This window comes from Pseudomonas putida, assembly GCF_002741075.1.
Taxonomy (GTDB): Bacteria; Pseudomonadota; Gammaproteobacteria; order Pseudomonadales; family Pseudomonadaceae; genus Aquipseudomonas; species Aquipseudomonas putida_T.
Map to the genome: position 1 here is coordinate 2,405,663 of NZ_CP016634.1, position 456,891 is coordinate 2,862,553.

Consider the following 456,891-nt stretch of genomic DNA (forward strand, 5'->3'; position numbering starts at 1 on the left):
TTAGGCACAGACTTCGAGCTGGCGGGTGGCCTACAGGTTTCGGGAACCCTACAGGCGAACGGTAAGGCTGCTGGCAGTGCTACTCAGCAGGACGCAGAGAGCGGCATGTTGGTGGTTCACGGTACGCAGGACCCTGACGTGCTGCATGGCATGGCCCACACGCTGGGTCGGAGCAACGGCCAGGAAAACGCCCTGCTCGCCTTCAGTTGCAAGGACCATGGCGCCGATGTCGGCGACCTTGCCCCGACGCTTCGTGCCATGGGTCACGGCGCCAGCCACCCCAACGCCGGTGGCCAGGTCGCGGTATGCATCACAGGCGAGATCACCCACACGCTGAAGGCCGAGGGCTTCGACGCCAGCGAAGACGGTACCGGGCGTGGCCAGCCCATGGTCCGGGAAGGAAGCTTTGTACGGCGACTCACACCTCGGGAGTGCGAGCGCCTTCAGGGTTTTCCTGATGATCACACCCTTATCCCTTATGGCCGCGCCATCCGACCCGAGAAGCTTGAGGCCGATTATGCCCGGTACCTAATGCGCGGCGGGCGCATGACCTTTGAGCAGTGTTTGCAAGCGGCGGCAGACGGCCCGCGCTACAAGGCAATCGGCAACAGCAAGGCCGTGTTCGTCGTCCGCTGGATTGGCCAGCGCATCCAACAACAACTTGAACGTCTCGCTTGAGGTTCCCCATGCCCACAGAAAACCGATCCAGCAACACAGAGATGGTCAGCGTGCCGCGTGAGTGGCTGAATAGCGTGGCGCTATTGCAAATGCCTCTCGACGAGCTGCAGGAGCAGGCTGTCGAGTTTCTTTGCGAGCCTTGCGACGAGCCAGCCAAGCAGCACCAGGGCGAGCCGGTGGCGCCAGTGATCAATGCCGAACAGGTATTGGGGGCTTATCAATTCGCATCATTTGGGCCTGCCAATCATCTGCGCGGAACAACCAACTGGTGCGCAGCCTTTGCGCAAGAGCTGAATCACCGAATCGGGGCGGACACGGCCGAGGTCGAACGGATCGGCAAAGAGCTTCGCGAGGTGCGTGAGGAGCGTGACGACCTGCGCCGCAGGGTGGATGATTTCCAGTCTCGCAGCCACGGAATCAAGAACCTGTCAGTGATCGAGCAGCTGAACGACAAGCTGGCCGAGCGGGATGCGCTGCTCGGCGCTATTGCAGGCTGGACGGAGGAAACTCGCGCAGCAGTGCTGGAAGCATTCCAAGACGAGCTAAACGACAGCGCCAGCTACGAGTGGTACGACTCTGCGATAGCCGACTTGATGAAGATCGTCGAGGCGTTATCCGCCAGCGCAGAGCCTAGCGCGCCGGTTGAGCGCGATGAGCTGAAGCCATGCCCATTCTGCGGTTGCCAGGTAACACTGCTCACTGGGGCAGAAGACATTCGTATTACCGGCGCGCACGGTCGCTCATGCCCCTTCCTCGACCTGGATGTGATTGTCGATGGCCGTGACGCGTGGCAGGCCCGCGCCGCCCTGGAGCACCAGCCATGAAAATCCACTGGGCCGCCCACATCGACTACGACCACGACGGCAACGATGATGAGCACTTCTCGGCCTGCGGCGTAGGACGTGGCCGCCGGGACGCCGAGGAATGGGAATCTGCCCGGTTCAAGTCCGAGGTCACCTGCAAGACCTGCCTGAAGGTCATCGCCAAGCAAGAGCGCAAGCCATCCTGACCACTGGAGTACATCTGTACTCCTTCGCTGTAACCCCTCTCCCCTCTATTCACTGCCGCGATATGGCGGCCAAGGAATCGACATGCTCGAAAGGACACCGATCAAGACGGAGGCCGAACTGTGCGCGGCCTTCATCCAGTCGATGAACAAGCAGGCCGATTGGACCTGCTACCCCGAAGCTGCCGGCTTCGACATCCTGGCCGTGCACACCAGCGGCCGACAGATCGGCGTCGAGGCGAAGATGAGCCTCAACGCCAAGGTAGCCGACCAGATCCTGCCGAAGGACTACGAGAACTTCTATGGTCGCCCAGGCCCTGACCATCGCCTGGTGATCGTCGGCAAGGCCAGCGATGCCAGTCTCGGCATTTGCCGAATGCTCGCGCTGCTTGGCGTGCCAGTGCTGCTCCCCCGCTGGATGCATCGCGGCGGCGACAAGTCGGGATGGGAGTTCGAATTGCGATGTGAGGAAAGCCGTAGCAGCTGGGCGTTCTTCGCCAACGAAGAGTACCTGCACCTGTTCGACTGGAACCCGACTGAACGATGCCGGGTACCGATGGTGGTCGGGGCTCATCAGGCTGGCGTTCCATCACCGGTCAGCCTCACACCGTGGAAAGAAGCGGCGCTGCGGGTGATCGCCTTGATGCGCTCGCAGGGTCACATCGCGGCAAAGCAGATCCAAGAACTCGGCATCAGCCCGACCGCCTGGACACGGCCAAGGGGCATCGACCCTGGCTGGCTTGATCGCGGGTCAGTGCGTGGAACCTGGATCGAAACCGAGAACATGCCGCCTTTCGACAAGCAGCACCCCGAGGCCTACGCCATCGTCGTCGCCGAACTGGCCGCCAAGGCCGCCCCACAACTGGAGCTCACCGCATGACCCGCCTCGCCCTCTGCCTCCTGCTGCTGGCCACCGGCGCCAGCGCGGGGGATCTGCCGGCCAATGTCCGCTCCTTCGAAGACAAGCCGCGCGGTGTCGTCTGCTACGAACTGAACGGCCTGGCCATCAGCTGCGTGAAGGTCTGGATGCCGCAAGTTGCCGAAAGCCAGCGCCAGCTCTCCCCGCACGAAACCCAACCCGAACCTACACCCGCTCTGGCGCCTGGGCGCTGGATTGATGGGAGGTATCAGCTGTGAACACCGACCGCATTCGCATTGGCGATCTGTCAGACCCCGCCCCGAAAACCTCCGTCGACTTCCTGCAGGCAGCGATCGATGTGCAGGCCGAGCGCGGCAAGCAGTACGACGCACCAGGCGGCGAACGAAGCATGGGCCGCACCGTCAAGGCCTTCAACGCCATCACCGGCCACAAACTCACCGAGGCCGAGGGCTGGCTACTGCTCCAGGTCCTCAAGGACGTTCGCCAGTGGCAGAACCCCGACAAGTTCCACGAGGACAGCGCGCTGGATGGCGTGGCGTACTCATCGTTGAAGGCTGAGGCCCTGGCCGCGGGAGGTGCACCATGATCCTGCCCCTGATGTACATGGCCTACCTGATCTACAGGGGGCCGCGATGAGCCGATTCATTGCCGTGGTGCACGGCTGGCACGTTGAGAGCAAAGGCTTCGATGTGCACCAGCTGGCCGCCCGAACTGCCGAGGGCGCCGATGACGAAGCATGTTTGCTCGCAGCGCGCCGTGACGCCGTGTTTGACCGCACAGCTTATGTGGTGGTCGAGATCGATGACCGTGAGCACCTACCCCGGCGCCTGACTTGGCGCGAACGGCTCACCGGCCGGATCAAGTAACCCCTCCCCCAACTACTCAAGCCCGCCGACATGCGCGGGCGAAGGATTCCCTATGTCCGATATTTGTTTCTCCGTAATGGAGTGGATGGCCACCGGCCGCGTCGGCGCAAGCTCGAAGGCTATGGCCTTTGCGGCGTGCGGTCTTCAAAACGACGGCAGCTACCCACTTGATCCCGACGACCTTAACCGGTGCTTGATGTTACTGAAGGCCGTACCTGCAATACGCGAGCATTTCGGCAAGGTTGCCGCTATCGGCGAGGTCTGGGGTCGCCTGATCGAGCGCTGGAATGAGATAGAGCAAAGCTTCCTGGACGAGGCAGGCCTCAACTGGGGGAAAGCCACCAGCGCCCCAAAGACCTATGCCCTCATGAAGCAGGTCATTGGCGAAGAACCTGGCGTTATCAACCTAGGCAGCGGCGTTTCAATTCGTTTCAGCTGACCACCAACCTGCCGCCACCAGCGGCGTGGAGACCATCCCATGAACCAGTCTTCCTGCCTCATCACGAAACTACTGGGCCCTCCATACCGCAAGTTCGGCCAATGGTGGGTCGATGTCGAATACCGGTCTTTTGGCCGGACCAACAAAACACAGCTCATGTTCAGGACCCAGGAAGGCGCTAAGGCGACCAGGGTCGGGCAGAGCTTTGTGGCCTGATCTGGCCACAAGCATCGGAGATACCCCATGACAGCAGCTAGTGCGGCCCAGTCCGCGCCTGCCCTGCCGCGCATTCTCCGCGCCGGCAAGGCCCCCGCCTACCTCGGCATGAGTCGAGCAGAGTTCAACAAGACCGTCAGGCCCTACGTCAGCGAGTTCCCCATAGGCGAGCGCGGCATCGGCTTCGACCGGCAGGAGCTCGATGCCTGGGCAAACGACTACATCCTGACCACAGCAATTGCGAAACCAGGCGCCAAGGGAACAGAATTCCTCTGCAGCGAGCGCCATGAGGGAGGAAATACATGGCGCGAAAAACAATCACGGGCCTCTCGCAGAGGAACGGAATCTGGCACATCGACAAGAGGGTCAATGGTGAGCGACTTTACGAAAGCACTGGCACTCGCGAAAGGGAAGAAGCGGAGCGCTACCTGATCTTCCGACTGGAGCAGTTGCGGCAGAGGAAGATCTACGGCGTCAAGCAGGTCAGATTGTGGCGGGAGGCCGCCACGAAATACCTGGTGGACTACGCCGACCAGCCATCGATCTGGCTGACCGCCACCTACTTGGAGCAGCTTGATCCATACATCGGCCATCTTCCCGTTAGTCACGTTGATGACGGGACTCTGGCCCAGTACATCAAGGACAGAAGAACACCAGGGAAGACGAAGACAGGGAAGATCAAGCCGGGCGCATCAAACAGGACGATAAACATCGCCTTGCAAAGGGTGGTCAGGATCCTGAACTTGTGCGCCAGGAAGTGGCGGGACTCCGAGCAGCGGCCATGGCTGGACAATGTGCCGATGATTTCGATGCTCGAGGAGAAGCGGTCAGCGCGGAAGCCCTACCCGATGTCATGGGAAGAGCAGGCTGTGCTGTTTGCGGAGCTGCCGGACCACCTGCACAAGATGGCCCTGTTCAAGGTGAACACGGGCTGCCGGGAGCAGGAAGTCTGCAAGCTTCGCTGGGATTGGGAGATTCATGTGCCCGAGATCGACGCCACAGTGTTCCTGATTCCCGCCGACTTCGGCGGTCGGACCGAAAAGTCCGGGGTCAAGAACGGCGACGAGAGGCTGGTGGTGCTGAACAGCGTTGCCAGGTTAATCGTCAACCGGCAGCGCGGGATCAGCAAGGAATGGGTATTCCCGTACCACGATGAGACGCCGATGCATCGAATGAACGATTCGGCATGGAAGAAGGCCAGGGCCAGGGCGGCCAAGGTTTGGCAGGAGAAGACCCTGAGGCCGGCGCACGATGGGTTCGCATCATTCCGCGTACACGATCTCAAACACACGTTCGGTCGGCGACTCAAGGCAGCAGGTGTTTCAGAGGAAGATCGCAAGGCACTGCTCGGGCACAAGAACGGCAGCATCACCAGCCACTACTCAGGCGCGGAGATCGGGCAACTGATCGAGGCGGCGAACAAAGTATCCGCAACCGATTCGCGCGGACCGGTACTCACGATGCTGACCAGGAGGAAGGCATGAAAAACGGAGAAGTCACGCAAAAGTCACGCAAATGAAAAAGGCCAATGCTCTGAACATTGGCCTTTCCCATTGGGATTATTGGTCGGGACGGAGTGATTCGAACACTCGACCCCTTGCACCCCATGCAAGTGCGCTACCGGGCTGCGCTACGCCCCGACATCATTCTCGATACTGCTGAGAACGGAGAAGAATCTACCCTAACCTTTTGAATAATGGAAGCTTTTTTTCAAAAAACTTTCCATTCATCGGGTTCGGTTCACTTCTTCAACACCATCAACACATCCTCCAACTCGGCAATCATCTGCCGGATCAGCTGCTTGTATTGGGTGGTGTCATCCTTGGCCTCGTCACTGGAGAGGCGCAGTCGCGCCCCGCCGATGGTGAAGCCCTGGTCGTACAGCAGCGCGCGGATCTGGCGGATCATCAGCACGTCTTGGCGCTGGTAATACCGTCGGTTGCCGCGGCGCTTGACCGGGTTGAGTTGCGGGAACTCCTGTTCCCAATAACGCAGCACGTGCGGTTTGACCGCACAGAGCTCACTGACCTCACCGATGGTGAAGTAGCGCTTGCCCGGAATGGGGGGCAGCTCGTCGTTATGGCTTGGTTCCAGCATAGGCCTCAACCCGGGCTTTCAGTTTCTGCCCTGGACGAAAGGTGACGACACGGCGAGCGGTGATCGGGATTTCTTCCCCTGTCTTGGGGTTGCGGCCCGGCCGCTGGCGTTTGTCGCGAAGGTCGAAGTTGCCGAATCCGGACAGCTTGACCTGCTCGTTCTCTTCAAGTGCGTGCCGAATTTCTTCGAAAAACAGCTCGACCAGCTCCTTGGCCTCTCGCTTGTTGAGCCCCAGCTCCTCGTACAGCCTTTCGGCCATCTCAGCTTTCGTCAGAGCACCCATACGCTATTTCCTTAACGTGGTGTTCAACCTTTGTTCGAGCGAGGTGAGGATGTTTTGCAGGGTAGTGTTCACCTCATCGTCGTTAAGAGTGCGCGATGGATGCTGCCAGGTCAAGCCGACGGCCAGGCTTTTTCTATCAGGATCAATACCTTTACCCTGGTAGACGTCAAACAGCCTGAGGTCTGTGAGCCATTCGCCCGCATTGTCACGAATTACTTCAAGCACGGAGCTAGAAGCAACATCACGTCCTGCGATCAAGGCCAGGTCACGCCTCGTTTCTGGGAACTTGGACAGTTCGCTGAATTTCGGCAGGCGGCCTTCGACCACATCGCCCAGCACCAGCTCGAAGACGAACACCGGACGCTCCAGGCCCAGGGTCTTGGCGAGCTCTGGGTGGATGGCGCCGATGTAGCCGACTTCCTTGCCGTCGCGCTCGATGCGGGCGGTCTGGCCAGGATGCAGGGCTGGGTGCTTGCCGGCGACGAAGGTGAAGTCATCCAGGGCGCCTGAGTAGCCCAGCAGGGCTTCCACGTCAGCTTTCACGTCGAAGAAGTCGAGGCTGTCACGGCCGTTCGCCCAGCCTTCCGGCAGGCGGCTGCCCGTGGCGACGCCGGCAATCATCGGCTGCTGCTTGAGGTCGCCCAGCTGGCCGACGAAGCGCAGGCCGCTTTCGAACAGGCGTACGCGGTCCTGCTGGCGGTTGAGGTTGTGCTGCAGCGCCTTGACCAGGCCCGGCCACAGGGACGCGCGCATGGCGGCCATGTCGCTGGAGATGGGGTTGGCCAGCAGTAGCGGCTCGACGCCAGGGGTGAACAGCTCGAACAGTTTCGGGTCGATGAAGCTGTAGGTGATGGCTTCCTGGTAGCCGCGGGCGACCAGCAGACGGCGCAGGGTCGGCAACTCGCCACGGGCTTCCGGGCGGGTCTGCGGAGCCAGGCGGGCTTGCGGGTAGCGCACCGGCAGGTTGTTGTAGCCGTACAAGCGGGCCAGCTCTTCGATCAGGTCGACCTCGAGGCTGATGTCGAAGCGGTGGCTTGGGACGTCGACAATCCACTGCCCTGCCCCATCAGCGCTGGTTTTCAGCTCCAGGGCGTTGAGCAGTTGCTCGACCTGGGCGGCGTCCATGTCCATGCCGAGCATCTGGTTGATGCGGTCGGCGCGCAGGGTAACCGGCGCAACCTTCGGCAGGTGCTGCTCGCTCACGGCCTCGACGATGGGGCCGGCTTCGCCGCCGACGATCTCGAGCACCAGAGCGGTGGCGCGCTCCATGGCTTCGCGGGCCAACTGCGAGTCGACACCGCGCTCATAACGGTGCGAGGCATCGGTGTGCAGGCCGTAGGAACGGGCCTTGCCCGCGACGGAAATCGGCTCGAAGAAGGCGCTTTCCAGGAACAGGTCGCGGGTCTTCTCGGTGTTCACGCCGCTGTGCTCGCCCCCCATGACGCCGGCAATGGCCAGGGCGCGGGTGTGGTCGGCGATGACCAGGGTGTCGGCACGCAGGGCGACTTCCTGCCCATCCAGCAGGACGAGCTTCTCGCCCTCCTCGGCCATGCGCACGCGGATGCCGCCGTTGATTTCGGCGAGGTCGAAGGCGTGCATCGGCTGGCCGAGTTCGAGCATTACGTAGTTGGTGATGTCGACGGCGGCGTCGATGCTGCGCACGTCGCTGCGACGCAGGCGCTCGACCATCCACAGCGGGGTCGGCTTGCTCAGGTCGACGTTGCGGATGACGCGGCCCAGGTAGCGTGGGCAGGCCGCCGGCGCGGAGACTTCGACCGGGCGCACTTCGTCGTGGGCCGGGGAAACGGCAGGCACTTGAGGACGGGTGACCGGCACGTCGTACAAGGCGCTGACGTCGCGGGCCAGGCCTGCGATGGACAGGCAGTCGCCACGGTTCGGGGTCAGGCCGATCTCGATGCTGGCGTCGTCCAGGTTCAGGTACTGGCGAATGTCTTCGCCGACCGGGGCGTCAGCGGCCAGTTCCAGTAGGCCGTCGTTCTCTTCGCTGATCTGCAGCTCGGCGGCCGAGCACAGCATGCCGAAGGACTCGACGCCGCGCAGCTTGGCCTTCTTGATCTTGAAGTCGCCCGGCAGCTCGGCGCCGATCATGGCGAACGGGATCTTGATGCCGGGGCGCGCGTTCGGGGCGCCGCAGACGACCTGGAAGGTTTCCTGGCCGTTGCTCACCTGGCACACGCGCAGCTTGTCGGCGTCCGGGTGTTGTTCGGTGGCGAGGATCTCACCCACCACGATGCCGCTGAACTGGCCGGCAGCGGGGGTCACGCTGTCGACTTCAAGGCCGGCCATGGACAGGCGGGCGACCAGTTCGTCACGGGAGACTTGCGGGTTAACCCAACCGCGCAGCCACTGTTCACTGAATTTCATGCTGTTCTCCTAGAAAGTGCGTCGATTGGGCCTAGCGGAATTGGGCGAGGAACCGCAGGTCGTTGTCGAAGAACAGACGCAAATCGTTGACGCCATAGCGCAGCATGGCCAGGCGCTCGGCGCCCATGCCGAAGGCGAAGCCCTGGAACTCTTCCGGATCGATGCCGGACATGCGCAGCACGTTCGGGTGGACCATGCCGCAACCCATGACTTCGAGCCAGCCGGTCTGCTTGCACACGCGGCAGCCGTTGCCGGAGCACATCACGCACTGGATGTCGACTTCAGCCGAAGGCTCGGTGAAGGGGAAGAACGACGGACGGAAGCGTACCGCCAGCTCTTTTTCGAAGAACACGCGCAGGAACTCTTCGATGGTGCCCTTGAGGTCGGCGAAGTTGATGCCGCGATCGACCAGCAGGCCTTCGACCTGGTGGAACATCGGCGAGTGGGTAATGTCCGAGTCGCAGCGATAGACGCGCCCCGGGCAGACAATGCGGATCGGCGGCTGGCTGGACTCCATGGTCCGCACCTGCACAGGCGAGGTGTGGGTGCGCAGCAGCATGTTGGCATTGAAGTAGAAGGTGTCGTGCATCGCCCGGGCCGGGTGGTGGCCGGGGATGTTGAGCGCTTCGAAGTTATGGTAGTCGTCTTCGACCTCAGGGCCTTCGGCGATGCCGTAGCCGATGTGGGTGAAGAACTGCTCGATGCGCTCGAGGGTACGGGTGATCGGGTGCAGCCCGCCGGTGGTCTGGCCACGGCCTGGCAGGGTCACGTCGATGCATTCGGCGGCCAGGCGAGCGTTGAGCTCGGCTTCTTCGAAGACAGCCTTGCGTGCGTTGAGCACGTCGGTGACGCGCTCTTTGGCGTCGTTGATCAGCGCGCCGACTTTCGGGCGCTCTTCGGCTGGCAGGTTGCCCAGGGTCTTCATCACCTGGGTCAGCTCGCCTTTCTTGCCGAGGTATTGGACCCGGATCTGTTCCAGGGTAGTGATGTCTTCAGCGCGTTCCACGGCCTCGAGGGCTTGGGCAACCAGCGCGTCCAGGTTTTCCATGTACAGACTCCAGATACGAAAATAGGGGAAGAGCTTTTGAAGGCTCTTCCCCTATCGATGACGTTTTACACCCGACGACGCAAAGCGCCGCCGGATGATTGTCGTGGGTACTTAAGCCAGGACGGCTTTAGCTTTCTCGACAATCGCAGCAAACGCCGCTTTTTCGTTCACTGCCAGGTCGGCCAGAACCTTGCGGTCGATTTCGATCGACGCTTTTTTCAGGCCAGCGATCAGACGGCTGTAGGACAGACCGTTGGTGCGGGCACCGGCGTTGATACGAGCGATCCACAGAGCGCGGAACTGACGCTTCTTCTGGCGACGGTCACGGTAGGCGTATTGGCCAGCCTTGATGACAGCCTGCTTGGCAACGCGGAATACGCGCGAGCGTGCACCGTAGTAGCCTTTAGCCAGTTTCAGAATTTTCTTGTGACGCTTACGAGCGATGACGCCACGCTTTACACGAGCCATGAGTAACTTCCTCTATCGTTGACCAGAATTAACGTACGCGCAGCATGCGCTCGACTTTTGCCACGTCAGACGGGTGCAGCAGGCTGGCACCGCGCAGTTGACGCTTACGCTTGGTCGACATTTTGGTCAGGATGTGGCTCTTGAAAGCGTGCTTGTGCTTGAAGCCGGAAGCGGTTTTCAGGAAACGCTTCGCAGCACCGCTCTTGGTTTTCATTTTTGGCATGTTGGAACTCCGCATTCGATAAAATTACACATAATCATCAGGCCTGCCGTGCCCGGGAGATTACTTCTTCTTTTTGGGGGCGATGACCATCATAAGCTGGCGTCCTTCCATCTTCGGATGCTGCTCAACGGTGCCGTATTCGGCGAGGTCAGCTTCGACCCGCTTCAACAGCTCCATGCCCAGCTCCTGGTGGGCCATCTCACGGCCGCGGAATCTCAGAGAGATCTTGGCCTTGTCCCCATCGCTAAGGAAACGTACCAGGTTGCGTAGTTTTACCTGGTAATCCCCTTCTTCCGTCCCTGGACGAAACTTGATTTCTTTGATCTGGATCTGCTTCTGGTTTTTCTTGGCTTCGTTGGCCTGCTTCTTCTTCTCGAAGAGGTGCTTGCCGTAGTCCATGACCTTGCAGACAGGCGGTTGCGCGTCTGCAGAGATCTCCACCAGATCCAGCTTCGCTTCATCAGCGATACGCAGCGCTTCATCAATCGAGACGATGCCAATCTGCTCGCCGTCAGCGCCAATTAACCGAACCTCGCGTGCCGAGATATTCTCGTTGATCGGGGCTTTCGGTGCAGTTCGTTTATCGTTTCTCATTTCACGCTTAATAGTCATTACTCCGATTCTAGGCGACCGCGCTGAGCCACGGCGTCAGCGAGCAGTTGGGTGAATTGGGAGACGGGCATGGAGCCCAGGTCTTTGCCATCACGGGTACGCACTGCAACGGTCTGCGTTTCGACTTCGCGGTCCCCTATAACCAGAAGGTATGGGACCTTGAGCAAAGTATGCTCGCGGATTTTAAAGCCGATCTTCTCATTTCTCAAGTCGGACTTGGCACGGAAGCCAGCCCCATTGAGGGATTTTTCCACTTCGAGTGCGAAATCGGCCTGCTTGTCGGTGATGTTCATGATCACCGCCTGGGTCGGGGCCAGCCACGCCGGGAATACGCCCGCGTAGTGCTCGATCAGCATGCCGATGAAGCGCTCGAAGGAACCGAGGATCGCACGGTGCAGCATGACCGGGCGCTTACGGTTGTTATCTTCGGCGATATAGCTGGCATCCAGACGCTCTGGAAGGTTCGGATCGTACTGCAGGGTGCCGCACTGCCAGTTACGGCCGAGGCAGTCACGCAGGGTGAACTCGATCTTCGGACCATAGAACGCGCCCTCGCCCGGCTGGTATTCCCACTCCAGGCCCGACTCGTTCAGCGCATCGGCCAGCGCGCCTTCGGCGCGATCCCACAGCTCTTCGGAGCCCACGCGCTTGGCGGGACGGGTCGAGAGCTTCATGGCGATGTCGGTGAAGCCGAAGTCCTTGTAGACGTCCAGGGTCAGCTTGATGAAGTCGGCCGCTTCTTTCTTGACCTGATCTTCGGTGCAGAAGATGTGGGCGTCGTCCTGGGTGAAGCCACGCACGCGCATGATGCCGTGCAGGGCGCCGGACGGCTCGTTACGGTGGCAGGCACCGAACTCGGCCAGGCGCAGCGGCAGGTCACGGTAAGACTTCAGACCCTGGTTGAACACCTGCACGTGGCACGGGCAGTTCATCGGTTTTACCGCGAAATCGCGACTTTCCGACGAAGTGGTGAACATGTTCTCGGCGTAGTTGGACCAGTGGCCGGAACGCTCCCAGAGGATACGGTCGACGACTTGCGGCGTCTTGATCTCCAGGTAGCCGTTTTCGCGCTGAACGCCACGCATGTACTGCTCGAGCACCTGATAGACGGTCCAGCCGGCCGGGTGCCAGAAGACCATGCCCGGAGCTTCTTCCTGCAGGTGGAAGAGGTCCAGCTGCTTGCCGATCTTGCGGTGGTCGCGTTTTTCGGCCTCTTCGATGCGCTGGATGTAGGCAGCCAGTTGCTTCTTGTCAGCCCAGGCGGTGCCGTACACACGCTGCAGCTGCTCGTTCTTGGCATCGCCGCGCCAGTAGGCACCGGACAGCTTGGTCAGCTTGAAGGCCTTGAGGAAGCGGGTGTTCGGCACGTGCGGGCCACGGCACATGTCGACGTATTCTTCGTGGTAGTACAGGCCCATGGCCTGTTCGTCCGGCATGTCCTCGACCAGGCGCAGCTTGTAGTCTTCGCCACGGCTCTTGAACACGTCGATGACTTCGGCGCGCGGGGTCATCTTCTTGACGACGTCGTAGTCCTTGTCGATCAGCTGTTGCATGCGCTGTTCGATGGCCGCCATGTCTTCTGGGGTGAAGGGGCGCTCGTAGGCGATGTCGTAGTAGAAGCCTTCGTCGATCACCGGGCCGATCACCATCTTGGCGGTCGGGTACAGCTGCTTCACCGCGTGGCCGACCAGGTGGGCGCACGAGTGACGGATGATCTCCAGTCCCTCTTCATCTTTAGGGGTGATGATCTGCAGGGTGGCGTCGTTCTCGATCAGGTCGCAGGCGTCGACCAGCTTGCCATCGACCTTGCCGGCCAGGGTGGCCTTGGCGAGGCCTGCGCCAATGGAGGCGGCGACTTCGGCAACGGTGACGGCCTTGTCGAACGTACGTTGACTGCCATCGGGAAGAGTAATTACGGGCATGGCGCCTCCTCTCCTAGTGGTGACCCCTACCAAAGGTCACATGGGTTGGGATGAGCCAGTACAAGATCCGCCCTGCCTTTCCCGCGGGAAAGCCTGCCTCACAGTGGCAGAAACCTTTCGGCCAACCAGGGACGAACCAGAGTGACTGGAAAGAAAATAGAAAACAGCCGCAAGGGAGCAGCTGTAAGCCGAGCATGCTAGCACGCGGCTTGGGCGGCAGGCAGAAATATTTGGAAATTACGCCGTTTGGGTGAACTTGTTCGGAAAAATCCACCTCAGAGTTTCTGAAGCATCCTACTCTTGATGAGATCCAACCCAAGGAGTGTGTGGTTATGCGACTTCAGTCTCTTCTGGCCCTGACCGCCGCCAGCGCCCTGCTGTTGCCCCTGGCGGCACATGCCGAGTGGCCTGCCGGCAAGAAAGGCGCCTACATGCAACAGTGCGTTCAGGTGGCGTCCGCCCAGGGCGTCGATGCGAAAATGGCGGACCAGCACTGCAAGTGCGGCGCTGACGCGATCGAGAAGAACTTCACCAAGGCAGAAATCGAAGACCTGGACAGCAAGGACGGTGTCGACGCCAAGCTGATGCAGCGGGCGCAGACCGTGGTACGCCAGGCCTGCGCACCGAAGAGCTGAGCCGTTTCGCGGAGGTAATCCACGCATTATTTGTCGTGGATCAGTATCCTGCGAAGGTAACAGGCGCTAGATACGCAGAATTAGACTATGATGTCGCCGGTGCTGCGTAGCCTCGGCAACATCGCACCTCGAAAAAAAACCATGTTTCTGGAGATTCACCCCATGTCCAATCGCCAAAACGGCACCGTCAAATGGTTCAATGATGAAAAAGGCTACGGCTTCATCACCCCAGCAGGCGGCGGCGACGACCTGTTCGTACACTTCAAGGCCATCGAAACCGACGGCTTCAAGAGCCTGAAAGAAGGCCAGTCCGTTTCCTTCGTTGCCGAACGCGGTCAGAAGGGCATGCAGGCTGCGCAGGTTCGTCCGGAGTAATTCGGATACGAATACAAAAAACCCGCCTTCGTGGCGGGTTTTTTGTGGGTGTTCGCTTGAGATGGACCCGCGGGGAAACCACTGTCTTGGGTTGCCTGTCCTGGCCTATTCGCGGGTAAACCCACACAGAGACTGCGGTGTGATGACACCACCGCAGAGCCTGCCCTCACAGATCATCGAAAGCACCGCAGAACCTGTGGGAGCGGGTTCACCCGCGAATGCGTTAGCAAAACCACCGCCGTACTCGCAGGTGAAGCCTCAACCGCAGTTGACGCGGGTCACCACACCTTGGTCATCGACGTTCAGGTTCAGCCGCTCCGAGCGATACTCCAAGGTGATCACGTCGTGAGGCTTGAGGATGCGTGCCAGTTGCGAGCCACTGGCCTTGCGCGCCTGCTCCAGCAGCGCCGGGGTGGCCTGCTTGCCGATGGTGAAATCGGCGCCGCTGGCTTCGCAGCGACCGCCGTTGTCGGCCGGGGCCGACGAGGCACTGTCGCCACCGTTTGAAGAACCGCCTGTGCTGCAACCTGCCAGGACTGCAGCCGCCAGCAAGGTCGCCAGGTAAGCACGGGTACGGAACATGAATCCTCCTAATCATCATGGGAACTGCCTCATGCGACAGCTCCGCTCAACTTTTGTTGCAAAACCGAGCAAGTCTGCCTGAACAGCCCCCTCATGGCGAAAGGGAATCGTGACTGGATTTTGCGTCGTACGTCTGGCGGTTTATTCGCAAGTGGTCGTGCGGCGATCGCAAAGGCATGATTTACTGCAACAACCGGAGCGCAGCACGCCTCCCTTCGAACGCCAGGGTCCGGTGTTCGACCCTTAGCCCAGGCTTGCCACGAGAGCTTCCCATGAGCAGCCACAGCATCGACGCCGATATCAAGGTCAAATGGGCCGAGGGCCAGAGCGCCTACAGCCCCGGCACCCCCGAAGAACTGCTACTGATCGCCATCGACCTTTTGGTACGCGACCGCGGCAGCGAGGCGGCGCGCAGCTTCATCGAGCAAGTGTTCGAGCGCTACGCACCGCACACCGCTATGGCAATCGAGCCAGGCGCTCGCTGAGCAGGTCGAAAAAGCCCTGGGCATCGCCCTCGTTCAGCCAAAGCACGTTGGCCGGACGCTTGAGCACCGCGTACCAGTCGACGACGGTCTGGCCGAAAGTAGGGCCTTCCCGACTGTCGACCTCCATGTGGACCCGCCGCCCACTGAACAGCTCGGGCTTGATCAGATAAGCGATGACACTGGCGTCATGCACCGGGCCACCGGGCATGCCGTACAGGTCCATGTCGTGCTTGACGTAGGCGTCGAGGATGTCCACCACACGCCGGCCGGCCTGATTGTCGATGGCGGCCAGTTGCTTGAAGCGCGCATCGCTGGTGATGACCTTGTGGGTCAGGTCCAGGGGCACGTAGGTGAGTTTGACACCGCTGGCCAGCACCACCTCTGCGGCATGGGGGTCGGCGTAGAGGTTGAACTCGGCCACCGGGGTGATGTTGCCGCCATTGAAGTGAGCGCCGCCCATCACCACCACTTCCTTGATGCCTTTGACGATCTCGGGCTTCTGGATCAGCGCCAGGGCCAGGTTGGTCTGTGGGCCGAGCATAGCGACAGTGACGCTGTGGGGCTCGGCACCGGACAGGGTATCGACCAGGTACTGCACCGCACTGCCTTGAGCCAGGCCTTGTTTGGGCACATGGACCTTCACCCCTTCCAGGCCCTCCTGGCCATGGATATCGTCGGCGTAGATCGGTTTGCGCACCAGCGGGCGCCCTGCCCCGGCGTATACCGGGATGTCTTCGCGCCCACCCCATTCACGCGCCAGGCGGGCGTTGCGCGAGGTCTTGTCCAGGCGCACATTGCCAGCCACGGTGGTGATGGCGCGAAGATTCAGGTCCTCGGGCGAGGCCATGGCGAGCAGCAGGGCGACGACATCGTCGGCACCAGGGTCGGTGTCGATGATCAGGTCCCGGGGAGCGGCCTGGAGGGGGGTGGTGGCCACGGCTGACATGAGAATGACTCCTTTGAGGAGGTGTTTGAGCATGGGGCACTCCTTGTTGCCTTGGGTAGTGGGGCCGCGTTGCGGCCCTTCGCGGGTAAACCCGCTCCCGAAGGCTTCAGCGCAGGGCTGGCGGGGGCGGACTGGATTTCAGAACGTCACACCCGCCACCAACGCGATGTTGCTGTACGGCCTGCATTCTCCCGTGCGCACGATCGCCTTGGCCTGACGGCACAGGTCCTTGAATGCCAAGTGTGGCAACAGCTCCCGCGAGCCCAACTGCCCCTGCGACTGCATCACCTGCTCAAGCCCGGGCGGCGCGACCTCGAGCATTTGCTCGGCCAGCACATGTCGCTCCACCTGCATTTCTTCCAGCACCGCCCGCAACACACTGGTGAAGTCCGGCACACCGGGTGTCACAGCCAGATCGATCAATTCCACACCCGGCGGCACCGGCAGCCCGGCGTCGCCGATCACCAGGATGTCGCCATGGCCCAGCCCGGCGATCACCCGGGACAACGCGATGTTCAACAGCCCGGTCTTCTTCATGGCGCAAGCTCCGCCAAGTACGGGATCGAGGGCTGGGCGCCCACGCGGGTCACCGACAAGGCCGCCGCGCGCTGGCCAAAGGCGATGGCCTCCCCCTCCTCCATGCCGCGCACCAACCCTGCGGCAAAGCCGCCGATAAACGTATCTCCTGCCGCCGTGGTATCCACAGGCTGGACCACCGGCGCGGGAAAATGCCGGCTACCACCAGGACTTACGAACAACGCCCCCTGCGCCCCCAGCGTGACGATCACCTTGCCCGCGCCCAACTGCAGCAGGCGCTCACCCGCGCGGCGTGCGCTGTCGATATCGGTCACGGGCTGGCCGGTCAGGGCTTCGGCCTCGCTCTCGTTGGGCGTGAGGTAATCGATGTGGGCAAACCAGTCCGACGGCAGCGGGCCAGTGGCGGGTGCCGGGTTGAGGATCACCGTCTTGCCCAGCTCACGCCCACGGGCGAGTGTCCAGGCCACCGTGGCCATGGGCACTTCCAACTGGCAGATGATTACCTCGGCGCTTTGCAGCAAGCCGTCGAAACGCTGCACCGAAGCCGGCGTCAGCTCGCCATTGCCGCCAGGGATGATGACGATGGCGTTCTGGCTAGCGGCATCGACCAGGATCAACGCCACGCCACTGGAAACGCCCTGGCACACGCCTACCGCCTGGCAATCGATGCCTTCATGCGCCAAAGCCTCGCGCAACTGCTGGCCATAGGCGTCGTCGCCCACACTGCCGACCATGGCCACGCTCGCCCCGAGCCGGGCCGCGGCCACCGCCTGGTTGGCACCCTTGCCGCCGGGCACGGTGAAGAAGCTGTCGCCGGCCAGCGTCTCGCCTGGCCGGGGCAAACGCTGGGTGCGGGCCACCAGGTCCATGTTGAGGCTGCCAACCACCACGACCTTGGCGCTCATGGTCACTCCTTAGCGGTAATCATTGAACAGGTCCGGGCGCGGCCCGGTGGATTCGCGCAGCACGATGCGCGGGGCGACGATGCGCTGCTGGGCCACGCCGCTGCGGGGTGTGCTGATGCGCGAGAGCAGCAGTTGCGCGGCGCTTTCGCCCAGCTCGCGGATCGACTGACCAACCGTGGTCAACGGCGGGTACACGTAGCGGCTGAGCTCGATGTCATCGAAACCGACCACCGACAACTCGCCCGGCACGTGGATGTTGCGCTCGGCCGCCGCACGCAACACGCCAAAACCGATCATGTCGTTGCCGGCGAAGATCGCCGTGGGCCGCGGGCCGTCGAGCAGGTGCACCGCGGCGGCGTAGCCACCGGGGCTGCTGAAATCACTGTGCAGAATGCGGTTTTCGACCTCCGCCACGCCCTGCTCGGCCATCGCCCGACGGTAGCCCGCCAGGCGCAACTGGGCAGGCCCTGAGTCGGCCGGCCCGCCGATGCAGGCGATGTCGCGATGGCCGAGGTCCAGCAAGTGCCGGGTGGCGAGGTAGCCGCCCTGTTCGTGATCGATGCGCACCAGGTCGGCGTCGATGCCATCCAGTGCGCGATCGACGATGACCATCGGCGTGCGCACGCTGGCCAGGCTTTCGAGCAGATCGCTGTCCTGGCCGACCGAGGCGACGATCAGGCCATCGATGCGTTTCTCCAGCAGCACCCGCAGGTAGCTGCGCTGCTTTTGCGGGTTGTCGTCGGAGTTGCAGAGGATCACGCAATAGCCGTTGCGCTCGCAGCCATCCTCGATGCCGCGGGCCAGTTCGGCGAAATACGGGTTGACGCTGTTGGGCACCAGCAGGCCGATGGTGGCGGTGCTGCGGGCCTTGAGCGAACGGGCCACGGCGCTGGGCACGTAGTCGAGTTCGGCGATGGCCGCCTCGACCTTCAGGCGCACGTGCTCGCTGACCGGGCGGGTCTTGTTCAGTACATGGGACACGGTGGTGTAGGAAATACCTGCCAGCGCCGCGACATCTTTGATGGTAGCCATGGGTTCAGTTCCGCCGGCCTGCGCGCCGGCTCCGGTAAGTGTCGAGCACCACGGCGATAACGATGACCGCCCCGGTGATGATGCGTTTGGTGGGTTCGGAAGCGCCGATCTGCGCCAGCCCCGCGGCCAGCACGGAGATGATCAGCACACCGAAGAACGTGCTGATGACCGAGCCGCGCCCGCCCATCAGGCTGGTGCCGCCGATCACCACGGCGGCGATCACCTGCAGTTCGAGGCCAGCGCCGGCATTGGGGTCGGCGGCCTCCAGGCGAGAGATCTGGAACAGCGCGGCCAGGCCTGCGAGCAGCCCCATCAAGGTGAACACCAGCACCTTGTAGGGGCGCGGGTCGATGCCGGCCAGGCGCACAGCCTCCTCGTTGGTGCCGATGCCGATCAGGTAACGGCCGAAGACCGTGCGGGTCAGCACCAGTTGGGCGACGACGATGACCAACAAGGCAATGATGAAGGCGGGCGAAATACCAAAGGCAATGGGGTTGGAGAACCAGGCGAAGGCGTCGCCGATGTAGGCGGTGCGCGAGTCGGTGAACTGGTACGCCAGGCCCCGGGCCATCTCCAGCACGCCCAGGGAAACGATGAACGACGGGATGCGCCAGGCCACGGTGATGCCGCCGGTGACGCTCCCTGCCAGCGCCGCCACGGCCATGCCCAGCAGCGCGGCAGGCAATGGGCTCCAGCCCCAGCCCAGGATCGCCACACTGACCGCCGAAGCGGCCAGAGCCAACACCGAGCCCACCGACAGGTCGATGCCGCCGATGATCAGCACGAAGGTCATCCCCACCGCCAGCACCATCAGGTCCGGGATCTGGTTGGCCAGGGTGCTGAAGGTTGCGTAGGACAGAAAGTGACTGCTCAGGAACGAGAACAGCACGATCATCGCCAGCAAGGCGCCGGCCAAGCCCAGGTAAGTGCCCAGGCCGAAGTAATTGGCGCTGCGGCGCACCGGGGCGCGGCCCGGGATGTCGAGGGGTGTGGTCTTCATGGGTCCATCCTGGGCGCTGCTTCATGCAGCAGTGCGTCACGTTTTTGATAGCCGGCGAAGGCGGCGGCGAGCAGTTGATCCTGGCTCCAGCGGTCGCGCTCGAAGGTGTCGATCAGCCGGCCCGCCGAGAGCACGGCGATGCGATCGCAGATCAGCATCAGCTCGCGCAAGTCGCTGGACACCACCACCAAGGCCTTGCCCTGGCGCGCCAGTTCGGCCAGCAGGCCGTAGATATCGAATTTGGCGCCGACGTCGATGCCGCGGGTCGGCTCGTCGAACAGCAGCACCTGGCAGTCGCGCTCCAGCCAACGGCCGATCACCACCTTCTGCTGGTTGCCGCCGGAGAGCTCGCCCACGGCCTGGGCCGGGCTGGCGCTGCGGATGCGCATGGCGTTGATCTGGCGTTCGGCCAGGGCACGCTCGGCCTCGGCGTCGAGCATGCCCACACGGGACACTGCCCCTAGATTACCCAGGGCGATGTTGGCGCTGATCGACTGGGACAACAGCAGGCCTTCGCCCTTGCGGTCCTCGGTGATCAAGGCGATGCCGGCGCGCACCGCCGCCTTGGGTGAATCGGGGGTGACCGGCCGCAAGGGCTGGCCAAGTTCGACTTGCCCGCTGTCGGCGCGGTCGGCGCCGTAGATCAGGCGCAACAGCTCGGTGCGCCCGGCGCCGATCAGACCGGAGATGCCGAAGATCTCCCCGGCCCTGACCTCGAACGACACCTCGCGCACCTTGTCGCCACGGCTGAGCTTGTGGACCTTGAGCAACGTCTGACCGATCTCGCGGCGGCCAAGGTCGATGTGCTCGCCCAGCTCGCGACCGACCATGAGATTGACCAGTTCGGCGCTGGTGTAACGTTGGATCGGCTCGACGCACACCAGCTTGCCATCACGCAGCACGGCGATGCGCTGGGCCACGCGCTGCAGCTCTTCCAGGCGATGGGAGATATAGACGATGGCCACGCCGCGCTGGCGCAGGCGCTCGATCTGGGTGAACAGCAGCTCCACCTCGCGAGCGGTGAGCATGGCCGTGGGCTCATCGAAGATCAGCACATGGCAATCGCCGATGAGGTTGCGGGCGATCTCCACCATCTGCTGATGGCCGATGCCCAACTCGCCGACCGGAGTATCTGGGTCGATGGCGTCCAGGCCGACCTGGGCCATGGCCGCAGTGGCCAGTTGGCGCAGGCGTTTCTGGCTGATCCAGCCGGCGCGGCTGGGCAGGTTGTCGAGGAACAGGTTCTCAGCCACGGTCAGGGTCGGCAGCAGGTTGAGTTCCTGCATCACCATGCGCACGCCCAGGCGCTCGGCCTCGCTGCGACTGCCAGGCGCATAGGGCTGAGTGCGGTAGTGCATCTGGCCGGTGGTGGGCGTCTCCAGGCCACTGATGAGCTTGGACAGCGTGCTCTTGCCCGCGCCGTTCTCGCCGGTGAGCGCCAGCACTTCGCCGGCGCGCAGCTCCAGCGTCACATCAGCGAGCACTGGCTGGGTATAGGTCTTGCCCAGGCCACTGACGGCGAGGGTGACCTCGTTGGTTTCTCTCATCGCAGCCCCCCTGCCCCAGGGAACGCAGCAGTCTTGTGTTGGCTACGCCGGCCCATTCGCGGGTAAGCCCGCTCCCACAGGCCTGGCGCAGGCCTCGAAAACCCCGCTGTACCAGTGCGAGTGGGCTTACCCACGAAACAGGCGACGCGCCAAGTCATCATTCGGTAACCAGTTCGACCGGGGTCTGGATGACGTTGTCGGCATCCACCGCAGGCTTTTCACCCTTGAGCATCTGCAACGCGGCCTGGATGCCAAACACGGCCTGCTCGGCGCCATGCTGCTCGAGGGTGGCGAGCACGCGGCCGTCCTTGAGCATGGGTTTGATGGCGCGGATGTTGTCGTAGCCAACCACCTGCACCTGGCCGGTCTTGCCCGCCGCACGCACCGCCGAGACAGCGCCCAGGGCCATGCTGTCGTTGCCGGCCAGCAGGGCCTTGAGTTCGGGGTATTCGTTGAGCATGGCAGCGGCGACGGCATTGCCTTTGTCGATTTCCCAGTTGCCGGACTGCACCGAGACCACCTTCATCTGCGCGGCGTCCATGGCGTCCTTGAAGCCTGCGGTGCGCTGCTGGGCGTTGGTGGTGGTGGGCACGCCTTCGATGATGCCGACCTGGTCACCGGCCTTGAGTTTCTGCTGGGCCAGGTAGTCGCCAACCAGGCGTGCGCCCTTGCGGTTGTCGGGGCCGACGAAGGGCACACTCAGGCCTTTGCTCTTGAGCACTTCGGGGTCGAGGCGGTTGTCGATGTTGACCACCGTGATGCCAGCATCCATGGCCTTCTTGATCACCGGCACCAAGGCCTTGGAGTCGGCAGGCGCGATGACCAGGGCGTTGACGCCAGAGACGATCATCTGCTCGACGATGCGGATCTGGTTGCCGGTATCGGACTCGTCCTTGATGCCATTGGCCACCAGGTCGAAGTCATTGGTGTGGGCTTTTTGATAGGTCTTGGCGCCGTCTTCCATGGTCAGGAAGAACTCGTTGGCCAGGGACTTCATGACCAGGGCGACCTTGGGTTTGTCCTGAGCCTGGGCGGCGGACAAGGGGAGCGTGAGGGCAAGCGTTGAGAAGACAGCCAGGGCCAGCAAGCGGCCGGGGAATGGCAATTTCATGAATTTGACTCCGAATCTTGTGTTTTTTATCGGATCGCAAACGTTTGCGTTGCCTAACTATGGAAACAAGACCTGTTTTTGTCAAATCCATCACACGGTTTTGGCCTGGCCGCGTACGTCGGGATTATCCAGAAAATTTCCGAAAAACCGAACACCTTTTCCTACTCTCATTCGGGATCCCGAACACAAAGGCGGCGCTCCAGCCTTTTTCGGCCCCAAGGAAACGTCGCAAAGCGCCCTAGGCATGGGCTGACGCAGCCGCCAGAGAAGCCGCTAGCCCCGCTGGTACGAAACCTGCCTGCTCAACGGCGCGACACAGCCAACCATCTCATTTGGAAGAGAGAAAATAAAAACATGAATGCTGCAGTGAAAACCTTCGCCCCAAGCGCCCTCGCCCTGTTGCTGATCCTGCCGACCGGCCTTAGCGCCAAGGAAGCCGAGCAACAGCAGAAACTGGCCAACGTAGTCATTCTCGCCACCGGCGGCACCATTGCCGGCGCCGGTGCCAGCGCTGCCAACAGCGCCACCTACCAGGCCGCCAAACTGGGCGTCGACAAACTCATCGCCGGCGTGCCGGAACTGGCCACCCTGGCCAACGTGCGTGGCGAGCAGGTAATGCAGATCGCCTCCGAGAGCATCAGCAACGACGACCTGCTCAAGCTTGGCAAACGCGTCGCGGAGCTGGCCGACAGCAAGGACGTCGACGGCATCGTCATTACCCACGGTACCGACACCCTCGAAGAAACCGCCTACTTCCTCAACCTGGTGGAGAAGACCGACAAACCGATCGTGGTGGTCGGCTCGATGCGTCCAGGTACCGCCATGTCCGCCGATGGCATGCTCAACCTGTACAACGCCGTGGCCGTGGCCAGCGACAAGCAATCGCGCGGCAAGGGCGTGCTGGTGACGATGAACGACGAGATCCAGTCCGGGCGTGACGTGAGCAAGTCGGTCAACATCAAGACCGAAGCGTTCAAGAGCGCCTGGGGCCCGATGGGCATGGTGGTGGAAGGCAAGTCCTACTGGTTCCGCCTGCCGGCCAAGCGCCACACCACTGAGTCGGAATTCGACATCAAGCAGATCAGCGCCCTGCCCCAGGTGGACATCGCCTATGGCTACGGCAACGTGACCGACACCGCCTACAAGGCCCTCGCGCAAAATGGCGCCAAGGCGCTGATCCATGCGGGTACAGGCAATGGTTCGGTATCGTCGCGGGTGGTGCCAGCGCTGCAAGAGCTGCGCAAGAACGGTGTTCAGATCATTCGTTCGTCCCACGTCAACCAGGGTGGTTTCGTGCTGCGCAACGCCGAACAGCCTGACGACAAGAACGACTGGGTCGTGGCCCATGACCTGAACCCACAAAAAGCGAGGATCCTGGCCATGGTGGCGATGACGAAAACCCAAGACAGCAAGGAGCTGCAGCGGATCTTCTGGGAATATTGATTCGTTGCCCTGAAGTTAGGCCGGCGCGGTCTCTGAGCCGGCCCATTCGCGGGTAATCCCGCTCCTATAGGTCCCGCGAGGCCAAGAGAGGAGCGAGTTTACCCGCGTCTGCATTCACTGGGTGAGTGAACCAATTCCATCCCTGCGGTCATAAACGCTTTTCGCCTTACACGCTGTTGCGAAATAGCCTACAGTGAAATACTGTATGCGCATACAGCAAAACAAGGAAAAGCCCCGTGGCCAGTACCTCCGCAGCAACGCCTAGCACCTATGAGCAACTGGGTCTGCGCATCCAGAAGATCATCAACAGCCCCATCGCCCAGCGCAGCCGCGCGGCATTGATCTTCCGCCTGGAGCACGAGTCGCCTGACGACTGGGAAACCCTGCTCGAGGAGATCGCCGAAAACGACAACGTCACCCTCGCCCACCGCGACGATGGCGGCGTGCAGATCTTCTGGACAGTGCCCAAGGAAGACTGACCGCGCATGAGAGTTTCGCTTTTCGCAGGCCTGTGCCTGCTGTTCACCGCTGTCACCGCACAGGCCGATGCCCCGCGCACCTTCCAGGAAGCCAAGAAGGTCGCCTGGCGGCTGTATGCACCGCAATCCACCGAGTTCTACTGTGGCTGCAAATACAAAGGCAACAAAGTGGACCTGGCCTCCTGCGGCTACACCCCGCGCAAGAATGCCCAACGTGCCTCGCGCATCGAGTGGGAACACATCGTGCCGGCCTGGCAGATCGGCCACCAGCGTCAATGCTGGCAAAACGGTGGACGCAAGAACTGCTCGCGCCACGATGAAGTGTACAAACGCGCCGAGGCCGACCTGCACAACCTGGTGCCGAGCATCGGCGAGGTCAATGGCGATCGCAGCAACTACAGCTTTGGCTGGCTGCCTCAGCAGCAAGGCCAGTACGGCAGTTGCCTGACCCAGGTGGACTTCAAGGCCAAGAAAGTGATGCCGCGCCCATCGATCCGCGGGATGATCGCGCGCACCTACTTCTATATGAGCAAGCAATACAACCTGCGCCTGTCCAAGCAGGACCGGCAGTTGTTCGAAGCCTGGAACAAGACCTACCCGCCACAAACCTGGGAGTTGCAGCGCAACCAGCAGGTGGCGTGTGTCATGGGGCACGGCAACGACTTCGTCGGGCCGGTGAACCTGCATGCCTGTGGCTGATCAGTTGAGCGTTTGCAGGTAGGCGCTGGCCTGCTGGTAGCGGCAGAGCCGTGCGAGATCCGCAGGGCCCGGGCAAGGGATGCGTGACAGGTCACTGTTGTCGGCCAGATCCGCGAGTTTGACCTGTCGCGCCAGCGGGTCGCCCCCCAGGCGCACGACGAACGCCTCGTAGCTCTCGCCATCGCGCCGGCTCAGGGCCTGCACGGCGGCGAGGATCTTCAGCGGGAAGCCTTCGCGCGCAAGGTCCGACAGGGTCAGCGGGGTGTCTTCCAGCACGTCGTGGAGCACTGCGACGATCCGCTGCTCCAGCGTGCAGACCCGCATCATCACCCGCAATGGGTGCAGGATATAGGCCGCCCCACCCTTGTCATATTGCCCTTCATGCGCCCTGGCAGCGACGGCAATGGCCCGTTCCAGCGTAGACATGAGGCCTTCTCCCCTCAACCACCTGCTTCACAACAAGCATAGCCGCCCATGCCCTGGGCATGCATTTTTGGCGGACTCAAGCGTCGTGCAGCCTCCAAGCTCCCGGGGCCACACAACCCATGCCCGCAGCCTCTGGCCCTCAGCGCTGGGCGCCGTGCTGGATGACGATCGAGTCCGTTCCCAGGCGTGCCATGACATCGGCCTTGCGCGCCTCAGCCTCGGCCTTGGTGGGGAACGGCCCCATCAGCACCACCGGCTTGCCATTGCGGTATTCGACCGATGACGGGATGCCTTTTTCGATCAGGCGCGCGGTCATGTCGGTCAGGGCACCCATGTTGGCGCCCTGGATCACCTCGACGTCCCAGCCTTCCGGGGCGGGCTGGTCCGCCAGGACATCGGCGCGCCGTTGCAGTTCGGCGCCACCGCAGACCTCACGGATCCGCAGGTTATTGCCCGAGTCATCGACGAGGATTTCATACTGGCCATCGTGCTTGATCGCCACATAGCTGCGGTACGCCTCGTACTGCCCGGCGTCGTCCTTGCCACGCACCTGGCCGCAGATCGAGCCCTGGGTGTCGATCCGCACGTTGGCGAACTTGGCTGTCTTGGGGTTGTGCAGGTGTTCGGCCACCTGTTTGTGGACACCCTCGACCTCGTTCTCACAGCCCGCCAGGGCCAGCACTGCCATTACCACTGCCAGTTTGCGCACGCGTCTACCTCCTGATTCGAAGCGGCGGATTCTAGCATGTCGGGCGGGTAACCTAAGTTCTACCTGCGCACCGCCTCGTACTGCCGCGCACACGCCCGCTGGTACGGCTGCATGCCACTGGAGCATCGCCAGCAGTTGAACCGCTGCAAGACCAGGGCAGAAAAGGCGCATGTCCACGTCATTGGACAGGACAAGACTTGCCGTACCAAAACGGTTACCAGAGCCCGCCCGAGTCAAAGGAATGCTGGAAAAAACAAGACAATCACCTAGAGTTTTTTGAACTCGGAAATGCTGGATCCTATTTACCTTGGGTGTCGTAAAAGAAATACCGTCTCCCCGCCGGGAGAGTTGATATCCCGTCGCTATGCTGTCCAGGCAAACGAGTGCATCTGCAGTTTGTTGAATGAAACGCTGGATCGTGCCTCTTCATGACAACTACGTGCGGACTGACGCGACATGATGACTCATCGAGTTTCGACAGAACACGGCAAAGCAAGGGGCTTCAAGGCCATACGCCTCCCAACGCTGGTCGCGCCTGCGATTACCTATGCGTTGCTGTTGGGCAGCACGTATGCGAACGCAGGCGGCATCCTGATCTATGAAGCCGGCCAGGAAGGCAACGGCCTGGCCAATGCCGGCGCCGCAGCGCTGGCCAAGGATCCCAGCGTGCTGATGAACAACCCTGCGGGCCTGACGCAGTTGCAAGGCACCCAGGTCAGCGCCAATGCCCAGGTGATCCTGGGCGACGTGCACTTTTCCCGCGATAGCAACAACCAGTTCGACGGCAACGAAGGCGGCAACGCCCTGCATTACCTGCCCGGCGCCAGCCTGTTCATCAGTCACCAGCTCAATGATCGCGCCGCGATCGGTTTTGGCATGTATGGCAACTTCGGCCTGGCACTGGATTACGACGACGATTGGGCCGGGCGCTACTTCAACCAGGAAGCGGCTATCATCGGCATTTCCTTCCAGCCGACGCTGGCGTACAAGTTCACCGATGACCTGTCCGTGGGCATCGGCCCGCGCATCATGTACAGCTACTACCGCACCGAAATGGCCATAAACAACAACCTGCTGGGCCTGCGCGACCGCCCCGATGGCCAGCTGGAATACAAGGACACTGACGTCGGCACTGGCGTCAACCTAGGGGTGCTCTACCAACTCAGCCCACGCACCAAACTCGGCTTTGCCTACACCAGCAAGATCAAGCTGGAGTTCGAAGACAGCCCTGACGTGCGCAACATCAGCAACCCGATCCTCAACGCCGGTTTGCGCAGGCTTGATGTGGATACCCTGGCGCTGGACCTGAACGTCCCGCAAACCGCCACCTTCAGCGTGGCCCACGAATTGGACGAGCAATGGACGCTGCTGGGCAGCCTCGGCTGGCAGGACTGGAGCGACTTCGGCGATGTGGGAGTGGACGTCGACGCCAACAACGGTGGCATCAGCCGTACCGTCAACCGCAAGTACAAAGACACCTGGCACGCCTCGCTCGGCACCCAGTACCAGGCGACCCCTCGCCTGCGCTGGAGCATGGGCCTGGGCTACGACAGCTCGGCAGTGGACGACGAGGACCGCACGGTGGACAACCCCATGGGAGAGTCCTGGCGCCTGGCGACGGGCGTCAACTACATGATCGATGAAGGGCTCGACGTGCACCTGGCCTACACCCTGATATGGCTGGGCGACATGGCGGTGGAGCAAACGAAATCCCGGTCAGGCAACACTTTGTCCGGCAGTTTCGACAACAGTGCGCTACATATCATTGGAGGGGGCGCGACCTGGCGCTTCTAAGTGTTCACGACACCTACCTCAGCACCCTGCCCGCGGAGCAATGCCCAATGTCCCAAGGAGAAACTGCATGAACTTGAAGTCGCTCGCTACTACCGTGTGCCTATCCTCGTTACTGCTCTGCGGTTGTGCGAGCAAGTACGTGGAGTCCGATCAGTATTCTGGCTTTCTCAAGGACTACAGCATCCTCAAGGAAGAAAAGTCCCCCTCCGGTGCCCCGGTGATGCGTTGGGTCAAGCCAGGCGTCAATGCCAACGCCTTCCGCAGCGTCTATATCGAACCCAGCCAGCTCTATCCGCGGCCGCAGCCGACCGAGAAGGTCCCGCAATCCACCCTCCAGGGCATCACCCAGTACTACGACCAGACACTGAAATCGCAGTTCTCCAAAGTCCTGCCGCTGGCCACCAGCCCAGGCCCGGGCGTATTGGTCGTGCGTCCGGCGATCACGGCAGTCAGCGCCTCCACCAAGAGCCTGCGCCCGTATGAAGTGATCCCGATCGCCCTGATCGCCGCAGGTATCAGCACCGCCACCGGCATTCGCGACCAGGACACCAGCATCGCCACCGAGGCCGCCTTCATCGATGGCAGCAACAACCAGCTGGTGGCCGAAGTGGTGCGCAAAGGTGCCGGTACGGAGCTCGAGAACTCCTCCCAGGTCATGCAGGCCAAAGATGCCAAGGCCGTGCTCGATGGCTGGGCGCAGGACATGGTCAAGTCCTTCCAGGCCCTGAGGAAGTAACCCCTCGCTAGGCGCGGATGTCCGAGCAACGGCGTCCGCTTCGCGGGTAGCGCCGAAATCGAGCAGATGATCAGCGACATCCGCACCGGCACCGTACAGGCGGTCGGTGCCATGCGCGCCAGTGAGAGCCGCGCCAACAGCACGCTGGAGATCGCCCAGTACGACGTGGCCATCCTGGCCGCGAACCTGCTCCTGGCCATGGCCATGTCCTGAGCCGTTGACACGCCTGCCCGCGCATAAGGTCGACGTGCTCAAAGCTGCCCTGGGGGCTGATCGAACGCGAGAGCCGCCCGGCCTGAGCGCTGCAGGCTGGACTCGCGACCGGGCTCACGGCGCAGGTATCAGGTCGAGCGTGCGCTCCACTTCCTCGATGTCGATCCTGAAACCATCGCCCTCGGGGGTGCCGACCACATAGGCGAAGTGCTGGCTGTCGCGGTCGGTGTGGTACTTGTAGTAGCTGACGAAGCGATTGGGCGGCTGCAGGGCGAGCAATGCGCCGCCCGGCTGCAGGACGTTGACGCCATGCACCAACTGGCTGCCCTCGACCCCGATGACCACCTGCGCCCCGGCGCAGGCGGCGACAATGGACGGCACGTCGCTTTTGAGCGGGTCGACCACGTGAAAGCCACGGGTCCGCCGCAAGTGCTCGGCCAGCTCGAGTTCGTTACGCAGCAAGCGCAGGTCGCCATCGCCGCCGCGCAGCAGGAACACGCCGGGATGCGGCTGGTAGCTCACCCGCGACAGCAGCTTGTCGCCCATGGCACGAAAACGCAGGTACTTGTTGCGGTTGTTGCAGAAGTCATCGAACAGCACCAGCTCATGGAAGAACGCGCCGCTCAAGCGCCTGGGCTTCATGCCGAGCCATTCTTCGTAGGGCGGTGCCTGGGTGTAGATTGGAAAACGCGCCGACGGCCCGACGGTGACCGGCACGCCCTCGTCGGCGGCCAATGGGTAGGTCACGCAGTCTTCGACCATCCAGTTGCCGAACCAGGTGTTGCCATTGACCGAGCAATAGATGGCCCCACGGTCGATCTCATGCTCCACCACCACCCGAGGAAACGCGCGTGGCCGTTGGGAAAGCCAGAAGTTTGCGCGGCCTTTGTAGAGCACGCCATCGATCAACCAGACGTTCTTGAGCAGATAACCCCGGGTCGGGCCCTGCACCACTTCGCCCAACCCCGCCATGGTGCGGGCCGGATGTTCATACGGATAGAAACGTTTTTCCTCCCAACCGGTGACGCGCTCCAGTTGGCCGGGCAGCGCGATGGCCGGCGGGGAAAACGACAGGCAGCCGGGGGCGATGTCCCAGCTTTTTTCCGCGATGCTTTTCAGACTGATATCGACCTGACGGGCCAGCCGTTTTCGTGCGATGTATTTATAGGCGGCCAAGGTCCAGTGTCGGCGATGATGAGAGTCCAATTGACTGAATGCCGATACCTCACTTTCCATGAACAGTCCTCCCCATTGAGCGGGTCCTGTCAGAAACACCAAACTATCAAGAATGCATTACCATTCTTTATAGATCTGGCTAATAGACCGGAACATCAACGCGAAATGTCAATCACATCACTTAACCCGTTGATATGAAAGCGGAGTCTCACACATGAAACGCCCCTGCATATCCAGTAACAAGTAAAGGTGCCAACAATTAACTTTGCAAGCGCTCGGCAACGGGGAATTGTCAATTATTTTATGGCGTCAAATTTATCTCCCAGCGAATAGTTTGCAGTTGCACTGCAATAACCCAGCAGTATTGAACGGCGTTCAATCAATATGGGGATGCTATTGGGCCAGACGCGTGCGCTGGGCTTGCAGCTCGGCAATTTTCGCGTCGAGATCACCATCAGGTAGTAGGCCGGCATGTACAGATCCTTCGTGCTTTCCACCAGCCAGGCCGCGATAGTCGGGGTCAGCCCGGCGATCAGCACCGAAATGTTGAAGGCGCTGGCCAAGGCGCTGTAGCGGATGTGGGTGGGGAACATCGCCGGCAAGGTGGACGCCATCACACCGATGAAGAAGTTGAGCAGCACGGCCAGGGGGCGGATCAGGAACGGCACCGAGAACGCTGGGCAGGCTTTGTGGCGCTGCACGGCGCAGCCCTCTTTAAAAGCAGATTTACCCAAAGACTGCACAGTCCCTGTGGGAGCGGGTTCACCCGCGAATGCGGTAGTGGATTCACCAACGTATTCGCGGGTGAACCCGCTCCTACAGAGATCGCGCCAGCCTCAAAGCCAGCACCCCCACACAGGATCAGGCAATCGCCTGGGCCCCCGCTCCTTCGCGGTGGCGTCTGACCATCCGCTGCAGCAGGCTGGATACCACCACACCCACCACCGCCAGCACGCTCATCAGACTGAACACATAGGTGTAGCCCTGCTCGCCTGGGTAGTGGTCCAGCAACGCGCCGTAGATCACGTAGGCGAACATGCCCGGCGCATAGCCGATCAGGCAGCCGATGCCGAACGCGGAGCCGGTGATGCGCGAAGGGATGCCCACTTCGCTCATCGGCGCCCAGAACACCCCACGCATGGTGAACACAACCAGGGCGAAGGACAACGTCGCCGCCAGCCCCGCATAGATGTAGCTTTCACCACGCGGAATGCTGAGGATGACCAGCATCAGCGGCAGCAAGGCAACGAAGGCCCACTTGAGGTAGCGGCTCGAGCTCTTGAGTTGTTTGTCGGCGATGAAGCCACCGGCCGGGCCACCGAGGACCTTGAGGAAGTACTGGTTGATGATGCCGTAGACACCCACCAATGCCACCGGCAGGTGGTACATGTCCTTGAGGTATGGGATGAAGTAGGTCAGGCCGCAGTACACGATGTAGACCATGAACACGTTCAGGCTCACCAGCCAGATCCCCGGCATGCGCACCGCCTCCAGCAGCCCCGACAGACCGATGGGCTCGCGGGTGCTGTTGACCTGGCGGGCATCCTTGAGCAGGAACAGCGCCAGCACGCCAACGCCGATGTCGATCAGCGAATAGAACGCGATGGCCGCCTTGAGGCCTGCCGCACCAGAACCCAGGGCAACGAACACGCCGAGGGCGGAAAACGCCACCAGGGTATCCACCGCGCCACGCCCGCCTTCGAGCAGGCCGAACATGCGGCTTTGCTCCTGGTCATTGCCCAGGTTGCGGATGGCCTTGAGCAGCGAGGGCCAGAAAATGCAGTCGGCGCACACCGCCAGCAGGCCGAAGATGATGAGCAACTGGTTGTAGCCCGGGAAGCTTGCCAGGTACAGGCCCAGACCACCGATGCTCACCAGCCCCAGCGGGATGAGCTTGCGCGTTTCGAAGCGGTCGGCCAGAAAGCCACCCACCACGAACAGCACGGTGGCGACGATGGCGTTGACGCTCAGCAGCGTGCCGATCTGGGTATGGGTCAGCCCCATGTGCTCCTGCATCGGGATGTAGAAAGCGTCCTTGAGGTTGGACAGTTTATAGATGGTCCCGCCGCCGAGGACGAGGATCAAAAAGCGTAGCCACTTGGCTTTGACCGAAGCTGTCATTGTTGTTCTCCACGGTTTCCAGGGTGAGGGTCAGGCGTCGGCGGCCAGGGCCAGCTCGGCCAACACGCGCATCTCGGCCAGCAGCTCACGGACATAGCGCACCTGGTCATTGGCCCAGCGGTGCTCGTCGGCCAGCATCTGCTCCAGGCTGTAGCCCGGTGGCAAGGGTGTTTCGCTCATCTCGCGGTAGACGATGAAAGGGTCGGCGTCCTCGCCTACCTGGCGGAACGCCGGAGCGATGTAGTGGTTTTCCTGCTCGAGGATGAATGCCACCACCTGGGGTGTGGACTCGCCCAGCAGCAACAGCTCCATCAGCATGCGCGCGCCGGGCAGTTGATCCTCGGCGCTGCCCTGCAGCACCCCGTAATGACCAAAACCGTTGGCCTCAGGCACCACGCGCACGCCCTTGAGGTGGACCTGGCGAATGAACGGCGCCAGGTTCGCCAGCGCAGGCAACGGCTGCTCGCAGGCATTGATCATGTTGCCGAAGTCGAACAGGGCATTGAGACGTGGGTGCCCGACCCGACGCAGCAAGGTGGCGATCTCGTCGCTCTTGAGCTCTTCGTGTTGCTCGAAGTCGAAGTTCAGGTCGTGCTCATCGGCCAGGCGCGCCAGGCGGCGCAGGTCATCCTCGATGATGCTCATCACCCGCGACAGGTGCCCTTCGTAGCGCGAGTACACACGGATGTTGCGGCTGCCGATGGCACGCGCGACAGCCACAGCCTGGTCGACGTCGGCGGGCAGCGTGCTGCTGATTTCCAGATGCACGTCCAGCCCGAGGCCGCGGGCTTTGTCAGCGAAGGCCGCCAGGCGTTCAGACGTCATGCGCGAGAGGCTGTTGTGCTCGCCATCGAGCAAATGCAGCGAGAGACCGTCGAGCCCATGCCGGTAGGCAAAGTCGAGCATGTCCTCGGGGGTGACCCGTCCGTGGGTGAGGTTGGTCAGAAGCGGATAACCGTGGGCGAACAACCGCAGGCTGTCCAGACGCGCCAGCAGACGGCGAGCAAGGTCGGCGGTGAGCAGCACGGGCGTGCACGGCGCCTGCGCGTTGTGGCCCATGAGACCGGCGAAACGGGCTTGGATAGGATTCATTATTGTCATTTCCTCAGAGCGATGCCGGGGTGGCCGGCCGTGCCTTTATCGCTCCGAAGTGGCCCCATCCATAGAGCCATTAACCTTTTGTTGGTATAGCCATTTTGAAGGCCTGGCTCAGCCCCGCATGCCCAGCGCATCAAGGGCCTGGGACAGCTCGCGCACCCGCTGCGCGGCCTGCTCGACGGGCGTGGCGGCAAAGCCCAGCAGCAGCCCCGGCGGTAGGTAGCGCTGCAGGCAGTAGTCGTTCAGCGCATAGGTATAGACCTGATGATTGCCCAGCCCGCGGGCCAGGGCATCATCGTCCACACCCTCGGGCAGCCAGCCGATCAGGTGCAGCCCCGCTTCCACTGGCGCCACTGAAAGAAACCCGCCCAACTGGCGTTGCAGTGCCTCCACCAGGCTGGCCTGGCGCTCCTGGTAGAGCGCGCGCATATGGCGGATGTGCCCGAGGAAGTGGCCGTCGAACATGAAGTCGGCCGTGGTCGCCTGGTGCAACGTGGAGGGGCTGCGGTCCATCACCGCGCGGATCGCGCAGAACGGCTCCACAAGCGCTTCGGGCAGGATCACATAGCCCAGCCGCAACGACGGATAGAGTACCTTGCTGAAGGTGCCGACGTAGATCACCCGCTGCCATGGATCCATCGCATGCAGCGCCGGCAGCGACCGGCCCACGTAGCGGAATTCGCTGTCGCAGTCATCCTCGACGATCCAGCCCTGGCTGCGCGCGGCCCAGTCGATCAGTTCCTGGCGTCGTGGGTAGCTCATGGTGGTGCCCAAGGGGTGCTGGCGCGAAGGCGTGGTGAAGACCAGGCGCGCTTCAGGGCACTCACGTATCCCTTGCTGCACGTCCAGCCCCTGCTCGTCGATCCGCAGGGGCACGAGCTGGCAGCCCAATGCCTGGAAGGCGATGCGCGCGGCAATGTGCCCGGGGTCTTCCATCCACACCCGGTCACCTGGGTTGAGTAGCAGCATGCCCAACAGGTTGAAGGCTTGCTGGGCGCCGGAGGTGATCACCACCTGCTCCACGCTGCACTCGATGCCACGCGCATCGAACACGTATTCGACAATGGCCTCGCGCAGGCGCTGCAGGCCTTTGAGTTCGCCATAGGCCAATTGGGCTTTGTCGGGTTTGCGCAAGTGGCGGTTCATCAGGCGCTTCCACACCGGCATGGGAAACGCATCGTAGGCTGGGTGGCTGGGCAGCAAGGACACCTGACGCTGCGGGTCCCAGGCACTGTAGGAAATCCCGCTGAAGTGCTCGCTGCGCAGCGAATGCACGGCCTGGCTCAGGCTCGACAGGCGTGGCGGCTTGGTGGGCAGGTCGGACTGGGCCACCCTGCCCTGCCATTCGTTGCCCACGTAGGTGCCGGCCCCAGTGCGCGAGGCGAGAAAGCCCTCGGCGGTGAGCAGGTCGAAGGCGTTGAGCAGCGTGATCCGCGACAGCGACAGTTCCTTGCACAGGGTGCGGGTAGAAGGCAGGCGCGTGCCGCCGGGCAAGCGGCCGCTGAGGATCTGCTTGCGCAGTTGCAGGTAGAGTTGGCGGTAGAGCGGAACCGAGCTGCCGCGATCGAGCTCGACGCCGCTGAGCAGCACGCCACCGGGGGTTTTCATGAAGTTCATGTCCTGAGGGCCAGAGGGCTATTGTGCGCTGGCTCTCGCCTTCCATGAAACGCTTTCACCCTCGAATGCGAGAGTGAATTCACCGACGCTTTCGCGGATAAACCCGTTCCTACAACGATCGAGGCGCTGCTCAGGCCCGCACTTTGCGCACGGGCTCGGCGCTGCGTTGTTGCTCTTCCCAGCCTTCCACCAGTCCGACCGGCACATCGGCAGGCGCGAGCGGCTGGCGGCCGCGTACCAGGTCCGAGGCACGCTCGGCGAGCATGATGGTCGGCGCGTTGAGGTTACCGTTGGGCTCGCTCGGGAACACCGAGGAGTCGATCACCCGCAGGCCTTGCAGGCCACGCACGCGCAGCTCGGAGTCGACCACCGCCATGTCGTCCTCACCCATCCGGCAGGAGCCGCAGGGGTGCATGGTGCTTTCCATGTTGGCGCGTACGAAGGCGTCGATCTGCTCATCGGTCTGCACATGAGGGCCGGGCGCCAGTTCCTCGCCACGGAAGCGGTCCATGGCCGGCTGGGCGATGATCTCCCGGGTCAGGCGCACGCAACGTCGGAAGCCTTCCTTGTCCTCCTCGCTTTCCAGGTAGTTGAAGCGGATCTCCGGGTGCTGGTACGGGTCGGCCGACAGCGCCCGCACATGACCACGACTCTTGGGCTTGTTCGGGCCGGTAAGCACCATGAAACCATGGCCCTTGAACGGTTTGTCGCCGTCATAACGCATGGCGGCCGGCAGGAAGTGGAACTGAATGTCCGGCCAGCGCAGGCCCTTGGCCGAGCGGATGAAGCCCCCGGCCTCGAAGTGGTTGCTCGCCCCCAGGCCATCCTTGAACAGCAGCCAGCGCAGGCCGATCATCGCCTTGCCCAGCAGGTTCATCTTGCCGTTGAGGGTCACCGGCTCCTTGCAGGCGTACTGGATGTAGATTTCCGAGTGATCCTGCAGGTTCTCGCCCACGCCCGGCAGGTCGTGACGCACTTCGATGCCAGCCTTCTTCAGCACCTCCTGCGGGCCAATCCCCGAGCGCTGCAACAGGTGCGGCGAGCCGATCGGGCCGGAGGACACCAGCACTTCGCGGTTGCAGTAGACCTTATGGGTCTTGCCGCCCTCGTCGTATTCGACCCCCACCGCGCGCTTGCCGTCGAGCAGGATGCGCCGGGTCATGGCGTGGGTGACGACGGTCAGGTTCGGGCGAGTCATGGCCGGGCGCAGGTAGGCATTGGCGGTGGACCAACGCACGCCATCCTTGACGGTCATGTGCATGGCGCCGAAGCCTTCCTGCATGTAGCCGTTGCAGTCGTCGGTCTTGATGTAGCCAGCCTCGGCGCCGGCCTCCACCCAGGCGCCGTACAGCGGGTTCTGCATGTTGTTGCCGTTGTTGGTGGCCAGCGGACCGCTTGCGCCGCGGTAGTCGTCACCGCCGAACTTGAAGGTCTCGGCGCGCTTGAAGTACGGCAGGCAGTTGCGATAGCTCCAGTTCTTCGCACCCAGGCTTTCCCACTCGTCGAAGTCGTGGGCATGGCCGCGGATGTAGACCAGGCCGTTGATCGAGGACGAGCCGCCCAACACCTTGCCCCGCGGGCAGTGCAGGCGCCGGCCATCGAGATGGGGTTCGGCGACGGTCTCGTAGCGCCAGTTGTATTTCTTGGTGTTCATCGGCAGCGAGAAGGCGCTGGGCATCTGGATCAGCACGCTGCGGTCGCTGCCGCCGAATTCCAGGACCAACACCGAGGTGCCGGCGTCTTCGGTCAGGCGGTTGGCCAGGACGCAGCCGGCAGAGCCTGCGCCGATGATGATGTAGTCATATCGCTTGTTCATTTGCTGTAACCCTTTGCTCCGAGGCCTGCTGCCTCGATGTTGCGTTCATTGCCCTTTGGGTAGCCGCCCCAGCCCAGGCGACTGGCCAGTGCGCGGGTCAGCCCGTAATGCACCAGCCCAGCCAGCAGGCAGGACGGCAGCGAAGCGGTGGCGAAGGTGAAGAAGGAGGTGTGGGCCAGGGTCTGCGGGTTGAACACCACCACGTAGATCGCGAAGCCTGCCACCAGCGCCACCAGCGCGACGGGGTTGAAGCCGCCGCAGAAGCGCAGTGGCGATGTGTCTTGCGCGGCATAGAGCTGGCGCAGGTTCACCCGCTTACGGCGCAGGAAGAAGTAATCGGCGATGCCGATCCCAGCCAGGGCGCTGTTCAGTGCCGAAGTCCACACCAGGAAGATGAAGAAGCCGTCGTAGATGCCCGGGAAGAACAGCACGATGGCCACCGGAATCACGCAGAACAGCCCCACCAGCACACCCCAGCGCACGCTGCGCAAGCGCTCCCCGGTCACTTGCCGCAAACCGATGACTGCGGTGTAGAGGATGTTGACCATGCCGGTCAGGTTGGCCAGTGCCAGAAAGCCCAACGCCACCACGCCGAAGGCCATGCCACCGGCCAAGCGCATCCAGGCGGTCGGGTCGCTGCTGCCCAAGGTCGATGCGGCGAACAGGCTGACGGTCTCGCCCAGGGAGGCGGCACCGAAGATCCCCACCAGGTTCGGCCAGAAGGCCGTGCGCTGGTTGCTGCACAGGCGCGACAGGTTGCCGATGTAGGGCCACCAGGAGAACCCGGCCGCGATGTTGATCTCCACGGCGATCATGAAGTTGATGCGCGAATCGGCGAACGGCGGTTGCAAGGCTGGCATGGCCAGCAGTTGGTCCAGGCTGTGGCTGCGGGAGATGAAGTACATCAGCGCCAGCATGATCAGGATCAGGCTGGGTGCGATGATCGCGCTCAGCAAGCGGATCATGTCCGGCCCGCGCATGGCCACCAGCGCCGCCAGAACGATGGCCAGCAAGGCACCGCCGGTCACCAGCCAGCCGTCGCCATCGGGCGGGACTTGCTGCACCAGGGTTTCCAGGTTGTCCAGCGCTCGCCCGCACATCAGCCCCAGCACCGCCAGCCAGCCCATGGTGAGCACCACCACCGACAGGATGTAGACCAGGCGGCTGCCATTGAGGCCGAACATGCTGCGCAGGAAGGTGAACTGCTCCACCCCATACTTGCCGCACGGCACACAGGTGGAGAACGCTGCGAGGATCACCCCCACGATGTTGCCGATGACAATGGCGCAAATCCCTTGCTTGGGGCCGACGAACAGCGCCGTGGCGCCGCCGATCAGAAACACCCAGGTAGCCACCGCGAGTGCGGAGTTGGCGTAGGCATAACCCCAGAAACCCCAGACCCGCTCGCTGGGCAACAAGGGGGTGTCGCCGCGCTCGGCGGCCAGTCGGAACTCCTGCTCTCTGGACGGGCTCATGCCTGGCCCCCCCACAGATAGAAGCCCACCATCACGACCAGGGCGAACACCGCCAGCGCCAGGTAGTCACCGACGCCCATCGCACCTGGCCAATCCGTCCGTCCTTCCAGTTCCTCATAGGCGCACAGGCGCCTTTCCAGATCTTGTGCTCGCTCTACATCTGCTTGGCTGTTCATGGGCATCACCTCGATAGGTTCTTGTTCTTGAAATTCGATGCATCCGATAAATCAGCGCCGCCCGCCAACCTCAGCGGCGCTGGCCAGCCCTGGACCTCAGGGCAAGGTGATCCAGACCGCCTTGGTCTCCAGCAAGAACTCCAGTTGTTCGGCGCCCATGTCCTTGCCATAGCCCGACTGCTTATAGCCGCCGAAAGGCATGGACGGATCGAGGGTGCTGTGCGCGTTGACGTAGACGGTCCCTGCCCGCAGACGCGGAATCAGGCCGTGGACCCGGCCCAGGTCGTTGGAGTAGATGGCCGCGGCCAAGCCGAACTCCGAGTCGTTGGCCAATTCCACCGCCTGCTCCTGGGTGTCGAACGGTTGGGTCACCAGCACCGGGCCGAAGATCTCTTCACGCACGATGCGCATGTCATGGGTGCAGTTGGCGAAGATCGTCGGCTGCACGAAGAAGCCCGGGCCTTGGACCGGTTCGCCGCCGTAATACACCTGCGCGCCTTCGCTCTTGCCGAGAGCGATGTACTCCAGCACCCGCTGCTGTTGCTGACGCGACACCATGGGGCTGATGAAGCAATCCGGGTCCAGGCCGGGGGCGATCTTGAGCGTTGCGGTGTAGCGCGCCAGCGCCTCCAGGAAGGCCGGGTAGATGCTGCGCTCGATGTAGGCGCGGGTCCCGGCGTCGCACACTTGGCCTGAGTTGAAGAATACGCCGTTGGCCACCGCCTGGGCGGCGGCTTCTACATCGGCATCGGCGAACACGATCACCGGCGACTTGCCACCGAGTTCCAGGGTCAGGCGCTTCATCTGGTCCATCGAGGCCTTGCCCACTGTGCAGCCGACCGGGGTGGAGCCGGTGAAGCTCAGCTTGTCGATGCCTGGGTGACTGGACATGGCGTTACCCACCACGCTACCACGGCCGGTGACGATGTTCACCACGCCGTCGGGCAGCCCGGCCTCCTGCACCAGCTCGGCGAAACGCAGGGCCGAAAGCGAGGTGAGCTCAGCCGGCTTGACCACCACGGTGCAGCCAACGGCCAAGGCTGCGCCCAGCTTCCAGGCCATGGTCTGCAGCGGGAAGTTCCACGGCACGATCACCCCGACCACACCCACCGCTTCCTTGCGGGTGTACGCCAGGTAGTTGCCCGGCAGCGAGGGCTCGACGGTGCGCCCGTGGATCTTGCTGGCCCAGCCGGCGAAATAGCGGAAGGTGTCGATGGTGCCCTGGATGTCCACGGCACGCGCCTGGTCGACCGACTTGCCCATGTCGATGGACTCGATCTGCGCCAGTTCCTCGCCATTGGCCTCGATCAGATCGGCCAGGCGGTGCAGCACGCGCTCACGCTCCAACGGCTTGAGCTGGCTCCAAGGGCCGCCGTCGAACTGCGCACGCGCAGCCTTGACGGCGCGATCCAGGTCCTCGGCGGTACCCATGGGGATGCGGGTGAGCACCGCTTCGGTCGAGGGTTCGATCACTTCAGCGGTGGCGCCATCGCTGGCCTGCACCCAGGCGCCGCCAATGAACATATGCTGCTGCTTGGAGAGAAAGCGCTGGGTCGCCTCGGAAACACCGAAGGTCTGCAGGTAGTTCTTTACCTTGTTGTCCACGTTGGAAACTCCGGATCAGCGAGCTTTGGCGCGCGCGTGGAAGATGAAGCCGATGCTGTTCATCAGCAGTTGCGCGGCGAGGATGGACGTCACGCCAGCGGGGTCATAGGCCGGAGCCACTTCCACCAGGTCCATGCCGACGATGCGGCCGTTGCTGCGCTTGGCCAGCGCCTGGATGATCTCCAGCACTTCGTAGTACTGGAAGCCGCCATGGCTCGGGGTGCCGGTGCCCGGGGCGATGGACGGGTCGAAGCCGTCGATGTCGATGGTGATGTAGTAGTCGATGTCCTGGGGGATCTTCGCCAGCACGCCTTCGACACCCAGGCGGCGCACGTCGCGCACCGAGAGAATGTTCGAGCCGGCATCGCGGGCAGCGTCGTAGTCGTCGCGGTTGGAGGAGGACACGTTGCGGATGCCCATCTGGGTCATGCCGGTGATGTTCGACAGCTCCGAAGCGCGGCGCAGGGGGTTGCCGTGGCCATAGCGCACGCCGTGGCGCTCGTCGACGAAGTCAAGGTGGGCGTCGAAGTGGATGATGTGGATCGGATCGCGCCCTTCGAAGGCCTTGATGACCGGCGCATGGATCGAGTGGTCACCGCCCAGTACCACCGGCATAGCGCCGCTGGCGAGGATCTGGCGCACGGCCGATTCGATGTTGGCGTTGCTGGTGGCCATGTCGGTGTGCACGATGTCGGCGTCGCCCACATCGACCATGCGCACCTGGTCTTCGGTCAGGTAGGTGGCGTCATCTTCGTGGTCATAGGCGCCGGAGTGGCCGAAGGAGAACAGCGTGGATGCCTCGCGGATGCCGCGCGGTCCGAAGCGTGCGCCGGAACGCCATTGGGTGCCCATGTCGTTGGGCGCACCGAGGATCGCCACATCGGCGTCGATGGCGTTCCAGTCGGTGCAGATGGGCGACTTGGCGAACGTGCAATGCCCTACGAAGGGCAGGTTCAGACGGCCGGATTCATAACCATGCTTTGCCATGTTCGAGCTTCTCCAATTTCTTGTTCTGGTCAGGAGACGGGGCGACTGTGCGACACCGTTGAAACCACTATGGGCCCGGCCAGGCCCTGGAAAAATGCGCAAGTCCAGATGCATACATCGGCTACGCCGAAGTATCTGGCGCGGCCGATGTCTGCATCTGCGCAAGCCGACGCTGCCGCAGGCGTTTTACCAAACGCCAGGATTGCGGTCGCTCTGCGTGCAGGGTTAGCTTTGGCAAAAACACATTCAGCCGAGCGTTCATATCAGCAGCCCGCGATGTGACCTCGGCCCGGGAGGCCGCGGTGATCCAGCTCCACGATGTCGATCTCAAGCTCCTCAGGGTGTTCGCCACCATCGTCAAGTGCGGCGGGTTTTCCGCGGCGCAGGCGGCGCTGAACACCGGCCAGTCCACCATCAGCGAACAGATGACGCACCTGGAGACCCGCCTGGGCGTCAAGCTCTGCCAGCGCGGGCGCAGCGGCTTTCGCCTCACCGAGCAGGGCGTGGCCATCCATGAAGCCACCTTGCGGCTTTTGAGCGCGGTGGAAAGCTTCTGCATGGACGCCGACGTGCTCAAGCAGCACATCAGCGGCCAGCTCAATTTGGGGATCATCGACTCCACGCTGACCGACCCCGACTCACCGCTGCCGCGCACCACACAGCGCTTCGTCTCCCGGGGCCACGATGCCCAGCTGAACATCTACATCGGCGCCCCGGCGGAGCTCGAAGAGCGGGTGCTGGACGGGCGCCTTCACCTGGCCATCGGGCACTTTCCCCTGCGGGTGCCGGGGCTGTCCTACCTGCCGCTGTACAACGAAGCCTTGGGGCTGTATTGCGGCCGTCGCCACCCGCTGTTCGCCAGCAAACCGGCCAACGGGCGCCTGCTCGAAGAGGTGCGCGCCTGCCGGATCGTGGTGCGCGGCTACATGCAGCAGTACGACCTGACGCAGTTGGGCATGAGCAAGGCCGACGCCACCGTGGAGAACATCGAGGCGGCGGCGATCCTGATCATTTCCGGGGCCTATATCGGGTTCTTGCCGGTGCATTTCGCCGAGCAGTGGGTCAAGACCGGCGAGATGCACCGACTAGGCGCCAATGCCCTGGACCTCACCTCCCCCTTCGACGTCATCACCCGACGCGGCGTGACCCCGCCGCCGATCCTGCAGGCGTTTCTGGAGGACCTGAACACGTGTATGTATCAGCCCGGGTTTGCGTGAATACGAGTCGAGCAGTGGTTGGTTTTGAGGTTGTGAGTTTATCCATTTGACATGGCGACGCTCGTTCACCTTTCTGCCCTTACGGCGGTGCCTGGGCTGGCGTTATTTCATTCAGTGGTTTTTGTGGTGAACTTTTTGGCGCATTCGCGGGTAAACCCACAAGGATCGCGTCGCTCTTGGGGTTGTGTTGCGCCTGTCAGACCGGGCGCAAACGTTAGGACGACGCGATACCTGCGGGTTTACCCGCGAAGAGCGCACCACGGATTCAAAGCCAGACTGCATCCCCAGTGCGGGTACTCCCTGACTGAGCACAGACGCCAGGGCGACGCGATCCGTGTGGGAGCGGGTTTACCCGCGAAGAGCGCACCACGGGTTCAAAGCCAGACGGCATCCCAGTGCGGGTACTCCCTGATGCTGTTCACCAAGCCCGCCCGCAGCGGGTTGGCCACAATGTACCTGGCCACTGCCTTCACCTCCTCCTCCCGACGCAGCGCCCGGTCTTGGTAGCCCGGTTGCCAAATCGGATGATCTTCAACACCTGACTGATGCAAGGTACGGCTTGAGCGCGACTTGAACCTGCACATCAAGGTGCCCAGCGTTGCAGCCTTCAGTTCGATCAACCAATGAAGATGATCCGGCATTACCACCCATGCCAACGATCGACAGGCCTGCTCCTGGTCCAACAGACGTAGATGGTGAATCACCAGGCGAGCAGGTCGAAGATTGCAAAACAACGGTTTGCGACGATGCGTGACAGTGGTCAACAGGTACAACCTGCCAGGCGCCGAGTAGCGGCCACGGCGCAGCAGGTGGGATTTGGCGAGAGGCATTGGATCTTCCTTGAATCAGGTCTCGCCTTAAGCCTAGTGATTCGGTCGAACTGCCCAGGTGGGGAATGGTTTCTGGATATGCTTGTGTTGTCCTCTTCGCGGGTAAACCCACCTGGTCCGCGCAGGCCCTGGTGGGTTTACCCGCGAAAAGCCCAGTGCCTAAAGGCAAGTCTGACGAATGCGCTTCTTGTCGATCTTGCCCACGCTGGTCTTGGGGATTTGGTCCACGAAACGCACCTGCCGGGGCACGGCCCATTTGTTCAGTCGCCCGTTGTCGACGTATTGCTGCAGATGCCGGGCAAGGGCTGGCTGGTCCAGCGTCACGCCTTCGGTGCAGACCACCAGGGCCAGCGGCTGTTCACCCCAGCGCTCGTCCGGCAGCCCGATCACGGCGACGGAGTCGACGCCGGGGTGCTGGCTGATCAGGCTTTCCAGCTCTACCGAACTGATCCACTCGCCCCCGGTCTTGATCACGTCCTTGATCCGGTCGCGGATGCGCATCACCCCGCGCGCGTCGATGCACGCCAAGTCGCCGGTGTGCAACCAGCCGCCGGCCCAGAGCGCAGCGCCTTGCTCGGGCGCGTTGAGGTAGCCCTGGGTCAGCCAGGGCGCACGCACCACCACTTCGCCGAGGGTTTCGCCGTCATGAGCCACGTCTTGGCCCTCGCCATCGACGATGCGCAGATCCACCAGCGGGATCGGCACTCCGGCCGCGATGCGCAGGGGCACCTGCTGCGCCATGGGCAGCGCCAGGTCTTGGGCGCTCAGGCAGGTAAGACTGAGCAATGGGCAGGTTTCGGACATGCCGTAACCGCAATGCACGCGAATGCCCCGCTCACTCGCCCGCTGGGCCAGGCCCTGGGTCAGGGCGCTGCCGCCCAGGAGCATCTTCCAACCCTTGAGGTCAGTGCGCTTGCCCTCTTCGCAGTCGAGCATCATCTGCAGCAAGGTGGGCACGCAATGGGAGAAGGTCACCCCTTCGTCACGGTACAGGCGCACCAACTGGTTGGCCTCGTACCGCCCGGGATAGACCTGCTTGATGCCCAGCGCCGTGGCCACATAGGGCACGCCCCAGGCGTGCACATGGAACATTGGCGTGATCGGCATGTACACATCGCCCGTGCGCAACAGCGGCTCGCCACCGCAAGCGGCGAGCGTGCCCAGCTCGTTGAGGGTGTGCAGCACCAGTTGGCGATGGGTGAAGTACACGCCCTTCGGCTCGCCAGTGGTGCCGGTGGTGTAGAACAGCGTCGCGACGGAGTTTTCATCGAAATCGGGGAAGTCGAAGTGGCTGTCCACTGCCGCCAGCAAGGCCTCGTACTCGCCCACCAACGGTAGGCCAGTCACTGGCGCCAGGCCTTCGCCAAGACGGATGAAGCGCTCGACCGTGCCCAACTCGCCGTGCAGTTGTTCCATCAGCGGCAGGAAATCGTCATGCACCAGCACGAGCCGGTCTTCGGCGTGGTTCATGGTGTAGCGGATCTGCTCGGCGGACAGGCGCACGTTGACCGTGTGCAGCACCGCGCCAATCATCGGCACGGCGAAGAAGCACTCCAGCGCCCGGTGGCTGTCCCAGTCGAGCAAGGCCACGGTATCCCCCGGGCGCACGCCGGCCTCGATGAGCACATTGGCCAAACGCTGGATGCGCGTCTGCAGGGTGGTGTAGCTGTAGCGCAGCTGGTCGGCGTAGACGATCTCCTGCCCCGGCTGGTAGCGCACGCCCGACAGCAGCAGGCGCTTGATCAGTAGTGGGTAGGTGTAGGCCTCGGCCGCCGGTGCGATGACGCGGGTCTTGATCATGGCGCCCTCCATCACAGCTGCGCCTCGTCGAGCAGGTAGAGGCTGTCGCTGCCAGCCTTGACCACGGCGCTGAGCGAGTGGATGCGCGGCAGCACGCGAGCGAAGTAGAACCGCGCCGTGCCCACCTTGCTCTGGTAGAACGCGCCCTCCTGCGCCATGGCCACATCGGCCATCCGCGCCCACAGGTAGGCGTACAGCGTGTAGCCGAAGGCGTGCAGGTACTCCACCGCCGCCGCGCCGATTTCTCGCGGGTTGCCCTGGGCGCGGTCGAGCACCGAGGCGGTCAGTTCGTCCAGGTTGTCCAGCGCGGCCAGCAACGGCGTGCGGAACTCGCCGCGCGACGGCGCCAGGCCCTGGGCGAATGCGCGCATCTCATCGGACAGCAATTGATAGCTGCGCCCGCCGTCGGCGACCAATTTGCGGCCCACCAGGTCCAGGGCCTGGATGCCATTGGCACCCTCGTAGATCTGGGTGATGCGGCAGTCGCGGATCAACTGCTCCTGGCCCCACTCGCGGATATAGCCATGGCCGCCGAACACCTGCTGGCCGTGCACCGTCGTCTCCAGCCCCATGTCGGTCAGAAACGCCTTGGCCACCGGCGTCAGCAGCGCCACACGGGCCTCGGCCTGGCCGCGCACGTCGGCTTGCTCGCTGTACTTGGCCACGTCCAGTTGCTGCGCCACGTAGGTGGAAAACGCTCGCCCGCCTTCGTTGAGCGCCTTCATGATCAGCAGCATGCGGCGCACGTCCGGGTGCACGATGATCGGGTCGGCCGCCTTGTCGGGCGCCTCGGTGCCAGTGGCCGCGCGGCCCTGCAGGCGGTCCCGGGCATAGGCCAGGGCGTTCTGGTAGGAACGCTCGCCCAGGGCCAGGCCCTGGATGCCGACGCCCAGGCGCTCGTAGTTCATCATGGTGAACATGGCGTTCAGGCCCTTGTTCGCCTCCCCCACCAGGTAGCCCAGAGCACCATCGAAGTTCATCACGCAGGTGGCCGAGGCCTTGATGCCCATCTTGTGCTCGATGGAGCCACAACTGACCGCGTTGGCCTCGCCCAGCTCGCCATCGTCCTCGACCAGCACCTTGGGCACCAGGAACAAGGAGATCCCCTTGGCACCGGCCGGTGCGTCAGGCAGCTTGGCCAGCACCAGGTGGATGATGTTTTCGGTCAGGTCCTGCTCGCCGCCGGTGATGAAGATCTTGGTGCCGGTGATGCGGTAGCGACCATCGGCCTGGGGCTCGGCGCGGGTGCGGATCAAACCCAGGTCGGTGCCGGCGTGGGGCTCGGTCAGGCACATCGACCCGGTCCAGCGGCCCTCGTACATCGGCGGCAGGTAGCGGGCCTTGAGCGCGTCGCTGGCATGGTTGAGCAACGACAGGCAGGCGCCGGCCGTGAGCATCGGGTACAGGCCGAACGACAGGTTGGCGGCGTTGAGCATTTCCTCGACCTGGACGCCGATCACCTTGGGCATGCCCATGCCGCCGAACGCCGGAGCGCCCGTCACACCCACCCAGCCATCGGCCGCGTAGGTCCGGTAGGCGTCGGCAAAGCCATCCGGGGTCGTCACCGTGCCGGCCTCGAAGCGACAGCCTTGTTCGTCGCCGCTGCGGTTGAGCGGCGCCACGACCTGGGCGATGACCTTGCCCGCCTGTTCGAGCACGGCCTTGGCGGTATCGGCATCGACCTGTTCCACCAGTGCAGGCGTCTGCGCCCACCAAGCCGGGATATCGAAGACTTCGTTGAACAGAAAATCCATATCGCGCAAAGGCGCAAGGTAATCAGACATGAGACGAACACTCGGCTTCTTGGTTGTTGGCGTGCAGCCCACCTTGGGTGTGGGGGCTGGTGGCGGTCGCCCGGACCTTGTCGCCGGGCAGGAGGAAGTACGACAGCGCCGGGATCAGCACCAGCGCGCCGAGCATGTTCCACAGGAACATGAAGGTCAGCAGCAGGCCCATGTCGGCCTGGAACTTGATCGGTGACCAGGCCCAGCCCACCACACCGGCGGCCAGGGTGATGCCCACCAGGCCCACGACCCGGCCGGTGAAGGCCACGGCGTTCTGGTAGGCCTGGGCCAGCGAGAGCCCCTTGCGCTGGTAATGCAGCTGCACGCTGAGCAGGTACAAGGCGTAGTCCACGCCGATCCCCACGCCCAGGGCGATCACCGGCAAGGTGGCGACCTTCACACCAATGCCCATGGCCACCATCAGCGCCTCGCACAGCACCGAGGTGAGCATCAGCGGCAGCACCGCCACCAAGGTGGCGCGCCAGCTGCGGAAGGTCACCAGGCAGAACAGCGTGACGGCCAGGTACACCAGCAACAGCATGGTGCGGTTGGCCTCACGCACCACGATGTTGGTGGCAGCCTCGATCCCGGCGCTACCGGCGGCGAGCAGGAACTGCCGATCATCACTGCTGTTGGCCTGGGCGAAGCGCTCGGCGGCAGCCACCACCTCGTCCAAGGTGTCGGCCTTGTGGTCCTTGAGGTAGGCGATCACCGGCATCAGCGAGCAATCGTTGTTGAACAACTCTGGGGCGTTGACCGAGGCCTGCTGGGCGGCGTAGTTGAGCACGTCCTGGTTGCGCTGGATGCTGTTGAGCTTGGGGTTGCCCTCGTAAGTACCGGCGGTGATCTGGCGCACGGCGTTGGTCAGCGACAGCGTGGTCTGCACACCTGGCAGTTGTTGCAGCGCCCAGGCCAGGCGATCGGCCAACACCAATGTCTGGTAGCGCAGACAGCCTTCAGACGCGGTCTTGACCATGACCGCGAAGGTGTCGCTGGAGAGCGCGTAATGGTCGGTGATGTAGGCGTTGTCGCGGTTGTAGCGCGAGTCGGCGTGCAGCTCCGGGGCGCCACTGTCCAGATCGCCGATCTTCAGCTGCAGGCTGGCCCACAGCCCCCCTGCCCCCATTGCCACGGCCACCAGCACCGCCGCCGTGGCCCACTTGCGCTCGGTAAAGCGGTCCAGCACATCCCACAGTTTGCCGAAGCCCCGGTGCGCGGCGGCGCGCGAATCGATGCGCAAGGCGCGCTCGGCGGCCTTGCGTCCGACACCGATGTACGACAGCGCCACCGGCATCAACAGCAGCGAGGTGAAGATCAGCACCGCCACGCCGATGCTGGCGGTGATGGCCAGGTCCTTGATCACCGGAATGTCGATCAGCATCAGCACGGCAAAACCCACCGCGTCGGCCAACAGCGCCGTCACCCCGGCCACGAACAGGCGGCGGAAGGTGTAGCGAGCCGCTACCTGGCGGTGGGTGCCGCGCCCGATGTCCTGCATGATGCCGTTCATCTTCTGCGCGGCGTGGGACACGCCGATGGCGAAGATCAAGAACGGCACCAGAATCGAGTACGGATCGATTGCATAGCCCAGCCAGGCGACGATGCCCAACTGCCAGACCACCGCGGTCAGCGAGCACAGCACCACCAGCAAGGTACTGCGCACGCAGCGGGTGTACAGGTAGATGATCACCAGGCTCGTGACCACCGCCAGGGCGAAGAACAGCATCACCTGGATCAAGCCGTCGATCAGGTCGCCCATCAGCTTGGCGAAGCCGATCACATGGACCTTGTAGGGGCCGGCCGCTTCGTAGTGACTGCGCAGTTGTTCGAGCTGACGGGAGAACGCGTGGTAGTCCACGCCACGGCCGGTGGCCGAATCCCGGTCGAGCAGCGGCACCACCAGCATGCTCGACTTGAAGTCACGGGCCACCAGGCTGCCGACGATGTTGGCGCGCTCGATGTTCTGGCGCAGTTGCTCGATATCCGCCTGTGCCCCTTGGTAGCCGTCCGGCATCACCGGGCCGCCCTGGAAGCCCTCTTCGGTGACCTCCGTCCAGCGCACCGCCGGGCTCCACAACGACTTCATCCAGGCACGGTCCACGCCCTGGCTGAGAAACAACTCATCGTTGATGTGCCGCAGGGTCTGCAGGTAGGCCGGGTCGAAGATGTCGCCCTCGGTGTTCTCCACTACCACCCGCAATGAATTGCCCAGGCCGCGCAGGGACTGGCGGTTGTCCAGGTAATTCTGGATGTAGGGGTGGCTCTGCGGAATCATCTTCTCGAAGCTTGGACGCAGCTCCAGGCGGGTCAGCGCCACATAGCCCAGCACCAGCGTGGTCAGGCACATGGCGAGCACGAACGCCAGGCGATGGTTGAACACCAGGCGCTCCAGCCCGTTGCCCGAGCGCATGTCGAAATCTTCGAGGTTGCGGATCACCGGCAGGGTGTCTTGTTGGATATCGGCCATCAGGGTTTTCTCTTGTTATGGGTGGCGCTTACTGAAGCGCCAGCGTGCGTACGCCGCGCTCGCCCACCAGCACCAGGTCGGAGGCGGTGTCGAAGGCGCTGGCACTCACTGGGGTGCGCGAGGCTTGGCGCACCAGGATGAAACTGGCGCCCCCATCGAGGCTTTGCAGCAGGTCACCGGCCTGGCTCGACAGCCAGAACTGGCCGTGGCTGTCCAGGCTGGCAGCGGTGAGGCTGGTGGCCAGGCCCGTGTTCACCGGCTGCCAGTTCAGGCCGCCATCGGTGCTGCGGTAGGCATGGCCGCGCAGGCCATAGGCCAGCAGCACACCCCCTTTGCCGGTGATGCCGAAGAACGTGCCGCTGTAAGGCGTGGCCAGCCGGGTGAAGCGCTGGCCGGCGGCATCGAGCTTGAGCAGCAGGCCCTGCTCGCCGGTGATGTACAGCGCACCGTCGATCTGGGCCAGGCTGGTCAGGTGCAGCCCCTGGGGGTTGTCGCTGCGCTCGAGCCAGGGCGTCCAGCTGTGCCCGCCGTCAGTGGTGTGCAGCAGCAGATTGAACACGCCGACGGCAAAGCCGTGCTGTTCATCGGTGAACCACACATCCAGCAGCGGCTTGTCGGCACCTTCGGCCACCAGGCGCTCACCCTCGGCCACCCAAGCGGCCCAGCGTTCATCCTGCGGAGCGGCCTGGGCCTGGGCGCGGTACCAGGCGAGCACTTGCGCTGCGAGCACGCGACCGTCCAGTTGTTTTTCCCAATGCTCGCCGCCATCGGCGCTGTGCAGGATCACCCCGTCGTTGCCCACGGCCCAGCCACTGCGAGGAGTGGGGAAGCTCACCGCATTGAGGTCGGCGCTGACCGGTACCTGAGCCTGCTGCCAGTGCGCGCCGTGGTCATCGGAATACACGATGTGCCCACGCGGACCGACCGCCACCAGCCGCTCTCCGGCACGGCCCACATCGCGCAAGGGGCTGACCGGCGCCAGCGCGCTGGGCATCGCTGGCAGGTCCAGCACATCCACGTAGGGCGCAGCCTGGGCCAGGCCCTGCAGGGCGGCACAGAGCATCAGCACCTGGGCGCTTGATTTGAAGACAGACATCCCGAACCTCCCGATTCGTCGGACGGGGCCTGCGCAAGGCAACCGCGCAGGCCCCAGGCATTCAGCGAATACCGGCCCCCGCCAGGGACTCGGGCGACCATTGGGTCTTGGACAGGGGGTCGATGTAGCGGATGCCGCCGTAGGCACCGACCACGCCATTGAGGTTGTAGGTGCCACCGATCAGGTCGTAGATCATGAACGGCGTGGCATCGGGGGTGGTCTTGTCGTAGCTCTGGGTGAGGAAGGCGAACGAGCCACGGTATAGCTGGCCACGGGCGTCGTACTGGTCCGAGGCCAGGGCGACCCAGCTGTCTTCATCGAGGTAGAAGCGACGCTTGTGGTAGATGTGGCGCGCGCCGTCCTTGAGCTTGCCCTCCACCACCCAGACCCGGTGCTTCTCCCAGCGCACGAACTGCGGCGCCAGGTGGTTGGGCGTGGTCAGCTGGCTGACATCGGTGTTGTAGGTCAGCTTGTAGGTGTTGTACGGCACGTACATTTCCTGCTTGCCCACGAGGGTCCAGTCGTAGCGGTCCAGGGCGCCGTTGAAGACGAACACGTCATCGTAGGTGCCCGAGCCCGAAGTGCCCGGGTTCGGCGTGTCGTAGGCCAGGTTCGGCGCCAGCTTCACTCGGCGCTGGCCCGGCAGGTACTGCCAGGCGCTGCGTGGCTGGGCCAGCGGGTTGGCGGCGTCACGCAGCATCATCGCTTCGCCGGCGCGGCGGGCTGGAGCGGTGTACACCAGTTTCATCTGGTAGTAAGTGTCCTTGGCGCCGATGGTCTTGCCCATGTCTTCATAGACCGGGTAACTGATGTTGGCCTGGCCTGTGGTGGACAAGGTGGCCTTGCCGGCCGCATCGACGTTCCAGGAGTCGTATTTGGCGGTCATGCTCACGCCCTGGTAGCGCAGCAGGAAGTTCCACATGGCCTCGGCGCCGGTTTGCGGAATCGGGAACGGGATGCCCGGCAGCACGTTGTCCACCGCGGTACCGCCCTCCTGGCTGCGGGCGCCGGTGGCGTTCTTGAGGGTGTTGTCCAGCACCGACTGCGGCAGCGCGACGGTACGGTGGGTCGGGTAGACATCCACCTGGAAGCTCGGGAAGCGCTTGAGCAGTTCCAGGGTGGTGGCGGTGAGCTGCGCCTTGTACTGCTCGGCGTTGGCAGCGTTGATCACCAGCAGCGGCTTCTCGCTGGCGAAGGGGTCCGGGCGCATGCTAGCGCCCTGCTGGTAGCTGGCCGGCGGGGTGACCAAGCCGCCCTGGTAGGCCGGGATGCTGCCGTCGGCGCTGGCAGCCTTTTCGGCCCCCACCGACGTCAGGCTGGTGCCCAGGCGCGCGGCCTGGTCACTCGAGACTGCCGCCTGGGCGACATTGAGGGCGAGCAGCGACAGGCACGAGGCCAGCAGCGTGTGGTGCAGAGCTTTCATGATTGGAGTTCCTGTACTCAGAAGGTGGTCTTGAGGGTCAGGTAGAGCGCACCACGGTCCTCGGTGGTGGCGCCGCCACCGGAGAAGGAGGCGTAGCCGCCGCCATAGCAGGTGTAATCCTGCTCACCATCCAGGGCATTGGGGGTCGAGCCGTCGGTCTGGCCGTCCTTGCAGGACTCGGCCTTGCCGAAGCTGTCGACGTATTTGAGATCGACGAAATACTGGTTGTAGAGCGCAGCGCTCACACCGACGGCGTAGTTGCCAGTGTCTTCGGCGCCACCGCCCTGGACCGGCGACACACCGTCCAGGCCGACGTTGATCGACAGCGGCAGGCTCATGTCCACGCCGGGGAACACCTGGTACCAGGTGGGGGTGAAGTTGACCGCGATACCCCAGTTGTCACGGGTGGGCTTGTCGATGCCGCGGTAGCTGCCCTTGCCCTTGTACAAGGCCTCGTTGTGGCTATCGAGCTTGAGCAGGTTGCTGTAGAACAGCTCGCCCAGCAGGGTCGCGGAGTCGAACAGTGGCGTGTCGCCGATGCTCATCAGGCCATTGAGGGTCCAGTGCAGGGTGTCGCCGGTGGCGCTCATGCTGTCGCCATCGTGTGGGGTCTCGTAGACCACGCCACTGCTGGGCAGGCGCGGCGGCAACAGGCCAAAGCCGTTGCCCAGCCCGCCCTGACCAGGCGCGCTGACGATCGCCGGGATGCTCGACAGCGGCATGTTGTGGCGGATGTTCAGGTCGCTGCCGACGCTGATGCCACCGACGTCCTTGGACAGGCTCAGGCCATAGATGTCGATATCGTCGGCATAGGCGAACTGGTACGTGGCGCTCTGCAGCGAGTTGTACAGGTTGCCCACGGCGCCCGGCAGCCCGGCCGGCGGGTTGCCGAACGGGCCGCGGGCGACGGTCAGGCCGCGGGCATCGAGCCAGGCCTGGGGCAGGATCTCCGAGCTCTTGCGGTAGTAGAAGCCCAAGGTGCCATCCAGCCATTCGGGCGACCATTTGGCCATGACGCCCCAGTCGCCGCGCTTGCGCGGGGTGAGGTCGTGGCCACGGCGAATGTTGGTCAAGGCGCCCTGCACCGGGATCAGCCCCGGGGTACCGGTGTGGCCGAGCAGGAAGCTCTGGGCGCCCTCGCCAACCAGGTCCGAGCCGCCGTAATAGGTGCCCGCTTCCGGCAGCCGCGCGGCGTCCCAATCCAGGAAGTACTGGGCGCCCAGGGTCAGCTCGGGATTGACCAGGAACGAGGCCGACAGCTGGTTGCGCGGCACGAACAACTCCTTGGCCTCGGTGCCGGGTGAGGCCGCGAGCTTGGCCAGGTCCAGGCCGGACTGCCCATAGCTCAGCGAATGCACCGGGTTGAGCAGGGTCTCGCCCCAGAAAAGGTTGTGCTGGCCGAGCTTGCCGCTGAGTTCGGACGCCTCGCCCACCTCGGTGCGCATGAACACGAACGCATCGAGCACTTCACCGGACGGCCCGCTGTAGTAACGCTGGGCGTAGTTGCTCAGGTGCGGGCTGCCCAGCGGCACACCGGTGCCGGGCAGGCCATTGAGGCTGGGGTTGATGCCCGATTGCTCGCCGTTGCCGTTGACGAAGGGGTTGGAATTGGAACCGGTGTTGTCGTAGGCCTTGTCGTACCAGCTGGCAGCGCTGACACGAAAGCCCATGCGCTGCTGGTAGATCACATCCAGTTCGGTCAGCAGGTCAACCCGATTGGTGATGGTGGTGCCGGCCTTGCGGAAGTTGTAGTCGCCGTCGTTGTTGTTCGGCGTGGCCAGCATGCGCTTGTCGGCGCTCTCGGTGCGCACGCCGTAGTTGTACTTGATGGTGTTGTCCAGGCGAACGGACCAGTCCTCATGGCCGGTATCGACTTCGAAGGCCTGGGCACCAGGCAAGGTGAGCAGGCCAACGGTGCAGGCCAACAGACAGTGGGTGCGTGACTTGGGCATTGCGTGACTCCGGTTATTGTTATTGTTCTGTTCACCGCCCGTCGTGCGCGGGCGTTGGTCAAGCGGTGTTGCGGTATCAGCGGTCAAGTTGTTGGATCAGCGCCTCGGCCTGGGGCCAGGGGCCAAAGCCGGCAGCCGGGTTGAGATGACCGACCGCGCCCAGCGCCAGCAACTCACTGCCCCAGGCCTTGGCCAGGGCAGTGGCGGCGTCCAGGCTGGCCAGGTGATCGTTGCTGCTGGCCGCGACGATGCTGGGGAACGGCAACCGAGCGAGCGGCAACGGCGTCCAGCCGTTTTCCCGCAGGCGCTCGGGGCTTGGGTAGGCGGCCGGCCACTGGGCCTGCAGGTCCGGCGGTGCGGCCAGCAGCGCGCCCTTGATCGGCCGCTGATGGCGCGCCGCCCAGTGGGCCACCATCAGCACCCCGGCGCTGTGCGCCACCAGCACCACATCGCCGTCGATCTGCTCGATCTCGCGCTGGATCGCCTCGACCCGGGCATTGCAGTCCAGGCCATTGACCTTGAGCGGCGGCACCGTACGTACTTTGGCCAGGCGTGCGTGGAGCAAGGTCTGCCAATGCTCGGCAACGTGCTCGCGCAGGCCAGGAACGATCAGGACGGTCGCGTTGGTATGCAGTTTTTCCACGTCGACACCTCAGCCAGGGGTGGTGCGCCACCTGGTCGCAGGGGCGCGTTGGACCTCACAGTAATGAGCGGTCCAGCCAGGCGCTTTACATTGGGCGTCAGTGACTTTTCATTTGATGACAGCGACTTCACCGGGGGTCGGCATCGCCTGGTTTGCGGGGGAATGGCCGGAATTTCCAGACCAACAGCAGCTTCTCATTTGGTGACACCCGGGCTATAAGAAGAGACCCGCGGGCCGTCGCGGGTCACCTGATGAGAACGCGTGGAAAATAATAAAATGACCGCCCTCGTACGTGCTGCAAGCCTGACCAACTACCTTGAAGTGTCCCGTCATCTGGGGCTCAACCCCCATGCGTTGCTGGCTCAGGTCGGGCTCAGCGCCAGCCTTCTGGACGACCCCAACCAGCGCATTCCTGCCGCCACGGTGATCACCTTGCTGGAGGCTTCGGCACAGGCCAGCCACTGCGAAACCTTCGGCCTGCGCATGGCGGAACTGCGCCAGCTGTCGGACTTCGGCGAGATCAGCTTGCTGCTCAGCCACCAGCGCACCCTGCGCGATGCCTTGCAGGTGATCGTGCAGTATCGGCATTTGCTCAACGACGCCTTGGCCATCCATGTCGAGGAAGCCGGCAAGACAGTGATCATTCGCGAAGAGGTGGTCACCGACCGCGCCCACGGCAGCCGTCAGGCCACGGAGCTGGCCATCGGCGTGATGCTGCGCCTGTGCGCGGCCCTGCTGGGCGCGCACTGGCGGCCGATCAGCGCCAACTTCACCCATTCCGCGCCCGCCGACCCGACCATCCACCGGCGCATCTTCGGTTGCAAGCTGGTATTCGGCAGCGAGTTCAACGGCATCGTGTGCCCGGCGACCGACCTGGACACCACCACCCCGCTGGCCAACGAAGCCATGGCACGCCTGGCCCAGCGCTACCTCGACACCCTGCAGGCGAGCGGTACACCGTCGCTGGAGCTGGAAATGCGCAAGACCATCTACCTGCTGCTGCCCATGGGCCGCGCCACCATCGAACAGGTGGCGCAGACCCAAGGCATGAACGTGCGCACGCTACAGCGGCGCCTGGAGGAGTGTGGCGTGACCTTCAGCGACCTGGTCAACGGCGTGCGTCGCGACCTGGTGCTGCGCTACCTGGAAAACCCCAATTATTCGTTGGGACGCATCGCCGACATGCTCGGCTATTCGATGCCCAGCTCCTTCACCCGATGGTTCATCGCCCAGTTCGGCATGCCACCGGCCAGCTGGCGGGCCCAGCATCCCCAATCGGCGGCGCATTGAGGTTTTTGGGGCCGCTGCGCGGCCCCGGGGATCAGCAGGCCACCTCAGCCTCAAGCAGGATGAACACGGCCTCCCCTTCCCGCTCCACCGGATAACGGGCCACCTTCAGCGCCGTGGAATTGAGCAGGTACCCGCTGGCCAGGTCGAAGCGAAGCCCATGGGCGCGACACTGGAGGGTCCGCCCCTCCAGCCGCCCACCGCACAGCGAGGCCCCCTGGTGCGGGCAACGGTCATCGATGACATAGAGCACGCCCTCGACATCGAACAACGCCAGGCTTTTCTCCTGGTACTCGAACAAAGCCCTGCCGTTACGCGGCGGCAGCTTGCCCGGCGGCACCGCGACACGCCGGCTCATACCGGCTGCGCCTCGCACAAGGCCTCGAACAACACATCAGCAGGTTGCGCGCCCGACACCACGCGACGCCGGTCGACCACAAAGCACGGCACCCCACCCGCCGCCCGCCCCTGCTCGCCCACGAACGGCCGTGCATCCTCGCGCAGGCAGTCGGTAACCTGCGCGGGCATCAGGGCACAGCCCTGGGCGATGGCGAGCAAGGTGGCGCGATCGCCCAAGTCCTGCCCTTCATGGAAATACGCCACGAACAATCGCATCAGCAAGGCATCGGCCTGTTGCCGGTTGCCCAGCGCCTGCACGCGCTGCAACAGGCGATGGGCATTGGCGGTGTTGGGCATGCGCCGGATCCGGGCAAAGTCGATGTGCTCACCCACCGCGCCCGCCGCGTCGCGCACCTGGGCCTGGCGCTGGCGCACAGCTTCATCGCTGCCCAGCCGCTCGCGGTAGAACGCCTCGAACGGCACCCCTTCAGCAGGGAGACCAGGCAGCAACTGCACACCCCGCCAGTGCACCCGGACCTGGCGCTGCGGCTGCTCGCGACGCAACCGCGCCAGGGCCTGGTCCAAGTGGCGCTGGCCAATCAGGCACCACGGGCAGATGAAGTCGAAGAACACGTCCAACGTCACCGTCTGCATCATGGCTGCGCTCCGGGGACCAGGGTCGGCTCGTTGTCCTGCAGACGGGCCATGTCCCGGTGGTAGTGACGCTTGGCGATGAGGAACACCAGCGCAGCGCCAAGGCTCATCAGCGGCACCAGCTGCATCGACGCGTGCAGGCCAAGCACATCGGATACGCGGCCAGTGATCAGCGGCCCGGTGGCCAGCCCCAGCAGGTTGTTGGCCAGGGTCAGGGTGGCGAACGCCGTGCCGTGCACCGAATAGTGAGTCAGGTTGGCGACCATGGCGCTGGACGGCCCGCTGGTGCCCGCCGCGACCATCATCCCCAGGCAGATCAGCACCAGTTGCGCCGTGCCCGTGGGCAAGGCGAAGGCCATCGACAGCAGCAGGCAACTGCCCAGGCAATAAGCGATGGCCAGGCTGATCTTGCGGTCCTGGCGTACCCGCCCCAGGCGGTCGCAGAGCATGGCGCAGAGGATCATGCCCACACCGCTGCACAGCACAATGATCGCGGCGATCACCCCGGCCCGGTCGGTGCCCATGGCGTAGTAGCGGCTCAGGTAGCTGGGCATCCACACGATCACCGTGCCGCCAACGAACAGCTGCAGGCCGCTGCCGACATAGGCGGCGATCACCGAGCGGCTGCTGTACAGGGTGCGCAGCGGCCGGGCTGCCTTGCACAGGGCCTTGTCCAGCCGCCGGGGTGCGACCTTGGCCTCCTTGACCACCAGGGGGTAGATCAGGGCCAGCAGCAGCCCGAACAGCGCCATGCCGGCGAACGACCAGCGCCAGCCGAAGTGCTCGGCCAGCACCCCGCCCAGGGCCATGCCCAGTACCGAGCCGAACATGCCGCCGGCCATGAAGGCGCCGGCCAAGGTGGCGCGCATGTCGCGGGGGAATACCGCGACCACCACGGCGATGCCGACGCTGCCATAGGCAGCCTCGCCCACCCCCACCAGAAACCGCGCGATGAACATCTGCGGGTAGTTCTGCGCCAGCGCACAGCCCAAGGTGGCCAGGCTCCAGAGCACGGCCATCAGTACCAGGCTGCGGACCCGGCCGAAGCGGTCGGCAAGCAACGACAGCGGAAAGGTCAGAAGCCCCACCATCAGCGCGACGATGCCGCTGAGCAGCCCCAGCTGGCTGTCACTCAGGACCCATTCTTGCTTGAGCAGAGGAAAGACCGCATTGAGTACCTGTCGCGACATGTAGTCAGAGATCAACAGGCCAAAGGTCAGGGCAAAGACCACCCAGGCATAGCGCCTGGATATGCCACGGGAAGTGTCAGCGTCATCGTCTGCGGCGCTGGCGAGATAGGCGGCCATGGTGCCTCCTTGGGGTATCTGGCGTGGATGTTGTTTTTGTTGTTATGAGATGAAGCCAAAAAACCTGGGCCGCCTCTAAAGGCGCGGCCTTGCGTCGAGAAAGGGCTGCAAAGCAGCCCAAGCCATCATTGCAGCGACGTCAATCTTTCGGGCCGCAAGGCCGCCTCTACAGGGGCCACACGCCATCAGGCGCGCTGCGGCACGCCCTTGCGCCCGGGCTGGCGGTTGGGCGCCATGCCGTTGGCCTGGAGTGTCTGCTCGATGCTGCTGTACTGCTCGCCAATGCGATAGATGGCGCGTGCCTCTTTGCCGGTAGCGATTTCCCGGCCCAGCTCGTGGGCCACGCGCACGGTCTGCTGGATCTGCTGCACCGAGGTGAAGCGCTTGCCGTGCTGGTCGATGATGGTGTCTTCGTTACCACAGCGCGGGTGCAGGCCCATGGCCAATGCCATGGTATTGAACGGCAGCACGTTCTTGAGCAGCGATTCGGCGGTCAGGGTGCAGCCATCCGGCGCGCGGTGGATGAAGTTGAAGAAGTTGAACGGGTTAGGGCCGTCGAAACCGCCGCCGATGCCGATCCAGGTCAGGTTCAGCGGGCCCATGTAGTCGCCCCGACGCACGATGCGCTCGAGGGTTTCCAGGGCGTGCATGCCGGTCAGCTGGAAGTGCGGCTGGATGTTGCTGGCCTGCAGGCGACGCAGGTGCTCACGCACCCAGGCCGGCCCGGCTGGCACGGTCATTTCGCTGTAGGCCGCCTGGATGGCCGGGTGGGCCAGGGAAGTGCCTTCGAGGTACTCGGGGTACAGCAGCTCCATGATGTTCATCTGGGTGGTGTTGATCGCCACCGTCACCTGGTCGGGCTTGGGCGTCAGTTCGGCCAGCATGTGCCGGGTGTCGTCGGACAGCCACTTGGCCGCCTCGCCCTCGCTCTCCGGGGCAAAGGAAATCGAGCCGCCCACTTGGATGATCATGTCCGGCACCGCTTCACGCACGCCGGCGATCAGCTCGTTGAACTTGGACAGGCGCTTGGAGCCCTTGCCGTCCAGCTCACGCACGTGCAGGTGCAGCACGGTGGCGCCGGCCTCGTAGCAGTCGACTGCCTTTTGCACCTGCTCGTCCATGGTCAGCGGAATGTCCTCGGGGAAGTCTTCGGGCATCCACTCCGGGCCATAAGGGGCCACGGTGACCACCACCTTTTCCATGTTTTCCGGGTGCAACGAGTCGTCGAAGAATTGCATGAAGTAGTCCTCGCTATTGTTATTGTCCTGGTGCCGCCAGCCGGCGGCGGGTGACTCAGAAAGTGCGATCGCCCTTGATCCCGGCCCGCTCCATCTTGCGGTGACAAGGCGGGTAGTCCATGACCGCGTAATGCTGGGTGCTACGGTTGTCCCAGAGGGCGATGCTGCCCGGCGACCAGCGCCAGCGGACCTGGTACTCGGGCAGGTAGGCCTGGCTGACCAGATAGCGCAGCAGGTCCCCGGCACCGGGGTTGGCATCCTGGCCGAAGCGCACCCGCTGCGGGGTGTGGTAGTTGGTGAAATGAGTGGTGAAGGCATTGACGAACAGCACCTGCTCCCCGGTTTCCGGGTGGGTGCGCACCACCGGATGCTCGGCGTCGGGGTACTGGGCCTTCAAGGCCAGGCGTTTTTCCAGCGCCATGGCGGCACCGAAGCTCGCCTCGATACTGTGGCGCGCGCGCAGGCCCTCGATCTTGGCTTTCACATCGTCCGGCAGGTTCTGATAGGCCAGCACCATGTTCGCCCACATGGTGTCGCCCCCTACCGGCGGGCACTCCACGCAGCGCAGCACACAGCCCATGGGCGGGGCCTCGCGCCAGGTGGCGTCGGTGTGCCAGGCGTTTTCGTAGCGGTCGGCCGGCTGGTCGGGGCGCTTGTAGATCTGCACCAGGCCTGGGTGGTCCGGGTCGCTGCCGGCCACCGGGTGGTCCTCCAGCTCACCGAAGCGCCGGGCGAAGGCCACGTGCTCGGCGCGGGTGATGGCCTGGTCGCGCAGGAACAGCACGCGGTGCTTGAGCAATTGCGCACGGATCTGCTCGAACAGACCATCGTCGTGGATCGCGTCCGCCAGCTTGACCCCGATCAGCTCGGCACCGATGGCGCAGGTCAGTTGTTCTACGTGCATGGTGTTGCCCTCTTCAGATGATGAAGATCGACGAGCCGGTGGTTTTGCGTGCTTCCAGGTCACGATGGGCCTGGACCGCGTCCTGCAAGGCGTAGTGCTGGTTGATCTCGATCTTGATGCGACCGCTGCTGACATGGTCGAACAGCTCGCCGGCAAGATCGGCCTTCTCGGCCGGATCGGCGATGTAGTCGGCCAGCGCCGGGCGGGTCAGGTGCAGGGAACCCTTGATCGCCAGCAACTGCGGGTCGAACGGCTCTATGGTGCCGGAGGCGGTGCCGACGCAGACCATCAGCCCGCGACGCTTGAGCGAGTCGAGCGAGGCCATGAAGGTGCTGCGGCCAACGCTGTCGAACACCACGTTCACACCGACCCCATCGGTGAGTTCGCGCACGCGCCTGGCCACATCCTCGACGCTGTAGTTGATGGTGTGGGTGCAGCCGTGGGCGCGGGCAAGCTCGGCCTTGGCTTCGGTGGACACCGTGCCGATCACGTTCACGCCCAACAGCTTGGCCCACTGCGAGACGATCAGGCCGACACCACCGGCAGCGGCGTGCAGCAGCACCGTGTCACCGGGCTTGAAGTCGTACAGCCGGCGCATCAGGTAGGCCGAGGTCAGGCCACGCATGGTCATGGCCGCCGCGGTTTCGAAGGCGATGGTTTCTGGCAGTTTGATCAGCGCATTGGCCGGGATCAGGCGCTCGGTGCAGTAGGCGCCCAGGGTGTTGAGAAAGCCGGTGTAGGTCACCCGGTCGCCCACCACCACGCCGGTCACGCCCTCGCCTACCGCCTGCACCACGCCGGCCGCCTCGACGCCGATGCCGTTAGGCATCGGGATCGGATAGGTGCCATTGCGAAAATACGTATCGGCGTAGTTCAGGCCCACCGCCACATGGCGCAAACGCACCTGGCCCGGTCCGGGTTCACCGACCTCGGCATCTTCATAGCGCAATACCTCGGGACCGCCAGGTTCATAGAAGCGTACGACTTTGGCCATGCTCTCACTCCAATCGATCGATCTGGACGCACTGCGTCAGTTCAGGTTGATTGGACTCTAAGCGCTGCGCCCGCCAGGTGCTTCGCATCCGACGACACGGGATTTTCATTTGGTGACAGCGTGCGACGCTTCGTCACGGGCCATCTTCGTGGCAGGCACATCGCCAGTCGCTGGCTATGCTTGGTAGGCGCGTGCGCAGCGCACGCCTAACCGGAATCGACGACATGGAAAGAAGCCCGATGAAATTCACTCGCTCCCTCGCCCTTGCCTCGCTAACCTGCGCCGCCAGTTTCACCGCCGTTGCAGACCCGCTGCCGCTGGGCAGTGAAGCCCTGGAAAGCCACGTCTCCACTCATGTGTTGGCGATCGATGCGCCGAATTACCAGGTCACCGTCGAAGGCCCCAACAAGAAACCCGTGACCTTCCAGCTCACTGAGAAAGCCAAGGCCCTGCCCAACCTCAAGGTGGGGGACAACGTGGACATCTACGTGACCCGGGCGGTCGCCTACGAACTCAATACCGAGGTCGGCGGCGCGCCGAAGATGAGCGAGGAGTCCGGCACCATTCGCGCCACCAAGGACAACCCCAACCCCGGCGGCGAGGCGTTCCGCCAGGTCAAGGTCACCTCCAAGATCAGCAAGATCGACCTGAAGAACCATGAAGTGACCCTGCTGCCGCCGGAAGGCAAAGTGCAGGTGGTCAAGGTCGAGAACCCCGACCTTCAGGCCCGCATGAAGAACCTCAAGGTCGGCCAGACGGTCGATGCCATCTACACCGAAGTGCTGCGCGTCGAGACCTCGCGCTGACGTCGGGGGCTGCCTGGCAGCCCCTTGCAGGTTTCCACCGATTCAAGCGCGACGCGGTACCTGTGGGAGCGGGTTTACCCGCGAACACCGGCACAGCCGGTGCCCTAGCTTCGCGGGGGAGCTCGCTCCCACACAGGCCGTGCAACATCTGTCAGCGGTGCACGCCCACAGGCCTTCATTCAGTGCTCGGCAACTGCGCCCGCAAGAACGCCATCAGCGCCCCCGCTGCCGGTGACAGGCTACGCCCCTTGCGGGTCAGCATGCCGATCTGGCGCTCTACCTTGGGCGCGGCCAACGGCAGGAAGGCGAGTTTCTCGTTTTCCAGCGGAAACGCCAGGTACGGCAAGGTGCTGATCCCTACCCCTTCTTCCAGCATCGCGATCAACGAAATCATGTTGGAGACGAACAACCGGCTGTGCTCCAGCAAGCACGCTGCGTCCGTGCCTTCGAGCAGCCGCGAGGTGCCGTTGCCGATCATCGGCAGGCCCTGCAATTGCGACCAGTGCAGGGCCTCGCCCACCTGCACCAGCGGATGATCGGCCCGGCACACCACGCCCACCTGGTCATGGGCGATGGGCGCGAACGCGATCTGCTCATCCTCCATCCACAGGCTGCTGATGCCGAAATCCACCTGCCCTCTGGCCAGCAGCTGCTGGACACTTTCAGCGGTCCCGTCCTGGATGCTGACCTGCACGTTCGGGTGCTCGGCCACGAACCGCGCCAACGGCCCTGGCAGCAAACGGCTGGCCACCGAGGGCACGGTGGCGATGCTGACCTGGCCAATCTCATGCCGGGCCAGCAGGGTGGCTTCGCGGGCAATACGGTCGTGGTGCTCGATCAAGCCGCGAAACAGCGGCAGGCAATGCTCACCGAATGGTGTCAGTTCCACCCGGCCACCGCCCTTCTCGACCAGGGCCTGGCCCAGTTTCTGTTCCAGCTCCCGCACTGCCAGCGAGATCGCCGGCTGAGTGCGAAACGCCTGACGCGCGGCGGCGTGGAAGCTCTTGAGTTCGGCGACCAGCACGAAATAACGCAGTTGGGCGATCTTCAGTTCGGGCAGCATGGTTAGCGATCCTTATCAAAGCATTTTTTTTATTAATTTTTATTTGCTGCATATTGCTCGCAAGATGAGAGCCAGGCAAACGGAGGCTTTCATCCATGACGTACAAGAACTACATCGATGGCCAGTGGTGCGAAGGCCAGGCCACCCTGGGCAACCACAGCCCCTCGGATACCCGCGACCTGATCGGCGAGTACCACCAGGCCAGCGCCGAGCAGACCCGCCAGGCCATCCAGGCCGCCCGCGCCGCGCAACCGCAGTGGGCTGCCTCGGGCCTTGAGGCCCGCCAGCAGGTGCTGATGGCCATCGGCGACGAGCTGATCGCCCGCAAAGAAGCACTCGGCGAGCTGCTCTCGCGCGAAGAAGGCAAACCCCTGGCCGAAGGCATCGGCGAGGTCAACCGCAGCGGCCAGTTCTTCCACTATTACGCCGCCGAAGTGCTGCGCCAGATGGGCGAGACCGCCGCCTCTGTGCGTGCGGGCATCGACATCGAAGTGCACCGCGAGCCGGTGGGCGTGGTGGGCATCATCACGCCTTGGAACTTCCCCATGGCCACCGCGGCCTGGAAGATCGCCCCGGCCCTGGCCTTCGGCAATGCCGTGGTGTTCAAACCCGCCAACCTGGTCCCGGCCAGCGCCTGGGCCCTGACCGAGATCATCAGCCGTCAGGCGCTGCCAGCCGGCACTTTCAACCTGGTCATGGGTAGCGGTGCCAGCGTCGGCGAAACCTTGGTCAACTCGGCCGACATCGACGCCCTGACCTTCACCGGCTCCCTGGAAACCGGCCGACGCGTCGCGGTCGCCACCGCCAGCAACCTGGTGCGCTGCCAACTGGAAATGGGCAGCAAGAACGCCCTGGTGGTGATGGACGATGCCGACCTGGACCTGGCAGTGGACTGCGCCCTCAACGGCGCCTTCTTCGGCACCGGACAGAAATGCACGGCGTCCTCGCGGCTGATCGTCTGCGACGCCATCCACGACCGCTTCGTCGAGGCCTTGCGCCTGCGCATGCGCCAGCTCAAGGTCGGCCATGCCCTGCAGGCCGGCGTGCAGATCGGCCCGGTGGCCAATGCGCGCCAGCTGGAACAGAACCTGGAATACCTGCAACTGGCCCAGGCCGAAGGCGCCACCTTGATCGAAGGCGGCGAACGCCTGCAGCTGGACACCGACGGCTACTACATGCGCCCGGCACTGTTCATCGACAGCCGCAACGACATGCGCATCAACCGCGAAGAAGTCTTTGGCCCCATCGCCTGCGTGATCCGCGTGCGCGACTTCGAAGAGGCCTTGACCACACTCAACGACACTCAGTACGGCCTTACCGCCGGCATCATCACCCAGTCGCTGCGCCACGCCAGCGAGTTCAAGCGCCGTGCCCAGACCGGCTGCGTGATGGTCAACCTGCCCACCGCCGGCACCGACTACCACGTGCCGTTCGGCGGTCGCAAAGCCTCAAGCTTCGGCCCGCGCGAACAAGGCCAGTACGCCCGCGATTTCTACACCGTGGTCAAGACCACCTACCTGCGGCCCTGAAGGAATACGCGCCATGCACGACCTCTTGATGATCGACGGCCTGCAGTACTCCAACTGGAGCCCGGATATATTCCAGCAAATGCAGGCCGGCGGCCTGAGCGCGGTGCACGCCACCATCGCCTACCACGAGAACGCCCGCGAGACTCTGTCGCGCCTGGGTGAGTGGAACCGCCGCTTCGAGACCTGGCCCGAACTGATCCGCCCGGTGCGCTCGGCCAGCGACATTCGCCTGGCCCATGAGGAAGGCCGGGTGGGGATCTTCTTCGGCTTCCAGAACTGCTCGCCGATCGAGGACGACATCGCCTTGGTGGAGGTCTTCCGCCAGCTCGGGGTGTTCGTCATGCAGTTGACCTACAACAACCAGAGCCTGCTGGCCAGCGGTTGCTATGAGCGCGAAGACAACGGCATCAGCCGCTTCGGCCGCCAGGTGATCGCCGAGATGAACCGCGTCGGCATGTTGATCGACATGTCCCACAGCGCCGAACGCAGCACGCTGGAGGCCATCGAGCTATCGACCCGGCCAGTGATCATCTCCCACGCCAACCCGTCGAGCTTCCATGCCGCCAAGCGCAACAAGTCCGACGCGGTGCTGCGCGGGATCGCCGAGTCCGGTGGGCTGCTGGGCTTTAGCACCTACCCGTTCCACCTCAAGGGCGCTTCGGACTGCTCCCTGGAGAGCTTCTGCGACATGGTCGCGCGCACCGCCGACCTGATGGGCGTCGAGCACATCGGCATCGGCACCGACCTGTGCCAGGCACAGCCGCTGTCGGTGCTCGAATGGATGCGCAACGGCCGCTGGAGCAAGGAGAAGGACTACGGCGAAGGCTCCAAGGACAACGCCAACTGGCCAGCGCCGTTGCAGTGGTTCCGCGACAGCCGCGACTTCCCCAACATTGCCCAGGGCCTGCGTGCCCGTGGCTTTGCCGAAGACGACGTGGCCAAGATCATGGGGCTGAACTGGTTGCGTCTGCTGGAGACCGCCACCACGGCGCAGGCCTGAGCCCCTCGCACGGACAGCCTTACAAAAAAAACAATCACAGGTTCCGGAGGCTAAATGAAAAACCCAACCACCCTGCCGGCTGACGACCAGACCCTGCGCCTGCCGCTGTCGCGGGACATCGACTGGCCGTTGTTTCTGATCAGCGGCGGCTTTCTCGGCGCATTCCTGTTGGCAGCATTGATCGACATCGATGCGGTGTCGGCCCTGGTCAACACCCTCTTCGCCTGGTCGACCAAGGCCTTTGGCCTGTACTGGCAGGTGCTGATGCTGGCGACCTTCTTGGTCAGTCTGGCCATTGGCTTTTCCAAGTGCGGGCGCGTACGTCTGGGCGGCGTGACCCAACGCCCGGACATCAGCACCTTCAACTGGATCGCCGTGATCATGTGCGCCCTGCTCGCCGGCGGCGGCGCCTTCTGGGCTGCTGCCGAGCCGCTGATGCACTTTGCCAGCCCCCCACCTCTGTTCGCAGGCCTGCAACCGCACAGCGAAGCAGCGGCCACTACGGCGCTGGCGCAGTCCTTCGTGCACTGGGGCTTCCTAGCCTGGGCGGTGCTCGGCAGCCTGCTGGCGATCGTGCTGATGCACCTGCACTACGACAAGGGCCTGCCCCTGGCACCGCGCACCCTGCTCTACCCGCTGTTCGGCGAGCGCGCGCTCAAGGGCCCGATCGGCACCCTGGCCGATGCCACTTCGATCATCGCAGTGGTCGCCGGCACCATCGGCCCGATCGGCTTCTTGGGCCTGCAGATCAGCAGTGCTCTGCATGCGGTGTGGGGTGTGCCCAACGGCATCGTCACCCAGTCGGTCACCATCGTGCTGGTCACGGCGATGTACACCGTCTCCTGCCTGGTGGGGCTCAAGGGCATCCGCTTCGTCAGCGAGATCAACGTCTGGTTGATGATCGGCCTGGCTGTGTTCATGGTGGTGTTCGGTCCGACGCTGTTCATCCTCGGCGGCTTCCCGCAGGCCTTCGCCTTGCACGTGGAGCACTTCATCCCGATGACGATGTTCCGCGCAGACCCCAAATGGCTGGACTGGTGGACGGTGTTCTACTGGGGCTGGTTCATTGGCTATGCCCCGATGGTGGCGCTGTACGTCGCGCGGATCTCGCGGGGCCGCACCATCCGCGAGATCATCATGACGCTGTCGATCATCGCGCCGCTGGTGACCATGTTCTGGTTCACCGTGGTCGGTGGCACCGGTATTGGCCTGGAGCTGCAGACCCCAGGCATCGTCACTGCCCATGGTGCCCAACCCGAGGACCTGCTGCTGGGCGTGACACAGAACCTGCCGCTGGGCGGTTTGATCAGCGCGCTGTTCCTGTTCCTGAGTTTCATCTCGGTGGCCACCAACGGCGATGCCATGGCCTTCACCGTGGCGCTGGCGATGTCCAGCAACGATAAACCGAAGAAATGGCTGTGCGGCTTCTGGGCCATCGGCATGGGCCTGGCGGCGGTGGTGCTGATCACCATCGGCGCGGGCGGCGTGACGGCCCTGCAGTCCTTCATTGTGATCACCGCGGTGCCGGTGTCGCTGGTGATCCTGCCAGCATTGTGGGATGCGGTGCGCATCGCCCGGCACATGGCCCGCGAACAAGGCGTCTGAACATGATGCATCCAGGTACGACAACAATGTCCAACACCGTGCTTGCCACCCCCGCGCTGCGCCCTGCCGACCAGGTCATGGACCTGGCCCGGCTGGGCAGCCACTTCCAGAGCCCGCTGAGCTTCGTGCGCAGCAGCATGCGGCGGATGATGAACCAGCGCTGGCAGATCCAGCGCAGCCGCTTCGACCTCGATGGCGAAGGCTTCGGCACCGCCATCTACCGCATCGATACGCCGAACGCCCATTACCACTGCGTGATCTTCTCGGCCTACCTGCCGCCGGAAAAACGCAGCGACCGGGTGATCGCCGACCAGTGGGATGTCACCTTCGTGCTGGTGGCGGGCGACGTCGACGCGGCGCAACTGGCGGACCTGGCGTGCAATGTGCCGTTGCAGGAGGCCGGGCGCTTCGATGCCCGCGTGCTGGTGTTGTCCCGGGCCAACCGCAGCCTGCGCAACTTCGACCGGTTCCTGGCGGCGCTGGCCGAAGGTCAGCAGCCCGACCCGCATCAACTGGCCGAAGTCGGCTACCTCTATCGCACCACCGCCGTGTACGGCAATGGCAAGTTCGGCATCGCGGATTTCGGCTGCCTGCAAGGCAACCCGGACTTCAACCAGCCGTTCAGCGCGCAGATGTTCACGGTCTATCTGCTGCGCCATTTCAGCATCGAGCAGATCGAACACATGGCCCGCGCGCTCAACCCACAACGGGCAGTTCCGCTGGCCCCGGCGCTGCAACGCTACCTGGGCGTCGGCAATGCCACCGGGCTGGGCATGGCGCCGTTCCTGATCAATCACCCGCAGTTGGTGGAGCGCTGGATCAGCACGCGGGAAACCGCCCTGGCACAGGTTCTGGCCCAGCCAGCCGAGCCCACGCACCTGGCACGCCTGCAAGGGTTGCTGACCCGCGCCCACCTGCACCTGAGCCAGACCCAGACCGAAGATGTGCGCCAGCATGAACAGAACCTGCGCACCCTCGCCGAGCTGTCGGCGTTGGGCGATTGGCTCGGCGGCCAGCCTGCAGGCGACGACCTCTGGCCGCGCCTGCAGGCCTGGAGCGAAGCCCACACTGGGTTGGGTTGCCAGGAGTTGCTGGTGAGCCTGCTGCTGGAGCTGTACCCCGATCAGGTCACGCCGCTGGCTGAGCAGATGGGTGTGGTCGAAGGCCTGCGCCTGGATGCCCAGATGCCCCTTGCACAGCTGCGTGAACTCATCGAGCGGCAATTCGCCTGGGCCCTGACCTACGACTTCGGCCACGTCGAAGCCGAGCACTTCTTCTGGTACCGCTCGGCCGAAAAAGAAGAACCGCGCCTGGGCATGCGCGCCGAGGAGCCGGGCGCCGAAAAAGAGATGCAACTGGGCATCGCCCGCAATATCCAGCGTTGCCATGCGGCGCTGCTCCAGCATCTGCGCGAGCAGCCCCAGGCCCTGACCGCGCACTTTCTCATCGCCCAACCGGCGTTCAAAGGCACCGTGCGCCGCCTGCAGGGCATGGCGCAAAGCGCCTATGGCGAGATCCGCGCCAACCTGCTGGCCCAGGACATGCTGCCGATCCACCTGCTGCGCTGCAAACTGGCGTTCTTCGGCGCGGGCAAGTTCGACCCGAAGTCCAGCCGCTGGGTGCGCATCACGCTGTTCCAGGGCGCGCCGCTGGTCAGCGACATCGGCCAGCCGTTCGAGGACGACTGGAACTTCGCGGTGATGCCGCAGGGAGGGCTGTGACCATGCGCGTATCGCTCAACGAAATCCAGGTGATGTGCCGCAAGGCCTTCGAAGGCATGGGCTTTGCCGCTGGCGACTGCGAGGACGCCGCCGAGTTGGTGGGCTGGTTGCACCTGCAAGGGCTGGACGGCGTCGGCACATTGGAAAAGGCTCTGGACTACCTGCAAAGCGAAGCCGAGCAGCCGTTCACCCTGTGCTATGAAGACAGCGCCCTGCTGGTGATCGATGCCAAGGGCCAGAGCGTGCTGCGCTGCGCCGCGACCGTGGTGGAGCTGGCGCTGGGCAAGGCCCTGCGCAGCGGTCAGGCGGTGCTGCGCATCCACCATTGCCACAACCGCTTGCTGTTGCTGGGCTACCTGAGCCGGGCAGCCGAGCTGGGGCTGCAGGTCCAGGCCCGCTGGGACGATGCCCGTCAGCGCCATGCGGCCAGCTTCGCCGCTGGCGCCAACCACCCTCAACTGCACAGCGACGCCCCCCCCGGCGCCGGGGAGGCCATCGAGCAGAGCATTACCGTGCTGTTCAGCCGACCGGCCCAGGCCATCGCGCCGGTCGCCGCGACGCACAGCCTTCTCAACCAAGGCTTCACCGTCAGCGAGCACACCTGGCGACGGCTCAAGCAGATGGCCGATCACATCCTCGTCGAAAGCACCGAAGCCTCCCGCCGCCATGGCGCGGGCGGCGGCAGCGACGCCGACTGAACCTCTTGCGGACATTAGGAACCCACCTCATGAAACATGCGATCAAGACCCAGCTGTTTGCCTCCAAGGCCCCGCTGGAATGGGCCGTCGTCGGCAACGGCACGCTGTACACCGCGCAGATCCCGATCGACGCCCAGGGCCAGGTGGTCCCTGGCGGCATCGAGGCCCAGACCCGCCAGACCCTGGACAACCTGCGTCACACCCTGGAAGCGGCCGGCAGCTCGCTGGACGCGGTGACCCAAGTGCTGATCTATGTCACCGACCGCAGCTACCTGGCCACGGTCAACAGCCTGTACACCGACTACTTCCAGGCGCCCTACCCCAACCGCGCGGCCGTGGTGGTGGCCGGTTTGGCCCGGGAGGAAATGCTGGTGGAACTGGTGGTCTACGCCTGCGTGTAAACCCGCCTGCATGGTGATACGCAAGCCTTGAGGCGGTGCGATCCCGGTGGGAGATTCCAGGGGGCTGGACACGCTCGAATCGCCTTCGGCGGGTGTTCCTCAACACTTTTCAGCCGTGTACATACAAGCCTTGGCGCAGCTTGCTTCGTGGGGTTTACCCGCGAAGCAGACTGCACGGTGGATGGCACCGGCTTTGCCGGTGTTCGCGGGTGAACCCGCTCCCACAGGGATGGCGCAAGTCGTGAGAGCGGCGCACTCCCGGCGGAGCACGGCTGACCAGCGGCAAGAAGGCTTCGATAGACAGATCGCGCACCTCTCGGACCGATCGCGCACTCATCGTCGTTGACAGGGGCCTGTGCAATATCGCGGCCCAACGATCGCGCTAATAGTTGCTAGCCACTCCACAACAACGAGGCTAGCCCCGTGTATCCACGCGTCCTGTGTTCCCTGTCCCTGCTCACCCTCGCCGTTTCCGCCGCCCAAGGCGCCGATGCGCTCAACACCCCGCGCCTGGCGGGCATGGACAACTTCCGCGACATTGCCGGCACAACCACCGCGTACAGCACCGCCCACAACGGCACCATGCGCGCCGGGGTGTTCTACCGCACCAACGCCGTGACCCCGACCGACGCGGACATGGCCACGCTCACCAGCCTGAACATCGGCAAGGTATTCGACCTGCGCACCCCCAACGAGATCGCCGCCACGCCTGACCGCCTGGCGCCAGGCATGAGCTACCAGAACATCGACATCATCGGCGCCACCACCTCGGGGGTGGACATCACCAACACCACGTTCCACAACGCCAACGAGGCGATCGCCATGATGAAGGAGACCAACCGCGCCTTCGTCTATGACGCGGGCATGCGCAGCCAGTACACCGTGCTGTTCAACGAACTGGCCGGTGCCGAAGGCGCGACGCTGTTCCATTGCACCGCCGGCAAGGACCGCACCGGCTGGACCGCCGCGGTACTGCAAAGCATCGCTGGCGTAGACGACGCCACCATCATGGCCAATTACCTGGCCACCAACGACTACACGGCCGACCGCATCGCCGCGACGCTGGCATCCCTGCCGCCGAACCTGGCCGCCATCTATGGGCCGATGATCGGCGTGGACGAAAGCTACCTGCAGGCCGGACTCGATGAGGTCAAGGCGCGCTACGGCACCATGGACAACTACCTCAAACAGGGCCTAGGCCTGTCCCAGGAAACAATCTACGTGCTGCGCGGCAAGATGGTCCGCTACAACAGCCTGCCCGGCCAGGCCGGCCTGCAAGGCAACGCCGCCGCCGGCGCTCGACTGTTGCAGGATCTGCAGGACAGCCCGCTCTCGGGCACCTACAGCGCCTACAACTACTACCTGCAGTCGGCCATCGACGCCGGCACCCTGGGAGGCGTGGAGTCCACCGTCGGCGGCCAGGTGCATGCGGACGCGGCCAGCTACCTGCTGCGCCAGGACGCGATGATCGACCAGGCAACGGCGCCTTTCGCCAGCGGCACGGACCTCAAGCCCGGCCAGTCGCGCCTGTGGAGCACAGCGTTGGCCGGCTATGTGGGCACCGACGGCTCGTCCCATGCCCAGAGCAGCAACGAACACAGCCAAGGCCTGATGATCGGCGTGACCCAGCGTTTTTCCGAACAGCTCAGCGCCCATGCAGGCTTCGGCTACAGCAACGGCAACGTCGGCGGCGCGGGTGGCGAGGCAGACACCGATCTGACCTTCCTCAGTGCGGGCGCCCGCTATGCCCCTGGCAGCCTGGAGCAAGGGCTGTTCATCGATGCCAAGGCCAGCGCCGGCTGGTTCGACTATGAAAGCAAACGCGACCTGGGCGGCGGCCTGGGCCGGGCCAAGGGCGACAGCCACGGTAACCTGACCGGGGCAAGCGTTGCGTTGGGCTATCGCCTGAACAGCGGCGCCATGGTGCTGGAGCCAAGCCTGGGCATGCGGGTCAGTCATGTGGACCTGTCGGGGTTCACTGAAAAAGGCAGCGAGCTGGCCCTGGACGTCGACGGCATCCAGCAGACCCGACGCAGCGCCTTTGCCAACCTGCAGGTCAACTTGGCGCCAACGCGGTTAGACAGCGGTTGGCAGCTGGTGCCAGGCTTCTCGGCGGGCTATGAGCATGTGCTGGGCGACCATCAGGTCGACAGCGAAGCTCATCTGCTGGGGCTGGATATCGAACAACGCGCGGCCTTCGACAACCGCGACCAGTTCACCGGCGGGGTCAACCTCATGGCCAACCTGGGCGCGTTCAGCGTGGGGGGTGAAGTGGCGGCCATGGGCGGGGGTGACAGCCATGGGGTGAGCGGTAGCCTGAAAGCCAGCTACGCGTTCTGACGCCCTGGGGGGCAACTGTCTTGCTCGGTGGTGCCTTCTTCGCGGGTAAACTCGCTCCTACAGGTACAGCAGTGCTTTTGAAAGCAGCGTAAAACCTGTAGGAGAGCGGGTTTACCCGCGAATAGGCCAACGGGACTTACAACCTTCGTCGCACCTGGGCGGGGCTCACGCCATAGGCCTGCTGGAAGTACTGCGAAAACCGCCCGGCGTTGCTGAACCCATGACGCAACGCCACCTCCGACACCGAGCCGAACTCCCCGCGTGCCAAGGCTTCATAGGCCCGTTCCAGGCGTACCTGACGTTGATAATCGACGATCGAAGCTCCCACGAACCGCTTGAAGCCCTGCTGCAGGGCCCGCAGGCTGACGCTGACCAGCGCTGCCAGCTCGGTGCCACTGATCAGGCTATGGGGATTGGCGCGAATGTAGTCCATGGCCAGCTTCACATGACGTGGCGCGATCTGCGGCGAGGGCCGGCGCAGGGCTTCGCTGTGGTTGTGCGGCCAGGCCTCTAGCACCGCGTCGATGAGCATTTCCTGCAAACGCACCGGCATCAGCACGCCCGCGTGGATCAACTGGTCGAACTCGCTGCCGGTGGCCAGCTCAAGCAAGGCGCGAATGCCTTGGAACGCCGCGACGCCCAAGTCCACCACCGGTTCGAAGCACACCGGCTGCAACACTGGGCGGCCCAACAGCATCGCCAACCGTTCGGTGATCAACCCCCGGCGGATCGACATGCCGCACTGGGCATGGTCCTCGGCAAACCGCAGCGCCTGGAGCGAGCGTTTGTCGATGGCCAGGCCCAGGCCGGGTCGGCCGGACGTCTCGCCGCCGTGCTCGAAGACCACCTTGCCCGCACTGGGCAGCACAAAGGTGATCTCGTCCTGGGGGGCGCCGAAGGTAATGCAGCAATCGCCTCGGTAGTGCATGCGGCGAAAGCTCACGCCCTCGTGACGCCCATACACGCCACTGATGACGATGTCGTCCGACAGCGCCAGCGAGTCGGCATAGAGGTTGTCGAACATCCGCGAGAACAACGCACCGAACGTGTCGCTGCGCATGTCCTCGGAGCGGAGGATGATCTGTTTACGGGGCGTGCCGGAATACACCTGGGGTCACCTGCTTGTTGTTTGGACGCAAGAGCGCCTGGACCTTACCAAGGGGGCATGACAGCGACGTGACCTGCACCTTATTCCAGCCAGTGCACCAGCAGGACCCCGGCAAAGGTCATCAACAACGAACCCAGCACGTGGGTCAGCACCGTGGCCATGGCCCAGCCGATACGCCCGTGCATCAGCATCGACACCACTTCGGCGCTGAAGGTGGAAAAGGTGGTGAGTCCACCGCAGAAACCGGTGGTGATCAGCAGACGCCAGGCGGGGTCCAGATTGGGCCACTTCATGAACACCGCCATGGCGATGCCGATGATGAAGCCACCGATCAGGTTCACCAGCAGCGTGCCCATTGGCATACCCGAAAACAACGAGTTGAGCCGCAGGCCCAATACCCAACGCAGCACGCAGCCGGCGCTGCCACCCAAGATCACGGAAAAGAGAGACAAATACACAGGACAACTCCATAGGACAAAAGTGACCCCTATGGAGAGACGGGCAATAGCCTACGCACCCTTCGATAGGGGGGAACGTAGGCATCATCAGCGCAGTGGCGCGGTTCAAGGAGGAATGCCATCTCCTAACCAAAAATCCTACGTGCCAAGGGCTGCCATGGCAACATTTTGAAGTAAATTCCTACAGAAAATAGCGAATTACACCCGTAGAATTGGCGCCTGGCGTGTGCTGCGTGCGCCCGGGAGCCTTCCCGAATACGGAGAACATTCATTTGTTTTCCGAGCGCTATTTTTATGTTGCATGCAGCCTCCAAACCTTTTTGGCGTTTCCCGTCCCGTTTTTTCTCGGCCGGAATTTCCCTGCGCCATCTTCCCTTCTTCCCATCCTTTGCTGCAGTGGCCCGGAACGCCCGGGGCCATCGTTTCGCTGTGTCCGCCTTCCGACGCGCCGCTGCCCTCGCGAAGGTGACGTCATGAACGAGGACTCCCGAATGAATGCACCTGTCCCCACCCTTGCCCGGCCGTCGATGATGCAGCGCCTGCTGACCAGCGAAGCCGCTGGCGGCGTGCTGCTGATGATCACCGCAGCCCTGGCCATCTTCCTTGCCAACAGCCCCTGGGCCAGCGCCTACCAACACCTGCTGCACCTGCCCGTAGGGCCCACGCTCAGCGACAAGCTCGGCCCGATGACCGTTCACCTGTGGATCAACGACGGATTGATGGCGGTGTTCTTCCTGCTGGTGGGGCTTGAGATCAAGCGCGAGCTGGTCGATGGCCGCCTGGCCACCTGGGAGCAACGCCGCCTGCCTGCATTGCCGGCCCTGATGGGCATGGCCGTGCCGGCGCTGATCTACCTGGCGGTCTCGCGCAGCGAGCCGGGCCTTGCCAGCGGCTGGGCCATTCCGGCAGCCACGGATATCGCCTTCGCCGTCGGCGCATTGGCGCTGCTGGGCCGACACGCACCGCTGTCGCTGAAGGTGATGCTGGTCTCGGTGGCGATCATCGACGACATGGGCGCCGTGGCGATCATCGCGCTGTTCTACACCTCGTCGATCAGCCTGCTGGCCCTGGCCGCAGCGGGCGGGATCATCGTCGTGCTGCTGGCGTTCAATCGCCTGCGCGTGGTGTCGCTGTGGCCATACCTGCTGGGCGTCGCAGCGCTGTGGTATGTCACCCTGCTGTCGGGCGTGCACGCCACCATCGCTGGCGTGGTCGGTGCGCTGCTGATTCCCTACAGCGCAGGCCGCGGCAAGCAAGCCAGCGTCAGCCCGCTGCTCACGCTCGAGCACGCCCTGGCGCCTTGGGTCGCGTTCCTGATCGTGCCGGCCTTCGGCTTTGCCAACGCGGGGGTCGCCTTCAGCCACCTGAGCCTGAGCGATGTGTTCGCCCCGCTGCCGCTGGCCATCGCCCTGGGGTTGCTGCTGGGCAAGCAGCTGGGGGTGTTCGCAGGCGTGTTGCTGGCGGTCAAGACCGGCCTTGCGGCCAAACCACGTGGGGCCAGCTGGCTGCAGATCTATGGCGTAGCGATGCTCTGCGGCATTGGCTTCACCATGAGCCTGTTCATCGGCGAACTGGCCTTCCCAGGGCAGCCCGAGCGTATCGACGAGGCCAAGATCGGCATCCTGCTCGGCTCGCTGGTGTCGGCCCTCATCGCCTGCGCCATCCTGCGCTTCGCGCCCAAGCCCAAAGCCTGAAGCGCCACGGTAATGGGCGAACCGTTCGTCGAGGTCCGCCCACACCCGCTCCAACCCCCAATGCCAATGCCCTTCTAACGAGCACGTGTCTATCACTGCCTGGGAGGGCAAACGACGATGAACGAACGATTCCTCGAATCGCTGACGAACACGACGCTCTTTGGCATCTCCGTGCTCAACCTGATGCTGGCCCTGGGGGTCAGCATCGTCACTTTCCTTGTCGCCCGCTGGGCGATCAGCTTCGTCAAACGCCGGGTCGAGCATTGGTCCTCCCACGATGGGCATTTCGCCCAAGTCCTGGCCAAAGTGCTGGAAGGCACCAGCAACGTGCTGTTGTTGCTCGCCGCCCTGCTGGTGGGTCTGAGCGCGCTGGACCTGCCCGAGCGCTGGCTGGATCGGGTCGGCAGCCTGTGGTTCGTGGTCGCCGCCTTGCAGATCGGGCTGTGGACCAACCGCGCCATCGCCCTGGGCCTTGCCCGTTACTTCGCTCGGCACAGCGCCGAGGGCTTCTACCAGGGCAGTGCCCTGGCCACCCTGTCGGCCTGGGGCGCGCGGGTGCTTCTGTGGTCGATGGTGCTGCTGGCAATGCTGTCGAACCTGGGCGTGAACATCACCGCCTTCGTCGCCAGCCTCGGCGTGGGTGGTATCGCCGTGGCACTGGCGGTGCAGAACATCCTCGGCGACCTGTTCGCCTCCCTTTCCATTGCCGTGGACAAGCCATTCGAGGTGGGCGACTTCATCGTCATCGGGCCGCTGGCCGGCACCGTCGAGCACATTGGCCTGAAGACCACGCGCATACGCAGCCTGGGCGGCGAGCAGATCGTCATGGCCAACGCCGGCATGATCAGCAGCACCATCCAGAACTACAAACGCTTGCAGGAGCGGCGCATCGTCTTCGAATTCGGCCTGTCCTACGACACCCCCACCGAGGCGGTGAAGAAGGCGCCGGGCATCGTCGCGCAGGTCATCAAGGCCCAGCACCAGGTGCGCTTCGACCGCGCGCACTTGCGCGGTTTCGGCAAGGAGTCGCTGGAGTTCGAATGCGTCTACATCGTGCTCGACCCTGGCTACAACCTGTACATGGACATCCAGCAGGCGATCAACTTCCAGTTGCTCGAACAGTTCGCCAGCATCGGTGCCAAATTCGCCGTGCCGGCGCGGGCAATCAAAGTGACCTCGCTGCCCCAGGCCTCGAACCAGATGGGCCGCGAGGCCGGCGTGTTCAAGGCCAGGGACTGATCGGCCCGGGCTTGGGACGCACCACTTCGAAGTGCCCGCGAAACACCGTTTCGACGATGCGCCACTGGCCCGCCTCACGCCGGTAGCGGTCCTGGTAGAAGCCACCGAGCTGGCGCGTCACACCGGTTTCGCCATCCCGGTTCTGGTAATGCAAGGCCCAGCGCGCCTGGGCGTTGTCCGAGTCTTGGTAGTCGATCTGCGGATTGGCGGCATGGTGCAGGTCGATCACCCGGGGCACGCAGGCCAGCTCGCTGTACAGCGCCAGGAAAGGCTCGCGGTCGTGAAAGACACCCAGCGGGCCGTAGTCGATCAGCACCGGGCCGTGCGCGAAGCAGTCGCGAATCGCCGCCACGTCCTTGAGGTCGCAGGCGTTGAGGTAGCGGTGCTTGAGTTCGCGGATGGCCTCCAGGGCTTCGAGGCGGGCGATACGTTGTTCGAGCGTCATTGCGTCTTGCATGAGGTTCTCCATGGAGTGATTGCCACTAGACGCCGTACCCACCGTCCACCGACAACACTTGCCCGGTGGTGTAGAGCGCACGATTGGAGGCCAGGAAGGCGACCGCATCGGCCACCTCCGATGCCTGTCCCCAGCGCTTGAGGCAGAGGTTGCGCTGCACGGCATCGCGCCATTTGTCATCGAAGGTGCCGTCCTGCCAGAGGCGCAGGAAGATGCCTGTCTCGATCACGCCGATGGCCACGCTGTTAGCGCGAACGCCGAAGCGCCCTTCCTCCTTGGCGATGCCCTGCAGCAGCGAATCGATGGCCGCCTTGGGCGCGACCGACAGCACGTCGCCTTCGGGCCAGCGGTGCATCCCCGCCGAACTCACATGCACATAAGAACCGCCCCCCTGGGCCTTCAAGTGAGGCAGCGTGGCCTGGACGATGGCGAAAAAGCCATTGAGGTCGGCGTCGATCACCGCGCGCCATTGCGCGACATCCAGATCACGGATCGGGGGTTGGGCGATGTCGGAGCCCGCGGCGATCACCACCGTGTGGATGCGCCCTTGGGCGAGGATGGCCGCGAGCGTGCGCCGCACGCCGTCCAAATCGCTCATCGACAACTGCCAGGCCTGGGCGCGTTGCCCTTTGGCCTGCACGGCCGCGACCACCTGGGCGGCACGCGCTTCGTTGCGGTGATAGGTCAGCACCACATCCGAGCCGAGCTCGGCGAAACGGCCGCAGATGGCCTCGCCTGCGCCACCGCTGCCGCCAATGACCAGGACCGCACCTTCGGGAAATTCCTTGCGTTGGGTCGTCACAGTGAATGCCTTTGTTGTTTTTGTGGCGGATAGTCCCGTGAAAGCTACCGTCATCAAAAAACCCTGCGCACCCTCCATTCGGACTACCCCGCCATACCGCCCTCGCCTCCGGCAACCTTTCAAGGAATCGACCCAACACCTGACGACGCAGCGTCAGGTTGCTACACAATTGCGTCACCCCGATTGAGGCCGCCGTTCGGCTTGTGGTACGAGATTCCCACGCCCGCCGACCCGCAGCGGGTGAGACAAGGAACCTCGTACATGCCCACGCCAAGAACAATAATCGCCGCCACCGCGCTCGTGCTCGCCGCGCCCTTCCAATTGGCGCTCGCCGATACCGCCCCAGCCAAGCCCAACCTGCTGACCGCCGCCGTCGCCTGGCGTCAGACCGCCGCCGAGTATCGTGCGCTGTACTACCAAGGTTTCAACCTGGCCAAGCTGCGCCTGGACCAAGCCCTGGCCGAGCGCAAACCCGGCGCCAAGCCACCGGCGATCATCAGCGACCTGGACGACACGATCCTCAGCAGCAACACCTACTGGGGCGCGCTGATGAACGAGGACAAAGACTTCTTCGACGACGCACTCTGGGACCGCTGGGTCGCCGCCAACGGCCCGACCCTGACGCCGGGCGCGCTGGCGTTTCTCGAGTACGCCAAGTCCAAGGGCGTGGAGATTTTCTATGTGTCCAGCCGCGACCAGGGCGACAAGACCGATGAGTACGCGCTCAACAACCTGCGCACGCTGAAGGTGCCCTTCGCCGACAAGGAACACGTGACCATCCTGCGCGAAAGCTCCAACAAGGAGCCCGCGCAGAAGGCCGTGGCCGAGCACCACGACGTGCTGCTGATGCTGGGCGACAACCTCAACGACTTCAAACGTCGCTACTACGTCGACGATGTCCAGCAGCGCGCTACGTTGCTCGATGAAGACCGCGCCCAGTTCGGCGACAAATTCATCGTCTTCCCCAACCCTACCGACGGGCACTGGATGAAGGCGATCTTCGGCGAGTCCGAGCCTGCCGACACCCCCGAGAACCGCGCCAAGTTCCGCGCGGCAGCGGCCTCGGGCGCCTGGCAGGCCAAGCCGTAGGCGCCGTCAGCCCATCCCGGTCGCCGCGGCGTAGACCTCCCCCAGCGAAGGGTTGCGCCGCAGCGTCTGGCCACCGCTGACATGAATCACCTGGCCGGTGACGAAGCTCGACTCGTCACCGGCCAGCCACAGCGCGGCATCGGCCACTTCCGCCGCCACGCCGCTGCGCTGCAACGGGATCTCGCGGTGATAGAGCGCCGCGATGCCCGGGTGCTGCAGCCCACCGCCGGACATCGGCGCATCGGCCAACCCGCCGGGTGCAATGGAATTGGCCCGTATCCCCCGGTGCCCGAACTCATGGGCGATGCAACGCACCACATGGTCCATGCCGGCCTTGGTGCCCATGTAGGCCGCGTGGTCATCGAACATGATGCTGGCGGTGACCGAGGAAATCTGGATGATCGAACCGCCCTGGGGCATGTGCCGCAGCAGGGCCTGGAAGTACTGGAAAGGCCCGGTGAACTGCACGGCGTTCATCCGATCCAGGTCCTCCTGGCTGTGTTCCAGGAAAGGCTTGAGCAGCCCCCAGCCAGTGGCATTGACACCGATATCCAGCCCACCGAAGCGCTGCGCGCTCGCAGCGACGAGTGCGTCCATTTCGCTTTGCGAGATGATGTCGCAGACCTGCCATGGCACATCGAGGGCATCGGCGACCGCCTCCAGCGCCTCGGCTCGTCGTCCGGCGATCATCACCCTCGCCCCGTGCTCGACGTAGCGCCGGGCGATGGCCTCACCGACGTTGCCCGGCGCGACGCCGAGTACCAATGCTGCTTTACCTGCCAATCGTTGGGACATGGGTTTGGCTCACACAATGAAGGCCACCGGCCTGCCGATCAAAACGCGCAGCCCAGGTAATGCCCGGCGCGCAGAGGGTTCGAGGCTACGGCACGGCAATGCGCCGATGCCCCGTCCGAATGGACGATGCTAGGGCCCGACCTGTACGTCATGGTGGACACTGCGAACGACTCCTGGGGCACTGCCTGCATGCGCCCATCCACCCTCCCGACAGAACTCTGAATATGACGACATCCATTCGTTTCGAAGGCGGTACCGCGGTCATTACTGGCGCGGCCAGTGGCATCGGCAGTGGGCTGGCGCGTCATGCCGCAAAGCTTGGCATGCAGGTGGTGTTGGCCGACCTCGATCTCGACAAGCTCAAAGCTGTCGCGCACGGGCTTCAGACCGAGACCCTGTGCGTACCGACCGATGTGCGCAAACCTGAAGCGCTAGAGGCGTTGGCCGATGCCACCTGGCAGCGTTTTGGCGGTGCCGACCTGTTGTTCAACAACGCCGGCATCATGGCAACGGGTTTCAGCTGGGAAATTTCACCGGAACGCTTCGAAAACAGCTTCGCGGTCAATGTCCATGGCGTGCTCAACGGCCTGCGCAGCTTCGTGCCGCGCATGCTCGAACGCAACGCGCCAGCGCGCATCATCAACACCGCATCGGTGGGAGGCTTTTTGGCGAGCCCGCTGATGGCACCCTACTCGGCGACGAAATTCGCCGTCGTCGCCCTGACCGAGTCGCTGCACGGCGAACTGAAGATGCTCGGGACGCCCGTGGGCGTGTCGCTGCTCGCGCCGGGGCCTGTACGCAGCGGCATCTTCGACAACCCCTTTGGCGATGCGCTAGACCGCCCCGAAGTGCGCGGGTTCGTCGACACGATGCGCCAGATGCTGGACGCCCATGGGCTGACCCCGGACCAGTTCGCCGAGCGCGTATTCGAAGGTATCCGGGAGGATCGCTACTGGCTCATTCCACAACCGCAAGTGCTCAATGACGCGCTGCAACGCCGTGTGGAAGACATCCTCGCCGGTCGCGACCCGGTGATGCCAACGCTCTGACACCCGCCGTGCGCACCACCGAACATTTCAGGTGGTGCGCACGCCGCTTCGTTACGAAAGCGAGACCTCCAAGGCATCGCCGTTCAGGCGCGCCGGCCACACTTTCAGGACCTGTTCCGGGTATTCCAGGCAGGTGCCGTCCTGCAGACGAAAGTGCTGCGTGTACAAGGGCGCCGCGATGACCAGCTCGCCAGCCAGATAACCGACGATGCCTCGACCGATCACGTTGGCGCCCGACGGCGGGGCGCGGCCCTCCACGGCGAACAGTTGTTCGTCCTCGGGCAGGTAGAACAGCGCCACCTGCACGCCGTCCACCAGCGACACCACGCCGGAATTGGCCTCCCGTCGCATCTGTGCCTCGGCGCATTCGCGGGTGCAACCGGACACGGCCAACTTGAGCTTGTGCGGTGCGCGTAAGCCTTTAATACCCAGCTAAGTGCGCTGCCCATCGTTGGTTCGCTGGGGTTTATGGAGCGCTTACGAAGCACGTATACTCGCGCGTCGACTCACTACATGATGTTGTCTACCCCCTCCAGGCAACATCTGAATTGGAGCCCAAGTTGAAAAAAGCCCCTGATCTGACAAGCCTCAACTGGGATGACATCAAATACTTTCTGGCCCTTTATCGCTACCGACGATTGTCTTTGGCTGCTCAGCAATTGGGCGCCTCCAGAGCGACAGTGTCGAACCGGATTCAATCCTTGGAGAGCGCCCTAGGCCTTCCTCTTTTTCGCCAGGAGGAAAACGGGTTCACGCCAACCCCCGCAGCCATTGAGTTGCTGCACGTTGCGGAAAAGGTCGAGCAGAACTTGTCACTTGATTACTTAGGTGAGCGCTTGCAGAAACTGGATATTCCGACCATCAGAATTGGTTTGAATGAGGGGCTTTCTGACAATTTTATCGCTTTTGAAATGGCTGGCTTTGCCAAACGGCACCCGGCGATGATCAAGCTGGTGACTCTTCCAAAAAACACCAATGTCGCGACCAAAGAGGTCGATATCAGTATTACCATCCAACAGGCCAGCAGCGAACTTGTTGTGAGCAAGTTACTGACCAACTACGACCTGGGTGTTTATGCCGGCTGCAACTATGCTGCCAACCTGCCGGACCCGCTGGAGGTGGGATCGCTTGGTACGCTGCCCTGGATTGGGTATATCGAAGAGTTGATGTACTCGGATTCTTTGCTTTATCACTTGGAATTGCCCGACGAAATCAAATTCTCCTTTCAGAGTACCAGTCTGAACGCCCAGATTCAGGCAACACGTGCGGACCTCGGACTGTGCATATTGCCGTGCTACATCGCCGAGCACACGCCTGGTTTGGTCAGGGTGTTACCGCACCTGAGTTTCAGCAGGAGCTATTGGATCTCCACACGCAAGGACGTCATCGGTAGCAAGAAGCTGAAAAATGTCTGGGATTTCTTGATCGAACGATTCAGGGCTGAACAGTCGATGTTCATCGGCTACTGAAACCTCAGTAAAAAGCCCCGCCCGCAGGCTCGCAGGAGGGGCCACCCAAGTCTCAATAGGCGCATGTAGTTGACCCATCAGAAAGGTGAACTCACCAAACTGGCCGAGTACAGTTCTGGCCGGCGGTCATTATAAATATCGCTGACTCCGCTATGTGCGGCACCGCGAGAGAAATCCAGAGTTTTGTTCCGCGCCCGCGACAAGCACAGCGTGGCATAGATAAGTGTCTGCGCGGAGTCTTCAGCGTTGGCAGAGATATCACCCGCGGTATCGAATATCTTACTTTGGCCAAGGAAAACCACATCATTCTCTACACCGGTACGGTTGGCAGACATGACATAGACATGATTCTCCATGGCCCGCACGGGTAAGATGAAATCAACGATTTTGCCCGAGGACGATGGCAAGTTCGTCGGGTGAACCAGTATGTCCGCACCCTCCAGGGCCAATGACCGTGCAATCTCGGGGAAACGCGCTTCGTAGCAAATCATGATGCCCAGCTTGAACTCCCCGACCTGATAGAGTCGAGGCGGTGCATTGCCCGCGCTGATAAAACGATCCGCTCCGATATTCGGCAAGTGGCTTTTCAGTTGTCGCTGCCGATTTCCCGCGGTGTCGACGAACGTACAACTGTTTACCCAGGTGCCTTCGACACACTCCAGCGAGCCGACAATCACATGGATGGCCAGGTTCTGGGCGGCCAAGGTAATGGACTGCAATGCAGCCTCAATCTCTGCCGCAGCGAGCGCATCTAAGTCATCGGCCGCGGTCACAACATATCCAGTCAGCGCGCATTCGGGGAAGACCAGTAAGTCGACACCTTCCTGGGCGGCCGACTGCATATCGCGCAAAATGTGTTCGCAATTGGATGCGACCGCAAACAGCGTGGGGGCAAACTGACTACAGGCAACACGCATAGTTTTCTTACAGGGAGGTATTCAGCCTCCCTGTATCTCCTTACTTGATTTTAAAAGCGACGGGCTGCAATGGCGCACCGGTGGCTCCGCGCAGGGGCATGGCGGAGGCAAGCAGACCCATTTCATATACCCGATTCTTGGCCAGTTCTTCGAGCCAGAGGACTTCAATGATTGGCATGCCCATCTCGCACAGCAAGTAGGTATGCACGGGGAAGTAGTTGCCCGCTTCGGCAGAGGGCGTTTGCTCCAAGGCAATGTTGTCCGAGCCGACGATGATGACGCCCTTTTCAGCCAGGTACTCGGCACCGCTCAAATTCAGGCCTGGCGAGTCGTTCAGGTATTTGTCCCGATCGGGCCAGACCCGCATGCGACCGGTGCGAACGAGTGCAATATCGCCGGGTTGAAGGGTGGAGCCTTGGCTGGCCAGCGTTTGCTCAAGATCTTCGGCGCTGATGCCATAGGAATCCTCCAGTATGTCGACGCCTTTGTAGCCAGCGACGTCGATCAGCACGGCGCGCGCTGCGATATAGGGGAACTGCTCGGCGCCACAGACATTCCAGTGGCGGCTGCCCAAGTCTGACCCGGTGTCAAATTCGTTCCAGATCTTGTCACCATAACCGAAGTGATTAAGCGTATCGATATGGGTACCGCAGTGGGTATACATCGAAATAGCATCGCCTGAATAGCCGATCAGTTGCTTTGCGTCCTTAGATGCACCTAATAACTGGTCGTTTACATTGCCCTGAGGGGTATGTGTCATCCAAATCTGGTATGCAGGGTCACCGGCACCCGCCCACGAAGGCATGCCGATAAAGTAATCAACAGACAGGTTGTAACTTTTACTGTAGTCCAAGCTCGATAGAATGGCGTTGCGCGAAGCATCGGTAATTAAGTTCAAACGACCAATCTGGTCGTTCTCACCCCAGGGACTTTTGCTGGGCTGTAGTTTCCGGTTATGAAAAAAGTCGCACATGAGCTGTCTCTTTTGTTGGTCTGTTTTTGGAGTGTAACTTTTACTGTGGCGCCTACAAGGTTTCAATAAATCACAGGCCCTGTCATTTTTCTAACAGTCGCCATAAGGGGCTGCACGGTTTGATCATCGAGGCATGCCGCCACCGAACTTGTACACTTCGCCCAGGAGCGAATACCTGTCGGCGAAGCCTTGGCAACCCAGGCTTATGGCATTACATCGCCGGAGTTCGGCCCCAAGGTTTGCCCCACGAACAAATTGCCACCGGGGTCGCTGGCGAGCAGTACCGCAGTCGGTGCCACTTCATCGACCAGGCCGAAACGGCCCAGGGGCAATTCGGCTGCCTTGGCGACTTTCCAGGCGTCGCTGATCCCGGAGACCAGCGGTGTCTCGATCGGCCCTGGGGCAATGGCGTTGACCAAGACATTGTCCTTGGCCACTTCCAACGCCAGGGATTTGGTGAAACCAATCACGCCGGCTTTGGCGGCGGCGTAGTGGGTCAGCTCGGCGCCGCCTTTGATCCCCAGTTGTGAGGCGACGTTGATGATTCTTCCCCAGCGCTGCGCCAGCATATGTGGCAAGGCGCGCTGACTGGCGACGAAGACGCTGGTGAGGTCGACCCGCAACATGTCATTCCACATCTCGATACTCAGATCGACACAACGTGCCTGGGTCAGCATGCCGGCATTGTTCACCAGAATATCGATCCCGCCGAACTGCGCGACACACGCGTCGACACCGGCTTGAGCACCTTCGACAGTGCCGACATCGGCCACGCACTCAAAGACCTCGGCCCCCAGTTCGCGGCAGGCCCGAGCGCTGCTTGTGAGGCTCTCGGGGTTCCGGTCGGCTAGCATCAGTCGCGCACCTTCCCGTGCATAAGCGCGGGCGATAGCAGCACCAATACCGTTGCCAGCACCGGTCACCAAGGCGCGTCGATTGTTTAGGTGTTGCATGTTCCATCTCCTGGTTCAAGTTGCTGTCATGGCGAGCAAGCAATGCTGCGATTAATCTGGCCAACGAACCGTGAGCCCACCATCGATAATGATGCTCTGGCCAGTCAGGTAACTGGACGCTTCACTTGTCAGGAACCGCACCAGCGCCGCCACCTCATCTGCACGTCCTGCCCGTCCCAACGGGATGGCCTTGGCAGCCTGGGCAAGCCCTTCAGGGCCAAGGGAGTTTTTGCTGTCCAGGGATTGTGGGGTTTCGATCAGCCCGGGAATCACCGCGTTGCAACGAATGCCGCGACCCGCCAGTTCGACCGCCAACGAGCGGCAGAGGCCGGGGACACCGGCTTTGGCAGCCGCGTAGTGCGCATGGTCCTGCCAACCGTAGACACCGCCTGCGATCGATGAAATCGCCACGAGAGCACCGCCCTCGCCCATGTGCCGAACAGCGGCGCGGAAGGTACGCATTACCCCGGTCAGATCGACGTCGAGCATCGCGTTCCAAGCTTCGTCGGTCATTTCCAGCAAAGGTGCGCGGCGAAGCAGTCCGGCATTTGCAACAGCGTAATCAAGACGACCGTATGCTTTCACTGCTTGCTCGGCCAGCTCATCCACCGAGCGGCTGTCGGTCACATCCAGCGCCCACATCAGGCACTCGCCCCCAGCCTCTTGCACCAGGTTGCAGGTGTGTTGCGGGTCGTGTGGGTCGGCCGGGTAATACCCGCCTACCACTGTGACACCCTGATGGGCATAAGCCACCGCGAGGGCCTGGCCGATACCACTGGCGGCACCGGTAATCAAAGCGACTTTACGGGTCATGAGCGACTCCTTATTTCACGATTTCCGGACGAACATGGCGGGCGGCGAACATCAGCGCGCCGGAGAGGAAACAGGGGATGGCACCGAAGTACAGGGCCGAGGTCTGCCAGTCGCCGCCGGCCAAGAGCACCTGGGTCGCGCCCAAACCTGCTACCACGGCACCAATCGGACCCATTGCATGGATCACCGCACCACCGGTGGCACGGATACTGGTAGGGAAACTTTCACTGATGAAGAACAGCGCCGCCGAGTAAGGGCCGATCATGAAGAACAGTCCCAGGCTGTAGAGGCCAACCACCATTGGCATCGTGCTTGGGCCATAGAGCATGCCGGCGAACGACAGACCACCGAGCATCCAGCCCAGGCCGATCACATTGCGGCGACCGATCTTGTCGCCCATCCAGCCATGGCTCAGGTAACCGCAGTAGCCCACGAGGTTGGACAGCACCAGAATAATCAGCGAGTTCTCGAAAGTGATGTGATGCACGCTGACGATCACCGATGTACCCAATACGCTGAAGATCTGGATCGCAGCCCAGTTGAGCAGGATCGCCGCACCGATCACTAGAGTTGCACGGCGCGAAGGGCCTCGGAAGGCAGCGGCCAAGCCGGCTTTGCTGTGTTCGCCGTAATCCACGCCATAGGTCGTCGCGACCGCTTGTGCCTCGCTGACCGCTCCACTTTTACGCAACTGGGTGATGCGTTGATGGATCTGGAACTGCGGGCTCTCCTTGAGCTTGCGGGCCATGATCGCAATCACGATCGCTGGAATCGCTGCAAAAATGAAGCAGCCCTGCCAACCAATGATCGGCAGCAATAGCGATGTCAGACCGGCAGCGATCAACGCTCCGACCGGCCAGCCGCCCTGCACCAGGCTATAAATGAAGCCTCGGCGCTTAGCCAGTTTCGGGTCATCGGAGGCTGCATACAGTTCGCTCAGGTAGGTGGCGTTGACCGTTTCTTCGGCGTACCCAAGACCGCCCAGCGCGCGAATCAGCACCAGCGGTGACTTGCCCCAGGAACCGCCGATGGCGGTAAGGGCCGAGCAGATTGCCGAACCGCTGACGGTAAAGATAATGCCCATGCGCCGTCCGAGCTTATCCACTAGCGGGCCGATGGCGAGGGCTACGACCGCCGTACCCACCGCCACCCAAGTGGCGATTTGAGCTTGTTCGATCTCCCCCCAGCCGTAATGCCGGCCGACTTCCGGCAGCAAGGTACCGAATAGAATGAAGTCGTACACGGCAAAGACCCAGGCGAAGAAGGCAATCCAAGTGGCGAACCGCACTTGAGACGGTGTCAGTTGCTGGGGCTTCCAGCCGGTTAGGTCGAGCTTATTATAAATAGACATGAATCAAGCCTCGATAGGGTAGCGGAGATCGGGGGTTGCAGGGCGCGGTTAACGTAGTTGGCGAACGCATCAAAAGTGACGAAATTAACGCTGACCTAGGTTAAAGCGAACGGGCATTCGGCACGGATCAGTAACTCGAAACTTTTTAGGTGGTGGTTATATGTCGCACGGGAAAGTTTTTTGCAGTTATAAGCAACTGCAAACAGCATGGAAACAAACTGACTACAGGTAACACGCGCCATATGCTCACCGGGAGGCATTTAGTATCCCCGTATCGCCTTGCCTGACTTTTAAAGTTGTCGCTTACATCACCCTGAGGTGCGTAATCCAGCGCTGACAAGAAGAATCGCCGTCACCCGCCCACGAAGGCATTCCGATCAAATAACCAACGGAAAGAAGGTGATTTACGTAGTCGAGGGTCGATAGAATGGCGCTGCGCGAAGTATCGGTTATCAAGTTAACACGAGCAATCTGGTCACTTTCATCCCAGAAATTTTTGCTGGCGTTGATCTTCGGCGGCGAAAGAAGTAGTACATGATCTATGTCATCTGTTTTTTGTTTTCGCCAGATATTAACGTGCTCACAAAAATCTACAAGCTTAAAAAAATCACAGGTGCTGTCATTTTTTTTACAGTTAGCGCGAGTGGATCTGCACGGCTGATGAGTCAGTAAAAATGGTGGTAAAAATCATTTGTGAGGGGTAATCACGGAGGCTCTATCTGTCTGTGCAGAATGGGTCAGAAATGCAAGATGGTCTCGTACCGCTCCTAGGGGCTGTATGACAAGTCTTGAGACGACGGTCAGGCAAGGCAAAAACAGCCGAGGAACGGTCGGAGTCACGCTCGACTTTACGGGTTGTAAATGAGCATTCCGAGGCTGTTTTCAACGCAGCATCACAGAGTCCGTTAGAAAAAAGGACCTGGCCCCTGCTTCGGGCCAGGTGTTCGGCAATTACCCGACAAGGTCGATGACTCGTTCATATAAACACCCTACCCGCTACGGACAGCAGGCAGGGTTGCGTCATCACTTCTGCGCAGCCCGCGGGTGCAACAGCCAGGCGGCCAGCGCCGGCAGTAGCAGAATGGCCCCGAGCAAGTTCACCAGGAACATGAAGGCCAGCAGGATGCCCATGTCGGCCTGGAATTTGAGCGAAGAGAAGGCCCAGGTGGCAATCGACAGGGTCATGGTCACGGCTGTGAACACCGAGGCGGTACCGCGCTGCTTGAGTGCCTCAACGAAAGCGTCGCGCAGGCTCATGCCGCGCTCGTGCATCTCATGCTTGATGCGTTCAAACAGGTAGATGCCATAGTCCACCCCTACCCCCACGCCCAGTGCTACCACAGGCAGCGTATTGACCTTCAAGCCAATGCCCAACAGCGCCATCAGCGCGTTGCACAGCACTGTCACCAGGGCCAGCGGTAGGATCACGCAGAGGGTGATGCGCCAGGAGCGGAACATCCACAGGCACAGCAATGCCACCGAAGCGAACAACGCGCTGTTCACCAGCTTGTCACCGGCATGTACCACCTCGTTGGTCGCAGCCATCACGCCGACGTTGCCCGAGGCCAGCTGGAAGCTGACCTGCTCGTTGTCGTAAGCCGCCTTGAACGCCTTGATCTTGTCCATCAGCGAACTAATAGTGTTGGCCTGATGATCTTTGGTGTAGATCGATACCGGGATCGCATTGCAGGCGCTGTTCATATACTCGGTTCCAACACGGGTGGCGAAGCCCACGCCCTGGGCGATTTGCGCAGTTGACTCAGGTAGCACGCGCCACTTCAGATCCGTTTCGGCATAGGCCTGGGTGATGTTGGCGACGAAACCGGCCAGGCTACGCACCGAGGACACGCCATCATCCTGGCGCAGGAAGAGCTCAAGCTCGCTGATTGGGTCCAGAACCTCTCGTTTCACACAGGGCGTCTCCTCGTCGCCCTTGGCCTTGACGATAACCTGCAGCAGATCTAAGCCAATGGCGAAATCGTGGGTGATCATCGCCACATCTTGGTTGTAACGCGACTCTGGACGCAGTTCCGGCACACCGGCGCCGATGTCGCCGACATTAAGATGGCGCGCCTGCTGCAGGCCCAGGCAGAGCAAGACGGCCGCGCAAGCCAGAGCCACGCTGGCACCACGCCGGGTCGCCAACACGCCCAGATGCTCCCACAGCCCTGCCCCGAGGGTTTCCTTGCCGCGCAGCTTTTGCGCCTCAGCCGCTGACAGGCGCATAAACGACAGCAGGATCGGCAGCAGCATCTTGTTCGTGACAATCATCACCGACACGCCGAGGGTAGCGGTGATGGCCAGTTCGCGGACCATCTCGATGTCCACCAGGGCAATCACCACGAAGCCCAGGGCGTTGGCCAGCAACGCCACGGCGCCGGGGATGAACAGCTTCTGGAAGCAACTGCGCGAGGCGGTGACACCATCGGCGCCTTTGAGGGTTTCCAGCTTCCAGGCATTGGTCATTTGCACCGCGTGGGACACGCCGATGGAGAAGATCAGGAACGGCACCAGGATCGACATCGGGTCCAGGGTCAGGTGCGCCAGCGGCAGCAGGCCGAGCAGCCAGACCACCGGGACCACCGCGCAGATCAGCGCCCAACCTGTGAGCATCAGCGAGCCCGAATACCAGAACAGCAACAGCGCGGTGATGACAAAGGCCACGATGAAGAACACCAGCACGCCCGACGCGCCTTCGGCGATATCGCCAATGGACTTGGCGAAGCCGATGATGTGGATGCTGATGTCGCCGTTCTGGTTTTCCTGGCGAATCTGCTCCAGCTTCTTCGCCACCTCCTGAAGGTCCAGACGCTGCCCGGTGATCGGATCGGTCTCCTGCAGGTTGGCCACCACCATGGCCGAGGACAGGTCGCTGGAAACAATGCGCCCAACCCAGTCTGATTTGAGCGTGCGCTCGCGGACTTGGGAGATCTGCTCGGGTGTACCGGAGTAACTGAAGTCCACCAGGTTACCGCCGGTGAAGCCGTCTTCAACCACCTCGGTATAGCGCACGTTGGAAGTGAACAGCGAGGTCACTGAGCTGCGCTCCACACCATTGATGAAGAACACTTCATCGGAGACCTTGCGCAGCACCGCCATGGCGTCCGGCGTAAAGACCTCGCCCTTGTTGTTCTTCACCGCCACCAGCACCCTGTTGGCGCCACCGAAGTCCTTCTGGTACTCAAGGAAGGTCTGCATGTACGGATGGTGCAGAGGGATCATCTTGAAAAACCCCGCCTCGACCTTGAGCTGCGTGGCGCTGTAGCTCAATGCCAGGGTGATCAGGATGAATAGCGCAAGCAATGGCTTGCGCTGATGGAAAATCCAGTACGACACCTTGCCGACCAGCCCCTGCGCGAAGTCCTTACGGGCCAGGTGCTCGGCGTCATTCACGAAATGTTCTTGCTTGCTCATGGTTATTCCTGCTCCTGGCCGAGCATCGTCACGCCACGATCACCGACCACCAGCAACCTCCCATCGTCCAGCTCGACCGCCCGGGCCACGCTGGCATGGGTGGAGGCGTGGGTCGTGAATGTCAGCCCTTGGTCGTCACTGGTCAATTGCAAGCCGCTGTTACCGAACACCAAGACGCGACCCGACTTCTGCTGGAGCGCACCGTTGATGGCAAAGGTGGTGCCGGTCTGGCGTTGGCTCCAGGTCTTTCCGGCATCGGCGGAATACCAGAGATTGCCGCGCATGCCGTAGATCAGCAGGCCACCGCTATCTAGCTGCAACGCGCCGAACAGGCTCCCCGCGTAGGGGCTGTCCATGGTCTGCCAGCTTTCTCCCTGATCGGTGGAGCGCGCCAGGGTGCCACTCTCCCCGACTATCAGCCAATCACCGCCTGCCAGAGTAATGACTTGGGAAATGTGCCGGTCGAAATCACCGTCGATCACCGGCAGGCGCTGCCAACTGACGCCGTTGTCCTTTGACAGCAGGTAAAGGCCGAACGCGCCCCAGGCGGCCATGCGCCCATTCCCCAGTGCAGCGATACCGAGCAGGGCATCGCCGTTGCTGTCAACCTCGACAGCGTTCCAGGTGCGACCGCCGTCGACGGTGCGCAACAAGGTGCCACCATGGCCGACGGCAACCCCCACCCGAGGATCGACGAACGCGACACCGGACAGCGTGCGGTTGCTCCCGGTGCGGACGCTGGTCCAGTTGACCGCATACTCATCGGCGCACAGCACTACCCCGCGCTCGCCGACCGCCACCAGGCTGTCGCCGGTGACGGTGACATTGAGCAGCTGCACACGGTCCGGGTGGATGACATAGTCCAGCGCCGGTGGCTGGGCCTGGGCTTGGGCGACAAGCAGGCACAGGCCCGCCAGCGCCAGAATGCGGCGTAACGACATAAGACAGAGCTCCAACGGGCCGATGGCCCCCGGTTACAGGGGCTGTGGCAGGTTCAACGGTGGCGGGGTTGGCTCATTTGCCCATGCGCCGCAAAGCGTCAGGCTGGAAGTCCACGAAGCGACCCTTGATGCCGAAGGTCCAGGGCTGGCTTTCCTCGTTGGCCAGGCCCGCCAGGTAGTAGCTACCGTTGCTCAGGTCGTGCCAGATGTTAGCGCGATACCAGGGCACCTGGGCATCGTAGAACTGCACCAGCGGATGCACGCCGATACGCCAAAGGATACCGCGGGTGTCGTAGGCGTCCGAGGCCAGCACGGTCCAGGAGTCCTCGTCAAGGTACATCACGCGCTTGCCGTAGACGTGCTTGGCGTCTTTGCGCAAGGTACCCTCCACCACCCACACACGGTGCAGTTCATAGCGCATCAGGTCGGGGTTGGGCGTGTTCGGCGTGAGGATGTCCTTGTACTTCACCTCTTTCGAGCCGAGCTTGTAGTCGTTGTACGGCACATACATTTCCTGCTTGCCGACCAGTTTCCAGTCGAAACGGTCCGGCGCGCCGTTGTAGCCGTCGAAGTCGTCGGTTACCCGCAGGCCTTCGGTACCGTCGTTGACGTTGTCGTAGGCCAGGTCCGGGGCACGCCGCACACGGCGCTGGCCTACGTTGTAGATCCACGCCGAACGGACCTCCTTGACCTGGTCGATTGGCTCATGCACCAGCTGTACCGTGCCGGCCAAAGTCGCCGGGGAAATGAAGCGCGCCGAATAATTGAGCAGGCGGTTCTCCGACGAGGTGTCCATGTTCGGGTCGAACACGCGGTTTTCCTGGATGCGCACGGTGTAGTAGTCACCGCTGCCGCGCACCGGGAACGACGCGTAAGTCCGCTGCAGGCCGCCGCCCAGGTAGCGCAGGTTGTGGTTCCAGATCGCCTCCAGGCCGTTCTTCGGAATCGGGAACGGTGTGGTGGTACCGTTGAGGTTGCTCACCCCGAAGCCGTTGAGCTGCACGTTCGGCGCTTCCTGCTTCACCTTCGCGGCGATGACCGCCGGCACCATCGCAGTTCGGTGCGTCGGGTAGACCGGCATCTTGAAGTTGGGGTACTTGGTCAGCAGCGCCTGCATACCCGGAGTCACCTTGTCCTTGTACTGCGCAAGGTTTGCTGCGGTGATGGTGAACAGCGGTTTCTCACTGGCGAAAGGATCGCTGTAGCCGCCGGTCGCGCTCCAGCCAACTGGCGGCTGTGCCAGCCCACCGGTATAGGAGGGAATCGAACCGTCGGAATTACCGGCCATTTCTCCGCCCAGCGGCGTCAGATCCTTGCCTAGACGAGCAGCCTGATCGGCAGTGATCTGGGCGAACGCCTGGCCACTCAGGGCAAGCAGTACAGCAGTTGCCAGCCCGCTCAGGCTGGCGGCGCGGAGCATCGTTTTCATCAAGCTAACCTCTTGTTGTTTTGTCAGAAGCTGTAGCTGTAGCTGGCGGCGTAGAAGTCGCGGTCGTGCAACGGGTCATACTCAGCGCTGTTGTCGAAGCTCACATAGCTGAAGTCCACTTTGTGCTGTTTGTTGTAATCGAAGGTGATACCTAGGGCAGAAGTGACACGGCCTTCGTTGAACTGCCCGTCCATCGAAACCCCGTCGACATCCTGGCCGAGGAAGGCATAGGGCGAAGCCGTGACGCTGGTACCGAGGAAGTTGTTGTAGTCAAGCTGCCCGCGCAGCCGGTAGCCCCAAGCGAAGTCGGTGACGTAGCCGTCGTTTTTGCAGCCTGCGGGGCTGGCGTTGTGCAGAGAGGGCACCGGTGAGGTGCAGGTGTCGCCACCGACCGGCAGGGTCGAGCTGGACCCCAGCCCATAGATGAAATCACGGCCATAGCGTCGGTCACCGCCGCCCTGGGGCACGTTATTCCACTGGAGTCCGACTTCAGCGATCACCGTCAGGTTGTCGGCACTCAACACATTGGGGAACACATTGACGCCGTTGACCTGGAGCTGGGTCTTTTCATAACGGTCCCACCCGGCGGTGAATGGCGAGCTGGCCACCTTGACCTCCTGGAACAGATTGGCCGCAGGTCCGATACCGGCCAATGCCCCGTTGAGCAGATCGGCACCGTTGATCTGTGTCGGCTGGTTGGGCGAGTAGCTCAGTTCCGAACCGATCGACCAGCCCGCAAGGACGGTGGTGAAGCTCAGGCCGAACAAGCGGATATCCTCCGGATACTCCCAGCTCGGGCCGATGAACTGGCCCGCCGAGTTACGCGCGATGGCGCCCGGCGTGCCGGCGTTGGGGAACGCCGAAAGCGCGGCGGAACCGGTACTGCGCATGCCCAGGTAAGGCGTCCGCGAGTGGTAGTTCAGGTAGTACAAACCCATCTCGCCATCGAGCGCGTCGATCGGGAAGCGGAATGCGATACCCCACTGGCCGCTGTCATGCGGATCCTTGCCCTTGGCCTGGGGCAGATAGGCACCGGCGGCGAGTTTGTCTGGTGACGAGGGGTTGGTACCACTTAGAAATGTACCCAGCTGGCAATCGCCGAAGTCCTGGCCGATGGCGCCTTCGGTCACCGACCAATAGTGACCGCAGCCTTCAATGGCGGTGCTTTCGTACTTGAGCTGGTAGAAGGTCTCCATGGAGATACCGGCAGGCAGCCCCACGTTCAGGTAGCCCATCCATACCGGGATCAACGCTTCCTTCAGCTCGGTGCCCGGGCGACGCAAGGCCGGTACGTCCAAGGGGTTGATCTGGTTGATGCCCTGGATGAATACACTCTCGCCCCAGTTCACCACCTGACGCCCCAGGCGGACCTGGACCGGGGTGTCATCGAAATAGAAGGTGTTGTACAAGTAAGCATCGAGCAGATAGACACCGCTGAATTTCTGCAGGTCGGCATAGCCGTCATCGTTGAGCGGTTTCTTGCGATAGCCGTTAGAGGCACTGCCGAAATTGACGTCTTCGTCTTCCAGCACCTGGTCGTACCAGCCCTTGATACGGATCAGTCCGCCCATGTCACCGTTGCGCAACGACAGATCGGTGACGAACTTGGCAATCGTGGAGAAGCGATCGCCCTTGTCATAGTTCAGGTTGCCGCCGTCCACCGAGTCTCCGGTGCCGCCGGCCTTGCCACGCAATGCACCGTTGCCAGCGCTGTACAGATCGGCATCCTGGCCCTCGGCACGCCATTGCGAGCCTACTGACAAGGTGGTGTTCCATTCCCCGTCCCAGCCATTGTCCAGCTGCAATGGCAGGGCATGAACAGAGCCCGCCGAGGCGCAGGCAATGGTGAGGAACAACGGCTTGACGAGCTTGTAGTTGTTGTAGTGCATGCAGGTCTCCGGCTTCGCCCTTGCCGTGTCGGGCTGGAGGAGCCCGCCGGGGGAGCGTTCTTGTTGGTGGAGAAAGCATGCACAGAGGTCCGTCGGAACCATTTGTCATTTCATGTCAGTTTTTTGCCATTAGCTGTCAGAGATCGATTTAAGCTGTAGAAAAAAATGCAATGAGGCGAGGATTCACCTGAACGCCAACCTGGCGCAGGCATGAAACCAACAAGAACGCTCACAACCATGACCGCCCTGATCAGAACGACCTCGCTCATAGGATTTACCCACCTTGTACGCGACCTGGCGGGCGACCCCGACGAGTTGCTGCGGCAAATGCAAATCGAGCCCAGGTTGCTCGAGAGTGGTTCGGCGGTTATTCCCTACCGCACGATGATCAATCTGCTGGAACTGTGCGCCGAACGCCTGCAGTGCGTCGACTTCGGCCTGAGCCTGGCCGAGCGGCAGAGCATCATGATCCTCGGGCCGCTGGCCGTCGTGGGGCAGAACGCCAGGAATGTCGGTGAGGCGCTCACCGAGATCGTGCACTTCCTGCACACCTACAGCCCGGGCGTGCAAGTGCATCTGGATACCGACACGGACCCGGACCACCCCCAGCTCATCTACGAGTTGCGCCTACATCCGGCGCCACGCCAGCGACAAGTCATCGAGTTGTCCTTGGGGGTGATGTTCAAGACCGTGCAGATGCTTTACGGGCCAGGGTTCCATCCCCACTCTGTGCTCTTACGCACAGAGGCACTCCTGCCGCAAAGCCGCTACCAGCGCTTCTTCGGCGCGCGGACCCATTTCGGACAAGCGCATAACGCGCTGGTGCTGCTGCCGGAACACCTGAGCAAGCCCATCGACCAGCACAACACGTTGCTGCACGACACCATGATGGACTACGTGAGCAACATGGGCGCGATCAACCCGTTGGATGTGCGCAGCCAGGTGGAGGACTCGATCCGGCGCCTGCTGCCCACCCAGCGCTGCGCCCTGCCGCTGATCGCCGAGCAACTGGGCATGCGTGAACGTTCGCTGCAGCGTCGCCTGGCGGACCACGGCGCGGTATTCGAAGACATGGTCGAGCAAGTGCGCCGGGAGCTGGCTGATCTCTACCTGGCCGAGGCGCAAATGCCCATGGCGCAAATCGCCGGCCTACTCGGCTATGCCGAGCAAAGCTCGTTCAACAGGGCCTGCCGGCGCTGGTACGCAACACCACCGCGCAAACGCCGCGCCCAGCTACGCGCTGACCAGATCGATCCAGGCCGGCAGGTAACCGACTGATGGATCAGTCGTAGGTGATGATGATCTTCGCCTGCTCGTCGGGTTGGGCCAGCGCAGCGAACGAACCGACGACCCCGTCCAGCGTCACATGGCCAGTGATCATCGGAGCGGCGTCGAGCGTGCCATCAGCCAGCGCGTGCAAGGTGTGGGCAAACTCCTCGCCTGTGTAGCCGAAGGAGAAATGCACGTTCATTTCCTTGCCGATGCCGATCAGCGGCTCGATGCGGTCACTTTCCATGCACACGCCGACCACGATCAACCGTGAACGCGGAGGCGCGTTCTGGATCACCTGCTGGATCAGCCCCGGCACGCCGACACACTCGAACACCACGCAGGCCCTGGGCTGCGGCCCCAGCCCGAGCAGCGCCATCGGGCCATTGATGTCATAGCCCTCGGGTGCCGCCACCTGCAGCCAGGATTGGTAGGGCGACTGCTCGGCCGGGTTGACCACCACGTCCGCGCCCATCTTCTCGGCCAGCGCGCGGCGTCCGGCGGAGAAGTCCGCCGCCACCACCGGGCCGATACCGCGTGATTTGAGGATGGCGATCATCGCCAGGCCAATCGGCCCGCAGCCGATCACTACCGGTATTTCGCTGCCCGCCAGGTTCGCCCGGTTGACCGCATGCGCCGCCACGGTCAGCGGCTCGGTCAATGCGGCGAGATCGGCCGGCAGGTCCCCCGGCACCGGCATCAGCATCTGCTCGGCCAGCACCATCTGCTCGCCGTAGCCGCCCGGATAACGGTTGGAGAAACCGATGTGATGGAAATGCTCTGGGGTAATCACGAAGGGTAGCGAACAGACGCGCGTACCAACCTGAAGCGTCTTGCTGCTCCCAGGCCCGTGATCGAGAATCTCGGCGCAGTATTCATGGCCGAACACCACGTCCTGGCGATCATCGAAGGCAATCGGGATATTGCCGCGCTTGAAGTTGGCCAGCACGTGCTCGCAGTGATGGAACATGTGCAGGTCCGAGCCACAGATCCCACAGGCTAGCGTCTTGACCAGCACCTCGCCACGGCACGGTACTGGCGCGGCGATCGAATCTATTAGCAGTTGCTTGTCACGCATGACAACGGCTTTCATCAACACTCTCCTACTTAGATCCCTTCCCATTGGGTCGCGCCGGAATCAGCCAAGCTGGCCAACGGCATGCAACCACTGCTCCGAACGCTCCAGACCTACCTGTAGACAAACCTTTGGCTCGTAGCCGAGCAGACGCCGCGCTTTGTCAATGGAAATGCCGCCCGTGCGGGCGAACATGTACATGGTGTCCGGGGTGACCTCGCCCTGGCGCTTGAGCAATCGGTTGATGCTCCAGATGGCATTGGTCAGCGCCAGCGCCAGCCACAGCGGTAGACTGCGTGGCGCCCCGGAACGCTTGGCCCAGCGCCAGTGATAGCCGAAGAACTCCTGGCAGCTCACCGACTCGTTCGCGCTGATGTGGAAGATCTGTCCGCTCGCCTGCGGCAGCCCAGCGGCCAGCATCACGCCGTCCAGCAGATCGTCGATATACACCGGCGTCCAACGCCCCGATCCACCATTGGGCAGGATCAGCGTGCCGGCCTTGGCCATCTTCAGCGGCTCGCTCAACCAGGCACGAGAGCCAGGGCCATAGACATCCCCCGGCCGGACGATGGTGCAGTCGATCTCGCCAGCCGCATGCGCCGCCAGCACCACGTGCTCACTCGCGCCCTTGGCAACGCCGTAGCGATAGTGGTCGCCGATCACCACGTCGCAAGTTTCCTGCGCCTGGTCGGGGTAGTCCCAACCCAGCGCAGCAATCGAGGAAAACTGCACGAAACGCTTGGCGCCACCGTTGATGGCGACGTCCAGGCAGTTGCGCACACCCCGCACTGAGACTTCGCGGTACTGCGCCCACGATGCCGCCAGCGAAACCACGGCTGCGGTATTGATAAACAGCTCGCAGCCGCGGGCGTGCTCGGCCCACTGCTCGGGGCGGGTCAGGTCGCCGGCGACGACGTCATTGGCCGGGTCGGCACGCAGGTCCATGCCCCGCACCGTGGCACCCAGCGCTCGGTAGCGGGATGCCAGGGCCTGGCCAATGAAACCACTGGCACCGGTAATGAAGACCGATCGGGGCACTTCGGGGGTCTGCCCCTGTGCACCGACCGGCGGGCAAGAATGTTCCATCGAGCACACTCCAAAAAAGGGGGGAAACGCGGGCGCAGACGCCCGTGCCTGTCGGGTTAGCCGATGGTGTAGCCCGCGTGACCGGGGCGGATGTAACGGGCCGGTTCCAAGCCACGTTCCTTAACCAGGCGGTCGATGATCTGCATGATGTCGGTGGCATCCATGACATTCACGAAGTTTCCGTCCCGATCAAAGTTGATATTGGCGCCGTAGACCACCATGAAAGTGTCGGTCGGGCCCGTGTTGTCGGCCGGAACGCTGAAGGTGTGGATCGAGCCGCCCGGCTCGTACAGATAGCAGCCGGCTGTCTGCGGCTGGTCTGGATACTCGACATAGTTCCATTTGCCAGACAGCGTGAACAAGTGCACCGGGCCGGTGTGATAGTGACAAGGCAAACGCACTCCTGGCTGGAAGATCACGCGCAACGCCCATATACCCAGGTTCGGGTCGAGGTACAAAGGCTGCACGTCCACGCCCGGGAAGTACGGGGCCATGACATCCTTGTAGACCGGTAACTCGTTGGTGTTGAGAGTCAGTAGTTCTTTGTGATCGAACACTGGAATAGGCATTGGCATTATTGTTTTCCTCATGGCCGTGGTGCGGGCAATGGATTTGCCCTGGCGCAATACTGCGTCGCCGCCCTGCGGAAAACTTGTCATTTGCGGTCGAAAACTTGTCATCTACCGTCAATGCCCTCCCGCTCTCCGTGCACGTGGACTACTGACCTGGCTGGTGTCCTGTCTCGTGGGTATCTGGATGCATCTGTCTAACGACACCACGTTGGCGACGGCATCAGCCCCTGCGGTATTCATAGTCGCGTTCGCGGGTTACCTGTTGGCACCTAGCCTGCGACGTGCACAACCCCATGGCGACCCTGCCTGAACACCTCTTCGAAAATAGCGTGCGTAGTGCACCGCAACGCTATTACCAGTGCACCCTACGACAAGCCAACTCCCGTATTTGAGACGTAATGTAAACCCACGGGGCCGCATAGGCAGCTCTTAACCAAAATCCAATAACAAATGTTGGTGTCCAATGAAAACAGTTGACCCCATTACCCTCGCGGTCGTGCGCGGCGCGCTGGAAACAGCTCAGCGTGAGATGACTTTTACCCTGGAGAAGACTGGCCGCTCCAGTGTTTTCAACCTGGCACATGATTATTCGAACTCGCTCTTCGATCATCTTCCCGAGATGATTCTGCAAGGTCAGGATATCCCAATCCATCTTGGGTCTCTGATTCCCGCTATGAAGTGCGTTGCCGAGTTCTTTGGCGACGATATCGCCGAAGGCGATGTGCTGTACCACAACGACCCCGCCTACAAGGGCAGCCACATTCTCGACTGCTGCATGTACAAGCCGGTCTTCTACAAAGGCGAACTGGTTTTCTGGACCGTCTCCAAAGGCCACCTCACCGATGTCGGTGGCCCAGTACCCGCTGGCTACAATCCCGATGCCAAGGAAATCTACGCCGAAGGCCTGCGCATCCCGCCCGTGAAGCTTTGGGAGAAAGGCAAGCGTCGCGAAGATGTGATCAACCTGCTGTTGACCAACATGCGCGCACGTCCTTATCAGGAAGGCGACCTGAACGCCCAGTACGGTGCCTGTAAAGTAGGTGAACGTCACCTTCTAGAGCTGCTCGACAAATACGGCGTGGAGCAGGTCCGCGCCTGCATCGACGAACTGAAGAACATGGCGGATCGTCACATGCGCGCACTGGTTCGAGACGTGCCGGACGGCCATTACACCGGATCCGCCATTCTGGAAGACTCCGGGCACGGCTTGGGCGAACTGACCATCACCGCCAACATCGAGATTCGCGGCGATGAGATCAATATCCGTATCGACAGCCCACCTCAGGTGCCCTACTTCATCAACTCTTACGAAGGTAACTCGGTCTCGGGCATCTACCTGGGCATGATGATGTTCGCTCAGGTAGCACCGCCATACAACGAAGGCCTGTACCGCTGCCTGAATATCGACCTGGGTCCCAAGGGCACGCTGTGTAACGCTCAAGAACCCGCGCCGCACGTCAACTGCACGACTACGCCGATGGAAACGCTCGCCGATGCGGTGCGCGTGGCACTGGAGTCCGCCTCCCCAGATCGAGTCACCGCCTCTTGGGGCCACACGAGTGGCATCAACATGGCTGGCTATGACCCGCGCAATGGCAACAGTGAATACGTCACCATGGTCCTCGCTTCGATCATTTCGGGCGCAGGCGCCAACAAAGTGATGGACGGCTGGCACGCGTGCGGCCCACTGTGCTGCTTTGGCGCCTTGATGAGCGGTGACATCGAACTGCTCGAACATGCCTACCCCGTACTGATTCACCGCTATAGCCTCATGACCGATAGCGGCGGCGCCGGTGAATTCCGCGGAGGTTCCGGTACTCATCTGGAAATCGAGCCGCTTGACCACCCGATGACTATCGTAGGTTTCGGCGAAGGCCGTCAAAGAGCCACCGCTGGCGCCGCAGGTGCTCGCAACACGGTAATCGAACCGAAACTGGGTCGGCTGATCCATCGCAAGCCGGACGGCGAAGAAGACCACTACGTGCAGAACCCACTGCTCACCATCAAACCGGGCGAACGCATCATCAATATCAACGGCGGTGGTGGCGGTTACGGCGACCCTCTGCGTCGCCCTGTCGAGTCCGTACTGCAAGACGTGCGCAACGGCCTGGTATCACCTAATGCTGCAGCACTTGAGTATGGCGTCGTCCTGAACGCCGATGGACATCTCGATGAAACCGCCACCCGCACCAGCCGCGGCCAGCTCTGACCGGAGAATCAACATGCGCAAACAATATCGTCTCGGCATCGATGCTGGCGGAACCTTCACTGACTTCATCCTGGCAGACCTCGAAGGCGGCGTTCAGCTGTTCAAGGCACCGTCGACCCCTCAGGACGGCACACTCGCCATTCGTGCCGGCCTGGCACAAATCGCAGATGCCACCGGCAAGACACCTGCCGAGATCATCGCCAGCTGTGACTTGTGCATCAACGGTACCACCGTGGCACTCAACGCGCTCATCGAGCGCACTGGGGTCAAGGTCGGTCTGCTCTGCACCGAAGGCCATGAAGACAGCCTGGAAATTCGCCTCGGGCATAAAGAAGAGGGTTATCGGTATGACCCACACTATCCACCGGCCTACATGATCGTTCCGCGCCACCTTCGTCGTCCGGTCGCCGGGCGTATCCTCAGCGATGGCCGCGAACATGCCGCACTGGATGAGCGCGCCATCCACGAGGCAATCGAATACTTCCGTGCCGAAGGCGTCGAAGCGGTTGCCATCTCGTTTGTCTGGTCCGTACGCAACCCCAGCCACGAGAAGCGCGCGGCGGAACTGGTGCGCAAAGCGTTGCCAGGCGTCTTCGTATGCACAGGCAACGAGGTCTTCCCGCAGATTCGCGAATACACCCGCACCTCGACCACGGTGGTGAATGCCTACCTCAGCCCGGTCATGGCGCGCTATGTCGAACGTATCGACAGCCTGTTCGAAGAGCTCGGTGCGCACCAGCCTGTACGCTACTTCCAGTCGAATGGTGGCCTGGCGCCGGGCCATGTGATGCGCAATCGCGCCGTCAACGCGATCAACTCAGGTCCCGCTTCCGCTCCACAGGCAGGCTTGTCGGTCGGTGAACCTTTTGGCATCGACAACGTCATCACCGTCGACATGGGGGGCACCTCTTTCGACATCACCCTGACCAAGTCCGGCCGTACCAACTTCAGTAAGGACGTTGACTTCCTGCGCCAACGGATCGGCGTACCCATGATTCAGGTGGAAACCCTCGGTGCAGGGGGTGGATCCATTGCCCATCTGGACGAGTTCGGCATGCTTCAAGTCGGCCCTCGCAGTGCCGGCGCGAAGCCTGGCCCTGTCTGCTACGGCAAGGGCGGTACCGAACCGACGGTAACCGACGCCAACCTGGCCCTGGGTTACTTGCGTGACGGTGCAGTGCTCGGCGGCACGATCCGCCTTAACCGCCAAGCCGCGCTAGACGCAATTCGCACCAAAATAGCCGACCCACTGGGTATCAGTATCGAGCGCGCGGCAATCGGGATCATTACCTTGGTCAACCTGAACATGGTGAACGGTATCCGCCGGGTATCGATCGAACGCGGTTACGACCCACGCGACTTCGCCCTGATCGGCGCCGGCGGCGCGGCTGGCATGCACGTGGTTCGGCTGGCCGAGGACATCGGCATGCAAACCGTGCTGATTCCCAAGGTCGCCTCCGGCCTGTGCGCCTTTGGCCAGATCCTCTCGGATGTACGTTACGACCGTCTCACCAGCCTGCCAATGCGCCTCGATGCCGAGCACGTGGATCTGCAGTTGCTCAACAGGACACTCAAAGATCTGCGCGAGCAAGGCATGGCCAGGTTGCGGGACGATGGTTTTGACGACGCCGCCAGCAGTTGCCAATACACCTTGGAAATGCGCTACCTGGGCCAGGTCCATGAATGCAGCGTGGATCTCGCTCACCACGAACTGGACAGCGAAAAACTGGCGGAATTGATCACGGCATTCCACTCACTGCACGAGACCCTGTTCTCCTACAGCGAAACCGAGAGCGTGGTTGAACTGGTGAACATGGAATGCTCGGTGATCGGTCACCTGCCACGTCCCAAGCAACCCCGCCTGGAAGCGCCAACCAACCTGTCTGCGGCCATCCCGGAGAGCGTGCGACCAACGCGCTTCAGCGCCGATGGCGAATGGCAATCCACCTCGGTATTTGACGGCAATCACCTGTTGCCAGGTCAAACCGTCGAGGGGCCCTGCATCATTGAGGAAGACACCACCAACATCGTAATACCTCCGGGCTGGAAAGCGACTCTGGAGCCTTCCGCCACCTATCGAGTAACCCGCGTCCTCTGATAGGATCGATAGCATCAGGCGCTTCACGCCAGACTAGCCCGCAGGCACTAGCCTCCGGGCTTTCAACAATAATAAAAGCTGCATAAGTGGCTGCTTACGACCTTCTTTGCAAGCTGCCTCTTTGTAAAAGGAGGAATGATGTCTCTAGAACTATCTACGCAAGGCTGGACAGCGAGCGAGTGCCAGGAGCGATGGACTGAAACCATTATCGAGACGTTTTTCACACTCAGTCTAGACTTTGCGGCCGAACAGCCGTTCGACGGCTACCTTCAGCGCTGGAGCACCCCTACCAGCGATCTGAGCCTTTCTCATCTGCTGACCAGCCCAATCGACTATTCGCGCAACCAGGCGCAGATTGGACAGGATCATGATGCGTTCTACCTGGTTACCCTCCCCTGCCGAGCCGACATTCATTTCCAGCAAAGTGGTAATGACATTCTCTGTAACCCCGGCCACTTTATCCTTGAGCGCGGCGATTCACCTTTCCATTTCCGCCAGCACAACGAGAACGAGCTGTGGGTGCTCAAGCTTCCTGAATCTGCTCTGAAAGGGCATCTACGCGGCCCAGAACGCTACACACGCTATAGCTTCGATGCCACCCGTGGTCTCGGACGCATTTTCTTCGAACAGGTCAGCGCCTGCGCTCGCCATTTCGATGACTGCCCGGAATCTTCACGTCATGTGCTGCTGGAGCAGATTCTCGCGACCTTGCTACTGACGCTGCAACAGGATGACAGAGTACTGAGCAGTGAGGGCTCCAGCCTCATCGCGCTTCATCTTTCCCGTGTCGAGCGCTATGTGCAGCAAAATCTCGGCGACCCCGAACTGTCACCGCAATCCATTGCCAACGCCTGCAGCCTGTCATTGCGTTATCTGCACAAGCTGTTTTCCAGTACGCCTCATACGCTGAGTGAATGGATACGCCAACAACGGCTGGAAATGGTCTACCGCCAGTTACGCAATCCGCAATGCCACCTTTCGATTGGTGAACTGGCTTTTCGCAGCGGCTTCAGTGATCAGGCGCAATTTACCCGGGCATTTCGGCAGCGCTTCGGTAGCACGGCTCGCGAAGTCCGTACCAGCCTGGCCCACTGACAACAGGCGCGCAAGATCGTCGCCCTCTCCATTGCGGCCGCTGCACAGCGCCTCGACATGTGTGTGGGGTCAGGGTGCGTGATCGTGCTGATCACACCCTTGGACAGCAATTCGGATTCGCCATGCTCGAGTCACCGCCAAGGAGTACACGCTCGCAGACCGGGATGGCTTGTTCCTCAATGTCGCGGCCCAAGGCAGCAAGATCTGGCATTTCCGTTACTACTGGGAGGGCCGGCAGAAGCGGATGTCCTTCGGCAGTTACCCGTAGGTGGGGCTGCGTGACGCACGGGAGCGGCGAGATGAGCTGCGAGCGCTCATCGCTCAGGGATACAACCCCTACGAACGGCGCAAGCAGCAGCGTGTGCCGTGCGGCTTGCCCATAATCGGACCTTCAATGCTGAAGAGCTTTTTCCAGCACAAAAACAAACGCCCCGAACAAGTCGGGGCGTTTGGTCTAGGGCCTGCCAGTGTGTCTTCACACAGTCTGTTTCGGCCCTTCTTTTCAACGACTTACAGAGCTCCATGGAACTCTGTATATCTATAACTGGAGCGGGAAACGAGACTCGAACTCGCGACCCCGACCTTGGCAAGGTCGTGCTCTACCAACTGAGCTATTCCCGCGTCGTGATGGGTGCCATTGTAGCGATCTGCAAAACAACGTCAACCCTTTGATTCAAAAAAACTTTTACTTCTGCTCGGAGCCTTCGCGCAGGTGCGGCCAGGCCGCGACCAGGTAATGGACCATCGACAGCAGCGTCAGGCCAGCGGCGACCAGCAGCAAGGTGTAGCCAAGCACCACCCAGAAGGTCAGCACTGGCGGATTGGCCAGCAGAATGACCAGCGCCAGCATCTGCGCAGCGGTTTTCCACTTGCCGAGGTTTGACACGGCCACATGCGCCCTCGCCCCCAGCTCGGCCATCCACTCACGCAACGCCGAAACCACGATCTCTCGACCGATGATCACCGCAGCCGGCAAGGTCAGCCAGAAATTGGCATGCACCTGTACCAGCAATACCAAGGCGACCGCGACCATCAGCTTGTCCGCCACCGGGTCCAGGAAGGCACCGAAGGGCGTGCTCTGCTGCAGGCGACGGGCCAGGTAGCCGTCCAGCCAGTCAGTGGCGGCGGCGATGGCGAACACCGTGCTGGCGGCAATGTAGCTCCAGTGATAGGGCACATAGAACAGCAGGATGAAGATCGGGATGAGCAGGACGCGTAGAACGGTGAGCAGGTTTGGAATATTCATCGGTACGACTGGCTGCGGGTTGAAGGTGGCATTCTACTCGCTATGCAGGCTGGCATAAATCGACTCGGCAAGCTTTTTACTGATGCCCGGGGCCTTGGCGATCTCATCGATGCTGGCGCGATTGAGCTCCTGCAGGCCGCCGAAATGTTTCAGCAGGTCGCGACGGCGCTTGGGCCCGACCCCGGCCACATCCTCCAGGCTCGAGGTGCGACGGGCCTTGCCGCGCCGAGCACGGTGGCCGGTGATGGCAAAACGGTGGGCTTCGTCGCGGATCTGCTGGATCAGGTGCAAGGCCGGTGAGTCGCCCTTGAGGGTGAACTCATGGGCCACGTCATTGAGGTACAAGGTCTCGAAGCCGGCCTTGCGGGTCACGCCCTTGGCCACACCCAGCAGGGTCAGGTCGGTCAGGGCCAGCTCCTGCATGACGTCGCGGGCCATGTTCAACTGCCCCTTGCCGCCGTCCACCAGCAGCACATCGGGCAGCTTGCCCTCACCGTCCTTGATGCGACCGAAGCGGCGCGTCAGGGCCTGGTGCATGGCGGCGTAGTCGTCGCCGGCGGTCACGCCTTCGATGTTGAAGCGTCGGTAGTCGGACTTGAGCGGCCCTTCCGGGCCGAACACCACGCAGCTGGCCACGGTGGCTTCACCGCTCGAATGGCTGATGTCGTAGCACTCCAGGCGCTGGGGCACTTCGTCCAGACCCAGCACCTGAGCCAGGGCCTCGAAGCGCGCGGCCATGTGCTGGCGGTTGGCCAGGCGGGCGTTGAGGGCCTGCTCGGCATTGGTGACCGCCAACTGCTGCCAGCGCGCCCGGGTGCCACGCACCCGGTGGCTGATGGCCAGCTCCCGGCCACGCAGGGTTTGCACCGCCTCGCTGATGGCGGCGAAGTCTTCGTGGGTGACGTTGACGATCAATTCGCCCGGCAATTCGCGCTCGGCATTGCCCAGGTAGTACTGGGACAGGAATGCGGCCATGACCTCGGCCACCTCCTCCTCGATGCCCACCTGGGGAAAGAAGTTCTTGCTGCCCAATACCCGCCCGCCCCGCACGCTGATCAGGTGCACACAGGCGCCACCGGGGTTGACGAAGGCCGCCACCACATCGACATCACCCGAGCCACCTTCCATGTACTGTTGGTCCTGCACGCGGCGCAGCAACGCGATCTGGTCACGCAGCTCTGCTGCCCGCTCGAAATTCAGGGCCATGGCGGCCTTTTCCATCTCGGCGTTGAGCTCGTTGCCCAACTGCTGGCTGCGACCTTCGAGGAACATCATCGAATGGCGCACGTCCTCGGCATATTCCTCTGGCGACACCAGGCCGACGCACGGGCCTTTGCAGCGCTTGATCTGGTATTGCAGGCATGGCCGGGTGCGATTGGCGTAGTAGCTGTCCTCGCACTGGCGTACCGAGAAGGCTTTTTGCAGGAGGCTCAAGCTCTCGCGAATGGCACCAGCGCTGGGGTACGGCCCGAAGTAGCGCCCCTTGGCCTTCTTGGCACCACGGTGAATCCCCAGCCGTGGGAACTCGCCGTCAGACAAAAAGACATAGGGGTAGGATTTATCGTCACGCAGTAGGATGTTGTAGGGCGGACGCCATTCCTTGATCAGCGTCTGCTCCAGCAGCAGCGCCTCGGTCTCGTTGCCGGTGATGGTGGTCTCGACCTGGGCGATGCGCCCTACCAGCGCAGCGGTCTTGGGCGCCAGGCCCGTCTTGCGAAAGTAGCTGGCCAGGCGCTTCTTGAGATTCTTGGCCTTGCCCACGTAGAGCAGTCGCGCCTCGGCGTCGAACATTCGGTAGACGCCTGGACGACCGCTGCAGGTCGCCAGGAATGCGCTGGCATCGAAGATTTGGGACATGGGGCCTTACAGACTTGCGTCAACCATACCGTGGCGAACGGCCAGCAATGTCAGTTCGACGTCGCTGGTGACCGAGAGTTTTTCGAAGATCCGATAACGGTAAGTATTGACGGTCTTGGGTGACAGGCACAACTTGTCGGAGATGATCTGCACTTTCTGGCAACCCACGATCATCAGCGCGATCTGAATCTCCCGCTCCGACAAGGCATCGAACGGCGAGCCCTGGGGCTGGAACGACTTGAGCGCCAACTGCTGAGCGATCTGTGGGCTGATGTAGCGCTGGCCGGCAAACGCCAGGCGGATGGCCTGGACCATTTCGTCCAACCCCGCACCTTTGGTCAGGTAACCGGCCGCCCCGGCCTGCATCAGGCGTGTGGGGAACGGGTCGTCCTCGCACACGGTGACCGCGACCACTTTGATGTCCGGGTGGCTGCGCAGCAACTTGCGGGTCGCCTCCAGGCCGCCGATGCCGGGCATCTTCACGTCCATGAGAACGACGTCCGGCTTCAGCTCACGGGCCAGCTTGAGTGCCGACTCGCCGGAATCCGCTTCCCCCACCACCTGCAGGCCATCGATATCGGCCAACATGCGCGTGATGCCGGTACGCACCAGATCGTGATCATCGACCACCAAGACCCTAATCAAACAGACACCTCGTCAATGGGGCGATTGGATCCCGCCACCTTAACAAAATTTTTCACTGCTGACCTAGTGACCTGGGTGGCTATTTCGCCTCCTCGCGCGTAGCGCTCACTAGGTCAAAGCATCATCGAAAATCACAGGCCGACCCAGCGTGCGCACCTGGCCGACTTCCCGCTCGCTCGCCTCTCCCGCCAGGCGCTGCAACAGGTGACGCAAGGCACGCTTGTCGGCCTCGGGCAAGCGGCGGAACAGCGCCAGCACGCGGTCCTCGTCGACGGTCAGGCTGTCCAGTGGCACCGGGGTATGCACGCCGCTGAGTACATAGAGCGCGTCCACGCCGCGCTTGGCCAGCGCGGCCAGGTAATCAGCCCTCGGCGTACGCTCACCGCTTTCATATTTGCCTTGGGCATTGGGCTCGACACCACCGATGTCGCCAAACACCCGCTGGGTGAGGCCCAGGCGCTCACGTTCTTCCCGCAGACGCGGACCAAATCCACTCATTCGACTCCCTTCCCTTTGCTGTCCATGATTACCAAGGCAATGGCAACCTCCAAGCGAGTGGCCATCAATCCGGATGGCACTATGCCAATTGGGATCCAATCCTGGCAAGCCATCATTGCGCTATTGGTCACTTTCTGCCTCACCGGTCAGCACTCGACGCCGACCGCCCGCTGCATGCGCACGAAGCATTCGTCTTCGCCCATCTCCATGAAGCCGTGGCGCAAATAGAGCTGACGCGCGGGGTTGCTTTTGAACACCATCAACCGCAGCAAGGGCAGTCGCCGTTGCCCCGCCCATTGGGCCAGGGTCTCCAATGCCCAGGCACCGATCCCCCGCCCTCTGTGCTCGGGAAGCAGGTGCAACTCGCGGATGAACAACGCCTGGCGATCCTGGCTGAGACTGCAGAAACCCAGCACCTGCCCCTGCTCCATCACCAGCCACTGTTCGCGCCAGCTCCAAGCTTCATCGAAGGCTTCCTCGATCCACAGCAGGTCGAATTCCCGGTAGTACGGCAGCATGGCGCGGCGGGTCAGATCGCGGGCGAAGGTGCGATGGGCGTCGGTGGCCGGGACCAGTTCAAGAGGCATGGGGGGCGGATCCTGCAGTCGATCTAGGGGGCATAGCACACCGGAGAGCTTCCTGGCCCGCGGCGTTCGAGCTCATCCTCCAGCCACCCGGCCAGCACCACGGCATTGTTGTGCTCGGTGTCCTTGCCGGCATAGAGCAAGGTCAAGGTGCCCTTGGCGGCGAGGTCCAGCAGGGGGTACCAGTGCTCGGGATGGGCCGCCAGCTCCTGCTGGTAGCGCTGGGTGAAACCGGCGAAATCCACCTCGCCATGATGAAACGCCTTACGCAGTTCATCGGTCGGCGCCACCTCTCGCAACCATTGTCCGTGGAGGTCGTCCCTGCGTTTATTTCGCGGCCACAGGCGATCGACCAGCACCCGCTGACCATCCTCGGCCTCAATGGGATCGTAGACACGTTTGCAGCGGATCACGGCGCTCTCCTATGACAAGCCTTCCCTATCAGACTAGGGCCTTCATTGACCAAGGTCACGTGCAAACCCTGCAATGCCTTCTATGCTTTGAGCGCTTGGCATCTTTGCCCGACGCCACCCGGAGCCCCCCATGGCAACCTCGTCACTGGCCAACCGCGACGCCCGTCCGCAGTTGTCGCACAGACCCGGCCGCGCCACCCTCACGTTGTTCATCGGCCTGCTGCTGGCCGCAGTGGCCTACACCGCCTGGAGCCTGAAACAGGATGTCAGCGCCAGCGGCACCGTCGTCACCACCTTCACTCCCTTCCTGCTGCTGGGCCTGGCGCTGCTGATCGCCCTGGGTTTCGAGTTCGTCAATGGCTTCCATGACACGGCCAATGCGGTCGCCACGGTGATCTATACCCATTCCTTGCCAGCGCCGGTGGCGGTGGTGTGGTCTGGCCTGTGCAATTTCCTTGGGGTGCTGCTGTCCAGCGGCGCCGTGGCATTCGCCATCATTGCGCTGCTGCCAGTGGAGCTGATCCTGCAGGTGGGCTCCACGGCCGGCTTCGCCATGGTGTTCGCCCTGCTGCTGGCGGCGATCATCTGGAACCTGGGCACCTGGTGGCTGGGCCTGCCTGCATCGTCTTCACACACCTTGATCGGTTCGATCATCGGCGTCGGCGTGGCCAACGCCCTGATGCATGGGCGCGCAGGCACCAGCGGAGTGGACTGGAGCCAGGCGAGCAAGGTGGGTTATGCCCTGCTGTTCTCGCCGCTGATTGGCTTCGCCTGCGCCGCCTTGCTGTTGCTGGCACTGCGTCTGCTGGTCAAGCGTCGTGAGCTGTACGAGGCACCGCAAGGGCAGACACCTCCCCCTTGGTGGATTCGCGGCGTGTTGATCCTGACCTGCACCGGCGTGTCGTTCGCTCATGGATCCAACGACGGCCAGAAAGGCATGGGGCTGATCATGCTGATTCTGGTCGGCACCCTGCCGATGGCGTACGCGCTGAACAAGACCATGCCCACCGAGCAGGCACAACAGTTCTCCGCCGTTGCCCAAAGCACCCGTCAAGCGTTGGTGCGCAGTGCGCCTCAAGCCGCCCCGGCCGACCCACGCCAGGCGCTGATCGCCTTCATTGCCGAGCCCAAGGCGAGCCCGCAGCTGGTCCCCGCATTGGCCGCACTCAGCGGGATGATCGGCGAGCAGGTCAAAGGCTATGGCTCCCTCAACCGAGTGCCAGCCGAAGCCATGGCCAACGTGCGCAACGACATGTATCTGGCAAGCGAAACCATCCGCATCATCGACAAACAACAGTTGGCACGCTTCGATGCCGATACCCATCGCCAGGTAAGCGTGTTCAAACAGCAATTGGACGATGCCACTCGCTACATACCGCTGTGGGTCAAGGTAGTGGTCGCCATCGCACTGGGCCTGGGCACCATGGTGGGCTGGCGACGCATCGTCGTCACCGTGGGCGAAAAGATCGGCAAGACCCACCTGAGCTATGCCCAGGGTGCCTCGGCGGAGGTGGTGGCCATGTGCACCATTGGCGCGGCGGACCTTTTCGGCCTGCCGGTATCGACCACCCATGTGCTGTCGTCGGGCGTCGCGGGCACCATGGTGGCGAACGGGTCGGGCATCCAGCGGCGGACACTGTTCAATCTATTGATGGCCTGGGTATTGACCTTGCCGGCAGCCATGCTGCTGGCCGGATGCCTGTACTGGCTACTGTGCCAGGTATTCTGAAGGTTCAGGGCCGCACCACGACCCTGAACACGTGCGGGTTCAGGCTGGAATCTTCAGGCCCCGCTGCACCGCAGGCCGGGCCAGGAAGGCCTCCAGCACCCGCCGCACCTGCTTGAACTCATCGAACCGCACCAGCTCCCGTGCGTTGTAGCGCTCCACCAGGTTGCGCACCCAAGGGAAGATGGCGATGTCGGCGATGCTGTACGTGTCCACCATCCATTCGCGCCCGGCCAGGTGCCGGTCGAGCACGCCCAGCAGGCGTCGCGATTCATTGACATAACGGTCTCGCGGACGCTTGTCCTCGTAATCCTTGCCAGCGAAGAAATGGAAGAACCCGACCTGACCGAACATCGGCCCGATGCCCCCCATCTGGAACATCAGCCATTGGAGGGTCTGGTAGCGGGTAGCCGGATCCTGGCTGAGCAACTGGCCGGTTTTCTCGGCCAGGTACTGCAGGATCGCGCCGGACTCGAACAACGGCAACGGCTGGCCGTTCGGGCCGTTGGGGTCGAGGATGGCAGGAATCTTGTTGTTGGCGCTCAACGAGATGAACTCAGGGCTCATTTGGTCATCGTTGTCGAAGCTGATCTTGTGCACCTCGTAGGGCAGGCCGATCTCCTCCAGCATGATCGAGACCTTGACGCCGTTGGGCGTGGGCAAGGAATACAACTGCAGGCGCTCGGGATGACGCGCCGGCCACTTGCGGGTGATGGGAAAAGCGCTGAGATCGGCCATGGGCACTTCCTGAATACGAGGAAATGACCACTGTAGGGGTAACGCGGTGGTTTGGCCATCGGTTGTTACTGGGGCTTTCGCCGCCATCTGTAGGAGCGGGTTTACCCGCAAATACGTTGGTGAATCCACTACCGCATTCGCGGGTGAACCCGCTCCCACAAGGACTGTGCAGTGTTTCGGATGACGCACCCGCTGGTGCGCCATCCGTCACATCAGTACCGCGTCGGAACGCGCTCTGCACCCCGAGAGATGATCACCTCCACACGGCGATTGAGCTGCCGGGCTTGCGCATCGGCATTGGAGGCAACCGGGTACTCCTTGCCATAACCGCCGGTGGTGATCCGCTCAGGCTCGACACCCTGACGGCGCAACGCCGTCGCCACGGAGGCCGCGCGCTGTTCGGACAGTTTCTGGTTGAACGCATCGCTGCCGGTGGCATCGGTGAAGCCTTCGACCAGCACCTTGCGTTCAGGGTTGTCGTTCAGGAATGCGGCCAGCTTCTGGATATCGCGATCGCTGCTGGGACGCAGTTGCGCGCGACCGGTGTCGAACAGCACATCGCCGAACGTCACGACGGTACCGCGCTCGGTCTGCTTGGACTTGAGCGATTGCAACGCTTTGAGCTGGGCGGTACGCACCTGAAGACGTGCCTCAGTGCGCTGGGCCTCGATCCGCTGCAGGCCGGCTTCGGCCTGGCGCAGCACGATGGTCTGCTCGGCCGTCTCGATCTTGCGGTTGGCCAGATAGGCGAGTTGCCCGACCTGCTCCCCTTTGCGGTCCTTGAGCGAGGCCAGTTCGGCTTTGCCCAGGGCGCGGTAGGCTTCCTGGGTTTCCAGGGCGGCAAGGCGGCTGGCATCCGGTTTGCCTTGCAGGACCGAATACGCCTCGCGGGCCTCCAGCAGGTTTGCGTTTTCTGGCGTCGCACTACAACCGGCCAGCGCCAGTGCGAGCACCGATGCACAAGGCAACAGATACGATTTGGACATGGTCAGCTCCTTATTCGGCAGTCACGGCAGGCAGGGTGTCGGGGGCTTCGAGCATTTCCCGCTTGAGCACTTCGATACCTTCGCGGGCAGCGTTGAGTTGCGCCTGGGCCTTGCTCGCCTGAGTCTTGCGCTCGGCGAAGCTGGCGTCGGCCTCGGCTTGTTCGGCGAGGGTGCGGACCTGAGCCAGGTCCTGTTGGCCCAAGGCCCGCTCCATGGCGTTGAGTTTGTCCTGGGCCGCACGCATTTCGACAGGCGCATATTGGGTCGCATCGGCGGCCACGGCACGATTGACCGCATGACGGGTCAGCTCGATCTGTTCGGTCGGCACGACAACACTGGCGCAACCGCCCAGGGCCAATAACAGACCGCCCAGAGGCAAGAGGTTGCGGATGGATCTGGCACGCATGAAAACAACTCCTCGGTGCTGGACGCATGGGCACGGAGCTCCCGCCGCGATCACGCACGCGTTCGCATCAGGGGATTGGAAAAGTCGCGGATGCTCAGGAGTAACCCGCCTTTTATTGAGAAGGCGAGAATCGGGAGCTTGATGTGGGATTAAACGAACATCCTGGACCGTCGGTTGTGAAAACCAGACCAGCCTATTCACAACCCTGGACGAGCCACATCGGACTCAACTGGCAAACCTGTAAGGTTTTTCAACGAATTGAGACGTTGAACACTCGGCAGGCGGCTGAATACCGCCTGCCGGTAGCAGCACTCAAGACAAACCATGAGCCTTGAGTTTGAGCTTCTCGGTATCCACGCGTACGAACACTGAATCAGCCGTCACGGTCAGTACATCGCCCGCCCAGACTTCGCAGATAACCCGGGTCTTGCGCCCGACCTCACCCTCCACACGCGCCTTGAGCACCAGTTCCACGCCCATCGGGGTGGGCTTGAGGTACGTCAGGCTGAGCGTGCCCGTGACGCAGTCGATACGCGGCAGGCTCCCCGCTTCGCGCCCCTCGGCCCGGTAGTGATAGGCCATGGCCGTCCAGTTGGAATGGCAATCCACCAGCATGGCCAGGAAGCCCCCATAGACCAGCCCAGGCCAGCCGATAAAACCGCTGTCAGGCGAGTGACGACAGATCAGGTGGACACCATCCTCATCCCAATGGCTCTTGATGTGCAGGCCGCTGGGGTGCGAGCAGCCACAGCCATAGCAGGTACCCTCCGGGGCGGCCAGTTCCTGCAGGGAAAGTACGTGTTCGTTCATACGCGTCCTGTGCTTGTTGTTAGACGAAGAAGACGCCACCGATGGTAGCGCCCTGCCCCTTCCCCGCCAATGACGAGGCTGCGCTGGCAGCCCCGTTTCCACTGCCGATCAATGAGTCGGAGCCAGCACCGACATCCCACGCCGACGGGTCAAGGCGATCAGCAGGATGAAGCAGGTCACCCCCGCCGTCATCAAGGTCTCGTAGCGGTAGGCATCGCTGAACAGCATGTAGCCCAGCACCATGACGATCAGCCCGATCACCAGCCAGGTGAGCCAAGGGAACAACCACATCTTCAGAGCAAGCTCCGTGCCTTCGCGTTCGGCACGGGCACGCATGCGCAACTGCGAGACGGCGATCACCAGGTACACCAACAAGGCGATGGCGCCGGTGGTGGACAACAGGAAACCGAACACCTTGCCAGGCAGCACGTAGTTGACGAAGCAGCCGACGAAGCCCGCCAGTGTCGACAGCACCACTGCCACGGTCGGCACGCCATTGCCGGAGATGCGCTTGATCATCCGCGGTGCCTCACCACGCGCGCCCAGCGAGTAGAGCATGCGCGAGGCGGTATAGAGACCGGAGTTCATGCAGCTGGTGACCGCCACCAGCACCACCAGGTCAACCATGAGCTTGGCCCCTGGCACATTCAGGACCTCGAGTACGCGCTGGAAGGACCCCACCGCCTTCAGGCCCGGGTCATTCCAGGCCACCAACGACACCACCAGGAAGATCGAGGCCAGGTAGAAGATGGCGATGCGATACACCACCAGGTTGGTGGCGCGGCGAATCTTGTCTTTCGGGTTGGAGGTCTCGTCGGCGGCAATGGTGACGATCTCGGCGCCAAAGAACGAGAAGATGGTGATCAACACGCCGCCGAGCACCGTGCCAAAGCCGTTGGGCATGAAACCACCACTGGCCCACAGGTGGCTGACACCGGAGACCTCCGCCAGCGGCCAGACACCGAACACCGCCATGCTGCAGACGCCGATGAAAGCAAGGATGGCGATCACTTTGACCAGCGCGAACCAGTACTCGAATTCACCGAAATTCTTCACGCTGATCAGGTTGGTGGCCGACAGCACGACCATGATCAGGAACGCGAACAACCAGGACGGCACGCCGGGGAAGTACGCATGGAGGATGTCCGCGCCGGCAATAGCTTCGACCGGAATGATCAGCACCCAAAACCACCAGTACAGCCAGCCAATGGTGAAACCCGCCCATGGCCCAATAGCCTCGGCGGCATAGGTGGAGAATGAACCGCTGTTGGGGTTGGCAATGGCCATTTCGCCCAGCATGCGCATCACCAGCAAGACCAGCAAACCCGTCATGGCGTAGGAGATCAGGATCGCGGGGCCCGCGGTGGCGATGGCGTTGGAAGAGCCGATGAACAGACCGGCCCCGATGATGCCGGCGATGGAAATCATGGAAACCTGGCGCGAGGTCAGGCCATGCTGCAGTGAGCGCTGTTTCTTTGGGTGTGGCGATGCCATGGGGAACCCTCGATGGGTCGGCCGCCGCAAGCGGCGGCTGAAAAGGGAGCAGAAGGCAAAATAGCGTTGCTTTCTTGTTCTTGTTGTTTTCGTCAGATCAGGCACAGGCCTTTAACGATGCCGTGCAGTCGGACACTGGTGGTCACCGAGGGCAAATAAAAATTCAGGCACGCCGAGACGTTCGAGCGCGTCGACAGTCATTGTTCTTCTCCTGTTTCAACAGCGGGTTGTCATCGTTGATGCAGGTCAGTATTAATCTAATAAGACGAGGCCAACAAACGACCTTTTCGAAGCACATGATTCCATTTGGGAATGAAATCCTTCCAAATTCACTCGGTAATCACCGCTCATGTCAAAACGCCTGATGCCTTCTTCCACCGCCTTGCAGTGCTTCGAAGCAGCTGCCCGCCACCTGAGTTTCACGCGGGCGGCGCAGGAACTGCACCTGACCCAGAGCGCCGTGAGCAAGCAAGTGGCGCAACTGGAGGACATGCTTGCTCACCCACTGTTCCAGCGCATCCGCAGGCGCTTGCAACTGACGCCGGCCGGCGCACTGTACCTGACCGAGGTGAACAAGATCCTCACCCAGATCGACATCTCCAGCCGCTACATCCTCAGCTATGGCGATGAAACCGAAGTGCTGCGCATCGCCACCCAGCCGACGTTCGGCGCCCGCTGGCTGGTGCCCAGGCTCAAGGGCTTCGGTGATCGTCACCCGCGCATCCACCTGGATATCCGCAACGAACTGGAGCCATTCGACCTGGTGCAGGCCAGGGCCGACATCGCATTCTTCTTCGGCCAGGGTACCTGGCCTGGAGCCACCTGCCTCGAGCTGTTCAGCGAGGAGGTGGTACCGGTATGCGCGCCGTCGCTACGCGCCCAGCACCGCTTCGACAGCGCCGCAGCATTGACCGAGCACCGCCTGCTGCAATGCGCTTCGCGGCCGGAGGCTTGGCACGAGTGGTTCCTGGGCCTTGGGCTGCACAGTGAGAACAGCTACCACGGCCCCCGTTTCGACACGTTCTACCTGTGCATCCGCGCCGCCATTGCAGGCTGTGGCATTGCCCTGATCCCCCGCTATCTGGTGGCCGAGGAGCTGGCCGAAGGCAAGTTGGTGGTGGCCTGGGACCATCCGGTGCCCAGCAATGGCAAGCACTTCATCGCCCACGCCGAGCATGCGGCGGAGGTACCGAAGGTGCGGGCGTTCGTGCAGTGGATCCTGGAACGGGTGGCACAGGGCGACTGAAGGGATCACCGTGGGGCCGGATTTCCCATAGTTTTTGGAATGACCGCAATCGAATAATTCGTTTGTGAAACAACACTTCTTCGCGCTTGGATAATAAGAAAATCAAACCAAGGTTTGCGTGCACATGAATCAGGAAAGTATCAGCCAGTCCATTGCAATTGTTCACCCGATTACACTTTCCCATGGCCGCAATGCCGAAGTCTGGGACACCGACGGCACCCGTTATATCGACTTTGTCGGCGGTATCGGCGTACTGAACCTGGGCCATTGCAACCCGGCCGTGGTCCAAGCCATTCAAACCCAGGCCACACGTCTGACCCACTACGCCTTCAATGCGGCCCCCCATGGTCCCTACCTGGCGCTGATGGAGCGCTTGCAGCATTTCGTGCCGGTGAGCTATCCACTGGCAGGCATGCTCACCAACAGCGGCGCGGAAGCGGCGGAAAACGCACTGAAAGTGGCACGCGGGGCCACCGGCAAGCGCGCCATCGTCGCCTTCGACGGCGGTTTCCATGGTCGTACCCTGGCCACCCTCAACCTCAACGGCAAGGTCGCACCGTACAAGCAACGGGTGGGTGAACTGCCCGGGCCGGTCTATCATTTGCCCTACCCCAGCGCTGACACCGGCGTCACTTGCGAGCAGGCGCTCAAGGCCATGGAGCGCTTGTTCAGCGTGGAACTGGCGGTGGAGGACGTCGCAGCGTTCATCTTCGAGCCCGTCCAAGGCGAAGGCGGCTTCCTGGCGCTAGACCCCAGCTTCGCCCAGGCATTGCGCCGCTTCTGCGACGACCACGGCATCCTGATCATCATCGACGAGATCCAGTCTGGCTTCGGCCGCACCGGTCAGCGCTTCGCCTTCCCTCGTCTGGGCATCGAGCCTGACTTGCTGCTGTTGGCCAAGAGTATTGCCGGGGGCATGCCGCTGGGCGCTGTGGTCGGTCGCAAGGCGATCATGGACTCGCTGCCCAAGGGCGGCCTGGGCGGCACCTATTCAGGCAACCCGATCGCCTGCGCGGCGGCCTTGGCCAGCCTGGAGCAGATGACCGACGAGCATCTCGCGAGCTGGGGAGAGCGCCAGGAACAGGCCATCGTTGGCCGCTACGCGCGGTGGAAGGCCACTGGGCTGACGTCGGCACTAGGCCGCCTGACCGGCATCGGCGCGATGCGTGGGCTGGAGCTGGTCAACGCCGACGGCAGCCCCGCGCCGGCCCAACTGGCCAAGGTACTCGAGTCGGCCCGCGCCAAAGGCCTGCTGCTGATGCCCAGTGGCAAGGCACGGCACATCATTCGCCTGCTGGCGCCGCTGACGATCGAGCCGCAGGTGCTCGACGAAGGCCTGGATATCCTGGAGGAGTGCCTGGCGGCGCTGGGCTGAGACCTTAGAGGCCCAACTCTTCGGGGGTGAGCATGTCGGACTCGAAGGCGATCCAGCCGCCTTCGAGTTCGGCGTGGCCATTGACGATCGGGCCGTAGTAGGTCAGGCCGTTCTCCAGCGTCACGCAGATATGCGTGGCGGATTTTTCCGGTGCGGCCAGGGTGCCGACGAAGTGCACCTTCTTGAGGGTTTCGGTGACCGCTTCCAGGCCCACACGCATGTTGGGGTTTTCCATGGCTTCGGCGTCACCCCCACGGTCTTCGGCGCTGACGGTTACGGTGGCGATGTAGGGGTACTTGCTCAATCGAGGTGCCTCGCAGGAAAAGGGACGGGCGCATCGGGCGCCAAGGGTGCGTAGGTTACGGCAGGCGATGCCCGCGCGCGAGTACCGCGCTCGCATTTGCCCGATCGAACCGCTCGTTCGCGGACCTCTGCTCGTCCCAGAGACCGCGGGACCGAAATCTGTTAGGGTGCCCGCCGATGCACGCCCCACCACACGAGGATCCCGAGTGAGCGCCGAAGAACCCCTGATCGCCGACTTGTTCGAAGTCGACAAACGCCTGAGTCTCAAGCCCGTCGTGGACTTCAACGCCTACCTGCGCAATGCCTTCGGCGAAGGCGCCTGCCGTTGCCACCGCTGCCTGGAACTGGGCGGCGACGAAAGCGGCTACAGCCACCAGCACACCTTCGACCTCGAAGGCCGTACCCTGCACCGACGCTTCGCCAACACCGCGGGCAGCGATGTTCTGCTGGTGCTGAAGAAAGCCTGGCTGTCCTACACCAAGAACGATCTGCCACTGACTGGCGCGCTAGACCTGACCACCGTCAAGACGTTCACCGACGCCGCCCTGCACGAGCGCCTGCTGGCCCTGCTGGCGGCCAGCGGCCTGGCCCGCGAAGCCGACGGCCAGTGGCAACTGCAAGCCCTGGCCGACTGACCCGGGCGCCTGGCCGCCGGGGTCACTGCCCTTGGCGGCCATGCACGATGGCGCGGCCCTTTTCCAAATAGGCGTCCATTTCCTCACGCGGCACCATACTGCCACCCGTCGCCCAGACCAGATGCGTGGCATTGGCCATGCGCTGTTCATCCAGCCCCAGACGCTGGCGATAGCCTTGGTTCTCCAGCAACACGCGCCCCATGCCCGGCACACCCGCCAGCGCCGATGGCTCCAACGCCAGCCCTTCGAGTTTCTCCATCAGCGCCAACAGGCGGAACAGTTCGGCATCGCTGACGGTGTAGTAGCCGTCGATCAGACGCTGCATGGCCCGCCCGACGAACCCTGAGGGCCTTCCGACCGCCAGCCCGTCGGCGGCGGTGTGGTTGTCCAGGCCGAAGTCATAGACCGACACCTGCTCATGCAAACCGGTGTACACCCCCAACAGCATGCACGGCGAATGGCTGGGCTCGGCGAACAGGCAATGCACCGCATCGCCAAATGCCTGCTTCAAGCCAAAGGCCACGCCTCCTGGACCGCCGCCCACGCCGCAGGGCAGATAGACGAACAGCGGATGCTCGGCATCGACGACGATGCCCGCCGCCTGAAACTGCCCGCGCAGGCGTTCGGCCGCCACGGCATAGCCCAGGAACAGGTCGGTGGAATTTTCGTCATCGACGAAGTGGCAGTTGGGATCGGCATCGGCTTCGCGCCGTCCCTGCTCGACCGCTACCCCGTAGTCGGCATCGTACTCGCGCACCTCGACGCCACAGGCCCGCAAGCGATCCTTCTTCCACTGACGGGCATCGGCGGACATGTGTACCGTCGTCCGGAACCCCAGACGCGCCCCCATGACACCGATGGACAACCCCAGGTTGCCGGTCGAACCCACAGCGATGCTGTACTGGCCGAAGAAGGCCCGGGCCGCATCGCTGTCGAGCGCGGCGTAATCGTCCCCCGGTTTGAGCAGGCCGCCGGCCAGGGCCAGGTCCTCGGCATGCTTGAGCACTTCATAGATGCCGCCACGAGCCTTGATCGACCCGGAGATGGGCAGCAGGTTGTCGGCCTTGAGCCAAAGCGAGCCGACGGGCGCGATATGGAGCTCATCGCACAAGACAGCCTGCAGGCTGGGCAAGGGCAACAACGGCGATTCGATCAGCCCCCCGGCCGCCTGGGTCTGCGCAAAGGCAGAGGCGATGAACGGTGCGAAACGCGTCAACCGGGCGCTGGCCTCGGCGATATCGCTCGCCCCCAGCGGTACATCGCCCAGGGCCTGGGCGCACGGTGCGACACCAGGATTGAACCAGGTGACCGGGGCGTGGCGCACCAGGTCGGCGATCAGCGGGTGCTGCTGACACCAGGTCTGCAGCGGTACTTCGAGGGCCATGGGCGACTCCAGCCGAATCAGTAGGCAAAGCCTGGATTAGGCGGCACATGAGCGCCCCTTGGCAACCGTCGGATACTTACCCAGCCCCCCATCAGGGTCGCCATCGTCTGCTACCTTGGGAGAACCCGCTCACCCACAGGTGAATGACCATGGCCCGCACGACTCCCATCGAGCTGTACCGCAACATCGGCATCGTCGCCCACGTGGACGCCGGCAAGACCACCACCACCGAACGCATCCTGTTCTACACCGGGGTCAACCACAAGATGGGCGAAGTTCATGACGGTGCCGCCACCATGGACTGGATGGCCCAGGAACAGGAGCGCGGCATCACCATCACCTCGGCGGCGACCACGGCGTTCTGGCAGGGCTCGACCAAGCAATTTGCCGACAAGTACCGCTTCAACATCATCGACACCCCCGGCCACGTCGACTTCACCATCGAGGTGGAGCGCTCGCTGCGTGTGCTCGACGGGGCGGTGGTGGTGTTCAGCGGCGCCGACGGCGTCGAGCCGCAGTCCGAGACGGTCTGGCGCCAGGCCAACAAATACCACGTGCCACGCCTGGCCTATATCAACAAGATGGACCGCCAGGGCGCGGACTTCCTGCGGGTGGTCAAGCAGATCGACCAGCGCCTGGGACACCACCCGGTGCCAATCCAACTGGCGATCGGCAGCGAGGAGCACTTCGAGGGGCAGATCGACCTGGTGAAGATGAAAGCCATCTACTGGAACGACGCCGACCAAGGCACCAGCTATCGCGAAGAAGAGATACCCGCAGAGCTGCGCGCCCTGGCCGATGAGTGGCGAGCGCACATGGTCGAAGCCGCTGCCGAGGCCAACGACGAACTGACCATGAAGTTCCTCGAGGGCGAAGCGCTGAGCATCGATGAGATCAAGGCCGGCCTGCGCCAGCGCACCCTGGCCAACGAGATCGTGCCCACCATCCTCGGTTCTTCCTTCAAGAACAAAGGCGTACCGCTGATGCTCGATGCGGTGATCGACTACCTGCCCGCCCCTAGCGAGATTCCGGCGATCAACGGCACCGACCCGGACGACGAAGAAAAGCATCTGGAGCGCCACGCCGACGACAACGAGCCGTTCTCGGCCTTGGCCTTCAAGATCGCCACCGACCCCTTCGTCGGCACCCTGACCTTCGCCCGGGTGTACTCAGGCGTGCTCAGCTCCGGTGACGCGGTGCTCAACTCGGTCAAGGGTAAGAAGGAACGTGTCGGGCGCATGGTGCAGATGCATGCCAACCAGCGCGCCGAGATCAAGAACGTCTGTGCCGGCGACATCGCCGCACTGATCGGCATGAAGGATGTCACCACCGGCGACACCCTGTGCGACATGAACAAGCCGATCATCCTCGAACGTATGGACTTCCCCGACCCGGTGATTTCCGTGGCCGTTGAGCCCAAGACCAAAGCCGACCAGGAAAAAATGGGCATCGCCCTGGGCAAGCTGGCCCAGGAAGACCCCTCGTTCCGGGTCAAGACCGACGAGGAAACCGGTCAGACGATCATCTCCGGCATGGGTGAGCTGCACCTGGACATCATCGTCGATCGCATGCGCCGGGAGTTCAACGTCGAGGCCAATATCGGCAAGCCCCAGGTGGCCTACCGCGAGAAAATCCGAAATACCTGCGAAATCGAGGGTCGCTTCATCCGCCAATCCGGCGGACGCGGCCAGTATGGTCACTGCTGGATCCGCTTTGCACCCGGCGAAGAGGGCAAGGAAGGCCTGGAGTTCATCAACGAGATCGTCGGCGGCGTGGTGCCGCGTGAGTACATCCCCGCGATCCAGAAGGGCATCGAGGAGCAGATGCAGAACGGCGTGCTGGCCGGCTACCCGCTGATCAGCCTCAAGGCCGCGGTATACGATGGCTCGTACCACGACGTGGACTCCAACGAAATGGCCTACAAGATCGCCGCGTCCATGGCCACCAAGCAATTGGCCCAGAAAGGCGGCGCCGTGCTACTTGAGCCGGTGATGAAGGTCGAGGTGGTCACGCCCGAGGAATACCTGGGCGACATCATGGGCGACCTGAGCCGTCGCCGCGGCATGATCCAGGGCTCGGAGGACAGCCCCGCAGGCAAGGTGATCCGCGCCGAGGTGCCATTGGGCGAGATGTTCGGCTACTCCACCGACATGCGCTCGATGACCCAGGGCCGGGCCAGTTACTCGATGGAGTTCACCAAGTATGCCGAGGCGCCGGCGAGCATCGCCGACAGCATCGTCAAGAAGAACAAGGGAGAGTAATCCCGTTTTCGAGTGGCTGGTCTGACGCCTTCGCGGGTAAACCCGCTCCTACAGCTATAGCGGCGCTATCGACCTGTAGAAGCGTTTACCCGCGAAGGGGGGCGGCGCAGCGCCCCTCCTCAATGCTGCTCGCCCGCCCGCTTGAGCAGCTTCTTGCAGCGCTCCGACAGGTGCACCACACGCAGGTGCTTGCCAGCCTTGGCATAACGCTCGCGCAGGGTCTTCAAGGCCGCGATCGCAGAGTAGTCGACAAAGCGCAGGTGCTTGCAGTCCAGGGTCACGCTGGCCGGATCCTGTGCGGTGTCGAACTGATCGAGAAATGGCGTGGTCGAGGCGAAGAACAGCGTGCCGTGCACCTGATAGACCTTGCCGCCCTCCTCGTCCAGATGGCTGTCGGCATAGAGGTCGCGGGCGTGCTGCCAGGCAAAGTTGATCGCGGCGATGACGATGCCGAACAGCACGGCAGTCGCAAGGTCGGTAAATACCGTCACCACCGTCACCGCGATGATCGCCAGCACGTCACTGATCGGCACCTTGCGCAACACCCGCAGCGAAGCCCAGGCAAAGGTCTGCTGGGCGACCACAAACATCACGCCGACCAACGCCGCCAGCGGGATACGCTCGATCAATGGCGACAGGAACAGCACGAACAGCAGGATCATCCCGCCCGCCACCACGCCTGACAGCCGGCCGCGGCCATTGGAACTGAGGTTGATCACGGTCTGGCCGATCATCGCGCAGCCCCCCATGCCGCCACACAAGCCCGAGACCATGTTCGCCGCCCCTAGGGCCACGCACTCGCGATCAGGATAGCCACGGCTTTCGGTGATTTCGTCGGTGAGGTTCAAGGTCAACAGGGTTTCCAGCAAGCCGACCATCGCCATCAACACAGCATAGGGCGCGATGATCTTCAGCGTTTCGAGGCTCCACGGCACCTCTGGCAGGGCCAACCGTGGCAGGCCGCCGGCAATGTGCGCCATGTCGCCCAAGGTGCGGGTTGGCAGGCCGAGCAGATAGACCAGCAGGCCAACCCCAAGGATCGCGACCAGCGCCGGGGGTACAGCGCGGGTCAGGCGCGGCAGCACGTAGACCACCAGCATGGTCAGCGCCACCAGGCCGACCATCAGGTACAGCGGGGCGCCGCTGAGCCAATGCTCACCGTCCTTGAAATGCTCCAACTGGGCCAGGGCAATGACGATCGCCAGGCCATTGACGAACCCGAGCATCACCGGATACGGCACCAGGCGCACCAGCTTGCCCAGGCGCAGTAGACCGAACAGGATCATCACCATCCCGCCGAGCAGCACCGTGGCCAACAGGTACTGGGCACCGTGCTGCACCACCAGGGCGACGATCACCACAGCCATGGAACCTGCAGCGCCGGAGATCATCCCGGGGCGACCGCCGAACAGTGCGGTCAGGGTGCAGATGATGAAGGCGCCGTACAGGCCCATGAGAGGGTTGAGGTGGGCCACCAAGGCGAAGGCGATGCACTCGGGCACCAAGGCGAAAGAGGTGGTCAGGCCGGCGAGCAAATCGGCGCGAAGACGGGCGGGTTTCATGAGGGTCCTGTGTCGTGTCCGGATCCAGAGGCGAACCGGGCTGAAAATCGAGGGGCGCGATGTTACGAGATTTGTCCAGCAGCGACCACCGCCTGGCACTTCAGCGCATTCGCACGCCCCAAACACACAACAGGTGCCCAGCCTGTGATCCAGAACCAGCAGATGCGCGACAAATTTGCCATCATGATCATTCCACCCGCGGAGATCATGGACATGCCGCTACGCCCCTTCATCGCCTCCCTCCTGCTGGTCGCCAGCCTCACCGCCCAGGCCGCCACCGAGGTGCTGCCACTGCAGCATCGCACCAGCGCCGAACTGCTGCCGACCGCTCAGTCATTCCTGGGCAAGGACGGCACCGTCAGCGCCTTCGAGAACAAGCTGATCGTCAACGCCAGCCCCGAGCGCGTCGATGACCTGCGCGCCTTGCTGCAACAGCTCGACACCGCGCCCAAGCGCCTGTTGATCAGCGTTGACAACGACGACAGCAACTTCCAGGACAACCGTGGCAATGCCCGCATCATCCATTACGGCACCAGCAACCGTGACGGCGGGATGCAGCAGATCCAAGCCAGCGAAGGCCAGCCGGCGTTGATCCAGGTTGGTCAGAGCATCCCCATCACCAGTACCAGCACCGATGGCTACGGGCGCATCCAGAGCGACACCGAGTACCGCAATGTCACCCAGGGTTTCTATGTCACGCCAAGCCTCAGCGGCGACACGGTTCGCCTGCAAATAAGCACCAATAACGACCGAATGAGCCTTGAACGTCAGGATGTAGTAAAAGTTCAAAGCACCGACACGACTGTCACCGGCAAGCTCGGCGAGTGGATCACCCTGGCCGGGTTCAATCAGCAGAGCCAAGCTGACCGCGGCGCATCGCGCTACACCTACAGCACCCAACGGGGTGAAAACATGACATTGCGCGTCAAAGTCGACCTTCTTGACTGATCCCAGGCAATTCAAGGCCTCGACCAAAGGCCTTGAAACTGACCGAAGAGTCTCATTAGACCAAAGATGTAGTAAGCGAAAAAAAGCACTACAAAACATTTGACAGGTACTTTTTCCCAAGGGCATGATGGCCTCGCTCCCGCTAATCAGAGGCCCTGGCAAGCGCCTTCGAGACGCGCTCCTCCCTACCCTTGGAGGCGTCTCGTGTCTATACGGCCCACAAGGCGGTTCGACGGGATAGTGACTGCAACGAAGAAGTTGTCCCGAGGGACGGAAGCGCATCACCGCAGTACCTGGCAGTCCTGTCGCACCGCAGCAAGGCATCCACGAGCCGACCTGCCGCCACACCTCGCCCGGCCCTGCCCCCTTCCCCTTCGAGCCTTCTCGCCTGCAATCACCCTCCGTCGGACAAGACAGCCGCCAGGCTTCTGACCCGCAGAGCACAAGCACCTACTTCAAAAGACTGATGCGACGAGGTTTTATTTCCATGGCACTGACACGCGAACAGCAAATTGCAGCCCTTGAGAAAGACTGGGCCGAGAACCCGCGCTGGAAAGGCGTGACCCGTACCTATACCGCCGCCGATGTCGTCCGCCTGCGTGGTTCCCTGCAGCCGGAGCACACTTTCGCCCGCCAGGGTGCAGAGAAACTGTGGAAGCTGGTCACCGAAGGTGCCCACCCGTCCTTCCGCCCTGAAAAAGATTTCGTCAACTGCATGGGCGCCCTGACCGGTGGCCAGGCAGTCCAGCAGGTCAAGGCCGGCATCCAGGCCATCTACCTGTCTGGCTGGCAGGTGGCCGCCGACAACAACTCGGCCGAGTCCATGTACCCTGACCAGTCGCTGTACCCGGTCGACTCGGTTCCGACCGTGGTCAAGCGCATCAACAACGCCTTCCGCCGTGCCGACCAGATCCAATGGAAAGCGGGCAAGAACCCAGGCGACGACGGCTACATCGACTACTTCGCACCGATCGTGGCGGACGCCGAAGCCGGTTTCGGCGGCGTGCTGAACGCCTACGAACTGATGAAGAACATGATCGAAGCAGGCGCTGCCGGCGTTCACTTCGAAGACCAGCTGGCCTCGGTGAAAAAGTGCGGCCACATGGGCGGCAAAGTACTGGTCCCAACCCAGGAAGCGGTGCAGAAACTCGTTGCCGCCCGCCTGGCAGCGGACGTGGCTGGCGTACCGACCATCATCCTGGCCCGTACCGATGCCAACGCCGCTGACCTGCTGACCAGCGACTGCGACCCATACGACCAGCCGTTCGTGATCGGCGAGCGTACCCGCGAAGGCTTCTACAAAGTCCGCGCCGGCCTCGACCAAGCCATCGCCCGCGGTCTGGCGTATGCGCCGTACGCCGACCTGATCTGGTGTGAAACCGCCAAGCCGGACTTGGAAGAAGCCCGCCGCTTCGCCGAGGCGATCAAGAAGGAATACCCGGACCAGATCCTGTCGTACAACTGCTCGCCGTCCTTCAACTGGAAGAAGAACCTGGACGACGCCACCATCGCCAAGTTCCAGCGCGAACTGTCGGCCATGGGCTACAAGCACCAGTTCATCACCCTGGCAGGCATCCACAACATGTGGCACGGCATGTTCAACCTGGCGCACGACTACGCCCGCAACGACATGACCGCCTACGTCAAGCTGCAGGAGCAGGAGTTCGCTGACGCCAACAAAGGCTACACTTTCGTGGCGCACCAGCAGGAAGTCGGCACCGGCTACTTCGACGACATGACCACCGTGATCCAAGGTGGCGCTTCGTCGGTGACCGCCCTGACCGGCTCGACCGAGGAAGAGCAGTTCCACTGAGTGTGACCTGCCCTAAAGCGAGGCCCGCCCCTGCAAAGGTGTCGGGCCTTTCTTCTTTATCAAGGATGCACCGCGCGCGATGGCAGGCACACTGTTCCTACAGGTATTTCCGATCAGCATGTAGGAGGTAGCCAAGTCAGCAATGCGCCGCGGCACCGCCGGCAACCTGGGTCTATGCTTGTGGCTACCCAGCAGCAAGGACTGCCCATGCCCCGTCCAAGCCAACTGATCGTCATCGCCGCTTCGGCGGCAGCCTTCTATCTATATGCACTGGCCAGCGACAACACCCTGCTCGCCTTGCTGACCAAACCGTTGCCGGTGCTCGCCTTGATCGCCTGGCTGTGCAGTGCGCCCGCCACACCCTACAACCGCTGGATCAGCATCGGCCTGGGCTTTTCGGTGCTGGGCGATATCATCTTGGCGATCCCTCGCGACTGGTTCATCTTCGGCCTGGCAGCGTTCTTCTGCGCCCACCTGGCCTACCTGCATGCCTATTGCCGCATCACCCGGCGCCCCGCCCCGGTTGCGCTGGCACTGTGCGTGCTGCTCGCCGGCGCACTGTTCGGGCTGCTCGCAAGCCATGGCCTGGGGCCCTTGCTGATTCCCGTGGCACTTTACGCCTTGGCGATCGGTGCAATGCTCTGGCGTGCGCTCGCCTGTGGCGGACTGGCCGCGATCGGGGCCAGCCTGTTCGTGCTCTCCGACAGCCTGATCGGCATCGATCGCTTCGTCAGCTCCTTCGCCGCCGCACAATTTTTGATCATCCTCGCCTACTGGCTCGGCCAATGGGCGATCGCTGCGTCGATCCATCGCAGCAGCTCAATCGATAAAGTATTGATGCAGAGCGGCACAAGGCGCGAGCCTAGCTGCTAGAACGAGAGGCTTTCTTATTTTGCAAGATACCCGGCCGAAAAATTGAACTTAGCAAGCGTCAGGCCAGGTTTAAAACAACACACCCGCTCAAATGATATTAATTATCATTACATAGATGGACGGTCTTTACGTCCCTAAAGAAACATAATTAACAAAAGCGTGCGCAATGCCCGAAACTCAAGGGTTTCAGCCATTTACGAGAGATTTTTGTTCTTAATCCTACGAATAAATTTGCCACAGAAATTTTACTTGCTCCGGGTTTACCCATAAAATCAGCCCGATTGATTCAGCTGCGACATTTGGTCACTGCAACCGCGACACGCGTCGCCGCTCTACTTATTTCAGACTGCAGAGCTGGGTCTCTGTATAAGGATTTCTAGCATGTCCGATTCGGTAGGACTCATCGCCCACAACTGGGGCTTTGCCATCTTCCTCCTGGGTGTCGTCGGCCTGTGTGCCTTCATGCTCGGCCTCTCCAGCCTGCTCGGTAGCAAGGCCTGGGGTCGCGCCAAGAACGAACCCTTCGAATCCGGCATGCTGCCCGTCGGCAGCGCCCGCCTGCGCCTGTCCGCAAAATTCTATCTGGTCGCGATGCTGTTCGTGATCTTCGATATCGAAGCCCTTTTCCTGTATGCATGGTCTGTGTCCGTCCGCGAAAGCGGCTGGACCGGATTCGTCGAAGCACTCGTTTTCATTGCAATTCTGTTGGCTGGTCTTGTCTACCTATGGCGCGTCGGGGCGCTCGATTGGGCTCCCGAAGGTCGCCGCAAGCGGCAAGCGAAGCTGAAACAATGAGGCTTTGGCATGCAATACAATCTCACCAGAATCGATCCGGATGCGCCCAACGAGCAGTACCCGGTCGGTGAACGGGAAACCGTCACCGATCAACTGCTAGAGGACCAGGTCCACAAGAACATCTTCATGGGCAAGCTTGAAGATGTGCTGCGTGGCGCGGTCAATTGGGGTCGCAAGAACTCCCTCTGGCCGTATAACTTCGGCCTGTCCTGCTGCTACGTGGAAATGACCACGGCCTTCACGGCGCCCCACGACATCGCCCGCTTCGGCGCCGAAGTCATCCGGGCCTCGCCGCGTCAGGCCGACTTCATGGTCGTCGCCGGCACCTGCTTCATCAAGATGGCGCCGATCATCCAGCGCCTGTACGAGCAGATGCTCGAACCCAAGTGGGTGATCTCCATGGGTTCATGCGCCAACTCCGGCGGTATGTACGACATTTACTCGGTCGTTCAGGGGGTCGACAAGTTCCTCCCCGTGGATGTCTACGTGCCTGGCTGCCCGCCTCGCCCCGAAGCCTTCCTGCAGGGCCTGATGCTGCTGCAGGAGTCGATCGGCCAGGAGCGACGCCCGCTTTCCTGGGTCGTCGGTGATCAAGGCATTTACCGTGCCGAGATGCCCGCCCAGAAAGACCTGCGTCGTGAACAGCGCATCCAGGTCACCAACCTGCGCAGCCCCGACGAAGTCTGATCCAGCGACATGCCGCCCGCTCCGGAAGGAGCCGGCGGCCTGGCTTCATTCTCTACGTTGACTCAAAGCGACCGAGACCATGACAGCGGACACCGCTATTTATATTCCGCCTTACAAGGCTGACGACCAGGATGTGGTCGTCGAACTGCACAACCGTTTTGGCGCTGACGCATTCGTCGCCCAGGAAACCCGCACCGGCATGCCGGTCCTGTGGGTTAACCGTGCCCAACTCAAAGACGTCCTCTCCTTCCTGCGCAACGTCGCCAAGCCGTACAGCATGCTGTACGACCTGCACGGCGTCGACGAACGCCTGCGCACCCAGCGCCGTGGCCTGCCAGCTGCTGACTTCAGCGTGTTCTACCACCTGCTGTCGGTCGAGCGTAACAGCGATGTGATGATCAAGGTGGCCTTGAGCGAAGGCGACCTGAACCTGCCGTCGGTCACCGGTATCTGGCCCAACGCCAACTGGTACGAGCGTGAAGTCTGGGACATGTTCGGCATCGACTTCGCCGGCCACCCGCACCTGTCGCGCATCCTGATGCCGCCGACCTGGGAAGGCCACCCGCTGCGCAAGGACTTCCCGGCGCGCGCCACCGAATTCGATCCGTACAGCCTGAACCTGGCCAAGCAACAGCTCGAAGAGGAATCGGCGCGTTTCAACCCCGAAGCCTGGGGCATGAAGCGTCATGGCGCCAACGAGGACTACATGTTCCTCAACCTGGGCCCCAACCACCCTTCGGCCCACGGTGCCTTCCGTATCGTCCTGCAGCTGGACGGCGAAGAGATCGTCGACTGCGTGCCGGACATCGGCTACCACCACCGCGGTGCCGAGAAGATGGCTGAGCGCCAGTCCTGGCATAGCTTCATCCCCTACACCGACCGTATCGATTACCTCGGCGGGGTGATGAACAACCTGCCGTACGTACTGGCAGTCGAGAAGCTGGCCGGCATCAAGGTGCCGCAGAAGGTCGATACCATCCGCGTCATGCTGGCCGAGTTCTTCCGGATCACCAGCCACCTGCTGTTCCTGGGCACCTACATCCAGGACGTCGGTGCCATGACCCCGGTGTTCTTCACCTTCACCGACCGTCAGCGCGCCTACACCGTGATCGAAGCGATCACCGGTTTCCGCCTGCACCCGGCCTGGTACCGCATCGGTGGTGTCGCGCACGACCTGCCGCGTGGCTGGGACAAGCTGGTCAAGGACTTCGTCGAATGGCTGCCCAAGCGCCTGGACGAATACGAGAAAGCCGCCCTCAAGAACAGCATCCTCAAGGGGCGTACCATCGGCGTCGCCGCGTACAACACCCAGGAAGCGCTGTCGTGGGGTACCACCGGTGCCGGCCTGCGTGCCACCGGTTGCGACTTCGACCTGCGTAAAGCGCGCCCGTACTCCGGCTACGAGAACTTCGAGTTCGAAGTACCGCTGGCCCACAACGGCGATGCCTACGATCGCTGCATGGTCCGTGTCGAGGAGATGCGTCAGAGTATCCGCATCATCGACCAGTGCCTGCGCAACATGCCGGAAGGCCCGTACAAGGCGGATCACCCGCTGACCACGCCGCCGCCGAAAGAGCGCACCCTGCAGCACATCGAGACCCTGATCACCCACTTCCTGCAAGTCTCGTGGGGCCCGGTCATGCCGGCCAACGAGTCGTTCCAGATGATCGAGGCGACCAAGGGCATCAACAGTTACTACCTGACGAGCGATGGCGGCACCATGAGCTACCGCACCCGGATCCGTACCCCGAGCTACCCGCACCTGCAGCAGATCCCATCGGTGATCAAAGGCAGCATGGTCGCGGACCTCATCGCGTACCTGGGCAGTATCGACTTCGTTATGGCTGACGTGGACCGCTAAGCATGAACAGCACGCTTATCCAAACCGACCGTTTCGCCCTGAGCGAAACCGAGCGCTCGGCCATCGAGCACGAGATGCACCACTACGAGGACCCGCGCGCGGCGTCCATCGAAGCCCTGAAGATCGTCCAGAAAGAACGCGGCTGGGTGCCGGACGGCGCCATCTATGCCATCGGCGAAGTACTGGGCATCCCGGCCAGCGACGTCGAGGGCGTGGCCACCTTCTACAGCCAGATCTTCCGCCAGCCGGTCGGTCGCCACATCATTCGCGTCTGCGACAGCATGGTCTGCTACATCGGTGGCCATGAGTCGGTGGTCAGCCAGATCCAGAGCGAGCTGGGCATTGGCCTGGGCCAGACCACCGCGGACGGTCGCTTCACCCTGCTGCCGGTCTGCTGCCTGGGCAACTGCGACAAGGCCCCGGCACTGATGATCGACGACGACACCTTTGGCGACGTGCAGCCTGCTGGCGTTGCCAAACTGCTGGAGGGTTACGTATGACCATCACTTCCTTCGGCCCGGCCAACCGCATTGCGCGTTCGGCTGAAACCCACCCGCTGACCTGGCGCCTGCGCGACGACGGCGAGCCGATCTGGCTCGAAGAGTACCAGGCCAAGAACGGCTATGCCGCCGCCCGCAAGGCGCTGGCGCAGATGTCCGCGGACGACATCGTCCAGAGCGTCAAGGACTCCGGCCTCAAGGGCCGTGGCGGCGCAGGCTTCCCCACTGGCGTGAAGTGGGGCCTGATGCCCAAAGACGAATCCATGAACATCCGCTACCTGCTGTGCAACGCGGACGAAATGGAGCCCAACACCTGGAAGGACCGCATGCTGATGGAGCAACAGCCCCATCTGCTGGTCGAGGGCATGCTGATCAGCGCCCGCGCCCTGAAGGCCTACCGTGGCTACATCTTCCTACGCGGCGAGTACACCACCGCGGCGAAGAACCTCAACCGCGCCATCGAGGAAGCCAAGGCCGCAGGCCTTCTGGGCAAGAACATCCTCGGCAGCGGTTTTGACTTCGAGCTGTTCGTGCACACCGGTGCCGGCCGCTACATCTGCGGTGAAGAAACCGCACTGATCAACTCCCTGGAAGGCCGCCGCGCCAACCCACGCTCCAAGCCGCCCTTCCCTGCCGCCGTTGGCGTGTGGGGCAAGCCGACCTGCGTGAACAACGTCGAGACCCTGTGCAACGTCCCGGCCATCGTCGCCAACGGCAACGACTGGTACAAGTCGCTGGCCCGCGAAGGCAGCGAAGACCACGGCACCAAGCTGATGGGCTTCTCCGGCAAGGTGAAGAACCCTGGCCTGTGGGAGCTGCCTTTCGGCGTGACCGCCCGCGAGCTGTTCGAGGACTACGCCGGCGGCATGCGCGACGGCTACAAGCTCAAGTGCTGGCAGCCTGGCGGCGCCGGTACCGGCTTCCTGCTGCCCGAGCACCTCGACGCTCAGATGTACGCCGGTGGCATCGCCAAGGTCGGCACCCGTATGGGTACAGGCCTGGCCATGGCGGTCGACGACAGCATCAACATGGTCTCGCTGCTACGCAACATGGAGGAGTTCTTCGCCCGTGAGTCGTGCGGCTGGTGCACCCCGTGCCGTGACGGCCTGCCATGGAGCGTGAAGATGCTGCGCGCCCTGGAGAAAGGCCAAGGCCGCGCCGAGGACATCGAGACGCTGCTGGGGCTGGTCAACTTCCTCGGCCCAGGCCGTACCTTCTGTGCTCACGCACCGGGTGCCGTCGAGCCTTTGGGCAGTGCCATCAAGTATTTCCGGTCCGAGTTCGAGGCCGGTGTCGCCCCAGCCGACGCTGGCGACGCCCTGCGCCCGAACCTGGCCAAGCCGATCCCGACCGGGCCGGTCGTGGTCGGCGCATAACAAGATGAATCGCGGATGGTCCTTGCCATCCGCCAGCCTGCAGGCCGGCCCGAACGATTCGTGGCCGGCCGCAGGCTCACCGATTTCCATTAGCCACGCCCGCTCACGCGGGCCAACGAAGAACTTTGAACCATGGCCACTATCCACGTAGACGGCAAAGCGCTCGAAGTCAATGGTGCGGACAACCTGTTACAGGCCTGTCTGTCGCTCGGCCTCGACATCCCCTATTTCTGCTGGCACCCGGCGCTCGGTAGCGTCGGCGCCTGCCGGCAGTGCGCGGTCAAGCAGTACACCGACGAGAACGACACCCGCGGTCGTATCGTCATGTCCTGCATGACCCCTGCCTCCGACGGCACCTGGATCTCCATCGACGATGAGGAATCCAAGGCGTTCCGCGCCAGCGTCGTCGAATGGCTGATGACCAACCACCCGCACGACTGCCCGGTGTGCGAGGAAGGCGGTCACTGCCACCTGCAGGACATGACGGTAATGACCGGCCACAATGAGCGCCGCTACCGTTTCACCAAGCGTACCCACCAGAACCAGGACCTTGGCCCGTTCATCGCCCATGAGATGAACCGCTGCATCGCCTGCTACCGCTGCGTGCGCTACTACAAGGACTACGCAGGCGGGACCGACCTGGGCGTCTACGGCGCCCACGACAACGTCTACTTCGGTCGCGTCGAGGACGGCGTGCTGGAGAGCGAGTTCTCCGGCAACCTGACCGAGGTCTGCCCGACCGGCGTGTTCACCGACAAGACCCACTCCGAGCGCTACAACCGCAAGTGGGACATGCAGTTCGCCCCGAGCATCTGCCACGGCTGCTCCAGCGGCTGCAACATCAGCCCCGGTGAGCGCTACGGTGAACTGCGCCGTATCGAGAACCGCTTCAACGGTTCGGTCAACCAGTACTTCCTGTGCGACCGTGGCCGCTTCGGCTATGGCTACGTCAACCGCAGCGACCGCCCACGCCAGCCCCACCTGGCCGACGGCACCAAGCTGGGCCTGGATGCTGCCCTGGACAAAGCCGCGGACCTGCTGCGCGGTCGCACCATCGTCGGTATCGGCTCGCCACGCGCCAGCCTCGAAAGCAACTACGGCCTGCGTGAGCTGGTCGGCGCCGACTACTTCTACTCGGGCATGGAGGCCGGTGAGCTGGCACGCGTGCGCCTGGCCCTCGAGGTGCTGAACAACAGCCCACTGCCAGTGCCGACCCTGCGCGACATCGAAGACCACGATGCCGTGTTCGTCCTTGGCGAAGACCTGACCCAGACCGCTGCCCGCGTCGCCCTGGCCGTACGCCAGGCCACCAAGGGCAAAGCCGAAGCCATGGCCGACGCCATGCGCGTACAGCCGTGGCTCGATGCTGCGGTCAAGAACATCGGCCAGCACGCGCTGTACCCGCTGTTCATCGCCTCGCTGGCTGAAACCAAGCTCGACGACGTCGCCGAAGAGTGCGTGCACGCAGCGCCAGCAGACCTGGCTCGCCTGGGCTTCGCCGTGGCCCACGCCATCGACCCGAGCGCACCGGCCGTCGAAGGCCTGGACGCCGACGCCAAGACACTGGCCCAGCGCATCGCCGATGCCCTGGTCGCCGCCCAGCGTCCGCTGGTGGTCGCCGGTACCTCCCTGGCCGACTCCGCGCTGATCGAGGCCGCCGCCAACATCGCCAAGGCCCTGAAGCTGCGTGAGAAGAACGGCTCGCTGAGCCTGGTGGTGCCTGAAGCCAACAGCCTCGGCATGGCCATGATGGGCGGTGAGTCCGTCGACGCCGCGCTGGACGCCGTCATCAGCGGCAAGGCCGACGCCATCGTGGTGCTGGAGAACGACCTGTACGCCCGCGTCCCGGCCGCCAAGGTCGACGCCGCCCTGGCCGCGGCCAAGGTTGTGATCGTTGCCGACCACTCCAAGACCCCGACCACCGACCGCGCCCATCTGGTGCTGCCGGCAGCCACCTTCGCCGAAGGCGATGGTACCCTGGTCAGCCAGGAAGGCCGTGCCCAGCGCTTCTTCCAGGTGTTCGACCCGCAATACCTGGACAGCAGCATCCTGGTTCACGAAGGCTGGCGCTGGATGCACGCCCTGCGTGCGACCCTGCTGAACAAGCCAGTCGACTGGACCCAGCTGGACCACGTCACCAGCGCCTGCGCCGAAGCCGCCCCGCAACTGGCCGGCATCGTCAACGCAGCGCCTTCGGCCGCGTTCCGCATCAAGGGCATGAAACTGGCCCGTGAGCCCCTGCGCTACTCCGGCCGTACCGCCATGCGCGCCAACATCAGCGTGCATGAACCGCGTACCCCGCAAGACAAAGACACCGCGTTCGCCTTCTCCATGGAAGGCTACTCGGGCTCGGCCGAACCGCGCCAACAGGTGCCGTTCGCCTGGTCGCCAGGCTGGAACTCCCCGCAGGCCTGGAACAAATTCCAGGACGAAGTCGGTGGTCACCTGCGCGCTGGTGATCCAGGCGTGCGCCTGATCGAGTCGCAAGGCGATCGCCTGCACTGGTTCACCGCCATTCCGGGTGCCTTCAACCCGGCCCGTGGCACCTGGACTGCCGTGCCATTCTACCACCTGTTCGGCAGCGAAGAGTCCTCTTCCCGTGCCGCGCCAGTGCAGGAGCGCATCCCGGCCGCCTACGTGGCCTTGGCCAAGTCCGAGGCCGACCGCCTGGGCGTCAACGACGGTGCCCTGCTGAGCCTGAACGTGGCGGGTGTCTCCCTGCGCCTGCCGCTGCGTGTCAATGAAGAGCTGGGCGCTGGCCTGGTCGCGTTGCCGAAAGGCCTGGCCGGCATTCCGCCAGCCATCTTCGGTGCATCCGTCGAAGGTCTGCAGGAGGCAGCACAATGAGCTGGTTCACCCCCGAAGTGATCGATGTGATCCTCACCGTCGTCCGGGCCATCGTGGTCCTGCTGGCGGTGGTGGTCTGCGGCGCGCTGCTCAGCTTCGTCGAGCGTCGCCTGCTGGGCTGGTGGCAGGACCGTTACGGTCCGAACCGTGTCGGCCCATTCGGCATGTTCCAGATCGCCGCCGACATGCTGAAGATGTTCTTCAAGGAAGACTGGAACCCGCCTTTCGTCGATCGCATGATCTTCACCCTGGCACCGGTCGTGGCCATGAGCGCCCTGCTGATCGCCTTCGTGGTCATCCCGATCACCCCGGTCTGGGGCGTGGCTGACCTGAACATCGGCCTGCTGTTCTTCTTCGCCATGGCCGGTCTGTCGGTGTACGCGGTGCTGTTCGCCGGCTGGTCGTCGAACAACAAGTACGCCCTGCTCGGCAGCCTGCGTGCTTCGGCCCAGACCGTGTCGTACGAAGTGTTCCTGGGCCTTGCGCTGATGGGCGTTGTGGTTCAGGTCGGTTCGTTCAACATGCGCGACATCGTCGACTACCAGGCCCAGAACCTGTGGTTCATCATTCCGCAGTTCTTTGGCTTCTGCACCTTCTTCATCGCTGGCGTCGCCGTGACTCACCGTCACCCGTTCGACCAGCCGGAAGCGGAGCAAGAACTGGCCGACGGTTACCACATTGAATATGCCGGCATGAAATGGGGCATGTTCTTCGTGGGTGAATACATCGGCATCATCCTGATCTCGGCGCTGCTTGTGACCCTCTTCTTCGGCGGCTGGCACGGCCCGTTCGGCTTGCTGCCACAGGTTCCGTTCCTGTGGTTCACCCTGAAGACCGCATTCTTCATCATGCTGTTCATCCTGCTGCGCGCTTCGATTCCGCGCCCACGTTATGACCAGGTGATGGACTTCAGCTGGAAGTTCTGCCTGCCGCTGACCTTGATCAATTTGCTGGTGACCGCTGCGATCGTGCTCTACAACACGCCAGCCGTCGCGGCCCAGTGAGGATTTGACCCATGTTCAAATATATCGGCGACATCGTTAAAGGCACCGGCACCCAGCTGCGCAGCCTGGTGATGGTGTTCTCCCACGGGTTCCGCAAGCGCGACACCCTGCAATACCCTGAAGAGCCCGTGTACCTGCCGCCGCGCTACCGCGGTCGCATCGTCCTGACCCGTGACCCCGATGGCGAGGAGCGCTGCGTGGCGTGCAACCTCTGCGCGGTGGCCTGCCCGGTTGGCTGCATCTCGCTGCAGAAGGCCGAGACCGAGGACGGCCGCTGGTATCCGGAGTTCTTCCGCATCAACTTCTCGCGCTGCATCTTCTGTGGCCTGTGCGAGGAAGCGTGCCCGACCACCGCGATCCAGCTGACTCCGGATTTCGAAATGGCCGAGTTCAAGCGTCAGGACCTGGTGTACGAGAAGGAAGACCTCCTGATCTCCGGCCCCGGCAAGAACCCTGACTACAACTTCTACCGTGTTGCGGGTATGGCGATCGCTGGCAAGCCGAAGGGCGCTGCACAGAACGAAGCCGAGCCGATCAACGTGAAGAGCTTGCTCCCATAAGGACAGAAAGATGGAATTCGCTTTCTACTTCGCATCCGGGATCGCCGTGGTTTCCACCCTTCGGGTGGTGACCGGCACCAACCCCGTGCACGCCCTGCTCTACCTGATCATTTCCCTGATCTCCGTGGCGATGATCTTCTTCTCCCTGGGTGCGCCGTTCGCCGGCGCCCTGGAAGTGATCGCCTATGCCGGCGCCATCATGGTGCTGTTCGTCTTCGTGGTGATGATGCTCAACCTTGGGCCGGCCTCGGTCGCCCAGGAGCGTGGTTGGCTCAAGCCAGGTATCTGGGCTGGGCCCGTGTTCCTGGCCGCCCTGCTGCTGCTGGAGCTGCTGTACGTGCTGTTCGCCGAGCCTAGCGGCGCGGCCATCAGCGGTACCACCGTGGACGCCAAGGCCGTGGGCATCAGCCTGTTCGGTCCTTACCTGCTGGTGGTCGAACTGGCTTCGATGCTGCTGCTGGCCGCGGCCGTCACCGCCTTCCACCTGGGCCGCAACGAGGCGAAGGAGTAAATCATGGGTGCTATCCCTCTCGAACATGGTCTGGCCGTCGCCGGCATCCTGTTCTGCTTAGGTCTGGTTGGCCTGATGGTCCGCCGCAACATCCTCTTCGTGCTCATGAGCCTGGAAGTCATGATGAACGCCGCTGCCCTGGCGTTCATCGTCGCCGGTGCCCGTTGGGTCCAACCCGACGGTCAGGTGATGTTCATTCTGGTGATCAGCCTGGCAGCCGCCGAGGCCAGCATTGGCCTGGCGATCCTGCTGCAGCTGTATCGCCGCTTCCACACTCTCGACATCGATGCTGCCAGTGAGATGCGCGGATGAACCTTATCTTCCTGACTTTCGTCTTCCCCCTGATCGGCTTCCTACTGCTGTCGTTCTCGCGCGGGCGGTTCTCGGAGAACCTGTCCGCGCTGATCGGCGTCGGCTCCGTCGGCCTTTCGGCCGCCGTGGCCGCCTACGTGATCTGGCAATTCAATGTCGCACCGCCTGAAGGTGGTGCGTACAGCCAGCTGCTGTGGCAGTGGATGTCGGTGGACGGCTTCGCGCCGAACTTCACCCTGTACGTGGATGGCCTGTCGATCACCATGCTCGGCGTGGTCACCGGCGTGGGCTTCCTGATCCACCTGTTCGCGTCCTGGTACATGCGTGGCGAAGCCGGTTACTCGCGCTTCTTCTCGTACACCAACCTGTTCATCGCCAGCATGCTGTTCCTGGTGCTGGGCGACAACCTGCTGTTCATCTACTTCGGCTGGGAAGGCGTGGGCCTGTGCTCGTACCTGTTGATCGGTTTCTACTACAGCAACCGCAACAACGGTAACGCCGCACTGAAGGCCTTCATCGTCACCCGTATCGGCGACGTGTTCATGGCCATCGGCCTGTTCATCCTGTTCGCCCAGCTGGGTACCCTGAACGTCCAGGAACTGCTGGTGCTGGCACCGCAGAAGTTCCAGGCAGGTGATACCTGGATGGTGCTGGCGACCCTGATGCTGCTCGGCGGTGCCGTCGGTAAATCGGCCCAGCTGCCGCTGCAGACCTGGCTTGCCGACGCGATGGCCGGCCCGACTCCGGTCTCCGCGCTGATCCACGCCGCAACCATGGTGACCGCGGGCGTGTACTTGATCGCCCGTACCCACGGCCTGTTCCTGCTGGCGCCGGACATCCTGCACCTGGTGGGTATCGTCGGTGGCGTGACCCTGGTCCTGGCCGGCTTCGCCGCGCTGGTCCAGACCGACATCAAGCGTATCCTCGCCTATTCGACCATGAGCCAGATCGGCTACATGTTCTTGGCCTTGGGCGTCGGCGCCTGGGAAGGCGCAATCTTCCACCTGATGACCCACGCCTTCTTCAAGGCCCTGCTGTTCCTTGCCTCTGGTGCGGTGATCGTTGCCTGCCACCACGAGCAGAACATCTTCAAGATGGGCGGCCTGTGGAAGAAGCTGCCGCTGGCCTACGCCAGTTTCGTGGTCGGTGGTGCCGCCCTCGCCGCCTTGCCGATCCTGACCGCCGGCTTCTATTCCAAGGACGAGATCCTCTGGGAAGCCTTCGCCAGCGGCCACACCGGCCTGCTGTATGCGGGCCTGGTCGGTGCATTCATGACCTCGCTGTACACCTTCCGCCTGATCTTCATCGCCTTCCACGGCGAAGCGAAGACCGAAGCCCACGCCGGCCACGGCATTTCCCACTGGCTGCCACTGGGCGTGCTGATCGTGCTGTCGACCTTCGTCGGCGCCTGGATCCACCCGCCTCTGGCGGGTGTACTGCCACAAAGCGTCGGCCACGCCGGCGGCGAAGCCCAGCACTCGCTGGAAATCGTCTCGGGCGCCATCGCCATCGCCGGTATCCTGCTGGCAGCGGTGCTGTTCCTGGGTAAACGCACCCTGGTCAGTGCAATCGCCAACAGCGGCATCGGTCGTGTCCTGTCGGCCTGGTGGTTCGCCGCCTGGGGCTTCGACTGGATCTACGACAAGCTGTTCGTCAAACCTTATCTGCTGATCAGCCACATCCTGCGCAAGGATCCGGTTGACCGCAGCATCGGCCTGATTCCTCGGATGGCTCGCGGCGGTCACGTCGCCATGAGCAAGACCGAAACCGGCCAGCTGCGCTGGTACACCGCCTCGATCGCCGTGGGTGCCGTTCTGGTACTCGGCGCCGTGGTAGTGGCCGCGGTATGACTATGAACCTTGCGACTTTGCGAAAGGAAACGAACCCGTCATGATTCTGCCTTGGCTGATCCTGATCCCCTTCATCGGCGGCCTCCTGTGCTGGCTGGGTGAGCGCTTCGGCGCCACCCTACCCCGCTGGATCGCGCTGCTGACCATGTCCCTGCTGCTCGGCATCGGCCTGTGGCTGTGGGCTAACGGCGACTATACCCTGGCCCCTGCCCCGGGCGCGGAACCTGCCTGGACCCTCGAATACAAAGTCGAGTGGATCAAGCGCTTCGGCATCAGCATCCATCTGGCCCTCGACGGCCTGTCGCTGCTGATGATCCTGCTCACCGGCCTGCTGGGTGTGCTTTCGGTCCTGTGCTCCTGGAAAGAAATCCAGCGCCACGTCGGCTTCTTCCACCTCAACCTGATGTGGATCCTGGGCGGCGTGGTCGGTGTGTTCCTGGCGCTGGACCTGTTCCTGTTCTTCTTCTTCTGGGAAATGATGCTGGTGCCGATGTACTTCCTCATCGCGCTCTGGGGTCACAGCTCCTCCGATGGCAAGAAGACCCGGATCTACGCCGCCACCAAGTTCTTCATCTTCACCCAGGCCAGCGGCCTGATCATGCTGGTGGCGATCCTGGGCCTGGTACTGGTGAACTACAACAGCACCGGAGTCATCACCTTCAACTACAGCGACCTGCTCAAGGCCGAGCTGCCAGCCGGCACCGAGTACTTGCTGATGCTGGGCTTCTTCATTGCCTTCGCGGTGAAGCTGCCGGTGGTGCCGTTCCACTCCTGGCTGCCTGATGCTCACGCCCAGGCGCCAACTGCAGGTTCCGTGGACCTGGCCGGTATCTTGCTGAAGACTGCGGCCTATGGCCTGCTGCGTTTCGCCCTGCCGCTGTTCCCGAACGCCTCGGCCGAGTTTGCGCCTATCGCCATGACCCTGGGCCTGATCGGTATCTTCTACGGCGCCTTCCTGGCCTTCGCACAGACCGACATCAAGCGCCTGGTAGCCTTCTCCAGCGTCTCGCACATGGGCTTCGTGCTGATCGGCATCTACTCCGGTAGCCAGCAAGCCCTGCAGGGCGCGGTGATCCAGATGCTGGCCCACGGCCTGTCGGCTGCGGCGCTGTTCATCCTGGCTGGCCAGCTTTACGAGCGCATGCACACCCGTGACATGCGTGAGATGGGCGGCCTGTGGCACCGCATCGCCTACCTGCCAGCCATCAGCCTGTTCTTCGCCGCCGCCTCCCTGGGGCTGCCAGGTACCGGCAACTTCGTCGGCGAGTTCCTGATCCTGATCGGCAGCTTCGTCCATGTTCCATGGATCACCGTGATCGCCACCACTGGCCTGGTCTTCGGCTCGGTCTACTCGCTGATCATGATCCACCGTGCCTACTTCGGTCCGGCCAAGTCCGACACCGTGCTGGCCGGCATGGACGGTCGCGAACTGATCATGGTCCTGGGCCTGGCCGGCCTGCTGATCCTGCTCGGCGTGTACCCGCAACCGTTCCTGGACACCTCTGCCGCCACCATGAGCGGTGTGCAGCAGTGGATCGGTTCCGCTTTCACTCAACTCGCTTCGGCCCGGTAAGAGCGCTATGGAATTCACCACTCAACACTTCATCGCATTGGCGCCGATGCTCATCACCACCGTCACCACGGTGGTGGTGATGCTCGCGATCGCCTGGAAGCGCAATCACTCGCAGACCTTCCTGCTGTCCACCGTGGGCCTGAACCTGGCCCTGCTGTCGATCCTGCCGGCGCTGAAGGTCGCGCCGCTGGCGGTCACCTCGCTGGTGACCATCGACAAGTTCGCCTGCCTGTACATGGCGATCATCCTGGTGGCGACGCTGGCCTGCGTCACCCTCGCCCATGCCTACTTGGGCGAAGGGTCCAAGGGTTACCCGGGCAACCGTGAAGAACTGTACTTGCTACTGCTGATGTCCGCCCTGGGCGGTCTGGTGCTGGTCAGCGCCAACCACCTGGCAGGCCTGTTCATTGGCCTGGAACTGCTGTCGGTACCGGTCTACGGCCTGGTAGCGTACGCGTTCTTCAACAAGCGTTCGCTGGAAGCCGGCATCAAGTACATGGTGCTTTCGGCTGCAGGTTCGGCCTTCCTGCTGTTCGGCATGGCCCTACTGTACGCCGACGCCGGCAGCCTGACCTTCGACCAGATCGGCAAGGTGCTGGCCACCACCAGCATGCCAAGCCTGCTGGCCCAGCTGGGCCTGGGCATGATGCTGGTAGGCCTGGCCTTCAAGCTGTCGCTGGTACCGTTCCACCTGTGGACCCCGGACGTGTACGAAGGCGCTCCAGCCCCGGTCGCCGCCTTCCTGGCCACCGCCAGCAAGGTCGCGGTGTTCGCCGTGGTCGTACGCCTGTTCATGCTCTCCCCTGCCGCCAGCAGCGGCGTGCTGAGCACCGTACTGGCCGTGATCGCCGTCGCCTCGATCCTGATCGGCAACCTGCTGGCGCTGACCCAGAGCAACCTCAAGCGTCTGCTCGGTTACTCGTCCATCGCCCACTTCGGCTACCTGGTCATCGCCTTGGTCGCCAGCAAGGGCCTGGCTCTGGAAGCCATGGGCGTGTACCTGGTGACCTACGTGATCACCAGCCTGGGCGCCTTCGGTGTGATCACCCTGATGTCCTCGCCTTATGCCGGTCGTGACGCCGATGCCCTGTACGAGTACCGCGGCCTGTTCTGGCGCCGTCCATACCTGACTGCGGTACTGACCGTGATGATGCTGTCGCTGGCTGGTATCCCGCTGACCGCAGGCTTCATCGGCAAGTTCTACATCATCGCCACCGGCGTCGAGTCGCACCTGTGGTGGCTGGTCGGTGCGCTGGTGATCGGTAGTGCCATCGGCGTTTACTACTACCTGCGTGTCATGGTCACCCTGTATCTGGTCGAGCCTAACCTGCGTCGTCACGACGCCCCGCTGAAGTGGGAACAGCGCACTGGCGGCGTCATGCTGCTGGCCATCGCGATCCTCGCCTTCGTCCTGGGCGTGTACCCGCAGCCTCTGCTGGAACTGGTCCAGCAAGCTGGCCTGCAACTGATCGGCTGATCAGCCCGCAAAAACAAAACACCCCGCTCATGCGGGGTGTTTTGTTTTGTGCCCAGGCTTGGCGCGATGGATTCATGCTGCGCCGGGTGCGCTTTTGCCAGTGCGCGCCGGCTTTCGTGAACGGCCCGGGTTGTGCGCCGCACGCCGCAGTTCGCCAAAGGCACTTGGCAAGTGGACGTCTGGATTCGGCATCCCGCTGGGGGAGAGTTCATGGGTCATCTCGAACTGGGCACGTACCGACCAACCGCAAGCTTCGTTGACGCATTGCAGGTAGGCGATCCGAAGGAAGATATGACGCCCTTCACTGGTGCGAATTCGCATCTTGCCGGTGCAATGAGGGCAGACCAATTTGTAGCTGCTCACAAGCACCTCCTATCGGGTACCTGCGACGCATATGGGACACTGTGACGATCGCGGTCAGTGTCCGTCCCCGCAGATATAAGACTTCTTGATTGATTCATATCACTTACCATCCGACGCTGAGTGGAGCTTCACCCATCCATCCAGATGAGTACGGCTCATGGGCTTACAGAAATGTTTACTCCTATTGAGTACTTTCTGCGTGTTGCGATAGCCGAACCAAGCGTCCTGCCTGACTATCTTTTGCCTGAGATTTGTCCATAATCTTGATTGATTGTTGTTGTGCGTATAGAGCTGAGCAAATGTAGGTATTTTCGCTGCGATCATCATTTATACCGTTGCTGCTGAGTGGGATGCCCTCAATATATTCTTATCGCATATTTTTGCCTACAAAACTCATACAAGCTTCTTTTTTGGTATTCAAAATGAGTACACCCTCCCTCTCCGCGATATTGCATCGAATGAAGTACCTCACTGGTGCCACAACCGATGCCGAACTTTCCAAAGCATTGGGGATAAGCCCGCAAACCTTGAGCAGCTGGAAGATACGCGAGAGCATTCCGTACGCGTTGTGCATGGAGTTTGCGCAGGAGCAAGGGCTGTCCCTCGATTGGCTGCTCCTTGGCGACGGGCAACAGAATCGAACACCTTCTGCGCCCCTCTCTCAAGACCATCAACAGGCTTGGGAGGCAGATTTGCTCGGGCAGTTGCGGGCGCTGTCGGCGCTCGATCTGCAAGCCATCCGCGCAAGCGTTCAGGACAAGTTGCGCATTTCTCAGTTGGAGCGCCGCCTCGAAGAATTGACCCATAGCCCTGCCAAGTAATGACCCTTCCGCGCTTCGCGGCCGACACCACTCACCGTCGTTTCCCTGACCTGTTGAGCCAGGCTCCAGCGGGTCTGGGCCTCCACCAGGCGCATATAGCAAATCGAAAGTGCCCGCCCCTGCTCATGACCATCGATATCGCTCAACCGTCGATAGCCATGCGCGCGCAGGCAGCGGCGCCAATCGGCGAACTCTCGCGCCGCAAGCTCCATCGAGGCCCTGGCGGCCACCTCCAGTTGCGTATCGCTGATACCCGATGACAGCCCCAGGCACTCACGCAATCGCCCCAGTTCTATACGTGGCCAGAACGGGTCGTGATAGACCAGATAACGGTTATGCGGGCGATCAGGTGAGGCTCTCGAATCTCGATTCACAGATCGATCCCCACTCACTGGTTGTTCAGCATGCCGTAACGTATCGCCTTGATCACCGCCGCTACTCGGGTGTTCACCGCAAACTTGCGCAAGATATTACTGACATGGAAATTGACCGTTGACTCCTTGCAGCCCACGATCTGGCCAATTTCCCAGGAAGTCTTGCCGTAGGCGCACCACAGCAGCACTTCCCGTTCCCGGGGGGTTAGGTGGATGGGCTGATCGGCGTTGACGTCTGGTGTCTGGCGGCGTTGAAGGTTCATGGGACACACTCCCTACGGTCATAAGAGCCCAAAGGCATTCACATTTGATGTGCTTGCACCTTACGAATCCATGACTGCTTCACTCCAGCACTCAGGGTTGTAGAACAGCGCCCTACACAAAACGTCCTACATGCGCCGAAGCGTTTTTTTGAAGGAAATGCGAAGTGCTCTGAAGGATTTGACGTGCGTCTGACACCTGTTGCCCGACCTACTGCCTGGAGTTGCACGATGCGTCCCGTTTCACCTATCCCTTGCGCTGTCGGCCTGTGTGTCGTTGCCACCAGCAACCTGGCAATGGCCGCTACGCCTCTGGAATTGGACCAGGTCGTGATCGAAGGCCAGCAACAGAGTGAACTGGCGTCCGCCGCGCAACAGCTGCGGGAGGTCCCAGGGGCCACCAACCTCATCGACATGCAGCGTGTCGAGCAAGGGCGCGTCGCCAGCAATCAGGACGTACTGGCCTACCAGCCGGGTGTCTTCGCCCAGTCGGCCGGTAACGATGGCATCAAGCTGTCGATCCGTGGCTCAGGCATCAATCGCGCGCCCGGTGCCCATGGCTCTGGTGTCTACACAATGTTCGACGGCCTGCCGTTGACTGGCCCGGGTGGCACGCCCTACGAGCTGTTCGAACCCCTGTGGCTGAGCCGTGCCGAAGTGCTGCGTGGAGCCAATGGCTTCGATCAAGGAGCATTGGCCCTCGGCGGTGCGATCAACTACGTGACCCACACCGGCTACGACGCCGCGCCTTTGCAAGTGCGTTACGAAGTGGGCAGTCGCGGATACGCCCATCGCCACATCAGTTCCGGGCAGGTATTGGGCGATCTGGATTACTACGTGGCCCTGACCGACGCCGAATATGACGGCTATCAGGAACACAGCAGCGGCAGTGCCAAGGGTTTCGCCGCCAACGTCGGCTATCGCTTCAATCCCAACCTGGAAACGCGCTTTTACCTGCGCTACCGGGAGACAGAGAATGACCTGGCCGGACGCCTGACCAAGCAGCAGGTCAAGCATGATCCGCGCGCAGCCAATCCGGCCTACCTGGCACGCGACGACAGTCGCCCGCAACCGGGCAGTACCTGGGTCGCGAACAAGACTACCTTCTATTTGCAGGATGACGCTCGCCTGGAAGCGGGACTGGTCTACCACGACTACCCGATGGACCTGCGCGAAGGCCCGATGCGTCTTAAGGTCGCCTACACCGATGTCAGCGGGACTCTCAACTATATCCGCCGCGATACCCTGTTCGGGCATCAAAGCAAGACCACCGTCGGTTGGCGCACCACCAAGCACTTACCCAACAGCGGCGCCTCGCAGTTCGCGCGCAATGGCGACGTCTTCGGCCCACGCACCCGGGACTTCAGCTACCAAGGCTCGGATACCGTGCTTCATGTCGGCAACGACCTCGAATTGATGCCCGACCTGTGGCTGACCAGCGGCCTGGCGATGATCTATACCCGCCGCGAAAGCGATGTGACCTACCCGAAGAGTGGGGGCAAGGTCAGCCAGCACGACTGGGACTACGCGCCTCGTCTGGGTTTGCGGTATGACGTCAGTCCACAAACGCAGGTGTATGGCAACCTGAGCCGCTCCGTGGAACCTCCGCACCCTTGGTCGCTGATCTGGAGCTCGACAGTCCCTACCCAACCGATCGAAATGCAGAACCAGACCGCCACCACGCTGGAAGTAGGTGCACGCGGCGATTCGCGCCTGGGGCGTTGGGACCTGGCCTGGTATTACTCGCAGGTACGTCACGAACTGCTGGCCGTCGAAATCGTGCAAGGTGCCCTGCCCAAGGAGTTCAACGCCAGCCCCACTGTGCACCAAGGCATCGAAGCCAGCCTGGACAGCATGCTCTGGGAAGAGGCAGGCATCGGCAAGGTCTCCCTGCGCCAGGCCTACACCTTCAGCGACTTCCATTACCGCGATGACGACACTTTCGGCGACAATCGCCTGCCCGGCATTCCGATGCACTATTACCAGGCCGAGGTACGCTACGACTGGCCGAGCGGCTTCTACGCAGGCCTCAACACACAGATGGCCTCCAAAGTCCAGGTCGACTACGCCAACAGTTACCACGCCGACGCCTACGCCCTGCTCGGCGCCCGCCTGGGCTGGAACGCTCCGACGCAGGACTGGCAGACCTGGCTGGACCTGCGCAACCTGACCAACAAACGCTATGCCGCCACGGTGACGCCTGGCTATGACGACCAGGGCAAGGACAACCCTCGCTCCACACCGGGTGAAGGCTTTGGTGTTTACGCTGGCGTGTCCTACAGCTTTCTTTGAAAGATCATGACGGCAACTGCACCTGCAGCCGACTGGTGAAGATCGCCCAGCTGGACATGAACAGCGCGGCGATCAGCGGGCCGATGACGAAGCCGTTGAGGCCGAACACCGCCGGGCCGCCCAGGGTGGAAATCAGGATCAGGTAGTCGGGCATCTTGGTGTCCTTGCCCACCAGAATCGGGCGCAGCAGGTTGTCCACCAGGCCGATCACCAGCACACCAAAGGCGGTCAGCACGATCCCGGATAGGATTGCCCCGGTGGCCAGGAAGTAGACTGCCACCGGCGCCCAGACGATGCCCGCCCCCACCGCTGGCAACAACGACAGAAACGCCATCAATACCGCCCAGACCAGTGCACTGGGGATGCCCAGCGCCCAAAAGATCAGCCCACCCAGCGCCCCCTGGGTGACGGCCACCAGCAGATTGCCCTTGACCGTGGCACGTACCACGCGGCTGAACTTCAACTGCAGGCGGCGTTTTTGCTGCTCGGGCAGCGGTACGGCCAGCCGCACTTTGCGCGCCAGCTCACCCCCTTCGCGCAGAAAGAAAAACAACAGGTACAGCATGACGCCAAAGCTCACCAGAAAATCGAACGTGCCCTGGCCAAAGCTGAACGCCTGTCCGGCCAGGAACTGGCTGCCTTGGGTGGCCCATTTGGTGATGTTGTCCCGCAGCCCTTCCAGATCGCCCATGCCCAGGCGCTCCAGAGCGTTCTGGATGAAAGCCGGTAACAATGCCTTGAAGCTTTCTATATGCCCGGCGATGTCCAGCTCGCCCTTCTCGATGCGCTGATACAGGCTGGCGCCCTCCTGCACCAACAATGTACCAATGATGATCACCGGCAAGATCGCGATCAGCAGGCACACCAACAAGGTCACCACCGCCGCCAGGTTGCGCCGTCCGCCCAAGCGCAGCATCAGGTCACGCTGCAATGGAGAGAACAGGATGGCCAGGATCACCGCCCAGAACACCGCGCCGTAGAACGGCAGCAAGATCCACAGGAAGGCGATGGTCACCAGCGCCAGGAGGACGGTCAGGGCCTTGTTCTGCAGTGCGGTCTGGTTCATGGAGGTTTCTCGCGGGGGGTCATCCCTTTAGTGCCCGCCGCTTGGGTAAAAGTGCCGTTGACCCAGATCAATGTCACGTCGGCGCACTGGTCGTAGCATCCGCGCCTTTTGCCCCGGTGCGCACATGACTCCTCTCGCCAAGCCCGAACTGCTGGCCCCCGCCGGCACCCTCAAGACCCTGCGCTACGCCTTCGCCTACGGTGCCGATGCGGTCTACGCCGGCCAGCCGCGCTACAGCCTGCGGGTGCGCAACAATGAGTTCGACCACGCCAACCTGGCGCTGGGCATCCAGGAGGCGCATGCCTTGGGCAAGCGCTTCTACGTGGTGGTCAACATTGCCCCGCACAATGCCAAGCTCAAGACCTTCATCAAGGACCTCTCCCCGGTCATCGAGATGGCGCCCGATGCCCTGATCATGTCCGACCCCGGCTTGATCATGCTGGTCCGCCAGCACTTCCCGCAGATGCCGATCCACTTGTCGGTGCAAGCCAACACGGTGAACTGGGCCAGTGTCCAATTCTGGAAGCAACTGGGCCTGAGCCGGGTGATTCTCTCGCGTGAGTTGTCGCTTGAAGAGATCGAGGAAATCCGCCAGCACGTACCCGACATGGAGCTGGAAGTGTTCGTCCACGGCGCCCTGTGCATGGCCTATTCCGGTCGCTGCCTGCTGTCGGGTTACCTGAACCGTCGAGATGCCAACCAGGGCACCTGCACCAATGCCTGCCGTTGGAAATACCAGGCCACCCCAGCCACGGAGAACGCCACCGGCGATATCGTCCACGAGGTCGAGCCAACCCTGGGCATCGGTGCGCCGACCGAGCAAGTGTTCCTGCTCCAGGAAGGCAACCGCCCTGGCGAAGAAATGCCGGCCTTCGAAGACGAACATGGCACCTACATCATGAATGCCAAGGACCTGCGCGCCATCCAGCACGTGGAACGGCTGACCTACATGGGCGTGCATTCGCTGAAGATCGAAGGCCGGACCAAGTCGCACTTCTACTGCGCCCGCGCCGTGCAGTCCTACCGCCAGGCCATCGATGATGCCGTAGCAGGACGGCCGTTCGATCGCGGCTTGATGGGCAACCTGGAGTCCCTCGCCCAACGGGGCTACACCGAAGGCTTCCTGCGACGCCACGTGCACGATGAGTACCAGAATTATCAGCGCGGCAACTCGGTGTCCGAGCGCCAGCAATTCGTGGGCGAACTGACCGGGACACGGGTCGAGGGCCTGGCCGAGGTCAAGGTAAAGAACCGCTTCGCCGTGGGCGATCACCTGGAACTGATGACCCCACGGGGCAACTATCACTTCGACCTGAATCAACTGCGCGACCGCCAGCAACAGCCCATCCAAGTGGCGCCAGGCGATGGCCATGTGGTTTATCTGCCCATTCCCGAACAAGTCTCTCTGGAATACGGCCTGCTGATGCGCGATCTGGAACTGGAGCACACACACCTGACAGATCTGTAATGCGGCCTTCAGGTCGCTGACAGCTGCCGACGGCGAACATCGTGTCACCACCGTCTAGCCACCGACCGCGCTGTGCCTGAAGGCCGATTGCGCTATGCTGGCGGCCAACTTGTTCGGGCATTACCCTGCAGGCCGCGTGCCGCCAGCGACTCCGCCAAACGTCAGGCGTGCCTGATCGCCAGTCTCCGCCTGCGTACCCTGAGGAGTTCACCATGCTGCGTAAACACCTGTTCTCCCTCGGCCTGCTGGCGATCGCCGGCCTGGCCCAGGCCGCCGAGACCATCGACGTGTACCGCGACCCCAATTGCGGTTGCTGCAAGGAGTGGATCAGCCACCTGCGTGACAACGGCTTCACCGTCAACGACCACATCGAACCGAACATGAGCGAAGTCAAGCAGCGCCTGGGTGTGGCCCCACGCCTGGCCTCCTGCCATACCGGTGTGATCAACGGCAAGTTCATCGAGGGCCATGTGCCCGCCGAACAGATCCGGCTGCTGGCCAAGCGCAATGACCTCAAGGGCATCGCCGTCCCAGGCATGCCCATGGGCTCGCCCGGCATGGAGATGGGTGATCACAAGGACGCCTACCAAGTCATCGGCCTGACCCAGGATGGCAAGGACGAAGTGCTGGCCGACTATTGATGCTCAGTCTCTGGGCGCTGTTTCTCAGCGCCTTCGGTGCCGCTACCTTGCTGCCTCTGCAATCGGAGGCTGTGCTGGTGGGGTTGCTGCTGCGCCAACCCGAGGCCTGGGCGACGTTGCTGCTGGTGGCCACCCTGGGCAATGTGCTGGGTTCGGTCGTCAACTGGCTGTTGGGGCGGGCGATCGAGCACCTGCGTGATCGGCGTTGGTTCCCCTTCAGCGCCAACCAGCTGGAGCGTGCCCAGCAGCGTTACCAACGCTGGGGGCAATGGTCGCTGCTGCTGAGCTGGATGCCAGTGATCGGTGATCCACTCACCTTGATCGCCGGCATCATGCGTGAACCGTTCTGGCGATTCGTGTTGCTGGTTACCCTGGCCAAGTGCGGGCGCTATCTGGTACTTACGATGATCACCCTGGGCTGGCTGCACGGGCGCTGATCGCACGAGATTGGCAACACTACCTCACGCCGTTAGGAGCGTCCCCAGACCAGCGCCTCGGTCCATCCCAGCTCGGCGAAGTCATCGGCCCGAAGGTAGGCTTCCTCTTCACAGAAGAACTCATCCAGCTGAGGCGGTCGCACTGCCGTATCGCTGAGCATGGCGTGCACTTGGCCGCGATGATGGATCTGATGCTCGAACAGGTGCGACAGCAAGCGCAGGCGCGGCTCGCGCTGGAGCCGATCCGGGCGCACGATGCTCACGTAGCGTTGCAATTGGTCATCGCGCAGGAGCTGGCAATAGGCAATCAGCCTATGATCGGCCTGGGCCTGTTCGGCATGCAGGTCGGCGCACGTGGCAAAAGGCTGCTCGGGCTCGAAGAATCGCTCCCCGTCCGGTTCCGGCGCCTCGCCGCGCTGTTCGCACTCCAGCGCGTGCAGGTAGAACCAATCCACCGTCAGCAGGTGGTTGAGCGTGGCCTTGATCGAGGGAAAGAAGCTGCAACGGGGGGCGACGAACTCGTCCTGAGTCAGTTGCAGGCATGCCTTGTACAGGCGATGGTTGGCCCAGCCATTGTTGTAGGCCTGGGTCAGCAGATGATGCGACAGCGGCTCCATGGTCAGCTCCTTCAGGCGAAGCGTTGCAGTTGCATCTCCCGTAGGCGGCTCAGGGTTCGCTGGTACGGGAACGCCAGATACCCTTGAGTGTAGAGCGCTTCGAGCGGGACTTCGGCTTCCAGGTACAAGGCGACCCGACGGTCGTAGCATTCGTCGACCAGGGCAATGAAGCGGCGCACACTGTCATCCTTCGGCGCCAGCGTGGGCAGTTCGCGGTCTCCGGCCACCACCCGCTGGGCTCCATCCTCGGTGCCACGGGCAATGCGCCCTGCCCGCTGGGCGCCGCCCAAGACCGGGATGCCCTGAACCAGAATCGACGAAAAGCGATCGCACAACCCCATGAACTCCAGGGCCGACAGGGGTTGCTCGCACACGTCGCTGAAATGGCACCAGATGGCCTGCTCGCTGCGACGAATCACGCGAATCTGCCGCGAACCGATCGATAACGGCTGGTCCGTGGTAGCCCCGCCCTGACTTAGCTGGCCGAACACAGCCTCCAGGGCCGTTGGCTGCCCGGGTTCGGCGATCCAGTAGCGCTGCCGCAGGGCGCCCGGATGCAGGCGATGGTCCTGCTCGCCCGCCACGTTCAGCACACGCATGTGCCGCACGATGGCATCGATCGCCGGCAAGAAGCGCTCGCGGTTGAAGCCGTCACGGTAGAGCTGCTCCGGCGGTTGGTTGGAGGTGGCGACGATCGTCACGCCTTGGTCGAACAGGGTCTGAAACAGGCGCCCCAGGATGATCGCGTCGCCGATGTCGCTGACGAACAGCTCATCGAAGCACAACACGCGGATCTCGGTCGCCAGGGCCTTGGCCAAGGCCTGCAAGGGGTCGGGGGTGCCATTGAGCTGGAACAGCCGCTGATGCACCCAGGCCATGAAGTGGTGAAAATGCTGGCGTCGGGACGGGACCTGCAGGCTGCGATGAAACTGGTCCATCAGCCAGGTCTTGCCCCGCCCGACCGGGCCCCACAGGTACACACCCAAGGTGGGCCTGCCCTGCTTCAGCGCCTCGAAGCACACCTGGAGCGCGTCAACCGCCTGGGCCTGGGCGGGGTCGGCAACGAACCCATGCTCATCGACAGCCTGGCGGTAACGGGTATAGGGATCGAGGGGCATGCCGGGTGCTCTGGGCAAAACGCCATCGTACGCTATTGGCGCCTGCTGAGGGCACATTCGTGGGGAAACGCGTCAACAGGCAGCACCGCAAACGCTGCAGGACTCCGTGAATGCGTTGCGCTGTCAGTCTTCGCTCAATCCGACCTTGAGCAACGCCCCGTCCTTCGCGTCGGTCAGCACATACAGATAGCCATCCGGGCCCACTCGTACATCACGGATTCGTGCCTTGAGCTCGCCCAGCAAGCGCTCTTCATGCACCACCTTTTCGCCCTTGAGCTGCAGACGGATCAGCTCCTGGGTGGCCAGGGCACCCATGAACAGGTTGCGGTCCCAGGCCTTGAAGGTCGGGCTGTCATAGAACGCCATGCCGCTGATCGCTGGCGACTTTTCCCAGACATGGTGCGGGGGCTGGGTGCCCTCCACGTGCTTGCCCTTGGCCTCGGGGATCGGTAACAGCGAGTAGTTGATCCCATGGGTCGCGATCGGCCAGCCGTAGTTCTTGCCAGGCTCTGGGATGTTGATCTCGTCACCGCCCCGGGGCCCGTGCTCATGGGTCCAGAGCTTGCCGGTCCAAGGATTGAGGGCAGCGCCCTGCTGGTTGCGATGACCGTACGACCAGATCTCGGGGCGCACGTTGGCCTGGCCGACGAAAGGGTTGTCCTTGGGAATTTCGCCATCCGGGAGAATGCGCACGATCTTGCCCTGGAGTTTATCCAGGTCCTGGGCGGTGGCACGTTGGTTGTTCTCACCCAACGCGACGAAAAGGTAACCGCCACGGTCGAATACCAGGCGTGAGCCGAAGTGAATGCCCTCGGAGAGCTTCGGCTGCTGACGGAAAATCACCGTGAAATGCTCCAACCGGGCCAGGTCCTGGGACAACTGCCCACGACCGACCGCGGTACCCGCCTTGCCATCGCTGCCTTGTTCGGCATAGGACAGGTATACCGTACGGTCCTTGGTAAATTCCGGGGACAGCGCCACATCGAGCAATCCGCCCTGCCCTTGGGCCCAGACCACCGGCACCCCACTCAGGGGTGGGCCGACCTTGCCCTCGGCACTGATCACCCGCAGATTGCCGGGACGCTCGGTCACCAACATACCCTGGCCGCCTGGCAGAAAGGCCAAGGCCCAGGGGTTGCGCAGACCTTCGGCAATCGTGCTGACCGTCAGTTGCCCCTCCTCGCTGGGCAACTGCTGTTCTGGAGCGGCTTGGGCAAGCAGGGGTAACAGGGCGGCGATGGCCAGCCAGGTTCGGGGCGTCATGCTCGGTTCCTTCCAGTGGGGCTCACGGCGCGCGTTGGTTATCACGAGGTGGCCGGGTGGGTTGCAGGTTCGGGCTCTGCTGTTCGCGCCGCAGGTTGTCGCCATTGCCTATGCCACGGTTGTCCAGCGTTGGAGACCGGATGATCGGCTGGGTCGACGGCCCATGTATCGGTGGTGTGGCCTGCATGCTGCCTTGACGGCTGTTCGGATTGGCTCGCTGGATCGGGCTGTTGTAGGGATTGTTGCGGTCGGCGGCAATGAGCCAGGGCGTAGGGAGCGGCGCAGCCGACAGCGGCAGGTTCAGCGAAAGGCCGATAACCAGGGCGGATATCATGGGATTCATGCTTCACCTCCTGTACGAAAAGGCGCGCTCAAGCGTTGGATAGCCTAAGACGCGACAGGTTCGCGGCAAAAGTGCGAATGCAGGGAGAGAGGTTTCTTGATGTTTCAGTATGAGCCCAGGGGATTGCCATGCGGGGCTTTCGCGACACAAGGCCACTCATCGCCGGATGGCGTGAGCGGCCTTGATCGGCTCTCTCAAGCCTAGTTGTCGACCTTGTGCCGCGCGGCATACAGGCACAGCATCTCCATGGCCAGCGTGGCACCAGCCAGGGCGGTGATGTCGGCATGGTCATAGGCCGGAGCCACCTCCACCAGATCCATGCCTATCAAGTTGATGCCCCGCAGCCCGCCTAGGATCTCCAGCGCCTGCACCGTACTCAGGCCGCCACAGACCGGCGTGCCGGTGCCAGGCGCGAAGGCCGGGTCGAGGCAATCGATGTCGAACGTGAGGTACACCGGTCGGTCCCCTACGCGCTGACGAATCGCCGCGATCACAGCCTCGGTGCCCTGACGGTGCACCTGGCGCGCGTCGAGAATGGCAAAGCCCTGGGTGTCGTCATTGGTGGTGCGCAAGCCGATCTGCACGGAGCAGGAAGGGTCCACCAGGCCCTCTCGGGCGGCATGCCAAAACATGGTGCCATGGTCGATGCGCTTGCCCTCCTCGTCCGGCCAGGTATCGCTGTGCGCGTCGAAGTGGATCAGCGCCAAAGGCCCGTGGCGATCGGCATGGGCTTTGAGCAATGGGTAGCTGATGAAATGATCGCCCCCCAGGGTGAGCATGGCGCAACCGGCGTCGAGGATATGCCTGGCATGGGCCTCGATGCTGGCCGGGACGGACTCGGGTGTGCCGCAGTCAAAAGCACAATCACCATAGTCGATCACTGCCAGGTGATCGAAGGGGTCGAATGTCCACGGCCAGTGCCTGGCCCAGGCCTGCTGTACCGAGGCGGCGCGAATGGCCCGAGGCCCGAAGCGGGCCCCAGGACGATTGCTGGTGGCCGTGTCGAACGGCACACCGCTGACCACCACGTCGACGCCGTGCAGGTCACGGCTATAGCGGCGTCGAGAGAAACTGGTTATGCCGGCGTAGGTGCTTTCCGCAGCGGTGCCGTAGAGGCTATCGCGGGTCATGGCCTGGTCATTGTTGTGGGCGTGTTCCACGGTTGGGCTCCTGGTTGTCGTTGTTCGTTACTGACGGCTGCGAAACGCAGTCCACATCCGGTTGCGCTGACGCAGGTCGGACAACGCCATGCCGCGGTCGCCATACAGGCGCTGGCGGACCTCGGCGGAGGGATAGATATCCGGGTCGTTGCGCACGGCATCGTCCACCAATGGCGTAGCGGCCTGGTTGGCATTGGCGAAGAACAGGGTATTGGTGAGTTCGGCCACTGATTCAGGACGCAGCATAAAGGCAATAAAGGCGCGGGCAGCCTCTGGGTGCGGCGCATCCTTGGGAATCACTAGGTTGTCCTGCCACACCAAGGTGCCCTCGCGCGGGATGCGGTAGACCACTTCGAAGGCCTTGCCGGCACGACGCGCCTGGTCGGCGGCCATGGCCGCGTCACCGTCGTAGGTCAACGCCAGGCATATGCTGCCGTTGGCCAGGTCGTTGATCTGCCGGCCGTTGGCCACATAGCTCACCGAGGGCTGCAACTGGCGTAACAGGGCCTGGGCGGCATCAAGGTCGGATTTGTTCTGACTGTATGGGTCCTTGCCCAGGTAGTTGAGGGTCACGCCGATCACTTCCTGGGGCGAGTCGGGCAAGGCGATGCCACAACCTTTCAGGCGGCTGGCGTATTCGGGCTTGAACAGCAGATCAAGCGTGTCCAGCGGCACATCGCCCAGGCGTTCGCGCACCGCCTCGACGTTCACCCCCAGACCCAGCGTGCCCCAGGTGTAGGGCACCGCATAACGGTTGCCAGGGTCGGTCTCGGCCAGCTTGGCCAGCAGGTCCGGGTCGAGGTTGCTGTAGCCGGGCATGTCCTGAACCTGCAACGGCTGCAAGGCATTGGCCTTGAGGGCCCTGGCCAGCACCGTGGACGAAGGCACCACCACGTCATAGCCACTGCCGCCAGTGAGCAGTTTGGTCTCCAGCACCTCGGGTGAGTCGAAGGTGTCGTAGCGTACCTTGTAGCCGGTCTCCTGCTCGAACCGCTTGAGCGTCTGCTCAGCGACATAGTCGGCCCAGCTGTAGAGGTTGACGACCTTCTCTTCGGCCTGGAGTGGCAGAGCCAGGACCAGGGACAGCAGACACAGCGATCGACGCATGGCGAACACCTCGGCAAATGAGTAGATGCCGCCAGCATGCCAGCCGGGTTACATTGAAAAAATCGCAAGTTTACAAAGCTGACATTCACCAGGAGTGATGTAATGCTCGGACAACTGCACGACCCGGACCTGCACTTGCTGCGGCTGTTCGTCACTGTAGTCGAGGCCGGCGGCTTCAGTGCCGCCCAGGGCGTGCTGGGCCTGAGCCAGCCCAGCATCAGCCAGCAGATGGGGCGCCTTGAGACCCGTCTGGGGTATCGCCTATGCAGCCGTGGCAAGGGTGGCTTTCGCCTGACCGAAAAGGGCGAACTGTTGCTCAAGGCAACCCGGGAGCTACTGCTGCAGATCGAGCAGTTCCGCCAGCAGGCCAACGGTGTAGGCGGCAGGCTGCTGGGGTCGGTGCGCGTCGGCATGGCCGAGAACCAGGACGACAACGTCACGCTTCGCCTGGCCAATGCCATCGCTCGCTTTCGCCAACGCGAAGAATCAGTGCAACTGGAGTTGATCAGCGCGCCGCCAGCTGAACTCGAACGGCTGCTGCTGGAACAACGCCTGGATTACGCCATCAGCTACTTCTCCGGCAGCCAGGCCGCGTTCGACTACCAGCCCCTGTTCAACGAAACCCAACGGCTGTATTGCGGCCAGGGGCATCCGTTGTTCGCGGTATCAGAGGTATCGGACGAGGATCTGCTCGACGCCGACCAGGTCCGTCACCCCTACCGCTTCCTCAAGGCGGGCGAGCCGTTCCAGAGCCGTCGCAGCGCGGCCTTGGCGGAGCAGATCGACAGCGCCCTGACATTCATCCTTTCGGGTCGCCACATCGGCTACCTGCCCCGCCATTGCGCCGCACCCTGGGAGGCGCGTGGGCTGTTGCGAGCGCTGGATCCTGGCCTGGACTTCAGCGTGTCCTTCACCCTCGCCCGGCATCGCGCCCAGGCACCGGGCGAGGCGCAGCAAGCCTTTGCCGAGGACTTGCGGGAGGCTTTCATGGCGCCTTGATGCGCGTGGCCTTTCAACGCCCCGAGGCTTTTGCCACACTGCGAGCTCGATCGTCACGCCAAGGCTTACCGCCATGACCACCTGCCGCCTACGTTTCTGGCTGATTCCTCTGCTGGCCTGCACCCTCAATGCCTGTGCCCTGTTCCAGGCGCGTGATCCGTTGAACATCAGCGTCGTCGGGATCGAACCACTCCCGTCCCCGGAGTTGGAAATGCGCATGGCAGTTAAGATTCGCGTGCAAAACCCCAACGAGACGCCCGTCGATTTCAACGGCATCGCGCTCAAGCTGGAGGTCAATGAGCAGCCTCTGGCAGCCGGTGTCAGCGACCAGAAAGGCCATATCGGCCGGTATGATGAAGCAGTGATCGTGGTGCCCATGAGCATCACGGCCTTTGCCATGGTGCGACAAGCCTACGGCTTGGGACGACTAGGCTCGCTGCAGGGGTTGCCCTACGTGCTGCAAGGCAAGATGGCTGGCGGCCCCTTGGGGACGGTGCGTTTCACCGACAAGGGCAAGCTCGACCTGCCCGCTGTCGGCAGCGCGACCTGGTGATCGTGCAGATGGCGTGGATCAGCGGTTGCTGCTGGCCGCGGCCATCATCTTGTTGACTTCGCTGCGCACCATGTTGGCGAACTCAGGGGGCGACATGCCATCAAGCTCAGCGCGTACCCATTCCGCCCATTTGCTCTTGCGCCGCGGCTTTTCGCCGATCAGCCTCGCAGCCTCGCCCTTGGCCTTGCCAAGATTGTTCTGCCAATGCGCGAACAGCCGGGACTTCTCTGCCTCGATCTGTGCCCGTTCCTCGAAGCTTCTGTTGGCCAGATTGAAACTCATGGGATTACCTACCGCTTGTAAATGGCCGCTATCTTACACTGTAGCGGCGAGCAACCGGTACGCCGCCGCAACTTTCCGCACGGTGCGGCATCCATTGCTCAAGCCCCTACGATCGAGGACACGTTCATGGCCAGGAAAACTTCCGCACCCAGCGACAACGAACAAATCAAGGACCAGGTCTTTAGCGAACTGCAAGCCTTGATCGAAGAGTCGGAACGACTGCTCCAGGACAGCGCTGCGCTGGTGGGCGACGAGGCCGATACTCTACGCGCCCAGATCGCCCTGAAGCTGGGCCAGGCCCGCCAGGCGGCCAGCACCTTACGCGGCAAGGCGCAGCCTGCGATGGAAGCTGCCGAGCACTACATGGGCGGACATCCGTGGCAGACGGTGGCGATCTCGACGGGTGTGGGACTTGTAATTGGGCTTCTACTGGGCCAGCGCCGCTGACCCGCTGCGCTCAGAAGACTACTCAGGCCGCCCTGGCCATGGGAACACCGCTGTGAAAGCGTAGTTCCTGGTCTGGAGAACAGATCAGCTCTACCTCGGCCTCGCGCACCTGCTCAACGACGCGAGCGATCTGCGCCGCATCGCCATACTGGTGAGCCAGCTTCAAATAGCCCTGGTAATGGCGCGCTTCGCTCTTGAGCAGGCCGTGGTAGAACGTCCCGAGTTCTTCGTCCAGGTGAGGCACCAGCGCCGCAAAGCGCTCGCAACTACGGGCCTCGATGAAAGCGCCGACCACCAGGGTATCGACCAGCTTGACCGGCTCGTGAGCCCGTACAAGACGCCGCAACCCAGACGCATAACGCCCCGCCGAAACCGGTCGCAAAGGAACACCACGGCGCTTCATCAGACGCAGGACTTGCTCGTGGTGCACCAACTCCTCACGGGCCAGGCGCGACATCATGTTGATCAGGTCAAGGTGAGTGTTGTACTTGGCGATCAGGCTCAACGCCGTGCTGGCGGCCTTGAACTCACAGTTCTTGTGGTCGATCAACAGGGTTTCCTGGTCGGCCAATGCCGCTTCGATCCAAGCGTCAGGGGTAGGACAGCCGAGGAAGGCATCGATTTCGGGAATCAGGGACATAAGCTCACAACTACAGGCCAACGGCAGGATCGGCAATTATACCGGGGGTGGCGTCGATCGCCAGAGACTATGCTGATACATGTCAAGCGGCACTGCGCGGGATGCCGACTATAGTGAGGCACTGGCCGCCATTTACCAAGGGAGTTCATGCCCATGCAAGCCGTCCGCAGCATCCTCGTCGTCCTAGACCCCGAACATGCCCACAGTCGCGCCTTGACGCGCGCCAAGCTCATCGCAGGGGTGACTGGCGCGCGCCTGCACTTACTAATGTGCGACAAGCACCAAGACCACAGCGCCCTGCTCAGCCTGCTTGGCAGCCAATTACACGATGACGGGTATGATAATGTCACCCATGAACAGACCTGGCATGAAAGCCTGCATGAATCCATCATCGAAGTGCAGCAGGCCGAAGGTTGCGAACTGGTCATCAAGGAACACCGCCCAGATAACCCACTGCGCAAGGCGCTATTGACCCCCACCGACTGGAAACTACTGCGCTATTGCCCTTGTGCGGTGCTGATGGTCAAGAACGAGCGTCCATGGACTGGAGGTGTGATCCTTGCCGCAGTCGATGTAGGCAATAACGATGAAGACCATAGGCGTCTGCATGCCAGCATCATCGACCATGGCTATGCCATTGCCGGCCTGGCCAAGGGTGACCTGCACGTCATCACGGCTCACCCCTCCCCCATGCTTTCTGCGTCTGATCCGACTTACCAGCTCTCCGAAACCATCGAGCAGCGGTATCGCGAAGCATGCAAGGCCTTCCAGGCCGAATTCGACATTCCTGACGACCACCTGCACATTGCCGAAGGTCCGGCGGACGTTCTGATCCCTTACACCGAGAAACAGCTCAATGCAGTGATGACTGTCATTGGCACTGTGGCTCGCACGGGCATTTCCGGTGCATTGATCGGCAATACCTCGGAAGTGGTCCTCGACGCGCTGGAAGGCGACGTGTTGGTACTCAAGAGCGAAGAAGCTACCGCACACTTGGCAGAGCTGGCGCGTGGCTGAGCGCCAGCTAGAGGAGCGTAGCGGTCGGAGACAGAAAAGACAAAACCCCTACCTGCTCGCGCAGATAGGGGTTTTGCGAAATGAATCTTGACGATGACCTACTCTCACATGGGGAAGCCCCACACTACCATCGGCGATGCATCGTTTCACTGCTGAGTTCGGGATGGGATCAGGTGGTTCCAATGCTCTATGGTCGTCAAGAAATTCGGCTGCCGAAATGTCTTGTGAACACTCCAGCCAATTCGGATATGTGATCTTTGTGGTTGCGAACTTTCGGTTCTTTCGTCTTCACCACCGCAATCTGCAGAAGCAAATTGCTTGGGTGTTATATGGTCAAGCCTCACGGGCAATTAGTATCGGTTAGCTCAACGCCTCACAGCGCTTACACACCCGACCTATCAACGTCGTAGTCTTCGACGGCCCTTTAGGGGATTTAAGATCCCAGTGAGATCTCATCTTGAGGCAAGTTTCCCGCTTAGATGCTTTCAGCGGTTATCTCTTCCGAACATAGCTACCCGGCAATGCCACTGGCGTGACAACCGGAACACCAGAGGTTCGTCCACTCCGGTCCTCTCGTACTAGGAGCAGCCCCTCTCAAATCTCAAACGTCCACGGCAGATAGGGACCGAACTGTCTCACGACGTTCTAAACCCAGCTCGCGTACCACTTTAAATGGCGAACAGCCATACCCTTGGGACCGGCTTCAGCCCCAGGATGTGATGAGCCGACATCGAGGTGCCAAACACCGCCGTCGATATGAACTCTTGGGCGGTATCAGCCTGTTATCCCCGGAGTACCTTTTATCCGTTGAGCGATGGCCCTTCCATACAGAACCACCGGATCACTAAGACCTACTTTCGTACCTGCTCGACGTGTGGGTCTCGCAGTCAAGCGCGCTTTTGCCTTTATACTCTACGACCGATTTCCGACCGGTCTGAGCGCACCTTCGTACTCCTCCGTTACTCTTTGGGAGGAGACCGCCCCAGTCAAACTACCCACCATACACTGTCCTCGATCCGGATCACGGACCTGAGTTAGAACCTCAAGGTTGCCAGGGTGGTATTTCAAGGATGGCTCCATGAGAACTGGCGTCCCCACTTCAAAGCCTCCCACCTATCCTACACAAGCAAGCTCAAAGTCCAGTGCAAAGCTATAGTAAAGGTTCACGGGGTCTTTCCGTCTAGCCGCGGATACACTGCATCTTCACAGCGATTTCAATTTCACTGAGTCTCGGGTGGAGACAGCGCCGCCATCGTTACGCCATTCGTGCAGGTCGGAACTTACCCGACAAGGAATTTCGCTACCTTAGGACCGTTATAGTTACGGCCGCCGTTTACCGGGGCTTCGATCAAGAGCTTCGCTTGCGCTAACCCCATCAATTAACCTTCCGGCACCGGGCAGGCGTCACACCCTATACGTCCACTTTCGTGTTTGCAGAGTGCTGTGTTTTTAATAAACAGTCGCAGCGGCCTGGTATCTTCGACCGGCATGGGCTTACGGAGCAAGTCCTTCACCCTCGCCGGCGCACCTTCTCCCGAAGTTACGGTGCCATTTTGCCTAGTTCCTTCACCCGAGTTCTCTCAAGCGCCTTGGTATTCTCTACCCGACCACCTGTGTCGGTTTGGGGTACGGTTCCCAGTTATCTGAAGCTTAGGAGCTTTTCTTGGAAGCATGGCATCAACCACTTCGTCGCCTTAAGGCAACTCGTCATCAGCTCTCGGCCTTGAAATCCCGGATTTGCCTAAGATTTCAGCCTACCACCTTAAACTTGGACAACCAACGCCAAGCTGGCCTAGCCTTCTCCGTCCCTCCATCGCAATAACTGGAAGTACAGGAATATTAACCTGTTTTCCATCGACTACGCTTTTCAGCCTCGCCTTAGGGACCGACTAACCCTGCGTCGATTAACGTTGCGCAGGAAACCTTGGTCTTTCGGCGTGCGAGTTTTTCACTCGCATTGTCGTTACTCATGTCAGCATTCGCACTTCTGATACCTCCAGCAAGCTTCTCAACTCACCTTCACAGGCTTACAGAACGCTCCTCTACCGCATCACCTAAGTGATACCCGTAGCTTCGGTGCATGGTTTGAGCCCCGTTACATCTTCCGCGCAGGCCGACTCGACTAGTGAGCTATTACGCTTTCTTTAAAGGATGGCTGCTTCTAAGCCAACCTCCTAGCTGTCTAAGCCTTCCCACATCGTTTCCCACTTAACCATGACTTTGGGACCTTAGCTGACGGTCTGGGTTGTTTCCCTTTTCACGACGGACGTTAGCACCCGCCGTGTGTCTCCCATGCTCGGCACTTCCAGGTATTCGGAGTTTGCATCGGTTTGGTAAGTCGGGATGACCCCCTAGCCGAAACAGTGCTCTACCCCCTGGAGTGATACATGAGGCGCTACCTAAATAGCTTTCGAGGAGAACCAGCTATCTCCGAGCTTGATTAGCCTTTCACTCCGATCCACAGGTCATCCGCTAACTTTTCAACGGTAGTCGGTTCGGTCCTCCAGTCAGTGTTACCTAACCTTCAACCTGCCCATGGATAGATCGCCCGGTTTCGGGTCTATACCCAGCGACTAAACGCCCTATTAAGACTCGCTTTCGCTACGCCTCCCCTATTCGGTTAAGCTCGCCACTGAATATAAGTCGCTGACCCATTATACAAAAGGTACGCAGTCACCTAACAAAGTAGGCTCCCACTGCTTGTACGCATACGGTTTCAGGTTCTATTTCACTCCCCTCTCCGGGGTTCTTTTCGCCTTTCCCTCACGGTACTGGTTCACTATCGGTCAGTCAGTAGTATTTAGCCTTGGAGGATGGTCCCCCCATGTTCAGACAAAGTTTCTCGTGCTCCGTCCTACTCGATTTCATTGACAAGAGATTTTCGTGTACGGGGCTATCACCCACTATGGCCGCACTTTCCAGAGCGTTCCACTAATCTCAAACCAACTTAAGGGCTGGTCCCCGTTCGCTCGCCACTACTAAGGGAATCTCGGTTGATTTCTTTTCCTCAGGGTACTTAGATGTTTCAGTTCCCCTGGTTCGCCTCTTGCACCTATGTATTCAGTGCAAGATACCTAGGTTATCCTAGGTGGGTTCCCCCATTCAGAGATCTCTGGATCACAGTCTGTTTGCCGACTCCCCAAAGCTTATCGCAGGCTACCACGTCTTTCATCGCCTCTGACTGCCAAGGCATCCACCGTATGCGCTTCTTCACTTGACCATATAACCCCAAGCAATCTGGTTATACTGTGAAGACGACATTCGCCGAAAATTCGCATGTTGCTCAGTTACGAGCAGAACTCACAAATTTTACCTTAGCCTGATGGCCCACCAGTGAAAGTGGTCATCAGTCTATCTATCACATATCCGAATTTTTAAAGAACGATCTGACAAAAGTCAGAAATCAACATTCACACCGGAATGTTCATTTCTAAGTTCTGCAGGTAACGGCAAGTGGTGGAGCCAAGCGGGATCGAACCGCTGACCTCCTGCGTGCAAGGCAGGCGCTCTCCCAGCTGAGCTATGGCCCCGTAGTCATCTGCACCAAGCTAATGGTAGGTCTGGGCAGATTTGAACTGCCGACCTCACCCTTATCAGGGGTGCGCTCTAACCAACTGAGCTACAGACCTATAACAGGGTCGCGTTACAGCATCGTCTTCTTCAAGGAATCAAGCAATTCGTGTGGGAGCTCATCAGCAGGCTGATGTCTTCGATTAAGGAGGTGATCCAGCCGCAGGTTCCCCTACGGCTACCTTGTTACGACTTCACCCCAGTCATGAATCACACCGTGGTAACCGTCCTCCCGAAGGTTAGACTAGCTACTTCTGGTGCAACCCACTCCCATGGTGTGACGGGCGGTGTGTACAAGGCCCGGGAACGTATTCACCGCGACATTCTGATTCGCGATTACTAGCGATTCCGACTTCACGCAGTCGAGTTGCAGACTGCGATCCGGACTACGATCGGTTTTGTGAGATTAGCTCCACCTCGCGGCTTGGCAACCCTCTGTACCGACCATTGTAGCACGTGTGTAGCCCAGGCCGTAAGGGCCATGATGACTTGACGTCATCCCCACCTTCCTCCGGTTTGTCACCGGCAGTCTCCTTAGAGTGCCCACCATAACGTGCTGGTAACTAAGGACAAGGGTTGCGCTCGTTACGGGACTTAACCCAACATCTCACGACACGAGCTGACGACAGCCATGCAGCACCTGTGTCAGAGTTCCCGAAGGCACCAATCCATCTCTGGAAAGTTCTCTGCATGTCAAGGCCTGGTAAGGTTCTTCGCGTTGCTTCGAATTAAACCACATGCTCCACCGCTTGTGCGGGCCCCCGTCAATTCATTTGAGTTTTAACCTTGCGGCCGTACTCCCCAGGCGGTCAACTTAATGCGTTAGCTGCGCCACTAAAATCTCAAGGATTCCAACGGCTAGTTGACATCGTTTACGGCGTGGACTACCAGGGTATCTAATCCTGTTTGCTCCCCACGCTTTCGCACCTCAGTGTCAGTATCAGTCCAGGTGGTCGCCTTCGCCACTGGTGTTCCTTCCTATATCTACGCATTTCACCGCTACACAGGAAATTCCACCACCCTCTACCATACTCTAGCTCGCCAGTTTTGGATGCAGTTCCCAGGTTGAGCCCGGGGCTTTCACATCCAACTTAACGAACCACCTACGCGCGCTTTACGCCCAGTAATTCCGATTAACGCTTGCACCCTCTGTATTACCGCGGCTGCTGGCACAGAGTTAGCCGGTGCTTATTCTGTCGGTAACGTCAAAACAGCAAGGTATTAACTTACTGCCCTTCCTCCCAACTTAAAGTGCTTTACAATCCGAAGACCTTCTTCACACACGCGGCATGGCTGGATCAGGCTTTCGCCCATTGTCCAATATTCCCCACTGCTGCCTCCCGTAGGAGTCTGGACCGTGTCTCAGTTCCAGTGTGACTGATCATCCTCTCAGACCAGTTACGGATCGTCGCCTTGGTGAGCCTTTACCTCACCAACTAGCTAATCCGACCTAGGCTCATCTGATAGCGTGAGGTCCGAAGATCCCCCACTTTCTCCCGTAGGACGTATGCGGTATTAGCGCCCCTTTCGGAACGTTGTCCCCCACTACCAGGCAGATTCCTAGGCATTACTCACCCGTCCGCCGCTGAATCAAGGAGCAAGCTCCCGTCATCCGCTCGACTTGCATGTGTTAGGCCTGCCGCCAGCGTTCAATCTGAGCCATGATCAAACTCTTCAGTTCAATACTGCTTGGGTTTTTAAGAAACCCTAAACTTGGCTCAGCAATCTCAAATGACTATGTGATTTCTCGCATGGCCACTTGTGATGCTGATAATCTTGGCGACTATCAGTCCGTACTCACAAGCACCCACACGAATTGCTTGATTCGATTGTTAAAGAGCGATTTGGTTAAGCGCTTTGCTCAACCGAGGCCGCGCATTCTACGCTTTCCTCTAAGTCTGTCAAGCGTTTATTTTGAAGTTTTTTCCGAGAAACCCGTTCAACTTCAACCGCTTAACTCGCTGCGATCTCTCGTAGCGGGAGGCGAATCATACAGCGTTAAAACCTGCTGTCAACTGCCTTTTTCACCGCTGCCGATCAGGAGACCGAAGCCCTTCCGATACTATCTGAAGCGTTCAACTCGTTGATTCTCAAGGAGTTTTGCGTTTCGACTGCGTCGGAAGTGGGGCGCATTATAAGGGGATTCGAAACCCCGTCAACACTTATTTTCAAAAAACTTCAAAACAAAGCTCTCAGCGTCTCACGACATCGCGCTCGATCATCCTGCCCCGCTCACGAACCGGTCGCGGCTGCCACCAGTTCTGTCCCTCGTGCGGCGAGTCCAGGCTGACCCGCTCGCCCATCTGGGGCGTGGACAAACGCACCTGCGCTTGCGAAGCCAGCTCGACAATGCGCTCGAAAGGCTCCTGCCACCCATGGATAGACAAATCAAAGGTGCCATTATGGACCGGCAGCAGCCAGCGCCCGCGCAAGTCCAAATGGGCCTGCAAGCTCTGCTCCGGCTGCATGTGTACATTCGGCCAGGCCACGTTGTAGGCACCGGTTTCGATCAAGGTCAGGTCGAACGGCCCATAGCGCTCGCCAATCTGACGGAAGCCGTCGAAGTATCCTGTATCCCCACTGAAGAACAACCGCAGCTCTTCATCCATTACCACCCAGGACGTCCACAGCCTGCGATTGCTGTCCAACAATCCCCGCCCTGAGAAGTGCTGCGCGGGCGTTGCCACCAGGCGAACACCCTCGACCTCGGTTTCCTGCCACCAATCCAGTTGGCGCACCTTGCCTGCTGGGACTCCCCAGCTGATCAACAGTTCACCCACGCCAAGCGGAGCCAGAAACAACCCGGCACGTGGCGCTAGCTGGCGAATCGTCTGTTCATCAAGGTGATCGAAGTGGTCATGGGAAAGAATCACCGCAGCCAACGGCGGCAGCTCTCCCAGGCTCAGTGGCGGAGCATGGAAACGCAATGGTCCTGCCCATTGCACGGGCGAGGCGCGCTCGGCGAACACCGGGTCGGTAATAAAGAAGCGTCCACGCAGCTTGAGCAGTACCGTCGAATGCCCCAGACGCCAAAGGCTATGGTCCGGCGCATCGAGCACCTGCTGAAGGGTCATGGGCTGCAGGCTGATGGGCGTCGACGGGCGTGTTCCGGCGGGCTTGCGCAGGAACAGGTACTTCAAACCAATGCGCAGTTTTTTCAGGGCGCTATCCTGAGACAGGGTGGCCTGATTATGGAAGCGCCCATCCCGATACGGCGCCGGCTCCCCAGCGGTAGAGTCCAAAGGCAGCATGAGCAGTAACACTCCGATCAAGAGCAAGGCGTTCATGTTACCTCACAGGGATTGGCTCAACCGTGAATTGGCTTGCAAGGCCATTTTTCATCGATGAAATATTGTTGAAGAATTCATGCAACTTGTGCGATAGACGGCGCTTCACAACAGAACAACAGCCATGAACAACCATAGCGGCAAAGGGCTCTCATTCGTCAGGCGTATCTACCTTCCGCGAATCATCGGCCTGGGCATTGGCATGTTCAGTGTCATGGCCGCCCTCGCCCCTTTGCAGCCTGCGCCCTGGCTCTGGGCGTTGCTGCTGCTCAACGGGCTGGTTTGGCCGCACCTGGCTTATTTATGGGCCCGGCACAGCGCCACCCCCTACGCGACCGAACAACGCAATCTGCTACTGGACTCGCTGATGGGCGGATTCTGGACGGCGGCCTTTCACTTCAACCCGCTGCCCAGCGTGACCATCTTGTCGATGATGACGATGAACAACGTTGCCGCTGGCGGCAAACGCCTGCTCTGGCATGGGGTGCTGGCGCAATTGGCGGGAATGCTGCTGGCCGTGCTGATGCTCGGCCCTGGCCTGCAACTGCAGGCCACACCGCTTCAGGTCTATGCCTGCCTACCGATGCTGACGCTCTACCCTCTGGCCCTGGGCTGGGTGTGTTACCGGTTGGCGATCAAGCTGGCCGAACACAAGCGTCGTCTGAGCGACCTGAGCCGCACTGACAGCCTGACCAGCCTGCTCAACCACGGCTCCTGGAAGGACCTGCTGCAGCTCAGGTTCCAGGCTTGCCGCCAGCATCAGACCAGCGCTGTGGTTGCCCTGATCGATATCGATCACTTCAAGGCCATCAACGACACCTTTGGACACGTAGTCGGTGACTGCGTCCTGCGCCAACTGAGCCAGGAGCTCAAACGAACCCTGCGCGAGCACGACCTGGCGGGCCGCTATGGGGGCGATGAGTTCTGCGTGATCCTGCCAGACACCGACCAGGCCCAGGCCTGCCACGCCATGGAACGCTTGCGCGAATGCGTCGGCGGGTACCGCAATCCTCAACAGCCTACATTGCGCATCACCCTAAGCATTGGCCTGGCGCCGTTCACGGCCGACCTCAAATCCCCCGAGCAGTGGCTGGAGGAAGCAGACAAAGCCCTCTACGCCGCCAAGCGTCAAGGTCGTGATCAAGTGAATTTCGCCCAGGACGGGGCTGCCGGGTTCAAGCTGGCCTATCCTGACTGAACCTACCCCAGGCCGCCGCGCACCAGGGATGCAGTTCATCAAGGAGCTCTCGCGCATGGACAGGCATGTCGACTCTTCACCCAACAGCCCTGCTCCGCGTTTGCAGGTTCGTCGTCTGATCAGTGGTTTTTCCCTGCTATATGTTCTCGCGGCGCTGGTTACCCTCGGCGCGCTGTTCAACATTGCCAGGATCCTCGATCACCAGGAACAAGAGCGCAGCACCCGCCAGGCTACCCAGGCCTTGGAACAACGGTTGCTGGCCTCACGTCAGTTCCTGTCCAGCTATGCGGTGTGGGATGCCGCCTACCAGCACCTGGCGGGCCAGGTCGACTGGCAATGGGCCTATGAGGAGAAGAACGTCGGCGATTCGCTGTACACCGCCAGCGGTTACGAAGGCGTCTTCGTGGTGGAAGACCAGCGCACCACCTATGCCCTGCTCAAAGGAAAGCCGACCGATTTACCGGCCAGCGCCCTCATCATTGGGCCCTTGGCAGCGATCATCACCGAGGCCCGCGCGGTGGCCCCTGCTCGGGAGCAGGTGACCCACTTCGTGTTGCTCAACGGCTCACCGGCCGTGCTCAGCGCCGCCGCCATACGCCCGGACAAAGACGTCGAGCCAAGCGAGGTGGCCGATGCGCCGGTGATGCTGTTCATCGATGAGCTGACCGCACCAAAGCTGGCCCAGCTCGGCAAAGGCGCCGGCCTGACTGACCTGCGCCTGGAGAAGAATGCGACCCAAGCCCGGGGTCAACCTCGCATCGCCCTGGGCGACACTGGCTACAGCCTGGCCTGGAACAGCCCTCAACCCGGCAGACAATTGCTCTGGGCGGTACTCCCGCCTTTGCTGGGGGCCCTGCTGGTACTGGGCCTGGTGATGCTCTACCTGTTTCGCCAAGTGCTGCAGGGATCGCGAGCGGTCGAACTCAGCCTGCAGCGCCTGCAGCAGAGCAACCAGGCCCTGGAGGCCAGCGAGCAGCGTTTTCGCGCCGTAGCCGAGGCGGCGTCCGACTGGATTTGGGAAACCGACCGTCAGCAGCGCCTGACCTACCTTTCCCAACGCTTCGTCCGGGTCACCGGCTATCGCGTCGAAGACTGGCTTGGCCAGCCGTTGAACCAACTGCTGGCCTGCGACACCACCCCTCTGAGCGCATGGCTGGACAGCCAGGCGCAGGTCGACCCACAGCAATTGGCCAACCTACGTTGTGCCTATCGGGACCACAATGGCCAGAACCGCTATTGCCGGGTCTCGGCCCGGCCGATCCTGTTCGATGGCAAACACAGTGGTTTTCGTGGCACCGCCAGCGACATCACCGACGAAGTGGACGCCCATGCGCGCATCCAGCATCTGTCGATGCACGATGCCCTCACCGGCCTTGCCAATCGCAACAAACTCGCCCGCCATCTGGAACAGGCCCTGTTGCGTGGCAGCGATGCGCCGCCACTGACCCTTCTGCTGCTGGACCTGGACAACTTCAAGCCGATCAACGACGCCCTTGGCCACGCCGCTGGCGACGCCGTGTTGCAGGAAGTCGCCACGCGCCTGCGCGAGGCCACCCGCGAAGGTGATCTGGTGGCCCGCCTGGGTGGGGATGAGTTCGTGCTGGTACTCAGTGGCCTGGAAAACCACAGTGAAATCGATCGCTTCTGTGCCCGCCTGATCGACCTGCTGCAGCAACCCATCGCCTTCGAAGACCAGCCACTGCACATCGGCGCCAGCCTCGGCATTGCCCAAAGTCGCGTCCAGGGCTTCGATGCCGGGGAGCTGATCCGCTGCGCCGACATCGCCCTGTACCAGGCCAAAGCCGAGGGCAAGCACACCTGGCGCTACTTCAACCCACAGATGAATCAGCAGATCCAGTATCGTCGGCAATTGGAGAGCGACCTTCGCCGCGCCCTGAAGCACGAAGAGTTCGAGCTTCACTACCAACCACGGTATCGCCTGAAGGACCTTCAGATCGTCTCGGTCGAAGCCCTCCTGCGCTGGCAACATCCGCAGGAGGGGCTGCTTGGCCCGGATACCTTCATCCCCCTGGCCGAACAAAGCGACCTCATTGTCGCCCTCGGCCGCTGGGTGCTGCACGAGGCCTGCCAAAGCGCCCGAGACTGGCCGCAGGATCTGCTGATTTCGGTCAACCTTTCTCCGGCCCAGTTTTCACGCAGCAACGTGGTGGCGGATGTGCGCGAGATCCTTTTACAGACGGGTTTCCCGGCCCAACGCCTGGAGCTGGAAATCACCGAAAACGTCATGCTCAACGACATCGAGGGCGCCCTGGGCACCATGCTCGACCTCAAGGAACTCGGCGTGCGCCTGAACATGGACGATTTCGGCACGGGGTACTCCTCCCTGGGCTACCTGCGGACCTATCCCTTCGACAGTATCAAGATCGACAAGCGTTTCATCGCGGGCCTGGGCAACCCGAGCGGCAGCGGCAGCGACCGCGCCGTGGTGCAGGCGATCATCAACCTGGGCAGGGCAATGGGCCTGGATGTGACGGCCGAAGGGGTCGAGACTGAGCAACAGCTCAAGCTGCTGGCCAAGGACCATTGTGACGAAGTCCAAGGTTACTACCTGAGTCGGCCGCTGGATCGCCAGCATTTCGAGGCCTTGCTCAAAGCGCGCGGCGATCAGCGCGGCGCGCTCTGAGCCTTGCGCTCACCGCAACCGACGCTCAGCGACGATTTCCGGAAGATCCCTACGACGCAGGTAAATGCGCAGCGGCTCGCCGATGTTCAGCCGATCATCCACATGCTGGGCCAGCAGCAGCGCCAGACGTTCACGGCACAGGGCCATGCGTGTGCCCTGCTGGGGGCGCCAGACGAATTCGCTGCAGGGGGTGATGCTGTCGTCGGCCACATCCATGCCAAAGGCGTCTTCGCTAAAGCGCACGATATGGGTGCCGCGCTTGCCATGAAATCCGACGAAGCCGGTGAGCTGGTCGGCGGCATTGCAGATATCCAACGATGTGATGGTCATACGTACCTCGCAATTGATCTCGAAAGGACGCACGCCGGGCGGGGCGGTCGCCTCTTCTCGGGCAACGCGCAGAGCCAGCCTAGCGCATGTGGCAGACCGTTCGCCAAGTTTTTCCATGCCTCACCGGCCGGCCCGCTAGACTGACATTCCCACCACCACGGGCATTGGACCGTCATGGCCATCGACCTCAGTGCCGACATCGCCATCATTGGCCGCATCAACGCCGTACCGGCCATTCTGCAGGTGATCTGCGAGACCACAGGCCTGCGCTTTGCCGCCGTGGCGCGGGTCACCGAGAACAATTGGGTCGCCTGCGCTGTGCTGGACAACCTGGGCATGGGCCTGCGACCCGGTGATGAACTGGACGTGACCACGACCCTTTGCCAAGAAACCCGCAGCAGTCAGCAGACCATCGTGATCGACCAGGCCAGCCGGGACGAGCAGTACAGCCAGCATCACGCCCCGCGGATCTACCGTTTCGAAAGCTACATCTCGGTGCCGGTGCTACGCATCGATGGCAGCTTCTTCGGCACCATCATCGCCCTCGACTCACAACCGGCACCGCTCAAAGGTAGCGCGATCCAGCCGATGATGGAGTCCTTTGCGCGCCTGCTGGCGATTCAGATAGAAAGCGAGCAAAGCGCCCAACGCACTGAACGTGCCCTCCAAGAAGAGCGAGCCATGGCCGAGGTCCGTGAGCAGTTCATCGCGGTGCTCGGTCATGATCTACGCAACCCGCTGTTCGCCATCACCGCGGGCGCCGAGTTGCTCGTCCAACGCCTGCCAGACGAGCGCAACCGCGCCATCGCCCGACACATCCTCACCTCCGGCAGACGCGCCTCACAGTTGGTGCGTGACGTACTCGACTTCGCCCGTGGCCGCCTCGGTACCGGCATCAGCCTCAACCTACAGCCCTGCCATGATTTGCGCGACGCCCTCAGCCACGTCGCCTCGGAGTTGCAGCATGTGCACCCGCGGCGCCAGATCGTACTGAACATCGGCGACCTGGGGGGCCTGTACTGCGATCGGGAACGGGTAACGCAACTGCTTTCCAACCTGATTGCCAATGCCCTGACCCACGGTGCACCTGACGGCCCCGTGACCATCACCGCCATGGTGCGCGACGGCACCTTCGTGCTCAGCGTGCACAACCTGGGCGAACCGATCCCTGCCCATACCATGGGGCAGTTGTTCCAACCATTTTCTCGGCCACTATCCAGCAGGCCGCAACAAGGGCTGGGCCTGGGGCTTTATATCGCCAACCAGATTGCCCTGGCCCATGGGGGACGCATGGACGTGGTGTCCAACCTCCAGACAGGCACGCTCTTCAGTTTCCGTCTGCCGGTCGATCGACCTGGGACGTCAGCAGCTCCAGCCAGTTCATGAACGCCTGGACCCAACGTGGTACGTGGCGCTGACGTGCATACAGCAATGACACCGGCATCGACCTGGACGTGCCGTTCACCTAAACCCGCGAAGCCTCGTTCGACCAGTTGCTGAATATCCAGCTCAAAGGGCCGTTCTTCCTGATCCGGCGCCTGCTGCCGCTGCTGGGCGACGGAGGGCGCATCGTCAACATCTCGATCGGGCTGACCCGCTTCGCCCTGCCCGGCCATGCCGCCTGCACAGCCATGAAAGGTATGAACCGGGCACTTAGCGCTGTGCCTTCGCCTCATGAACCTGCACGCTGGCCGTCATGCCCGCGCTCAGGTTCATGCCTTCCGGGATCTGATCCAGACGAATGCGCACCGGGATCCGCTGGGCCAGCCTCACCCAGTTGAAGGTCGGCTCGACCTCCGGCAGGAGTTGGCTGTCGGGGTTGCTGTTGCTGTCGGTGATGCCGCGGCTGATGCTCTGCACGTGTCCGTCCATCGACTCACCCGCGCCCATCAGCCAGACCTTGACCGGGTCGCCCACGCGAATGCGCGGCAACTTGGTTTCCTCGAAATAGGCCTGGATATAAAAGGTCGAGTCGTCCACCAAGGCCATCACCGATTGCCCGGTATTGACGTAGTTGCCCTGGGCCAGGCGCAGGTTGGTGATATGCCCGCTACGCGGCGCGCGCACTTCACTGCGGTCCAGGTTGATCTTGGCGACCTGCAACTGCGCCTGGGCTTCATGCAGTTCGCCACGGGCGATCGCCGCGTTGATCTGGGCGTTCTCGCGCAGCTCGGCGCTGATGGCCTCCGGGCCGAGCGCCGTGCGACGTGCCGCCTCGCGCTCACGCAGGCGCAACTGCTGGCCACGGGTCTCGGCCACGGCGCTGGCCTGATCGTAGGCGGCCTGAAAGCGCTCACGATCGATGCTCATGAGCACATCGCCCGCCTTGACCTGCTGGTTGTCATGGACCTTCAGCTCACGCACCCAGCCGGAGACGTCCGGAGCGATGACCACCACATCGGCGCGTACCCGCGCATCCCGCGTCCAGGGGGTGAGCATGTAGTACTGCCAAAGGTGATAGCCGGCAAACACCGCCAGCGCCACCACACACAAGGTGACCAGGGTACGTGCGGCTGTACGCATGGACTTCACTCCTTACAAAGGTCCCAACAGGTGCACCACCAGGGACAGGATACAAACGAACAATGCGGCATCGAACAAGGCCTCGTGCCAGATCCAACGCCCCAAGGGTGTGGCCTGTACCAGCAGGCGCAGCAAACCGGTCAGGGCCAGGGCCATCAGCACATAGACCAGAAACGGGCTGAGCAGCACGCCGCCCAGCGCCCACTCACGCAAGCCCATGGATTTCCTCCTGCCGGCGGCACCACTTGCCCCAGCTCCTCTGCAATTGCAGTACCGCGCCGATGGCCAGGCGCAGCGGGTCGCTGGGCGGCTGGCGGCGCAGGGCCTCGATGAACTGTTCACTGGCCGCGTCCAAGCGCTGACCACGGCCCGGTGCCGGGCCGCTGGCGAGCACCGCCTCCAGCTGTTGCAGGTAATGACGCTCGGCAGCCCCCAGCGGTGCCTGGGCCACAGCCAGGCACATGCGCAAATGCACCAGCTCATCGCCGATATCCAAGCCGTGCAAGCCATCGTCCCACCGCTTGCGCTCAGCTTCCGGCAGCTCGCTGGCGTGCCGCGCCAGTTGCATCAGGCGGTCGGCCATGCGCCCGCCGAACCAGCTGTCGGCCCCCCGAAGATCACGACGCGTCAGGCGTACCAGATCCCCCTGGGTTGCCTTGCGCAGGCGTCGACCGAGCCAGGCCGGATGGCGCAGCACCAACAGTCGAAATGCCAGGACTGCCGCGCCCACGCCGAGCAACATGGCCTGGGCACTGTTGAGCATGGCCGCCACGTCGAAATGCATGATGTTCAGTGGCGCCACCAGCACGATGAAATGCAGACAATACGAGGTCGCAGTGGCCCCCGTGCGTGGGTGGGCCATGCCCAGGGCACCGAAGAACAGCGGCACACCCATTCCCAGGCAAAGCATCGCAAAGCTGCTCCACTGAGGCAGAAGGATCTGCCCCACCAGAAACGCCACCGGGATCGCCAGGAGAATCCCACGCAAGAAACTCAAGCCGATCTGCGCGCCGTTCTCACGGCTGGCGAACAAACTGCAGACCACACAGGTGAGCACCAACCCGCCCGGCGCCGCCGGCCATGCGGTGGCCAGCCAGAAACTGCTCATGGCCAGGAACGCCAGGGCACTGCGCGATCCAAACAGCAGTGCCAACGGCAAGTCCCGGTGAGCGGCCAGGCTCTGCGACACCTCCTTCGGTGCCCTGCCCTGCTCAACGTCCTGCAAGGCCTGGGTCGCGGCCATGGCGAAATCCAGCAACAGGGTCAGGCGCGCCAGGCAATAATGCTCGGCAGAACTGATCTGTTCATCATGGGCTGCATCCCAGAGGCGTTGGCGCAACAGCAACAGATTCGGCAACTCGGGGGCGGCCAGTTGCACGCGAACCTCCTGCAGCCACGGCGCCAGCCGACCGGCCTCGGCCTCGTCGAGCTGGCGCCACTGACGCCTCACCGAGCGGGCGAGACGCAATAGCATCATCAGTTTCTGGCTCAACCCACGGATGGCCCGGGCGCGCTGACGGCCGCGGTGTCCTTCGAACCAGGCGTGTTCGCGCTGGGCATCGATGGCGACGATTCGACCAAGGATTTCCAGCAGTCCTTTACGCGCTTCGTCCTCGCCTCCAAGCATGGCGCTGCAAGCCTTCAGGCCGTTCTGCCAGGCCTGGCGTGCCTGACCTGCGAGTTGCTGTTCGACCCGCAGCGGCCATAGCAAGGCGCTGGTGGCGGTGGCGCAGACGATCCCCAGGCAGATCTCGGTACAGCGCGCCACGGCTTGGTCGAACACTTGCAGCGGATGGCTGATCGCCGGCAAGGCGATGATCGCAACGGTATAGCCGGCCAGCACGAACGCGTAGGCCCAGGCGCTACGCAACTGAGTGGACGCCGCCGTGCACAGCGCCAGCCACAACGCCAGGGTAAGCAGAAACAACCAAGGCGCCTGGGCGAACAGGCCCATGAACACCACCGACATGAACGTGCCCACCAAGGTCCCAGCCAGCCGGGCCAGGCCCTTTTGCACGACCATGCCAGACAGCGGCTGGGCGACGATGAAAGCCGTCATCAACGCCCAGGACGGCTGCTCCAGGCCCCACCGCATGGCCAGCCACAGCGCCAGCCCCCCACCGAGCAAGGTCTTGATGGCGAACTTGACAGCGAGGGGGGTGGGAGCAAAAAGGGCCGTGAGGGTGATGGGCACGGAATCGGGCCTTGCGCAGCGGTAATGGATGAACGATAGACAACGGCGCAAGGATAAAGCGGAATCGTTTAATTAGCTAGCTAAGCATCATTCTGGATCCACCTCCGCTCCGTCTGCATCAGCAGTTACGCGGATAGCAAAAAACACAGGCAAAAAAATGGGCGACCGAAGTCGCCCTAAATGCCTTGCGTGCTCGAGAATCGGAAAGGATCAGCGCGACTTGCGCTTGCTTGAGTCCTTCCAGATGAAAATGCCCAGACCGGCGAAGAACACCAACATCAATCCGACCGTTACCACACCGGCGATAACCACGTTGTCGAAGAACATGTCGGCCTCCCATTCGTTTGCCGTTGTCCGATGGGTGCAAGGTAACGAATGCGGGAACGGAAAAAATTGACGGGCGTCAATGGTGCCCGGGGGCGGGCACGCGAGGCGGGTGCAGATTTGACGTGGGTCAAATTTCAGCGTTTTTTCGGCTTGCCCTTGGGCTTTTTCTTAGGCTTGCCCAACGGCATGGCCTGTTCGAAGGCCTGGCGCACTTCGTTCAGGCGCTTTTCCTTGAGGTCATGGATGCGCTTGCTGCGCTCGGCATCGAAATCGATCAGGTTGTCTTGGCTCATGGCGGGCTCGACTGACAGCAGAGGCTTGCATGATGAAGCCTGACGCCGGTACTGACCAGCTCAGACTTCGATATCCACCAGCAGCCCTTGGCGCGGGCGCTCGCCCAGGGGCGATACCGGCACGGTGTTGTCAGCGTTGAGCTCATCCTCCGGCACGGCGCTGAACGGCTCGTCCTGGCCTTTTTGCCGACGCTGCTGCTGGCGGCGCTGCTCTTCACGCAGCAACAGGGCCTGCTCCTGGGGGTCGCGTTGGTGGCGCAGGTCGATGGTGCCCTCACTGGAGCTGGGCTGCGCGGGAACCACCGGCGGAATGTTCGGGGTCGGTTTGACCGGATCCTGTTGCGAGGTCACCGGCGCGGCACTGAGCGGAATGATGGGCGGCAGCATGGAAATCGTCTCCTGTTACCTCTATATCGGCCAGCGCTCAGCCGCCTTGAGCGACCGCACGCAACGCTCCCTTCATGCACAGGGTGCCCGGAGTATAGAGCACCACTCACTCGACCTCGACGTCGTCCTCGGTCGGCTCGTCGTTCGGGGGGCTGGCTTCGCTCCAAGGCCGCTTGTAGACCTGCTGCCACACCGCATCCATGTGATCACGCAACACTTGCGGCGCATTCTTGAGCGAGGCGCTGTCCTCGCGCTCGCCGCCGACCGGTTCCTCACCGGCCGGCGTGATCAGTGACTGGCCGGTAATGCTGTAGACCGCCTGCCCCTCACGCATCTCGATGGCGATGTCGTGGGGGTCGATACCGCCACCACAGAAGGCATGGCTGGCCACGGTCAGCTCGGCGACACCGTCCTTGTTCAGGTCACTGACATCACTGACATCGGTGTAGAAGTCCACGTCCAGGTCCAGCCCTGGGCAACTGGTCTCCTGTTCGATCTGCCAGCGTGACGTGAACGCATCCCCGTCCGCGCTGCGCCCATAGAGGGTGGCCTTGAGCACCACCTTGTCGACTTCCTGTTCGGTTTCGGCGTCGGTGGCTTGGCCATCGGTGCGGCTAAGCACCAATAGACCTTCGCCGTCGCGATCACGGAAATGCACGCTCTTGATGGGGGTCTGCACGCCCAGCACTTCCAGCTGTTCGGCCGGAATCGGCGGCAAGGTCTCGAAGTTTTTCTGGTTACAGGCAGCCAGCAGCAAGCTGCCCATGGCCAGGGAGGCATTCAACCAGCGGTGCTTGGCAAGCATGGTGGCGTGGAGCCCTCGTTACGCAACGGTATTCGTCGATGAAGCAGCTAGACTCTTTGGTCTACTCGGCCTATCCGTTAACATAGTCGGCTTTTTCATCGCGGGAGTTCAGGCAGTATGGCGCAGCAGTATCAACCGGGGCAACGCTGGATCAGTGACAGCGAAGCCGAGCTCGGCCTGGGGACCATCCTGGCGCAGGATGGCCGCCTGCTGACCGTGCTCTACCCGGCCACTGGCGACACCCGTCAGTATTCCCTGCGCAATGCGCCGCTGACCCGCGTGCGCTTCTCGCCTGGCGACCAGATCACTCACTTCGAGGGCTGGAAGCTGACCGTGCGCGAGGTCGAGGATGCCGATGGCCTGCTGGTCTACCACGGCCTTGATGGCCAGAACCAGGCACGCGTCCTACCGGAGACCCAGCTGTCTAACTTCATCCAGTTCCGTCTGGCCAGCGACCGCCTGTTCGCCGGGCAGATCGACCCGCTGTCGTGGTTCTCCCTGCGCTACAACACCCTGCAGCACACCAGCAAGCAGATGCTCTCGACCCTCTGGGGTTTGGGCGGCTGCCGCGCCCAGCCGATCGCGCACCAGATGCACATCGCCCGCGAAGTGGCCGACCGTATTGCACCAAGGGTCCTGCTGGCCGACGAAGTAGGCCTGGGCAAGACCATCGAGGCAGGCCTGGTGATCCATCGCCAACTGCTGTGCGGGCGCGCCAGCCGCGTGCTGATCCTGGTACCGGAAAACCTGCAGCACCAATGGCTGGTGGAGATGCGTCGGCGCTTCAACCTGCAAGTGGCGCTATTCGATGCCGAGCGCTTCATCGAAAGCGACGCCAGCAACCCGTTCGAAGATGCCCAGCTCGCCCTGGTAGCCCTGGAATGGCTGGTCGAGGACGAAAAGGCCCAGGACGCGCTGTTCGCTGCCGGCTGGGACCTGATGGTCGTCGACGAAGCCCACCACCTGGTGTGGCACGAAGAACAGGCAAGCCCCGAGTACGCCCTGGTCGAGCAACTGGCCCAGGTCATCCCGGGCGTACTGCTGCTCACCGCCACTCCCGAGCAATTGGGCCAGGACAGCCACTTCGCCCGCCTGCGCCTGCTCGACCCCAACCGTTTCCATGACCTGGCCGCCTTCCGCGCCGAGAGCGAGCACTATCGCCCGGTGGCCGAAGCCGTTCAGGAACTGCTCGACGAAGGCCGTCTGTCGCCCAAGGCCCACGCCACCATCGAGGGTTTCCTCGGTGCCGAGGGCGAAGCCCTGCTGGCCGCCGTCACCGATGGCGACAGCCAGGCCAGCGCACGCCTGATCCGCGAGCTGCTCGACCGCCACGGCACCGGCCGCGTGCTCTTCCGTAACACCCGCGCAGCGATCCAAGGCTTCCCAGAGCGCCAACTGCACCCCTACCCGCTGGCCAACCCGGAGCAGTACCACGCACTGCCGAGCGGCGAACGTGCCGAGCTTTACCCGGAAGTGGCCTTCCAAGCCCAGGGTGAGACCAGCGACGACGAGCGCTGGTGGCGCTTCGATCCTCGGGTCGACTGGCTGATCGACACCCTGAAGATGCTCAAGCGCACCAAGGTGCTGGTGATCTGCGCCCACGCCGAGACCGCCATGGACCTGGAAGACGCCCTGCGCGTGCGCTCAGGCATTCCGGCCACGGTGTTCCATGAGGGAATGAGCATCCTGGAGCGTGACCGCGCGGCAGCCTACTTCGCTGACGAAGAGTTCGGCGCCCAAGTGCTGATCTGCTCGGAAATCGGCAGCGAAGGCCGCAACTTCCAGTTCGCCCACCACCTGGTGATGTTCGATCTGCCGGCGCATCCCGACCTGCTCGAACAGCGTATCGGCCGCCTGGACCGCATCGGCCAGAAGCACACCATCCAACTGCACATCCCCTACCTGCAGGACAGCCCGCAGGAGCGCTTGTTCCAGTGGTACCACCAGGGCCTGAACGCCTTCCTGGCCACCTGCCCAACCGGCAATGCCCTGCAGCACCAGTTCGGCCCACGTCTGCTATCGCTGCTCGAAGGCGGGGACAGCAAGGCCTGGGAGGCGCTGGTCGATGAAGCCCGTGCAGAGCGTGAACGCCTGGAAGCCGAACTGCACAGCGGTCGCGACCGCCTGCTGGAGCTCAATTCCGGCGGTGCAGGTGAAGGTCAGGCGCTGGTGGAGGCAATCCTCGAACAGGACGACCAGTTCGCCCTGCCCATCTATATGGAGACCCTGTTCGACGCCTTCGGCATCGACAGCGAAGATCATTCGGAAAACGCCCTGATCCTCAAGCCGAGCGAGAAGATGCTCGACGCCAGCTTCCCGCTGGGTGACGACGAAGGCGTGACCATCACCTACGATCGCAACCAGGCGCTGTCACGCGAGGACATGCAGTTCCTGACCTGGGAACACCCCATGGTCCAGGGTGGCATGGACCTGGTGCTGTCCGGCTCCATGGGCAACACCGCGGTGGCGCTGATCAAGAACAAGGCGCTCAAGCCCGGCACCGTGCTGCTCGAGCTGCTCTATGTCAGCGAAGTGGTCGCTCCTCGCAGCCTGCAACTGGGTCGCTATCTGCCCTCGGCAGCCCTGCGCTGCCTGCTCGATGCCAACGGCAACGACCTGAGCCCACGCGTGGCCTTCGAAACCCTCAATGACCAGTTGGAAAGCGTGCCCAAGGCCAGCGCCAACAAGTTCGTCCAGGCCCAGCGCGATGTACTGGCCAAGCGCATCGCCGGTGGCGAAGCCAAGGTCATGCCAAGCCATGTCGAGCGCGTGGCCGAAGCACAACGCCGCCTGGCTGCCGAAGCCGACGAGGATCTGGCCCGTCTGACTGCACTCAAAGCAGTCAACCCGAGCGTGCGCGACAGCGAAATCGACGCCCTGCGCAAGCAGCGCGAAGAAGGCCTGGCCATGCTGGAAAAGGCCGCTCTTCGCCTGGAAGCGATCCGCGTACTGGTCGCAGGCTGAATCAGCGGCCCCTTGGTCGCTCCGGGGCCGCATCGCGGCCCATCGCAGGCTGTGCCAGCTTCTACATCGTCTGATGACGTGTCGAGGCTGGCCCTGCCAAGCTTAGATCCCCCCGCTATTAAGCCAATATCCAAATGGTTGAAATCAAAGTGCCATTAATCAGGAAGGCTTAACCACTCATTTCTATACTGCAGCAGAACGGTCTCCTCCGGCTTTTTTGGGGACGAGTGCAAACTCGACGAAGAGGCACGCAATGGAGTGGTTGGGACTGCAATTATTCGCCAAGCTGCCGACTACCGGTCAAATCTTCCTGGACTGCCGCCACGATCCTCTGCTGGTTCTGCTCGCCTATGGGGTAGCCTGCATCGCCTGTTTCGCGACGCTGGAGATGGCCGAACGCCAGAGCCAGAGCGAAGACCCGATGGCCCGGCGGCAATGGCGTGTGCTGGGCGCCTGCTGCCTGGCCGCCGGTATATGGGCGCTGCACTTCATCAGCACGCTGGCCCTGCAGACACCGGTAGCTGTGCGTTATGACGTGACCATGACCGGCTTGTCGCTGCTGATCGCCCTGCTCACCGCCTGGTTCGCGATGAACAGCCTCGATCGCGCCGAAATGCGCCTGGGCCATTATGTGCAGAGCGCATTGCTGACCGGGCTGGGCATCGTGCTCATGCATTTCGCGGGCATGGCTGGGCTACAGATCAACGCAGACCAGTTCTATCAGCCCGGCCTGACGCTCCTGGCCCTCGCCATCACCCTCGGCGCCAGCCTGTTGATGCTGTCGATGGGACGCTATTTCAGCCAGGGCAGTGGCACCCTGCACCTGGCCAGCAAGTATGCCGCCAGCGTGTTAGTAGCCGGCGGCCTGATCGGCACGCACTTCATCAACATGGCCGCCATGACGCTGGTGGTGCCCGCCGACAGTGCCCTGCACCTGCCGTCGGCCGACAACAGCCTGCAGCTGGGTCTGACCGTCGCCTTCATCACCCTCCTGATCAGCGGCAGCAGCATCAGCGCCGCTCTGTCGGACAGGAAACTGCAAAGCAAGGAGCACGACCTGCGTAGGGTCAACGTTCTGCTCAGCCAGCTAGATCAGGCGCGCGCCTCCCTGCAGCAGGCCGCCCATTACGATGCCCTGACCAACCTGGTCAACCGTCGTGGCTTCAATCAAGTCTTCGCCGAACGCCTTTGCGAACACGCCAACAACGAAAACCGACTGGCGGTGATGTTCCTGGATATCGATCACTTCAAGCGGATCAACGACAGCCTTGGCCATGCTGCAGGCGATGAGCTGCTCAAGGTCATTGCCGGCCACATCAAGGCCGCCACCCGCAACCAGGATCTGGTGGCACGTTTTGGCGGCGACGAGTTCTGCATCGTCACCAGCCTCAACAGCCGCGACGAAGCGCGTCACCTGGCCCAGCGCATCATGCAGCGAATGAAAGACCCCATCGACCTGGGTGGTCGGCGCATGGTCATGACCACCAGCATCGGCATCAGTATTTTTCCCGATGACGGACGCACCGCCGAAGAACTGCTCAAGAACGCCGACCTGGCGCTGTACCAGTCCAAGGGCTGCGGGCGCAAGAGCCTGAACTTCTTCAACAGCACCCTCAAAACGCGCGCGACCCTGGAGTTGCAACTGGAAGAAGAACTGCGCGTGGCCCTGCTCGAAGAACGGGGGCTGTGCGTTCACTACCAGCCGATCTTCGACCTGCACAATGGTCAGGTCGCAAAGCTCGAAGCCCTGGTGCGCTGGCAGCATCCCCAACATGGCCTGCTCAGCCCGGACCGTTTCATCGGTATCGCCGAAACCAATGGCCTGATCGCCGACCTAGACCTGTGGGTGCTGCGCCGAGCCTGTCATGACCTGGCCCAGCTCAACCGTCACGGTTATCGCAATCTCAAGGTTACGGTCAATTGCTCAGCGGTGACCCTTGGTCGCGAAGAGTTGCCCAATGAAGTGGAAATGGCGCTGTTCCAGGCTGGGGTGTCTGCTCGCCAACTGGAGCTGGAGGTCACCGAGAACGCTTTGATGGGCGATATCCAGCGCGTCGTCAGCCTGCTCAAGCGCATCCGCGCCCAAGGCGTGGCCCTGTCGATCGACGATTTCGGCACGGGATATTCATCGCTGGCCTACCTGCGGCGCCTGCCGCTGGACGTGCTCAAGGTCGATCGTTCGTTCATCCAGGACGTGCCGGGGAGCCAGAAAGATCGCGAGATTGTCCAGGCGATCATCATCATGGCCCACACCCTGCACCTGCAGGTGGTCACCGAGGGCGTCGAGACCATCGAGCAACACGCCTTCCTCGCCGCCCACGGTTGTGATTTCCTTCAGGGCTACCTGCTCAGCCGCCCGGTACCGCTGGCCGAGCTGCGGCCGATCCTCGACCGGCTCGACGCTCAGGAGCCAGCGCTCAGTCCTTGCTGCGATACAGCGCTACCAGTGTCGCGGGATCTTTTTGCAGATACCCCTGGCTACCGTGCAAACGCATCAGTTGCGCAGCCAGGCCACTGATCGGCGTCGCTGAACCCTGCTCGCGGGAGAACTTCACCGCCGTGTCCAGGTCCTTGAGCAACGTGCGCACATGCCACTTGATCGGCTCGAAACGGCTCTCAGCCATCTGAGGCGCCAGGATCTGCAGCGGCTTGGAGTCGGCAAAGCCCCCTGCCAGCGCCTCGGCGATCAGTCGCGCGTCAACGCCCGATTGCTCGGCCAGCGCGACAACCTCGGCGATGACCAGCGCGTTGCAGGCCACGATCATCTGGTTGCAGGCCTTGGTTACCTGGCCAGCGCCCACACCGCCCATGTGCGTGACCCTCTGGCCCAGGTTCAACAGCACCGGGCGCACGCGCTCCAGATCCTGCGCCTCGCCACCCACCATGATCGCCAGCGTGCCAGCCTCGGCCCCGGGGGTACCGCCGGAGACCGGCGCATCCAGCCAGGTCATGCCACACAGCGCTGCCAGCTCAGCCGCCATCTCGCGGGTGGCGGTCGGCTCCAGGCTGGAGAAGTCCACCAACAGCTGGCCGTCGCGCCCGCCCTGGGCGATGCCTTGCTCACCGAACACCACCTCACGCACTACGGCCGTGTCGGCCAGGCACAGCAGCACGATGTCCGTGTCACGGCACAACTCGGCGGGGCTGGCTGCCTGGCGCGCCCCGGCTGCTACCAGCTCGGCGCACTTTTGCCGGTTGCGGTTCCAGACCGTCAGCGGGTAACCCGCCGCCAACAGGCGCCGGCACATCGGCAGCCCCATCAAACCGATTCCGGCGAACCCCAGCGAAGGCAATGCAGTACTCATGAACAACTCCAAGCAGACGATTAAAGAAGCATGACAAACAGACGATACAGTCGCGTAATCCCACCCGTGATGGCTAGATGACATAACTGTCCGACGGCCCACCACCCAAGGCAAATGGCGCACTATGACCCCAACAAACACTTCTGCCAATGCGGTGCCCGAGTCGTCGATCCCCTCCCCTCTGCCCACGGGTGCCGCCCGGGACCTTGCGCCCGTGCGCAGTGCGCCGGCGCAGCAGTACCTGTACTACACCGAGCCGGACATCCAACGCATCCTCGATAACCTCGATGGCCTGCGCGACCTGGTGTTCCCGCAGAACCTGCACGCCGAGGATGAGAACCAGCTGCGCCTGGAGCAGCAGTTCCCGTCGGTGTGCCTGATCGGCCTGGGCCGCTGCGGCTCGAACATCGCCCTGGACGTGGCCGAGCTGGTCTACAACGCCCGCACCTTCTTCCTCAATGAGTTCAACAACGAAGATCGGCTCAAGAGCGAGACCGGCTACAGCCCCGCGCGTTGGATCCGTCAGAACCTGCGTCTGGTGCAGAACAAGGCCATGAAACCGGTGTTTCTGGTGGAGCCGCTGGTGATGCTCGGCGACCTGGACAAGGACATTGCCGGGCGCATCCGCTTCTCCCGCCAAGGCGAGCGCGGTGGTTTTTTACGCGACTACAGCAAGATGAAGATCATGGACCTGTCCGAAGTCCATGCCGGCGGAGCCGGTAACGCGCCGATCCTGGGCCAGTACCTGGCCAAGATCATCCTCAACAAGGACACCCAGCGCTTCTCCAGCGCCGACTGGAAACTGATCCACTCGTACCTGATCGACTCCTGCGGCATCAAGGCCAACCAGTCGCGCCTGTACTTCTACATCTTCAGCGCCGGCGGCGGTACCGGCTCGGGCATGGCCTCGGAGTTCGGTCTGGCCCAGCAGTACTCGTACATGAACAAGACCTTCGACACCAAGCCAGCCGACGAGAACGACGGCAAGAGCGGTCACTCGTTCGTCTTCGAGCCGATCTTCACCAGCGGCATCTGCGTGCTGCCGAACATCTCCGACCACCGCAGCGAGATGTCCGAGGCACTGCATATCAATGCCGGGCGCCTACTGTGCAAATACCTGTCGGAAGAATGGGACTTCTCATACAACTTCGACAACGAAGACAGCAGCGAAGCCAGCGTCATGGGGCGCATCCGCCCCTGGAATGCCATGATGCTGATCTCCAACGACATCATGCGCTATGCCGAGGAAAGCGACGACGGCACGATCCAGAACATCGACGTCAACGCCATGGAGAAGCACGCCAACCAGTACATCTCCCAGCAAATCTTCAACATCCTCACGGCCCAGGCGGTAACCACCGACTACGACCAGAACTACTTCCGCCGCGCCGGCATCGACATCGGCGAAACCATTCGACTGGACGCCAACGACCTGTTCATGAGCCTGGCAGGCCCTGTGGCCATCACCTATGCCGAATCGGTGGTGCCGGAACGCCCTGCGCCGGCTTCGGACAAGTTCAAGGTGTTCGAGAAGGAAAGCCCGCGACTGGACATCGATGATCTGTTCTTCCGCTCCATCGACCTGCCGCACTTCAACAAACAGACCCAGGCCATCGAAGGCATCAGCCTGCTGCCGATCGAGTCACGTCGCTACCGCGCGGCGCTCGAGCAGTACCAGGCCTCCGGCTATGACGCCGCGGCCCTGCACGACCTGCACTTCTTCAAGAACTGCTCCTCGGTGGTGTCGATCGTGTCGCTGCCCAAGGACTACAAGCTGTCGTACATGGACCTGAACCGGCTCAAGACCCACCTCAACAGCCTGTTCCCCAACACCACCCTCAAGCGTTATGCGCTGGTCATCGGCGCCTCGGCGAACCTGTCGCTGACCACCCTGATCGCCAAGAGCCCGTGCCTATCGGACGACTTCCTGACACTGATCGTGGCCTTCATCAAGCGTTGCTTCGCACGGACCCCGTACCGCTTCGATGACACCCTGGACAATGCCATCCTCGAATTCATCACCAGCGAACACTTCGCCGAAGAGCGCATCGACGACTTGCTCAACGAGTTCGAAAACCCGGCCAAGATCCTCGACACCAACTGGTACGCGATCAAACCGATGTACGAGAAGAAGTACCGCGAGCTGATCAACGACAAGAGCCGCTTCGTCTCGATCAACGACATCCGCCTGTCACGCGAGTGCGTCAAGAAAGCGGTGAAATACTTGCGTGAGATCTTCCGTCACCGGATTGGCAAGACCCGGGTCATCTCCCTGAACAGCCACACCGGACGGGTGGATTACTAACGCAACGCCTTGGGGCCGCGCCGCGGCCCATCGCAGGCTTCGCCAGCTTCCACGTTTTTTGCAGGCGCTGGCGAAGCCTCGAATGGGGTATCCATTACGCATACCGTAAACTGTTACCGCCACGCCGAACCGCCACGCCGTTGTTACTTGTTTCCACCTTACGTGAGCGTCAATGCGCCCCCTTGCGGCGCGCTGTGCATTTTCGCGCACTAAAAAAGAGTTGGCTTATTCCGGTTTCTTCACTTGGATGACGATGAACGGAGAAACCACCACTGCCCAGATCTCTGGATCGCGGCTTTGCAAGTCCAGTGCCTGCTCTGCGGAGACGGGCGCGACAGTGCCATCATTGCGCCACTTGGCGAAGATCTCGCTGCGATTCTCGGCCATCGCCTCGGCAACGGCGATCAGGTCCAGACTCGGGTCGACCCAAATCAGATCACCTTTGGCCCAGAAGCGCTCCAGCGCTTTCCACTCGATGATTGCCGTCTCGCCGAGCAATTTGGCATAGAGGGTGCTTGCTTGATCAGTCATGGGTTCCTACCGGCAAAAATGTGGCCAATTGAAAAGGTCGGCATTTTTGCAGAAAAACCCGGTTTCAAATACGTAATTTGATCGATCAGCCCTGAAGTTGTGGGGTGGGGCCAAGGATACAGGCAAAGTAATGGCGCTTTTCTGTATCTTTATTTCGATCAGGCGACACCCGGAGAAAGTCGCGCTTTTCGCCCGCTTTTCAAGCGCTCGAACGGCGCTCTACACTGTACCGGTACAGTTCCGGGACATGTTCCGGGGGAAGGTAGGCTTGCGACATGGCGTGGCCATGCCGGAGCCGCCCGATCTGTAGCCCTGGCCGCCAGGACTATAAGAATTACAACAGAATGAGTGGAGCACTATGATCAAGATTTCCAAGCTGTTCGCCGCAATGGTCCTGGCCGGAGTTGCCAGCCATTCGTTTGCCGCCGACACCATCAAGATTGGTATCGCCGGCCCCAAGACCGGTCCGGTCACCCAGTATGGCGACATGCAGTTCATCGGCGCGAAAAAAGCCATCGAGGACATCAACGCCAAGGGCGGTATCGACGGCAAGATGCTCGAGGCCAAGGAATACGACGACGCGTGCGACCCTAAACAGGCCGTGGCAGTCGCCAACAAAGTGGTCAACGACGGCGTGAAGTTCGTGGTCGGCCACCTGTGCTCCAGCTCCACTCAGCCTGCGTCGGATATCTACGAAGACGAAGGCGTGATCATGATCACTCCAGCGGCCACCAGCCCGGAAATCACCGCCCGTGGCTACAAGCTGATCTTCCGCACCATCGGCCTGGACAGCGCCCAGGGCCCTGCCGCCGGCAACTACATCGCCGACCACGTCAAGCCGAAGGTCGTCGCGGTCCTGCACGACAAGCAGCAGTACGGCGAAGGCATCGCCACCGCGGTCAAGCAGACCCTGGAAGGCAAGAACGTCAAGGTTGCTGTCTTCGAAGGCCTGAACGCCGGTGACAAAGACTTCTCCTCGATCATCCAGAAGCTCAAGCAGAACAACGTCGACTTCGTCTACTACGGTGGCTATCACCCAGAGCTGGGCCTGATCCTGCGCCAAGCCCAGGAGAAAGGCCTGAAAGCCAAGTTCATGGGTCCAGAAGGCGTCGGCAACGACTCCATCTCGCAGATCGCCCAGAACGCCTCCGAAGGCCTGCTGGTCACCCTGCCGAAGTCGTTCGACGCCGACCCTGCGAACAAGGCCATCGTCGACGGCATCAAGGCCAAGAACCAGGATCCGAGTGGCCCGTTCGTGTTCCCGGCCTACTCCGCCGTCCAAGTGATCGCTGACGGCATCAAGGCCGCCGGCACCAGCGACGACGCCGAGAAAGTCGCGGCCGAAATCCACAAAGGCACCTTCAAGACCCCGACCGGCGACCTGTCGTTCGACGAAAAGGGCGATCTGAAGGACTTCAAGTTCGTGGTCTACGAATGGCACTTCGGCAAGCCGAAGACCGAAGTCTCCCCCCAGTAACAGCGTGACTAGCTAACCGAAAGCCCACTGTGTGAGCAGTGGGCTTTGTTTTACGAGGTTCATGGGCCCGATTCCCGCGATCCGGGAGGGGGTTCACCTGAAAATCTTAAAACCGTCACCCGCGGTTCCCTGGCCGTGCCTGTCATCGTCGCCAAGCCCACGATGCGGGACGGGTTCACCACCCGCCAGCGAATGCAAATCAGGTTTTTAGGAGCGCTGTAATGCCTGAGATCTACCATTTCTTCCAACAACTGGTTAATGGATTGACCATCGGCAGCACCTATGCCTTGATCGCCATCGGCTACACGATGGTGTACGGCATCATTGGCATGATCAACTTCGCCCACGGCGAGGTGTACATGATCGGTTCCTATGTGGCCTTCATCGCCCTCGCGGGCCTGGCCATGATGGGTATCCATTCGCTGCCGATCCTGATGACCGTCGCCTTCGTCGCGACGATCTTCGTCACCAGTGCCTATGGCTATAGCATCGAACGGGTCGCCTACCGGCCGCTGCGCAACAGCAACCGCCTGATCCCGCTGATCTCCGCCATCGGTATGTCGATCTTCCTGCAAAATACTGTCCTGCTTTCGCAGGATTCCAAGGACAAATCCATCCCCAACCTGATTCCGGGCGCCTTCTCGTTCGGGCCAGGCGGCGCGGAGGAAGTCCTGGTGTCCTACATGCAGATCCTGGTGTTCGTGGTCACGCTGGTGGCCATGACCTGCCTGACCCTGTTCATCTCCCGTTCCCGCCTGGGGCGCGCCTGCCGTGCCTGTGCCGAGGACATCAAGATGGCCAACCTGCTGGGCATCAACACCAACAACATCATCGCCCTGACCTTCGTCATCGGCGCCGCGCTGGCGGCGGTGGCGGCCGTGCTGCTGAGCATGCAGTACGGGGTGATCAACCCCAACGCCGGCTTCCTGGTAGGCCTCAAAGCCTTCACCGCGGCGGTACTGGGCGGCATCGGCAGCATCCCGGGCGCCATGCTCGGCGGGCTGGTGCTGGGCGTGGCCGAAGCGTTTGGCGCCGATATCTTCGGCGACCAGTACAAGGACGTCGTGGCGTTCGGCTTGTTGGTTCTTGTCCTGCTGTTCCGGCCGACCGGCATCCTGGGCCGTCCGGAGGTTGAAAAAGTATGAACAGAAATCTCAAACAGGCGTTCTTCAGCGCCTTGCTGGTATGGGCCGTGGCCTTCCCGGTGCTGGGCCTGAAACTAAGCATCGACGGTATCAGCCTGGTCGTGCACACCCAGGGCTCGTTCACCATCAGCATCATCGCCGTGTGCTCGGTGCTGATGTTCCTGCGCGTGCTGTTCGACAAGCAGTGGAATTCGGTGATGGGTCGCCGCTCGGATCGTAAACTGATTCCACCGGCCGTCAGCAACTACCTGACCCTGCCCAAGACCCAGCGCTATGTGATCATGGGCCTGATCGTCGCGGCACTGGTGTGGCCGTTCTTCGGCTCGCGCGGCGCGGTCGACATCGCCACACTGATCCTGATCTACGTGTTGCTGGGCCTTGGCCTGAACATCGTGGTCGGCCTGGCTGGCCTGCTCGACCTGGGTTATGTCGGATTCTACGCCGTCGGCGCCTACAGCTACGCCATGCTCTCGCACTACCTGGGCTGGAGCTTCTGGGTATGCTTGCCGATCGCCGGCTTGATGGCCGCCACGTTCGGCTTCCTGCTCGGCTTCCCGGTGCTGCGTCTACGCGGTGACTACCTGGCGATCGTGACCCTCGGCTTCGGCGAGATCATCCGCCTGTTCCTGCGTAACCTCACCGACTGGACCGGTGGCCCCAACGGCATCAGCAACATCCCCAAGCCGGAGTTCTTTGGCCTGACCTTCGAACGTCGTGCCGCCGAGGGAATGCAGACCTTCCATGAGTTCTTCGGCCTGCAGTACAACTCGATCAACAAGGTCATCTTCCTCTACTTGGTAGCGCTGCTGCTGGCCTTGCTGGCGCTGTTCGTCATCAACCGCCTGCTGCGCATGCCGATCGGCCGCGCCTGGGAAGCGTTGCGCGAGGACGAGATCGCCTGCCGTGCGCTGGGCCTGAACCCGACCGTGATCAAGCTGTCGGCCTTCACCCTCGGTGCGTGCTTCGCAGGCTTCGCCGGTAGCTTCTTCGCCGCCCGCCAGGGTCTGGTGACACCGGAGTCGTTCACCTTCATCGAGTCGGCGATCATCCTCGCCATCGTCGTGCTGGGTGGCATGGGTTCGCAGTTGGGCGTGATCCTGGCGGCCATCGTGATGATCCTGCTGCCGGAGCTGATGCGTGAGTTCAGCGAGTACCGCATGCTGATGTTCGGTGCCCTGATGGTGTTGATGATGATCTGGCGTCCGCAGGGCCTTCTGCCTATGCAACGTCCACATATGGAGCTGCGTCGATGAGCCGCGAAATTCTGCAAGTCAGCGGCCTGAGCATGCGCTTCGGCGGCTTGTTGGCGGTCAACGGCGTGGGCCTGACCGTCAAGGAGAAACAAGTGGTGGCGCTGATCGGCCCGAACGGCGCCGGCAAGACCACCGTCTTCAACTGTCTGACCGGCTTCTACAAGCCCAGCGGCGGTACCATCCTGCTCGATGGCCAGCCGATCCAGGGTCTGGCCGGTCACCAGATCGCCCGCAAGGGCGTGGTGCGGACCTTCCAGAACGTGCGCCTGTTCAAGGAAATGACCGCGCTGGAGAACCTGCTGATCGCCCAGCACCGCCACCTGAACACCAACTTCTTCGCCGGCCTGTTCAAGACCCCGAGCTTCCGCCGCAGTGAGAAGGAGGCCATGGAACGCGCGCAATACTGGCTGGAGAAGGTCAACCTGACCGAGTTCGCCAACCGTACCGCCGGCACCTTGGCCTACGGCCAGCAACGCCGTCTGGAGATCGCCCGCTGCATGATGACCCAGCCACGGATCATCATGCTCGACGAACCCGCCGCCGGCTTGAACCCCAAGGAAACCGAGGACCTCAAGGCCCTGATCGGCTACCTGCGCGAATCCCACAACGTGACCGTACTGCTGATCGAGCACGACATGAAACTGGTGATGAGCATTTCCGACCACATCGTGGTGATCAACCAGGGCACGCCCCTGGCCGATGGCACGCCGGAAGAGATTCGCGGCAACCCTGATGTGATCAAGGCCTACCTGGGGGAGGCGTAAATGCTGAAGTTCGAGAACGTTTCCACCTTCTACGGCAAGATCCAGGCACTGCACAGCGTCAACGTGGAGATCAATCAGGGCGAGATCGTCACCTTGATCGGTGCCAACGGCGCCGGCAAATCCACCCTGCTGATGACCCTCTGCGGCTCGCCCCAGGCCCACAGCGGCAGCATCAAGTACCTGGGTGAAGAACTGGTCGGCCAGCCCTCCTCGCACATCATGCGCAAGAGCATCGCGGTGGTCCCGGAAGGCCGTCGTGTGTTCGCCCGCCTGACCGTCGAAGAGAACCTGGCCATGGGCGGTTTCTTCACCAACAAGGGCGATTACCAGGAGCAGTTGGACAAGGTCTTGCAGCTGTTCCCGCGCCTGAAGGAACGCTACGTGCAGCGAGGCGGCACCATGTCCGGAGGCGAGCAGCAGATGCTGGCCATCGGCCGGGCGCTGATGAGCAAGCCCAAGTTGTTGCTGCTCGACGAGCCGTCGCTGGGTCTGGCGCCGATCATCATCCAACAGATCTTCGACATCATCGAACAACTGCGCCGTGACGGCGTAACGGTGTTCCTGGTCGAACAGAACGCCAACCAGGCGTTGAAGATCGCCGACCGTGCCTATGTGCTGGAGAATGGCAAGGTGGTGATGCAAGGTACCGGTGAAGCGCTGCTGGTCGACCCGAAGGTCCGCGACGCCTACCTGGGTGGCTGATTGACCTACGATTGAAAAAGGGCCTTTGGCCCTTTTTTTATGGCTGATGCCCGCACAGCCCAATCGCGGGACAAGCCCGCGAACCGGCCAGCACAGACAACCCGGCGCTTGTGATCGACGTCCAGCCTGAGTAACGTGGCCAGCTCTTTTGCAACGTTTTCGGAGCCCGCCCCATGCGCCTCACCCCTCCCCTGCTGCTCGCCACCCTGCTGCCGCTGTTCACCGGCTGCCAGCTGATGGCGGACAAGCCGGTCGATCCGAACATCGGCACTACCCGCATGCAGGGCGAGTTGAGCGCCGGGGGCGGCCAATTGCTGTTCAAGCCCTGCAACGAAGCTCGCCGCTTCGTGATCAGCGATGCAGCCAGCACCGGCATCCTGCAGGAAGCGGCCAACCTGGCTGACGATGCAGGCGACAAGCTGTTCGCCGACGTGCGCGGCAGCCTGACCGGCAGCAAGCAGGCCAACAACGACGGTCGCCTCGAAGTACAACGCCTGTACCGCCTCGAACCTTCCACGCAGGCCTGCGAAGACCCCAACTTCAAGCAACTGACCCTGCGCGCTGGCGGCCACGAGCCGGACTGGGCGATCAAGGCCAGCGGCAAGGGCATGGTGCTGGAGCGTGTCGGCAAGGACCCATTGCCTCTGCCTTACCTGGAAGAGCAGATGCCTGGCGGTGGTTTGAGCCTTTCCAGCGAAGCCAACGGCCAGCGCATCGAGCTGTGGGTCGCCCCACAACGCTGCATCGATAGCGCCACCGGGGCTGTTCGCCACCTGCGTGCCGAGCTGCGTATTGATGGCCAGACCCTGCAGGGCTGCGGCTACTACGGCGGAGCCCGGGACAACTGATCGCCGGGGCGCTTTTATCCTCCAGTCAGGAAGGCTAACAGCTTATACTTGGCGGTTTGTGTAAAGCCGCCGGCCGCCCCAAGGCCGGGATACTGGACCCTGCCATGCTACGAATCACCGAACTGAAGCTGCCCCTGGACCACTCCGATGAAGCCCTGCGCGAAGCGATCGTCGAGCGCCTGGGTATCGCCGATGAGCAACTGCTCAGCTTCACCCTGTTCAAGCGCAGCTACGATGCCCGCAAGAAGAACAGCGAAATGCTGTTCATCTACACCATTGACCTGGAGGCGAGTAACGAAGCGCAACTGCTGCGCAAGTTCGCTGACGATCGCAACATCGGTGTCTCCCCCGATGTCAGCTACAAGTTCGTCGGCCATGCGCCCGCAGGCCTGCAGGAGCGCCCGATCGTGGTCGGTTTCGGCCCCTGTGGCATCTTCGCGGGCCTGTTGCTGGCGCAGATGGGCTTTCGTCCGATCATCCTGGAGCGTGGCAAGGAAGTGCGCCAGCGCACCAAGGACACCTGGGGCCTGTGGCGCAAGAGCGTGCTCAACCCCGAATCCAACGTCCAGTTCGGTGAAGGTGGCGCCGGCACTTTCTCCGACGGCAAGCTCTACAGCCAGATCAAGGACCCGAACCACCATGGCCGCAAGGTCCTGGAAGAGTTCGTCAAGGCTGGTGCGCCGGATGAGATCCTTTACATCAACAAACCGCATATCGGTACGTTCCGTCTGACCGGCATGGTCGAGCAGATGCGCCAGGACATGATCGCCCTGGGCGCGGAAGTCCGCTTCGAGCAAAAAGTCACCGACCTGCTGATCGATGATGGTCAACTGACCGGCGTGGTCCTGGAGAACGGCGAACAGCTGCACTCGCGCCATGTGGTCCTGGCCTTGGGCCACAGCGCGCGCGATACCTTCCGCATGCTCCATGCCAAGGGCATCTACATGGAGGCCAAGCCGTTCTCGGTCGGCTTCCGCATCGAGCACCCACAGTCGCTGATCGACAAAGCACGCCTGGGTAAATATGCCGGGCACCCCAAGTTGGGCGCAGCCGACTATAAACTGGTGCACCATGCCAAGAATGGCCGTTCGGTCTACAGCTTCTGCATGTGTCCGGGCGGCACCGTGGTCGCCGCCACCAGCGAGCCAGGCCGTGTGGTCACCAACGGCATGAGCCAGTACTCACGCAACGAGCGCAACGCCAACTCCGGCATCGTCGTCGGCATCGACCCTGAACGCGACTACCCAGGCGGCCCGCTGGCCGGTATCGAGCTGCAAGAACGCCTGGAGTCCCACGCCTATGTGATGGGCGGCAGCAACTACCAGGCGCCTGCACAGTTGGTAGGCGATTTCGTCGCTGGTCGTCCTTCTACTGAGCTGGGCAGCGTCGAACCTTCCTACAAGCCAGGTGTGACCCTGGGCGACCTGGCACCGAGCCTGCCAGATTTCGCCATCGAGGCCATCCGCGAAGCACTGCCGGCGTTCGACCGTCAGATCAAGGGCTACAACTTGCACGATGCGGTGCTGACCGGCATCGAAACACGCACGTCCTCGCCTGTGCGCATCACCCGGGGCTCGGACTATCAAAGCCTTAACCTCAAAGGGTTGTTCCCGGCAGGTGAAGGCGCAGGCTATGCCGGTGGCATCCTCTCCGCAGGCGTGGATGGCATTCGTATCGCAGAGGCCGTGGCGCGGGACATGCTTGGGCTCGATGCCTGATCCAGACAGCGTTGAGGGCTGGCTTACAGCCCTCAACTGAGCCACGAATATCAGAAAAAACGCTAATTCATACCAGACTTTTTCCGTCCCCACATCCGGTAAAAGCCCTTTAGGCTTCGCACATCGAGCCGTAAAAACCTATAACAAAAGCGCAGGGCGTTTTTGTTCCATTACCCAAGGCCCCCACGCTAGGGTGTACGTCTTTTTCATCCGAGCCCGTTCATGGAGACCCCTCAGGCCGTGCGTACCCTTATTTCCCGTTTTCTCCAGCTGGAGGCCGCCGGTGGCCTGCTGCTGATCGCCGCGGCGGTCCTCGCCCTGATCATCAACAACTCCCCCCTTTCCTACCTGTACGGCGGTCTGCTCGACGTGCCGGTCGCCGTTCAAGTAGGAGCCCTGCAGATCGCCAAGCCACTGCTGTTGTGGATCAACGACGGTCTGATGGCGCTGTTCTTTCTGCTGATCGGCCTGGAAGTCAAGCGCGAGGTCGTCGAGGGTCAGTTGTCCAAACCCTCCCAGGTGATCCTACCCGCCACGGCGGCCATCGGCGGTATGGTGGTCCCCGCGCTGATCTACTGGTTCGTCAATCGGGACAACCCGGCAGCCATCGCCGGCTGGGCTATCCCCACTGCCACCGATATCGCGTTCGCCCTGGGCGTGCTGGCCCTGCTCGGCAAGCGGGTACCGGTGTCGCTGAAACTGTTCCTGATGACCCTGGCGATCATCGATGACCTGGGTGCCATCGTCATCATCGCCCTGTTCTACTCCGGCACCCTGTCGAACGTTTCGCTGATGCTGGCAGGTGCTTGCCTCCTGACCCTGATGGCTATGAACCGGCTAGGTGTGATCAAGCTGACGCCCTACCTGCTGGTGGGCCTGATCCTCTGGGTCTGCGTGCTCAAGAGCGGCGTCCATGCAACCCTGGCCGGTGTGGCCCTGGCCCTGTGCATTCCGCTGCGCACCCGTCATGCAGCCTCGTCACCGCTGCTGCGCCTGGAGCATGCCCTGCATCCCTGGGTCGCCTATGCGATCCTTCCCCTGTTCGCCTTTGCCAATGCCGGTGTCTCTCTCGCAGGCATGACCCTGGACAGCTTCACCCACCCCGTGCCCTTGGGGATTACCGTCGGCTTGTTGCTGGGCAAGACGGTCGGCGTATTCGGCCTGACCTGGCTTGCGGTCAAGCTGCGCCTGGCCGCGCTGCCAGCAGGCGCAAACTGGGGGCAGGTGCTGGGTGTTGCGATCCTGTGCGGTATCGGCTTCACCATGAGCTTGTTCGTCGGCTCCCTGGCCTTCGTGCCCGGGGCCAGCGAGTTCGCCGGTATGGACCGCATGGGCATCCTGACAGGCTCTCTGTGCGCTGCGCTGATCGGATACGCGATCACTGCGATGGCCAGCCGCAAGCCCGTCAACTGAATCATTACGGCATCAAAAAACCCCGACCGGCCTAGGCCGAGTCGGGGTTTTTCATTGCCGCAGGACGGTCAGTGCGTCACTCGGCTGGTGCCATCGACGGTCATGATGCGCACACGCTCACCCACACGGAAGATTTCGTTTTGCTGCACTTGCTGCACATAGGCGCGCATGCTGCCGTCGTCTTCGCGAACGGTGATTTCCACACCCTGGGTGCGGGTCAAGCCTTCTTCGGCGGCGGAGCCTGCCAAGCCACCGGCCACGGCACCGATCACGGCGGCGACGATGCTGCCGCGACCGCCACCGATGGCGCTACCGGCCACACCGCCGACCACGGCACCTGCACCACCGCCGATCGGGGTCTTGGTGCCTTCGATTTTCACCGGGCGCAGGGACTCGATGGTACCCATGCGCACGGTCTGTACACGGCGGGCCTCATCTCGGGAATAGCTGTCGCCGGTCAGACTGGAAGCACAACCGCCGAGCAGCAGCGACATGGTGGTGAAACTCGCCACCAGCAAAACGGATTTACGCATGGGAAACTCTCCATAAGTCAGGTGTCCATTAGACCCCGCGCGTTGATGACTGTCACGACACAGACGTTACAAATTTGCTTTTATTCAGCTTCAGTACAGCCTGCATACCCTTTGTTGCGGGCTCGATCATCGAGACCAAGGATAGCCATGGATTACTTCATCGTCGTTGTGGTGACTGTCACAGGCCTGTACTTCCATTGGTGGCTGTACGTGCGCATGCGCCGCTGGATGGACCGCGACCTGGCCTTGTCGTTGGCGGGGGAAAACCCGGCCAAGCGGGCCTACATGCTCGGATGCCTGGAACAAGCGCGGGAGCAGAAGATCAAGCGAAAGGCACTGTCGGCCTGGCTTGAACGCCAGGCCGCGGCCTACCAGGATTAAGGTGCCAGGCGCTCACGCAGCCACTGGCCCTCGACCCAACGATAGTTCAGGCGATCGTGCAGCCGGCTGGCGCGGCCCTGCCAGAACTCGATTCGCTCAGGCAACAGGCGATACCCCCCCCAATGCTCAGGGCAATGGGGTTGGGTATCGGAGAAGCGCGCCTCAGTGGCCTTGACCAGGCCTTCGAGTTCCTCACGACCGGCAATCACTCGGCTCTGCGGCGAGGCCCAGGCCCCCAGGCGACTTCCCAGCGGGCGCACCTGGTAATAATCGTCGGACTCCTTGGCCGTCACTTTCTCAACCCGCCCTTCGATGCGCACCTGACGTTCCAGCGCCGGCCAGAAGAACGTCATGGCAGCGAACGGATTGGCCAGCAGTTGTTGGCCCTTGGCGCTGTCGTAGTTGGTGAAGAAGGTAAAACCGCGCTCGTCGAGCCCTTTGAGCAATAGGACTCGGCAGTGAGGACGGCTGTGCTCATCGACAGTGGCGAGGGTCATGGCATTGGCTTCAACCGGCGCTTGCTCGGTTTTCACGGCTTCGCCGAACCACTGATGGAACAGGGCGAACGGCTCAGCCGGCGCCTGGGTTTCGGCCAGGCCATCACGGGTGTAGTCGCGGCGCATATCGGCCAGGGTTTGGGTCATGACTGCGTTTCCTTGACGATCAATTGGTCTTCGCAGAGGCTACTTTCTTTTCAGCCGTGGCCTTCTTTGCAACCGGCTTGGCCGGTGCGGCTTTCTTCTTCGCTGTGGCTTTGGCAGGAGCCTTGGCCTTGGCGGCTGGCTTTTTGGCCGCTGGCTTGGCGGCAGTCTTCGCCGCAGGTTTGCTCGCGGCGGCCTTGGTTGCAGGGGCCGGAGCATCCTGGGTGGCGACCATGGATGCAGGTGCAGGCGCAGGTGCTGCCTGCTGGTACTTGGCCAGCAAGGCGACCATGGTGTTCTGTGGGGTCAGCAGCATTTCTACCCGACGGTTCAGCGCGCGGCCTTCGGCACTGTCGTTGGCGGCACGTGGCATCACCGAGCCCATGCCCTTGAGGCTCAGACGGTCACGCTGCAAGCCGCTGAGGCGGAAAATCGCCGATACCGAGGCTGCGCGCTCCAAGCTGAGCTTCTGGTTGGCTGCAGCAGCGCCAGTGGTGTCGGCATGGCCAAGAATCAGCACGGCGGTCTTGGGGTCGGTTTCGACGGTCTTGGCCACACGGGTGATCGGGCCCAAGGTCATCGGCAGCAGCATGTTAGGACGATCCGGGTTGTAGGAACCATCCACCGGGATGGTCACCGCGAGCACGTTGTCGCGGCGCTCCAACTCGAACTTGCTGTCCTTGATTGCCTCACGCAGCTTGGGCTCGTACTCGTCAAGCCAGGCCTGGGTGGCCTTCTGGTCGATCTTCGGTACCACCGGCCCCTTGGCCTGCTTGTCGTCACCACCAAATGGCCACCACCAGCGGCTGCCGCTCTCGGACTTGGCATCCGCCTTGGCCACTTTCTCGGTCACGGCTTCCTTCACTTCCTGCTCGGCCACTTTGTCCGAGCCGAATGGCCACCAGCTATGACCTGCGTCGCTCGAGGCATTTTGCGAATGCTGGGCACAACCGGTAACGGCAAGGCACAGAGCGAGTGCTAAGGTTTTATGTGAAGACATCAGCGATACACCATGAAATAGAAAGAAATTTTGCCAACACACATCAGGCGTTGGCATTGAGGATAGTCAAAGGACCTGGGCAATACCCGCACTACCCGATCAAAGGCAAGTGCCAAGGACACGTACCAGCTTCTGAGCGCGAGGGTCCATCAGCACATAGGGCCCCAGCGTATTGGTCACGAAACCGAAGGCCACGTCGTGCTCCGGATCGGCAAAACCGACCGAACCACCAGCGCCTGGGTGTCCGAAGGCCCGGGCGCCCAGGCCGAACGTGGCGTTGGCCACATCAGGTTGGTCGAGCATGCAGCCCAGGCCGAAGCGGGTCTGGGTCAGCAGGGTCCGGTCCTGGCCAAGGCTGTGCTCGCGGGTCAGCTCATCGAGCAACTCCGATTCCAGCAGGCTGCCGTCGAGTAGGCCGGCGTAGAAACCCGCGAGGCTACGGGCATTGCCATGGCCATTGGCCGCTGGCTGCTGCATGCGTCGCCATTGAGGTTTGTTGGTGCTGGTGAGAATGGCCGGCGGATTGGTGAAGGCGCGGGTGGACAAGGCTTCGGGCTCACGCAGGGTCACCTGCAGCAGGCGCTGGGCCGCGGCATCGCCAGGGTTGCCCTTGCCACGGGCGATATGCGCCACCCGATGGAACTCTTCGTCCGCCAGACCGACATGGAAGTCCAGACCCAGGGGACGCGCGGTACGGGCGACGATCGACTCGCCCGGGCCACGCCCATCGACACGTCGGATCAACTCCCCGATCAGCCAGCCATAGGTGATGGCGGCATAACCGTGCTCGGTGCCCGGCGTCCACCAGGGGGCTTCGGCTGCCAGGGCATCGACCATGGCTTGCCAGTCGTAAAGCGCCTCGGCCGGCAGTAGTTCACGAATGGCCGGCAGACCCGCTCGATGGCTGAGCAACTGGCGCAAGGTCACGGACTCTTTACCGGCCTGGCCGAATTCGGGCCAGTAGCGCACCACAGGAGTGTCCAAGGCGAGCTTGCCCTCCCCGACCAGTTGCAGCGCGGTGACGGCAGTGAAGGTCTTGGTGCACGAGAACAGGTTGGCAATGGTGTCGCTGTGCCAGGCTTCGCGGCCATCCTTGTCGGCACTGCCGCCCCACAGATCGACCACGGTCTCGCCGCCAACCTGGATGCACAGCCCCGCGCCACGCTCCTGGGGATCGTCGAACAACGCGGCGAAGGCTTCACGCACCGCCTCGAACTTCAGCTCATAGTGACCCTGGATCTGCACCCGACAGCTCTCCGTACGACTCATCTCAACGAAAGTCGTGCATTGTTCCAGTAGTTGGCCGATTTGCAAACTGAATGTGGCCGGATGGTCATAGGTGGCTCGAGGCCGCTATACATGCGTTGAATTGCCAAACGGCCGCGTAACCACCCTCTGCCCTCACTGCACAGGGTGCTCCACGCTTTTGCGTACGTGCTCGAGTGCCTGCTGGTTGCTCTTGCGCACCGCCTCCACAAACCCCGGATACGGCACATCGGTAATAGCCACCAGGCCAAGGTGGCCGTTTTCACCGTCGAGCAGGCGCCCGCTGGCCGGCTGATCGAGGTACTGGAACCAGTGCGCCCCGACGATGATCGGCTGAGCCAGTGCCGCCTTGAGGAAGTTGCCGTAGGCCGGCCCGCGATCCTCCTCCCGTGGGAGCTCTACCGGCCCGGGCCAGAACGGCCCGCGATCGCGCGAACCGAACTGGAACTCCGAGACCAATACAGGCTTGTCCAGCTCCGCCAGGCGAGCGAAGTCATAGCCATCCTCGGGCTTGAGGGTATAGAAGTTGAAGCTGAGCACGTCGCAGAACTCGGCGCAGGCCTTGACCGCCTCCGGGGTGCTCACTGCATAGCGACCGCCCAGCAGCAGGTGGTTGGGGGCATGCCATTTCAGCGCGTCGGAGATGGTCTTGAAGTAGGTTTCGGCAAAGACCTGCTGGAAGTATTGGTAGTCGCGCTCGATCTCAGGATGCTCGGGGTTTGGCAACGGCGCCTCGAAACCTGGATCTTCCATCAATTCCCAGGCCTGCAGATCGATGCCCCAGGCCTTGGACAGGCCTTGCTGATTGCGGTACTTGTCACGCAACTGCTTGAGGAAGGCGCGCTTGGCCGGTACATCGGTGGTCAGGCGCAAGGTGCCGTAAGCCAGGCCATAGCGGGCCTTGGGGTCATCGCCAGGGGCGGCCCAGGCCAGCTCGTTGTCGGCGAAGTAACCGATCAGCCAAGGGTCATCGCGGTGATCCCGGGCAGCAATGGCGACCGCACGCTCGGTCGCCATGGCAAAGCGCGGGTCGAACGGATCGGGCATACGACCCCACCAGTCCATGCCGGTGCTGATGCTGGTGTAGTCACCGACGATCGACAATGGCAGAGTGTAGGGCATCCGCCGAGCCTGGCCCAGCGCTGGGTCGCTCCAGTTACCCAGGGTATTGAAGCCCCACGCCTGGAGCCGGTCCAGGGTATGGATCTGCCAACGCGCCGCATCCAGGGCCGCCGGAGGGCACGTCGCCGCGGGGCTGGCCGGGCAAGGCCCGCCATAGGTGCGGTGCAGGTTGGCTGCGTAGAAGTCGAACCAGCGGCCTTGCTTGAAGTTGCGCCCCTGCGATGAGGCATTGCCATCGTCGTTGTTACCCTGTCCATAGAAGGCTGCCAGCGGCTCCCCCTCGCCGGGCAATGCCTTGAACATGCTTTCGCGGCCCGCCACGTAGGTGCGCCCGCCATCGGCGGCCACGGCATTTACACCCAGCGAATAGAACGCGTGCCCGTCCGGAGTTACCAGGTACCAACGGCCATCGCGCTTCTCGGTGCGAAAGAACCCCTTGGCTTCGAATACGGGCCCGGCCATCAGACCGCCATAGGCATCCAGTTGTTGCTTGCCATGGGCATCGAGCCAACCCTTGAGCTGCTGCTGTTCGCGTACCTGAGCGGCCTTCAACTGCTCATCGGTGGTGATTTTTTCCGGCCAACGCCCGCGGGTGGACTGGCCATAGGCGTCCAGCAGCCCTTCGTAGGCGGCGGTGAACGCCTGGTCATCGTCCTGGATGCCGACTTTCTCGATCAGCAAGCTCTGGGCAACCTTGGGGTTGGGAATGCTCAAGCTGACGCCAACCACCTGCGCAAGATCCACCTCCCCGGCACTGCTGGCGAGCAGAACACGCTGCCCTTCATATACCCATGGCATGGGCGGCCCGGCACGCATGCCCTGGCTCAATGGCGAACGGGCCCGCAAAGGCACCATCACCGTCTGCGCTGGGCCTGCCGGCAGGTCGATGCGACTGGCCAGGATGCGGCCGTCGCTGCCCTGCACGGTCACGTCCACGGTCAACGCCCAGTCCATGGCGTTCTGCAAGCGCAGGGTCAGGGCCTGGCCAGTCGACCAATCCCAGGCACCGCTCTGCGGGCTCAGGCGCAAGGTCGGCTGCTGCACAGGGTTGAATACCACGCGCCGCAGCACCTCGCCCTCAGTGGTCTGCTCAGCGTTGTATTGCGGCATATGGGCATCGGTAGTGGTCACGTTGACCACCGCTGCCGGACGCACGAAGCTGAACAACGTCTGTTGCCCGGCCAGCAAGGGCGAACTGAACAAGAGGGCGAGAATGGCAGGCAGGGTGCGGCGGATCATAGGGTTGAAGCTCTCCTTCAGGACCCAGGGCCCGTGACAGGTAATGGACAGCAGGTCGCAGCCGAGCCGCGACCGTCAGGAAATCTCCCGCCGGAACGGCGGTAGCGCATTGAGGATAGCCTTGCCATAGCGTTGGGTGACCAGACGTCGGTCAAGCAAGGTGATGACGCCGCGGTCCTGCTCGGTACGCAGCAGGCGCCCACAGGCCTGGATCAGGCGCAGCGAGGCGTCTGGGACGGCGATCTCCATGAACGGATTGCCACCGCGGGCTTCGATCCACTCGGCCAGGGCCGCCTCGACCGGATCGTCCGGCACGGCGAAGGGGATCTTGGCGATGACCACGTGTTCACAGTAAGCACCGGGCAAGTCGACACCTTCGGCAAAGCTCGCCAGGCCGAACAGCACACTGTGCTGGCCATCATCCACACGCGCCTTGTGCTTGTTCAGGGTTTCCTGTTTGGACAGGTTGCCCTGGATGAGCACCAGCTTGCGCCAGTCCCGGTCCAGGCCATCGAACACATCCTGCATCTGCTTGCGTGAAGAGAACAGCACCAACGCGCCACGGGCCTCCTCGAGCATGCCAGGCAACTCGCGGATGATCGCTGCGGTGTGCCCCGGCACGTCGCGGGGGTCGGCCCCCAGGTCAGGCACCCGAAGCAATCCCGCATCGCCATGCACGAACGGGCTGGGCACGACACAGGTGACGGCATCGCGTGGCAGACCCGAGCGCATGCGGAATCGATCGAACTTGCCCAGGGCGGTGAGGGTCGCGGAGGTCACCAGAGCGCCGTGCGCGACACTCCACAAGCTACGACGCAGCATTTCGGCGGCGAGGATGGGGCTGGCGTTGACCTCGATATCGAACAGCGCGCCACTTTCGGCGAGTGTGAGCCAGCGGGCCATGGGCGGACTGTCTTCGGGGTCTTCGGCGGTAAAGGCGGTCCACAGATCCCAGTTGCCCTGGGCGCGGGTCACCAGGCTGCCAAACAGCGGATACCACTCCTCGGCCTGGTGGCTGGCGATACCAATGTTGACCTCACCATCCATGCCTTCCTTGAGCAAGTCGGCCAGGCGGCTGAACAGGTCATTGAGACGGGCGAAGCCTTTCTTCAGCTCGATGCCGACTTCGCGGATCTGCTCCGGCACCACGCCGCCTTCGAAACGGTAGCGTGGACGCTCCCGACCCTCCATGTCTTCACCGGGACGGAAGTCCGCGACCTGTTCGCACAGGGTGAACATGAACTGTTGCTGGGTACGGACTTCCCGCGCCAGTTCCGGGACCTGTTCGATCAGCTTGCCCAGATCTCCCGGCAAGGGATGCTGGGCCAATAGTTTGGTGAGGTTCTTGGCAGTCTGCTCCAGCCAGTCCGCGGTCGAGCGCAGCCGCGAATAATGGGCGAAGTGGCCAATGGCCTTGTCCGGCAGGTGATGGCCTTCGTCGAAGACATACATGGTGTCGCGCGGATCGGGCAACACGGCGCCACCACCCAGGGCCAGGTCGGCCAGGACCATGTCATGGTTGGTGACAATCACATCGACCTTGCCCATGCCCTCGCGGGCCTTGTAGAACACGCACTGCTGGAAGTTCGGGCAATGGCGCCCCGTGCATTGGCTGTGGTCGGTGGTCAGACGGGCCCAGTCCTGATCTTCCAGCGCCTCGGGCCAACTGTCGCGGTCACCATCCCAGCGATTGCCGGCGAGCCGCTCGATCATGCTGTTGAACAGCTTCTGGCTCTTTTCATCGACCTCGATACGAAAGCCTTCTTCCTCGAACAGCTGCGCGGTGGCCGATTGGGCATGGCCCTCCTGCAACAGGATGTCGAGCTTGGACAGACACAGGTAGCGGCCACGGCCCTTGGCCAGGGCGAAACTGAAGTTGAGCCCGCTGCTGCGCATCAGGTCGGGCAGATCCTTGAAGACGATCTGCTCTTGCAGGGCGACGGTTGCGGTGGCGATCACCAACCGCTTGCCGGCGGCCTTGGCGGCAGGAATGGCGGCCAGGCTGTAGGCGACGGTCTTGCCGGTACCGGTACCGGCCTCGACCGCGACCACGGCGGGCTCGCCCGCACGGCGACCTTCATCGTCACAGGCGATGTCGCCAAGTACCTTGGCCACTTCAGCGATCATCAGGCGCTGGCCATAGCGCGGCTTGAGGCTCTTGGCTTCGAGAAAACGCGAATAGGCGCCCTGGATGGTGGCTTTGAGTTCGTTGCTGATCATGGTCTGCAGGCGCCCGAAGGGCTGGATAAATTTTCAGTGTTTCGCATGGGCCGGCTATCATACCCCGCTATTGCCCTTTATGCCGCATGGAGATCCGGATGCTTGCCTTTGCCCTGCCCTACACACTGCATGTCCTTGCGGCCCTGGTTTGGGTCGGGGGGATGTTCTTCGCCTGGTTGGTACTGCGGCCAGCGGCGGTTTCAGCCCTCGAAGGGCCTGCTCGATTGAAATTGTGGGTGGAAGTTTTCCGACGTTTCTTCCGATGGGTCTGGCTGGCGGTGGTCATTCTGGCGATAAGCGGTATTGGGATGTTGCACATGCGCTTCAATGGGTTCGAGACTGCGCCGCGTTATATCCAGGTGATGATTGGGGGCGGGGTTGCCATGTTTGCGTTGTTCATGCGGATTCAGGCGCTTTTGCTGCCGGAGCTGCGGGCGGCGGTGGCGGCAGAGGACTGGGCGGCGGGGGCTGGGGTGCTTGGGCGGATTCGTCGGATGGTTGGGGTCAATTTGCTGTTGGGGATTGTGGTTGTGGGGGTGGCCAGTTCGCGGGTTTTGGTTTGAGGTTGGGCTTGGGCGGCGTTTTTCAAGGTAGTTGTCGCGTCAACCATCCAGCTATGCAGCTTGCTTCTCGTGCTGTTGATCCCGATCAGGGTTCAACAGCACCGTCCCAATTGGCTCCCAGTTACGGGTGCGTCCTGACCATCGCTCTGGATTCCTGCATCGAGCCTGCTCATACAGCTCATGGCGCAGGGCAAGGATTTGCCTATCCTGACCACGATGACGCTCTGCCGGTGTGACGAAGCGGATCCGGCTGTGCCGGTGTTCGTGGTTGTACCAACGGATAAAATCACGCACCCAACATCTTGCAGCATCCAGGGTCTCGAAACCCTTGGCCGGCCATTGCGGACAGTACTTCAGCGTTCTAAAAAGAGCCTCCGAATACGGATTGTCATTGCTGACACGCGGCCTGCCCCTCGATGGCGTAATGCCTAACTCATACATCTTGCTCAGCAAAGTGGTCGACTTCATTGGCGCGCCGTTGTCCGAGTGCAGTACCAAGGGCTCTCTCAGGCATTGTTCGCTGATCACGCTCCTTTGCAGCAACACTGCGGCCTTGGCGCCGTCCTCATCCTCATGCACCTCCCAGCCGACGCTCTTGCGGCTGTAAATATCCTCGATCAGGTACAGGTAGTAGTACTTTCCACGCACCGAAGACGGCAGGTACGTGATATCCCACGACCACACACGATTCGGCGCATGAGCCGCATGCGTTGTTGGCTCGGCATTACGTCCAGGGCGCTGAGCGCGTCCTCGGTGCTGCCTCTGCCCGGCAGCTCGAAGCACACGATAGAACGTTGACTCCGAGCCTACGTAGATCTGCCTATCGGCCAGCCTCGGCACGATCTGGCTGGGTGGCAAGTGAGCATATTCGGCGCTGTTGCACAGGTTGAGAATTACTTTCCGTTCATGCTCGTCCAGCGCATTGGCCGGGGCTGCACGAGCGGTGGTAGTGCGAGCATCCGCCAGTATTTCCTGGGTTTCAGTCCAGCGCTGCAACGTTCTGAGCGTCAATCCAACTTCTTGGCACGCCACCGATTTTCGAGCGCCGGCATTGATCGCTTCTGTCAGCCACGCCACTAGCAGTTGCCGTTCCGGCAGAGCGGTCAATTGTCCTCGTCGTCTACTCCCCAGTAGTCGTTGAGCTTTTTTCGCAGCACCAGTAACGCGGCTGTTTCAGCCAGCGCCTTATCCTTGCGGCGCAGTTCGCGCTCAAGCTGCTTGATGCGTTTCTGATCTTGGCGGGCCTGCTCCCGATCGACCTTGGGCTGCGCTTTTTGAGAGGCCATCCCACTCAGGAAGGCTTGCCGCCAGGCAGCAATCTGCTCGGGATATAAGCCTTTGCGGCGGCAGTATTCACCCAGTTCAATCTCGGACAAGCTGGCACATTCGGCGACAGCCGCGAATTTCATTTCTGCCGACCAACTCTCGGTCGGGTGTTTGGGATCGGTCACCACCACACATCCTTCGGCACTGGCTCGTTTGCGCCAGGTATACAGCGACATTTCAGTAACGCCCTCGCGCCTGGCGACTTCGGCCATCGTCAGGTTGAGTGGAGGGCCCAGCATCTTGAGCAGTTCGGTTTTGCGCTCAGAGGAATAGTACGGCACAACGGCTCTCTTGCCGCCCCCGGGGTATGGTTTCAGGTAAGTCTGGTGAGGCGACAACTATCCTGACACCGGGGGTGGGCTTGGGCTTGGGCTTGGGCTTGGGCTTGGGCTTGGGCTTGGGCTTGGGCTTGGGCTTGGGCGGCGTTTTTCAAGGTAGTTGTGGAAGTGTCAGATTTTTTGTGTGCGGGCCGGTAACGGCCTGCCGTTAGGCAGGCCCTGATTCTCACCAGGTTGGCCTGATGAATCGATCTCCGTACAGAATCGCAAATTGATTCATCGCGCTTTTCCAATCATGCGCCGCTGAGCCCCAGTTCGCCGTGATGTTTCGCAGCCCCAGCCAGATCAGCTTGGTGGCTGCGTCGTCGTTCGGGAAATGGCCTCGGGTCTTGATGATCTTGCGCAGCTGGGCATTGATACTCTCGATGGCGTTGGTGGTGTAGATCACTTTCCGGATGGCTGGCGGGAAGACAAAGAAGGGAATCACTCGATCCCAGGCGCGTCTCCAGGCCGCAACGACCGTTGGATACTGCTTGCCCCAGGGCCCGTTTTCAAACTCATCCAATGCCTGCTCAGCCGCTTCTGCATTGATAGCCTGGTAAATCGGCTTCAGCGCCTTGGCCAGTGCCCGGCGCTTGTCCCAGGCCGCGAAGTCGAGACTGTTGCGGATCAGGTGCACGATGCACGTCTGCAGCGTCGTCTCTGGAAACACGGCGCTGAGAGCCTCTGGCATGCCTTTGAGGCCATCGGTCACGGCAATCAGTACGTCCTCGACACCACGCGTCTTGAGATCGTTAAAGACCTTCATCCAGAACTTCGCACCTTCGGTGTTTTCGATCCAGATACCCAAGATGTCGCGCGTCCCGTCGGGGAGAACGCCCAGTGCCAGGTAAATGGCCTTGTTGCGCACCAGGCCTTCTTCGCGGATCTTCACCCGCAGCGCATCAAAGAAAATGACCGGGTACATCGGCTCCAGTGGCCGCTGTTGCCAAGCACCAATCTCTTCCATGACCTCGTCAGTTACAAAGCTGATGAAATCGGGTGAAACGTCGGTTCCATACTGCTCTGACAGGAAGGCCCGGATCTCTCTGACCGTCATTCCACGGGCGTACATGGCGATGATTTTGTCATCGAATCCGGTGTAACGGCGCTCATGCTTGGGGATCAGAATGGGCGCAAAACTTCCGTCTCGATCGCGAGGGATCTCCAGCCGCAACGGGCCATCCCCGGTCAAAACCGTCTTGCCACTCTTGCCGTTACGCTGGTTGGTTTCATCCTCTGGGCGCTGCGCGCCCGGCGGATAACCTAGGTGGTGGCCAAGCTCAGCATGCAGAGCACGTTCGATCAGGGCCTTCTTGAACGCCGCAGAGGCATCCTCGATAGCTTCTGCGGTCATCAAGCCCTCGCCGAATTGCTCCAGCAGCTCTTTGGGGATTTTGGGCAGGTCACGCAGGGGTTTCTTTTTGGTTGGCATACATGCACCTCTTACTCATGTTATGCCCGAACACAAAATTTCTGACACCCTCCCAAAAAAACCCGCTCACAACCGCTGCAGGACCAACTCCCCAGCCGCTCCCGCCAACCCAGGCTGCCCTTCCACACCTGGCCGTCCATCCGCACCGGCGTCGGTTCGATAAACAAGGCATCCCTTGCTGGCGCCGCCCAGGCCAGCCTTGCCCGCCGCCCCCCGGTTTGCCCGGTGCTCCGCCATCGAGCCGGACCTGGATATGCTCTGCGGGGAATCCATCCGGCACCGCCAGGCGAATGCGCCCGCCGGAAGCGCCATCGTGCCCGTTGCCACCGTCATCGCCGTTGGCACCGCGACTCGCCTGGCCCCAGGTGCAACCGCCAGCCTTGCCGTTGGCCCCGTCGAGCCCGACATAACCTGGCGCACCGGCACCGCCTCGGGCATCGATCGACAAGCGCTGCGCCTGCAACCCGTTCAGCCTGAGCTCCAGGTCTCGCCCTGGTCGGGCCGCGCGTTCATAGGTCCCGGCAGCGCCTGGCGCACTGATTTCGCTGCCCTCACCAAGCACGGCAATGCCGGTTTCAATACGCAGAGGTGCCTCGGCGGGTGTAATGGCAATCCGTGCATCGCGCCCGAGCACCAGACGATCCACCTTCAGTTCCGTCAGCGTCGCAGGTAGGAGCAGCGTCGCCGAGTCGGCAACCTGCAATTGCTCCAGGTGCACGCTGCTTGCTTTGTTCGGCAGGCGCAGCACCGAGTGGGCCGCGACGTCCAGGCTTTCGGCCTGGGCCAAGGGGCTGCTCAGCGCCAGCAACAACATCAACTTACGCATGGCGTGGCGTCTCCAGGGGTTTGGGAATGGACATGACGTGAAAAATGCCCGTCAGCAGGATCTGCAGTCGATCGAACCAACGGTGGCTACGCCCGCGCAGGCTGCCATTGAAGCAGAGCACTTCCAGGCAATGCAGGCTCAGCAGAAAGATGCCCACGGCATTGAGCAACAGATTGAACGGCAGCGGTTGCGGCATGAACAGGTTCACCAGCACCACCCACCAGAACACCACCGTCAGGGCCTTGCCCAGGCCCAGGATGAACTTCATACCCGCCCCCTGAATTTGTTGTTATGGCTGCAAGGCCCGTGCGAGCGGGCCGTGCAGCCAACAGTAAACCTATGCCAGGGTAGGCGCCAGAGGTGTCAGTTCAGGTGCAGTTCTACCCGTCGGTTACGGGCGCGCCCTTCCTCTGTGTCGTTGTCGGCCACAGGCTCGTTTTCCCCGCGGCCTTGGCTGGTCACCTTGCCCGCTGCCAGCCCCTGACCGATCAGAAACTCCGCGACGCTGCCGGCACGCTGCTCGGACAACCCCTGGTTGTAGGCATCGGAACCGACGCTGTCGGTATAGCCAATGACCTTGATGCTGGCCACGCGTGGGTCGCTGAGCTGGGGGAGCAAGGCGCGCAAGCGTTGCTGGGCCTGAGCGCTCAACTGCGCCGAGTCGAAGGCGAACAGCACCTGCCCCTGGTCATCCAGGGTGATGACCTCAGGCATCGGCGCTTCACCCGCTGGGGGCGTCGTTGGATACTGCGGCAACGGGCAGCCCATGTGATTGACCGCCATACCAGCCGGCGTGTCAGGACAACGGTCGCGACGGTCGAAGACGCCATCGCCATCTTCGTCGCCGTCCTGGGCGTAACAGATCAAGCCACCGGCGATTGCACCAAGCACTCCACCGCCGGCGGCCCAACTGGAATTCTCGATGGCCCCCAAGCCACCGCCGACCAGCCCGCCTAGCAGGCTGCACAGGGGCCAGGTTCGTTGATTGAGGGGCGCACGGCCATCGCTATGAGTGGCACAACCGGCGAGCAGGCTTGTTATCAGCACCAGCGGCAACGCCGCCTTCGACATAACACCCATGATCAATGCTCCTGTGTCACCGGCCTCTACCGGTCACCCGAGTAAAGACGCGCCCATGCCACTGCTCAAGGCATGGGCGCACACCGTCAGCGCTGGATCTTGATCTCAGTGCGGCGGTTCATGGCACGACCATCGGCAGTCGCGTTGTCGGCGACCGGCTGGGACTCCCCGGCCCCTACCACTGCAACGAAGCTGCTACGTGGCACACCGCTTTCGACCAGGTAGTCGGTGACCGAGTGGGCACGACGCTCGGACAGCTTCTGATTGTAGGTATCGGAACCCACACTGTCGGTATGCCCGGTGACGGTCAGGCGAGCGCTGGGTGCTTCCTGCTTCAGGCGGGTGGCGATGGTGTTCAGCCGCTCCTTGTCCGAGGCAGTCAGGCGGGCGGAGTCGAACTCGAAGTGCACGTCGCGGATGACGATGACTTCTTCCTTCTGTACCACCACTTCCTCGACCGGAGCCGGTGCCGGTGGACAACCGTTGGCATCGACCTGTACACCGCGCGGTGTGCCAGGGCACTTGTCACGGCTGTCCGGTACGCCATCGCCATCTTCGTCGCCATCGCCATGGGACCAGCAGTAGCCCGCCGCCAAGCCACCGCCAAGCAGCGCGCCCCAACCAGCCCAGCTGGAGCTCTCGATGGCGCCGAGGGCCGCGCCACTTACACCCCCGACGGCAGCACACTTCGGCCAGTCGGTTTTTTGTAAACCTGCACAACCAGTCAACACGCTGGTGAGCAGGACCAGGGGTATCGCTGTGCGTACTATGCTCATCTTGTCGCATCTCCTAGGGGGAATCGGCATAAGACCGATCCTTCGGAGTAAAGACCGCTCGCCTCCTCTCTGCCAGCAATAAGCCACACATGGCATCACGCCTCTTTGCCGAGCGCCCCTGGCCCGATAGGCTAGGACGACCTGAACGAGGATTGGCAATGATCGACAGTTTCTCCCAGCGCACCCCGCAGCAGGCCCTGGCAGCCCTGCTCGAGCGCTTCACACCTGCACGCTTGTTGCTGGTGGGCACGCGCTTCCCAGCCCTGGATGCCTTCGCCCAGGCGCATCCGCAGGTCCATATCGAAGTCGTCCCGCCGGGCCCGCTGCTTACACCGGCTGCCGCCCAGCGCTTTGACCTGGCGGTACTGGTGGATTGCCTGGAGCACCTGCCCAAGCGCACGGGGCTTCAGTTGCTGGGCGGCATCCGCAACCTCAATGCCAGCCGCGTCGCGGTGCTGGCCGACCTGCAGGCATGCGGCTGGCAGGACACGGATTTCTTCGCCCTGGCGCTGTCGGCCAGCGAGAAATTCCGCCGAGACGAGCAGGTGTTGAGCCTGTTCACCTATGATCTACATGACTACAAGCAGGTCCCGGACTGGCTCAACGCCAAGTTCTGGGCAAACCCTGAAAACTTCGGCAAGTACTGGTGGTGATTCAATGAGTGTCTCGGTCTGTCCCTGCGGCAGTGGCAACCTGCTCGATGCCTGTTGCGGGCGTTACCACGCTGGCACCCCGGCGCCCGATGCCCAGGCACTGATGCGCTCGCGCTACTGCGCCTACGTGCTCGGCCTGATCGATTACCTGGTGGACACCACCCTGCCCGCCCAGCAAGCCGGTCTGGATCGCGCCGCAATCGCTGCCTGGAGTGCCCACAGCACCTGGCTTGGCCTGGAGGTCGAGCGGGCCGAGGTACTGGGCGGGCAACCCGAACATGCCTTCGTCAGCTTCACCGCGCGCTGGCATGACCAGCAAGGCGATCACCAGCACCACGAGCGCTCCGCATTCGTCCAGCACGACGGGCGCTGGTACTTCATAGACCCGACGGTAGCGCTCAAGGCCGGGCGCAATGACCCTTGCCCCTGCGCCAGCGGCCAGAAATTCAAGAAATGCTGCGCCAGTTACATCGGCAGCTGACCATGATCCCCCTGGCCCGCCTGCTTGCCCTGTCACTGATGCTGACGCTGCTGGCCGGCTGTGCGAGCTGGGGCGGCGACGACTGGCGCGAACCCCAGGTGCACCTGGTCCGGGTCGAGACGGTCAAGGCCCGCTTGCTTCAACAGGAGTTCATCCTCCACGTGCGGGTCGAGAACCCCAACGACAGCCGCTTGTTCATCCGCAGCCTGGACTATTCGGTTCGCCTGAACGACCTGCTGCTGGTGCAGGATGAAGCCAGCCTGTGGCGCAGCGTCGGCGGCCACGCCCAGCGCACCTTCAAGATCACGGCCCGCACCAACCTGTGGCAAAAGCTCAAGCCCTTGGCCAAGATGCTCAAGCGCGAGCAGCCCCTGCACTATCGACTGCAGGCCGACCTGCACACCGGTCTGATCATCCATCGGGACCTGCACTTGTCGCGCAGTGGTGAGATAATCCCCGGCGATCTTCAACCGGAGTAACCCTGCAATGACCCAGCAACCCCATGTTCATGGCCCAGACTGCAACCACGGTCACGACCATCACCATGATCACGACCACGGCCACGTGCACGGCCCGCACTGCAATCACGGCCACCAGGAGCCAGTGCGCAACGCCCTGAAAGACGTTGGTCGCAATGACCCGTGCCCCTGCGGTAGCCAGAAGAAATTCAAGAAGTGCCACGGGGCCTGACCCAGCGGCAAGCGGCAAGTTTCAAGCGACAAGAAAGCAGGCTCGGGCTAGAGCAGCTTTAACTTGAAGCTTGAAGCTTCAAGCCCGGCCAACCACTGGGCAGCCCCCTGAAAATAAAGCCTCCAGGCACCTTGCACGGCGACCGCGCGCTCACTAACGTAGCGCCTTTCCAAATCCCGCCACGCCCTGCAGGAGCCTTGTCATGGCCGCCCCCGTCCTTCCTCCCTTCCGCCTTCGGTTCGGCCCCGCTGCCGTCGTGCTCGGCATGTTCGGTCTTGCCGGCTGCCAGGTGGGCGGCTACCAGGACAGCGTGCCTCCGACCACCGGCGTACAGCCGCTCAAGGGCCTGGCGCAGAATGTCTCGGTGCGCCGCAACGCCATGGGCGCGCCCCTGATCGAAAGCAGCAGCTTCCATGATGCGCTGTTCAGCCTGGGCTACGTGCAGGCCGGCGATCGGATCGAACAGATGGTCGCCATGCGCCTGCTGGCCCAAGGGCGCCTGGCCGAACTGGCCGGCCCGGACGCCTTGGACATCGACCGCCTGATGCGCGCGGCCAACCTCAAGCAAAGCGCCGGGCAGCTGTACGCCGACGCCTCACCGCGCCTGAAGCGCTTCTTCGAAGTCTATGCACGCGGGGTTAACGCCTACCTGTTCCGCTACCGCGACAAGCTCCCGGAGGACCTGGCTCGTAGCGGCTACCGCCCGGAGTACTGGACGCCTGAAGATTCGGCGCTGATCTTCAGCCTGTATGCCTTCAGCCAGTCGGTGAACCTGCAGGAAGAACTGACCGCCCTGACCCTGGCGCAGAAAGTCGGCAGCGACAAGCTTGCATGGCTGCTGCCAGGTGCTCCCGACGAACCACTGGCCGAGGCTGAACTGGACAAGCTCAAAGGCCTGAACCTGGCGAGCCAACTGCCAGGTCTGGAGCGCCTGGGCGCAGCAGGGCAGAAGCTCGCCGATCTGGGCCTGCTGGGCAGCCCCGGTTCGGCCAACCTGGCGCTTTCGCCGCAACGCAGCCGCAGCGGCAAGAGCCTGCTGGCCAGCGACAGCCGCGCTACCTGGGCCCTCGCCCCGGTACAGATCCACACGGGCAAGTACCAGGTCGCCGGCCTCGCCCTACCGGGCCTGCCCATTATCCTCGCTGGCTACAACGGCAAGCTGGCCTGGAGCAGCAGCGCGGTGATGGCCGACAACCAGGACTTGTACCTGGAGCAACTGCGTCACCAGGGCAATCAGGTGAGCTACCTGGCCGATGGCAAGTGGCAACCTGCCCGTGCACGCAGCGAAACCTTCTTCGTCCGTGGCCAACGCCCCCTGCGTGAAGTCATGTACGAAACCCGCCACGGCACCCTGCTCAACCAACCAACCAATGCCAGCCTGGGCCTGGCCCTGAAGCTGCCGCAACTCAAGAGCGACCGCAGCCTTGACGCACTGTTCGACCTGACCCGCGCATCGTCGGTGGAACGCGCCTTCGACACGACCCGCGAAGTCGGCGCCGCCGCCCTGAACTTCGTCTTCGCCGAACCGCAGCACATCGGCTGGCAAGTCAGCGGCCGCTACCCCAACCGCCGTGAAGGCCAGGGTCTGCTGCCATCGCCCGGCTGGGACAGCCGATATGACTGGGATGGCTATGCCGACCCGATGCTGCACCCGTACGATCAGGATCCGGTCGCTGGCTGGGTCGGCCACGCCAACCAGCGCAGCCTGCCACGTGGTTACGGCATGCAACTGTCCAACACCTGGTACTACCCCGAGCGCGCCGAGCGCCTGGCCCAGCTGGCCGGCAACGGCCGCCACGACAGCCGCAGCCTGATGGCCCTGCAGAACGACCAGGTCACCTTGCTGGCGGACAAACTCAAGCAGATGTTCGACGCCCCGGGCATGGCCCAGTCGCTCACTCAGGCGATCGACGCATTGCCGGCCGCCCAGCGGGACAAGGCCCGTGAGACCCTGGCCCGGCTCAAGGCCTTCGATGGCCGCCTGAGCCCGGTGTCGGCCGATGCCGCGCTGTATGCGTTGTTCCTGCAGGAAGTGGCACGTCAGACCTTCCTCGACGAACTAGGCCCTGAGTCCAGCCCGGCCTGGCAGGCGTTCATTGGCAATGCGCAGCTTTCCTACTCGGCCCAGGCCGACCACTTGCTGGGCCGCGAAGACAGCCCGTTCTGGGATGACCGCAACACGCCGCAAAAAGAAGACAAACCCGCCATTCTCGCCCGCAGCCTAGCTGCGGCCGTGGATACCGGCGTTGCTCAGCTGGGCAGCGACCGTCGCGCCTGGCAATGGGGCAAACTGCACCAGTACCACTGGCCCGCACCAGCCTACCATGGCCTGGGGGATGCCATCAGCCGCAGTCCCGTGGCAGCGGGCGGCGACTTCAGCACCCTGGCACTGACGCCTTATGCCTGGGGCGAGCGCTTCGACACCCATCTGCCGGCGTCGGCCCGCATGATCGTCGATTTCGGCCAGGCCGAACCGCTGCAGGTGCTGACCAGCAATGGCCAGTCCGGTAATCCGGCGAGCCGACATTACAGCGATGGCCTGGATGCCTGGCTCCAGGGACGCTTCATGAGCCTGCCGCTGCAACAGCAGAACTTCTCTCGCGCCTACGGCTCGCAACGACTCACACTGGTCCCGGGCCGCTGACGGCGGCCCCTTCCCCGCGCTCGTTGCCTCCCATCCGCCGCGACGTCCTCTTCGGACGCTCGCGGTTGGCTTCATTCGAGCCAGGGATGCCGCCTGTGCGACGCTGAAGATAAACGCTCGCCCAAGCTCGGCAGTAGGCGCGACGGCCGAAGTTATGCTTCTATCTTTCTGCCGACTGTTATCGCAGACCGTATTCGCCACTTCAGCCAGGACCACCATGCACCATTCGACCCACGACCTGCTGTCCCCCGTCCCGGGCATTGCCCGCCAGCTTCATAGCTTTCATTTCGGCCCCCGCGGCGGTGGCAAGGTGTACATCCAGGCGTCACTGCATGCCGATGAGCTTCCCGGCATGCTGGTGGCCTGGCACTTGAAGCGACGCTTGCTGGAACTGGAACAGGATGGGCGGCTGCAACGCGAGATCATCCTGGTGCCGGTGGCCAACCCCGTGGGCCTGGAGCAGGTGCTGCTGGACGCGCCTCTGGGACGCTTCGAGCTGCAAAGTGGCGAGAACTTCAACCGCAACTTCGTTGACTTGTCCGACAGCATCGGTGATCAGATCGAGGGACACCTGACGCAGGATCCTTCACACAACCTAGCGCTGATCCGCGAATACCTGCGCCGAGGCCTGGACGCGCATCCGGCGCGCACCCCGCTGCAGTCCCAACGCCTGACCTTGCAGCGCCTGGCGTGCGATGCCGACATGGTTCTGGACCTGCATTGCGATTTCGAGGCAGTGGAGCATCTGTACACCACACCGGAGGCCTGGGATCAGGTCGAGCCGCTGGCCCGTTACCTAGGGGTGCAGGCCAGCTTGCTGGCCACGGACTCCGGCGGCCAATCGTTCGATGAATGCTTCAGCCTGGTGTGGTGGCAATTGCAGCAGCGCTTCGGCAAGCAGTTCCCCATCCCCCTGGGCAGCTTCTCGGTGACCGTCGAGCTGCGTGGGCAGGCTGATGTCAGCCACGACCTGGCGACTCAGGATTGCCAAGGAATACTTAATTTCCTGACCCATGCCGGGGTCATTTCAGGCGAGGCTCCCGCCCTGCCACCCCTGGCCTATCCGGCTACGCCACTGGCCGCTGTGGAGCCTGTGGTGGCGCCGCTGGGCGGGCTGCTGGTGTTCCACGCGGCACCCGGCCAATACCTGGCGGCAGGCGAGCTGATCGCTGAAGTCATCGACCCGCTGAGCGACCGGGTGACCGCCGTGCGCAACACACAGCCCGGCCTTCTCTACGCGCGCAGCGTAAGGCGCATGGCCACTACTGGCATGGTCATCGCCCACGTTGCGGGCGAGCAGGTCTGCCGCAGCGGTTATCTGCTGGCCAACTAAGCCCTTCGTGCTGCCTGGCGTTCAGGCCACCGGCGAAGGTGGTGGCTCGTCAGGCAGGGTCGGCTCTCCCGGTTCCATGGGCGGCGACTCGCCAGGTTCGGGGGGTTGCGGGGTATCGGGGTCGGGCTGATGGGGCACGCCACCGGCCTGTACGGGCGTTGAAGGATGCGCCAGCAGTGACCATGCCAGCAGCCCGATCTGGTTGGGCTGGAGGACGGCCAGCTTCGCGCTGATTGCGGGGTGAAGTTTCATTGGCGGCTCCCGGCGATGCCCGATGCGCGTCATGCGCACCGGATCGTTCTAGCCATTGGAGTGCCTGGCGGGCGAGGAATTCCTCGCGCTCGTCGCCTCAGGTGCGTGGCAGGGTAACGCCGCGCTGCCCTTGGTATTTGCCACCGCGATCCTTGTAGGAGACTTCGCACTCTTCATCTGATTCGAGGAAGAGCATCTGCGCCACGCCTTCATTGGCATAGATTTTCGCAGGCAGGGTGGTGGTGTTGGAGAATTCGAGGGTCACATGCCCCTCCCACTCCGGCTCCAGCGGGGTGACGTTGACGATGATGCCGCAACGCGCATACGTGCTCTTGCCCAGGCAGATGGTCAGGACATTGCGTGGGATGCGGAAGTACTCGACGGTGCGGGCCAGGGCGAAGGAGTTCGGCGGGATGATGCACACGTCACTCTTGACGTCGACGAAGCTGCCGGCGTCGAAGTTCTTCGGGTCGACGGTGGCCGAGTTGATGTTGGTGAAAACCTTGAATTCATCGGCGCAGCGCACGTCGTAGCCGTAGCTGGACACGCCGAAGGAAATGACCCGGCTGTCCTCGCCGCCGCGCACCTGGCGCTCGACGAACGGTTCGATCATGCCGTGTTCCTGCGCCATGCGGCGAATCCACTTGTCCGATTTGATGCTCATGGCGGGAGTGTCCTGAAAGTGCAAGGTGAAAAACGAGACGCGCATCTTACCGGTCCCGGCGCCTGCGGCAAAGTTCCATACCGCAATCCCGCGCCGGACGGGAGCTACAGCCGCCGCCGATCCGATTTTCGACAAAGCCGTCATTGACCATTGGCAGGTCGGGGAAAGTGGGTTAAGGTGGCGCCACTGTGCTGCACGTGACACCGAGAATCTCTGTTTGATGCACGATTCCTATCGGCCCATCGCTGAATTTTCCGCTCTCTTTGCACTCAGTCCCGGCCAGGGTGTTCCTGTGCCGAAATCTACTTTGTCCAAGGAGACATACCATGTCCAACCGCCAATCCGGTACCGTCAAGTGGTTCAACGATGAGAAGGGCTACGGCTTCATCACCCCTCAGTCGGGTGACGACCTGTTCGTACACTTCAAGGCCATCCAGGCTGACGGCTTCAAAACCCTGAAAGAAGGCCAGGCTGTTACTTTCGTCGCTACCCGCGGCCAGAAAGGCATGCAGGCTGAAGAAGTTCGCATCGAAGGCTAATCCTTCTTTCGCGCTTCAAAAAAACCCGCCAATTGGCGGGTTTTTTATGCCTGATCGATAGGTCCGTGCTGGGTTATCCGTGAAACAGACGACCCAGCCCTACGAATCAGTCCTCGCTGACAGTGATGTTCGGCATCGCCGGCGCCGCAGCTGCCTGCAGCACGATCCGCGCGCCCACCTGGCGGGCCAGCTCTTGGTACACCATGGCGATCTGACTTTCCGGCTCGGCAATGGCGGTCGGCTTGCCGTTGTCGGCCTGTTCGCGGATCAGCATTGAAAGCGGCAGCGAGGCGAGCAGGTCGACGCCGTACTGGGCCGCCAGCTTCTCACCACCGCCCTCGCCGAACAGATGCTCGGCATGACCGCAGTTCGAGCAGATGTGTACGGCCATGTTCTCCACCACGCCCAGCACCGGAATGTTGACCTTGCGGAACATCTCCACGCCCTTCTTCGCATCCAGCAGGGCCAGATCCTGCGGGGTGGTCACGATCACCGAACCTGCCACCGGCACTTTCTGCGCCAGGGTCAACTGGATGTCGCCGGTGCCAGGCGGCATGTCGATCACCAGATAGTCCAGGTTGTCCCACGCCGTCTGGGTCACCAGTTGCAGCAGGGCTCCGGAGACCATCGGGCCGCGCCAGACCATCGGTGTGTTGTCATCGGTGAGGAACGCCATCGACATGACTTCCACGCCATGAGCCTTGATTGGCACGAACCACTTCTGCTCGCGGATCTGCGGGCGGGTGCCCTCGGCAATACCGAACATGACGCCTTGGCTCGGACCATAGATATCGGCGTCCAGGATACCGACCCGGGCGCCTTCACGGGCCAGGGCCAAGGCCAGGTTGGCCGCAGTGGTGGACTTGCCCACCCCGCCCTTGCCCGAGGCCACAGCGATGATGTTCTTGACGTTGGCCATGGCCGGCACCTGGGCCTGCGCTTTGTGCGTCGCGACCACGCACTCGATCGACACCTGCGCGGCAGTGACGCCGTCGAGGTTCTCGATGGCGGTGCCCAGCACCTGCGCCCAGCCATTCTTGAACAGCCCGGCCGCATAACCCAGCTGCAATTGCACACTGACCTGGCCACCCTGGATGTCGATGGCGCGCACGCAACCGGCGCTGACCGGATCCTGGTTCAAATAGGGGTCGGTGTACTGGCGAAGCACGCCTTCGACGGCGGCACGTGTGACGGCACTCATGGAGGCTCCCATTGGCAGGCTGTAGATCGAACAGGTGCCTATGCTAACCCGTCAATCGTCAGCAGATGCGTCCTTGGGGTGAAATATATTCGTGAGCCCTTTATAGTTGCCGATCATCTTTATTTTCCATCCTGTCGCCAGATTAAGTAGCCGAGCCACCATGTCCGAGCCACGCCAGATTCTCGTCACCAGCGCCCTGCCCTATGCCAACGGTTCAATCCACCTTGGCCATATGCTCGAGTACATCCAGACGGACATGTGGGTTCGCTTCCAGAAACTGCGCGGCAACCAGTGCATCTATGTCTGCGCCGACGACGCCCACGGCTCGGCCATCATGCTGCGCGCCGAAAAGGAAGGCATCACGCCCGAACAGCTGATCGCCAATGTCCAGGCCGAGCACAGCAGCGACTTCGCCGACTTTCTGGTCGACTTCGACAATTTCCACTCGACCCACTGCGAAGAAAACCGCGAGCTGTCGAGCCTGATCTACACCCGCCTGCGCGACGCCGGCCACATCGCCACCCGTTCGGTCACCCAGTATTACGACCCCGAAAAGGGCATGTTCCTGGCCGACCGCTTCATCAAGGGCACCTGCCCCAAGTGCGCGGCTGAAGACCAGTACGGCGACAACTGCGAAAAATGCGGTGCCACCTACGCGCCCACCGAGCTGAAGAATCCGAAATCAGCCATCTCCGGCGCCACCCCGGAGCTGCGCGACTCCCAGCACTTCTTCTTCAAGCTCCCGGATTTCCAGGCCATGCTGCAGCAGTGGACCCGCAGCGGCACCCTGCAGGAAGCCGTCTCGAACAAACTCGCCGAGTGGCTGGATTCGGGCCTCCAGGAATGGGACATCTCCCGTGATGCGCCGTACTTCGGTTTCGAGATTCCAGGCGAGCCAGGCAAGTACTTCTACGTCTGGCTGGACGCCCCGATCGGCTACATGGCCAGCTTCAAGAACCTCTGCGCGCGTCGTCCAGAGCTGGACTTCGATGCATTCTGGAAAGAAGACTCCAAAGCCGAGCTGTACCACTTCATCGGCAAGGACATCGTCAACTTCCACGCCCTGTTCTGGCCGGCCATGCTCGAAGGTTCGGGCTTCCGTAAGCCGACCGGCATCAACGTGCACGGCTACCTGACCGTCAACGGTGCCAAGATGTCCAAGTCGCGCGGCACCTTCATCAAGGCGCGCACCTACCTGGACCACCTGGGCCCCGAGTACCTGCGCTACTACTACGCCTCCAAACTGGGCCGTGGCGTCGACGACCTGGACCTGAACCTCGATGACTTCGTGCAAAAGGTCAACTCCGACCTGGTCGGCAAGGTAGTCAACATCGCCAGCCGCTGCGCAGGCTTCGTGCACAAGGGCAACGAGGGCGTCCTGGTCGCCGGCGACGCCGCCCCCGAGCTGAGCGAGGCCTTCCTCGCCGCCGCGCCGTCGATTGCCGAAGCCTACGAGAACCGTGACTTCTCCCGCGCCATGCGTGAAATCATGGCCCTGGCCGACCGCGCCAACGCCTGGATCGCCGACAAGGCCCCGTGGTCCCTGGCCAAGCAGGAAGGCAAGCAGGACGAAGTCCAGGCGATCTGCGCCCAGGGTATCAACCTGTTCCGCCAGCTGGTGATCTTCCTCAAGCCGGTACTGCCGCTGCTGGCCGCCGACGCCGAGGCCTTCCTCAACGTCGCGCCACTGACCTGGAACGATCACCTGTCACGCCTGGAAAACCACACGCTCAACCCATTCAAGGCGCTGATGAGCCGTATCGAGCCTGCCAAGGTCGAGGCCATGGTCGCCGCCAGCAAGGAAGACCTGGCCGCCGCCCAATCCACCGTCCCGGCAGGCAACGGCGAGCTGACCAAGGACCCGCTGTCGCCAGAGGTCGAGTTCGACACTTTTGCCGCGGTCGACCTGCGCGTAGCGCTGATCGTCAAGGCCGAAGCCGTGGAAGGGGCCGATAAGCTCCTGCGCCTGACCCTGGATATCGGCGACGAGCGTCGCAACGTATTCTCCGGCATCAAATCGGCCTACCCTGACCCGGCCAAGCTCGAAGGCCGTCTGACCATGATGGTCGCCAACCTCAAGCCACGCAAAATGCGCTTCGGCGTGTCCGAGGGCATGGTCATGGCAGCCGGCCCCGGCGGCGATGAGATCTACCTGCTCAGCCCCGACAGCGGCGCCAAACCAGGCCAGCGCATCAAGTAAGCGTCCTTCTGCCCCGGCCTAGCGCCGGGGCATTTCCATCCCCTGCCGCCTACCGGATAATGACGGCAGCCCCGGCCATCGGCATCCCCATGAACGACTACGTCCTGGTTCTGGTCAGCGCTGCGCTGGTCAATCACCTGATCCTGCACCGGGCGCCGGTTTCCCGCCTGCGGATCCACGTGCTCGGCGCATCCACAGCCTTGCTCACGCTGCTGGGCCTGCCGCTTGGAAAGCTGTTGTACGATCAGGTGTGGATGACGTTGGGCCTGCAGGACATGCAATTGTTCCTGTTCCTGCCGCTGTTGGCGTTACTGGCCTGGACTCTGGCGTATGCACTCAAGCGGGTGCAGCCCACCTGGCCATTGGAGGGCTTGCCACTATGGCTGCTCTGCAACAGCCTGGTGCTAGGCTTCCTGCTACAGGTCACCCAGACGAATGATCGATGGCTGGCCGTGTGGGGCTGGAGCCTGATCGGCGGATTGGGCTTCTGGCTGGCCCTGGCATTGTTCGATGACCTGCGCCAGCGCAGCGATCATCCAGACATCCCCAGCGCCTTGCGTGGCCTTCCAATCGAACTGGTCGGCGCCGGCGTGATGGCCATGGCGTTTTCCGGCTTCAACGGATTATTTACACAATGAGTCTGATTCAACGCATCGACGCCCTGCTGCCGCAAACCCAATGTGGCAAATGCGGCCACAATGGCTGTCGACCCTATGCCCAAGGGCTGGCTGCGGGCGAAGCGATCAACAAATGCCCACCGGGTGGCGAAGAAACCATCGCCGCCCTCGCCGACTTGCTCAAAGTACCCGTCATCGCCCTGGACACCGAGCGCGGCAGTGCACCACCCCAGGTCGCGTTCATTCGCGAGGCCGAGTGCATCGGATGTACCAAATGCATCCAAGCGTGCCCGGTGGATGCCATTGTCGGCGCCGCCAAACTGATGCACACGGTCATCGCCAGCGAATGCACCGGCTGCGACCTGTGTCTGGCGCCCTGCCCGGTCGATTGCATCGACCTGCTACCCCTGCCGAACAAGATCGTACCGATCGTCGGCGGCTTGGCCCACACTGCTGAAGAGCTCGATGCCCGCGCCAAACGTCGCGACCACGCCCGTCATCGCCACGAACAACGCAATACCCGACTGCAGCGCGATGAAGCGCGCCGCCAGGCTGAGCGTCTCGCGCGCAGTCCACGGACCGCAAGCACTCAGACAGCCAGCACCGAGGCAGCGCCCGATCCGATCAAGGCCGCTATCGAACGGGTCAAGGCGCAAAAAGCTGCCAGCAACGACGCTGCGCTCAAGCAGGCCAAGATCGCGGCCGCCATGAGCCGCACGCAACTGAACAAAGCCCGCAGTGCCTTCGGCGCCACACCGAACGAGGCGCAGCTTGCCCAGTTACAGCTGCTGGAAAAAGCAGCCACAGACGCCCAACAGCACCTCGATGCCCTCCAAGCCGGGGCGGATCATGTCCGCGCCTGATCCACGCTTGCAAAGCACCATGGGCCAGGTGCTGCTGGCTTGTGTGCCTGGCCTGCTGGGATTGCTTTGGCTGCACGGCTGGGGGGTATTGTTCAACTTGCTGTTCTGCGCAAGTACCGCGCTGGCCTGCGAAGCGCTGCTCCTGGGCCTACGCGGCCATCCTCCACAACCGGCGCTGGCCGATGGCAGCGCCTTGGTGACCGCCGTGCTACTGGCCGCCGCACTCCCCCCCCATGCCCCCTGGTGGTTGCCGGTCATCGCCACGAGCGTCGCCATCGGCATCGGCAAACAGGCTTTTGGCGGCGTCGGCCGCAACCTCTTCAACCCCGCGATGGTCGGTTATGCCTTCGTGCTCCTGAGCTTCCCGTTGCAGATGAACCAATGGCCGGGCCAATCGCCTGGGCTCATGGAAAGCCTACACGGACTTTGGGCCCGCAGCGGACAAATCGACGCTTGGGCTACCCCGACGGTACTCGATGGCCTGCGCCACAATCGAAGCCTGACCCTCGACGAACTGTTCGCCCAGCACCCAGGGTTCGGCGCGGTCGGGGGGCGAGGCAGTGAATGGGTGAATGCTGGGTTCCTAGTGGGCGGGCTATTCCTGCTTCAGCGCAAGATCATCAGCTGGCACGCGCCGGCCGGCTTGCTCGCCGGCTTGTTCCTGTTCAGTCTGCTGTGCTGGAACGGTTCGGGCTCCGACTCCAATGGCTCGCCCCTGCTGCATTTGTTTTCCGGCTCGACCATGCTGGCCGCGTTCTTCATCGCCACTGAGCCTGTGTCCGGCCCCAAGAGTGCTCAGGCCCGGCTGCTGTTCGGTTTCGGCACGGGCTTGCTCATCTATCTGATCCGAACCTGGGGGAGCTACCCCGACGGAACGGCGTTCGCCATCTTGCTGATGAACCTTGCCGTGCCGGGTCTGGAGCGATACGCCGCACGCCGCACGCAGGCCGCGCCATGAACCGCACAGCGCGTGCTGTTCTGTTGGTGACCGTCGTTGGCGCACTGTCACTGGCCGTGACACTGATCTGGCGACACTGGACGCTCTCGCCGATCCTGCAAGCCGAGCAACAACTGCAAACCCGTCAATGGCTTTCAGTGCTTCCTGACAGCAGCTACGACAACCAGCCCCTGCAAGCGCCCCTGGCCCTGCGCGATGCCCGCCTGCCCCATAGCGAATTGCTCGCCGGCTACCGTGCCACACTGGGAGGAAGGCCGAGCGCCATCTTGCTGCGCAGTCAGGTTCAGGGCTATGCCGGCCCGATAGTCCTGGCGATCGCAATCACTCCCGATGGGCGCCTGCTGGGCATCCAGGTACTCGAACAACAGGAAAGCCCAGGTCTGGGGGCCCGCTTGATCGACCCTGGTGTGAACTGGTTGGCGCAATTTGCGGGTCACACCCCGACCAGCAGATGGGCGCTGAAGCGCGATCAAGGGGATTTCGACCAACTGGCGGGTGCCACCGTCACCTCACGAGCAGTGATCGACGCATTGCAGGACGCCTTGCGCTATTTCGACACACATCGCACTGCCCTGCTGGAGGCGCGTGATCATGACTAGGTTCGGGCTACTGGGGGTGAGCGCGATATCGTTGATCGGCGCGACCTCGACATTGGCACAAGGGGTGATGATCGGCCTGTGCGCGGCGGTGATCATGATCATCCATCAGGCCTTGATGACACCACTGCGCAAGACGTTGGCTGATACGCCTCGCTTGCTGGCCAGCCTGCTGCTGCTCGCCGGCCTGGCCAGTTGCCTGCAATTGGGCTTGAACGCTTGGTCGCTACCCTTGGCCCTGACGCTCGGCCATTACCCGGCCTTGTTGAGCATGCAGAGTCTGGCTGTGGACCACCTGCTGCCCACGACGGGGCGCTGGCGCCATCTCACTGTTTATATGGTCACCCTGTTGATGCTATGCGCACTGCTTGGCGGCTGTCGTCAATGGCTGGCAAGCGGGCCAGGCATCCACCTGGCGAGCCTTGCGCCAGGGGGGGTGATGCTGCTTGGCTTACTGCTGGCCCTGTACAATCGCCTACGTCCGGGGGCTGCCCCCTCACGCCGTCAAGGAAGCCTTTGAGCCCATGAATGCCGCCAAACGCCTCGAGATCTTTCGCAGGCTGCACGAAGACAATCCCGATCCGAAAACCGAACTGGCCTACACCACGCCTTTCGAACTGTTGATTGCTGTGATCCTTTCCGCCCAGGCGACGGACGTCGGCGTCAACAAAGCCACTGCTCGACTGTATCCAGTTGCCAACACCCCAGAGGCTATCTATGCCTTGGGCGTCGAAGGGTTAAGCGAATACATCAAGACCATCGGCCTCTATAACAGCAAGGCCAAGAACGTCATCGAAACCTGTCGTTTGCTGATTGAACATCACGGCAGCGAAGTGCCACAGACCCGCGAAGCCCTGGAAGCATTGCCTGGCGTAGGTCGCAAAACCGCGAACGTCGTACTCAACACCGCCTTCCGTCAGCCCGCCATGGCAGTCGACACGCATATTTTCCGTGTCAGCAACCGCACCGGAATCGCCCCTGGAAAGACCGTGCTGGAAGTGGAAAAGAAACTGATGAAGTTCGTGCCTCGAGACTATCTGCTCGACGCCCACCACTGGCTCATCCTCCATGGACGCTATGTCTGCCAGGCACGCAAGCCTCGCTGCGCAAGCTGTCGGATCGAGGATTTATGCGAGTACAAGCACAAGACTTCGGACGATTGATGCAATAGTAAGAAATGGTTGTATACGATTGAAAAAATCTTTTTTACCGGAATCAGGTTTCTCGCTATAAGGACGGCCAAAGGCCCCTTGGCTTGGAGTAACTCATGAGTACCGATAAAGACGAGCTGTCGATCGACGACGAATTTTCCACCTCGGAAGACGACGCAGAGCCTCAGGTGGAACCTGCAAAGACCAATTTGAGCAAACGCCGCACCATCGACAACCTTCTCGAGGAGCGGCGCCTGCAAAAGCAACTTGCCGACTTTGACTACGACCTGTGACGGGGCGAGCGTCCTTATAGCCTCCACACGGAGGCTTTATGCTTCAGGGGCGGGACAAGCCATGGCGTTGGGCGAGTTCGATGAGATCGACCAGCGAATGGGCATTGAGCTTGAGCAATAGACGTGTCTTGTAGGTGCTCACCGTCTTGTTGCTAAGGAACATGCTGTCGGCGATTTCCTTGTTGCTCTTGCCGCTGGCCAGCTCCTTCAACACCATCACCTCTCTGCCGGAGAGACGCTGGACCATCTCCTCCTCACTACCGCCTTTCACGCACCCCCGAGTCTTGTGCAGCGCCTGATTGGGGAAATAGCTGTATCCAGACAGCACCGCCTTGATCGCACTGAGCAACTCGGTCAGGTCTTGCTGCTTGCACACATACCCAGCAGCACCGGCCTGCATGCAACGCATCGAAAAATGCCCCGCCGCCTGCGAGGTGAGCACTAGCACTTTGCTGCCTGGGCTGATGCATGCCATCCGGGCAATGACCTCCAGGCCATCAAGCTTCGGAATACCGATATCCAGTATCACGATGTCCGGAAGATGTTCCCGGATCAATTGCAAGGCATCCACACCATTGTCGGTTTCCGCCACCACCTCGTATCCATGCCGCTCCATCAGCATGCGTACGGCAAGACGAATTACCGGATGATCATCCACAATAAGCACTTTATTCATGCGGCATCCATTGATTCACTATTACAACTCCAAAGCAGTACGATAACCGAGCTGACCGCCTTATGGCGCAGCGAATTGCCGCCCATTACCAAGCAGAGAGAGCCCCTACATAAATTAAAGAATTTTCCTACAAACTAGTTACTTCGAACTTCTGGCAGCAAGGCACCGCCTATAAACCTAACAACAAGCAATATAAAACCCCACAACCATAACGCTTTTGACTTGAAGGAATTCTCTATTCCTGCGGGTAACTTTAGAGAGTTCGACGAACACAAAGCGTTGCGCACTCCACGGGAAACAGCTCTATCTTTTCATCTGCCTCGAATCAGGCGAGAGATAGGTAAATATTCGTGGGCCATGACCATGCAAACCGACTCCATCAGCCCTTTGGCAATCATCGCCATCTTCGCGGGCATCATCGAAGCCTCTGCGCTAGCAACGCTGCCGTTTCTCAGTGACAACAGCCAGGAAATCTACACATGGTTCCTAGTGGGCTTTCCCTTCTTCCTGACCATGTTGTTTTTCCTGACCTTGAACTTCAATAATCAATCTCTGTACCAGCCCCCTCAGCCGGAGGCCGTGGAAAAGACCGACACACACACTTCTCTTGCCCGAGTGCCTGAAAACGTCTTATCAGAACGATCCTGCCCAGCAACACCAGTGCCAGTACAGACCCTGAGCATCACCCTTTCCGGCCCAGACACGCGCAAGATCATCGAAACCCATATTCTGCACGCCCTCACCGAGGCCCATGCCCTCCCCCGCAGCTGGGTTCTCGAAAACCTCGATACCCGTGTTCGCATCCATCTCTCGGTCAGCGCCCTGGACACTGACGAAAAACGTGATCCTTCCTGAAATCCAGGCAAAAAAAACCCCAGCGCAGGGCCGGGGTTTTCGAGCACTCTTAAGGATCAGAGCAGCGAACGACCCTTGTTGGCAGCGATGCGCATACGCAGGGCGTTGAGCTTGATGAAGCCTGCAGCATCGGCCTGGTTATAGGCGCCGCCGTCTTCTTCAAAGGTCGCGATATTGGCATCGAACAGCGAATCGTCCGATTTACGACCAACGACGATGACATTGCCCTTGTACAGCTTCAGACGGACAACACCGTTAACGTTGACTTGGGAAGCGTCGATCATCTGTTGCAGCATCAGACGCTCCGGGCTCCACCAGTAGCCGGTGTAGATCAGGCTGGCGTACTTCGGCATCAGCTCATCCTTCAGGTGAGCGACTTCGCGATCCAGGGTGATCGACTCGATAGCACGGTGGGCCTTGAGCATGATGGTGCCACCCGGGGTTTCGTAGCAACCGCGGGACTTCATGCCCACATAGCGGTTCTCTACGATGTCCAGGCGACCGATGCCGTTGGCGCCGCCGATACGGTTCAGCTCGGCCAGAACGGTGGCGGGGGTCATCTCGACGCCGTCGATCGCGACGATGTCACCGTTGCGGTAGGTCAGCTCGATGTAGGTAGCCTGATCAGGGGCGTTCTCTGGAGAGACGCTCCAGCGCCACATGTCTTCCTCGTGCTCGGTCCAGGTATCTTCCAGGACACCACCTTCGTAGGAGATGTGGAGCAGGTTGGCGTCCATCGAGTACGGCGACTTCTTCTTGCCGTGGCGCTCGATCGGAATGCCGTGCTTTTCGGCGTAGTCCATCAGCTTCTCGCGGGACAGCAGGTCCCACTCACGCCATGGTGCAATGACCTTGACACCTGGCTTGAGCGCGTAGGCGCCCAACTCGAAGCGCACCTGATCATTACCCTTGCCGGTGGCACCGTGGGAAATGGCATCAGCGCCAGTTTCATTGGCGATTTCGATCAGACGCTTGGCGATCAGCGGACGGGCGATGGAAGTACCCAGCAGGTACTCGCCTTCGTAGACGGTGTTGGCGCGGAACATCGGGAAAACGAAATCACGCACGAACTCTTCGCGCAGGTCGTCGATGTAGATTTCTTTCACGCCCATCGCCTGGGCCTTGGCGCGGGCCGGTTCGACCTCTTCGCCCTGCCCCAGGTCAGCGGTGAAGGTCACCACTTCGCAGTTGTAGGTATCCTGCAGCCACTTGAGAATCACCGAAGTATCAAGGCCGCCGGAATACGCCAGTACGACCTTTTTTACGTCCGCCATGCCATCACTCCACGGGGTTGTACGGAAAGCGGTTGATTCTACCGGCCCCACTGAAATATTTACAATGGGGCGACAGCTTGTGACGACAAAGCGACAGTAACGGTCAAGACCGCGACCAGCGGTCGCATTCAGGCGGTTTTGCCGGCAACGGGGTGCGGCGCAGCGGCCGCCGGTGCTGCAGGAGGCGTGGCGGCAGGGGCCGCTGGCGGCTGTAGCGTGGGCTTGTCTGGCGCTTTTTCCAGCGGCTTTTCGACGGGCGTGACACGGTCCAGCTGGATGTTCACCCGGCGATTGCGTGCGCGGTTGGCGGCGCTGTTGTTCTTGGCCAGCGGGTAACGCTCGCCGTGGAAGCGCACGGTGATCTGCTCCTCTGGCACGCCATGGGCCTTGAGGTAATCGGCAACCGCCAGCGCCCGACGCCGCGAGGTATCCCGGTTGGTCAGGCGATTGCCGCTGTTGTCGGAGTGGCCATCGAGTTCGATATGGTTCACCGACGGATCGGCCTTGAGATAGTCCAGAATCACGTCCAGGCGCGCCCTCGCCGAGCTGTCCAGCTCGATGCCGCGAGGGAAGCCTACCTGGGTCTGGCGGATCTGATCGAAGTTCATCGGCAACAATTTGCTGGCGCACACCTGGTAATCGCCATATGCCTTGGCGAAGCTGACAGGCAGCACACGTACTTCCATGGGCCTGCCGCCCTCGCCGGTGTAATTGCGCACCACCGTGCTGCGCCCATCGAGCAGGCCATTGATCAAACGACTGGCCTGGCCCTGGGACGAAGTGAACAGCACACCGGTACGGCCCATGCGCACCGAGCCGAGATTGATATCGCCGCGCCCGGGTTGCCACGGCGCGGCTGCGGCCAACAGCGTCGCCCCCCCCGCGCCCAGGGCATTGGTGTGCGACCGCAACTGGAAGATCGGCTGCTCACCGGCCCTGCGCACGAATTCACCGCTGCCGAAACCGTCGATCGGCTGGACAAGGCGACATTCGAACTGATCCCCCTCGACGTTCCAGGTGACGTTCTCCACGCGAGTCTGGAAGGTCAATGCCTCGGCCGGCAGGCTGGCAAGCAAGGTGAACAGGGCTAGGTAACGCTGGCGCACGGGTGGCTCCACTGATTCTGACGGCTTACCTGCAAGCTATCGGACGCTTGCGCGAAAACTTGATAGCCGTGCTCGCACCAGGGTTTTCCGGTAGCATGGGGGCTTGAGTTCGACCCGCCTGGAATCCCCAATGTCCGATCGCCTGACCCTCCTGCGCCCCGACGACTGGCACATCCATCTGCGCGATGGTGCCGTCCTGCCCCATACCGTTGGCGATGTGGCGCGCACCTTCGCCCGCGCCATCATCATGCCCAACCTCGTCCCGCCGGTCCGCAATGCCGTCGAGGCCGGTGCGTATCGTGAGCGCATCTTGGCCGCACGTCCGGCCGGGAGCCGCTTCGAGCCATTGATGGTGCTGTACCTCACCGACCGCACCAGCGCCGATGACATCCGCGCGGCCAAGGCCAGCGGGTTCGTGTATGCCGCCAAGATGTATCCGGCTGGCGCCACCACCAACTCCGACTCGGGCGTGACCAGCCTGGACAACATCACACCAGCGCTCGAAGCCCTGGCCGAGACCGGCATGCCGCTGTTGGTGCACGGTGAGGTGACCCGCCCCGAGGTCGATGTGTTCGACCGCGAGAAGCGCTTCATCGCCGAGCACCTGGTTCGCCTGGTCGAGCGTTTCCCTACCCTGAAAGTGGTGTTCGAGCACATCACCACCGCCGATGCCGCGCAGTTCGTCCTGCAGGCCCCGGCCAACGTCGGCGCGACCATCACTGCCCAGCATTTGCTGTACAACCGCAACCACATGCTGGTGGGCGGGATCCGTCCACACTTCTATTGCCTGCCGATCCTCAAGCGCAACACCCATCAGGTGGCCCTGCTGGACGCGGCCACTAGTGGCAACAGCAAGTTCTTCCTGGGGACCGACTCAGCGCCACACGCCCGTCACGCCAAGGAAGCCGCCTGCGGGTGCGCCGGCTGCTACACCGCCTATGCCGCCATCGAGCTGTATGCCGAGGCGTTCGAACAGCGTGACGCCCTGGATAAGCTGGAAGGCTTCGCCAGCCTGCACGGCCCGGCCTTCTACGGCCTGCCGGCGAACACCGACACCATTACCCTGGTTCGCGAGGAGTGGACTGCTCCGGACAGCTTGCCACTGGGCGACAATACCGTGATTCCCCTGCGCGCGGGCGAGAAGCTGCGCTGGCGTCTGCTGGAGGGCCAGGCGTGAGCGAAGCGTTCTACGAAGAAGACCAGGAAGGTCAAGGCGGCGGCGCTCGCCACCCAATGGCAGAGCGTTTCCGCGGTTACCTGCCCGTCGTGGTGGACGTTGAAACCGGTGGTTTCAACAGTGCGACTGATGCGTTGCTGGAGATCGCCGCAGTCACGATCGGCATGGATGAAAAGGGCTTCCTGTTCCCGGAGCACACCTACTTCTACCGGGTCGAGCCGTTCGAAGGGGCCAACATCGAGCCGGCAGCCCTGGAGTTTACCGGTATCAAGCTGGACCACCCGCTGCGCATGGCCGTTAGCGAGGAAACTGCGCTCACCGACATCTTCCGCGGCGTTCGCAAGGCGCTGAAGGCCAATGGCTGCAAACGGGCGATTCTGGTCGGGCACAACAGCAGCTTCGACCTGAATTTCCTCAATGCCGCGGTGGCCCGCACCGACCTCAAGCGCAACCCGTTCCACCCGTTCTCCAGCTTCGATACGGCCACCCTGGCCGGCCTGGCCTATGGCCAGACCGTGCTGGCACGGGCCTGCCAGAGCGCCGACATCGACTTCGATGGTCGCGAGGCCCACTCTGCCCGCTACGACACGGAGAAAACCGCTGAGTTGTTCTGCGGCATCGTCAACCGCTGGAAGGAAATGGGCGGCTGGCGCGACTTCAATGATTGAGCTCGAACGCTAAGCATAAAAAAACCGGCCACGAAGGCCGGTTTTTTTATGCACTTGGCAATTACAGCTTGCCAGCGTTCTCGCTCAGGTAGGCAGCGACGCCTTCCGGCGAAGCGGTCATGCCTTTGTCGCCTTTCTTCCAGTTGGCCGGGCAGACTTCGCCGTGCTCTTCGTGGAATTGCAGAGCGTCGACCAGGCGCAGCAGTTCGTCCATGTTACGGCCCAGTGGCAGGTCGTTGATGATCTGCGAACGGACAACGCCGTTCTTGTCGATCAGGAAGGCGCCACGGAAGGCTACGCCGCCTTCGGACTCGACGTCGTAGGCCTTGCAGATGTCGTGGGCGATATCAGCTGCGAGGGTGTACTTGACCTGGCCGATGCCGCCTTTGTCGACCGGGGTGTTACGCCAGGCGTTGTGGGTGAAGTGCGAGTCGATCGACACGCCGATCACTTCCACGCCGCGGGCCTGGAAGTCAGGGATGCGATGGTCCAGGGCAATCAGCTCGGACGGGCAGACGAAGGTGAAGTCCAGCGGGTAGAAGAATACCAGGCCGTACTTGCCTTTGATGGCCGAAGCCAGGTTGAAGCTGTCGACGATCTCGCCGTTGCCCAGCACGGCTGGAACGGTGAAGTCAGGGGCTTGTTTACCAACGAGTACGCTCATTCGTGATCTCCTGAGGGTGATGAAATACCGATGCCTGGGTGGGCGGAACCGCCCGGCATCCAGCAAAGGTCGCCCATCATACACGGCTTCTGATGACAGGCCGAATCCAACCACCGGTCGCTCAAGCCCGGGGCTCACCGAAAGTTCTTTGACACGCATTCTCATTACCATTAAGCTCCACCCCATCGAGCCTCAACCAGCGATGGTCTCCCCTATGTATGTGTGTCTTTGTGTCGGCGTCACCGACGGACAGATCCGCGATGCGATCTATGAAGGATGCTGCAGCTACAAGGAAGTCCGTGCCGCCACCAATGTGGGCAGCCAATGTGGTAAATGCGCGTGCCTGGCCAAGCAGGTCGTCCGCGAGACACTGACCGAGCTTCAAGTCAGCCAGCAAGCCGCCCTGCCCTACCCCGTTGAATTCACCGCAGCCTGAAACAAAGAATTCGAAGAACCGGACCAAGTGTCCGGTTTTTTTATGTCTAAAATTCAAGAAGTTAGCGTTCTAACGCGGTTCACAAACATTCTTATTCCTATTAATTTTCACTTACTATTCAATAACTTAGGTTTGACAGAGGGCATTTGCGGGATCAGACTTCTTGTATTGACACATTTCAACAGGGCAGGAACCCGACATGAAAGGCGACGTAAGCGTCATCCAGCATCTCAACAAGATCCTCGGAAACGAGCTGGTCGCAATCAACCAGTACTTCCTGCACGCACGTATGTACGAAGACTGGGGCCTGAACAAACTCGGCAAGCACGAGTACAAGGAATCCATCGATGAGATGAAGCACGCTGACAAACTGATCAAGCGTATTCTCTTCCTCGAAGGCATCCCCAACGTGCAGGACCTGGGCAAGTTGCTGATCGGCGAACACACCAAGGAAATGCTCGAATGCGACCTGAAGATCGAGCAGAAGGGCTTGGTCGATCTCAAGGCTGCGATCGCACACTGCGAGACCGTTGGCGACTTTGGCTCTCGCGAACTGCTTGAGGATATCCTCGAGTCCGAGGAAGAACACATCGACTGGCTGGAAACTCAACTGGGTCTGATCGACAAGATCGGCATCGAGAACTACCTGCAGTCGCAGATGGGCGAAGAATAAGTTTCGCCAGGCATGAAAAAGCCCCGCCATGTGCGGGGCTTTTTCATGCCTGGAAGACCTCGTCAACCCCGTCAGATAGGGTCAGTCGGGGGGACGCCAGGATCAGGCTTCGGAGGCCTTGGCCTTGGCGGCGGCTTCCTTGATCAGGGTCTGCAGCTCACCCTTCTCGAACATTTCGAGCATGATGTCGCTGCCGCCGACCAGCTCACCACCGACCCACAGTTGCGGGAAGGTTGGCCAGTTGGCGTACTTGGGCAGGTTGGCGCGGATTTCCGGGTTCTGCAGGATGTCGACGTAGGCAAATTTCTCGCCACAACCCATCACGGCCTGCGCAGCGCGCGCCGAGAAGCCGCACTGCGGGGCATTCGGCGAGCCTTTCATGTAAAGCAGAATGGTGTTGTTGGCGATCTGCTCTTTGATTGTTTCGATGATATCCATGAAGCACCTCGGCTGAACTTTCCGACGCGATCGTCGGCACGGTGACGCATTGTAACGGAAAGCCGAGCAGCATGCTCGGCCTTGCCAGCACCGCAGCGGCCTTCACATGCGTATCGCCGCCGCGCAATCCCCTGAACATCCCCCGACCTGTGATGCGTGATTCGCGACAAGGGGTTTGCCAAACCGCCGGCAAGCCGTGTACAACCCCTGTAGAAAATAAAAAACAGCTGCCCCACAAGGGGTTATGACACCCCCTGTAATAGAGCAGCTGTTTCCCCTCTTGGTTTGAGGCGACATTTAATTATAGTATTGCGCCTTCCCCTATTCCGTCCGCCTCGTGCGGCTTACGCCGCAGGTCACTCCCGTTGTCAACAAAACCATACGGTCGACCTGCAAACCGTTGCAGATAAGGTAGTCAATCATGAGCGCTAGGCACTTTCTCTCCCTGCTGGATTTCACCACCGACGAATTGCTCGGTGTGATCCGCCGAGGCATCGAGCTGAAGGACCTGCGCAAGCGAGGCGTGCTGTTCGAGCCCCTGAAGAACCGCGTATTGGGGATGATCTTCGAAAAGTCCTCGACCCGTACCCGCGTGTCCTTCGAGGCCGGCATGATCCAGCTGGGCGGGCAGGCCATCTTCCTGTCGCCGCGTGACACCCAACTGGGCCGTGGCGAGCCGATCAGCGACAGCGCCATCGTCCTGTCGAGCATGCTCGACGTGGTGATGATCCGCACCCATGCCCACAGTACCTTGACCGAATTCGCCGCCCATTCACGCGTCCCGGTGATCAATGCCCTGTCCGACGAGTCGCACCCGTGCCAGTTGCTGGCCGACATGCAGACCTTCCTCGAACACCGTGGCTCGATCCAGGGCAAGACCGTGGCCTGGATCGGCGATGGCTTCAACATGTGCAACTCCTACATCGAAGCCGCCCACCAGTTCGACTTCCAACTGCGCATCGCCTGCCCGGAGGGCTACGAGCCCGATCCGCGCTTCCTCCAGTTAGGCGGCGAGCGTGTGACCATCGTCCGTGATCCCAAGGAGGCCGTGCGCGGTGCACAGCTTGTGACCACCGATGTCTGGACTTCCATGGGGCAGGAGGAGGAAACTGCACGGCGCCTGGCGCATTTCGCGCCCTACCAAGTCACTCGCGAACTGCTCGACTTGGCGGCACCCGACGCCCTGTTCATGCATTGCCTACCCGCCCACCGTGGCGAGGAAATCAGCCAGGACCTGCTCGACGACCCACGTTCGGTCGCCTGGGACCAGGCTGAAAATCGCCTGCATGCGCAGAAGGCCCTTCTGGAATTCCTCGTAGAACCGGCTTACCACCACGCATGAGTCATCCGTTACTGCTCAACCTGCGCAACCTGGCCTGTGGCTACGGCGACCAGCGCATCGTCCAGAACCTCAATCTGCACCTGAACGCAGGCGACATTGGTTGCCTGCTGGGGTCCTCAGGTTGCGGCAAGACCACCACCCTTCGCGCAATCGCCGGTTTCGAGCCGGTGCATGAAGGCGAGATCCAGCTGGCCGGCGAGGTCATTTCCCGCGCAGGTTTCACCCTGGCGCCAGAGAAACGCCGCATCGGCATGGTGTTCCAGGACTATGCACTGTTCCCCCACCTGACCGTTGCGCAGAACATCGCCTTCGGCATTGGCAAGCATCCACGCCAGGGTGAGGTGGTCGATGAAATGCTGGAGCTGGTCAAGCTCGGTGGCCTGGGTGGTCGTTACCCCCACGAGCTGTCCGGCGGCCAGCAACAACGGGTGGCCCTGGCTCGCGCCTTGGCCCCGGAACCCCAGTTGCTACTGCTCGACGAGCCCTTCTCCAATTTGGACGTCGAGCTGCGTCGCCGTCTGAGCCATGAAGTGCGCGACATCCTCAAGAGCCGCGGCACCAGCGCCATTCTGGTCACCCATGATCAGGAAGAAGCCTTCGCTGTGAGCGATCACGTGGGCGTGTTCAAAGAAGGCCGCCTGGAGCAGTGGGATACCCCCTACAACCTCTATCACGAACCGCAAACGCCATTCGTCGCAAGCTTCATCGGCCAGGGTTACTTCATCCGTGGCCAGATGAGCAGCCCCGACTCAGTCAATACCGAGCTGGGCGAACTGCGCGGTAACCGTGCCTACACGATGGCGCTTGGCAGTTCGGTGGACGTGCTGCTGCGTCCGGACGACATCCTCCATTCACCGGACAGCAGCTTGCGCGCGAACATCATCGGCAAGAGCTTCCTCGGGGCGTCGACGCTGTATCGCCTGCAATTGCCTACCGGCAGCCAGCTGGAGGCGATCTTCCCGAGCCATATCGACCATCAGGTCGGTCAGGATGTCGGCATCAACGTGGCGGCAGACCATCTGGTGCTGTTCCCGGTACCTGGCAGCGTCGCGGCGCAGTTGCCACGCCAGGAGAACGGGGTTCGCCGCTACAGCTCGGCAACCTGAGCAATCCGAAAAGGGCCGCTGAGCGGCCCATTCCCGGCTGTTACTAACACGCGCGGCTTTCCTCTCTCGAATCCGCTGTCGCTCAGCCGCGCCCGATCTCGGCGAATTTCCCTTGGGTGTGCTCAGCCAGGACCGCCGCTGCCAGTTCCACCTCCAACCCGCGCCGACCGGCGCTCACGTGAATGCTCTCGAACTGCTGCGCCGAGTCGTCGATGAAGGTGCGCAGGCGCTTTTTCTGGCCCAGTGGGCTGATCCCGCCCACCAGGTAGCCCGTGGCACGCTGCGCAGCCATCGGGTCGGCCATCTCGCACTTCTTCACCCCCGCCGCGTGTGCCAGTGCCTTGAGGTCCAAGGTGCCTCCCACCGGCACCACAGCCACCAGCAACTCGCCTTTTTCACTGCTGGCCAACAGGGTCTTGAACACCCGCTGCGGGTCGAGCCCGAGCTTCTCTGCGGCCTCCAGGCCGTAGGAAGCGGCCTTGGGGTCATGCTCATAGCTGTGCACGCGGTGTTCGGCACGCGCCTTCTTCAAAAGGTCGAGGGCGGGGGTCATGTACGGCTCCAGTCGATGACAAGTCGCCGGCTACTTTAGGGTAAATCCTACAGGGCGACCAGCGGACCACCTCTCAACGCGTCTGGCACGGTATCCGCGCTTGATTCGCGCAGTCATATAGTGGCCGACCGTTCACTTTCGACCTTTGACATCAGCGTTTCTTGTCTATATTTTTTCGTTTTTGAATAAATGATGCCCTTTAAAGGTGCATTTCCTACATTTGCCCGGCGTTTATGGGGATAGACACCGAGCCTTTGCTGTCGAGCGCCCAGTGCCTCACAACAACAAGAAACGAGGTTTCACATGACGACTGCTCTAAGACAACCCACCCTATCAAGCCAATGCCTGGCTGAATTTCTCGGCACCGCCTTGCTCATTTTCTTCGGCACCGGCTGCGTCGCCGCACTCAAAGTCGCGGGTGCCAGCTTCGGCCTCTGGGAAATCAGCGTCATCTGGGGCATTGGCGTCAGCATGGCCATCTACCTCACCGCCGGCATTTCAGGTGCCCACCTGAACCCCGCCGTGAGCATTGCCTTGTGCCTTTTCGGCGACTTCGAAAAGCGCAAACTGGCCTTCTATATCCTTGCCCAGGTCTGTGGCGCCTTCTGTGCCGCCGCGCTGGTCTATACGCTATACAGCAACCTGTTCTTCGATTTCGAACAGACCCATGCCATGGTGCGTGGCAGCCAGGCCAGCCTGGAGCTGGCCTCGGTGTTTTCCACCTACCCACACCCTTCGCTGTCCATTGCCCAGGCCGTTATGGTCGAAGTGGTGATCACCGCCATCCTCATGGCCGTGATCATGGCACTGACCGACGACAACAATGGCTTGCCCCGAGGCGCCCTGGCGCCGCTGCTGATCGGTCTGCTGATTGCGGTGATCGGCAGCGCCATGGGCCCACTCACCGGCTTTGCGATGAACCCGGCGCGGGATTTCGGGCCCAAGCTGATGACCTTCCTGGCCGGCTGGGGCGAAATCGCCTTCACAGGCGGCCGTGAAATCCCCTACTTTTTGGTTCCGGTGTTCGCCCCGATCCTTGGTGCCTGCCTGGGCGCCGCCCTGTACCGGAGCCTGATCGCCCGCAATCTGCCGACGGTAGACGCCGCGAACCTGCAAACAGACGATAATCCTCAGGGCAAGACCCAGGTTTCCTGAAGCCTCCGCCGGGCCATACGCCCGGCCAGCCCTGACCTCTCCCTATTTTGTGCAAGGCCACCGACATGACAGATACCCAGGACAAGAACTACATCATCGCCCTGGACCAGGGCACCACCAGTTCGCGGGCCATCATCTTCGACCGTGACGCCAATGTGGTCGGCACCTCGCAACGCGAGTTCGCCCAGCACTATCCGCAGGCCGGGTGGGTCGAGCACGACCCGATGGAAATCTTCGCCACCCAGAGCGCGACCATGGTCGAGGCCCTGGCCCAAGCCGGCATCAGCCATGCCCAAGTGGCCGCGCTAGGCATCACCAACCAGCGTGAAACCACGGTGGTCTGGGACAAGGAAACCGGCCGCCCGGTATACAACGCCATCGTCTGGCAGTGCCGGCGCAGCACCGAGATCTGCGAGCAGCTCAAACGCGATGGCCATGAGGCCTATATCCGCGAAGCGACAGGCCTGGTCACCGACCCCTACTTTTCCGGCACCAAGCTCAAGTGGATCCTCGACAACGTCGAAGGTGTCCGCGCGCGTGCAGAGCGGGGTGAGCTGCTGTTCGGCACCATCGATACCTGGCTGATCTGGAAGTTCTCCGGCGGCAAGGTGCATGTCACCGACTACACCAACGCCTCGCGCACCTTGATGTTCAACATCCATACCCTGGAGTGGGATGACAAGCTGCTGCAGATACTGGGCATTCCACGCCAGATGCTGCCTCAGGTGCGCCCATCGTCCGAGGTGTATGGCCATACCAAGAGTGGTATCGCCATTGCCGGTATCGCCGGTGACCAGCAGTCTGCCCTGTTCGGCCAGATGTGCGTCGAACCCGGTCAGGCCAAGAACACCTACGGCACTGGTTGCTTCCTGCTGATGAACACCGGCAAGCAGGCGGTGAAGTCCTCCCATGGCCTGCTTACCACCATTGCCTGCGGCCCCCGAGGTGAAGTGGCCTACGCGCTGGAAGGTGCGGTGTTCAATGGCGGCTCCACTGTGCAGTGGCTGCGCGACGAGCTGAAGATCGTCAACGATGCCCATGACACCGAGTACTTCGCCAGCAAGGTCAAGGACAGCAATGGCGTCTATCTGGTACCCGCCTTCACTGGCCTTGGCGCGCCCTACTGGGACCCCTATGCCCGCGGCGCGCTGTTCGGCCTGACCCGCGGGGTCAAGGTTGACCACATCATCCGCGCGGCCCTGGAGTCGATCGCCTACCAGACCCGCGACGTACTCGATGCCATGCAACAGGATTGCGGTCAGCGCCTGAGCGAGCTACGCGTCGATGGCGGCGCGGTGGCCAACAATTTCCTCATGCAGTTCCAGGCCGATATCCTCGGCACCTGCGTCGAGCGACCGAAGATGCGTGAGACCACCGCCCTTGGAGCTGCCTACCTGGCAGGCCTGGCCTGTGGTTTCTGGAGTGGCCTGGACGAACTGCGAGACAAAGCGATCATCGAGCGCGAATTCAGCCCGCAACTGGACGAGGCGCAGAAAGAAAAACTTTACAAAGGCTGGCTGAAGGCCGTGGAGCGTACCCGCGACTGGGAACAGTAAGCCACAAGCCACAAGCCACAAGCCACAAGCCACAAGCCACAAGCCACAAGCCACAAGCCACAAGCCAAGCATGGGCACATCGGCCAACCGAGCGCTGCTTTTTCTTGTGGCTTGCAACTTGTGGCTTGTAGCTTATAGCCGCCTTTGGTTTCATTGCAGAATTTGTCCGGCAGCCCCAAAGGACCGCCCATGAATCTGCCTCCCCGCCAACAACAAATCCTCGAACTGGTGCGCGAGCGCGGTTACGTCAGTATCGAAGAAATGGCGCAGCTGTTCGTTGTCACCCCGCAAACCATCCGCCGTGACATCAACCAGCTCGCCGAGGTCAACCTGCTGCGACGCTACCACGGTGGCGCAGCCTACGACTCGAGCATCGAGAACACAGCCTACGCCATGCGCGCTGACCAGATGCGCGACGAGAAGCAGCGCATCGCCGAGGCCGTGGCTCGACAGATTCCCGATCATGCCTCGCTGTTCATCAACATCGGCACGACCACCGAGTCGATCGCCCGCGCCCTGCTCAACCACAACCACCTCAAGGTCATCACCAACAACCTGCATGTGGCTGCGATCCTGGGCGCCAAGGATGATTTCGAGGTGTTGGTGGCGGGCGGCACCGTGCGCCGCGACGGCGGGGTCGTAGGCCAGGCCAGCGTCGACTTCATCAACCAGTTCAAGGTCGACTTCGCCTTGGTCGGCATCAGTGGTATCGACGAAGACGGCAGCCTGCTGGACTTCGATTATCAGGAAGTGCGGGTTTCCCAGGCGATCATCACCAATGCTCGCCAAGTGATCCTGGCCGCCGACTCGAGCAAGTTCGGCCGCAACGCCATGGTTCGTCTGGGCTCGATCAGCCTGGTGGACTGTCTGGTGACCGACCAGCCCCCCACCCCCGCCCTCACCCAACTGCTCAACCAGCACAAGATTCGCCTCGAAGTGGTCTGATTCACCCCTGGCGGCGCTCATCAGCTCCTGGGCTGCTATGCAGCCCTTTCGCGGCGCAAGACCACTCCTGCTGAATTTGAGCCGCTCGCAACAATCGGGGCGTACCGCGAAAGCTTTCGCAGCGCCACGAAACATGTTCGCTATTGTTCATTTTCTTGTCATCTGATCAGTTTTTTCTATAGAGACTGACTGGCGAACCCCTTTTCGTTGCGCTAGTATTTTCGAAAACGAACATAGATGTTCATTTACGATATGAACTGCGCCTCAGGAGGCCTTGCCGTGTCCCAGTCCGCTCCGTCCCAGCCGCCACTCGCCGATTGCTACGACCTCGCCGTGATCGGTGGGGGGATCAATGGCGTGGGCATCGCCGCCGACGCAGCAGGGCGTGGCCTGAAGGTCTTTCTGTGCGAAAAGGACGACCTGGCCAGCCATACCTCCTCGGCCAGCAGCAAGCTGATCCACGGCGGCCTGCGTTACCTGGAGCACTATGAGTTCCGCCTGGTCCGTGAGGCCTTGGCCGAGCGCGAGGTGTTGCTGGCCAAGGCGCCGCACATCGTCAAACCCATGCGGTTCGTTCTGCCCCACCGCCCGCACCTGCGCCCGGCCGGGATGATCCGCGCAGGCCTGTTCCTCTACGATCACTTGGGCAAACGCAAGCGCCTGGGCGCCTCGCGCAGCCTGCGCTTCGGCCCGGGCAACCCACTCAAGCCCGCCATCACCCGAGGTTTCGAGTACGCCGACTGCGCCGTCGATGACGCTCGTTTGGTTGTCCTCAATGCCATGGCCGCCCGCGAAAAGGGCGCGCACATCCACACCCATACCCGCTGCCTGCGTGCCGAGCGCGTCGATGGGGTCTGGGAGGTGTTACTGCAGCAGGCCGACGGCAGCCAACGCACGATCCGCGCCCGCGCCCTGGTCAACGCCGCTGGCCCCTGGGTGGCCAGCTTCATCAAGGACGATCTCAAGCTCGACGCGCCCTACGGAATCCGTCTGATCCAGGGCAGCCACATCATCGTGCCGCGCCTGTATGAAGGCGAACACGCCTACATCTTGCAGAACGAAGATCAGCGCATCGTCTTCGCCATCCCATACCTGGAGCGCTTCACCCTGATCGGCACCACCGACCGCGAATACAGCGGCGACCCGGCCAAGGTGGCGATCACCGAGATGGAAACCGACTACCTGCTCAAGGTCGTCAACGAACACTTCAACCACCAGCTCAGCCGCGCCGACATCCTGCACACCTATTCCGGTGTGCGTCCGCTGTGCAATGACGAATCCGACAACCCTTCGGCAGTGACCCGCGACTACACCCTGGCGCTGTCCGCCAGCGACGGCCAGGCGCCATTGTTGTCGGTGTTCGGTGGCAAGCTCACGACGTACCGCAAGCTGGCCGAGTCGGCCATGGGCGAACTCAAGCCTTTCTTCACCCAGATGCGCGACAGCTGGACAGCAACTGCCACGCTGCCTGGCGGTGAGAACATGACCACGGTCCAGGCACTGGTCGATGCGTTGCTGGCCCGCCACGGGTGGTTGCCAGTGGATATCGCCAAGCGCTGGGCACTGACCTATGGCAGCCGCGTGTGGCGACTGCTCGATGGCGTGAGCGGTCCGCAGGACCTGGGACAATCCATCGGTGGCGGTCTGTTCAGCCGTGAGGTGGACTACCTGATCACCCACGAGTGGGCTGTCGACGTCGATGATGTGCTCTGGCGCCGGACCAAGCTCGGCCTGTTCACCAGCGCGACCGAAAAACAGGCGCTGGCCGACTACTTGCACCACGCTCACTCCAACCGAGCCGCGGTGCAAGCCGCCTGACCCTAAGCCCCCTGGCGAGGCGCACGCGCACAACCAGGGGGTCCCCTAGGGCTTGGCGCGCATATATGCCTCCCGGGCCAGCGTCTTCACCAGCTCACGCTCGGCCTGGTTGAATACCTCGACCATCTCCTTCGCTCGCCTTGCGTATTCCCCTTCCAGGATCTGGCCAGCGGCGAGGTGCTCATCGAGCGCATCCAATTGCGACCATGACGTCTGGTGCACCTCGTCGAAGCGCTGCGCATAGCGCGCTTTGACGTAGTCCACCCAGAACGTTCGTTGGGCGAGCGAGCCGATCAACGCTTCATCATTTTCAAGGGAAAGCACCTGCGCCTGGGCAATCTCGACGTCGTGCTTCGTCAGCCTGGAAAAACGCCCGAAATGCATCCAGTCCTTTTGCAGTGGCAGCCCGATCCACTCATAGAGCGCGACTTGATAAGCCAACTCCGTTTCAACGGGGTCCACTGCCTCCGTCTCCAGCCCCAACACCATCTGCGCCTCACGTTCAGCCTCCAGGCGGGCGATATGCTCCTTGGCGATCCGCTCGATCTCATCGAAGCGAAACAATGGCCGAGCCAGGCCGAGCAGCGTGCTTTCCACTTGGTCTTTCGGAACGCCGAGAATGGCCTGCTCCGCCAGCACGCTCACCTCCAGGTGACGCAGCGTCAGCAACAATCGGTCATCACAGCCGCGCGGGCCATCCATGATCGTGAACAGCCGCTGGCGCAGCGATTCCCGCTCGGCACACGCCTGCAACAATGACCAGATACGCGCGCGAAAACGCTGTGGATTCCTTTTGAAATCCCGGGAGCTGGCAAAGTCGGCCAGAAACTGGAACAGCGACGCCGAACCTGGCTCCTCCTGCAGGGTGTCCCAGAGGGCTTGCCTGTCGGGCTCATCCGCCCCCTCCTCCAACCAGCGAGCGCGCAGTGAAGCATCGACCCTGGCATGCTGGAAACCGAGGTTCTCCTGGGTGTCCCCACCCTCGAGCGCCCTCACCGGCGCCACCGACACGTCGCCCGAACTGGCAGAGCCCTCGCTGCCACCTCGTGATGACGGGTTATCGTGCAACAGCACCCGCTCAAGCCGATGGCGCAGCAGGTGATTGTCTCGCTGCAGCATCTCGATACGATTGCTGCGCAGGTCAACCAGCGCGGCAAAGGGCAGACGCTCAGGAAGCGTCACCAGCCCCGCGGCACGCAAACGCATCTCGCGCAGATTCGGCAAATGGCTCAGCTCCGGCACGCGGCCAAGTTCGCTGTTATGGCTGAGATTGAGATGTTGAAGCTGCGTCAGGCCACGCAAATAACCTTCGCCGGACTCATCCAGGACGATTCGATTACGCGACAGATCGAGCAGCCTGAGCTGTCCAAGATGCTCCAGGCCTGGGGGAATACGCTCTAGCCGGTTCCCCATGAGGTCGAGCTCGCGCAGGTTGGCGAATCGCCTCAGAAAGTCAGCGTCGATGTCGGTCAGGTCCATGTTGCGCAGCACCAGCCGTCGGACATGATCGAACCGCACGCCTTGGGGCAATGTCGGCAAACTACCGACCGGTTCGCTGTCGATCGCCAGAATATAGACACCGTCTTCATCGACGATCTTGCGCCGCCAGCTACGCCTGATCTGGTCGGCGACCCGACGCCGACGCAGTCGCGTGAACAGTCCGCTGGTATCGCTACGCCAAGCGTCCAAGGTCGTGCGCAATTGCTCCAGATCCCGTGACAACATCGAAAAGTGCTCATATAGCCCTACCCGACGCGTCGTCAGTTCGCGGATGTAGGCATCGAGTTCGAAAGAGCTCAAGGTGGGAAAGATGCGATGGATACCCCGCACAATGGCCTGGCTGTCGAAGGCGCCCCTGCCACTGAGCAAGTAACCTGCCTGCCCGTCGCCAAAGCGCACCGGAGGACGCAACGTCTTCGCGTCGCTCAGGCCAAGCAATGTGGCAACCCGCCCACGCTCCTTGCTGGCATAGGCCGCCAAGTGGTCCTCCAGAGCGCCGACTTGCTGCCCTGCGACACCTAACGTGCGCTTTTGCGTATCGCTCAACAGGCTGAACAACGACGACATCAAGTCCTGCTCGCTGCCCTGTCCTTCGAGCGTGTACCGACTACCGGAGCGGATGATTCGCCTCAGCCTGGCGGCCTGCGCCTTGCCTTGTTTGGCCTGCAGTGGCCCCTCAAGGGTGCCTTCGCGGATCTCGATTCGCAGGTCCGCAGCCCAGGGTGCCAGCGTATCGATCAGACCAAGCGCCAAACGTTCGGTGTCGACATTGGTCGCCCTGAACAGACGCAACCCGGCGCAAGCGCGGTCTAGACGGCTCTCTCGCAAGTACCAGCGAGCCCGCTCGGCCAAGGCCAACGGCAGCCGGTCACTGGTTTGCAGACGGGTGATTTCGGCACCTGTGGCCTGGGTGCAGATTTCGCGCGCGCAGCGCAGCGACAACCCCGGAAAGTCCCGCAACACTTTGCCTTCAGTGGGCCCCGGCCAAGGCTGGCGCTCCTTGAACAGCGCCTCGAGTGCTGTACCTCCCAGATGGGGATGCTGTCGATGCAATTGATGGTACTCCAGTGCATCGAGCAATCGCGCAGGCGCCCCCAGGTTCTGAAGGTGCAACTGACGGACCTGCGCTTCACTGTAGCCGGTCGACTGCAGCAGATGCCTGGCCGTCTCGTCAGAAAGATCAGCCAGGCGTCCGCTCAACCGGCGCAGCAACGTCCCGGCACCGCTCCAGGTTTGTGGCCGCTCGAACTCATGGCGCCAACCCCCTGCTCCGTTGTCCTCGATCACCGGCGTGTAAACGTTGGCCCGCGCGGGATGACGGATGTGCCCGTCGCGCTCGCCGGACAGGCGATAAAGCTGGTCATCGCCATGCAGCAAGCGCAGCTCCTGTGGGGTCTGCACAGCTGTGCTGGCGGGGTCGAGCCGGTAGCCTTCGAGCGTGCCATCGAACAGTTTCACCTGATCTTGGCGAGTACGGATCAAGCTGAGTTCGTCGACGAACGCCACGCGCTTGAGCGCCCGCACGGCCACCGCCCCTCCTTTGACCAGCAGCGCTCCGGCGACCAGGTTTTCGGCTACGCCAAAGACATGGTCGATGGCGCCTTGACGATCTCCCAGACGCCATTCCTCATAACCTTCGTAGAACTCATCGGCAATCTGCACCAGGGCCACGGGCAACAGCGCCTCTCCCAATACCGGGACGAACAGGGCAGCGATGTTGAGCACGTTCAGGCCCAAGGACTCGTAACCCCGTAGCCGTGCGCTACGATCGTTTTCGTCTTCCTTGCCTGTCGGCACCGCAAGCACAGCGGCATCATTGAAGATCTTGTCGATCTGCGAATCGGCCAGAAAGGTGCTCAACCGCTCACCGATCGTTTTTTCCGGCAGCACCTCGATCGGCTCGTGTCCGCCGGTCAAGGTCGCCAGCCGTTCGTGCGTCCAGTCCTTGGACTGCTCGGCCAGACTGCTGAAGAACTTGACGCGGTCGGCTTCGCTGACGAATCGGGCAAAGAACTGCCGATAGCGACGATTGGCCAACCGCCTGGCCAAACCGTCATAGACCTGCTGCCATGAATCAAAGCGCTTAATCGGGCAATCTGGATCGTTGGGCACCCAGACGATCACGCTGTGCAATGCCCCACCCCCTGGCGCGCTGGCCTCGGCGCAGACCACCCCATGAATGGGAACCCCCAGCAGATACAAATGCCGGAGCACGACGATGGAGGAGGTGGCGGGCACGACTGACGGGAACATCATCAAGGCCAGCATGTGCTGGAAACTGTCCTCGTCCAGCTCGCCCTTGAGTTGCGCCCTGCGCACCGCCACTTCCAGATGCGCCTGCTGGTTTTCCTGGAACAGGCGGTGCACAGCCTGCGCACCGCCTTTGGGCCTTAGAATCGCCTGGAGCTTTTCCTGGTACTTCGCGCCGATGTCCAATTCCCGACAGCGCCCGGCAAAAGCATGAAAACCCAAGGCCATTCGCTTGCCAGCACTCGTGCGAAGGTACCCTCTGCGCACGTCCACGGGCCGGGTCTCGGAAAGATGGAAGTTATGTAGCGCAGACGCCAACAGGCTCTGCGTCGAGGACGGAACGAACTGGCGCAGCGACAGCATCAGTGCAAACGAGGGAATAGGTGGACGCCGCCAGATACACACCTGGCTGCGCCGCAGGTCGGCGTCAGCCTCGCCCAACTGAATGAGCTTTTCCCGCAGCAGCGGTTCGGCGAACGCTTCGATCGAGGGGATCTGCGCCAGCACCGGGCGCAAGGCAGCCACTGCGTTTTCTTGCCTGGAGAGTGCCTTGCGAAACGCACGCAGCCGATCGATACGCTGCGGGCCGCCCTCCTCACGTATCAACCAGTCCGGCATACGCTGGGCGAACAACGTGTCGATGGAACCTTCGGGGAGGACGGGATCAGACATAGCGCGCAAACTCGAGCAGTTGAAAAACTCGATCTCACCAGTTGCCTCCCTGCACGACGCAGTACCGGGCTACTACCCGGCCCACTCATTCGGTTTCCCGAACACGAAGAGAGCACTCATTCGGAAATCCGCACACCTGCAATAGCAAAAAACAGTAAGCAAAAGCCTCAAAACCAGTAATTTCGCGGCGATATGATCGACAGCAGGGCTTGGCACGACTCATGCTCTACACTTGGTAGCCGAATGCACCACGTTTGCTGCTGTATTCGTGGAACGAAGAGTCCGCCAACGGCTCCATAAAAAAAACAAACACGTCGAGGAAAATTTGATGCGCATCGTTCGTCAATTGCTGGGCGCCGCCATCGCGGCCGCTGTCATCGCATCGCCTGTCATGGCCGAAGAGCTGACCGGCACCCTGAAGAAGATCAAGGACTCGGGCACCATCACCCTGGGCCACCGCGACTCCTCCATTCCATTTTCCTACCTGGCCGGCAAGCCAGAACCCGTGGGCTACTCCCACGACATCCAGCTGGCCGTCGTCGACGCGCTGAAAAAGCAACTGGGTACGGACATCAAGGTCCGCTACAACCTGGTCACCTCCCAGACCCGCATCCCGCTGGTGCAGAACGGCACCGTGGACCTTGAGTGCGGCTCCACCACCAACAACGTCGAACGCCAGCAGCAAGTTGGCTTCTCGGTCGGTATCTTTGAAGTCGGCACCCGCCTGCTGACCAAAGTCAAGGACGGCCAGCCAGCCTACAAAGACTTCCCGGACCTGGCCGGCAAGAACGTGGTGACCACCGCCGGCACCACCTCCGAGCGCATCCTCAAGGCGATGAACGCCGACAAGCAAATGAAGATGAACGTGATCTCCGCAAAAGACCACGGCGAAGCCTTCAACATGCTCGAAAGCGGCCGCGCCGTGGCCTTCATGATGGACGACGCCCTGCTCGCCGGCGAAATGGCCAAGGCAAGCAAGCCTGCCGACTGGGTCATCACCGGAACCCCGCAGTCCTACGAGATCTATGGCTGCATGGTCCGCAAGGGTGACGATGCGTTCAAGAAGGCAGTGGACGACGCCATCGTGGCGTACTTCAAGTCCGGTGCGGTCAACAAGAGCTACGAGAAGTGGTTCCAACAGCCGATCCCGCCAAAAGGCCTGAACCTTCAGTTCCCGATGAGCGATGAGCTGAAAAAACTGATCGCCGAGCCGACCGACAAGGCGGCGGACGAGAAGAAGTCCTGACCCCCAGCCAGTGGCCTGATGCTCGACCCGAGCAGTAATCAAACCGACAGGCCACTCATTAGTGTCTAACCTTTCAACCGAGGGCGTTCGCCGCCCTCGGTTGCTCGAAGGTGCCCGTGAAACAACCGTCTGAGGGGAAATCCCGATGAATTACAACTGGGACTGGGGCGTATTCTTCAAGTCCACCGGCGTAGGCAGCGAAACCTACCTGGACTGGTACATCACCGGCCTGGGCTGGACCATCGTCATTGCCGTGACCGCCTGGATCATCGCCTTGCTGCTGGGCTCGCTGCTCGGTGTGATGCGCACCGTGCCGAACCGCGTGGTATCGGGGATCGCCACCGCCTACGTCGAGCTGTTCCGTAACGTGCCGCTGCTGGTGCAGCTGTTCATCTGGTACTTCCTGGTGCCAGACCTTTTGCCCGAAAGCGCACAGGAATGGTTCAAGCAAGACCTCAACCCGACCACCTCGGCGTTGATCAGCGTGGTCGTCTGCCTAGGCCTGTTCACCGCCGCCCGTGTGTGCGAGCAGGTGCGTACCGGCATCCAGGCCCTGCCGCGCGGCCAGGAGTCGGCGGGCCGGGCGCTGGGCTTCAGCCTGTCGCAGATCTACATGAACGTGCTGCTGCCCCAAGCCTACCGGATCATCATCCCGCCGCTCACCTCGGAATTCCTGAACGTGTTCAAGAACTCCTCCGTGGCATCGCTGATCGGCCTGATGGAACTGCTGGCCCAGACCAAGCAGACCGCCGAGTTCTCCGCCAACCTGTTCGAGGCGTTCACCCTGGCCACCTTGATCTACTTCACCCTGAACATGGGCCTGATGCTGTTCATGCGCCTGATCGAGAAGAAAGTCTCGGTACCCGGCCTGATCTCCGTGGGGGGCAAGTAAATGGACATGGATTTCAGCGAAATCATCCCCGCCCTGCCAGCCCTCTGGGAAGGCATGGTGATGACCCTCCAACTGATGGTCATGGGCGTGGTCGGCGGTATCGTGCTGGGTACGATCCTGGCGCTGATGCGTCTGTCGTCGAGCAAGCTGCTGTCGAACCTGGCTGGCGCCTACGTCAACTACTTCCGCTCCATCCCGCTGCTGTTGGTGATCACCTGGTTCTACCTGGCGGTCCCGTTCGTACTGCGTTGGATCACCGGCGAGGACACGCCGGTCGGCGCCTTCACCTCTTGCGTGGTGGCGTTCATGATGTTCGAGGCCGCCTACTTCTGTGAGATCGTGCGGGCCGGCGTGCAATCGATCTCCAAGGGCCAGATGGGCGCCGCCCAGGCGCTGGGCATGACCTATGGCCAGACCATGCGTCTGATCATCCTGCCCCAAGCGTTTCGCAAGATGACCCCACTGTTGCTGCAGCAGAGCATCATCCTGTTCCAGGACACCTCGCTGGTCTACACCGTGGGCCTGGTGGACTTCCTCAACTCGGCACGCTCCAACGGCGACATCATCGGACGCTCCCATGAGTTCCTGATCTTCGCCGGGGTCGTGTACTTCCTCATCAGCTTCTCCGCTTCGTGGCTGGTCAAGCGCCTGCAAAAAAGGATCACCGTATGATTTCCATCAAGAACGTCAACAAGTGGTACGGGGACTTCCAGGTGCTGACCGATTGCAGCACCGAGGTCAAGAAAGGTGAAGTGGTGGTGGTCTGCGGGCCATCCGGCTCGGGCAAGTCCACGCTGATCAAGTGCGTCAACGCGCTGGAGCCGTTCCAAAAGGGCGACATCGTGGTCGACGGTACCTCCATCGCCGACCCGAAGACCAACCTGCCCAAGCTGCGTTCGCGGGTCGGCATGGTATTCCAGCACTTTGAGCTCTTCCCGCACCTGTCGATCACTGAGAACCTGACCATCGCCCAGCGCAAGGTACTGGGACGCAGCGAGGCCGAAGCCACCAAGAAAGGCCTTGCCCTGCTCGACCGCGTGGGCCTGGGCGCCCATGCCAAGAAGCATCCTGGCCAGCTTTCCGGCGGCCAGCAGCAGCGTGTGGCGATCGCTCGCGCACTGTCGATGGACCCGATCGTCATGCTGTTCGACGAACCGACCTCGGCGCTGGACCCGGAAATGGTCAACGAAGTGCTGGACGTGATGGTCGAGTTGGCCCACGAAGGCATGACCATGATGTGCGTGACCCACGAGATGGGCTTTGCCCGCAAAGTCGCCAACCGAGTGATCTTCATGGACAAGGGCAGCATCATCGAGGATTGCCAGAAAGAAGACTTCTTCGGCAACCCTGAAGGCCGCCACGAGCGCACCCAGCACTTCCTCAGCAAGATCCTGCAGCACTGAGTCGGCCATGCCGCTGCCCGGTCCTCCGGGCAGCGGACGCTGGTCGTGACAAGGCCACTGTGATGAAATGCGACCCCTCGCTCCTTCGCCCTGCCCAACCCGCCGTGAAATCCCGCCTGATCCGTCAATTGCTGCTGCCGCCTCTGATCATCCTACTGATGGTCGGCCTGGGCATGGCTGGCTATCTGATCAGCGAGAGCAATGGCATCCGCGCCCTGAGCGAGAACGGCGAACGCCAGCTGGAGCTGCACGCGCGCACCGTCGAGAGCGAGATCAGCAAGTACACCTACCTGCCGAGCCTCCTGGAACTCGAAGACAGCGTCTCCAAGTTGCTCACAGACCCTGAGGCGGGCTACCGCCAGACCGTCAACGAATACCTCGAGGGCCTGAACCGCCGCAGCCGCAGCCGGGCCATCTTCGTGCTGGACACCACCGGTCGTGTCCAGGCCACCAGTAATTGGCGCGACGCCGACTCCTTCCTCGGCGAGGATTTGTCGTTTCGCGCCTATTTCCAGGACGCCGTGCGCGGCGAGCCTGGCCGCTTCTATGGCATCGGCAGCACCACCGGCGAAGCAGGCTACTATCTGGCCCACGGGCTGGAGGAGCACGGCAAGATCATCGGTGTGGCGGTGGTCAAGGTGCGCCTGGACACCCTCGAAGAACGCTGGCAACGCGCCCGCCTGGAAGCCTTCGTCAGCGACGAGAACGGCATCATCATTCTTTCCAGCGACCCGGCACGCCGGCTCAAGTCGGTGCGCCCGCTGACCCCGCAGATCAAAGAGCGCCTGGCGCGCAGCCTGCAGTACTACTGGTGGCCGCTGAACGAGCTGCAGCCCTTGGCGCGGGAGACCCTGTCCGATGGCGTGGAGAAGCTGACCTTCCCCGCCAACAGCGAGACCGGCCAAGGCAAACCTCGCAAGATGGCCTACCTGGCCCAGACCCGGCGCCTGGTGGATACCCCCTGGCACTTCACGTTGCTCACCCCGCTGCAGGACCTGCACCGCGAATCCATGGTCCAGGGCATCCTGGCAGGCGTGGCCTTCGCCCTGCTGACCATCCTGGCGATCGCCTGGAACGAGCGACGCAAGGTGATCGCCACCCGCCTGGCCGCCCGCGAAGCCCTCGAAGAAGCCAATAGCCAGCTTGAGCGGCGCATCACCGAACGCACCGCCGATCTGCGCGCCAGCAACGAACGGCTCAAGGGGCAGATCCGCGAACGTCGGCACGCCGAGCAGACCCTGCGCCACGCCCAGGACGAGCTGGTCCAGGCCGGCAAGCTCGCGGCCATCGGGCAGATGTCCACCAGCATCGCCCACGAATTGAACCAGCCCCTGGCCGCACTGCGCACCCTGTCGGGCAACACCGTGCGCTTCCTCGAGCGCGGCGCCCTGGAGACCGCCAGCACCAACCTGCGTACCATGAACGACCTGATCGACCGCATGGGTCGTATCACCGCCAGCCTGCGCTCTTTCGCAAGGCGTGGCGATGACAGTGGCCAGGCCTCGTTGGGCAAGGCCGTGGATGCCTCCTTGCAAGTGCTGGCCAACCGCATCGCCGGCTGCAAGCTGCAACTGCACAGCCAATTCGACGACCAGCAACTGGCTATCGACCAGACCCGCCTGGAGCAGATTCTGGTCAACCTAATCGGCAACGCCCTGGACGCCATGGCCAACCAGTCAACCCCGCAGCTTTGGCTCGAGGGCGAGCTGCAAGGCGACAAATACCGCCTACGGGTGCGCGATAATGGCCATGGCATCGATGCCGAGGCGCGCAAGCACCTGTTCGAGCCTTTCTTCACCACCAAACCGGGCGAGCATGGCCTGGGCCTGGGCCTGACTCTTTCGGCGAGCCTTGCCGCCGCCGCCAAGGGTTCGCTGAGCGTCGAGCACCCCGCCAGCGGCGGGACCGCCTTCGTGCTCGCCCTGCCCTTGGCCACGCCCACCGGCAAATCGGTAGAACCTCTATGAACGCAGGGTCCCTATGAACCAAGTGCCCTTGACTGTCCTGATCGTCGAAGACGACCCCCATGTGCTGCTGGGCTGCCAGCAGGCCCTGGCCTTGGAAGACATCGCCTGCGAAGGCGTGGGCAGCGCCGAGCAGGCCCTGGAACGCATCGGCGATGATTTCGCCGGCATCGTCGTCAGCGACATCCGCCTGCCCGGCATGGATGGCCTGGAGCTGCTCGGCCGGCTCAAGGCCCGCGACCGCAGCCTGCCGGTGGTGCTGATCACCGGCCACGGCGACATCGACATGGCGGTCGGGGCCATGCGCACTGGCGCCTACGACTTCATGGAAAAGCCCTTCTCTCCCGAGCGTCTGGTGGATGTGGTCCGTCGCGCCCTGGAGCAACGCGGCCTGTCCCGCGAAGTCCATGCGCTGCGCCGCCAACTGGCCGGCCACAGCTCCCTGGAAGGTCGCATCATTGGCCGCTCGCCGGCGATGCAGAACCTGCGCGAACTGATCGCCAACGTGGCCGACACGTCGGCCAACGTGCTGATCGAAGGCGAGACCGGCACCGGCAAGGAGCTGGTCGCCCGCTGCCTGCATGATTTCAGCCGTCGCCAGGGCCAGCCGTTCGTGGCACTCAACTGCGGTGGCCTGCCGGAGAACCTGTTCGAAAGCGAGATCTTCGGCCACGAGGCCAATGCCTTCACCGGCGCCGGCAAGCGGCGCATCGGCAAGATCGAACATGCCAATGGCGGGACGTTGTTTCTCGATGAAGTCGAGAGCATGCCGATCAACCTGCAGATCAAACTGCTGCGCGTGTTGCAGGAGCGCACACTCGAACGCCTGGGCTCGAACCAGAGCATCCCGGTGGACTGCCGGGTGATCGCGGCGACCAAGTCGGACCTGGACGCCATGGGCCAGAGCGGGCAGTTTCGCAGCGACCTGTACTACCGCCTGAACGTCGTGACCCTGGAGCTGCCGCCTCTGCGCGAACGCCGCGAGGACATCCTGCAGCTGTTCGAGCACTTCCTGGAGCAGTCAGCGCTGCGCTTCGACCGCGAGGTTCCGGAGCTAGACAGCCAGACCCTGTCACGGCTGATGGCCCACGACTGGCCTGGCAACGTCCGCGAACTGCGCAATGTCGCCGAGCGCTATGCCTTGGGTCTGCCGGCGTTCAAGAAGAGCGCCAGTGGCGCCAGCCAGGGCCTGGGCTTTGCCGAGGCGGTGGAGGCTTTCGAACGCAACCTGCTCAGCGACGCCCTGCAACGCACCGGCGGCAACCTCAGCCAAGCCAGCCAGGAGCTGGGCATGGCCAAGACCACGCTGTTCGACAAAGTGAAGAAGTACGGCCTCAACTGAGGCCAAAGGAAACCCGTGGACCTGATACTCAAAGCCAGCCTGGGCGCCGCCGTCGTGGTGCTTCTGGCCATCCTCTCCAAGACCCGCAACTATTACATCGCAGGGCTGGTGCCGCTGTTTCCGACCTTTGCCCTGATCGCCCACTACATCGTGGGCAAGGGGCGGTCGCTTGAGGACCTGAAGGCCACCATCCTGTTCGGCATGTGGTCGATCATCCCGTACTTCGTCTACCTGGCCACCTTGTACGTACTGGTCGACCGGCTGCGCCTGGAAGCCTCGCTGGCCCTGGCCACAGTGGCCTGGCTGGTGGCGGCAACGGTGCTGGTCACGCTGTGGGTGCGCTTTCACTAGGCAACCGTGCGGCCTTTTTTCGGGTAAACCCGCTCCTGCAAAGATCGCCGTGCCCCCTGTGAAAGCGGGTTTACCCGCAGCTCAAAGCCCGGCCACGTGCCGGATGTCTTCGCGATGTGAACTCAGATAAGGCAACACTGCCGCCAGCAGCGGCGCCTTGAACTGCTCCTGGAAACGGTGCGCCAGCCCTGGGATCAGGCGCAATTGGCTGCCCTGGATGTGCGCGGCCAGGTGCACCCCATGCATCACCGGCAGCAGCGGATCGGCCGTACCATGCACCACCAGCGTGGGCACGCGTAACTGGTTGAGCAGCGTCACCCGGCTGGGCTCGGCGAGAATCGCCATGATCTGACGTTGGGCCCCTTCTGGATTGAACGCCCGGTCATAGGCCACGGCCGCCTGATGCAACAGCGCCGTGCGGTCGTCCGGGATCGTCGGGCTGCCCAGGGCGGCCAGCAGGTCCGCCTGGTGCTCGATGGCCACCTCGCGATTCGGCGCATCCCGCCGGGCCAGCAGTTGCACCAACGCCGTGCTTGGCGCCGGCAGGCCTTCGGCGCCGGAGCTCGACATCACCAGCGTCAGGCTGCGCACGCGCTCCGGTGCCATTGCCGCCAGGTGCTGGGCAATCATGCCGCCCATGCTCACTCCCAGCACATGGAACTGCTCGATCTTCAGCTCATCCATCAGGCGCAAGCCATCGGTGGCCATGTCGGTCAAGGTATAGGGCGCCGACACCGGCAGCCCCAGTTTGTAACGCAACACCTCGACGGTCAGGTTGGCCGAGGCTGGCTGTTGGTTCCAGCGTGACAGCCCGACATCGCGATTGTCATAGCGAATGACCCGAAACCCTTGGCCGCACAGGGCCTCGACCACATCATCGGGCCAATGGATCAGTTGCCCGCCCAGGCCCATGACCAGCAGCAACACCGGGTCCGACGGTGCCCCCACGCTCTGGTACACCAGGCTCAGTTCACCCAGTTCGGCCCGTTGCACCGGCACCTGCGCGTCGCAGCGCGGCGCCGACGCAGTGGCCGATGCGCTGAACAATAAAAAGAAAAAAACCCAAAAAGCCCGCATGAAAGAAACACCAGAATGCAGATCCCCAGTAGATCGCGAGTCTGATGAAATCTCGTCGAGGGCGCTGCCACAGAACCATGACAGTTTTATTAAGCCTGCCGAGCGGTCATCGCATCGCCAGTCGACAGCTGCCCACAACATGAGAGAAACTCAACATCATGCTTTTTTTCTCCCGTTCTACCCCCGGAGCCTTCTGTGCTGGAAATCCGCCACCTGAAAACCCTTCATGCCCTGCGCGAAGCCGACAGCCTGGTAGAGGCAGCCGAACGCCTGCATCTGACCCAGTCGGCCCTCTCGCATCAATTCAAGGAGCTGGAAGAACGCCTGGGGATGGCGCTGTTCGTGCGCAAGACCAAGCCGATCCGTTTCACCAGCGCTGGCCTGCGCCTGCTGCAACTGGCCGATGCCACCCTGCCCCTGCTGCGCGGCGCCGAACGTGACATTGCCCGGCTGGCCGGTGGCACCGCAGGACGTCTGCACATGGCCATCGAGTGCCACAGCTGTTTCCAATGGCTGATGCCGACCATCGACCAGTTTCGCGATGCCTGGCCGGAGGTGGAACTGGACCTGGCTTCAGGCTTTGCCTTCGCCCCACTACCGGCCTTGGCTCGTGGCGATCTGGACCTGGTGGTGACCTCTGACCCCGTGGACCTACCGGGTATCACCTATGTGCCGCTGTTCACCTATGAGGCCATGCTCGCGGTCGCCAATCAGCACCCGTTGGCCAGCAAACCCTACATCGTGCCCCAGGACCTGCTCGATCAGACCCTGATCACCTACCCGGTGGAGCGCGACCGCCTGGACATCTTCACCCGTTTCCTGGAGCCGGCCGATATCGAACCGGCCGCGGTGCGCACCTCGGAGCTGACGGTGATGATGATGCAATTGGTGGCCAGTGGCCGTGGAGTGTGCGGTATTCCGCACTGGGCGCTGCACGAATACAGCTCGCGCGGTTATGTGAAAGGCAAGCGCCTGGGTGAAAAGGGCCTATTCGCCACGCTGCACGCGGCGGTGCGCACCGACATGCTCGATGCGCCCTACATGCGCGACTTCCTGCTGACGGCCAAGGACACGTCCTTCTCCACCCTCGATGGTGTCAGCGCGGTGCGCTGACCGTCTGGCGGTAGAGCGGCAGGATCAGGTCACGGGTCAACGGTGCCAGCTCAAGGTCCGTGACCTGATCAGCGCTCAGCCATACCACTTCTTCAATCTCGGCGGCCGGTACGACGGCCGAGGCGCTGTCGACCCGAAACAGCTGCGCCTGAACCTCGAAGCCAGGCTCGTTGGCGGCCGGTGCGCTGAATTGGCCCAGATAGACCGCCTGCTCGGGGTCCAGCCGCAGCCCCAGTTCCTCGTGCAACTCACGCACCAGCGCCGCCTGCGGCGACTCCCCCGCATCGATCTTGCCTCCGGGCTGCATGAAGGCCAGGGTGCCGCGCTTGCGCACGAGCAGGGTACGACCTTGGGGGTCGATGAGCAGGGCGGCGGCGATGCGGATGATCTGGGACATGGGAACTCGCTTACAGGTAAAAAGGCAGCAAGGATCACACGGGCGCAGGGTACGGACAAGGAACCGCTAAGTTCATGACGAACGGCCCCTTGCCAATGGCCGCCTCACCCTCCATAAACGACACATGAACCTTCCCGCCCAGCACCATCCGGTGCTCGACCTGTTCCATCCCGCCGTCGGCACCTGGTTCCGGCAACATTTCGCCACCGTGACCGACGCCCAGGCGCGCGCCTGGCCACTGATCCACGGTGGCCAGTCGATGCTGCTCGCCGCCCCTACCGGTTCGGGCAAGACCTTGAGCGCATTCCTTGCTGTGCTCGATGAACTGTTTTGCCAAGGCCTGTCACAGGGAGGCGAACTGCCCGCGCAGACCCAGGTGGTCTATGTATCGCCACTCAAGGCGCTGTCCAACGACATCCGCCTCAACCTCGAAGTGCCTCTGGCAGGTATCAGCCAGGCGCTCCAGGCCCAAGGCCTGCCGGCGGCGCGCATCACCACCCAGGTACGCACCGGCGACACGCCGCAAAAGGAACGTGCGGCCATGCGCAAGCAAGCGCCGCACATTCTGGTGACCACCCCCGAGTCGCTCTACGTACTGCTGGGCTCAGCCTCTGGCCGCGAGGGCCTGGCCACTGTGCACACGGTCATCGTCGACGAGATTCATGCCTTGGCAGGCAACAAGCGCGGCTGCCACCTGGCCTTGACCCTCGAGCGCTTGCAAGCGCTGTGCGCACGCCCCTTGCGCCGCATTGGCCTGTCTGCGACCCAACGCCCCGTGGAACGCGTGGCGCAGTTTCTGGTCGGTCACCAGCGCCCATGCGCCATCATCGACGTCGGCCATGCCCGCCGCCGCGACCTGGCCATCGAAGTCCCGCCCGTGCCGCTGGGGGCAGTGATGGCCACCGATGTGTGGAATCTGGTCTACGACCGTATCGCCGCCCTCGCCCGCGAACACCGCACCACGCTGGTTTTCGTCAACACCCGGCGCCTGGCCGAACGACTGACCCGCCACTTGGGCGAGCGCCTGGGCCTGGACGCCGTGGCCGCGCACCACGGCAGCCTGGCCAAGGAGTACCGCCTGGCCGCCGAACAGCGCCTGAAAGCGGGCGAACTGCAAGTACTGGTAGCCACCGCCTCGTTGGAGCTGGGCATCGACATCGGCGAGGTGGAGCTGGTGTGCCAGATCGCCTCGCCCGGCTCGATTTCGGCCTTCCTGCAACGGGTCGGGCGTTCTGGACACCAGGTGGAGGGGGTGCCCAAAGGGCGGCTGTTCCCGACCTCGCGAGACGACCTGATCGAATGCGTGGCCTTGCTCGACTGCATACGCCACGGTGAACTCGACGAATTGCACATCCCCAAGGCGCCGCTTGACGTCTTGGCCCAGCAGATCGTCGCCGAAGTGGCCAACCAGCCCTGGCCGGAACAGGCGCTGTACGACTGTCTGCGCCAGGCTACGCCCTACAGCGCCCTGGATCAGCATCACTACCAGGCATTGCTGCGCATGCTCGCCGAGGGCTACAACGGTCGCCAGGGCATACGCAGCGCCTACCTGCATCGTGACGCGGTCAGCGCCACCTTGCGTGGGCGCCGGGGCAGCCAACTGACCGCGCTGACCAGCGGCGGAACCATTCCGGACACCGCCGACTACGCCGTGTTGCTCGAACCCCAGTCACTGAACATCGGCAGCGTCAACGAAGACTTCGCGGTGGAGAGCATTGCCGGCGACATCTTCCAGTTGGGCAACGCCTCCTATCGCATCTTGCGAGTCGAGCCAGGCCGGGTGCGGGTCGAAGACGCCCACGGCCTGCCGCCGACCATCCCTTTCTGGCTCGGTGAAGCGCCCGGGCGCAGCGATGAGCTGTCCGCCGCCGTGGCCCGCCTGCAGGCGCGTATCGATGAGCGTTTGCAGGCCAGCGCCGGCGACTTCGCCCCGGTGCTGGCCTGGCTCCAGGAGGCCTTCGCACTGGACGAAGCCAGCGCCAGCCAACTGCTCGACTACCTGGGGCGCACCTGGCAAGTGTTCGGTGCCCTGCCCTCGCAGCGGACGCTGGTGATGGAGCGCTTTTTCGACGAGTCCGGCGGCACCCAGCTGATCATCCATTCGCCCTACGGCAGCCGCATCAACCGGGCGTGGGGCCTGGCCCTGCGCAAGCGTTTCTGTCGTACGTTCAACTTCGAACTGCAAGCTGCGGCCAGCGAGGACGCCATCGTGCTGTCGCTGTCCACCAGCCACAGCTTCGCGCTGGACGACGTCTGGCGCTACCTGTCCAGCACCAGCGCGCAGCCGATCCTGGTCCAGGCCTTGCTCGATGCCCCGCTGTTCGGCGTGCGCTGGCGTTGGAATGCCGGCGTGGCGCTGGCCTTGCCGCGCTACATCGGAGGGCGAAAGGTGGCGCCACAGATCCAGCGGATGAAAAGCGAAGACCTGATCGCCGCCGTGTTCCCCGATCAAATCGCCTGCCTCGAAAACATCGCGGGTGAGCGGCAGATTCCCGACCATCCGTTGGTGGAGCAGACCCTCGACGACTGCCTGCATGAAGCCATGGACAGCGACGGCTGGCTGGCCATGCTGCGGCGTATGGAAAACGGCCAGATCCGCCTACTCGCCCGCGACCTGCCGGCCCCGTCCCCACTGGCCTCGGCCATCCTCAATGCCCGGCCCTATACCTTCCTGGACGACGCGCCTCTGGAGGAGCGCCGCACCCAGGCGGTGCTCAACCGCCGCTGGAATGAGGTCCACAGCAGCGACGATCTGGGCGCGCTGGACGTCGAAGCCATCACCGCCGTGCAGGCCGAAGCCTGGCCGCAGCCGGGCAGTGCCGACGAGATGCACGAAGCGTTGATGAGCCTGGGCGTCATCAGCCAGGCCGAGGTGCAGGCCAATGCGCCCTGGGCTGGCCTGCTCGGCCAATTGGCCGATGCAGGTCGCGCCTGCCAGTTGCACACCGGAGAGCACAGCCTGTGGCTTGCACGCGAACGCCTGAACCTGTTGCTGGCGTGTTATCCGCAAGCGCGCCTGGCGCCTGAGTTCGCGATGCTGCCAGGCTTCGACCACCCTATCGAGCCAGACACCGCGCTGACCGAACTGCTGCGCTCGCGTCTGAGCGGTTTCGGCCCGTTGACCGTGGCGCAGATCGCCGCGCCCCTGGGCTTGCCCAGCAGCGCTATCGAACAAGCCCTCGCCCGCCTGGAAGTCGAAGGCTACGTGCTACGCGGGCATTTCAGCCCAGGCCAGCACTCCCAGCAGTGGTGCGAGCGGCATCTGCTGGCGCGTATCCATCGCTACACGGTCAAGCGCCTGCGCCGGGAGATCGAGCCGGTCACCCTGCAGCACTTCATGCGTTTTCTGTTCGACTGGCAACACCTGGCGACCAGCGAGCGCGTACAGGGGCCGCAGGCGGTGGCCTTGGTGCTCGATCAGTTGCAAGGGTTCCCGAGTGCGGCCGGCGCCTGGGAAGCTGAGCTGCTGCCTGCCCGCATCAAGGACTACAGCCCACATTGGCTCGACGATGCCTGCCGCAGCGGGCAGTGGGCCTGGAGCCGGCTGGCGACCACGGTTTCGGGCAGCACATTGTCGAGCACGCCGCTGGTGCTGTTGCCTCGTGAACATCTGAGTCTCTGGCGCAGCCTCGCCGCAGCCCCGGCGCCCGATGAGCTCGCGCCCAGGGCACAGCGCGTGTACGAAACCCTGCAGACCCAGGGCGCATTGTTCTTCGACGAGCTGGCCCACGAGGCGCATCTGCTGCCCAGCGAACTCGAAACAGCCTTGCAGCAATTGGTGGGCGCAGGGCTGGTCGGCGCCGACAGCTTCACCGGCCTGCGCAGCCTGATCACGCCAGCCAACAAGCGCACCTCGCGCAACAGCCGCCGGGGCCATCCGCCACTCTCCAGCAGCATGGCCCATGCCGGGCGCTGGGCGCTGCTGCGCCGAAGCAGTACCGCGCCAGACCACGAGCAGCGGCTGGAACACATCGCACGGACGCTGTTGCGCCGATACGGGGTGATCTGCTGGCGTTTGCTGGAGCGCGAAAGCGACGCCCTGCCGCCCTGGCGTGAGTTGCTGCGTTGCTATCACCGCTTGGAAGCACGCGGTGAGATACGCGGTGGGCGCTTCATCGCGGGGCTGGCCGGCGAGCAATTCGCCCTGCCCGAGGCAGTCGGTTTGCTGCGTCAGGTACGAAAGCGTGCCTCACACGGCGAACTGGTGATGGTCAGCGCCTGCGACCCGCTGAACTTGCTGGGGACCTTGCTGCCAGGGAACAAGGTGGCCGCGGTCGGCGGCAATCGGTTGCTGTATCGCGATGGTGTGCCGGTAGCGACCCGCGTGGCGGGACGATATGAGTTCCTGTTGGATGCCTCGACGACGGAGCAGGAAACCTGGCGACAACAATTGTTGCGCGACAGGCCCGGAGGCTGTTTCGCGCCAGATCGCGGGTAAGCCCGCACCCCACCTGACCTGCGGTGAATCCTGTGTGGGGTTTACCCACAAAAATGCTTGCCACCGAAGGACAGCCGCCCCTGCGCATGACCAATCTTTCATGCGTACAGCGGGCCATCGACTGGCATTACGCCACGCAATGGGGCTATGGTCGGGGTTTGACCCAGGCCCCTGAGCCTGACCGAGCCATCGCAAGGACCCTGTATGAGCCTGTCACTTCTCAGTCGCTATGCCTTCTTCGCCGCCTGTGTGCTGTTCACCCTGGCCAGCCTGCCCTTCCTGCACCATGAATGGCTGTGGCCGTTCACCCTGACCACCGGCGTGCTCACGCTGATCGGCCTGTTCGACCTGCTGCAGCAGCGCCATGCAGTGCGGCGCAACTACCCGATCCTCGGCAACATTCGTTATCTGGTCGAGGCCATTCGTCCAGAAATTCGCCAGTACCTGCTCGAAGCCGACAGCGACGCCCTGCCCTTCTCCCGGGCCCAGCGCTCGCTGGTCTATGCCCGGGCCAAGAACGAAGCGTCGGACAAACCCTTCGGCACGCTGATCGACGTCTATGAGTCAGGCTTCGAATTCATCGGCCACTCCATGCGCCCGGCGCCCTTGGCGGACCCGTCGAGCTTTCGCGTGGTGGTCGGCGGCCCGCAGTGCAGCCAGCCGTATTCGGCCTCTATCTTCAATATCTCGGCCATGAGCTTCGGCTCGCTCAGCGCCAACGCCATCCGCGCCCTGAACCAGGGCGCCAAACTGGGCAACTTCGCCCACGACACCGGCGAAGGCAGCATCAGCCCTTACCACCGCGAGAATGGCGGTGACCTGGTCTGGGAGCTGGGCTCGGGCTATTTCGGCTGCCGCACCCCGGACGGGCGCTTCGACCCCGAGCGCTTCGCCGAGCAGGCGCGCAACCCGCAGGTGCGCATGATCGAGATCAAGATGAGCCAGGGCGCCAAGCCCGGCCATGGCGGTATCCTGCCCAAGCACAAGGTCACCGAAGAGATCGCCGAGACCCGTGGCGTGCTGATGGGCGAGGACTGCATCTCGCCGTCACGTCACAGCGCCTTCTCCACGCCCATCGAGATGATGCAGTTCATTGCCCAGCTGCGTGAGCTGTCCGGCGGCAAGCCGGTGGGCTTCAAGTTCTGCCTGGGTCACCCCTGGGAATTCATGGGCATCGCCAAGGCCATGCTCGAGACCGGCATCCTGCCGGATTTCATCGTCGTCGACGGCAAGGAAGGCGGCACTGGCGCAGCGCCAGTGGAGTTCACCGACCACATTGGCGTGCCGCTGCGCGAAGGCTTGTTGTTCGTGCACAACACCTTGGTGGGGCTGAACCTGCGCGACAAGATCAAGCTCGGCGCCAGCGGCAAGATCGTCAGTGCGTTCGATATCGCCAGCGTGCTGGCCATCGGCGCCGATTGGGCCAACGCGGCGCGCGGTTTCATGTTCGCCATCGGTTGCATCCAGTCCCAAAGCTGTCACACCAACAAGTGCCCAACCGGAGTGGCCACCCAGGATGCCCTGCGCCAGCGCGCCCTGGTGGTACCAGACAAGGCCCAGAGGGTGCTGAACTTCCACCACAACACCCTGCGCGCCCTGGCCGAGATGCTGGCCGCGGCGGGCCTGGAACATCCGGCGCAGTTGGAGGCCAAGCACCTGGTGCGGCGTATCTCCGCCACCGAGATCAAGCTGTTCTCGCAGATGCATGTGTTCCTCAAGCCAGGCGAGTTGCTCACCGGCGAGGTGAATGGGCAGTTCTATTCGCGCATGTGGCAGATGGCCCGGGCGGACAGTTTCGAGCCGCATACCGAGGTCGCCGCCTGAGACGCCCCCACCCGATGTGTCTGCGCCGGGCCAGGCACATCGGGTGATTTAGAGCTATGTCCTACAGTGCACCCAGCCGCCTCCTACTCACCCTTAAATAGTCGTTAATCAATGGCCGACATGCTCGATGCCTCTCATTCAGGAGTGCGCATCATGTCGTCGACCAATAATCCAAACTTTCCAGAAACCTGCCCGGTGTCCAGGCCTCAGCGCCTGCTGTCGCTCGCCAGGCAGATCGCCGTGCTGGGCGTTGTCATGCCGATGTTGATGATCGGCCTGCTCAAATTCACATCGATCGAAGTACAAGCCCTAAAGCCGCTCATCAGTCAGACACCTTGGCTGAGCTGGCTGTATGCCGTGTTTGGCGAGGCAGGAACATCCTACTTGCTGGGGGTGGTGGAGATATTGGCCGCCGCACTGGTCGTAGCCAGCCGATGGTCGAGCAAAGCCGCCATTGCCGGTGGAGTGCTTTGCACGCTCACCTTCGCCACGACACTCTCGATCATGCTTGCCGTGCCAATCTGGGAGGCCGCGTCAGGTGGCTTTCCCTGGCTCAATCGCGCCGGTAGCTTTCTGATCAAGGACCTGGCGCTGCTGGGTGTGAGTCTGATGGTATTGGCAGAAGGCTTGCTTCGCCGCCAGCGGCGCGCGCGATTGCCAGCCAGCAGCATGTGACAAGGGTCAGCTCCACAGACCATTGATGGGCATGACAAGCGCCCCAAAAACAAAGCCCCGGCACTGGCCGGGGCTTCGTTCGTCAGGAGGCGGTACTGGCCGCGCCTTGCGTCTCTTTCGGCGCCAGGCGGAATACGAAGTACAGCACCGTCAACAACACCAGGAACGCCGGGCCGATATACAAGGCCACGCGGGTGTCCTCGAAGTACGCCATCAGGCCCACCACCAGCACCAGGAAGGCCAAGGCCAGGTAGGAGCTCAGCGGCCACAGCCACATGCGGTACTTAAGGCCCTGGCGCTCGGCGGTGGAGAGGCCGGCGCGGAACTTGAGCTGGGCCAACAGGATCATCACCCAGGTCCAGATCGCGCCGAAGGTAGCGATCGAGGTGACCCAGACGAAGACTTTCTCAGGCACCAGGTAGTTGGCCAGCACACCCAGCAGCAGCGCACCGATCGACAACAGCAAGGCGTTGCGTGGCACGCCGCTGTTGGACGTGCGGGCGAAGGCCGCCGGCGCCTGGCCATTCTGCGCCAGGCTGTAGAGCATCCGCCCGGTGCTGAAGATACCGCCGTTGCAGGACGACAGCGCCGCGGTAATCACCACGAAGTTGATGATGCCGGCGGCGGTCTTGATACCCAGACGCTCGAAAGTCATCACGAACGGGCTGCCCTGGCTGCCGATTTCGTTCCACGGGTAAATCGACAGGATCACGAACAGCGCGCCCACATAGAACAGCAGGATGCGCCAGAACACCGAGCCGATGGCCTGGGGAATGGTCTTCTGCGGATTGCGCGCTTCACCGGCGGTCAGGCCGATCATCTCGACGCCCAGGTAGGCGAACATCACCATCTGCAGCGACATCAGCACGCCGGTCACGCCGTTGGGCATGAAACCGCCGTTGCTCCACAGGTTGGAGATACCCATTGCCACACCATCGTTGCCGAAGCCGAAGGCGATGATGCCGATGCCGCCCAGGACCATGGCAATGATCGTGACGATCTTGATCAGGGCGAACCAGAATTCGAACTCGCCAAACGCCTTGACCGCGATCAGGTTGATCGCCCCCATGCTGCCCAGCGCCGCCAGGGCCCAGATCCAGCGGGGTACATCAGGGAACCAGATGCCCATGTAGATGGCCACGGCGGTGATTTCCGCTACGCAGGTCACCAGCCACAGGAACCAGTAGTTCCAGCCGGTCAAAAAGCCCGCCAGTGGGCCGAGGTAATCCTGGGCATAGCGGCTGAAGGAGCCGGCGACAGGGTTGTGAACGGCCATTTCGCCGAGGGCGCGCATGATCACCAGGATGGCCAGGCCACCGATGATGTAGGAAAGCATGATCGCGGGACCGGCCATTTCGATGGCCTTGGCCGAACCGAGGAACAGGCCGACACCGATACAGGCGCCCAGCGCCATCAGACGGATGTGCCGTTCGCCCAGCTCGCGCTTGAGTGGGCCGCCCTGGGCGGTCTCACCATGGGCAGGGTGGTTGCCGACTGGCATAGCAATACAACCTCATTTTGTTATTGGATATGACCTCCGTGCAGCGCCGGCCATGCCGATGGGCATGGCGTCGTCTTGCCAAGCGAGCCTCGTGGGCCCGCCTGTCCACCGAAATCCGGTAGACGAAGGGGTCGAGCAGTATAGGAATCCGCCCGTAGGGCTTTTCACTATATAAACAGGGAAATTTGGAGAGAATTCTCGGCCAAAATCCCTTTCGCGAAAGAGAGAAAATCTTCGCTCCCCCTCTCTAGGAGAATGGGGCGGCTACCATAACAACATTGCCGAAGAATGGAAGCTGCACCAAAGGCGGATATTCCCACCACAGACTGCGAGAATTCTTACAATTTTTTCACCAACCCCGCCTAACGTCTAAGCTTCAGACAAGCAAGACGAAAAGTACCTGGCCGGATTGAAGACTATGGGCGCACTGTGGCAATCGGAACCAACCAGAACGGAAGCACCCGAAACATCTCCGGCTGAAGCGCCACTGCCAAAGACTCCCCGCCAGCGTCGGCTATGGTGGCGACTGATCGTGCTCATCGTGCTGCTGGGGATCATCGTCATCGGTTTTGCCGCCTACGACGAAATGCGTACCTCCAAACTGCAATCCAGGGAGTTCAGCCGCCTGGCCAGCACCCTCACCTACTCCCTGGAGCCAGGCCCGAGCGACGCGATCATCTACCCGGGCGACGGCCCCTTCGACAAGCGTCTGGGCTACAGTGCCCTGGGCGAATTCCTGCCCCGACTGCTCAAGCGCGACTACCTGATCAGCCAGCAGGTGCGGTTCTCGCCCGCGTTGATGAACTACGTCGAGCATGGCCTGTTCGTCCCTTATGTGGAGAAGATCCAGGCCGGCCTGTCGATCACCGACTGCCGCGGCCAAGACCTGTATCACTACAACTACCCGCAGCACCTGTACCCAGACTTCGCCTCGATCCCGCCGATCATCGTCAACAGCCTGCTGTTCATCGAGAACCGCGACCTGCTCGACCCACAGGACCCGCGCAACAATCCGGCCGTGGACTGGCCGCGCTTCGCCAAGGCCGCCTACAGCCAGGTGGCCAAGTACCTCGCCCTGCCCGGCCAGTCGGCTGGCGGCAGTACCTTGGCGACGCAGTTGGAGAAATACCGCCACTCCCCCGATGGCCTGACCGTCTCCGGGGCCGAGAAGATTCGCCAGATGATTTCCGCCAGCGTACGTGCCTACCAGGGTGGACCGGACACCACGGTGGCGCGCGAGCGCATCGTGCGCGACTACCTCAACAGCGTGCCGCTGTCGGCGGTGCCGGGCCACGGCGAGGTGCACGGCATGGCCGAGGGGCTGCGGGTCTGGTACGGCGCTGACTTCGACCAGGTCAACCAGGCGCTGGCCGCGACCACTACCGACCCTGAATCCCTCGCCGCTCGCGGCCTGGCCCTGCGCCAGGTGCTGTCGTTGATGATCGCCCAGCGCCGGCCGTCCCATTACCTGTCCAAGGGCCGGGTGGAACTGGCCGAGCTCACCGACGCGCACATCCGCGTGCTTGCCGCCAACGACGTGATCGACCGCCCCCTGGCCGATGCCGCTCTGGCCAGCAAGGCGGTGTACCGCGACTGGGTGGCCCAACCGACCATCGTGCCGATCATCACCAACAAAGGCATCAGCCTGGCCCGCAACCGCTTGGCAGCCATGCTCAATCGGCCCCTCTATGACCTCGACCGCCTCGACGTCTCAGCCACCAGCACCTTGCAGGCCGACTTGCAGATGCAGGTCAGCCAGTACCTGAAGAACCTCTCCGACCCCGAGTTCGCCGCGCAGATGGGGCTGATCGGCGAGCGCCTGCTCACGACCAAGACCACCGACCAGGTGCGCTACAGCTTCACCTTGTTCGAGCGCACCGCCGACGGCTCGCGGGTGCGGGTACAGACCGACAGCACCGACCAGCCTTTCGACATCAACGAAGGCAGCAAGCTGGAGCTGGGCTCCACGGCCAAGTTGCGGGTGCTGACCACCTACCTGGAAATCATCGCCGAACTGCACGACAAGTATGCCGGCAAGCCTGCCGCGGAACTCAAGAAAGTCCCGGTGGCCGAGCTCGATCGCATCACCCAGTGGTCACTGGAATGGCTGATGCAAAACCCCAAGGACCAGAGCCTGGATGCCATGCTCGACGCGGCCCTGGAGCGCAAGTACTCGGCCAACACCGGCGAGGCCTTCTTCACCGGCGGCGGCATGCACGTGTTCAACAACTTCCGCAAGGAAGACAACAACCGCAACCCGACCCTCAAGATCGCTCTGCGTGAATCGATCAACCTGCCGTTCATCCGCCTGATGCGCGACCTGGTGCGTTATGTCACTTACCAGCAGCCGTTCAACCGTGAGCCGCTGCTCAAGGACGATTCCGACCCGCGCCGCCAGGAATACCTGGCACGTTTTGCCGACAAAGAAGGCACCAACTACCTGATGCGGTTCTGGAAGAAGTACCAGCGCAAGACCTCCCAGCAGCGCCTGGACACCTTCCTCGACAGCATGCGCGTCACGCCACAGCGCCTGGCCGCGGTGCACCGCTACCTGTTCCCAGAAGCCGGGCAGGAAACCTTCAATGCCTTCGTGCGCGCCCACAGCGCCAACGACAAGAAGGCCCTGGCCAAACTCACCGACGGACGCTTGTCGGAGATGTACGAGGCCTATGGACCCGGCAAATACGATCTGCCTGACCAAGGCTACATCGCCAAGGTGCACCCGTTGGACCTGTGGTTGCTGGGCTACCTGCTGAAGAACCCTGGCGCCTCGCTGACCGAGATGGTCAACGCCAGTCGCTTCGAGCGCCAGGAGGTCTACAGCTGGCTGTTCAAGAGCCGCCATCAAGGTGCACGCGACAGTCGCATCCGCACCATGGTCGAGATCGAAGCCTTCCTGGATATCCATCAGCGCTGGAAGCGCGTGGGCTACCCGTTCGATCACCTGGTGCCGTCGCTGGCCACCGCCATCGGCAGTTCCGGTGATCGCCCGGCGGCGCTCTCCGAACTGGTCGGGATCATTCAGAACGACGGCGTGCGCCTGCCGACCCTGCGCATCGACACCCTGCACTTTGCCGCCAACACCCCCTACGAAACCAAGCTGATCAGCGACCCGGACCGCGGCCAGCGGATCCTGCCAGTGGAGGTGGCCAGGGCCCTGAAGGGCGCGATGTCGCAAGTGGTGGATGCCGGTACCGCGCGGCGTATCTCCGGCAGCTTCAAGCTGCATGACGGCACCTCGCTGGTGATGGGCGGCAAGACGGGTACCGGCGACAACCGTATCGAAAGCTTCGGCGCTGGCGGCCGCCTGATCGGCTCGCGCTCGCTCAACCGGACCGCCACGTTCGTGTTCTTCCTGGGCGAGAACCACTTCGGCACCCTGACCGCGTTCGTTCCGGGACGGTCGGCCGAGGCGTTCACGTTCACCTCGGCGTTGCCGGTGCAGGTGCTCAAAGGGATGGCGCCGATCCTCATGCCGTATCTGGAGCCGGGCAGTGCCACAGAATGCAAGGCACCGGAAGTGGCGATGCACACGCCATAACAGGCAGGCCAAGCCTTGTTGATCGACCTATCTAAAATACAGATAAGAATCATCCGCATTTTTGCGCTTGTGTTTAGATATATCTTGAGTAATATCTTGAGATATATCGAAACACACGGAGCCGACTCTCCATGCGCGACCATTCCCCCCACGATCCCTTCGAACGCCGCCCTAGCCGAGGCGAGCGCGGCCCACGGGTCTTCGCCCCGGGCGATCTGAAACTGCTGATGTTGTCGATGCTGGCCGAGCAGCCCGGTCACGGCTATGACCTGATCCGCCAGATCGAAAGCCTGTTCGACGGCAGCTACACCCCAAGCCCGGGCGTCATTTACCCCACTCTGAACTTCCTCGAAGAAGCCGAGCTGATCACAGGCCAAGTCCTGGGCAGCAAGCGCCTCTACGCCATCACCGAGGCGGGGCGTGATGCCCTGGCCGAACAAGCCGTGGCGCTCGATGGCGTGCGCATGCGTATCGAAGTCAGCAAACGTGCCCTGCGTGGGCATGACCGCCCGCCAGAAATCCACGAAGCGGTCGGCAACCTGCGTCACGCCCTGCACATGCACAGTGGTCGCTGGACGCCCGATGAGATCGAGCGGGTACGCACCCTGCTCAACGACACCGCCAAGGCCATCGCCTCAGGCCCCATCGAGGCTGTTACGGAGAACACCCTATGAGCGACACCATTCATCGCGTCAACCACGAGATCCGCCAACGCCGCCTGCAGGTGCTGCGCGTCACCGACCTGACCCCGCGCATGCGCCGCATCACGTTGGGTGGCGTGGAATTGAAAGGCTTCACCAGCGTCGGCAGCGACGACCATATCAAGCTGCTGTTCGCCCAGACACCCGAAGAGCAACAGGCCATCGACGCCCGCACGCTTGGCCGCGACGGTGGCGTTCGCCCGACCATGCGCGAGTACACGCCCCGGCGCATCGATCTGGTCGCCAATGAACTGGATATCGATTTCGTTCTGCACGGCGATGGCCCGGCGTCCACCTGGGCGGCGCAGGCCGCAGCGGGCCAGACCTTGGACATCGCAGGCCCGCGCGCCTCGATGGTGGTACCGGATATCTTCGACAGCTACCTGCTGATCGGCGACGAGACCGCGATCCCCGCCATCGGCCGACGTCTGGAGGAGTTGCCGGCGGGCCGCCAAGTGCTGGCGCTTATCCAGATCGAGGACGAGCAGGAACAACAGCCATTGCCGAGCAAGGCGCACGTCGAGGTGATCTGGGTACGTCGCCACCAGGACGACCTGCTGGCGATGCTCGAACAATTGGCGCTGCCGCCCGGTGCGCTGTACGCCTGGGTGGCGTTGGAAAAGACCCTGACCCGCCAAGCCAAGGCGCTGCTACTGGAAAAAGGCGTGAAGGACGATGCGCTGAAAGCTGCGGCCTACTGGCGCCAAGATGGCAGTGCCGACGACGAGTGACGTTTGCAGCCCATGCGCGCACAGCTGTCTGGTTCCGTGGCGTCTTCTTCGCAGGTTAACCCGCGAAGAAGACGCCCCAGCCTCATCAGGCATGCGCCAAGCGCCGCCCTTGCCAGCGATCCACCCCGATCATCATCAACCCGATCACCCAGAACCCCACCAGCACACCCAGGGCATTGAGCAGCACCTGCCCATAGCCCAGGCTCGCGACATCGATGAAGGGATAGGCATACACGCCGATCTCTCGGCCCCGCCACAAGGCATAGGCGAAATACACCGCTGGGTACAGGCTCCACACCGCCAGATGCCAGAGTCGCAGGCTGCCCTTGGGCACCACGCGCCACCAATACAACACGCACAGCACCGGCATGACATCGTGCAGCAACTCGTCCGCCAGCCACTGCCAGCCCTGGGGTTGCCAGAGATGGCGCAGCAGTACGCTATAGGCCACCGCCACCAGCACGATACTGGCGGTGATGCCGGAGCCCACCACCGGCGACAGAAAGAACCGCCGCGCGCCTGACGCCCGACCAAACGCCGCATAGCTGAGCACTGTGGCGACCAAGGTATTGGTCAAGACCGTGAAGTAGCCAAACACATTCACCAAACCGCCGATCAGGCTGGCCTGCTCCTGCCAGCGGGCCCACAGCACCAGGTAAACCTGTATCGCCAGGCCCGCCCAACCGAGCCATGCGGCGAAGGTCAGCCAGGGACGACGCGGCATCAGCCCGCCCGCTGGAGTTTCACGTAGAGCTGCTCGACCTTCTCCCGCGCCCAGGGCGTCTTGCGCAGGAAGGTCAGGCTCGACTTGATGGTCGGGTTGCTCTTGAAGCAACGGATGTCGATGCGCTCGGCCAGGCCTTGCCATTGGTAGTGCGCCACCAGCTCGGTGAGGATCTGCTCCAGTGTCTTGCCGTGCAGCGCGTTGTGTTGGGCCGTGCTCATGCCTGTGCTCCCGCGGGTAAAGATGCGCACCTTACACGAGTGTAGTGACAGGCGGCGCTGATTCGGTACTGCGAGTTGCCATTTGCACAAAGCACTGGCCAAAGCGCGAATCCTTGTGCTGCAATAGTGATGTTATATTGTAACAACAAAGATATCTGCCAAGGAACGTCACAACCCCATGCGTCACATGTCTCTGCGTCTTTCCCCGCTCGCCGCCGCGCTCTGGCTGGCCTCCACCCCCAGCCAGGCCGTGGAGCTGGAACCCCAGCTCATCACCGCCAACCCCTTGGGCAATCGCCAATTCGCCGCGCCCAGCACCGTGCTGCAAGGCGACGACCTCCTGCAACAGCAACAAGGCAGCCTCGGTGAAACCCTCAACAAACAGCCCGGCGTCGCCTCCACCTGGTTCGGCCCCGGGGCCAGCCGCCCGGTGATTCGCGGCCTGGATGGCGACCGCATCCGCATCCTGCGCAACGGTGTGGGGGCACTGGACGCCTCGTCGCTGTCCTATGACCACGCCGTGCCACTGGACCCGGTCAACGTCGAGCGCATCGAAATCGTCCGCGGCCCGGCCGCCCTGCTCTATGGCGGCAACGCCATCGGCGGTGTGGTCAATACGTTCGACAACCGCATCCCCGACACGCCCATCGAGGGCATACATGGCGCGGGCGAATTGCGCTACGGCGGCGCCGACACCACCCGCAGCAGCGCCGGCAAGCTGGAAGCCGGCAATGGCGCTTTCGCCTTGCACCTGGACGCCAACAGCCGCCAGTTCAACGACCTGCGCATCCCAGGCTATGCCCGCAGCTCGAACGTGCGCGACAGCGACGAGCCGGGCAGCCGCCACCGCCTGGAGAACAGCGACGGGCGCCAGGACGGCGGTGCCATCGGCGGCGCCTACCACTGGGACCACGGCTACACCGGCCTTTCGTACAGCCGCTACGACAGCAACTACGGCTCGGTCGCCGAACCTGGGGTCCGTCTGGACATGCAGCAGGATCACTATGGCTTTGCCAGCGAACTGCGCGACCTTGAAGGCCTGTTCAGCTCGGTCAAGCTCGACGCGGGCTACACCGATTACCAGCACCGCGAGATCGAAAGCGGCGAAGTCCACACCACCTTCAAGAACAAAGGCTACGAGGCGCGAATCGAAGCGCGCCACCAGCCGCTGGGGCCGGTCGAGGGAGTGCTGGGCGCGCAAGTCAGCCGCAACGAATTCTCCGCCCTGGGCGAGGAAGCGTTCGTCCCGCACACCGACACCGACAGCCTGGCGCTGTTCCTGCTCGAACAATGGCAGGCCAGCGAACGCCTGAACCTGAGCTTCGGCGCACGCCTGGAACACACCCGCATCGACCCGGACGCCAAGGGCAACGCGACCTTCGCCAACGCTGACAGCTCGAACAGTTTCACCGCCTCGAGCCTTTCGTCTGGCGCGGTGTACCAACTCGACCCGGTCTGGTCGCTGGCCGCGAACCTTGCCTACACCGAGCGCGCCCCGACCTTCTACGAGCTGTACGCCAATGGCGCGCACGTGGCCACCGGCGCCTTCGAAGTGGGCGACCCGAGCCTGAACAAGGAGAAAGCCACCTCCGCCGACCTGGCCCTGCGTTTCGACAATGGCACCCACAAAGGCAGCGTGGGCGTGTTCTACAGCCACTTTCACAACTACATCGGCCTGATCGGCACCGGCAACCTGCGCGAGGGTCACGATCACGACCATGATGACCATGACCACGACCATGACCACGGCGAGCTGCCCGAATACCTGTACCAGGGGGTACGCGCCCGCTTCTATGGCATCGAGGCCCAGGACCGCTGGCAGTTGCTCGAAAACCGTTATGGCCGCTTCGCGCTGGAGCTGTCCGGCGACTACACCCGAGCCAAGAACCTCGACAGTGGCGAGCCCCTGCCTCGTATCGCCCCCCTGCGCCTGAACATCGGGTTGCTGTGGGAACGGGATCGCTGGCAAGCGCGGGTCGACGTGCAGCATGCGGCCTCGCAGCATCGCAAACCCGCCAACGAGACCAGTACCGACGGCTATACCACCCTCGGCGCCAGCCTGGGCTACCGCTTCGAGATCGGTCAGAGTGAGTGGCTGGCCTTTGTTCGCGGGGAAAACCTGACTGACCAGACCGTGCGCTATGCCAGTTCGATCCTGCGGGACATCGCGCCAGCGCCAGGGCGCAGTGTCCAGGTGGGTCTACGCACCTCGTTCTGAATCATTGAAGCCGCCTTGCATCGCGGGTACGCCCACTCCCACACGTTCGCCGGCGCCCTCAACACCGTCGGTGCCCCTGTGGAGCGGGTTTACCCGCGAATAGGCCAGTGCCGACAATACAAGACTGATAGGCTCACCGCTCCCCGCGCTTCGGATTGTTACCTTCCCAGCAACAATCCGCTGCGACAATTTGTCTTTTTTTCTTACAACTTCCTCTATATCCTCCACGCCGCACGCTGAAACGCTTCACCTATCAACCTTGCAGCCATCTCCATTGAAGGGCTTACCCTTCGATGCGCTTGCCGTTTTTTCAATAATCAAAAGATAGCGCTATCTCATGCTCCAACTGCCGCACATCCGTTTTTCCAGTTTCGCCCTCGCCACTGTCCTGGGCGGGCTATCGTCCACCAGCGCAGCCCATGACCTGTTCGCCAGCGACTCTCCCTGGATGCTCGGCGACTGGGGAGGCACCCGTACCGAGCTATTGGAAAAAGGCTACGACTTCACCCTCGGCTACACCGGCGAGATGGGCAGCAACCTGCACGGTGGCTATGGCCACGACCGCACCGCGCGCTATAGCGACCAGTTCACCTTCGCCAGCCACCTCGACCTGGACAAGATCCTTGGCTGGCACGATGCCGAATTCAAGCTGGCGATCACCGAGCGCCATGGCCAGAACATCAGCAACGACCGGATCAACGATCCGCGCGTGGGCGGTTTCACCTCGGCCCAGGAAGTCTGGGGCCGCGGTCAGACGTGGCGACTCACCCAGATGTGGATCAAGCAGAAGTACTTCGATGGCGCCCTGGACGTGAAATTCGGCCGCTTCGGCGAAGGCGAGGACTTCAACAGCTTCCCGTGCGATTTCCAGAACCTGGCCTTCTGCGGCTCCCAGGTGGGCAACTGGGTCGGTGGCATCTGGTACAACTGGCCGGTCAGCCAGTGGGCCCTGCGCGTGCGCTACAACCTCAACGACACGCTGTACGCCCAGGTCGGCGTCTTCGAACAGAACCCCTCGAACCTTGAAAGTGGCAACGGCTTCAAGCTCAGCGGCAGCGGGACCCAAGGTGCCCTCATGCCGATCGAACTGGTGTGGAGCCCTCGGGTCAATGGCTTGGAAGGGGAATATCGCGCGGGCTACTACTACAGTAATGCCAAGGCACAGGATGTTCTGAAGGACAGCAACGGCCAGCCGGCCGCACTGAGCGGCCAAGCCTATCGCAGCAGCTCGAGCAAACATGGTTTCTGGCTCGGTGCCCAGCAGCAGGTCACGTCGCTGGCCTCGGACCACTCCCGCGGCTTGAGCCTGTTCGCCAATGCCACGATGCACGACAAGAAGACCAATGCCATCGACAACTATGTTCAGGCAGGTGTGGTGTACAAGGGGCCCTTCGATGCCCGCGCCAAGGACGACATCGGTTTCGCCCTCGCCCGCGTTCACGTCAACCCCGGCTATCGCAAGAACGCCCGCCTCATCAACCAGGCCGCCGGTCTGGACGACTATGACAATCCTGGCTACCTGCCCGTCCAGGACACCGAATACAGCGCCGAGCTCTACTACGGCATCCACCTGGCCGATTGGCTCACCGTACGCCCCAACCTGCAGTACATCCGCCATCCGGGCGGTGTGTCGCAGGTCGACGCCGCCCTGATCGGCGGCCTGAAGATCCAGAGCAGTTTCTAACCCACCCCTTCGACCTACGGAGAACATACGATGAGCACTGACGGTGCCAAGAATGGAACCCGCTGGCTACCGCGCCTTCTGGGCGTGCTGCTGTTGCTGATGGGCCTGGCCCTGCTGGCCGGTGGCATCAAGCTGAGCCAGCTGGGAGGATCCCTGTACTACCTGATCGCCGGCATTGGCTTTGCCCTGTCCGGCATCCTCCTGCTGGCCATGCGCCGCATCGCCCTGGGCCTGTATGGCCTGGTGCTGCTAGGCAGCACGATCTGGGCACTGTGGGAAGTCGGTCTGGACTGGTGGCAACTGGTGCCACGCCTGGCGATCTGGTTCGCTGTCGGTGTCGTCCTGCTGCTGCCGTGGGCACGTCGCCCGCTGGTCGGTCCATCGTCGAAGATCAACACCGCGCTGCTCAGCATCGCGGTGGTCGCCGCTGGCGCCAGCGCCCTGGGAAGCCAGTTCACTCACCCAGGCGAGACCTTCGGCACGCTCAATCGCGATAACAGCGAGATGGGCAGCGCTGCCCCCGACATGCCGGATGGCGAATGGCAGGCCTACGGCCGCACCGAGCATGGCGACCGCTACTCGCCATTGCGCCAGATCACCCCGCAGAACGCCTACCGTCTGGAAGAAGCGTGGCGCATCCGCACGGGTGACCTGCCGACCGACGACGACCCGGTGGAACTGACCAACCAAAACACGCCGCTGAAGGTCAACGGCATGCTCTATGCCTGCACCGCCCACAGCAAGCTGCTGGCCCTGGACCCGGACACCGGTGCCGAGATCTGGCGCTTCGACCCGCAGATCAAGAGCCCGACCGGCTCGCTCAAGGGCTTTGCCCACATGACCTGCCGCGGCGTCTCCTACTATGACGAAAACCGCTACGTCAGCCGCGACGGCAAGCCGGCACCGAAGATCTCCGACGCAGGCCAGGTCGTCGCCCAGACCTGCCCACGCCGCCTCTACCTGCCGACTGCCGACGCCCGCCTGATCGCCATCAACGCCGACAACGGCAAGGTCTGCGAAGGCTTCGCCAACCAGGGCGTGATCGACCTGACCACCGGTCTTGGCCCGTTCACCGCCGGCGGCTACTACTCCACCTCGCCTGCGGCGATCACCCGTGAGCTGGTGATCATAGGTGGTCATGTCACCGACAACGAGTCGACCAACGAACCGTCTGGCGTGATCCGCGCCTACGACGTGCACGACGGCCACCTGGTGTGGAACTGGGACAGCAACAAGCCCGAAGACACCAAGCCGCTGGCCGCCGGCCAAACCTACAGCCGCAACTCGGCCAACATGTGGTCGATCGCCAGCGTCGATGAAGACCTAGGGATGATCTATCTGCCGCTGGGCAACCAGACCCCTGACCAGTGGGGCGCCGACCGCACCCCAGGCGCGGAGAAGTACAGCGCCGGCATCGTCGCTCTGGACCTGGCCACTGGCAAGGTGCGCTGGAACTACCAGTTCACCCACCACGACCTGTGGGACATGGACGTGGGCAGCCAGCCGACCCTGGTACACCTGAAGACCGACGACGGCATCAAGCCCGCGGTCATCGTGCCGACCAAGCAAGGCAGTCTGTACGTGCTTGACCGTCGTGATGGCACGCCGATCGTGCCGATCCGCGAGATCCCAGTACCGCAAGGCGCCGTCAAAGGCGATCACACCGCGCCGACCCAGGCCCGCTCCGACCTCAACCTGCTCGGCCCCGATCTGACCGAAAAGACCATGTGGGGCGCCACGCCGTTCGACCAAATGCTCTGCCGCATCCAGTTCCGCAGCCTGCGCTATGAAGGCCAGTACACCCCGCCGTCCGAGCAGGGCTCGCTGGTCTACCCAGGCAACGTCGGCGTGTTCAACTGGGGGAGCGTGTCGGTCGACCCGGTTCGCCAGGTATTGTTTACCTCGCCGAACTACATGGCGTTCGTCTCGAAGATGGTGCCACGCGAGCAAGTCGCCGCCGGCAGCAAGCGCGAGAGCGAGACCAGTGGCGTGCAACCGAACACCGGCGCGCCGTATGCGGTGATCATGCACCCGTTCATGTCGCCTCTGGGCGTACCGTGCCAGGCCCCGGCCTGGGGTTACGTCGCGGCGATCGACCTGTTCACCAACAAGGTCATCTGGAAGCACAAGAACGGCACAACCCGTGACAGTACCCCGGTGCCGATCGGCCTGCCCGTCGGCGTACCGAGCATGGGTGGCTCGATCGTCACCGCAGGTGGCGTGGGCTTCCTCAGTGGCACCCTGGACCAGTACCTGCGCGCCTACGACGTGCACAACGGCAAGGAACTGTGGAAATCCCGCCTGCCAGCGGGCGGCCAGGCTACACCGATGACCTACACCGGCAAGGATGGCAAGCAGTACGTGCTGGTCACCGCCGGCGGCCACGGCTCGCTGGGCACCAAGATGGGCGACTACATCATCGCCTACAAGCTCGCCGACTAAGCTTTAAGCTGCAAGCAGCAAGAGAAAGCGGGGCCTGCGAGGTCCCGTTTTTTTATTGCACCTCTAAGCTTGAAGCTTGAAGCTTGAAACCCATCCCCCACCGCCCCATCTAAGCACCATAGTCATTTACGCAGGTGCCCCATGAGCGACCAGCAGGATCTACCGGACCATCCAGACGAACACGAAACAGTCGAACACCTCCACGCCAAGGCCAACCCCGGTCACCACCTCGCCCTGCCCGGCCAGCAGTTGCCGGACAAGGTCTACGTGATCCCGATCCACAATCGCCCATTCTTCCCGGCCCAGGTCCTGCCGGTGATCGTCAATGAAGAGCCCTGGGCAGAAACCCTGGATCTGGTCGCCAAGACCCCGCATCACGCCCTGGCCCTGTTCTTCATGGACGAACCACCGGAAGACCATCGCCACTTCGACACCTCGTCCCTCCCGCAGTACGGCACCCTGGTCAAGGTTCACCATGCCAGCCGCGAGAACGGCAAACTGCAGTTCGTCGCCCAAGGCCTGACCCGAGTGCGTATCCGCACTTGGCTCAAGCACCATCGCCCGCCCTACCTGGTGGAAGTGGACTACCCGCACCAACCCGCTGAGCCCACCGACGAGGTGAAGGCCTACGGCATGGCGCTGATCAATGCGATCAAGGAGCTGCTGCCGCTCAATCCGCTGTACAGCGAAGAGCTGAAGAACTACCTCAACCGCTTCAGCCCCAACGACCCGTCGCCCCTGACCGACTTCGCCGCGGCACTGACCTCAGCCACCGGCGCCCAACTGCAAGAAGTGCTCGACTGCGTGCCGATGCTCAAGCGCATGGAGAAAGTCCTGCCGATGTTGCGCAAGGAAGTCGAGGTCGCGCGGCTGCAGAATGAGATCTCCGCCGAGGTCAACCGGCAGATCGGGGAGCACCAGCGCGAGTTCTTCCTCAAGGAACAGCTCAAGGTCATCCAGCAGGAGCTGGGCCTGACCAAGGACGACCGCAGCGCCGACCTGGAGCAGTTCCAGCAGCGCCTGGAGGGCAAGACTCTTCCAGAGCAGGCGAAAAAACGCATCGACGAGGAAATGAACAAACTGGCGATTCTCGAGACCGGCTCGCCGGAGTACGCCGTCACCCGCAATTATCTGGAATGGGCCACCGCACTGCCCTGGGGCGTGTACGGTGAAGACAAGCTCGACCTCACGCACGCCCGCAAGGTGCTCGATCAACACCACGCAGGGCTCGATGATATCAAGGACCGTATCCTGGAGTTCCTCGCCGTGGGCGCCTGGAAAGGCGAGATCAGCGGCTCTATCGTCCTGCTGGTCGGCCCGCCCGGAGTAGGCAAGACCAGCATCGGCAAGTCCATCGCCGAAAGCCTCGGCCGGCCGTTCTTCCGTTTCAGCGTCGGCGGCATGCGCGACGAGGCGGAGATCAAGGGCCACCGCCGCACCTACATCGGTGCCCAGCCCGGCAAGCTGGTGCAGGCGCTGAAGGACGTGGAGGTGATGAACCCGGTGATCATGCTCGATGAGATCGACAAGATGGGCCAGAGCTACCAGGGCGACCCTGCCTCCGCCCTGCTCGAAACCCTCGACCCCGAGCAGAACGTCGACTTCCTCGACCATTACCTGGACCTGCGCCTGGATCTGTCCAAGGTACTGTTTGTCTGCACCGCCAACACCCTGGACTCGATCCCCGGCCCACTGCTCGACCGTATGGAAGTGATCCGCCTCTCTGGCTACATCACCGAAGAGAAATTGGCGATCGCCAAGCGTCACCTGTGGCCCAAACAACTGGCCAAGGCCGGCGTCGCCAAGAGCAGCCTGAGCATCAGCGACAGCGCACTGCGCATGGTGATCGAGGGTTACGCACGCGAGGCAGGTGTACGTCAGTTGGAAAAACAACTGGGCAAGCTGGTGCGCAAAGCGGTGGTCAAGCTGCTGGAGGCGCCGGATGCCAAACTCAAGATCGGTACCAAGGACCTGGAAGCCGCACTCGGCATGCCGGTGTTTCGCAGCGAACAGGTACTCGCCGGCAAGGGCGTGATCACTGGCCTTGCCTGGACCAGCATGGGCGGCGCCACCTTGCCGATCGAAGCCACGCGAATCCATACCCTGAACCGCGGCCTGAAGCTGACGGGCCAGTTGGGGGATGTGATGAAGGAGTCTGCGGAAATCGCCTACAGCTACATCAGCTCAAACCTCAAGCAGTACGGCGGCACACCCGACTACTTCAACGAGTCGTTCATCCATCTGCACGTACCGGAAGGCGCCACGCCCAAGGACGGCCCCAGCGCCGGCGTCACCATGGCCAGCGCCCTGCTGTCGCTCGCCCGCGACCAGGCACCGAAGAAAGGCGTGGCCATGACCGGCGAGCTGACCCTCACCGGCCAGGTGCTGCCGATCGGCGGCGTCCGCGAGAAGGTGATCGCCGCAAGGCGGCAGAAGATCTTCGAGCTGATCCTGCCGGAGGCCAATCGCGGCGACTTCGAAGAGCTGCCGGACTACCTGCGTGAAGGGCTGACCGTGCATTTCGCCAAGCGCTATGCCGATGTCGCGAAAGTGTTGTTCGCCTAAATGAGGAGAGGGACGTGCGTCCCTCTGTGCTGTTCACGCAAACGCCTCACGCATTTGCTCGGCCTGCCCAGCAACCTGTTTCCACTGCCCCAGGAATATTTTGAAGTAGACCATGAAGCGCGCCAGCTCTCGCTGGCGACTCACGGTTTTCAAGTGACGGTCGGCGCTTTCGGCATACGTACCTATCGCCTGCCAGGCCGAATGCAATGTTTCAATATTGCTATGCACGTCCGCCAGCGAAAGACCTCGCACCCCAAATATGGCCTTAAGCCGTACGCGATCCTCTTCTTCAAAAGTCGCTTTCCGGCAGTTTGTCCAAAAGGGCTCGAATCTCAGGGTGCACTCTCTAACTTCAACAGTCTCAAGCGCTTTGACCACCTTCTCCAGTTCGGGCTGTAACTCACGCCGGTGAATCTCGCGAAAATCCTCAATACGTGCCACGTACGCGGAGAGCTGAAGTTGAAATGTTTCGATCTCCATACGAAGACTGCTCATTTGCGCAGCCATTCGTCTCACGTGAATCCGGTCGATGGCACTTAGCGCCAGATCCCCTTCACGAGATAATACTTCCCATCTCTCTGTCCGCCCCCCTGCCATTTCAAGTTTGGACGCAATACTTTGTATGTCTGCACTTCGCTGGGCGATCGTTTGGGTATACCCGACCAATGCATTACTCAGTGAACTCCCGTTGCGACGCAGTGACCACCAATAACTACTCCTATAGGACACATTAGCGATCAGCCGATTCAGATTACCGATGCTCAGGACTGGCTCAGATACGTACGAATAGCTCACCCCATAGGGCAAGCGTTCTCGATGTAAATCCTGAATCCTTCGGACATAGGCATCCAGCTCAGCAACAGCGACTTCGAGGCGCCCTTGTCCGCTGCGCGCCTTTTTAAAGAGAGCAGCCACCCCCACTTCCATTGCCTGGGCAGCTTCCTGCATCGTTATCGACGTGATTGTGATTGGATTCATGAACGTTCACTCCGTAGGCCTGACCGCCGCCCTGATGAGCGGAAGTCAGGCTATTCACCAATCAAAATGCATTGCTTATCTGTTTGATCATGCTGCGCTGATAAGCCAGGAGCACCTTAAACAGCGCATCGATAGCGCGCAGGTCTTCGATCCGCTTGCCCGGGGCATTCTTCAGCAGGTTGAAGAAGCTCTCCAAGGCCAACGCCAGTACATTCAAGGCGATCAGGCATGCCTTGCGTTGCGCGACCAACACAGGCACATGCTCCAGAGCCTTGAGCTGCTGTCGGCATACCGCGAGGTTTCGGCCATTGGCGGTGAGGTTCTGCTGCAGCGTTCTGAGCCGGAGCGCCAATTGCCGACGTTCTGCCTGCAGTCGGCTGTAATTGAAGTCGCTGGACAACTTCCCAAGCGTCTTCTCCAGGTCTTTCAAGGCCTGGGCTGCGGCTTCGCTCAGTAAAGCAATCTGTCCTCCGGGCACTGCCAGCGCAGCCAATTGCTCGGGAGTGGGTACCTGCCCATCGAATTTTATCTCGACATCGATGGCCTCCAGCGCTTTCAAGGCAGTGTGCAGCGCCTCGATCTTGGACGACTCGGCGTCGATTTCGGCCTTCAGGACAGCACTGGTGGTTTCCAGCTCCATTTGTTGCCGGAGTAGACGGGCTTCATCGCGGGAGGCGTCCGGAGCAGACAAGCCTGACAGGTCGATAGAGGCATTCTTGATGCCACGTATCTGCAACGTCAGATTCGACAGCACTTTATTGGTCGTTTCCTGCGCAATTAATAAAAGCTCCGGGTCTTCGCCAATATCCTCAATTGCATCAACGATATCCTCCATCCCGCTGGCGTGCAGTTCCGCTTCCATGCGCAGGGCTTGAGTCGCCATTCGTTCAGTAGCGCTGTTCAGAAACTTGGCGTGGCGCTCAATCGACTCATACAGCGCCGGCAACGGCTTCAAGTTGCCCTGCTGCCATTCCAACAGGAAAGCACGGGCCGTCAGGAGAATTTCGTCCAGCTTTGGTTGCTGGCTGGAAGGCGACAGATAAGAAACCTTGGCATTCATGGTGATCGTCCTTTAATGAGTTAGCGTGCCGATGCGGCATTATCGAAAACCGCTGTCAACTGAAGCGATGTGCGCTCAATTTCCTTCCACTGTTTGAGGAATCGCTTGAAGTAGATCAGGAAGATCGCCAGCCGCTGGCCATCGGTGATACTTCCGAGCTCCTCGACGGATTTATTGATATAGACGTCGACATGGTCCCAGACCGTCTGTAAGTGGGAAGCCGATGTCAGGACATCGCTCAGACGCACGTTCAGATCGTCTACAAACTGAGTCATTTCCTTCAGCCGCCCCTCCAGACTCACACGGGCCTTCAGTTTCGCCGCCACCTCCCGCCGTTGCCGCTCCACACTTTTACGTTGCTTACGCACCCGTTCTGCTTTAACGCCATAGATCGTACCGGCGACAATTGCGCTGAGTACGTTCCCGGCCAGGCTGGTCAGACCATTGGTAAGGTACTTGTCGTATTCTTTTTTCAGTTCGTCGATTTCGGTGTCGAGGGCTTTGAGTTCCGCCCGCAACTGTTCAACCAGCCCATCTCCTTCCTTGCGTTTTAGCGCGTTGTCCTTGTTTCCAACCGCAGGAAGCAACTCCTTTTTCACGATGTCCCTGAAGACTTCGCTGTCTTTCTTTACACCGCCTACCCGCTCGGCATAGTTCCTGACATCGTCACCGATGATCTTCAGATATTCGACCAGTGTCTTGACGACTTTCTGGTCTTCAGTACCCAGCTTGACCGGCTTCGCCAGCGCGACCTGCTCCCAGGTCATTTCGCGGGACAGGAACCTCAGGCGATTGCACTCTTCGACAATTTCTTCGCCAACGACATCGATCAAGTTGGCGGTGGAAGCCAGTTCGCTCGAGAGCCGCTTGCTGCGATCAGACAGCGTGGTCCACGAGTTGGCGTGATTGCGCAGCCTATTGAACAGGCTAAACATGGCCGAAGGCGCCAGCTCTGGTTCGTCGATGACCTTGTAGCCCAACCAGTGCTCGATGGTTTGCCGGGTCTTGGGTAGGCCGAAGACATAATTGGCATATTTGTTAATGGTAATGATTTGCTCGCGGCTTAGCGTCAGGCCGCCCTCATTGCTGCCGTCGCGCTCGGCCATGGCTGTAACCATCGCGACGGGCTGGATTGCCGCATCCTTTGCCAGCGTTTCGTATCTGGCCGTCTGTAAGCTCATATCGTTCTCCTTGTACCCAAACCGGGCTGGTTTGGTGGTACAACGTTATGACGAGCCCCCGCTGCGCCATCAGACGGTAAACGTTCCTCCTACAAGATCTATTGGTACTTTCAGACAGGAGACTTCATGAGATCTCGCCTTGCACTGTTTCCCCTGGCATTAGGGCTATTGAGCGCCTGCAGTCAAACCCCGTCCCCTCCTGAGCCGATCGTTCTGGAAAAAGCCAGTGAATGCCCGATCACCCTGGTACCCGGGCAAACATTGACCTTGCGCTTGCCCAGCAATCCCAGCACCGGCTATCGCTGGCTGGTTCAGCACCCGGCGGCCAACATCCTGCGCAGCCTGGGCCCTGAGGTATACAGCGATCCAGAGGACATCGGTGTTGTGGGCAGTGCAGGCCAGTCCTTGTGGCGGTTCCAGGCCCAGGGCCAGGGCGTGAGCCATCTCATCTTGGTGTATCAGCAACCCTGGGCACCCGAAGTGCGCCCCGCGCAAACGTTCGACTGCGCCGTGACGGTCGACTGAACCTGCCCAGAGGCGATGCGCAAACAGTCAGGGTTGGCTAAAATGCACGCTCTTTACCCCCCCACCTGGTACACCTGTGAGCCAACAACCCGACCGCCTCTTCGCCCAGCCCCTGGAGCAGGTGCCCGATTTCGCCTTCAACGAGGACGTGGTGCGGGTGTTCCCGGACATGATCAAGCGTTCGGTGCCCGGCTACCCGACCATCGTCGAGAACCTCGGCGTGCTCGCCGCCCGCTTCGCCCAGCCGCACACCGCCCTGTACGATCTGGGCGCGTCTCTGGGCGCGGTGACCCAGTCCCTGCGCCGCCACGTGCGCGCCGATGGCTGCCGGGTGATCGCGGTGGACAACTCCGTCGCCATGGTCGAGCGTTGCCGCCAGTACCTCACCGCCCAGGACTCGATGTTCCAGGAGCTGTTGCCGGTCCAGGTGTTGGAGGCCGATATCCTGGCCCTGCCCTTCGAGCCGGCCTCGGTGGTAGCGATGAACTTCACCCTGCAGTTCATCGCCCCGGACCAACGCCTGGCACTGCTCGGCCGCATCCGTCAGGCGCTGCTGCCCGGCGGCGCACTGATCCTCTCCGAGAAGCTGCGCTTTGCCGATGACCAGGAGCAGGACCTGCTCAATGAACTGCACCTGGCCTTCAAGCGCGCCAATGGCTACAGCGAACTGGAAATCGCCCAGAAACGCAGTGCCATCGAGAACGTGATGAAACCCGACACCCTGGAAGCCCACAAGGAACGCCTGCATGCCGCCGGTTTCTCCAAGGTCGTGCCCTGGTTCCAATGCCTCAACTTCGCCTCACTGATTGCCCTGCCATGATCGACCTCTCCCCCCTCGTCCGCCGCTTGGCGGGCACGCCCCTTGCCACCTGGTCCCAGGGCCTGCAGGCACAACTGCAGACCAAGCTGGAAAAAGGCCACGGTGACCTTGACCGCTGGCGCGGCGCGCTGGAGGCCTTGCCGGACCTTGCGCCCAGCGAAATCGACCTGATAAACGGCCTGCGCCTGGACAGCGATTGCGACGAGGCCACCCGTGCCCAGATGCACCAGGCGTTGATGGGGCTCTCCCCATGGCGCAAAGGGCCCTTCGACCTGTTCGGCGTCCATGTGGACACCGAATGGCGCTCGGACTGGAAATGGTCGCGGGTCGGCCCGCACCTGGACCTCAAGGGCAAGCGCGTGCTCGACGTGGGCTGCGGCAATGGCTACTACCAGTGGCGCATGCTTGGCGCCGGCGCCGACATGGTCATCGGCGTGGACCCAAATTGGTTGTTCTTCTGCCAGTTCCAGGCCGTGCAGAAGTATCTGCCCGACCTTCCGGCCTGGCACCTGCCCTTCGCCCTGGAAGAACTGCCAGCGAACCTCGAAGGCTTCGACACCGTATTCTCCATGGGGGTGTTCTATCACCGCCGCTCCCCCATCGAGCACCTGCTGGCGCTCAAGGACTGCCTGGTCAAAGGCGGCGAGCTGGTATTGGAAACCCTGGTCGTCGAGGGTGACGAGCACCAAGTACTGGTGCCCGAAGACCGCTATGCGCAGATGCGCAACGTCTGGTTCCTGCCGTCGGTACCGGCGCTGGAGCGCTGGCTGCGCCGTGCCGGATTCAGCGACGTGCGCTGCGTCGATGTCAGTGTCACCAGCGTGGACGAGCAACGCAGCACCGACTGGATGCGCTATCAGTCGCTTGCCGATTTCCTCGACCCGAACGACCACAGCCGTACCATCGAAGGCCTGCCGGCCCCACGTCGCGCCACCTTGCTGGCCCGCAAATAAAAAAAGCGCCCCATCGGGGCGCCAGACTCACCTTCGTCAGAGGAGCGGCTGCGAAGGCGGTTACGCGTCAATCCTTGGCCAGCTCGCGGGCCTTCTCGCTCGCCTCGCGCTCACGCGCCACCACCGCTTGCTCCTTGTCCCCGTGCAGACGCTGCTGGTCCTGACGGAACGCCTCCCAGAACTGCTTGGAACGCTCGGCGCCGCCTTCGGCCATGGCCGCGGAACTGCCCAGGGTGAGTACGGCCAACAACAGGTATTGGGTCAGGTTCATCGTGTTTGCCTCGTGATAACCAGTCATTCGAGGCCATCGTAGCGAGGCGCAGCTAACACCAAGGTGAGCCGGACATTACAGTGTTGCAAGACTTGAACGCGGCCTCGGCGCATGCCTGGGCAGCGCCTTTCAGCAAGATTTCCCGCCCATTACAAATCCGTTATTCAAGGCTTCCCCTCGGTTGCATGCCGTAACATCCGCGTCCTTGACCCTCATCCTGCTACAGGGTCGAGAATCGCCGCCTTTCATTACACCGAGCTTTTTCATGCGCCTACTGATCATCGAAGACGAATTGCGTACTGCCGATTACCTGCAACAGGGTCTGCGCGAGAACGGTTACGTGGTCGACTGTGCCCATACCGGCATCGATGGGCTGCACCTGGCCCGCCAGCAGCCCTATGACCTGGTGATCCTCGACGTCAACCTGCCCGGGCTGGATGGCTGGGGTGTGCTGCAACGCCTGCGCAGCGAATCGGCCACACGGATCATGATGCTGACCGCCCATGGTCGCCTGGACGATCGAGTCAAAGGGCTGGACCTGGGCGCTGACGACTATCTGCTCAAGCCCTTCGAGTTCCCGGAACTGCTGGCCCGAATCCGCAGCCTGTTGCGACGCAACGACCAGCATCTGCAACCAAGCACCCTGCGCGTCGCCGACCTGGAGCTGGACCCTGGCCGCCACCGCGCCTACCGCGCCGGACGACGCATCGACCTGACCGCCAAGGAGTTCGCCCTGCTGCATTTGTTGATGCGCCAGAGCGGCGAAGTGCTGTCGCGCACGCAGATCATCTCGCTGGTCTGGGACATGAATTTCGACTGCGACACCAACGTGGTGGAGGTGTCGATCCGCCGCCTGCGGGCCAAGATCGACGACCCGTTCGATGACAAACTGATCCACACTCTGCGCGGCGTCGGTTACGTGCTCGAGGCCAGACCATGAAACCCGCCAGCCTGTCCCTGCGCCTAGGGCTCTCGGTGACCCTGATGGGCGCTGCGCTAGTGCTGCTACTGGCCTGCCTGGCGGTATTCGCGCTGCAGCACGAGCTCGACAGCCGGGCCCGCAAGGACCTGGACCGCAAGATGCTGCAGATCGAGCACAACCTGCGGGTCGATCTACGCAACGAGGATCTGGCCCGCCGCGCCCATCCCTTGCTCGATGTGATCATGGGTCATGACAACCTGAGCCTGAGCATCCTGGCCTTCGACGGTCGTCACCCCTCGCTGCTGAGCCTGGGCCCTGCACTGGAGGCCCGCCTGAATGAGCTACCGGTCAGCGACCGGCTGAGCTTCCACGAGTGGCGCGACAGCGCCGATAACCAGATCCTCACAGCCACCCGCCTGATGCGACTGCGCGACGACACCACCGTGCGGGTGATGATGTCGCTCAACCGTGCCAACGACAATGCACTGCTGCAGGCCTACCTGAACTCCACACTGCTGGCGCTGCCCCTGTTGCTGGTGCTGATCGGCATCAGTGCCTGGAAGTTGATGCAAATGGGGTTGCGCCCTTTACGTCACTTTCGCCGAATCGCCGGGCGCGTCTCGGCCCAGGACCTGGAGCACCGTCTGCCGGACACAGGCCTGCCGTTGGAGCTGGCCGAGCTGGCCAAGGCCATCAATGTCATGCTCGATCGCTTGGATCAAGGTGTCCGCCAGCTCTCGCAATTCTCCGATGATCTGGCCCATGAGCTGCGCACGCCCATTGGCAATCTGATGGGCAAAGCCCAGGTCACCTTGGCCCGAGATCGAGACAGCGCCCACTACCGCGAAGCGCTGGAGGACAGTGTCGAAGAGCTGACCCGTCTCAACCGCATCATCAACGACATGCTGTTTCTCGCCCAGGTCAGCCAGCCCCAGGCCCAGGTCCCGCTCGGGCCACTGGCCCTGTCCCAGGAGGCGCAGCAGGTCTGCGAGCTATTCGCCGTCAGTGCCGAGTTCAAGAAAATTGAACTGCGTCTGCAGGGTTGGGGAACGGCCATGGCCGATCGCCTGATGTTCCAGCGGGCGCTGTCAAACCTGTTGAGCAATGCCATCCGCCACAGCCCCGAAAGCCAAGTGGTGACGGTAATGATCGAGCGTCAGGGCGATGAAATACACCTAGGGGTACAAAACCAGGGACCCGGCATAGCCGAAAGCCACCTGCCGCACCTGTTCGAACGCTTTTACCGCGCCGGATGCGGACGTTCACGGCTGGAGGGAGGGACAGGGTTGGGGCTGGCGATCGTGAAGTCGATCATGCAGGTGCACGGCGGGCGGGTGGAGGCCAGCAGTACGCCTGCTGGCCCTACCCGCTTCACCTTGGTATTCCGAGCGGAATAACGGATACCTGAATCGGCGCTTCGCGGGTGAACCGACTCCCGCCATTGGGAGTTCTGCAGCACCTGTGGGAGCGAGCTTACCCGCGAAGAAGCCGCTCCAACCGCGCGAAAATCAGCGAGAAGCCGCCACGATCAGCGCCTTCATTTCGGCCACCGCCGCCTTGAAGCCGACGAACAGCGCATGGGCCACCAGCGCATGGCCGATGTTCAGCTCGTTGATGCCCTTGATCGCCGCCACTGCCTCGACGTTGTGATAGTGCAGACCATGGCCGGCATTGACGATCAGCCCCTGACCTACCCCCACGGCCACGCCGTCGACGATCCGCTGGAGCTCTTCGGCCACCTCTGTCGGGGTTTCGGCATCGGCATAACGGCCGGTGTGCAGCTCGATGGCTGGTGCTCCGACACGGCGCGAGGCTTCGATCTGACGCGCGTCCGGATCGATGAACAGCGACACCTCGGCCCCCGTGCGCGCCAGGCGCTCCACTGCGGCCTTGATCCGCGCTTCCTGGCCCGCCACATCCAGGCCACCCTCGGTGGTCAGCTCTTGACGGGTCTCCGGAACCAGGCAGATGTGCGCCGGGCGAATCTTCTCGGCGAAGACCATCATTTCTTCGGTGATGCCCATTTCGAAGTTCATGCGGGTCTGCAGCACATCCTTGAGCAACAGGACATCGCGCTCCTGAATGTGCCGGCGGTCTTCGCGCAGGTGCACGGTGATACCGTCGGCGCCCGCTTCCTCGGCATCCAGCGCGGCCTTGACCGGGTCTGGGTAACGGGTGCCCCGGGCCTGGCGCAGGGTCGCCACGTGGTCGATGTTGACGCCAAGAAGCATGCGGTTGCTGTGAGTCACGAAAGGGCTCTCCTGAAAGTTGAGCCCTACAGCATACGATGTGCTCAACGCTTGCGAAACAGTTCCCGACTGACCAGCGGTTTTGGCCCCAGGTGCACCGCCAAGGCCTGGCGCATCAGGCGCTTGGCGGCGAGCAAGGCGCCGGGTGCCTCCCAATCGGCCTCGGCCAAGGCCAGCAGCTCGGCCCCGGTGAACAAACCAGGCTGCGCGAGGTATACCCGCTCCAGGCCCGCATCGACCTGCAAGCGGTACAGGCCTTGAGTATCGATAGGGTCGTCATTGATATCGTGGGTCAAGGCAAAGGCATACCCCAACTCATCCAGCAGGCGCCACTCGAACGCACGCAGCAGCGGCTCCAGCGGCCAACCGGCAGCCAGGGCCTGCAACGTCAAGGTGTAATGCTCGAACAGCGCAGGATGGGGCGCCTCCGCCGGCAGCAGGCGCATCAGCAACTCATTGAGGTACAACCCGCTGAACAAGGCATCGCCATGCAGCCAGCCGCCGATGCCGACACTGTCCAGGCGTCCGACGTTCTTCAACTCGCCCCGCCCGCGCAGCTCCACCTCCAGTTCAACGAACGGCCGCACCAGACTGCCGCCCTTGCCCCGGGCACGGCGCAGCACCGCGCGCGCACGGCCTTGGGGCGTAAGGAAGTCCACCAGCGCGCTGGTTTCCTTGTAGGCGCGACTGTGAAGCACGTAGGCCGGCTGGCCGGCGGGTTGTTCCATCAGCGATCTCTGTAGGTTGAATGTGCCTGTGGGAGCGGATCCACCTGCGAAAGCGCCAGTGAAACCACTATCGCTTTCGCGGGTAAACCCGCTTGTATGGTGATACTCGAAGGGGTGGTGGGACGAACAAACCGATTCTGACTGTTAGGCGCAGTACAGACCGTGGGAGACATCGCCCCACCCCTTCACCAAAGCGCCGATAAAGAATGCATCGTTTGCAAACGACGATAGAAGCAAGCCAGCGCCTCTTGGTGAAACCCCTCCGAGTTCAAAAACCATACCGTGGGAGTTCAGGCGATGGCAATGCGAGTAGACAATTTCATCATCGGCATCGATGTCGCCAAGGCTGAGCTGGTCTGTTATTACGAAGACTCCGCCCAACAGCAGACCGTTAGAAACACCAAGCCTGAAATCCAAAAGTGGCTGGCACTTCAGCCGGCCAATACCGCTATCTGCGTTGAAGCTACCAATGTTTACCATCTGGACCTGGTTGAGATGGCATACGAAAAGGGCTTCGCCGTCTATGTCGTCGACGGGTTTCAACTCAGCAACTACCGCAAGGGCGTTGGCGGACGCGTTAAAACCGATGCGTCCGATGCCTGCCTGCTGGCTCGCTTCCTGGATCGCGAGGGCAGTGCTCTTCGTCCTTGGTCGCCCCCTCCAGCTGTCTACGGCAAGCTCCAGAGCCTGCTCCGGCGCAGAGCAGCGCTGGTTTCGGCGCGGACAAGTCTGACTCAGAGCTGGGGCAATGAAATGTCGCTCAAAGAGGCGTTCAACAGCTTTGCCAAGCACTTCGAGTCGCTTGATCTTCTGATCCAGAAACGCCTGAAGGTCTTGGTAAAAGAGGCTGGCCTAGCCGAACAAGTCGCCCGCTGTCAGAAAGTTGAAGGGATTGGCTTCCTGACCGCTGTTGCCCTCGTCACCGCATTTATTCGGGGCGAATTCAAGAACAGTGATTCATACATCGCTTTTCTAGGCATGGACCTGAAAGTTGCAGATTCCGGCCAAAAGGCCGGACGTCGACGGTTGACCAAGCGGGGTTGTTCAGAGATCCGTCGATTACTGCATAACGCCGCCATGGCGGCCAGTAGGTCTGCGGCCTGGAAAGACGTCTACGAGCACTATCGCCGGGCAGGTAAGGCAACGACTCAGGCCCTGGTTATCTTGTCACGCAAGCTCGCCAGGGTTGCATTCGCCTTGATGAAGACCCAAGGCGAATACGTCAGCAAAGGGGCAAAAAAGCTTTGCCCTCAACCATAGAATCTCCCACAGGGGACGTGCCAGCAGTATGTTCGCTGGTGAGGTTACAGGTCGCCGTAGCCCAGCGAGCGCAAGGCGCGCTCATCGTCGGACCAGCCGCCTTTGACCTTGACCCACAGGTTGAGCATGACCTTGGCGTCGAACAGCACTTCCATGTCTTTGCGTGCGTCCGAACCGATGCGTTTGATGCGCTCGCCCTTGTCACCAATGATGATCTTCTTCTGACCGTCACGCTCAACCAGGATCAACGCATGGATATGCAGCACATGGCCCTGTTGCTTGAACTCCTCGATCTCCACGGTGATCTGGTACGGAAGCTCCGCACCGAGCTGGCGCATGATCTTTTCGCGCACCAGTTCCGCGGCCAGGAAGCGGCTGCTGCGGTCGGTGATCTGGTCTTCGGGGAAGAAGTGCTCGTTCTCGGGCAGGTGCTTGGCGATCAGCGCTTCGAGGGCTTCGAGGTTGTGCCCCTGCTGGGCAGAGATCGGCACGATCTCGGCATTGGGCAACTGCTGCTGCAACCACTGCAAATGTGGGATCAGCTCGGCTTTCTCGTCCATGCGGTCGGTCTTGTTGACCGCCAGGATCACCGGGCCGCTCACGTACTGCACACGCTCCAGCACCAATTGGTCCTCGTCGGTCCAGCGGGTGCGGTCGACCACGAAGATGACCACGTCGACGTCCTTCAGGGCCGCCGACGCGTTACGGTTCATGTAGCGGTTCAGCGCCTTGTCGTTGGCCTTGTGCATACCGGGCGTGTCGACGTAGATCGCCTGCACGTCCCCCTCGGTCTTGATGCCGAGCATGTTGTGACGGGTGGTCTGAGGCTTGCGCGAGGTGATCGCCAGCTTCTGGCCAAGGATGTGGTTGAGTAGCGTGGACTTGCCCACGTTGGGGCGACCGACGATCGCGACATAGCCGCAACGGGTCGAAGTGTTCTCAGTCATTGCCATTCTCCACGCCAAGGGCGATCAATGCGGCGGCGGCGGCGACCTGCTCGGCGATACGCCGGCTCACGCCCTGTCCACGGCTCTTGTTGTTCAGCAGCACCACCTCGCATTCGACGAAGAAGGTACGGCAGTGCGGTTCGCCCTGGATGTCCACCACTTCATAGCGTGGCAGTTCGCAGGCACGCGACTGCAGGAACTCCTGCAGGCGGGTCTTGGGGTCTTTGTTGGTATCGACCAGGGTCAGCCCGTCGAACTCACCGGCCAGCCAGGCCAGGATACGTTCGCGGGCGGTCTCCATGTCGGCGTCCAGGTAGATCGCCCCGATCAGTGCCTCGAGGGCATCGGCCAGGATCGACTCCCGCCGGAAGCCACCGCTCTTGAGCTCACCCGAGCCCAGACGCAGGTATTCGCCCAGGTCGAAGCCACGGGCCAGGCGGGCCAGGGTCTCGCCTTTAACCAGGCGTGCGCGCAGGCGCGAGAGCTGACCCTCGCGGGCCTGCGGGAAACGCTCGAACAGCGCTTCGCCGGCCACGAAGTTGAGGATGGCGTCACCCAGGAACTCCAGACGCTCGTTGTTGCGCCCGGCATAGCTGCGATGGGTCAGGGCCAGGAGCATCTGGTCCTGGTTCTTGAAGGTATAGCCGAGCTTGCGCTCCAGGCGCGCGAGGGAAGCACTCATGGGGCCACCCCTGGATTGTTCAACGCGTTGTTCAAATCAACATCCTGAAAGACTGTTTGGCTGTGGTCCACCACCTTGTGGGCGGCGGAATCTCTCGATCCCTGAGAACACAGCCTATGTCAGAAATGCATTCGGCGCTGTCTGCCAGACAGCGCCGTTGGGTATCAATGGATCAGGCCAACCCGCGACAGGTTGGGGAAGTGGCTGAGCTTGGGCTCTGGCCAGCTCATCCACACCGCGAAGGCCTTGCCGACGATGTTGCGATCCGGAACCATGCCGTGCAGTTCCTTTGGAATGTTCGGATCGTCCCAGTAACGGCTGTCGTTGGAGTTGTCGCGGTTGTCACCCATCATGAAGTAATGGCCGGCCGGTACGGTCCATTGCTGGTCCGGCGGCATGCGGTAACGGCTCATTTCCTTGCGGATCAAGTGCTCGGCCTCGCCGAGTTTTTCCTTGTACAGCTGGGCACTGCCCAGGGTGCCTGGCTCGGTGCCGACCAACTGCTCGGCAATCGGCTGGCCATTGACGTACAGGCGCTTGTCGCTGGTGTAGCGCACCTGGTCGCCCGGCAGGCCAACCACACGCTTGATGTAGTTGACATTCGGGTCGCTCGGGTAACGGAACACCATCACGTCGCCGCGCTGCGGATCACCCACTTCGATGACCTTCTTGTCGATCACCGGCAGGCGAATGCCGTAGGAGAACTTGTTCACCAGGATGAAGTCGCCCACTTCCAGGGTCGGCTTCATCGACCCCGACGGGATCTGGAACGGCTCGACCAGGAACGAACGCAGCACCAGCACGATGAACAGCACCGGGAAGAACGATTTGCCGTACTCGACCAGCAACGGCTCCTTGTTCAGGCGCTCGAGCACCGCCATCTCGGGCTGGCTGACACTACCCTGATAGTTGGCGATCGCCGCTCGCCGGCGCGGAGCCAGGAACAGCAGGTCGATCAAACCCAACAGGCCGCAGACGGCTACGGCGATGACTAGCAACAGCGGGAAATTTAGCGACATAGGACCTAGCTATCCAACCTGAGCACGGCGAGGAAGGCTTCCTGTGGAATCTCCACGTTGCCGACCTGCTTCATGCGTTTCTTACCGGCCTTCTGCTTCTCCAGCAGCTTCTTCTTACGGCTGACGTCACCGCCGTAGCACTTGGCCAGTACGTTCTTTCTGAGCGCCTTGACAGTCGTACGGGCGACGATCTGGCCGCCGATGGCTGCCTGGATCGCCACATCGAACATCTGCCGAGGGATCAGTTCCTTCATCTTCTCAGTCAGCGCACGGCCCTTGTAGTGGGCATTGTCGCGGTGAACGATCAGCGCCAGGGCGTCTACCTTGTCGCCGTTGATCAACACGTCCAGCTTGACCAGGTTGGCCGACTGGTAACGATCGAAATGATAGTCCAGCGAAGCGTAACCGCGGCTGGTCGACTTCAGTTTGTCGAAGAAGTCCAACACCACTTCGTTCATCGGCAGGTCGTAGCGCACCTGCACCTGGCTGCCGAGGAACTGCATGTCGCGCTGCACGCCACGCTTCTCGATGCACAGGGTGATGACATTGCCCAGGTGTTCCTGGGGCACGAGGATGGTCGCGGTGACGATCGGCTCGCGGAAGTCCTGCACCGCAGAAACATCCGGCAGTTTGGACGGGTTGTCGACGTAGATGGTCTCGCCGGTCTTGAGGACCAGCTCGTAGATCACGCTCGGCGCGGTGGTGATCAGGTCCAGGTCGTATTCGCGCTCCAGGCGCTCCTGGATGATCTCCATGTGCAACATGCCGAGGAAGCCACAACGGAAGCCGAAGCCCAGGGCGTCGGAGCTCTCCGGCAGGTATTGCAGCGAGGAGTCGTTCAGGGTCAGCTTCGACAGCGCGTCGCGGAAATCTTCGAAATCGTCGGAGCTGACCGGGAACAGGCCGGCATACACCTGCGGCTGGATCTTCTTGAAGCCTGGCAGGACTTCGACCTCGGGGGTCGAGGAGAGGGTCAGGGTGTCACCGACCGGCGCACCGTGGATGTCCTTGATGCTGGCGATGATGAAGCCTACCTCACCCGCCTTGAGGTCGGCGGTCTGGGTGTGTTTCGGGGTGAAGACACCGACGCTGTCGACCAGGTGCACCTTGCCGGTGGACTTGACCAGAATCTTGTCGCCCTTCTTGACCCGGCCGTGACGCACGCGGACCAGGGAGACAACGCCCAGGTAGTTGTCGAACCAGGAGTCGATGATCAGAGCTTGCAGAGGGGCATCGATCTCGCCTTCAGGAGCAGGGATGGTCTGCACCAGACGCTCGAGAACCTCATCGACGCCCATGCCGCTCTTGGCGCTGCAGGCCACGGCGTCGGTGGCGTCGATACCGATGATCTTCTCGATCTCGTCCTTGACGCGGTCCGGATCAGCCTGGGGCAGGTCCATTTTGTTCAGTACCGGCATGACCTCCAGGCCCTGCTCGATGGCGGTGTAGCAGTTGGCCACGGACTGGGCTTCGACACCTTGACCGGCGTCCACGACCAGCAGCGCGCCTTCGCACGCGGCCAGGGAACGGCTGACTTCATAGGTGAAGTCGACGTGGCCGGGGGTATCGATGAAGTTCAGCTGGTAGACCTTGCCGTCCTGGGCCTTGTAGCTCAGCGTGACGCTGTGGGCCTTGATGGTGATCCCGCGCTCACGCTCCAGGTCCATGGAATCGAGGACCTGGGCTTCCATTTCGCGTGCCGACAGGCCACCGCACATCTGGATGAAACGGTCGGCCAGCGTCGACTTGCCATGGTCGATGTGGGCGATGATGGAGAAATTGCGGATATGACTCAAATCACTCACGGGTCAACACTCGAAAAGGCTGCGAGCCGGACGCCCGCCGAAAAATAGCCGGGAATTGTACCTTAAGCCGCGGGGATATGGGAGATTCCAGATCAAGCGACATGGTGACAGGCGTTGCCCCTGCGGGAGCCGGCTACCCCCGGATTGCGCGCCTTCGGGCTGACCGTAGCGCCAGGCCAAGTGTGGGCTGAGGAAAATTTCATGAAAAAGGGCAGCCGAAGCTGCCCTTTTCCTACGCAACGCGCAGATTACTCCGCCAGCTTGAAGGTAATGAAGCTGGCTCGGCCTTGACGCAGCACGCGCATGGACACCGAACGGTTCTTCGGCAGGTCCTTGGCGATTTCGGTGAACTGCTTGGCCGAAGCGATCGCCTGGTTGTTCAGGTGGCTGATGACATCGCCCGGACGCAGACCGATCAACGCCGCAGGACCATCCTGAACCTCCTTGATGACCACGCCGCCCTTGAGTTCCAGGGACTTTTTCTGCTCGGCGGTCAGGTCGGCCACGGAGACGCCCAGGCGGTTGCTGTTGCGCTCGGCGCCCGACTCGCCGCCGGTACCGATGTCGGCATCGTCCTCGGGCAACGCGCCGATGGTGATGTCCAGGTTCTGGCGCTTGCCGTTGCGGATGATCTCCAGGCGGGCCTTGTCGCCATCCTTGAGGCTGCCGACCAGGTGCGGCAGGTCGGCCGACATGACGATCGGCTGGCCATTCATGCTCAGGATCACGTCACCCACCTGCAGACCGCCCTTGGCTGCCGGACCGTCCTCCAGCACCTGGGCGACCAGGGCACCGGCCGGCTTGTCCAGACCGAAGGATTCAGCCAGGTCCTTGTTGACCTCCTGGATCACCACGCCAAGCCAGCCACGGCTGACCTTGCCGTCTTTCTTCAGCTGATTGGAGACATCCAGTGCCACATCGATCGGGATGGCGAACGACAGGCCCATGAAGCCACCGGAACGGGTGAAGATCTGCGAGTTGATACCCACCACTTCGCCTTTCATGTTGAACAGCGGACCGCCGGAGTTGCCCGGGTTGATCGCCACGTCGGTCTGGATGAACGGCACATAGGTATCGTTCGGCAGGGTACGCCCCTTGGCGCTTACGATGCCTTTGGTCACCGAATGGTCGAAGCCGAACGGAGAACCGATCGCCAGTACCCATTCACCGACCTTGAGCTTTTCGGAGTCGCCGAGCTTGACGGTCGGCAGGTTCTTGCCTTCGACCTTGAGCAGGGCCACATCGGTACGCGGATCGGTACCGACCAGCTTGGCCTGGAGTTCGCTGCGATCGGACAAACGCACGATGATCTCATCGGCATCGGCGACCACATGGTTGTTGGTCAGCACATAGCCATCGCTGGAGATGATGAAGCCTGAACCGAGGGACTGGGCTTCCCGCTGACGGTCGCCCCGGGGCGAGCGTGGCGCTTGCGGCATGTTGCGCTCGAAGAACTCGCGGAACATCGGCGGCAGGCCTTCCAGGTCCGGCATCTGCCCGGCGGCGACGCCGCGGTCCGGCAGCTTCTGCTTGGTACTGATGTTCACCACGGCAGGCGAGGCCTGCTCGACCAGGGTGGTGAAGTCCGGCAGGGCTTCCTCGGCCTGGGCGGTGAGCACCTGGCCGAGCATCAGCACGGCGGCGAACATCGATAGGTAGGATTTCAAGCGTGGTATTGACATACGGCTCCCGTCACAACGAGCGTAGTTAACAAAGTGAGGCCTTTGCACAAGCAAGAAAGGCCAGCCCCCGAGAAGCCTGACCTATAGAAAATTTACGAAAGGATTGCAAATGACAATGCTTTAATTTCATGTCAGACGCATGACCTACGATACGTAGGAAGGTACACCATCACTGGCGTGCCTGGGCATCCTGGGCCCGCATGGACAGGGCGACACGCTCGGCAGTCCCCAGGGGGATCTCGCCAACCACGGTGACCATGACCTTACCTTTGGGCGTATTGAGACGGCGTGATACGGCGACTGTTGGCCCCAACTGCGCGCGGGTGTCGGGCCCCGCATCGTCGCTGACCGGTTCCAGAAACACCGAGAAGCGTGCCAAGCCATCGTCGTACATGAGACTGCTGACCATGCTGTCACGCACCGGATCGCGGCGCACGGAGCTGTTGATCAGCTCGAAACCCGGCGGCAACCAATCCGAACGCCAGCCAGAGGCGGCTTCGGTGCTCGCGGCAGTGACTCGCTCGACCGGCTTGCACGAAGCACTGGCGAGCAGGTCATCGTCGGTGGGCACGTCATCGGTATCCAGACGGGTCATCTGGAAGCGCTCGAGCAACTGGCCTTTGTCGTTGAGCATCAAAGAGCGCAAGGGCAAACCAGTGCGGCGATCCAGGTGCAGTTCGAAGGCATAGCGGTGCTGGTCCCGCGGAGTGAGCGTCACGATCACGGCGTCGCGCCCGGCGACCCGGGACTTGCCCGCAACGCTCAAATCGTACCAGCTCATCAGTTTGAGAGGATCGAGCACACGCGGTGCGGAGTCCGGTGGGGCGCCTACGCGGCTGACCAGGGCGCCGCTGACGCATTGGACCTTGCCATCGACGCGCACGATTTCCTGGGTCGCGCCATCGAGCTGCAACAAGCGCTCGCTGACCTTGCCATCCTGGACGCGGTGCCAGATATCGTGGGAGGAGAAGCTGCCATTGCGTTCGTAGACGAAAGACCCCTGGTAACTCTGTTCTCGCTCGGCCTGCGCCAGCTTGTTCAGCCACTCACTCGCCTCGGGCGAGGAGTTGGCCGCCAACGCTGGCACCATCATGCAACTGCCAAATAGCAGCGTCAGGAGAGGTAGCGCGCGCATGATCCTCCTTACTTAACGGTTTTCCAGGCTGGCGGCGCGTGCGTAGGGCAGAGCGGTCTCGGTACCCTTGAGCGCAGATTCCTGGGCATGCTGGCGCAGATACCCTGGCAAACGCTGATCCCAGCCGGCCTGATTCTGCAGCACGCCGTTGGCCATCGGCCCGGTCGGTTGCTCACTGCTCTCACTATAGCCTGCCAAAACGGCCGGGCCCTGTGCTTGCGGCACGCTCAGACCTTGCTGGGCAGGTTGTTGGGCAGCGAGCTCGGCACCGGTGATCTCATCCTGGTTGTACAGGCGCACGCCAGCCAATACGGCGACGGTCACCGAGGCGGCTACGGCCAGGCGCCCAATGGTGCGCCATGGGCCTTGCTTGACCTTGGCAGGCACGGCCTCGTCGGCCAAAGCTGCGGACACCGCCGAGGCGATATCGAGTTTCGGCAGTACCAGTTCGTTGTGCATCGCTGCACGCGCGACCTGATAGCGGGACCAGGTGGCACGGGTTTCAGGATCGTCGACGGCGTTCAACACGCGACGCAGTTCAAGTTCGTCCGCTTCGTTATCCATTACCGCGGACAGCGATTCCTGCAAAGCTTCACGACTCATGGCGGTTCCTCTCTTGGCTGTCGCCGCTGTCTCAGGTTTCCTGCAACAGAGGCTGCAGGGCTTTATCAATGGCCTCCCGAGCGCGGAAAATTCGAGAGCGCACGGTACCTACCGGACATTGCATGACACTGGCAATGTCTTCGTAACTCAGTCCGTCGAACTCACGTAGGGTCAATGCCGTGCGCAGGTCCTCGGGCAGTTGCTGGATGGTGCGATGGACAGTGCCTTCGATTTCATCCCGCAACAACGCGCGCTCTGGAGACTCGAGATCCTTGAGGCCATGATCGCCGTCGTAAAACTCCGCATCCTCGGAGCTCACATCACTGTCTGGTGGACGCCTTCCGCGGGACACCAGATAGTTCTTCGCCGTGTTGATGGCGATGCGGTACAGCCAGGTATAGAAAGCACTGTCACCGCGAAAATTTCCCAGCGCCCGGTAGGCCTTGATGAAAGCCTCCTGCGCCACATCCTGGGCCTCGTGGGTGTCGTGGACGAACCGCACGATCAACCCGAGAATCTTGTGCTGATACTTCAGCACCAACAGATCGAACGCTCGCCTGTCGCCGCGCTGCACACGCTCGACAAGCTGCTGATCCTCTTCCTGGGTTAGCATGAACACTCCTCAGTGGTCTCGAAGGAGCGTTGCAACAGCCATCGTTCAGGCTTGCAACCATAGACTCGGCCTTTGCGCAAAAGTTCTCCCCTCCAAGCAAGTTTCCTGCGGCCCTTGGTCGGCTCGCACGAAAGACGCAGCGCGGTCACGGCCGGCTGCGTCGATAATCTGATCTCGAATACGCAGGTGTCAGCCCGAAAGAGCTACCGCCATGCGTCGCCGCGGCATTTGGTGGCGTGCGGGCAGCCTTCTTAGGATTTCCACCGGTATCGGAAAGTTCCCATAAAGATCGCCACCAGGGTGCAGATGCCATTGGAAATCAGACACCTGTGGCTGCTATAAAGGCAGCCGGACAGGCTTAACGATAGTTTCACAATGCCATCTGCGCATGACTATTGTGCCGCTCCCCTTCCCAAGATTACTAGTGTCAAGACATGAGCCAACAATTCCAACACGATGTCCTGGTGATCGGCAGCGGCGCCGCTGGCCTCAGCCTGGCACTGAACCTTCCCAGCCACTTGCGCATCGCCGTGCTGAGCAAAGGCGACCTGGCCAACGGTTCGACCTTCTGGGCCCAGGGCGGCGTCGCCGCGGTTCTGGACAACACCGATACCGTCCAGTCCCATGTCGAGGACACGCTTAATGCCGGCGGCGGCCTGTGTCATGAAGATGCCGTGCGCTTCACCGTCGAGCACAGCCGCGAAGCCATCGAATGGTTGATCGAACAAGGGGTCCCCTTCACCCGCGACGAGCATTACAGCGTCGATGACGGCGGCTTCGAGTTTCACCTGACCCGCGAAGGTGGTCACAGCCACCGGCGCATCATCCATGCCGCCGATGCGACGGGCGCGGCGATCTTCACTGCCCTGCTGAACCAGGCGCGCCAGCGGCCGAACATCGAGCTGCTGGAGCAGCGTGTGGCGGTCGACCTGATCACCGAGCGCCGCCTGGGCCTGCCCGGCGAGCGTTGCCTGGGCGCCTACGTGCTGGACCGCAACACCGGCGAGGTCGACACCTTCGGAGCGCGCTTCACCGTGCTGGCCACTGGCGGCGCGGCCAAGGTCTATCTCTATACCAGCAACCCCGACGGCGCCTGCGGCGATGGTATCGCCATGGCCTGGCGCGCTGGCTGCCGGGTGGCCAACCTGGAATTCAACCAGTTCCACCCCACTTGCCTGTACCACCCCCAGGCCAAGAGTTTCCTGATCACCGAGGCCTTGCGTGGCGAAGGGGCCCTGCTGCGCCTGCCCAATGGCGAACGCTTCATGCCGCGCTTCGACCCCCGCGAGGAACTCGCCCCCCGGGATATCGTCGCCCGCGCCATCGACCACGAAATGAAGCGCCTGGGCGTGGATTGTGTCTATCTGGACATCAGTCACAAGCCTGCCGACTTCATCAAGAACCACTTTCCCACCGTCTACGAGCGTTGCCTGGCCTTCGGTATCGACATCACCCGCCAAGCGATTCCGGTGGTCCCGGCCGCCCATTACACCTGCGGCGGCGTGATGGTCGATGATCGCGGCCATACCGATGTGCCCGGCCTGTACGCTATCGGCGAGACCAGCTTCACGGGCTTGCACGGCGCCAACCGCATGGCCAGCAATTCGTTGCTCGAATGCTTTGTCTATGGCCGTGCCGCAGCAGCCGACATCGAGGCGCATTTGGACGAAGTGCAAGCTCCGACCGCCCTGCCCTGCTGGGACGCAAGCCAGGTCACCGACTCGGACGAAGACGTGATCATTGCGCACAACTGGGACGAACTGCGGCGTTTCATGTGGGACTACGTGGGTATCGTGCGCACAAGCAAGCGTCTGCAGCGAGCCGAGCACCGAGTACGTCTGCTGCTCGACGAGATCGACGAGTTCTACAGCAACTACAAAGTCAGCCGCGACCTGATCGAGCTTCGCAACCTGGCCCAGGTCGCCGAACTGATGATCCGCTCGGCGATGCAGCGCAAGGAAAGTCGCGGGCTGCACTACACGCTGGATTACCCCGGAATGCTGTCCGAGGCCAAGGACACCATCCTCAGTCCAGTCTGAACGGAGGCGTATCCGTGGGAGCTGGCGGAGCCAGCGCCCACAAGTACAGCGCAGCCCCGCATGACAACACACGCCTAAAGCGGGTTATTGCGCCGAAACCTCGGCCCAGCGCCTGCGACTGAACTTCAACCTCACCCGCAGACGCCGATGCTGATCAACATCCAGGGCATCTCGCGGTATGCACTGGCTCTCGCCGAACCAGCGCCCTGGCCTGACGAAACGCAGCACAACCAATCCTGGCAACGCTACGCTGTCCCGACACAACCGCACCCGCTGCCAGCCTCGGGCATGACTGAAAAGTCGCCAGCCGGTGGGGTCACGGCGCAGGCCGGTAATGGCCTCGGGATGGGTTAGCAGGATACGACGGGGAATGGCCCAGCAGGCGTGGGCAAGGCAAGCGAGGGCGAGGAGAACGCTCAACCACCAGGGTTGCGCGCTCAGGATCAAGGCCCAGAGCGCGAGCACCTGGCAGGTCAGGTAGGCCGCCAGCAGCAGGCGCGAGCCTTGCCAGCGGCACTCGAAATGCTCACTTGGGCTGGACACGGTCCAGGATGATGCGAACCATGCGTTGCAGCTCAGGGTCGTCGGACTCGGTACGCTCCATGAACCAGCCGAACATGTCCTGGTCTTCGCAGGTCAGCAGGCGACGGTACAGCTCGCGGTCCGCTTCGCTCAGGGTGGGGTAGACCTCCTGGGTGAATGGCACCAGCAGTACGTCCAATTCAAGCATGCCGCGGCGGCTATGCCAGAAAAGCCGGTTGAGTTCAGTTTGTTCGACCATGGGGCCCTCCTCGAATGGGCCGCCAGTATACAGTGGCACGCTTGCGGCGGCACAAGGCGTTGGTCTAGTCACCTACCTATTTTGTTACCAGCGTTCTATGATGGCCGCCAGTCTCAAGCAACCGCGATGACCCATGGCCGATTCCGCTTTCTTCTGTCCCCTGTCCCACGAGGGCATCCTCGCCGTCCGCGGCTCCGATGCCGGCAAGTTCCTGCAAGGCCAGCTGACCTGCAACATCAACTACCTCAGCGAGGAGCATGCGAGCCTGGGCGCCCGCTGCATGGTCAAGGGCCGTATGCAATCGAGCTTCCGTATCTTCCCGGAAGGCAACGGTTACCTGCTGGCCATGGCCAGCGAACTGCTCGACGCGCAACTGGCCGACCTCAAGAAGTACGCCGTCTTCTCCAAAGCCATCCTGACCGACGAAAGCGCCGCCTGGGCCCGCTTCGGCCTGGCGCAAGGCGATGCCGCGCTTGAAGCGCTGGGCCTGGCCACGCCGACCGAGGCTGGCACCACGGTACGCCATGACGGGCTGATCGCGATCGCTGTCAGCACCGGCCGCGTGGAACTCTGGGCACCCGTCGCACAAGCAGACACCGTCCGCCAGACGCTCGCCGCCCACTTGACCGAAGGCTGTCTCAACGACTGGCTGCTCGGCCAGATCCGCGCCGGTATCGGTCAGGTCATGGGCCCTACCCGCGAGCTGTTCATCCCGCAGATGATCAACCTGCAGGCGGTCGATGGCGTGAGCTTCAAGAAAGGCTGCTATACCGGCCAGGAGATCGTCGCGCGCATGCAGTACCTGGGTAAGCTCAAGCGCCGTCAGTACCGCCTGGCCCTGGCCCAACACGACGTACCCGCCCCTGGCGCCGAGATCTTCTCGCCCACCCACGGCTCGTCGGTGGGCGAAGTGGTCATTGCCGCCCGTGCAGATGACGGCTGCGAACTGCTCGCGGTGCTCAGCGCCGAAGCCGTGGCAGACGACAACCTGCACCTGGGCAGCCTCGAAGGTCCATGCTTGACGTTGCTGGACCTGCCCTACGAACTGGACCGCGACCGGGAAATCCTGCGCTGACCAGCCCGCCCCGCCTCCCTGCGGGGCCGCACCACCATTGCGGTAGAGAAGTTAGATGAACAAGCTGGCCGAGACGGTTCAATCACAATTGCTCGCAGCCATCGACAAGGACGACCTGGTCCTGCCGACCCTTCCTGAAGTTGCCTTGAGCATCCGCGAGGCCGCCGAGGACAGCGAGATCAGCGTCGCCGCGTTGAGCAAGGTGATCGGTCGCGACGCGGCCCTCTCGGCGCGCCTGATCAAAGTGGTCAACAGCCCGTTGTTGCGTGCGGCAGTGGAGGTCACCGACCTGCACACCGCCATCACCCGCCTGGGTATCAACTACAGCTGCAACTTGGCGATCGGTCTGGTAATCGAGCAGATCTTCCACGCCCGCTCCTCGGCCGTCGAGCAAAAATTGCGCGATATCTGGGCCAACAGCCTTGAAGTAGCGGGCATCAGCTATGAACTGTGCCGCCGCTACACCCAGCTCAAGCCGGACCAGGCCACCCTGGGGGGCCTGGTCCACCAGATTGGTGCCCTGCCCGTGCTGATCTATGCCGAGGAGCACAACGAACTGCTCTCCGATCCAGTGTGCCTGCACTATGTGATCGAGCAGATCCAGCCAGTGCTGGGCGACAAGATCCTCAAGGCCTGGGAGTTCCCCGAACAGTTGGTGAATCTGCCCAGCCAGGTGCAGGACCTGGACCGACGCAGCGACAGCATCGACTACATCGACATCGTGCAGATCGCCCGCCACCTCAGCCATCGGACCCGCAGCCGCCCCCTGGCGGCCCTGCCCGCCTACCAGCATCTCGGGCTGCCCTACGGGACCGAGCTGGATGTCGCCGACCTGCTCGATGCCCGCAGCATGTTGCGCTAAACCAAACGCCTTAGCTTTGAGAGTCAGCTTACCCGCGAATGCGGCAGTGAATTGACCAACGTATTCGCGGGTAAACCCGCCCCCACAAGGATCACCGTCAACCCTGTGGGTTTACCCGCGAATAGGCCGGCACAGGCTACACAGGACCGTTGTTCCCACAGCCCCTACCCCTCTGAAACAGCAATGCGCAAAGCCCCGCTCAATCAACGATGAAACTCACCCGCACGCGCAACCCACCCTTTTCGCCATCATGCAGAGTGATCTGCGCCAGATGCGCGCGACAGATCTCGCCGACGATCGCCAGCCCCAGCCCCGTACCCTGGGCGCTACGCCGGTAGAAGCGCTCGAATACCCGCTCGCGCTCCGCCTCGGGAATACCCGGCCCGTCGTCCTCCACTTCAAGGATGGCCGGGGCCAGCACCCGCAGAATCACATTGCCGCCCTTGGGCGTGTGCGCCAGGGCATTGTCCACCAGGTTGCTGAGCAGTTCATTGAGCAGGGTCGGCTCGCCTTTGAGCCACACCGGCGCCTCGGCTTCCAGCGCCAGCGCCACCCCCCGGGCATGGGCCAGTGGCGCCATGGCCATACCCAGGTCGCGCGTCAATTGACACAGATCCAGACGCTGAGCGCCGCCTTCGGCGATTGCCCGGGCACCGTTTTCCACCCGCGCCAGGGACAACAGCTGGTTGGCCAGGTGAGTCAGACGATCGGTACCCTGGGTGGCGGCCTCAAGGGTCTGGCGCCACTGTTCCGGCTCCTGGGAGCGCAAGCCCAGTTCGACCCTCGCCTTGAGCGCGGCCAATGGTGTGCGCAACTCATGAGCGGCGTCGGCGATGAACTGCGCCTGGCGCTCGAACTGCCCGCGCAGCCGCTCGGTGAAATGGTTCAATGCGCGCACCAAGGGCCCCAACTCGCGCTGCACCTGCACCACCGGCAAGGCACGCAGGTCATCAGGCTGGCGCTCTTCGACCGCCGTGCGCAGACGCTCCAGCGGGCGCAAGGCCGCGCTGACGGCGAACCAGACCATTCCCAGCGCCCCCAACGCCAGCATGCCCAGGCGCAGCAAGGTGTCGGCCATCAGCCCCCGGGCCATGCGTACCCGCGCCTCCTCGGTCTCGGCCACGCGGATCTCGGCCATGCCATTCATGTTCGGCTCGCTGACCGGCTTGAGCAAGCTGACCACTCGCACGTCCTGGCCCTGGTAGGTGGCGTTGTAGAACCGCGCGAGGGCTGGATAGTCATCGGTACGCGGCGTTCCCGGGGGCGGCGGCGGCAGGTTTTCGTAGCCGGAAATCAGCCGCTGGTGAATATCCAGCACTTGGTAGTAGATACGCCCGGCGCTGTCGTAGGCGAAGGTGTCCAAGGCAACGTAGGGCACATCCGCGCTCAGGGTTCCGTCGCGCTGGGACAGGCCGGCGGCGATGGTTCGCGCCGAGGCCAGCAGCGTGCGGTCGTAGGCGGTGTCGGCGGCCTCGCGACCGTTCCAGTAGGCACTCAGGCCGCTGGCGAGCATCAGCACCACCAGCAACAGCGCCAAGTTGCCCAGCAAACGCCCACGCAGGCTGCCATTGTCACGCATCGCGGTGCTCGAGCAGGTAACCCAGCCCGCGGAAGGTGACGATAGCCACTGGATGGCCATCGAGCTTCTTGCGCAGGCGATGGATGTAGATCTCGATGGCATCGGGGCTGGCTTCTTCGTCCAGGCCGAAGACCTGGGCTGCCAGCTGTTCCTTGCTCATCACCCGCCCCGGGCGGGCGATCAAGGCTTCGAGCACGCTTTGTTCGCGCAGGGTCAGGGTCAAGGGTTCGTCACCGAGGGTGAAGCGGCGGGTGTCCAGGTCGTAGACCAGCGGCCCGCAGCGCTGTTGGCGCTCGCCGCCGAGCACGCTGCGGCGCAGCAGCGCCTTGACCCGCGCTTCCAGCTCGGTCAGCTCGAACGGTTTGGCCAGGTAGTCATCGGCGCCCAGGTTCAAGCCATGAACCCGATCCTTGACGTCGCTGCGCGCGGTGAGCATCAGCACCGGCAGCGTCTTGCCCCGCCCGCGCAGGCGCGCCAGCACTTCGAAACCGTCCATGCGCGGCAGGCCCACATCGAGCACGGCCACGGCATAGTCCTCACTGGCCAGGGCCAGGTCGGCGGCCACGCCATCGTGCAGCACATCCACGGTCAGACCTTGGCTTTTGAGGGCCAAGGCCACGCTTTCGGCCAATTGCAGGTGGTCTTCGACCAACAACACGCGCATCGGATTCTCCCTGCTCGGGTGGGGGCTTTGGCGCGGAGTGTACCGCCGTCCGGGGGCCTGTGAAGCCCTCGCGGCAAACCTTTCACGCTGAAAGGTTAGCGAAAGGTTCATTACCTAGCATCGCACCACGGTCGCCCCGCGCGCCGAAAAAAAGCACCAGCAAGGTGCGCCCGATAAGAACAATAAACGGAGTCTCCCGACGATGCTGTCCACGCAGCCGCAGGCGTTCGCGCCTACCCGTTCCCTGTCCGCACGTCCGTCCGCCATCGCCAGCGCTCTGGCGCTAGCCGGCGTCGCCCCTCTGAGCCAGGCCGCCTTCTTCGAAGACAGCACGGCCACCTTCGAAACCCGCAACATGTACTTCAACCGTGACTTTCGCGATGGCACCAGCAGCCAGCAGTCCAAACGCGACGAGTGGGCCCAGGGCTTCATGCTCAATTTCGAGTCCGGTTACACCGACGGCACCGTAGGCTTCGGCCTGGACGCGCTGGGCATGCTCGGCATCAAGCTCGACTCCAGCCCCGACCGTACCGACACCGGCCTGCTGCCGACCCACGACGATGGCAAGGCCGCCGACGAGTACTCCAAGCTCGGCCTGACCGGCAAGGTCAAGGTCTCCAAGACCGAGCTCAAGGTCGGCACCCTGATCCCGGAACTGCCAACCCTGCAGCCCAACGACGGACGCATCCTGCCACAGACCTTCGAAGGCGGCCTGCTGACCTCCAAGGAGCTCAAGGGCCTGACGTTCACCGGCGGTCGCCTGGAAAAAGCCAAGGACCGCAACGACACCAACTGGGAAGACCTGGCCCTCAACAACAAGAACGGCCGCTTCGGCGGCAGCTTCAGCGCCGACAATTTCGACCTGGCCGGGCTGGACTACCAGTTCACCGACCGCATCACCGGCAGCTACCACTTCGCCGAACTCGACGACATCTACCGTCAGCACTTCATCGGCATGGTCGCCACCCAGCCCTGGGGCCCCGGTACTTTCGGCGCGGACCTGCGCCTCGCCCTCAGCGACGATGCCGGCCAGGCCAAGGCCGGCAACATCGACAACACCACCGTCAACGGCATGCTCAGCTACGCCCTGGGCGGCCACAAGGTCAGTGCCGCCTACCAGCACCTGTCCGGCGACAGCGCCTTCCCCTATGTCGATGGCGCTGACCCATATCTGGTCAACTTCGTCCAGATCAACGACTTCGCAGGGGCCGACGAGCACTCCTGGCAAGCGCGTTACGACTACAACTTCGCCGCCTTGGGCATCCCCGGCCTGACCTTCATGACCCGCTACATCAGCGGCGACAACGTCAGCCGCGCCGACGGTGGCGAGGGCAAGGAGTGGGAACGCAACACCGAGTTCAAGTACGTGGTACAAAGCGGCCCGTTGAAGGACGTCGCCGTTCGCCTGCGCAATGCCACCTTCCGCTCCAACTTCGCTCGCGACGCCGACGAAGTCCGGCTGCTGGTGAGCTACAGCGTGGCTCTGTGGTAACCCATAACAACAACGCTCACGGAGATAGACGATGACCTTTTCACTGCGCCGCCTCGTCCTGACTACCGGTTGCCTGCTGCTGGCAGGCAACGCCCTGGCCGCGGAACCCAAACGCCCCGAATGCATTGCCCCCGCCTCGCCCGGTGGCGGCTTCGACCTGACCTGCAAGCTGGTGCAAAGCGCCCTGGTCAACGAAAAAATCCTCTCCAAGCCCATGCGCGTGACCTACATGCCCGGCGGCGTCGGCGCGGTGGCCTACAACGCCGTGGTCGCCCAGCGCCCGGCCGATACCGGCACCTTGGTGGCCTGGTCCAGTGGCTCCCTGCTCAACCTGGCCCAGGGCAAGTTCGGGCGCTTCGACGAGAACGCCGTGAAATGGCTGGCGGCGGTCGGCACCAGCTATGGCGCTATCGCCGTGAAAAGCGACTCGCCCTACAAGACCCTCGATGACCTGGTCGCGGCCCTGAAGAAAGACCCGAGCAAAGTGGTCATCGGCTCCGGCGGCACCGTCGGCAGCCAGGACTGGATGCAGACCGCCCTGATCGCCAAGGCCGCCGGCATCAACCCGCGCGACCTTCGCTACGTAGCCCTGGAGGGCGGCGGCGAGATCGCCACGGCGCTGCTCGGCGGGCATATCCAGGTCGGCTCCACCGACATCTCCGACTCCATGCCACACATTCAGAGCGGCGACATGCGCATCCTCGCGGTGTTCTCCGAAAACCGCCTGGATGAGCCAGAAATGAAAGACATCCCCACTGCCAAGGAACAAGGCTACGACATCGTCTGGCCAGTGGTACGCGGCTTCTACCTGGGGCCAAAAGTCAGCGACGAGGACTACGCCTGGTGGAAAGCCTCGTTCGACAAACTGTTGGCTTCCGAGGACTTCGCCAAATTGCGTGACCAGCGTGAGCTGTTCCCGTTCGCCATGACCGGGCAGGAACTGGACACCTACGTGAAGAAGCAGGTCGCCGACTACAAGACCCTGGCCCGGGAATTCGGCCTGATCCAGTAACAAGAACGCTGCACATCCTTGTGGGAGTGGGTTCACCCGCGAATGCGTCAGATCAGACGTCGCTGCTGTGACGACTGGCGCTTTCGCGGGTAAACCCGCTCCCACAGGGTACGCGTCGTCCCGAACATTACCGAGGATGTCTTGATGATCCTGCAACGCATTTTCGCCCTGGCACTGCTGGCGGTGTGCGCGGCCCTGGCCGTGATGGCCTGGCCGTATCAGGCCGCGTTTTCCTACGAACCTGTAGGCCCACGCGCCTACCCACTGCTGATGCTCGGTCTGATGGGCCTTGCCCTGCTCTATCTGGCCTTTCGCCCAACGCCCATCGTGCGCAAGGACGACGAGCCACCGCTGGACCGTGAAACCCTGGTCAAGATCAGCGCCTGCGTCGGCCTGCTGATCGTGTTCGCCAGCACCTTCGAGTCGCTCGGCTTCATCCTCAGCGCCGTGCTCGTCGGCGTGCCCATGGCGCGCCTGTATGGCGGGCGCTGGCTGCACAGCCTGATTGTGGTGGGCGCCATGAGCCTGCTGCTCTACTGGCTGTTCGACCGCGTGATGGATGTGCCCCTGCCCCTCGGCCTGCTGGACGTACTGGAGAACTGACACATGGATACCTTGAGCTACCTGGGCCAGGGCTTCGGCGTCGCCCTGAGCCCGTACAACCTGGTCACCGCCCTGACTGGCACCCTGATCGGCACCGTGGTCGGCCTGCTGCCGGGCCTGGGCCCGATCAACGGCGTGGCACTGCTGATCCCCATCGCCTTCGCCCTGGGCCTGCCGCCTGAGTCGGCGCTGATCCTGCTGGCTGCGGTTTACCTGGGCTGCGAGTATGGCGGACGGATCAGCTCGATCCTGCTGAACATCCCCGGCGAAGCCTCCACCGTGATGACCACCCTCGACGGCTACCCCATGGCCCGCCAGGGCCTGGCCGGCGTGGCCCTGTCGCTGTCGGCGTGGAGCTCGTTCATCGGCGCGTTCATCGCCACCTGCGGCATGGTGCTGTTCGCCCCGCTGTTGGCGAAATGGGCAATCGCCTTCGGACCCGCCGAATACTTCGTGCTGATGGTGTTCGCCATCGTCGCCCTGGGCGGCATGGCCGGCGACAAACCGCTGAAGACGTTCATCGCCGCACTGATCGGCCTGTTCCTGTCCAGCGTCGGCATCGACGCCAACAGCGGCGTTTACCGCTTCACTGGCGACAGCGTGCACCTGGCCGATGGCATCCAGTTCGTGGTGCTGGTACTGGGCCTGTTCTCCATCAGCGAGATCCTCCTGCTGCTGGAAAAGACCCACCACGGCCACGAAGCGGTCAAGGCCACCGGGCGCATGCTGTTCAACCTCAAAGAAGCGGCCTCGGTGTTCATCGTGAACCTGCGCTGCGGCCTGCTGGGCTTTGTCATGGGCGTGCTGCCCGGTGCCGGGGCGACCCTGGCCAGCGCCGTGGCCTACATGACCGAGAAACGCATCGCCGGCGACAAGGGCAAGTTCGGCAAGGGCGACGCCCGCGGCCTGGCGGCCCCGGAAACTGCCATCGGCGCCTCCTGCTGCGGCGCCCTGGTGCCGATGCTGACCCTGGGCGTGCCGGGTTCGGGCACCACCGCCGTGATGATCGGCGCGCTGACCCTGTACAACATCACCCCAGGGCCGCTGTTGTTCGAACAGCAACCGGACATCGTCTGGGGCCTGATCGCCTCGCTGTTCGTCGCCAACATCATGCTGGTGATCCTGAACATCCCGATGATCCGTCTCTTCACCCGCATCCTCGCAGTCCCGAACTGGGCCCTGGTGCCGGTGATCGCCATCATCACCGGGATCGGCGTGTACGCCGTACATGCCACCACCTTCGACCTGTTCCTGATGGTCGGCATCGGCATCATGGGCTACATCCTGCGCAAGCTGGACTTCCCGCTGTCACCGATCCTGCTCGGCTTCATCCTGGGCGGGCTGATGGAGCAGAACCTGCGCCGCGCACTGTCGATCTCCAACGGCGAGCTGGGCATCCTCTGGTCGAGCCCGATCAGCATGTCCGTGTGGGTGCTGACCCTCTGCATGCTGACCCTGCCGCTGCTGCGCAGCTGGCGTAAACGCAGCCTGCAGCGTCGGGCGATGGCCGATGCCTGATCGGTCGCCGCCGTTCTGGGCTACCGGGCTGGTCGGTCTTGCTGGCGGGTTTCTCGCCAGCAAGGTCGGCTGGCCTTTGCCGTGGATGGTCGGCTCGCTGCTGGCAATCATCCTGGTGCGCTGCCTGACACCCTGGCAGCTGCCGGAAATTCCCAATGGCCGCAAGTGCGGGCAGTGGATCATCGGCATCGGCATCGGTCTGCACTTCACCCCGGCGGTCATCGAACAGGTGGCCAGCCACTTTGCCCTGATCGTCTTCGGGGCGCTGTTCACCACGTTGTCCGCTGCAATCAGCGTCTGGCTGCTCAGGCGCACCGGCGAAGACCGCGCCACGGCGTTCTTCGCCAGCATGCCGGGGGGATCGGGGGAGATGGTCAACCTGGGCGCGCGCAATGGCGCGGTACTCAGCCAAGTAGCGGCGGCCCAGAGTCTGCGGGTGCTGGCGGTGGTGCTGTGCGTGCCGGCGCTGTTCAAGTTCCTGCTCGGCGATGGCGTGCCGCTGACCCATGTGGGCAGCGTAAGTTGGGGCTGGCTGGCGCTGATTGCGCCGCTTGGCGTGTTGGCCGCGTTGATCTGGCAGCGCCTGCGCCAGCCCAACCCCTGGCTGTTCGGTCCACTGCTGGTCGCCGCGTGCGTGAGCCTGGCGGGCAACCTGCAGATCGCCCTGCCGCCCGGCGCCAGCCAGACCGGACAGTGGCTGATCGGCAGTGGCCTGGCCTGCCATTTCAACCGGACGTTCTTTCGCCGGGCGCCGTCCTTCCTGGGACGGACCTTGCTGGCGACCTTCCTGTGCATGTTGATCGCCGCCAGCGCGGCCTGGGTGTTGAGTGTGATGACCCAGCTGGACCTGCGCTCACTGACCCTGGGGATGATGCCAGGGGGTATCGCCGAGATGAGCCTGACGGCCGAGACCTTGCAGTTGTCGGTGCCGTTGGTGACGGCGCTGCAGGTGATGCGGCTGTTGTTCGTGCTGTTTCTGGCCGAGCCGTTGTTCCGGCGCTGGGACACGAACCGACCGTGACGGCGTGCGAACGTCTTCGCGGGTAAACCCGCGCCCACAAGGCTTATCGCAAACCCTGTGGGAGCGGGTTTACCCACGAAGAAGGCAGCGCGTTTTTCAGAGTGGCGGCAAGGCCCAATCGATGGGCGTCAGCCCACGCTGCTCGAGGAAGCTGTTGGTCCGGCTGAAATGCCCGCAACCGAAGAAGCCCCGATACGCGGACAACGGCGACGGGTGCACCGACTTGAGCACCAGGTGCCGAGTGCCGTCGATCAGTTTCTGCTTACTCTGGGCATGAGAGCCCCACAACAGGAACACCACATTCTCGCACTGCTCGCTGACCACCTGGATGACCCGATCGGTGAACGGCTGCCAGCCCGCATTGGCGTGGGAGGCGGCGCTGCCGCGCTGCACGGTCATGGTGGTGTTTAGCAACAATACCCCCTGCTCTGCCCAGCTTTGCAGGTAACCATGGCTGGGGATGGGCAGGTTGAGGTCGCGGTGCAGCTCCTTATAGATGTTCACCAGCGACGGCGGCGTGGGCACGCCAGGCTGCACCGAGAAACACAGCCCATGAGCCTGGCCAGGGCCGTGGTAAGGGTCCTGGCCGAGGATCACCACCTTCACTTTGTCCAGCGGCGTGGAATTGAGCGCGTTGAAGATCAGCGGCCCAGGCGGATAGATCTCCTTGCCGGCTGCATATTCCTCGCGCAGGAACTCACGCAGCTTGAGCATGTAGGGTTGGTCGAACTCGGCGCGCAATGCGGCCTTCCAGCCGGGTTCGAGTTTGATGCGATCGTCGTCAGTCATGGGGCCATCCGTAAACAATGGCGCGACACTAGGTAAGCCGTCCGGCCTTGTCAATCGATCCGACCGACGACCGTCATGATCGCCTGAGGGGTCCATACTTGTGCGATGACTACATGAGGTCGCCCATGTCCATTCAATGCGAGGTACTCACAGGCGCCGATGGCGCGCGCATCGGCATCGCCACTCTCGATGCGCCCAAGACGCTCAATGCCCTGAACCTGCCAATGATCGAGGTGCTCGACGAGCGTCTGCACGCCTGGGCCAACGACCCGGCTATCGTCTGCGTGCTGCTGCGCGGAAACGGCCCCAAGGCTTTTTGTGCCGGGGGCGATGTTCGGGCGCTGGTTCAGGCCTGTCGCGACCATCCCGGCAGCGTGCCGCCCCTGGCGACCACGTTCTTCGCCGCCGAGTACCGGCTCGACTATCGCCTGCATACCTATCCCAAGCCCCTGCTGTGCTGGGGGCATGGCCACGTGCTCGGCGGAGGCATGGGCCTGCTGCAGGGTGCGGGCATCCGCATCGTCACCCCCAGCAGCCGGCTGGCCATGCCGGAAATCAGCATTGGCCTGTATCCGGACGTCGGCGCCAGCTGGTTCCTCGCCCGCTTGCCCGGAAAGCTCGGACTGTTCCTTGGGCTGACCGGCGCACCGATCAACGCCTGTGACGCCCTGGATCTTGGCCTGGCCGACCGCCTGCTTGGCGAGCATCAGCAAGAAGCCTTGATCGAAGAGTTACTGCAATTGAACTGGCAGGAACAGACCGCCCTGCAACTGAACAGCCTGCTCAAGGCCGAACAGCATCGGGCCTGCGCCGACCTGCCCGAAGCCCAGTGGTTGCCACGCCGGGCGCTGATCGATGAGCTACTCGATGTGGCAGACCCTGCCGCTGCCTGGCGAGCGTTAGCCGATTTGAGCCGACACCCCGACCCGTTGCTGGCCGAGGCTGGCCGCCGCCTGCACGAGGGCTGCCCGCTGACCGCGCATCTGGTGTGGGAGCAGATCCGCCGGGCCAGGCACCTGTCACTGGCCCAGGTGTTCCAGATGGAATACACCATGAGCCTGAACTGCTGCCGCCACCCGGAGTTCAGCGAAGGCGTGCGCGCCCGCCTGCTGGACAAGGACAACCAGCCGCACTGGCACTGGCCGGACATCACCCAAGTGCCGGCCGCAGTGGTCGAGGCGCATTTCGCCAAGGTGTGGGAAGGGCGTCACCCCCTGGCTGACCTGGGGTAAGGCCCGCGCCTGCAGGCAGTGCATGGACCTGCTGTACGCGGGCTTGGTCACGCGATCGGGCTTTGGATCAATGATCAACGCCGCCAGTTACGGCCATTGTCCCCATGTCCATTATCGGGTCGCCGGTTGTTGTCCCCACGGCCATTGGAGTGCCAACGGTCATTCTGAGGGCGGCGATTGTCATTGCGGTAGTCATGACGGTCCCGATCCCGCCCATAGTCATAACGCTGGCGATTACCGTAATCGTTGCGGGGATTGCCGTGCCATTGGTTCACCTGATGCCCCGGGTAAGGCCGGTAATGGGGTGTAGGAGCCGGACGGTAGTAACGAGGCGCAGGTTGGTAATAGCGTGGCTGCGGCGCGATGTAGTAGCGGTCCTGGCGGTAATAGCCTGGGTAGTAATAACGGTCGCTGGTGTAGTAGTCCGAACGATAGTAGCCCGAGCGGTAGTAACCGCCGTCCTCGTAGTAGGGGACACAGGCACTGGTGAGCAAGGCCAACAGGGCGATCAGCAGAATTCGTGGGTACATGGCGGCCTCCTGGACCGCGGGAGTGCCCGACACAGCGGCGCTGGCGAGCGTCGATGAAGAGATGCATCCATCGACACCCAATAAGACCGTTGCGCCGAGGGCTAGTGCCATTTTCGCAGTAAATTGAAACAGGTTGCCGACCACTGGAAACACCCTGTAGCCATTACCGGTAGAATGCCGTCACGTATACGCCGGAATCGAACCATGAACGATAAACAGCGCTGCCCCGCCTGTGGCGCCCTCAACCAGTGCAGCCTGGCTGATCCACGCACCGCCACGCAGCCCTGTTGGTGCTTCGCGGTGGCCATCGACCCGGCCGTACTGCAGGCGCTGCCCGACGAACTGCGCGACCAGGCCTGCCTGTGCCCACGCTGCGCTCAAGTCGATGATCAGCTCAAGGCAGCGCGTCCCATGCCAAGCCGCTAGACTGCGCCTCTTTTCGGACAGTCCACTGCCATGCGTCTTGATCGTTTTCTCGCCAACCTGCCTTGCTACAACCGCCAGCAGGTCCGCCTGCTGCTGGTGCAACGGCGCGTGCGCGTGGATGGCCTGGTGGCCACCGACCCTCGCCAGCAGGTGCGCGAATTCAGCCGGGTGGAAGCGGACGAACAGGTGCTCCAGGCTGGTCGCCCGGCGCGCTATCTGATGTTGCACAAGCCCAGCGGCTGCGTCAGCGCGACCCAGGATCCGCAACACCCCACCGTGCTCGACCTGCTGCCGGCCGACCTGCGCGAGGACCTGCACATCGCCGGTCGCCTGGACTACAACACCACCGGGCTGATGATCCTGACCAACGACGGTCAATGGTCGCGTCGCCTGACCCAGCCCAAGACCAAGCTGCCGAAGGTCTACCACGTCCAGACCGAAGACGAGATCGGCGAACACTATGTGACCAAGTTCCGTGAGGGCTTCTACTTCGCCTTCGAAGACCTCACCACCCTGCCCGCCCAGCTGGACATCCTGGGCCCACGCCAGGCGCGACTGGCGATCGTCGAAGGCCGTTATCACCAGGTCAAGCGCATGTTCGGGTACTTCGACAACAAAGTGGTGGAACTGCACCGGGAGCGGATGGGCAGCATCGGCCTGGATCCTGCATTGGCACCGGGTGAGTTTCGTGAGCTGACGCCGGAAGAAGTCGCCTCGGTCTGAAATCTGCGGCCCTGCATAGAGCGGTATAGACAGGTTCACTGCATCGATTTTCTCGTGACATCCCCCAAACGGCACTTGCGAGATCACCACCCTGCTGCTTGAATCAAACTCGTCGGTCTGCATGTGACTTGTCAGTCACGATCGTAGTCCAAGACGCCTTTTGCCGGTCACCTAGGGTCTCGATGCCCCGGGGCACGGCAAACCGCCCACCTAGAACAAATACCGTCGACGACCGTGCCATGGATCGACAAAAGGGCTCCCGGTTTCTCTTCGAGGCGTATGCCTACCTGTCATAAACAACGTGCACCCTAGGTCACGCGAATACCCTTTTTGCGCCAGGAGTCGATGACATGAGGCCAGAAATCGCTGTGCTTGATATCCAAGGTCAGTATCGGGTTTACACGGAGTTCTATCGCGCGGAAGCAGCCGAGAAGACGATCATCCTGATCAACGGATCGCTGGCCACCACGGCCTCTTTCGCCCAGACGGTGCGCAACCTGCACCCGCATTTCAACGTCGTGCTGTACGACCAGCCCTATGCGGGCAAGTCCAAAGCGCACAACCACCAGGAACGGCTGATCACCAAGGAGACCGAGGCGCACATCCTCCTTGAGCTGATCGAGCACTTCCAGGTCGATCACGTGATGTCGTTCTCCTGGGGCGGTGCCTGTGCCCTGCTGGCGCTGGCGCACCAGCCGAGCCGGGTGAAGAAGGCCGTGGTCAGTTCCTTCTCGCCGATCATCAACGAGCCGATGCGCGACTACCTGGCGCGCGGTTGCCAGTACCTGGCCGCCTGCGACCGCTACCAGGTGGGCAATCTGGTCAATGACACCATCGGCAAGTACCTGCCGTCGCTGTTCAAGCGCTTCAACTATCGCCACGTGAGCAGCCTGGACAGCCATGAGTACGCACAGATGCACTTCCACATCAACCAGGTGCTGGATCACGATCTGGAGCGAGCCCTGACATCGGCGCGCAACATCGACATCCCGGTGCTGTTCATCAATGGCGACCGTGACGAGTACACCACTGTCGAGGATGCGCGGCATTTCAGCCAGCACGTGGGCCAGAGCCATTTCAGCGTGATCCGCGATGCCGGTCACTTCCTGGACATCGAGCACAAGAGCGCGTGCGAGGACACCCGCGCAGCCATGCTTGGCTTCCTCAATCCAACCCTGCGCCAACCCCGTCAACGCAGTCACTACGTGCAGGGGCAGCATGCACTGGCTATCTGAGTGGTTTGGCGACGTTAGCCCTTGTAGTCGCCCGGGCTACACGTCGCCTACAGGTCTTTTTGCACCGTCGGGCTTCTCATGACGGGTGTGTTCTGGTAAAAATGTCGGCCTCTGAAGCGGGTATAGTTTATTGGTAAAACTATAGCTTCCCAAGCTATTGAGGAGGGTTCGATTCCCTCTACCCGCTCCACCTCTGCTCTAACTCGTTGATTTTTCGAAAGTTCGATGAGATCAGAGCCCGCAGTCGCGTGAGTCCTTCTACAAAGGGCTCATACCTTGGCACAGCGCAATAATCTCTACCGCCGTCCGAGCGGAATCTATGTCCTTCGTCTGACCGTCCCGCCCCGCTTTCGCCTGCTGATAGGGCAGAGAGAGATTCACTCGTCGACCGCCAGCAGCAACCCAGTCCAAGCGAGGCGTGTTGCATGTCGACTATTGGGTCTTTGGAACCACTGCCTAAGCGAGCTAGAAATGGTTGAACGTGGAAAAACGGACTCGTCGTCGAAAGGTGTAATCAGCGTCAGTGAGCTCAGCGAAGCTTGCGGGCTGCCGTCCAACGTCATCCTCCGGGAGCTCCTGAACCATCGAATACCGATCATGGCCGAAATCAACTCGCAGCCCGGCTATCAGGTGGATGACTTTCACGAGGTTGACCGGGAGGCCGATACCGGCGGTTTTGTTCTCAACAGCGCGTTCGAAGTCGGATCCCACCACGTCTTTAGCTGCTTTTTGAAGCCGTTCAATACCCGCTATACGATTCTCAAAATCATCGAGGATGGTTACTCGGAAGAGGTAGTGTTTAGGACCTTTACGCGTCGTCACGGAGCTGCATTTTTCGATCTACCAGGTATTCGACTTACTGCGCGGTCAGTATTGCTCCTTAAAATTCACGCTGACCGATTTATCAGCCAACCGAGCTCAAGTGCTCCCTTACTTGAGAGCCCCGCGCTTGCTACTGCTGCACCGTCCACTGCTGACCCTTCCGTTCTCGCGCCATCAACAACTCTTCCCTGCGAAAATTGCAGGCCCGAACGGGCCGATGAGCGTGTCTCATCGCTGATGGCAACGTTCTTCGAGAGGAAGCAATCCAGTTGGAAGCTAGATCAGCAGAAAAAAATGGCAACGCAGTGTGGGACGTTCGTCGAATTGATGAACGACCCACCGTTAGGCGCCCTAAACCGACAGATGATATGGGACTACGAAGCAAAACTTCGCAAGATGCCTTCTGATCGACGCAACGCCTCTCTACGACATAAGACAAACGACGCGCACCGTCTTTTGGCCTTGGCCGAGGAACACGGAGAGGATCGTTTATCCTCAACAAGTGTCGAGCGCTATATGGATAACCTTTCAAGCATGTTCGCGTGGGCCAAGCGCAACCAGATTCTCACAGGGAATCCCGCTGAACGAGCTATCGAAAAGCCAAAAAAGACGACCAGAGATCAGGACGACCGTTCGAAATTTGAGAACAGCGATCTCAACAAGATTTTTACCGTTCAGTGGTTTGCAACGGGCACCGGCGAAAGAAACAAACACGGTCGGTTTAACAGGTTCCGCCCTCACTTTTACTGGCTTCCCCTATTAGGGCTCTATACCGGCGCACGGCTCAACGAACTATCCCAGCTTTACACCAACGACGTTAAAATGACTGAGACAGGAGTGCTCTATCTAGACTTCAACCTTGATGGGGCAGATAAGGTCGACGCGGATGGATCTGACAAATCGCTCAAGACTGTAAATGCTAAGCGGATCGTCGCAGTTCATCCGCACCTCATCGAACTGGGCTTGCACGACTATGTCAAAGCTCTCACTGCCGCCGGGCATTTGCGATTGTTCCCTGAACTTAAGCATGACAAGGTCAAAGGTTACGGTAAGCCGGCGGGAAGTTGGTTTAATGCGCGCTTTCTGGGCAATCAGTTGGGAATACTGAGAGATGGAACGCGCACCTTCCATTCATTCCGACACACGTTCATTACTGCTCTCGGCGAGCTGAATGTCCCTGCTGACATTCAGTCGCAGTTGGCCGGGCATAGTCGCGGCGACACGATCACACTTACCCGGTATCGGAAAGATGCCGAAGCTGATCGGCTGCTGGGCTACGTCAAGCAACTGGACTTCAATCTACCGGCGATTGCTCCTTTCTCTATTGCCGATGGACTGGACGCTGTTAGAGACGCTTTGAGGCGAAAAGCAAAGCCAACACAATAAAATGCATGCTGGCCCATCAGAGGTTTGCTCAAGCTTTAGGTAGCTCTCGGGAGCCACTCTAAGCCGCTGAGGGGCACTAGCCAGCGGGGCCGCTTTCAGCGTTGAGTCAACGCTGAGAGTGCTTCCCCAATGACTAACCTGACGCCGGCTGGGTTTGCCGGCGTGCCCAAGTTGGCCGGGGGAGCCGCGCCAGCAACAGCCTTCCCCGCTCCCGTCAAACCATTATTGAGTAGCGGAGCAGTCCGCCCTCAAGATGGGGAAAAGTTCGTCTGGATTACGGCACTCGCTGTTCAGCTTCGCTCGTGCTGCTTCTGCGAGCGCCTTGGTGGGGTAGCTTGGCTTCAGCCGCAGCTTTTCTTGATTGTCGTAGATGTCGAAGCCACCTGACATGGTAGCGGCATAGAAACGAGATCCCGATTTGAAAGCGTCTTTTTCGATGGGCACAGCGGGAACGATAACAAATCTTGTTTGCATGATTCGTGCCTCCCCAGGCAGATACTTGAGTATTAGCCTGACTACTCGAAACCATCAACATGGTTCATCGAGACAAATCAATGGCGCTTCTGCCAGTGGTATATGCCCATTCGGTCGTGGGCCATCAGGATCGGACCTCGATTTTTCAAGAGGAAGGTTGGTGAGATTACCCATGCTATAAAGCCGCAAACGCTAACGGCGCGCATGGTGCGATCTAAGACGTTTTCAGCGCGTGGCCATGATTAGGGCGAGGTCAAACGAAATCGCTAGTCCTGAGCGACCACAGAGGCCTTGCCGGCCCACTCGGGGAATCCGGTTGCAGCGCATAGGCATTAGGTTTCTCAAGCTGGGCCTAGAACTGGCGTGATACCCAGCATTCGGGGGCATCCCCCGAAGTATAAGGTTCGGCGTGCGCTGGCCGATTTCGAAACACGCTAGCCCTTCGTGACCTTACACCAATCCTAAGATATTGGTTTTTGAGGGGGGGGCAGTGTCCCGGTGTGGGACATGCGAGTGGCATGAAGAGCCACCAAGTCTCTACAGTTATTAGGTCGAAGTGGACAAAACCCCGTGCCCGCACTGCCTCCACAGGGTTTGAGAGGTGAGATTTGTCACCTTTTTTTCCGCAAGCCTTCTATATGGTCAGTCTGCGAAGTGCGCCTTTCACTGCATTTCGCAGCTCGTCGTCGGCTTCGAGGTGGGAGCTCTCTGCGCGTGTCTTGCGAAACTTGTCGCGCCGACCGACTGCATCGAAGCTGTGTATGCCCCGTTCAGGAGTGGCGTCTTGGAGCTCGCGATTGATTTTGATCGCCTCCAGCCTAAAGCGGTCATTTCTAGCCATCTGTTCCGGCGCTACAGGACGACGGAATCGAAACAGCCCGGCGAGCTTGTCGAACCGGAAGGCTTGGAGGTCAGAAAGCAGGTTGAGCCCATTCTCTTGTGGTGCTGACCTTTGAAGAGTTACTTCAACCCGGGCGCGCCATTGATCTTCAGGTAATGGTTGCTTCTTGTTGACCCTCTTGAAGTAGATCTGCCACGAAATGGCGTCTTCCTTGTTGCCAATGCGAAAATTCAGATTCGGATCGAGTCGAGCTCCAGGGTGGTCCAGAAAGCGATTCTGCGCAGTGTCGGGGTCATACTGTCGGTGCTTCTCTCCATCGGCGAAGATGCTTGATTGCAGGCGGAGAGTCATTGCTTGCGTCTCCGATATAGAGCCAGTCTTGTGCCGAAAATCGCAGGCGACCTCAATCCCGGCGATTTTGGGAGGTGCTACGAACGGGTAGCGAATGCACAGCTCGTCCAGCGCATTGGATAACCCTGCATAGTCGTCCACATCGTGAAATCGAATTCTGAACACCGTGCCGACACCTCCAGCTTGTTTATCAAGCGTCTCGACCCAGAGCTTGGTGCCAGCGATGCCGGTGGTTCTAAGTGTTTCTTGAAGGTGGTGGTGCTGCGTTGGTCTGGACGTCTTGATTGTGACGTCCAGCCAGTCAATGCAGGCCGTGACCTTGAAGGATTTACGGCTGACCACGTCTGACCCGCTCACGGAAGCACACGAACTTTCCAAGAACGCTTGTCAGTCGGGTCGACCTCAAACTCACGAACTTGGAGCGAAATCGTCGCAGTGGATGATGGCTTGAGCGCGAGGGCCGCGCTGATGAACTCAGCAATTTCCACAAGGCTGTAGTAAGGACGCGTCCCCTTGCCGTCATGGCTGCACAGGTAGGGGGTTAAAACCAATCCGTAGTAAGTGCTCTTGCCGCGCCTCATGTCGGCCAGCGTATCGTCCCAAGCACGAACCGCGCCGAGCTTGCTGCGCAGGATGTAGGCCGCCTCGCTGGCTGGAACCGTTTTTACTTTCATTGACCGATCCTCTTACAGGCGCTGACGACCTCTGCCATTTCCTGAATGATCGCTTCTGCTTCATCGACCTCAAGGCGGTAGACCATCAGCGGGTCTGTCGCGACAAGCTGGATGTATGGCACGCCGTTTTCGACTTGAAGATTGATTCCGTCGATCTTCAACTTACGACCGGTGGTGCTCCCGCCCTTTTCACCTATCCCAAAAGCCCGCATCGCTTCCGCTGCCCGGCCCGTGAGCTTCAGAGTTCCGAGCTGACGAGACTTTTCCCATTCGATGAAAGCGGTCAAATCATCATGACGATAAAACACACCACCGGCCATGCGTTCGAACGGAATACGATAAGAAACAGTGCGGGACTGGTTCCGATTGTTCTGCAACCAATTTGCCCATTGCTCAATCGTTTTCGACGGTTCCAGCTCATGGAGCGTTTGTGCTGCGATGTTGTTGCTCACTAGTTCTTCACTCATGCTCGCCTCATCCAACAGTTCGGGTGAGCCAAAATTACCAACCAATCACAAATCAGTCAACAATGATTTTTATTTGACTGATAACCCCGCCCTCAACCATCATGACCACACATTAAACGAACGTTTTTCAATGTGGTCATAGGTAGGTGCCGGATGCAAAAGAACGATTTTGTCAGCTACCTGCGTGTATCGACGCAGAAGCAAGGAAGCTCAGGCTTGGGGCTTGATGCTCAGCGTGCAGCCGTCGAGAGCTTCGTTGCAGGCACACGTGGGACGCTCATCGCTGAGTATCAGGAAGTGGAAACCGGAAAGGGTTCGGATGCGCTCTCAAAGCGTCCCACCTTGAAGGCCGCTCTTGAATACTGCCGCAAGCATGGCGCGACCCTGGTCATTGCCAAACTGGACCGACTCGCAAGGAACGTGCATTTCGTCTCGGGGCTGATGGAGTCCCGCGTCAGGTTTGTCGCTTGCGACATGCCCGAGGCTAACGAACTCACTATCCACATCATGGCCGCGTTCGCAGAGCATGAAGCAAAGCGCATCAGTCAGCGCACAAAGGAAGCGCTTGCAGTGGCAAAAGCTCGTGGCGTCGCACTCGGGACTGCAGGCGCCTCGAATCTGAAGCCTAATCTGGAAATGCGCCAGCAAGCTGCTCAAGCGTTTGTAGAGCGGCTACGGGCTTTGTTTGACGAAATGTCTGCGAAAGGTCTGTCTCAGCGAGCGATGGCTGAGGAGCTAAATAAGATCGGTAGCCCCGCGCCCAAAGGCGGCAAGTGGGGGCTAACCCAAGTCCAGCGTGCAATAGCTCAACTACAGAGCGCTTCGTGTGCCATTTAGAAATGCTTTTGAGGTCATCAAATTTGATGAGCAAAGTATGCTCACCTTCAACGGCGAAGATCCAAACCTTCGCCGTCAGGTTAGCGTGGAGGCATGGTCAAAGCCGGCCCGGCACCAATTTGATGTCGATCACCCTTTTATTAACCGTGTCGTAGTTGCACGTATAGGTCATCGCTTGGTAAGCGCCTAGCCCATTCTGAAATTCGACTTTGTCCCCGATATAGGAGACATAGGCGCGCTCAGAGTCCAGCCACCGATACTGACTTAGCTTCATGTGCAACCCTTCGTTAGTCCAGCGCGCACTGTATTTCGCCATCCGTTCAATAGCCTGTGCACAGTCTACTTCTGCATTGCCAAAGTAGCGCTGCCCCCAGCACACGGCGCTAGACCTGCACACGGCCTCCCTCCTAGCGTCTTTCTGACTGCTCTCCTTACTCCACCCGTTATACCACTCCACCACAACATTTTTCAGGCTGACCATCCCCCACAAAAGCACCCCACCCACCACGACATGCACCACAAGATTTACAGCCGGAGACAGTTTTTTTTCTTGTTCAGTCAGCATTGAGATGCCTCCGGAATGAGATTCAACGCGTTATTTACTGCAAGAGGCCGGGAGGAACACGAACTCAATACGCCCGTGAGGCCGCTCACTGATTTGCTCGGGGAAGTCATAACCGGATTTCCGTTCTGGTTGTTTTGGCACCCACCTAAAGGGTCCTTTTATTATTCCATACTAGCCAAATGCCGCTACAGAAAATTCGCTTTGCCATTGAGGATCAGCACTGCGCAGGCTGAGGAGCTGCCTGAGGGCATAGGACTGGCCACTCCCCCCGGTGTCAGGATAGTTGTCGCCTCACCAGACTTACCTGAAACCATACCCCGGGGGCGGCAAGAGAGCCGTTGTGCCGTACTATTCCTCTGAGCGCAAAACCGAACTGCTCAAGATGCTGGGCCCTCCACTCAACCTGACGATGGCCGAAGTCGCCAGGCGCGAGGGCGTTACTGAAATGTCGCTGTATACCTGGCGCAAACGAGCCAGTGCCGAAGGATGTGTGGTGGTGACCGATCCCAAACACCCGACCGAGAGTTGGTCGGCAGAAATGAAATTCGCGGCTGTCGCCGAATGTGCCAGCTTGTCCGAGATTGAACTGGGTGAATACTGCCGCCGCAAAGGCTTATATCCCGAGCAGATTGCTGCCTGGCGGCAAGCCTTCCTGAGTGGGATGGCCTCTCAAAAAGCGCAGCCCAAGGTCGATCGGGAGCAGGCCCGCCAAGATCAGAAACGCATCAAGCAGCTTGAGCGCGAACTGCGCCGCAAGGATAAGGCGCTGGCTGAAACAGCCGCGTTACTGGTGCTGCGAAAAAAGCTCAACGACTACTGGGGAGTAGACGACGAGGACAATTGACCGCTCTGCCGGAACGGCAACTGCTAGTGGCGTGGCTGACAGAAGCGATCAATGCCGGCGCTCGAAAATCGGTGGCGTGCCAAGAAGTTGGATTGACGCTCAGAACGTTGCAGCGCTGGACTGAAACCCAGGAAATACTGGCGGATGCTCGCACTACCACCGCTCGTGCAGCCCCGGCCAATGCGCTGGACGAGCATGAACGGAAAGTAATTCTCAACCTGTGCAACAGCGCCGAATATGCTCACTTGCCACCCAGCCAGATCGTGCCGAGGCTGGCCGATAGGCAGATCTACGTAGGCTCGGAGTCAACGTTCTATCGTGTGCTTCGAGCTGCCGGGCAGAGGCAGCACCGAGGACGCGCTCAGCGCCCTGGACGTAATGCCGAGCCAACAACGCATGCGGCTCATGCGCCGAATCGTGTGTGGTCGTGGGATATCACGTACCTGCCGTCTTCGGTGCGTGGAAAGTACTACTACCTGTACCTGATCGAGGATATTTACAGCCGCAAGAGCGTCGGCTGGGAGGTGCATGAGGATGAGGACGGCGCCAAGGCCGCAGTGTTGCTGCAAAGGAGCGTGATCAGCGAACAATGCCTGAGAGAGCCCTTGGTACTGCACTCGGACAACGGCGCGCCAATGAAGTCGACCACTTTGCTGAGCAAGATGTATGAGTTAGGCATTACGCCATCGAGGGGCAGGCCGCGTGTCAGCAATGACAATCCGTATTCGGAGGCTCTTTTTAGAACGCTGAAGTACTGTCCGCAATGGCCGGCCAAGGGTTTCGAGACCCTGGATGCTGCAAGATGTTGGGTGCGTGATTTTATCCGTTGGTACAACCACGAACACCGGCACAGCCGGATCCGCTTCGTCACACCGGCAGAGCGTCATCGTGGTCAGGATAGGCAAATCCTTGCCCTGCGCCATGAGCTGTATGAGCAGGCTCGATGCAGGAATCCAGAGCGATGGTCAGGACGCACCCGTAACTGGGAGCCAATTGGGACGGTGCTGTTGAACCCTGATCGGGATCAACAGCACGAGAAGCAAGCTGCATAGCTGGATGGTTGACGCGACAACTACCTTGAAAAACGCCGACTCCGACAAGACAGTGCATTTCATATCCGCCCAGTCCTACAAAAATGTCATACAATCCTGCTCGCAACCTGCACCTTTCACCAGCAAATGCAGGGACTTACGCGACTTTTAGTCGTGGGGCCGAATCCCTCTACCCGCTCCAACCCTTGATCTAGAGCCACTCCGCTACCCTTACCTAAGCCCTGCATCTTCCACCAAAGCTTCACTGGGTGCGATCACTTTATCCCCATAACACAAAAGCATCACCTCACAGGCCTGCTTGAAATCCTAAACAGATTCTTCCAATTCCTTTACTCACCAGCCTGTCTGCTGCCACCCCGCATCCTCCCAGCGTGCCCTTCACTGCAATCGCCTCCAGAAAATCACGCCCCCTCAGCCAGCCGGACGAGATAGTTAGCGACAAGAAGCGCCCCAAGCACGAAGTACGTAAAGAAGAGAAAGCACACTAACATTGTCCTTACATGCCTGGGAAAGCGCTTTATATCGTCCGCATTGGCCATCCCCTTGCGGACACTGAATTTTGAAAAAGCCAACGTCATTGAAACTGCGCCGAAACGGATAACTTTTCCTGGAAGCCCCGCATCGGCAAAATTTCTTTTATTCGCCAACACCCACTCACTCCTAGGCATTAAAGATTCTAGATAATCCACATAGCGCCACGACACATATACCAAGACCAAACCCACAAAACACAGAGAACCCAATATAATTAATCCGACCATCAGCCCAGCACTAAACATCACCACGCACTCTCTTCATAAAACTTTAACCCTATTTCTTCACCATAGTGACTCCCCAGCCCCCCGCCTAAGGCTCCCCCTGCCGCCCCACCTAAAACGGTACAAACCAATAGCCCCGTCCCCGCCGAAGAAAGCCCGAGCGCTGCGCATATGAATGGCGCAACAAATGAGCTGGAATATCCACCCACTACGCCACCACCTAGACCACCGACCAACGATCCGCCTTCTACATACTTCGCTTTACGACACTCTTCCTCACGACCCACAGTGCAGGCTTGGTGAATGGACACCGCTGTAGAACCCACCTCGATTGTCATGGCTAGGTAGGTCCCCTTCTTGAGCAGATTCGACGCCCGCACCACACCCGCGACCTTTTCGGCATACCCTGGTATTTCACCGGTATGCAAAAAGCTCTTCGTTGAGATACCCAACCGACTTTTTATCGATCCGTCCCCCCGCAGCCCCGAGCCAAAGGAGGCGAAGAAGCGCAGTTGCTGCCTCAACCTCGCGAACAAATCCGCGCGCCTTACATAAAACCTATCACGCCGGTTGCTACGTCCATCCCTCAGAAAGTCCTGATAAAGCTTTTCTATTTCCTGAAGTGTTTTCTTGATGCTCTCCAGATTCCTGCTCCAGGCATCACTGGCCATACCTACGCCCATCGAGGCATGAGCCAGCAAGCTTTGAATGAAGTCAAAGTTTTGGATAAGGAAGTCATCTGGGCCATTGCGGGCCAGATCCGCGTGGATGTTTGCAGCCTCGGCCATCAAAAAGGCCTCATGACTGGTGCAATTAGACGTAGAAGAATCACCGATAATAACCAGCTCACCTTTTACCACCACACCGCTGGCAAGATGCGCATTTAAAACATCGAATTTCGCGAGTTGATTTCGCGAAAGCACCAACGCTGATTTAAGTGACTCGTAGTTCTTGGCTTCAAGATTGATGAACGACCGGGCTTCAGACACTCATGTACCTCATACGTATTTCCCTTACTGATTCAGCACCAACAGCTGATCGAGAGTAGGGACGCATGAAGCACGCTGCAACGGCGTAAGCACGGTAGAAAATCAAACAACAAAAAGTACTACAACCGCCGTTGAAGAATCCGAGGGTAAGATGTAAACCGGTGACCTGGAGCCTCGGCATTGATGCAGCTGGGTGCCAGGGCGCATTGCACGCCATTGTAGTATTTCTTCGCTAGGTTCTGTCTGAAATTCGGAGAAGCCCAACTCCCGAGCCACGAACTTGGCGGGACATGCCCGAATGTTTTGGGCCTTGGCGGACGGTTTATCACCGATTCCGCGTTTGGCGAAACCGGGGAACATTTGATCAGATGCTCAAGCGCTTACACCTCAAGCTCAATGATCAAGGGCTCATTGACCTGCTGACCTGGATGATCGATTCAACTGCTGTTCGTGCTACCCGCGCTTCAGCAGGTGCAGGCAAAAAAGGCACGCCGGCAACGGCATGCCCAAAGAACGGCGCCTGGATTACGCTGTGGGGCCAAGGCACCGCTGACTCAAGGAAGGTGCGCCGCGCCCTCAGGCGCCCTGGGTTTCCTGCCAGGTGTCATACAGGTCCTTGCCGCTGTCGCGCGCTACGAACTCGACTATGCCCTGAACCAGATCAAAGCCATCACCCGTGGGCGCCTGAACCAACGCGTGGCGTGATCACCGATCTGCCGTTGCGCTGAAAATACTTGGGGTATGACCTGAGCCACGGGCTAGCGCAGACCTGTGGGGTTTACCCGCAAAGCAGGCATCGCGGTGCCTGGCACCGGCTTTGCCGGTGTTCGCGGGTAAACCCGCACACACACGTCAATGATTCCAGTCCCCTAGATCCCTCTCACGCGTTCCTTGACCTAGCCCATAGCCATCATCGGCCCGATCGGCTTGAATACTGCCCGTGGGAATCCGCTCGCAAGCGAAGCGGCCTCAGGACACTTATGCTGATCAGCATCCCGAAACATTTCCAAGGACGCGTACATGTTTCTCTCCCGCTGGCTACCAGGCCTGGCCAACCTGCTGCACTACCGCCGCGAGTGGCTTCACGCTGACCTTCAGGCGGGGCTGTCAGTGGCCGCGATCCAGATCCCCATCGCCATCGCCTACGCCCAGATCGTCGGCCTGCCACCCCAGTACGGCCTATACGCCTGCGTGCTGCCGATGATCGTCTATGCCCTGGTCGGCAGCTCTCGCCAGCTCATGGTCGGCCCGGATGCCGCCACCTGCGCCATGATCGCCGGTGCCGTCGCGCCGCTGGCCATGGGCGACCCGCACCGCATCGCCGAACTTTCGGTGATCGTCACGGTGCTGGTCGGCGTGATGCTGATCGCCGCCGGCGTTGCGCGGGCAGGCTTCATCGCCAGCTTTTTCTCGCGGCCCATCCTGATCGGCTACCTCAACGGTATCGGCCTGAGCCTGATCGCCGGGCAGATGAGCAAAGTGGTCGGGTTCAAGATCGAGGGCGACGGATTTATCCTCAGCCTGGTCAACTTCCTCCAGCGTCTGGGCGAGATCCACTGGCTGACCCTGGCCATCGGCCTGGTCGGCCTGGGGCTGCTGATCTGGCTGCCGCGACGCTACCCGCGCCTACCGGCTGCGTTGGTGACCGTGGCGGTGTTCACCCTGCTGGCCGGTCTGTTCGGCCTCGACCGCTTCGGCGTCGCGATTCTCGGCCCGGTGCCGGCAGGCATGCCGGAGCTGGCCTGGCCGCAAAGCACCTTGGCGGAGACCAAAAGCCTGCTGCGCGATGCCCTGGGTATCGCCACTGTCAGTTTCTGCAGCGCCATGCTCACCGCCCGCAGCTTCGCCGCCCGTCACGGCTATGCGATCAATGCCAACCACGAGTTCGTCGCCCTCGGCGTGAGCAACCTGGCGGCGGGGGTTTCCCAGGGCTTTGCCATCAGTGGCGCTGACTCGCGCACCGCGGTCAACGACATGGTCGGTGGCAAGAGCCAGCTGGTCGGCATCATCGCTGCCTTGGTAATCGCCTTGATCCTGCTGTTCTTCACCGCGCCCATGGCGTGGATTCCCCAGGCCGCCCTGGGCGCCGTGCTGCTGATGGCCGGCTGGGGGCTGATTGACGTGAAGTCCCTGGGCAAGATCTACACGCTCAGCCGTTTCGAGTTCTGGCTGTGCCTGCTCACCACCGCCGGCGTGCTCGGCCTGGGCGTGCTGCCGGGGATCATCTTCGCTGTGACCCTGGCCATCCTTCGGCTGCTGTACAGCATCTATCAGCCCACCGATGCCGTGCTTGGCTGGCTGCCGGGCGTCGAAGGCCAGGTCGACGTACGCCATCACCCCGAAGCGCGCACGGTACCGGGCCTTGTGGTGTATCGCTTCGACGACGCGATCCTGTTCTTCAACGCCGACTACTTCAAGATGCGCCTGCTCGACGCCGTCCAGGGCGAGACCAAGCCCCAGGCCGTGCTATTCGACGCCGAGGCGGTGACCAGCATCGATGTCAGCGGCATCGCCGCCCTGCGCGAAGTGCGCGACACCCTTGCCGCCCAGGGTATCTACTTCGCCATCGCCCGCGCCCGTGGCAACTTCCTGCGCATGCTGGTGCGCTCGGGCATGGCACGGGAAATGGAAGAGAAGCTGCTGTTTGGCTCGGTGCGCGCAGGGATACGGGCGTATCGGGTGTGGCGCAACCGCACACGCCGACAGCCTGCACTCGAATCGTAAACGGCTGATGGCCGCCTGCTCGCGATTGGGCGGCCTGATGTTCGCTAGATAGAGGCGCGCGTCCCGCATCAAGGCTACGGCATGCTAAAGTCCTGCGCGTTTCTCGCCTTGCCCAACGGACCTGCCATGCCCTCTCTCGACGCCCATCTGCCCTCCTGGCAGGCACTCAACGACCGCCACCCTTGCACCGCCCTGCTGCTGGGCAACGGCGCCAGCCGCGCCGTGTGGAAGCCGTTCGGCTATTTCTCGCTGTTCGAGGAGGCCCAACGGGTCCGTCACAAAGCCTTGGGCGTGAGTGACCAGGCGCTGTTCAAGTCCCTGGGCACAGAACTGTTCGAGCCGGTGCTCAGCACCCTCAACACCACGGTGCGCGCCAATGCCGCGCTGGCCATCAACTCCACCGCGCCGCTGAATCGCTACTACTCGATCAAGGAAGCCCTGATCCACGCCACCCGCGCCGTGCATCTCCCCTGGGCACTGACGCCGAGCCACACCCTGGCTTCGATCAACCAGGCCCTGCGCAGCTACCGCAATGTCTACACCAGTAACTACGACCTGCTCCTGCCCTGGGCCGTGAGTCAGGCGCCTGAAGGCTTTGCCACGCTGTTCGACGAGCAGGGCTTCTTCGATGTGCGTCGCACCGCTACCGAAGGCACCCGCGTCGTTCACCTGCACGGCGGCCTGCACTTGCTCAAGCTGCCCGACGGCACCACTCGCCAGCGCAGCGCCGAGTGCGCCGAGCTGCTCGATGGCTTTGCCGTGAACATTCCTGGGGAAGTGCCGCTGTTCGTCAACGAAAGTCGCAGCGAGGAAAAACTGCGCGCCATCCGCGCATCGGACTACCTGTCGTGGGGGTTGGGCCAATTGGCCGGGGAGCGCGAGGGCCTATGCCTGTTCGGCCAGCACCTGGATGCCAGCGATCAGCACCTGCTCGAGGCCATTCGCCAGGCCCGGCCTGCGCACCTGTCGATTGCCATCCGCCCCTTGAGCGAGGCGTCGATCGTCAACCAGAAACAGCATTTCATGCAGCGCTTCGCCGACCTGCCAGGAACGGCCGTGCACTTCTTCGATGCCGCCAGCCACCCGCTGGGCAACCCGGCGTTGGCGGTCGCGGTGCCGGCGGAACACGTTCGGCGCAGGTAACGACGAAAGCCAGGGCGTCGCTGCCCTGGTAGGTCATGTGGCGATCAGCCCATCCTGGCGCAGCAGCGTCTCCAGGCAATGCTCCTTCACCCCATAGAACGCCTTGAGCTGCTCGATCTTCGCCAGCAACGCGGTGTTGTCCCCCGCTTGCCGACGCTTGACCGCCAGAATCATCTTGTTCTTGTTGGTGTGCTCCAGCGAAATGAACTCGAACACCTTGGTCTCGTAGCCGCAGGCTTCAAGGTAGAGCGCGCGCAGGCTGTCGGTGAGCATCTCGGCCTGCTGGCCGAGGTGCAGGCCGTACTGCAACATCGGCTGGAGCAGGCCAGGACTGTGCAGTTGCGGGCGGATCTGCTTGTGGCAGCACGGCGAGCACATGATGATCGCCGCGTTGCAGCGGATGCCGGTGTGGATGGCATAGTCGGTGGCGATGTCGCAGGCGTGCAGCGCGATCATCACCTCGATGGCCTCGGGCACCACGCTGCGCACGTCGCCGCATTGGAACTCAAGCCCTGGATGTTCCAGTTTCGCGGCGGCGGCGTTGCACAGCTCGACCATGTCCGGGCGCAACTCGACGCCGGTTACCTGGGCTTCTCGGGACAAGCTGTTGCGCAGGTAGTCGTGCATGGCGAAGGTCAGGTAACCCTTGCCCGAACCGAAGTCGGCCACTCGCAGGGCCTGGTCCGCCGCCAGCGGCGCGCTGGCCAGGGCATGGTCGAAGACTTCGATGAATTTGTTGATCTGCTTCCATTTGCGCGACATGGACGGGATCAGCGCACCCTGGGCATCGGTCACACCCAGATCGCGCAAGAAGGGCCGCGACAGCTCCAGGTAGCGCTTCTTCTCCCGGTCATGGGCCACCGCCGCCTGTTCACGGGCAGGCTGGGCGACATGACGCTGGAGCATCGGCTTGCCTTTCTTGCTGAACCCCAACTGCACCTCGCCCTCGGCGGTGAACAGGTGGGCATTGCGAAAACTCTCGGGCAACAGCTCGGCCACCAGCGCCTGGGCCTGCTCCAGCGGCAGGTTGCGGGTGATGTCACGGGTCTGGTGACGATAGACCAGCGACAGGCAGGGCTGGCCCTTGACCACCAGAGGCTTGGCGATGATCCGCTGAAGGGTCTGGTCGGCGCCGACATGGCGCGCCAGCACCAGCTTGGCCAGGGTACCGGCCTGCAAGGCATCGGCCAGCAAAGCCAGGAACTGGGCACGCGCATCCGGCGCGGAGGTAGCGGAGGGAGTGGCGGACATGGGGGTGGGTGCCTCGAATCGCGGGGGGCGCACAGCGCGCAATGGCCGGCATTTTACGTCGATGCCCGGCCAGCGCGAAGCCTTTATCGATGGACGCGGCTCAGTCCAGGATCACCAGGCGGTTGGGCAGCTCGTTGCGCGCGAAGGTCGGCGGCACGTGTTCGCTGAGCAGCTCGCCACACGCCTCGATGCAGTCGACGAAACCCTGCAGGGTCTGGCCCTGGCACACCTGTTCGGTAAAGCGGGCGATGATGGCTTCCCACGGCTGCTCCGGCAGGTGCCGGGCAATGCCCTCATCGACCAGGATCTCCACGTGGCGCTCGGCCTCGCTGACGAAGATCAGCACCCCGGTGGCGCCGGCGGTGTGTTGCAGATTGAGTTCGAGAAACTGTTGCCGCGCCAGGCCCGAGGCGCGGCGCTGGCGCAGCAGGCGAGGTACCAGACGGCTGGCCAGGCGCGGGTTGCGCAGCAGCAGGCACAGCCCGACGAAGGTCAACACCTGGACTACCAGCAAGCCGCGGACATCGGGCCAGCCCATGGCCAGGTGCGCCAGGCCTGGTATCGCCAGCGCCAGCAACGCCGCCCACAGCAGCGGCAGGTAGGCGTAATCGTCAGCGCGCCGCGCCAGCACGGTCACCAGCTCGGCATCGGTGCGTTGCTCGGCCCGGGCGATGGCCTCTGCAATCTGGCGCTGCTCGTATTCGTTGAAGACAGTCATGCCTTTGGGTCTCTCGATCGTTCTTATTGTTGTTGTCCCGACAGCCGGTCGGCGGGAAGTGTATCTCATGATGCCCGCCATATAAGGCATAATCCGCCGCTGCATTGGACCAGGCAGGGCCGAACAGCCACGTGAAGCCCGGCGAACTGTACAACAATAGCCGCCAAGAAAACTCCGGCCACGCACGTATCACCCTGGATACGGCACAGGCCACGACAATGGAATTCATGATGAAACTGTCTTTGCTGGGCCTGGCCATGGGCCTTGCCAGTCAGGCGGCACTGGCCGCCACTTCCGCACCGCCCCTGCAGGACAAGCAGGCCTTCATCGAGCACCTGATCGGCCAGATGACCGAAGCCGAGAAAATCGGCCAGTTGCGCCTGATCAGCATCGGCCCGGAAATGCCCCGCGAGAAGATCCGTGAGGAAATCGCCGCCGGACGTATCGGCGGTACCTTCAACTCGCGCACCGCTCCCGAGAACCGGCCGATGCAGGACGCCGCCATGCGCAGCCGCCTGAAGATCCCGATGTTCTTCGCCTACGACACCATCCATGGCGAGCGCACCATCTTCCCGATCGGCCTGGGCCTGGCCGCGACCTGGGACATGGACGCCGTGGCCAAGGTCGGCCGCACCTCGGCCATCGAAGCGGCCGCCGACTCCCTGGACATGACCTTCGGGCCGATGGTCGATATCGCCCGCGACCCACGTTGGGGTCGCACCAGCGAGGGCTTCGGCGAGGACACCTACCTCACCTCGAAGATCGGCCAGGTGATGGTCAAGGCGTTCCAGGGCACCAGCCCGGCCGAGCCCGACAGCATCATGGCCATCGTCAAGCACTTCGCCCTGTACGGCGCGGTGGAAGGCGGGCGCGACTACAACACGGTCGATATGAGCCTGCCGAAAATGTACAACGACTACCTGCCGCCCTACCGCGCCAGCCTGGACGCCGGCGCAGGTGGGGTAATGGTGGCGCTGAACTCGATCAATGGCGTGCCCGCCACCTCCAACACCTGGCTGATGAACGACCTGCTGCGCAAGGAGTGGGGCTTCAAAGGCGTGACCATCAGCGACCACGGCGCCATCCAGGAACTGATCCGTCACGGCGTCGCCCAGGACGGCCGCGAAGCCGCCAAGCTGGCGATCAAGGCCGGCATCGACATGAGCATGAACGACACCCTCTATGGCGAGGAACTGCCCGGCCTGCTCAAGTCCGGCGAAGTGACCCAGGCCGAGCTGAACCAGGCTGTGCGTGAGGTGCTCGGCGCCAAGTACGACATGGGCCTGTTCAAGGATCCTTACGTGCGTATCGGCAAGGCCGAGAACGACGTCAAGGACTACTATGCCGACAGCCGCCTGCACCGTGCGGCCGCCCGTGATGTGGCACGCCGCAGCCTGGTACTGCTGGAGAACCGCGAGCAGACCCTGCCGCTGAAGAAGGCCGGCACCATCGCCCTGGTCGGCCCCCTGGCCGACGCGCCGATCGACATGATGGGCAGTTGGGCCGCCGACGGGAAACCGGAGCACTCGGTGACCGTACGCGAAGGCCTGCGTCGCGCGCTCGAGGGCAAGGCCAAGCTGGTCTACGCCAAAGGCTCGAACGTCACCGGCGACAAGGCCATCTTCGACTACCTGAACTTCCTCAACTTCGCCGCTCCCGAGATCGTCGACGACCCGCGCCCGGCTGCCGTGCTGATCGACGAAGCGGTCAAGGCCGCCAAACAATCGGATGTGGTGGTGGCAGTGGTCGGCGAATCCCGCGGCATGTCCCACGAGTCCTCCAGCCGGACCACCCTGGAAATCCCGGCGGTGCAGCGAGACCTGATCAAGGCACTGAAGGCCACCGGCAAGCCGCTAGTGCTGGTGCTGATGAACGGCCGCCCACTGTCGCTGGCCTGGGAGCGTGAGCAGGCTGACGCGCTGCTGGAAACCTGGTTCAGCGGCACCGAAGGCGGCAACGCCATCGCCGATGTGTTGTTCGGCGACTACAACCCGTCCGGCAAGCTGGCCATCACCTTCCCGCGCTCGGTCGGGCAGATCCCGATGTACTACAACCACATGCGCATCGGCCGCCCCTACACCCCGGGCAAGCCAGGCAACTACACCTCGCAGTACTTCGAGGAACCCAACGGCCCGCTCTACCCGTTCGGCTATGGCCTGAGCTACAGCAGCTTCGAACTGTCCGGCCTGGCGCTGGGCAGCCAGCAGCTCAAGCGTGGGGGCACGTTGGAGGCCAAGGTGACAGTGAAGAACACCGGCAAGCGCGACGGCGAGACCGTGGTCCAGCTGTACGTGCAGGATGTCAGCGCTTCCATGAGCCGCCCGGTCAAGGAGCTGAAGAACTTCCAGAAACTGATGCTCAAGGCCGGCGAGTCGCGGACCTTGACCTTCCACATCAGCGAGGATGACCTGAAGTTCTACAATGGCCAGTTGCAGCGGGTTGCGGAGCCTGGGCAGTTCAATGTCCAGGTCGGCCTCGATTCCGAGGCGGTGCAGCAGCAGAGCTTCGAGTTGCTGTGACACAATCCGCCCACAGGGCTGTGCTCTGAGCGCAGCCCTGTGGGCGCGGGTTTGCCCGCGAATTCGTTGGTGAACCGACTGCCGTATTCGCGGGTAAACCCGCTCCCACTGGCCCCCGCAAAGAGGTCAGCCCGAACGTTGCGTACACACACCCAGCACAGGCCAAGGATCAGCCGCATGCTATTTTCCTTCCGAACCTTGCGCCTGGCCTTGATCATCCTGGTGATTGTCATCGGCACCGCGCTCAGCGCTGGCTGGGCGATGCACCAGGCCAAGCGCCAGTCGATGGAGACCGACGCGCGCCGGGCCAGCCAGCAACTGACCCTCTACGCCAATGCCCTGCACACCCTGATCGAGCGGTACCGAGCCCTGCCCGCGGTGCTGGCGCTGGACCCGGAACTGATCGCCGCGTTGCGTGGCCCGGTGACCGAACAGGTGCAGGACGCCCTGAACCACAAACTCGAACGCATCAACGGCGCCGCCAACTCCTCCACCCTGGAATTGCTCGATCGCACGGGCCTGGCCATCGCCGCCAGCAACTGGCGCCTGCCGACCACCTATGTCGGCTCAAACTACGGCTTTCGTCCCTATTTCAAGCAGACCCGCAGCCAGGGCAGCGGCCGCTTCTACGCGGTCGGCGTCACCAGTGGCGTACCAGGCTACTTCCTGGCCAACGCGGTCACCGACGAACAGGGGCGCTTCCTCGGTGCCATGGTGGTCAAGCTGGAGTTCCCCGAGCTTGAGCGCGAATGGCGCCAAGGCAGCGACATCCTGTTGGTCAGCGATGCCCGCGGTATCACCTTCATCGCCAACCAGGAAGGCTGGCGCTACCGCGAACTACAACCGATTTCTGCCGCCGACCGCGCCGACCTCGCCGAAACCCGCCAGTACGACAAACAGCCCTTGGTGCCCCTGCAGCATCAGGTACTGACCAACTTCGGCGCCAACAGCCACCTGAGCCGCGTGCAGGGCCCGGAGGGCAGCATCGACTACCTGTGGGAGAGTCTGCCGCTGGACGCAGAAGGCTGGACCTTGCACTTGCTGCGCAAGCCTCAGGTCAGTGCAGAGGGGCGCAACGCCGCCCTGACCGCCGCCGCGATCTGGCTGAGCCTGGTGTTCGCTGCGCTGTTCGTCAGCCAGCGCCTACGCCTGGCCCGCCTGCGCAAGCGCAGCCGCGATGAACTCAAGCGCCTGGTCGAAGAACGCACCCGCGAACTGCGCACCGCCCAGGAAGGCCTGGTGCAGTCGGCCAAGCTTGCGGCCCTGGGGCAGATGTCGGCAGCCCTGGCCCATGAAATCAACCAGCCCCTGACGACCCAGCGCATGCAGCTCGAAACCCTGCGCCTGCTGCTCGATCACGGCCGCTACGACGAGGCCCGCCAGGCCCTGGAACCGCTGGAGCAGATGCTCACGCGCATGGCGGCGTTGACCGGCCACCTCAAGACGTTTGCCCGCAACAGCCCCGGCGGGCTGCGCGAACGCCTGGACCTGGCCACCGTGGTCGACCAGGCCTTGCACCTGCTCGATGCCCGCATCCGTGGCGAAGGCGTCGAAGTGGCGCTGTACCTGGCGCGGCCAGCGTGGGTCCGTGGCGATGCGATCCGCCTTGAGCAAGTGCTGATCAACCTGTTGCGCAATGCTCTCGACGCCATGGTCGACAAGCGCTACAAACGCCTGGAAATCCGTATCGAGGCCGATGATGGCCACTGGCGCCTGAGCGTGCTCGACTCCGGTGGCGGCATCCCCCAGGCGGACCTGGCCCGGGTTTTCGATCCGTTCTTCACCACCAAACCCGTGGGTGAAGGGCTCGGCCTGGGCTTGGCGATCTCCTATGGCATCGTCCACGAAGCCGGTGGCCAGTTGCAGGCCGAGAACCTGCCCGGTGGCGCCCGACTAAGCCTTACCCTGCCCCGCGACTTGGAGCCTGTATGTTGAACTCGGTGATCGTCGTCGACGACGAAGCCAGCATCCGCACTGCCGTGGAACAATGGCTGAGCCTGTCGGGCTTCAGCGTGCAACTGTTCACCCGCGCCGAAGAGTGCCTGGCCCAGTTACCTGAACACTTCCCCGGCGTAGTCATCAGCGACGTGCGCATGCCTGGCATGGATGGTTTGCAACTGCTCGAACGCCTGCAGGTGCTGGACCCCGACCTGCCGGTGATCCTGCTTACCGGCCATGGCGATGTCCCCATGGCGGTCGAGGCCATGCGCAATGGCGCCTATGACTTCCTGGAAAAACCCTTCACGCCGCAGACCTTGCTCAGCAGCCTGCGCCGCGCCTTGGAGAAACGCCAGTTGGTGCTGGAGAACCGCCGGCTGCACCAGCAGGCCGATCTCAAGGCGCGTCTGGAAAACACCCTGCTGGGCATGTCCCAAGGTTTGCAGAGCCTGCGCCGGCAGGTGCTGGACCTGGCCGGCCTGCCGGTCAACGTGTTGATCCGCGGCGAAACCGGCAGCGGCAAGGAGCGCGTGGCCCGCTGTCTGCACGATTTCGGCCCACGTGCCGACAAGCCCTTCGTCGCCCTCAACTGCGCGGCGATCCCCGAGGCGCTGTTCGAGGCGGAGCTGTTCGGCCACGAGAGCGGCGCTTTCACCGGTGCCCAGGGCAAACGCATCGGCAAACTGGAATATGCCAATGGCGGCACGGTGTTTCTCGATGAGATCGAGAGCATGCCCCTGGCCCAGCAAGCCAAGCTGCTGCGGGTGATCCAGGAGCAGAAACTGGAGCGCCTGGGCGCCAACCAGAGCATCAGCGTCGATCTGCGCATCATCGCCGCCACCAAACCCGACCTGCTCGAAGAAGCACGCGCAGGACGCTTTCGCGAAGACCTGGCCTACCGCCTGAACGTCGCCGAACTGCGCCTGGCGCCATTGCGCGAGCGCCGCGAGGACATCCCGCTGCTGTTCGAGCACTTTGCCCGCGCCGCCGCCGAGCGCCTGGGCCGTACGGCCCCACCGGTGAGCGGAGGGCAGTTGGCGCAACTGCTGGCCCACGACTGGCCAGGCAATGTGCGCGAACTGGCCAATGCTGCCGAGCGCCACGCCCTAGGCCTGGGCGCGCCGCGTGGCGAAGCCAACGCCGCAGGGCAATCCCTCGCCGGGCAGATGGAAGCGTTCGAGGCTCAATGCCTGCGCGCCGCGCTGCGTCAGTACAAGGGTGAGATCAAAGCGGTGATGGAGGCCTTGCAACTGCCCAGGCGTACGCTCAACGAAAAGATGCAACGCCACGGGCTGGCTAGAGAGGATTTTCTCGATCGCGAATAAGCGGATTTTTGCCTAGCCATTTTTCGCGATGAGCAAGAATCCGCTTACTTCTACCGGAGATGGGACTGCTGCGCAGCCCATCGCGGGGTGAGCCCGCTTCCACAAGCCAGCGTGACAGCCTTTGAATCCGGGGGGTGTGGGCTTGGCGTGCGCTCTGATGGGGCATTCGGGGCATTCGGTGCACACCTTTGGCATAGCTTCTGCAAAACCCTTCTCAAGCGCTTGACGCGCGCTCCACAAAAACAACGAGAAGGTATCCCCTGATGGATAACGCCAGCACCCTGCCCACCGGGGCGGCCATTGCGCCCGCCACGGAAAAAACCACCGCAAGCCGCCTCAAATCGATTTTCAGTGGCTCCATCGGCAACATGGTCGAATGGTACGACTGGTACGTCTATGCGGCATTCTCGCTGTACTTCGCCAAGGCCTTCTTCCCGGCCGGCGACACCACCGCACAATTGCTCAACACCGCCGCGATCTTCGCCGTAGGCTTTCTGATGCGCCCGATCGGCGGCTGGCTGATGGGCCTGTACGCCGACCGCAAGGGCCGCAAGGCCGCCCTGATGGCCTCGGTCCTGCTGATGTGCGCAGGCTCCCTGGTCATCGCACTGACCCCCGGCTACGAAACCATCGGCGTCGCCGCACCGATCCTGCTGGTCCTGGCGCGCCTGATGCAGGGCCTGTCGGTAGGCGGTGAGTATGGCACCTCGGCCACTTACCTCAGCGAGATGGCCAGCAAGGACCGCCGCGGCTTCTTCTCCAGCTTCCAGTACGTGACCTTGATCTCTGGCCAGCTCATTGCCCTGGCAGTGCTGATCATCCTGCAACAGACGCTCACCACCGAGCAGCTGTACGCCTGGGGCTGGCGCGTACCCTTCGTGATCGGCGCGCTGTGCGCAGTCGTCGCGCTGTACCTGCGCCGTGGCATGGAGGAGACCAGCTCCTTCACCAAGAAGGAAAAGTCCAAGGAAAGCCTGATGCGCACCCTGCTGCGCCATCCCAAGGAACTGCTCACCGTGGTCGGCCTGACCATGGGTGGCACCCTGGCCTTCTACACCTACACCACCTATATGCAGAAGTACCTGGTCAACACCGTGGGCATGAGCATCAGCGACTCGACCACCATCTCGGCGGCCACCCTGTTCCTGTTCATGTGCCTGCAACCGGTGATCGGTGGCCTCTCCGACAAGATCGGCCGTCGTCCGATCCTGATCGCCTTCGGCGTGCTCGGCACCCTGTTCACCGTACCGATCCTCAGCACCCTGCACACCGTGCAGACCTGGTGGGGCGCCTTCTTCCTGATCATGGCGGCGCTGATCATCGTCAGCGGCTACACCTCGATCAACGCCGTGGTCAAAGCCGAGCTGTTCCCCACCGAGATCCGCGCCCTGGGCGTCGGCCTGCCCTACGCGCTGACCGTCTCGATCTTCGGCGGCACCGCCGAGTACGTGGCACTGTGGTTCAAGAGCAACGGCATGGAAACCGGCTTCTACTGGTACGTCACCGGCTGCATCGCCTGCTCGCTGCTGGTCTATGCGACCATGAAGGACACCGCCAAGCACTCGCGGATCACCACCGACTGATCCTGCTCACGCGGTAACTGAAAAGGGGCGCTCCGCTTGACGGAGCGCCCCTTTTTCATGCTTCGGATAGCCGTTAGCCGAGTACTACGCAAGCCCTGCCGGTGACAGCCTTCAAGAAGCCTCCAACGCCGGGCGAGGCTCACGGTTGTAAAGCGACGCCATGAGGATCAGCACCAGCAAGACCCCTCCCAGCACCGCCGAAGAGCCCACCGTGCCGAAGTCCATCCCGCCTTTCTCGTGCGGTTTGGTCAGGAAGTCGCCCAAGGTCGCGCCGAATGGACGGGTCAGGACGAACGCGACCCAGAACAGCACCACGCCTGGGATACGGGTCCAGTAGCGCGCCAGCACCACCAGGGCGATGGTGCTGCCGATCAGCAGCGCGCCGCCGGCGAAACCGAGGCCCGAGTCGTCCGCCAGGAAATCGCCCAGCGCGGTGCCAAGGGTGTTGGAAAACAGGATCGCCACCCAGTAGAACAGCTCGCCGCCGCGATGCTTGATGCGTGTGACGTCCAAGGGATTTCCGCTCAGGCGCCAGAGGGCGAACGTCAGCAGCAAGATGCCGATCAGGATGGCCGAACCTGCGGCATAGCCCAGGCCCAGGGTGCGGTCCATGAAGTCGGACATCGTGGTGCCCGCGGTACTGGTGGACAAGATGACCAGCCAGTACAGCCAGGGGTTGTAGCGACGGGAGTAAAGCTGGGTGACCAGTGTCACCAGGAACACGCTGATCAACAGCAGCGAGCTCATGGCATAGCCGATGTTGAGGGTCATCGACAACAAGTCGCCCGCCGTCTCGCCCAAGGTCGTAGCGCAGATCTTCATGACCCAGAAGGCCAAGGTGATTTGCGGAAGTTTATTCATTGTTTGCCGCTCCAGGATTGAGTGGGCGCGATGCTGAGCGAGCGTCTTTGAAAAAACGGTTGGGGATGCATGAAAAAAGCGTTCGTTCATCGAAGGTTTCATTTAACTCGGGATTAATGCCCTACCCGCATCCTTGAACCGTGGAGATGCCGCCGCCCTCCACGCCTCTATCACAAGACCCTCTGCAGCGTTCAACAGCAAAACGCGCACCCATACACATCTATTAATTCGATTTATATACGTTATTTTTTGCGCTTTTCAATCAAATTAATCGGCGTAGCATTGAACCCATAGAAACAAACAACCCGTGAAACACACTGGAGCAACGACCATGAAAAGCAAACTGATCCTGACCCTGGCTCTGTCGGCACTGGCTACCGGTGCATTCGCCGAAGATGGTTTCGACCGGACCAGCGCCCACAGCTTCGCCGCCGCCCAGACTCAATCGGCGTCCTACGCAGAAGATGGTTACGACCGCACTGGCGCACAACGCTTCGCCGAAGATGGCTACGACCGCACTGGTGCACAACGCTTCGCCGAAGATGGCTACGACCGCACTGGCGCACAACGCTTCGCCGAAGATGGCTACGACCGCACTGGCGCACAACGCTTCGCCGAAGATGGCTTTGACCGCACCAACGCCCACCGCATCAGCTGATCCGATGCGAGCGCACCAGCCCGGCTACGGCCGGGCTTGATCATTTCCAGCGGGCTGAAGCCTTGGCACACTACGCACCTCGTCCACAACAAGGAAAAGGCCTACTGGCCTTGCGCAGATGTACTACTACGAACCCGCCAAAGGCCATGGCCTGCCCCATGACCCGTTCAATGCCATCGTTGGCCCCCGCCCTATCGGCTGGATCTCTTCCCAGGACGTGCAAGGTCGCCTCAATCTTGCGCCCTACAGCTTCTTCAACGCCTTCAACTACATCCCGCCGATCATCGGCTTCTGCAGCGTCGGGCGTAAAGACAGCTTGAACAACATCGAACAGACCGGTGAGTTCGTCTGGAACCTGGCCACCCGAACGCTGGCCGAACCGATGAACCAAAGCTGCGCCGCAGTGGCGGCGGATGTCGATGAGTTCGAACTGAGCGGCCTGACTCCGGCGCCATCACGCATCGTCGGCGTCCCTCGGGTGGGCGAAAGCCCGGTGGCCTTCGAATGCAAGGTGAGCCAGATCGTGCAACTCAAGCGCGCCGATCAGGCACTGGTGCCCAGTTGGCTGATCCTGGGTGAAGTCGTGGCCGTGCACATTGCCGAACATCTGCTCAAGGACGGCATCTATGATACCGCCGCCGCCGAGCCTATCCTGCGTGGAGGAGGCCCGGCGGACTACTTCGAGCTGGGCAACCTGTTCAAGATGGCCCGCCCGCAGGTCTGATCAAAAGATCAGTTCGCCTTCCTCGCCTACCCCTTGCAGGCGTGCGAGTTCGGCACTGGCGGCCTCATCGGCCGCTACCGCACTTTTGAACACCTGGCCATCGAGTACTTTGTGAAAGCGCGGCGCGCCCCCCATACCCAGGGCTTTAACGGCGATCGCCGCGTTGTAACCGCCGCCTTCCACCGGGACCATTGCCGAAACCGCTTCGAAGTGGGGGAATTCTCTACGTGCCATGCTGCAAATCCGCATCCGAAAAATCGAGGGTCGCCATTCTACCCCTCAATGGCGGATGAAGCTTACGCCTCTGTAGAACCGCGAATAGGCTCATACCGACGGTCAATGGCCATCAGGCAAACGTATGCAGATCCAGGCTGCTCACCACCTGCGTCTGTACCAGCTCGCCGAAGACCTCGAGGGTCGGGGAGGCAAAGTAGCCGCTCATGGCCTGCTGGTCGCGCCAACTGCCGCTGAGCAGCCACAGGTCATCGTCGGCCTGGGACCGCTGAATGGTGAAACTCAGGCAACCCGGCGTACGCAGCGAAGGTTCCAGCAGGTCGCGCAGACGCGCGCCCAGTTCCGCCGAACGACCGCTGCTAGCCCGGATGAAAGCCAGGTGAGTGACCGGTTGTGGCTGGGTCATGAAGGATCTCCTTGAAGCAGGCGGACGGAAAAACCAGGCTGCCAAGGTTAGTGCCCCGCCCCTGCGCGACGTTAGGTCATTACTGCCGGTCGATTGCCTGATCCTGCCGCGCTGCAGGATCAGGCAATCGACCGGCAGCTTTCGACTAGCGCCTGTCATTGCCCAAACCTATGCTGCGTCGGTCAGTAGAGGATAACCGCCATGCCCGCAACGCCCTTGGAACCCACGCTCGAAGCCCAGCGTCAGGAGCTGGCCGACCTGATCCGCCGTCATGTCGGCGAGCCCTCGGGGACGGTATCCGCCATCGATGACCTGTATCTGGTCAGCTACCGCGAAACCCTGCGCTCGATGCCCGCTCTGGCACAACCAGCCCTGTGCATCCTGGCCCAAGGCAGCAAGACCTTGTTTCTCGGCGATGAACGCTACGCCTATGACCCGCTGCATTACATGGTGGTGTCAGTGACGTTGCCGATCAGCGGCGCGCTGCTCGAAGCCAGCCCCGAGAATCCGAGCCTAGGCCTTCGCATGGACATCGATCCGGCGCAGATCAGTCAGTTGATCGCCGAAAGCGGCCCGATGATGGTGCCCAACCTGCCATCCGGTCGGGGCCTGTACGTGGAAAGAAGCGATCCGCAGTTGCTCGATGCCTTGCTGCGCCTGCTGCGATTGCTCGATTCGCCACGGGACATCCCGGTGTTGGCGCCGCTGATTCGCCGCGAGATTCTCTACCGGTTGCTGCGCGGCCCCCAAGGCCATCGCCTGTATGAAATCGCCTTGGCCAACAGCCAGACCCATCGCGTCTGCCAGGCCATCACCTGGCTCAATCGTCACTACCAGCAGCCGCTGCGCATCGAGGACTTGGCGCGGGAAGTGAACCTCAGCACCTCGACCTTGCACCACAGGTTCAAGGCCGTGACCTCGATGAGCCCCTTGCAGTACCAGAAGCAGTTGCGCCTGCAGGAGGCGCGACGACTGATGCTCAACGATGGGCTGGAGGCGGCGGTGGCAGGGTATCGAGTGGGCTATGAAAGCCCCTCGCAGTTCAGCCGTGAATACAGCCGGCTATACGGCGCACCACCGATTCGGGATGTGGCGCGGCTGCGGGCCAACGCCAGCTGACCGCTGGCACAAGGAAGGCCGCGCAGTATATGTAGGAGCGGGCTTGCCCCTCGATCGGCTGCAAGGCAGCCGCAAGCCCGACGAGCAGGTGTGTCCGATCCCGATGTATCGGGGCGGCAGCTTTACGACCGCTTCGCAGCCGATCGCGGCACAAGGCCGCTCCTACAGGGACCGCGATGTCAACCCACCACTGTGGCTTGCCACTGCGCCTGATCGACCTGGATCAAGGTCGGCCCTTTGCGCTCGACCGCGGCCTGCAACGCCGCCTGCAGTTGCGCTACGTCTCCTACATTGCAGGCCTGTGCGCCGAGCGCCTGGGCCACGCCGATGAAGTCCGGCGTATGGATATCCACGCCTACCGGCTCGATGGCCCGGTTGACCATGTACTTCTTGATTTCCTCGTACCCCTGGTTGTTCCACAGCAGCACGATCAACGGCACCTGGGCCTCCACCGCGCTGGCGAGCTCCGGCAAGGTGAACTGCAGGCCGCCATCGCCGATCAGGCAAACCGCAGGCGAACGATCCGCGGCACGTTCGGCGCTGCCGAGCCAGGCGCCCATGGCGGCCGGCAAGGCATAGCCCAGGGTGCCGTAGCCGGTCGAGGCGTTGAACCAACGCCGTGGCTGGGGCATATCCAGGGTCAAGTTGCCGGTGTACACCGGCTGGGTCGAGTCGCCGACCAGAATGGCCGTTGGCAGGGCTTCGAGAATGCTCGTGAGCAAGCGCGTCTGGCTCAGGGTCGGCTGGTCCCAGGTACTGGCCAGATCCTTGCGCAGACGCTCTGCGCGGGCACTGCCCCAGGTTGCATCCGGCGCCGGTCGAGGCAGTGCCTGCAAGGCTGCCAACAGGGCTTCGGCGGCTTGTTCGGCATCGGCGACCAGCGCCAGCTCCGGCAGGTAATTGCGCACGGTCTGGTCAGGGTCGATGTCGATGCGCAGCAAGCTGCCAGGGATTTCGAAGCCGCCCTTGAACGTCACGTCATAGTCGGTTTCGGCCAGCTCGGTGCCGATGGCCAGCACCACATCGGCCTCAGCCACCAAGGCGCGCGTTGCCACCAGCGATTGGGTAGAACCGATCTGCAACGGATGGGTGGCCGGCAATAGGCCCTTGGCATTGATGGTCAGGGCCACCGGCGCCTGGAGGTGCTCGGCAAGCTCTGCCAGTACAGCCCCCGCCGCCAGCGCACCGCCACCGGCCAGGATCAGCGGACGCTGGGCCTTGGCCAGGCGCTCAGCCATCAGCGCCACGGTCCGGGGCGCAGCCCCTGCACGAGCAGTGCGTATAGGGCGCGCTGGCAACAGGTGGTCGGCGGGCTCGACCAGCACGTCCAGAGGGATCTCGATATGCACAGGCCGTGGACGTGCACCATCGAACACCGCGAAGGCGCGCGCCAGCACCTGGGGCAGGTCGTCAGCACTCATCAGCGTATGGGAAAACGCCGCCACACCGGCAACCAGCGCGCCCTGGTTGGGCAGCTCATGGAGCTTGCCGCGGCCACCGCCGAGCTGGTCGCGGGACTGCACACTGGAGATCACCAGCATCGGAATCGAGTCGGCGTAGGCCTGGCCCATGGCCGTGGTGATGTTGGTCATGCCCGGGCCAGTGATGATGAAGCACACCCCGGGTTTGCCGCGGGTGCGGGCATAGCCGTCAGCCATGAACCCGGCGCCCTGCTCGTGGCGGGGCGTGATGTGGCGAATGGAGGAGCTCGCAAGCCCCCGGTAGAGCTCCACGGTATGCACGCCCGGAATCCCGAAGACATGGTCCACGCCATAGCCTTCGAGGAGATTGACCAATACTTCGCCGCAGGTTGCCATAGGATTTACCCTGGTTCTTGTTGAAATCTGTGTTTATGGAACCAAGGCGCGGCTATCGCCACAATGCAAAAAAACACATACTAGCCATGTCTCAGGATCATGGCTCACATCGATGAAACGCCTCCCGCCCCTACCCGCGCTGTACACCTTCCTGATCACCGCTCAGCACTGCAACTTCACCCGTGCGGCCCAGCAGTTGCACATCACGCAAGGTGCGGTCAGCCGACAGATCGCCGGGCTCGAGGAGCACCTGGGTTACGTGCTGTTCCAGCGCCAGGCGCGTGGCCTGAGCCTGACCCGCGAAGGCCAGGACTGGCTACTGCGGGTACAGCAGATTTTCACCCTGATCGAACAGGGCGTACGCGAAGTCGGCCGCCACAGCGCCACGCTCCAGCTCAAGGCACCCACTTGCGTCATGCGCTGGCTGCTGCCGCGCCTGATGGAATGGCAGGCGCTGCGCCCGGACGTGCCGGTGGAACTGACCACCACGGTGCAGCACGGCGTGGATTTTCGACGCGAAGGCTTCGACGCTGCCGTGGTATATGGTGCGCAACCCAATGGGGGCTTGCAGGTGCGCAAGTTGTTCGATGAGCAATTGACGCCGGTGTGTGCGCCCTCCCTGCTCGAAGGGCCGCTGCCGCTGGCGCGTCTGGAGGACCTGTCCCGTCATATGCTGCTGCACCCCTCGCGAGATGAGCACGACTGGCGACTGTGGTTGCAGGCGGCGGGTGCCAGCGTCGAGCTCAATGGACCGCGCCAGCATTTCGAGACACTGGACATGGCGATGGCCATGGCCTCCCAAGGCACGGGGGTGGCGATCGGCGATTGGGCTCTGGTCGGCGATGATCTACGCAGCGGCAGGTTGTGCATGCCGTTCGGGCTGAAGGTGCTCACGGGCAAAGGCTATTACCTGGTAAGCCCTGCCCGGAGCATGCCGGCGGGGTTGGTTGAATTGCTGGACTGGCTCGAAGCGCGGGCCAGGCCAGCCGGCTCAATAACCCACAGTGAAACGCGCCCGTGAATGGGCCGGATTCTCCAGCTCATCGATCATCGCGATGGCATAGTCGGCGAAAGTGATCCAGCTCCTGCCATCGGCGCCGATCAGCAGGTCATCCTTGCCAAGGCGATACTGCCCACTGCGCGCACCTTCGACGAACTCGGCCGATGGCGAGAGGAAGGTCCACTCCAGACCCGACGTCTGGCGCAAGGCGTCGAGAAAACGCACACCGGCACTGGCTTCGGCCTTGTAGGCCTCAGGGAAATCCGGGCTGTCGATGACGCGCTGCCCAGACGGCAGCAGCAGGCTACCTGCCCCGCCCACCACCAGTAAGCGAGCAACGCCTGCGGCCTTGACCGGCTCGATGATCGCTTCAGGTTCGATCGTCGCGAAATGCGCCGCGCTCATGACCGCATCCGCCCCAGCCAGGGCGGCCTTCAGGGCGGCACTGTCCTTGGCATCCAGCGCTTTGGTCGTCACCCCTTCGCGCCCGTTCAGCTTGGATGGATTACGGGCGATGGCCACGACCTGATGGCCCCGGCGCAGGGCCTCTTCCAGCAACTGGCTACCGGCACGGCCGGTGGCCCCAATGATTGCGATCTTGCTCATGGGAGACACTCCATCAGTTGAAAAGAATTACCACTGCATTTCGCCCTTGGCGACCTTGGCGCTGAGCTCCAGCGAACTGGCGTCGCCCAGCTGTGGATAGCGCTGCTCCATCGCCTTGATCAACGCATCCGAATGGGCGGCCTTGGCCGCCTCGGCATCGAAGGCGCGGATGTAACCGGCGGTGAAACGCACAGCGTCCAGCGAGCGGCTGCTCTGCCCCAGGTAGTGGCCAGGGATCACCGTACGCGGGGCGAGTCGCTCGATGCGCTCGAGGGTTGCGAGCCAATCGGCATGGGACTGGGCGGTCTGGGTGTCGGCCATCCAGACATGAATGTGCTCGGCCACGATCACACCACCGACCACAGCCTTGATCGACGGAATCCACACGAAGCTGCGGTCTGGCTGGGGCCCATCGAGACCGACGACTTCCAGCGCCTGCCCTTCCAACTCCAGGCGATCACCCACCAGGACCTGCGGCACGACCAGTTTCTCGGGCTTGTCGCTGCCCATTTTCGGGCCCCAATAGTCCAGCTTGGCGTCCATGGTCTTGCGGATATGCGCCACGGTGGCGGCCGAGGCGAGCACTTGGGCTTTGGGAAACGCACGGGTCAGGGTATCCAGACCAAAGTAATAGTCTGGATCGCCATGGCTGATATAAATGGTGGTCAGTCGCTTGCCGCCTGCCTTCAAGCGCTGGACCACCTGCTCGGCCTGGGCCTTGCCGAACTGGGCATCGACCAGGATGGCATCGTGTTCGCCACTGACGATCACCGAACTGACCGGAAAGATCGCATCATGGCCAGGGTTGTACACCTCAAGGTGAAGGGGCTCGGCGGCCAGCGCCTGGCCGGCCAGGGCAAGACTGGCCAATACCAGGCTGCGCAGGGTAGTGATGAGCGACATCGGACATTCCTAGATGGGAGATTGAGCAACAGCATAGTTGCCCAATCCATCACAAAAAATGCGATGCTCAGACATAGTTTGTTTCTGAAATCGGGCAAATCATGGACCGTCTCAACGCCATGCGCGTCTTCGTTACGGTGGTCGATCTGGGTAGCCAGTCAGCCGCCGCGGATCATCTGCAACTCTCGCGACCGGTGGTGTCGCGCTATCTGGCAGAGCTGGAGGACTGGGTCGGCGCACGCCTGATGCAGCGCACCACGCGCAAGCTCAGCCTGACGGCCGCTGGCCAGGAAACCTTGCCGCGCTGCCGCCAATTGCTGGAGCTGGCCGGCGATCTGCAGGCCGCGGTACGCCAACCAGACGACGCCCCACGCGGCGAGCTGCGCATCAGCGTCAGCACCTCGTTCGGCCAAGCCCAGTTGGTGGACGCGGTGGCCGAGTATGTGCGGCGTTATCCAGGGGTGAAGGTTGAACTGCAGATGCTCGATCGCACGGTCAACCTGGTGGATGAACGCATCGACCTGGCGATTCGCACCAGCAATGACCTGGACCCGAACCTGATCGCCCGTCGCCTGACCGTGTGCCGCTCAGTCGTCTGCGCCGCGCCAGCGTATTTGGCCGAACATGGCGCACCCCGGCAGGTCGAGGAACTGGGCCAGCACAACTGCCTGACCCACGCCTACTTCGGGCATAGCCTGTGGCAATTCGAGGTGGAGGGCCGACACGTGGCTGTGCCGGTGCAAGGCAACATCAGCGCCAACGAAGCCATGACCTTGCAGAAGGCCGCGCTGGCCGGTGCCGGCATCGCCATGCTGCCGACCTATCAGGTGGCGAGTGCGTTACGCAGTGGAGAACTGGTGCGCCTGCTGCCCGAGGCGCGACCGCGCGAGTTGAGCCTGAATGCGGTGTACACCTCGCGCAAGCACATGCCGGCAACCCTGCGCAGCATGCTGGATTTTCTCGCGCAGCGGTTTACCGATGAGCCGCAGTGGGATAAAGACCTCTGACCGCAGGCCCGTTCCCACCATCAGATCACGTTACTCTTCGACGCTCATGTATTCCTTGGCCCAGCGGATGTAATCCTCAGGCTGGGTGTAGGTGTGCGAGAGCTCGGTCGCGTTGAGGCTGTCGGACTTGTTCTGCTGCCCACGCTGCAGGCGCAGACAGTCATAGGTGGCTTTGATGGCGGCGAAATAGGCAGCATGACCATCGACCACGATGCGCACCCCCAGGCTCGCCAGGCGCGCATCGTCACGCAGGTTCGGATTGCCGTAGCTGACCAGCATCAGCGGCACCGTCAGGTGCTCGGCGATCTGCTCCAACTGCTCGAAATCCTTGACCCCGACCATGCAAATGCCATCGGCACCGGCCTTCTGGTAGCTCTGGGTGCGATGAATGATTTCCTCGGTCGTCAGCACGCCGGCGTTGGTCCGGGCAATGATCGACAGTGCCGAATCGACCCGCGCCTCGATGGCCGCTCGGATCTTGCCCACGCCCTCTTCGACCGGAATCAGATCAGTGGACTTGCGACCGAACTGGGCCGGCAGCAGGGTGTCCTCGATGGTCAACGCAGCGACACCGGCGCGCTCCAGCTCGATCACCGTGCGCATGACATTGAGCGCGTTGCCGTAGCCATGGTCGGCATCGGCGATCACCGGCAACTGTGCGACACGGCCGATGCGAGTGGCCTGCTCGACGAACTCGCTCAGGGTGATCAGGGCGAAGTCAGGGGCGGCGAGCACCTGCAGCGAGGCCACCGAGCCACCGAGGATACCGACCTCGAAACCCAGGTCAGCGGCGATGCGGGCCGACATGGGGTCGAACACCGATGCGGTGTGAAAGCACGAACCGGACGCAAGCAGTTCACGGAAAGCAAAACGCAGATCGTGGTGGGAAGCCTTGGGCATGATCACTCCGCAATAACAGGAAATTTGAACGGGCTGACTACCGACCCTTGAATCGGGTCTACCTGACCTGTTCCAACCGTCGCCATCAGGGCGGTCATGCTCGACATGCAGGCAGAGGAATAGAAGGTGTGGGATACAGCAGCATGAAATCCACAGGCAAATGTCTGCACCATGCTGGTGCAAAGCCCGGATTTCAGCCGTTGAGGTCGGATCACGATATCACGCAGCCATGCGCTACTGGATGAATGCGCCAATGCCGATCTTGCATAGGGGATGCGCATAGTACATAGGAAGCTACGTAACTCAGCTACAATGCGGCCTTGTTCCGCGCTTGGCGTTCCTGCCGCCAACGCCCCAAGACAGCGACCACGACAAGGTATTTCCGTGACTGCCGCCCTGCCCCCCCTGTCCTGCGCACAGTCCTCACCGCCCTGATGCTGGCGATTTTTCTCGGTGCGCTGGACCAGACCATCGTCGCGGTGTCCATGCCGGCGATTTCCGCACAATTCAACGATGTCGGCCTGCTGGCCTGGGTCATCTCCGGCTACATGGTCGCCATGACCATCGCCGTGCCCATCTACGGCAAGCTGGGCGACCTGTATGGCCGGCGGCGCATGATCCTCACCGGTACGGCCTTGTTCACTCTGGCCTCGGTGGCCTGCGCCCTGGCCCAGGACATGCAGCAGTTGGTGCTGGCGCGCGTGATCCAGGGTATTGGCGCAGGAGGAATGGTTTCGGTGAGCCAGGCGATCATCGGCGACTTCGTACCGCCTCGCGAGCGCGGTCGCTACCAGGGCTATTTCAGCAGCATGTACGCCCTGGCCAGTGTCGCCGGCCCGTTACTCGGCGGCTGGCTGACGGAGTACCTGTCCTGGCGCTGGGTGTTCTGGATCAACCTACCCCTGGGCCTGTTCGCCCTGTGGGCGATTCGTCGCGCGCTGGCGGGCATGCCGGTACAACGCCGAGAAGCCCAGGTGGATTACCTCGGCGCGCTGCTGCTGATTCTGGGTCTGGGCAGCCTGCTGCTGGGCATCACCCTGGTCGGCCAGGGCCAGGCCTGGCTGTCGCCGCCGGTGCTGGCCCTGTTGGGCGCAGCCCTGCTGGGCCTTGTTTTGTTCATCGACCATGAGCGGCGCTGCCCTGAACCCCTGCTGCCGCTCAAGCTGTTTGGCAACCGCGCGGCGGTGCTGTGCTGGTGCGCGATCTTCTTCGCCAGCTTCCAGTCGATCTCGCTGACCATGCTGATGCCCCTGCGCTACCAGAGCATCACCGGCGCTGGCGCCGACAGCGCCGCACTGTACCTGCTACCGCTGGCGATGGGCCTCCCCCTGGGCGCTTTCACAGGTGGGCGCTTGACCAGCCGCACCGGTCGATATCGCCCTCAGATACTCATCGGCTTCATCCTGATGCCACTGGCCATCCTCGGCATGGCCCTCACCCCCCCCCAATCGGCGCTGCTCGGGGCGGCATTCATGCTGTTGACCGGGATTGCCTGCGGCTTGCAGTTCCCCACTTCGCTGGTAGGTACCCAGAGCGCGGTCGAACTGAAGGACATCGGTGTGGCGACCAGCACCACCAACCTGTTCCGCGCCCTAGGTGGCGCCATGGGTGTGGCCTGCATGTCCAGCCTGCTGCTGGCGCTGCTGCACCAGGGCGGTTTCGAGGCACTGGGTAATCCGTTGTTGGGCAGCCTGCGGGCCGGCGAGCCAGACCCGCTGACCCAGGCGCGGCTACTGGAGACCTTCCGCCACCTGCTGATGACCAGTGCCGTACTGTCACTCCTGGGCCTGGCGGCCGCACTGGCCATGCCAGATCGGCAACTAAGAGGCCGGTGATGTCATCCGCCGGCACTGCAGCGGTGTGCGCGTACCATTAACTCCTCCTTAATAAAAGGGGGAAACATTTCATCACAATCATTCACAAAGTGTCATTTGCGCAAGGAAGGGCTCAAGCGCAGCATATCCAACCCTGTGTCGACCCACCGCTCGACATCACGCAACAGGTCGAAGCTGTCCGGCAACAGCAGCCAGCGTCCGATCAGGCCATCGACATAGGCGAACAAGGCGACAGCGGCACGCTGCACGTCGAGATCCTCGGGCAACTGCCCGCGACGAACTGCATTGGCCATGGCCAATGCGATGCCTTCATGGCAATCCAGCACGGCGCCCTGGCGCTGCTGGCGGATCTCGCACATGTCGTCGGTGAACTCACACTTATGGTGCAGGATTTCATTGATGCGCCGGGTCCTGGCATCGAGCACCAGATCATTGAGCACCTGCAGCAACAAGGTGCGGATACAGCCAAGCGGGTCGAGCTCATCCTCGCTCTCGCTGGCACGGGCGAGGTGATCATGGGTTTCATGCAGGCTGTCCAGCAGCGCCTGAACCAGCTCGGCCTTGTTGTTGAAATGCCAATAGATCGCCCCACGGGTCACACCCGCCAGTTCAGCGATGTCGGCCAGGGTGGTTCGCGCAACCCCGCGCTTGTAGAAGGCCTTTTCCGCCGCCTCGATGATCTGGGCGCGGGTTTCCTGGGCTTCCTCTTTGGTTCGACGGACCATGGCTGCTCAACCTCATCACGACCCGCAAGCTCGACCGGCGCGCGGGGTTCAAGCCGGGGTCGCCTCTTTCAGGGCGCCCTCCGGGGAATATTCAACGGATCCGCAGCACCCCACCTGAGGCTGACTGCGGTATTTACAAACAAGCATGAATGTAAGTATATTCGTTAGTAAGCTATTTATCCACCGGATAGCACCTTTCTGAACACTTCAATTATTCTTGAGCGTCTCCCTGCTCTAGCGACCCGAGGATCCTATGCAATTCAAGCCAGCCGTCACCGCCCTGGTTTCCGCCGTCGCCCTGGCAACCCTGCTAAGTGGCTGTAAGAAAGAAGAAGCAGCGCCTGCGGCGCAGGCTCCTCTGGTCGGCGTTGTCACCCTCCAGCCACAGGCCTATACCCTGACTTCCGAGCTGCCAGGGCGTACCACCGCCTTCCGCATTGCCGAGGTCCGTCCGCAGGTCAACGGCATCATTCTCAAACGCCTGTTCAAGGAAGGCAGTGACGTCAAGGAAGGTCAACAGCTGTATCAGATCGACCCGGCCGTCTACGAAGCCAACCTCGCCAACGCCCAGGCCAACCTGCAAGCCACCCGTTCGCTGGCCGAGCGCTACAAGCAGCTGATCGACGAACAGGCTGTCTCCAAGCAGGAATACGACGACGCCAATGCCAAACGATTGCAGGCCGAGGCTTCGCTCAAGAGCGCCCAGATCGACCTGCGTTACACCAAGGTGCTGGCACCGATCAGCGGTCGTGTCGGTCGCTCCTCGGTCACCGAAGGCGCACTGGTGAGCAATGGCCAGGCTAACGCAATGGCCACCATCCAGCAGCTCGATCCGATCTACGTCGATGTCACCCAGTCCACCGCCGAGCTGCTCAAGCTGCGCCGTGACCTGGAAAGCGGCCAGTTGCAGAAGGCCGGCGAGAACGCCGCCTCCGTCCAGCTGGTGCTCGAGGACGGCAGCCTGTTCAAACAGCAAGGTCGCCTGGAGTTCTCCGAAGTCGCGGTCGACGAGACCACCGGTTCGGTGACCCTGCGTGCCATCTTCCCCAACCCCGAGCACACCTTGTTGCCGGGCATGTTCGTTCACGCCCGCCTGAAGGCCGGGGTCAATGCCAACGCCATTCTGGCGCCGCAGCAAGGCGTGACCCGTGACCTGAAGGGTACCCCCACCGCTCTGGTGGTCAACCAGGAAAACAAGGTCGAACTGCGCGAGCTCAAGGCCAGCCGTACCCTGGGCAGCGACTGGCTGATCGAGGAAGGCCTCAACCCGGGCGACCGCCTGATCACCGAAGGGCTGCAGTTCGTGCGCCCAGGTGTCGAGGTCAAGGTCAGCGAAGCCACCAACGTCAAGAAACCGGGCAGCCCAGACCAGGCCAGCACTGCGAAAGTAGACGCCAAAGCGGAGTAAACCATGTCGAAGTTCTTTATCGATCGCCCGATCTTCGCCTGGGTGATCGCCTTGGTCATCATGCTGGTCGGCGCGCTCTCCATCCTGAAGCTGCCGATCAACCAGTACCCGAGCATCGCGCCTCCGGCCATCGCCATCGCCGTGACCTACCCGGGCGCCTCGGCGCAGACGGTGCAGGACACCGTGGTGCAGGTCATCGAACAGCAGCTCAACGGCATCGACAACCTGCGTTATGTGTCTTCGGAGAGCAACTCCGACGGCAGCATGACCATCACCGCCACCTTCGAGCAGGGCACCAACCCTGACACTGCACAGGTCCAGGTACAGAACAAGCTGAACCTGGCCACCCCGCTGCTGCCGCAGGAAGTGCAGCAGCAAGGTATTCGTGTCACCAAGGCAGTGAAGAACTTCCTGCTGGTGATCGGCCTGGTGTCCGAAGACGGCAGCATGACCAAGGACGACCTGTCGAACTACATCGTTTCCAACATGCAGGACCCGATTTCGCGGACTGCCGGTGTGGGTGACTTCCAGGTGTTCGGCGCCCAGTACGCCATGCGTATCTGGCTCGATCCGGCCAAGCTGAACAAATTCCAGCTGACCCCGGTCGACGTGCGCAACGCGGTCAGCGCACAGAACGTGCAGGTTTCTTCCGGCCAGCTCGGCGGCCTGCCGGCCATGCCGGGTACCCAGCTCAACGCCACCATCATCGGCAAGACCCGCCTGCAGACCGCCGAGCAGTTCGAGAAGATCCTGCTCAAGGTCAACAACGACGGCTCTCAGGTGCGCCTGAGCGATGTCGCCAAAGTCGGCCTGGGCGGTGAAAACTACGCCATCAGTGCCCAGTACAACGGTTTCCCGGCCTCGGGCCTGGCGATCAAGCTGGCCACCGGCGCCAACGCCCTGGATACCGCCAAGGCGCTGCGCAAGACCATCAGCGAACTGGAGCCGTTCTTCCCGCCGGGCGTGAAGGCCGTGTTCCCGTATGACACCACCCCGGTGGTCACCGAATCCATCAGCGGTGTGATTCACACGCTGATCGAAGCGGTGGTCCTGGTGTTCCTGGTGATGTACCTGTTCCTGCAGAACTTCCGCGCCACCATCATCACCACCATGACCGTACCGGTGGTGTTGCTGGGTACCTTCGGCATCCTCGCCGCCGCAGGCTTCAGCATCAACACCCTGACCATGTTCGCCATGGTCCTGGCCATCGGCTTGCTGGTGGACGATGCGATCGTCGTGGTGGAGAACGTCGAGCGGGTCATGTCCGAGGAGGGCTTGCCGCCCAAGGAGGCGACCAAGCGCTCCATGGAGCAGATCCAGGGTGCACTGGTGGGTATCGCCCTTGTGCTGTCGGCGGTACTGCTGCCGATGGCCTTCTTTGGCGGGTCCACCGGTGTGATCTACCGTCAGTTCTCCATCACCATCGTATCGGCCATGGGCCTGTCGGTGCTGGTGGCGCTGATCTTCACCCCGGCCCTGTGCGCCACCATGCTCAAGCCGCTGAAAAAAGGCGAGCATCATGTGGCCAAGCGCGGCTTCTTCGGCTGGTTCAACCGCAACTTCGACCGCAGCGTGCAAGGCTACGAGCGCAGCGTCGGCGGCATCCTGCGCAACAAGATCCCATTCCTGCTGGCCTACGCCCTGATCGTGGTCGGCATGATCTGGCTGTTCATGCGCATCCCCACCGCGTTCCTGCCTGAAGAAGACCAGGGCGTGCTGTTCGCCCAGGTCCAGACTCCGGCAGGCTCCAGTGCCGAACGCACCCAGGTGGTGGTTGACCAGATGCGCGAATACCTGCTCAAGGACGAAGCTGACACCGTCTCCTCGGTCTTCACCGTGAACGGCTTCAACTTCGCTGGCCGTGGCCAGAGCTCGGGCATGGCATTCATCATGCTCAAGCCATGGGAGGAGCGCTCGGCGGAAAACAGCGTGTTCAACCTCGCTGCCCGTGCCCAGCAACACTTCTTCAGCTTCCGTGACGCCATGGTGTTCGCCTTCGCGCCACCTGCGGTACTCGAACTCGGCAACGCCACCGGCTTCGACGTGTTCCTCCAGGACCGCGCCGGTGTCGGCCACGCGAAACTGATGGAAGCGCGCAACCAGTTCCTGGCCAAGGCCGCCCAGAGCAAGGTGCTCAGCGCGGTGCGTCCGAACGGCCTGAACGACGAGCCTCAGTACCAGCTGACCATCGATGACGAACGTGCCAGCGCCCTGGGCGTGACCATCGCCGACATCAACGCCACCCTGTCGATCGCCCTGGGCGGTAGCTACGTCAACGACTTCATCGACCGCGGCCGGGTCAAGAAGGTGTACATCCAGGGCGAACCTAGCGCCCGGATGAGCCCGGAAGACCTGCAGAAGTGGTACGTGCGCAATGGCGCGGGCGAGATGGTGCCGTTCTCCTCCTTCGCCAAGGGTGAATGGAGCTACGGCTCGCCGAAGCTCTCGCGCTACAACGGCGTGGAAGCGGTCGAAATCCTCGGTGCCCCGGCGCCGGGATACAGTACCGGTGAAGCCATGGCCGAAGTCGAGCGCATCGCAGGCGAACTGCCAGCGGGCATTGGCTACTCCTGGACCGGCATGTCCTATGAGGAAAAACTCTCCGGTTCGCAGATGCCGGCGCTGTTCGCCCTCTCGGTCCTGTTCGTGTTCCTGTGCCTGGCGGCCCTGTACGAAAGCTGGTCGATCCCGATCGCCGTCGTGCTGGTCGTACCGCTGGGTATCATCGGTGCACTGATCGCCACCAGCATGCGCGGGTTGTCCAACGACGTGTACTTCCTGGTCGGCCTGCTGACCACCATCGGTCTTGCGGCGAAGAACGCGATCCTGATCGTCGAATTCGCCAAGGAACTGCACGAGCAGGGCCGCAGCCTGTATGACGCGGCCATCGAAGCCTGCCGTATGCGTCTGCGTCCAATCATCATGACCTCGCTGGCGTTCATCCTCGGCGTGGTACCGTTGACCATCGCCAGCGGCGCAGGCTCGGGCAGCCAGCACGCCATCGGCACCGGGGTGATCGGCGGTATGATCAGTGCGACCGTGCTGGCCATCTTCTGGGTACCGCTGTTCTTCGTAGCAGTGTCGTCGCTGTTCGGCAGCAAGAAGCCTGAATCCGACGCCACCCCTGAAACTACTCGTTATGAGGCTGGGCAATGACCAAGTCTTTGTTATCCCTGGCGGTAACCGCTTTCATTCTCGGCGGCTGCTCGCTCATTCCTGACTACCAGACCCCGGAGTCGCCGGTGGCTGCGCAGTGGCCGCAAGGCCCTGCGTACTCGCCGACCCAGTCGGCCGACGTGGCCGCCGCCGAGCAGGGCTGGCGTCAGTTCTTCCATGATCCTGCGCTGCAGCAGTTGATCCAGACCTCGCTGGTCAACAACCGCGACCTGCGTGTCGCAGCCCTGAACATCGACGCCTACCGGGCCCAGTACCGCATCCAGCGGGCCGACCTGTTCCCGGCGGTTTCGGCCAATGGCAGCGGCAGCCGCCAGCGGGTGCCGGCGAACATGTCGCAGACCGGCGAGGCGGGCATCACCAGCCAGTACTCGGCCACCTTGGGCGTCAGCGCCTATGAGCTGGACCTGTTCGGCCGTGTGCGCAGCCTGACCGAGCAGGCCCTGGAGACCTACCTCTCCAGTGAGCAGGCCCGCCGCTCCACGCAGATCGCCCTGGTCGCCAGCGTGGCCAACGCCTACTACACCTGGCAGGCCGACCAGGCGCAGCTCAAGCTGACCGAAGAAACCCTGAAGACCTATGTCGAAAGCTACAACCTCACCCGCCGCAGCAATGAGGTGGGTGTGGCGTCGGCACTCGATGTGAGCCAGGCCCGTACCGCCGTTGAAGGCGCGCGGGTCAAGCTGGCGCAGTACCAGCGCCTGGTCGCCCAGGACCTGAACAGCCTGACCGTGCTGCTGGGCACCGGCGTGCCGGCCGACCTGCCGGCACCGCTTCAGCTCGACGCCGACCAACTGGCCGAGGTCCCGGCCGGCCTGCCATCGGACCTGCTGCAACGTCGTCCAGACATCCAGGAAGCCGAGCACCTGCTCAAGGCCGCCAACGCCAACATCGGCGCTGCCCGCGCCGCGTTCTTCCCGAGCATCAGCCTGACCGCCAACGCCGGTACCCTGAGCCCGGACATGGGCGGGCTATTCAAGGGCGGGTCGGGCACCTGGCTGTTCCAGCCGCAGATCAACCTCCCGATCTTCAACGCGGGCAGCCTGAAAGCGAGCCTGGACTACTCGAAGATCCAGAAGGACATCAACGTCGCCAAGTACGAAAAGACCATCCAGACCGCCTTCCAGGAAGTCTCCGATGGCCTGGCGGCACGCAAGACCTTCGAGGAGCAACTGCAGGCCCAGCGCGACCTGGTGTCCGCCAACCAGGATTACTACCGCCTGGCCGAGCGTCGCTACCGCATCGGGATCGACAGCAACCTGACCTTCCTCGATGCCCAGCGCAACCTGTTCAGCTCGCAGCAATCGCTGATCAACGACCGGCTTTCGCAGCTGGTCAGCGAGGTCAACCTGTACAAGGCCCTCGGTGGCGGCTGGTACGAGCAGACCGGGCAGGCCAATCAGCAAGCTTCGGTGGATACACCGAAAAGCTGATCGACCCAATGGCAACAACGAGCCCACCCTTGCGGTGGGCTTTTTCATGGCAGGCCAGCCCTGGCAGCATAAATTAACCACTACGAACATTCCGTTCGATTACCGCCCCGTTCCGCTTCGAGCGAATTGCCTCACCCCCGACTTCCCCCGCACCATCGCCCACGCAACGTTGCACACGCTCTCACCAAAAGACGCCAGACCCTGCGGCCCGCACCCGCAGCGCACCGGCTCGCCCAAATAAAAACAAGAGATCCGCAACCGATGAGCATTTTGCAACCCGCACGCCAGCTGCTGCCCGGCCTGTTGGCCTTGTCCTGCGCCCTGCCCTCCCTGGCCGCTGAAAGCGGTTTCGTGGAAGGTGCCAAGGCCACCCTCAACCTGCGCAACTTCTACATCAACCGCAACTTCGTCGACCCGGCCAACCGCCAGGGTAAGGCCGAAGAATGGACCCAGAGCTTCATTCTCGATGCCCGCTCCGGCTTCACCCAAGGCACGGTCGGTTTCGGCCTGGACGTGCTCGGGCTCTACTCGATCAAGCTCGATGGCGGCAAGGGCACGGCCGGCACCCACCTGCTGCCCGTGCATGACGACGGCCGCCCCGCCGATGATTTCGGCCGCCTTGGCGTGGCGCTCAAAACGAAGGTGTCGCAGACCGAACTGAAGGTCGGTGAATGGATGCCGGTGCTGCCGATCCTGCGCTCGGACGACGGCCGCTCATTACCGCAGACCTTCCGCGGCGGCCAGCTCACCTCCCAGGAGATCGCCGGGCTGACCCTGTACGCCGGCCAGTTCCGTGGCAACAGCCCGCGCAACGACGCCAGCATGGAAGACATGTCGCTCAATGGCCTAGCCGCCTTCACCTCCGATCGCTTCAACTTCGCGGGCGGCGAGTACACCTTCAACGACAAGCGCACGATGGTTGGCCTGTGGAACGCCCAGCTCAAGGACATCTACCGCCAGCAGTACCTGAACCTGGTACACAGCCAACCGCTGGGCGACTGGACCCTAGGCGCCAATCTCGGCTACTTCGTCGGCGGCGAGGACGGTGCCGAGCGCGCCGGCAAACTGGACAACCGCACCGCCTCGGCCATGCTCTCGGCACGCTACCAAGGCCATACGTTCTACCTGGGTTTGCAGAAAGTCAGCGGTGATGACGCCTGGATGCGCGTCAACGGCACCAGCGGCGGCACCCTGGCCAACGACAGCTACAACTCGAGCTTCGACAATGCCAAGGAGCGCTCCTGGCAGTTGCGCCACGATTTCAACTTCGTCGCCCTCGGCGTGCCCGGCCTGACCTTGATGAACCGCTACATCAAAGGCGACAACGTGCAGGCAGGCGGTGTCACTGACGGCAAGGAATGGGCCCGGGAAACCGAGCTTGCCTATGTGATCCAGGCCGGCACGTTCAAGGACCTGTCACTGAAATGGCGCAACTCCACCATGCGCCGGGACTTCAGCACCAACGCGTTCGACGAGAACCGCCTGATCATCAGCTATCCGCTGAACCTGCTATAGCCAGGCCAGGCCATCATTCGCAGCGCTGATGGCAGGCCATCACCCGCCCCCGGTTCCGGCGCTGCTGGCCTGGCGCTATGCTCAGCATCAAGCCCGTTCACGAGTGAACCCGCTCTCATCGGCCCATATGGGCCCTTTGCGAGGGCGGGCTTATCCGCCAATGGGCCGATACAGGCATTGGAAAACCAGGCCCCCAGGGAGGAACAACCATGAAGACCCTCGTCGACCACCTGAGCCAGTACGCCAGCTATCACCGCGACCCACGCAACATCGCTACCCACTTCGTCGGAATTCCGCTGATCGTGCTGGCGGTGACCATTCTGCTGTCACGCCCCGGTGTATCGATGGCAGGTTTATGGCTCTCCCCCGCGCTGCTGGTCGCCGCCGCCTCGGTGTGGTTCTACCTGCGCCTGGATGTACGCTTCGGGTTGGTCATGGGCGCGTTGCTGGGGGTGTGCCTGTGGATCGGCCAGGCGCTCGCGGTGCAGGCCACCGGGCTGTGGCTGAGCGCCGGGCTCGGTGCCTTCGTGGTGGGTTGGATCATCCAGTTCGTCGGCCATTATTACGAAGGCCGAAAGCCGGCATTCGTGGACGATATCAGCGGGCTGATCATCGGCCCGCTGTTCGTGGTGGCGGAGCTGGCCTTCATGTTGGGGCTGTGCCCGGCGCTCAAGCGCGCCGTGGAGGCCAATGCCGGACCCGTGGCGGTGCGGCACAAGAAAACGGCAGTGCGATAACACCAAGAGCCGCTCCAGATACAGCGTCGGGCCTCTAGGAGCGGCCTTGTATCGCGATGGGCTGCAACGCAGCCCCCTTTCCCTCACTGGCGAGACTCTACCCCCAACTCATCCCACACCGACTCGGCCAGGTGGAAGGTGGCATTGGCTGCCGGGATCCCGCAGTAGATCGCACTCTGCATGATCACCTCCTTGATCTCTTCGCGTGTCACGCCGTTGTTGGCGGCCGCGCGCAGGTGCAGCTTGAGCTCATCGTTACGGTTCATGCCGATGAGCATGGCGATGGTGATCAGGCTGCGGGTATGCCGGGGCAAGCCCGGGCGGGTCCAGATATCGCCCCAGGCATGGCGGGTGATCATTTCCTGGAACTCGCCATTGAAGTCGTTGAGCTTCTCCAGGCTGCGGTCCACATGGGCATCACCGAGCACGGCGCGGCGCACCTGCATGCCAGCGTCGTAGCGTTGTTTCTCATCCATCGGAGGTTCCTCAGCAGGCGAGCAGAAAATCGAGCACCCGACGGGTGAACGGCGCGCCGATCTCGACATTGGACAGGTGCGCCGCTGCAAACTCCACGTACGCCGCCCCCGGGATCTGCGCCTGCATGAAGCGACCATGCTCCGGCGTGGTCACCGCATCCGCGGTGCCCGCGACGATCAGGGTCGGTACCGTCACCCCTGCCAGTTGCTCACGAAAGTCCGCATCACGCACCGCCGCGCAATTGGCCGCGTAGCCTTCGGGGGAAGTCTGCGCCAGCATCTGGCAGATACGTTGGGCCTGTTCGGGCTGGGCCTGGGCAAAGCCTGGGGTGAACCAGCGGGCGATGGAGGCATCGCGCAGGTCGACCATCGCCTGCTGGCCGCCCTTGAGCACGGTGTCGATTCGGGTGTTCCACACCTCGTCGTTGGCGATCTTCGCAGCGGTGTTGCACAGGGTCAGGCTGAGCAGACGGTCGCCGGCATTCACACCCAGCCACTGACCGATCAGGCCGCCCATGGACAGGCCGACGAAGTGGGCCCGCGGGATATCCAGCGCATCGAGCAGCGCCAGCACGTCACGGCCCAGCTGTTCGATGCGATAAGGGCCCTCGGTGACCTGCGAGCCGCCGTGGCCACGGGTGTCGTAGCGCAGCACGCGAAAATGCTCGGTCCACGCCGGGATCTGCGTGTCCCACATGTGCAGGTCGGTACCCAACGAGTTGGACAACACCAGCACCGGGGCGTGCTCTGGGCCGTCGAGTTGATAGTTCAATACGCCATCGGCCAGTTGCAGTTGCGCCACAGCGGTCTCCTTCAGGCAGTGAAACGTTGATGTTCAGCCACGGCCCGCGCCACCCAGACGCGGGCCTGGCCCAGGTAATGGGCAGGGTCGAGTAGACGGTCGAGTTCTTCCGCGCTCAGTTCGGCGCTGACCTGCGCATCCTCGCCCAGCACCGCGCGCAGATGGCGTTGTTCGGCCACAGCGCGCTGGCAGCAGTGCTCCAGCAGATGGTGAGCGCGATCACGCCCCAGACGCTGGGCCAGGACGATGCTCACCGCTTCGGCCAGTACCAGCCCCTGGGTCAGGTCCAGGTTACGACGCATGCGCTCGGCATCCACCTCCATGCCCTCGGCGACCACCTGGGCCTGGCGCAGGGCGCCGGACACCAGGCAGCAGATTTCCGGCAGGGTTTCCCATTCGGCGTGCCACAGGCCCAGGCTGCGCTCGTGCTCCTGAGGCATGGCCGCGAACATCGTGGACACCAGGCCCGGCACCCGCGTGGCGGCGCCGATCAGCACCGCCGCGCCCACCGGGTTGCGCTTGTGCGGCATGGTCGAGGAGCCGCCCTTGCCCGGCGCGGAGGGCTCGAACAGCTCCCCCGCCTCGGTCTGCATCAGCAGGCTGACATCGCGCCCGAACTTGCCCAGCGTGCCGGCCACCAACCCCAGCACCGAGGCGAACTCCACCAGCCGATCGCGCTGGGTGTGCCAAGGTTGCTCGGGCAAGCTCAAGCCCAGCTCGCCGGCCAACCCTTCAGCCACCGGCAAGGCCTTGCTGCCCAAGGCCGCGAGGCTGCCGGAAGCACCGCCGAACTGCAGGCACAGCAGGCGCGGACGCAACTCTGCAAGACGCTGACGATGGCGGGTCAATGCGCCCAGCACCCCGGCCAGCTTCATGCCCAGGGTGACCGGCGTCGCGTGCTGCAGCCAGGTGCGCCCCACCAAGGGCGTATCGGCATGCAGCAGGGCCTGGCGGGCCAGGGTCTCGGCCAGCCGGGCAAGGTCGGCCTCGATCAACGCCAGGGCATCGCGCAATTGCAGCACCAGCCCGGTGTCCATAGCGTCCTGGCTGGTCGCCCCCAGGTGCACGTAACGTTCGGCCTCGGGCACGCCGCTGGCGATCACTTTGCCCAAAGCCTTCACCAAGGGAATCGCCGAGTTGCCCGCCGTGGCGATGGCCTCGGCCAGGGCTCGGGTGTCATAGCGTTCGGCGTGGCAGGCAGTCTCGATGGCCGCCACGGCGCTGTGCGGCACCAGCCCGACGGCCGCTTCGGCGCGCGCCAGGGCCGCCTCGAAATCGAGCATGCCCTGCAGGCGGCCACGGTCACAGAAAATCTCGCGCATGGCGGGTGCTGTGAAGTAAGCGTCGAAGAGCTGGTTGGTCATGCAACGTCCTTAATGATCGTGGTGCAGATACGCTGCCTGCTTCGGCAAGCGCAGGCTGAACAGGAAGGCCACCGCCATCATGGCGGTCACGTACCAATAGAAGGTGTTCTCCATCCCCAGGGTTTTCAAGCCCAGCGCCACGTATTCGGCCGACCCGCCGAACACCGCGTTGGCCACCGCATAGGCCAGGCCAACGCCCAGGGCCCGAACCTGTGTGGGGAACATCTCGGCCTTCACCAGACCACTGATCGAGGTGTAGAAACTGACAATGCATAGCGCCAGGGTCACCAGCACGAAGGCCAGGAACGGGCTGGTCACGGTCTTGAGCGCCATCAGCAGTGGCACTGTGAACACCGTGCCCAAGGCGCCGAACAGCATCATCGAGTTACGCCGGCCGATGCGGTCGGACAACATGCCGAACAGCGGTTGCAGGATCATGAACAGGAACAGCGCCCCGGTCATCACGAAACTGGCGCTCTTGGCGTTCATTCCGGCGGTGTTGACCAGGAATTTCTGCATGTAGGTGGTGAAGGTGTAGAAGATCAGCGAACCGCCGGCGGTATAGCCCAGCACGGTGATGAAGGCCGCGGCGTGATTGCGAAACAGCCCGCTGATGGTGCCGGCTTCCTTGTCCTGGCGGGCTTCGGCGCTGCTGGTCTCCTTCAGCGAGCGACGCAGCATCAACGAGATCAGCGCGGCGATGGCACCGACCACGAAGGGGATGCGCCAGCCATAGGCACGCAGTTCGTCTTCGGTCAGCACCTGCTGCAGGATCACCACCACCAACACTGCCAGCAATTGCCCGCCGATCAGCGTGACGTACTGGAACGAGGCAAAGAAGCCGCGCTGCCCGCGCAATGCCACTTCACTCATGTAGGTCGCGGTGGTGCCGTACTCCCCGCCCACCGACAACCCCTGGATCAGCCGCGCCAGCAACAACAGGGCCGGCGCCCAGGTGCCGATGCTCGCGTAGGTCGGCAGGCAGGCGATGATCAGCGAGCCGCCGCACATCATCAGCACCGAGATCATCAGGGAATTCTTGCGACCGTGGCGGTCGGCCAGACGGCCGAAGATCCAGCCACCGATCGGACGCATCAGAAAGCCTGCGGCGAACACCCCGGCGGTGTTGAGCAGCTGCACGGTGGGATCGTCCGAGGGGAAGAAGGCCGGGGCGAAGTAGATCGCGCAGAAGGCATAGACGTAGAAATCGAACCATTCCACCAGGTTGCCCGAGGAGGCACCGACGATGGCGAAGATGCGCTTACTGCGTTCTTCGCCTGTGTAGTAGCTAGAGGTCATGACGTGCTTACTCCTAGAAGGTCACTGCTAAGTCTAGACATACCCAGTAACAATCTCGTTCCGCTGTCCTGCCTGCACCTGGCTGATCCCAATCGTGAGGCAGTGGCTCAACAGGGGCCCGTCCTTGTGCTCCAGCTCACGCCCATTCGCGGGTAAACCCGCGCCCACAGGTTCAACGGTGAGCCTGTGTGTGGGTTACCCGCGAATGCGCCGAACCTGCCGGACGTCACCCGATCAAACGCGTTCGATCGCCAACGCCAGCCCCTGCCCTACGCCGACGCACATGGTCGCCAGGCCCTTGCGCCCACCGCTCTTCTCCAGTTGATGCAGCGCGGTCAGCACCAGACGAGCGCCGCTCATGCCCAGCGGATGGCCCAAGGCGATGGCGCCGCCGTTGGGGTTCACCTGCGGGGCGTCGTCCGCGATACCCAGCTCGCGCAGCACGGCCAGGCCCTGGCTGGCGAAGGCTTCGTTCAACTCGATGACATCGAAATCCGCCACCGCGATGCCCAGTCGCTCGGTCAGCTTGCGCACCGCTGGCACCGGGCCAATCCCCATCACCCGAGGCGCCACGCCGGCACTGGCCATGCCCAGCACCCGCGCACGCGGGGTGAGGCCATGCTTTTTCACTGCTTCAGCCGACGCCAGGATCAGCGCAGCCGCACCATCGTTGACGCCCGAGGCATTGCCAGCGGTGACGGTCTTGTCCAGGCCGTTGACCGGTTTGAGCTTGGCCAAGGCCTCCAGGGTGGTCTCCGGGCGCAGGTGCTCGTCCTGCTCGACCCATGTCTCGCCCTTCTTGTGAACGATGCGCACCGGCACGATCTCTTCGGCGAAAAACCCTGCCGCCTGGGCTGCCGCTGCCTTCTGCTGGCTACGCAGGGCGAAGGCGTCCTGATCGGCGCGCGAAACCTGGTAATCGTCGGCCACGTTGTCGGCGGTCTCGGGCATGGCATCCACGCCGTACTGGGCTTTCATCAGCGGGTTGATGAAGCGCCAGCCGATGGTGGTGTCCTCAAGCTTCATGTTGCGCGAGTAACCGCTCTCGGCCTTGCCCATGACGAATGGAGCACGGGACATCGACTCCACCCCGCCAGCAATCGCCAGTTCCATCTCACCGCTGGCGATGGCACGGAACGCGGTACCGACCGCATCCATCCCCGAGGCGCACAGGCGGTTGAGGGTCACGCCCGCAACGCTCTGCGGCAGGCCGGCAAGCAGCAGCGCCATCCGCGCCACGTTGCGGTTGTCTTCGCCAGCCTGGTTGGCACAGCCCAGGAACACCTCGTCGAGTTGCGACCAGTCAACCTGCGGGTTGCGCTCGATCAGCGCCTTGAGCGGCACCGCCGCCAGGTCGTCGGCACGCACGCCGGCCAAGGCGCCGCCGAAGCGGCCGATGGGGGTGCGGATGGCGTCGCAGATGAATACGTCACGCATCAGGCTTCTCCTGCCGTCTGGCCATGGGCAGCGGCGGTGCGGGCTTCCAGGTCGCGCAGAGCGCCCAGCTCGACCTCGGTGGGGGCATCGGTGGTCTGCACGCTGTCCGCGAAGCGGATCGGCCAACCGGTGGCGGCGACGATCTGCTCGCGGGTCACGCCCGGGTGGATCGAGGTGACCACGAACTCGTGGGTGCCGGCTTCCGGCTCCATGATGCACAGGTCGGTGATGATGCCGACCGGGCCATCGCCCGGCAGGCCCAGGCGTTTGCGCGAATCGCCGCCCTCGCCGTGACCGACCGAGGTGATGAAGTCCAGCGTCTCGACGAAGGCGCGAGGCGACTGTTTGAGGATGATCAGCACCTGCTTGGCGGAGCCGGCGATCTCCGGCGCACCGCCTGCACCCGGCAGGCGGGTCTTGGGCGCGTGGTAGTCACCGACCACGGTGGTGTTGATGTTGCCGAAACGGTCGACCTGGGCAGCACCGAGGAAGCCCACATCAATGCGTCCGCCTTGCAGCCAGTAGCGGAAGATCTCGGCGGTAGGCACCACGGTATCGGCAGTTTCGGCCAGCTCGCCGTCACCGATCGACAACGGCAACACGCTGGGTTTGGCACCGATCGGGCCAGATTCATAGATCAGCACCACGTCCGGCGAGGACGTCAGGCGCGCCAGGTTGGCAGCCTTGGACGGCAGGCCGATACCCACGAAGCAGACCGCACCGTTACGCAGGCGACGGGCTGCGGCGACGGTCATCATTTCGGAAGTGGAATAGCTCATTGCGCAGCCTCCGCGGTGCTGGCCAGCTTGGCCTTGAATTCATTGAAGTCGGCGGTGCCACGGATATAGGTGTCGATCCAGGCGGTGAACGACTCACGGTGGCGGGCGATCGGGTCCCAGGCCTGGTAGAAGCGGTTGTCGCGCTCGTAGTAACCATGGGCGTAGGACGGATGGGCGCCGCCCGGCACCAGGCATACGGCACTGAGTGCCCAGGTCGGCAGGACACAGGCATTCATCGGCGCCTGCAGGTCGTCGACGATCTCCTCGACGGTGACGATGCAGCGCTTGGCCGCCAGGGCCGCCTCCTTCTGCACACCCAGAATGCCCCAGAGCAACACGTTGCCCTTGCGGTCGGCCTTCTGGGCGTGGATCACGGTGACGTCCGGGCGCACCGACGGCACCGCGGCGAGCACTTCGCCGGAGAAGGGGCAGGTCACGCTCTTGATCAGCGGGTTGACCTTCGGCAGGTCGGAGCCTGCGTAGGCGCGCAGCACGGCAAAAGGCAGACCCGAGGCACCCGCGACGTAGGCGTTGGCCAGGTCAGCATGGCTGTGCTCTTCGATTTCGAGGGCGTGAGGCCACTGTTTTTCCACCGCATCGCGCAGGCGGTGCAGCGAGCCCACACCGGGGTTACCGCCCCAGGAGAAGATCAGCTTGCGCGCGCAGCCGGCACCGATCAACTGGTCGTAGATCAGGTCCGGGGTCATGCGCACCAAGGTCAGATCCTGCTTGTTCTGACGGATGATCTCATGGCCGGCGGCGGTCGGGATCAGGTGGGTGAAACCTTCGAGGGCGACGGTGTCGCCATCCTGGATGAATTGCTTCACAGCGTCGTGAAGCGAGAGGATTGCTGCCATTGGAGACTCCTGGTCAGGACGAGTCGGGTCAGGGAGCAGCGGGCCGATGCATCGCTGCGATAGGCTCAGATTAAGGAGGTGGACGGGGCGCTTACAATCCGATAATCGCACTTTCGTTCGATTATCGAACAATTTGTTGCTCTACTATCCATTCGTTCCAGACCTTAGCGCACGCCCCCTCCTGAGCGATCAGGTCGCGTCGGCGTGGCTCACCAGCCCCTTCACCACCACGCCCACGGTGGCCAGTGCTGCCGGCACCAACAGCGCGGACAGCACTTGGTCGAAATTCCAGCCAAGCCCCAGCAATGTCGCGCCACTCCAGGCGCCGAGGATCGCGCCGAATCGACCGATGCCGAGCATCCACGACACCCCGGTGGCGCGCCCCTGGGTGGGGTAGAACCGCGCGGCCAGCGAGGGCATGGCCGATTGCGCGCCGTTGATGCACATGCCCGCTACCAGCACCAGGGTCGCCAGCAGCGTCATGTTGCCCAGGCTCTGCCCCACCGCATAGGCAAACACCCCCGCCAACAGATAGAACAGGCCAATCACCTTGTGCGGATTGAAGCGGTCCATCGCCCAGCCCACGCCCACTGCGCTTAGCACACCACCGAACTGGAACAACGCGCCAATGAACGCGGCCTGCTCCATGCTCGCGCCGCTGTCACGCATGAGCGTCGGCAACCAACTGGTCAGCAGGTAGACGATGACCAGCCCCATGAAATAGGTCAGCCAGAGCAATACCGTGCCCAGGCCATAGGTACCGGAGAAGATCACCGCGAACACGTTACCAGCCGCCACTGCCTTCTGTTCCGGCACGCTGAAGCTGGATGCCTCGGCCACCTTGGCTGGGGCAATCGGAGCCAAGGTCTTGCGGACCTTGTCGATCCCGCGATTGCGCACAACCAGAAACCGCGCAGACTCCGGCAACCACCCCAGCAGCACCACAGCCAGCAGCAACGGCAGCACCCCACCGATCACCAACAGGCTATGCCAGCCGTAGGCCGGGATCAGCTTGGCGGAAATGAAGCCACCACCTGCCATGCCCAGATTGAAGCCGCAGAACATGCTGGTCACCAGCAGCGACTTGAGTCGCTCGGGGGTGTATTCGGAGAGCAGCGTAGTGGCATTGGGCATACCAGCACCCAACCCCAGGCCGGTGAGAAAACGCAGCACCAGCAGTTGATCGACGTTGGTGGCATAGGCCGAGGCCAGGCTGAAGCCACCGAATACCAGCACCGCGCCGACCAGAACGCCCTTGCGCCCGAAGCGGTCAGCCAAAGGCCCGGAACCCAGGGCACCGAACACCATGCCGATCAGCGCGGCGCTCATCACCGGGCCAAGGCTTGCGCGATCGATGCCCCACTCCTGGGACAGGGCCGGCGCGATGAAGCCCATGGCAGCGGTATCCAGGCCATCGAGAAAAACGATCAGAAAGCACAGGATCACCACCCGCCATTGATAGCGGGACAGTGGCTGGTCATTGATGAAGGATTGGACGTCGAGGCAATTTCCGACAGCGATTTGCGGTTTATTCATTGTTGTTGTCCGGAAAATGAGGCGCAGGCAGGCCACTGCACACTGGGCGTGCGCAGGGAGCAGGATAAGCGAATGAGTCGGTGGATCAGCCAGAAAGCGGCGACGCTGCAGGCGGGTGCGGCCGCGGCAGCGAAAGGACTGTGCTCATGGGGTGCGTCTCGATGTTGTTATTGCCCGGTCGGCAAACCGACCGCTGCGAAAGACATTAATCAGCACATCGGGCGCGTGCAATTCGCAGGAAACGAGACTGTGCGTTTATCGAACAGGAAACGCGCTGAACGGTTCGATCTTGTACCGCGAAGGGACCGCAAAGCGGCCCCACCACGCTACCCAAACAACTGGTGACAGAGATCCCGACTGGCCGCCAACAAGATCGGCAAGAAGCGCTGCTCCAATTCGCTGCGCGTCACTCGCCCCACGTGGGTACTGACGTTGAGCGCCGCGAGCACCTGCCCGGAGGCGTCATAGATCGGCACGGCGATCGAGCGCAGCCCCTGCTCCAACTCTTGGTCCACCACGCACCAGCCTTGGGCGCGCACCTGCTGGATACAGGCGAACAGCGAGTCCGGATCGTGCAGGGTCCGGCTGGTGCGGGCCTTGAGGTCGGCCCGTTCGAGGTATTCCCAAAGGCTGGCATCGTCCAGCGCCGCCAGCAGGATACGCCCCATGGAAGTGCAGTAGGCCGGCAAACGGCCCCCCACCGACAGATCGACCGAGATCAGCCGCTCCACCGTGGCCGAACGGGCGATGTAGAGAATGTCGTCGCCCTCGAGCGTCGCCATGTTGGCCGCCTCGTGCAACTGATCGCTGATCCGGTCCAGATAAGGCTGCGCGGACACCGCCAGGGGGGTCGAGGAAAGATACGCATGCCCCAGGGTCAGGACCTTGGGGAGCAGCGAGTAAGTGCGCCCATCGGTGGTCGCGTAACCCAGTTTGATCAGGGTATGCAGGCAGCGGCGCACCGCCGCCCGCGGGATCTCGGTGCGATGGCTGATCTGGGCGATGGTCAGATGGCGCTTGCGCTCCTGGAAGGCTTGGATGACCGCCAGTCCACGGGCCAGGGAAGTCATGAAGTCCGGGTCACCGGTGAACGCCTGGATACGCTTGGCGGGCGAGGCCACGATCGGCGGTGCCAGCGCAGGCGCTGCGGTACGTCCTGGCTCTGGAGTGGAGGAGGCCTTGTCCTGGGTTTCTTCGCTCATGGTGAACCTCAAAAAAAACGGTCGCTTGTGCGATTATCGAACCAACGGCCGATAATCGCAATTGACCGCTGACACTTTTGCTTATACCTTTCTCCTGCCACATGTGGCTTCTTTGGAGAGACTGGTCAGGTACCCACCGTAGAAGTCCCCAGGCAACGGCCTCGTTACCTACGAGGCCGTTTTTCTTTTTCTTGTTGTTCGCCGAACTTCCATGGGCGCGCACGCCTCAAACTTTCAGGGTCAATCTGATTATCGCCATCGTGCGCCGTCCATAACTTTTTGAATGTTTTGGCACGTGCCGTTAAAGAATGATGGCCATTGACTTATCGATTGCTATAATCAAATTCGCTGGCCGGATCGCTCTTTACAGAACGACCGCCTCCGGCGTCTCCTTCGAGCCGCCGCCAGCAAGCCAGGTGCAGGGCTCAGGGCCTACTCCCCGTTAATCCAAGTGCCATGTACCTCATGGATCCTGTCGCTGCGACAGCATGTTCGCCTTGGTGACGTAGCCGCCTGCATAACTTTGCAGGATGAAGGCCAAGGCAAAATTTCAACCTATTCGGGTATTACTGTGACGAAAGAAGAACTGCGCGCGGAACTCGAGCGCCAGGCTGAACGTTACAAGGAAGTATACGGTGGTGAAGTCACCACCTACGCCGCGCAATCGGAACCTGAGCGCAAACCTTGGCGCAAGCGCGCCACTGTCCAAGACCAGGTCTTCGCCCAAGAGCTGGAAAAAATGGAAAAGGAACTGCGCAGCGAGAACACCTGACCCGGTGTGACTTGCGAAGTGACGCACCACCGCCTGCAGGGTGTTGGTGCGCGCCAGGGTTTTACTGAAGCGACATGAATGAAATGGAATTATACAAATTTCATACAGCCGTTTGAATCGCTCCGCATTTTCACGATTGCGAATTTTGCCTGTTTTATTACGGTTTTTTACCGACTTTAACCGCGCAAATCCTCGCTGATCTCTCCACTATCGACAGCATCAACGAGGGTTTCTCTGCCTCGTCGATCTGTCGCGGGGGCATCGATTGCCAAGGTTTTCTGGCATAATCGCGCCCCCCTATGACCGCCAGACAACCTTCATGATCGATTTATTCAGCGGACTGGATGCGTGGGTGCTGGTGAGCTTGCTGCTCGCTCTGACCTTCGTGCTCGCATTCGAGTTCATCAATGGCTTTCATGACACCGCCAACGCGGTAGCCACTGTCATCTATACCAAAGCCATGCCACCGCACCTGGCTGTATTCTTCTCCGGGGTGTTCAACTTCCTTGGGGTTCTGCTCGGCGGTGTCGGGGTGGCCTATGCCATCGTCCACCTGCTGCCGGTCGAACTGCTGATCAACGTGAACACCGGCCACGGACTGGCCATGGTCTTCTCGTTGCTGGCCGCGGCCATCACCTGGAACCTGGGCACCTGGTACTTCGGCATTCCCGCTTCCAGCTCCCATACCCTGATCGGCTCGATCCTCGGTGTGGGCCTGGCCAATGCCCTGATCAACGACATCCCCCTGGGCGATGGCGTCAACTGGCAGAAGGCAATCGACATCGCCATGTCGCTGGTGGTCTCGCCGATGGCCGGCTTCGCCGTCGCCGCCCTGGTACTGATCGGTCTCAAATGGTGGCGCCCGCTGTCGAAGATGCACAAGACACCGGAACAACGCCGCAAGCTGGACGACAAGAAGCACCCACCCTTCTGGAACCGTCTGGTGCTGGTGATTTCCGCGATGGGCGTCAGCTTCGTGCATGGCTCCAATGACGGCCAGAAAGGCATCGGCCTGATCATGCTGGTACTGATCGGCATCGTTCCTGCCAAGTTCGTCCTCGACCTGAACAGCACCACCTACCAGATCGAGCGCACCCGCGACGCGACCCTGCACATGAGCCAGTTCTACCAGCGCAACGCCGCCACCCTGGGCGAGTTCCTGGCACTGGGCAAGGCCAAGTCGACCGACCTGCCGGAGCAGTTCAGCTGCAACCCGCAGCAGACCGAGCCGACCATCGCCGCCCTGCAATCGTCGCTGCACGGTGTCACCGACTACCGCGACCTGAGCGCAGAGAAGCGCGTCGAAGTCCGTCGCTACCTGCTCTGCCTGGATGACACCGCCAAGAAGGTCGGCAAGCTTCCAGGCCTGGAAAGCCGTGAAAAGGCCGACCTCGAGAAGCTGCGCAAAGACCTGACCGCCACCACCGAATATGCACCGTTCTGGGTGATCGTGGCCGTTGCCCTGGCGCTGGGCCTAGGCACCATGGTCGGCTGGAAGCGCGTGGTACTGACCGTCGGCGAGAAGATCGGCAAGCAGGGCATGACCTACGCCCAGGGCATGTCGGCGCAGATCACCGCGGCCTGTGCCATCGGCATGGCCAACGTGTTCAGCCTGCCGGTCTCGACCACCCACGTATTGTCGTCGGGTGTGGCCGGTACCATGGTCGCCAACAAAAGCGGCCTGCAAGGCGGCACCGTGAAGACCATCCTGCTGGCCTGGGTCTTGACCTTGCCAGCCTCGATGGGCCTTGCCGCCGGCCTGTTCTGGCTGGCCTCCAAGGCCATCGGCTGATCGATACCGCTTGTCTAGTCCTGAAATAGGTTTACACCTGTTCAGGTAGGCCGACAGGCCTCAAAACGCCCGATGCACAGCATCGGGCGTTTTGTTTTTCAGGGCCATATGAGGCCGTTCTGTGTTGTAGATCTGCACTGCCTCGTCAACCATCTGTCTCGCTTGCTCCAAATCTGCAGGGCTACTCAACAGCAGCTCCATCTTGAGGATTCCGTTGATTCGCTCGGCCAGCGCGTTCTGGTAGCAGTCATACCCATCAGTCATGGAGCACTGAACGCCGTGCCGTTGATGCAGTGACTGGTATAGCGCCGAGCAATATTGGATGCCTCGATCCGAATGGTGGACTAATGGCTGGCGACGACGTCGCTTTCGTAGTGCCTGCTTGAAAGCTTGCGCCACTGACTCGGCATGCAGGCTCTCATGGACGTGGTGGCCAACGATTTTCCTGGAGTACGCATCCGTTATCAGGCTCAGGTATAGCGGGCCGTTACGTGCGGGCAGGTAAGTAATGTCGGCCACCCAGACATGTTCCGGCCTTGTCGGAACAATCTGGCTTGGCCCGGGCTTGAGTAAGTTGGGGTGGCGGTAGAAGCGATGAAAGCTTTGTGTTGTCTTGTGGTAGGCCCGCTTAGGCAGTACGAGCAAACGGCGCTCTCCCAAGACTTGGAACAGCCTATCTCGGCCGATCTGGAGTCGTCTGTCAGGCTGGCAATGCAGCAGATAGTGCAGCTTGCGTGTACCCAGACGAGGCTGGCGCATCCGGACTTGCTGAACAAACTTAACCACCCGGTCTGCCTGGCGCTCTTTGCCATCAGCGGCTCGGTTGCGTTTGTAGTAAGCCTGTCGACTGATGCCTAGAAACTGACAAGCCCTGGCAATGCTCAGTCCTGCGACTTGACCTTGCGAGAGGACTTGCCGGATCGCTTTTTTACGACCGAAACACCATAGTCATTTTTCAGAACATCGACGACCGTCTCGAAGAACTGGGCCTTCTGGCTCATCAGCTCAAGCTGCTGCTCAAGCTCTTTGATCCGCTGCTCTGGAGTGAGCGGTTTGGGGTCAGACATCGCGCAGCTCCTCTCGGCTCGGATCGATGCCCCTTGGCTCCAATCCTGCCGACCGTGCTTACGCAACCATACCAGAACCGTCGATCGACCCTGGATGCCATACCGTTCCTGGGCCTGGCCGTAGGTCATCTCGCCTTTTTCAATCTGATCAACCACCGCCAATTTAAAAGACAGTGAGTAATCTCGCTGTGTGCGCTTTACACCTTGCTCCATCTGACTCTCCGGAAATTCGGGATGGGAGGTGTAAACCTTATTCAGGACGGGACAGCTGTAATGAAAAAGGCGCCTTCGGGCGCCTTTTTCATGTATTTCCGTTTCTCCGTGCCCCGTTACTGACTAGCGTCGCTTGCCGCCCAGCAGCGAACCCATCAGCCCACGCACCAACTGGCGCCCCAACTGATTGGCCGCCTGGCGCACCGCCGATTTGATCGCCTGCCCCGCAGCGCTCTGCAAAAACTCTCCGGCCTTGTCGGCAAAGCTTTCTTCATCGGCCTTGGGCTGCGGCGCGGGCTCCACCGGCTCCCCCTTACGAGCGGTCAACATCTCGTAGGCTGACTCACGGTCGATCGGTTTGTCATAGCGCCCCGCCAATGGCGAAGCTGCAACCAGCGCCCTGCGCTCGGCCTCGGTCAATGGTCCGATGCGCGACTGCGGCGGCGCGACCAGTACCCGCTGGACCATTTCCGGCGTGCCCTTATCCTGCAGGGTACCCACCAGCGCCTCGCCGATACCCAACTCAGTCAACACAGCAAGTGCATCGAACGCAGGATTGGGGCGGAAACCGTCAGCCACGGCCCTAAGCGACTTTTGTTCCTTGGCGGTGAATGCACGCAGCCCATGCTGGATACGCAAACCCAACTGCGCCAACACCGCATCGGGCAAATCCCCTGGCGACTGTGTGACGAAATACACCCCTACGCCTTTGGAGCGGATCAGCCGCACCACCTGCTCGAGGCGGTCCTGCAAGGCTTTGGGAGTGCCGTTGAACAACAGATGCGCCTCATCGAAGAACAGCGCGAGCACCGGTTTGTCGGCATCGCCGCGCTCGGGTAACTGCTCGAACAGCTCGGCCAGCAACCACAAAAGGAAGGTGGCATAGACCTTCGGCGCCTCATGCACCAGCCGGCTGGCGTCGAGCAAGTGGATACGCCCTCGCCCGTCGCGGTCCGGGCGTAACAGATCCTCAAGTTGCAAGGCCGGCTCGCCGAACAGCGCCTCAGCGCCCTGCTGCTCCAGGGTCGCCAGGCGACGCAGCAGGGCCTGGGTAGAGCCGGTGGTCATCAGCGCACTGTCCTCACCCAGCAATTGCGGGTTGTCCTTCAAGTGTCCAAGCAACGCCTTGAGGTCTTTGAGGTCCAGCAGCAACAGCCCTTCGCGGTCGGCCACCTTGAAGGCCGCGTACAACGCTGCCTGCTGGCTGTCGGTCAGTTCCAGCAAGTTGCCCAGCAATAGAGGCCCCATTTCGCTGAGTGTCGTTCGCAAAGGATGACCTGATTCTCCCGCGATATCCCACAAGGTCACGGGATAAGCCTGGGGGTGATGCTCTAGCCACGGCATCCCGGCTATACGTTCGGCCACCTTGCCCTGGGGGGCACCCGCCGCCCCCAGGCCACACAGGTCGCCCTTCACATCGGCGGCGAACACCGCAACACCCGCATCGCTGAAGACCTCGGCCAGGCGTTGCAGGGTCACGGTCTTGCCCGTCCCTGTGGCACCGGCAACCAGCCCGTGGCGGTTGGCCAGGCGCATGGCTTGGCTCACTGGCTGGCCATCAGGCCCCGCCCCTACAACTATTTGCGAAGTATCCGACATCTTCTCTCATCCTCTATTCAAGCTTTGCTGCCTAACGGCCGATACCCCGTGGTGATACTCACCCTGAAAGACAGGAACATCCCGAAAAGGACCTCCGGCGATTGTTGCACTGTTTTCAAGCTGCCTTCGTGCGAACGACCCGATAAAAACCTTAGCGGACCACGCCATGAACAAAAGCCTACGTTTCAGCCACAAGATTCTCTTGGCGGCGTCTTTGATCGTGATACTCGCCTTCAGCCTGTTCACCCTTTATAACGACTATCTCCAGCGTAATGCGATTCGCACCGATCTGGAGAGTTATCTGGCTGAAATGGGCGAGTCCACCTCGACCAACATTCGCAACCTGTTCGATGGCCGAATCAAACTGGTGGAAAACCTGTCGCAGAACATCGCACAGAATCCGGCCAATGCCGAAACCTTCATGGGCCAACAGGCCCTGCTGTCGAGCTTCCTCACCGTTTACCTGGGCAAGGTCGACGGCGGCTTCAGCGTGCGCCCCGACTCCAAGATGCCCGATGGCTACGACCCTCGCGTGCGTCCCTGGTACAAGGACGGCATGAACGCCAGTGGCGCCATGCTGACCGAACCCTACATAGACCTGACCACCAACAAGATGGTCATCGGCATCCTCAGCAAGGTCTCGAGCAGCGTCGGCGTGGTCGGTGGCGACCTGGCCCTCGATGGCCTTGTGGACATCATCAATTCGCTGGACTTCGGCGGCATAGGCTATGCCTTCCTGGTCAATGACCAAGGCAAGATCCTGGTGCACCCGGACAAGGACCTGGTGATGAAATCCCTGTCGGACCTGTTCCCAGAGCAAACACCCAAGCTTTCCGGCGAGCTGACCGAAGTCGAGTCCGACGGCAAGGCACGTTTGCTGACCTTCACCCCGATCAAGGGGCTGCCTTCGGCCAACTGGTACATCGGTCTGTCGGTGGATAAAGACAAAGCCTTCGCCATGCTCAGCACCTTCCGTACCTCGGCGGTGATCGCGACGATCGTGGCGGTGGTCATCATCATTGCCCTGCTGGGCTTGTTGATCCGCGTGCTGATGCAGCCATTGCACACCATGACCCGCGCCATGGAGGACATCGCCGAGGGTGAAGGCGACCTGACCAAGCGCCTGCAGATCCACCAACACGATGAGTTCGGCATCCTCGGCACAGCCTTCAACCGCTTCGTCGAGCGTATCCACGGCTCGATCCGCGAAGTGTCCTCGGCCACCGAGCAAGTCAACGAAGTGGCCCTGCGCGTAATCAGCGCCTCCAACTCGTCGATGACCAACTCCGACGAGCAGGCCAACCGCACCAACAGCGTCGCCGCTGCCATCAACGAGCTGGGCGCCGCCGCCCAGGAGATCGCCGGCAATGCGGCCCAGGCCTCCCAGCACGCCACCTCGGCGCGCCTGCTGGCCGAAGAAGGCCAGCAGGTGGTAGAGCGCAACATCGAGGCGATGAATCGCCTGTCCGACCTGATCGTCACCTCCAGCGCCCACATCGAGACGCTCAACAACAAGACCGTCAACATCGGCCAGATCCTCGAGGTGATCACCAGCATCTCCCAGCAGACCAACCTGCTAGCGCTCAACGCGGCGATCGAAGCTGCCCGTGCCGGCGAGGCTGGCCGCGGCTTCGCCGTGGTCGCCGACGAAGTGCGCAACCTCGCCCACCGCACCCAGGAATCGGCGCAGCAAGTGCAGAACATGATCGAGGAGCTGCAGGTTGGCGCCCGTGAATCGGTCGAGACCATGGGCCAGAGCCAGCGCCACAGCCAGGACAGCGTGGAAATCGCCAACCAGGCCGGCGAGCGCCTGGACAGCGTGACCGTGCGTATCGGCGAGATCGACGGCATGAACCAGTCGGTAGCTACAGCCACCGAGGAACAGACTGCCGTGGTCGACTCGATCAACATGGACATCAACGAAATCAACATGCTCAACCAGGAAGGCGTCGAGAACCTGCAGGCCACCCTGCGCGCCTGCTCGGACCTGGAACAGCAAGCCACCCGCCTCAAGCATCTGGTCGGCAGCTTCCGCATCTAGTGCTTCAGCGGCAAGCTTCAAGCAGCAAGAAAAGCCGGCCAGGGCGCCGCTGACTCTTGCCGCTTGAAGCTGGACGCTGACCGCTACCTCCCTCCGATCGAACAAACTATCCTTCAATAAGGTCAACCTTTAGGCGCGTCATCGCCTGCTCATCGCAGCCCGATGACGGACCCGAAGACGATCCTGGAGGGATGCTGATCGTGCACATCGCTGACATCACCATGTTCTACGCCCCGGCCAGTGGCGGCGTACGTACCTATCTTGATGCCAAACATCGCCGACTCGACGCCAGGCATGGCGTGCGTCACAGCCTCTTGATCCCCGGCGCCAGTGCCACCGATGCCGACGGCATCTATCAGGTGCCGGCACCGCCCCTGCCTTTTGGCAACGGCTACCGCTTTCCGGTGCGCCTGACCCCTTGGTGCAATGTGCTTCGGCGCCTGCAACCGGACCTGATCGAAGTCGGCGATCCCTACCTCACGGCCTGGGCCGCCCTCGAGGCGCGGCGCAAGCTCGATGTGCCGGTGATCGGCTTCTACCACTCCGACCTGCCGCTGCTGGTGAGCAACCGCATGGGCAACTGGTTCACGCCTAACGTCGAGGCGTATGTCAGCAAACTGTATGGAAACTTCGACCGGGTGTTGGCCCCCAGCCAGGTGATGGCCGACAAGCTGTGTCGGCTAGGCGTCAAGGACGTGCATGTACAGCGCCTGGGGGTCGACCTGTGTACCTTCAATCCCGAACACCGCGATCCAGGCCTGCGCGCCGAGCTCGGAATCCCCGACACCACCCGCCTGCTGGTATTCGCCGGACGCGGCTCGCGGGAGAAAAACCTGCCAGTGCTGCTCAACTGCATGACGCGCCTGGGCCGCCACTATCATTTGCTGCTGGTTGGCTCGAACATGCCTGCCAACGTGCCGGACAACGTCAGCGTCATCGACCATTTCTGCCCACCTCAAGAAGTCGCTCGCCTGTTCGCCAGTGCCGACCTGCTGGTACATGCTGGCGATCAGGAAACCTTCGGCCTGATCATCCTCGAGGCCATGGCCAGTGCGCTGCCGGTGGTGGCCGTACGTGCGGGCGCCTTCAGCGAGATCATCGATGAACGCTGTGGACGCCTGTGCACGCCCAACGATGCCCACGCCATGGCAACCGCTGTGCGCGAAATCTTCGAGGCCGGTGTACGTCAGCTGGGCACCCAGGCGCGTCGTCACGTCGAACAGCACTATGCCTGGGACCACGTGGTCGACGGCCTGCTGGAGCACTACCAGGCGGTCCTCGGCCACCAACCGCAGGTACGCGCCCATGGTTGAGGTTGATGCCGCGCCGCGCAGCCTGATGCTGGTGCTGCACGACGTCGCGCCCGAAACCTGGCCGGATTACCAGCCGTTCGTCCAGGCCGTGGACCGTCTGGGCAGCGTGCCCATGACATGGCTGGTAGTGCCGGACTTCCACCGCCGCAACCCCCTGTCCTGCTCACCGACCTTCTGTCGCCTGCTCGAGCGACGCTTGGCCCAAGGCGACGAACTGGCCCTGCACGGTTACTTCCATGCTGACGACGGGCCACCGCCGCGCAGCGCCCGCGAATTCTTCATGCGCAGGATCTACACCTATGAAGGCGAATTCTATGGACTAGACGAGGCCGATGCCTTGCTGCGCCTGGAGGCTGGCCTGGAGGTGTTCGACCGCCACGGCTGGCCCGTCGCCGGCTTCGTCGCTCCAGCCTGGTTGATGAGCGAAGGCACGCGCCAGGCCTTGCGTCGGTTGCCGCTGCGCTACACCAGCACGCCCCAACACCTCTATCGCCTGCCGGAGTTCACCGCAATCCAGGCCCCCGGCCTGGTGTGGAGCGCCCGAAGTGCCTGGCGACGGGGGCTTTCGCGGATGATCTGCGATTGGCAAGGCCTTCGCTGGCGCACCGCCCCCACCTTGCGCCTGGGCCTGCATCCTGTGGACATGCGCCACCGTGTCGCTCGCGATTACTGGCTGCAGACTCTGCAAACGCTGCTGGCGCAAGGCCGCCAACCGTTGACCAAATCCGCCTGGCTGGCGCGACAGGTTCAGCCATGAACCGGCTGGGCTGGCTGGGCTTGGCGCTGTTGCTGGCCTTGCTGGTGCCCACCTTGCTCGGTGGCAGCGATCTGCTGACGCGCCTGCGCGCCTTCGCTCCGGGCCTGATGGTGGTGCTGTTGGGCATGATCCTGCTGTGTTGGATCATCAATGCCGTGCGCCTGCGTCTGTTGCTTGGCCAGCAAGGTGCCCGGCTCGGTCGGGTACGCAGCCTTGGTGTGGTCATGGCCACCGAATTCGCCATCTGCACCACGCCGGGAGGCAGTGGTGGGCCACTGACCCTGATGGCTCTGCTGGCGCGCGAACGCATCGGCCCTGCGCGCAGCGGCGCGGTGTTCGCCATGGATCAACTGAACGACCTGGTGTTCTTCTTCTGCGCGATGCTGGCGATTACGGGCTATGCCTTGTTCCACAGCCTGGGGCACACCCAGCAGGGCATGCTGCTGGGCAGTGCCCTGCTGCTGTGTTCGGCACTGGTGGGTATTCTCGCGTTGCTGCGCTACCGACGCACGGTGATGCGCCTGAATGGCCGGCTGCTACACCGGTTGGGCGTGCCGAGGCGGCGCAGATGGCGCTGGGCGCGCAAACTGTTGCGTTTCGTCCATGCCCTGACAGACACCTGGCGCTTGCCCAAGCGCATCCTGCTACTGGTTTTCAGTTTGACCTGCGTGCACTGGAGCCTGCGCTACAGCGTGCTGTACCTGGTTCTGCGGGGGCTGGGAGTGGAGCTTTCGTGGATCCCGAGCTTTCTGGTGCAGATCCTGTCGCTCAGCGCCGGGCAGTTCAGCCTGCTGCCAGGCGGCGCCGGGGCCGCCGAGTTGACCTCGGCGAGCCTGCTGGCCCCGCTGGTGGGCAGCTCGACGGCGGCCGCGGCGATCCTGATCTGGCGCGCGGTCACCTACTACTTCTATCTGATCGCCGGGGGCCCAGTGTTCGTCTGTCTGCTGGCGCGTCCGTTGCTGGAGCGCTGGCGTCGTCAGGCGGGTTGAGCTGACGCCAAAGCTCGGCCGCACCCGGAAAGGGAGTGCCGACTTCGTCGCCCAGGGCCTGGAGATCGAAGCGGGCGAGGCAACCCTCACCCACGGTCGGCGGCATCTGGGCCGCGGCCTTGTCGCGGGGGCCGGCCATCGCTTCGCCGTTGTCCTTAGTCGAACACCACGGTCTTGTTGCCATGCACCAGGACGCGATCTTCCAAGTGATAGCGCAGGCCGCGGGCCAGGACCATCTTCTCCACGTCACGACCGAAACGCACCATGTCTTCGATGCTGTCGGCGTGGGTGACACGCACCACGTCCTGTTCGATGATCGGACCGGCGTCCAGCTCTTCGGTGACATAGTGGCAGGTCGCGCCGATCAGCTTCACGCCGCGCAACGCCGCCTGGTGGTAGGGCTTGGCACCGACGAACGAAGGCAAGAAGCTGTGGTGGATGTTGATGACCTTCTCGGCGTATTCCTGGCACAGCTGCGGCGGCAGGATCTGCATGTACCGCGCCAGCACCACCACGTCGGCTCCGTGTTCCTGAACCAAACGCGAGACCTCGGCAAAGGCCGGTTGCTTGTCCTTCGGATCGACCGGTACATGGAAGAACGGGATGCCGTGCCACTCGACCATGCTGCGCAGGTCGTTGTGGTTGGAGATGACGCAGGGGATGTCGCAATCGAGCTCGTCGGTGTGCCAGCGGTGCAGCAGGTCGGCCAGGCAGTGGGATTCGCGGCTGGCCATCAGCACCACACGTTTCTTCTGGGCCGAGTCGGTGATCCGCCAGGTCATGGAGAACTCTTCGGCGATCGGCGCGAACGCCTCGCGGAACGCTTCGATACCAAATGGCAGGGATTCGGCGCGGATCTCATGGCGCATGAAGAACCAACCGCTCTGCTCATCGGAGTGGTGGCTGGCTTCGTTGATCCAGCCGTTGTACAGGGCCAGGAAATTACTGACTTTTGCCACGATGCCGACACGGTCGGGGCAGGCAATCACCAGTCGATAGGTGCGCATGAAGGAGACTCCGGAATCTTCGCAAAGGCGCACATTCTAGCGGCCTGCCAGGAAAAACGCAGTAATGATTGCCACCGCTACAGTACACACACGCGATGCGCGAGGGGCAAAGGTGCCAATTGAGCCGCTCACGTAGGAAATGATGAATTTGTCAGACGATATGTAAATTTTTCTTAACCAAATGCCTGTAGTGCCCCACGTCAATTAACAGTTTATTGCCTTTTTAATTGTTTACTTGAGAGTATCGCCTGTCTATTATTGGCCCGAACTGTTTCTCTTGAACATTGCACTAAGGACCACTCCATGTCCCTGATCAACGAATACCGCGCTACCGAAGAAGCCATCAAAGAACTTCAGGCCCGCCTGGCCAACCTGTCCCAAGATGACAAACTGAAGAAGGAACTGGAGTTCGAAGGCAAACTGCGCGCTCTGATGGGCGAATACTCCAAATCCCTGCGTGACGTGATCGCCCTGCTGGATCCAGAATCCAAACTGAGCAAAGCACCACGCGGTGCGACCAAGACCACTGGCACCAAGCGTGCTCGCAAGGTCAAGCAATACAAGAATCCGCACAATGGCGAAGTGATCGAAACCAAAGGCGGCAACCACAAAACCCTGAAAGAATGGAAAGCCAAATGGGGTGGCGACGTGGTTGAAGGTTGGGCAACCCTGCTGGACTGATTGACCCCAGGCTGCCTCTTGCACGCCCAATAAAAAACGCCGGCACATTGCCGGCGTTTTTTATTGGGCTCCCCGGGTCTGTATGAAAAGTCTTGAGACGAAGGTCAGGCAAGGCGAAAACAGCCGAGGAACGGTCGGAGTCGCGCTCGACTTTACGGGTTGTAAATGAGCATTCCGAGGCTGTTTTCAACGCAGCATCACCGAGTATCAAGGCTTTTCGTACAAAGCCTAGCGTTGATACTGCGTTTTCAACCGCTGGACATGGGCCTGCCAGGCCTCCAATACACCTCTTCCAGCAGCGTCCGCCGTCGCCAGGGCGCTCTGGCAAGCCTGCTCGAAATCACCCAGCGTGTTGGGCGCACCCAGCCGCGGGTCACTCAACCGTTGCTGGCAGAACGAGAACCAGCGTTGCCGCTCCTCGGCATTCAAGGTCTCGGCGAAGTTTCTTGCCCGGTAACGGAATAAAAGCTCCGACATTCTGGGGTCGTCGAACATCCAGTGCCCCTGCCCCAATTGCGCAGGTTCGAGGGTGCGTACCTGTTCGCACAGCCGACGATCCCGGTCCCCCAGAAAACCGTCATACAACTGTTGTTCAGGATCCTCGCTGGGCGCGAACTCATCACTGCTGTAAATACCCTCGAGCTTTTCCTGCCAAACAGACTGTTGCTCGGCCAATTGTTCCCCACGGCGTTGCAACTGCGACATATCCAGACCCAGCCGCTGCTGATCGACAGGGCGCAATACCGACAAGGGCGCCACGACCGGGCAACGATTGATGTGCACCAACTTCAGCGGAACGGGCAATTGTCCATCAGGTAATTCGTCACGCCGGGTATACAAACGTTGTCGCAATGTTTCTGTGGTCTCTTGCAATAGCGGCAAGGTATCCAGGTGCAGGTCGCACACAATCAGCGCATTCCGATTACGCGGGTGCCAGGCCAATGGCAATACCACACCCAGATAATTACGCTCTGCAGAGAAACGGCCGGATACATGTACCAGCGGCTGCAAAAGACGAATCTGCTCCATTACCTTGTGCTTGCTGCGCAACTGGAACAACCAGTCATATAACTTGGGTTGTTTCTGGCGAATCAGGCGAGCCAGGGCGATCGTGGCCCGTACGTCGGAAAGCGCCTCGTGGGCGTGGCCATGGTCGATGCCGTTGGCCTTGCTCAGCAGTTCCAGGCGCAGACTGGTGCGGCCATCCTGCTGCGGCCAGACGATGCCCTCCGGGCGCAAGGCATAGGCGGTGCGCACCACGTCGATCAGGTCCCAGCGGCTGTTGCCCCCCTGCCATTCACGGGCGTAGGGGTCGAAAAAATTGCGATAGAGGCTGTAGCGAGTGACTTCGTCATCGAAGCGCAGGGTGTTGTAGCCCGCACCACAGGTGCCGGGACGGGCCAGTTGTGCGTGGACCCGGGTCATGAATTCAGCTTCGCACAGGCCATCGCGAGCCAGTTGCCCAGGTGTGATACCGGTGACCAGACAGGCGGCAGGATGCGGCAGGATATCGTCGCTGGGGCGGCAATAAAGGCTGATGGGCGCCTCGATCTCGTTGAGTTCAAGGTCTGTGCGCACGCCTGCGACCTGCAGCGGGCGGTCGCAGCGTGGATTGATGCCGGTGGTTTCGTAGTCGTGCCAGAAGATGCTGGAGCTCACGGGGTCGTCCTGTAACAAGATCGACCAGAGTCTAGCGACCTGACAGGCCGGTTCGCACCCTCGATTTCGATGCAGCGCGTTGCCGAAGGCTCAGGCGGAGGCGTTGATGGGGCGAAAGCTGAAGTAATTGCGCAGCGCTCGGACGAAGTCGTCGTACTCCCGCGGCGGCTGCAACAGCATGAAGCCGGCGTCATAGTGACCGGGTGTCTGATCTTCACGGCACCACAGGCAACTGGCAGTGAGATTGATGAACTGCACCCCGCCACCGGCCACCGGCAGGCGCAGTTGCAATTCGAAATCCGGCCCCACCAGCACCGGCAGATGGCTGATCAACATCATGCCGTCTTCCGAGGCATTGCCCAGGTAGCCGATCTGCTGGTCGGTGAACCGGTTGTAGACCTTGAGGACACAAGGCAACTGGTGGCGTTCTATATGGCGTTGGATAAACATGGCGTGGTGCGATCCGTACCTGATGCCAGGAAGACAAGGTACTGGCGGTGAACGTTACATCTTGTCAACAGATTAGCTCAGCGCGACTCGGCATTCCCATGAAATCAAGAACACCTTGGTGTTAACGCCAAGGTGTACCACCCGCAGGCGAGGCTACCGCCGACTCGCCCCGTAGATGCCCAAGCTGCTCGAGGGTCTGCAGGCGCGCCTTGGCGCGATAGGCGTACTCGTTCTGTGGATAACGCTGGATCAGGTACTGATAGGTCTGGGCCGCGTCCATGTAGAGCTTCTGGCGCTCCAGGCACTGGCCACGCAACATCGAAACTTCTGGATGGATGAACGGGCGCGCACGGCTGGTTCGGTCCACCTCCGACAGCTCCAGCATCACGCGCTGGCAGTCGCCCCGGTCGTAGGCGCGGTAGGCGTTGTTCAGGTGATGGTCCATCGACCAGCGGGTGCAGCCGACGACACTGGCCGCGACGGCTAAAACGATCAGGGCTCGCATGGGGGATCTCCTTTGATGGACAGTGTATCGGCCTGGCGCGGCAAATCTTCACACGTATGTGCAAGCATACCTCGACCGTTCAAACGCCACCCTGACACGCGGTGAGGTAGTGCAACGGAACAATGACTACAGCGATATTCAGGAGTAGCCTTTCGCTGCGCTTCACTATAGGAGTCTGTGCATGACCATCCGCCGTACCAAAATCGTCGCCACCCTTGGCCCCGCCAGCAATTCACCGGAAGTGATCGAACAACTGATCCTCGCCGGCCTGGACGTGGCACGCCTGAACTTCTCCCACGGCACTCCAGACGAGCACAAGGCCCGCGCCCGCCTGATCCGCGACATCGCCGCCAAGAATGGCCGCCACGTCGCACTGCTGGGCGACCTGCAGGGTCCCAAGATCCGCATCGCCAAATTCAGCAACAAGCGCATCGAATTGAAGATCGGTGACAAGTTCACCTTCTCCACCGCCCACCCGCTGACCGAAGGCAACCAGGACATCGTCGGTATCGACTACCCCGACCTGGTCAAGGACTGCGGCGTCGGCGACGAGCTGCTGCTCGACGACGGCCGCGTGGTCATGCGCGTCGAGACCGCCACCGCCGATGCCCTGCACTGCGTGGTGATCATCGGTGGCCCGCTGTCCGACCACAAAGGCATCAACCGCAAAGGTGGCGGCCTGACCGCCCCGGCCCTGACCGAAAAAGACAAGGCCGACATCAAGCTAGCCGCGGAAATGGACCTGGACTACCTGGCCGTCTCCTTCCCGCGTGACGCCAGCGACATGGAATACGCCCGCAAGCTGCGCGACGAAGCCGGCGGCACCGCCTGGCTGGTGGCCAAGATCGAGCGCGCCGAGGCCGTCGCCGACGACGAGACCCTGGACAGCCTGATCGCCGCCTCCGACGCGGTGATGGTCGCCCGTGGTGACCTGGGCGTGGAAATCGGCGACGCCGAGCTGATCGCCATCCAGAAGAAGATCATCCAGCACGCTCGCCGCAACAACAAGGCGGTGATCGTCGCGACCCAGATGATGGAGTCGATGATCCAGAACCCGATGCCGACCCGCGCCGAAGTATCCGACGTGGCCAACGCCGTACTGGACAACACCGACGCGGTGATGCTCTCCGCCGAGAGCGCCGCCGGCGCCTACCCGATCGAAGCGGTCCAGGCCATGGCTCGTGTCTGCCAGGGCGCCGAGAAGCACCCGACCAGCCAGAAGTCCAGCCATCGCCTGCACACCACCTTCGAGCGCTGCGACGAGAGCATCGCCCTGGCCGCGATGTACACCGCCAACCACTTCCCGGGCGTCAAGGCGATCATTGCGCTGACCGAGAGCGGCTACACCCCGCTGATCATGTCGCGCCTGCGTTCGCACGTACCGATCTACGCCATGTCGCCGCACCGCGCGACCCAGGCCCGTGCGTCGCTGTTCCGCGGCGTCTACCCGATCGCCTTCGACCCGGCCTCGCTGCCGGCCGAAAAGGTCAGCCAGGCAGCGGTCGACGAACTGCTCAAGCGCGGCCTGGTGCAACAGGGTGACTGGGTGATCCTGACCAAGGGCGACAGCTACCACACCATCGGTGGCACCAACGGCATGAAGATCCTGCACGTGGGTGATCCGCTGGTCTGATGTCTTCAGACCCTAGGGCCCCTGCGCGGCCCATCGCAGGCTCCCACGGCTGTACCAGTGGGAGCGACCTTGTGTCGCAACAGGAGGGCAACGCCCTCCTCTTGTTCACTCACGCGTGCTCGGTGAACACGTCGGCAAACACCTGGTTCCTCGGCACCCCGGCTATGAACAGCCACCGCGCGAACCGCTCCACGCTCCCCGGTGCGCCGCACAGCAGCGCGACGGTCTGTCGCGACGCCGGACGCAACCCCGCCAACGCCTCCTCTACCCGATCCGCCACCACCTGTTGCACCTTTACCTGTGGATAACGGCTCGCCAATGCCTGCAGCCCCTCGGCCAGGTAATGCCCCTCGTCATCACGCGCCACATGCAACACCTTGATCGCCCCCTGATGCCCCTGACGCAACGCCTCGCGCAGGATGCCCCATAACGGCCCCAGCCCCGTCCCCGCCGCGAGCAGCCACAGCGGCCGCTCCTGCCAGTCCGCGTCGTAATGCAAGGCTGCGCCCCTGAGCTCGCCCAAGCGCAGCTCATCCCCAACGGCCAGCTGCCTGGCCTTGCCGCAAAAGGTGCCCGACAGGCGGCAGTCCAGGTGAAATTCCAGAAACGCGTCCTCGCCTGGCAGGCTGGCCAGCGAATAAGGCCGTGCGACCCCCTGCAGCCACAGCACCAGATGCTGGCCTGCCTGATAGCGCAGAGGCCGCTCGGGCTCAAGACGCAAGCGCAACACATCACCGAACCAGTCCAGCTCGCGGACCCGCGCGGGCAGGCCATCGCTCAACGGATCGAAGACCGCAACCCGCAGATCGCCGCTCACCTGACACTGGCAAGCCAGACGCCAGCCCTGCTCGCGTCGCTCGCGGTCCAACGCCTCGGGCATGGCATCCTCGGGTTGCCCTTCCAGGCAATGCACCAGGCAAGCGTGGCAGCTGCCGGCGCGGCAGCTGTAGGGCACGGCATAGCCGGCCTCGTTGAGGGCGTCGAGCAGGTTGCTGGCGACCGGCACGGTCCAGCGCTGCTCACCGACGCGAAGTTCGGGCATGATCGAGACGTCTCCACACATCACTGCGCCCACTCTAGGGCCTGGCCGGCAATTGAGCAAAAAGGATGCCCGCACGCTGCCGACCTTGGTCCAGGCCACGCGCAGGTGTGCCGGGCACCGATGCGCGCTATACTGCCGCGCCCTTTTGCGTCGGCCACTGCCTGCCGGCGCGCCTTGCAAGGTGTTTCGACGCGCTGGTCGGCTGTGTCGGAAGAGCCTTTTTGAATGTTCCCGTCTTTAAGAGGAGCGCGCTGCATGACCGTGATCAAGCAAGACGACCTGATTCAGAGCGTTGCCGACGCCCTGCAATTCATCTCGTACTACCACCCCGTCGATTTCATCCAGGCGATGCACGAGGCGTATCTGCGTGAAGAGTCGCCCGCTGCGCGCGACTCCATCGCCCAGATCCTGATCAACTCGCGCATGTGCGCCACCGGCCACCGTCCGATCTGCCAGGACACCGGTATCGTCACCGTGTTCGTGCGCGTGGGCATGGACGTACGCTGGGACGGCGCCACCCTGAGCGTCGACGACATGATCAACGAGGGTGTGCGTCGCGCCTACAACCTGCCTGAAAACGTCCTGCGCGCCTCGATCCTGGCTGACCCCGCCGGTGCCCGCAAGAACACCAAGGACAACACCCCGGCCGTCATCCACTACTCCATCGTTCCCGGCGACAAGGTCGAGGTCGACGTCGCAGCCAAGGGCGGCGGCTCGGAGAACAAGTCGAAGATGGCCATGCTCAACCCATCCGACTCGATCGTCGACTGGGTCCTGAAGACCGTTCCGACCATGGGCGCTGGCTGGTGCCCGCCTGGCATGCTGGGTATCGGCATCGGCGGCACTGCCGAGAAAGCCGCGGTCATGGCCAAGGAAGTGTTGATGGAGTCCATCGACATCCACGAACTCAAAGCCCGTGGCCCGCAGAACCGCATCGAGGAACTGCGCCTGGAGCTGTTCGAGAAGGTCAACCAGCTGGGCATCGGCGCCCAGGGCCTGGGCGGCCTGACCACCGTGCTCGACGTCAAGATCATGGACTACCCGACCCACGCCGCCTCGCTGCCGGTCTGCATGATCCCGAACTGCGCCGCCACCCGTCACGCCCACTTCGTGCTCGACGGCTCCGGCCCGGCCGAGCTGGAAGCTCCGTCGCTGGACGCCTACCCAGAAATCGTCTGGGAAGCAGGCCCAAGCGCCCGTCGCGTCAACCTCGACGCGATCACCCCGGAAGAAGTCGCCAGCTGGAAGCCGGGCGAGACCCTGCTGCTCAACGGCAAGATGCTCACCGGCCGCGACGCTGCGCACAAGCGCATGGTCGAGATGCTCAACCGCGGCGAAGAGCTGCCAGTGGACCTCAAAGGCCGCTTCATCTACTACGTCGGCCCAGTCGATCCGGTCGGTGACGAAGTGGTAGGCCCTGCCGGCCCGACCACTGCGACCCGCATGGACAAGTTCACCCGCCAGATCCTCGAACAGACCGGTCTGCTGGGCATGATCGGCAAATCCGAGCGTGGTCCGACCGCCATCGAAGCGATCAAGGACAACAAAGCGGTGTACCTGATGGCCGTCGGTGGCGCTGCCTACCTGGTGGCCCAGGCGATCCGCAAATCCCAGGTCCTGGCCTTCGCCGAGCTGGGCATGGAAGCGATCTACGAGTTCGAGGTCAAGGACATGCCGGTCACCGTCGCGGTGGACAGCAACGGTGAGTCGGTGCACATCACCGGTCCCGCCCTGTGGCAGAGCAAGATCGCCCAGAGCCTGGCGGTCGAAGTGAAGTAAGGCTGATGTAGCAGCGACGTCCGCTTCGCGGGTAAACCCGCTCCCACAGGGAACCCACTGAACCTGAAAACAGTGGTGTTCTTGAGTGAGTGGGCTTACCCGCGAGGGGGCCGCAGCTGTTCTATCCAATTCTGTCGAACTGCTCTGGCCAGTCCCTGCGGGTAAACACCTGCCCTTCCTGCCTCACCCGCCTCACCTGCTGCAAATCCACCTCGCACATCAACCACTGGCTGGTTGCAGGGCACAACTCATTGCTCTGTGCGATCACCCCATCTCCTGGCATGCCATGATCCGGCGGCACGAACAGCCCTGCACGGCCGATATTCTCGTCAAGCGCCGGCGACCAAGACGCCATGCCCACCGTGGAGCTTTGTAGCACGGCGATCTGGTTCTCCAGTGCTCGGGCCTGGGCGCCGATGCGTACCCGGTGATAGCCAGCCTCGGTGTCGGTGCAGCTTGGGGCCAGAATCAAGTCGGCCCCCCTTTCGGCCAGATGCCGGGCAAGCAAGGGAAACTCGTTGTCGTAACAGATCAGGATGCCCAGCCGCCCCAAGGCGGTGTCGAACACCTTGAGCCCTTCCCCGGCAGCGATGTCCCACTGCTCGCGCTCGAAGCGCGTCATGATCAGTTTGTCCTGGTGCCCCATCACACCGTCAGGACCGAACAGCCAGGCTCGGTTGCGGTAACGGCCGTCGGCCTCACGCACCGGCAGGCTGCCCGGCTGCAGATAGACTCCCCAGCGCCGGGCAATTCCCTCACACAAGGCCATCCAGGGTTCGACCAGCGGCTGGATGCCCGCGATCGAGCCCTTCAGGTCGCTCCGATGCTCGGGGGGTAACTGGCCACTGAGGACCAGCCCCGCATATTCGGGCAGTAGTAACGCCCCCGCCTCGACAGCCTCGGCGCACAGGCCCTGGAGATGCTCGGCGTAGTCCTCCCAGGTTTCATGCAGCTCGATGGCGTACTGACAGGCGGCGAGGCGGATCATAGAGGCAGTTCCTTGAGCCAGAACGACATGATCTTCGCTGACACCTGCTTTTCATCAAGGTCACGCCAGGCATAGGTGGTGCGCAAAGAAGGCTCGTGCAGGAAACCTCGATTTCGCCAGAAGCCATGCAAGGGCTTGTAGTCCGACGGTCTCCTGGGATGGCCGGCCGGGCGTTCGACCGCACAGAAGGCGCAGTAGTCAAATTCAGCGAGCTTGTGGGCATAGGACTCGCGCTCGATGAAAAAGCGCACGCCCAAGCCCTGGCCACGGTAGGCCGGCAATAGCACCGACTCACCAAAGTAGTAGACGCTGGCCGGATCACGCCCCTGCGCCAGGAAAGGTTGCTGGAACTCAGGCGTTTCGTCACTCAAGGGCAGGCCCGTGGAGGCCCCTACGACCTTGCCCTGATCGATGGCCAAAACCGCCAGGCTGCGCCCGGAACGGGCGTAGGTGGAGAGATAGTCGGCCTCGTATTCCGGCGTACCGTCATAAAGGTAGGGAAACTCGCGAAACACCGTAAGGCGCAGGCGAGCGAGGTCATCGATGTAAGGCGCAATGGCGGCGCCGTGCAACAGGCGGATTTCCATGCTTGGCGGTCGTTTTGTCGATGTGGATGACGCGCTCGGCTAAGCCGGGCTTGAGGGGAAACCCTATCATCCGGCCCAAGCCATCCCCTTTCCCGTACACGACAGGAACATTGCCATGACCGCTACCGAACTTGTGAACGCTTACTACGCAGCCTTCAACGCAGGCGACATGCCGACCTTTCTCGGCTTGCTCAGCGAGGATGTGATTCATGACATCAACCAGGGTGAACGGCAGATGGGCAAGACGGCCTTCGCGGCGTTCATGGATAAGATGAACCGCTGCTACCGGGAGCGTCTGGCGGACATCGTGGTCATGCAGAATGCCGATGGGAGCCGTGCAGCGGCAGAGTTCACCGTCCATGGGGAGTATCTGGCCGACGACGAAGGGCTGCCGCCGGCCAATGGGCAGACGTATGTGCTGCCGGCGGGGGCATTCTTCTATATCCACTGTGGGAAGATTGCTCGGGTGACCAATTACTACAACTTGAATGATTGGGTTGAGCAGGTGGTTTGAGTTTTTTGGGGTAGCGTGTGGGTATCCAATGTTGGTGGTGGCGCTGATCGCGCTTTTCGCCTTTACCGGGACTGTCAGATTTTTTGTGTGCGGGCCGGTAACGGCCTGCCGTCAGGCAGGCCCTGATTTTCACCAGGTCGGCCTGATGAACCGATCTCCGTACAAAATCGCGAATTGATTCATCGCACTTTTCCAATCATGCGCCGCTGAGCCCCAGTTCGCCGTGATGTTTCGCAGCCCCAGCCAGATCAGCTTGGTGGCTGCGTCGTCGTTCGGGAAATGGCCTCGGGTCTTGATGATCTTGCGCAGCTGGGCATTGATACTCTCGATGGCGTTGGTGGTGTAGATCACTTTCCGGATGGCTGGCGGGAAGACAAAGAAGGGAATCACTCGATCCCAGGCGCGTCTCCAGGCCGCAACGACCGTTGGATACTGCTTGCCCCAGGGCCCGTTTTCAAACTCATCCAATGCCTGCTCAGCCGCTTCTGCATTGATAGCCTGGTAAATCGGCTTCAGCGCCTTGGCCAGTGCCCGGCGCTTGTCCCAGGCCGCGAAGTCGAGACTGTTGCGGATCAGGTGCACGATGCACGTCTGCAGCGTCGTCTCTGGAAACACGGCGCTGAGAGCCTCTGGCATGCCTTTGAGGCCATCGGTCACGGCAATCAGTACGTCCTCGACACCACGCGTCTTGAGATCGTTAAAGACCTTCATCCAGAACTTCGCACCTTCGGTGTTTTCGATCCAGATACCCAAGATGTCGCGCGTACCGTCGGGGAGAACGCCCAACGCCAAGTAAATGGCCTTGTTGCGCACCAGGCCTTCTTCGCGAATCTTCACCCGCAGTGCATCAAAGAAAATGACCGGATATATCGGCTCCAGTGGCCGCTGTTGCCACGCGCCAATCTCTTCCATGACCTCGTCTGTTACAGAGCTGATGAAATCGGGTGAAACGTCGGTTCCATACTGCTCGGACAGAAAGGCTCGGATCTCTCTGACCGTCATTCCACGGGCGTACATGGCGATGATTTTGTCATCGAAACCGGTGTAACGGCGCTCATGCTTGGGGATCAGAATGGGCGCAAAACTGCCGTCTCGATCGCGAGGGATTTCCAGCCGCAACGGGCCATCCCCGGTCAAAACCGTCTTGCCACTCTTGCCGTTACGCTGGTTGGTTTCATCCTCTGGGCGCTGCGCGCCCGGCGGATAACCCAAGTGGTGGCCAAGCTCGGCATGCAGAGCACGTTCGATCAGGGCCTTCTTGAACGCCGCAGAGGCATCCTCGATAGCTTCTGCGGTCATCAAGCCCTCGCCGAACTGCTCCAGCAGCTCTTTTGGGATTTTGGGCAGGTCACGCAGGGGTTTCTTTTTGGTTGGCATACATGCACCTCTTACTCATGTTATGCCCGAACGCAAAATTTCTGACACCCTCACCGCCCCCGACACCGACACCACTACCGACACCGCCCCCAAAACATCACCCAAGCACCCGCAAAAACGCCGCCAACCAGGCGGGATGCGCCGGCCAGGCAGGCGCCGTCACCAGATTCCCATCCACATGCGCCTGGTCCAAAGCGATATCCACAAACCGCCCCCCCGCCAACCGTACCTCAGGCGCACACGCCGGATACGCACTGCACTCACGCCCCTCCAGCACACCAGCCGCCGCCAGCAACTGCGCCCCGTGACACACCGCCGCGATCGGCTTGCCCGCCTGGTCGAAGGCCTTGACCAGCGCCAGCACCCGCTCATCCAGGCGCAGGTACTCAGGCGCTCGGCCCCCAGGAATCAGCAACGCGTCATACCCCTCGGCACGCACCTGCACGAAGTCGAAGTTCAGGGCGAAATTGTGCCCAGGCTTCTCGCTGTAGGTCTGGTCCCCCTCGAAATCATGGATCGCCGTGCGCACCGTCTGCCCGGCCAGTTTCTCCGGGCACACCGCATGCACCGTATGCCCGACCATCTTCAGTGCCTGGAACGGCACCATCACTTCGTAGTCCTCGACGAAGTCACCCACCAGCATGAGAATTTTCTTGGCCGTCATCGCATCCACTCCTTCCGTTGCATGGGAACAATCCCTGCACGATAGTCCGCTTCAGCGCCGACGGGTACTCACCACAGGTCTAGTCGCGACGATTGAGCAAGTTGACCACCAGCCGGTCGAGCCACCCCCACAGCCGCTGCTGCAGCCGACGCCAGAAAGGCCGGGCATGCCAGCGCGCCAGGTCGACTTCCTGGCTGAGGGCGAAGTCTCGCTCGAAGCTGGCGAGCACCGCAGCCGTCAAGGGTGGGTCGAGGGCTTCGACGTTGGCCTCGAGGTTGAAGTGCAGGTTCCAATGATCGAAGTTGCACGACCCCACACTGACCCAGTCATCCACCAGCACCATCTTCAGGTGCAGGAAGCACGGCTGGTACTCGAATATCCGCACACCAGCACGCAGCAGGCGGGGGTAATAACGGTGCCCGGCATAGCGCACCGCAGGATGATCGGTGCGGGGGCCGGTGAGCAGCAGGCGAACGTCGATGCCCTTGTGCGCCGCGCGCCGCAGGGAGCGGCGCACGCTGAAGGTCGGCAGGAAATACGGGGTGGCCAGCCAGATACGCCGCTGGCCGCTGTTGAGGGCACGCACCAGCGAATGGAGGATGTCCTGATGCTGGCGGGCGTCGGCATAGGCCACCCGGCCCATGCCCTGCCCTTGGACCGGCACCCGTGGCAGGCGGGGCAGGCCAAAGCCCTCGGCCGGGCGCCAGGCGGTGCGACGGTTGTTGGCGTGCCACTGACGATCGAACAGCAATTGCCAGTCGGTGACGATGGGCCCTTGCATTTGCACCATCACTTCGTGCCATTCGCTGGTGTCGCCGCCCGGTGTCCAGAATTCGTCGGTAACTCCCGTGCCGCCCACCACCGCCCAGCACTCATCGACCAGCAACAGCTTGCGGTGGTCACGATAGAGATTGCGAACCCCACGTCGCCAACGTAGGCGGTTGTAGTAGCGCATGTGCACGCCGGCCGCCTCCAGCCGCTGGCGCAACACCGAGGGGAAGGCCAGCGAGCCGTAGTCGTCGAACAGGCAACGTACGCGCACGCCACGGGTGGCAGCCTGCTCCAGGGCCTCGACCACCGCCTCGGCACAGGTGCCGGCTTCGACCAGGTACAACTCCAGGTCCACCTGGAATTCGGCGCGCACGATCGCCAGAAGCATGCGCGGAAAGAACTCGGGGCCGTCGATCAGCAGTTCGAACTCGTTGCCATCCCGCCAGGGGAAGACCGGCCCCGGCATGTCAGCGGGCGGAGAAGATCAGCACCGCGCTCACCGGCACCGATGGGCTGATGGAAGCAACACCGGAAAGCTTGCGCAGGGTCGCCAGGCCCGGCAACAGGTCGAAGTCCTCGGCGCGCAGCATCAACGGCTCCAGGGTCACCACCTGGAAACGCCGCTCGTCCAGGCGGGTGGCCAAGAGCAAGGTGCTGTAGCGGTGCGACTGCCCATGCAGGGTAACGGTCACCGGCAGGCGAAGCTCTACCTGGGCGCCATTGGCCAGGTCGTTGATCGGGCGCAGATCGATCTTCGCCTGTATCAGCGCCTCGGGGAACTTGGCGACCTCGAACAGCTCGTCACGCATGCGCTCATCGCGCAACGGGATGCCGCCGCTGACCGAATCCATTTCGATGCTCACCTGCGCATTGCCTTTACTGTCGACCTTGCCATGGAATACCAGGAAGCGGTGCACCTCGGAGATATCGCCATTCTTGCTGGTGACAAAAGACAATCGCGAGGACTCGCCATCCAGGTGCCAGTTGGCATGGGCGGGCAGGCACAAGGCCAGGAGCAGGGCAGGCAACAGACGGGGCAGCTTGAACATGTGAAATCTCGTGTAACAAGGCCGTCAACCTTACCCGCCCGCCTTCACGGCAGCAAGCGGCAGCCCTCCCGCGATCCCACCCAAGCAGCCTGGTTACGGCGCCCCAGGCCTTCGGCGAACACCTGACGCTGCTCGCGGTCCTCCTCCAGCCTGCCCAAAGGCAGGTATTGCTTCACATAGCCCCGGCAATACGCCTCATCGAAGCCCATGACAAAGCGGCACGAGCAATACTCCTTGGCCGAATACGCCGAGAGGATGCCCGGAAAGTCCGCCAACGCCTGACGCTCGTGCCACACCCACGCCAGCAGCGCCACCACCAGCCACAGCGCGACGCGCTTCATCTCCCCTCCCTGGCCACGGCCGCCAGCACTCGCTTGAGCAGTTCGTTGTGCTGGTAGGTGCCGTCGCGGTCATCGGCGTAGCGCACGATCACTAGCTTCTGCGACGGCACCACATAGAGCGCCTGGCCCCAATGGCCAAGGGCGGCGTAGGTGTCCTGCGCAGCGTCTGGCCAAGGCGCGGGGTGGCCTGGCAACGGCTGGTTGAGCCACCAGTGACCACCTGGGTTGGCCTCGCCCGGGAGCGCTTCGGCCCGCTCGAACAACTGCCGATTGAACGCCACCCACTCCCTAGGCAGGAGTTGCCGCCCCTGCCAGCGCCCGTCACGCAGCATCAGCAGACCGATGCGGGCCAGGTCTCGCGCGCTCAGGTAAAGGTAGGACGAGCCCACGTAGGTGCCGGCACCGTCGCGCTCCCAGACCGCGCTGCGAATCCCCAAGGGCTCGAACAGCGCCCGCCACGGGTAGTCGTCGTAGCCGCCCGGCGCCAGCATGCCGCGCAAGGCCGCGGCCAACAGATTGCTGTCGCCGCTGGCGTAGCGAAAGCGCTCGCCCGGTGCCACCTCGGCCGGCAGCGCCGCGGTGAAGGCAGCCATGTCAGCACGGCCACGGGTATAGAGCATGGCCACCACCGAGGACTTGAGCGGCGCGTACTCGTAGTCTTCCTGCCAGGCCAGGCCACTGGCCCAGTGCAACAGGTCGATGATGCGCAATTCGGAATGCGCCTGGAGTGGGGGGTAGTAGCGCAGGGCCGGCTCATCGAGGGCAAAACGTCCTTCGCCATACGCCACCCCCAGCACGCTAGCCAGCACGCTCTTGCTGATCGACCAGGTCAGGTGGGCAGTGTCGGCACCGGTGGGCGCGACGTAGCGCTCATAAAGGATGCGCCCGTCACGGATGACCAGCAGCGCATCGCTGCGTACGCCCGTGCGACGGGTCTCGTCGCGGGCGGGAAAGGCATAGGCCTCGACCGCCTGCCAGTCGATTGTAGAAGGTTCGCGCGGCCAGTCCGGGTCCGGCCAGGGTTCGGCCCAGGCTGAAACGCTCACCCATGCCAGGATGCCCAGCAATTTCCCCAGCCTGCCCATGGCTGCCCCTCATGCTGCTGAACGGGCGAGCTTGCCAGGCTTTCATGACAATCCGACGGCGGTCCAGGCTTTGTGCAAGCGCTTTTCCCGCGCCGCCGTGGCCAACGCCAGTACGCCCTGGTCGCGCTGCCACAACTGCCTCCAATGGGGTGGCCCGCTGGCCAGGGCTTGGTCGATTGCATCGTGCAGTGCATGGAACTGGGCGAACAGCCCCCCCAATAGCAAGTGGCAGGCAACGCTGTCGGCACACTGCCGGCTGCCCTCGGCGCACCCTCCCAGCAGCCCGAGCAAACGCAGCCGCAGCTCCTGGGGCCAGGCGCTTTCCTGACCGACGCCATACAGCCAGGCCACCAGGGCGGCCAGCACGTAGAGGTCTTCCAAAGAGCGAAAGGGTTTGACGTAGGCATCCCAACCATCACCGGCGAGCAGTTCGCAGGTGGCCTGGCGCAATTGCAGGCGCGCATGCCCGACCTCGGGCATCAACGGCAAGGTGGGCAAGGCCTCCAGCGTCACCCCGGCCTCACCGGGGTAGACCACCGCCAGTTGCAGCCGGGGTTTCTCTCCCTCGGCTTCGCTGCGCGCCGCCACCAGCAGCCATTCGGCGTCCAGCCCCGCGGTGACGAAATCCTTGCTGCCGGTCAGGCGCAGGTTGTCGAGCCGGGTCTGCATGTCCGCCGGGCGCACGCTGCGCCGCTCGGTGGCGCACAAGGCGCCCAGGCTGGTCGGGGCACTGGGCCAGAGCACACGCAAGGCCGCCTGGTAGCCGATCAGGAAGGCCAGCCCCGGCGTGGCCACCGCCCGGCCACCCAGCACCGCCAACTCGAAGGGCGAAACCTGTCCGAGACGTTCGAGCAAGGCGGCATGGCCTTCTCCAAGGCTCTGGGCCTGGGGCTGGCGGAAAGGGTCGTTGATTCTTTGCAACCAGGGCATCGCAGGCTCCTCGTCAGGGGTTGTCACGCAAGCATCACCAAAGCGTCACGGGGGTGACACCGCGCCTACCTAGGCTGACTTTGCACAACAAAGTCGACCGGCCGCAACCCTTTGGCTGGCTTATGGAGACTCGCAATGACTCGGATCGCACGCTCTGGCGACAACAGCACTGAACGCCGTCTGCAAGCCGAACGCCTGGTCGGCGCCACAGCCCTGCAGGAAGCACAGGCCTTGCGTTTCAAGGTGTTCAGCGCCGAATTCCAGGCCAAGCTCAAGGGCGCGGAACTGGGCTTGGACATGGACGACTACGACATTCATTGCCGCCACATTGGCGTGCGCGACCTGGCCACCGGCCAACTGGTCGCCACCACCCGCCTGCTCGATCACCAGGCCGCCAGCAGCCTGGGACGCTTCTACAGCGAAGAAGAATTCAGCCTGCATGGCCTGCTGCAACTGCAAGGGCCGATCCTGGAACTGGGCCGTACCTGCGTCGACCCGGCCTATCGCAACGGCGGCACCATCGCCGTGCTCTGGGGCGAGCTCGCCGAAGTGCTCAACGAAGGCCGCTACAACTACTTGATGGGGTGCGCCAGCATCCCGATGCAGGATGGTGGCGTGCAGGCCCATGCCATCATGCAGCGCCTGCGCGAACGCTACCTGTGCACCGAGCACCTGCGCGCCGAGCCGAAGAAACCACTGCCGATCCTGGCCCTGCCAAACAACGTCATCGCCGAAATGCCGCCCTTGCTCAAGGCCTACATGCGCCTGGGCGCGAAGATCTGCGGCGAACCCTGCTGGGACGAGGACTTCCAGGTCGCCGACGTGTTCATCCTGCTCAAGCGCGACGATCTCTGCCCGCGCTATGCCCGTCACTTCAAGGCGGCGGTCTGATGCCTGGCCTGCGGGCATTCGCCCGCCTGACGCGCTTGCTGCTGGTTCTGACGCTGGGCATTGCGATGGCCAGCATCATCGCCCTGGGTGAACGCCTGGGCCTGAAGGCCTCCTGCGAGCGTCGCCAGCGCTGGACCTGCCGGTTCATGCAGCGCCTGGTCGCCGCCCTGCCCTTCGAGGTCCACGTGCTCGGGCCGGTGCCACGACGACCGATGTTATGGGTCAGCAACCATGTGTCCTGGACCGACATTCCCCTGCTCGGCATGCTCACGCCGCTGTCGTTCCTGTCCAAGGCCGAAGTGCGCCACTGGCCGTTGGCCGGTTGGCTGGCGGAAAAAGCCGGCACCTTGTTCATCCGCCGTGGCGGTGGTGACGGCCAGCGTCTGTCCCAGCAGATCGGCCAGCAACTGAGTCAGCAACGGCCACTGCTGATCTTTCCGGAAGGCACCACCACCGACGGCCGCGCCCTGCGGACCTTCCATGGCCGGCTGCTGGCCGGCGCCATCGACCAGGGCACACCGGTGCAGCCGGTGGCGATCCAGTACCTGCGCGAGGGTCAACCGGACCCGATTGCGCCGTTCATCGGCGACGATGACCTGGTATCGCATCTGATGCGCTTGTTCCGCGAGCCACGAGGGGAAGTGATCATCCAATTGCTGGAGCCGATCCCCAGCCTAGGCAAGGAACGGGCGGTGCTGGCATTCCAGGCGCAGCAAGCGGTTCACCTGGCACTGTATGGCGCCGATGAGCCTGAAGCGGCGCCGCGGCGGCACGCGAAGGCGGCTTGAGTCTTGTGGCGGTTCAGTCGGCCTTTTCGCGGGTGAACCCGCTCCCACAGGTTTCCGCTGCTCTGACTGCCGCCGCTGGACCTGTAGGAACGGGTTTACCCGCGAAAAGGCCCGCACGGTCGTATGAGCGTTCACCGACTCGCCAGCGCAAAAGCCTGCAACTGCGGATAGAACTCACGAAAATCCGCCAACAGCGGCTCGTACAACGCCTCCAACTCCCCCATCACCCCATCCATGCCTTCAGGCCGTGACAATCGCCGCGCGATACCCCGGAACACCTGCCCCAGCGTGTCGAAATCCCCATAGGCGCCCAACCAGTCGTCCGCGGCCATGAACGGCGCGATATGCGCCAGCCGCCCGGGCAGTGCCGGCTCGGCAAGCAGGACGCGGTAGAAGTCCCCAGTAAAGGCACTGAGCGGCTGTTCGGCGTAATCCCCCCAGTGCCGCGCCAGGCAATGGTCGAAGAACACATCCAGGACGATCCCGGCAAACCGCCGCCGCTCCCGGGGGAAACGCGCCAGTGCCGCCAGCACCAGCGGGTGGCTGTCGGTGTAGCTGTCGATGTGACGATGCAGGCGGATCGAGGCCTCGAGGGCTGGCGGGAAACGCCCTTGCAGCGAGCCTTTGACGAAATCGCCATACAGGCTGCCGAGCAGTTGTTGCGGCTCACGACCGCCAAGGTGCAGGTGTGCGAGGTAGTTCATGGCGCCCAGTCTAGCACTCGCGCCACCCATATCGTTATAACGCGATATAGCGATTCGCGCTCAGCTCAGAACCTCTTCATATTTGTATATCGCGAAATATCGATTTATATTTCGCTCCATCGCGATATAACGCTACACACCACGAGTCCCACCATGCCTCTTGATCTCGACGAAATAATAAAAGCCCTCTCCCACCCGGTACGGCGAGAAATCCTCACCTGGCTGAAAGACCCGGCCGCGCAGTTCCCTGACCAGCAGCACAGCACCGAATACGGCGTCTGTGCCGGGCAGATCGATCAACGCTGCGGCCTGTCGCAGTCGACCGTCTCCGCCCACCTGGCCACCTTGCAGCGCGCCGGCCTTATCAGCAGCCAGAAGATCGGCCAGTGGCACTTTTTCAAACGCAACGAGGACACCATCCAGGCGTTCCTCCAGCAGATGAGCCAAGAGCTCTGAAAAGGACCTTGCAATGCCTCTTTCCCTGATGATCCTGGCGCTCAGCGCCTTCGCCATCGGCACCACCGAGTTCGTCATCATGGGCCTGCTGCCGGATGTGGCGCAGGACCTGGGCGTGACCATCCCCGGTGCCGGCTGGCTGGTGACCGGCTACGCCCTGGGCGTGGCCATCGGCGCTCCGTTCATGGCCCTAGCTACCGCGCGCCTGCCACGCAAGGCAGCACTGGTGACGCTGATGGGCGTGTTCATCGTCGGCAATCTGCTGTGTGCAGTCGCCGCGGACTATGACCTGCTGATGTTCGCCCGGGTAGTGACCGCCCTGTGCCATGGTGCGTTCTTCGGCATCGGCTCGGTGGTCGCGGCCAGCCTGGTACCGGCCAATCGCCGCGCCTCGGCCGTGGCCCTGATGTTCACCGGTCTGACCCTGGCCAACGTGCTCGGCGTGCCCTTGGGTACCGCCCTGGGCCAGGCCGCCGGCTGGCGCTCGACCTTCTGGGCGGTCACCGCCATCGGCGTGATCGCACTGATCGGCCTGGTGCGTTACCTGCCGCTGCAGCACCAGGAAGAGAAAGTCGACATGCGCGCCGAGCTGGGCGCCCTCAAAGGGGCCGGCATCTGGTTATCGCTGAGCATGACCGTGCTGTTCTCGGCCTCGATGTTCGCCCTGTTCACCTACGTGGCACCCCTGCTTGGCGATGTCACCGGCGTATCGCCCCGCGGCGTCACCTGGACCTTGCTGTTGATCGGCCTGGGCCTGACCGTGGGCAACATCCTCGGCGGCAAGCTCGCCGACCGCCGCCTGGGGGCCACCTTGGTGGGTGTGTTCGCCGCCATGGCCGTGGTGTCCACAGCCCTGAGCTGGACCAGCACGGCCCTGGTGCCTGCCGAGATCACCCTGTTCCTCTGGGCCACAGCCGCCTTTGCCGCCGTGCCTGCCCTGCAGGTCAACGTGGTGACCTATGGCAAGGCCGCACCCAACCTGGTTTCGACCCTGAACATCGGCGCTTTCAACCTGGGCAACGCCCTGGGCGCCTGGGTCGGCGGCAGTGTCATCGCCCACGGCTTCGGCCTGACCCGCGTGCCCTTGGCCGCAGCGGTCCTGGCGGTACTGGCGCTGATCATCACCTTGATTACCTTCAGCCAGCGCGGCGGCAATGCCGAACTGGCCACCGCTTCCAACTGACCCACGCGAGGCTACGCCAATGACCACGCTTTTCGATCCGATCACCCTGGGCGACCTGCAACTGCCCAACCGCATCATCATGGCCCCGCTGACCCGGTGCCGCGCCGACGAAGGCCGGGTGCCCAACGCCCTGATGGCCGAGTACTACGTGCAGCGCGCCAGCGCCGGGCTGATCCTCAGTGAAGCCACCTCGGTGACGCCCATGGGCGTCGGCTACCCCGACACCCCCGGCATCTGGTCCGACGAACAGGTGCGCGGCTGGACCAATGTCACCAAGGCCGTGCACGGCGCGGGCGGACGTATCTTCCTGCAACTGTGGCACGTGGGGCGCATCTCCCACGCCAACTACCTCAACGGCGAGCTGCCGGTGGCCCCGAGTGCGATCCAACCCAAGGGCCACGTCAGCCTGATCCGCCCGATCACCGAGTACCCAACGCCGCGCGCCCTGGAGACCGAAGAGATCGCCGACATCGTCGAGGCCTACCGCACCGGTGCCGAGAATGCCAAGGCTGCCGGTTTCGATGGCGTGGAGATCCACGGGGCCAACGGCTACCTGCTCGACCAGTTCCTGCAAAGCAGCACTAACCAGCGTACCGACCGCTATGGCGGTTCTCTGGAAAACCGTGCGCGCCTGCTGCTGGAAGTGACCGACGCGGCGATCGAGGTATGGGGCGCCAACCGCGTTGGCGTGCACCTGGCGCCACGGGCCGATGCCCATGACATGGGCGATGCCGACCGTGCCGAGACCTTCAGCTATGTCGCTCGGGAGTTGGGCAAGCGCGGTATCGCGTTCATCTGCTCGCGGGAGAAGGAAGCCGACGACAGCATCGGCCCACTGATCAAGGAAGCATTCGGGGGCCCATACATCGTCAATGAGCGGTTCGACAAAGCCAGCGCCAATGCGGCACTGGCCAGCGGCAAGGCCGACGCGGTGGCCTTCGGTATTCCGTTCATCGCCAACCCCGACCTGCCCGCCCGCCTGGCCGCCGATGCGCCGCTGAACGAGCCGCACCCGGAGACCTTCTACGCCAAGGGGCCGGTGGGCTACATCGATTATCCGCGGATGTGATTCAAACGCCTGAGGCCGCTTTGCGGCCCTTTCGCGACACAAGGCCGCGCCTACCGATGTAGGCGCGGCCTTGTGTCGCGAGGGCTAGCAGCGTTGTCAGGGCCGGGCGTTGATCTGCTGCTGCAGGTTCTGGATCTGGCTCTGCAAGGTATTGAGATTGCGGGTCACCTGGCTGCGGAAGGCATCGAACTCCTGCACCGAGGCGCCACCGGCGCTGGGTGCCGGGCGGTTGTCGATCTGGCTCTTGAGCACCAGTACATCCTGCTCCAGGCTTTCGATCGCTGCACTCGGGTTGCCCTGTTTCTTCAGGCTCGCCACTTCGCTGCTCAGGCTCTTGAGCTGACCGTCGAGTTTGCCACCATCCAGCTGGCCGGACTTGAGCGCGGCCAACTCGCCATTCACCGCCTTGAGCTGTGCCTGCAACTGGCTCTGAAGCTCCGCCACAGCCTTTTGCTGTTCACGGGTATCGGCCAGCACCTGCTCCAGACGCTTGCCCAGATCCCCCGCCTGGCCCGCCACGCCTTGCTGCTGCTTGCTCTGCTCGGCCAGGCTCGCCTTCAACTGGCGGATCTGCAGTTTCAGGGCCTCGCTGCCGGTATTGACGCTGGACTCGCTGGCGTCGACCTTGCCGCTGATCGCCTGCAGGCGTCCGGCTGCTTCCTCGCTGATCCGGGCGAAGCTTTCCTGGGTCGCCACCAACTGCTGCTCCATCAGCGAGATCTGCTGAAAACTCCACCACCCCAGGCCCGCCAGGGCGATGACCGAGGCCCCAAGCAGTGCCCACAACGGGCCCGTGCTGGCCGGACGCACGGCCTTGCGTCGGTTCTGCGCCACGTGCGCCGGGAGCAGTTCATCATCATCCGGGGTACCGGCACGCAGGCTCGGCACATCGTCGAAATTGTCGAAGGGGTCATTACGCATGGAGGCTTTCAACCACAGTAATAGCAAAGAGGCATGAGTATAAACCGCCTAAGCGGCGCACTGATGACCATTATCCACGCCCGGGGTTCACTGCTGGCCGGGCACGTTCTTCCACCAGGCGCAGAATTCATCCAGCGCGGTCCACAGGCTGACCTTGGGTCGATAGTCCAGGTGTTGTCGCGCGCGGCTGATATCCAGGGTGAAATCCTTGCTCATCATCTGCGCGCCCAGGCGCGACAGGGCCGGTTGTGGGCGGCCAGGCCACAGCAGGCAGGCGGCTTCGTTCAATGCGCCCAGGCTGTAGGCCAGGCCATAGCCACGGTAGCGGGTGACCTGGGGCAGTTGCATCTGGCGCATCACGTAATTGATCACATCCCAAAGCGGCAGCGGCTGACCGTTGCTGATGTTGTAGGCCTGGCCGAGCGCCTGTTCGTCGGCGAACAGGGCACCGAGCAAGGCTTCGTTGAGGTTGTGCACACTGGTGAAGTCGACCTTGTTCAAGCCATTGCCGATGATTGCCAGGCGGCGTTTGCGCTGCAGTTGCATCAGCCTCGGGAAGAACGCCGCATCGCCCGCGCCGGTGACCCGTTGCGGCCGCAAGGCCAGCACTTCCAGGCCGAACTCCTGGGCGCCGAAGACCTTCTGTTCGGCCAGGCGCTTGGTGGTCGCGTAGTGGTCATGAAAGCGGCGAGGCAACGGCTCCTCACGAATGTCCAGGCGCGAGGAACCATTGAAGTACACCGACGGCGACGACAGGTGCACCAGGCGCCGCACGTGTTCCTTCAAACACCCCTCGACCACGTTCTCGGTGACCACCACGTTGCCCTGGTGAAAATCCTGGTAACGGCCCCAGTGACCGGTGGCGCCAGCGCAATGGACCACGGCATCGACACCCTGGCACAGCCGCCGGGCCAGCTCGGCATCGCCCAGGTCGCCAGGGATGAACTGGGCCCCGCGCTTGACCAGGTGCTCCACGCCCTCGGCGCGCCGTCCATTGACCCGCACCTCCATGCCCTGCTCCAGGGCAAAGCGCGCAAAGCGCCCGCCGATGAAGCCGCTCGCACCGGTGACCAGAATTCGCATGTAACACTCCGCCTTGCCAGATTACAGATGCAGCTGACGTCGCCCGCGCCTACAAGGGCACCAGCCAGCTCGATGCGGTCTGACGCAGGTGCTCGGTCAACTGAGCGAGCAACTGCCCGCCATTGCGCCAATGATGCCAGTACAACGGCACGTCGATGGGGGTATCGGTGCAGATTTCCACCAACTGCCCGCTGGCCAGTTGCTCGCGGGCCTGCAGCTCAGGCACCAGGCCCCAGCCCACGCCAGCCTCGGTCATACGCAGAAAACCTTCGGATGAAGGACACAGGTGGTACAGGAAACTGCCCTCGATCCCCAGCGAAGCCAGGTAGCGGTGTTGCAGGAAATCATCCGGCCCGTACACCACCGCGGGGATGCGCGCCAGGCGACGCGCCTCGAAGCCCTGGGCAAAATGCCGGGCCATGAACGCAGGGCTTGCCAACGCCCGGTAGCGCATGGCTCCCAACAGCAGGCTGCGCGCGCCGGCCACCGGCCGCTCGCTGCCACATAGACAGGCCGCCACTTCGCCCGCGCGCATGCGCTTGAGACCGACCTCCTGGTCTTCGACCACCAGATCGAGCAAGACCTGCTGCCCCGCGCAGAAATCCCCCACCGCACCGGCCCACCAGGTCGCCAGGCTGTCGGCATTGAGGGCAATGCGCAGGCGCTCCGGCAGGCCTTCTTCATCCAATGCCGGCACCTGGCGCTGCAGGTCACGTTCGAGCAGGCGTACCTGCTGCACATGGTTGAGCAATTGGCGGCCCACCTCAGTGGGGCTTGGGGGTGTGGCCCGCACCAACACGGGCTGGCCGACCCGCGCCTCAAGCAACTTGATGCGCTGGGAAATGGCCGATTGCGACAGGCCCAGTACCTGGGCGGCACGTTCAAAACCGCCTTGTTCGATGACGGCAGCGAGGGCGGCGAGCAGCTTGTAGTCGAACATCGATTTCTCTAATGCCAGATCAGCTTTATTTGTTTTTCTTATACAGGGCATTTCCTCACAATGGCCAGCATCTTCTTTGGCAATCAACGTCGGCGCTTGGTCGGCGTCAGTGGAGTGTTCCTGTTATGTGGCAAAGCTATCTGAACGGCATGCTGGTGGCCTTCGGCCTGATCATGGCCATCGGCGCACAGAATGCCTTCGTCCTGGCCCAGAGCCTGCGGCGCGAGCATCACCTGCCGGTGGCTGCGCTGTGCATCGTCTGCGATGCCATCTTGGTAGCCGCCGGGGTGTTCGGCCTGGCCACGGTGCTGGCCCACAACCCTACCCTGCTGGCGGTCGCGCGCTGGGGCGGCGCGGTGTTCCTGATCTGGTACGGCGCCAAGGCACTGCGTAGCGCGTGCTCCAAGCAGAGCCTTCAACATCAGGAAGGCCAGGGTATGCGCTCGCGTCGCGCGGTGCTGCTCAGCGCCCTGGCAGTGACCCTGCTCAACCCGCACGTCTACCTCGATACCGTCCTGCTGATCGGCTCGCTGGGGGCCCAGCAGAGCGTGCCAGGCGCCTACGTCGCCGGTGCCGCCAGCGCCTCGCTGGTGTGGTTCTCGACCCTGGCCCTCGGTGCGGCCTGGCTCGCCCCCTGGCTGGCCCGCCCGACTACCTGGCGCCTGCTGGACCTGATGGTGGCGGTGATGATGTTCGCCGTGGCCGCCCAATTGATCTTCACCTGACAGCAGCATTGCCCATCCGTCAGCCAGGTTTGAGCACATGGGAACCTCTATTCCCTATGTTTGTTGCGTGGTTATGCGCAAGGGCCGGTGCTATGATCCAGCCCTTGCGTCGCAAAGCGTGCCAAACGCGCTGACGCACATCGGGCCGCCCGTGATCGGCCTTGCGCAAACCGCGAACAGACCTGAATCAGGAGATCCACCATGGCTTTTGAATTGCCGCCGCTGCCGTACGCCCACGATGCCCTGCAGCCGCACATCTCCAAGGAAACCCTGGAGTATCACCACGACAAGCACCACAACACCTATGTCGTGAACCTGAACAATCTGGTCCCTGGCACCGAATTCGAGGGCAAGTCCCTGGAAGACATCGTCAAGACCTCCTCGGGTGGCATCTTCAACAATGCCGCTCAAGTCTGGAACCACACCTTCTACTGGAACTGCCTGTCGCCAAACGGCGGCGGCCAGCCGACCGGCGCCCTGGCCGATGCCATCACCAAGGCTTTCGGTTCCTTCGACAAGTTCAAGGAAGAGTTCACCAAGACTTCCGTCGGCACCTTCGGTTCCGGCTGGGGCTGGCTGGTGAAGAAGGCCGACGGTTCCCTGGCCCTGGCCAGCACCATCGGCGCCGGCTGCCCGCTGACCAGCGGCGACACCCCGCTGCTGACCTGCGACGTCTGGGAGCACGCCTACTACATCGACTACCGCAACCTGCGTCCTAAGTACGTCGAGGCGTTCTGGAACCTGGTCAACTGGGCCTTCGTGGCCGAGCAGTTCGAAGGCAAGACCTTCAAGGCCTGAAGCCTGGGTAACCTTCGATCCAAAAAAATCCGACGCTCATGCGTCGGATTTTTTTTGCGCAGGATTTGCCAACGGCGCGCCTTGCACGTAAACCCACCTCGCCGGCCCTTGCCCCCACCCGATAGCGCGCTAACATCAATCATCTGGAAAGTTGATACCGCGCACTCAAGTCGCCAGTCCTTAAAACCGATATATTGACAACGACAGGATGAATGACGGCCTTCACCTGCCGCGACAATCAGTCGATAGTGTATTGCCAAGGGTAATGGCAAAATAATGGCGCGCGCATGGATTAAGGAAACCCCATTGAAGCTGGAATTTCGGAACAGCTTGTCGGTCAAGTTGCTCAGGGTCGTGCTGCTCTCGGCGCTGGCTGTCGGCGTCGTCCTCAGCTGTGCGCAGATCGTCTATGACGCCTACAAGACCCGTCAGTCCGTCAACCACGATGCCCAACGCATCCTCGACATGTTCCGCGACCCGTCTACCCAGGCGGTCTACAGCCTTGACCGGGAGATGGGCATGCAGGTCATGGAAGGCCTGTTCCAGGATGCTTCCGTGCGCGCGGCTTCCATCGGCCACCCCAACGAGACCATGCTCGCGGAAAAGTCCCGGCCGCTACAGGACATGCCTGCGCGCTGGCTCACCGACCTGATCCTCGGCCAGGAACGCACCTTCACCACCCAGCTGGTCGGCCGGGGCCCCTACAGCGAATACTACGGTGACCTGAGCATCACCCTGGACACCGCCACCTATGGCGAAGGCTTTCTGATCAACGCGGTGATCATCTTCGTCTCTGGCGTACTGCGTGCGCTGGCCATGGGCCTGGTGTTGTATCTGGTCTATCACTGGCTGCTGACCAAACCGTTGTCCAAGCTCATCGAGCACCTCACCCAGATCAATCCCGACCGTCCCAGCCAGCACGAGATCCCGCTGCTCAAGGGCCACGAGAAGAACGAGCTGGGGCTTTGGGTCAACACCGCCAACCAGTTGCTGGCCTCCATCGAACGCAACACCCACCTGCGTCACGAAGCCGAAAACAGCCTGCAACGCATGGCCCAGTACGACTTCCTCACCGGACTGCCCAACCGCCAGCAGTTGCAACAGCAACTGGACAAGATCCTCGTCGATGGCGGCCGCCTGCAGCGCCGGGTCGCGGTGCTGTGCGTGGGGCTGGATGACTTCAAGGGCATCAACGAGCAATTCAGCTACCAGGTCGGCGACCAACTGCTGCTGGCCCTGGCTGATCGCCTGCGCGCCCACAGCGGCCGCCTGGGCGCCCTGGCGCGGCTCGGTGGCGACCAGTTCGCCCTGGTCCAAGCCGACATCGAACAGCCCTACGAGGCCGCCGAGCTTGCCCAGAGCATCCTCGACGACCTGGAAATGCCCTTCCCACTGGATCACCAGAACATCCGCCTGCGCGCCACCATCGGCATCACTTTGTTCCCCGAAGATGGCGACAGCACCGAAAAACTGCTGCAAAAAGCCGAGCAGACCATGACCTTGGCCAAGGCCCGCTCCCGCAACCGCTACCAGTTTTATATCGCGAGCGTCGACAGCGAGATGCGCCGGCGCCGCGAGCTGGAAAAAGACCTGCGCGAAGCCCTGCCGCGCAACCAGCTGTACCTGGTGTACCAACCCCAAATCAGCTACCGCGATCATCGCGTGGTCGGCGTCGAGGCCCTGCTGCGCTGGCAGCACCCGGAACTGGGCATGGTGCCGCCCGATCAGTTCATCCCCCTGGCCGAGCAGAACGGCAGCATCATCGGCATTGGCGAGTGGGTGCTCGACCAGGCCTGCCGCCAACTGCGCGAATGGCACGACCTGGGCTTCAGCGACCTGCGCATGGCCGTCAACCTGTCCACCGTGCAGTTGCACCACAGTGAATTGCCACGGGTGGTCAACAATCTGTTGCAGATCTACCGCCTGCCACCACGCAGCCTGGAGCTGGAGGTGACCGAGACCGGCCTGATGGAAGACATCAGCACCGCCGCCCAGCACTTGCTGAGCCTTCGTCGCTCCGGGGCGCTGATCGCCATCGATGACTTCGGTACCGGCTACTCCTCGCTCAGTTATCTGAAGTCGTTGCCGCTGGACAAGATCAAGATCGACAAGAGCTTCGTCCAGGACCTGCTGGACGACGATGACGACGCCACCATCGTCCGGGCTGTTATCCAGCTGGGCAAGAGCCTGGGCATGCAGGTGATCGCCGAAGGCGTGGAAACCGCCGAGCAGGAAGCCTACATCATCGCCCAAGGCTGCCATGAGGGGCAGGGTTATCACTACAGCAAGCCGCTGTCGGCTCGCGAACTGACGGCGTTCCTCAAACACGCGCAGCGCAACCAAGTCACAGCGTTCTGATACCCGCCACCACACAATTGCGAAAGCGACCCTTGCGCATCATTCGCGCACATGCCCCTTTACACAAAATGCAAATCTTTCGCATTATGTTGCGGTTTCGCAGCCACACTGTCCAACCACACGACGCAGGATACCCACAATGATTCGAATGCCTCTGGCCTCCGCCAGTCTGCTGGCCATCGCCATCGCCCTCGCCGGTTGCGGTGAGAGCAAGGATGACAAGGCTGCCGCGCCGCAAGCCCAAGCGCCGGCTGCGGCCAGCACCACCGCAGCGCCCGGGGCTGTCGACGAAGCGGCCGGCAAGGCCGTGGTCAAGCACTACGCCGAGATGGTCCATGCCGTCTACAGCGACTCGCTGAGCACCGCCAAGACCCTGCAGACTGCCATCGACGCGTTCCTGGCCAAGCCCAACGACCAGACCCTGAAGGCCGCGAAAGAAGCCTGGGCCGCTGCCCGCGTGCCGTACCTGCAGAGCGAAGTGTTCCGCTTCGGCAACACCATCATCGACGACTGGGAAGGCCAGGTGAACGCATGGCCCCTGGACGAAGGCCTGATCGACTACGTCGACAAGAGCTACGAGCACGCCTTGGGTAACCCGGCAGCCAGCGCCAACATCATCGCCAATACCGAGGTACAGGTCGGCGAAGAGAAGGTCGACGTCAAGGACATCACCCCTGAGAAACTGGCCAGCCTGAACGAGCTGGGCGGCTCCGAAGCCAACGTCGCCACGGGCTACCACGCCATCGAATTCCTGCTCTGGGGCCAGGACCTCAACGGAACCGGCCCAGGCGCCGGCAACCGCCCGGCTTCGGACTACCTGGAAGGCCAAGGTGCCACCGGCGGCCACAACGAGCGCCGTCGTGCCTACCTGAAGGCCGTGACCCAACTGCTGGTCCAGGACCTGGAAGAAATGGTCGCCAACTGGGCGCCGAACGTCAGCGACAACTACCGCGCCAAACTGGAGGCCGAGCCTGTGGCCGATGGCCTGCGCAAGATGCTGTTCGGCATGGGCAGCCTGTCGCTGGGCGAACTGGCCGGTGAGCGCATGAAGGTCTCCCTGGAAGCCAACTCGCCAGAAGACGAACAAGACTGCTTCAGCGACAACACCCACTACTCGCACTTCTACGACGCCAAGGGCATCCGCAACGTCTACCTGGGCGAGTACACCCGCGCCGACGGCTCCAAGCTGACCGGCCCGAGCCTGTCGGAGCTGGTAGCCAAGGTCGATCCGGCCACCGACGCCACGCTCAAGGCGGACCTGGAAGCCACCGAGGCGAAGATCCAGGTCATGGTCGATCACGCGCTCAAGGGCGAGCACTACGACCAGCTGATCGCTGCCGACAACGCTGCCGGCAACCAGATCGTGCGCGACGCCATCGCCTCCCTGGTCAAGCAGACCAGCGCGATCGAGCAGGCCGCCGGCAAACTGGGCATCGCCAACCTGAACCCGGACACCGCCGATCACGAGTTCTGATCCGTAGTGCAGTGGTTCGACAGAGGCGGCCTGCGGGCCGCCTTTTTCATGGCCGCAAAAAATCCAATGCCGCAGGCCCAAGCCAACGAAAACCTGACATCGATTTCATCAAGGCAATTGCAAATTGCTCTTATTCAAATTCCGTCACCCTGCTAAGCTTGCACGCCGGCTTTTTAGCACTCACCCAGGATCCTCGATGCCCGCGTCGCTGCTCCGACTCTCCCTCCTGCTGCTGGTCGCCGCCCTGGCCGCCTGTGATGACGCCCCGCGTTTCACCCAGGCCGAGCCCGGCGAAGCCTTGTCCGCAGGGAAGGCCACCGTGCAGCGCAGCGACCGCAACGCGTTTTCCCTGCCGTCAGCCAACCTCTCGCCGGAGCGGCGTCTGGACTTCAGCGTCGGCAACAGCTTCTTCCGCAACCCCTGGGTGATCGCCCCCTCCACCACCACCGCCCGCGATGGCCTTGGCCCGTTGTTCAACACCAACGCCTGCCAAAACTGCCATGTGCGCGATGGACGCGGCCACCCACCCGAACCCGACGCCAGCAACGCGGTCTCGATGCTGGTGCGCCTGTCGATTCCCGATCAGCCGCAATACGCCAAGGAGATCGAACGCCTGGGCGTGGTCCCGGAGCCGGTGTATGGCACGCAACTGCAGGACATGGCCGTCCCCGGCGTAGCACCGGAGGGCAAGGTTCGGGTGGACTACACCACCCACAGTGTCACGTTCAAGGACGGCCATACGGTCGAGCTGCGTCGTCCGGCACTGCAGATCACTCAGCTCGGCTATGGGCCGATGCACCCCGAGACTCGTTTCTCCGCCCGGGTGGCGCCGCCGATGATCGGCCTGGGGCTGCTCGAGGCGATTCCCGAGGCCGCGATCCTGGCCAACGCCGATCCGGGCGACCGCAATGGCGATGGCATCCGCGGGCGCGCCAACCAGGTCTGGGACCAGGCCACGAACAAGACCGTACTCGGCCGCTTCGGCTGGAAGGCCGGGCAGCCCAACGTGAACCAGCAGAACGTCCATGCCTTTGCCGGCGACATGGGCCTGACCAGCACCTTGCAACCGGTCGATGACTGTACCCCCGCCCAGCTCGATTGCCTGGCCGCGCCCAACGGCGACGGCGCAGACGGTGAGAAGGAAGTCAGCGACAACATCCTGCGCCTGGTCACCTTTTACACCCGCAACCTGGGCGTACCGGCACGCCGCGATGTCGGCGCGCCCCAGGTACTGGCCGGCAAGAATCTGTTCTTCCAGGCCGGTTGCCAGGGCTGCCACACCCCGCAGTTCACCACTGGGCCCGATACCCATGAACCCGAACTGGCCAACCAGGTGATCCGTCCGTACAGCGACCTGCTGCTGCACGACATGGGCCCGGACCTGGCCGACAACCGCAGCGAATTCAAAGCCTCCGGACAGGACTGGCGTACCCCGCCCCTGTGGGGTATCGGCCTGACCGAAACGGTCAGCGGCCACACCCAGTTCCTGCATGACGGTCGCGCCCGCAACCTGCTCGAAGCCGTGCTCTGGCACGGTGGCGAAGCCGAGGCGGCGCGCAACCATGTACTGACCTTCAATGCCAAGCAACGCACCGCGCTGCTGGCCTTTTTGAACTCACTTTAACGCGCAAGGAGCCGGGCATGTTCCGACCCAAACTGTTGTTCACCAGCCTCGCCGCACTCGCCCTCGGTGCTTGTTCGCCCCAAGACCCGCAGGCCGTGACCTCCGCCGCCATCGCCAAGCAGGTGATCCTGCCGACGTACAGCCGTTGGGTCGAAGCCGACCGCCAGCTCGCCGCCAGCGCCCTGGCCTACTGCGAAGGCAAGGCGTCCCTCGACACCGCCCGCACCGACTTCCTCAACGCGCAAAAAGCCTGGGCCGAGCTGCAACCGCTGCTGGTGGGCCCGCTGGCCGAGGGCAACCGCGCCTGGCAGGTGCAGTTCTGGCCAGACAAGAAGAACCTGGTCGGCCGTCAGGTCGAGCAGTTGGTCTCCGCCGACAAGCCGATCGACGCCGAGACACTGGGCAAGGCCAGCGTCGTGGTCCGTGGCCTGTCCGCTTACGAGTACATCCTGTTCGACAGCAAGCCGGACGTCGCCACGCCCGAGCAGAAGGCACGCTACTGCCCGCTGCTGGTGGCCATCGGCGAGCACCAGAAGGCCCTGGCCGAGGAGATCCTCAAAGGCTGGAACAGCACCGATGGCATGCTTTCGCAGATGACCAAGTTCCCCAACCAGCGCTACGCCGACTCCCATGAGGCGATCGCCGATTTGCTGCGTGCCCAGGTCACCGCCCTGGACACCCTGAAGAAGAAACTCGGCGCCCCGATGGGCCGCCAGAGCAAGGGCATCGCCCAGCCCCTGCAGGCCGAAGCCTGGCGCAGCCAGTCCTCGCTCAAGAGCCTGGAAGCCAGCCTCAAGGCCGCCCAGGCAGTCTGGGTGGGGGTCGACAACCAGGGCCTGCGCGCTCTGCTGGGCAAGGACCAGGCTGCCCTGGCGCAGAAGATCGACGACGCCTACGCCAGCTCGCTCAAGCTGCTGGAGGCCAACCACAAGCCGTTGGGCGAACTGCTGGCCGACGACGCCGGCAAGCAGACCCTCGACCAGATCTACGACAGCCTCAATGCCGTCCATCGCCTGCACGAGGGCGACCTGGCCAAGGCGTTGAACATCCAGCTGGGCTTCAACGCCAACGACGGTGACTGATCATGCTGCGACGCCAGGCCCTCAAACTCGGTAGCATCGTGCTCAGCGCCCTCACCCTGGGCGGCTGGAGCCTGTTTCGCAACAACGGCAGCGAACCCCTGCTGCTCTCGGCGCGCGACGATGGCGACGGCAGGCACTATGCCGTCGGCTACCGCCTGGACGGCACCCAGGTGTTCGCCACCCAGGTGGCCCAGCGTTGCCATGACATCATCAACCACCCCGAGCGCCCCATCGCCCTGTTCGTGGCTCGTCGCCCAGGTACCGAAAGCTACCTGATCGACCTGCGTGACGGGCGCCTGCTGCAGACGCTCACCTCACAAGCGGACCGGCACTTCTACGGCCATGCGGTGATTCACAAGGGCGGCGAGTGGCTGTACGCCACCGAGAACGACACCACCGACCCCGGGCGTGGCGTGCTGGGCGTCTACCGCTTCGAGGGCGATCGCTTGGTCCATAGCGGCGAAATCCCTACTCACGGCATCGGTCCGCATCAGGTGTCCTGGCTGCCGGACGGCGAAACCCTGGTGGTGGCCAACGGCGGTATCCGCACCGAGGCCGAGAGCCGCGTGGAAATGAACCTCGATGCCATGGAGCCCAGCCTGGTGCTGATGCGCCGCGACGGCACCCTGCTGAGCAAGGAAACCCTCGCCCAGCAGATGAACAGCGTGCGCCACCTGGCCATCGGCAGCGACGGCACCATCGCCGCCTGCCAGCAGTTCATGGGGGATGCCCACGAGACCGCCGAGCTGCTGGCGATCAAGCGTCCGGGCGAGCCATTCAAGGCCTTCCCCGTGCCTGAGCGACAGCTGCAGTCGATGGCCCAGTACACCGCCAGCGTCGCCATCCACAGCGAGCTGCGCCTGGTGGCACTGACCGCACCGCGGGCCAACCGCCTGTTCATCTGGGACCTGGACAGCGGCGCGGTCAGGCTCGACGCACCGATGCCGGACTGCGCGGGCGTGGGCGCGGTGAAGGACGGCTTCGTGGTTACCTCCGGCCAAGGGCGTTGCCGGTTCTATGATTGCCGCAAGGCCGAGCTGGTCGGCCAGCCGATGAACCTGCCGTCCGGGTTCTGGGACAACCACCTGCACCTGGCCTGAACCGCGGGGCTGCTTTGTAGCCCCGCTGAACTTAACTGACCACCAAGTCTATTCGCCCTTTCCTCATCATCTGAAAACAGGCAATACTTCCTTCATCCGCACGTGGGCAGGATCGCCCGTTGTCGTGCCATACGAACAACACTCTCCAAGGAACCGGACTATGCTGCGCCGCCGCATGCTGATCATGTTGGCCGTGGTCCTGCTGATCGTACTGACCCTGGGTGGCATCAAGGCGTTCTCGATCTACAGGCAGATCCAGATGTTCTCCGCACCGAAACCACCGGTCAGCGTCGCTGCGGCGGTGGCTGAACAACGCCAGTGGCAGGAGCGCCTGCCGGCGGTCGGCAGCCTCAAGGCGTTCCAGGGCGTGGAGCTGAGCCTGGAAGTGGCCGGCACGGTCAAGTCGCTGCACTTCGAGTCGGGCCAGAAGGTCAAGGCTGGCCAGCTTCTGCTGCAACTGGACCATGACCAGGAGACTGCGCTGCTGGGCACCGCACAGGCTGACCTGGGCCTGGCCAAGGTGGACTTCGGCCGAGGCAGCCAGTTGGTCGGCGATTCGGCGATCTCCCGCGGCGAGTTCGATCGCCTCACCGCCCAGTACCGGCGCAACCAGGCCGTGGTCGACCAGCTCAAGGCCTCCCTGGCCAAGAAAAGCATCAGCGCCCCCTTCAGCGGCACCATCGGCATCCGCCAAGTGGACGTGGGCGATTACCTGGCCAGCGGCACGGTGATCGCCACCCTGCAGGACCTCTCCAGCCTCTACGTCGACTTCAACGTGCCCGAGCAGGCCCTGCCGCAGTTGAGCCTCGGCCAGCAGGTGCTGGTGCAAGTGGCGGCCTACCCGGGTCAGACCTTCCCTGCCAGCCTGAGCGCCATCAACCCCAAGGTCGAGGAAAGCACCCGCAACCTGCTGCTACGCGCCACCCTGGCCAATCCCGACGGCAAATTGCTGCCAGGCATGTTCGCAAGCCTGCTGGTGCTGCTGCCCGACCCTCATCCCCAGGTGGTGGTCCCGGAAAGCGCCATCACCTACACGCTCTATGGCAACTCGGTGTACGTGGTGGCCGAGAAAAAAGACAAGAGCGGCCAGGTGGAAAAGACTGCCGACGGCCAGCCGCAATGGGTCGCTGAACAGCGCACGGTCAAGACCGGCGAACGTCGAGATGGCGTGGTGGTGGTGGGCGAAGGCCTCAAGGCCGGCGAACAGGTGGTGACCGCCGGCCAGCTCAAGCTCACCCCTGGCGCGGCCATCCGCATCAGCGCCGACAAAGCCCTCCAGCTGGACGGCCAGCGCGCCCCCGGCGCCGACTGATCAGGAGGCTGGCATGGCGTTCACCGACCCGTTCATCCGCCGCCCCGTCCTGGCCAGCGTGGTCAGCCTGTTGATCCTGCTGCTGGGTTTCCAGGCCTGGAGCAAGCTGCAGATCCGCCAATATCCGCAGATGGAAAACGCCCTGATCACGGTGACCACCGCCTACCCCGGGGCCAACGCCGAAACCATCCAGGGCTACATCACCCAGCCCCTGCAACAGAGCCTGGCCAGCGCCGAGGGCATCGACTACATGACCTCGGTGAGCCGCCAGAACTTCTCGGTGATCTCCATCTACGCGCGCATCGGTGCCGACACCGACCGCCTGTTCACCCAACTGCTGGCCAAGGCCAACGAGGTGCGTAACAAGCTGCCCCAGGACGCCGAGGACCCGGTACTGAGCAAGGAGGCCGCCGACGCCTCGGCACTGATGTACATCAGCTTCTACAGCCAGCAAATGAGCAACCCGCAGATCACCGACTACCTCTCGCGGGTGATCCAGCCCAAGCTGGCCACCTTGCCAGGTATGGCCGAGGCGGAGATCCTCGGCAACCAGGTGTTCGCCATGCGCATCTGGCTGGACCCCGTGAAGCTGGCGGGCTTTGGCCTTGCGGCCACCGATGTGACCAACGCGGTGCGTCGCTACAACTTTCTCTCCGCCGCCGGCGAGGTGAAAGGCGAATACGTGGTCACCAGCATCAACGCCACCACCGAGCTCAAATCCGCCGAGGCATTCGCCAAGCTGCCGCTCAAGACCGTTGGCGACAGGCGCGTGCTGCTAGGCGATGTAGCCCGAGTGGAAATGGGCGCGGAGAACTACGACACGGTCAGCTCCTTCGACGGCACGCCCTCGGTGTACATCGGCATCAAGGCCACGCCCGCCGCCAACCCGCTGGAAGTGATCAAGGAAGTGCGCCGGATCATGCCGACGCTGGAAGCGGAGCTGCCCTCGAACCTCAAGGTATCCATCGCCTATGACGCCACCTTGTTCATCCAGGCCTCCATCGACGAGGTGATCAAGACCCTCGGCGAGGCCGTGCTGATCGTCATCGTCGTGGTGTTCCTGTTCCTCGGCGCCCTGCGCTCGGTGCTCATCCCGGTGGTGACCATTCCACTGTCGATGATCGGCGTGCTGTTCTTCATGCAGATGATGGGCTATTCGCTGAACCTGCTGACCTTGCTGGCGATGGTGCTCGCCATCGGCCTGGTGGTGGATGATGCCATTGTCGTGGTGGAGAACATCCACCGGCACATGGAAGAAGGCAAGACGCCCTTCGAGGCCGCGCTGGAAGGCGCCCGGGAGATCGCCATGCCGGTGGTGTCGATGACCATCACCCTGGCGGCGGTCTATGCCCCCATCGGTTTTCTCACGGGCCTGACCGGTGCGCTGTTCAAGGAGTTCGCCTTGACCCTGGCCGGCGCGGTGGTCATCTCCGGCATCGTCGCCCTGACCCTGTCGCCGATGATGTGCGCCCTACTGCTGCGCCACGAAGAGAACCCCAGCGGCCTGGCCCATCGCCTGGACGTGCTGTTCGACGGTCTCAAGGTCCGTTACCAGCGCCTGCTGCACGCCACCCTGAACAGCCGGCCGGTGGTGCTGGTGTTCGCCGTGATCGTCCTGTGCCTGATTCCCGTACTCCTGATGTTCACCCACAACGAACTGGCCCCGGATGAGGATCAGGGGGTGATCTTCATGATGAGCAACGCGCCCCAGACCGCCAACCTGGATTACCTCAACGCCTACACCGATGAGTTCACGCCGTTGTTCAAGACGTTCCCCGAGTACTACTCATCGTTCCAGATCAACGGCTTCAACGGCGTGCAGAGCGGCATCGGAGGCTTCCTGCTCAAGCCTTGGAACGAACGCGAGCGCACCCAGATGGAGCTGTTGCCGCTGGTGCAGGCCAAGCTCGAGCAGATCGGCGGCCTGCAGATCTTCGGTTTCAACCTGCCGTCGCTGCCTGGCACGGGTGAAGGCCTGCCGTTCCAGTTCGTGATCAACACCGCCGGTGATTACCCCGCCCTGCTGGACGTGGCCCAGCGGATCAAGGCGCGCGCCCAGGCGTCGGGCAAGTTCGCCTTCCTCGACATCGACCTGGCCTTCGACAAGCCCGAGGTGGTGGTGGACATCGACCGGGCCAAGGCGGCGCAGATGGGCGTGTCCATGGATGATCTGGGCGGTACCCTGGCCACACTGCTGGGCGAGGGGGAAATCAACCGATTCACCCTCGAAGGACGCAGCTACAAAGTCATCGCCCAGGTCGAGCGGCCCTACCGGGACAACGCCGGCTGGCTCAGCAATTACTATGTGAAGAACGACCAGAACCAACTGCTGCCCCTGTCGACCCTGATCACCGTCAGCGACCGCGCCCGACCCCGACAGCTCAATCAGTTCCAGCAGCTCAACTCGGCGATCATCCAGGGCTTTCCACTGGTCAGCGTCGGCGAGGCGCTGCAGACCGTGCAGGCGATCGCCCAGGAGGAGGCACCGGAAGGCTTCTCGTTCGACTATGCCGGTACCGCACGGCAGTTCGTCCAGGAAGGCAGCGCGCTGTGGGTCACCTTTGGCCTAGCGCTGGCGATCATCTTCCTGGTGCTGGCGGCGCAGTTCGAGAGTTTCAGGGATCCGCTGGTGATCCTGGTCACGGTGCCCCTCTCCATTTGCGGGGCATTGCTGCCACTGTTCCTCGGGGTTTCAAGCATGAATATCTACACCCAGGTGGGGCTGGTGACGCTGATCGGCCTGATCAGCAAGCACGGTATCCTGATCGTTGAGTTCGCCAACCAGTTGCGCGAGCGCATGGGCGTGGATGCGCGTGAGGCCATTGAAGTGGCCGCAGCCATACGCCTGCGCCCAGTGCTGATGACCACGGCGGCCATGGTGTTCGGCATGGTGCCGCTGATCCTGGCGACCGGTGCCGGTGCGGTCAGCCGGTTCGACATCGGCATGGTGATCGCCACCGGCATGTCGATCGGCACCCTGTTCACCCTGTTCGTGTTGCCCAGCATCTACACGCTGTTGGCGCACAGGAGCGCGGTGAGGGCTTGAGGCAGCGCTGCCCTCTTCGCGGGTAAACCCCACAAGATTTGAGTCGTTCTCCGGCTCGGCGCTGACCCACCTGATCCGGTTTACCCGCGAAGCGGTCAACACAGAATCGGCGGGCAATAAAAAACGCCAGGGGCCCTTCATTGGGCCCCTGGCGTTTGTCCATCACGCGCTCGATCAACCGAACGGTCGCAGCCCTTGGCGCATACCGAACAAGAACAACAGCAGGTCATGATCCGGCTGGACCGTGTTCTGCTGCTTCACTTCGTGAGGCACCGCGCACAGGCCACCGACCTCGGCCTTGCTGAACACGGCCGGTCTAGGCTCTTCCCAGGCCGCCACCGCAACAGTGGTCACTGCCAGAGCCCCGATCAGAAACAAAGCTCGAGCGATTTCTAGTTTCATTGCTCTAACCCTTTGACAGCGCTGCCAAACGCCATCTGGTAAAAGTAGAGCAGACTCTGCCACTCTGCGTCGTTGAATGACGAATGGCGCCGTAGCTGATGCAGGTCCCTGACGGCCGCACGCTGACAACTGATACGCCGACGGCACTTTTCCAGGTCCAGCAGCGCGACTTCGGCCCGGGCCCGCTCACCCTCGCCGATGACCTTCACGAACACATGCTTGCCATACAGGCAACCGTGCTGCCAATGGCCCAGGTGCATGCGCGCCAGGTTGTCGGCCAGCTCCTTGAGCATGCGCTCATGCAGCACTTGCGGATAACGCTCGCGGGCACCTTCGGCATGCCAGGTGTCCAGGTCGACGAACCCGTCGAGCGCCTCGCTCACCAGCAGGGCTCGCCACTGTTGGTCGGCACCGCGCTCGGCGCCGGCGAAAACCAGACGCGGCACGCGCACGCCGAGCTGCTCGAAACTGTTCAGGGCGTCCAGTTCACGCAGTACCGTCGGGCGGCCGAACGGATGGCGCAGGCTGCGATAGATATGTCCGACCTGGCGCTTGGCATACAGAACCCTTCCCTTCGCGTCGTTCAGGCGCTGCACACCACTCTCACCGCCGCGCCGCTGGTTGGGCTCTTCAACCCACTCACCCTGCTGCTGCCAGTAGAACTCGAAATCGGACACTGCATTGCCGGCCACTGCCATGAACACCTACCCCTTGCGTAATACGTATACCCGCCACATTGCATAGAACGGCAGGAAATCCAGACGGTCCTGAATTCTGAAACCGGCTGTAACAAACTCATTCTCGATGGTATCGACAGGCAACACAAAGCGATTTTGATAGCTGCCCTGCGCAGCCTTTGCATTGCGCCGCTGCTCGAGTTTCTTGCGTCGCCAGGCCTTGAAGTTGCCGTCCACCCACAAAGACAGGATCACACTGTCGCGGCTGACCCGATGAAACTCCGAGAGGATCGTCTTGCGGTGGGCAGGATCGCCGATGTGGTGGAACAGGCGCATGCAGAAAATGCTGTCCACGGCGTTGTCCGGCAAGTCGATAGCGAACGCGGAGGTCTGCAGGGGGCGCACCCGGGCAACCACCTCGGGCGGCTGGGAGGTGCAGGCGGTCTCGATCATGTCTGCGGAGTTGTCGGCGCCGATGATCACCCGGTTGGGTTTTTCCGCCAGCAACGGCCAGAAACGCCCGGCACCGCATGGCAGATCGAGCACCAGGCCAGGCTCACCCGCCAGCGCCAGGGCGCGGCGGGCCAGTTGTTCGTCACGGTGGTGGGAGAGGCGGCGCGCCAGACCATCCTGGTGTTTGAGGAAGTACTCCTGGGCATGCTGACGGTCGTACTTCTCGGAAAATGGGAGTTTGATCGGGCTCCGCATCGGGTATCTCCTGATTCAATTGCGCCCACTCTAGGGAGCGAACCGTTGGAATCAGGTCATGCCAATGTGAAAAATATGTCATGCCTGCAACAGGATATTTCAGATATCACCCCAACAGTGGGGTCTGGCCACCCGCCTCGCTATCTGCCGCCGCTATCACCTTGCCCTTGCTCAGATCCACCTGGAAGCGACAGCCATGGGGCAAGGTTGCCGTCAGGGTGACGCGCCAGCCCTGGTCGTCGCAGATCCGTTGCACGAGCGACAAGCCCAGGCCCAGGCCTTCGCCCCGGCGTTCGTCGCCCCGCACGAAGGGGCGGAACATCGCTTCGCGCTGCTCCTCGGGAATGCCCACGCCGCTGTCCTCGACACTAAAGCCGGTCGGCTCCAAGCTAAGGCGGATATAACCGCTGTCGGTGTAGTGGGCGGCATTGCGCAAGAGGTTGCCCATCACCGATTGCAGGAAGGTCGCGTTGTACAGCACCGGGCTCGCGCTGATCCGGCCATCGTAATAAAGGGTCAGGCCCTTCTGCTCGATGGTATCGCGCCATACCCCCACCAAGTCGTCGGCCACCTCGCTCAAGGTCGCTTGCGAGGCGACCGCTCCCTCGTCACGCTGGGCACGGGCGAGCATCAGGAAGGTCTTGACCAGTTCCCGCATCTCCTCGGTCGCGCGTGCGATGCGTTCCACCTGACTGCGTGAGCGGCTGTCCAGGTTGGGGTTTTCGATCAACAATTCGCAGGAGGTGGCCAGCACCATCAGCGGTGTGCGCAGCTCATGACTGACATCGCTGGTGAACAACCGCTCCCGAGTCAGGGCATCCCGCAGACGGCCCAGTGTATCGTCGAAGGCCACGGCCAACTGGCCAACCTCGTCCGCCGCATAATCCGGCGCCAGGGGGGGAGCCAGACCCAGCAGTTGGTCCCGGTGGCGGACCTGCCGGGCCAGCCGGATCACCGGGGCCATCACACGCCTGGCCAGCAGCCAGCCCAGGGTCACCGCCAATACCAGGCTGAGCACGAAGCCCACCACCACGACCGCGAACAGCACCCGCTCACGCTCTTCGAAATCGCTCTGGTCCTGCAACAGCACATAGCGCCGCCCGTCGACGATCTCGACCATCGCGTGGTAGGAAAGCTGGTCGCGGAACACCTCATGGAAGCCCGGCGTTAGGTGCCGCAGGTCCTTGGGCAATTCGAAATCGTCACGTCCACCGCTGAAATAGAACAACTGGTCGGGACGAGGTCGGTGACTCCAATCGCTGATACTGTCCATGCGCAGCAGACGCTGCAGGTCGCCGCCGAGCACGGCGGAAATCAGCCGCTCCTCGACCAGGTGGACCGTGGCGACGATACCGAAGGCGAAAGCTCCGGCGACCAGGGCGCTCATCAACGCGAAGGCGATGATGATGCGCTGGGCAAGGCTTTGCTTAAACTCCATCACGGCCCTCGGCGAGGCGATAGCCGACGCCATGGACGGTATGCAGCAAAGGTTTTTCGAACGGCTTGTCTATCACTTGGCGCAATTGATGGACATGGCTGCGCAGGCTGTCGCTGTCGGGGCAGTCGTCCCCCCAGAGGGCCTCTTCCAGCACCTCGCGCCGTAGCACGTGCGGGCTTTTTTGCATCAGCACCGCCAGCAGTTTGAGGCCGACCGGGTTGAGTTTAAGCAGACGACCTTGGCGGGTGACTTCCAAGGTGTCGAGGTCGTAGCTCAGATCGGCGACCTGCAGTGTGCGCCGGCCACCGCCCTGGGAGCGGCGCAGCACCGCCTCGATACGCGCCGCCAGCTCCGACAGGGCGAAGGGCTTGAGCAGGTAGTCATCGGCGCCGGAGCGAAAGCCCTGCAGGCGGTCGTCGAGCTGGTCGCGGGCAGTGAGCATGATCACCGGGGTATCACGCCGGGCGTCCTCGCGCAGGCGCTTGCACAGCGTGTAGCCGTCGATCCCCGGCAGCATGATATCGAGGACAATCAAGTCGTAATGCTCGGTCGCCGCCAGGTGCAGCCCGGACAGGCCATCCTGGGCGCAGTCGACGGTATAGCCTTTCATCCCCAGGTAGTCGGCCAGGTTGGCGAGGATATCGCGGTTGTCTTCAACCAGTAGAATGCGCATCGGTTTCTCCTGTACGACGCTTTCGCTCTGCGCGGCAGGCGCAGCTTAAGGCCATCGCCCGCGCCGCGCCAGCCTTGGCGGCATTTAGCCGTTGCTGACGTAATTTTCACTGATCCTTCACGATCCCAGGATAGCGGCAAGCCGACAATGCCCGGCATTTATCGTCCCTGGAGCCGTCATGCAAGTACCCACCCGTCCCCGCCCGATCAACCTCTGGCTGTACCTGGGCATCCCCTTTGTCACCGTGCTGGCCTTGCTCCTGAGTGAGTGGACTTCCGTGGACCTGGACGTGGCCAACCTGGCTTTCGACCCGGTAGCCGGGCAGTTCATCGGCCGTCACAGCTACCTTCTGGAAAACATCCTGCATGACCGGGTCAAGCAGATCGTGATCGTCCTGGGCTTGCTGTCCATCGTTGCCTTCATCGCCAGCTTCTTCTGGTCACGCCTGTTCGGCTGGCGTCGCGAACTGGGTTGCCTGGTCCTCTCGCTGGCGCTCTCCACCTCGTTCGTCACGCCGCTCAAGGCGGTCACCGAAGTGCAGTGCCCATGGAGCCTGACCCAGTTCGGCGGCAAGGAAACCTATAGCAAACTGCTGGAACATCGTCCGCAAACGGACAAACCTGGTCGCTGCTGGCCAGGCGGCCATGCGGCGACGGGCTTCAGCCTGTTCGCGCTGTTCTTCATGCTGCGTGATCGCCGACCACGCCTGGCCCGCGCAGCGTTCACCGTGGCCTTCGTGACCGGAACCGTGTTATCCATCGGGCGTATGCTGCAAGGGGCGCACTTCCTGTCACACAATCTGTGGACGGCGGTGTTCTGCTGGTTGATCGGACTGGGCTGCTATTACCTGGTGTTGTATCGCCGAGGCGTCGCTGTGGAGGCGGTGCCTCAGCGCAGCATTGCCTGAACAAAAGGGGCGCTTGGCGCCCCATCGCGGGCTATCGCCAGATGCCGCATCGATCGGGTTTACCCGCGAAAAGCTGTACCACGATTGCAAAACACACGCCCAAGAAAAAGCCCCGCACTAGGCGGGGCTTTTTCATGCAACGGGTAAGGCTGGCTTACATCATGCCGCCCATGCCACCCATGCCACCCATGTCAGGCATGCCGCCTGCAGCTGGCTTGTCTTCCGGCAGGTCGGCAACCATGGCTTCGGTGGTGATCATCAGACCACCGATCGAAGCTGCGGCTTGCAGAGCCGAACGGGTAACCTTGGCTGGGTCCAGGATACCCATCTCGATCATGTCGCCGTATTCGCCGGTAGCGGCGTTGTAGCCGTAGTTGCCCGAACCTTGCTTGACCTTGTCAGCGACAACGCTTGGCTCGTCGCCGGCGTTGGCAGTGATCTGGCGCAGCGGCGCTTCGACCGAGCGACGCAGCAGGGCGATACCGACGTTCTGGTCTTCGTTGTCACCTTTGAGGTCGGCAACAGCCTGCAGAGCGCGAACCAGGGCAACACCACCGCCAGGTACAACGCCTTCTTCGACGGCTGCGCGAGTAGCGTGCAGGGCGTCTTCAACGCGGGCTTTCTTCTCTTTCATCTCGACTTCGGTGCCAGCACCGACCTTGATCACGGCAACACCGCCAGCCAGTTTGGCCAGACGCTCTTGCAGCTTCTCACGGTCGTAGTCCGAAGAGGTTTCTTCGATCTGGGCACGGATCTGCTTGACGCGTGCTTCGATGTCGGCATCGGAGCCAGCGCCGTCGATGATGGTGGTGTTTTCCTTGGACAGGATGACGCGCTTGGCGTTACCCAGGTGCTCCAGGGTGGTGGTTTCCAGGGTCAGACCGATTTCTTCGGAGATGACCTGGCCGCCGGTCAGGGTGGCGATGTCCTGCAGCATGGCCTTGCGGCGGTCGCCGAAGCCAGGTGCCTTGACAGCAGCGACCTTGACGATGCCGCGCATGTTGTTGACGACCAGGGTAGCCAGGGCTTCGCCTTCGACGTCTTCAGCAACGATCAGCAGCGGACGGCCGGCTTTGGCAACGGCTTCCAGCACTGGCAGCAGTTCGCGGATGTTGGAGATCTTCTTGTCGACCAGCAGCAGCAGCGGGCCTTCCAGCTCGGCAACCATGGTGTCCGGCTTGTTGATGAAGTACGGCGACAGGTAGCCGCGGTCGAACTGCATGCCCTCTACGACGGACAGTTCGTTTTCCAGGCCCGAGCCTTCTTCGACGGTGATGACGCCTTCTTTGCCGACTTTTTCCATGGCTTCGGCGATGATTTCACCGATGGAGGTGTCGGAGTTGGCGGAGATGGTACCTACCTGGGCGATGGCCTTGGAATCGGCGCAAGGCTTGGACAGGCTCTTGAGCTCGGCGACGATGGCCGCGGTGGCCTTGTCGATGCCGCGCTTGAGGTCCATCGGGTTCATGCCAGCGGCAACGGCCTTCAGGCCTTCGTTGACGATGGCCTGAGCCAGAACGGTAGCGGTGGTGGTGCCGTCACCGGCTGCATCGTTGGCCTTGGAAGCGACTTCCTTGACCAGCTGGGCGCCCATGTTCTCGAAGGCGTCCTTCAGCTCGATTTCCTTGGCGACGGAAACGCCGTCCTTGGTGATGGTCGGAGCGCCGAAGCTCTTGGCCAGGACAACGTTACGGCCTTTCGGGCCCAGGGTCGCTTTTACCGCGTCAGCCAGAACGTTGACGCCAACCAGCATTTTCTTACGGGCGGAATCGCCGAATTTTACGTCTTTAGCAGCCATGATCGTTTAATCCTTGAATTCTAGAATGCTTCTGGAAACCGGGAGGAGAATCAGCCTTCGACGACAGCGAGGATTTCGTTCTCGCTCATCACCAGCAGGTCTTCGCCGTCGACTTTGACGGTGTTGCTGCCCGAGTAAGGGCCGAAGACCACTTTGTCACCCACTTTGACGGCCAGGGCACGAACTTCGCCGTTGTCCAGGATGCGACCGGTGCCGACGGCGACGACTTCGCCGCGGTTTGGTTTTTCAGCGGCCGAACCCGGCAGGACGATACCGCCAGCGGTTTTCGATTCTTCTTCGCTGCGACGGATGACGACGCGGTCATGCAGAGGACGAAGCTTCATTGTCGATCTCTCCCAAATTGTGGTTTTCATCGGCCGGTGTCGATACCGGCGGGTTGATACGGTCCGGCGTTGCCGGTCAGGGTTCGCACGGGACGAGCCCCGTATATATGTCTGGTGTCGCCACCAGAAACCTTGCGGTGACCCATACATGTGGTCGGCAAAATCAATTACAAGGCTTGCCCGCGAAAATTTTTCATCGGATTGAAAATGCCGGGGCCGCTTCGCAGCCCCTTAACGACAAGAGGCCGCGTCTACAGGGCCATACAGGCTTCCGTAGACGCGGCCTCGTGTTATGAAAGGGGCGCGAAGCGGCCCCTGAAACTTACTTGTCGTGTCGCTCGTACTCGCCCTCGATCACGTTGGGGCGATGGCCGGCGTCCTGGTTTGGTCGGGCCTGGAACGGGTCGTCCTGGAAGGCCCGCTGGCGCATGGCCTGGGCCTCTGCGCGCTGGCGCATCTTGCGTGCGGCGAGGTGACGGGTGAACGGCAACAGGCACAGCAGGCCCAGCACGTCGCTGATGAAGCCGGGCAGCAACAACAGACCACCACCCAGCGCCAGCATCATGCCTTGGAACATGTCCTCGGCGGGCAGCTCGCCGCGTTGCAGGCTCTCACGGGCACGCAGGGCTGTGGCCAGCCCAGCCACTCGCATCACCAGCACGCCCAAGGCAGAACCGGCGATGATCAGCAGCAACGCCGGGAAGAAACCGATGGCGGCGCTGACCTTGACGAAGACGAACAGCTCCAGCACCGGGAAAATCAGAAACAGCAGTAGAAAAGCACGCATCAAAGGATCCTCGGCGGAAGAAAACCTTCCATTACGACCATCAGATGGATGCGTGCACTCGGCATTTCAACCCTCGACCTTCGTCGCGGCCGGCCATTGGTCGGCGCGGGCCAGCAAGACCAAGGCTTCGCGAACCTGTATCGGCGTGTTGCAAACATGGGGGAACGCCAACCAGTGGATACCCTGACCGATGCGCAGGTGCATGCCCTCGCTGTCGATACCGACCATCTCGGCAGGCGCGGTGCGCGGCAGGTCGGTCAGCGCGACGTAATGCGCGATGGCATTGGCATGGTCGCTGTTCATGTGCTCGATCATGCTCGCCTCGGCCTTGCCGGCGAAGGGGTTGGCCAAGGTGACCTGGTCGAGCCAGTGGATCGCGCCGAACCCGCCGATATAGCGGTGGCGTACCGGTTCCAGCACCCAAAAGTCAAAATCGTGGGCCTTGTGGTAGTTGGCCGCCTCGGGGAAGTAACGGTAGTAGCGTTCGGCTGCCCTCTCGATGGCAGCTTCGTCGCTGAGCTTGCGCGCCTCGGCCATTACCGTCAGGCGCCCTACAGCCTGGACATCCTCGGCATCCCGCTCGCCCACCAGCAGGGAGCACTTGGCATCTTTCTGCAGGTTGTGGGTGTGCTGGGCGATGCGACTGATGAGGATCAGCGGACGCCCCTCGGCGTCCAGGCAGTACGGCACCACGGAGCCGAATGGATAGCCGGGCATGGACTTGGAATGGGTCGAAAGCACGCCGCGGTATTCCTTGAGCAGGAGTTCGCGGGCGGGGCGCAGGGCGTTGTTACTCACAAGGGGCGCTCCTGGTGGAGGACGGGTTGGCTGACAAGATAAGCATTATCCCCGTCGCGTGCCACATCAGCAGAACAGCGCGGACGCTGCGGGCCATCCAACGTTGAAGCGCTGGCATCCTTGAGCCGCCGGGGCCGCTTTGCAGCCCATCGCGACGCAAGGCCGCGCCGACAGCAATCGCCCCTGTCAGAGAGGCCCGATACCTACCAGGTCACGCCAAAGCCTGCGGTGTAGCGGGTCTTGTCCAGATCGCTGTCACGCGTGCCGCTGATGATGTCTTTTTCCGCCTTGAGGTTGAGCGAGGCCCATTCGGTGACCTTGTAGCGCAGGCCCGCTTCGGCATCCAGTGCATAGTTCGCCACCCCACCAAACGGCTTGCCCACTTCGCCGCTGGTAAACAGCTCGACGCTCTTGCCAATGAGGTAGCGGTTGTAGTCCCACTTCACGGCGGCGGAATAGAAGTTGTCCTTGCCGCCGTCGCGGTATTCGAAATCGGTGCGGTTGATCAGCGTACCCAGGGAGAAGGCGCCCAGCTCGTCGTCCCAGAACTGATAGCCCGGCCCAGTACCGACGGTGCGCTGGCGAGCCAGGTCCTCGACATGGTCACGCTTGTACTCCACACGCCCCTGCCAGAACCACTTGTCGGTGATGAAGCGGTCCAGTGCGTATTCGGCGCTCCAATTGTTGGTGGTAGTGACATCGTCCTTGGTCTCACGGTTGTATTCGCCTTCGGCGTTGTGCCGCCAGCGCCCATGGCGGGCCGTGGTCTTGAAGCTGATGTCGTAGTCGTCGGTATCGTTCTCGGCGCGCTTGTAGTCCATGGCCAGGTCCACATTGCCCTTCCACAGGAAGTCCTCGACCAGCGGTTGGGGCTTCATGATCTGCTCGATGCTGGCCAGGTCCACCGTCTTGGGCGCATCGCCATTGGCCAGGGTGACCTTGCCGGGCTCGGCGGCCTTGAGCGACTTGGCCTTTTCACCGGTATAGGCGTCCTGTTTGACCAGCAGTTCCTGATCACTCTCCAGGGTCTGCACTTGCTTCCAGTCCAAGGCGATGGCACCGCCATAGGTGGTTTGCAACAACAGCTTGCCACCATCGAAGACCTTGATCGTGCCACTGAGCCTGTCGCCGTTTTTCATCCATACCGTGTCGGCGAACGCGGGCACGCAGGAGAAAACAGCAAGGATGAAAAGCAAGGTTCTAGAATACATAAGCGGACTACAGGTTCGATTTGACGAAAAAAGCCGGGCATTATCCAGATCGCCACGACCAGAGCAAGGACAGACCCAGACCATGCCGTTGAGTTCCACTCTCATTTGCCCCGACCGTTGGTCCGCTTTCATCTACAGGCCAGGGCGCCTCTGATGCCTGGCCCCTCGCACGCGCCCCCCGACGATGCCCAGGCCCGACGAATGGCGCTGTATTCGGTGCTCGGCGAAATTCCGCCCGGCAAGGTGGTCAGTTACGGTCAGTTGGCCGAGCTGGCGGGCCTGGGCCGCGCGGCACGCTGGGTGGGCCGCACCCTAGGGCAACTGCCTCCCGATACCCGTCTGCCCTGGCATCGGGTGCTCGGTGCGGGCGGTCGCCTGAGCCTGGCGCTGGGTACACCGTCAGGAGACGAACAGCGCGCACGATTGCGTGCAGAAGGCGTTACAGTCAGGAACAATCGCGTCGATATGTCGCGTCACGGCTGGCGTCCAATGGAGCACAGCGGTTAGAGTGCGCGTTTTGTTTTCGCAAACTTGAGGCAGATGTTGGCCCATGCCCCGTAAAACCTGGCGCGCTGCGCTCGCTGCCTATGCCAGCCCGTCGACCTTGGTGCTCTTGTTGCTCGGTTTCGCCGCCGGCCTGCCCTACATGCTGGTGTTCTCGACATTGTCGGTCTGGCTCCGTGAGGCTGGCGTTGCCCGCGAAACCATCGGCTACGCCAGCCTGATCGGCCTGGCCTACGCGTTCAAATGGGTCTGGTCGCCCTTGCTCGACCAATGGCGCCTGCCGGTGCTCGGCGCCCTGGGCCGTCGCCGCTCCTGGTTGCTGCTGTCGCAGATGCTGGTGGTGATCGGTCTGATCGGCATGGGCCTGTGCGACCCGCAAAAACACCTTTCCTGGCTGATTGCCCTGGCCGTGCTGGTGGCGTTCGCCTCGGCCACGCAGGACATCGCCGTCGACGCCTACCGCCTGGAAATCGCCGACGACCAGCGTCAGGCCGCCCTCGCCGCCAGCTACATGGCCGGTTACCGGGTCGCCGCCCTGCTCGCCACCGCCGGCGCCCTGTTCTTCGCCGAATGGTTCGGCTCCACCGGCTTTAGCTACCTGCACCAGGCCTGGACCGGCACTTACGTGCTGTTCGGTGTGTTGATGCTGCCGGCCGTGTTCACCACGCTGGTGATGCGCGAACCACCGGTGCCCATGCGCACCCAACTGTCGGCGGCGCGCTATGGACTTGTGCACCAACTGGCCTCGGTGTTCGTGCTGATCATCCTGCTGGTATCGGTACCGGCGAGCTTCACCCAGATGTTCAACACGGGATGGTCCACGGTGATCTCCGGCGACGCAACGATACTCGACCTGCTGCTCGAGGACCGTGCCTTCCTGCGTCTGATTCTTTACGTACTGCTGACCTGGGCCTGCTTGTCGTCCCTGGGCCGTCGGGGCCTGGCGCCCGTGCTGACGCCGGTCAACGACTTCATCCTGCGCTATCGCTGGCAGGCGCTGCTGCTGCTGGGCCTGATCGCCACCTATCGCATGTCGGACACCGTGATGGGCGTAATGGCCAACGTGTTCTACATCGACCAGGGCTTCACCAAGGACCAGATCGCCAGTGTCAGCAAGATCTTCGGTTTGATCATGACCCTGGTCGGCGCGGGTATCGGCGGCCTGTTGATCGTGCGTTTCGGCATCCTGCCGATCCTGTTCATCGGCGGTGCGGCGTCGGCGGCGACCAACATTCTATTCCTGATGCTGGCCGACATGGGCCCGAACCTGGAGATGCTGGTGGTCACCATCTCTCTGGACAACTTCAGCTCGGGTCTTGCCACCTCGGCCTTCGTCGCCTATCTGTCGAGCCTGACCAACCTGAAGTTCTCGGCGACTCAGTACGCCTTGCTGAGCTCCATCATGCTGTTGTTGCCACGCCTGATCGGTGGCTATTCAGGCGTGCTGGTGGAGAAGTTCGGCTACCACGATTTCTTCCTGATCACTGCCCTGCTTGGCGTGCCGACCCTGATCCTGATTGCCTTGCATTGGCATCAGGAAGCCGGCCGCGGCAAGCAGGCGCCCGTGGAAGACTCCGCGGCCGAGCGGCCGTGAGATACAGGGCCGCTTTGCGGTCCTAGGCCACGGCCCCTTCGTCCCGACGCCCACCCACCACATACCACAACGGCCACAGCGCCAGCGCGCCGGCGATACCTGCCCCCAGTGCGAAGTGCACGAGGCTCGCCCCCGCCCCCAGCAGCGCCAGCAGCGCGCCACCGAGCCCCAGCAGGGCAATGGTGATCATGCCCAACATGGCCGACACCAGCCCCTTGCTCTGCTCGCTGGAGAACAGGGTCATGCGGTACAGCACCGCGTTGGCCACACCCAGGCCCAGGGCATACAACGACATCCCCGCGACCAGGCTTGTCACCGTCGGCCAAGTCCAGGTTGCCACGACCATCAGGCACAGCCCTGCCAGGTAGGGCCACAGCGCGCCTCGTACCAGGCTGGCCAGCGGGTAGCGGTCAGCGATGCGGTTGATGATCAGGTTGCCCAGGATCAGCCCACCGAACACCGGCAGTTGCCACAGCGCATACTCCATTGTGCTCAAGCCCTCGTCGCTGATCAGCAGTACCGGCGACAGGCCGATCCAGCCAATCAGCGGCAAGCCCACCAGGCCCAGCGCCGCACTGCCCGCCACGAATCGGCGATTGGCCAGCAGTTGACCATAGCCAGCCAGCAACGGCAGCAGATGAACCGGAGTGAACGGCAGGCGAGAACCATCACGCCGCTCCACGCCCAATGTTTCCGGCATCAGCCGGTACAGCAACAGCCAAGTCAGCACCGCACCGACGGCGAACGCCAGGAACAACCAGCGCCAGTCCAGCCATTGCAACAGCAATGTGCCCACCAATGGCCCCAACAGGGGCGACAGCAAGGCGATATTCGCCAACAAGGCCATCATGCGCACCGCATCGGCTTCGCTGAACGCCTCGTTCAAGGCCGGGTAGCTGACCGTGACGACAAAGCCCAGGCCAATGCCCTGCAACAGGCGCAGCAGGTTGAACAGGCCGATGTCGTGCACCCAGTAGGTGGCCAGGCAGGCCACGCCAAAGAACGCACAGCCAGCCAGCAACAGCGGGCGACGACCATAGCGGTCGGCCAGCGGGCCGATCAGCCATTGCAACAGCACACCGCCTAGCAGGTACAGGTTCAGGGCGTGGGGAATGTACTCGGGGCTGGCCTTGAGGTCGTCGACCACCACGGGCATGGCAGGCATGACCGCATCACTGGCGAGGTATGTCAGCAATTCGAACAGGGCCAGGGTCAGCGCGAACAGCAAGGCGCGCAGAGGCGTGATATGCAGCAATGGTTTCATGATGAAAAACAGCTGAAAACAGGAGGGATCAGCCTATATGCCAGAAATGACAGGATTAGGCTGTGAACAAGTGTAATGGGGTAGAGCGCATCGCGGGACAAGCCTCGCTCCACCGTTCGAATGCACGCTGAATGCGTGCATTGCATCAGAAGGAGCGGGCTTGTCCCGCGATAGGTATGTTGCGCAGTGCAGCTTACTGCACAGCCGGCTCCTGCACCACGCGGATGACCCGCTGCGGGAAGGGTATGTCGATGCCTTCGGCCTTGAGGCGATCACGGGCGTGCTCGTTGAGCATGAACATCACGTCCCAGTAATCGGCGGTCTTGACCCATACGCGCAGGGACACAGTGATCGCGCTGTCGCCCAAGGTGGAAACCACCGCCTGCGGGGCCGGATCCTGCATGACGCGGGGATCCTTGGCCAGCTCCAGCAGGACATTGCGGGCTTTCTGCAGGTCGGCGTCATAGTCGACGCCCACATCGAACACCACCTTGCGGGTAGGCTGGCGGTTGAAGTTGGTGACGATACCGTTGGACAGGCTGCCGTTGGGCATGATCACGGTCTTGTTGTCACCGGTGCGCAGCACGGTGTGGAAGATCTGGATGCTGTCCACGGTGCCACTGACGCCCTGGGCTTCGATCCAATCGCCGATACGGAACGGGCGGAACAGCAAGATCAGTACGCCGCCAGCGAAGTTCGCCAGGCTGCCCTGCAGGGCCAGGCCGATAGCCAGGGCGGAACCACCGATGGCCGCCACGAACGAGGTGGTCTCGATGCCGATCATCGAGGCCACGCTGATCGCCAGCAGTATCTTCAGCACGATGTTGGCGAGGGTGCTGATGAAGCTTTGCAGCGCCGGATCAGAGTTGCGCATCCCGACCAGCTTGCCAAGGCGGGCGCTGATCTTGTTGGTGACCCACCAGCCGATAGCCAGGGTCACCAGCGCGAGCGCTACGCGGCTGCCGTATTCCATGATCAAAGGGATCCAGGTCTGCGATTGGCGGACCAGTTGATCGACTTCGGCGTTCAAATCCATATTCATCTCCTGATGCCGGATGACACATACACGAAAAAACAGGCCGCGGAATTTCCGCGGCCTCAGGGACCCATGGACATCAATACGCCATCAAGGTTCCTGCGATACCTGATCAGTCGCGGAAGTTGTTGAACTGCAGCGGCATCTCGAATTCCTTGGTGCGCAGCAGGGCGATGGCTTCCTGCAGGTCGTCACGCTTCTTGCCGGTGACACGTACCTGCTCGCCCTGGATGGCGGCCTGAACCTTCAGCTTGCCGTCCTTGATGGTGGCTACGATCTTCTTGGCCAGGTCCTTGTCGATACCCTCGCGGAACTTGGCTTCCTGCTTCATTTCCTTGCCCGAGGGGTAGGCGTCCTTGACTTCCAGGCACTTGACGTCGATCTTGCGCTTGACCAAGGCCATGCGAAGAATCTCGATCATCGCCTCGAGCTGGAATTCCGCCTCGGCGGTCAGGAGCACGGTCTGCTCCTTGTCCTTGAACTCGAAGCTGCCCTTGCCCTTGAGGTCGTAGCGACGGTCCAGTTCCTTCACCGCGTTGTCCACGGCGTTGGTGACTTCGTGCTTGTCCAGTTCCGATACCACGTCGAACGAAGGCATGGTTGTTCTCCAAAAATAAAAGCGCGCTCGGTCGGATGGAGCGCGCCAGGTTTGACGGTTAAAATGCGAACTCATTATAACGGGTTGCGAAACGCAGATGAGCAGCACCTGGCATATTCTCGGCGCCGGTAGTCTCGGTAGCCTTTGGGCCTGTCGCCTTGCCCGTGCGGGCAAGGCGGTCCGTCTGATCCTGCGTGACGAGCAGCGCCTGGCCGCGTACCAGGCCGCCGGCGGCCTGACCTTGCTGGAGCAAGAGCAGACCAGCCACTACGCGATTCCCGCCGAAACCGACCAGGCCCACGGCCCCATCCACCGCCTACTGGTGGCCTGCAAGGCCTATGACGCCGCGCCCGCCATCACCCGCCTGGCGCCTCGCCTGGCCGACGGCGCCGAACTGCTGCTGCTGCAGAACGGCCTGGGCAGCCAAGATGAAGTGGCCGACCAGGTGCCTCACGTCCGTTGCATCTTCGCTTCCAGCACCGAAGGCGCCTTCCGCGAGGACGACTGGCGTGTGCGCTTTGCCGGGCAAGGCTTCAACTGGCTGGGCGCCCCCATCAACCCTTCCCTGCCGGAATGGTTCGACGATTTGCACGATGCCGCCATCCCTGCCGAATGGACGGTGGATATCCTGACCCGCCTGTGGCGCAAGCTGGCGCTCAATTGCGCGATCAACCCACTGACCGTGCTCCATGACTGCCACAACGGTGGCCTGCTGGAGCATCTGGGCGAAGTCTCCACCCTGTGCGACGAACTTGCCGGGCTGCTGCGCCGCTGCGGCCAGCCCGAGGCCGCCGAAGGGCTGGATGAACAAGTGCAACGGGTGATCCTGGCCACTGCCGCCAACTACTCTTCCATGTACCAGGATGTACGCCATGGCCGTCGCACCGAGGTGCATTACCTGCTTGGCCATGCCTGCCGGGCCGCTGCCCGTCATGGCCTGGAGGTGCCACACCTGGAACGCCTGCACCAACGCCTGGTCGATAGCTTGAACGCCCGTGGCCTGCCCAGCGACTGACGCTGGCCCTTCAACCGCACAGAGGATAAACCCTCGCCCATGACCTTGCGCCAACGCCTGGAAAACCTCCCGGTCGGGCAGAAGCTGCTGGCGGCCCTGCTGGTATTGCTGGTCACCATCCTTCTGGTGGCCAACCTGACGTTCATCAGCGCCGCCTACTGGATCACCCAGGAAAGCATGGCGCCCCAGGCCCTGCAGACCATCGGTCGGCTGGTGTCCAACCCACAGCTGTCGGCCAGAGCCGGCGACTCACCGCAAACGGCCACTGCACTACTCCAAGAGCTGGACAGCTATTCACCCTTGCGCGCAGCGGCCTTGTACGGCAGCGATGGGCGCATGCTGGCGCAGCTGCAACATGGCGAGCCGCTGGCCCTGCCTAAGCGTTTTCGCAACATCGATGGCTGGCGCCTGATGGAGTTTCGCAGCACACAGCTGATCCGCCTGCCTCGCGAAGGCGGCCCGCCGGCGCACCTGCTGCTGGTGGCCAGCAGCGAACTGCCCGTGGCCTTCTACACCGGCACCCTGACCGCCAGCCTGGCGATCCTGGTGTTCAGCATCCTGCTGTGGATGGTCATCGCCCGCCAGATCAAGCGCCTGATCACCCAGCCCATCAACCAGCTGGAGGAGCTCAGCCGTCAGGTCACCCGCGAGGAGAGCTATGCCCTGCGCGCCCGACGCGGCAACGACGACGAGATCGGCAGCCTGGCCGAGGCGTTCAACACCATGCTCTCGCGCATCGAGGCGCGCGAGCAGCAACTCAAGCGTACCCGCGACGAGTTCCAGATGGCCTATGACCAGGCCCAGGGCCTGGCCGAGGAAACCCGCCATACCAATCGCAAGCTGGAGCTGGAAGTCCAGGTGCGCAGCAAGATCGAGAAGAAACTCACAGGCTTTCAGAACTACCTCAACAGCATCATCGATTCCATGCCCTCGGCCCTCATCGCCTTGGACGAGCAGCTCTACGTGACCCAGTGGAACCACGAGGCGACCGTGCTCTCCGGCACGCCCCTGGACGAGGCGCTGAACCAACCGATCTTCATTGCCTTCGAGCCGCTCAAGCCGTTTCTCCCGCAGCTCAAGGAAAGCGTGGAGAAACACCGGGTGGCGAAGATCGAACGGGTCACCTGGCCCAAGGGCGAGGACCTGCGCCACTATGCCCTGACCTTCTACCCACTGACTGGCGGCGGTGGCCGTGGCGTGGTGATTCGTATCGACGACATCACCCAGCGCCTGTCGCTCGAAGAGATGATGGTGCAGTCGGAGAAAATGCTCTCGGTGGGAGGGCTGGCCGCTGGCATGGCCCATGAGATCAACAACCCGCTCGGCGCCATCTTGCACAACGTGCAGAACATTCGCCGTCGACTGTCGCCGGAGCTGCCGCGCAACCAGGAGCAGGCTGCAGAGCTGGACATCGACCTGGCGACCGTCAATCGCTACCTCGAAAGCCGCGACGTTCCGCAGTTGCTCGACGGCATCCAGCAGGCCGGTGCACGGGCGGCGAAGATCGTCACCCACATGCTCAGCTTCAGCCGTCGCAGCAATCGTCAGTTGGTGCCCTGCGACTTGCCCGCCCTAATTGACCAGGCCGTGGAAATCGCAGGCAATGACTTCGACCTGACGGTCGGTTTCGACTTCAAGGGCCAGCATATCGTGCGCCAGTTCGACCCCGAACTGGGGCCGGTGCCCTGCACCGCCAACGAGCTGGAGCAAGTGCTGTTGAACCTACTCAAGAACGCCGCCCAGGCCATTCACCAACGGCCGCAGCCCGCCGAACCTGGGCGTATCGTCCTGCGTACCCGGCTCAACCCGCCCTGGGCGGAAATCCAGGTCGAGGACAACGGCGTCGGCATGCCCGAATCGGTGCGCAAACGCACGTTCGAGCCGTTCTTCACCACCAAGGAGATCGGCCAGGGCACAGGGCTTGGCCTGTCGGTTTCATATTTCATCATCACCAACAATCACAAGGGGCAGATGGAGGTTCACTCCGCGCCCGGCCAGGGCACCTGCTTCACCCTGCGCCTGCCCCTCGGCCAGCCGGCACCGATGGCGTCGGCCAACACGGAGGCATGAGATGGGCTATCGGCTGTCGAAGATCTACACCCGCACCGGGGACAAAGGCGAAACCGGCCTTGGCGATGGCCGTCGGGTGCCCAAGGATCATCCGCGGATCGAGGCGATCGGCGAGGTGGACAGCCTCAACAGCCAGCTGGGTGTGCTGCTCGCCGGGCTGCAGGCCGAAGCCCTGGAAGAGTTGATCGAGGTTCTGGCGCCCTGCCAGCACCGACTGTTCGATTTGGGCGGCGAACTGGCGATGCCCAGCTACCAGGCCTTGGACCTGGGCGAAGTGGAGCGACTGGAAGCGGCCATCGACCGCTGGAACGAGGAGCTTGGGCCCCTGAAGAACTTCATCCTGCCCAGTGGCTCGGCGCTGGTAGCCCAGGCCCATGTATGCCGAAGCCAGGCGCGCAGCGCGGAGCGGCGGTGCCAACAGTTGAATGCCATCGAGCCGCTGGAAGGGGTGGGCTTGGCGTACATCAACCGCCTGTCCGATCTGTTGTTCGTCGCAGCGCGGATCATCGGGCGACGCCAAGGGGTCGCCGAGGTGCTGTGGCAGGCTGCGGCCAAGCCCCAAGGCTGAATCGCGGGCTGCTCTTCAGTCTGTTCGCGGGTGAACCCGCCCCCCCAACGCCCGCGTCGATGAACGTCGCTGCTACTGGACTGCGCAGCTCTTGAGGGCTGCGCTGTACTGGTGGGAGTGGGTTTACCCGCGAATGATCGACATCAAGCCTGCGGCCAGAACGCCCGGATACCTGCAACGCCCTGGGCACCGATCTCCCAGGCACGCTCACGCTCAGCGGCTCCAACGCCTCCGAGCAGGAACACCGGATGATTGATCCCCTGGATCAACCGGCCTGCAGCCTCCCAACCCAGCGGCGTGGCTTCGGGATGGGTCTGGGTTACCTCCACCGGCGACAAGGTGACGAAGTCCACCCCCATCTGCTCAGCCAGGGCCAGCTCTTCGGCGTTGTGGCACGAAGCCGCCAACCAACGAGCCTTGGGGAACGGTCGGCCATTGGCGGCATACTTGCGCAGTTGCGCGGACGTCAGGTGCCAACCCGCCGACGGGAAGTCGCCCAGCCATTCCAACGGCCCTTTGAGCATCAGCTGGGCCTTACCGGCGCACAGCCCCACCGCATCGACAGCCACATCACGGTACTTGGGATCGTACATGTCCGGTGCCCGCAGTTGGATCAGGCGAATGCCACCCGCGATGGCCTTCTGGATGCCACGCAGCAGCTCGGGCGCCTCCAGGCCATCAGGGGTGATCAGGTACTGGTCTGGCAGACGCGCGGCAGCGACGATCGGCGTGTTGGCCTCGGGAAACGCGTATTGCCCCAGGTCACGCGGCGCGACCCAGGCCAGGGGCTGCCCCTCGGCGCCGTGGGGTTCGCCGGTAAAGGCGTCGACCTCACGAACATCCAGCAGCACCTGTTTGTCCGGGTAGTCATGGCTGACCTTGATCAACGGCCGCGAACGGGTCACCTCGATGCCCAGCTCTTCGCGCAGCTCACGGGCCAGCGCCACCTCGACGGCTTCGCCCTCCTCCACCTTACCCCCCGGGAACTCCCAGAGGCCGCCCTGGTGCTGGGTATCGGCTCGGCGAGCGATCAGGATGCGCCCATCGACACCGCGAATGACCGCCGCCACAACATGAATCCGCTTCACCCTTCTCGCTCCGCCAGGCCAGCCTTGTGCCATGCCTGGAAGGCCGGCCACTGGTAAATGGTTTCAATATAGGTGGCCGCCTCGGCCGGGACTTCGACACGGTAGGTGCGAAGACGCACCGCCACCGGCGCGAAGAACGCATCGGCCAGGCTCGGCTTGCCGAACAGGAACGGTCCAGGCGCCTTGGCCGCCAGCCGGCACTCGGACCACAGGGCAACGATACGGTCGATATCGACTTGCACCTCTAGCGGCATGTGCTCCAGCGCTTGGTCACGAGACAGGTCGAATGGCATCGCACTGCGCAGGGCCATGAAACCGCTGTGCATCTGCGCGCAGGCCGAACGGGCCTGGGCACGGGCAGCGATATCCGCCGGCCACAGCTGGGCTTCGGGATGGCGTTCGGCGAGGTATTCGGCAATGGCCAAGGAGTCGGCGATAACGCCGTGCTCGGTCTTGAGCAGCGGCACCTTGCCGGTGGCGGAGAATTCGAGGAGGCGCTTGCGGGTATCGGGCTGGTTCAGGGTAATCAGCGTTTCTTCATAGGGTACGCCAGCCAGCTCGAGGGCCAGAGCGCCGCGTAGCGACCAGGAAGAGTACAGCTTGTCGCCGATGATCAGGTGATAGCTCATGGTTCGGCTCCATTGGGGTGGAATGTCAGGGCTGTTGCAGCCCATCGTGGCACAAGGCCGCTCCTACAGGGACCGCGCGAGCCCATGTAGGAGCGGCCTTGAGCCGCGAAAGGGCCGCTGCGCGGCCCCTGCTGAATCAGGTGCGGTATTCAGCGTTGATCTTCACATACTCGTGGGACAGGTCGGTGGTCCAGATGGTTTCGCTGCACTGGCCACGGCCAAGCTCGATGCGAATGGTGATTTCTTCCTGGGCCATCACCTTGGCGCCCTGGTCCTCGGTGTAGCTCGGGCTGCGGCCGCCCTTGCTGGCGATGCACACGTCATCGAGGAACACATCGATCAGGCTGACATCCAGCGCCGGCACACCCGCACGACCAACGGCAGCCAGGATACGGCCCCAGTTCGGATCGGAGGCGAACAGTGCGGTCTTGATCAGCGGCGAGTGAGCCACGGCGTAGCCGACATCCAGGCACTCCTGGTGATTGCCGCCACCGTTGACCTGAACGGTGACGAACTTGGTCGCACCTTCGCCGTCGCGCACGATGGCCTGGGCCACTTCCATGCACACTTCGAATACAGCCTTCTTCAGGGCTTCGAACAGCGCACCGCTGGCCTGGGTGACTTCCGGCAGGTTGGCCTTGCCAGTGGCCACCAGCATGCAGCAGTCGTTGGTCGAGGTGTCGCCGTCAATGGTGATGCGGTTGAACGACTTGTTGGCGCCGTCGAGCAGCAGGTCCTTGAGCACCGAGGGCGCGACCTTGGCATCGGTGGCGATGTAGCCGAGCATGGTGGCCATGTTCGGACGAATCATCCCCGCGCCCTTGCTGATACCGGTCACGGTGACGGTCACGCCGTCATGCTGGAACTGGCGGCTGGCCCCCTTGGGCAGGGTGTCGGTGGTCATGATGCCGGTGGCGGCTTCAGCCCAGTTGTTCTCCGACAGATCGTCCAGGGCCGCCTGCAACGCACCCTCGATCTTCTCGACCGGCAGCGGCTCGCCGATCACGCCGGTGGAGAACGGCAGCACGGCACTGGCATCCACGCCCGCCAGTTCCGCCAGCTTGGCGCAGGTGCGCTCGGCAGCGGCCAGGCCCGGTGCGCCGGTACCGGCGTTGGCGTTACCGGTGTTGGTCAGCAGGTAGCGCACGGTGCCCTGCACGCGCTGCTTGGACAGGATCACAGGCGCTGCGCAGAAGGCGTTGAGGGTGAACACACCGGCGACGCTGGAGCCTTCGGCGCAGCGCATCACCACCACGTCCTTGCGCCCAGGGCGCTTGATACCCGCCGAAGCGATGCCGAGTTCGAAACCGGGAACCGGGTGCAGGGTGGGCAAAGGACCAAGACCAACAGCCATGTAAGCGCTCCTAGAAAAACGGTGATAAGGGTGATGGAAAAGTGGGGCCGCTTCGCGCCCCTTTCGTGGCACAAGGCCGCTCCCACTGGTACAGCGCGGTACCTGTAGGAGCGGCCTTGCGCCGCGAAAGGGACTGCACGGCAGCCCCAGGCTCTCAAGCCAGCAGAGGGGTCAGATCACTCGATCTGGCCGTGGCAATGCTTGAACTTCTTGCCCGAACCGCACCAGCACGGCTCGTTGCGACCCAGCTTCTGCTCGTTGCGCACTGGCGCGGCGGCCACAGCCACCTCGGCGCCTTCCTCGGCGAGCTGCTGTTCGCTTTCCAAGCCAGGGGCGGCGGCATGCTGGAACTGCATGCGCTGAGCCAGTTCCTCGGCTTCGCGGCGCAGGCGGGCTTCTTCTTCGGCCGGGTCCTCGCGGCGAACCTGGACGTGAGAGAGCACGCGGATGGTGTCGCGCTTGATCGACTCCAGCAGCTCCTGGAACAGAGTGAAGGACTCGCGCTTGTATTCCTGTTTCGGGTTTTTCTGCGCGTAGCCACGCAGATGGATACCGTGGCGCAGGTGGTCCATGGTCGACAGGTGGTCTTTCCACAGATCGTCCAGCACGCGCAGCAGGATCTGCTTCTCGAAGGTACGCAGGGCATCGATGCCAGCCTGGTCTTCCTTCTCGTTGTAGGCAGTGATGATTTCGTTGAGCAGCTTCTCGCGCAGGGTCTCTTCGTAGAGGCGCTCGTCCTCGTCGAGCCATTGCTGGATCGGCAGCTTGATGGCGAAATCACTGGCGAGCGCGGCTTCCAGGCCGGCCACGTCCCACTGTTCAGGCAGCGACTGCGGCGGGATGTGCTGGCTGATGGTGGCATCGAGCACTTCCTGGCGGAACTCGGCGATGGTGTCGCCAATGTTCTCGGCGGCCAGCAGGCTGTTGCGCATGTGGTAGATCACCTTGCGCTGTTCGTTGGCCACGTCATCATATTCGAGCAGCTGCTTGCGGATGTCGAAGTTACGGCCTTCGACCTTGCGCTGGGCCTTCTCGATGGCATTGGTGACCATGCGGTGCTCGATGGCCTCGCCGGACTGCATGCCCAACGCCTTCATGAAGTTCTTCACCCGGTCAGAGGCGAAGATACGCATCAGGCTGTCTTCGAGCGACAGGTAGAAGCGGCTGGAACCCGGGTCACCCTGACGACCGGCACGACCACGCAACTGGTTGTCGATACGGCGGGACTCGTGACGCTCAGAGGCGATCACATGCAGGCCACCGGCCTCGATCACCTGCTGGTGACGCTTCTGCCAGTCGGCCTTGATTTGGGCAATCTGCTCGGCGCTGGGGTTCTCCAGGGCGGCGACTTCGGCCTCCCAGTTACCGCCCAGCAGGATGTCGGTACCACGACCGGCCATGTTGGTGGCGATGGTCAGCGCACCCGGCGCGCCGGCCTGAGCGATGATCTCGGCCTCTTTTTCGTGGTACTTGGCGTTGAGCACTTTGTGGTCGATACCTTCTTTCTGCAGAAGGTTGGACATGTGCTCGGACGTCTCGATGGTGGCGGTACCGACCAGGACCGGACGGCCCTGCTTCATGCTTTCCTTGATGTCGGCGATGATCGCGGCGTACTTCTCGTCGGCGGTCAGGTACACCAGATCGTTGAAGTCCTTACGCGCCAGAGGCTTGTTCGGCGGAATGACCATCACGTTCAGCGCGTAGATCTGGGCGAACTCGAAGGCCTCGGTATCAGCGGTACCGGTCATGCCGGACAGCTTGGTGTAAAGGCGGAAGTAGTTCTGGAAGGTGGTCGAAGCCAGGGTCTGGCTCTCGGCCTGGATGTTCAGGTTTTCCTTCGCCTCGATGGCCTGGTGCAGACCTTCGGACAGGCGACGGCCCGGCATGGTACGGCCGGTGTGCTCGTCGATCAGCAGGACCTGGCCGTCCTGGACGATGTACTCGACGTTGCGGTGGAACAGCTTATGGGCGCGCAGGCCGGCATAGACGTGGGTCAGCAGGCCCAGGTTATGCGCCGAATAGAGGCTCTCGCCTTCGGCTAGCAGGCCAGCCTGGGTCAGCATCTCTTCGATGAACTGATGACCGGCTTCGTTGAGTTCCACCTGACGGCTCTTTTCGTCGATGGTGAAGTGGCCTTCCTGGGTGACCTGGCCTTCGACTTCCTCGATGTGCTGCTTCAGGCGCGGGATCAGGCGGTTGATCTCGATGTAGAGCTTGGAGCTGTCTTCGGCCTGGCCGGAGATGATCAGCGGGGTACGGGCTTCGTCGATCAAGATCGAGTCGACTTCGTCGATCACGGCGAAGTTCAGCTCACGCTGGAACTTCTCCTCCTGGCTGAAGGCCATGTTGTCGCGCAGGTAGTCGAAACCGAATTCGTTGTTGGTGCCGTAGGTGATGTCGGCGGCGTAAGCGGCACGCTTTTCTTCCGGCGGCTGGAATGCCGAGACGATGCCCACGGACAGGCCGAGGAATTCGTACAGCGGACGCATCCAGTTGGCATCGCGGCGGGCGAGGTAGTCGTTGACGGTCACTACGTGCACGCCTTTGCCGGACAGCGCGTTGAGATAGACCGCCAGGGTACCGACCAAGGTCTTGCCTTCACCGGTACGCATTTCTGCGATCATGCCCTCGTGCAGGGTCATACCGCCGATCAGCTGCACGTCGAAGTGACGCATACCCATGACACGCTTGCCGGCCTCACGGGCCACGGCGAAGGCTTCCGGCAGCAGTTGGTCGAGGGTCTCGCCTTTGGCCAGGCGCTCCTTGAACTCTGCGGTCTTGTTCCGCAGTTGCTCGTCGGAGAGGGCCACCATCTTCTCTTCGAAGGCATTGACGATGTTCACCGTCTTGAGCATGCGTTTGACTTCACGCTCGTTCTTGCTTCCAAAAAGTTTTTTTAACAAAGGCGCAAACATATCGGCAGGATCTTCCACACGTAGGGATGGAGGGCGGCCCCATGAGTCGCCCGTGCAGCCCTGAGGCCGCATGCGAACGAGCATTCTACCCGGAAACGATGGTGAGGAAAGTGGTGGATTTCCACGATGCTGGCACAGCGCTTTGGCGGGGGCCCTCCTAACATAAGGGCTTTTCGAGCAAGTTCAAGGTGCTGGAAGATGAAACGTATCAGGGACAATTCCCAAAGAGATCAGCAGCTTGCCGCCCTTGCAGGTCGGACTGCGCCGGCAGTTGGCCGACTAGCCTGTCGCGTTGGCATACCCGGGGATCCGGCCAAGGGCCCGGCTTCTGTTAAGATGGCCAATCTGTAACCACCTGCGAACCCCCATGGCCTACAAGCCCTCCCCCGCCCAGCCCCCAGCCGCGCTGTTGCGCCAGGCCAGACCGCTGCGCCTGCTGCTCAACCAGGCCGAGCGCCTAGCCCATTTGCAGCGCCTGCTGGAAAGCCAGTTGCAGCCGGCCGCCCGCGATCATTGCCATGTGGCGTCCTGGCGAGATGGCACCTTGTTGCTGGTGGTGACGGATGGTCACTGGGCCACACGCCTGCGCTACCAGCAAAAACGCCTGCAGCGACAACTGCAGACACTGGAAGCGTTCGGTAACCTGCAACGCATCCTGTTCAAAGTGCAACCGCCACTGGTGCCGGCCAAACGGGATGGCCAAGCAGTGGAGCTGTCGAGCAAGGCCGCCGAGAGCATCCGTGATTCGGCCGAAGGCATTGCCGACCCCAAACTGCGAGCGGCCTTGGAACGTCTGGCGACGCATGCGCAGGGCAAGGACAAGGGCTGAAAGCGCCCATAAAAAAGGCCACCCGAAGGTGGCCTCAATGAACTAGAGAGTGTTCGAACTTACACGGCCGCAACAGGGCGCATGTAGGAGATCGGTGCCGTGCTGGCATCTTCGAAAGTGACCACTTCCCAGGCGTCCTTCTCAGCGATGAGCTTGCGCAGCAGCTGATTGTTCAGCGCGTGTCCGGACTTGTAGCCCTTGAACTCGCCGATCAGGCTGTTGCCCAGCAGGTAGAGGTCGCCAATGGCGTCGAGAATCTTGTGCTTGACGAATTCGTCTTCGTAACGAAGGCCGTCTTCGTTGAGCACGCCATCCTCATCGACCACGATGGCGTTTTCCACACTGCCGCCCAACGCAAGGTTGTGCTTGCGCAGGTACTCGATGTCGCGCATGAAACCGAAGGTACGGGCGCGGCTGACTTCCTTCACGAACGACGTGCTGGAGAAGTCGACGCTGGCGCTCTGGGTCCGGTTGCGCAGTACCGGATGATCGAAGTCGATCTCGAAGCTCACCTTGAATCCGTCGAAAGGCAGGAAGGTGGCGCGCTTGTCGCCCTCCTCCACCGTCACTTCGCGCAGGATGCGGATGAACTTCTTGGCGGCGTCCTGTTCTTCCAGGCCGGCGGATTGAATCAGGAATACGAAGGGGCCCGCGCTGCCATCCATGATCGGTACTTCCGAGGCGGAGAGCTCGACGTAGGCGTTATCGATGCCCAGGCCCGCCATGGCGGAGAGCAGGTGCTCGACCGTATCGACCTTTACGTCACCGTTGACCAGCGTCGTCGACATGGTTGTCTCGCCGACGTTGGCCGCACGGGCCGGGATCTCGACGACTGGGTCGAGGTCGGCACGGCGGAAGACGATGCCGGTGTCCACAGGCGCTGGCTTGAGGGTCAGGTAGACCTTCTCCCCGGAGTGCAGGCCGACACCTGTGGCACGGATGGTATTCTTCAGGGTGCGTTGTCTAATCATGGCATTGGCCGCTTCAGCGCAAATTGCGAACAGGTATCAACAAAGGCTGGGGATGATAACAGACCCGGCCTTTGCTGAACACCAATCACCCCTATACCCCTGATAAATTCCATTAATCGGCCTGGCGACGCAGGAACGCCGGGATGTCGAGGTAGTCCAGATCATCCTGTGGGTTGAGTTTAGCTGCTGCTGCGGCGCCGCCGTGGGCCTGGTTGCGCATCACGGTCGGACGCTCCAGATCACGGTAGTTGACGGCAGGCTGCTCCTGGCGCACCGGTGCAGGGTTGGACGCCTCGTAAGCGGCGGCCGCGCTCTGCAGGGTGTTGTCGACGACCTTGACCGGCTTCTCGATACGCGCGCCCAGGCCGGTGGCGACCACGGTCACGTGCAGCTCGTCGCGCATGTCCGGATCGATCACGGTGCCGACCTTGACCATGGCGTGGTCGGAGGCGAAGGCCTCGATGATGCTACCGACGTCGGAGTACTCGCCCAGGGACAGGTCCGGACCTGCGGTGATGTTCACCAGGATGCCGCGGGCGCCCTGCAGATTGACGTCCTCGAGCAGCGGGTTGCGGATCGCTGCTTCGGTGGCTTCGCGGGCGCGGTTCGGGCCGCTGGCGCAGCCGGTACCCATCATCGCCATGCCCATCTCGCCCATCACGGTGCGCACGTCGGCGAAGTCGACGTTGATCATGCCCGGACGCTTGATGATGTCGGAGATACCACGCACGGCGCCGGCCAGTACGTCATCGGCCTTGGCGAAGGCGGACAGCAGGCTTGCATCCTTGCCCAGGATGGTCAGCAGCTTCTCGTTGGGGATGGTGATCAACGAGTCGACGCTTTCGGCCAGCATACGGATGCCTTCGTCGGCGATCTGCATGCGCTTGCGACCTTCGAACGGGAACGGACGGGTCACCACCGCAACGGTGAGGATGCCCATTTCCTTGGCCACTTCGGCGATGATCGGCGCCGCACCGGTACCGGTGCCGCCACCCATGCCGGTGGTGATGAAGACCATGTTGGTGCCCTGCAGCACCTCGGCAATGCGCTCACGGTCTTCCAGCGCGGCCTGACGGCCGACTTCCGGATTGGCACCGGCACCCAGGCCCTTGGTGACACCGGTACCCAACTGCAGGATGGTGCGCGCGCCGATGTTCTTCAGCGCCTGGGCATCGGTGTTGGCGCAGATGAACTCGACGCCTTCGATGTTGCTTTTGACCATGTGGTTGACGGCGTTGCCACCACCACCACCGACACCGATCACTTTGATGACCGGACTTTGCGGGACGTTGTCTACGAGCTCGAACATTTTCCCTCTCCTTAACTGTTCTCTAGTTTTCGCGCCTACCACTACTGCTTTGAAACTTAGAAGTTGCCCTGGACCCAACGCTTGAATCGTTCAAGCACCGGAGCCTTCGGTTCATCGCCATAGCTGTTGTTGCTGCTGTTGCCGGTCAGGGGCAGGTCCTCGGTCTGCTTTTGCAGGCCATAGGTGAGCAAGCCCACGCCGGTGGAATAGATCGGGTTGCGCACGACATCGCTCAGCCCCCGAACGCTATGTGGCACGCCAAGGCGCACCGGCATGTGGAAGATTTCCTCGGCCAATTCCACAGCGCCTTCCATCTTCGCGGTACCGCCGGTCAGGACGATGCCGGCCGGCACCAGGTCCTCGTAGCCGCTGCGACGCAGCTCGGCCTGGATCAAGGTGAAGAGTTCGTCGTAACGGGGCTCCACCACCTCGGCCAGGGCTTGGCGCGACAGCTCGCGCGGGGGGCGATCGCCCACGCTCGGCACCTTGATGGTCTCGCCAGCGCCAGCCAGCTTGGCCAGGGCGCAGGCGTAGCGGATCTTGATTTCCTCGGCGTACTGGGTCGGGGTACGCAGGGCCATGGCGATATCGTTGGTCACCTGGTCGCCCGCGATCGGGATCACCGCGGTGTGGCGAATGGCGCCTTCGGTGAAGATGGCGATGTCGGTGGTGCCGCCACCGATGTCCACCAGGCACACACCCAGCTCTTTTTCGTCATCGGTCAGGACCGAGTAGGCCGACGCCAACTGCTCAAGGATGATGTCGTCGATTTCCAGGCCACAGCGGCGCACGCATTTTTCGATGTTCTGGGCGGCATTGACCGCGCAGGTGACCACGTGGACCTTGGCTTCCAGCCGCACACCGGACATGCCCAGGGGCTCGCGCACGCCTTCCTGGTTGTCGATCACGTAGTCCTGCGGCAGGGTGTGCAGCACCCGCTGATCAGCCGGAATGGCCACGGCCTGGGCGGCGTCCAGGACGCGCTCAAGGTCAGCGGTGCTGACTTCACGATCGCGAATGGCGACGATGCCGTGGGAGTTCAGGCTACGAATGTGATTGCCGGCGACACCGACGAACGCCGAGTGAATGCGGCAGCCGGCCATCAGCTGCGCTTCTTCCACTGCGCGCTGGATCGACTGCACGGTGGACTCGATGTTCACCACCACGCCCTTCTTCAGGCCGCGGGACGGATGGGTACCGATGCCCACGATTTCCAGAGTGCCGTCAGCGGCCACCTCACCCACCAGCGCCACCACCTTGGAGGTGCCGATGTCCAGCCCGACGATCATTTTGCCGCTATGCGCGTTTGCCATGGTCCTGCCTCTCTCTAATTCTTCGCAACGGCGGGTTGGGCCGTCGTCGGTGCAATCGGTTCCCGCCAGCCAACGGCAAGCCCGTTGGCGTACCGCAGATCAACGCGGGCGATGTTGGTGATCTGCTCTTTGAGTGTCTTGTCGTAAATGGCAATGAAACGGCGCATCTTCTCCACCAGATGGTCGCGCCCCAGCAGCAGCTCGATCCCCGGCCCGGCGCTGCCCGCGCCGGTGGTGAGGAACCAACTGCCTCGCTCGCGCAGCTCCAGGCGAGCGATGGAAAAGCCCAGGGGGCGCAGCATCTGGCTCAGTACCTGATACTGCTGCATGACTTGTTGCTGAGCGCGCTGCGGCCCGAACAGCTGCGGCAGGTGCTCATAGTTGGCCAGTTCGCGCGGGGTGAAGGCCTGGCCCTGGTTATTGAGCAAGGCTTCATCGCCCCAACGCGCCACCGGCAATTGTTCTTCCAGGCGGATCACCACCTCGTCCGGCCATACCCGGCGGACTTCGGCATGGGCGATCCAAGGCATCTGCTCGAGTTCCAGGCGCATCGCCGTGAGGTCGACGCTGAAGAAGCTCGAGGCCACATACGGCGCGATCCGCTGCTGCACCGCCTGCTGGCTGATGTAGCTCAGGTCGCCCTGCACGGCGATCTTGGTGATCGGCCGGTCGGCGTACGGCATCAGGCGTACGGCGCCTTCATAGGCTCCGAACCCCGCGGCGACCAGCAGCACCGGCCATAGCAGGCGCTTGAGGCCGCCCAGGCTAGGCCGCGGCAGGCGCGCCGATACGGGCTCGTCGGCCACCAGTCGGCTGGCACCACGCGGTACCGGCTTGCTACGGCCGGTAACGGGTTGCTGCTGACGTATCATCGCGCCGTGCATGGCTCTCAACCTCGCGTCGCTACGCTTTCGGCCAGGATCGCCAGCACCAGTTGCTGGAAGTCCAGACCGGCCGCGCGGGCCGCCATGGGCACCAGGCTATGGTCGGTCATGCCGGGTGCGGTGTTGACTTCGAGCAGCCAGAACCGGCCCTGCTCGTCCTGCATCACGTCCAGCCGCCCCCAGCCTTCGATGCCGATGGCATCGCAGGCGCGCGCGGTCAGGTCGATCAGTTCCTGCTCCTTGGCGCTGTCCAGGCCACACGGGATGCGGTACTGGGTATCGTTGGCCAGGTACTTGGCGTCGTAGTCGTAGAACACGTGCGGCGTACCCAGCGCGATCGGCGGCAGCACCTGACCGCGCAGCACGGCCACGGTGAACTCCGGACCATGGATCCACTGCTCGACCAGCACCTGGGAGTCATAGCGGGCGGCATCGCGCCAAGCGGCAACCAGTTCTTGCTCGTTGTTCACCTTGGCCATGCCGATACTGGAACCTTCATGGGCCGGTTTGACGATCAACGGGAAGCCCAGTTCCGCACCGGCCTCGACACAATCGTGCTCGTTGCCCAGCACGGCGTGACGCGGGGTCGGAATACCCAGGCTCTGCCAGACCTGCTTGGTGCGCAATTTGTCCATCGCCAGGGCCGACGCCAGGATGCCGCTGCCGGTGTAGGGAATATCCAGGCATTCCAGCAGGCCCTGCATGCTGCCGTCTTCACCACCACGGCCGTGGAGGATGATGAAGGCGCGGTCGATCTTCTCGCGCTGCAGGCGCGCCAACAGATCATCGCCCACGTCGATGCCAACCACGTCAACACCGGCGCTGGTCAGCGCTTCGAGCACCGCCTTGCCGGACTTGAGCGACACCTCGCGCTCGGCGCTCTTGCCGCCGTAGAGCACGGCGACGCGACCGAAGGCTTTGACGTCCAGGGTCGAGTGCAATTTGTCGTAGGCGCTGCTCATTTCGACTTCTCCTGGCTGGCGACGGCGCCCGCGAACAACGGGCTCTTGATCAGTTGCGGCGCCAGGCCGCCGATGTCACCGGCGCCTTGGCACAGCAGGATGTCGCCGGCACGCAGCAATGGCTTGACCAGCGGCGCCAGATCGACGCCACGTTCGATGTAGATCGGGTCCAGTTGCCCACGCTGACGGATGCTGTGACACAACTGACGACTGTCGGCACCTGGGATCGGCTCTTCGCCGGCCGGGTAAACCTCCATCAGCAGCAGCACGTTGGCATCCGCCAGGACCTGCACGAAATCGTCGTACAGGTCGCGGGTGCGGCTGTAGCGGTGCGGCTGATAGACCATCACCAGGCGTCGGCTAGGCCAGCCGCCACGCACAGCCTTGATCACCGCGGCAACTTCGGTCGGGTGGTGACCGTAGTCGTCGACCAGCATCACGCTGCCGCCGTCGACCGGCAGTTCGCCGTACACCTGGAAGCGCCGGCCCACGCCTTGAAAGCCCGACAGGCCCTGGACGATGGCGTCGTCGCTGATGCCTTCGTCGGTGGCGATGGCGATAGTGGCCAGGGCGTTGAGCACGTTGTGATTGCCCGGCATGTTGACCGAAACCTCAAGCGGCTCGCAGTCACGGCGCAGCACAGTGAAGTGGGTCTGCATGCCTTGCTGGCGGACGTTGATGGCACGCACGTCAGCTTCTTCGCTGAAGCCGTAGGTCACGGTCGGACGCTTGACCTGCGGCAGGATCTCGCGGACCACCGGATCGTCAAGGCACATCACTGCCAGACCATAGAACGGCAGGTTGTGCAGGAACTCGACGAAGGTTTTCTTCAGCTTGTTGAAGTCGCCTTCGTAGGTGGCCATATGGTCGGCGTCGATGTTGGTGACGACCGCGACCATCGGCTGCAGATGCAGGAAGCTGGCGTCACTCTCATCGGCCTCGGCGATGAGGTAGCGGCTGGTGCCGAGCTGGGCGTTGGTGCCGGCTGCGGTCAGGCGACCACCGATGACGAAGGTCGGGTCCAGGCCGCCAGCAGCGAACACCGATGCCAGCAGGCTGGTGGTGGTGGTCTTGCCATGGGTACCGGCCACAGCGATGCCGTGACGGTAGCGCATCAGCTCGGCGAGCATCTCGGCGCGCGGCACCACCGGAATGCGGCGCTCGAGGGCGGTGGCGACTTCCGGGTTGGCAGGGTTGATGGCACTGGATACCACCAGCACATCGGCGTTGGCGGCGTTCTCGGCACGGTGGCCGACGAAGATCTCGGCGCCGAACGATTCCAGGCGCTCGGTGACCGGGGACGCTTTGAGGTCCGAACCGGACACTTGGTAGCCCAGGTTCAGCAGCACTTCGGCGATACCGCACATGCCCACGCCGCCGACACCGACGAAGTGGATGCGACGGATACGGCCCATCTTCGGCTGGGGCATGGCTTTCTGGCTCTCAACCATGGGCCACCTCCAGGCAGATATCGACCACGGTGCTGGTTGCGGCAGGTTTGGCCAGGCGCCGTGCGGTGCCGGCCATGGTGTTGAGTTTCTCGGGTTGCATCAGCACCTCGTTCAGGCGTTCAGCGAGCTGCGCTGCGCCAGTTGTCGCTTGTGGCATCAGGAAGGCAGCGCCTTCACGAGCCAGGTATTGGGCGTTGTGGGTCTGGTGGTCATCGATGGCGTGGGGCAAAGGCACCAGCACCGAGGGCAGGCCTGCCGCAGCCAGTTCGCTGACGGTCAGGGCTCCGGCCCGGCATACCACCATGTCGGCCCAGCCATAGGCATGGGCCATGTCCTTGATGAAGGGCTCTACCTGAGCCTCGACCCCCACCTCGCGATAACGCTCGGCGGTGATCGGCGCGTGTTGCTTGCCAGCCTGGTGGAACACCTCGGGGCGCAGGTTCGCGGGCACTTCCGACAGGGCCTTAGGCAGCAATTTGTTCAATGGTTCCGCACCCAAGCTGCCACCGAGCACCAACAGGCGTGCGCGGCGCTCGGCCAACGGGGCACGTTGCGCCTCCAAGAACAGCTCCGGGCGCACCGGATTGCCGGTAGTACGGCGTTTTTCGCTGGCCGGGAAAGTGTCCGGGAAAGCTTCGCAGACTCGCGCCGACAGCGGCACCAGCAGCCGATTGGCGGTACCGGCGCGGGCGTTTTGCTCATGGATGACCAACGGCACGCCACACAGCCGCGCGGCGACACCGCCCGGGCCGGTCACGTAGCCGCCGAAGCCCAGCACGCAGACGGGCTTGAGCTGACGAATGATGCGGCGCGCCTGAAGCACTGCCTTGACCAGGGTGAACGGTGCCTTGAGCAGCGACAGTTTGCCTTTGCCGCGCAGGCCGCTGACCTGGATCAGGTGCAGGGGCAGGCCTGCCTGGGGCACGAGTTCGTTCTCGATGCCGCGCGGCGTGCCCAGCCAGTGCACACTGTAGCCACGGGCCTGGAATTCACGAGCGCAGGCCAGAGCCGGGAAGACATGCCCTCCGGTGCCACCGGCCATGATCAGAACGTTCTTGCCGTCAGCGGCCATGGGAGGTCTCCTCGGCAAAATCGCTTTCCTTGAACTCGTGCTCCTCGCTGCCCAGGTGCGTCCGGCTCTCCCACTCGATACGCAACAACAACCCCACGCAGGCACAGCAGATCACCAGCGAGCTGCCGCCGTAACTGAGGAACGGCAGGGTCAAGCCCTTGGTCGGCAGCAGGCCGACGTTCACGCCGATGTTGATCAAGAATTGACCAATCCACAGGAATGCCAGACCAAACGCCATGTAGGCGGCGAAGAACTGCTTGGCCTTTTCCGCCCACAGGCCGATGTACAGGGCCCGTACAGTGACGAAGACGAACAGCGCCACGGTGCACAGCGAGCCAACCACGCCCAGCTCCTCGGCCAGGACCGAGAATACGAAGTCGGTGTGCGCCTCAGGCAGGTAGAACTGCTTCTGCACGCTGTTGCCCAGACCCACGCCAAGCCACTCGCCGCGACCGAAGGCGATCAGCGCCTGGGTCAGCTGGTAGCCGGAGCCAAATTGGTCGGCCCAGGGGTCGGTGAAGGTGATCAGACGCGCCATCCGGTAAGGCTGGGCCTGGACCAGGATGAACACAGCCACCACCGCCAGCACCACCATCAGGCTGAAGCGGAACAATCCCACCCCGCCGAGGAAGAGCATGGCCGCGGCCGCGCCCATCATCACCACGGTGGCGCCGAAGTCAGGCTCCATCAGCAGCAGGCCGGCCATCGGCAGCAGAACGATGAACGGCTTGAAGAAGCCCATCCAGCTCTCGCGCACTTCCTGCTGGCGACGTACCAGGTAACCGGCCAGGTAGATGACCACGAAGACCTTGGCGATCTCCGAGGGCTGGACGTTGAAAAAGCTGAAGCCGATCCAGCGCATGGAACCGTTCACTTCACGGCCAATGCCTGGCACCAACACCAGGAACAGCAGGCCAAAGGCACCGACCAGCATCATGAAGCCCATGCGCTGCCAAGTGGCGATCGGCACCATCATGGTCGCGCCACAGGCGACCAGGCCCAAGGCCACATACACCAGGTGACGGAACATGTGATACAGCGGATTGCCCGACTGCACCGCGGCCACTTCCGAGGAAGCCGAGGTGATCATCACCAGGCCCAGGCCCAGCAATGCCAGGCAACCGGCGAGGAAGGCGAAATCCAGGTCGATGCCGCGACCGCTGATCAGCGGCGAAGGGTAAGGCTTGAAGATGCCGAAGATCATGCCAGCCCCTCCACCGCCCGGGCGAACAGACGTCCGCGTTCTTCGAAGTTCTTGAACATGTCGAGACTGGCGCAGGCTGGCGACAGCAACACGGCATCGCCTGGCTCGGCCAGCTCAGCGCATTGCTGCACGGCTTCATCCAGTGTCTTGACTCGAACCTGGTGCACACCCTCGCCCAGCGACTCGGCCAGGCGCTCGGCATCACGCCCCAGCAGGACTACGGCGCGGCAGAAGCGCGCCACCGGCTCACGCAGCGCGGAGAAGTCCGCACCCTTGCCGTCGCCGCCAGCGATCAACACCAGCTTGCCGTCGATGTCCGCACCCAGGCCTTCGATGGCAGCCAGGGCGGCGCCGACGTTGGTGGCCTTGGAGTCGTCGTACCAGTTGACGCCGTTGCGCTCACGCACCCATTGGCAGCGGTGGGCGAGCCCGGCAAATTCGCGAAGCGCTTCGAGCATCGGAGCGAACGGCAAGCCCACGGCATGGCCCAGGGCCAAGGCGGCCAGGGCGTTGCTCTGGTTGTGAGCACCGCGGATCTTCAGCTCACGTACCGGCATCAGGGCCTGGAATTCGAAGGCCAGGTACTTCTCGCCGTCGACTTCACGCAGGCCGAAGGCTTTGAAATCCGGCACGTTGAGGCCAAAGGTCCAGCAGGGGCGCCCTTCGACGGGCAACGGCCGGCTCAGGGCATCCTGGCGGTTGACCACGACTTGGCGAGCGCCACGGAAGATCCGGTGCTTGGCCAGGTGATAGGCCGGCAGCCCGCTGTAGCGGTCCATGTGGTCTTCACTGATGTTCAGCACAGTGGCCACTTCGGCGTTGAGCTGGTCGGTGGTCTCCAGCTGGAAGCTGGAAAGCTCCAGGACATACAGCTCCACCGCGTCATCCAGCAAGTCCAGCGCCGGTGTACCCAGGTTGCCGCCGACTGCCACACGTTTGCCCGCCTTGGCAGCCATCTCCCCGACCAGGGTGGTGACGGTGCTCTTGGCGTTGGAGCCGCTGATCGCCACGATCGGCGCCTTGGCATAACGCGCGAACAGTTCAATGTCGCCGGACAGCGTCACGCCACGGGACGCAGCCTGTTGCAGCGCCGGGGTGGCGAGGGCCAATCCGGGGCTGACATAGAGTTCGTTGGCACGGCACAGGAAGTCCACGTCCAACTCGCCACAGCGCACTTCCACCTGCGGGTATTCACGGCGCAGGGTTTCCAGTTCCGGCGGCTGCTCGCGGGTATCGGCGACCGCAAAGGCAATGCCCCGGTTCGCCAGGAAGCGAACCAGGGACATGCCGCTCTTGCCGAGGCCGACAACGATGCGGAATTGGTCGGAAGCGATCAGTGACACGCTCATCTACCTCAGTTTCAGGGTGGCAAGGCCGATCAGCACCAGAATCACGGTGATGATCCAGAATCGGACGATCACCCGCGGCTCGGGCCAACCCTTGAGTTCAAAGTGGTGGTGAATCGGCGCCATGCGGAACACCCGCTTGCCGGTCAACTTGAAGGAGGCCACCTGGATCACCACCGACAGGGTCTCCATGACGAACACGCCGCCCATGATGAACAGGACGATTTCCTGGCGAACGATGACGGCAATGGTGCCGAGCGCTGCGCCCAGCGCCAGTGCGCCGACGTCACCCATGAAGACCTGGGCCGGGTAAGTGTTGAACCACAGGAAGCCCAGGCCTGCGCCAATCAGGGCGCCACAGAACACGATCAGCTCACCGGCGCCCGGTACGTACGGGATCAGCAGGTACTCGGCGAATTTCACGTTACCGGACAGGTAGCAGAAGATGCCCAGTGCACCGCCAACCATCACGGTTGGCATGATCGCCAGGCCATCGAGGCCGTCGGTCAGGTTGACTGCGTTGCTCGAACCGACGATGACGAAATAGGTGAGC

412 protein-coding genes, 5 tRNA genes, 3 rRNA genes, 8 pseudogenes and 1 riboswitch (2 of these 429 only partly in view) are annotated in these 456,891 nt (G+C 62.4%); of the genes and pseudogenes, 202 read left to right on the plus strand and 226 right to left on the minus strand.

Annotation, left to right across the window (positions count from 1 at the left end; all coding sequences use genetic code 11):
• The 10 genes from IEC33019_RS11140 to IEC33019_RS11185 form a co-directional block, all read left to right on the plus strand.
• Positions 1–678, plus strand: the 3' portion of a protein-coding gene (locus tag IEC33019_RS11140) for a DNA cytosine methyltransferase (RefSeq protein WP_099593547.1). 951 nt of this gene lie to the left of the window's left edge; 678 of the gene's 1,629 nt are visible here — the last part of the coding sequence; the start codon falls outside the window, past its left edge; its stop codon occupies positions 676–678.
• Positions 679–686: 8 nt separating this feature from the next.
• Positions 687–1,502 carry a hypothetical protein gene (locus IEC33019_RS11145; RefSeq protein WP_099593549.1) on the plus strand — a complete coding sequence of 272 codons (816 nt, stop codon included), beginning with the start codon at positions 687–689 and terminating at the stop codon, positions 1,500–1,502.
• A complete protein-coding gene (locus IEC33019_RS11150) occupies positions 1,499–1,687 on the plus strand; it encodes a hypothetical protein (RefSeq protein WP_099593550.1) in 189 nt (62 codons plus the stop codon). Before IEC33019_RS11145 ends, IEC33019_RS11150 begins: the two co-directional genes overlap by 4 nt.
• A gap of 82 nt (positions 1,688–1,769) precedes the next feature.
• On the plus strand, positions 1,770–2,564 hold the full coding sequence (locus IEC33019_RS11155) for a hypothetical protein (protein WP_099593552.1): 795 nt from the start codon (positions 1,770–1,772) through the stop codon (positions 2,562–2,564).
• Positions 2,561–2,821: a hypothetical protein gene (locus tag IEC33019_RS11160; RefSeq protein ID WP_099593554.1), complete on the plus strand. Its 261-nt coding sequence runs from the start codon at positions 2,561–2,563 to the stop codon at positions 2,819–2,821. The genes IEC33019_RS11155 and IEC33019_RS11160 overlap by 4 nt, the downstream gene beginning before the upstream one ends.
• Entirely contained in the window at positions 2,818–3,150 is a 333-nt protein-coding gene (locus IEC33019_RS11165) for a hypothetical protein (RefSeq protein ID WP_250169735.1), read from the plus strand. Before IEC33019_RS11160 ends, IEC33019_RS11165 begins: the two co-directional genes overlap by 4 nt.
• A gap of 46 nt (positions 3,151–3,196) precedes the next feature.
• Complete coding sequence (locus IEC33019_RS11170) at positions 3,197–3,430, plus strand: hypothetical protein (protein WP_099593556.1); 234 nt, start codon at positions 3,197–3,199, stop codon at positions 3,428–3,430.
• Between the two features lie 52 nt (positions 3,431–3,482).
• Positions 3,483–3,869: a hypothetical protein gene (locus tag IEC33019_RS11175; RefSeq protein WP_081337426.1), complete on the plus strand. Its 387-nt coding sequence runs from the start codon at positions 3,483–3,485 to the stop codon at positions 3,867–3,869.
• A gap of 39 nt (positions 3,870–3,908) precedes the next feature.
• Entirely contained in the window at positions 3,909–4,085 is a 177-nt protein-coding gene (locus tag IEC33019_RS27545) for a hypothetical protein (RefSeq protein ID WP_170831749.1), read from the plus strand.
• A gap of 302 nt (positions 4,086–4,387) precedes the next feature.
• Positions 4,388–5,569, plus strand: coding sequence for a tyrosine-type recombinase/integrase (locus IEC33019_RS11185; RefSeq protein WP_070091782.1), 1,182 nt, complete (start codon positions 4,388–4,390; stop codon positions 5,567–5,569).
• 79 nt (positions 5,570–5,648) lie between these two features.
• On the opposite strand, the gene IEC33019_RS11190 is transcribed toward IEC33019_RS11185, so the two are convergent.
• From IEC33019_RS11190 to thrS, 9 genes are all read right to left on the minus strand, one after another.
• A tRNA-Pro gene (locus tag IEC33019_RS11190) sits at positions 5,649–5,725 on the minus strand.
• A 100-nt stretch (positions 5,726–5,825) separates the two neighbouring features.
• Positions 5,826–6,182 (minus strand): MerR family transcriptional regulator, encoded by a 357-nt coding sequence (locus tag IEC33019_RS11195; RefSeq protein ID WP_070091783.1) that lies wholly within the window; start codon positions 6,180–6,182, stop codon positions 5,826–5,828.
• The gene (gene ihfA, locus IEC33019_RS11200; RefSeq protein WP_003250679.1) at positions 6,163–6,465 is read right to left on the minus strand and encodes an integration host factor subunit alpha; all 303 of its coding nucleotides are present in this window, start codon (positions 6,463–6,465) and stop codon (positions 6,163–6,165) included. The genes IEC33019_RS11195 and ihfA overlap by 20 nt, the downstream gene beginning before the upstream one ends.
• A 3-nt stretch (positions 6,466–6,468) precedes the next feature.
• The gene (gene pheT / locus IEC33019_RS11205) at positions 6,469–8,850 is read right to left on the minus strand and encodes a phenylalanine--tRNA ligase subunit beta (RefSeq protein WP_070091784.1); all 2,382 of its coding nucleotides are present in this window, start codon (positions 8,848–8,850) and stop codon (positions 6,469–6,471) included.
• Positions 8,851–8,881: 31 nt separating this feature from the next.
• Positions 8,882–9,898: a phenylalanine--tRNA ligase subunit alpha gene (gene pheS, locus IEC33019_RS11210; RefSeq protein ID WP_099593558.1), complete on the minus strand. Its 1,017-nt coding sequence runs from the start codon at positions 9,896–9,898 to the stop codon at positions 8,882–8,884.
• 111 nt (positions 9,899–10,009) lie between these two features.
• The gene (gene rplT, locus IEC33019_RS11215) at positions 10,010–10,366 is read right to left on the minus strand and encodes a 50S ribosomal protein L20 (protein ID WP_003250671.1); all 357 of its coding nucleotides are present in this window, start codon (positions 10,364–10,366) and stop codon (positions 10,010–10,012) included.
• Between the two features lie 28 nt (positions 10,367–10,394).
• Complete coding sequence (gene rpmI / locus IEC33019_RS11220; protein ID WP_003250667.1) at positions 10,395–10,589, minus strand: 50S ribosomal protein L35; 195 nt, start codon at positions 10,587–10,589, stop codon at positions 10,395–10,397.
• 60 nt (positions 10,590–10,649) lie between these two features.
• Positions 10,650–11,201 (minus strand): translation initiation factor IF-3, encoded by a 552-nt coding sequence (infC, locus tag IEC33019_RS11225; protein WP_170831750.1) that lies wholly within the window; start codon positions 11,199–11,201, stop codon positions 10,650–10,652.
• Positions 11,201–13,123, minus strand: coding sequence for a threonine--tRNA ligase (thrS, locus tag IEC33019_RS11230; protein WP_070091785.1), 1,923 nt, complete (start codon positions 13,121–13,123; stop codon positions 11,201–11,203). Before thrS ends, infC begins: the two co-directional genes overlap by 1 nt.
• A 332-nt stretch (positions 13,124–13,455) precedes the next feature.
• Between thrS and IEC33019_RS11235 the strand changes: the two genes are divergently transcribed.
• Both IEC33019_RS11235 and IEC33019_RS11240 read left to right on the plus strand, forming a co-directional pair.
• Positions 13,456–13,758, plus strand: coding sequence for a hypothetical protein (locus IEC33019_RS11235; RefSeq protein ID WP_070091786.1), 303 nt, complete (start codon positions 13,456–13,458; stop codon positions 13,756–13,758).
• Positions 13,759–13,920: 162 nt separating this feature from the next.
• A complete protein-coding gene (locus tag IEC33019_RS11240) occupies positions 13,921–14,133 on the plus strand; it encodes a cold-shock protein (protein ID WP_070091905.1) in 213 nt (70 codons plus the stop codon).
• Positions 14,134–14,391: 258 nt separating this feature from the next.
• On the opposite strand, the gene IEC33019_RS11245 is transcribed toward IEC33019_RS11240, so the two are convergent.
• Positions 14,392–14,715 carry an I78 family peptidase inhibitor gene (locus tag IEC33019_RS11245; protein ID WP_070091787.1) on the minus strand — a complete coding sequence of 108 codons (324 nt, stop codon included), beginning with the start codon at positions 14,713–14,715 and terminating at the stop codon, positions 14,392–14,394.
• Between the two features lie 272 nt (positions 14,716–14,987).
• Here IEC33019_RS11245 and IEC33019_RS11250 point away from each other — a divergent pair, with 272 nt between their 5' ends.
• On the plus strand, positions 14,988–15,200 hold the full coding sequence (locus IEC33019_RS11250) for a hypothetical protein (protein WP_070091788.1): 213 nt from the start codon (positions 14,988–14,990) through the stop codon (positions 15,198–15,200).
• On the opposite strand, the gene IEC33019_RS11255 is transcribed toward IEC33019_RS11250, so the two are convergent.
• The 7 genes from IEC33019_RS11255 to IEC33019_RS11285 form a co-directional block, all read right to left on the minus strand.
• On the minus strand, positions 15,172–16,179 hold the full coding sequence (locus tag IEC33019_RS11255) for a nucleoside hydrolase (protein ID WP_070091789.1): 1,008 nt from the start codon (positions 16,177–16,179) through the stop codon (positions 15,172–15,174). The two genes, IEC33019_RS11250 and IEC33019_RS11255, sit on opposite strands and share 29 nt — an antisense overlap.
• Before the next feature lie 105 nt (positions 16,180–16,284).
• Positions 16,285–16,683: a D-ribose pyranase gene (gene rbsD, locus IEC33019_RS11260; protein ID WP_070091790.1), complete on the minus strand. Its 399-nt coding sequence runs from the start codon at positions 16,681–16,683 to the stop codon at positions 16,285–16,287.
• The gene (gene rbsK, locus IEC33019_RS11265) at positions 16,680–17,588 is read right to left on the minus strand and encodes a ribokinase (protein ID WP_070091791.1); all 909 of its coding nucleotides are present in this window, start codon (positions 17,586–17,588) and stop codon (positions 16,680–16,682) included. The genes rbsD and rbsK overlap by 4 nt, the downstream gene beginning before the upstream one ends.
• Positions 17,589–17,597: 9 nt before the next feature.
• Complete coding sequence (locus IEC33019_RS11270) at positions 17,598–18,620, minus strand: LacI family DNA-binding transcriptional regulator (protein ID WP_070091792.1); 1,023 nt, start codon at positions 18,618–18,620, stop codon at positions 17,598–17,600.
• A 4-nt stretch (positions 18,621–18,624) separates the two neighbouring features.
• Positions 18,625–19,620, minus strand: a complete 996-nt coding sequence (locus tag IEC33019_RS11275) for an ABC transporter permease (RefSeq protein WP_070091793.1) — start codon at positions 19,618–19,620, stop codon at positions 18,625–18,627.
• On the minus strand, positions 19,617–21,167 hold the full coding sequence (locus IEC33019_RS11280; RefSeq protein ID WP_070091794.1) for a sugar ABC transporter ATP-binding protein: 1,551 nt from the start codon (positions 21,165–21,167) through the stop codon (positions 19,617–19,619). Before IEC33019_RS11280 ends, IEC33019_RS11275 begins: the two co-directional genes overlap by 4 nt.
• Positions 21,168–21,324: 157 nt before the next feature.
• Positions 21,325–22,278: a sugar ABC transporter substrate-binding protein gene (locus tag IEC33019_RS11285; RefSeq protein WP_099593560.1), complete on the minus strand. Its 954-nt coding sequence runs from the start codon at positions 22,276–22,278 to the stop codon at positions 21,325–21,327.
• A gap of 354 nt (positions 22,279–22,632) precedes the next feature.
• Between IEC33019_RS11285 and IEC33019_RS11290 the strand changes: the two genes are divergently transcribed.
• The 3 genes from IEC33019_RS11290 (at position 22,633) to IEC33019_RS11300 (ending at position 24,899) form a co-directional block, all read left to right on the plus strand.
• Positions 22,633–23,721 carry an asparaginase gene (locus IEC33019_RS11290; RefSeq protein ID WP_070091796.1) on the plus strand — a complete coding sequence of 363 codons (1,089 nt, stop codon included), beginning with the start codon at positions 22,633–22,635 and terminating at the stop codon, positions 23,719–23,721.
• Between the two features lie 236 nt (positions 23,722–23,957).
• On the plus strand, positions 23,958–24,200 hold the full coding sequence (locus IEC33019_RS11295) for a DUF1654 domain-containing protein (RefSeq protein WP_070091797.1): 243 nt from the start codon (positions 23,958–23,960) through the stop codon (positions 24,198–24,200).
• 6 nt (positions 24,201–24,206) lie between these two features.
• A complete protein-coding gene (locus IEC33019_RS11300) occupies positions 24,207–24,899 on the plus strand; it encodes an endonuclease (protein ID WP_070091798.1) in 693 nt (230 codons plus the stop codon).
• Here the strand turns inward: IEC33019_RS11300 and IEC33019_RS11305 are convergent, their stop codons facing one another.
• Positions 24,900–25,325 (minus strand): HD domain-containing protein, encoded by a 426-nt coding sequence (locus IEC33019_RS11305; RefSeq protein WP_070091799.1) that lies wholly within the window; start codon positions 25,323–25,325, stop codon positions 24,900–24,902.
• 139 nt (positions 25,326–25,464) lie between these two features.
• Positions 25,465–26,034 carry an SPOR domain-containing protein gene (locus IEC33019_RS11310; RefSeq protein WP_070091800.1) on the minus strand — a complete coding sequence of 190 codons (570 nt, stop codon included), beginning with the start codon at positions 26,032–26,034 and terminating at the stop codon, positions 25,465–25,467.
• Positions 26,035–26,490: 456 nt separating this feature from the next.
• Between IEC33019_RS11310 and IEC33019_RS11315 the strand changes: the two genes are divergently transcribed.
• The 3 genes from IEC33019_RS11315 to IEC33019_RS27360 all read left to right on the plus strand — a co-directional run bounded on the left by IEC33019_RS11315 (position 26,491) and on the right by IEC33019_RS27360 (position 28,777).
• Entirely contained in the window at positions 26,491–27,828 is a 1,338-nt protein-coding gene (locus IEC33019_RS11315; protein WP_244509721.1) for an OmpP1/FadL family transporter, read from the plus strand.
• A gap of 67 nt (positions 27,829–27,895) precedes the next feature.
• A complete protein-coding gene (locus IEC33019_RS11320) occupies positions 27,896–28,564 on the plus strand; it encodes a DUF3313 domain-containing protein (RefSeq protein ID WP_070091801.1) in 669 nt (222 codons plus the stop codon).
• Positions 28,565–28,630: 66 nt separating this feature from the next.
• Positions 28,631–28,777, plus strand: coding sequence for a hypothetical protein (locus tag IEC33019_RS27360; protein ID WP_157765887.1), 147 nt, complete (start codon positions 28,631–28,633; stop codon positions 28,775–28,777).
• A gap of 114 nt (positions 28,778–28,891) precedes the next feature.
• On the opposite strand, the gene IEC33019_RS11325 is transcribed toward IEC33019_RS27360, so the two are convergent.
• From IEC33019_RS11325 to speB (IEC33019_RS11370), 10 genes and pseudogenes are all read right to left on the minus strand, one after another.
• The gene (locus IEC33019_RS11325) at positions 28,892–30,013 is read right to left on the minus strand and encodes a glycosyltransferase 61 family protein (RefSeq protein ID WP_070091802.1); all 1,122 of its coding nucleotides are present in this window, start codon (positions 30,011–30,013) and stop codon (positions 28,892–28,894) included.
• A gap of 383 nt (positions 30,014–30,396) precedes the next feature.
• Positions 30,397–30,600: pseudogene (locus tag IEC33019_RS11330) on the minus strand (MFS transporter); the annotation flags it as partial.
• A 214-nt stretch (positions 30,601–30,814) separates the two neighbouring features.
• Complete coding sequence (locus IEC33019_RS11335) at positions 30,815–32,074, minus strand: MFS transporter (RefSeq protein WP_070091804.1); 1,260 nt, start codon at positions 32,072–32,074, stop codon at positions 30,815–30,817.
• A 30-nt stretch (positions 32,075–32,104) separates the two neighbouring features.
• A complete protein-coding gene (locus tag IEC33019_RS11340; RefSeq protein ID WP_070091907.1) occupies positions 32,105–33,169 on the minus strand; it encodes a sugar phosphate isomerase/epimerase family protein in 1,065 nt (354 codons plus the stop codon).
• A 114-nt stretch (positions 33,170–33,283) separates the two neighbouring features.
• Positions 33,284–34,780: a PLP-dependent aminotransferase family protein gene (locus tag IEC33019_RS11345; protein WP_070091805.1), complete on the minus strand. Its 1,497-nt coding sequence runs from the start codon at positions 34,778–34,780 to the stop codon at positions 33,284–33,286.
• 139 nt (positions 34,781–34,919) lie between these two features.
• Positions 34,920–36,605 (minus strand): choline dehydrogenase, encoded by a 1,686-nt coding sequence (gene betA, locus IEC33019_RS11350; RefSeq protein WP_070091806.1) that lies wholly within the window; start codon positions 36,603–36,605, stop codon positions 34,920–34,922.
• Complete coding sequence (locus IEC33019_RS11355; protein WP_070091807.1) at positions 36,602–38,080, minus strand: purine-cytosine permease family protein; 1,479 nt, start codon at positions 38,078–38,080, stop codon at positions 36,602–36,604. Before IEC33019_RS11355 ends, betA begins: the two co-directional genes overlap by 4 nt.
• Entirely contained in the window at positions 38,077–38,256 is a 180-nt protein-coding gene (locus IEC33019_RS11360) for a hypothetical protein (protein ID WP_043215793.1), read from the minus strand. Before IEC33019_RS11360 ends, IEC33019_RS11355 begins: the two co-directional genes overlap by 4 nt.
• 96 nt (positions 38,257–38,352) lie before the next feature.
• On the minus strand, positions 38,353–39,861 hold the full coding sequence (locus IEC33019_RS11365) for an aldehyde dehydrogenase family protein (protein ID WP_070091808.1): 1,509 nt from the start codon (positions 39,859–39,861) through the stop codon (positions 38,353–38,355).
• Between the two features lie 15 nt (positions 39,862–39,876).
• Positions 39,877–40,848, minus strand: coding sequence for an agmatinase (gene speB / locus IEC33019_RS11370; protein WP_043215790.1), 972 nt, complete (start codon positions 40,846–40,848; stop codon positions 39,877–39,879).
• A 302-nt stretch (positions 40,849–41,150) separates the two neighbouring features.
• Here speB (IEC33019_RS11370) and IEC33019_RS11375 point away from each other — a divergent pair, with 302 nt between their 5' ends.
• Positions 41,151–42,065 (plus strand): LysR family transcriptional regulator, encoded by a 915-nt coding sequence (locus IEC33019_RS11375; protein WP_070091809.1) that lies wholly within the window; start codon positions 41,151–41,153, stop codon positions 42,063–42,065.
• A gap of 374 nt (positions 42,066–42,439) precedes the next feature.
• Here the strand turns inward: IEC33019_RS11375 and IEC33019_RS11380 are convergent, their stop codons facing one another.
• The 8 genes from IEC33019_RS11380 to IEC33019_RS11415 all read right to left on the minus strand — a co-directional run bounded on the left by IEC33019_RS11380 (position 42,440) and on the right by IEC33019_RS11415 (position 54,060).
• Positions 42,440–42,895: an REP-associated tyrosine transposase gene (locus tag IEC33019_RS11380; protein ID WP_070091810.1), complete on the minus strand. Its 456-nt coding sequence runs from the start codon at positions 42,893–42,895 to the stop codon at positions 42,440–42,442.
• Between the two features lie 159 nt (positions 42,896–43,054).
• Positions 43,055–44,695 carry a fatty acid--CoA ligase gene (locus IEC33019_RS11385; protein ID WP_070091811.1) on the minus strand — a complete coding sequence of 547 codons (1,641 nt, stop codon included), beginning with the start codon at positions 44,693–44,695 and terminating at the stop codon, positions 43,055–43,057.
• 11 nt (positions 44,696–44,706) lie between these two features.
• Positions 44,707–46,479, minus strand: a complete 1,773-nt coding sequence (locus IEC33019_RS11390) for an acyl-CoA dehydrogenase C-terminal domain-containing protein (protein ID WP_070091812.1) — start codon at positions 46,477–46,479, stop codon at positions 44,707–44,709.
• Positions 46,472–48,946: an efflux RND transporter permease subunit gene (locus IEC33019_RS11395; protein WP_070091813.1), complete on the minus strand. Its 2,475-nt coding sequence runs from the start codon at positions 48,944–48,946 to the stop codon at positions 46,472–46,474. The genes IEC33019_RS11390 and IEC33019_RS11395 overlap by 8 nt, the downstream gene beginning before the upstream one ends.
• A 28-nt stretch (positions 48,947–48,974) precedes the next feature.
• The gene (locus IEC33019_RS11400) at positions 48,975–50,042 is read right to left on the minus strand and encodes a WD40/YVTN/BNR-like repeat-containing protein (protein WP_070091814.1); all 1,068 of its coding nucleotides are present in this window, start codon (positions 50,040–50,042) and stop codon (positions 48,975–48,977) included.
• Positions 50,043–50,103: 61 nt separating this feature from the next.
• Complete coding sequence (locus tag IEC33019_RS11405; RefSeq protein WP_070091815.1) at positions 50,104–51,465, minus strand: DUF1329 domain-containing protein; 1,362 nt, start codon at positions 51,463–51,465, stop codon at positions 50,104–50,106.
• A gap of 17 nt (positions 51,466–51,482) precedes the next feature.
• Positions 51,483–53,417 carry a DUF1302 domain-containing protein gene (locus tag IEC33019_RS11410; RefSeq protein ID WP_070091816.1) on the minus strand — a complete coding sequence of 645 codons (1,935 nt, stop codon included), beginning with the start codon at positions 53,415–53,417 and terminating at the stop codon, positions 51,483–51,485.
• Positions 53,418–53,493: 76 nt separating this feature from the next.
• Positions 53,494–54,060: an RBBP9/YdeN family alpha/beta hydrolase gene (locus IEC33019_RS11415; RefSeq protein ID WP_070091817.1), complete on the minus strand. Its 567-nt coding sequence runs from the start codon at positions 54,058–54,060 to the stop codon at positions 53,494–53,496.
• A gap of 276 nt (positions 54,061–54,336) precedes the next feature.
• On the opposite strand from IEC33019_RS11415, the gene IEC33019_RS11420 reads away from it, so the two are divergent.
• Positions 54,337–55,350, plus strand: a complete 1,014-nt coding sequence (locus IEC33019_RS11420; RefSeq protein WP_070091818.1) for an AraC family transcriptional regulator — start codon at positions 54,337–54,339, stop codon at positions 55,348–55,350.
• A 31-nt stretch (positions 55,351–55,381) separates the two neighbouring features.
• Here the strand turns inward: IEC33019_RS11420 and IEC33019_RS11425 are convergent, their stop codons facing one another.
• The 6 genes from IEC33019_RS11425 to IEC33019_RS11450 form a co-directional block, all read right to left on the minus strand.
• Positions 55,382–55,705 carry a Rieske (2Fe-2S) protein gene (locus IEC33019_RS11425; RefSeq protein WP_070091819.1) on the minus strand — a complete coding sequence of 108 codons (324 nt, stop codon included), beginning with the start codon at positions 55,703–55,705 and terminating at the stop codon, positions 55,382–55,384.
• The gene (locus IEC33019_RS11430; RefSeq protein ID WP_070091820.1) at positions 55,702–56,343 is read right to left on the minus strand and encodes a DsbA family oxidoreductase; all 642 of its coding nucleotides are present in this window, start codon (positions 56,341–56,343) and stop codon (positions 55,702–55,704) included. Before IEC33019_RS11430 ends, IEC33019_RS11425 begins: the two co-directional genes overlap by 4 nt.
• Positions 56,340–57,647: an MFS transporter gene (locus tag IEC33019_RS11435; protein ID WP_070091821.1), complete on the minus strand. Its 1,308-nt coding sequence runs from the start codon at positions 57,645–57,647 to the stop codon at positions 56,340–56,342. The genes IEC33019_RS11430 and IEC33019_RS11435 overlap by 4 nt, the downstream gene beginning before the upstream one ends.
• 185 nt (positions 57,648–57,832) lie before the next feature.
• Positions 57,833–58,885 (minus strand): 3-keto-5-aminohexanoate cleavage protein, encoded by a 1,053-nt coding sequence (locus IEC33019_RS11440; protein ID WP_070091822.1) that lies wholly within the window; start codon positions 58,883–58,885, stop codon positions 57,833–57,835.
• A gap of 55 nt (positions 58,886–58,940) precedes the next feature.
• Complete coding sequence (locus IEC33019_RS11445) at positions 58,941–59,789, minus strand: TauD/TfdA dioxygenase family protein (RefSeq protein ID WP_070091823.1); 849 nt, start codon at positions 59,787–59,789, stop codon at positions 58,941–58,943.
• A gap of 13 nt (positions 59,790–59,802) precedes the next feature.
• Positions 59,803–60,783, minus strand: coding sequence for a quinone oxidoreductase family protein (locus tag IEC33019_RS11450; RefSeq protein ID WP_070091824.1), 981 nt, complete (start codon positions 60,781–60,783; stop codon positions 59,803–59,805).
• A gap of 239 nt (positions 60,784–61,022) precedes the next feature.
• Here IEC33019_RS11450 and IEC33019_RS11455 point away from each other — a divergent pair, with 239 nt between their 5' ends.
• Entirely contained in the window at positions 61,023–61,589 is a 567-nt protein-coding gene (locus IEC33019_RS11455) for a hypothetical protein (protein WP_244509723.1), read from the plus strand.
• Positions 61,590–61,764: 175 nt separating this feature from the next.
• Here IEC33019_RS11455 and IEC33019_RS11460 read toward each other — a convergent pair whose 3' ends face one another.
• A complete protein-coding gene (locus IEC33019_RS11460; RefSeq protein ID WP_070091826.1) occupies positions 61,765–62,652 on the minus strand; it encodes a LysR family transcriptional regulator in 888 nt (295 codons plus the stop codon).
• Positions 62,653–62,747: 95 nt separating this feature from the next.
• Here IEC33019_RS11460 and IEC33019_RS11465 point away from each other — a divergent pair, with 95 nt between their 5' ends.
• The 7 genes from IEC33019_RS11465 (at position 62,748) to IEC33019_RS11500 (ending at position 71,946) form a co-directional block, all read left to right on the plus strand.
• Entirely contained in the window at positions 62,748–64,181 is a 1,434-nt protein-coding gene (locus IEC33019_RS11465; protein ID WP_070091827.1) for an aldehyde dehydrogenase family protein, read from the plus strand.
• Positions 64,182–64,194: 13 nt separating this feature from the next.
• Complete coding sequence (locus IEC33019_RS11470; RefSeq protein WP_070091828.1) at positions 64,195–65,181, plus strand: dipeptidase; 987 nt, start codon at positions 64,195–64,197, stop codon at positions 65,179–65,181.
• A gap of 54 nt (positions 65,182–65,235) precedes the next feature.
• Positions 65,236–66,786, plus strand: coding sequence for a BCCT family transporter (locus IEC33019_RS11475; protein WP_070091829.1), 1,551 nt, complete (start codon positions 65,236–65,238; stop codon positions 66,784–66,786).
• 26 nt (positions 66,787–66,812) lie between these two features.
• A complete protein-coding gene (locus IEC33019_RS11480; RefSeq protein ID WP_070091830.1) occupies positions 66,813–68,507 on the plus strand; it encodes a hypothetical protein in 1,695 nt (564 codons plus the stop codon).
• A gap of 2 nt (positions 68,508–68,509) precedes the next feature.
• Positions 68,510–69,205: a DUF3726 domain-containing protein gene (locus IEC33019_RS11485; protein ID WP_070091831.1), complete on the plus strand. Its 696-nt coding sequence runs from the start codon at positions 68,510–68,512 to the stop codon at positions 69,203–69,205.
• Positions 69,206–69,234: 29 nt separating this feature from the next.
• The gene (locus IEC33019_RS11490) at positions 69,235–69,606 is read left to right on the plus strand and encodes a RidA family protein (RefSeq protein WP_070091832.1); all 372 of its coding nucleotides are present in this window, start codon (positions 69,235–69,237) and stop codon (positions 69,604–69,606) included.
• A 423-nt stretch (positions 69,607–70,029) separates the two neighbouring features.
• On the plus strand, positions 70,030–71,946 hold the full coding sequence (locus tag IEC33019_RS11500; RefSeq protein ID WP_070091833.1) for a tyrosine-protein phosphatase: 1,917 nt from the start codon (positions 70,030–70,032) through the stop codon (positions 71,944–71,946).
• Positions 71,947–72,082: 136 nt separating this feature from the next.
• Here IEC33019_RS11500 and IEC33019_RS11505 read toward each other — a convergent pair whose 3' ends face one another.
• The gene (locus IEC33019_RS11505) at positions 72,083–73,054 is read right to left on the minus strand and encodes a helix-turn-helix transcriptional regulator (protein ID WP_170831751.1); all 972 of its coding nucleotides are present in this window, start codon (positions 73,052–73,054) and stop codon (positions 72,083–72,085) included.
• An 80-nt stretch (positions 73,055–73,134) separates the two neighbouring features.
• Complete coding sequence (crcB, locus tag IEC33019_RS11510; protein WP_070091834.1) at positions 73,135–73,512, minus strand: fluoride efflux transporter CrcB; 378 nt, start codon at positions 73,510–73,512, stop codon at positions 73,135–73,137.
• A gap of 71 nt (positions 73,513–73,583) precedes the next feature.
• Positions 73,584–73,647: riboswitch (Fluoride riboswitch) on the minus strand.
• A gap of 356 nt (positions 73,648–74,003) precedes the next feature.
• Between crcB and nhaA (IEC33019_RS11515) the strand changes: the two genes are divergently transcribed.
• Together nhaA (IEC33019_RS11515) and IEC33019_RS11520 are read left to right on the plus strand one after the other, a co-directional pair.
• A complete protein-coding gene (gene nhaA / locus IEC33019_RS11515) occupies positions 74,004–75,206 on the plus strand; it encodes a Na+/H+ antiporter NhaA (protein WP_070091835.1) in 1,203 nt (400 codons plus the stop codon).
• A gap of 117 nt (positions 75,207–75,323) precedes the next feature.
• Positions 75,324–76,445, plus strand: a complete 1,122-nt coding sequence (locus IEC33019_RS11520) for a mechanosensitive ion channel family protein (RefSeq protein ID WP_070091836.1) — start codon at positions 75,324–75,326, stop codon at positions 76,443–76,445.
• Here the strand turns inward: IEC33019_RS11520 and IEC33019_RS11525 are convergent.
• Positions 76,429–76,902, minus strand: a complete 474-nt coding sequence (locus IEC33019_RS11525; RefSeq protein WP_244509725.1) for a nuclear transport factor 2 family protein — start codon at positions 76,900–76,902, stop codon at positions 76,429–76,431. The genes IEC33019_RS11520 and IEC33019_RS11525 overlap by 17 nt on opposite strands.
• 25 nt (positions 76,903–76,927) lie before the next feature.
• Positions 76,928–77,704, minus strand: a complete 777-nt coding sequence (locus tag IEC33019_RS11530; protein ID WP_070091837.1) for an SDR family NAD(P)-dependent oxidoreductase — start codon at positions 77,702–77,704, stop codon at positions 76,928–76,930.
• A 261-nt stretch (positions 77,705–77,965) separates the two neighbouring features.
• On the opposite strand from IEC33019_RS11530, the gene IEC33019_RS11535 reads away from it, so the two are divergent.
• Positions 77,966–78,793, plus strand: a complete 828-nt coding sequence (locus tag IEC33019_RS11535) for a 5'-nucleotidase, lipoprotein e(P4) family (RefSeq protein WP_070091838.1) — start codon at positions 77,966–77,968, stop codon at positions 78,791–78,793.
• A 6-nt stretch (positions 78,794–78,799) separates the two neighbouring features.
• Here the strand turns inward: IEC33019_RS11535 and IEC33019_RS11540 are convergent, their stop codons facing one another.
• A complete protein-coding gene (locus tag IEC33019_RS11540; protein ID WP_070091839.1) occupies positions 78,800–79,588 on the minus strand; it encodes an SDR family NAD(P)-dependent oxidoreductase in 789 nt (262 codons plus the stop codon).
• A gap of 224 nt (positions 79,589–79,812) precedes the next feature.
• Here IEC33019_RS11540 and IEC33019_RS11545 point away from each other — a divergent pair, with 224 nt between their 5' ends.
• On the plus strand, positions 79,813–80,637 hold the full coding sequence (locus tag IEC33019_RS11545) for an SDR family NAD(P)-dependent oxidoreductase (RefSeq protein ID WP_070091840.1): 825 nt from the start codon (positions 79,813–79,815) through the stop codon (positions 80,635–80,637).
• Between the two features lie 51 nt (positions 80,638–80,688).
• Here the strand turns inward: IEC33019_RS11545 and IEC33019_RS11550 are convergent, their stop codons facing one another.
• Positions 80,689–80,988 (minus strand): nitrite reductase (NAD(P)H) small subunit, encoded by a 300-nt coding sequence (locus IEC33019_RS11550; RefSeq protein ID WP_081337428.1) that lies wholly within the window; start codon positions 80,986–80,988, stop codon positions 80,689–80,691.
• Between the two features lie 209 nt (positions 80,989–81,197).
• Between IEC33019_RS11550 and IEC33019_RS11555 the strand changes: the two genes are divergently transcribed.
• On the plus strand, positions 81,198–82,106 hold the full coding sequence (locus tag IEC33019_RS11555) for a LysR family transcriptional regulator (protein ID WP_170831752.1): 909 nt from the start codon (positions 81,198–81,200) through the stop codon (positions 82,104–82,106).
• 77 nt (positions 82,107–82,183) lie between these two features.
• Here IEC33019_RS11555 and IEC33019_RS11560 read toward each other — a convergent pair whose 3' ends face one another.
• From IEC33019_RS11560 to IEC33019_RS11600, 9 genes are all read right to left on the minus strand, one after another.
• Complete coding sequence (locus IEC33019_RS11560) at positions 82,184–83,023, minus strand: carbon-nitrogen hydrolase family protein (RefSeq protein WP_070091842.1); 840 nt, start codon at positions 83,021–83,023, stop codon at positions 82,184–82,186.
• Between the two features lie 40 nt (positions 83,024–83,063).
• Positions 83,064–83,996, minus strand: coding sequence for a cyclase family protein (locus IEC33019_RS11565; protein WP_070091843.1), 933 nt, complete (start codon positions 83,994–83,996; stop codon positions 83,064–83,066).
• A gap of 203 nt (positions 83,997–84,199) precedes the next feature.
• Positions 84,200–84,949: an SDR family NAD(P)-dependent oxidoreductase gene (locus IEC33019_RS11570; protein WP_070091844.1), complete on the minus strand. Its 750-nt coding sequence runs from the start codon at positions 84,947–84,949 to the stop codon at positions 84,200–84,202.
• 51 nt (positions 84,950–85,000) lie between these two features.
• Positions 85,001–85,762 (minus strand): SDR family NAD(P)-dependent oxidoreductase, encoded by a 762-nt coding sequence (locus IEC33019_RS11575; protein ID WP_070091845.1) that lies wholly within the window; start codon positions 85,760–85,762, stop codon positions 85,001–85,003.
• Between the two features lie 10 nt (positions 85,763–85,772).
• Positions 85,773–87,113, minus strand: a complete 1,341-nt coding sequence (locus IEC33019_RS11580) for an MFS transporter (RefSeq protein WP_070091846.1) — start codon at positions 87,111–87,113, stop codon at positions 85,773–85,775.
• A 1,023-nt stretch (positions 87,114–88,136) separates the two neighbouring features.
• On the minus strand, positions 88,137–90,527 hold the full coding sequence (locus IEC33019_RS11585) for an efflux RND transporter permease subunit (RefSeq protein ID WP_099593566.1): 2,391 nt from the start codon (positions 90,525–90,527) through the stop codon (positions 88,137–88,139).
• 2 nt (positions 90,528–90,529) lie between these two features.
• Positions 90,530–91,468 carry a WD40/YVTN/BNR-like repeat-containing protein gene (locus IEC33019_RS11590; protein ID WP_070091847.1) on the minus strand — a complete coding sequence of 313 codons (939 nt, stop codon included), beginning with the start codon at positions 91,466–91,468 and terminating at the stop codon, positions 90,530–90,532.
• Between the two features lie 73 nt (positions 91,469–91,541).
• Complete coding sequence (locus tag IEC33019_RS11595) at positions 91,542–92,897, minus strand: DUF1329 domain-containing protein (RefSeq protein WP_070091848.1); 1,356 nt, start codon at positions 92,895–92,897, stop codon at positions 91,542–91,544.
• A 23-nt stretch (positions 92,898–92,920) separates the two neighbouring features.
• Positions 92,921–94,786, minus strand: coding sequence for a DUF1302 domain-containing protein (locus IEC33019_RS11600; protein WP_070091849.1), 1,866 nt, complete (start codon positions 94,784–94,786; stop codon positions 92,921–92,923).
• A gap of 237 nt (positions 94,787–95,023) precedes the next feature.
• Here IEC33019_RS11600 and IEC33019_RS11605 point away from each other — a divergent pair, with 237 nt between their 5' ends.
• Positions 95,024–96,064 carry an AraC family transcriptional regulator gene (locus IEC33019_RS11605; RefSeq protein WP_070091850.1) on the plus strand — a complete coding sequence of 347 codons (1,041 nt, stop codon included), beginning with the start codon at positions 95,024–95,026 and terminating at the stop codon, positions 96,062–96,064.
• Positions 96,065–96,068: 4 nt separating this feature from the next.
• Here the strand turns inward: IEC33019_RS11605 and IEC33019_RS11610 are convergent, their stop codons facing one another.
• Genes IEC33019_RS11610 through IEC33019_RS11620 form a run of 3 tightly spaced genes read right to left on the minus strand, consistent with a single transcriptional unit; the run spans position 96,069 to position 98,791 of the window.
• Positions 96,069–97,148 carry a zinc-binding dehydrogenase gene (locus IEC33019_RS11610; RefSeq protein ID WP_070091851.1) on the minus strand — a complete coding sequence of 360 codons (1,080 nt, stop codon included), beginning with the start codon at positions 97,146–97,148 and terminating at the stop codon, positions 96,069–96,071.
• 45 nt (positions 97,149–97,193) lie between these two features.
• Complete coding sequence (locus tag IEC33019_RS11615) at positions 97,194–98,216, minus strand: NAD-dependent epimerase/dehydratase family protein (RefSeq protein ID WP_070091852.1); 1,023 nt, start codon at positions 98,214–98,216, stop codon at positions 97,194–97,196.
• 56 nt (positions 98,217–98,272) lie between these two features.
• Positions 98,273–98,791 carry a 2,4'-dihydroxyacetophenone dioxygenase family protein gene (locus IEC33019_RS11620; protein WP_099593568.1) on the minus strand — a complete coding sequence of 173 codons (519 nt, stop codon included), beginning with the start codon at positions 98,789–98,791 and terminating at the stop codon, positions 98,273–98,275.
• A gap of 460 nt (positions 98,792–99,251) precedes the next feature.
• Here IEC33019_RS11620 and capB point away from each other — a divergent pair, with 460 nt between their 5' ends.
• The 4 genes and pseudogenes from capB to IEC33019_RS28185 all read left to right on the plus strand — a co-directional run.
• Positions 99,252–100,997, plus strand: a complete 1,746-nt coding sequence (capB, locus tag IEC33019_RS11625; protein ID WP_070091853.1) for a caprolactamase subunit beta — start codon at positions 99,252–99,254, stop codon at positions 100,995–100,997.
• A gap of 13 nt (positions 100,998–101,010) precedes the next feature.
• Complete coding sequence (capA, locus tag IEC33019_RS11630) at positions 101,011–103,095, plus strand: caprolactamase subunit alpha (RefSeq protein ID WP_070091854.1); 2,085 nt, start codon at positions 101,011–101,013, stop codon at positions 103,093–103,095.
• Between the two features lie 138 nt (positions 103,096–103,233).
• Complete coding sequence (locus tag IEC33019_RS11635) at positions 103,234–104,190, plus strand: helix-turn-helix domain-containing protein (RefSeq protein WP_070091855.1); 957 nt, start codon at positions 103,234–103,236, stop codon at positions 104,188–104,190.
• 109 nt (positions 104,191–104,299) lie between these two features.
• Positions 104,300–104,589, plus strand: a pseudogene (locus tag IEC33019_RS28185) (Arm DNA-binding domain-containing protein); the annotation flags it as partial.
• Positions 104,590–104,735: 146 nt separating this feature from the next.
• Here the strand turns inward: IEC33019_RS28185 and IEC33019_RS11645 are convergent.
• The 7 genes from IEC33019_RS11645 to IEC33019_RS11675 form a co-directional block, all read right to left on the minus strand.
• Positions 104,736–104,811 (minus strand) — tRNA-Gly (locus IEC33019_RS11645).
• A gap of 64 nt (positions 104,812–104,875) precedes the next feature.
• On the minus strand, positions 104,876–105,436 hold the full coding sequence (pgsA, locus tag IEC33019_RS11650; RefSeq protein ID WP_070091856.1) for a CDP-diacylglycerol--glycerol-3-phosphate 3-phosphatidyltransferase: 561 nt from the start codon (positions 105,434–105,436) through the stop codon (positions 104,876–104,878).
• Between the two features lie 33 nt (positions 105,437–105,469).
• Entirely contained in the window at positions 105,470–107,293 is a 1,824-nt protein-coding gene (uvrC, locus tag IEC33019_RS11655; RefSeq protein ID WP_070091857.1) for an excinuclease ABC subunit UvrC, read from the minus strand.
• Between the two features lie 6 nt (positions 107,294–107,299).
• Positions 107,300–107,938: a response regulator transcription factor GacA gene (gene gacA, locus IEC33019_RS11660; protein WP_043209199.1), complete on the minus strand. Its 639-nt coding sequence runs from the start codon at positions 107,936–107,938 to the stop codon at positions 107,300–107,302.
• Between the two features lie 108 nt (positions 107,939–108,046).
• A complete protein-coding gene (locus tag IEC33019_RS11665) occupies positions 108,047–108,436 on the minus strand; it encodes a helix-turn-helix domain-containing protein (RefSeq protein ID WP_070091858.1) in 390 nt (129 codons plus the stop codon).
• A 146-nt stretch (positions 108,437–108,582) separates the two neighbouring features.
• The gene (locus IEC33019_RS11670; RefSeq protein ID WP_070091859.1) at positions 108,583–109,023 is read right to left on the minus strand and encodes a GNAT family N-acetyltransferase; all 441 of its coding nucleotides are present in this window, start codon (positions 109,021–109,023) and stop codon (positions 108,583–108,585) included.
• A 23-nt stretch (positions 109,024–109,046) separates the two neighbouring features.
• Positions 109,047–109,433 (minus strand): DUF488 domain-containing protein, encoded by a 387-nt coding sequence (locus IEC33019_RS11675; protein WP_070091860.1) that lies wholly within the window; start codon positions 109,431–109,433, stop codon positions 109,047–109,049.
• Positions 109,434–109,563: 130 nt separating this feature from the next.
• Here IEC33019_RS11675 and IEC33019_RS11680 point away from each other — a divergent pair, with 130 nt between their 5' ends.
• Positions 109,564–111,162, plus strand: a complete 1,599-nt coding sequence (locus tag IEC33019_RS11680) for an inorganic phosphate transporter (protein ID WP_070091861.1) — start codon at positions 109,564–109,566, stop codon at positions 111,160–111,162.
• A 39-nt stretch (positions 111,163–111,201) separates the two neighbouring features.
• Here the strand turns inward: IEC33019_RS11680 and IEC33019_RS11685 are convergent, their stop codons facing one another.
• The 5 genes from IEC33019_RS11685 to IEC33019_RS11705 form a co-directional block, all read right to left on the minus strand.
• On the minus strand, positions 111,202–111,897 hold the full coding sequence (locus IEC33019_RS11685; RefSeq protein WP_070091862.1) for a glutathione S-transferase N-terminal domain-containing protein: 696 nt from the start codon (positions 111,895–111,897) through the stop codon (positions 111,202–111,204).
• A 212-nt stretch (positions 111,898–112,109) separates the two neighbouring features.
• Positions 112,110–112,883, minus strand: coding sequence for an OmpA family protein (locus IEC33019_RS11690; protein WP_070091863.1), 774 nt, complete (start codon positions 112,881–112,883; stop codon positions 112,110–112,112).
• Positions 112,884–112,893: 10 nt separating this feature from the next.
• The gene (locus tag IEC33019_RS11695; protein WP_070091864.1) at positions 112,894–113,289 is read right to left on the minus strand and encodes a DUF4398 domain-containing protein; all 396 of its coding nucleotides are present in this window, start codon (positions 113,287–113,289) and stop codon (positions 112,894–112,896) included.
• A gap of 312 nt (positions 113,290–113,601) precedes the next feature.
• Entirely contained in the window at positions 113,602–114,099 is a 498-nt protein-coding gene (locus tag IEC33019_RS11700) for a PaaI family thioesterase (RefSeq protein ID WP_070091865.1), read from the minus strand.
• A gap of 108 nt (positions 114,100–114,207) precedes the next feature.
• A complete protein-coding gene (locus IEC33019_RS11705) occupies positions 114,208–115,593 on the minus strand; it encodes an amino acid permease (protein ID WP_070091866.1) in 1,386 nt (461 codons plus the stop codon).
• 349 nt (positions 115,594–115,942) lie between these two features.
• Here IEC33019_RS11705 and gcvA point away from each other — a divergent pair, with 349 nt between their 5' ends.
• Together gcvA and IEC33019_RS11715 are read left to right on the plus strand one after the other, a co-directional pair.
• A complete protein-coding gene (gene gcvA, locus IEC33019_RS11710) occupies positions 115,943–116,839 on the plus strand; it encodes a transcriptional regulator GcvA (RefSeq protein ID WP_070091867.1) in 897 nt (298 codons plus the stop codon).
• Positions 116,840–116,963: 124 nt separating this feature from the next.
• The gene (locus tag IEC33019_RS11715) at positions 116,964–118,214 is read left to right on the plus strand and encodes a 2-aminoadipate transaminase (RefSeq protein WP_070091868.1); all 1,251 of its coding nucleotides are present in this window, start codon (positions 116,964–116,966) and stop codon (positions 118,212–118,214) included.
• A 4-nt stretch (positions 118,215–118,218) separates the two neighbouring features.
• Here the strand turns inward: IEC33019_RS11715 and IEC33019_RS11720 are convergent, their stop codons facing one another.
• The gene (locus IEC33019_RS11720) at positions 118,219–118,518 is read right to left on the minus strand and encodes a hypothetical protein (RefSeq protein ID WP_043209175.1); all 300 of its coding nucleotides are present in this window, start codon (positions 118,516–118,518) and stop codon (positions 118,219–118,221) included.
• Between the two features lie 205 nt (positions 118,519–118,723).
• On the opposite strand from IEC33019_RS11720, the gene IEC33019_RS11725 reads away from it, so the two are divergent.
• A complete protein-coding gene (locus IEC33019_RS11725; protein WP_070091869.1) occupies positions 118,724–119,152 on the plus strand; it encodes a hypothetical protein in 429 nt (142 codons plus the stop codon).
• A gap of 22 nt (positions 119,153–119,174) precedes the next feature.
• Here the strand turns inward: IEC33019_RS11725 and dsdA are convergent, their stop codons facing one another.
• On the minus strand, positions 119,175–120,536 hold the full coding sequence (gene dsdA / locus IEC33019_RS11730; protein WP_070091870.1) for a D-serine ammonia-lyase: 1,362 nt from the start codon (positions 120,534–120,536) through the stop codon (positions 119,175–119,177).
• Positions 120,537–120,685: 149 nt separating this feature from the next.
• On the opposite strand from dsdA, the gene fusA reads away from it, so the two are divergent.
• A complete protein-coding gene (gene fusA, locus IEC33019_RS11735; RefSeq protein WP_070091871.1) occupies positions 120,686–122,797 on the plus strand; it encodes an elongation factor G in 2,112 nt (703 codons plus the stop codon).
• Positions 122,798–122,916: 119 nt separating this feature from the next.
• Here fusA and IEC33019_RS11740 read toward each other — a convergent pair whose 3' ends face one another.
• Positions 122,917–124,359 carry a SulP family inorganic anion transporter gene (locus IEC33019_RS11740; protein ID WP_070091872.1) on the minus strand — a complete coding sequence of 481 codons (1,443 nt, stop codon included), beginning with the start codon at positions 124,357–124,359 and terminating at the stop codon, positions 122,917–122,919.
• A 213-nt stretch (positions 124,360–124,572) separates the two neighbouring features.
• Between IEC33019_RS11740 and IEC33019_RS11745 the strand changes: the two genes are divergently transcribed.
• The 16 genes from IEC33019_RS11745 to nuoN all read left to right on the plus strand — a co-directional run bounded on the left by IEC33019_RS11745 (position 124,573) and on the right by nuoN (position 143,346).
• Positions 124,573–125,307 (plus strand): secretin N-terminal domain-containing protein, encoded by a 735-nt coding sequence (locus tag IEC33019_RS11745; RefSeq protein ID WP_070091913.1) that lies wholly within the window; start codon positions 124,573–124,575, stop codon positions 125,305–125,307.
• Positions 125,308–125,794: 487 nt separating this feature from the next.
• Positions 125,795–127,120 (plus strand): isocitrate lyase, encoded by a 1,326-nt coding sequence (aceA, locus tag IEC33019_RS11750; RefSeq protein ID WP_070091873.1) that lies wholly within the window; start codon positions 125,795–125,797, stop codon positions 127,118–127,120.
• Positions 127,121–127,327: 207 nt separating this feature from the next.
• A complete protein-coding gene (locus IEC33019_RS11755) occupies positions 127,328–127,993 on the plus strand; it encodes a lysoplasmalogenase (RefSeq protein ID WP_070091874.1) in 666 nt (221 codons plus the stop codon).
• Positions 127,994–128,374: 381 nt separating this feature from the next.
• The gene (locus tag IEC33019_RS11760; protein WP_043209159.1) at positions 128,375–128,788 is read left to right on the plus strand and encodes an NADH-quinone oxidoreductase subunit A; all 414 of its coding nucleotides are present in this window, start codon (positions 128,375–128,377) and stop codon (positions 128,786–128,788) included.
• A gap of 9 nt (positions 128,789–128,797) precedes the next feature.
• Positions 128,798–129,475 carry a NuoB/complex I 20 kDa subunit family protein gene (locus IEC33019_RS11765; protein WP_043209157.1) on the plus strand — a complete coding sequence of 226 codons (678 nt, stop codon included), beginning with the start codon at positions 128,798–128,800 and terminating at the stop codon, positions 129,473–129,475.
• A gap of 79 nt (positions 129,476–129,554) precedes the next feature.
• Positions 129,555–131,336, plus strand: coding sequence for an NADH-quinone oxidoreductase subunit C/D (nuoC, locus tag IEC33019_RS11770; RefSeq protein ID WP_070091875.1), 1,782 nt, complete (start codon positions 129,555–129,557; stop codon positions 131,334–131,336).
• Between the two features lie 2 nt (positions 131,337–131,338).
• On the plus strand, positions 131,339–131,836 hold the full coding sequence (gene nuoE, locus IEC33019_RS11775) for an NADH-quinone oxidoreductase subunit NuoE (protein ID WP_070091876.1): 498 nt from the start codon (positions 131,339–131,341) through the stop codon (positions 131,834–131,836).
• Complete coding sequence (gene nuoF / locus IEC33019_RS11780; RefSeq protein WP_070091877.1) at positions 131,833–133,212, plus strand: NADH-quinone oxidoreductase subunit NuoF; 1,380 nt, start codon at positions 131,833–131,835, stop codon at positions 133,210–133,212. The genes nuoE and nuoF overlap by 4 nt, the downstream gene beginning before the upstream one ends.
• 132 nt (positions 133,213–133,344) lie before the next feature.
• The gene (gene nuoG, locus IEC33019_RS11785; RefSeq protein ID WP_099593570.1) at positions 133,345–136,059 is read left to right on the plus strand and encodes an NADH-quinone oxidoreductase subunit NuoG; all 2,715 of its coding nucleotides are present in this window, start codon (positions 133,345–133,347) and stop codon (positions 136,057–136,059) included.
• Complete coding sequence (gene nuoH, locus IEC33019_RS11790) at positions 136,056–137,063, plus strand: NADH-quinone oxidoreductase subunit NuoH (RefSeq protein WP_070091879.1); 1,008 nt, start codon at positions 136,056–136,058, stop codon at positions 137,061–137,063. Before nuoG ends, nuoH begins: the two co-directional genes overlap by 4 nt.
• An 11-nt stretch (positions 137,064–137,074) precedes the next feature.
• Positions 137,075–137,623: an NADH-quinone oxidoreductase subunit NuoI gene (gene nuoI, locus IEC33019_RS11795; RefSeq protein WP_043209143.1), complete on the plus strand. Its 549-nt coding sequence runs from the start codon at positions 137,075–137,077 to the stop codon at positions 137,621–137,623.
• Between the two features lie 10 nt (positions 137,624–137,633).
• Positions 137,634–138,134, plus strand: coding sequence for an NADH-quinone oxidoreductase subunit J (gene nuoJ / locus IEC33019_RS11800; protein ID WP_043209139.1), 501 nt, complete (start codon positions 137,634–137,636; stop codon positions 138,132–138,134).
• Positions 138,135–138,137: 3 nt separating this feature from the next.
• Positions 138,138–138,446, plus strand: a complete 309-nt coding sequence (gene nuoK / locus IEC33019_RS11805) for an NADH-quinone oxidoreductase subunit NuoK (RefSeq protein ID WP_023631349.1) — start codon at positions 138,138–138,140, stop codon at positions 138,444–138,446.
• Positions 138,443–140,296 carry an NADH-quinone oxidoreductase subunit L gene (gene nuoL, locus IEC33019_RS11810; protein ID WP_070091880.1) on the plus strand — a complete coding sequence of 618 codons (1,854 nt, stop codon included), beginning with the start codon at positions 138,443–138,445 and terminating at the stop codon, positions 140,294–140,296. Before nuoK ends, nuoL begins: the two co-directional genes overlap by 4 nt.
• 40 nt (positions 140,297–140,336) lie before the next feature.
• The gene (gene nuoM, locus IEC33019_RS11815) at positions 140,337–141,869 is read left to right on the plus strand and encodes an NADH-quinone oxidoreductase subunit M (protein ID WP_070091881.1); all 1,533 of its coding nucleotides are present in this window, start codon (positions 140,337–140,339) and stop codon (positions 141,867–141,869) included.
• A 7-nt stretch (positions 141,870–141,876) separates the two neighbouring features.
• Entirely contained in the window at positions 141,877–143,346 is a 1,470-nt protein-coding gene (gene nuoN / locus IEC33019_RS11820) for an NADH-quinone oxidoreductase subunit NuoN (protein WP_070091882.1), read from the plus strand.
• A 72-nt stretch (positions 143,347–143,418) separates the two neighbouring features.
• Here nuoN and IEC33019_RS11825 read toward each other — a convergent pair whose 3' ends face one another.
• Positions 143,419–143,709, minus strand: coding sequence for an ogr/Delta-like zinc finger family protein (locus tag IEC33019_RS11825; RefSeq protein WP_070091883.1), 291 nt, complete (start codon positions 143,707–143,709; stop codon positions 143,419–143,421).
• Between the two features lie 422 nt (positions 143,710–144,131).
• On the opposite strand from IEC33019_RS11825, the gene IEC33019_RS11830 reads away from it, so the two are divergent.
• Entirely contained in the window at positions 144,132–144,530 is a 399-nt protein-coding gene (locus tag IEC33019_RS11830) for a helix-turn-helix domain-containing protein (protein WP_070091884.1), read from the plus strand.
• Here IEC33019_RS11830 and IEC33019_RS11835 read toward each other — a convergent pair.
• Together IEC33019_RS11835 and IEC33019_RS11840 are read right to left on the minus strand one after the other, a co-directional pair.
• The gene (locus IEC33019_RS11835) at positions 144,482–144,904 is read right to left on the minus strand and encodes a head completion/stabilization protein (protein ID WP_081337431.1); all 423 of its coding nucleotides are present in this window, start codon (positions 144,902–144,904) and stop codon (positions 144,482–144,484) included. The two genes, IEC33019_RS11830 and IEC33019_RS11835, sit on opposite strands and share 49 nt — an antisense overlap.
• Positions 144,905–144,918: 14 nt before the next feature.
• Entirely contained in the window at positions 144,919–145,167 is a 249-nt protein-coding gene (locus tag IEC33019_RS11840; RefSeq protein WP_070091886.1) for a response regulator transcription factor, read from the minus strand.
• 228 nt (positions 145,168–145,395) lie between these two features.
• Between IEC33019_RS11840 and IEC33019_RS11845 the strand changes: the two genes are divergently transcribed.
• Positions 145,396–147,456, plus strand: a complete 2,061-nt coding sequence (locus tag IEC33019_RS11845; RefSeq protein ID WP_070091887.1) for a TonB-dependent receptor family protein — start codon at positions 145,396–145,398, stop codon at positions 147,454–147,456.
• Between the two features lie 4 nt (positions 147,457–147,460).
• Here IEC33019_RS11845 and IEC33019_RS11850 read toward each other — a convergent pair whose 3' ends face one another.
• The gene (locus IEC33019_RS11850) at positions 147,461–148,522 is read right to left on the minus strand and encodes an AI-2E family transporter (RefSeq protein WP_099593573.1); all 1,062 of its coding nucleotides are present in this window, start codon (positions 148,520–148,522) and stop codon (positions 147,461–147,463) included.
• Positions 148,523–148,646: 124 nt separating this feature from the next.
• Here IEC33019_RS11850 and trhP point away from each other — a divergent pair, with 124 nt between their 5' ends.
• The 3 genes from trhP (at position 148,647) to IEC33019_RS11865 (ending at position 151,068) form a co-directional block, all read left to right on the plus strand.
• Positions 148,647–149,990, plus strand: a complete 1,344-nt coding sequence (gene trhP, locus IEC33019_RS11855) for a prephenate-dependent tRNA uridine(34) hydroxylase TrhP (RefSeq protein WP_070091889.1) — start codon at positions 148,647–148,649, stop codon at positions 149,988–149,990.
• A gap of 212 nt (positions 149,991–150,202) precedes the next feature.
• On the plus strand, positions 150,203–150,631 hold the full coding sequence (locus tag IEC33019_RS11860; protein ID WP_070091890.1) for a DUF411 domain-containing protein: 429 nt from the start codon (positions 150,203–150,205) through the stop codon (positions 150,629–150,631).
• Positions 150,631–151,068, plus strand: coding sequence for a YqaA family protein (locus tag IEC33019_RS11865; protein WP_070091891.1), 438 nt, complete (start codon positions 150,631–150,633; stop codon positions 151,066–151,068). Before IEC33019_RS11860 ends, IEC33019_RS11865 begins: the two co-directional genes overlap by 1 nt.
• Positions 151,069–151,100: 32 nt before the next feature.
• Here IEC33019_RS11865 and IEC33019_RS11870 read toward each other — a convergent pair whose 3' ends face one another.
• The 6 genes from IEC33019_RS11870 to IEC33019_RS11895 all read right to left on the minus strand — a co-directional run bounded on the left by IEC33019_RS11870 (position 151,101) and on the right by IEC33019_RS11895 (position 156,676).
• Positions 151,101–151,685, minus strand: coding sequence for a DinB family protein (locus tag IEC33019_RS11870; RefSeq protein WP_070091892.1), 585 nt, complete (start codon positions 151,683–151,685; stop codon positions 151,101–151,103).
• Positions 151,686–151,696: 11 nt separating this feature from the next.
• Positions 151,697–152,803, minus strand: a complete 1,107-nt coding sequence (gene zapE / locus IEC33019_RS11875) for a cell division protein ZapE (protein ID WP_070091893.1) — start codon at positions 152,801–152,803, stop codon at positions 151,697–151,699.
• 123 nt (positions 152,804–152,926) lie between these two features.
• On the minus strand, positions 152,927–154,066 hold the full coding sequence (locus IEC33019_RS11880) for a PQQ-dependent sugar dehydrogenase (protein ID WP_070091894.1): 1,140 nt from the start codon (positions 154,064–154,066) through the stop codon (positions 152,927–152,929).
• Positions 154,067–154,088: 22 nt separating this feature from the next.
• Positions 154,089–154,409, minus strand: a complete 321-nt coding sequence (locus tag IEC33019_RS11885; protein WP_070091895.1) for a hypothetical protein — start codon at positions 154,407–154,409, stop codon at positions 154,089–154,091.
• Positions 154,410–154,609: 200 nt separating this feature from the next.
• Positions 154,610–155,539, minus strand: a complete 930-nt coding sequence (gene speB, locus IEC33019_RS11890; protein WP_254170890.1) for an agmatinase — start codon at positions 155,537–155,539, stop codon at positions 154,610–154,612.
• Between the two features lie 57 nt (positions 155,540–155,596).
• On the minus strand, positions 155,597–156,676 hold the full coding sequence (locus IEC33019_RS11895) for an extracellular solute-binding protein (RefSeq protein ID WP_070091897.1): 1,080 nt from the start codon (positions 156,674–156,676) through the stop codon (positions 155,597–155,599).
• 102 nt (positions 156,677–156,778) lie between these two features.
• Between IEC33019_RS11895 and IEC33019_RS11900 the strand changes: the two genes are divergently transcribed.
• Positions 156,779–157,675 carry a LysR family transcriptional regulator gene (locus IEC33019_RS11900; RefSeq protein ID WP_070091898.1) on the plus strand — a complete coding sequence of 299 codons (897 nt, stop codon included), beginning with the start codon at positions 156,779–156,781 and terminating at the stop codon, positions 157,673–157,675.
• Between the two features lie 73 nt (positions 157,676–157,748).
• On the plus strand, positions 157,749–158,228 hold the full coding sequence (locus IEC33019_RS11905) for an LEA type 2 family protein (RefSeq protein WP_070091899.1): 480 nt from the start codon (positions 157,749–157,751) through the stop codon (positions 158,226–158,228).
• 18 nt (positions 158,229–158,246) lie between these two features.
• Here the strand turns inward: IEC33019_RS11905 and IEC33019_RS11910 are convergent, their stop codons facing one another.
• Entirely contained in the window at positions 158,247–158,510 is a 264-nt protein-coding gene (locus IEC33019_RS11910) for a hypothetical protein (RefSeq protein WP_070091900.1), read from the minus strand.
• A gap of 126 nt (positions 158,511–158,636) precedes the next feature.
• On the opposite strand from IEC33019_RS11910, the gene IEC33019_RS11915 reads away from it, so the two are divergent.
• Positions 158,637–158,957, plus strand: coding sequence for a DUF883 family protein (locus IEC33019_RS11915; RefSeq protein ID WP_070091914.1), 321 nt, complete (start codon positions 158,637–158,639; stop codon positions 158,955–158,957).
• A gap of 22 nt (positions 158,958–158,979) precedes the next feature.
• Here the strand turns inward: IEC33019_RS11915 and IEC33019_RS11920 are convergent, their stop codons facing one another.
• Positions 158,980–159,597, minus strand: coding sequence for a tRNA-(ms[2]io[6]A)-hydroxylase (locus IEC33019_RS11920; RefSeq protein ID WP_070091901.1), 618 nt, complete (start codon positions 159,595–159,597; stop codon positions 158,980–158,982).
• 153 nt (positions 159,598–159,750) lie between these two features.
• Between IEC33019_RS11920 and IEC33019_RS11925 the strand changes: the two genes are divergently transcribed.
• Complete coding sequence (locus IEC33019_RS11925) at positions 159,751–160,614, plus strand: universal stress protein (RefSeq protein ID WP_070091902.1); 864 nt, start codon at positions 159,751–159,753, stop codon at positions 160,612–160,614.
• Between the two features lie 85 nt (positions 160,615–160,699).
• On the opposite strand, the gene rrf is transcribed toward IEC33019_RS11925, so the two are convergent.
• The 6 genes from rrf to IEC33019_RS11955 form a co-directional block, all read right to left on the minus strand.
• Positions 160,700–160,815, minus strand: a 5S ribosomal RNA gene (gene rrf / locus IEC33019_RS11930).
• 128 nt (positions 160,816–160,943) lie between these two features.
• Positions 160,944–163,834: ribosomal RNA gene (locus IEC33019_RS11935) — 23S ribosomal RNA — on the minus strand.
• A gap of 234 nt (positions 163,835–164,068) precedes the next feature.
• Positions 164,069–164,144 (minus strand) — tRNA-Ala (locus tag IEC33019_RS11940).
• 22 nt (positions 164,145–164,166) lie between these two features.
• Positions 164,167–164,243: transfer RNA gene (locus tag IEC33019_RS11945), tRNA-Ile, on the minus strand.
• A gap of 85 nt (positions 164,244–164,328) precedes the next feature.
• Positions 164,329–165,865: ribosomal RNA gene (locus tag IEC33019_RS11950) — 16S ribosomal RNA — on the minus strand.
• Together the 16S, 23S and 5S rRNA genes with 2 tRNA genes alongside form the textbook arrangement of a ribosomal RNA operon.
• 511 nt (positions 165,866–166,376) lie before the next feature.
• Entirely contained in the window at positions 166,377–167,471 is a 1,095-nt protein-coding gene (locus tag IEC33019_RS11955; protein ID WP_070094340.1) for an MBL fold metallo-hydrolase, read from the minus strand.
• A 124-nt stretch (positions 167,472–167,595) separates the two neighbouring features.
• Between IEC33019_RS11955 and IEC33019_RS11960 the strand changes: the two genes are divergently transcribed.
• Together IEC33019_RS11960 and IEC33019_RS11965 are read left to right on the plus strand one after the other, a co-directional pair.
• Positions 167,596–168,669, plus strand: a complete 1,074-nt coding sequence (locus IEC33019_RS11960; RefSeq protein WP_070094341.1) for a diguanylate cyclase — start codon at positions 167,596–167,598, stop codon at positions 168,667–168,669.
• Positions 168,670–168,724: 55 nt separating this feature from the next.
• Positions 168,725–171,313 carry a bifunctional diguanylate cyclase/phosphodiesterase gene (locus tag IEC33019_RS11965; RefSeq protein ID WP_070094368.1) on the plus strand — a complete coding sequence of 863 codons (2,589 nt, stop codon included), beginning with the start codon at positions 168,725–168,727 and terminating at the stop codon, positions 171,311–171,313.
• A gap of 9 nt (positions 171,314–171,322) precedes the next feature.
• Here IEC33019_RS11965 and IEC33019_RS11970 read toward each other — a convergent pair whose 3' ends face one another.
• A complete protein-coding gene (locus IEC33019_RS11970) occupies positions 171,323–171,643 on the minus strand; it encodes a DUF2025 family protein (RefSeq protein WP_070094342.1) in 321 nt (106 codons plus the stop codon).
• A gap of 174 nt (positions 171,644–171,817) precedes the next feature.
• On the opposite strand from IEC33019_RS11970, the gene IEC33019_RS11975 reads away from it, so the two are divergent.
• A complete protein-coding gene (locus tag IEC33019_RS11975) occupies positions 171,818–173,029 on the plus strand; it encodes a GAF domain-containing sensor histidine kinase (protein WP_070094343.1) in 1,212 nt (403 codons plus the stop codon).
• Here IEC33019_RS11975 and IEC33019_RS27815 read toward each other — a convergent pair.
• Positions 172,992–173,090: pseudogene (locus tag IEC33019_RS27815) on the minus strand (LysR family transcriptional regulator); the annotation flags it as partial. The gene IEC33019_RS11975 and the pseudogene IEC33019_RS27815 overlap by 38 nt on opposite strands.
• Between IEC33019_RS27815 and IEC33019_RS27990 the strand changes: the two are divergent.
• Positions 173,074–173,331 (plus strand): annotated as a pseudogene (locus IEC33019_RS27990) (SDR family oxidoreductase); the annotation flags it as partial. The pseudogenes IEC33019_RS27815 and IEC33019_RS27990 sit on opposite strands and share 17 nt — an antisense overlap.
• Here IEC33019_RS27990 and IEC33019_RS11990 read toward each other — a convergent pair.
• The 7 genes from IEC33019_RS11990 to IEC33019_RS12015 form a co-directional block, all read right to left on the minus strand.
• Positions 173,297–174,166, minus strand: coding sequence for an efflux RND transporter periplasmic adaptor subunit (locus IEC33019_RS11990; RefSeq protein WP_070094344.1), 870 nt, complete (start codon positions 174,164–174,166; stop codon positions 173,297–173,299). The pseudogene IEC33019_RS27990 and the gene IEC33019_RS11990 sit on opposite strands and share 35 nt — an antisense overlap.
• Before the next feature lie 12 nt (positions 174,167–174,178).
• Entirely contained in the window at positions 174,179–174,385 is a 207-nt protein-coding gene (locus tag IEC33019_RS11995) for a DUF1656 domain-containing protein (protein ID WP_070094345.1), read from the minus strand.
• Positions 174,372–176,360 carry an FUSC family protein gene (locus IEC33019_RS12000; protein ID WP_070094346.1) on the minus strand — a complete coding sequence of 663 codons (1,989 nt, stop codon included), beginning with the start codon at positions 176,358–176,360 and terminating at the stop codon, positions 174,372–174,374. Before IEC33019_RS12000 ends, IEC33019_RS11995 begins: the two co-directional genes overlap by 14 nt.
• Positions 176,361–176,570: 210 nt before the next feature.
• Positions 176,571–176,687, minus strand: coding sequence for a cytochrome c oxidase subunit CcoM (ccoM, locus tag IEC33019_RS27995; protein ID WP_043215106.1), 117 nt, complete (start codon positions 176,685–176,687; stop codon positions 176,571–176,573).
• Between the two features lie 134 nt (positions 176,688–176,821).
• Positions 176,822–176,980: a hypothetical protein gene (locus IEC33019_RS27550; protein WP_099593575.1), complete on the minus strand. Its 159-nt coding sequence runs from the start codon at positions 176,978–176,980 to the stop codon at positions 176,822–176,824.
• A 60-nt stretch (positions 176,981–177,040) separates the two neighbouring features.
• Positions 177,041–177,367 (minus strand): aspartate-semialdehyde dehydrogenase, encoded by a 327-nt coding sequence (locus IEC33019_RS12010; RefSeq protein ID WP_070094347.1) that lies wholly within the window; start codon positions 177,365–177,367, stop codon positions 177,041–177,043.
• A gap of 106 nt (positions 177,368–177,473) precedes the next feature.
• Positions 177,474–178,172 (minus strand): M949_RS01915 family surface polysaccharide biosynthesis protein, encoded by a 699-nt coding sequence (locus tag IEC33019_RS12015; RefSeq protein WP_070094348.1) that lies wholly within the window; start codon positions 178,170–178,172, stop codon positions 177,474–177,476.
• Positions 178,173–178,289: 117 nt separating this feature from the next.
• Between IEC33019_RS12015 and rapA the strand changes: the two genes are divergently transcribed.
• Together rapA and IEC33019_RS12025 are read left to right on the plus strand one after the other, a co-directional pair.
• On the plus strand, positions 178,290–181,136 hold the full coding sequence (rapA, locus tag IEC33019_RS12020; protein ID WP_099593577.1) for an RNA polymerase-associated protein RapA: 2,847 nt from the start codon (positions 178,290–178,292) through the stop codon (positions 181,134–181,136).
• A gap of 253 nt (positions 181,137–181,389) precedes the next feature.
• Positions 181,390–183,654, plus strand: a complete 2,265-nt coding sequence (locus IEC33019_RS12025) for a putative bifunctional diguanylate cyclase/phosphodiesterase (RefSeq protein WP_099593579.1) — start codon at positions 181,390–181,392, stop codon at positions 183,652–183,654.
• Here IEC33019_RS12025 and IEC33019_RS12030 read toward each other — a convergent pair.
• A complete protein-coding gene (locus tag IEC33019_RS12030; protein WP_070094351.1) occupies positions 183,554–184,441 on the minus strand; it encodes an NAD(P)-dependent oxidoreductase in 888 nt (295 codons plus the stop codon). The two genes, IEC33019_RS12025 and IEC33019_RS12030, sit on opposite strands and share 101 nt — an antisense overlap.
• 124 nt (positions 184,442–184,565) lie before the next feature.
• Here IEC33019_RS12030 and IEC33019_RS12035 point away from each other — a divergent pair, with 124 nt between their 5' ends.
• A complete protein-coding gene (locus IEC33019_RS12035) occupies positions 184,566–186,746 on the plus strand; it encodes a hypothetical protein (protein ID WP_099593581.1) in 2,181 nt (726 codons plus the stop codon).
• A 225-nt stretch (positions 186,747–186,971) separates the two neighbouring features.
• On the opposite strand, the gene IEC33019_RS12040 is transcribed toward IEC33019_RS12035, so the two are convergent.
• The gene (locus tag IEC33019_RS12040) at positions 186,972–187,277 is read right to left on the minus strand and encodes a DUF2288 domain-containing protein (protein WP_070094353.1); all 306 of its coding nucleotides are present in this window, start codon (positions 187,275–187,277) and stop codon (positions 186,972–186,974) included.
• A 358-nt stretch (positions 187,278–187,635) separates the two neighbouring features.
• Between IEC33019_RS12040 and IEC33019_RS12050 the strand changes: the two genes are divergently transcribed.
• The 8 genes from IEC33019_RS12050 (at position 187,636) to nhaA (IEC33019_RS12085) (ending at position 196,597) form a co-directional block, all read left to right on the plus strand.
• Positions 187,636–188,754, plus strand: a complete 1,119-nt coding sequence (locus IEC33019_RS12050) for a branched-chain amino acid ABC transporter substrate-binding protein (RefSeq protein ID WP_070094355.1) — start codon at positions 187,636–187,638, stop codon at positions 188,752–188,754.
• 221 nt (positions 188,755–188,975) lie between these two features.
• Positions 188,976–189,899: a high-affinity branched-chain amino acid ABC transporter permease LivH gene (livH, locus tag IEC33019_RS12055; protein WP_043215131.1), complete on the plus strand. Its 924-nt coding sequence runs from the start codon at positions 188,976–188,978 to the stop codon at positions 189,897–189,899.
• Complete coding sequence (locus tag IEC33019_RS12060) at positions 189,896–191,152, plus strand: high-affinity branched-chain amino acid ABC transporter permease LivM (RefSeq protein WP_070094356.1); 1,257 nt, start codon at positions 189,896–189,898, stop codon at positions 191,150–191,152. The genes livH and IEC33019_RS12060 overlap by 4 nt, the downstream gene beginning before the upstream one ends.
• Positions 191,149–191,916: a high-affinity branched-chain amino acid ABC transporter ATP-binding protein LivG gene (gene livG / locus IEC33019_RS12065; protein WP_070094357.1), complete on the plus strand. Its 768-nt coding sequence runs from the start codon at positions 191,149–191,151 to the stop codon at positions 191,914–191,916. The genes IEC33019_RS12060 and livG overlap by 4 nt, the downstream gene beginning before the upstream one ends.
• On the plus strand, positions 191,917–192,618 hold the full coding sequence (locus tag IEC33019_RS12070) for an ABC transporter ATP-binding protein (RefSeq protein WP_043215137.1): 702 nt from the start codon (positions 191,917–191,919) through the stop codon (positions 192,616–192,618).
• 173 nt (positions 192,619–192,791) lie between these two features.
• Positions 192,792–193,466 carry a COG3650 family protein gene (locus tag IEC33019_RS12075; protein ID WP_070094358.1) on the plus strand — a complete coding sequence of 225 codons (675 nt, stop codon included), beginning with the start codon at positions 192,792–192,794 and terminating at the stop codon, positions 193,464–193,466.
• Positions 193,467–193,570: 104 nt separating this feature from the next.
• Positions 193,571–195,184, plus strand: a complete 1,614-nt coding sequence (locus IEC33019_RS12080; protein WP_070094359.1) for an NAD(P)/FAD-dependent oxidoreductase — start codon at positions 193,571–193,573, stop codon at positions 195,182–195,184.
• Between the two features lie 222 nt (positions 195,185–195,406).
• Positions 195,407–196,597 carry a Na+/H+ antiporter NhaA gene (gene nhaA, locus IEC33019_RS12085; protein WP_070094360.1) on the plus strand — a complete coding sequence of 397 codons (1,191 nt, stop codon included), beginning with the start codon at positions 195,407–195,409 and terminating at the stop codon, positions 196,595–196,597.
• 68 nt (positions 196,598–196,665) lie between these two features.
• Here the strand turns inward: nhaA (IEC33019_RS12085) and IEC33019_RS12090 are convergent, their stop codons facing one another.
• Positions 196,666–197,130, minus strand: coding sequence for a glycine zipper 2TM domain-containing protein (locus tag IEC33019_RS12090; protein WP_043213112.1), 465 nt, complete (start codon positions 197,128–197,130; stop codon positions 196,666–196,668).
• Between the two features lie 147 nt (positions 197,131–197,277).
• Between IEC33019_RS12090 and IEC33019_RS12095 the strand changes: the two genes are divergently transcribed.
• The gene (locus tag IEC33019_RS12095) at positions 197,278–197,511 is read left to right on the plus strand and encodes a hypothetical protein (RefSeq protein ID WP_070094361.1); all 234 of its coding nucleotides are present in this window, start codon (positions 197,278–197,280) and stop codon (positions 197,509–197,511) included.
• On the opposite strand, the gene pdxH is transcribed toward IEC33019_RS12095, so the two are convergent.
• The 5 genes from pdxH to dinG form a co-directional block, all read right to left on the minus strand.
• Entirely contained in the window at positions 197,508–198,155 is a 648-nt protein-coding gene (pdxH, locus tag IEC33019_RS12100; protein ID WP_070094362.1) for a pyridoxamine 5'-phosphate oxidase, read from the minus strand. The genes IEC33019_RS12095 and pdxH overlap by 4 nt on opposite strands.
• 19 nt (positions 198,156–198,174) lie before the next feature.
• The gene (locus IEC33019_RS12105; protein WP_070094363.1) at positions 198,175–199,152 is read right to left on the minus strand and encodes an OmpA family protein; all 978 of its coding nucleotides are present in this window, start codon (positions 199,150–199,152) and stop codon (positions 198,175–198,177) included.
• Between the two features lie 99 nt (positions 199,153–199,251).
• Positions 199,252–200,397 (minus strand): serine hydrolase domain-containing protein, encoded by a 1,146-nt coding sequence (locus IEC33019_RS12110; protein WP_070094364.1) that lies wholly within the window; start codon positions 200,395–200,397, stop codon positions 199,252–199,254.
• A gap of 156 nt (positions 200,398–200,553) precedes the next feature.
• Positions 200,554–202,779 carry a beta-galactosidase gene (locus IEC33019_RS12115; RefSeq protein WP_070094365.1) on the minus strand — a complete coding sequence of 742 codons (2,226 nt, stop codon included), beginning with the start codon at positions 202,777–202,779 and terminating at the stop codon, positions 200,554–200,556.
• Positions 202,780–202,854: 75 nt separating this feature from the next.
• Positions 202,855–204,999, minus strand: a complete 2,145-nt coding sequence (gene dinG, locus IEC33019_RS12120; protein ID WP_070094366.1) for an ATP-dependent DNA helicase DinG — start codon at positions 204,997–204,999, stop codon at positions 202,855–202,857.
• Positions 205,000–205,097: 98 nt separating this feature from the next.
• Between dinG and IEC33019_RS12125 the strand changes: the two genes are divergently transcribed.
• Positions 205,098–205,562, plus strand: coding sequence for a CopD family protein (locus tag IEC33019_RS12125; protein WP_070094367.1), 465 nt, complete (start codon positions 205,098–205,100; stop codon positions 205,560–205,562).
• Between the two features lie 51 nt (positions 205,563–205,613).
• Here IEC33019_RS12125 and IEC33019_RS12130 read toward each other — a convergent pair.
• The 6 genes and pseudogenes from IEC33019_RS12130 to IEC33019_RS12155 all read right to left on the minus strand — a co-directional run bounded on the left by IEC33019_RS12130 (position 205,614) and on the right by IEC33019_RS12155 (position 211,322).
• A protein-coding gene (locus tag IEC33019_RS12130) for an IS3 family transposase (RefSeq protein WP_099593264.1) occupies positions 205,614–207,169 on the minus strand; the annotation gives its coding sequence in 2 pieces (ribosomal slippage) (positions 205,614–206,704 and positions 206,704–207,169; 1,557 coding nt in all).
• 223 nt (positions 207,170–207,392) lie between these two features.
• Positions 207,393–208,640: an IS256 family transposase gene (locus IEC33019_RS12135; protein ID WP_099593416.1), complete on the minus strand. Its 1,248-nt coding sequence runs from the start codon at positions 208,638–208,640 to the stop codon at positions 207,393–207,395.
• Between the two features lie 66 nt (positions 208,641–208,706).
• Positions 208,707–209,466, minus strand: a pseudogene (locus tag IEC33019_RS12140) (collagen-like protein).
• Entirely contained in the window at positions 209,459–209,734 is a 276-nt protein-coding gene (locus tag IEC33019_RS12145; protein WP_070093508.1) for a DUF1145 domain-containing protein, read from the minus strand. Before IEC33019_RS12145 ends, IEC33019_RS12140 begins: the two are co-directional and overlap by 8 nt.
• A gap of 95 nt (positions 209,735–209,829) precedes the next feature.
• Complete coding sequence (locus IEC33019_RS12150; RefSeq protein ID WP_070093509.1) at positions 209,830–210,546, minus strand: OmpA family protein; 717 nt, start codon at positions 210,544–210,546, stop codon at positions 209,830–209,832.
• A gap of 86 nt (positions 210,547–210,632) precedes the next feature.
• The gene (locus tag IEC33019_RS12155; protein WP_070093510.1) at positions 210,633–211,322 is read right to left on the minus strand and encodes an OmpA family protein; all 690 of its coding nucleotides are present in this window, start codon (positions 211,320–211,322) and stop codon (positions 210,633–210,635) included.
• Positions 211,323–211,480: 158 nt separating this feature from the next.
• Here IEC33019_RS12155 and IEC33019_RS12160 point away from each other — a divergent pair, with 158 nt between their 5' ends.
• From IEC33019_RS12160 to IEC33019_RS12185, 6 genes are all read left to right on the plus strand, one after another.
• Positions 211,481–211,975 carry a DUF6231 family protein gene (locus tag IEC33019_RS12160; RefSeq protein WP_070093511.1) on the plus strand — a complete coding sequence of 165 codons (495 nt, stop codon included), beginning with the start codon at positions 211,481–211,483 and terminating at the stop codon, positions 211,973–211,975.
• Positions 211,976–211,979: 4 nt separating this feature from the next.
• Positions 211,980–212,456: a YchJ family protein gene (locus IEC33019_RS12165; RefSeq protein ID WP_070093512.1), complete on the plus strand. Its 477-nt coding sequence runs from the start codon at positions 211,980–211,982 to the stop codon at positions 212,454–212,456.
• A gap of 2 nt (positions 212,457–212,458) precedes the next feature.
• Positions 212,459–212,935, plus strand: coding sequence for an LEA type 2 family protein (locus IEC33019_RS12170; RefSeq protein WP_070093568.1), 477 nt, complete (start codon positions 212,459–212,461; stop codon positions 212,933–212,935).
• 7 nt (positions 212,936–212,942) lie between these two features.
• Positions 212,943–213,146, plus strand: a complete 204-nt coding sequence (locus IEC33019_RS12175) for an SEC-C metal-binding domain-containing protein (protein WP_011532538.1) — start codon at positions 212,943–212,945, stop codon at positions 213,144–213,146.
• Between the two features lie 202 nt (positions 213,147–213,348).
• Entirely contained in the window at positions 213,349–215,790 is a 2,442-nt protein-coding gene (locus tag IEC33019_RS12180; protein WP_070093513.1) for a penicillin acylase family protein, read from the plus strand.
• Positions 215,791–216,007: 217 nt separating this feature from the next.
• Positions 216,008–217,123, plus strand: a complete 1,116-nt coding sequence (locus IEC33019_RS12185; protein ID WP_070093514.1) for a succinylglutamate desuccinylase/aspartoacylase family protein — start codon at positions 216,008–216,010, stop codon at positions 217,121–217,123.
• A gap of 21 nt (positions 217,124–217,144) precedes the next feature.
• Here the strand turns inward: IEC33019_RS12185 and IEC33019_RS12190 are convergent, their stop codons facing one another.
• Together IEC33019_RS12190 and dcd are read right to left on the minus strand one after the other, a co-directional pair.
• Positions 217,145–217,375, minus strand: coding sequence for a hypothetical protein (locus tag IEC33019_RS12190; RefSeq protein ID WP_070093515.1), 231 nt, complete (start codon positions 217,373–217,375; stop codon positions 217,145–217,147).
• A 97-nt stretch (positions 217,376–217,472) separates the two neighbouring features.
• Entirely contained in the window at positions 217,473–218,039 is a 567-nt protein-coding gene (gene dcd / locus IEC33019_RS12195; protein WP_043213075.1) for a dCTP deaminase, read from the minus strand.
• A 326-nt stretch (positions 218,040–218,365) separates the two neighbouring features.
• Here dcd and IEC33019_RS12200 point away from each other — a divergent pair, with 326 nt between their 5' ends.
• Positions 218,366–218,578 carry a cold-shock protein gene (locus tag IEC33019_RS12200; protein WP_043213073.1) on the plus strand — a complete coding sequence of 71 codons (213 nt, stop codon included), beginning with the start codon at positions 218,366–218,368 and terminating at the stop codon, positions 218,576–218,578.
• A 106-nt stretch (positions 218,579–218,684) separates the two neighbouring features.
• Here the strand turns inward: IEC33019_RS12200 and apbC are convergent, their stop codons facing one another.
• Entirely contained in the window at positions 218,685–219,779 is a 1,095-nt protein-coding gene (gene apbC, locus IEC33019_RS12205) for an iron-sulfur cluster carrier protein ApbC (RefSeq protein ID WP_070093516.1), read from the minus strand.
• A gap of 160 nt (positions 219,780–219,939) precedes the next feature.
• Here apbC and metG point away from each other — a divergent pair, with 160 nt between their 5' ends.
• From metG to IEC33019_RS27555, 8 genes and pseudogenes are all read left to right on the plus strand, one after another.
• On the plus strand, positions 219,940–221,979 hold the full coding sequence (metG, locus tag IEC33019_RS12210) for a methionine--tRNA ligase (RefSeq protein ID WP_070093517.1): 2,040 nt from the start codon (positions 219,940–219,942) through the stop codon (positions 221,977–221,979).
• Between the two features lie 89 nt (positions 221,980–222,068).
• Positions 222,069–222,617 (plus strand): Rnf-Nqr domain containing protein, encoded by a 549-nt coding sequence (locus IEC33019_RS12215; RefSeq protein ID WP_070093569.1) that lies wholly within the window; start codon positions 222,069–222,071, stop codon positions 222,615–222,617.
• A pseudogene (gene rsxB, locus IEC33019_RS12220) lies at positions 222,614–223,441 on the plus strand (electron transport complex subunit RsxB); the annotation flags it as partial. The gene IEC33019_RS12215 and the pseudogene rsxB, both read left to right, overlap by 4 nt.
• Positions 223,442–223,445: 4 nt before the next feature.
• Positions 223,446–224,417 carry an RnfABCDGE type electron transport complex subunit D gene (locus IEC33019_RS12225; RefSeq protein ID WP_070093570.1) on the plus strand — a complete coding sequence of 324 codons (972 nt, stop codon included), beginning with the start codon at positions 223,446–223,448 and terminating at the stop codon, positions 224,415–224,417.
• Entirely contained in the window at positions 224,414–225,016 is a 603-nt protein-coding gene (locus IEC33019_RS12230) for an RnfABCDGE type electron transport complex subunit G (RefSeq protein WP_070093519.1), read from the plus strand. The genes IEC33019_RS12225 and IEC33019_RS12230 overlap by 4 nt, the downstream gene beginning before the upstream one ends.
• Positions 225,009–225,533: an NADH:quinone oxidoreductase gene (locus IEC33019_RS12235; RefSeq protein ID WP_070093520.1), complete on the plus strand. Its 525-nt coding sequence runs from the start codon at positions 225,009–225,011 to the stop codon at positions 225,531–225,533. The genes IEC33019_RS12230 and IEC33019_RS12235 overlap by 8 nt, the downstream gene beginning before the upstream one ends.
• 4 nt (positions 225,534–225,537) lie before the next feature.
• Positions 225,538–226,176 carry an endonuclease III gene (gene nth, locus IEC33019_RS12240; protein WP_070093521.1) on the plus strand — a complete coding sequence of 213 codons (639 nt, stop codon included), beginning with the start codon at positions 225,538–225,540 and terminating at the stop codon, positions 226,174–226,176.
• A gap of 104 nt (positions 226,177–226,280) precedes the next feature.
• Positions 226,281–226,457, plus strand: a complete 177-nt coding sequence (locus IEC33019_RS27555; protein WP_043213055.1) for a PA3496 family putative envelope integrity protein — start codon at positions 226,281–226,283, stop codon at positions 226,455–226,457.
• 43 nt (positions 226,458–226,500) lie between these two features.
• Here the strand turns inward: IEC33019_RS27555 and IEC33019_RS12250 are convergent, their stop codons facing one another.
• Positions 226,501–227,133 (minus strand): response regulator transcription factor, encoded by a 633-nt coding sequence (locus tag IEC33019_RS12250; RefSeq protein WP_070093522.1) that lies wholly within the window; start codon positions 227,131–227,133, stop codon positions 226,501–226,503.
• A 363-nt stretch (positions 227,134–227,496) separates the two neighbouring features.
• On the opposite strand from IEC33019_RS12250, the gene IEC33019_RS12255 reads away from it, so the two are divergent.
• Positions 227,497–227,988: a hypothetical protein gene (locus IEC33019_RS12255; RefSeq protein WP_099594172.1), complete on the plus strand. Its 492-nt coding sequence runs from the start codon at positions 227,497–227,499 to the stop codon at positions 227,986–227,988.
• Between the two features lie 56 nt (positions 227,989–228,044).
• On the opposite strand, the gene IEC33019_RS12260 is transcribed toward IEC33019_RS12255, so the two are convergent.
• Both IEC33019_RS12260 and IEC33019_RS12265 read right to left on the minus strand, forming a co-directional pair.
• Positions 228,045–229,262, minus strand: a complete 1,218-nt coding sequence (locus tag IEC33019_RS12260; RefSeq protein WP_070093524.1) for an argininosuccinate synthase — start codon at positions 229,260–229,262, stop codon at positions 228,045–228,047.
• Between the two features lie 128 nt (positions 229,263–229,390).
• A complete protein-coding gene (locus tag IEC33019_RS12265) occupies positions 229,391–230,368 on the minus strand; it encodes a flagellar protein MotY (RefSeq protein WP_070093525.1) in 978 nt (325 codons plus the stop codon).
• 130 nt (positions 230,369–230,498) lie between these two features.
• Here IEC33019_RS12265 and pyrC point away from each other — a divergent pair, with 130 nt between their 5' ends.
• Positions 230,499–231,545: a dihydroorotase gene (gene pyrC / locus IEC33019_RS12270; protein ID WP_070093526.1), complete on the plus strand. Its 1,047-nt coding sequence runs from the start codon at positions 230,499–230,501 to the stop codon at positions 231,543–231,545.
• Between the two features lie 56 nt (positions 231,546–231,601).
• The gene (rnt, locus tag IEC33019_RS12275) at positions 231,602–232,213 is read left to right on the plus strand and encodes a ribonuclease T (protein WP_230387848.1); all 612 of its coding nucleotides are present in this window, start codon (positions 231,602–231,604) and stop codon (positions 232,211–232,213) included.
• Between the two features lie 61 nt (positions 232,214–232,274).
• On the opposite strand, the gene IEC33019_RS12280 is transcribed toward rnt, so the two are convergent.
• Positions 232,275–232,877 carry a peroxiredoxin gene (locus tag IEC33019_RS12280; protein WP_070093528.1) on the minus strand — a complete coding sequence of 201 codons (603 nt, stop codon included), beginning with the start codon at positions 232,875–232,877 and terminating at the stop codon, positions 232,275–232,277.
• 214 nt (positions 232,878–233,091) lie between these two features.
• Between IEC33019_RS12280 and IEC33019_RS12290 the strand changes: the two genes are divergently transcribed.
• Together IEC33019_RS12290 and bfr are read left to right on the plus strand one after the other, a co-directional pair.
• The gene (locus tag IEC33019_RS12290; RefSeq protein ID WP_070093529.1) at positions 233,092–233,313 is read left to right on the plus strand and encodes a bacterioferritin-associated ferredoxin; all 222 of its coding nucleotides are present in this window, start codon (positions 233,092–233,094) and stop codon (positions 233,311–233,313) included.
• A 199-nt stretch (positions 233,314–233,512) separates the two neighbouring features.
• Positions 233,513–233,986 carry a bacterioferritin gene (gene bfr, locus IEC33019_RS12295; RefSeq protein ID WP_054891795.1) on the plus strand — a complete coding sequence of 158 codons (474 nt, stop codon included), beginning with the start codon at positions 233,513–233,515 and terminating at the stop codon, positions 233,984–233,986.
• Between the two features lie 102 nt (positions 233,987–234,088).
• Here the strand turns inward: bfr and grxD are convergent, their stop codons facing one another.
• Positions 234,089–234,424, minus strand: a complete 336-nt coding sequence (grxD, locus tag IEC33019_RS12300; RefSeq protein ID WP_043206518.1) for a Grx4 family monothiol glutaredoxin — start codon at positions 234,422–234,424, stop codon at positions 234,089–234,091.
• A 421-nt stretch (positions 234,425–234,845) separates the two neighbouring features.
• Here grxD and argF point away from each other — a divergent pair, with 421 nt between their 5' ends.
• Together argF and IEC33019_RS12315 are read left to right on the plus strand one after the other, a co-directional pair.
• Positions 234,846–235,766, plus strand: coding sequence for an ornithine carbamoyltransferase (argF, locus tag IEC33019_RS12310; protein WP_070093530.1), 921 nt, complete (start codon positions 234,846–234,848; stop codon positions 235,764–235,766).
• Positions 235,763–236,872: an ABC transporter ATP-binding protein gene (locus IEC33019_RS12315; protein WP_070093531.1), complete on the plus strand. Its 1,110-nt coding sequence runs from the start codon at positions 235,763–235,765 to the stop codon at positions 236,870–236,872. The genes argF and IEC33019_RS12315 overlap by 4 nt, the downstream gene beginning before the upstream one ends.
• An 82-nt stretch (positions 236,873–236,954) precedes the next feature.
• On the opposite strand, the gene ybaK is transcribed toward IEC33019_RS12315, so the two are convergent.
• Positions 236,955–237,425, minus strand: a complete 471-nt coding sequence (gene ybaK, locus IEC33019_RS12320) for a Cys-tRNA(Pro) deacylase (protein WP_070093532.1) — start codon at positions 237,423–237,425, stop codon at positions 236,955–236,957.
• A gap of 303 nt (positions 237,426–237,728) precedes the next feature.
• Here ybaK and IEC33019_RS12325 point away from each other — a divergent pair, with 303 nt between their 5' ends.
• The 4 genes from IEC33019_RS12325 (at position 237,729) to glpD (ending at position 242,899) form a co-directional block, all read left to right on the plus strand.
• Positions 237,729–238,580: an MIP/aquaporin family protein gene (locus tag IEC33019_RS12325; protein ID WP_070093533.1), complete on the plus strand. Its 852-nt coding sequence runs from the start codon at positions 237,729–237,731 to the stop codon at positions 238,578–238,580.
• Positions 238,581–238,645: 65 nt separating this feature from the next.
• Complete coding sequence (glpK, locus tag IEC33019_RS12330; RefSeq protein ID WP_070093534.1) at positions 238,646–240,136, plus strand: glycerol kinase GlpK; 1,491 nt, start codon at positions 238,646–238,648, stop codon at positions 240,134–240,136.
• A gap of 189 nt (positions 240,137–240,325) precedes the next feature.
• Positions 240,326–241,081 (plus strand): DNA-binding transcriptional repressor GlpR, encoded by a 756-nt coding sequence (glpR, locus tag IEC33019_RS12340; protein WP_070093535.1) that lies wholly within the window; start codon positions 240,326–240,328, stop codon positions 241,079–241,081.
• A 279-nt stretch (positions 241,082–241,360) separates the two neighbouring features.
• Complete coding sequence (gene glpD / locus IEC33019_RS12345) at positions 241,361–242,899, plus strand: glycerol-3-phosphate dehydrogenase (protein ID WP_099594174.1); 1,539 nt, start codon at positions 241,361–241,363, stop codon at positions 242,897–242,899.
• A 45-nt stretch (positions 242,900–242,944) separates the two neighbouring features.
• Here the strand turns inward: glpD and IEC33019_RS12350 are convergent, their stop codons facing one another.
• Positions 242,945–247,321: an NEL-type E3 ubiquitin ligase domain-containing protein gene (locus IEC33019_RS12350; protein ID WP_099593586.1), complete on the minus strand. Its 4,377-nt coding sequence runs from the start codon at positions 247,319–247,321 to the stop codon at positions 242,945–242,947.
• Positions 247,322–247,649: 328 nt separating this feature from the next.
• Here IEC33019_RS12350 and IEC33019_RS12355 point away from each other — a divergent pair, with 328 nt between their 5' ends.
• The 7 genes from IEC33019_RS12355 (at position 247,650) to IEC33019_RS12385 (ending at position 254,519) form a co-directional block, all read left to right on the plus strand.
• Complete coding sequence (locus IEC33019_RS12355) at positions 247,650–248,567, plus strand: glutamate/aspartate ABC transporter substrate-binding protein (protein WP_070093537.1); 918 nt, start codon at positions 247,650–247,652, stop codon at positions 248,565–248,567.
• Between the two features lie 145 nt (positions 248,568–248,712).
• Complete coding sequence (locus IEC33019_RS12360) at positions 248,713–249,459, plus strand: amino acid ABC transporter permease (protein ID WP_070093538.1); 747 nt, start codon at positions 248,713–248,715, stop codon at positions 249,457–249,459.
• Positions 249,460–250,131 carry an amino acid ABC transporter permease gene (locus IEC33019_RS12365; protein ID WP_043206507.1) on the plus strand — a complete coding sequence of 224 codons (672 nt, stop codon included), beginning with the start codon at positions 249,460–249,462 and terminating at the stop codon, positions 250,129–250,131.
• Positions 250,128–250,862: an amino acid ABC transporter ATP-binding protein gene (locus tag IEC33019_RS12370; RefSeq protein ID WP_043206506.1), complete on the plus strand. Its 735-nt coding sequence runs from the start codon at positions 250,128–250,130 to the stop codon at positions 250,860–250,862. The genes IEC33019_RS12365 and IEC33019_RS12370 overlap by 4 nt, the downstream gene beginning before the upstream one ends.
• A gap of 62 nt (positions 250,863–250,924) precedes the next feature.
• Positions 250,925–252,829: a sensor histidine kinase gene (locus tag IEC33019_RS12375; RefSeq protein ID WP_070093539.1), complete on the plus strand. Its 1,905-nt coding sequence runs from the start codon at positions 250,925–250,927 to the stop codon at positions 252,827–252,829.
• Positions 252,830–252,842: 13 nt separating this feature from the next.
• Complete coding sequence (locus tag IEC33019_RS12380; protein ID WP_070093540.1) at positions 252,843–254,168, plus strand: sigma-54-dependent transcriptional regulator; 1,326 nt, start codon at positions 252,843–252,845, stop codon at positions 254,166–254,168.
• 24 nt (positions 254,169–254,192) lie between these two features.
• Positions 254,193–254,519, plus strand: a complete 327-nt coding sequence (locus IEC33019_RS12385; protein WP_170831793.1) for a GlpM family protein — start codon at positions 254,193–254,195, stop codon at positions 254,517–254,519.
• Positions 254,520–254,600: 81 nt separating this feature from the next.
• Here IEC33019_RS12385 and IEC33019_RS12390 read toward each other — a convergent pair whose 3' ends face one another.
• Positions 254,601–255,596 carry an alpha/beta fold hydrolase gene (locus IEC33019_RS12390; RefSeq protein ID WP_070093542.1) on the minus strand — a complete coding sequence of 332 codons (996 nt, stop codon included), beginning with the start codon at positions 255,594–255,596 and terminating at the stop codon, positions 254,601–254,603.
• Between the two features lie 195 nt (positions 255,597–255,791).
• Here IEC33019_RS12390 and metR point away from each other — a divergent pair, with 195 nt between their 5' ends.
• Complete coding sequence (gene metR / locus IEC33019_RS12395; RefSeq protein ID WP_070093543.1) at positions 255,792–256,709, plus strand: transcriptional regulator MetR; 918 nt, start codon at positions 255,792–255,794, stop codon at positions 256,707–256,709.
• Here metR and IEC33019_RS12400 read toward each other — a convergent pair.
• Positions 256,693–257,106: an NUDIX hydrolase gene (locus tag IEC33019_RS12400; protein WP_070093544.1), complete on the minus strand. Its 414-nt coding sequence runs from the start codon at positions 257,104–257,106 to the stop codon at positions 256,693–256,695. The genes metR and IEC33019_RS12400 overlap by 17 nt on opposite strands.
• A 124-nt stretch (positions 257,107–257,230) precedes the next feature.
• Between IEC33019_RS12400 and IEC33019_RS12405 the strand changes: the two genes are divergently transcribed.
• The 3 genes from IEC33019_RS12405 (at position 257,231) to IEC33019_RS12415 (ending at position 264,043) form a co-directional block, all read left to right on the plus strand.
• Positions 257,231–261,544 (plus strand): DEAD/DEAH box helicase, encoded by a 4,314-nt coding sequence (locus IEC33019_RS12405; RefSeq protein WP_099593588.1) that lies wholly within the window; start codon positions 257,231–257,233, stop codon positions 261,542–261,544.
• 204 nt (positions 261,545–261,748) lie between these two features.
• Complete coding sequence (locus IEC33019_RS12410; RefSeq protein ID WP_070093546.1) at positions 261,749–263,368, plus strand: FMN-binding glutamate synthase family protein; 1,620 nt, start codon at positions 261,749–261,751, stop codon at positions 263,366–263,368.
• Between the two features lie 111 nt (positions 263,369–263,479).
• A complete protein-coding gene (locus IEC33019_RS12415; RefSeq protein ID WP_212632846.1) occupies positions 263,480–264,043 on the plus strand; it encodes a YkgB family protein in 564 nt (187 codons plus the stop codon).
• Between the two features lie 82 nt (positions 264,044–264,125).
• On the opposite strand, the gene IEC33019_RS12420 is transcribed toward IEC33019_RS12415, so the two are convergent.
• Positions 264,126–265,544, minus strand: a complete 1,419-nt coding sequence (locus tag IEC33019_RS12420) for an amino acid permease (protein ID WP_070093548.1) — start codon at positions 265,542–265,544, stop codon at positions 264,126–264,128.
• Between the two features lie 418 nt (positions 265,545–265,962).
• Here IEC33019_RS12420 and IEC33019_RS12425 point away from each other — a divergent pair, with 418 nt between their 5' ends.
• From IEC33019_RS12425 to IEC33019_RS12435, 3 genes are all read left to right on the plus strand, one after another.
• Positions 265,963–269,085 (plus strand): biosynthetic peptidoglycan transglycosylase, encoded by a 3,123-nt coding sequence (locus tag IEC33019_RS12425; RefSeq protein WP_070093549.1) that lies wholly within the window; start codon positions 265,963–265,965, stop codon positions 269,083–269,085.
• A 131-nt stretch (positions 269,086–269,216) separates the two neighbouring features.
• A complete protein-coding gene (locus IEC33019_RS12430) occupies positions 269,217–269,759 on the plus strand; it encodes a PadR family transcriptional regulator (RefSeq protein WP_070093550.1) in 543 nt (180 codons plus the stop codon).
• Entirely contained in the window at positions 269,756–270,517 is a 762-nt protein-coding gene (locus IEC33019_RS12435; RefSeq protein WP_070093551.1) for a siderophore-interacting protein, read from the plus strand. Before IEC33019_RS12430 ends, IEC33019_RS12435 begins: the two co-directional genes overlap by 4 nt.
• A gap of 85 nt (positions 270,518–270,602) precedes the next feature.
• Here the strand turns inward: IEC33019_RS12435 and IEC33019_RS12440 are convergent, their stop codons facing one another.
• Both IEC33019_RS12440 and IEC33019_RS12445 read right to left on the minus strand, forming a co-directional pair.
• The gene (locus IEC33019_RS12440; protein ID WP_070093552.1) at positions 270,603–271,241 is read right to left on the minus strand and encodes a Pr6Pr family membrane protein; all 639 of its coding nucleotides are present in this window, start codon (positions 271,239–271,241) and stop codon (positions 270,603–270,605) included.
• Positions 271,241–271,462 carry a VF530 family DNA-binding protein gene (locus tag IEC33019_RS12445; protein ID WP_043206489.1) on the minus strand — a complete coding sequence of 74 codons (222 nt, stop codon included), beginning with the start codon at positions 271,460–271,462 and terminating at the stop codon, positions 271,241–271,243. The genes IEC33019_RS12440 and IEC33019_RS12445 overlap by 1 nt, the downstream gene beginning before the upstream one ends.
• Before the next feature lie 178 nt (positions 271,463–271,640).
• On the opposite strand from IEC33019_RS12445, the gene IEC33019_RS12450 reads away from it, so the two are divergent.
• The 4 genes from IEC33019_RS12450 to lon all read left to right on the plus strand — a co-directional run bounded on the left by IEC33019_RS12450 (position 271,641) and on the right by lon (position 280,371).
• On the plus strand, positions 271,641–273,680 hold the full coding sequence (locus IEC33019_RS12450) for a TonB-dependent receptor (protein WP_070093553.1): 2,040 nt from the start codon (positions 271,641–271,643) through the stop codon (positions 273,678–273,680).
• Between the two features lie 337 nt (positions 273,681–274,017).
• Positions 274,018–275,364, plus strand: coding sequence for a carbohydrate porin (locus IEC33019_RS12455; RefSeq protein ID WP_070093554.1), 1,347 nt, complete (start codon positions 274,018–274,020; stop codon positions 275,362–275,364).
• 30 nt (positions 275,365–275,394) lie between these two features.
• The gene (locus IEC33019_RS12460) at positions 275,395–277,806 is read left to right on the plus strand and encodes a glucose/quinate/shikimate family membrane-bound PQQ-dependent dehydrogenase (RefSeq protein WP_070093555.1); all 2,412 of its coding nucleotides are present in this window, start codon (positions 275,395–275,397) and stop codon (positions 277,804–277,806) included.
• A gap of 141 nt (positions 277,807–277,947) precedes the next feature.
• Positions 277,948–280,371, plus strand: coding sequence for an endopeptidase La (gene lon / locus IEC33019_RS12465; RefSeq protein ID WP_070093556.1), 2,424 nt, complete (start codon positions 277,948–277,950; stop codon positions 280,369–280,371).
• Positions 280,372–280,404: 33 nt separating this feature from the next.
• On the opposite strand, the gene IEC33019_RS12470 is transcribed toward lon, so the two are convergent.
• From IEC33019_RS12470 to IEC33019_RS12480, 3 genes are all read right to left on the minus strand, one after another.
• Positions 280,405–281,349 carry a hypothetical protein gene (locus IEC33019_RS12470; protein ID WP_070093557.1) on the minus strand — a complete coding sequence of 315 codons (945 nt, stop codon included), beginning with the start codon at positions 281,347–281,349 and terminating at the stop codon, positions 280,405–280,407.
• Positions 281,350–281,410: 61 nt separating this feature from the next.
• The gene (locus tag IEC33019_RS12475) at positions 281,411–282,409 is read right to left on the minus strand and encodes an alpha-xenorhabdolysin family binary toxin subunit B (RefSeq protein WP_070093558.1); all 999 of its coding nucleotides are present in this window, start codon (positions 282,407–282,409) and stop codon (positions 281,411–281,413) included.
• A 20-nt stretch (positions 282,410–282,429) separates the two neighbouring features.
• Entirely contained in the window at positions 282,430–283,590 is a 1,161-nt protein-coding gene (locus tag IEC33019_RS12480; protein WP_070093559.1) for an alpha-xenorhabdolysin family binary toxin subunit A, read from the minus strand.
• 126 nt (positions 283,591–283,716) lie between these two features.
• Here IEC33019_RS12480 and IEC33019_RS12485 point away from each other — a divergent pair, with 126 nt between their 5' ends.
• The 3 genes from IEC33019_RS12485 to cmoB all read left to right on the plus strand — a co-directional run bounded on the left by IEC33019_RS12485 (position 283,717) and on the right by cmoB (position 285,888).
• Complete coding sequence (locus tag IEC33019_RS12485) at positions 283,717–284,115, plus strand: protease inhibitor I42 family protein (RefSeq protein ID WP_070093560.1); 399 nt, start codon at positions 283,717–283,719, stop codon at positions 284,113–284,115.
• Between the two features lie 76 nt (positions 284,116–284,191).
• The gene (gene cmoA, locus IEC33019_RS12490; protein ID WP_070093561.1) at positions 284,192–284,935 is read left to right on the plus strand and encodes a carboxy-S-adenosyl-L-methionine synthase CmoA; all 744 of its coding nucleotides are present in this window, start codon (positions 284,192–284,194) and stop codon (positions 284,933–284,935) included.
• Positions 284,932–285,888, plus strand: a complete 957-nt coding sequence (gene cmoB / locus IEC33019_RS12495; protein WP_070093562.1) for a tRNA 5-methoxyuridine(34)/uridine 5-oxyacetic acid(34) synthase CmoB — start codon at positions 284,932–284,934, stop codon at positions 285,886–285,888. The genes cmoA and cmoB overlap by 4 nt, the downstream gene beginning before the upstream one ends.
• 67 nt (positions 285,889–285,955) lie before the next feature.
• Here the strand turns inward: cmoB and IEC33019_RS12500 are convergent, their stop codons facing one another.
• The gene (locus tag IEC33019_RS12500) at positions 285,956–286,159 is read right to left on the minus strand and encodes a hypothetical protein (RefSeq protein WP_070093563.1); all 204 of its coding nucleotides are present in this window, start codon (positions 286,157–286,159) and stop codon (positions 285,956–285,958) included.
• Between the two features lie 265 nt (positions 286,160–286,424).
• Here IEC33019_RS12500 and IEC33019_RS12505 point away from each other — a divergent pair, with 265 nt between their 5' ends.
• Complete coding sequence (locus tag IEC33019_RS12505; protein WP_070093564.1) at positions 286,425–287,099, plus strand: heavy metal response regulator transcription factor; 675 nt, start codon at positions 286,425–286,427, stop codon at positions 287,097–287,099.
• Positions 287,096–288,478 carry a heavy metal sensor histidine kinase gene (locus tag IEC33019_RS12510; protein ID WP_070093565.1) on the plus strand — a complete coding sequence of 461 codons (1,383 nt, stop codon included), beginning with the start codon at positions 287,096–287,098 and terminating at the stop codon, positions 288,476–288,478. The genes IEC33019_RS12505 and IEC33019_RS12510 overlap by 4 nt, the downstream gene beginning before the upstream one ends.
• A gap of 111 nt (positions 288,479–288,589) precedes the next feature.
• Here the strand turns inward: IEC33019_RS12510 and pdxJ are convergent, their stop codons facing one another.
• Both pdxJ and recO read right to left on the minus strand, forming a co-directional pair.
• Positions 288,590–289,312: a pyridoxine 5'-phosphate synthase gene (pdxJ, locus tag IEC33019_RS12515; protein WP_254171019.1), complete on the minus strand. Its 723-nt coding sequence runs from the start codon at positions 289,310–289,312 to the stop codon at positions 288,590–288,592.
• A 62-nt stretch (positions 289,313–289,374) separates the two neighbouring features.
• Positions 289,375–290,058 carry a DNA repair protein RecO gene (gene recO, locus IEC33019_RS12520; protein WP_070093567.1) on the minus strand — a complete coding sequence of 228 codons (684 nt, stop codon included), beginning with the start codon at positions 290,056–290,058 and terminating at the stop codon, positions 289,375–289,377.
• A 297-nt stretch (positions 290,059–290,355) separates the two neighbouring features.
• Here recO and IEC33019_RS12525 point away from each other — a divergent pair, with 297 nt between their 5' ends.
• Entirely contained in the window at positions 290,356–291,318 is a 963-nt protein-coding gene (locus tag IEC33019_RS12525; RefSeq protein ID WP_099593050.1) for an IS110 family transposase, read from the plus strand.
• A gap of 44 nt (positions 291,319–291,362) precedes the next feature.
• On the opposite strand, the gene era is transcribed toward IEC33019_RS12525, so the two are convergent.
• The 8 genes from era to rpoE form a co-directional block, all read right to left on the minus strand.
• Entirely contained in the window at positions 291,363–292,265 is a 903-nt protein-coding gene (gene era / locus IEC33019_RS12530; RefSeq protein WP_043206472.1) for a GTPase Era, read from the minus strand.
• Positions 292,258–292,947, minus strand: a complete 690-nt coding sequence (gene rnc, locus IEC33019_RS12535; protein ID WP_043206471.1) for a ribonuclease III — start codon at positions 292,945–292,947, stop codon at positions 292,258–292,260. Before rnc ends, era begins: the two co-directional genes overlap by 8 nt.
• A gap of 164 nt (positions 292,948–293,111) precedes the next feature.
• On the minus strand, positions 293,112–293,966 hold the full coding sequence (gene lepB, locus IEC33019_RS12540) for a signal peptidase I (protein WP_070094575.1): 855 nt from the start codon (positions 293,964–293,966) through the stop codon (positions 293,112–293,114).
• 5 nt (positions 293,967–293,971) lie between these two features.
• Positions 293,972–295,771 (minus strand): translation elongation factor 4, encoded by a 1,800-nt coding sequence (gene lepA / locus IEC33019_RS12545; protein ID WP_043206469.1) that lies wholly within the window; start codon positions 295,769–295,771, stop codon positions 293,972–293,974.
• A gap of 248 nt (positions 295,772–296,019) precedes the next feature.
• A complete protein-coding gene (locus IEC33019_RS12550; protein ID WP_372340675.1) occupies positions 296,020–297,420 on the minus strand; it encodes a DegQ family serine endoprotease in 1,401 nt (466 codons plus the stop codon).
• Positions 297,421–297,622: 202 nt separating this feature from the next.
• Positions 297,623–298,588 (minus strand): MucB/RseB C-terminal domain-containing protein, encoded by a 966-nt coding sequence (locus IEC33019_RS12555; protein WP_070094573.1) that lies wholly within the window; start codon positions 298,586–298,588, stop codon positions 297,623–297,625.
• A 12-nt stretch (positions 298,589–298,600) separates the two neighbouring features.
• Positions 298,601–299,191, minus strand: a complete 591-nt coding sequence (locus IEC33019_RS12560; RefSeq protein ID WP_070094572.1) for a sigma-E factor negative regulatory protein — start codon at positions 299,189–299,191, stop codon at positions 298,601–298,603.
• 31 nt (positions 299,192–299,222) lie between these two features.
• A complete protein-coding gene (gene rpoE, locus IEC33019_RS12565; protein ID WP_010220971.1) occupies positions 299,223–299,804 on the minus strand; it encodes an RNA polymerase sigma factor RpoE in 582 nt (193 codons plus the stop codon).
• A 434-nt stretch (positions 299,805–300,238) separates the two neighbouring features.
• Between rpoE and nadB the strand changes: the two genes are divergently transcribed.
• Entirely contained in the window at positions 300,239–301,843 is a 1,605-nt protein-coding gene (gene nadB / locus IEC33019_RS12570; protein ID WP_070094571.1) for an L-aspartate oxidase, read from the plus strand.
• Between the two features lie 84 nt (positions 301,844–301,927).
• Here nadB and IEC33019_RS12575 read toward each other — a convergent pair whose 3' ends face one another.
• Positions 301,928–302,386, minus strand: coding sequence for a protein YgfX (locus tag IEC33019_RS12575; protein WP_081337537.1), 459 nt, complete (start codon positions 302,384–302,386; stop codon positions 301,928–301,930).
• Positions 302,370–302,624: a succinate dehydrogenase assembly factor 2 gene (locus IEC33019_RS12580; RefSeq protein ID WP_043206462.1), complete on the minus strand. Its 255-nt coding sequence runs from the start codon at positions 302,622–302,624 to the stop codon at positions 302,370–302,372. Before IEC33019_RS12580 ends, IEC33019_RS12575 begins: the two co-directional genes overlap by 17 nt.
• A 133-nt stretch (positions 302,625–302,757) precedes the next feature.
• Here IEC33019_RS12580 and ygfZ point away from each other — a divergent pair, with 133 nt between their 5' ends.
• Together ygfZ and IEC33019_RS12590 are read left to right on the plus strand one after the other, a co-directional pair.
• Complete coding sequence (ygfZ, locus tag IEC33019_RS12585; protein ID WP_070094569.1) at positions 302,758–303,699, plus strand: CAF17-like 4Fe-4S cluster assembly/insertion protein YgfZ; 942 nt, start codon at positions 302,758–302,760, stop codon at positions 303,697–303,699.
• A gap of 55 nt (positions 303,700–303,754) precedes the next feature.
• Positions 303,755–304,561 carry an HDOD domain-containing protein gene (locus IEC33019_RS12590; protein ID WP_070094568.1) on the plus strand — a complete coding sequence of 269 codons (807 nt, stop codon included), beginning with the start codon at positions 303,755–303,757 and terminating at the stop codon, positions 304,559–304,561.
• Between the two features lie 199 nt (positions 304,562–304,760).
• Here the strand turns inward: IEC33019_RS12590 and IEC33019_RS12595 are convergent, their stop codons facing one another.
• Positions 304,761–306,140 carry a sensor histidine kinase gene (locus tag IEC33019_RS12595; protein ID WP_070094567.1) on the minus strand — a complete coding sequence of 460 codons (1,380 nt, stop codon included), beginning with the start codon at positions 306,138–306,140 and terminating at the stop codon, positions 304,761–304,763.
• Positions 306,133–306,804, minus strand: coding sequence for a response regulator (locus IEC33019_RS12600; RefSeq protein ID WP_070094566.1), 672 nt, complete (start codon positions 306,802–306,804; stop codon positions 306,133–306,135). Before IEC33019_RS12600 ends, IEC33019_RS12595 begins: the two co-directional genes overlap by 8 nt.
• Positions 306,805–307,006: 202 nt before the next feature.
• Between IEC33019_RS12600 and IEC33019_RS12605 the strand changes: the two genes are divergently transcribed.
• The 5 genes from IEC33019_RS12605 to IEC33019_RS12625 all read left to right on the plus strand — a co-directional run bounded on the left by IEC33019_RS12605 (position 307,007) and on the right by IEC33019_RS12625 (position 312,450).
• Positions 307,007–308,296, plus strand: coding sequence for an OprD family porin (locus IEC33019_RS12605; RefSeq protein ID WP_070094565.1), 1,290 nt, complete (start codon positions 307,007–307,009; stop codon positions 308,294–308,296).
• A 31-nt stretch (positions 308,297–308,327) separates the two neighbouring features.
• Complete coding sequence (locus IEC33019_RS12610; RefSeq protein WP_070094564.1) at positions 308,328–309,308, plus strand: Bug family tripartite tricarboxylate transporter substrate binding protein; 981 nt, start codon at positions 308,328–308,330, stop codon at positions 309,306–309,308.
• A gap of 144 nt (positions 309,309–309,452) precedes the next feature.
• Positions 309,453–309,911: a tripartite tricarboxylate transporter TctB family protein gene (locus tag IEC33019_RS12615; RefSeq protein ID WP_070094563.1), complete on the plus strand. Its 459-nt coding sequence runs from the start codon at positions 309,453–309,455 to the stop codon at positions 309,909–309,911.
• A gap of 3 nt (positions 309,912–309,914) precedes the next feature.
• Positions 309,915–311,429, plus strand: coding sequence for a tripartite tricarboxylate transporter permease (locus IEC33019_RS12620; protein WP_070094562.1), 1,515 nt, complete (start codon positions 309,915–309,917; stop codon positions 311,427–311,429).
• A complete protein-coding gene (locus IEC33019_RS12625; protein WP_099593590.1) occupies positions 311,422–312,450 on the plus strand; it encodes an AbrB family transcriptional regulator in 1,029 nt (342 codons plus the stop codon). Before IEC33019_RS12620 ends, IEC33019_RS12625 begins: the two co-directional genes overlap by 8 nt.
• 96 nt (positions 312,451–312,546) lie before the next feature.
• Here the strand turns inward: IEC33019_RS12625 and ung are convergent, their stop codons facing one another.
• Positions 312,547–313,239, minus strand: a complete 693-nt coding sequence (ung, locus tag IEC33019_RS12630) for a uracil-DNA glycosylase (protein WP_070094560.1) — start codon at positions 313,237–313,239, stop codon at positions 312,547–312,549.
• Between the two features lie 125 nt (positions 313,240–313,364).
• Here ung and IEC33019_RS12635 point away from each other — a divergent pair, with 125 nt between their 5' ends.
• Positions 313,365–314,471, plus strand: coding sequence for an enoyl-CoA hydratase/isomerase family protein (locus tag IEC33019_RS12635; RefSeq protein ID WP_070094559.1), 1,107 nt, complete (start codon positions 313,365–313,367; stop codon positions 314,469–314,471).
• A 74-nt stretch (positions 314,472–314,545) separates the two neighbouring features.
• Here IEC33019_RS12635 and IEC33019_RS12640 read toward each other — a convergent pair whose 3' ends face one another.
• Positions 314,546–315,001 carry a hypothetical protein gene (locus tag IEC33019_RS12640; RefSeq protein ID WP_070094558.1) on the minus strand — a complete coding sequence of 152 codons (456 nt, stop codon included), beginning with the start codon at positions 314,999–315,001 and terminating at the stop codon, positions 314,546–314,548.
• A gap of 204 nt (positions 315,002–315,205) precedes the next feature.
• On the opposite strand from IEC33019_RS12640, the gene IEC33019_RS12645 reads away from it, so the two are divergent.
• The 5 genes from IEC33019_RS12645 (at position 315,206) to IEC33019_RS12665 (ending at position 319,593) form a co-directional block, all read left to right on the plus strand.
• On the plus strand, positions 315,206–315,427 hold the full coding sequence (locus tag IEC33019_RS12645; RefSeq protein ID WP_070094557.1) for a cysteine-rich CWC family protein: 222 nt from the start codon (positions 315,206–315,208) through the stop codon (positions 315,425–315,427).
• Between the two features lie 30 nt (positions 315,428–315,457).
• Entirely contained in the window at positions 315,458–316,150 is a 693-nt protein-coding gene (locus IEC33019_RS12650) for a pseudouridine synthase (RefSeq protein WP_070094556.1), read from the plus strand.
• Between the two features lie 350 nt (positions 316,151–316,500).
• Positions 316,501–317,385, plus strand: coding sequence for an alpha/beta fold hydrolase (locus tag IEC33019_RS12655; protein WP_070094555.1), 885 nt, complete (start codon positions 316,501–316,503; stop codon positions 317,383–317,385).
• Positions 317,386–317,501: 116 nt separating this feature from the next.
• Positions 317,502–317,575: transfer RNA gene (locus IEC33019_RS12660), tRNA-Gly, on the plus strand.
• Between the two features lie 281 nt (positions 317,576–317,856).
• Positions 317,857–319,593, plus strand: coding sequence for a site-specific integrase (locus IEC33019_RS12665; protein ID WP_099593593.1), 1,737 nt, complete (start codon positions 317,857–317,859; stop codon positions 319,591–319,593).
• A 222-nt stretch (positions 319,594–319,815) separates the two neighbouring features.
• Here the strand turns inward: IEC33019_RS12665 and IEC33019_RS12670 are convergent, their stop codons facing one another.
• The 4 genes from IEC33019_RS12670 to IEC33019_RS12685 form a co-directional block, all read right to left on the minus strand.
• Positions 319,816–320,067 (minus strand): hypothetical protein, encoded by a 252-nt coding sequence (locus tag IEC33019_RS12670; protein ID WP_099593595.1) that lies wholly within the window; start codon positions 320,065–320,067, stop codon positions 319,816–319,818.
• A gap of 634 nt (positions 320,068–320,701) precedes the next feature.
• Positions 320,702–321,601, minus strand: coding sequence for a hypothetical protein (locus IEC33019_RS12675; RefSeq protein WP_099594176.1), 900 nt, complete (start codon positions 321,599–321,601; stop codon positions 320,702–320,704).
• 11 nt (positions 321,602–321,612) lie between these two features.
• Complete coding sequence (locus IEC33019_RS12680) at positions 321,613–321,933, minus strand: hypothetical protein (protein WP_099593597.1); 321 nt, start codon at positions 321,931–321,933, stop codon at positions 321,613–321,615.
• Positions 321,930–322,400 (minus strand): hypothetical protein, encoded by a 471-nt coding sequence (locus IEC33019_RS12685; RefSeq protein ID WP_216641846.1) that lies wholly within the window; start codon positions 322,398–322,400, stop codon positions 321,930–321,932. The genes IEC33019_RS12680 and IEC33019_RS12685 overlap by 4 nt, the downstream gene beginning before the upstream one ends.
• Positions 322,401–322,553: 153 nt before the next feature.
• Here IEC33019_RS12685 and IEC33019_RS12690 point away from each other — a divergent pair, with 153 nt between their 5' ends.
• Positions 322,554–323,237 carry a recombinase family protein gene (locus IEC33019_RS12690; protein ID WP_099593600.1) on the plus strand — a complete coding sequence of 228 codons (684 nt, stop codon included), beginning with the start codon at positions 322,554–322,556 and terminating at the stop codon, positions 323,235–323,237.
• A 97-nt stretch (positions 323,238–323,334) separates the two neighbouring features.
• Here IEC33019_RS12690 and IEC33019_RS12695 read toward each other — a convergent pair whose 3' ends face one another.
• A complete protein-coding gene (locus tag IEC33019_RS12695; RefSeq protein ID WP_099593602.1) occupies positions 323,335–323,802 on the minus strand; it encodes a hypothetical protein in 468 nt (155 codons plus the stop codon).
• 340 nt (positions 323,803–324,142) lie between these two features.
• On the opposite strand from IEC33019_RS12695, the gene IEC33019_RS12700 reads away from it, so the two are divergent.
• A protein-coding gene (locus tag IEC33019_RS12700) for an IS3 family transposase (RefSeq protein WP_099593264.1) occupies positions 324,143–325,698 on the plus strand; the annotation gives its coding sequence in 2 pieces (ribosomal slippage) (positions 324,143–324,608 and positions 324,608–325,698; 1,557 coding nt in all).
• Between the two features lie 401 nt (positions 325,699–326,099).
• Here the strand turns inward: IEC33019_RS12700 and IEC33019_RS12705 are convergent.
• Positions 326,100–326,348, minus strand: coding sequence for a hypothetical protein (locus IEC33019_RS12705; RefSeq protein ID WP_139139897.1), 249 nt, complete (start codon positions 326,346–326,348; stop codon positions 326,100–326,102).
• 128 nt (positions 326,349–326,476) lie between these two features.
• Complete coding sequence (locus IEC33019_RS12710) at positions 326,477–327,445, minus strand: hypothetical protein (protein WP_070093807.1); 969 nt, start codon at positions 327,443–327,445, stop codon at positions 326,477–326,479.
• A gap of 281 nt (positions 327,446–327,726) precedes the next feature.
• On the opposite strand from IEC33019_RS12710, the pseudogene IEC33019_RS12715 reads away from it, so the two are divergent.
• The 3 genes and pseudogenes from IEC33019_RS12715 to IEC33019_RS12735 all read left to right on the plus strand — a co-directional run.
• Positions 327,727–327,939, plus strand: a pseudogene (locus IEC33019_RS12715) (transposase); the annotation flags it as partial.
• A gap of 526 nt (positions 327,940–328,465) precedes the next feature.
• Positions 328,466–330,169, plus strand: a complete 1,704-nt coding sequence (locus IEC33019_RS12730) for a SulP family inorganic anion transporter (RefSeq protein ID WP_070093806.1) — start codon at positions 328,466–328,468, stop codon at positions 330,167–330,169.
• Between the two features lie 126 nt (positions 330,170–330,295).
• On the plus strand, positions 330,296–331,312 hold the full coding sequence (locus IEC33019_RS12735; RefSeq protein ID WP_070093805.1) for a DUF4917 family protein: 1,017 nt from the start codon (positions 330,296–330,298) through the stop codon (positions 331,310–331,312).
• A gap of 33 nt (positions 331,313–331,345) precedes the next feature.
• Here the strand turns inward: IEC33019_RS12735 and IEC33019_RS12740 are convergent, their stop codons facing one another.
• Both IEC33019_RS12740 and IEC33019_RS12745 read right to left on the minus strand, forming a co-directional pair.
• Positions 331,346–332,563: a class I SAM-dependent methyltransferase gene (locus tag IEC33019_RS12740; RefSeq protein ID WP_070093804.1), complete on the minus strand. Its 1,218-nt coding sequence runs from the start codon at positions 332,561–332,563 to the stop codon at positions 331,346–331,348.
• A gap of 100 nt (positions 332,564–332,663) precedes the next feature.
• A complete protein-coding gene (locus tag IEC33019_RS12745; protein WP_070093803.1) occupies positions 332,664–333,281 on the minus strand; it encodes a TPM domain-containing protein in 618 nt (205 codons plus the stop codon).
• A gap of 227 nt (positions 333,282–333,508) precedes the next feature.
• Between IEC33019_RS12745 and bglX the strand changes: the two genes are divergently transcribed.
• The 4 genes from bglX (at position 333,509) to IEC33019_RS12770 (ending at position 340,646) form a co-directional block, all read left to right on the plus strand.
• Positions 333,509–335,800 carry a beta-glucosidase BglX gene (gene bglX / locus IEC33019_RS12750; RefSeq protein ID WP_070093835.1) on the plus strand — a complete coding sequence of 764 codons (2,292 nt, stop codon included), beginning with the start codon at positions 333,509–333,511 and terminating at the stop codon, positions 335,798–335,800.
• A 177-nt stretch (positions 335,801–335,977) separates the two neighbouring features.
• A complete protein-coding gene (locus IEC33019_RS12760; RefSeq protein ID WP_070093802.1) occupies positions 335,978–337,735 on the plus strand; it encodes an ATP-binding protein in 1,758 nt (585 codons plus the stop codon).
• The gene (locus tag IEC33019_RS12765; RefSeq protein WP_070093801.1) at positions 337,729–339,063 is read left to right on the plus strand and encodes a sigma-54-dependent transcriptional regulator; all 1,335 of its coding nucleotides are present in this window, start codon (positions 337,729–337,731) and stop codon (positions 339,061–339,063) included. Before IEC33019_RS12760 ends, IEC33019_RS12765 begins: the two co-directional genes overlap by 7 nt.
• A gap of 263 nt (positions 339,064–339,326) precedes the next feature.
• On the plus strand, positions 339,327–340,646 hold the full coding sequence (locus IEC33019_RS12770; RefSeq protein WP_070093800.1) for an MFS transporter: 1,320 nt from the start codon (positions 339,327–339,329) through the stop codon (positions 340,644–340,646).
• A 111-nt stretch (positions 340,647–340,757) separates the two neighbouring features.
• On the opposite strand, the gene IEC33019_RS12775 is transcribed toward IEC33019_RS12770, so the two are convergent.
• Entirely contained in the window at positions 340,758–341,507 is a 750-nt protein-coding gene (locus IEC33019_RS12775; RefSeq protein ID WP_070093799.1) for a COG4705 family protein, read from the minus strand.
• 331 nt (positions 341,508–341,838) lie between these two features.
• Between IEC33019_RS12775 and IEC33019_RS12780 the strand changes: the two genes are divergently transcribed.
• Positions 341,839–342,165 (plus strand): hypothetical protein, encoded by a 327-nt coding sequence (locus IEC33019_RS12780; RefSeq protein ID WP_070093798.1) that lies wholly within the window; start codon positions 341,839–341,841, stop codon positions 342,163–342,165.
• Positions 342,166–342,283: 118 nt separating this feature from the next.
• On the plus strand, positions 342,284–342,889 hold the full coding sequence (locus IEC33019_RS12785) for a flavin reductase family protein (RefSeq protein ID WP_070093797.1): 606 nt from the start codon (positions 342,284–342,286) through the stop codon (positions 342,887–342,889).
• On the opposite strand, the gene IEC33019_RS12790 is transcribed toward IEC33019_RS12785, so the two are convergent.
• Entirely contained in the window at positions 342,890–343,123 is a 234-nt protein-coding gene (locus IEC33019_RS12790; RefSeq protein ID WP_070093834.1) for a hypothetical protein, read from the minus strand.
• A gap of 112 nt (positions 343,124–343,235) precedes the next feature.
• The gene (locus IEC33019_RS12795) at positions 343,236–343,529 is read right to left on the minus strand and encodes a putative quinol monooxygenase (RefSeq protein WP_070093796.1); all 294 of its coding nucleotides are present in this window, start codon (positions 343,527–343,529) and stop codon (positions 343,236–343,238) included.
• Positions 343,530–343,730: 201 nt separating this feature from the next.
• Between IEC33019_RS12795 and IEC33019_RS12800 the strand changes: the two genes are divergently transcribed.
• Positions 343,731–344,648 (plus strand): AraC family transcriptional regulator, encoded by a 918-nt coding sequence (locus IEC33019_RS12800; protein WP_070093795.1) that lies wholly within the window; start codon positions 343,731–343,733, stop codon positions 344,646–344,648.
• A gap of 179 nt (positions 344,649–344,827) precedes the next feature.
• On the opposite strand, the gene IEC33019_RS12805 is transcribed toward IEC33019_RS12800, so the two are convergent.
• Positions 344,828–346,465 carry a 5-guanidino-2-oxopentanoate decarboxylase gene (locus IEC33019_RS12805; RefSeq protein ID WP_070093794.1) on the minus strand — a complete coding sequence of 546 codons (1,638 nt, stop codon included), beginning with the start codon at positions 346,463–346,465 and terminating at the stop codon, positions 344,828–344,830.
• 112 nt (positions 346,466–346,577) lie between these two features.
• On the opposite strand from IEC33019_RS12805, the gene IEC33019_RS12810 reads away from it, so the two are divergent.
• Positions 346,578–347,486 carry a LysR substrate-binding domain-containing protein gene (locus tag IEC33019_RS12810; protein WP_099593608.1) on the plus strand — a complete coding sequence of 303 codons (909 nt, stop codon included), beginning with the start codon at positions 346,578–346,580 and terminating at the stop codon, positions 347,484–347,486.
• On the opposite strand, the gene IEC33019_RS12815 is transcribed toward IEC33019_RS12810, so the two are convergent.
• Both IEC33019_RS12815 and IEC33019_RS12820 read right to left on the minus strand, forming a co-directional pair.
• Positions 347,457–348,071, minus strand: coding sequence for an NAD(P)-dependent oxidoreductase (locus IEC33019_RS12815; RefSeq protein WP_070093792.1), 615 nt, complete (start codon positions 348,069–348,071; stop codon positions 347,457–347,459). The genes IEC33019_RS12810 and IEC33019_RS12815 overlap by 30 nt on opposite strands.
• A gap of 27 nt (positions 348,072–348,098) precedes the next feature.
• The gene (locus IEC33019_RS12820; RefSeq protein WP_070093791.1) at positions 348,099–348,974 is read right to left on the minus strand and encodes an MBL fold metallo-hydrolase; all 876 of its coding nucleotides are present in this window, start codon (positions 348,972–348,974) and stop codon (positions 348,099–348,101) included.
• 101 nt (positions 348,975–349,075) lie between these two features.
• Here IEC33019_RS12820 and IEC33019_RS12825 point away from each other — a divergent pair, with 101 nt between their 5' ends.
• Positions 349,076–349,981, plus strand: a complete 906-nt coding sequence (locus tag IEC33019_RS12825; RefSeq protein ID WP_070093790.1) for a LysR family transcriptional regulator — start codon at positions 349,076–349,078, stop codon at positions 349,979–349,981.
• Between the two features lie 30 nt (positions 349,982–350,011).
• On the opposite strand, the gene IEC33019_RS12830 is transcribed toward IEC33019_RS12825, so the two are convergent.
• Positions 350,012–350,881 carry an isocitrate lyase/PEP mutase family protein gene (locus IEC33019_RS12830; RefSeq protein WP_070093789.1) on the minus strand — a complete coding sequence of 290 codons (870 nt, stop codon included), beginning with the start codon at positions 350,879–350,881 and terminating at the stop codon, positions 350,012–350,014.
• 434 nt (positions 350,882–351,315) lie between these two features.
• Between IEC33019_RS12830 and IEC33019_RS12835 the strand changes: the two genes are divergently transcribed.
• A complete protein-coding gene (locus tag IEC33019_RS12835) occupies positions 351,316–352,716 on the plus strand; it encodes an MDR family MFS transporter (protein WP_099593610.1) in 1,401 nt (466 codons plus the stop codon).
• 92 nt (positions 352,717–352,808) lie between these two features.
• Here IEC33019_RS12835 and IEC33019_RS12840 read toward each other — a convergent pair whose 3' ends face one another.
• The gene (locus IEC33019_RS12840) at positions 352,809–353,441 is read right to left on the minus strand and encodes a TetR family transcriptional regulator (protein WP_043206425.1); all 633 of its coding nucleotides are present in this window, start codon (positions 353,439–353,441) and stop codon (positions 352,809–352,811) included.
• A 253-nt stretch (positions 353,442–353,694) separates the two neighbouring features.
• Here IEC33019_RS12840 and IEC33019_RS12845 point away from each other — a divergent pair, with 253 nt between their 5' ends.
• The 5 genes from IEC33019_RS12845 to IEC33019_RS12865 all read left to right on the plus strand — a co-directional run bounded on the left by IEC33019_RS12845 (position 353,695) and on the right by IEC33019_RS12865 (position 361,708).
• A complete protein-coding gene (locus tag IEC33019_RS12845; protein ID WP_070093787.1) occupies positions 353,695–354,849 on the plus strand; it encodes an efflux RND transporter periplasmic adaptor subunit in 1,155 nt (384 codons plus the stop codon).
• Between the two features lie 3 nt (positions 354,850–354,852).
• Positions 354,853–358,005, plus strand: a complete 3,153-nt coding sequence (ttgB, locus tag IEC33019_RS12850; protein WP_070093786.1) for a multidrug efflux RND transporter permease subunit TtgB — start codon at positions 354,853–354,855, stop codon at positions 358,003–358,005.
• A complete protein-coding gene (locus tag IEC33019_RS12855) occupies positions 358,002–359,456 on the plus strand; it encodes an AdeC/AdeK/OprM family multidrug efflux complex outer membrane factor (protein WP_070093785.1) in 1,455 nt (484 codons plus the stop codon). The genes ttgB and IEC33019_RS12855 overlap by 4 nt, the downstream gene beginning before the upstream one ends.
• A 261-nt stretch (positions 359,457–359,717) precedes the next feature.
• Positions 359,718–360,971, plus strand: coding sequence for an OprD family porin (locus IEC33019_RS12860; RefSeq protein WP_099593612.1), 1,254 nt, complete (start codon positions 359,718–359,720; stop codon positions 360,969–360,971).
• A 209-nt stretch (positions 360,972–361,180) separates the two neighbouring features.
• On the plus strand, positions 361,181–361,708 hold the full coding sequence (locus IEC33019_RS12865) for a DUF962 domain-containing protein (protein WP_070093783.1): 528 nt from the start codon (positions 361,181–361,183) through the stop codon (positions 361,706–361,708).
• Positions 361,709–361,791: 83 nt separating this feature from the next.
• On the opposite strand, the gene pcaC is transcribed toward IEC33019_RS12865, so the two are convergent.
• The 9 genes from pcaC to pcaR all read right to left on the minus strand — a co-directional run bounded on the left by pcaC (position 361,792) and on the right by pcaR (position 371,460).
• A complete protein-coding gene (pcaC, locus tag IEC33019_RS12870) occupies positions 361,792–362,184 on the minus strand; it encodes a 4-carboxymuconolactone decarboxylase (RefSeq protein WP_070093782.1) in 393 nt (130 codons plus the stop codon).
• A gap of 10 nt (positions 362,185–362,194) precedes the next feature.
• Positions 362,195–362,986, minus strand: coding sequence for a 3-oxoadipate enol-lactonase (pcaD, locus tag IEC33019_RS12875; protein WP_070093781.1), 792 nt, complete (start codon positions 362,984–362,986; stop codon positions 362,195–362,197).
• 11 nt (positions 362,987–362,997) lie between these two features.
• Positions 362,998–364,350, minus strand: coding sequence for a 3-carboxy-cis,cis-muconate cycloisomerase (locus IEC33019_RS12880; RefSeq protein ID WP_070093780.1), 1,353 nt, complete (start codon positions 364,348–364,350; stop codon positions 362,998–363,000).
• Between the two features lie 9 nt (positions 364,351–364,359).
• Positions 364,360–365,649 (minus strand): MFS family transporter, encoded by a 1,290-nt coding sequence (locus IEC33019_RS12885; RefSeq protein ID WP_070093779.1) that lies wholly within the window; start codon positions 365,647–365,649, stop codon positions 364,360–364,362.
• A 234-nt stretch (positions 365,650–365,883) separates the two neighbouring features.
• The gene (gene pcaF, locus IEC33019_RS12890) at positions 365,884–367,089 is read right to left on the minus strand and encodes a 3-oxoadipyl-CoA thiolase (protein WP_170831800.1); all 1,206 of its coding nucleotides are present in this window, start codon (positions 367,087–367,089) and stop codon (positions 365,884–365,886) included.
• The gene (locus IEC33019_RS12895; RefSeq protein WP_070093777.1) at positions 367,086–367,865 is read right to left on the minus strand and encodes a CoA-transferase subunit beta; all 780 of its coding nucleotides are present in this window, start codon (positions 367,863–367,865) and stop codon (positions 367,086–367,088) included. The genes pcaF and IEC33019_RS12895 overlap by 4 nt, the downstream gene beginning before the upstream one ends.
• Entirely contained in the window at positions 367,862–368,722 is an 861-nt protein-coding gene (locus IEC33019_RS12900) for a CoA transferase subunit A (RefSeq protein WP_070093776.1), read from the minus strand. The genes IEC33019_RS12895 and IEC33019_RS12900 overlap by 4 nt, the downstream gene beginning before the upstream one ends.
• Before the next feature lie 189 nt (positions 368,723–368,911).
• On the minus strand, positions 368,912–370,258 hold the full coding sequence (locus tag IEC33019_RS12905) for an MFS transporter (RefSeq protein WP_070093775.1): 1,347 nt from the start codon (positions 370,256–370,258) through the stop codon (positions 368,912–368,914).
• A 326-nt stretch (positions 370,259–370,584) separates the two neighbouring features.
• Positions 370,585–371,460, minus strand: coding sequence for a pca regulon transcriptional regulator PcaR (gene pcaR / locus IEC33019_RS12910; protein WP_070093774.1), 876 nt, complete (start codon positions 371,458–371,460; stop codon positions 370,585–370,587).
• Positions 371,461–372,031: 571 nt separating this feature from the next.
• Here pcaR and IEC33019_RS12915 point away from each other — a divergent pair.
• A complete protein-coding gene (locus IEC33019_RS12915; protein ID WP_070093773.1) occupies positions 372,032–372,232 on the plus strand; it encodes a hypothetical protein in 201 nt (66 codons plus the stop codon).
• Positions 372,233–372,551: 319 nt separating this feature from the next.
• Positions 372,552–374,024 (plus strand): inorganic phosphate transporter, encoded by a 1,473-nt coding sequence (locus tag IEC33019_RS12920; protein ID WP_070093772.1) that lies wholly within the window; start codon positions 372,552–372,554, stop codon positions 374,022–374,024.
• Between the two features lie 60 nt (positions 374,025–374,084).
• Here IEC33019_RS12920 and IEC33019_RS12925 read toward each other — a convergent pair.
• A protein-coding gene (locus IEC33019_RS12925) for an IS3 family transposase (RefSeq protein ID WP_099593083.1) occupies positions 374,085–375,304 on the minus strand; the annotation gives its coding sequence in 2 pieces (ribosomal slippage) (positions 374,085–374,956 and positions 374,956–375,304; 1,221 coding nt in all).
• 123 nt (positions 375,305–375,427) lie between these two features.
• Positions 375,428–376,903 (minus strand): helicase HerA-like domain-containing protein, encoded by a 1,476-nt coding sequence (locus tag IEC33019_RS12930; RefSeq protein WP_070094642.1) that lies wholly within the window; start codon positions 376,901–376,903, stop codon positions 375,428–375,430.
• Positions 376,904–377,213: 310 nt separating this feature from the next.
• Between IEC33019_RS12930 and IEC33019_RS28190 the strand changes: the two are divergent.
• The 5 genes and pseudogenes from IEC33019_RS28190 to IEC33019_RS12950 form a co-directional block, all read left to right on the plus strand.
• Positions 377,214–378,086: pseudogene (locus tag IEC33019_RS28190) on the plus strand (cache domain-containing protein); the annotation flags it as partial.
• A gap of 93 nt (positions 378,087–378,179) precedes the next feature.
• Positions 378,180–378,944 (plus strand): methyl-accepting chemotaxis protein, encoded by a 765-nt coding sequence (locus IEC33019_RS28195; RefSeq protein WP_372340684.1) that lies wholly within the window; start codon positions 378,180–378,182, stop codon positions 378,942–378,944.
• A 191-nt stretch (positions 378,945–379,135) separates the two neighbouring features.
• Positions 379,136–380,257, plus strand: a complete 1,122-nt coding sequence (locus tag IEC33019_RS12940) for a glycosyltransferase family 4 protein (RefSeq protein WP_070094644.1) — start codon at positions 379,136–379,138, stop codon at positions 380,255–380,257.
• On the plus strand, positions 380,250–381,014 hold the full coding sequence (locus IEC33019_RS12945; RefSeq protein WP_070094645.1) for a DUF2334 domain-containing protein: 765 nt from the start codon (positions 380,250–380,252) through the stop codon (positions 381,012–381,014). Before IEC33019_RS12940 ends, IEC33019_RS12945 begins: the two co-directional genes overlap by 8 nt.
• A complete protein-coding gene (locus tag IEC33019_RS12950) occupies positions 381,011–382,003 on the plus strand; it encodes a lysylphosphatidylglycerol synthase transmembrane domain-containing protein (protein WP_070094646.1) in 993 nt (330 codons plus the stop codon). The genes IEC33019_RS12945 and IEC33019_RS12950 overlap by 4 nt, the downstream gene beginning before the upstream one ends.
• A 155-nt stretch (positions 382,004–382,158) precedes the next feature.
• Here the strand turns inward: IEC33019_RS12950 and purU are convergent, their stop codons facing one another.
• Positions 382,159–383,010 (minus strand): formyltetrahydrofolate deformylase, encoded by an 852-nt coding sequence (purU, locus tag IEC33019_RS12960; protein WP_070094647.1) that lies wholly within the window; start codon positions 383,008–383,010, stop codon positions 382,159–382,161.
• Positions 383,011–383,313: 303 nt separating this feature from the next.
• On the opposite strand from purU, the gene mvaT reads away from it, so the two are divergent.
• Positions 383,314–383,691: a histone-like nucleoid-structuring protein MvaT gene (mvaT, locus tag IEC33019_RS12965; protein ID WP_070094648.1), complete on the plus strand. Its 378-nt coding sequence runs from the start codon at positions 383,314–383,316 to the stop codon at positions 383,689–383,691.
• 228 nt (positions 383,692–383,919) lie between these two features.
• Here mvaT and sbcB read toward each other — a convergent pair whose 3' ends face one another.
• The 3 genes from sbcB to IEC33019_RS12980 all read right to left on the minus strand — a co-directional run bounded on the left by sbcB (position 383,920) and on the right by IEC33019_RS12980 (position 386,305).
• Positions 383,920–385,350 (minus strand): exodeoxyribonuclease I, encoded by a 1,431-nt coding sequence (gene sbcB, locus IEC33019_RS12970; RefSeq protein WP_070094649.1) that lies wholly within the window; start codon positions 385,348–385,350, stop codon positions 383,920–383,922.
• A 90-nt stretch (positions 385,351–385,440) separates the two neighbouring features.
• A complete protein-coding gene (locus tag IEC33019_RS12975; protein ID WP_070094650.1) occupies positions 385,441–385,800 on the minus strand; it encodes a PilZ domain-containing protein in 360 nt (119 codons plus the stop codon).
• 121 nt (positions 385,801–385,921) lie between these two features.
• Positions 385,922–386,305, minus strand: a complete 384-nt coding sequence (locus tag IEC33019_RS12980; protein ID WP_070094651.1) for a hypothetical protein — start codon at positions 386,303–386,305, stop codon at positions 385,922–385,924.
• A 181-nt stretch (positions 386,306–386,486) separates the two neighbouring features.
• Here IEC33019_RS12980 and pyk point away from each other — a divergent pair, with 181 nt between their 5' ends.
• Complete coding sequence (gene pyk / locus IEC33019_RS12985) at positions 386,487–387,938, plus strand: pyruvate kinase (protein WP_070094652.1); 1,452 nt, start codon at positions 386,487–386,489, stop codon at positions 387,936–387,938.
• Positions 387,939–388,047: 109 nt separating this feature from the next.
• Here the strand turns inward: pyk and IEC33019_RS12990 are convergent, their stop codons facing one another.
• Entirely contained in the window at positions 388,048–388,980 is a 933-nt protein-coding gene (locus tag IEC33019_RS12990; protein ID WP_070094653.1) for an iron-sulfur-binding ferredoxin reductase, read from the minus strand.
• Positions 388,981–389,235: 255 nt separating this feature from the next.
• Here IEC33019_RS12990 and IEC33019_RS12995 point away from each other — a divergent pair, with 255 nt between their 5' ends.
• Positions 389,236–390,759, plus strand: coding sequence for a fumarate hydratase (locus tag IEC33019_RS12995; RefSeq protein WP_070094654.1), 1,524 nt, complete (start codon positions 389,236–389,238; stop codon positions 390,757–390,759).
• 121 nt (positions 390,760–390,880) lie between these two features.
• Here IEC33019_RS12995 and IEC33019_RS13000 read toward each other — a convergent pair whose 3' ends face one another.
• Both IEC33019_RS13000 and IEC33019_RS13005 read right to left on the minus strand, forming a co-directional pair.
• The gene (locus tag IEC33019_RS13000) at positions 390,881–391,747 is read right to left on the minus strand and encodes a carbon-nitrogen hydrolase family protein (protein WP_099593614.1); all 867 of its coding nucleotides are present in this window, start codon (positions 391,745–391,747) and stop codon (positions 390,881–390,883) included.
• The gene (locus tag IEC33019_RS13005) at positions 391,744–392,334 is read right to left on the minus strand and encodes a GNAT family acetyltransferase (RefSeq protein ID WP_070094656.1); all 591 of its coding nucleotides are present in this window, start codon (positions 392,332–392,334) and stop codon (positions 391,744–391,746) included. The genes IEC33019_RS13000 and IEC33019_RS13005 overlap by 4 nt, the downstream gene beginning before the upstream one ends.
• A 115-nt stretch (positions 392,335–392,449) precedes the next feature.
• Here IEC33019_RS13005 and IEC33019_RS13010 point away from each other — a divergent pair, with 115 nt between their 5' ends.
• On the plus strand, positions 392,450–392,848 hold the full coding sequence (locus IEC33019_RS13010) for a nuclear transport factor 2 family protein (protein WP_070094657.1): 399 nt from the start codon (positions 392,450–392,452) through the stop codon (positions 392,846–392,848).
• Between the two features lie 129 nt (positions 392,849–392,977).
• Here the strand turns inward: IEC33019_RS13010 and IEC33019_RS13015 are convergent, their stop codons facing one another.
• The 7 genes from IEC33019_RS13015 to IEC33019_RS13045 form a co-directional block, all read right to left on the minus strand.
• Positions 392,978–394,225 (minus strand): IS256 family transposase, encoded by a 1,248-nt coding sequence (locus tag IEC33019_RS13015; protein ID WP_099593616.1) that lies wholly within the window; start codon positions 394,223–394,225, stop codon positions 392,978–392,980.
• 97 nt (positions 394,226–394,322) lie between these two features.
• Positions 394,323–394,889, minus strand: a complete 567-nt coding sequence (locus IEC33019_RS13020; RefSeq protein ID WP_070092394.1) for a DJ-1/PfpI family protein — start codon at positions 394,887–394,889, stop codon at positions 394,323–394,325.
• Between the two features lie 79 nt (positions 394,890–394,968).
• Positions 394,969–396,126, minus strand: a complete 1,158-nt coding sequence (locus IEC33019_RS13025; protein ID WP_070092393.1) for a phospholipase D-like domain-containing protein — start codon at positions 396,124–396,126, stop codon at positions 394,969–394,971.
• Between the two features lies 1 nt (position 396,127).
• Positions 396,128–396,709 (minus strand): YceI family protein, encoded by a 582-nt coding sequence (locus IEC33019_RS13030; protein WP_070092392.1) that lies wholly within the window; start codon positions 396,707–396,709, stop codon positions 396,128–396,130.
• Between the two features lie 44 nt (positions 396,710–396,753).
• The gene (locus tag IEC33019_RS13035) at positions 396,754–397,050 is read right to left on the minus strand and encodes an amidase (protein ID WP_070092391.1); all 297 of its coding nucleotides are present in this window, start codon (positions 397,048–397,050) and stop codon (positions 396,754–396,756) included.
• Positions 397,047–398,135: a serine hydrolase domain-containing protein gene (locus tag IEC33019_RS13040; RefSeq protein WP_070092390.1), complete on the minus strand. Its 1,089-nt coding sequence runs from the start codon at positions 398,133–398,135 to the stop codon at positions 397,047–397,049. The genes IEC33019_RS13035 and IEC33019_RS13040 overlap by 4 nt, the downstream gene beginning before the upstream one ends.
• 42 nt (positions 398,136–398,177) lie before the next feature.
• Positions 398,178–399,065: an acyl-CoA dehydrogenase gene (locus IEC33019_RS13045; RefSeq protein ID WP_070092389.1), complete on the minus strand. Its 888-nt coding sequence runs from the start codon at positions 399,063–399,065 to the stop codon at positions 398,178–398,180.
• 135 nt (positions 399,066–399,200) lie between these two features.
• Here IEC33019_RS13045 and olsB point away from each other — a divergent pair, with 135 nt between their 5' ends.
• Entirely contained in the window at positions 399,201–399,956 is a 756-nt protein-coding gene (olsB, locus tag IEC33019_RS13050) for an L-ornithine N(alpha)-acyltransferase (RefSeq protein ID WP_070092388.1), read from the plus strand.
• Positions 399,956–400,744 (plus strand): lysophospholipid acyltransferase family protein, encoded by a 789-nt coding sequence (locus IEC33019_RS13055; protein ID WP_070092387.1) that lies wholly within the window; start codon positions 399,956–399,958, stop codon positions 400,742–400,744. Before olsB ends, IEC33019_RS13055 begins: the two co-directional genes overlap by 1 nt.
• A gap of 131 nt (positions 400,745–400,875) precedes the next feature.
• Here the strand turns inward: IEC33019_RS13055 and IEC33019_RS13060 are convergent, their stop codons facing one another.
• Positions 400,876–401,448: an ACP phosphodiesterase gene (locus IEC33019_RS13060; protein ID WP_070092386.1), complete on the minus strand. Its 573-nt coding sequence runs from the start codon at positions 401,446–401,448 to the stop codon at positions 400,876–400,878.
• Positions 401,449–401,601: 153 nt separating this feature from the next.
• On the opposite strand from IEC33019_RS13060, the gene IEC33019_RS13065 reads away from it, so the two are divergent.
• From IEC33019_RS13065 to IEC33019_RS13075, 3 genes are read left to right on the plus strand one after another with little or no spacing between them, the layout of a single operon-like run.
• On the plus strand, positions 401,602–401,904 hold the full coding sequence (locus tag IEC33019_RS13065) for an ArsR/SmtB family transcription factor (RefSeq protein ID WP_043213583.1): 303 nt from the start codon (positions 401,602–401,604) through the stop codon (positions 401,902–401,904).
• Between the two features lie 13 nt (positions 401,905–401,917).
• Positions 401,918–403,087, plus strand: a complete 1,170-nt coding sequence (locus IEC33019_RS13070) for an MFS transporter (RefSeq protein WP_070092385.1) — start codon at positions 401,918–401,920, stop codon at positions 403,085–403,087.
• 19 nt (positions 403,088–403,106) lie between these two features.
• Positions 403,107–404,156, plus strand: coding sequence for an alkene reductase (locus tag IEC33019_RS13075; protein WP_099593618.1), 1,050 nt, complete (start codon positions 403,107–403,109; stop codon positions 404,154–404,156).
• Between the two features lie 96 nt (positions 404,157–404,252).
• On the opposite strand, the gene IEC33019_RS13080 is transcribed toward IEC33019_RS13075, so the two are convergent.
• The 3 genes from IEC33019_RS13080 to IEC33019_RS13090 all read right to left on the minus strand — a co-directional run bounded on the left by IEC33019_RS13080 (position 404,253) and on the right by IEC33019_RS13090 (position 407,100).
• Positions 404,253–405,077, minus strand: a complete 825-nt coding sequence (locus tag IEC33019_RS13080) for an ATPase (RefSeq protein ID WP_070092383.1) — start codon at positions 405,075–405,077, stop codon at positions 404,253–404,255.
• 87 nt (positions 405,078–405,164) lie between these two features.
• The gene (locus IEC33019_RS13085; RefSeq protein ID WP_070092382.1) at positions 405,165–406,160 is read right to left on the minus strand and encodes an NAD-dependent epimerase/dehydratase family protein; all 996 of its coding nucleotides are present in this window, start codon (positions 406,158–406,160) and stop codon (positions 405,165–405,167) included.
• A 49-nt stretch (positions 406,161–406,209) separates the two neighbouring features.
• Positions 406,210–407,100, minus strand: coding sequence for a LysR family transcriptional regulator ArgP (locus IEC33019_RS13090; RefSeq protein WP_070092381.1), 891 nt, complete (start codon positions 407,098–407,100; stop codon positions 406,210–406,212).
• Positions 407,101–407,225: 125 nt separating this feature from the next.
• Between IEC33019_RS13090 and IEC33019_RS13095 the strand changes: the two genes are divergently transcribed.
• The 9 genes from IEC33019_RS13095 (at position 407,226) to IEC33019_RS13135 (ending at position 420,619) form a co-directional block, all read left to right on the plus strand.
• Complete coding sequence (locus IEC33019_RS13095; protein WP_070092380.1) at positions 407,226–407,825, plus strand: LysE/ArgO family amino acid transporter; 600 nt, start codon at positions 407,226–407,228, stop codon at positions 407,823–407,825.
• A gap of 201 nt (positions 407,826–408,026) precedes the next feature.
• A complete protein-coding gene (locus IEC33019_RS13100) occupies positions 408,027–408,623 on the plus strand; it encodes a superoxide dismutase (protein WP_070092379.1) in 597 nt (198 codons plus the stop codon).
• 306 nt (positions 408,624–408,929) lie between these two features.
• A complete protein-coding gene (locus IEC33019_RS13105) occupies positions 408,930–410,981 on the plus strand; it encodes a putative bifunctional diguanylate cyclase/phosphodiesterase (RefSeq protein WP_099593620.1) in 2,052 nt (683 codons plus the stop codon).
• 139 nt (positions 410,982–411,120) lie between these two features.
• Positions 411,121–412,455, plus strand: coding sequence for an imelysin family protein (locus IEC33019_RS13110; protein ID WP_070092378.1), 1,335 nt, complete (start codon positions 411,121–411,123; stop codon positions 412,453–412,455).
• Positions 412,456–412,651: 196 nt separating this feature from the next.
• Positions 412,652–414,079: a di-heme oxidoreductase family protein gene (locus IEC33019_RS13115; protein WP_070092377.1), complete on the plus strand. Its 1,428-nt coding sequence runs from the start codon at positions 412,652–412,654 to the stop codon at positions 414,077–414,079.
• Between the two features lie 17 nt (positions 414,080–414,096).
• Positions 414,097–415,161 carry an imelysin family protein gene (locus IEC33019_RS13120; protein WP_099593623.1) on the plus strand — a complete coding sequence of 355 codons (1,065 nt, stop codon included), beginning with the start codon at positions 414,097–414,099 and terminating at the stop codon, positions 415,159–415,161.
• Positions 415,162–415,163: 2 nt separating this feature from the next.
• Positions 415,164–416,261 carry a DUF1513 domain-containing protein gene (locus IEC33019_RS13125; protein WP_070092375.1) on the plus strand — a complete coding sequence of 366 codons (1,098 nt, stop codon included), beginning with the start codon at positions 415,164–415,166 and terminating at the stop codon, positions 416,259–416,261.
• A 160-nt stretch (positions 416,262–416,421) separates the two neighbouring features.
• A complete protein-coding gene (locus IEC33019_RS13130; protein WP_070092374.1) occupies positions 416,422–417,573 on the plus strand; it encodes an efflux RND transporter periplasmic adaptor subunit in 1,152 nt (383 codons plus the stop codon).
• A gap of 13 nt (positions 417,574–417,586) precedes the next feature.
• Positions 417,587–420,619 carry a multidrug efflux RND transporter permease subunit gene (locus tag IEC33019_RS13135; protein ID WP_070092373.1) on the plus strand — a complete coding sequence of 1,011 codons (3,033 nt, stop codon included), beginning with the start codon at positions 417,587–417,589 and terminating at the stop codon, positions 420,617–420,619.
• Positions 420,620–420,793: 174 nt separating this feature from the next.
• Here the strand turns inward: IEC33019_RS13135 and IEC33019_RS13140 are convergent, their stop codons facing one another.
• The 5 genes from IEC33019_RS13140 to colR form a co-directional block, all read right to left on the minus strand.
• A complete protein-coding gene (locus IEC33019_RS13140; protein ID WP_070092372.1) occupies positions 420,794–421,021 on the minus strand; it encodes a hypothetical protein in 228 nt (75 codons plus the stop codon).
• Positions 421,018–421,719 carry a lipopolysaccharide kinase InaA family protein gene (locus IEC33019_RS13145; RefSeq protein ID WP_070092371.1) on the minus strand — a complete coding sequence of 234 codons (702 nt, stop codon included), beginning with the start codon at positions 421,717–421,719 and terminating at the stop codon, positions 421,018–421,020. The genes IEC33019_RS13140 and IEC33019_RS13145 overlap by 4 nt, the downstream gene beginning before the upstream one ends.
• 6 nt (positions 421,720–421,725) lie before the next feature.
• On the minus strand, positions 421,726–422,406 hold the full coding sequence (locus tag IEC33019_RS13150; protein WP_070092370.1) for a class I SAM-dependent methyltransferase: 681 nt from the start codon (positions 422,404–422,406) through the stop codon (positions 421,726–421,728).
• A gap of 106 nt (positions 422,407–422,512) precedes the next feature.
• On the minus strand, positions 422,513–423,844 hold the full coding sequence (locus IEC33019_RS13155) for a sensor histidine kinase (protein ID WP_070092369.1): 1,332 nt from the start codon (positions 423,842–423,844) through the stop codon (positions 422,513–422,515).
• A complete protein-coding gene (gene colR, locus IEC33019_RS13160; RefSeq protein WP_043213544.1) occupies positions 423,834–424,517 on the minus strand; it encodes a two-component system response regulator ColR in 684 nt (227 codons plus the stop codon). The genes IEC33019_RS13155 and colR overlap by 11 nt, the downstream gene beginning before the upstream one ends.
• A gap of 178 nt (positions 424,518–424,695) precedes the next feature.
• On the opposite strand from colR, the gene IEC33019_RS13165 reads away from it, so the two are divergent.
• On the plus strand, positions 424,696–425,424 hold the full coding sequence (locus IEC33019_RS13165) for a phosphatase PAP2 family protein (protein ID WP_070092368.1): 729 nt from the start codon (positions 424,696–424,698) through the stop codon (positions 425,422–425,424).
• Positions 425,425–425,578: 154 nt separating this feature from the next.
• Here the strand turns inward: IEC33019_RS13165 and groL are convergent, their stop codons facing one another.
• From groL to IEC33019_RS13190, 5 genes are all read right to left on the minus strand, one after another.
• Positions 425,579–427,222 carry a chaperonin GroEL gene (gene groL / locus IEC33019_RS13170; RefSeq protein ID WP_070092367.1) on the minus strand — a complete coding sequence of 548 codons (1,644 nt, stop codon included), beginning with the start codon at positions 427,220–427,222 and terminating at the stop codon, positions 425,579–425,581.
• A 50-nt stretch (positions 427,223–427,272) separates the two neighbouring features.
• Positions 427,273–427,566, minus strand: coding sequence for a co-chaperone GroES (locus IEC33019_RS13175; RefSeq protein ID WP_009395550.1), 294 nt, complete (start codon positions 427,564–427,566; stop codon positions 427,273–427,275).
• Positions 427,567–427,888: 322 nt separating this feature from the next.
• A complete protein-coding gene (locus tag IEC33019_RS13180) occupies positions 427,889–428,353 on the minus strand; it encodes an FxsA family protein (RefSeq protein WP_070092366.1) in 465 nt (154 codons plus the stop codon).
• 66 nt (positions 428,354–428,419) lie between these two features.
• Positions 428,420–429,151: a HugZ family protein gene (locus tag IEC33019_RS13185; protein WP_070092365.1), complete on the minus strand. Its 732-nt coding sequence runs from the start codon at positions 429,149–429,151 to the stop codon at positions 428,420–428,422.
• A gap of 203 nt (positions 429,152–429,354) precedes the next feature.
• Complete coding sequence (locus tag IEC33019_RS13190; RefSeq protein ID WP_070092364.1) at positions 429,355–430,362, minus strand: DUF481 domain-containing protein; 1,008 nt, start codon at positions 430,360–430,362, stop codon at positions 429,355–429,357.
• 153 nt (positions 430,363–430,515) lie between these two features.
• Here IEC33019_RS13190 and IEC33019_RS13195 point away from each other — a divergent pair, with 153 nt between their 5' ends.
• Positions 430,516–430,869, plus strand: coding sequence for an MGMT family protein (locus IEC33019_RS13195; RefSeq protein WP_070092363.1), 354 nt, complete (start codon positions 430,516–430,518; stop codon positions 430,867–430,869).
• A gap of 43 nt (positions 430,870–430,912) precedes the next feature.
• Entirely contained in the window at positions 430,913–432,460 is a 1,548-nt protein-coding gene (locus IEC33019_RS13200; protein WP_070092362.1) for an AmpG family muropeptide MFS transporter, read from the plus strand.
• 22 nt (positions 432,461–432,482) lie between these two features.
• On the opposite strand, the gene IEC33019_RS13205 is transcribed toward IEC33019_RS13200, so the two are convergent.
• The 3 genes from IEC33019_RS13205 to IEC33019_RS13215 all read right to left on the minus strand — a co-directional run bounded on the left by IEC33019_RS13205 (position 432,483) and on the right by IEC33019_RS13215 (position 435,358).
• Positions 432,483–433,724, minus strand: coding sequence for an MFS transporter (locus tag IEC33019_RS13205; RefSeq protein WP_070092361.1), 1,242 nt, complete (start codon positions 433,722–433,724; stop codon positions 432,483–432,485).
• A gap of 193 nt (positions 433,725–433,917) precedes the next feature.
• The gene (locus IEC33019_RS13210) at positions 433,918–434,760 is read right to left on the minus strand and encodes a mechanosensitive ion channel family protein (RefSeq protein ID WP_070092360.1); all 843 of its coding nucleotides are present in this window, start codon (positions 434,758–434,760) and stop codon (positions 433,918–433,920) included.
• Between the two features lie 112 nt (positions 434,761–434,872).
• Positions 434,873–435,358, minus strand: coding sequence for a YajQ family cyclic di-GMP-binding protein (locus IEC33019_RS13215; protein ID WP_070092359.1), 486 nt, complete (start codon positions 435,356–435,358; stop codon positions 434,873–434,875).
• Between the two features lie 97 nt (positions 435,359–435,455).
• Here IEC33019_RS13215 and IEC33019_RS13220 point away from each other — a divergent pair, with 97 nt between their 5' ends.
• From IEC33019_RS13220 to IEC33019_RS13230, 3 genes are read left to right on the plus strand one after another with little or no spacing between them, the layout of a single operon-like run.
• Positions 435,456–436,373: a putative 2-dehydropantoate 2-reductase gene (locus IEC33019_RS13220; RefSeq protein WP_070092358.1), complete on the plus strand. Its 918-nt coding sequence runs from the start codon at positions 435,456–435,458 to the stop codon at positions 436,371–436,373.
• 39 nt (positions 436,374–436,412) lie between these two features.
• Positions 436,413–438,443 (plus strand): sensor histidine kinase, encoded by a 2,031-nt coding sequence (locus tag IEC33019_RS13225; RefSeq protein ID WP_099593625.1) that lies wholly within the window; start codon positions 436,413–436,415, stop codon positions 438,441–438,443.
• A gap of 1 nt (position 438,444) precedes the next feature.
• Positions 438,445–439,011, plus strand: a complete 567-nt coding sequence (locus IEC33019_RS13230; protein ID WP_070092356.1) for a cob(I)yrinic acid a,c-diamide adenosyltransferase — start codon at positions 438,445–438,447, stop codon at positions 439,009–439,011.
• A 143-nt stretch (positions 439,012–439,154) separates the two neighbouring features.
• Here the strand turns inward: IEC33019_RS13230 and IEC33019_RS13235 are convergent, their stop codons facing one another.
• The 4 genes from IEC33019_RS13235 to secA all read right to left on the minus strand — a co-directional run bounded on the left by IEC33019_RS13235 (position 439,155) and on the right by secA (position 444,997).
• Positions 439,155–440,099, minus strand: a complete 945-nt coding sequence (locus tag IEC33019_RS13235) for a Nudix family hydrolase (RefSeq protein ID WP_070092355.1) — start codon at positions 440,097–440,099, stop codon at positions 439,155–439,157.
• Positions 440,096–440,728, minus strand: coding sequence for a glutathione S-transferase family protein (locus IEC33019_RS13240; RefSeq protein ID WP_070092354.1), 633 nt, complete (start codon positions 440,726–440,728; stop codon positions 440,096–440,098). Before IEC33019_RS13240 ends, IEC33019_RS13235 begins: the two co-directional genes overlap by 4 nt.
• A gap of 136 nt (positions 440,729–440,864) precedes the next feature.
• Positions 440,865–442,082 (minus strand): bifunctional glutamate N-acetyltransferase/amino-acid acetyltransferase ArgJ, encoded by a 1,218-nt coding sequence (argJ, locus tag IEC33019_RS13245; RefSeq protein ID WP_070092353.1) that lies wholly within the window; start codon positions 442,080–442,082, stop codon positions 440,865–440,867.
• Positions 442,083–442,258: 176 nt separating this feature from the next.
• Entirely contained in the window at positions 442,259–444,997 is a 2,739-nt protein-coding gene (gene secA / locus IEC33019_RS13250) for a preprotein translocase subunit SecA (protein WP_070092352.1), read from the minus strand.
• Positions 444,998–445,364: 367 nt separating this feature from the next.
• Between secA and IEC33019_RS13255 the strand changes: the two genes are divergently transcribed.
• Positions 445,365–445,826: a DUF721 domain-containing protein gene (locus IEC33019_RS13255; RefSeq protein WP_070092351.1), complete on the plus strand. Its 462-nt coding sequence runs from the start codon at positions 445,365–445,367 to the stop codon at positions 445,824–445,826.
• A gap of 59 nt (positions 445,827–445,885) precedes the next feature.
• Here the strand turns inward: IEC33019_RS13255 and lpxC are convergent, their stop codons facing one another.
• The 10 genes from lpxC to mraY form a co-directional block, all read right to left on the minus strand.
• Entirely contained in the window at positions 445,886–446,797 is a 912-nt protein-coding gene (lpxC, locus tag IEC33019_RS13260) for a UDP-3-O-acyl-N-acetylglucosamine deacetylase (protein ID WP_070092350.1), read from the minus strand.
• Between the two features lie 112 nt (positions 446,798–446,909).
• Entirely contained in the window at positions 446,910–448,106 is a 1,197-nt protein-coding gene (gene ftsZ, locus IEC33019_RS13265) for a cell division protein FtsZ (protein WP_043207523.1), read from the minus strand.
• Between the two features lie 56 nt (positions 448,107–448,162).
• Positions 448,163–449,419, minus strand: coding sequence for a cell division protein FtsA (gene ftsA, locus IEC33019_RS13270; protein ID WP_070092349.1), 1,257 nt, complete (start codon positions 449,417–449,419; stop codon positions 448,163–448,165).
• A gap of 14 nt (positions 449,420–449,433) precedes the next feature.
• Positions 449,434–450,303, minus strand: a complete 870-nt coding sequence (locus IEC33019_RS13275) for a cell division protein FtsQ/DivIB (protein WP_070092348.1) — start codon at positions 450,301–450,303, stop codon at positions 449,434–449,436.
• 5 nt (positions 450,304–450,308) lie between these two features.
• The gene (locus IEC33019_RS13280; RefSeq protein WP_070092347.1) at positions 450,309–451,265 is read right to left on the minus strand and encodes a D-alanine--D-alanine ligase; all 957 of its coding nucleotides are present in this window, start codon (positions 451,263–451,265) and stop codon (positions 450,309–450,311) included.
• A complete protein-coding gene (murC, locus tag IEC33019_RS13285; RefSeq protein ID WP_070092346.1) occupies positions 451,262–452,716 on the minus strand; it encodes a UDP-N-acetylmuramate--L-alanine ligase in 1,455 nt (484 codons plus the stop codon). Before murC ends, IEC33019_RS13280 begins: the two co-directional genes overlap by 4 nt.
• Positions 452,709–453,788: an undecaprenyldiphospho-muramoylpentapeptide beta-N-acetylglucosaminyltransferase gene (gene murG / locus IEC33019_RS13290; RefSeq protein WP_070092345.1), complete on the minus strand. Its 1,080-nt coding sequence runs from the start codon at positions 453,786–453,788 to the stop codon at positions 452,709–452,711. Before murG ends, murC begins: the two co-directional genes overlap by 8 nt.
• On the minus strand, positions 453,778–454,992 hold the full coding sequence (gene ftsW, locus IEC33019_RS13295) for a putative lipid II flippase FtsW (RefSeq protein WP_070092344.1): 1,215 nt from the start codon (positions 454,990–454,992) through the stop codon (positions 453,778–453,780). Before ftsW ends, murG begins: the two co-directional genes overlap by 11 nt.
• A complete protein-coding gene (murD, locus tag IEC33019_RS13300; RefSeq protein ID WP_070092400.1) occupies positions 454,989–456,335 on the minus strand; it encodes a UDP-N-acetylmuramoyl-L-alanine--D-glutamate ligase in 1,347 nt (448 codons plus the stop codon). Before murD ends, ftsW begins: the two co-directional genes overlap by 4 nt.
• Positions 456,336–456,341: 6 nt before the next feature.
• A protein-coding gene (gene mraY / locus IEC33019_RS13305) for a phospho-N-acetylmuramoyl-pentapeptide-transferase (RefSeq protein WP_070092343.1) crosses the window boundary here: on the minus strand, positions 456,342–456,891 show its 3' portion. The gene runs 533 nt beyond the window's last position; the window shows 550 of its 1,083 coding nt (coding positions 534–1,083); the start codon falls outside the window, past its right edge — the gene reads right to left on this strand; its stop codon occupies positions 456,342–456,344.

Excerpts from the sequence above, each read along its gene's own strand:
- dcd (WP_043213075.1), bottom strand. The coding sequence starts at position 218,039 with ATGAGCATCAAATCGGACAAGTGGATTCGCCGCATGGCGCAGGAACAC.
- glpK (WP_070093534.1), top strand. The coding sequence starts at position 238,646 with ATGACAGATACCCAGGACAAGAACTACATCATCGCCCTGGACCAGGGC.
- IEC33019_RS11195 (WP_070091783.1), bottom strand. The coding sequence starts at position 6,182 with ATGCTGGAACCAAGCCATAACGACGAGCTGCCCCCCATTCCGGGCAAG.
- IEC33019_RS12690 (WP_099593600.1), top strand. The coding sequence starts at position 322,554 with ATGCAAAAGAACGATTTTGTCAGCTACCTGCGTGTATCGACGCAGAAG.
- uvrC (WP_070091857.1), bottom strand. The coding sequence starts at position 107,293 with ATGTCCCAAATCTTCGATGCCAGCGCATTCCTGGCGACCTGCAGCGGT.
- IEC33019_RS11285 (WP_099593560.1), bottom strand. The coding sequence starts at position 22,278 with ATGAAATTGCCATTCCCCGGCCGCTTGCTGGCCCTGGCTGTCTTCTCA.
- IEC33019_RS11410 (WP_070091816.1), bottom strand. The coding sequence starts at position 53,417 with ATGCCCAAGTCACGCACCCACTGTCTGTTGGCCTGCACCGTTGGCCTG.
- IEC33019_RS11910 (WP_070091900.1), bottom strand. The coding sequence starts at position 158,510 with ATGAGTTTCAATCTGGCCAACAGAAGCTTCGAGGAACGGGCACAGATC.
- IEC33019_RS11275 (WP_070091793.1), bottom strand. The coding sequence starts at position 19,620 with ATGAAGACCACACCCCTCGACATCCCGGGCCGCGCCCCGGTGCGCCGC.
- IEC33019_RS12760 (WP_070093802.1), top strand. The coding sequence starts at position 335,978 with ATGCTATTTTCCTTCCGAACCTTGCGCCTGGCCTTGATCATCCTGGTG.
- IEC33019_RS13025 (WP_070092393.1), bottom strand. The coding sequence starts at position 396,126 with ATGCCGGGGCCGGTCTTCCCCTGGCGGGATGGCAACGAGTTCGAACTG.
- IEC33019_RS12930 (WP_070094642.1), bottom strand. The coding sequence starts at position 376,903 with ATGTCGGATACTTCGCAAATAGTTGTAGGGGCGGGGCCTGATGGCCAG.
- IEC33019_RS13060 (WP_070092386.1), bottom strand. The coding sequence starts at position 401,448 with ATGAACTACCTCGCACACCTGCACCTTGGCGGTCGTGAGCCGCAACAA.
- IEC33019_RS12370 (WP_043206506.1), top strand. The coding sequence starts at position 250,128 with ATGATTTCCATCAAGAACGTCAACAAGTGGTACGGGGACTTCCAGGTG.
- glpR (WP_070093535.1), top strand. The coding sequence starts at position 240,326 with ATGAATCTGCCTCCCCGCCAACAACAAATCCTCGAACTGGTGCGCGAG.
- IEC33019_RS12185 (WP_070093514.1), top strand. The coding sequence starts at position 216,008 with ATGCACCATTCGACCCACGACCTGCTGTCCCCCGTCCCGGGCATTGCC.
- IEC33019_RS11320 (WP_070091801.1), top strand. The coding sequence starts at position 27,896 with ATGAACTTGAAGTCGCTCGCTACTACCGTGTGCCTATCCTCGTTACTG.
- nuoM (WP_070091881.1), top strand. The coding sequence starts at position 140,337 with ATGATTCTGCCTTGGCTGATCCTGATCCCCTTCATCGGCGGCCTCCTG.
- IEC33019_RS13200 (WP_070092362.1), top strand. The coding sequence starts at position 430,913 with ATGCCCCGTAAAACCTGGCGCGCTGCGCTCGCTGCCTATGCCAGCCCG.
- IEC33019_RS27545 (WP_170831749.1), top strand. The coding sequence starts at position 3,909 with ATGAACCAGTCTTCCTGCCTCATCACGAAACTACTGGGCCCTCCATAC.
- IEC33019_RS12360 (WP_070093538.1), top strand. The coding sequence starts at position 248,713 with ATGAATTACAACTGGGACTGGGGCGTATTCTTCAAGTCCACCGGCGTA.
- IEC33019_RS13030 (WP_070092392.1), bottom strand. The coding sequence starts at position 396,709 with ATGTTCAAGCTGCCCCGTCTGTTGCCTGCCCTGCTCCTGGCCTTGTGC.
- nuoK (WP_023631349.1), top strand. The coding sequence starts at position 138,138 with ATGGGTGCTATCCCTCTCGAACATGGTCTGGCCGTCGCCGGCATCCTG.
- IEC33019_RS11400 (WP_070091814.1), bottom strand. The coding sequence starts at position 50,042 with ATGTCTGTCTTCAAATCAAGCGCCCAGGTGCTGATGCTCTGTGCCGCC.
- IEC33019_RS12125 (WP_070094367.1), top strand. The coding sequence starts at position 205,098 with ATGCTTGCCTTTGCCCTGCCCTACACACTGCATGTCCTTGCGGCCCTG.
- IEC33019_RS12500 (WP_070093563.1), bottom strand. The coding sequence starts at position 286,159 with ATGAACCTGACCCAATACCTGTTGTTGGCCGTACTCACCCTGGGCAGT.
- IEC33019_RS11600 (WP_070091849.1), bottom strand. The coding sequence starts at position 94,786 with ATGCACTACAACAACTACAAGCTCGTCAAGCCGTTGTTCCTCACCATT.
- IEC33019_RS11955 (WP_070094340.1), bottom strand. The coding sequence starts at position 167,471 with ATGAACGCCTTGCTCTTGATCGGAGTGTTACTGCTCATGCTGCCTTTG.
- capB (WP_070091853.1), top strand. The coding sequence starts at position 99,252 with ATGAAAACAGTTGACCCCATTACCCTCGCGGTCGTGCGCGGCGCGCTG.
- IEC33019_RS11860 (WP_070091890.1), top strand. The coding sequence starts at position 150,203 with ATGCTGCGTAAACACCTGTTCTCCCTCGGCCTGCTGGCGATCGCCGGC.
- IEC33019_RS13005 (WP_070094656.1), bottom strand. The coding sequence starts at position 392,334 with ATGGAAATCCGCCTGTTGCACGGCGCCGCCATTGCGCCTTACATCGAT.
- IEC33019_RS11315 (WP_244509721.1), top strand. The coding sequence starts at position 26,491 with ATGATGACTCATCGAGTTTCGACAGAACACGGCAAAGCAAGGGGCTTC.
- secA (WP_070092352.1), bottom strand. The coding sequence starts at position 444,997 with ATGTTTGCGCCTTTGTTAAAAAAACTTTTTGGAAGCAAGAACGAGCGT.
- IEC33019_RS13085 (WP_070092382.1), bottom strand. The coding sequence starts at position 406,160 with ATGCGAATTCTGGTCACCGGTGCGAGCGGCTTCATCGGCGGGCGCTTT.
- IEC33019_RS12230 (WP_070093519.1), top strand. The coding sequence starts at position 224,414 with ATGAACCGCACAGCGCGTGCTGTTCTGTTGGTGACCGTCGTTGGCGCA.
- IEC33019_RS11455 (WP_244509723.1), top strand. The coding sequence starts at position 61,023 with ATGAAATTCACTCGCTCCCTCGCCCTTGCCTCGCTAACCTGCGCCGCC.
- IEC33019_RS12605 (WP_070094565.1), top strand. The coding sequence starts at position 307,007 with ATGCTGTCCACGCAGCCGCAGGCGTTCGCGCCTACCCGTTCCCTGTCC.
- thrS (WP_070091785.1), bottom strand. The coding sequence starts at position 13,123 with ATGCCCGTAATTACTCTTCCCGATGGCAGTCAACGTACGTTCGACAAG.
- argF (WP_070093530.1), top strand. The coding sequence starts at position 234,846 with ATGAGCGCTAGGCACTTTCTCTCCCTGCTGGATTTCACCACCGACGAA.
- IEC33019_RS11635 (WP_070091855.1), top strand. The coding sequence starts at position 103,234 with ATGTCTCTAGAACTATCTACGCAAGGCTGGACAGCGAGCGAGTGCCAG.
- IEC33019_RS12280 (WP_070093528.1), bottom strand. The coding sequence starts at position 232,877 with ATGAGCGTACTCGTTGGTAAACAAGCCCCTGACTTCACCGTTCCAGCC.
- IEC33019_RS12740 (WP_070093804.1), bottom strand. The coding sequence starts at position 332,563 with ATGTCCGCCACTCCCTCCGCTACCTCCGCGCCGGATGCGCGTGCCCAG.
- IEC33019_RS11325 (WP_070091802.1), bottom strand. The coding sequence starts at position 30,013 with ATGGAAAGTGAGGTATCGGCATTCAGTCAATTGGACTCTCATCATCGC.
- IEC33019_RS12405 (WP_099593588.1), top strand. The coding sequence starts at position 257,231 with ATGAACCTTCCCGCCCAGCACCATCCGGTGCTCGACCTGTTCCATCCC.
- IEC33019_RS12945 (WP_070094645.1), top strand. The coding sequence starts at position 380,250 with ATGGTTGAGGTTGATGCCGCGCCGCGCAGCCTGATGCTGGTGCTGCAC.
- IEC33019_RS13280 (WP_070092347.1), bottom strand. The coding sequence starts at position 451,265 with ATGAGCAGCGCCTACGACAAATTGCACTCGACCCTGGACGTCAAAGCC.
- IEC33019_RS13120 (WP_099593623.1), top strand. The coding sequence starts at position 414,097 with ATGTTCCGACCCAAACTGTTGTTCACCAGCCTCGCCGCACTCGCCCTC.
- IEC33019_RS12810 (WP_099593608.1), top strand. The coding sequence starts at position 346,578 with ATGAAACGCCTCCCGCCCCTACCCGCGCTGTACACCTTCCTGATCACC.
- IEC33019_RS11525 (WP_244509725.1), bottom strand. The coding sequence starts at position 76,902 with ATGCAAGACGCAATGACGCTCGAACAACGTATCGCCCGCCTCGAAGCC.
- rapA (WP_099593577.1), top strand. The coding sequence starts at position 178,290 with ATGGCGCAGCAGTATCAACCGGGGCAACGCTGGATCAGTGACAGCGAA.
- IEC33019_RS12665 (WP_099593593.1), top strand. The coding sequence starts at position 317,857 with ATGGTTGAACGTGGAAAAACGGACTCGTCGTCGAAAGGTGTAATCAGC.
- IEC33019_RS12990 (WP_070094653.1), bottom strand. The coding sequence starts at position 388,980 with ATGCCCGAACTTCGCGTCGGTGAGCAGCGCTGGACCGTGCCGGTCGCC.
- IEC33019_RS12860 (WP_099593612.1), top strand. The coding sequence starts at position 359,718 with ATGAGCATTTTGCAACCCGCACGCCAGCTGCTGCCCGGCCTGTTGGCC.
- purU (WP_070094647.1), bottom strand. The coding sequence starts at position 383,010 with ATGCGCACCTATCGACTGGTGATTGCCTGCCCCGACCGTGTCGGCATC.
- IEC33019_RS12180 (WP_070093513.1), top strand. The coding sequence starts at position 213,349 with ATGGCCGCCCCCGTCCTTCCTCCCTTCCGCCTTCGGTTCGGCCCCGCT.
- IEC33019_RS12800 (WP_070093795.1), top strand. The coding sequence starts at position 343,731 with ATGCCCGCAACGCCCTTGGAACCCACGCTCGAAGCCCAGCGTCAGGAG.
- speB (WP_254170890.1), bottom strand. The coding sequence starts at position 155,539 with ATGACCCGCGATAGCCTCTACGGCACCGCTGCGGAAAGCACCTACGCC.
- IEC33019_RS11570 (WP_070091844.1), bottom strand. The coding sequence starts at position 84,949 with ATGCAACACCTAAACAATCGACGCGCCTTGGTGACCGGTGCTGGCAAC.
- recO (WP_070093567.1), bottom strand. The coding sequence starts at position 290,058 with ATGGAACAACCCGCCGGCCAGCCGGCCTACGTGCTTCACAGTCGCGCC.
- IEC33019_RS12250 (WP_070093522.1), bottom strand. The coding sequence starts at position 227,133 with ATGAATAAAGTGCTTATTGTGGATGATCATCCGGTAATTCGTCTTGCC.
- IEC33019_RS12510 (WP_070093565.1), top strand. The coding sequence starts at position 287,096 with ATGAAACCCGCCAGCCTGTCCCTGCGCCTAGGGCTCTCGGTGACCCTG.
- IEC33019_RS13110 (WP_070092378.1), top strand. The coding sequence starts at position 411,121 with ATGATTCGAATGCCTCTGGCCTCCGCCAGTCTGCTGGCCATCGCCATC.
- IEC33019_RS12790 (WP_070093834.1), bottom strand. The coding sequence starts at position 343,123 with ATGGCACGTAGAGAATTCCCCCACTTCGAAGCGGTTTCGGCAATGGTC.
- IEC33019_RS11740 (WP_070091872.1), bottom strand. The coding sequence starts at position 124,359 with ATGAAACCCGCCCGTCTTCGCGCCGATTTGCTCGCCGGCCTGACCACC.
- IEC33019_RS12260 (WP_070093524.1), bottom strand. The coding sequence starts at position 229,262 with ATGGCGGACGTAAAAAAGGTCGTACTGGCGTATTCCGGCGGCCTTGAT.
- IEC33019_RS11540 (WP_070091839.1), bottom strand. The coding sequence starts at position 79,588 with ATGTCCCAACGATTGGCAGGTAAAGCAGCATTGGTACTCGGCGTCGCG.
- IEC33019_RS11590 (WP_070091847.1), bottom strand. The coding sequence starts at position 91,468 with ATGTCGTTACGCCGCATTCTGGCGCTGGCGGGCCTGTGCCTGCTTGTC.
- IEC33019_RS12010 (WP_070094347.1), bottom strand. The coding sequence starts at position 177,367 with ATGCTGCCGCCCATCATTCCGCTCAGTGCCGCGCCGGTGACCTCGCAA.
- IEC33019_RS13100 (WP_070092379.1), top strand. The coding sequence starts at position 408,027 with ATGGCTTTTGAATTGCCGCCGCTGCCGTACGCCCACGATGCCCTGCAG.
- IEC33019_RS12685 (WP_216641846.1), bottom strand. The coding sequence starts at position 322,400 with ATGAGTGAAGAACTAGTGAGCAACAACATCGCAGCACAAACGCTCCAT.
- IEC33019_RS12145 (WP_070093508.1), bottom strand. The coding sequence starts at position 209,734 with ATGAAGTTCATCCTGGGCCTGGGCAAGGCCCTGACGGTGGTGTTCTGG.
- IEC33019_RS13240 (WP_070092354.1), bottom strand. The coding sequence starts at position 440,728 with ATGAGCTATCACCTGATCATCGGCGACAAGCTGTACTCTTCCTGGTCG.
- IEC33019_RS12835 (WP_099593610.1), top strand. The coding sequence starts at position 351,316 with ATGCTGGCGATTTTTCTCGGTGCGCTGGACCAGACCATCGTCGCGGTG.
- IEC33019_RS12380 (WP_070093540.1), top strand. The coding sequence starts at position 252,843 with ATGAACCAAGTGCCCTTGACTGTCCTGATCGTCGAAGACGACCCCCAT.
- groL (WP_070092367.1), bottom strand. The coding sequence starts at position 427,222 with ATGGCTGCTAAAGACGTAAAATTCGGCGATTCCGCCCGTAAGAAAATG.
- pdxH (WP_070094362.1), bottom strand. The coding sequence starts at position 198,155 with ATGACCCAAACCCTGGCCGATATGCGCCGCGACTACACCCGTGATGGC.
- IEC33019_RS13165 (WP_070092368.1), top strand. The coding sequence starts at position 424,696 with ATGCAAGTACCCACCCGTCCCCGCCCGATCAACCTCTGGCTGTACCTG.
- IEC33019_RS11995 (WP_070094345.1), bottom strand. The coding sequence starts at position 174,385 with ATGGGCTTGCGTGAGTGGGCGCTGGGCGGCGTGCTGCTCAGCCCGTTT.
- nuoL (WP_070091880.1), top strand. The coding sequence starts at position 138,443 with ATGAACCTTATCTTCCTGACTTTCGTCTTCCCCCTGATCGGCTTCCTA.
- fusA (WP_070091871.1), top strand. The coding sequence starts at position 120,686 with ATGGCCCGCACGACTCCCATCGAGCTGTACCGCAACATCGGCATCGTC.
- IEC33019_RS12225 (WP_070093570.1), top strand. The coding sequence starts at position 223,446 with ATGTCCGCGCCTGATCCACGCTTGCAAAGCACCATGGGCCAGGTGCTG.
- IEC33019_RS11240 (WP_070091905.1), top strand. The coding sequence starts at position 13,921 with ATGTCCAATCGCCAAAACGGCACCGTCAAATGGTTCAATGATGAAAAA.
- IEC33019_RS12390 (WP_070093542.1), bottom strand. The coding sequence starts at position 255,596 with ATGCGGGCTTTTTGGGTTTTTTTCTTTTTATTGTTCAGCGCATCGGCC.
- IEC33019_RS11480 (WP_070091830.1), top strand. The coding sequence starts at position 66,813 with ATGTCCAACACCGTGCTTGCCACCCCCGCGCTGCGCCCTGCCGACCAG.
- IEC33019_RS12425 (WP_070093549.1), top strand. The coding sequence starts at position 265,963 with ATGGGCGCACTGTGGCAATCGGAACCAACCAGAACGGAAGCACCCGAA.
- betA (WP_070091806.1), bottom strand. The coding sequence starts at position 36,605 with ATGAACAAGCGATATGACTACATCATCATCGGCGCAGGCTCTGCCGGC.
- pyk (WP_070094652.1), top strand. The coding sequence starts at position 386,487 with ATGACCATCCGCCGTACCAAAATCGTCGCCACCCTTGGCCCCGCCAGC.
- trhP (WP_070091889.1), top strand. The coding sequence starts at position 148,647 with ATGACTCCTCTCGCCAAGCCCGAACTGCTGGCCCCCGCCGGCACCCTC.
- IEC33019_RS12485 (WP_070093560.1), top strand. The coding sequence starts at position 283,717 with ATGAGATCTCGCCTTGCACTGTTTCCCCTGGCATTAGGGCTATTGAGC.
- IEC33019_RS12900 (WP_070093776.1), bottom strand. The coding sequence starts at position 368,722 with ATGGCAGCAATCCTCTCGCTTCACGACGCTGTGAAGCAATTCATCCAG.
- IEC33019_RS13145 (WP_070092371.1), bottom strand. The coding sequence starts at position 421,719 with ATGGCAGTGGCCGGCAATGCAGTGTCCGATTTCGAGTTCTACTGGCAG.
- IEC33019_RS11665 (WP_070091858.1), bottom strand. The coding sequence starts at position 108,436 with ATGAGTGGATTTGGTCCGCGTCTGCGGGAAGAACGTGAGCGCCTGGGC.
- IEC33019_RS28195 (WP_372340684.1), top strand. The coding sequence starts at position 378,180 with ATGACCAACTCCGACGAGCAGGCCAACCGCACCAACAGCGTCGCCGCT.
- bfr (WP_054891795.1), top strand. The coding sequence starts at position 233,513 with ATGAAAGGCGACGTAAGCGTCATCCAGCATCTCAACAAGATCCTCGGA.
- IEC33019_RS11470 (WP_070091828.1), top strand. The coding sequence starts at position 64,195 with ATGCACGACCTCTTGATGATCGACGGCCTGCAGTACTCCAACTGGAGC.
- bglX (WP_070093835.1), top strand. The coding sequence starts at position 333,509 with ATGATGAAACTGTCTTTGCTGGGCCTGGCCATGGGCCTTGCCAGTCAG.
- IEC33019_RS11175 (WP_081337426.1), top strand. The coding sequence starts at position 3,483 with ATGTCCGATATTTGTTTCTCCGTAATGGAGTGGATGGCCACCGGCCGC.
- IEC33019_RS13155 (WP_070092369.1), bottom strand. The coding sequence starts at position 423,844 with ATGGAGTTTAAGCAAAGCCTTGCCCAGCGCATCATCATCGCCTTCGCG.
- IEC33019_RS11390 (WP_070091812.1), bottom strand. The coding sequence starts at position 46,479 with ATGTCTGATTACCTTGCGCCTTTGCGCGATATGGATTTTCTGTTCAAC.
- aceA (WP_070091873.1), top strand. The coding sequence starts at position 125,795 with ATGGCACTGACACGCGAACAGCAAATTGCAGCCCTTGAGAAAGACTGG.
- IEC33019_RS12905 (WP_070093775.1), bottom strand. The coding sequence starts at position 370,258 with ATGAATAAACCGCAAATCGCTGTCGGAAATTGCCTCGACGTCCAATCC.
- capA (WP_070091854.1), top strand. The coding sequence starts at position 101,011 with ATGCGCAAACAATATCGTCTCGGCATCGATGCTGGCGGAACCTTCACT.
- IEC33019_RS11685 (WP_070091862.1), bottom strand. The coding sequence starts at position 111,897 with ATGGCCGATCTCAGCGCTTTTCCCATCACCCGCAAGTGGCCGGCGCGT.
- IEC33019_RS11255 (WP_070091789.1), bottom strand. The coding sequence starts at position 16,179 with ATGCTCAAACACCTCCTCAAAGGAGTCATTCTCATGTCAGCCGTGGCC.
- ftsZ (WP_043207523.1), bottom strand. The coding sequence starts at position 448,106 with ATGTTCGAGCTCGTAGACAACGTCCCGCAAAGTCCGGTCATCAAAGTG.
- IEC33019_RS12765 (WP_070093801.1), top strand. The coding sequence starts at position 337,729 with ATGTTGAACTCGGTGATCGTCGTCGACGACGAAGCCAGCATCCGCACT.
- IEC33019_RS11385 (WP_070091811.1), bottom strand. The coding sequence starts at position 44,695 with ATGATCAAGACCCGCGTCATCGCACCGGCGGCCGAGGCCTACACCTAC.
- IEC33019_RS12290 (WP_070093529.1), top strand. The coding sequence starts at position 233,092 with ATGTATGTGTGTCTTTGTGTCGGCGTCACCGACGGACAGATCCGCGAT.
- IEC33019_RS11360 (WP_043215793.1), bottom strand. The coding sequence starts at position 38,256 with ATGAACAGCCAAGCAGATGTAGAGCGAGCACAAGATCTGGAAAGGCGC.
- IEC33019_RS11450 (WP_070091824.1), bottom strand. The coding sequence starts at position 60,783 with ATGGCCAAAGTCGTACGCTTCTATGAACCTGGCGGTCCCGAGGTATTG.
- IEC33019_RS12215 (WP_070093569.1), top strand. The coding sequence starts at position 222,069 with ATGAACGACTACGTCCTGGTTCTGGTCAGCGCTGCGCTGGTCAATCAC.
- mvaT (WP_070094648.1), top strand. The coding sequence starts at position 383,314 with ATGTCCCTGATCAACGAATACCGCGCTACCGAAGAAGCCATCAAAGAA.
- lpxC (WP_070092350.1), bottom strand. The coding sequence starts at position 446,797 with ATGATTAGACAACGCACCCTGAAGAATACCATCCGTGCCACAGGTGTC.
- IEC33019_RS11700 (WP_070091865.1), bottom strand. The coding sequence starts at position 114,099 with ATGAACGAACACGTACTTTCCCTGCAGGAACTGGCCGCCCCGGAGGGT.
- IEC33019_RS12595 (WP_070094567.1), bottom strand. The coding sequence starts at position 306,140 with ATGCGTGACAATGGCAGCCTGCGTGGGCGTTTGCTGGGCAACTTGGCG.
- ftsW (WP_070092344.1), bottom strand. The coding sequence starts at position 454,992 with ATGATCTTCGGCATCTTCAAGCCTTACCCTTCGCCGCTGATCAGCGGT.
- nuoN (WP_070091882.1), top strand. The coding sequence starts at position 141,877 with ATGGAATTCACCACTCAACACTTCATCGCATTGGCGCCGATGCTCATC.
- olsB (WP_070092388.1), top strand. The coding sequence starts at position 399,201 with ATGACTCGGATCGCACGCTCTGGCGACAACAGCACTGAACGCCGTCTG.
- IEC33019_RS11185 (WP_070091782.1), top strand. The coding sequence starts at position 4,388 with ATGGCGCGAAAAACAATCACGGGCCTCTCGCAGAGGAACGGAATCTGG.
- IEC33019_RS12625 (WP_099593590.1), top strand. The coding sequence starts at position 311,422 with ATGCCTGATCGGTCGCCGCCGTTCTGGGCTACCGGGCTGGTCGGTCTT.
- IEC33019_RS11565 (WP_070091843.1), bottom strand. The coding sequence starts at position 83,996 with ATGTGCGACTTTTTTCATAACCGGAAACTACAGCCCAGCAAAAGTCCC.
- IEC33019_RS11235 (WP_070091786.1), top strand. The coding sequence starts at position 13,456 with ATGCGACTTCAGTCTCTTCTGGCCCTGACCGCCGCCAGCGCCCTGCTG.
- pcaR (WP_070093774.1), bottom strand. The coding sequence starts at position 371,460 with ATGAGCGAAGAAACCCAGGACAAGGCCTCCTCCACTCCAGAGCCAGGA.
- IEC33019_RS12470 (WP_070093557.1), bottom strand. The coding sequence starts at position 281,349 with ATGAATCCAATCACAATCACGTCGATAACGATGCAGGAAGCTGCCCAG.
- IEC33019_RS12730 (WP_070093806.1), top strand. The coding sequence starts at position 328,466 with ATGTTTCTCTCCCGCTGGCTACCAGGCCTGGCCAACCTGCTGCACTAC.
- IEC33019_RS13215 (WP_070092359.1), bottom strand. The coding sequence starts at position 435,358 with ATGCCTTCGTTCGACGTGGTATCGGAACTGGACAAGCACGAAGTCACC.
- IEC33019_RS11920 (WP_070091901.1), bottom strand. The coding sequence starts at position 159,597 with ATGTCCCTGATTCCCGAAATCGATGCCTTCCTCGGCTGTCCTACCCCT.
- IEC33019_RS11580 (WP_070091846.1), bottom strand. The coding sequence starts at position 87,113 with ATGTCTATTTATAATAAGCTCGACCTAACCGGCTGGAAGCCCCAGCAA.
- IEC33019_RS12080 (WP_070094359.1), top strand. The coding sequence starts at position 193,571 with ATGCTACGAATCACCGAACTGAAGCTGCCCCTGGACCACTCCGATGAA.
- IEC33019_RS11990 (WP_070094344.1), bottom strand. The coding sequence starts at position 174,166 with ATGCGTACAGCCGCACGTACCCTGGTCACCTTGTGTGTGGTGGCGCTG.
- IEC33019_RS11970 (WP_070094342.1), bottom strand. The coding sequence starts at position 171,643 with ATGACCATCACATCGTTGGATATCTGCAATGCCGCCGACCAGCTCACC.
- ihfA (WP_003250679.1), bottom strand. The coding sequence starts at position 6,465 with ATGGGTGCTCTGACGAAAGCTGAGATGGCCGAAAGGCTGTACGAGGAG.
- IEC33019_RS12615 (WP_070094563.1), top strand. The coding sequence starts at position 309,453 with ATGATCCTGCAACGCATTTTCGCCCTGGCACTGCTGGCGGTGTGCGCG.
- IEC33019_RS27360 (WP_157765887.1), top strand. The coding sequence starts at position 28,631 with ATGATCAGCGACATCCGCACCGGCACCGTACAGGCGGTCGGTGCCATG.
- IEC33019_RS12845 (WP_070093787.1), top strand. The coding sequence starts at position 353,695 with ATGCAATTCAAGCCAGCCGTCACCGCCCTGGTTTCCGCCGTCGCCCTG.
- IEC33019_RS12940 (WP_070094644.1), top strand. The coding sequence starts at position 379,136 with ATGCTGATCGTGCACATCGCTGACATCACCATGTTCTACGCCCCGGCC.
- IEC33019_RS11760 (WP_043209159.1), top strand. The coding sequence starts at position 128,375 with ATGTCCGATTCGGTAGGACTCATCGCCCACAACTGGGGCTTTGCCATC.
- IEC33019_RS11715 (WP_070091868.1), top strand. The coding sequence starts at position 116,964 with ATGAATCAGGAAAGTATCAGCCAGTCCATTGCAATTGTTCACCCGATT.
- IEC33019_RS11745 (WP_070091913.1), top strand. The coding sequence starts at position 124,573 with ATGCCGCTACGCCCCTTCATCGCCTCCCTCCTGCTGGTCGCCAGCCTC.
- grxD (WP_043206518.1), bottom strand. The coding sequence starts at position 234,424 with ATGGATATCATCGAAACAATCAAAGAGCAGATCGCCAACAACACCATT.
- IEC33019_RS12950 (WP_070094646.1), top strand. The coding sequence starts at position 381,011 with ATGAACCGGCTGGGCTGGCTGGGCTTGGCGCTGTTGCTGGCCTTGCTG.
- IEC33019_RS12555 (WP_070094573.1), bottom strand. The coding sequence starts at position 298,588 with ATGCGCGCGCTACCTCTCCTGACGCTGCTATTTGGCAGTTGCATGATG.
- IEC33019_RS13225 (WP_099593625.1), top strand. The coding sequence starts at position 436,413 with ATGACCTTGCGCCAACGCCTGGAAAACCTCCCGGTCGGGCAGAAGCTG.
- IEC33019_RS13075 (WP_099593618.1), top strand. The coding sequence starts at position 403,107 with ATGACCACGCTTTTCGATCCGATCACCCTGGGCGACCTGCAACTGCCC.
- IEC33019_RS11460 (WP_070091826.1), bottom strand. The coding sequence starts at position 62,652 with ATGCTGCCCGAACTGAAGATCGCCCAACTGCGTTATTTCGTGCTGGTC.
- IEC33019_RS12840 (WP_043206425.1), bottom strand. The coding sequence starts at position 353,441 with ATGGTCCGTCGAACCAAAGAGGAAGCCCAGGAAACCCGCGCCCAGATC.
- IEC33019_RS12435 (WP_070093551.1), top strand. The coding sequence starts at position 269,756 with ATGAGCGACACCATTCATCGCGTCAACCACGAGATCCGCCAACGCCGC.
- IEC33019_RS12815 (WP_070093792.1), bottom strand. The coding sequence starts at position 348,071 with ATGAGCAAGATCGCAATCATTGGGGCCACCGGCCGTGCCGGTAGCCAG.
- livH (WP_043215131.1), top strand. The coding sequence starts at position 188,976 with ATGCCTGAGATCTACCATTTCTTCCAACAACTGGTTAATGGATTGACC.
- IEC33019_RS12780 (WP_070093798.1), top strand. The coding sequence starts at position 341,839 with ATGAAAAGCAAACTGATCCTGACCCTGGCTCTGTCGGCACTGGCTACC.
- nth (WP_070093521.1), top strand. The coding sequence starts at position 225,538 with ATGAATGCCGCCAAACGCCTCGAGATCTTTCGCAGGCTGCACGAAGAC.
- IEC33019_RS11435 (WP_070091821.1), bottom strand. The coding sequence starts at position 57,647 with ATGGCCGCCTATCTCGCCAGCGCCGCAGACGATGACGCTGACACTTCC.
- IEC33019_RS12785 (WP_070093797.1), top strand. The coding sequence starts at position 342,284 with ATGTACTACTACGAACCCGCCAAAGGCCATGGCCTGCCCCATGACCCG.
- IEC33019_RS13255 (WP_070092351.1), top strand. The coding sequence starts at position 445,365 with ATGGCCTACAAGCCCTCCCCCGCCCAGCCCCCAGCCGCGCTGTTGCGC.
- IEC33019_RS11145 (WP_099593549.1), top strand. The coding sequence starts at position 687 with ATGCCCACAGAAAACCGATCCAGCAACACAGAGATGGTCAGCGTGCCG.
- IEC33019_RS11475 (WP_070091829.1), top strand. The coding sequence starts at position 65,236 with ATGAAAAACCCAACCACCCTGCCGGCTGACGACCAGACCCTGCGCCTG.
- IEC33019_RS12805 (WP_070093794.1), bottom strand. The coding sequence starts at position 346,465 with ATGGCAACCTGCGGCGAAGTATTGGTCAATCTCCTCGAAGGCTATGGC.
- rnc (WP_043206471.1), bottom strand. The coding sequence starts at position 292,947 with ATGAGTGCTTCCCTCGCGCGCCTGGAGCGCAAGCTCGGCTATACCTTC.
- IEC33019_RS11925 (WP_070091902.1), top strand. The coding sequence starts at position 159,751 with ATGCAAGCCGTCCGCAGCATCCTCGTCGTCCTAGACCCCGAACATGCC.
- IEC33019_RS12430 (WP_070093550.1), top strand. The coding sequence starts at position 269,217 with ATGCGCGACCATTCCCCCCACGATCCCTTCGAACGCCGCCCTAGCCGA.
- IEC33019_RS12525 (WP_099593050.1), top strand. The coding sequence starts at position 290,356 with ATGGCAATGCGAGTAGACAATTTCATCATCGGCATCGATGTCGCCAAG.
- IEC33019_RS13070 (WP_070092385.1), top strand. The coding sequence starts at position 401,918 with ATGCCTCTTTCCCTGATGATCCTGGCGCTCAGCGCCTTCGCCATCGGC.
- IEC33019_RS12040 (WP_070094353.1), bottom strand. The coding sequence starts at position 187,277 with ATGACTGATCAAGCAAGCACCCTCTATGCCAAATTGCTCGGCGAGACG.
- pheS (WP_099593558.1), bottom strand. The coding sequence starts at position 9,898 with ATGGAAAACCTGGACGCGCTGGTTGCCCAAGCCCTCGAGGCCGTGGAA.
- IEC33019_RS11885 (WP_070091895.1), bottom strand. The coding sequence starts at position 154,409 with ATGAATCCCATGATATCCGCCCTGGTTATCGGCCTTTCGCTGAACCTG.
- IEC33019_RS12190 (WP_070093515.1), bottom strand. The coding sequence starts at position 217,375 with ATGAAACTTCACCCCGCAATCAGCGCGAAGCTGGCCGTCCTCCAGCCC.
- IEC33019_RS12455 (WP_070093554.1), top strand. The coding sequence starts at position 274,018 with ATGCTCCAACTGCCGCACATCCGTTTTTCCAGTTTCGCCCTCGCCACT.
- rpoE (WP_010220971.1), bottom strand. The coding sequence starts at position 299,804 with ATGCTAACCCAGGAAGAGGATCAGCAGCTTGTCGAGCGTGTGCAGCGC.
- IEC33019_RS11245 (WP_070091787.1), bottom strand. The coding sequence starts at position 14,715 with ATGTTCCGTACCCGTGCTTACCTGGCGACCTTGCTGGCGGCTGCAGTC.
- IEC33019_RS12825 (WP_070093790.1), top strand. The coding sequence starts at position 349,076 with ATGGACCGTCTCAACGCCATGCGCGTCTTCGTTACGGTGGTCGATCTG.
- IEC33019_RS12200 (WP_043213073.1), top strand. The coding sequence starts at position 218,366 with ATGTCCAACCGCCAATCCGGTACCGTCAAGTGGTTCAACGATGAGAAG.
- IEC33019_RS12070 (WP_043215137.1), top strand. The coding sequence starts at position 191,917 with ATGCTGAAGTTCGAGAACGTTTCCACCTTCTACGGCAAGATCCAGGCA.
- IEC33019_RS13125 (WP_070092375.1), top strand. The coding sequence starts at position 415,164 with ATGCTGCGACGCCAGGCCCTCAAACTCGGTAGCATCGTGCTCAGCGCC.
- IEC33019_RS13090 (WP_070092381.1), bottom strand. The coding sequence starts at position 407,100 with ATGTTCGACTACAAGCTGCTCGCCGCCCTCGCTGCCGTCATCGAACAA.
- ung (WP_070094560.1), bottom strand. The coding sequence starts at position 313,239 with ATGACTGACGACGATCGCATCAAACTCGAACCCGGCTGGAAGGCCGCA.
- IEC33019_RS11305 (WP_070091799.1), bottom strand. The coding sequence starts at position 25,325 with ATGTCTACGCTGGAACGGGCCATTGCCGTCGCTGCCAGGGCGCATGAA.
- rnt (WP_230387848.1), top strand. The coding sequence starts at position 231,602 with ATGGCAGAGCGTTTCCGCGGTTACCTGCCCGTCGTGGTGGACGTTGAA.
- IEC33019_RS12450 (WP_070093553.1), top strand. The coding sequence starts at position 271,641 with ATGCGTCACATGTCTCTGCGTCTTTCCCCGCTCGCCGCCGCGCTCTGG.
- IEC33019_RS11690 (WP_070091863.1), bottom strand. The coding sequence starts at position 112,883 with ATGTCCAAATCGTATCTGTTGCCTTGTGCATCGGTGCTCGCACTGGCG.
- cmoB (WP_070093562.1), top strand. The coding sequence starts at position 284,932 with ATGATCGACCTCTCCCCCCTCGTCCGCCGCTTGGCGGGCACGCCCCTT.
- IEC33019_RS11900 (WP_070091898.1), top strand. The coding sequence starts at position 156,779 with ATGCTCGGACAACTGCACGACCCGGACCTGCACTTGCTGCGGCTGTTC.
- IEC33019_RS12610 (WP_070094564.1), top strand. The coding sequence starts at position 308,328 with ATGACCTTTTCACTGCGCCGCCTCGTCCTGACTACCGGTTGCCTGCTG.
- IEC33019_RS12635 (WP_070094559.1), top strand. The coding sequence starts at position 313,365 with ATGTCCATTCAATGCGAGGTACTCACAGGCGCCGATGGCGCGCGCATC.
- nuoI (WP_043209143.1), top strand. The coding sequence starts at position 137,075 with ATGTTCAAATATATCGGCGACATCGTTAAAGGCACCGGCACCCAGCTG.
- nuoF (WP_070091877.1), top strand. The coding sequence starts at position 131,833 with ATGACCATCACTTCCTTCGGCCCGGCCAACCGCATTGCGCGTTCGGCT.
- IEC33019_RS13275 (WP_070092348.1), bottom strand. The coding sequence starts at position 450,303 with ATGCACGGCGCGATGATACGTCAGCAGCAACCCGTTACCGGCCGTAGC.
- IEC33019_RS11430 (WP_070091820.1), bottom strand. The coding sequence starts at position 56,343 with ATGATGCAGACGGTGACGTTGGACGTGTTCTTCGACTTCATCTGCCCG.
- IEC33019_RS12650 (WP_070094556.1), top strand. The coding sequence starts at position 315,458 with ATGCGTCTTGATCGTTTTCTCGCCAACCTGCCTTGCTACAACCGCCAG.
- IEC33019_RS12105 (WP_070094363.1), bottom strand. The coding sequence starts at position 199,152 with ATGTCTTCACATAAAACCTTAGCACTCGCTCTGTGCCTTGCCGTTACC.
- IEC33019_RS12590 (WP_070094568.1), top strand. The coding sequence starts at position 303,755 with ATGAACAAGCTGGCCGAGACGGTTCAATCACAATTGCTCGCAGCCATC.
- IEC33019_RS11425 (WP_070091819.1), bottom strand. The coding sequence starts at position 55,705 with ATGAGCCGGCGTGTCGCGGTGCCGCCGGGCAAGCTGCCGCCGCGTAAC.
- IEC33019_RS11905 (WP_070091899.1), top strand. The coding sequence starts at position 157,749 with ATGACCACCTGCCGCCTACGTTTCTGGCTGATTCCTCTGCTGGCCTGC.
- IEC33019_RS13115 (WP_070092377.1), top strand. The coding sequence starts at position 412,652 with ATGCCCGCGTCGCTGCTCCGACTCTCCCTCCTGCTGCTGGTCGCCGCC.
- IEC33019_RS12165 (WP_070093512.1), top strand. The coding sequence starts at position 211,980 with ATGAGTGTCTCGGTCTGTCCCTGCGGCAGTGGCAACCTGCTCGATGCC.
- IEC33019_RS12745 (WP_070093803.1), bottom strand. The coding sequence starts at position 333,281 with ATGACTGTCTTCAACGAATACGAGCAGCGCCAGATTGCAGAGGCCATC.
- IEC33019_RS13230 (WP_070092356.1), top strand. The coding sequence starts at position 438,445 with ATGGGCTATCGGCTGTCGAAGATCTACACCCGCACCGGGGACAAAGGC.
- IEC33019_RS11870 (WP_070091892.1), bottom strand. The coding sequence starts at position 151,685 with ATGGAGCCGCTGTCGCATCATCTGCTGACCCAGGCCTACAACAATGGC.
- IEC33019_RS12315 (WP_070093531.1), top strand. The coding sequence starts at position 235,763 with ATGAGTCATCCGTTACTGCTCAACCTGCGCAACCTGGCCTGTGGCTAC.
- IEC33019_RS13020 (WP_070092394.1), bottom strand. The coding sequence starts at position 394,889 with ATGACGGCCAAGAAAATTCTCATGCTGGTGGGTGACTTCGTCGAGGAC.
- IEC33019_RS11155 (WP_099593552.1), top strand. The coding sequence starts at position 1,770 with ATGCTCGAAAGGACACCGATCAAGACGGAGGCCGAACTGTGCGCGGCC.
- IEC33019_RS12025 (WP_099593579.1), top strand. The coding sequence starts at position 181,390 with ATGGAGTGGTTGGGACTGCAATTATTCGCCAAGCTGCCGACTACCGGT.
- era (WP_043206472.1), bottom strand. The coding sequence starts at position 292,265 with ATGACTGAGAACACTTCGACCCGTTGCGGCTATGTCGCGATCGTCGGT.
- pgsA (WP_070091856.1), bottom strand. The coding sequence starts at position 105,436 with ATGAATATTCCAAACCTGCTCACCGTTCTACGCGTCCTGCTCATCCCG.
- IEC33019_RS11880 (WP_070091894.1), bottom strand. The coding sequence starts at position 154,066 with ATGACGCCCCGAACCTGGCTGGCCATCGCCGCCCTGTTACCCCTGCTT.
- murG (WP_070092345.1), bottom strand. The coding sequence starts at position 453,788 with ATGGCCGCTGACGGCAAGAACGTTCTGATCATGGCCGGTGGCACCGGA.
- pdxJ (WP_254171019.1), bottom strand. The coding sequence starts at position 289,312 with ATGCTTCTTGGCGTCAACATCGACCACGTGGCGACCCTGCGCCAGGCC.
- IEC33019_RS13000 (WP_099593614.1), bottom strand. The coding sequence starts at position 391,747 with ATGATCCGCCTCGCCGCCTGTCAGTACGCCATCGAGCTGCATGAAACC.
- IEC33019_RS12095 (WP_070094361.1), top strand. The coding sequence starts at position 197,278 with ATGGATTACTTCATCGTCGTTGTGGTGACTGTCACAGGCCTGTACTTC.
- IEC33019_RS11585 (WP_099593566.1), bottom strand. The coding sequence starts at position 90,527 with ATGAGCAAGCAAGAACATTTCGTGAATGACGCCGAGCACCTGGCCCGT.
- IEC33019_RS12975 (WP_070094650.1), bottom strand. The coding sequence starts at position 385,800 with ATGTTTATCCAACGCCATATAGAACGCCACCAGTTGCCTTGTGTCCTC.
- IEC33019_RS11605 (WP_070091850.1), top strand. The coding sequence starts at position 95,024 with ATGACCGCCCTGATCAGAACGACCTCGCTCATAGGATTTACCCACCTT.
- IEC33019_RS11680 (WP_070091861.1), top strand. The coding sequence starts at position 109,564 with ATGGCAACCTCGTCACTGGCCAACCGCGACGCCCGTCCGCAGTTGTCG.
- nuoJ (WP_043209139.1), top strand. The coding sequence starts at position 137,634 with ATGGAATTCGCTTTCTACTTCGCATCCGGGATCGCCGTGGTTTCCACC.
- IEC33019_RS12640 (WP_070094558.1), bottom strand. The coding sequence starts at position 315,001 with ATGTACCCACGAATTCTGCTGATCGCCCTGTTGGCCTTGCTCACCAGT.
- IEC33019_RS13040 (WP_070092390.1), bottom strand. The coding sequence starts at position 398,135 with ATGGGCAGGCTGGGGAAATTGCTGGGCATCCTGGCATGGGTGAGCGTT.
- IEC33019_RS13065 (WP_043213583.1), top strand. The coding sequence starts at position 401,602 with ATGCCTCTTGATCTCGACGAAATAATAAAAGCCCTCTCCCACCCGGTA.
- IEC33019_RS12400 (WP_070093544.1), bottom strand. The coding sequence starts at position 257,106 with ATGTCCCAGATCATCCGCATCGCCGCCGCCCTGCTCATCGACCCCCAA.
- IEC33019_RS12820 (WP_070093791.1), bottom strand. The coding sequence starts at position 348,974 with ATGTCGCTCATCACTACCCTGCGCAGCCTGGTATTGGCCAGTCTTGCC.
- IEC33019_RS11620 (WP_099593568.1), bottom strand. The coding sequence starts at position 98,791 with ATGCCAATGCCTATTCCAGTGTTCGATCACAAAGAACTACTGACTCTC.
- IEC33019_RS27550 (WP_099593575.1), bottom strand. The coding sequence starts at position 176,980 with ATGAGCCAAGACAACCTGATCGATTTCGATGCCGAGCGCAGCAAGCGC.
- IEC33019_RS11355 (WP_070091807.1), bottom strand. The coding sequence starts at position 38,080 with ATGAGCCCGTCCAGAGAGCAGGAGTTCCGACTGGCCGCCGAGCGCGGC.
- apbC (WP_070093516.1), bottom strand. The coding sequence starts at position 219,779 with ATGAGTGCCGTCACACGTGCCGCCGTCGAAGGCGTGCTTCGCCAGTAC.
- IEC33019_RS11300 (WP_070091798.1), top strand. The coding sequence starts at position 24,207 with ATGAGAGTTTCGCTTTTCGCAGGCCTGTGCCTGCTGTTCACCGCTGTC.
- IEC33019_RS11290 (WP_070091796.1), top strand. The coding sequence starts at position 22,633 with ATGAATGCTGCAGTGAAAACCTTCGCCCCAAGCGCCCTCGCCCTGTTG.
- IEC33019_RS11545 (WP_070091840.1), top strand. The coding sequence starts at position 79,813 with ATGACGACATCCATTCGTTTCGAAGGCGGTACCGCGGTCATTACTGGC.
- ccoM (WP_043215106.1), bottom strand. The coding sequence starts at position 176,687 with ATGTTCTTCGACAACGTGGTTATCGCCGGTGTGGTAACGGTCGGATTG.
- IEC33019_RS13210 (WP_070092360.1), bottom strand. The coding sequence starts at position 434,760 with ATGGATTTGAACGCCGAAGTCGATCAACTGGTCCGCCAATCGCAGACC.
- colR (WP_043213544.1), bottom strand. The coding sequence starts at position 424,517 with ATGCGCATTCTACTGGTTGAAGACAACCGCGATATCCTCGCCAACCTG.
- IEC33019_RS12735 (WP_070093805.1), top strand. The coding sequence starts at position 330,296 with ATGCCCTCTCTCGACGCCCATCTGCCCTCCTGGCAGGCACTCAACGAC.
- IEC33019_RS11595 (WP_070091848.1), bottom strand. The coding sequence starts at position 92,897 with ATGAAAACGATGCTCCGCGCCGCCAGCCTGAGCGGGCTGGCAACTGCT.
- IEC33019_RS13135 (WP_070092373.1), top strand. The coding sequence starts at position 417,587 with ATGGCGTTCACCGACCCGTTCATCCGCCGCCCCGTCCTGGCCAGCGTG.
- IEC33019_RS12170 (WP_070093568.1), top strand. The coding sequence starts at position 212,459 with ATGATCCCCCTGGCCCGCCTGCTTGCCCTGTCACTGATGCTGACGCTG.
- IEC33019_RS13140 (WP_070092372.1), bottom strand. The coding sequence starts at position 421,021 with ATGAAACTAGAAATCGCTCGAGCTTTGTTTCTGATCGGGGCTCTGGCA.
- lepB (WP_070094575.1), bottom strand. The coding sequence starts at position 293,966 with ATGTCGCTAAATTTCCCGCTGTTGCTAGTCATCGCCGTAGCCGTCTGC.
- IEC33019_RS12655 (WP_070094555.1), top strand. The coding sequence starts at position 316,501 with ATGAGGCCAGAAATCGCTGTGCTTGATATCCAAGGTCAGTATCGGGTT.
- IEC33019_RS12670 (WP_099593595.1), bottom strand. The coding sequence starts at position 320,067 with ATGCAAACAAGATTTGTTATCGTTCCCGCTGTGCCCATCGAAAAAGAC.
- IEC33019_RS13035 (WP_070092391.1), bottom strand. The coding sequence starts at position 397,050 with ATGAAGCGCGTCGCGCTGTGGCTGGTGGTGGCGCTGCTGGCGTGGGTG.
- IEC33019_RS12350 (WP_099593586.1), bottom strand. The coding sequence starts at position 247,321 with ATGTCTGATCCCGTCCTCCCCGAAGGTTCCATCGACACGTTGTTCGCC.
- rbsK (WP_070091791.1), bottom strand. The coding sequence starts at position 17,588 with ATGAGCGCCAAGGTCGTGGTGGTTGGCAGCCTCAACATGGACCTGGTG.
- nuoH (WP_070091879.1), top strand. The coding sequence starts at position 136,056 with ATGAGCTGGTTCACCCCCGAAGTGATCGATGTGATCCTCACCGTCGTC.
- IEC33019_RS12600 (WP_070094566.1), bottom strand. The coding sequence starts at position 306,804 with ATGCGCGTGTTGTTGGTCGAAGACCACCTGCAATTGGCCGAAAGCGTG.
- IEC33019_RS11615 (WP_070091852.1), bottom strand. The coding sequence starts at position 98,216 with ATGGAACATTCTTGCCCGCCGGTCGGTGCACAGGGGCAGACCCCCGAA.
- IEC33019_RS12410 (WP_070093546.1), top strand. The coding sequence starts at position 261,749 with ATGAGCCTGTCACTTCTCAGTCGCTATGCCTTCTTCGCCGCCTGTGTG.
- IEC33019_RS12775 (WP_070093799.1), bottom strand. The coding sequence starts at position 341,507 with ATGAATAAACTTCCGCAAATCACCTTGGCCTTCTGGGTCATGAAGATC.
- IEC33019_RS12550 (WP_372340675.1), bottom strand. The coding sequence starts at position 297,420 with ATGTTCGCCGCCGTGCTGATGCTCGGCCAGGTGCTCACCGCCCAGGCC.
- IEC33019_RS12980 (WP_070094651.1), bottom strand. The coding sequence starts at position 386,305 with ATGCGAGCCCTGATCGTTTTAGCCGTCGCGGCCAGTGTCGTCGGCTGC.
- IEC33019_RS11440 (WP_070091822.1), bottom strand. The coding sequence starts at position 58,885 with ATGCAATTCTTCGACGACTCGTTGCACCCGGAAAACATGGAAAAGGTG.
- IEC33019_RS13195 (WP_070092363.1), top strand. The coding sequence starts at position 430,516 with ATGCCTGGCCCCTCGCACGCGCCCCCCGACGATGCCCAGGCCCGACGA.
- nhaA (WP_070094360.1), top strand. The coding sequence starts at position 195,407 with ATGGAGACCCCTCAGGCCGTGCGTACCCTTATTTCCCGTTTTCTCCAG.
- IEC33019_RS11520 (WP_070091836.1), top strand. The coding sequence starts at position 75,324 with ATGAACGAACGATTCCTCGAATCGCTGACGAACACGACGCTCTTTGGC.
- IEC33019_RS11865 (WP_070091891.1), top strand. The coding sequence starts at position 150,631 with ATGCTCAGTCTCTGGGCGCTGTTTCTCAGCGCCTTCGGTGCCGCTACC.
- ttgB (WP_070093786.1), top strand. The coding sequence starts at position 354,853 with ATGTCGAAGTTCTTTATCGATCGCCCGATCTTCGCCTGGGTGATCGCC.
- IEC33019_RS12505 (WP_070093564.1), top strand. The coding sequence starts at position 286,425 with ATGCGCCTACTGATCATCGAAGACGAATTGCGTACTGCCGATTACCTG.
- dinG (WP_070094366.1), bottom strand. The coding sequence starts at position 204,999 with ATGATCAGCAACGAACTCAAAGCCACCATCCAGGGCGCCTATTCGCGT.
- IEC33019_RS12995 (WP_070094654.1), top strand. The coding sequence starts at position 389,236 with ATGACCGTGATCAAGCAAGACGACCTGATTCAGAGCGTTGCCGACGCC.
- IEC33019_RS11755 (WP_070091874.1), top strand. The coding sequence starts at position 127,328 with ATGCCCCGTCCAAGCCAACTGATCGTCATCGCCGCTTCGGCGGCAGCC.
- IEC33019_RS11915 (WP_070091914.1), top strand. The coding sequence starts at position 158,637 with ATGGCCAGGAAAACTTCCGCACCCAGCGACAACGAACAAATCAAGGAC.
- IEC33019_RS13015 (WP_099593616.1), bottom strand. The coding sequence starts at position 394,225 with ATGCCAACCAAAAAGAAACCCCTGCGTGACCTGCCCAAAATCCCAAAA.
- IEC33019_RS12880 (WP_070093780.1), bottom strand. The coding sequence starts at position 364,350 with ATGACCAACCAGCTCTTCGACGCTTACTTCACAGCACCCGCCATGCGC.
- IEC33019_RS13205 (WP_070092361.1), bottom strand. The coding sequence starts at position 433,724 with ATGAAACCATTGCTGCATATCACGCCTCTGCGCGCCTTGCTGTTCGCG.
- IEC33019_RS12365 (WP_043206507.1), top strand. The coding sequence starts at position 249,460 with ATGGACATGGATTTCAGCGAAATCATCCCCGCCCTGCCAGCCCTCTGG.
- pcaC (WP_070093782.1), bottom strand. The coding sequence starts at position 362,184 with ATGGATGAGAAACAACGCTACGACGCTGGCATGCAGGTGCGCCGCGCC.
- IEC33019_RS11420 (WP_070091818.1), top strand. The coding sequence starts at position 54,337 with ATGACCGCCCTCGTACGTGCTGCAAGCCTGACCAACTACCTTGAAGTG.
- IEC33019_RS12420 (WP_070093548.1), bottom strand. The coding sequence starts at position 265,544 with ATGCCAGTCGGCAACCACCCTGCCCATGGTGAGACCGCCCAGGGCGGC.
- IEC33019_RS11550 (WP_081337428.1), bottom strand. The coding sequence starts at position 80,988 with ATGCGACGGGAGGCCAATTCCGGCGTGGTGTCGCTGGTGGACGGCGTG.
- IEC33019_RS12035 (WP_099593581.1), top strand. The coding sequence starts at position 184,566 with ATGACCCCAACAAACACTTCTGCCAATGCGGTGCCCGAGTCGTCGATC.
- ygfZ (WP_070094569.1), top strand. The coding sequence starts at position 302,758 with ATGGCCGATTCCGCTTTCTTCTGTCCCCTGTCCCACGAGGGCATCCTC.
- IEC33019_RS11975 (WP_070094343.1), top strand. The coding sequence starts at position 171,818 with ATGGCCATCGACCTCAGTGCCGACATCGCCATCATTGGCCGCATCAAC.
- IEC33019_RS11765 (WP_043209157.1), top strand. The coding sequence starts at position 128,798 with ATGCAATACAATCTCACCAGAATCGATCCGGATGCGCCCAACGAGCAG.
- IEC33019_RS12150 (WP_070093509.1), bottom strand. The coding sequence starts at position 210,546 with ATGGGTGTTATGTCGAAGGCGGCGTTGCCGCTGGTGCTGATAACAAGC.
- IEC33019_RS11830 (WP_070091884.1), top strand. The coding sequence starts at position 144,132 with ATGAGTACACCCTCCCTCTCCGCGATATTGCATCGAATGAAGTACCTC.
- IEC33019_RS11610 (WP_070091851.1), bottom strand. The coding sequence starts at position 97,148 with ATGAAAGCCGTTGTCATGCGTGACAAGCAACTGCTAATAGATTCGATC.
- IEC33019_RS11335 (WP_070091804.1), bottom strand. The coding sequence starts at position 32,074 with ATGACAGCTTCGGTCAAAGCCAAGTGGCTACGCTTTTTGATCCTCGTC.
- metG (WP_070093517.1), top strand. The coding sequence starts at position 219,940 with ATGTCCGAGCCACGCCAGATTCTCGTCACCAGCGCCCTGCCCTATGCC.
- ybaK (WP_070093532.1), bottom strand. The coding sequence starts at position 237,425 with ATGACCCCCGCCCTCGACCTTTTGAAGAAGGCGCGTGCCGAACACCGC.
- IEC33019_RS11845 (WP_070091887.1), top strand. The coding sequence starts at position 145,396 with ATGCGTCCCGTTTCACCTATCCCTTGCGCTGTCGGCCTGTGTGTCGTT.
- IEC33019_RS12560 (WP_070094572.1), bottom strand. The coding sequence starts at position 299,191 with ATGAGTCGTGAAGCTTTGCAGGAATCGCTGTCCGCGGTAATGGATAAC.
- IEC33019_RS12415 (WP_212632846.1), top strand. The coding sequence starts at position 263,480 with ATGGCCGACATGCTCGATGCCTCTCATTCAGGAGTGCGCATCATGTCG.
- IEC33019_RS11150 (WP_099593550.1), top strand. The coding sequence starts at position 1,499 with ATGAAAATCCACTGGGCCGCCCACATCGACTACGACCACGACGGCAAC.
- IEC33019_RS27555 (WP_043213055.1), top strand. The coding sequence starts at position 226,281 with ATGAGTACCGATAAAGACGAGCTGTCGATCGACGACGAATTTTCCACC.
- IEC33019_RS12015 (WP_070094348.1), bottom strand. The coding sequence starts at position 178,172 with ATGCTTGCCAAGCACCGCTGGTTGAATGCCTCCCTGGCCATGGGCAGC.
- IEC33019_RS12460 (WP_070093555.1), top strand. The coding sequence starts at position 275,395 with ATGAGCACTGACGGTGCCAAGAATGGAACCCGCTGGCTACCGCGCCTT.
- IEC33019_RS12475 (WP_070093558.1), bottom strand. The coding sequence starts at position 282,409 with ATGAATGCCAAGGTTTCTTATCTGTCGCCTTCCAGCCAGCAACCAAAG.
- ftsA (WP_070092349.1), bottom strand. The coding sequence starts at position 449,419 with ATGGCAAACGCGCATAGCGGCAAAATGATCGTCGGGCTGGACATCGGC.
- IEC33019_RS12375 (WP_070093539.1), top strand. The coding sequence starts at position 250,925 with ATGAAATGCGACCCCTCGCTCCTTCGCCCTGCCCAACCCGCCGTGAAA.
- pyrC (WP_070093526.1), top strand. The coding sequence starts at position 230,499 with ATGTCCGATCGCCTGACCCTCCTGCGCCCCGACGACTGGCACATCCAT.
- IEC33019_RS11270 (WP_070091792.1), bottom strand. The coding sequence starts at position 18,620 with ATGGCTACCATCAAAGATGTCGCGGCGCTGGCAGGTATTTCCTACACC.
- murC (WP_070092346.1), bottom strand. The coding sequence starts at position 452,716 with ATGGTTGAGAGCCAGAAAGCCATGCCCCAGCCGAAGATGGGCCGTATC.
- IEC33019_RS11695 (WP_070091864.1), bottom strand. The coding sequence starts at position 113,289 with ATGCGTGCCAGATCCATCCGCAACCTCTTGCCTCTGGGCGGTCTGTTA.
- infC (WP_170831750.1), bottom strand. The coding sequence starts at position 11,201 with ATGACTATTAAGCGTGAAATGAGAAACGATAAACGAACTGCACCGAAA.
- IEC33019_RS12325 (WP_070093533.1), top strand. The coding sequence starts at position 237,729 with ATGACGACTGCTCTAAGACAACCCACCCTATCAAGCCAATGCCTGGCT.
- IEC33019_RS11485 (WP_070091831.1), top strand. The coding sequence starts at position 68,510 with ATGCGCGTATCGCTCAACGAAATCCAGGTGATGTGCCGCAAGGCCTTC.
- IEC33019_RS11850 (WP_099593573.1), bottom strand. The coding sequence starts at position 148,522 with ATGAACCAGACCGCACTGCAGAACAAGGCCCTGACCGTCCTCCTGGCG.
- nuoG (WP_099593570.1), top strand. The coding sequence starts at position 133,345 with ATGGCCACTATCCACGTAGACGGCAAAGCGCTCGAAGTCAATGGTGCG.
- IEC33019_RS11965 (WP_070094368.1), top strand. The coding sequence starts at position 168,725 with ATGGACAGGCATGTCGACTCTTCACCCAACAGCCCTGCTCCGCGTTTG.
- IEC33019_RS11380 (WP_070091810.1), bottom strand. The coding sequence starts at position 42,895 with ATGCCTCTCGCCAAATCCCACCTGCTGCGCCGTGGCCGCTACTCGGCG.
- IEC33019_RS11170 (WP_099593556.1), top strand. The coding sequence starts at position 3,197 with ATGAGCCGATTCATTGCCGTGGTGCACGGCTGGCACGTTGAGAGCAAA.
- speB (WP_043215790.1), bottom strand. The coding sequence starts at position 40,848 with ATGGCAAAGCATGGTTATGAATCCGGCCGTCTGAACCTGCCCTTCGTA.
- IEC33019_RS11160 (WP_099593554.1), top strand. The coding sequence starts at position 2,561 with ATGACCCGCCTCGCCCTCTGCCTCCTGCTGCTGGCCACCGGCGCCAGC.
- IEC33019_RS12895 (WP_070093777.1), bottom strand. The coding sequence starts at position 367,865 with ATGAGCTATTCCACTTCCGAAATGATGACCGTCGCCGCAGCCCGTCGC.
- IEC33019_RS11670 (WP_070091859.1), bottom strand. The coding sequence starts at position 109,023 with ATGCCTCTTGAACTGGTCCCGGCCACCGACGCCCATCGCACCTTCGCC.
- rbsD (WP_070091790.1), bottom strand. The coding sequence starts at position 16,683 with ATGAAGAAGACCGGGCTGTTGAACATCGCGTTGTCCCGGGTGATCGCC.
- IEC33019_RS12770 (WP_070093800.1), top strand. The coding sequence starts at position 339,327 with ATGGATAACGCCAGCACCCTGCCCACCGGGGCGGCCATTGCGCCCGCC.
- IEC33019_RS12050 (WP_070094355.1), top strand. The coding sequence starts at position 187,636 with ATGATCAAGATTTCCAAGCTGTTCGCCGCAATGGTCCTGGCCGGAGTT.
- IEC33019_RS12060 (WP_070094356.1), top strand. The coding sequence starts at position 189,896 with ATGAACAGAAATCTCAAACAGGCGTTCTTCAGCGCCTTGCTGGTATGG.
- IEC33019_RS12695 (WP_099593602.1), bottom strand. The coding sequence starts at position 323,802 with ATGCTGACTGAACAAGAAAAAAAACTGTCTCCGGCTGTAAATCTTGTG.
- IEC33019_RS11465 (WP_070091827.1), top strand. The coding sequence starts at position 62,748 with ATGACGTACAAGAACTACATCGATGGCCAGTGGTGCGAAGGCCAGGCC.
- IEC33019_RS13220 (WP_070092358.1), top strand. The coding sequence starts at position 435,456 with ATGAGCAGCACCTGGCATATTCTCGGCGCCGGTAGTCTCGGTAGCCTT.
- IEC33019_RS13150 (WP_070092370.1), bottom strand. The coding sequence starts at position 422,406 with ATGCGGAGCCCGATCAAACTCCCATTTTCCGAGAAGTACGACCGTCAG.
- lon (WP_070093556.1), top strand. The coding sequence starts at position 277,948 with ATGAGCGACCAGCAGGATCTACCGGACCATCCAGACGAACACGAAACA.
- IEC33019_RS13080 (WP_070092383.1), bottom strand. The coding sequence starts at position 405,077 with ATGCGTAATGACCCCTTCGACAATTTCGACGATGTGCCGAGCCTGCGT.
- IEC33019_RS12075 (WP_070094358.1), top strand. The coding sequence starts at position 192,792 with ATGCGCCTCACCCCTCCCCTGCTGCTCGCCACCCTGCTGCCGCTGTTC.
- IEC33019_RS13010 (WP_070094657.1), top strand. The coding sequence starts at position 392,450 with ATGACCGCTACCGAACTTGTGAACGCTTACTACGCAGCCTTCAACGCA.
- IEC33019_RS13190 (WP_070092364.1), bottom strand. The coding sequence starts at position 430,362 with ATGTATTCTAGAACCTTGCTTTTCATCCTTGCTGTTTTCTCCTGCGTG.
- IEC33019_RS12865 (WP_070093783.1), top strand. The coding sequence starts at position 361,181 with ATGAAGACCCTCGTCGACCACCTGAGCCAGTACGCCAGCTATCACCGC.
- IEC33019_RS12135 (WP_099593416.1), bottom strand. The coding sequence starts at position 208,640 with ATGCCAACCAAAAAGAAACCCCTGCGTGACCTGCCCAAAATCCCCAAA.
- IEC33019_RS12445 (WP_043206489.1), bottom strand. The coding sequence starts at position 271,462 with ATGAGCACGGCCCAACACAACGCGCTGCACGGCAAGACACTGGAGCAG.
- IEC33019_RS11895 (WP_070091897.1), bottom strand. The coding sequence starts at position 156,676 with ATGCGTCGATCGCTGTGTCTGCTGTCCCTGGTCCTGGCTCTGCCACTC.
- argJ (WP_070092353.1), bottom strand. The coding sequence starts at position 442,082 with ATGGCTGTTGGTCTTGGTCCTTTGCCCACCCTGCACCCGGTTCCCGGT.
- IEC33019_RS11395 (WP_070091813.1), bottom strand. The coding sequence starts at position 48,946 with ATGGCCGATATCCAACAAGACACCCTGCCGGTGATCCGCAACCTCGAA.
- IEC33019_RS12855 (WP_070093785.1), top strand. The coding sequence starts at position 358,002 with ATGACCAAGTCTTTGTTATCCCTGGCGGTAACCGCTTTCATTCTCGGC.
- IEC33019_RS11345 (WP_070091805.1), bottom strand. The coding sequence starts at position 34,780 with ATGAAAACCCCCGGTGGCGTGCTGCTCAGCGGCGTCGAGCTCGATCGC.
- IEC33019_RS11535 (WP_070091838.1), top strand. The coding sequence starts at position 77,966 with ATGCCCACGCCAAGAACAATAATCGCCGCCACCGCGCTCGTGCTCGCC.
- IEC33019_RS13045 (WP_070092389.1), bottom strand. The coding sequence starts at position 399,065 with ATGCCCTGGTTGCAAAGAATCAACGACCCTTTCCGCCAGCCCCAGGCC.
- pheT (WP_070091784.1), bottom strand. The coding sequence starts at position 8,850 with ATGAAATTCAGTGAACAGTGGCTGCGCGGTTGGGTTAACCCGCAAGTC.
- IEC33019_RS12580 (WP_043206462.1), bottom strand. The coding sequence starts at position 302,624 with ATGGTCGAACAAACTGAACTCAACCGGCTTTTCTGGCATAGCCGCCGC.
- zapE (WP_070091893.1), bottom strand. The coding sequence starts at position 152,803 with ATGCCCCTCGATCCCTATACCCGTTACCGCCAGGCTGTCGATGAGCAT.
- IEC33019_RS12115 (WP_070094365.1), bottom strand. The coding sequence starts at position 202,779 with ATGATCCGCCGCACCCTGCCTGCCATTCTCGCCCTCTTGTTCAGTTCG.
- IEC33019_RS12885 (WP_070093779.1), bottom strand. The coding sequence starts at position 365,649 with ATGACCTCTAGCTACTACACAGGCGAAGAACGCAGTAAGCGCATCTTC.
- IEC33019_RS13175 (WP_009395550.1), bottom strand. The coding sequence starts at position 427,566 with ATGAAGCTTCGTCCTCTGCATGACCGCGTCGTCATCCGTCGCAGCGAA.
- IEC33019_RS11560 (WP_070091842.1), bottom strand. The coding sequence starts at position 83,023 with ATGCGTGTTGCCTGTAGTCAGTTTGCCCCCACGCTGTTTGCGGTCGCA.
- IEC33019_RS11960 (WP_070094341.1), top strand. The coding sequence starts at position 167,596 with ATGAACAACCATAGCGGCAAAGGGCTCTCATTCGTCAGGCGTATCTAC.
- IEC33019_RS11575 (WP_070091845.1), bottom strand. The coding sequence starts at position 85,762 with ATGACCCGTAAAGTCGCTTTGATTACCGGTGCCGCCAGTGGTATCGGC.
- IEC33019_RS12235 (WP_070093520.1), top strand. The coding sequence starts at position 225,009 with ATGACTAGGTTCGGGCTACTGGGGGTGAGCGCGATATCGTTGATCGGC.
- IEC33019_RS12795 (WP_070093796.1), bottom strand. The coding sequence starts at position 343,529 with ATGACCCAGCCACAACCGGTCACTCACCTGGCTTTCATCCGGGCTAGC.
- IEC33019_RS12155 (WP_070093510.1), bottom strand. The coding sequence starts at position 211,322 with ATGAGCATAGTACGCACAGCGATACCCCTGGTCCTGCTCACCAGCGTG.
- IEC33019_RS12440 (WP_070093552.1), bottom strand. The coding sequence starts at position 271,241 with ATGCCGCGTCGTCCCTGGCTGACCTTCGCCGCATGGCTCGGTTGGGCG.
- nuoC (WP_070091875.1), top strand. The coding sequence starts at position 129,555 with ATGACAGCGGACACCGCTATTTATATTCCGCCTTACAAGGCTGACGAC.
- IEC33019_RS11250 (WP_070091788.1), top strand. The coding sequence starts at position 14,988 with ATGAGCAGCCACAGCATCGACGCCGATATCAAGGTCAAATGGGCCGAG.
- IEC33019_RS12620 (WP_070094562.1), top strand. The coding sequence starts at position 309,915 with ATGGATACCTTGAGCTACCTGGGCCAGGGCTTCGGCGTCGCCCTGAGC.
- IEC33019_RS11840 (WP_070091886.1), bottom strand. The coding sequence starts at position 145,167 with ATGAACCTTCAACGCCGCCAGACACCAGACGTCAACGCCGATCAGCCC.
- IEC33019_RS11280 (WP_070091794.1), bottom strand. The coding sequence starts at position 21,167 with ATGAGAGAAACCAACGAGGTCACCCTCGCCGTCAGTGGCCTGGGCAAG.
- rplT (WP_003250671.1), bottom strand. The coding sequence starts at position 10,366 with ATGGCTCGTGTAAAGCGTGGCGTCATCGCTCGTAAGCGTCACAAGAAA.
- IEC33019_RS12175 (WP_011532538.1), top strand. The coding sequence starts at position 212,943 with ATGACCCAGCAACCCCATGTTCATGGCCCAGACTGCAACCACGGTCAC.
- IEC33019_RS12480 (WP_070093559.1), bottom strand. The coding sequence starts at position 283,590 with ATGAGCTTACAGACGGCCAGATACGAAACGCTGGCAAAGGATGCGGCA.
- IEC33019_RS12830 (WP_070093789.1), bottom strand. The coding sequence starts at position 350,881 with ATGCCCAAGGCTTCCCACCACGATCTGCGTTTTGCTTTCCGTGAACTG.
- gcvA (WP_070091867.1), top strand. The coding sequence starts at position 115,943 with ATGTCAAAACGCCTGATGCCTTCTTCCACCGCCTTGCAGTGCTTCGAA.
- IEC33019_RS12255 (WP_099594172.1), top strand. The coding sequence starts at position 227,497 with ATGCAAACCGACTCCATCAGCCCTTTGGCAATCATCGCCATCTTCGCG.
- IEC33019_RS13130 (WP_070092374.1), top strand. The coding sequence starts at position 416,422 with ATGCTGCGCCGCCGCATGCTGATCATGTTGGCCGTGGTCCTGCTGATC.
- IEC33019_RS13180 (WP_070092366.1), bottom strand. The coding sequence starts at position 428,353 with ATGCGTGCTTTTCTACTGCTGTTTCTGATTTTCCCGGTGCTGGAGCTG.
- nadB (WP_070094571.1), top strand. The coding sequence starts at position 300,239 with ATGAGCCAACAATTCCAACACGATGTCCTGGTGATCGGCAGCGGCGCC.
- IEC33019_RS12680 (WP_099593597.1), bottom strand. The coding sequence starts at position 321,933 with ATGAAAGTAAAAACGGTTCCAGCCAGCGAGGCGGCCTACATCCTGCGC.
- IEC33019_RS11490 (WP_070091832.1), top strand. The coding sequence starts at position 69,235 with ATGAAACATGCGATCAAGACCCAGCTGTTTGCCTCCAAGGCCCCGCTG.
- IEC33019_RS12355 (WP_070093537.1), top strand. The coding sequence starts at position 247,650 with ATGCGCATCGTTCGTCAATTGCTGGGCGCCGCCATCGCGGCCGCTGTC.
- IEC33019_RS12030 (WP_070094351.1), bottom strand. The coding sequence starts at position 184,441 with ATGAGTACTGCATTGCCTTCGCTGGGGTTCGCCGGAATCGGTTTGATG.
- IEC33019_RS12920 (WP_070093772.1), top strand. The coding sequence starts at position 372,552 with ATGATCGATTTATTCAGCGGACTGGATGCGTGGGTGCTGGTGAGCTTG.
- nhaA (WP_070091835.1), top strand. The coding sequence starts at position 74,004 with ATGAATGCACCTGTCCCCACCCTTGCCCGGCCGTCGATGATGCAGCGC.
- nuoE (WP_070091876.1), top strand. The coding sequence starts at position 131,339 with ATGAACAGCACGCTTATCCAAACCGACCGTTTCGCCCTGAGCGAAACC.
- IEC33019_RS13055 (WP_070092387.1), top strand. The coding sequence starts at position 399,956 with ATGCCTGGCCTGCGGGCATTCGCCCGCCTGACGCGCTTGCTGCTGGTT.
- IEC33019_RS13095 (WP_070092380.1), top strand. The coding sequence starts at position 407,226 with ATGTGGCAAAGCTATCTGAACGGCATGCTGGTGGCCTTCGGCCTGATC.
- IEC33019_RS12090 (WP_043213112.1), bottom strand. The coding sequence starts at position 197,130 with ATGCGTAAATCCGTTTTGCTGGTGGCGAGTTTCACCACCATGTCGCTG.
- IEC33019_RS12645 (WP_070094557.1), top strand. The coding sequence starts at position 315,206 with ATGAACGATAAACAGCGCTGCCCCGCCTGTGGCGCCCTCAACCAGTGC.
- IEC33019_RS11445 (WP_070091823.1), bottom strand. The coding sequence starts at position 59,789 with ATGCACGTAGAACAACTGACCTGCGCCATCGGTGCCGAGCTGATCGGG.
- IEC33019_RS12160 (WP_070093511.1), top strand. The coding sequence starts at position 211,481 with ATGATCGACAGTTTCTCCCAGCGCACCCCGCAGCAGGCCCTGGCAGCC.
- rpmI (WP_003250667.1), bottom strand. The coding sequence starts at position 10,589 with ATGCCAAAAATGAAAACCAAGAGCGGTGCTGCGAAGCGTTTCCTGAAA.
- livG (WP_070094357.1), top strand. The coding sequence starts at position 191,149 with ATGAGCCGCGAAATTCTGCAAGTCAGCGGCCTGAGCATGCGCTTCGGC.
- dsdA (WP_070091870.1), bottom strand. The coding sequence starts at position 120,536 with ATGGCCCTCGAAGTACCGCTGCAGACCTGGTGTCAGCAGCACCCGCTG.
- IEC33019_RS11705 (WP_070091866.1), bottom strand. The coding sequence starts at position 115,593 with ATGGCATCGCCACACCCAAAGAAACAGCGCTCACTGCAGCATGGCCTG.
- IEC33019_RS11405 (WP_070091815.1), bottom strand. The coding sequence starts at position 51,465 with ATGAAAGCTCTGCACCACACGCTGCTGGCCTCGTGCCTGTCGCTGCTC.